The organism is Sphingobacterium psychroaquaticum (assembly GCF_004421025.1).
Classification (GTDB): Bacteria; Bacteroidota; Bacteroidia; order Sphingobacteriales; family Sphingobacteriaceae; genus Sphingobacterium; species Sphingobacterium psychroaquaticum.
In genome coordinates, this window is the sequence record NZ_CP038029.1 from 115,343 (window position 1) to 576,715 (window position 461,373).

At 41.3% G+C, this 461,373-nt stretch carries 376 protein-coding genes, 6 tRNA genes, 3 rRNA genes, 1 pseudogene and 1 riboswitch (2 of these 387 only partly in view); of the genes and pseudogenes, 260 read left to right on the forward strand and 126 right to left on the reverse strand.

The genetic code is table 11. The features are described from left to right. On the forward strand, positions 1-119 hold the end of the coding sequence (locus tag E2P86_RS00520) for a sensor histidine kinase (RefSeq protein WP_085474031.1). Its footprint begins 1,735 nt before the window's first position; only the last 119 of its 1,854 coding nucleotides appear in the window; its start codon lies beyond the left edge, outside the window; its stop codon occupies positions 117-119. Positions 120-138: 19 nt separating this feature from the next. Next, positions 139-825 (forward strand): response regulator transcription factor, encoded by a 687-nt coding sequence (locus E2P86_RS00525; protein ID WP_085474032.1) that lies wholly within the window; start codon positions 139-141, stop codon positions 823-825. 147 nt (positions 826-972) lie between these two features. On the opposite strand, the gene E2P86_RS00530 is transcribed toward E2P86_RS00525, so the two are convergent. Genes E2P86_RS00530 through E2P86_RS00545 form a run of 4 tightly spaced genes read right to left on the reverse strand, consistent with a single transcriptional unit; the run spans position 973 to position 3,323 of the window. After that, a complete protein-coding gene (locus E2P86_RS00530) occupies positions 973-1,737 on the reverse strand; it encodes an exodeoxyribonuclease III (RefSeq protein ID WP_134430031.1) in 765 nt (254 codons plus the stop codon). Positions 1,738-1,740: 3 nt separating this feature from the next. Then, complete coding sequence (locus E2P86_RS00535; RefSeq protein WP_240775547.1) at positions 1,741-2,514, reverse strand: peptidylprolyl isomerase; 774 nt, start codon at positions 2,512-2,514, stop codon at positions 1,741-1,743. Between the two features lie 3 nt (positions 2,515-2,517). Beyond that, positions 2,518-2,868, reverse strand: coding sequence for a hypothetical protein (locus E2P86_RS00540; RefSeq protein WP_085474035.1), 351 nt, complete (start codon positions 2,866-2,868; stop codon positions 2,518-2,520). A gap of 23 nt (positions 2,869-2,891) precedes the next feature. After that, complete coding sequence (locus E2P86_RS00545) at positions 2,892-3,323, reverse strand: low molecular weight protein-tyrosine-phosphatase (protein ID WP_085474202.1); 432 nt, start codon at positions 3,321-3,323, stop codon at positions 2,892-2,894. A 61-nt stretch (positions 3,324-3,384) separates the two neighbouring features. Here E2P86_RS00545 and E2P86_RS00550 point away from each other — a divergent pair, with 61 nt between their 5' ends. The 5 genes from E2P86_RS00550 (at position 3,385) to E2P86_RS00570 (ending at position 8,979) form a co-directional block, all read left to right on the forward strand. Then, positions 3,385-4,170 carry a hypothetical protein gene (locus E2P86_RS00550; protein WP_134430034.1) on the forward strand — a complete coding sequence of 262 codons (786 nt, stop codon included), beginning with the start codon at positions 3,385-3,387 and terminating at the stop codon, positions 4,168-4,170. A 3-nt stretch (positions 4,171-4,173) separates the two neighbouring features. Further along, on the forward strand, positions 4,174-5,277 hold the full coding sequence (locus E2P86_RS00555; RefSeq protein ID WP_134430037.1) for a toxic anion resistance protein: 1,104 nt from the start codon (positions 4,174-4,176) through the stop codon (positions 5,275-5,277). A gap of 12 nt (positions 5,278-5,289) precedes the next feature. Continuing rightward, positions 5,290-6,402, forward strand: coding sequence for an N-acetylglucosamine-6-phosphate deacetylase (gene nagA, locus E2P86_RS00560; RefSeq protein WP_134430041.1), 1,113 nt, complete (start codon positions 5,290-5,292; stop codon positions 6,400-6,402). Positions 6,403-6,623: 221 nt separating this feature from the next. Beyond that, a complete protein-coding gene (locus E2P86_RS00565; RefSeq protein ID WP_134430044.1) occupies positions 6,624-8,258 on the forward strand; it encodes a glycoside hydrolase family 10 protein in 1,635 nt (544 codons plus the stop codon). Between the two features lie 103 nt (positions 8,259-8,361). Further along, the gene (locus tag E2P86_RS00570; RefSeq protein ID WP_206367984.1) at positions 8,362-8,979 is read left to right on the forward strand and encodes an N-acetylmuramoyl-L-alanine amidase; all 618 of its coding nucleotides are present in this window, start codon (positions 8,362-8,364) and stop codon (positions 8,977-8,979) included. 7 nt (positions 8,980-8,986) lie between these two features. Here E2P86_RS00570 and E2P86_RS00575 read toward each other — a convergent pair whose 3' ends face one another. Further along, on the reverse strand, positions 8,987-9,634 hold the full coding sequence (locus tag E2P86_RS00575) for a DUF6266 family protein (RefSeq protein ID WP_134430050.1): 648 nt from the start codon (positions 9,632-9,634) through the stop codon (positions 8,987-8,989). Between the two features lie 481 nt (positions 9,635-10,115). On the opposite strand from E2P86_RS00575, the gene E2P86_RS00580 reads away from it, so the two are divergent. The 20 genes from E2P86_RS00580 (at position 10,116) to E2P86_RS00675 (ending at position 41,956) form a co-directional block, all read left to right on the forward strand. Further along, positions 10,116-13,268, forward strand: a complete 3,153-nt coding sequence (locus E2P86_RS00580) for a SusC/RagA family TonB-linked outer membrane protein (RefSeq protein WP_134430053.1) — start codon at positions 10,116-10,118, stop codon at positions 13,266-13,268. A 6-nt stretch (positions 13,269-13,274) separates the two neighbouring features. After that, positions 13,275-14,837: a SusD/RagB family nutrient-binding outer membrane lipoprotein gene (locus E2P86_RS00585; RefSeq protein WP_085474043.1), complete on the forward strand. Its 1,563-nt coding sequence runs from the start codon at positions 13,275-13,277 to the stop codon at positions 14,835-14,837. A gap of 444 nt (positions 14,838-15,281) precedes the next feature. Continuing rightward, positions 15,282-18,422, forward strand: a complete 3,141-nt coding sequence (locus tag E2P86_RS00590) for a SusC/RagA family TonB-linked outer membrane protein (RefSeq protein ID WP_085474044.1) — start codon at positions 15,282-15,284, stop codon at positions 18,420-18,422. Between the two features lie 11 nt (positions 18,423-18,433). Beyond that, the gene (locus tag E2P86_RS00595; protein ID WP_085474045.1) at positions 18,434-19,996 is read left to right on the forward strand and encodes a SusD/RagB family nutrient-binding outer membrane lipoprotein; all 1,563 of its coding nucleotides are present in this window, start codon (positions 18,434-18,436) and stop codon (positions 19,994-19,996) included. 31 nt (positions 19,997-20,027) lie between these two features. Then, entirely contained in the window at positions 20,028-20,819 is a 792-nt protein-coding gene (locus E2P86_RS00600) for a DUF4397 domain-containing protein (protein WP_234991287.1), read from the forward strand. Between the two features lie 2 nt (positions 20,820-20,821). Next, positions 20,822-21,817, forward strand: a complete 996-nt coding sequence (locus E2P86_RS00605) for a phosphodiester glycosidase family protein (protein ID WP_085474047.1) — start codon at positions 20,822-20,824, stop codon at positions 21,815-21,817. 164 nt (positions 21,818-21,981) lie between these two features. Further along, a complete protein-coding gene (locus E2P86_RS00610; protein WP_134430056.1) occupies positions 21,982-23,208 on the forward strand; it encodes an exo-beta-N-acetylmuramidase NamZ family protein in 1,227 nt (408 codons plus the stop codon). 211 nt (positions 23,209-23,419) lie between these two features. Beyond that, positions 23,420-26,908 carry a SusC/RagA family TonB-linked outer membrane protein gene (locus E2P86_RS00615; RefSeq protein ID WP_134430059.1) on the forward strand — a complete coding sequence of 1,163 codons (3,489 nt, stop codon included), beginning with the start codon at positions 23,420-23,422 and terminating at the stop codon, positions 26,906-26,908. A 14-nt stretch (positions 26,909-26,922) separates the two neighbouring features. Beyond that, on the forward strand, positions 26,923-28,725 hold the full coding sequence (locus tag E2P86_RS00620; protein WP_134430062.1) for a RagB/SusD family nutrient uptake outer membrane protein: 1,803 nt from the start codon (positions 26,923-26,925) through the stop codon (positions 28,723-28,725). Between the two features lie 23 nt (positions 28,726-28,748). After that, on the forward strand, positions 28,749-30,182 hold the full coding sequence (locus E2P86_RS00625) for a DUF4623 domain-containing protein (protein WP_085474051.1): 1,434 nt from the start codon (positions 28,749-28,751) through the stop codon (positions 30,180-30,182). A 72-nt stretch (positions 30,183-30,254) separates the two neighbouring features. Further along, positions 30,255-31,715: a glycoside hydrolase family 10 protein gene (locus tag E2P86_RS00630; protein ID WP_085474052.1), complete on the forward strand. Its 1,461-nt coding sequence runs from the start codon at positions 30,255-30,257 to the stop codon at positions 31,713-31,715. Positions 31,716-31,806: 91 nt separating this feature from the next. Then, positions 31,807-33,678, forward strand: coding sequence for an outer membrane protein assembly factor BamB family protein (locus E2P86_RS00635; protein ID WP_085474053.1), 1,872 nt, complete (start codon positions 31,807-31,809; stop codon positions 33,676-33,678). Then, positions 33,671-36,145, forward strand: coding sequence for a glycoside hydrolase family 9 protein (locus E2P86_RS00640; RefSeq protein ID WP_206367985.1), 2,475 nt, complete (start codon positions 33,671-33,673; stop codon positions 36,143-36,145). The genes E2P86_RS00635 and E2P86_RS00640 overlap by 8 nt, the downstream gene beginning before the upstream one ends. A gap of 71 nt (positions 36,146-36,216) precedes the next feature. Then, positions 36,217-37,029, forward strand: a complete 813-nt coding sequence (gene murQ / locus E2P86_RS00645; RefSeq protein WP_085474054.1) for an N-acetylmuramic acid 6-phosphate etherase — start codon at positions 36,217-36,219, stop codon at positions 37,027-37,029. A gap of 23 nt (positions 37,030-37,052) precedes the next feature. Further along, positions 37,053-38,546, forward strand: coding sequence for a sodium:solute symporter (locus E2P86_RS00650; protein WP_134430065.1), 1,494 nt, complete (start codon positions 37,053-37,055; stop codon positions 38,544-38,546). Between the two features lie 108 nt (positions 38,547-38,654). Further along, the gene (locus tag E2P86_RS00655; RefSeq protein WP_085474056.1) at positions 38,655-39,470 is read left to right on the forward strand and encodes a purine-nucleoside phosphorylase; all 816 of its coding nucleotides are present in this window, start codon (positions 38,655-38,657) and stop codon (positions 39,468-39,470) included. A 53-nt stretch (positions 39,471-39,523) separates the two neighbouring features. Further along, positions 39,524-41,509 (forward strand): putative porin, encoded by a 1,986-nt coding sequence (locus tag E2P86_RS00660; protein ID WP_085474057.1) that lies wholly within the window; start codon positions 39,524-39,526, stop codon positions 41,507-41,509. Positions 41,510-41,632: 123 nt separating this feature from the next. Next, positions 41,633-41,707, forward strand: a tRNA-Val gene (locus E2P86_RS00665). Between the two features lie 10 nt (positions 41,708-41,717). Next, a tRNA-Val gene (locus tag E2P86_RS00670) sits at positions 41,718-41,792 on the forward strand. Between the two features lie 89 nt (positions 41,793-41,881). Beyond that, positions 41,882-41,956: transfer RNA gene (locus E2P86_RS00675), tRNA-Val, on the forward strand. Positions 41,957-42,022: 66 nt separating this feature from the next. On the opposite strand, the gene E2P86_RS00680 is transcribed toward E2P86_RS00675, so the two are convergent. Then, positions 42,023-42,484, reverse strand: a complete 462-nt coding sequence (locus E2P86_RS00680; protein ID WP_134430068.1) for an Lrp/AsnC family transcriptional regulator — start codon at positions 42,482-42,484, stop codon at positions 42,023-42,025. Between the two features lie 150 nt (positions 42,485-42,634). Between E2P86_RS00680 and E2P86_RS00685 the strand changes: the two genes are divergently transcribed. Both E2P86_RS00685 and E2P86_RS00690 read left to right on the forward strand, forming a co-directional pair. After that, on the forward strand, positions 42,635-43,690 hold the full coding sequence (locus E2P86_RS00685) for a PLP-dependent cysteine synthase family protein (protein ID WP_085474059.1): 1,056 nt from the start codon (positions 42,635-42,637) through the stop codon (positions 43,688-43,690). 23 nt (positions 43,691-43,713) lie between these two features. After that, positions 43,714-45,411 (forward strand): protein-disulfide reductase DsbD family protein, encoded by a 1,698-nt coding sequence (locus tag E2P86_RS00690; RefSeq protein WP_134430071.1) that lies wholly within the window; start codon positions 43,714-43,716, stop codon positions 45,409-45,411. A 78-nt stretch (positions 45,412-45,489) separates the two neighbouring features. Here E2P86_RS00690 and E2P86_RS00695 read toward each other — a convergent pair whose 3' ends face one another. Together E2P86_RS00695 and dapF are read right to left on the reverse strand one after the other, a co-directional pair. After that, positions 45,490-48,363, reverse strand: a complete 2,874-nt coding sequence (locus E2P86_RS00695) for a DEAD/DEAH box helicase (protein ID WP_134430074.1) — start codon at positions 48,361-48,363, stop codon at positions 45,490-45,492. A gap of 84 nt (positions 48,364-48,447) precedes the next feature. Continuing rightward, positions 48,448-49,227, reverse strand: a complete 780-nt coding sequence (gene dapF / locus E2P86_RS00700) for a diaminopimelate epimerase (protein ID WP_134430077.1) — start codon at positions 49,225-49,227, stop codon at positions 48,448-48,450. 205 nt (positions 49,228-49,432) lie between these two features. Between dapF and E2P86_RS00705 the strand changes: the two genes are divergently transcribed. After that, entirely contained in the window at positions 49,433-50,980 is a 1,548-nt protein-coding gene (locus tag E2P86_RS00705) for a Do family serine endopeptidase (RefSeq protein ID WP_134430080.1), read from the forward strand. Between the two features lie 650 nt (positions 50,981-51,630). Here E2P86_RS00705 and ctlX read toward each other — a convergent pair. Continuing rightward, positions 51,631-52,545, reverse strand: coding sequence for a citrulline utilization hydrolase CtlX (gene ctlX, locus E2P86_RS00710; RefSeq protein ID WP_134430084.1), 915 nt, complete (start codon positions 52,543-52,545; stop codon positions 51,631-51,633). 5 nt (positions 52,546-52,550) lie between these two features. After that, a complete protein-coding gene (locus E2P86_RS00715) occupies positions 52,551-53,465 on the reverse strand; it encodes a dimethylarginine dimethylaminohydrolase family protein (protein WP_134430087.1) in 915 nt (304 codons plus the stop codon). 241 nt (positions 53,466-53,706) lie between these two features. On the opposite strand from E2P86_RS00715, the gene E2P86_RS00720 reads away from it, so the two are divergent. The 6 genes from E2P86_RS00720 (at position 53,707) to lepB (ending at position 59,539) form a co-directional block, all read left to right on the forward strand. Next, a complete protein-coding gene (locus tag E2P86_RS00720) occupies positions 53,707-54,537 on the forward strand; it encodes a UDP-2,3-diacylglucosamine diphosphatase (RefSeq protein ID WP_134430090.1) in 831 nt (276 codons plus the stop codon). Between the two features lie 231 nt (positions 54,538-54,768). Beyond that, complete coding sequence (locus tag E2P86_RS00725) at positions 54,769-55,566, forward strand: ParA family protein (RefSeq protein WP_085474065.1); 798 nt, start codon at positions 54,769-54,771, stop codon at positions 55,564-55,566. 1 nt (position 55,567) lies between these two features. Continuing rightward, positions 55,568-56,485 carry a ParB/RepB/Spo0J family partition protein gene (locus tag E2P86_RS00730; RefSeq protein WP_085474066.1) on the forward strand — a complete coding sequence of 306 codons (918 nt, stop codon included), beginning with the start codon at positions 55,568-55,570 and terminating at the stop codon, positions 56,483-56,485. Beyond that, positions 56,485-57,231, forward strand: coding sequence for a DUF5683 domain-containing protein (locus E2P86_RS00735; RefSeq protein ID WP_134430093.1), 747 nt, complete (start codon positions 56,485-56,487; stop codon positions 57,229-57,231). The genes E2P86_RS00730 and E2P86_RS00735 overlap by 1 nt, the downstream gene beginning before the upstream one ends. A 19-nt stretch (positions 57,232-57,250) precedes the next feature. Then, positions 57,251-57,997 (forward strand): 4-hydroxy-tetrahydrodipicolinate reductase, encoded by a 747-nt coding sequence (dapB, locus tag E2P86_RS00740; RefSeq protein ID WP_085474068.1) that lies wholly within the window; start codon positions 57,251-57,253, stop codon positions 57,995-57,997. A gap of 36 nt (positions 57,998-58,033) precedes the next feature. Then, on the forward strand, positions 58,034-59,539 hold the full coding sequence (lepB, locus tag E2P86_RS00745; RefSeq protein WP_134430095.1) for a signal peptidase I: 1,506 nt from the start codon (positions 58,034-58,036) through the stop codon (positions 59,537-59,539). Positions 59,540-59,573: 34 nt separating this feature from the next. Here lepB and E2P86_RS00750 read toward each other — a convergent pair whose 3' ends face one another. Beyond that, a complete protein-coding gene (locus E2P86_RS00750) occupies positions 59,574-60,293 on the reverse strand; it encodes a pyridoxine 5'-phosphate synthase (protein ID WP_134430098.1) in 720 nt (239 codons plus the stop codon). A 75-nt stretch (positions 60,294-60,368) separates the two neighbouring features. Between E2P86_RS00750 and cdaA the strand changes: the two genes are divergently transcribed. The 3 genes from cdaA to E2P86_RS00765 all read left to right on the forward strand — a co-directional run bounded on the left by cdaA (position 60,369) and on the right by E2P86_RS00765 (position 65,369). Further along, positions 60,369-61,163 carry a diadenylate cyclase CdaA gene (cdaA, locus tag E2P86_RS00755; protein WP_085474071.1) on the forward strand — a complete coding sequence of 265 codons (795 nt, stop codon included), beginning with the start codon at positions 60,369-60,371 and terminating at the stop codon, positions 61,161-61,163. 115 nt (positions 61,164-61,278) lie between these two features. Continuing rightward, positions 61,279-62,184 carry a DUF1338 domain-containing protein gene (locus E2P86_RS00760; protein ID WP_134430101.1) on the forward strand — a complete coding sequence of 302 codons (906 nt, stop codon included), beginning with the start codon at positions 61,279-61,281 and terminating at the stop codon, positions 62,182-62,184. 260 nt (positions 62,185-62,444) lie between these two features. Continuing rightward, a complete protein-coding gene (locus E2P86_RS00765; RefSeq protein ID WP_134430104.1) occupies positions 62,445-65,369 on the forward strand; it encodes an FAD-binding and (Fe-S)-binding domain-containing protein in 2,925 nt (974 codons plus the stop codon). A gap of 54 nt (positions 65,370-65,423) precedes the next feature. On the opposite strand, the gene E2P86_RS00770 is transcribed toward E2P86_RS00765, so the two are convergent. The 7 genes from E2P86_RS00770 to gltX form a co-directional block, all read right to left on the reverse strand. Next, positions 65,424-66,269 (reverse strand): DUF2911 domain-containing protein, encoded by an 846-nt coding sequence (locus tag E2P86_RS00770; RefSeq protein WP_134430107.1) that lies wholly within the window; start codon positions 66,267-66,269, stop codon positions 65,424-65,426. Between the two features lie 158 nt (positions 66,270-66,427). Beyond that, positions 66,428-67,720: a sugar MFS transporter gene (locus E2P86_RS00775; RefSeq protein ID WP_166785123.1), complete on the reverse strand. Its 1,293-nt coding sequence runs from the start codon at positions 67,718-67,720 to the stop codon at positions 66,428-66,430. Between the two features lie 389 nt (positions 67,721-68,109). After that, the gene (locus E2P86_RS00780) at positions 68,110-68,553 is read right to left on the reverse strand and encodes a hotdog fold thioesterase (protein ID WP_085474076.1); all 444 of its coding nucleotides are present in this window, start codon (positions 68,551-68,553) and stop codon (positions 68,110-68,112) included. Beyond that, positions 68,528-69,061 carry a DinB family protein gene (locus E2P86_RS00785; RefSeq protein WP_085474077.1) on the reverse strand — a complete coding sequence of 178 codons (534 nt, stop codon included), beginning with the start codon at positions 69,059-69,061 and terminating at the stop codon, positions 68,528-68,530. The genes E2P86_RS00780 and E2P86_RS00785 overlap by 26 nt, the downstream gene beginning before the upstream one ends. Then, positions 69,042-70,283 carry a sensor histidine kinase gene (locus tag E2P86_RS00790; RefSeq protein ID WP_085474078.1) on the reverse strand — a complete coding sequence of 414 codons (1,242 nt, stop codon included), beginning with the start codon at positions 70,281-70,283 and terminating at the stop codon, positions 69,042-69,044. Before E2P86_RS00790 ends, E2P86_RS00785 begins: the two co-directional genes overlap by 20 nt. A gap of 86 nt (positions 70,284-70,369) precedes the next feature. Continuing rightward, positions 70,370-71,221 (reverse strand): sugar phosphate isomerase/epimerase family protein, encoded by an 852-nt coding sequence (locus tag E2P86_RS00795; RefSeq protein WP_134430110.1) that lies wholly within the window; start codon positions 71,219-71,221, stop codon positions 70,370-70,372. A 165-nt stretch (positions 71,222-71,386) separates the two neighbouring features. Further along, positions 71,387-72,907: a glutamate--tRNA ligase gene (gene gltX, locus E2P86_RS00800; RefSeq protein WP_134430113.1), complete on the reverse strand. Its 1,521-nt coding sequence runs from the start codon at positions 72,905-72,907 to the stop codon at positions 71,387-71,389. 330 nt (positions 72,908-73,237) lie between these two features. Here gltX and gcvP point away from each other — a divergent pair, with 330 nt between their 5' ends. The 3 genes from gcvP to E2P86_RS00815 all read left to right on the forward strand — a co-directional run bounded on the left by gcvP (position 73,238) and on the right by E2P86_RS00815 (position 77,868). Continuing rightward, on the forward strand, positions 73,238-76,111 hold the full coding sequence (gene gcvP, locus E2P86_RS00805; protein WP_134430116.1) for an aminomethyl-transferring glycine dehydrogenase: 2,874 nt from the start codon (positions 73,238-73,240) through the stop codon (positions 76,109-76,111). Positions 76,112-76,211: 100 nt separating this feature from the next. Next, positions 76,212-76,967 carry a 3-keto-disaccharide hydrolase gene (locus tag E2P86_RS00810; protein WP_085474206.1) on the forward strand — a complete coding sequence of 252 codons (756 nt, stop codon included), beginning with the start codon at positions 76,212-76,214 and terminating at the stop codon, positions 76,965-76,967. Positions 76,968-77,043: 76 nt separating this feature from the next. After that, entirely contained in the window at positions 77,044-77,868 is an 825-nt protein-coding gene (locus E2P86_RS00815; RefSeq protein WP_206368012.1) for an N-acetylmuramoyl-L-alanine amidase, read from the forward strand. 757 nt (positions 77,869-78,625) lie between these two features. Here E2P86_RS00815 and E2P86_RS00820 read toward each other — a convergent pair. The 8 genes from E2P86_RS00820 to nudK form a co-directional block, all read right to left on the reverse strand. Then, positions 78,626-79,939, reverse strand: a complete 1,314-nt coding sequence (locus E2P86_RS00820; RefSeq protein ID WP_085474082.1) for a nicotinamide mononucleotide adenylyltransferase — start codon at positions 79,937-79,939, stop codon at positions 78,626-78,628. A 68-nt stretch (positions 79,940-80,007) separates the two neighbouring features. Then, positions 80,008-80,550 (reverse strand): NUDIX hydrolase, encoded by a 543-nt coding sequence (locus tag E2P86_RS00825; RefSeq protein WP_134430121.1) that lies wholly within the window; start codon positions 80,548-80,550, stop codon positions 80,008-80,010. A gap of 6 nt (positions 80,551-80,556) precedes the next feature. Next, on the reverse strand, positions 80,557-82,293 hold the full coding sequence (locus E2P86_RS00830) for a phospho-sugar mutase (RefSeq protein ID WP_134430124.1): 1,737 nt from the start codon (positions 82,291-82,293) through the stop codon (positions 80,557-80,559). A 78-nt stretch (positions 82,294-82,371) separates the two neighbouring features. Continuing rightward, entirely contained in the window at positions 82,372-83,004 is a 633-nt protein-coding gene (locus E2P86_RS00835) for a hypothetical protein (protein WP_134430127.1), read from the reverse strand. Between the two features lie 24 nt (positions 83,005-83,028). Then, positions 83,029-83,910 (reverse strand): SDR family oxidoreductase, encoded by an 882-nt coding sequence (locus E2P86_RS00840; protein WP_134430130.1) that lies wholly within the window; start codon positions 83,908-83,910, stop codon positions 83,029-83,031. A 2-nt stretch (positions 83,911-83,912) separates the two neighbouring features. Further along, positions 83,913-84,683: an enoyl-CoA hydratase/isomerase family protein gene (locus E2P86_RS00845; RefSeq protein ID WP_085474086.1), complete on the reverse strand. Its 771-nt coding sequence runs from the start codon at positions 84,681-84,683 to the stop codon at positions 83,913-83,915. A 105-nt stretch (positions 84,684-84,788) separates the two neighbouring features. Continuing rightward, positions 84,789-85,349, reverse strand: a complete 561-nt coding sequence (locus tag E2P86_RS00850) for a DUF4256 domain-containing protein (protein WP_085474087.1) — start codon at positions 85,347-85,349, stop codon at positions 84,789-84,791. A 312-nt stretch (positions 85,350-85,661) separates the two neighbouring features. Then, the gene (nudK, locus tag E2P86_RS00855) at positions 85,662-86,240 is read right to left on the reverse strand and encodes a GDP-mannose pyrophosphatase NudK (protein ID WP_134430133.1); all 579 of its coding nucleotides are present in this window, start codon (positions 86,238-86,240) and stop codon (positions 85,662-85,664) included. Positions 86,241-86,580: 340 nt separating this feature from the next. Here nudK and E2P86_RS00860 point away from each other — a divergent pair, with 340 nt between their 5' ends. From E2P86_RS00860 to E2P86_RS00880, 5 genes are all read left to right on the forward strand, one after another. After that, a complete protein-coding gene (locus E2P86_RS00860; RefSeq protein WP_134430136.1) occupies positions 86,581-89,808 on the forward strand; it encodes a SusC/RagA family TonB-linked outer membrane protein in 3,228 nt (1,075 codons plus the stop codon). Between the two features lie 51 nt (positions 89,809-89,859). After that, positions 89,860-91,341 carry a SusD/RagB family nutrient-binding outer membrane lipoprotein gene (locus E2P86_RS00865; RefSeq protein ID WP_134430139.1) on the forward strand — a complete coding sequence of 494 codons (1,482 nt, stop codon included), beginning with the start codon at positions 89,860-89,862 and terminating at the stop codon, positions 91,339-91,341. 246 nt (positions 91,342-91,587) lie between these two features. Further along, on the forward strand, positions 91,588-92,919 hold the full coding sequence (locus E2P86_RS00870) for a metal-dependent hydrolase family protein (protein WP_134430142.1): 1,332 nt from the start codon (positions 91,588-91,590) through the stop codon (positions 92,917-92,919). 925 nt (positions 92,920-93,844) lie between these two features. After that, positions 93,845-94,057 carry a hypothetical protein gene (locus E2P86_RS00875; protein WP_134430145.1) on the forward strand — a complete coding sequence of 71 codons (213 nt, stop codon included), beginning with the start codon at positions 93,845-93,847 and terminating at the stop codon, positions 94,055-94,057. Between the two features lie 11 nt (positions 94,058-94,068). Continuing rightward, positions 94,069-94,272, forward strand: a complete 204-nt coding sequence (locus tag E2P86_RS00880; protein WP_134430148.1) for a hypothetical protein — start codon at positions 94,069-94,071, stop codon at positions 94,270-94,272. Positions 94,273-94,729: 457 nt separating this feature from the next. Here E2P86_RS00880 and E2P86_RS00885 read toward each other — a convergent pair. Both E2P86_RS00885 and purD read right to left on the reverse strand, forming a co-directional pair. Beyond that, positions 94,730-94,801 (reverse strand) — tRNA-Glu (locus tag E2P86_RS00885). A 98-nt stretch (positions 94,802-94,899) separates the two neighbouring features. Further along, entirely contained in the window at positions 94,900-96,174 is a 1,275-nt protein-coding gene (gene purD / locus E2P86_RS00890; protein ID WP_134430151.1) for a phosphoribosylamine--glycine ligase, read from the reverse strand. 193 nt (positions 96,175-96,367) lie between these two features. Here purD and E2P86_RS00895 point away from each other — a divergent pair, with 193 nt between their 5' ends. Beyond that, positions 96,368-99,013, forward strand: coding sequence for a TonB-dependent receptor plug domain-containing protein (locus E2P86_RS00895; protein ID WP_134430154.1), 2,646 nt, complete (start codon positions 96,368-96,370; stop codon positions 99,011-99,013). A gap of 1 nt (position 99,014) precedes the next feature. Here the strand turns inward: E2P86_RS00895 and E2P86_RS00900 are convergent, their stop codons facing one another. After that, the gene (locus E2P86_RS00900) at positions 99,015-100,331 is read right to left on the reverse strand and encodes a M20/M25/M40 family metallo-hydrolase (protein ID WP_134430157.1); all 1,317 of its coding nucleotides are present in this window, start codon (positions 100,329-100,331) and stop codon (positions 99,015-99,017) included. A 179-nt stretch (positions 100,332-100,510) separates the two neighbouring features. On the opposite strand from E2P86_RS00900, the gene E2P86_RS00905 reads away from it, so the two are divergent. The 3 genes from E2P86_RS00905 to E2P86_RS00915 all read left to right on the forward strand — a co-directional run bounded on the left by E2P86_RS00905 (position 100,511) and on the right by E2P86_RS00915 (position 101,414). Continuing rightward, on the forward strand, positions 100,511-100,825 hold the full coding sequence (locus E2P86_RS00905; RefSeq protein ID WP_085474094.1) for a rhodanese-like domain-containing protein: 315 nt from the start codon (positions 100,511-100,513) through the stop codon (positions 100,823-100,825). A 63-nt stretch (positions 100,826-100,888) separates the two neighbouring features. After that, entirely contained in the window at positions 100,889-101,179 is a 291-nt protein-coding gene (locus E2P86_RS00910) for a hypothetical protein (RefSeq protein WP_134430160.1), read from the forward strand. 10 nt (positions 101,180-101,189) lie between these two features. Continuing rightward, positions 101,190-101,414 (forward strand): DUF6358 family protein, encoded by a 225-nt coding sequence (locus E2P86_RS00915; protein WP_085474096.1) that lies wholly within the window; start codon positions 101,190-101,192, stop codon positions 101,412-101,414. A gap of 32 nt (positions 101,415-101,446) precedes the next feature. Here the strand turns inward: E2P86_RS00915 and gcvT are convergent, their stop codons facing one another. From gcvT to E2P86_RS00945, 6 genes are all read right to left on the reverse strand, one after another. Further along, a complete protein-coding gene (gcvT, locus tag E2P86_RS00920; protein ID WP_134430163.1) occupies positions 101,447-102,529 on the reverse strand; it encodes a glycine cleavage system aminomethyltransferase GcvT in 1,083 nt (360 codons plus the stop codon). 93 nt (positions 102,530-102,622) lie between these two features. Next, positions 102,623-103,447, reverse strand: a complete 825-nt coding sequence (locus E2P86_RS00925; RefSeq protein ID WP_134430166.1) for a DUF6929 family protein — start codon at positions 103,445-103,447, stop codon at positions 102,623-102,625. Beyond that, positions 103,444-104,127, reverse strand: coding sequence for a pseudouridine synthase (locus tag E2P86_RS00930; RefSeq protein WP_134430168.1), 684 nt, complete (start codon positions 104,125-104,127; stop codon positions 103,444-103,446). Before E2P86_RS00930 ends, E2P86_RS00925 begins: the two co-directional genes overlap by 4 nt. Beyond that, positions 104,127-104,495 (reverse strand): DUF4359 domain-containing protein, encoded by a 369-nt coding sequence (locus E2P86_RS00935; RefSeq protein WP_134430171.1) that lies wholly within the window; start codon positions 104,493-104,495, stop codon positions 104,127-104,129. Before E2P86_RS00935 ends, E2P86_RS00930 begins: the two co-directional genes overlap by 1 nt. Before the next feature lie 43 nt (positions 104,496-104,538). Further along, positions 104,539-105,015, reverse strand: a complete 477-nt coding sequence (locus tag E2P86_RS00940) for a DUF4112 domain-containing protein (RefSeq protein ID WP_085474101.1) — start codon at positions 105,013-105,015, stop codon at positions 104,539-104,541. Between the two features lie 4 nt (positions 105,016-105,019). After that, entirely contained in the window at positions 105,020-105,742 is a 723-nt protein-coding gene (locus E2P86_RS00945; protein WP_234991290.1) for an SIMPL domain-containing protein, read from the reverse strand. A 268-nt stretch (positions 105,743-106,010) separates the two neighbouring features. Here E2P86_RS00945 and E2P86_RS00950 point away from each other — a divergent pair, with 268 nt between their 5' ends. Next, on the forward strand, positions 106,011-106,202 hold the full coding sequence (locus E2P86_RS00950; protein ID WP_085474210.1) for a cold-shock protein: 192 nt from the start codon (positions 106,011-106,013) through the stop codon (positions 106,200-106,202). 99 nt (positions 106,203-106,301) lie between these two features. On the opposite strand, the gene E2P86_RS00955 is transcribed toward E2P86_RS00950, so the two are convergent. Together E2P86_RS00955 and recO are read right to left on the reverse strand one after the other, a co-directional pair. Beyond that, positions 106,302-106,724 carry a DUF805 domain-containing protein gene (locus tag E2P86_RS00955; RefSeq protein WP_085474103.1) on the reverse strand — a complete coding sequence of 141 codons (423 nt, stop codon included), beginning with the start codon at positions 106,722-106,724 and terminating at the stop codon, positions 106,302-106,304. Between the two features lie 87 nt (positions 106,725-106,811). Further along, on the reverse strand, positions 106,812-107,537 hold the full coding sequence (recO, locus tag E2P86_RS00960) for a DNA repair protein RecO (protein WP_134430174.1): 726 nt from the start codon (positions 107,535-107,537) through the stop codon (positions 106,812-106,814). A gap of 242 nt (positions 107,538-107,779) precedes the next feature. Between recO and rpmB the strand changes: the two genes are divergently transcribed. From rpmB to E2P86_RS01005, 9 genes are all read left to right on the forward strand, one after another. After that, complete coding sequence (gene rpmB / locus E2P86_RS00965; RefSeq protein ID WP_085474105.1) at positions 107,780-108,013, forward strand: 50S ribosomal protein L28; 234 nt, start codon at positions 107,780-107,782, stop codon at positions 108,011-108,013. A 69-nt stretch (positions 108,014-108,082) separates the two neighbouring features. Next, positions 108,083-108,265 (forward strand): 50S ribosomal protein L33, encoded by a 183-nt coding sequence (gene rpmG, locus E2P86_RS00970; RefSeq protein WP_085474106.1) that lies wholly within the window; start codon positions 108,083-108,085, stop codon positions 108,263-108,265. Between the two features lie 40 nt (positions 108,266-108,305). Further along, the gene (locus tag E2P86_RS00975; protein WP_085474107.1) at positions 108,306-108,467 is read left to right on the forward strand and encodes a DUF4295 domain-containing protein; all 162 of its coding nucleotides are present in this window, start codon (positions 108,306-108,308) and stop codon (positions 108,465-108,467) included. Positions 108,468-108,721: 254 nt separating this feature from the next. Beyond that, positions 108,722-109,687 carry a signal recognition particle-docking protein FtsY gene (ftsY, locus tag E2P86_RS00980; protein ID WP_085474108.1) on the forward strand — a complete coding sequence of 322 codons (966 nt, stop codon included), beginning with the start codon at positions 108,722-108,724 and terminating at the stop codon, positions 109,685-109,687. 84 nt (positions 109,688-109,771) lie between these two features. After that, positions 109,772-111,106: a 30S ribosomal protein S12 methylthiotransferase RimO gene (gene rimO, locus E2P86_RS00985; RefSeq protein WP_085474109.1), complete on the forward strand. Its 1,335-nt coding sequence runs from the start codon at positions 109,772-109,774 to the stop codon at positions 111,104-111,106. Positions 111,107-111,245: 139 nt separating this feature from the next. Then, positions 111,246-112,835 (forward strand): bacillithiol biosynthesis cysteine-adding enzyme BshC, encoded by a 1,590-nt coding sequence (gene bshC, locus E2P86_RS00990; RefSeq protein ID WP_134430177.1) that lies wholly within the window; start codon positions 111,246-111,248, stop codon positions 112,833-112,835. Further along, positions 112,835-113,431 carry a Crp/Fnr family transcriptional regulator gene (locus E2P86_RS00995; protein WP_134430180.1) on the forward strand — a complete coding sequence of 199 codons (597 nt, stop codon included), beginning with the start codon at positions 112,835-112,837 and terminating at the stop codon, positions 113,429-113,431. Before bshC ends, E2P86_RS00995 begins: the two co-directional genes overlap by 1 nt. An 87-nt stretch (positions 113,432-113,518) precedes the next feature. After that, positions 113,519-116,053, forward strand: a complete 2,535-nt coding sequence (locus tag E2P86_RS01000; RefSeq protein ID WP_134430183.1) for a DUF5686 family protein — start codon at positions 113,519-113,521, stop codon at positions 116,051-116,053. A gap of 4 nt (positions 116,054-116,057) precedes the next feature. Next, complete coding sequence (locus E2P86_RS01005) at positions 116,058-116,843, forward strand: enoyl-CoA hydratase-related protein (protein WP_134430186.1); 786 nt, start codon at positions 116,058-116,060, stop codon at positions 116,841-116,843. Positions 116,844-116,946: 103 nt separating this feature from the next. On the opposite strand, the gene E2P86_RS01010 is transcribed toward E2P86_RS01005, so the two are convergent. Then, entirely contained in the window at positions 116,947-117,585 is a 639-nt protein-coding gene (locus E2P86_RS01010; RefSeq protein WP_085474114.1) for a 4'-phosphopantetheinyl transferase family protein, read from the reverse strand. Positions 117,586-117,706: 121 nt separating this feature from the next. Here E2P86_RS01010 and dnaG point away from each other — a divergent pair, with 121 nt between their 5' ends. The 3 genes from dnaG to E2P86_RS01025 are packed head-to-tail and all read left to right on the forward strand — an operon-like array spanning position 117,707 to position 121,167. Then, positions 117,707-119,692 carry a DNA primase gene (gene dnaG, locus E2P86_RS01015; protein WP_085474115.1) on the forward strand — a complete coding sequence of 662 codons (1,986 nt, stop codon included), beginning with the start codon at positions 117,707-117,709 and terminating at the stop codon, positions 119,690-119,692. A gap of 9 nt (positions 119,693-119,701) precedes the next feature. Then, the gene (locus E2P86_RS01020; RefSeq protein ID WP_085474116.1) at positions 119,702-120,058 is read left to right on the forward strand and encodes a YraN family protein; all 357 of its coding nucleotides are present in this window, start codon (positions 119,702-119,704) and stop codon (positions 120,056-120,058) included. A gap of 44 nt (positions 120,059-120,102) precedes the next feature. Then, positions 120,103-121,167: a glutaminyl-peptide cyclotransferase gene (locus tag E2P86_RS01025; protein ID WP_234991291.1), complete on the forward strand. Its 1,065-nt coding sequence runs from the start codon at positions 120,103-120,105 to the stop codon at positions 121,165-121,167. Positions 121,168-122,214: 1,047 nt separating this feature from the next. On the opposite strand, the gene def is transcribed toward E2P86_RS01025, so the two are convergent. Both def and mfd read right to left on the reverse strand, forming a co-directional pair. Further along, entirely contained in the window at positions 122,215-123,441 is a 1,227-nt protein-coding gene (gene def / locus E2P86_RS01030) for a peptide deformylase (RefSeq protein ID WP_085474117.1), read from the reverse strand. Between the two features lie 40 nt (positions 123,442-123,481). Continuing rightward, positions 123,482-126,820: a transcription-repair coupling factor gene (gene mfd, locus E2P86_RS01035; protein WP_085474118.1), complete on the reverse strand. Its 3,339-nt coding sequence runs from the start codon at positions 126,818-126,820 to the stop codon at positions 123,482-123,484. A gap of 177 nt (positions 126,821-126,997) precedes the next feature. Between mfd and ruvX the strand changes: the two genes are divergently transcribed. The 19 genes from ruvX to E2P86_RS01130 all read left to right on the forward strand — a co-directional run bounded on the left by ruvX (position 126,998) and on the right by E2P86_RS01130 (position 149,677). Further along, positions 126,998-127,414, forward strand: a complete 417-nt coding sequence (ruvX, locus tag E2P86_RS01040) for a Holliday junction resolvase RuvX (RefSeq protein WP_085474119.1) — start codon at positions 126,998-127,000, stop codon at positions 127,412-127,414. Next, entirely contained in the window at positions 127,414-127,848 is a 435-nt protein-coding gene (gene ybeY, locus E2P86_RS01045) for an rRNA maturation RNase YbeY (RefSeq protein ID WP_085474120.1), read from the forward strand. The genes ruvX and ybeY overlap by 1 nt, the downstream gene beginning before the upstream one ends. A gap of 714 nt (positions 127,849-128,562) precedes the next feature. Next, positions 128,563-129,918 carry an exopolysaccharide biosynthesis polyprenyl glycosylphosphotransferase gene (locus E2P86_RS01050; RefSeq protein ID WP_166785124.1) on the forward strand — a complete coding sequence of 452 codons (1,356 nt, stop codon included), beginning with the start codon at positions 128,563-128,565 and terminating at the stop codon, positions 129,916-129,918. A 26-nt stretch (positions 129,919-129,944) separates the two neighbouring features. Continuing rightward, complete coding sequence (locus E2P86_RS01055; RefSeq protein WP_085474122.1) at positions 129,945-130,661, forward strand: hypothetical protein; 717 nt, start codon at positions 129,945-129,947, stop codon at positions 130,659-130,661. Between the two features lie 20 nt (positions 130,662-130,681). Further along, positions 130,682-132,289, forward strand: coding sequence for a hypothetical protein (locus E2P86_RS01060; RefSeq protein WP_134430192.1), 1,608 nt, complete (start codon positions 130,682-130,684; stop codon positions 132,287-132,289). Positions 132,290-132,483: 194 nt separating this feature from the next. Then, positions 132,484-133,239 carry a tyrosine-protein phosphatase gene (locus tag E2P86_RS01065; protein ID WP_134430195.1) on the forward strand — a complete coding sequence of 252 codons (756 nt, stop codon included), beginning with the start codon at positions 132,484-132,486 and terminating at the stop codon, positions 133,237-133,239. Between the two features lie 71 nt (positions 133,240-133,310). After that, the gene (locus E2P86_RS01070) at positions 133,311-134,111 is read left to right on the forward strand and encodes a polysaccharide biosynthesis/export family protein (RefSeq protein WP_085474125.1); all 801 of its coding nucleotides are present in this window, start codon (positions 133,311-133,313) and stop codon (positions 134,109-134,111) included. Between the two features lie 91 nt (positions 134,112-134,202). After that, on the forward strand, positions 134,203-136,596 hold the full coding sequence (locus tag E2P86_RS01075) for a GumC family protein (RefSeq protein ID WP_134430198.1): 2,394 nt from the start codon (positions 134,203-134,205) through the stop codon (positions 136,594-136,596). A gap of 5 nt (positions 136,597-136,601) precedes the next feature. Continuing rightward, entirely contained in the window at positions 136,602-138,146 is a 1,545-nt protein-coding gene (locus tag E2P86_RS01080; RefSeq protein ID WP_134430201.1) for a lipopolysaccharide biosynthesis protein, read from the forward strand. Further along, a complete protein-coding gene (locus E2P86_RS01085) occupies positions 138,143-139,462 on the forward strand; it encodes a Coenzyme F420 hydrogenase/dehydrogenase, beta subunit C-terminal domain (RefSeq protein WP_134430204.1) in 1,320 nt (439 codons plus the stop codon). The genes E2P86_RS01080 and E2P86_RS01085 overlap by 4 nt, the downstream gene beginning before the upstream one ends. Before the next feature lie 46 nt (positions 139,463-139,508). Further along, complete coding sequence (locus E2P86_RS01090; RefSeq protein ID WP_085474128.1) at positions 139,509-140,576, forward strand: polysaccharide pyruvyl transferase family protein; 1,068 nt, start codon at positions 139,509-139,511, stop codon at positions 140,574-140,576. A gap of 39 nt (positions 140,577-140,615) precedes the next feature. Further along, on the forward strand, positions 140,616-141,998 hold the full coding sequence (locus tag E2P86_RS01095; protein WP_134430207.1) for an O-antigen ligase family protein: 1,383 nt from the start codon (positions 140,616-140,618) through the stop codon (positions 141,996-141,998). 53 nt (positions 141,999-142,051) lie between these two features. Beyond that, on the forward strand, positions 142,052-143,203 hold the full coding sequence (locus tag E2P86_RS01100; protein WP_134430210.1) for a glycosyltransferase family 4 protein: 1,152 nt from the start codon (positions 142,052-142,054) through the stop codon (positions 143,201-143,203). A 9-nt stretch (positions 143,204-143,212) separates the two neighbouring features. After that, the gene (locus E2P86_RS01105) at positions 143,213-144,295 is read left to right on the forward strand and encodes a glycosyltransferase (RefSeq protein ID WP_134430213.1); all 1,083 of its coding nucleotides are present in this window, start codon (positions 143,213-143,215) and stop codon (positions 144,293-144,295) included. A gap of 8 nt (positions 144,296-144,303) precedes the next feature. Continuing rightward, positions 144,304-145,296, forward strand: a complete 993-nt coding sequence (locus E2P86_RS01110) for a glycosyltransferase family 4 protein (protein WP_085474132.1) — start codon at positions 144,304-144,306, stop codon at positions 145,294-145,296. Positions 145,297-145,357: 61 nt separating this feature from the next. Beyond that, a complete protein-coding gene (locus tag E2P86_RS01115; protein WP_085474133.1) occupies positions 145,358-146,122 on the forward strand; it encodes a WecB/TagA/CpsF family glycosyltransferase in 765 nt (254 codons plus the stop codon). 74 nt (positions 146,123-146,196) lie between these two features. Next, entirely contained in the window at positions 146,197-147,222 is a 1,026-nt protein-coding gene (locus tag E2P86_RS01120; protein WP_085474134.1) for a glycosyltransferase family 4 protein, read from the forward strand. A gap of 20 nt (positions 147,223-147,242) precedes the next feature. After that, complete coding sequence (locus E2P86_RS01125; protein WP_134430216.1) at positions 147,243-148,622, forward strand: nucleotide sugar dehydrogenase; 1,380 nt, start codon at positions 147,243-147,245, stop codon at positions 148,620-148,622. Between the two features lie 35 nt (positions 148,623-148,657). Next, positions 148,658-149,677 carry an NAD-dependent epimerase gene (locus tag E2P86_RS01130; protein ID WP_240775548.1) on the forward strand — a complete coding sequence of 340 codons (1,020 nt, stop codon included), beginning with the start codon at positions 148,658-148,660 and terminating at the stop codon, positions 149,675-149,677. Between the two features lie 51 nt (positions 149,678-149,728). Here the strand turns inward: E2P86_RS01130 and E2P86_RS01135 are convergent, their stop codons facing one another. After that, positions 149,729-151,273: a capsule assembly Wzi family protein gene (locus tag E2P86_RS01135; RefSeq protein ID WP_134430219.1), complete on the reverse strand. Its 1,545-nt coding sequence runs from the start codon at positions 151,271-151,273 to the stop codon at positions 149,729-149,731. A gap of 303 nt (positions 151,274-151,576) precedes the next feature. Between E2P86_RS01135 and E2P86_RS01140 the strand changes: the two genes are divergently transcribed. Next, on the forward strand, positions 151,577-153,694 hold the full coding sequence (locus E2P86_RS01140; protein ID WP_234991292.1) for a carboxy terminal-processing peptidase: 2,118 nt from the start codon (positions 151,577-151,579) through the stop codon (positions 153,692-153,694). Positions 153,695-153,776: 82 nt separating this feature from the next. Beyond that, positions 153,777-154,313: a dCTP deaminase gene (gene dcd / locus E2P86_RS01145; protein WP_085474138.1), complete on the forward strand. Its 537-nt coding sequence runs from the start codon at positions 153,777-153,779 to the stop codon at positions 154,311-154,313. A gap of 50 nt (positions 154,314-154,363) precedes the next feature. Here dcd and prfB read toward each other — a convergent pair. Further along, positions 154,364-155,447, reverse strand: a protein-coding gene (gene prfB, locus E2P86_RS01150) for a peptide chain release factor 2 (protein ID WP_134430222.1) whose coding sequence is annotated in 2 segments (ribosomal slippage) — positions 154,364-155,386 and positions 155,388-155,447 — 1,083 coding nt in all. Because the reading frame shifts where the segments join, the coding sequence is not laid out codon by codon here. A 121-nt stretch (positions 155,448-155,568) separates the two neighbouring features. Here prfB and pgi point away from each other — a divergent pair. From pgi to E2P86_RS01170, 4 genes are all read left to right on the forward strand, one after another. Further along, a complete protein-coding gene (gene pgi / locus E2P86_RS01155) occupies positions 155,569-157,215 on the forward strand; it encodes a glucose-6-phosphate isomerase (RefSeq protein ID WP_085474139.1) in 1,647 nt (548 codons plus the stop codon). A gap of 92 nt (positions 157,216-157,307) precedes the next feature. After that, positions 157,308-157,883, forward strand: coding sequence for a 3'-5' exonuclease (locus tag E2P86_RS01160; protein ID WP_240775595.1), 576 nt, complete (start codon positions 157,308-157,310; stop codon positions 157,881-157,883). Beyond that, positions 157,880-158,869 carry a mannose-1-phosphate guanylyltransferase gene (locus E2P86_RS01165; protein WP_085474140.1) on the forward strand — a complete coding sequence of 330 codons (990 nt, stop codon included), beginning with the start codon at positions 157,880-157,882 and terminating at the stop codon, positions 158,867-158,869. The genes E2P86_RS01160 and E2P86_RS01165 overlap by 4 nt, the downstream gene beginning before the upstream one ends. 18 nt (positions 158,870-158,887) lie before the next feature. Next, the gene (locus E2P86_RS01170) at positions 158,888-160,177 is read left to right on the forward strand and encodes a nucleotide sugar dehydrogenase (RefSeq protein ID WP_085474141.1); all 1,290 of its coding nucleotides are present in this window, start codon (positions 158,888-158,890) and stop codon (positions 160,175-160,177) included. 22 nt (positions 160,178-160,199) lie between these two features. On the opposite strand, the gene E2P86_RS01175 is transcribed toward E2P86_RS01170, so the two are convergent. From E2P86_RS01175 to metK, 3 genes are all read right to left on the reverse strand, one after another. Beyond that, positions 160,200-160,619, reverse strand: a complete 420-nt coding sequence (locus E2P86_RS01175) for a 6-pyruvoyl trahydropterin synthase family protein (RefSeq protein WP_085474142.1) — start codon at positions 160,617-160,619, stop codon at positions 160,200-160,202. 27 nt (positions 160,620-160,646) lie between these two features. Continuing rightward, entirely contained in the window at positions 160,647-161,810 is a 1,164-nt protein-coding gene (locus E2P86_RS01180; RefSeq protein WP_085474143.1) for an alpha-hydroxy acid oxidase, read from the reverse strand. A gap of 135 nt (positions 161,811-161,945) precedes the next feature. Beyond that, positions 161,946-163,199, reverse strand: coding sequence for a methionine adenosyltransferase (metK, locus tag E2P86_RS01185; RefSeq protein ID WP_085474144.1), 1,254 nt, complete (start codon positions 163,197-163,199; stop codon positions 161,946-161,948). Positions 163,200-163,460: 261 nt separating this feature from the next. On the opposite strand from metK, the gene E2P86_RS01190 reads away from it, so the two are divergent. The 22 genes from E2P86_RS01190 to E2P86_RS01300 all read left to right on the forward strand — a co-directional run bounded on the left by E2P86_RS01190 (position 163,461) and on the right by E2P86_RS01300 (position 184,595). Beyond that, complete coding sequence (locus tag E2P86_RS01190) at positions 163,461-164,333, forward strand: diacylglycerol/lipid kinase family protein (protein ID WP_085474145.1); 873 nt, start codon at positions 163,461-163,463, stop codon at positions 164,331-164,333. A gap of 6 nt (positions 164,334-164,339) precedes the next feature. Then, positions 164,340-164,690 carry a translation initiation factor gene (locus tag E2P86_RS01195; protein WP_085474146.1) on the forward strand — a complete coding sequence of 117 codons (351 nt, stop codon included), beginning with the start codon at positions 164,340-164,342 and terminating at the stop codon, positions 164,688-164,690. A gap of 431 nt (positions 164,691-165,121) precedes the next feature. Beyond that, entirely contained in the window at positions 165,122-165,952 is an 831-nt protein-coding gene (locus E2P86_RS01200; protein ID WP_085474148.1) for a MotA/TolQ/ExbB proton channel family protein, read from the forward strand. Positions 165,953-166,050: 98 nt separating this feature from the next. After that, a complete protein-coding gene (locus tag E2P86_RS01205; RefSeq protein WP_085474149.1) occupies positions 166,051-166,707 on the forward strand; it encodes an ExbD/TolR family protein in 657 nt (218 codons plus the stop codon). Between the two features lie 16 nt (positions 166,708-166,723). Beyond that, positions 166,724-167,275, forward strand: coding sequence for an ExbD/TolR family protein (locus E2P86_RS01210; RefSeq protein ID WP_085474150.1), 552 nt, complete (start codon positions 166,724-166,726; stop codon positions 167,273-167,275). 20 nt (positions 167,276-167,295) lie between these two features. Continuing rightward, a complete protein-coding gene (locus tag E2P86_RS01215) occupies positions 167,296-168,177 on the forward strand; it encodes an energy transducer TonB (protein WP_085474151.1) in 882 nt (293 codons plus the stop codon). A gap of 271 nt (positions 168,178-168,448) precedes the next feature. Further along, positions 168,449-169,393, forward strand: coding sequence for a PstS family phosphate ABC transporter substrate-binding protein (locus tag E2P86_RS01225; RefSeq protein WP_159451877.1), 945 nt, complete (start codon positions 168,449-168,451; stop codon positions 169,391-169,393). A 103-nt stretch (positions 169,394-169,496) separates the two neighbouring features. Next, complete coding sequence (locus E2P86_RS01230; RefSeq protein WP_085474154.1) at positions 169,497-171,236, forward strand: tetratricopeptide repeat protein; 1,740 nt, start codon at positions 169,497-169,499, stop codon at positions 171,234-171,236. Between the two features lie 253 nt (positions 171,237-171,489). Continuing rightward, positions 171,490-171,870: an NADH-quinone oxidoreductase subunit A gene (locus E2P86_RS01235; RefSeq protein WP_085474155.1), complete on the forward strand. Its 381-nt coding sequence runs from the start codon at positions 171,490-171,492 to the stop codon at positions 171,868-171,870. Positions 171,871-171,945: 75 nt separating this feature from the next. Beyond that, positions 171,946-172,503 (forward strand): NADH-quinone oxidoreductase subunit B, encoded by a 558-nt coding sequence (locus tag E2P86_RS01240; RefSeq protein WP_085474156.1) that lies wholly within the window; start codon positions 171,946-171,948, stop codon positions 172,501-172,503. Next, positions 172,496-172,993, forward strand: a complete 498-nt coding sequence (locus tag E2P86_RS01245; RefSeq protein ID WP_085474157.1) for an NADH-quinone oxidoreductase subunit C — start codon at positions 172,496-172,498, stop codon at positions 172,991-172,993. Before E2P86_RS01240 ends, E2P86_RS01245 begins: the two co-directional genes overlap by 8 nt. 13 nt (positions 172,994-173,006) lie before the next feature. Next, entirely contained in the window at positions 173,007-174,242 is a 1,236-nt protein-coding gene (locus E2P86_RS01250) for an NADH-quinone oxidoreductase subunit D (protein WP_134430227.1), read from the forward strand. Continuing rightward, positions 174,235-174,759 (forward strand): NADH-quinone oxidoreductase subunit NuoE family protein, encoded by a 525-nt coding sequence (locus E2P86_RS01255; protein ID WP_085474159.1) that lies wholly within the window; start codon positions 174,235-174,237, stop codon positions 174,757-174,759. The genes E2P86_RS01250 and E2P86_RS01255 overlap by 8 nt, the downstream gene beginning before the upstream one ends. 1 nt (position 174,760) lies before the next feature. Further along, a complete protein-coding gene (nuoF, locus tag E2P86_RS01260) occupies positions 174,761-176,113 on the forward strand; it encodes an NADH-quinone oxidoreductase subunit NuoF (protein ID WP_085474160.1) in 1,353 nt (450 codons plus the stop codon). 88 nt (positions 176,114-176,201) lie between these two features. Next, positions 176,202-177,212: a 2Fe-2S iron-sulfur cluster-binding protein gene (locus E2P86_RS01265; protein WP_085474161.1), complete on the forward strand. Its 1,011-nt coding sequence runs from the start codon at positions 176,202-176,204 to the stop codon at positions 177,210-177,212. A gap of 15 nt (positions 177,213-177,227) precedes the next feature. Further along, positions 177,228-178,268, forward strand: coding sequence for an NADH-quinone oxidoreductase subunit NuoH (gene nuoH / locus E2P86_RS01270; RefSeq protein ID WP_085474162.1), 1,041 nt, complete (start codon positions 177,228-177,230; stop codon positions 178,266-178,268). Positions 178,269-178,392: 124 nt separating this feature from the next. Then, complete coding sequence (locus E2P86_RS01275; protein WP_134430229.1) at positions 178,393-178,917, forward strand: NuoI/complex I 23 kDa subunit family protein; 525 nt, start codon at positions 178,393-178,395, stop codon at positions 178,915-178,917. Between the two features lies 1 nt (position 178,918). Next, the gene (locus E2P86_RS01280; RefSeq protein WP_085474164.1) at positions 178,919-179,416 is read left to right on the forward strand and encodes an NADH-quinone oxidoreductase subunit J family protein; all 498 of its coding nucleotides are present in this window, start codon (positions 178,919-178,921) and stop codon (positions 179,414-179,416) included. Further along, positions 179,416-179,745, forward strand: coding sequence for an NADH-quinone oxidoreductase subunit NuoK (gene nuoK / locus E2P86_RS01285; RefSeq protein WP_085474165.1), 330 nt, complete (start codon positions 179,416-179,418; stop codon positions 179,743-179,745). The genes E2P86_RS01280 and nuoK overlap by 1 nt, the downstream gene beginning before the upstream one ends. 45 nt (positions 179,746-179,790) lie before the next feature. Beyond that, complete coding sequence (gene nuoL / locus E2P86_RS01290) at positions 179,791-181,707, forward strand: NADH-quinone oxidoreductase subunit L (protein WP_134430232.1); 1,917 nt, start codon at positions 179,791-179,793, stop codon at positions 181,705-181,707. A gap of 41 nt (positions 181,708-181,748) precedes the next feature. After that, complete coding sequence (locus E2P86_RS01295; protein ID WP_085474167.1) at positions 181,749-183,194, forward strand: complex I subunit 4 family protein; 1,446 nt, start codon at positions 181,749-181,751, stop codon at positions 183,192-183,194. Between the two features lie 21 nt (positions 183,195-183,215). Next, positions 183,216-184,595, forward strand: coding sequence for an NADH-quinone oxidoreductase subunit N (locus tag E2P86_RS01300; RefSeq protein WP_085474168.1), 1,380 nt, complete (start codon positions 183,216-183,218; stop codon positions 184,593-184,595). Positions 184,596-184,633: 38 nt separating this feature from the next. Here E2P86_RS01300 and E2P86_RS01305 read toward each other — a convergent pair whose 3' ends face one another. Next, positions 184,634-185,914 (reverse strand): replication-associated recombination protein A, encoded by a 1,281-nt coding sequence (locus E2P86_RS01305; protein ID WP_085474169.1) that lies wholly within the window; start codon positions 185,912-185,914, stop codon positions 184,634-184,636. Between the two features lie 190 nt (positions 185,915-186,104). Between E2P86_RS01305 and E2P86_RS01310 the strand changes: the two genes are divergently transcribed. The 6 genes from E2P86_RS01310 (at position 186,105) to E2P86_RS01335 (ending at position 193,741) form a co-directional block, all read left to right on the forward strand. Then, positions 186,105-187,250, forward strand: coding sequence for a tetratricopeptide repeat protein (locus tag E2P86_RS01310; RefSeq protein WP_085474170.1), 1,146 nt, complete (start codon positions 186,105-186,107; stop codon positions 187,248-187,250). 456 nt (positions 187,251-187,706) lie between these two features. Beyond that, a complete protein-coding gene (locus tag E2P86_RS01315) occupies positions 187,707-188,684 on the forward strand; it encodes a helix-turn-helix domain-containing protein (RefSeq protein ID WP_085474171.1) in 978 nt (325 codons plus the stop codon). 89 nt (positions 188,685-188,773) lie between these two features. Then, positions 188,774-189,760, forward strand: a complete 987-nt coding sequence (locus E2P86_RS01320) for a helix-turn-helix domain-containing protein (RefSeq protein ID WP_159451878.1) — start codon at positions 188,774-188,776, stop codon at positions 189,758-189,760. 2 nt (positions 189,761-189,762) lie between these two features. Continuing rightward, positions 189,763-191,283, forward strand: a complete 1,521-nt coding sequence (locus tag E2P86_RS01325; RefSeq protein WP_085474173.1) for a helix-turn-helix domain-containing protein — start codon at positions 189,763-189,765, stop codon at positions 191,281-191,283. Between the two features lie 273 nt (positions 191,284-191,556). Beyond that, positions 191,557-192,942, forward strand: a complete 1,386-nt coding sequence (locus tag E2P86_RS01330) for a nucleotide sugar dehydrogenase (protein ID WP_085474174.1) — start codon at positions 191,557-191,559, stop codon at positions 192,940-192,942. Between the two features lie 127 nt (positions 192,943-193,069). Then, complete coding sequence (locus E2P86_RS01335) at positions 193,070-193,741, forward strand: DUF2490 domain-containing protein (protein WP_134430235.1); 672 nt, start codon at positions 193,070-193,072, stop codon at positions 193,739-193,741. Between the two features lie 57 nt (positions 193,742-193,798). On the opposite strand, the gene E2P86_RS01340 is transcribed toward E2P86_RS01335, so the two are convergent. From E2P86_RS01340 to E2P86_RS01365, 6 genes are all read right to left on the reverse strand, one after another. Next, positions 193,799-194,218, reverse strand: a complete 420-nt coding sequence (locus tag E2P86_RS01340) for a nucleoside-diphosphate kinase (RefSeq protein ID WP_085474176.1) — start codon at positions 194,216-194,218, stop codon at positions 193,799-193,801. 94 nt (positions 194,219-194,312) lie between these two features. Next, positions 194,313-195,584: a metallophosphoesterase gene (locus E2P86_RS01345; RefSeq protein WP_085474177.1), complete on the reverse strand. Its 1,272-nt coding sequence runs from the start codon at positions 195,582-195,584 to the stop codon at positions 194,313-194,315. 79 nt (positions 195,585-195,663) lie between these two features. Beyond that, complete coding sequence (gene hemH, locus E2P86_RS01350) at positions 195,664-196,695, reverse strand: ferrochelatase (RefSeq protein WP_134430237.1); 1,032 nt, start codon at positions 196,693-196,695, stop codon at positions 195,664-195,666. A gap of 70 nt (positions 196,696-196,765) precedes the next feature. After that, on the reverse strand, positions 196,766-197,614 hold the full coding sequence (locus tag E2P86_RS01355; protein ID WP_085474179.1) for a 4-hydroxy-3-methylbut-2-enyl diphosphate reductase: 849 nt from the start codon (positions 197,612-197,614) through the stop codon (positions 196,766-196,768). Positions 197,615-197,748: 134 nt separating this feature from the next. Beyond that, positions 197,749-199,197, reverse strand: a complete 1,449-nt coding sequence (locus tag E2P86_RS01360; RefSeq protein ID WP_134430239.1) for a glyceraldehyde-3-phosphate dehydrogenase — start codon at positions 199,195-199,197, stop codon at positions 197,749-197,751. 184 nt (positions 199,198-199,381) lie between these two features. Further along, the gene (locus tag E2P86_RS01365) at positions 199,382-199,948 is read right to left on the reverse strand and encodes a DNA-3-methyladenine glycosylase I (protein WP_134430242.1); all 567 of its coding nucleotides are present in this window, start codon (positions 199,946-199,948) and stop codon (positions 199,382-199,384) included. Positions 199,949-200,187: 239 nt separating this feature from the next. Between E2P86_RS01365 and E2P86_RS01370 the strand changes: the two genes are divergently transcribed. The 7 genes from E2P86_RS01370 to E2P86_RS01400 all read left to right on the forward strand — a co-directional run bounded on the left by E2P86_RS01370 (position 200,188) and on the right by E2P86_RS01400 (position 207,755). Beyond that, entirely contained in the window at positions 200,188-201,045 is an 858-nt protein-coding gene (locus E2P86_RS01370; RefSeq protein ID WP_166785125.1) for a DUF4271 domain-containing protein, read from the forward strand. A 10-nt stretch (positions 201,046-201,055) separates the two neighbouring features. Continuing rightward, on the forward strand, positions 201,056-201,823 hold the full coding sequence (locus E2P86_RS01375) for a uroporphyrinogen-III synthase (RefSeq protein ID WP_085474183.1): 768 nt from the start codon (positions 201,056-201,058) through the stop codon (positions 201,821-201,823). A gap of 354 nt (positions 201,824-202,177) precedes the next feature. Next, on the forward strand, positions 202,178-203,467 hold the full coding sequence (gene porK / locus E2P86_RS01380; protein WP_085474184.1) for a T9SS ring complex lipoprotein PorK/GldK: 1,290 nt from the start codon (positions 202,178-202,180) through the stop codon (positions 203,465-203,467). Between the two features lie 30 nt (positions 203,468-203,497). Beyond that, positions 203,498-204,142 (forward strand): type IX secretion system motor protein PorL/GldL, encoded by a 645-nt coding sequence (gene porL / locus E2P86_RS01385; RefSeq protein WP_085474185.1) that lies wholly within the window; start codon positions 203,498-203,500, stop codon positions 204,140-204,142. Between the two features lie 16 nt (positions 204,143-204,158). After that, positions 204,159-205,682, forward strand: coding sequence for a type IX secretion system motor protein PorM/GldM (porM, locus tag E2P86_RS01390; protein ID WP_134430246.1), 1,524 nt, complete (start codon positions 204,159-204,161; stop codon positions 205,680-205,682). A gap of 24 nt (positions 205,683-205,706) precedes the next feature. Beyond that, entirely contained in the window at positions 205,707-206,738 is a 1,032-nt protein-coding gene (gene porN / locus E2P86_RS01395; RefSeq protein WP_134430248.1) for a type IX secretion system ring subunit PorN/GldN, read from the forward strand. 144 nt (positions 206,739-206,882) lie between these two features. Next, positions 206,883-207,755, forward strand: coding sequence for a cupin-like domain-containing protein (locus E2P86_RS01400; RefSeq protein WP_085474188.1), 873 nt, complete (start codon positions 206,883-206,885; stop codon positions 207,753-207,755). A gap of 47 nt (positions 207,756-207,802) precedes the next feature. On the opposite strand, the gene hemW is transcribed toward E2P86_RS01400, so the two are convergent. Next, positions 207,803-208,933: a radical SAM family heme chaperone HemW gene (gene hemW, locus E2P86_RS01405; RefSeq protein WP_134430251.1), complete on the reverse strand. Its 1,131-nt coding sequence runs from the start codon at positions 208,931-208,933 to the stop codon at positions 207,803-207,805. Here hemW and E2P86_RS18360 point away from each other — a divergent pair. From E2P86_RS18360 to E2P86_RS01415, 4 genes are all read left to right on the forward strand, one after another. After that, positions 208,897-209,229 carry a S41 family peptidase gene (locus E2P86_RS18360; protein WP_134430254.1) on the forward strand — a complete coding sequence of 111 codons (333 nt, stop codon included), beginning with the start codon at positions 208,897-208,899 and terminating at the stop codon, positions 209,227-209,229. The genes hemW and E2P86_RS18360 overlap by 37 nt on opposite strands. A 186-nt stretch (positions 209,230-209,415) precedes the next feature. Continuing rightward, positions 209,416-209,589, forward strand: coding sequence for a hypothetical protein (locus E2P86_RS18095; protein WP_166785127.1), 174 nt, complete (start codon positions 209,416-209,418; stop codon positions 209,587-209,589). 23 nt (positions 209,590-209,612) lie between these two features. After that, complete coding sequence (locus tag E2P86_RS18100) at positions 209,613-209,768, forward strand: hypothetical protein (protein ID WP_166785128.1); 156 nt, start codon at positions 209,613-209,615, stop codon at positions 209,766-209,768. A gap of 499 nt (positions 209,769-210,267) precedes the next feature. Continuing rightward, complete coding sequence (locus tag E2P86_RS01415) at positions 210,268-212,442, forward strand: S41 family peptidase (RefSeq protein WP_134430257.1); 2,175 nt, start codon at positions 210,268-210,270, stop codon at positions 212,440-212,442. A gap of 1 nt (position 212,443) precedes the next feature. Here the strand turns inward: E2P86_RS01415 and E2P86_RS01420 are convergent, their stop codons facing one another. Further along, positions 212,444-213,406: an alpha/beta hydrolase gene (locus tag E2P86_RS01420; RefSeq protein ID WP_085474191.1), complete on the reverse strand. Its 963-nt coding sequence runs from the start codon at positions 213,404-213,406 to the stop codon at positions 212,444-212,446. Positions 213,407-213,497: 91 nt separating this feature from the next. Continuing rightward, positions 213,498-213,597, forward strand: a riboswitch (SAM riboswitch). Positions 213,598-213,668: 71 nt separating this feature from the next. On the opposite strand from E2P86_RS01420, the gene metE reads away from it, so the two are divergent. From metE to rrf, 9 genes are all read left to right on the forward strand, one after another. Beyond that, the gene (metE, locus tag E2P86_RS01425; RefSeq protein ID WP_134430260.1) at positions 213,669-215,981 is read left to right on the forward strand and encodes a 5-methyltetrahydropteroyltriglutamate--homocysteine S-methyltransferase; all 2,313 of its coding nucleotides are present in this window, start codon (positions 213,669-213,671) and stop codon (positions 215,979-215,981) included. Between the two features lie 149 nt (positions 215,982-216,130). Continuing rightward, positions 216,131-216,778 (forward strand): FadR/GntR family transcriptional regulator, encoded by a 648-nt coding sequence (locus E2P86_RS01430; RefSeq protein ID WP_134430263.1) that lies wholly within the window; start codon positions 216,131-216,133, stop codon positions 216,776-216,778. A 12-nt stretch (positions 216,779-216,790) separates the two neighbouring features. After that, positions 216,791-218,014 (forward strand): MFS transporter, encoded by a 1,224-nt coding sequence (locus tag E2P86_RS01435; protein WP_134430266.1) that lies wholly within the window; start codon positions 216,791-216,793, stop codon positions 218,012-218,014. Between the two features lie 341 nt (positions 218,015-218,355). Further along, the gene (locus E2P86_RS01440) at positions 218,356-220,128 is read left to right on the forward strand and encodes a polysaccharide biosynthesis protein (protein ID WP_240775549.1); all 1,773 of its coding nucleotides are present in this window, start codon (positions 218,356-218,358) and stop codon (positions 220,126-220,128) included. 1,438 nt (positions 220,129-221,566) lie between these two features. Next, positions 221,567-223,096 (forward strand): 16S ribosomal RNA (locus E2P86_RS01445). Positions 223,097-223,219: 123 nt separating this feature from the next. Further along, positions 223,220-223,296: transfer RNA gene (locus E2P86_RS01450), tRNA-Ile, on the forward strand. A 6-nt stretch (positions 223,297-223,302) separates the two neighbouring features. Further along, positions 223,303-223,376: transfer RNA gene (locus E2P86_RS01455), tRNA-Ala, on the forward strand. 193 nt (positions 223,377-223,569) lie between these two features. Next, positions 223,570-226,454, forward strand: a 23S ribosomal RNA gene (locus E2P86_RS01460). A 100-nt stretch (positions 226,455-226,554) separates the two neighbouring features. Then, positions 226,555-226,666: ribosomal RNA gene (gene rrf, locus E2P86_RS01465) — 5S ribosomal RNA — on the forward strand. Together the 16S, 23S and 5S rRNA genes with 2 tRNA genes alongside form the textbook arrangement of a ribosomal RNA operon. Before the next feature lie 191 nt (positions 226,667-226,857). Here the strand turns inward: rrf and E2P86_RS01470 are convergent. Then, positions 226,858-228,348, reverse strand: a complete 1,491-nt coding sequence (locus E2P86_RS01470) for a catalase (protein WP_085472483.1) — start codon at positions 228,346-228,348, stop codon at positions 226,858-226,860. 166 nt (positions 228,349-228,514) lie between these two features. On the opposite strand from E2P86_RS01470, the gene E2P86_RS01475 reads away from it, so the two are divergent. From E2P86_RS01475 to E2P86_RS01485, 3 genes are all read left to right on the forward strand, one after another. Next, positions 228,515-230,398, forward strand: a complete 1,884-nt coding sequence (locus E2P86_RS01475) for an alpha-L-fucosidase (RefSeq protein ID WP_134430272.1) — start codon at positions 228,515-228,517, stop codon at positions 230,396-230,398. 4 nt (positions 230,399-230,402) lie between these two features. Further along, positions 230,403-232,727: a glycoside hydrolase family 95 protein gene (locus tag E2P86_RS01480; RefSeq protein ID WP_134430275.1), complete on the forward strand. Its 2,325-nt coding sequence runs from the start codon at positions 230,403-230,405 to the stop codon at positions 232,725-232,727. 67 nt (positions 232,728-232,794) lie between these two features. Then, positions 232,795-234,291, forward strand: coding sequence for a hypothetical protein (locus tag E2P86_RS01485; protein ID WP_134430278.1), 1,497 nt, complete (start codon positions 232,795-232,797; stop codon positions 234,289-234,291). A 57-nt stretch (positions 234,292-234,348) separates the two neighbouring features. Here the strand turns inward: E2P86_RS01485 and E2P86_RS01490 are convergent, their stop codons facing one another. From E2P86_RS01490 to E2P86_RS01510, 5 genes are all read right to left on the reverse strand, one after another. Next, positions 234,349-235,818: a glycine--tRNA ligase gene (locus E2P86_RS01490; protein ID WP_085472479.1), complete on the reverse strand. Its 1,470-nt coding sequence runs from the start codon at positions 235,816-235,818 to the stop codon at positions 234,349-234,351. Positions 235,819-235,846: 28 nt separating this feature from the next. Next, complete coding sequence (bcp, locus tag E2P86_RS01495) at positions 235,847-236,311, reverse strand: thioredoxin-dependent thiol peroxidase (protein WP_085472478.1); 465 nt, start codon at positions 236,309-236,311, stop codon at positions 235,847-235,849. 7 nt (positions 236,312-236,318) lie between these two features. After that, on the reverse strand, positions 236,319-238,037 hold the full coding sequence (locus tag E2P86_RS01500) for a M23 family metallopeptidase (protein ID WP_240775550.1): 1,719 nt from the start codon (positions 238,035-238,037) through the stop codon (positions 236,319-236,321). Then, positions 238,037-238,648 carry a fumarylacetoacetate hydrolase family protein gene (locus E2P86_RS01505; RefSeq protein ID WP_085472476.1) on the reverse strand — a complete coding sequence of 204 codons (612 nt, stop codon included), beginning with the start codon at positions 238,646-238,648 and terminating at the stop codon, positions 238,037-238,039. Before E2P86_RS01505 ends, E2P86_RS01500 begins: the two co-directional genes overlap by 1 nt. A gap of 231 nt (positions 238,649-238,879) precedes the next feature. Next, positions 238,880-239,404: an RNA polymerase sigma-70 factor gene (locus E2P86_RS01510; protein ID WP_240775551.1), complete on the reverse strand. Its 525-nt coding sequence runs from the start codon at positions 239,402-239,404 to the stop codon at positions 238,880-238,882. A gap of 686 nt (positions 239,405-240,090) precedes the next feature. On the opposite strand from E2P86_RS01510, the gene E2P86_RS01520 reads away from it, so the two are divergent. The 5 genes from E2P86_RS01520 to E2P86_RS01540 all read left to right on the forward strand — a co-directional run bounded on the left by E2P86_RS01520 (position 240,091) and on the right by E2P86_RS01540 (position 248,002). After that, entirely contained in the window at positions 240,091-240,741 is a 651-nt protein-coding gene (locus tag E2P86_RS01520; RefSeq protein WP_134430283.1) for an HAD family hydrolase, read from the forward strand. A gap of 66 nt (positions 240,742-240,807) precedes the next feature. Then, entirely contained in the window at positions 240,808-241,290 is a 483-nt protein-coding gene (locus E2P86_RS01525) for a gluconate 2-dehydrogenase subunit 3 family protein (protein WP_134430286.1), read from the forward strand. A gap of 5 nt (positions 241,291-241,295) precedes the next feature. Continuing rightward, positions 241,296-243,011, forward strand: coding sequence for a GMC oxidoreductase (locus E2P86_RS01530; protein ID WP_134430290.1), 1,716 nt, complete (start codon positions 241,296-241,298; stop codon positions 243,009-243,011). Between the two features lie 245 nt (positions 243,012-243,256). Further along, positions 243,257-246,388 carry a SusC/RagA family TonB-linked outer membrane protein gene (locus E2P86_RS01535; protein ID WP_240775552.1) on the forward strand — a complete coding sequence of 1,044 codons (3,132 nt, stop codon included), beginning with the start codon at positions 243,257-243,259 and terminating at the stop codon, positions 246,386-246,388. A 33-nt stretch (positions 246,389-246,421) separates the two neighbouring features. After that, a complete protein-coding gene (locus E2P86_RS01540; RefSeq protein WP_134430293.1) occupies positions 246,422-248,002 on the forward strand; it encodes a SusD/RagB family nutrient-binding outer membrane lipoprotein in 1,581 nt (526 codons plus the stop codon). A 271-nt stretch (positions 248,003-248,273) separates the two neighbouring features. Here the strand turns inward: E2P86_RS01540 and nrdF are convergent, their stop codons facing one another. From nrdF to E2P86_RS01560, 4 genes are read right to left on the reverse strand one after another with little or no spacing between them, the layout of a single operon-like run. Beyond that, positions 248,274-249,260, reverse strand: coding sequence for a class 1b ribonucleoside-diphosphate reductase subunit beta (gene nrdF / locus E2P86_RS01545; RefSeq protein WP_085472469.1), 987 nt, complete (start codon positions 249,258-249,260; stop codon positions 248,274-248,276). 50 nt (positions 249,261-249,310) lie between these two features. Beyond that, a complete protein-coding gene (gene nrdE / locus E2P86_RS01550) occupies positions 249,311-251,416 on the reverse strand; it encodes a class 1b ribonucleoside-diphosphate reductase subunit alpha (RefSeq protein WP_085472468.1) in 2,106 nt (701 codons plus the stop codon). Continuing rightward, complete coding sequence (nrdI, locus tag E2P86_RS01555; protein ID WP_134430296.1) at positions 251,376-251,783, reverse strand: class Ib ribonucleoside-diphosphate reductase assembly flavoprotein NrdI; 408 nt, start codon at positions 251,781-251,783, stop codon at positions 251,376-251,378. Before nrdI ends, nrdE begins: the two co-directional genes overlap by 41 nt. A gap of 28 nt (positions 251,784-251,811) precedes the next feature. Then, positions 251,812-252,045, reverse strand: a complete 234-nt coding sequence (locus E2P86_RS01560) for a glutaredoxin family protein (RefSeq protein WP_085472466.1) — start codon at positions 252,043-252,045, stop codon at positions 251,812-251,814. A gap of 436 nt (positions 252,046-252,481) precedes the next feature. Here E2P86_RS01560 and E2P86_RS01565 point away from each other — a divergent pair, with 436 nt between their 5' ends. Continuing rightward, the gene (locus E2P86_RS01565) at positions 252,482-254,884 is read left to right on the forward strand and encodes an alpha/beta hydrolase family protein (RefSeq protein WP_134430298.1); all 2,403 of its coding nucleotides are present in this window, start codon (positions 252,482-252,484) and stop codon (positions 254,882-254,884) included. A 40-nt stretch (positions 254,885-254,924) separates the two neighbouring features. Here the strand turns inward: E2P86_RS01565 and ilvA are convergent, their stop codons facing one another. The 15 genes from ilvA to E2P86_RS01640 form a co-directional block, all read right to left on the reverse strand. After that, positions 254,925-256,172: a threonine ammonia-lyase IlvA gene (gene ilvA / locus E2P86_RS01570; protein WP_134430301.1), complete on the reverse strand. Its 1,248-nt coding sequence runs from the start codon at positions 256,170-256,172 to the stop codon at positions 254,925-254,927. A gap of 18 nt (positions 256,173-256,190) precedes the next feature. Further along, positions 256,191-257,348 carry a 2-isopropylmalate synthase gene (locus E2P86_RS01575; protein ID WP_085472463.1) on the reverse strand — a complete coding sequence of 386 codons (1,158 nt, stop codon included), beginning with the start codon at positions 257,346-257,348 and terminating at the stop codon, positions 256,191-256,193. Between the two features lie 81 nt (positions 257,349-257,429). Then, a complete protein-coding gene (gene leuB, locus E2P86_RS01580) occupies positions 257,430-258,503 on the reverse strand; it encodes a 3-isopropylmalate dehydrogenase (RefSeq protein ID WP_085472462.1) in 1,074 nt (357 codons plus the stop codon). 2 nt (positions 258,504-258,505) lie between these two features. Then, positions 258,506-259,978 (reverse strand): ATP-binding cassette domain-containing protein, encoded by a 1,473-nt coding sequence (locus E2P86_RS01585; RefSeq protein WP_200811763.1) that lies wholly within the window; start codon positions 259,976-259,978, stop codon positions 258,506-258,508. Beyond that, positions 259,978-260,562, reverse strand: a complete 585-nt coding sequence (gene leuD / locus E2P86_RS01590; protein WP_085472460.1) for a 3-isopropylmalate dehydratase small subunit — start codon at positions 260,560-260,562, stop codon at positions 259,978-259,980. The genes E2P86_RS01585 and leuD overlap by 1 nt, the downstream gene beginning before the upstream one ends. A 125-nt stretch (positions 260,563-260,687) precedes the next feature. After that, a complete protein-coding gene (gene leuC, locus E2P86_RS01595) occupies positions 260,688-262,085 on the reverse strand; it encodes a 3-isopropylmalate dehydratase large subunit (protein WP_134430304.1) in 1,398 nt (465 codons plus the stop codon). Between the two features lie 91 nt (positions 262,086-262,176). After that, positions 262,177-263,658 (reverse strand): ketol-acid reductoisomerase, encoded by a 1,482-nt coding sequence (ilvC, locus tag E2P86_RS01600; RefSeq protein WP_085472458.1) that lies wholly within the window; start codon positions 263,656-263,658, stop codon positions 262,177-262,179. A 47-nt stretch (positions 263,659-263,705) separates the two neighbouring features. Next, positions 263,706-264,170 (reverse strand): DinB family protein, encoded by a 465-nt coding sequence (locus E2P86_RS01605; RefSeq protein ID WP_085472457.1) that lies wholly within the window; start codon positions 264,168-264,170, stop codon positions 263,706-263,708. Positions 264,171-264,176: 6 nt separating this feature from the next. Continuing rightward, the gene (gene ilvN / locus E2P86_RS01610; RefSeq protein WP_085472456.1) at positions 264,177-264,767 is read right to left on the reverse strand and encodes an acetolactate synthase small subunit; all 591 of its coding nucleotides are present in this window, start codon (positions 264,765-264,767) and stop codon (positions 264,177-264,179) included. A gap of 27 nt (positions 264,768-264,794) precedes the next feature. Further along, a complete protein-coding gene (gene ilvB, locus E2P86_RS01615) occupies positions 264,795-266,537 on the reverse strand; it encodes a biosynthetic-type acetolactate synthase large subunit (RefSeq protein ID WP_085472455.1) in 1,743 nt (580 codons plus the stop codon). Positions 266,538-266,625: 88 nt separating this feature from the next. After that, the gene (ilvD, locus tag E2P86_RS01620; RefSeq protein ID WP_085472454.1) at positions 266,626-268,326 is read right to left on the reverse strand and encodes a dihydroxy-acid dehydratase; all 1,701 of its coding nucleotides are present in this window, start codon (positions 268,324-268,326) and stop codon (positions 266,626-266,628) included. After that, positions 268,310-269,200, reverse strand: coding sequence for a branched-chain amino acid transaminase (locus E2P86_RS01625; protein WP_085472453.1), 891 nt, complete (start codon positions 269,198-269,200; stop codon positions 268,310-268,312). The genes ilvD and E2P86_RS01625 overlap by 17 nt, the downstream gene beginning before the upstream one ends. Before the next feature lie 367 nt (positions 269,201-269,567). Then, entirely contained in the window at positions 269,568-269,816 is a 249-nt protein-coding gene (gene atpC / locus E2P86_RS01630; protein ID WP_085472452.1) for an ATP synthase F1 subunit epsilon, read from the reverse strand. 9 nt (positions 269,817-269,825) lie between these two features. Further along, a complete protein-coding gene (gene atpD, locus E2P86_RS01635) occupies positions 269,826-271,328 on the reverse strand; it encodes a F0F1 ATP synthase subunit beta (RefSeq protein ID WP_085472451.1) in 1,503 nt (500 codons plus the stop codon). Positions 271,329-271,552: 224 nt separating this feature from the next. Further along, positions 271,553-272,149 (reverse strand): hypothetical protein, encoded by a 597-nt coding sequence (locus tag E2P86_RS01640; RefSeq protein ID WP_085472450.1) that lies wholly within the window; start codon positions 272,147-272,149, stop codon positions 271,553-271,555. Positions 272,150-272,488: 339 nt separating this feature from the next. Between E2P86_RS01640 and E2P86_RS01645 the strand changes: the two genes are divergently transcribed. The 5 genes from E2P86_RS01645 to E2P86_RS01665 all read left to right on the forward strand — a co-directional run bounded on the left by E2P86_RS01645 (position 272,489) and on the right by E2P86_RS01665 (position 281,532). Continuing rightward, the gene (locus tag E2P86_RS01645) at positions 272,489-274,735 is read left to right on the forward strand and encodes an alpha-L-fucosidase (protein ID WP_134430307.1); all 2,247 of its coding nucleotides are present in this window, start codon (positions 272,489-272,491) and stop codon (positions 274,733-274,735) included. A gap of 220 nt (positions 274,736-274,955) precedes the next feature. Next, positions 274,956-277,709, forward strand: coding sequence for a DUF1553 domain-containing protein (locus E2P86_RS01650; protein WP_134430310.1), 2,754 nt, complete (start codon positions 274,956-274,958; stop codon positions 277,707-277,709). A 16-nt stretch (positions 277,710-277,725) separates the two neighbouring features. Continuing rightward, on the forward strand, positions 277,726-279,213 hold the full coding sequence (locus E2P86_RS01655; protein WP_240775553.1) for a DUF1501 domain-containing protein: 1,488 nt from the start codon (positions 277,726-277,728) through the stop codon (positions 279,211-279,213). A gap of 10 nt (positions 279,214-279,223) precedes the next feature. Further along, positions 279,224-280,102: a sugar phosphate isomerase/epimerase family protein gene (locus E2P86_RS01660; RefSeq protein WP_134430316.1), complete on the forward strand. Its 879-nt coding sequence runs from the start codon at positions 279,224-279,226 to the stop codon at positions 280,100-280,102. Further along, on the forward strand, positions 280,102-281,532 hold the full coding sequence (locus E2P86_RS01665; protein WP_134430319.1) for a c-type cytochrome domain-containing protein: 1,431 nt from the start codon (positions 280,102-280,104) through the stop codon (positions 281,530-281,532). Before E2P86_RS01660 ends, E2P86_RS01665 begins: the two co-directional genes overlap by 1 nt. A gap of 186 nt (positions 281,533-281,718) precedes the next feature. Here the strand turns inward: E2P86_RS01665 and E2P86_RS01670 are convergent, their stop codons facing one another. The 3 genes from E2P86_RS01670 to E2P86_RS01680 are packed head-to-tail and all read right to left on the reverse strand — an operon-like array spanning position 281,719 to position 284,788. Then, the gene (locus E2P86_RS01670; protein WP_134430322.1) at positions 281,719-282,453 is read right to left on the reverse strand and encodes an HAD family hydrolase; all 735 of its coding nucleotides are present in this window, start codon (positions 282,451-282,453) and stop codon (positions 281,719-281,721) included. Beyond that, positions 282,446-283,696 (reverse strand): MFS transporter, encoded by a 1,251-nt coding sequence (locus tag E2P86_RS01675; RefSeq protein ID WP_240775554.1) that lies wholly within the window; start codon positions 283,694-283,696, stop codon positions 282,446-282,448. The genes E2P86_RS01670 and E2P86_RS01675 overlap by 8 nt, the downstream gene beginning before the upstream one ends. A 6-nt stretch (positions 283,697-283,702) precedes the next feature. Continuing rightward, positions 283,703-284,788 carry a zinc-binding dehydrogenase gene (locus E2P86_RS01680; RefSeq protein ID WP_134430325.1) on the reverse strand — a complete coding sequence of 362 codons (1,086 nt, stop codon included), beginning with the start codon at positions 284,786-284,788 and terminating at the stop codon, positions 283,703-283,705. A 184-nt stretch (positions 284,789-284,972) separates the two neighbouring features. Between E2P86_RS01680 and E2P86_RS01685 the strand changes: the two genes are divergently transcribed. Further along, positions 284,973-285,554 (forward strand): helix-turn-helix domain-containing protein, encoded by a 582-nt coding sequence (locus E2P86_RS01685; protein ID WP_134430327.1) that lies wholly within the window; start codon positions 284,973-284,975, stop codon positions 285,552-285,554. 157 nt (positions 285,555-285,711) lie between these two features. Next, complete coding sequence (locus E2P86_RS01690; RefSeq protein ID WP_134430330.1) at positions 285,712-286,611, forward strand: alkaline phosphatase family protein; 900 nt, start codon at positions 285,712-285,714, stop codon at positions 286,609-286,611. Between the two features lie 90 nt (positions 286,612-286,701). On the opposite strand, the gene E2P86_RS01695 is transcribed toward E2P86_RS01690, so the two are convergent. The 5 genes from E2P86_RS01695 to E2P86_RS01715 all read right to left on the reverse strand — a co-directional run bounded on the left by E2P86_RS01695 (position 286,702) and on the right by E2P86_RS01715 (position 294,538). Beyond that, positions 286,702-287,202, reverse strand: coding sequence for a hypothetical protein (locus E2P86_RS01695; RefSeq protein WP_134430333.1), 501 nt, complete (start codon positions 287,200-287,202; stop codon positions 286,702-286,704). A gap of 75 nt (positions 287,203-287,277) precedes the next feature. Continuing rightward, a complete protein-coding gene (locus E2P86_RS01700; protein WP_134430335.1) occupies positions 287,278-288,816 on the reverse strand; it encodes a sulfatase family protein in 1,539 nt (512 codons plus the stop codon). A gap of 157 nt (positions 288,817-288,973) precedes the next feature. Further along, the gene (locus E2P86_RS01705) at positions 288,974-291,226 is read right to left on the reverse strand and encodes a glycosyl hydrolase family 95 catalytic domain-containing protein (protein ID WP_134430338.1); all 2,253 of its coding nucleotides are present in this window, start codon (positions 291,224-291,226) and stop codon (positions 288,974-288,976) included. A 307-nt stretch (positions 291,227-291,533) separates the two neighbouring features. Next, on the reverse strand, positions 291,534-292,448 hold the full coding sequence (locus E2P86_RS01710; protein ID WP_085472439.1) for an AraC family transcriptional regulator: 915 nt from the start codon (positions 292,446-292,448) through the stop codon (positions 291,534-291,536). Positions 292,449-292,708: 260 nt separating this feature from the next. Further along, positions 292,709-294,538 carry an alpha-L-fucosidase gene (locus E2P86_RS01715; RefSeq protein ID WP_134430341.1) on the reverse strand — a complete coding sequence of 610 codons (1,830 nt, stop codon included), beginning with the start codon at positions 294,536-294,538 and terminating at the stop codon, positions 292,709-292,711. A gap of 361 nt (positions 294,539-294,899) precedes the next feature. Here E2P86_RS01715 and rhaT point away from each other — a divergent pair, with 361 nt between their 5' ends. The 36 genes from rhaT (at position 294,900) to E2P86_RS01895 (ending at position 357,753) form a co-directional block, all read left to right on the forward strand. Beyond that, on the forward strand, positions 294,900-295,973 hold the full coding sequence (gene rhaT / locus E2P86_RS01720; protein ID WP_085472437.1) for an L-rhamnose/proton symporter RhaT: 1,074 nt from the start codon (positions 294,900-294,902) through the stop codon (positions 295,971-295,973). Positions 295,974-295,987: 14 nt separating this feature from the next. After that, positions 295,988-298,102 (forward strand): bifunctional aldolase/short-chain dehydrogenase, encoded by a 2,115-nt coding sequence (locus tag E2P86_RS01725; RefSeq protein ID WP_085472436.1) that lies wholly within the window; start codon positions 295,988-295,990, stop codon positions 298,100-298,102. Positions 298,103-298,201: 99 nt separating this feature from the next. Further along, positions 298,202-299,476, forward strand: a complete 1,275-nt coding sequence (locus E2P86_RS01730) for a TIM barrel protein (RefSeq protein ID WP_085472435.1) — start codon at positions 298,202-298,204, stop codon at positions 299,474-299,476. 12 nt (positions 299,477-299,488) lie between these two features. Next, the gene (locus E2P86_RS01735; protein ID WP_134430344.1) at positions 299,489-300,844 is read left to right on the forward strand and encodes an FGGY-family carbohydrate kinase; all 1,356 of its coding nucleotides are present in this window, start codon (positions 299,489-299,491) and stop codon (positions 300,842-300,844) included. 29 nt (positions 300,845-300,873) lie between these two features. Continuing rightward, positions 300,874-302,283 carry a sialate O-acetylesterase gene (locus E2P86_RS01740; protein ID WP_240775555.1) on the forward strand — a complete coding sequence of 470 codons (1,410 nt, stop codon included), beginning with the start codon at positions 300,874-300,876 and terminating at the stop codon, positions 302,281-302,283. Between the two features lie 527 nt (positions 302,284-302,810). Further along, a complete protein-coding gene (locus tag E2P86_RS01745; RefSeq protein WP_134430347.1) occupies positions 302,811-305,945 on the forward strand; it encodes a SusC/RagA family TonB-linked outer membrane protein in 3,135 nt (1,044 codons plus the stop codon). Positions 305,946-305,965: 20 nt separating this feature from the next. Continuing rightward, positions 305,966-307,786 carry a RagB/SusD family nutrient uptake outer membrane protein gene (locus E2P86_RS01750; RefSeq protein ID WP_134430350.1) on the forward strand — a complete coding sequence of 607 codons (1,821 nt, stop codon included), beginning with the start codon at positions 305,966-305,968 and terminating at the stop codon, positions 307,784-307,786. 20 nt (positions 307,787-307,806) lie between these two features. Beyond that, the gene (locus tag E2P86_RS01755; protein WP_134430353.1) at positions 307,807-310,878 is read left to right on the forward strand and encodes a SusC/RagA family TonB-linked outer membrane protein; all 3,072 of its coding nucleotides are present in this window, start codon (positions 307,807-307,809) and stop codon (positions 310,876-310,878) included. Between the two features lie 13 nt (positions 310,879-310,891). Then, on the forward strand, positions 310,892-313,168 hold the full coding sequence (locus E2P86_RS01760) for a RagB/SusD family nutrient uptake outer membrane protein (protein WP_206367986.1): 2,277 nt from the start codon (positions 310,892-310,894) through the stop codon (positions 313,166-313,168). 137 nt (positions 313,169-313,305) lie between these two features. Next, the gene (locus E2P86_RS01765) at positions 313,306-314,706 is read left to right on the forward strand and encodes a hypothetical protein (RefSeq protein ID WP_166785129.1); all 1,401 of its coding nucleotides are present in this window, start codon (positions 313,306-313,308) and stop codon (positions 314,704-314,706) included. Between the two features lie 12 nt (positions 314,707-314,718). Then, positions 314,719-316,530, forward strand: a complete 1,812-nt coding sequence (locus tag E2P86_RS01770; RefSeq protein ID WP_206367987.1) for a hypothetical protein — start codon at positions 314,719-314,721, stop codon at positions 316,528-316,530. 6 nt (positions 316,531-316,536) lie between these two features. Then, positions 316,537-318,291 carry a hypothetical protein gene (locus E2P86_RS01775; protein WP_166785130.1) on the forward strand — a complete coding sequence of 585 codons (1,755 nt, stop codon included), beginning with the start codon at positions 316,537-316,539 and terminating at the stop codon, positions 318,289-318,291. An 11-nt stretch (positions 318,292-318,302) separates the two neighbouring features. Continuing rightward, the gene (locus tag E2P86_RS01780) at positions 318,303-321,092 is read left to right on the forward strand and encodes a family 78 glycoside hydrolase catalytic domain (RefSeq protein WP_134430363.1); all 2,790 of its coding nucleotides are present in this window, start codon (positions 318,303-318,305) and stop codon (positions 321,090-321,092) included. Between the two features lie 140 nt (positions 321,093-321,232). Then, positions 321,233-322,972: an alpha-L-rhamnosidase-related protein gene (locus tag E2P86_RS01785; RefSeq protein ID WP_085472425.1), complete on the forward strand. Its 1,740-nt coding sequence runs from the start codon at positions 321,233-321,235 to the stop codon at positions 322,970-322,972. Continuing rightward, the gene (locus tag E2P86_RS01790) at positions 322,973-325,297 is read left to right on the forward strand and encodes an alpha-L-rhamnosidase-related protein (RefSeq protein WP_134430366.1); all 2,325 of its coding nucleotides are present in this window, start codon (positions 322,973-322,975) and stop codon (positions 325,295-325,297) included. It abuts the gene before it with no gap. A gap of 10 nt (positions 325,298-325,307) precedes the next feature. Continuing rightward, positions 325,308-328,169 (forward strand): alpha-L-rhamnosidase, encoded by a 2,862-nt coding sequence (locus tag E2P86_RS01795; RefSeq protein ID WP_134430369.1) that lies wholly within the window; start codon positions 325,308-325,310, stop codon positions 328,167-328,169. A 27-nt stretch (positions 328,170-328,196) separates the two neighbouring features. Beyond that, the gene (locus E2P86_RS01800; protein WP_134430372.1) at positions 328,197-329,237 is read left to right on the forward strand and encodes a GntR family transcriptional regulator; all 1,041 of its coding nucleotides are present in this window, start codon (positions 328,197-328,199) and stop codon (positions 329,235-329,237) included. Positions 329,238-329,421: 184 nt separating this feature from the next. Further along, on the forward strand, positions 329,422-330,012 hold the full coding sequence (locus E2P86_RS01805) for a sigma-70 family RNA polymerase sigma factor (protein WP_134430375.1): 591 nt from the start codon (positions 329,422-329,424) through the stop codon (positions 330,010-330,012). A 127-nt stretch (positions 330,013-330,139) separates the two neighbouring features. Next, complete coding sequence (locus tag E2P86_RS01810) at positions 330,140-331,330, forward strand: FecR family protein (protein WP_134430378.1); 1,191 nt, start codon at positions 330,140-330,142, stop codon at positions 331,328-331,330. A gap of 83 nt (positions 331,331-331,413) precedes the next feature. Next, positions 331,414-334,974 (forward strand): SusC/RagA family TonB-linked outer membrane protein, encoded by a 3,561-nt coding sequence (locus E2P86_RS01815; protein ID WP_134430381.1) that lies wholly within the window; start codon positions 331,414-331,416, stop codon positions 334,972-334,974. A gap of 11 nt (positions 334,975-334,985) precedes the next feature. Further along, complete coding sequence (locus E2P86_RS01820) at positions 334,986-336,440, forward strand: RagB/SusD family nutrient uptake outer membrane protein (RefSeq protein WP_134430384.1); 1,455 nt, start codon at positions 334,986-334,988, stop codon at positions 336,438-336,440. Between the two features lies 1 nt (position 336,441). Beyond that, complete coding sequence (locus tag E2P86_RS01825; protein ID WP_085472417.1) at positions 336,442-337,380, forward strand: hypothetical protein; 939 nt, start codon at positions 336,442-336,444, stop codon at positions 337,378-337,380. A gap of 62 nt (positions 337,381-337,442) precedes the next feature. Next, entirely contained in the window at positions 337,443-338,573 is a 1,131-nt protein-coding gene (locus E2P86_RS01830; RefSeq protein WP_085472416.1) for a TlpA disulfide reductase family protein, read from the forward strand. Positions 338,574-338,595: 22 nt separating this feature from the next. Continuing rightward, on the forward strand, positions 338,596-339,612 hold the full coding sequence (locus E2P86_RS01835) for a TlpA family protein disulfide reductase (RefSeq protein WP_166785131.1): 1,017 nt from the start codon (positions 338,596-338,598) through the stop codon (positions 339,610-339,612). 275 nt (positions 339,613-339,887) lie between these two features. Then, complete coding sequence (locus E2P86_RS01840; protein WP_085472414.1) at positions 339,888-340,430, forward strand: RNA polymerase sigma-70 factor; 543 nt, start codon at positions 339,888-339,890, stop codon at positions 340,428-340,430. Between the two features lie 58 nt (positions 340,431-340,488). Beyond that, entirely contained in the window at positions 340,489-341,640 is a 1,152-nt protein-coding gene (locus E2P86_RS01845; protein ID WP_134430388.1) for a FecR family protein, read from the forward strand. Positions 341,641-341,828: 188 nt separating this feature from the next. Continuing rightward, positions 341,829-345,407, forward strand: coding sequence for a SusC/RagA family TonB-linked outer membrane protein (locus E2P86_RS01850; RefSeq protein ID WP_240775556.1), 3,579 nt, complete (start codon positions 341,829-341,831; stop codon positions 345,405-345,407). 27 nt (positions 345,408-345,434) lie between these two features. Next, positions 345,435-347,021, forward strand: coding sequence for a RagB/SusD family nutrient uptake outer membrane protein (locus tag E2P86_RS01855; RefSeq protein WP_085472411.1), 1,587 nt, complete (start codon positions 345,435-345,437; stop codon positions 347,019-347,021). 1 nt (position 347,022) lies between these two features. Continuing rightward, positions 347,023-347,910, forward strand: coding sequence for a zinc-binding metallopeptidase (locus tag E2P86_RS01860; RefSeq protein WP_134430390.1), 888 nt, complete (start codon positions 347,023-347,025; stop codon positions 347,908-347,910). A gap of 6 nt (positions 347,911-347,916) precedes the next feature. Continuing rightward, on the forward strand, positions 347,917-349,209 hold the full coding sequence (locus tag E2P86_RS01865) for a DUF4302 domain-containing protein (RefSeq protein ID WP_085472409.1): 1,293 nt from the start codon (positions 347,917-347,919) through the stop codon (positions 349,207-349,209). 221 nt (positions 349,210-349,430) lie between these two features. Then, a complete protein-coding gene (locus E2P86_RS01870; RefSeq protein ID WP_085472408.1) occupies positions 349,431-349,964 on the forward strand; it encodes an RNA polymerase sigma factor in 534 nt (177 codons plus the stop codon). Between the two features lie 69 nt (positions 349,965-350,033). After that, positions 350,034-350,348, forward strand: a complete 315-nt coding sequence (locus tag E2P86_RS01875) for a hypothetical protein (RefSeq protein ID WP_085472407.1) — start codon at positions 350,034-350,036, stop codon at positions 350,346-350,348. A 163-nt stretch (positions 350,349-350,511) separates the two neighbouring features. Continuing rightward, positions 350,512-353,955 (forward strand): SusC/RagA family TonB-linked outer membrane protein, encoded by a 3,444-nt coding sequence (locus tag E2P86_RS01880; protein ID WP_134430393.1) that lies wholly within the window; start codon positions 350,512-350,514, stop codon positions 353,953-353,955. Between the two features lie 23 nt (positions 353,956-353,978). Beyond that, positions 353,979-355,565, forward strand: a complete 1,587-nt coding sequence (locus E2P86_RS01885; protein ID WP_085472406.1) for a RagB/SusD family nutrient uptake outer membrane protein — start codon at positions 353,979-353,981, stop codon at positions 355,563-355,565. A 1-nt stretch (position 355,566) separates the two neighbouring features. Continuing rightward, positions 355,567-356,454 (forward strand): zinc-binding metallopeptidase, encoded by an 888-nt coding sequence (locus E2P86_RS01890; protein WP_085472405.1) that lies wholly within the window; start codon positions 355,567-355,569, stop codon positions 356,452-356,454. A 6-nt stretch (positions 356,455-356,460) separates the two neighbouring features. Further along, on the forward strand, positions 356,461-357,753 hold the full coding sequence (locus tag E2P86_RS01895) for a DUF4302 domain-containing protein (protein ID WP_085472404.1): 1,293 nt from the start codon (positions 356,461-356,463) through the stop codon (positions 357,751-357,753). A 73-nt stretch (positions 357,754-357,826) separates the two neighbouring features. Here the strand turns inward: E2P86_RS01895 and E2P86_RS01900 are convergent, their stop codons facing one another. Beyond that, complete coding sequence (locus E2P86_RS01900) at positions 357,827-358,885, reverse strand: Mrp/NBP35 family ATP-binding protein (RefSeq protein ID WP_134430396.1); 1,059 nt, start codon at positions 358,883-358,885, stop codon at positions 357,827-357,829. Positions 358,886-358,969: 84 nt separating this feature from the next. After that, on the reverse strand, positions 358,970-359,263 hold the full coding sequence (locus E2P86_RS01905; protein ID WP_134430399.1) for a hypothetical protein: 294 nt from the start codon (positions 359,261-359,263) through the stop codon (positions 358,970-358,972). Positions 359,264-359,408: 145 nt separating this feature from the next. On the opposite strand from E2P86_RS01905, the gene E2P86_RS01910 reads away from it, so the two are divergent. Genes E2P86_RS01910 through E2P86_RS01920 form a run of 3 tightly spaced genes read left to right on the forward strand, consistent with a single transcriptional unit; the run spans position 359,409 to position 363,352 of the window. Beyond that, on the forward strand, positions 359,409-361,499 hold the full coding sequence (locus tag E2P86_RS01910; RefSeq protein ID WP_134430402.1) for a transglycosylase domain-containing protein: 2,091 nt from the start codon (positions 359,409-359,411) through the stop codon (positions 361,497-361,499). Further along, entirely contained in the window at positions 361,477-362,025 is a 549-nt protein-coding gene (locus E2P86_RS01915; RefSeq protein WP_134430405.1) for a phosphoribosyltransferase, read from the forward strand. The genes E2P86_RS01910 and E2P86_RS01915 overlap by 23 nt, the downstream gene beginning before the upstream one ends. A 52-nt stretch (positions 362,026-362,077) precedes the next feature. Then, positions 362,078-363,352, forward strand: coding sequence for a hypothetical protein (locus tag E2P86_RS01920; protein WP_134430407.1), 1,275 nt, complete (start codon positions 362,078-362,080; stop codon positions 363,350-363,352). A 90-nt stretch (positions 363,353-363,442) separates the two neighbouring features. Here the strand turns inward: E2P86_RS01920 and E2P86_RS01925 are convergent, their stop codons facing one another. From E2P86_RS01925 to E2P86_RS01935, 3 genes are all read right to left on the reverse strand, one after another. Next, on the reverse strand, positions 363,443-364,090 hold the full coding sequence (locus E2P86_RS01925; protein ID WP_134430410.1) for a carbonic anhydrase: 648 nt from the start codon (positions 364,088-364,090) through the stop codon (positions 363,443-363,445). A 152-nt stretch (positions 364,091-364,242) separates the two neighbouring features. Then, a complete protein-coding gene (locus tag E2P86_RS01930) occupies positions 364,243-365,778 on the reverse strand; it encodes a SulP family inorganic anion transporter (RefSeq protein WP_085472397.1) in 1,536 nt (511 codons plus the stop codon). 105 nt (positions 365,779-365,883) lie between these two features. Then, positions 365,884-366,240 carry a hypothetical protein gene (locus tag E2P86_RS01935; protein WP_234991137.1) on the reverse strand — a complete coding sequence of 119 codons (357 nt, stop codon included), beginning with the start codon at positions 366,238-366,240 and terminating at the stop codon, positions 365,884-365,886. A 151-nt stretch (positions 366,241-366,391) separates the two neighbouring features. Here E2P86_RS01935 and E2P86_RS01940 point away from each other — a divergent pair, with 151 nt between their 5' ends. Next, the gene (locus E2P86_RS01940; protein WP_134430413.1) at positions 366,392-367,942 is read left to right on the forward strand and encodes a helicase HerA-like domain-containing protein; all 1,551 of its coding nucleotides are present in this window, start codon (positions 366,392-366,394) and stop codon (positions 367,940-367,942) included. A 59-nt stretch (positions 367,943-368,001) separates the two neighbouring features. Further along, positions 368,002-368,916, forward strand: coding sequence for a sugar phosphate nucleotidyltransferase (locus E2P86_RS01945; RefSeq protein ID WP_085472395.1), 915 nt, complete (start codon positions 368,002-368,004; stop codon positions 368,914-368,916). Between the two features lie 68 nt (positions 368,917-368,984). On the opposite strand, the gene dnaK is transcribed toward E2P86_RS01945, so the two are convergent. Then, positions 368,985-370,895: a molecular chaperone DnaK gene (dnaK, locus tag E2P86_RS01950; protein ID WP_085472394.1), complete on the reverse strand. Its 1,911-nt coding sequence runs from the start codon at positions 370,893-370,895 to the stop codon at positions 368,985-368,987. 384 nt (positions 370,896-371,279) lie between these two features. Here dnaK and E2P86_RS01955 point away from each other — a divergent pair, with 384 nt between their 5' ends. Both E2P86_RS01955 and E2P86_RS01960 read left to right on the forward strand, forming a co-directional pair. Continuing rightward, on the forward strand, positions 371,280-371,831 hold the full coding sequence (locus E2P86_RS01955) for a thioredoxin family protein (protein ID WP_134430416.1): 552 nt from the start codon (positions 371,280-371,282) through the stop codon (positions 371,829-371,831). Between the two features lie 14 nt (positions 371,832-371,845). Beyond that, entirely contained in the window at positions 371,846-372,208 is a 363-nt protein-coding gene (locus E2P86_RS01960) for an MmcQ/YjbR family DNA-binding protein (protein WP_134430419.1), read from the forward strand. A gap of 1 nt (position 372,209) precedes the next feature. Here E2P86_RS01960 and E2P86_RS01965 read toward each other — a convergent pair whose 3' ends face one another. From E2P86_RS01965 to E2P86_RS01995, 7 genes are all read right to left on the reverse strand, one after another. Beyond that, entirely contained in the window at positions 372,210-372,896 is a 687-nt protein-coding gene (locus E2P86_RS01965; RefSeq protein ID WP_240775557.1) for an ankyrin repeat domain-containing protein, read from the reverse strand. Then, positions 372,874-374,187, reverse strand: coding sequence for an amidohydrolase (locus E2P86_RS01970; RefSeq protein ID WP_085472391.1), 1,314 nt, complete (start codon positions 374,185-374,187; stop codon positions 372,874-372,876). Before E2P86_RS01970 ends, E2P86_RS01965 begins: the two co-directional genes overlap by 23 nt. Positions 374,188-374,252: 65 nt before the next feature. Continuing rightward, positions 374,253-375,107 (reverse strand): helix-turn-helix transcriptional regulator, encoded by an 855-nt coding sequence (locus tag E2P86_RS01975; protein ID WP_085472390.1) that lies wholly within the window; start codon positions 375,105-375,107, stop codon positions 374,253-374,255. A 3-nt stretch (positions 375,108-375,110) separates the two neighbouring features. Further along, on the reverse strand, positions 375,111-376,025 hold the full coding sequence (locus E2P86_RS01980) for a GLPGLI family protein (RefSeq protein ID WP_240775558.1): 915 nt from the start codon (positions 376,023-376,025) through the stop codon (positions 375,111-375,113). After that, positions 376,018-378,690: an outer membrane beta-barrel protein gene (locus tag E2P86_RS01985; protein WP_134430425.1), complete on the reverse strand. Its 2,673-nt coding sequence runs from the start codon at positions 378,688-378,690 to the stop codon at positions 376,018-376,020. The genes E2P86_RS01980 and E2P86_RS01985 overlap by 8 nt, the downstream gene beginning before the upstream one ends. Before the next feature lie 141 nt (positions 378,691-378,831). Continuing rightward, entirely contained in the window at positions 378,832-380,262 is a 1,431-nt protein-coding gene (gene pyk, locus E2P86_RS01990; RefSeq protein WP_085472387.1) for a pyruvate kinase, read from the reverse strand. 136 nt (positions 380,263-380,398) lie between these two features. Then, positions 380,399-380,899, reverse strand: a complete 501-nt coding sequence (locus E2P86_RS01995) for an IPExxxVDY family protein (RefSeq protein ID WP_234991134.1) — start codon at positions 380,897-380,899, stop codon at positions 380,399-380,401. 230 nt (positions 380,900-381,129) lie between these two features. On the opposite strand from E2P86_RS01995, the gene E2P86_RS02000 reads away from it, so the two are divergent. The 47 genes from E2P86_RS02000 to E2P86_RS02230 all read left to right on the forward strand — a co-directional run bounded on the left by E2P86_RS02000 (position 381,130) and on the right by E2P86_RS02230 (position 418,078). Continuing rightward, entirely contained in the window at positions 381,130-381,477 is a 348-nt protein-coding gene (locus E2P86_RS02000; RefSeq protein WP_449448549.1) for an acyl carrier protein, read from the forward strand. 25 nt (positions 381,478-381,502) lie between these two features. Beyond that, the gene (gene fabF, locus E2P86_RS02005) at positions 381,503-382,756 is read left to right on the forward strand and encodes a beta-ketoacyl-ACP synthase II (RefSeq protein WP_085472385.1); all 1,254 of its coding nucleotides are present in this window, start codon (positions 381,503-381,505) and stop codon (positions 382,754-382,756) included. A gap of 77 nt (positions 382,757-382,833) precedes the next feature. After that, positions 382,834-383,586 carry a ribonuclease III gene (gene rnc / locus E2P86_RS02010; RefSeq protein WP_085472384.1) on the forward strand — a complete coding sequence of 251 codons (753 nt, stop codon included), beginning with the start codon at positions 382,834-382,836 and terminating at the stop codon, positions 383,584-383,586. Between the two features lie 43 nt (positions 383,587-383,629). Continuing rightward, complete coding sequence (gene hisS, locus E2P86_RS02015; RefSeq protein WP_134430428.1) at positions 383,630-385,009, forward strand: histidine--tRNA ligase; 1,380 nt, start codon at positions 383,630-383,632, stop codon at positions 385,007-385,009. Between the two features lie 143 nt (positions 385,010-385,152). Continuing rightward, complete coding sequence (pdhA, locus tag E2P86_RS02020; protein WP_085472382.1) at positions 385,153-386,148, forward strand: pyruvate dehydrogenase (acetyl-transferring) E1 component subunit alpha; 996 nt, start codon at positions 385,153-385,155, stop codon at positions 386,146-386,148. 45 nt (positions 386,149-386,193) lie between these two features. After that, a complete protein-coding gene (locus E2P86_RS02025) occupies positions 386,194-387,828 on the forward strand; it encodes a dihydrolipoamide acetyltransferase family protein (protein ID WP_134430431.1) in 1,635 nt (544 codons plus the stop codon). 132 nt (positions 387,829-387,960) lie between these two features. After that, on the forward strand, positions 387,961-389,148 hold the full coding sequence (locus E2P86_RS02030; protein WP_394346504.1) for a serine hydrolase domain-containing protein: 1,188 nt from the start codon (positions 387,961-387,963) through the stop codon (positions 389,146-389,148). A 14-nt stretch (positions 389,149-389,162) separates the two neighbouring features. Further along, positions 389,163-389,522: a CoA-binding protein gene (locus E2P86_RS02035; RefSeq protein ID WP_085472380.1), complete on the forward strand. Its 360-nt coding sequence runs from the start codon at positions 389,163-389,165 to the stop codon at positions 389,520-389,522. A gap of 178 nt (positions 389,523-389,700) precedes the next feature. Then, on the forward strand, positions 389,701-390,939 hold the full coding sequence (locus tag E2P86_RS02040; RefSeq protein WP_134430434.1) for a glycoside hydrolase family 88 protein: 1,239 nt from the start codon (positions 389,701-389,703) through the stop codon (positions 390,937-390,939). Between the two features lie 11 nt (positions 390,940-390,950). Next, entirely contained in the window at positions 390,951-393,101 is a 2,151-nt protein-coding gene (locus tag E2P86_RS02045; RefSeq protein WP_134430437.1) for a glycosyl hydrolase family 95 catalytic domain-containing protein, read from the forward strand. 46 nt (positions 393,102-393,147) lie between these two features. Beyond that, on the forward strand, positions 393,148-395,079 hold the full coding sequence (locus tag E2P86_RS02050; RefSeq protein ID WP_085472378.1) for a heparinase II/III domain-containing protein: 1,932 nt from the start codon (positions 393,148-393,150) through the stop codon (positions 395,077-395,079). Between the two features lie 6 nt (positions 395,080-395,085). Then, complete coding sequence (locus E2P86_RS02055) at positions 395,086-396,354, forward strand: DUF2264 domain-containing protein (protein ID WP_134430440.1); 1,269 nt, start codon at positions 395,086-395,088, stop codon at positions 396,352-396,354. 29 nt (positions 396,355-396,383) lie between these two features. Further along, on the forward strand, positions 396,384-397,649 hold the full coding sequence (locus tag E2P86_RS02060) for a glycoside hydrolase family 88 protein (protein WP_134433981.1): 1,266 nt from the start codon (positions 396,384-396,386) through the stop codon (positions 397,647-397,649). A 261-nt stretch (positions 397,650-397,910) separates the two neighbouring features. Then, positions 397,911-398,528: a 50S ribosomal protein L3 gene (gene rplC / locus E2P86_RS02065; protein WP_085472375.1), complete on the forward strand. Its 618-nt coding sequence runs from the start codon at positions 397,911-397,913 to the stop codon at positions 398,526-398,528. A 5-nt stretch (positions 398,529-398,533) separates the two neighbouring features. Then, positions 398,534-399,163, forward strand: coding sequence for a 50S ribosomal protein L4 (gene rplD / locus E2P86_RS02070; protein WP_085472374.1), 630 nt, complete (start codon positions 398,534-398,536; stop codon positions 399,161-399,163). Between the two features lies 1 nt (position 399,164). Then, entirely contained in the window at positions 399,165-399,455 is a 291-nt protein-coding gene (gene rplW, locus E2P86_RS02075) for a 50S ribosomal protein L23 (protein ID WP_085472373.1), read from the forward strand. 6 nt (positions 399,456-399,461) lie between these two features. Beyond that, positions 399,462-400,289 carry a 50S ribosomal protein L2 gene (rplB, locus tag E2P86_RS02080; protein ID WP_085472372.1) on the forward strand — a complete coding sequence of 276 codons (828 nt, stop codon included), beginning with the start codon at positions 399,462-399,464 and terminating at the stop codon, positions 400,287-400,289. Beyond that, on the forward strand, positions 400,289-400,555 hold the full coding sequence (gene rpsS, locus E2P86_RS02085) for a 30S ribosomal protein S19 (protein ID WP_037498931.1): 267 nt from the start codon (positions 400,289-400,291) through the stop codon (positions 400,553-400,555). The genes rplB and rpsS overlap by 1 nt, the downstream gene beginning before the upstream one ends. 7 nt (positions 400,556-400,562) lie before the next feature. Next, the gene (rplV, locus tag E2P86_RS02090; RefSeq protein WP_085472371.1) at positions 400,563-400,994 is read left to right on the forward strand and encodes a 50S ribosomal protein L22; all 432 of its coding nucleotides are present in this window, start codon (positions 400,563-400,565) and stop codon (positions 400,992-400,994) included. An 11-nt stretch (positions 400,995-401,005) separates the two neighbouring features. After that, positions 401,006-401,782, forward strand: a complete 777-nt coding sequence (rpsC, locus tag E2P86_RS02095) for a 30S ribosomal protein S3 (RefSeq protein ID WP_085472370.1) — start codon at positions 401,006-401,008, stop codon at positions 401,780-401,782. A gap of 56 nt (positions 401,783-401,838) precedes the next feature. Next, entirely contained in the window at positions 401,839-402,261 is a 423-nt protein-coding gene (rplP, locus tag E2P86_RS02100) for a 50S ribosomal protein L16 (protein ID WP_085472369.1), read from the forward strand. A 95-nt stretch (positions 402,262-402,356) separates the two neighbouring features. Next, entirely contained in the window at positions 402,357-402,575 is a 219-nt protein-coding gene (gene rpmC, locus E2P86_RS02105; protein WP_085472368.1) for a 50S ribosomal protein L29, read from the forward strand. 14 nt (positions 402,576-402,589) lie between these two features. Next, positions 402,590-402,844, forward strand: a complete 255-nt coding sequence (gene rpsQ / locus E2P86_RS02110; protein ID WP_085472367.1) for a 30S ribosomal protein S17 — start codon at positions 402,590-402,592, stop codon at positions 402,842-402,844. A gap of 1 nt (position 402,845) precedes the next feature. Next, positions 402,846-403,214 carry a 50S ribosomal protein L14 gene (gene rplN / locus E2P86_RS02115; protein ID WP_037498951.1) on the forward strand — a complete coding sequence of 123 codons (369 nt, stop codon included), beginning with the start codon at positions 402,846-402,848 and terminating at the stop codon, positions 403,212-403,214. Between the two features lie 2 nt (positions 403,215-403,216). Next, the gene (rplX, locus tag E2P86_RS02120; protein WP_085472366.1) at positions 403,217-403,558 is read left to right on the forward strand and encodes a 50S ribosomal protein L24; all 342 of its coding nucleotides are present in this window, start codon (positions 403,217-403,219) and stop codon (positions 403,556-403,558) included. Then, positions 403,558-404,127, forward strand: a complete 570-nt coding sequence (gene rplE / locus E2P86_RS02125; RefSeq protein WP_085472365.1) for a 50S ribosomal protein L5 — start codon at positions 403,558-403,560, stop codon at positions 404,125-404,127. The genes rplX and rplE overlap by 1 nt, the downstream gene beginning before the upstream one ends. Continuing rightward, positions 404,120-404,389: a 30S ribosomal protein S14 gene (rpsN, locus tag E2P86_RS02130; RefSeq protein ID WP_085472364.1), complete on the forward strand. Its 270-nt coding sequence runs from the start codon at positions 404,120-404,122 to the stop codon at positions 404,387-404,389. Before rplE ends, rpsN begins: the two co-directional genes overlap by 8 nt. Before the next feature lie 141 nt (positions 404,390-404,530). Further along, positions 404,531-404,929, forward strand: coding sequence for a 30S ribosomal protein S8 (gene rpsH / locus E2P86_RS02135; RefSeq protein WP_085472363.1), 399 nt, complete (start codon positions 404,531-404,533; stop codon positions 404,927-404,929). 23 nt (positions 404,930-404,952) lie between these two features. Beyond that, the gene (gene rplF, locus E2P86_RS02140; protein WP_085472362.1) at positions 404,953-405,507 is read left to right on the forward strand and encodes a 50S ribosomal protein L6; all 555 of its coding nucleotides are present in this window, start codon (positions 404,953-404,955) and stop codon (positions 405,505-405,507) included. A 5-nt stretch (positions 405,508-405,512) separates the two neighbouring features. Then, positions 405,513-405,866: a 50S ribosomal protein L18 gene (rplR, locus tag E2P86_RS02145; protein WP_085472361.1), complete on the forward strand. Its 354-nt coding sequence runs from the start codon at positions 405,513-405,515 to the stop codon at positions 405,864-405,866. Positions 405,867-405,877: 11 nt separating this feature from the next. Beyond that, positions 405,878-406,396: a 30S ribosomal protein S5 gene (gene rpsE / locus E2P86_RS02150; RefSeq protein WP_085472360.1), complete on the forward strand. Its 519-nt coding sequence runs from the start codon at positions 405,878-405,880 to the stop codon at positions 406,394-406,396. A gap of 5 nt (positions 406,397-406,401) precedes the next feature. Further along, positions 406,402-406,581, forward strand: a complete 180-nt coding sequence (rpmD, locus tag E2P86_RS02155; protein ID WP_085472359.1) for a 50S ribosomal protein L30 — start codon at positions 406,402-406,404, stop codon at positions 406,579-406,581. Positions 406,582-406,699: 118 nt separating this feature from the next. Further along, entirely contained in the window at positions 406,700-407,146 is a 447-nt protein-coding gene (gene rplO / locus E2P86_RS02160; RefSeq protein ID WP_085472504.1) for a 50S ribosomal protein L15, read from the forward strand. A 6-nt stretch (positions 407,147-407,152) separates the two neighbouring features. Beyond that, a complete protein-coding gene (gene secY, locus E2P86_RS02165) occupies positions 407,153-408,502 on the forward strand; it encodes a preprotein translocase subunit SecY (protein WP_085472358.1) in 1,350 nt (449 codons plus the stop codon). A gap of 3 nt (positions 408,503-408,505) precedes the next feature. Then, a complete protein-coding gene (map, locus tag E2P86_RS02170) occupies positions 408,506-409,288 on the forward strand; it encodes a type I methionyl aminopeptidase (RefSeq protein WP_134430442.1) in 783 nt (260 codons plus the stop codon). Positions 409,289-409,360: 72 nt separating this feature from the next. Continuing rightward, on the forward strand, positions 409,361-409,579 hold the full coding sequence (infA, locus tag E2P86_RS02175; RefSeq protein ID WP_002997456.1) for a translation initiation factor IF-1: 219 nt from the start codon (positions 409,361-409,363) through the stop codon (positions 409,577-409,579). A gap of 43 nt (positions 409,580-409,622) precedes the next feature. Further along, positions 409,623-409,739 (forward strand): type B 50S ribosomal protein L36, encoded by a 117-nt coding sequence (gene ykgO / locus E2P86_RS02180; protein ID WP_013665024.1) that lies wholly within the window; start codon positions 409,623-409,625, stop codon positions 409,737-409,739. 31 nt (positions 409,740-409,770) lie between these two features. After that, complete coding sequence (gene rpsM / locus E2P86_RS02185; protein ID WP_085472356.1) at positions 409,771-410,148, forward strand: 30S ribosomal protein S13; 378 nt, start codon at positions 409,771-409,773, stop codon at positions 410,146-410,148. A 10-nt stretch (positions 410,149-410,158) separates the two neighbouring features. Further along, positions 410,159-410,548 carry a 30S ribosomal protein S11 gene (gene rpsK, locus E2P86_RS02190; protein ID WP_085472355.1) on the forward strand — a complete coding sequence of 130 codons (390 nt, stop codon included), beginning with the start codon at positions 410,159-410,161 and terminating at the stop codon, positions 410,546-410,548. A 68-nt stretch (positions 410,549-410,616) separates the two neighbouring features. Beyond that, positions 410,617-411,225 (forward strand): 30S ribosomal protein S4, encoded by a 609-nt coding sequence (rpsD, locus tag E2P86_RS02195; protein WP_085472354.1) that lies wholly within the window; start codon positions 410,617-410,619, stop codon positions 411,223-411,225. Between the two features lie 89 nt (positions 411,226-411,314). Then, positions 411,315-412,307 (forward strand): DNA-directed RNA polymerase subunit alpha, encoded by a 993-nt coding sequence (locus E2P86_RS02200; RefSeq protein ID WP_085472353.1) that lies wholly within the window; start codon positions 411,315-411,317, stop codon positions 412,305-412,307. An 85-nt stretch (positions 412,308-412,392) separates the two neighbouring features. Next, a complete protein-coding gene (gene rplQ / locus E2P86_RS02205) occupies positions 412,393-412,914 on the forward strand; it encodes a 50S ribosomal protein L17 (protein WP_085472352.1) in 522 nt (173 codons plus the stop codon). Between the two features lie 118 nt (positions 412,915-413,032). Continuing rightward, complete coding sequence (locus E2P86_RS02210; protein ID WP_134430445.1) at positions 413,033-414,169, forward strand: aspartate aminotransferase family protein; 1,137 nt, start codon at positions 413,033-413,035, stop codon at positions 414,167-414,169. A 225-nt stretch (positions 414,170-414,394) separates the two neighbouring features. Continuing rightward, positions 414,395-415,357: a Rossmann-fold NAD(P)-binding domain-containing protein gene (locus E2P86_RS02215; protein WP_085472350.1), complete on the forward strand. Its 963-nt coding sequence runs from the start codon at positions 414,395-414,397 to the stop codon at positions 415,355-415,357. Between the two features lie 12 nt (positions 415,358-415,369). Beyond that, entirely contained in the window at positions 415,370-416,164 is a 795-nt protein-coding gene (argB, locus tag E2P86_RS02220) for an acetylglutamate kinase (protein ID WP_085472349.1), read from the forward strand. A 53-nt stretch (positions 416,165-416,217) separates the two neighbouring features. Next, a complete protein-coding gene (gene proC, locus E2P86_RS02225) occupies positions 416,218-417,018 on the forward strand; it encodes a pyrroline-5-carboxylate reductase (RefSeq protein ID WP_085472348.1) in 801 nt (266 codons plus the stop codon). Beyond that, positions 417,011-418,078, forward strand: coding sequence for a M20 family metallo-hydrolase (locus E2P86_RS02230; protein ID WP_085472347.1), 1,068 nt, complete (start codon positions 417,011-417,013; stop codon positions 418,076-418,078). Before proC ends, E2P86_RS02230 begins: the two co-directional genes overlap by 8 nt. A gap of 28 nt (positions 418,079-418,106) precedes the next feature. Here E2P86_RS02230 and E2P86_RS02235 read toward each other — a convergent pair whose 3' ends face one another. Continuing rightward, the gene (locus E2P86_RS02235) at positions 418,107-418,577 is read right to left on the reverse strand and encodes an Lrp/AsnC ligand binding domain-containing protein (protein WP_085472346.1); all 471 of its coding nucleotides are present in this window, start codon (positions 418,575-418,577) and stop codon (positions 418,107-418,109) included. Between the two features lie 488 nt (positions 418,578-419,065). Here E2P86_RS02235 and E2P86_RS02240 point away from each other — a divergent pair, with 488 nt between their 5' ends. Further along, positions 419,066-420,109: a hypothetical protein gene (locus tag E2P86_RS02240; protein WP_085472345.1), complete on the forward strand. Its 1,044-nt coding sequence runs from the start codon at positions 419,066-419,068 to the stop codon at positions 420,107-420,109. Here E2P86_RS02240 and ruvC read toward each other — a convergent pair. Then, complete coding sequence (ruvC, locus tag E2P86_RS02245) at positions 420,106-420,669, reverse strand: crossover junction endodeoxyribonuclease RuvC (protein WP_085472344.1); 564 nt, start codon at positions 420,667-420,669, stop codon at positions 420,106-420,108. The genes E2P86_RS02240 and ruvC overlap by 4 nt on opposite strands. 65 nt (positions 420,670-420,734) lie before the next feature. On the opposite strand from ruvC, the gene E2P86_RS02250 reads away from it, so the two are divergent. Together E2P86_RS02250 and E2P86_RS02255 are read left to right on the forward strand one after the other, a co-directional pair. Further along, positions 420,735-421,730 carry a lysylphosphatidylglycerol synthase domain-containing protein gene (locus E2P86_RS02250; protein ID WP_240775559.1) on the forward strand — a complete coding sequence of 332 codons (996 nt, stop codon included), beginning with the start codon at positions 420,735-420,737 and terminating at the stop codon, positions 421,728-421,730. 16 nt (positions 421,731-421,746) lie between these two features. Next, entirely contained in the window at positions 421,747-422,850 is a 1,104-nt protein-coding gene (locus E2P86_RS02255; RefSeq protein ID WP_134430448.1) for a glycosyltransferase family 2 protein, read from the forward strand. A gap of 6 nt (positions 422,851-422,856) precedes the next feature. Here E2P86_RS02255 and E2P86_RS02260 read toward each other — a convergent pair whose 3' ends face one another. Next, entirely contained in the window at positions 422,857-423,591 is a 735-nt protein-coding gene (locus E2P86_RS02260) for a lysophospholipid acyltransferase family protein (protein ID WP_134430451.1), read from the reverse strand. Positions 423,592-423,707: 116 nt separating this feature from the next. On the opposite strand from E2P86_RS02260, the gene E2P86_RS02265 reads away from it, so the two are divergent. Further along, on the forward strand, positions 423,708-424,205 hold the full coding sequence (locus E2P86_RS02265; RefSeq protein ID WP_085472340.1) for a hypothetical protein: 498 nt from the start codon (positions 423,708-423,710) through the stop codon (positions 424,203-424,205). A gap of 258 nt (positions 424,206-424,463) precedes the next feature. On the opposite strand, the gene E2P86_RS02270 is transcribed toward E2P86_RS02265, so the two are convergent. From E2P86_RS02270 to E2P86_RS02280, 3 genes are read right to left on the reverse strand one after another with little or no spacing between them, the layout of a single operon-like run. Continuing rightward, complete coding sequence (locus E2P86_RS02270; RefSeq protein WP_134430454.1) at positions 424,464-425,174, reverse strand: SDR family NAD(P)-dependent oxidoreductase; 711 nt, start codon at positions 425,172-425,174, stop codon at positions 424,464-424,466. A 1-nt stretch (position 425,175) separates the two neighbouring features. After that, positions 425,176-426,090 (reverse strand): lysylphosphatidylglycerol synthase transmembrane domain-containing protein, encoded by a 915-nt coding sequence (locus E2P86_RS02275; protein ID WP_085472338.1) that lies wholly within the window; start codon positions 426,088-426,090, stop codon positions 425,176-425,178. Between the two features lie 34 nt (positions 426,091-426,124). Then, positions 426,125-426,439 (reverse strand): hypothetical protein, encoded by a 315-nt coding sequence (locus tag E2P86_RS02280; protein WP_085472337.1) that lies wholly within the window; start codon positions 426,437-426,439, stop codon positions 426,125-426,127. Positions 426,440-426,498: 59 nt separating this feature from the next. On the opposite strand from E2P86_RS02280, the gene E2P86_RS02285 reads away from it, so the two are divergent. After that, positions 426,499-427,053, forward strand: coding sequence for a hypothetical protein (locus E2P86_RS02285; RefSeq protein ID WP_085472336.1), 555 nt, complete (start codon positions 426,499-426,501; stop codon positions 427,051-427,053). A 57-nt stretch (positions 427,054-427,110) separates the two neighbouring features. On the opposite strand, the gene E2P86_RS02290 is transcribed toward E2P86_RS02285, so the two are convergent. From E2P86_RS02290 to E2P86_RS02375, 18 genes are all read right to left on the reverse strand, one after another. Beyond that, on the reverse strand, positions 427,111-428,049 hold the full coding sequence (locus tag E2P86_RS02290; protein ID WP_240775560.1) for a bifunctional helix-turn-helix transcriptional regulator/GNAT family N-acetyltransferase: 939 nt from the start codon (positions 428,047-428,049) through the stop codon (positions 427,111-427,113). 225 nt (positions 428,050-428,274) lie between these two features. Continuing rightward, on the reverse strand, positions 428,275-429,459 hold the full coding sequence (locus E2P86_RS02295) for a C1 family peptidase (RefSeq protein ID WP_085472330.1): 1,185 nt from the start codon (positions 429,457-429,459) through the stop codon (positions 428,275-428,277). Positions 429,460-429,616: 157 nt separating this feature from the next. Continuing rightward, positions 429,617-430,669, reverse strand: coding sequence for a TerC/Alx family metal homeostasis membrane protein (locus tag E2P86_RS02300; RefSeq protein ID WP_085472329.1), 1,053 nt, complete (start codon positions 430,667-430,669; stop codon positions 429,617-429,619). 9 nt (positions 430,670-430,678) lie between these two features. Then, complete coding sequence (locus E2P86_RS02305) at positions 430,679-431,650, reverse strand: polyprenyl synthetase family protein (protein ID WP_085472328.1); 972 nt, start codon at positions 431,648-431,650, stop codon at positions 430,679-430,681. Between the two features lie 74 nt (positions 431,651-431,724). Next, a complete protein-coding gene (locus tag E2P86_RS02310; RefSeq protein WP_085472327.1) occupies positions 431,725-432,288 on the reverse strand; it encodes a DUF3109 family protein in 564 nt (187 codons plus the stop codon). Between the two features lie 28 nt (positions 432,289-432,316). Further along, entirely contained in the window at positions 432,317-433,108 is a 792-nt protein-coding gene (locus E2P86_RS02315) for a DUF3108 domain-containing protein (protein WP_085472326.1), read from the reverse strand. A gap of 31 nt (positions 433,109-433,139) precedes the next feature. Further along, entirely contained in the window at positions 433,140-433,655 is a 516-nt protein-coding gene (locus tag E2P86_RS02320) for a DUF2480 family protein (RefSeq protein ID WP_134430460.1), read from the reverse strand. Between the two features lie 58 nt (positions 433,656-433,713). Continuing rightward, a complete protein-coding gene (locus E2P86_RS02325; protein WP_085472324.1) occupies positions 433,714-435,822 on the reverse strand; it encodes a peptidylprolyl isomerase in 2,109 nt (702 codons plus the stop codon). 234 nt (positions 435,823-436,056) lie between these two features. Then, positions 436,057-436,662, reverse strand: coding sequence for an LPS export ABC transporter periplasmic protein LptC (gene lptC, locus E2P86_RS02330; protein WP_085472323.1), 606 nt, complete (start codon positions 436,660-436,662; stop codon positions 436,057-436,059). Positions 436,663-436,667: 5 nt separating this feature from the next. Next, the gene (locus tag E2P86_RS02335) at positions 436,668-437,990 is read right to left on the reverse strand and encodes a hypothetical protein (RefSeq protein WP_085472322.1); all 1,323 of its coding nucleotides are present in this window, start codon (positions 437,988-437,990) and stop codon (positions 436,668-436,670) included. A 200-nt stretch (positions 437,991-438,190) separates the two neighbouring features. Continuing rightward, a complete protein-coding gene (locus tag E2P86_RS02340; protein WP_134430463.1) occupies positions 438,191-439,174 on the reverse strand; it encodes a DUF6427 family protein in 984 nt (327 codons plus the stop codon). A gap of 40 nt (positions 439,175-439,214) precedes the next feature. After that, positions 439,215-439,412 carry a CcmD family protein gene (locus E2P86_RS02345; RefSeq protein WP_085472320.1) on the reverse strand — a complete coding sequence of 66 codons (198 nt, stop codon included), beginning with the start codon at positions 439,410-439,412 and terminating at the stop codon, positions 439,215-439,217. Positions 439,413-439,428: 16 nt separating this feature from the next. After that, complete coding sequence (gene ccsA / locus E2P86_RS02350) at positions 439,429-440,094, reverse strand: cytochrome c biogenesis protein (RefSeq protein ID WP_085472319.1); 666 nt, start codon at positions 440,092-440,094, stop codon at positions 439,429-439,431. A 17-nt stretch (positions 440,095-440,111) separates the two neighbouring features. After that, entirely contained in the window at positions 440,112-440,771 is a 660-nt protein-coding gene (locus tag E2P86_RS02355; protein ID WP_085472318.1) for a heme exporter protein CcmB, read from the reverse strand. Between the two features lie 87 nt (positions 440,772-440,858). Next, positions 440,859-441,233, reverse strand: a complete 375-nt coding sequence (locus tag E2P86_RS02360; RefSeq protein ID WP_085472317.1) for a hypothetical protein — start codon at positions 441,231-441,233, stop codon at positions 440,859-440,861. Between the two features lie 152 nt (positions 441,234-441,385). Further along, entirely contained in the window at positions 441,386-443,221 is a 1,836-nt protein-coding gene (locus tag E2P86_RS02365) for an ABC transporter ATP-binding protein (protein WP_134430466.1), read from the reverse strand. 57 nt (positions 443,222-443,278) lie between these two features. Further along, complete coding sequence (locus tag E2P86_RS02370) at positions 443,279-443,866, reverse strand: hypothetical protein (protein ID WP_085472315.1); 588 nt, start codon at positions 443,864-443,866, stop codon at positions 443,279-443,281. Positions 443,867-443,928: 62 nt separating this feature from the next. Then, positions 443,929-444,714, reverse strand: a complete 786-nt coding sequence (locus tag E2P86_RS02375) for an SAM hydrolase/SAM-dependent halogenase family protein (protein ID WP_085472314.1) — start codon at positions 444,712-444,714, stop codon at positions 443,929-443,931. Between the two features lie 326 nt (positions 444,715-445,040). Between E2P86_RS02375 and E2P86_RS02380 the strand changes: the two genes are divergently transcribed. The 12 genes and pseudogenes from E2P86_RS02380 (at position 445,041) to E2P86_RS02435 (ending at position 456,322) form a co-directional block, all read left to right on the forward strand. Beyond that, positions 445,041-446,006: a PhoH family protein gene (locus tag E2P86_RS02380; protein ID WP_085472313.1), complete on the forward strand. Its 966-nt coding sequence runs from the start codon at positions 445,041-445,043 to the stop codon at positions 446,004-446,006. Positions 446,007-446,042: 36 nt separating this feature from the next. Beyond that, the gene (locus E2P86_RS02385; RefSeq protein WP_134430469.1) at positions 446,043-446,990 is read left to right on the forward strand and encodes a phosphoribosylaminoimidazolesuccinocarboxamide synthase; all 948 of its coding nucleotides are present in this window, start codon (positions 446,043-446,045) and stop codon (positions 446,988-446,990) included. Positions 446,991-447,008: 18 nt separating this feature from the next. Beyond that, positions 447,009-447,380: an STAS domain-containing protein gene (locus E2P86_RS02390; RefSeq protein WP_085472311.1), complete on the forward strand. Its 372-nt coding sequence runs from the start codon at positions 447,009-447,011 to the stop codon at positions 447,378-447,380. Positions 447,381-447,382: 2 nt separating this feature from the next. Then, on the forward strand, positions 447,383-448,297 hold the full coding sequence (locus E2P86_RS02395) for a ribonuclease Z (RefSeq protein WP_134430472.1): 915 nt from the start codon (positions 447,383-447,385) through the stop codon (positions 448,295-448,297). A 50-nt stretch (positions 448,298-448,347) separates the two neighbouring features. Beyond that, positions 448,348-449,418 (forward strand): histidinol-phosphate transaminase, encoded by a 1,071-nt coding sequence (gene hisC, locus E2P86_RS02400; protein WP_134430474.1) that lies wholly within the window; start codon positions 448,348-448,350, stop codon positions 449,416-449,418. A 30-nt stretch (positions 449,419-449,448) separates the two neighbouring features. Beyond that, positions 449,449-450,588 carry a bifunctional histidinol-phosphatase/imidazoleglycerol-phosphate dehydratase HisB gene (gene hisB / locus E2P86_RS02405; protein ID WP_134430477.1) on the forward strand — a complete coding sequence of 380 codons (1,140 nt, stop codon included), beginning with the start codon at positions 449,449-449,451 and terminating at the stop codon, positions 450,586-450,588. A gap of 9 nt (positions 450,589-450,597) precedes the next feature. Further along, positions 450,598-451,188 carry an imidazole glycerol phosphate synthase subunit HisH gene (gene hisH, locus E2P86_RS02410; RefSeq protein WP_085472307.1) on the forward strand — a complete coding sequence of 197 codons (591 nt, stop codon included), beginning with the start codon at positions 450,598-450,600 and terminating at the stop codon, positions 451,186-451,188. A 26-nt stretch (positions 451,189-451,214) separates the two neighbouring features. Continuing rightward, a complete protein-coding gene (locus E2P86_RS02415) occupies positions 451,215-451,967 on the forward strand; it encodes a 1-(5-phosphoribosyl)-5-[(5-phosphoribosylamino)methylideneamino]imidazole-4-carboxamide isomerase (protein WP_085472306.1) in 753 nt (250 codons plus the stop codon). Position 451,968: 1 nt separating this feature from the next. Beyond that, the gene (gene hisF, locus E2P86_RS02420; RefSeq protein ID WP_134430479.1) at positions 451,969-452,721 is read left to right on the forward strand and encodes an imidazole glycerol phosphate synthase subunit HisF; all 753 of its coding nucleotides are present in this window, start codon (positions 451,969-451,971) and stop codon (positions 452,719-452,721) included. A 135-nt stretch (positions 452,722-452,856) separates the two neighbouring features. After that, a pseudogene (hisIE, locus tag E2P86_RS02425) lies at positions 452,857-453,450 on the forward strand (bifunctional phosphoribosyl-AMP cyclohydrolase/phosphoribosyl-ATP diphosphatase HisIE); the annotation flags it as partial. Positions 453,451-453,644: 194 nt separating this feature from the next. Further along, positions 453,645-455,300 (forward strand): tetratricopeptide repeat protein, encoded by a 1,656-nt coding sequence (locus E2P86_RS02430; protein ID WP_134430485.1) that lies wholly within the window; start codon positions 453,645-453,647, stop codon positions 455,298-455,300. A gap of 107 nt (positions 455,301-455,407) precedes the next feature. Continuing rightward, positions 455,408-456,322 (forward strand): WD40 repeat domain-containing protein, encoded by a 915-nt coding sequence (locus tag E2P86_RS02435; protein ID WP_134430488.1) that lies wholly within the window; start codon positions 455,408-455,410, stop codon positions 456,320-456,322. Positions 456,323-456,329: 7 nt separating this feature from the next. On the opposite strand, the gene E2P86_RS02440 is transcribed toward E2P86_RS02435, so the two are convergent. Together E2P86_RS02440 and sov are read right to left on the reverse strand one after the other, a co-directional pair. Further along, positions 456,330-456,797, reverse strand: a complete 468-nt coding sequence (locus E2P86_RS02440; RefSeq protein ID WP_134430491.1) for a GAF domain-containing protein — start codon at positions 456,795-456,797, stop codon at positions 456,330-456,332. A gap of 162 nt (positions 456,798-456,959) precedes the next feature. Next, positions 456,960-461,373: the 3' portion of a T9SS outer membrane translocon Sov/SprA gene (gene sov / locus E2P86_RS02445; RefSeq protein WP_134430494.1), read on the reverse strand. It continues 2,609 nt past the right edge of the window; the window shows 4,414 of its 7,023 coding nt (coding positions 2,610-7,023); its start codon lies off the right edge, out of view; it ends in the stop codon at positions 456,960-456,962.

A 461,373-nucleotide genomic window follows, 5' to 3' on the forward strand; every position in this document is an offset into this window, starting at 1 on the left:
GTTATGTCAACGACATCGTAAAACGATTGAACGGTAAAATACAGGTAAAGAGTGAAAAAGAGAAAGGCACGGTGTTTGAACTTTCTTTTCCGTTGAAAAACGAGAAACTTGATTATTAAACTTACATAGCTTCATTATATGCAAAAGATATTATTAGCTGAAGATGACCCGAATTTAGGCGAACTTTTAAAAGACTATTTAGAGTTAAAAGGAAAGTTCGACGTGACATTATGCCAAGATGGGGAAGAAGCATTGAACGCTTTCCGAAAAGATACGTTTGACCTCTGCATTTTGGATGTTATGATGCCTAAAAAAGATGGATTTACCTTAGGCAAGGATATTCGTAAGGTAGACAAAACTGTTCCTATAATCTATGCGACAGCAAAAGGGATGATGGAGGATAAAACACAGGCCTTCGAGCTTGGAGGAGATGATTATATCACCAAACCTTTTCGCGTAGAGGAGTTGTTACTTCGTATTAATGCGTTGTTGAAGCGATCAGCGAAAGATACCGATGAGCAAGTCGTGGATAAGTTTGAAATAGGTAATTATTTCTTCGATTACACCAGTCAGATTATTTCATATAAAGGTCAGCAGCAAAAGTTGTCTACCAAAGAAGCTGAACTGTTACGGCTGTTGTGTTTGAATAAAAATGATGTCTTGACACGAGAAGAAGCACTGGTTAAGATCTGGCATGATGATAATTATTTTACGGGACGGAGTATGGATGTATTTCTAAGTAAGCTCCGTAAATACCTGAAGGAAGATCCTAGTGTAGAGATTGTAAATGTGCACGGGAAAGGGTATAAGCTTTTGGTAAGTTAAAGAATTTATCTCTATAAAGGAGGTGCTGGCGCGAGCTTGTAGCGCGTGTCCGTTACTAAAAAAACACGAGTTGAAAACTGGCCTACCGCAGGCAAGCTAGCAAGGGCGTTAAGGAATTTATTAGGGGGCAATCGCCCCCTAATTTTATTATTTTATTTCGACAATCGTCGGGCAGTGGTCAGAGTGTACAGCGAGCGGACGAATGCTACTCGCGACGATACGATCCTGAAGCGGTTCCGAAACCATGTTGTAGTCAATCCGCCAGCCTAGATTTTTAGCCCTAGCTCCAGCCCTATAACTCCACCAGGTATACTGATGAGGGTCAGGGTTTAAGTGTCGAAAAGAATCTATAAAACCAGAATTGATAAAATTTTCCATCCATTCACGCTCAGCTGGCAAGAAACCAGAACTGTTCGCATTAGATTTGGGGTTATGGATGTCAATCGGTCGATGACAAATATTATAATCTCCCGAGACCACCAAATTTGGTTTTTCTAAACGAAGCTTTTCACTGTAGACCTGGAAATCATCTAAAAACTGATATTTGAAATCTTGACGTACATCACCTGTCGTTCCTGAAGGAAAATAAGCACTGATAACCGAGATATCATCGAAATCAGCCCGTATTATCCGTCCTTCAAAATCATAGTCTTCATGGCCGCAGCCATATTCGATATGCTTTGGGGTGATTTTGGTAAAAATCGCCGTTCCGCTATACCCTTTCTTTTGGGCAGGATACCAGTAATGTTCGTAGCCCATCTCTTCGAGTAGCGTTATTTCAGGAACTTGATCGGGGGTTGCTTTGATCTCTTGGAGGCAAACTACATCTGGGTTTTCTTCTTTTAGCCAACCTAGCCAATCTTTCTTTAGTGCCGCACGTATGCCATTCACGTTGTACGATACAATCTTCATAGATTAATAATACTTAGAGGAAAACATGTCTCCTAACTTGGTGAAAAATCCTGTTTTAGGTTTTAGGCCTGCTGCCTCACGCTCGAGATTTAGTGCTTCACGACGGGTTAAAAGTTTCATCGACATATGTACATCCTCTACAGGACGATCTTTGCTGTCGGTTTTCACCACTGCAATCGCATCAACCGTAGGGATACCACGAAGCAATTCGCCAAAAACGGTGTAATTACCATCTAAATGTGGTGTGCCGCCAATCGTTGTATAGGCAGCTCGTTGCGCGGCAGAGAATTTCTTGCCTTGCATACGAAGTGTCTCGAGTGAATCCAACCCAGCTTCGGTGAACTTCTTGCCCTGAACCAAGTAAAATTGAGATGCAGAAGATTCTTTTGCAGGGTTGTTGTCGCGCGCAGCACCAATTGTTCCTTTCTTATGGAACAGTCCTTCCTGGATTTCTGACATGATTTTATATTCCGGGCCACCATTGCCAAGCTCTTGCTTTGGAGCAGCATTGCGGGAGTCCGGATCCCCACCTTGTACCATGAAGTTATTGATAACACGGTGGAACAACAAATTGTCGTAATACCCTGTTTTTACCAACTTCACGAAGTTGTCTCGGTGTTTTGGTGTCTCATTATACAGTTTTAGTAAACATTCTCCCTTGTCTGTTTTGATCAGTACATAGTGGTTTAGAGGGGGTTTTGCAAAAAGCGCTGTGCATATAAAGAAGCTGCATGCCAATAGCACCAAAGACTTCAGGTTTTTGTTCTTTTTCATCATGAGTTAAGCAAATGTATAGATGCCGTCAAAATAATCAATGATCAATGATTTCATGATCATTTCTTGTTCTAAGAGCGTATAGTTCGGGATTGGTTTTGCGAGCTCCCAGTGTGGCCAACCCTCTTCGTCGAGACCTTTGAGTTCATAAAAACCCATTGCGCTGAAAAGACGACAAGTTGCAATGTGCATAAGTTCCTCTTTTTGACGTTTAGAGAATGTCTGTGGTCCTTTTCCAAGCTCTTGTACGCCAATTAAGAACAACATTACTTTGATGTCGGGCGTTTCTGTATCGAAGTCCTGCGAAACCGCCTTTTGCAGTTCGGACCATTTTTTATTTATTTCTGATGCTTTCATATTTATCTATAAAAGCAAACTTACTAAAATCGAACAACAATTTCTTCGCACCGGTCTGCAATAAGCCGATAAACGGGTTCAAAAAGGTTATCATCGTAGTATGGGTCAGGAACCTCTCCCTCCGTTAAGAATAGTTGCACCTTCGCCTTGTCAGCTACATTTCTCGCTTGAGCTAATACATCGCGAAGATTATTGCGATCCATCACTAAGATTTGATCAAACTGATCAAAAAGATGAGGTTCAAACCATTGGGCACGTTGTGTGGAGATGTCGATGCCATATTTTTGGGCTACCGCTATAGACCGTCGATCCGGAGCTTGGCCGATATGCCAGTCGCCGGTGCCTGCAGAGTCTACTTCCCAAGGAAGACCCTTCTGCGTCGCATAGTGTTGTAATACGCCATGCGCCAAAGGCGAACGGCAAATGTTGCCTAGACAAACCATGAGTATCTTCATGAAGGCGAAGATACTAGGAAAGTGGCGCATTCACATTCAAAAAAAATATTTAAATTGCAACATGGGATTTGCCACAAAAAAAACCAAGCGTTGGGAATTACAGCAGCTCACATGGACTTTTGTCTCTATCGTGATGTTTATTCCATTGCCCGTGCACTTATTTCCGTTTGTGATGTTAGCACAAGCAAAGAAGAGTAAGATTAAGTCTTGGTATGCGACCGCTATCGCTTTTATGTTATTGGAATTCGCATTGTTCGCCTCCTTTATATATTTTGTTGGGGCTATGTCTCAAGGGTTATTGTTGACATTTGGTGGATATGTGTCCGCTTATATTGTTGGAAATGGCTTGCTTCTAAATCGCGCTAAGCCTTATTTGCAGCGGCTGGAGTTGGCCGAAATCCATCCTTTGCGCTGGATCCCTACAGCATCCTCTAGTGGGAAGCTCGAGTTAACAGAAGCTACGCTGGATACGCCGCAGGTTTTTATCGAACGCATGTTGTATTGGCGGCGAGAAATTACAAATGCATCGATGCAGCGGGATATTGATAAGATTATTCACCTCTTTCAGCTCCTGGAGAGTAAAGATAAGATTGAAGCAGATAAGTTTTTGGTGCGACATTCGACCGTTGTCAGTGTATTGATGAAATACGATGAGATTGAAAATTCGAAGTTGAAAAACGCTGTAACGACAGATTCGAAACGAAAATTAGAAGAGGTTCTTGCGCAAGCTGCTGTTGCTATTGAGCAAGAAGTTACCAATCAGTTTAAAGCAGGGATTTTAGATGTCTCGGCAGAAACGGATGTATATATTCAAACATTAAAAAATAGAAACCTTTTAAAAGATTAAACTATGGCCAATTTGGAACTGACGGAGTTTGAAGATAATCAAGATAAAAAGAATAGCCTTGCTGTAAATTTTACGGATGAGGAGAAATCCATTATCCAGCAGCATAAGGATAAAATAGACCTGACTTCAGCCACCAATGTTATTCAGTTTGGTGTAGGGAGTCAATCCAAGGTGAGTAATTTTTCGAATGAGATATTAAAGCAGGTTCGGACGAAAGATATGGGCGGGGCAGAAGATATTCTTTTGGGTCTGCGCTCTGATGTGAAGGCATTTGATGCGAACCTCAATAAGAAACCGCTTATTCCGTTTTTCGACAATATGAAAAAGAAATTGCAGCGTATGCGTACGGAATATCAATCAGTAGAAAAGAATATACATCAGATTGAGCTGAAGCTGGAAGGGCATTACAAAAGTCTCGCAAAAGATGTCAATATCTTTGATAAACTGTTTGTCGAAAATCAAAATTATTTCAAAGAATTGTCGCTCTACATTGCGGCAGGCGAAGAAAAATTAAAAGAGGCACATGAGCAAACATTGCCTCAAATGAAGCGGGAAGCGGAGGAGTCTGGTGATCAGCACAAGATTCAAGCGTACAAAGATATGGAACAACATGTGGTTCGTTTTGAACGGAAAGTGCATGACTTGAAGCTTACGCGTATGGTGGTGTTGCAAACGGCTCCGCAAATTCGATTGGTGCAAAACAATAGTTCGGCATTGATGGAAAAAATACAGTCCTCTTTGGTGAATACCATTCCGCTCTGGAAAAATCAAATGGTGTTGACACTCGGCATTGCACATTCGCAACGTGCGTTAGAAGCACAAAAGGCAGTGACCGATGCAACGAATGAGTTATTGCGTCGGAACTCGGAAATGCTGAAAGAATCCACGATCAACGTGGCGAAGGAAACCGAACGCGGTATTGTGGATATTGAAACCATCAAAAAAGCAAACCAAGATATTGTTTCTACCATTGAGCAAGTGTTACAGATTCAGCGCGACGGTCGGGAGAAGCGGAAAGTCGTAGAGCAAGAGCTGTTGCAGGCGGAAAATGAGCTGAAAGATAATTTATTGAAATCTTCTAGTGAAGGTAATAAGTTGATAAACTAATTGTTCGATCCGATGGGAAATAAGATTGCTTTGGTTAATGGACAGATTTACAATGGAGACGATAGTTTTATCGGACAGGCCTTGTTAATCAATGGGGAAGTGATTCAGGGAATTTTTCCAAAGCATGCTATTCCTGCCGACTATAGACAGATTGATGTCCAACAGGGGGTGATTTGTCCAGGACTCATTGATTTACAGATTTATGGGACGGGTGAAGATCTGTTCTCCGCTGAGTTGACGTCGGAGTCTCTTTTAAGCATCGATCAACAGTTGTTGAAGCAGGGCTGCACTTCCTACCTTCTAACCTTAGCGACCAATACATTAGCGGTCTTTAAAGAAGCTATTGCGGTGTATCGTACGTCAGGTTCTCCGGTGGCATTGGGGTTGCATTTGGAAGGTCCTTTTTTGAATGTGCTTAAACGAGGGGCGCACCCTGCGGAATTAATTGTGGAGGCAAATGTGACAGATATAAATGATCTGTTGGCAGAAGCTGGAGATGCGGTAAAGATGATGACGGTGGCACCGGAGCCTTTATCCGATGCTTGTTTGACATTACTGTTAGAAAAGGGCGTACTGTTGAGTGCAGGACATAGTGCTGCTACATTTGATGAAGCGATACGCGGGTTTGATCAGGGAATAAAAGCGACCACACATTTATGGAATGCAATGTCGGGGCTGCATCACCGAGAAGTGGGGCTTCCCGGTGCAGCTTTTGCGCATATGGATGTGATGGCGTCTGTTATTGTAGATGGTATTCATGTTGATTTTGAAGCCGTGCGCTTAAGTAAGCAGCTGTTGGGACGTCGGTTATTTCTTATTACCGATGCTGTAGGTGCCTGTGAAAAAGGGATCTATCAGCACATAAAACAAAAGGATCATTTCACATTACCGAACGGTACACTAAGTGGAAGCGCGCTGACGATGCTTCAAGCAATTCGTAATTGTGTGGAAAAAGTCCATATTCCTATGGATGAAGCAATCCGGATGGCTACCCAATATCCAGCCGAGTTAATTGGTCGGTCAGATATTGGGAATCTAAATGTGGGGTCGTTGGCTAACATCTTAGTTTTTAATGCCGACTATGAAGTTCAATCTGTTTATTTAGCAGGGGAGTTAGTTGATTAGTTGGTCGCCTGTAGTTCACCGTTGTCGCTGCTAGGTGCTTTATTTATGGTGATGGCCTCTTTATTAGTGCAGATACGCGTGTTTATAACAAGTAGAGGCAGGTTTCCTGATATACGCAGCATCGTTAAATCATGATTCTGTTGTCATTCAATACACAAATCCCCGCTACGTTTTGTACGAGTGGTGCCATCCAACGGGGAAAAAACTTATCTTTGCGTTATATGATATTAAAACCGATAAAAACGGCAGCTTTAGCTGCTTTGATATTTTCGACCGTATTATCTTCATGCGGATCTCGGAATAAAGGAAAGAAGGAAAGAAGCAACGTTTTAACAACAACTGAAGTTGCTGTTGAGCGTCCTGCAAATACTTCTACCGGAGTTCTAGTACAACCAGGGGTTGCTGTCCCAGCAGAAAAACGTCCTGTTGTAGAAGAAAACTATCGTGTTACCTTGCCGACTGTTCAGCGTGAATTTAGAGGTGCTTGGGTCGCTACAGTGGCGAACATAAACTGGCCGACTAAAAATAATTTTAATACAGAATCTCAAAAGCGGGAAGCGATCGCTTTGTTGGATTTTCTGAAGGAGAACAATTTTAATGCAGTTATCTTTCAGGTAAGACCGTCCGGAGATGCTTTATATAAAAGTGAGCATGAACCTTGGTCCTACTTCCTTACGGGAGAGATCGGTAAACAACCTGCTCCCTACTACGATCCATTGGAGTTCTGGGTGGACGAGGCGCATAAAAGAGGGTTAGAGCTGCATGTTTGGTTAAATCCTTACCGTGCTCACCATTCGGCTGGAGGAGCCGTGACCAGCGAATCGATGGTTCGGAAAACCCCAGATATGGTGGTTCGGTTGAAGAACGGAATGTACTGGTTTGATCCAGCAAACCCTAAAACACAAGATCATGCTGCTAAAGTGGTTTTAGATATTGTAAAACGCTATAATATTGACGGTGTACACTTTGATGACTACTTTTATCCGTACGCGAGTTATAATGGTGGTGGCGATTTCCCGGACAATGCTTCATGGTCTGTTTACAAAAGTAATGGCGGTAGCTTGTCGCGCGGAGACTGGAGACGCGATAATGTAAATAAGTTTATTGAACGCGTATATAAAGAGATCAAGGCAGAGAAGAACTATGTTAAATTTGGTTTGAGTCCTTTTGGTATATGGAAACCGGGCTATCCAGCAGGCATAACGGGGTCTTCGCAATACGATGAGTTGTATGCGGATGCTAAGTTATGGCTCAATAAGGGTTGGATTGACTATTTTACGCCACAGTTGTATTGGCCCATTGAGCCACAACGGCAGAGTTTTACTGCGCTGTTAAAGTGGTGGGAGTCGGAGAATACGTATAAGCGTCATCTTTGGCCGGGCTTAAATACCGTGGAAGTTCGTGCATCAAATAAACCGCAAGAGATTGTGAACCAGATTGAGGCGACACGTGAGATTGTTCCGAATAGTGTGGGTGCCGTGCATTGGAGTATTGCTGGCTTGACAAAGAGTTCGGCGATGGTGGAGACATTAAAATCAGGCCCATATCGTGAGAAAGCATTAGTGCCCCGTTCGCCATGGTTAAATGCAAATCCTCTATTGGCTCCGACATTGCTCTTGACTAACGAAACGAGTAGTGTTTTTGCGAAATGGTTACATAAGCAGCCAGAGCAAGTCTTCCAATGGGTTGCTTACGCCCAGTATGGCGGCGAATGGCATTATGAGATTTTAGATAAATTAGAAACTGAAAAGGGATTTCCAAAGGTGAAAGACGGCAAAAAATTACAAGCTATTGCTATTAAGGCGATTGATCGCTTGAGCAATGAGAGTGAATATGTTGCCAAGAAGGTTTTTTAATTTTAGGTTAAAAACAACGAATATATTACAAAGCTACCTAAATTTTTTAGGTAGCTTTGTTTTTATGGGACTTCGGGTTAGTTTGTTTTGTTGCGTTTTATTGATGAATCTTGTGGTACTGGGACAGGATCGTCCAGTTATCGTACAACGCCCCATTACATGGAATGCGGAGAGGGAAACCCTTTCGATAGCTTATCTGAAAAATCGTCATGGCCTTGATAGTAGGCGAGCGGAAATTACACCTAAGATTATTGTCGTGCATTGGACAGATGTCCTTTCTGTTGATAAGACGTTTAAGACCTTTGATCCTGTGCAACTTCCTGCGCGCCCAAACCTTCAGAAAGCGAGTATGCTGAATGTTTCTTCCCAGTTCCTAATTGGACGGGATGGTACAATTTTCCAACTGCTTCCCGAGACTACTTTTGCCCGACATACGATTGGTCTGAACTATTGTGCGATTGGCATTGAGAATGTCGGATCGGCGAGACACCCGCTTACGGAGGAGCAGCTTAGTGCCAACACGGCGCTTATCAAATATCTGATGGCAAAGTACCCGATTAGCTATGTAATCGGTCATCACGAATACCAGTCTTTTAAATCTACTTCCTGGTGGAAAGAAACAGACCCTACTTATATAACCCACAAAGATGACCCTGGAGCATCGTTTATGATGCGGTTGCGCAAAGCATTGGGACTACATGAGCAACTGAGTTCACGTTGATGCTGTTCTACTGTGTGTTAAAAGAACCCCAATACTGTGAATCTGAAAATTCTCCTGTCAAAGAATTCCGAAAACCAAAGTATACATGAATCGGTGTTTTGTCCGGGTGCTGCAAAAACGAATGGTGCCAGGTATAGCTTTGTTCGCTCAGGTTTGGGCCACTGCTTAAGAGGTCGTGTTTTCGTATACCGTCGTATAGGAAAGCCACGAGATGCAGGTGTGTGCCCGTGCTCTTCATGCTGGGCCAGGAGAAGACTAAGCTATGGTCTTGTGCAACTTCAACTGTTGCTTGTACTGGGGTAGGGAGCTTTCCTCTAAAGATTAATACCTTTTCTGGGTTCACGAAAGGTACAGTGTTCTCATCGTAATCTAAGCTGTGTTTAAAGGTGTAAGATTGAGCTTGTTGGAAAGCGCCAATTCGACTGCCTGGCGGAGCTAGGTTTTGATAACCAAATTTGATTGCTCTGCGTATAGGAGATAAGTACTTGGATACGGCCTTCATGCGTGCTCTATTGATGATTTCTAAGGGGGATGCTTTGCGCTTGCTTACGACGGGCATGGCGCGTATAATGTGTTGCCCATTGAGTTCGTAACCAACAATGCCTCCTAGTTTACCTGAGAAACTCCAAATCATACTGTTTTTTAAAATAGCCATAGACGTTTGTTTATAATGAAGTTGGCAATGGGTTGCCTGTAGAGGTACTGGTAAGTTAACAAAAATAGGGGGTAAACAGAAGGGAAAGCTGATCTAATTAATGGGTTTTTATAGATTTACCTCTATGAACCCTCTGTTAAACCTTGGTTTTTCCTTGGGAAACCCTCTAGTTTTATTACTTGACTAGTAGAGGATTTGTGGTGGAAGGAGCATCTTAGGGGCTAGTAGCGGAGAATCGTAGAATTTATTCTCTCTCTATATGTGCCACTGGATTAAGCATGTTTATGCGCGTTTGCACGGGGTGATTTTTTATTTTCAGGATAAATCTTTTATTGTTCGCTTTATTTCTCGTTTTTTAACAAAAAATAACGCAATCTCTTGCATCATACGCTAGAATGTGCTACACTTGTACCGTCGTTTGTTGTCTATGCACGTATAGTAATCAATTGACCATTATGATAATCCATAAAAACTAAACAATATGAATAAAGCTCTACTTTTGACAGTGGCTTTAGGATTTACACTTCATGGAGCCCAGGCAGGCTTCGGGACGAATATCCCAAATTCGAGAAGTGCGAAATTTCCTGAGCCGCGTGTTGTCATTCAAAATCAAATTTCTGGAGTGGTTCGTGATGGAAATGGCCCCGTGTCAGGTATTTCGGTCGCTGTTGTAGGAACCAATTTAGGAACGCAAACTGACCAAAGTGGCCGGTTTTCGATTTCTGCTCCTACAGGAAGTACACTTCGTTTTTCTGCTATTGGGTATCAGTCAAAAGATGTGCTTGCTACATCAAATCAAGTTCAAGTCATATTAGAGCGTAGTGATGCTGCAATTGACGAGGTTGTGGTAACTGCTATGGGGATCAAAAAAGAGAAAAAAGCTCTTGGTTATGCTGTGCAGGATATTAAGGCCGATGAGTTGATGAAGAACAAAAATCCGAATATGATTAATTCGCTCAATGGCAAGATCGCAGGGTTGAATATTACAAATTCTGGAGGTTCTCCAGGCGCATCCGCGTCAATTGTAATTCGAGGAGGCACATCGTTAGAGCGGGATAATCAGCCTCTTTTCGTAATAGACGGTATGCCGATGGATAACTCTACTGGAGTGGGGGATATGTCACAATTTGATGGTAACACAAATATTTCAACAACGAATGGTAACCGCGCAATGGATATCAATCCGGATGATATTGAGTCCATCTCTGTGCTAAAAGGACCAACCGCTGCTGCATTGTATGGAATCCGGGCTGCTGCAGGTGCTATTGTTATTACAACAAAAAAAGGTAAAGATGGTGTGGCCTCAATAGGTGTTTCTTCAAGAGTAGGAACCAATACGGTAAATAAACTTCCTGAACTTCAAAAGCGTTATAAGCAAGGAACCAATCTCGATGGTGCAGGAATAGACCCTGTTACCTATTTATCATGGGGGGATCAATTTGCTCCGGGAGAGGTCATCTATAATAATTTGGAAGACTTTTTCAAAACTGGCGTAACGTATGATAATAGTTTTAACGTTAGTGGGGGAAATGCAAAAGGAAACTTCTATCTCTCAGGAGCTAATGTTAGTCAGTCTGGTATAGTGCCTACAACAGATTACAATAGAACAAACTTCCGTTTTAATGGAGAGCAAAAAGTTGGTATCTTAACTTTTGGGGCTAATGCGGCCTATTCCGAAAGTAAAACAACGAAGACATTAACGGGGACGGGGTTATGGGGTTCTGGCGGTAACGGATATATGGAGTCTATAATTGCTTGGCCTCAGAGTGCCAACATGAAAGACTGGAGAAATCCTGATGGTTCGCAAAAGCTTTTAGTTTCTGTGGGTAATGATCAAGAAGAAATATTATTAGGGGCTATTGATAATCCTTACTGGACTGTAAATATGAATCCTCAAAATGATAAAACAAATCGTTTTTTAGGAACATTTTATACGAATGCAAAATTGACAGACTGGTTGGATTTTACTTATCGATTAGGTGTCGATAATTATACCTCAACGTATACGTCTAAAATATCGGCAGGGTCTGCTGTAATTAGAGATTATCAAAAAGGAATGTTGTCGCAAAATATTAGACAATATAATTTTTTAACAAATAATTTTTTACTGAACTCCCATAAGGTTTTTGCGGATGTTTGGGATGTTAATCTTTTGTTAGGGGCTTCTTCTGAAGATATTAGCTCAAAATCAAGCGCAACGAAGGCTCAGAATTTTGTTGTTCCGGGTTTTTATTCGTTTAACAACGCTAAACAGGAAGATAAATTCTTGTCCGATAATGTGAATAATATCAGACGCTTTGGTGTTTTTGGTGATTTAAAGGTTGGCTATAAGAATATGGCTTTTGTGGGGATGACATTAAGAAATGACTGGTCGTCAACTCTGCCGAAGAAAAATAGATCATTCATGTATCCTTCATACAGTGCGAGCTTTATTTTTACCGAATTGTTTGAAAAGAACAATATACTTACATATGGTAAGCTTCGGGGGTCATGGGCTGAAGTTGGTAAGGATGCTCCTGCGTATCAAACTAATTCTTATTTGGATCCAGTTGAGTTAACCATTGGAGGAGGGTATAAAAACTCTTGGACATTAGGGAATCCCAATCTTGTCCCAGAGAAGACACAGTCTTTTGAGGTTGGGACGGACCTTAAGTTCTTTAAGAATAAGTTAGGCTTAGAGTTTACATACTACAATAATAAATCAGTAGATCAGATTTTATCACCACGCGTAGATAATGCTACAGGAGGTATTTTTCAATATGTAAATGCGGGTGTCCTGCAAAATAAAGGTGTCGAACTTACTTTGACGACTTCTCCGATTAAAAGAGATAATTTTTCTTGGGATGTTATGTTGAATTTATCACATAACAAAGGAAAGGTGAAGGAGCTGCCGGGAGGGATAGCTATTCTATATGTCACAGATGTTCAGGTTGCAGATGGGAAAGCTGCTTCTTATAATGATGGTGACTTCATGGCGATTAGTGGAAAAGACTGGACACGCAATGACGAGGGAAAATACATTCTTAATTGGACGACAGGATTACCGACTACAAATTCTAATTCAACAGTTCATGTCGGGAATAGAGAGCCAAAGTTGATTGGTGGTTTGAACAATAGTTTCACGTATAAGGATTGGAATTTGTCGTTCTTGTTGGACTTTAGAAAAGGCGGGGATGTTTTTAATGGTACTGAAGTTCTATTGACACAATATGGATTAAGTAAACAGACCGAAAATCGGGGAGGAACAATTTCTATGACAGGTGTAGCTCTTAATCCGGCTACCAATCAGTATGAAGATGTAACACGGGAAGTTGTAGCTAACCAAGACTTTTACACGCGTTACTACATTAATCAAACTAGTAACTTTATCGAGAAAGTTAATTGGTTGCGCTTAAGGTCGGTAGATTTGTCCTATAACTTACCAAAAAGTTTTCTAGCCCGTACAAAAGTGATCAAAGGGGCATCTCTAAATGTGAATGCAACGAACCTTTTCTTGATCACAAATTATTCTGGAATGGATCCTGAGACGAGTGCGGCAGGTGCGGGTGTGATTGGTTCTGGTTCTGTCGGTGTTGATTATGCGGGAGTGCCAAATACACGGGGGTTTACTTTTGGTGTTAATTTAAAATTCTAAACAGAGATGAAAAAAATATTATCAATTATAACTATTGCGGGAGCACTTTTAATGTCTTCTTGTGATAAATGGCTTGATATTAACGATAATCCGAACAATCCAAATACAAAGGTTCCTACAGTAGATTTAAGATTGCCGTCAATTATAGCACGCTTTGCTGAAGCTTATGAGAGTGGTGGGACCAGGGCTGCGTTGATAGCGCAACAAGTCTCGGGGACAACAGCTAATAACTGGAACCTATCTAGGTGGAATATTACTGCGGCAGCGGTTAACTGGCCCTACCAACCGTGGTATATTTATACCGCTGTAAACATACCGGATTTGATTGAGAAGGGGCAAGAGTCTGAGGCTTATCATTATATGGGAGCTGGAAAGATTGTGTGGGCTTGGGGGTTCGGCATGTTCTCTGATTTATATGGAATGCTACCTTATGATGAAGCATTTGTTGGGGGGAATATGGTTCCAAAGTATGATCAGGGAGATCTTGTTTATGAAAGGTGTATAAAAGAGTTAGACGAGGCGATAGCCTTTTTGCAAAGAACTCAAGGAACATCTGCTCCGGCGCTATCAAAAGGAGATTATCTTTTTGGCGGTGACACGAGCAAATGGATTAAATTAGCTTACGGATTAAAAGCTCGGATGCTTAACCATCAATCAAAAACGGATAAGTATAATGCGCAAGAGATCTTGAGTTTGTTAGAAAAAGCACCAAAAACAGCAAATGAAAGTGCTTTGTATCAGTACCAGGATAGATCGACTTCGGCAAGTTCTTCAACTGAATCATTACAGTACCAAAATAATGCAAGTAATAGAGTGACAAAATTGTATATTGATTACATTTTGAATAATTATTTGGGCGCTCCTACGGGAGGTAATGATTTAGAGGATCCTCGTGCTAATTATTTAATACCAAGGTTTGTTGCAACGAACATGCGTACGCCGGGTGTTAATATGCAAGAGATTCCAGATGCTGGTTTTGCTTCAAGCATAGCAAATTATGCGGCATTACGACCAACGCCTAATGTCTCGACAGGCTCCGTGTATGCAAAAACAGATGCAAAAGGTCTTTTACTGACCAGCTCCGAGATGCACTTTATTAAAGCTGAAGTTCTTTTGGGGCAAGGGGATAAGAGTGGAGCATTAAAGGCATACAAGGATGGTATTAAGGATCATATGGAAGTTTTAGGCATTCCTATTGCATCAATCAATGCTTTCTTAGCAAGTTCGTCCGTTGTTCAGGATTTTAATTTGCTTACAATTAGTCATATAATGATTCAGAAGTATATTGCACTCTCTTATTCTCCAGAAGTTTTTAACGATGTTAGGAGATTAGAGTATTGTACGGATGCTAGCGGGAAGTATAATGAATCAACAGGTGTTTATAAAGGTTTAAAAAGACCGAAGGCGGTATTTTCTCTTGCCTTTCCTTCTGATGACATGTGGCCAAGAAGGTTTGCTGTTGCTTCTTATGGAATTAGTTATAATTATGCGCAAGTTATTGCTGCGGACCCTGATGCTTCAGAGGCTGTGTATACCGCAAAAAGAATTTGGTGGGATAAGAAAAATTAATTTTTAGTTGATAAAAAAGAGGGCTTTGGCCCTCTTTTTTTGTTTCTACCCCAAATAAGCGACTTGTTGCTCCCGGGGAGTAAAGTTTATGAGCTAATCGGCATATGTTTCCATTAGCGTAGGTTCTTGATTAAAAAACATTGTTTCTATTCTTGTTTTCTTCTTCTTGCTTGTTTATGCCATTTCTGTATGTTTTGTTTTTGTAAAAAACATGTTTTAACGACATTTTAAGCAGTTTATTCTTTTTTCTTTAGTATATTTTGCATTTTATTGCAAGAATCAGAAAAATAACGTAGATTAGTCTCACTAATTAATTAACGTTTTAACAAACTACTAACTTAGATTAACTAAAGAAAAAGAGTGTAGATACTCTCTGGGAGGTGAAAAGACCTTGGAGACTACTAATCAATGACTATTATTTAATCACTTATTAACATCTAAACAATGAGAAAGTCTTTACTGCTTTCTGTTGCTTTAGGAATTAGCTGTCAAATAAACGCACGGGATATTTCGGGCTGTTTGATGTTGGCTGATCCTTGGGTGGCAGTTCCCTATGGGGATTCTGAAGAGCAAAACCTGATTCGAGGACTCGTTCGAGACGCCGATGGCCCCATGGGTGGGGTTACTGTTAGTGTGGTCGGGAAGTCTGTGAGTGTTCAAACTGATCAAAACGGAAATTATTCCATTCGAGCCTCCGTTGGAGACAAGTTACGTTTTACGGCAATTGGTTTTATGCAAAAAGAAGTTGTTATTACAGCCGAGGTTGCAAATGTTGTCCTTGAAAAAGACGATAAGGCTATTGATGAGATTGTGGTAACAGCAATGGGTATTGAGCGTTCAGCAAAATCTCTTGGTTATTCTACACCTAAAGTTGCGGGTGATGAGGTCTCTGATACACAACGAGAAGCTTTTTTTAATGGTCTGCAGGGACGAGTGCCGGGATTGTCCATTAATAGTACGAGTGGGATGCCCGGGGCCTCCGCGCAGATTGTGTTACGGGGGTTTGCTTCTATATCAGGCGATAATAGTGCATTGATTGTGGTGGATGGAGTGCCTATTAATAATTCGACGGTCAACGAAAATGATTTGGCGATGAATGGCCCCAATCGGGATCTAGATTATTCGAATAGGGCAATGGATCTTAACCCAGAAGATATTGAATCATATGTTATTATGAAAGGTCCTGAGGCCACGGCATTATATGGAAGCCAAGGTGCGGGTGGAGCGATTTTGATTACAACGAAGAAAGCTAAAGCAGGTAGTTTTGGCGTAAGTTATAATTACTCGAACCGTATTGAATCAGTCAATAAGTTTCCGGAAAGACAGTATGTGTACATGCAGGGGTTAAACGGAGCATATGACGGCACTTCATCGTACGCCTTAGGTCCCAAGTATAAGGATGATATGGTTCTCCATACAGATAATATTGACAATTTTTTTAGAAAGGGTTATAATCAAAAACATAATATGACCTTTTCGGGAGGGAGTGATAATCTATCCTATCGTTGGTCAAACGAGTACAATGACAATACAGGGATGGTTCCCAACACACGTTACACGCGTGTTTCATCGCGATTAAATGCAACGGCTAAATTCTCTGAGAAGTTTGATCTAAATACCTCGTTTAACTATGTGTATTCAGATAACGATAAAGCACGAAAGGGAGCGACGGGTTATTTAATGACCTTAATGCGCTTTAATCCTTTGTATGATGTTCGTGACTGGATTGATGTTAAGAAAAATCGTGTTCTAAACACCAAGGATATTTATAATGAACTGGATAATCCTTTTTGGGATACATATCGAAACCCATCAAATGATGAGGTGAACAGGACTATGGCTTCTACAAACTTTGCTTATAAACCATTTTCTTGGATAAGGTTTAAAGGAACTTTAGGGTTGGATTATTCGAATACAAGAGGGATCAGTGTATTGCATCCTCAATCCTATTCGGGTTCGGGAACAGCCACTGCTCCTACAGGAGGAAGGTTTAGTTCCTATCAGAATAATACGAGAATACTTTACGGGAATTTCAACGCATCAGCAAATACTCAGATAGGAAAAGACTTCTCCGTGAGTGGAAGTTTAGGGTTTGAGATTCGTGATTTAAGTTCGATTACAGATTCCCAGTATGGGACTAACTTTTTTGATCCGGATTTTTACAATATCAATAATACCTATGCCTCAACGCGTTTGTCAAAAAATGCATATAACGATTATCGATCACTGGGGTATTTCGGACAGGCTGTTTTTGGATATAAAGAGTTGTTGTATCTGACACTGTCAGGACGACTTGATGGAAGCTCTAGATTAATGCCTAACGATCCATTCTTCGCCTACCCATCAGCATCCTTGGCGTTCAATTTTACGGATCTGAATATATTTAAAAATGATGAAACGTGGTTGAAAGATGGAAAACTGCGTCTTTCTGTGGGAAAAACAGGGAAAGGTCCAGGTAGATCGTATTTTACGAGGTCCAATTACGAACCGCAATATTCGACGGGTGGCGGGTATGCCTATGGGTTTAATGGCGGAAACCCGTTATTGCATGCAGAGATGACAAAAGAATTCGAAACGGGGATCGAGTTTTCTCTTTTCAATAAATTCGTAACATTTGATATTGCTTATTTTTCGCGTCTGAGTGATGGTCAGATTATTTTGCCACGCTTGAGTTATGGTTCTGGTTTTGTACTGAAGATGATGAATGGTGGAGAAGTAAAGAACTATGGAACGGAGATTCAAGCTATATTTAATCCGATAAAGAAAAAAGATTTTAATTGGAACATCACGTTCAATTATACCCAGTACAAAGGAAAAGTACTTTCTCTAGCTGATGAACTGCCTGAGCTCTATGATTCTGATACCTGGGTCTTGGGAGGCGTGCGTTCTGCGGTGCTTCCAGGCTATAGTATTGGGGCACTTAGTGGAACACGGTTTTTGAGAAATGACAATGGTGACGTAATTATTAACCCATCTACGGGTTTGCCAGTGGCAGGAACAGATCGGTATTATCCTATTGCGGATCGACTCCCCAAATTTACTTTGGGGACAATAAATAAGTTCAATTATAAGGATCTGTATCTTACTTTTTTATGGGACTGGCGTTACGGAGGAGATGTATTGAACGGTCTTGATTATACGTTGTTCACGTTAGGGATGTCTACCAAAACGTTGAATAGGGAAGAGCCTCGTGTAATTAAAGGGGTTTTACAGGATGGTTTGGAAAATACCGCGAATCCAACCGCGAACCATATCGCAGTTACTCCTTATAGTGCCTCTACGTATTACTATACTAATATTGAACCGGAAATGTTTGTTGAGAGAAATGTGTATACGTTCCGTTTGCGTGATGTCACATTAAGCTATAAGCTACCTAAAACAGCGACTCGATTCTTAGGACAAAAATCCTCTTTGAGTGTGTTTTTCACGGCAACAGACCTGCTTATGTTTACCAACTATACGGGATTAGATCCAGAGTCGAATTTAAATACACCGGGCTTAGGGGGGATTGGTGGATATGGTATCGACTTTGGGAATATGGGTAAGCCGAAGGGGTACAATTTTGGTTTGAGTTTAAAACTGTAATTCGGAAAATTATGAAAAGGAATATATTATTGGCCCTTCTTGCATTATCAACAATGCTAGTAGGATGCCGGAAGTTTTTAGATATCAATGAAAATCCATCGTTGCCGCAAAATGTAAAAGCAGAGCTATTGCTTGCTCCTATTATTTTTCAGATGGGAAATGGTGTTGCGCAAGATTTGCCGATGGTGAATAAGTTTAATCAAACAGTCTTTGGTTCATCTGCCGATGATGCTTCCAGAGTGTGGGAGCGGCACGGGTACAGGTCGCAGTCCGATGTTGGTGGTGTTATGTGGCGAATGGTTTATTTCAATCATGGACGAAACCTTGCGTTGATGGTCAAAGATGCGATCGAAAACGAAAAATATGAATATGCAGCGATTGGGTATGCTGTCAAGGCTTGGGGGTACCAAATGTTGACAGATTACCACGGTCCTGTTATTTTAGACGAAGCCTTACGTGATCAGCTATCCTTCACCTATCAGGATCAAAAAGAGGTGTATGCTAAAGTGCGGTTATGGTGTGATTCTGCTTTGTTTTTTCTAGATCAGAAAAGCCCTTTAGATTATTCAGGTAGTTTGAGTTCAGAAAAGGGAGACAATCTTTTTAGGGGCAATATGGAGCGTTGGCGTAAATTTATTTATGCTATTAAGGCGACGCAGTATATTCATTTGATCAATAAGCCAGATTTTGCTTCAAAGTATGCGGATTCAGTCGTGTATTTTGTGGATAAATCATTCTCATCCAATGCAGATGATGCAAATATTAAGTTTGCTGGAGATAAGAAAGAGACATCTAGTGTTGCGGGTCCTATGCAAGCGAACTTTACGAGTACCTATTACAGTCGTGCAGGTCAACCCATTGTTAATTATTTGGGCGGAGGGCTTCGCGGCACAGCTGCTACCCCGGTGAGGCCGTCTGTCGACCCTCGATTGGTCCTTATGTTAAACCCGACTACTGTCGACAGTACGTATACGGGAGGGGTACCAAATGTTGCGAATGGCACTGTTCCGCATATTATGGGGAAAATTATCGACAACGTGTATGAAGGTCGGTTTATCTTTCGTGATAAAGTGGATTTTCCACTTATGACATATGCCCAATTGCAGCTGATTAAAGCTGAAGCATTGTTTATCAAGGGGGATAAAGATGGTGCCTATGACGCCTATTTAAAAGCTATTCGATCGCATATGACATTTGTGAATAAGTATGCAAGTGCAAATGAAGCGCAAATAAAAGAGGTTGAGATTGTAAATTATTTGAAGAGCTCAGAGATTCCACAAGTGTCAGCCGATTTAACATTAGCGGATATTATGGGACAAAAGTATATTGTCCAATGGGGTTGGGGTGGTATGGAGCAATGGTGTGATCTTCGGAAGTATAAATATGATGTAAATGTGTTTAAACAATTTCAACCATTAAGTGGAGCGTCATTGCAGTATCGTGAATATTGTTACCGGGTAAGACCACGTTACAATTCTGAATATGCTTGGAATGCGACGGAATTGGATAAATGGGGGGCATTGGATCCTACTTATGTCATTAAGCCGACCTGGTCTATGACTGCTGATAACTAATACTAATAAATAGTTCGTTATGAAATTTTTAATGAAATTATGTATAGCAGGTGTAGCGGCTATGGGCTTTTACTCCTGCGATAAACCAATTCAAGATTTTGGAGAAGTGGATTTTATGTCGGCAAACGACGTAATTGTTAAGATTAATATGGCATCCGTTTATCCGGACGATCGATATATGTACGTGAAGTTTAACGATAGCCGAATAACTTCACTAATTCGTGCGCGTGAGCCTTTTCCAGGGGGAGGGTATAATACGCGTGGTGACTCTAGGCCAGATTTTTTGAAGTATACAGCAGGAACTGTAAATGTGAAAGTTGCTTTACCTCATAAGGTCGATCGAGGACTTGACTCCCTGATTCTATACGAATCTAATTTGACCTTTGAGGCGGGAAAGAGATATACTTTGCATATAGCAGATACAGCTGCTTCTACTAAACTGATTTTGAATGAGGAAGATCTGTCGCGTCCGGATTCGACGTTTGCGAGGTACCGCTTTACAAATCTAATGCCGAATGTGCCGGCGATAGATTTGTACTATGGAGCTGTAGCGGGTACGGCGGAACCGACACAAGACTCTTTGGTTGCCAAGAATATTAAATACTTGGAGACAAGTGATTATTTTCAATTGAATCGAATAACAAGTAGAACCTGGAAGATTCGTCCTGCAGGCGCGCCTGTTACGAATGCTTCGGTGCTTGCTTCTTATTCCAATGCCGGAGCGTTACTTGATCGAAGAGCGTATACTATTTATGCTTTAGGTTATCAGGGGTTTACTACGACGATTATGCGTCCTTATGTTTCATTTTTCTTAGTGAGATAGATATGAATATAACAAATATTAAAAAGCACCTGAAGCTCGGAGTTTCTTTATGTGCATGGTTGCTGTTGTTTTCGTGTAAACAACGAGATGATTATCCTGTGTTTGAGGATCCAAAGATCGTTGAGGTAGAGAAGGACACCATTCCTCCAGATAATACGAAGGAGGCTTTAACGCAAAAGATAATCGATGGTACAGATGTGATAAAAACGTTTCAGATGGACTCTATGACTGTTTTAGCGCCTGGTGTAAATCGTATGCATGTACGATTCAAGAATAAACTTGATCAAGCTATGAGTATGCAGGTGTTGGAGCTTGATTTGACACAGCCAAAAATTAGTGTGTTTGCACTAAGTCCTTTTGATGACAACTTGTTTACAACCCAGGTGTTGAGCGATATGGCGAAGTATAATGAGGGACGCACTGGAGGCCGTATCATTGCAGCTATTAATGGAGATGTGGCAACAAGTGGGGCTCCAACAGGATCTTTTATCCGATTAGGGCGACAAATTAAGACTTCTACCACAACAGCTACAGCAAATACTCGCCCTTTCATTGCTGTTAAAAATGATGAAACAGTAGTGATCGGCAACAGACCCAATACCACAGTTACTCTAGATCCGTATAATCTTAATGATTTTAAGCATTTGGTTTCCGGAGGTACTTGGTTGGTGTATAAAGGCGGATTAATTACAAGTACGGTTACAACGGTGCAAGCAAATACGGCTATTGGAATTACAGCGGATAAAAAAATCTATGCGGTACTGGTGGATGGTGTGAACAATGCCTTCTCAGTTGGTATCACCTTCAATGATCTTGGTAAGATTATGAAAACGCTTGGTTGTTCCCACGCTTTTTCTACCAGCGTAGGTACAAGTGCTGTTATGGTACAACGAGATAAGGGTATTGATAATGAAGTGGCATGGAGAGTTGTTAATAAACCAGCCACAGCGGCAGGAGGGGCAAACGTGAATGGTATCGGGTTTGTCGTAAAGGATTAATTGCGATAATAGCAGTCTGCTTTTCTCGATTTAATCGTCTTTTGTAAGGTTTAACGGTAGGTCAAAGTGATTTTGATCTACCGTTTTTCATTTTCTTTTTTTCGATATTCTCCATATGTCATTTTTCTTGTTTATGTTTGTTGTAAATTAAAAACCGCACAAATATGAACAAATGCTTCAGTCTGCTTACGGTGCTTGCTCTTTTGCTCTCATCGTGTACAGCACAGAATAAGAAAGAAAAAAAGACAAATTCCGACAGTATTGCTGCGGTTAGCCAATCTCAAATAACACCTGCCGCAGATCAATTATCTCAATACCTTCCCATATTAAAAGGAAAGAAAGTAGGTCTCATGGGAAACCAAACCTCTGTTGTTGGTAAGAATAATGAACATCTTGTAGACGTCTTATTGCGTGAAAAAGTAAACTTGCAATTTGGATTTGCTCCGGAGCACGGTTTCCGGGGTAATGTAGAACGTGGTGAAAAGGTGAGCAATGATGTCGATACAAAAACAGGTTTGCCTTTATACACCTTGTATGGTGGTAATGAAAAGCAAGACTCTATTGTGAAGTCCATCGATGTCATGATTTTTGACTTGCAGGATGTCGGCGCACGTTTCTATACCTATATTACATCGTTGCATCGTGTCATGGAGCTGTGTGCTAAACACAATAAAGAACTGATTGTATTGGATCGACCAAATCCATGTGGTGATCAGGTGGACGGTCCTGTACGGAAAGACGATAAATTTAAATCAAACGTTTCTTTTCATAAAATCGCGATGATTCATGGTTTAACTGTGGGTGAGCTCGCAAAAATGATCAATGGAGAAAAATGGTTGGAGCAAGGTAAACAATGTAAGCTGACGGTTGTGCCGGTAGCAAATTGGGATCACACGAAAATGTATGATTTACCTGTTATTCCATCCCCAAGCTTACCGAATCATTTATCGGTTCGTTTGTATTCTTCTTTGTGCTTGTTTGAAGGAACGGAAATTTCTGTTGGACGAGGTACGGACTGGCCTTTTCAAGTGGTTGGTTACGACAATCCTATTTATGGCGATTTCAAATATACACCGGGAGAAAAATCAGGTATGGTAAAGCATGTCGAAGGAAAAGGGCAGACGATGTATGGTTACGATTTGAGAGGGATTGATGCAGATAAACAAAAGTTCACGTTGAAGTATGTCTTAGATTTTTACAACAAGATGCCCGATAAAACCAAATTCTTTACACGTGCAGAATTCTTCGATAAACTTGCGGGAACAGACGAATTAAGAAAACAGATTCTGGCGGGTAAATCGGAAAAGGAAATCCGTAAAAGCTGGGAGAAAGATTTAAAAGAGTACAAAGAGATGCGTAAGAAGTATCTCCTTTATGCAGACTTCAACTAGAAGAAATCGAAAATATATTAAAAACACGCCTTTGTGCGTGTTTTTTTTTGTTTCCATAAGAAAACGTTAAAAAACGCATAAATATTTTGATTTTAACAATTCTTAACTATATTAGTGTCGGTTTATGAATGTTTTTGTGTTTTTCGTAACAAAAACGCAGATATAAAAACCAAATTATGGTACAAATCATTTATTATTTAACAAACTAACAATGAGAAAATCTTTACTATTTTCTGTTGCTTTGGGAGTTTTTCTATCCACAGACTATAATGCAGTTACGGCGGCTGGATATTTTAATTCTTCTGCGGCGACATCTTATTCGTCCAGCAGAGCACTGCAAAGTACGGTGCAAGGGACAGTAAATGGGGCGGATGGGCCGTTGGCAGGTATTACAGTGAGTGTCTTAGGAAGTTCAACTTCGACAATGACTGATGCAAACGGAAAATATTCCGTGAACGCGCCGATAGGTGCTGTTCTACGCTTTAGTTCAATTGGTTACAAATCAAAAGATGTTACCGTTTCTTCGAATACTGTTAATGTGAGTCTAGAGGTTGATAATTCTTCTTTAGAATCTGTGGTAGTCGTCGGATACGGTCAGCAAAAGAAAGCACACCTAACAGGAGCGGTGTCTACTGTTGATGTGGAAAAAACATTAGGTAGTCGGCCAATTCCTGACTTTGCGCGAGGTTTACAGGGAACAATTCCTGGATTGACAATTCAAGTTCCCTCAGGTGAGGTTGGCTCTAATCCTGTTATGAAGATTCGTGGTCAAATAGCATCGCAGCAAGGCTCCAGTAATCCTTTGGTTTTGGTTGATAATGTTGAGGTTCCGAATGTTCAGGTTGTTAATCCGGATGATATAGAAAGTGTTACAGTTCTTAAGGATGCTGCTTCAGCTTCTATTTATGGGGCTAAAGCAGCGTTTGGTGTAATCTTGATTACAACAAAAAAAGGCGCAAAGACTGATCGTACGAATGTAACATATTCGGGCAATTATTCTTTGCAAACACCTTTTAAGGATATCGATATTGCTGGTATAGATGGGTTACAGTATACATTGGATGCGCACGACAATATGAAACAAAGTGGACCGGCGGGGGGCTTTTGGCGCTTAAACTGGGATAGCTTTGAGAAGATTAAGGAATGGCAACAAAAATATGGAGGAACGGTTAAGAACAGCGATCCTGTTGTATACGGGCGAGATTGGTTTTTTGATGGTGTAGATAAATATGGTTATCGTATTTATGATGCGGCTGATGCCATGATTAAGAATAATGCCTTCTCACACTTGCACAATCTCGGATTGAGTGGAAAAAGAAATGATACGCATTATAATTTTTCTGTCGGCTATTTAGGTCAAGAGGGGATGATGAAACCTGCTGCTCATGATGATTATAGAAGGTTGACCTCTAATTTGAATGTTTCGACGAAGGCAACTGATTTCTTGACTCTTCGTGGAGGGGCAATGTATTCTGATGGAACGAAGAGGTACCCTAACGCTATAAATACGTCTCCGAATACTATAGCCTCTAACGGATTTGCGTCAGATCCATGGTTGTATTTGTACAGATGGAGTTCTTTGTTTCCGATTGGTGTGCAAGAAAATGGAGTCTATATGCGCGACCCTGCGACCGATGCGACGCTTGCGCATACTGCAACGAAGCGAGATCGTTACATAAATCTTAATCTGGGAACGACAATTGATTTTACTAAGAATTGGGACTTGAAGGCAGACTATGCGTACACTTCGGAATTCAATTCCTTGGATAAATCACAACCAACGATTACAGGAGCAGAGCCATGGTATAGTCCGGTTGTATGGAATGATGAAACAGGACAACGTATTTGGGTTGATGAAAGTGGGAACCGGACAGAGCCTGGTGTAGGGATGGCAGGATATAAGTTTCCTTTGGTGAATTATGCTACTAAAGGAAATTCTTACGTGTATCGATCTGCATTCGAGTCACAGAAACATACTTTCAATGCTTTTACGACTTATCGATATAATGTAAATGATGACCACGAGTTTAAGTTTATGTTAGGTACGAATGTGGTTAGTGACAAATGGATTAGAAACGAATCTTTCAGAAAAGAGTTGCTTAAAAACGATAATCCGCAATTTAATTTTGCCACTGGAGCTCAAGAGTCTGCCGGAGATCAGGACTGGAGTTCTCAGTTTGGTGTATTTGGACGTTTGAACTACGCGTATAAGGGTAAATATTTATTAGAAGGAAACTTACGTTATGATGGAACTTCTTTGTTTCCAGAGCATTTGCGTTGGAAATGGTATCCTTCTGTGTCTGCAGGATGGATTGTGACAAGTGAGTCCTTTATGGAGCCAATTGCCAATACTTTGAGCTTCTTAAAGCTTAGAGGTTCTTATGGTATAATTGGTGATCAGTCGGTATCTAACGGTCTTTATTGGGCAAAAATGGCTATAACACAGAATAACTGGTTGTCGTCGGAGAATGCTAAGTATTTCCAGTTAGGGACGCCTAATGCAATCTCGGCTGGCCTTGGCTGGCAAAATATTGAACACTTAAACTTAGGGGCAGATGTTCGCTTATTTAATAATAAGTTGGGCTTTGTGTTTGAGTGGTATCAGCGTTCTACTAAAGATATGATTATCGGAGGGGATGCACTTCCCGCAACCTTCGGGGCGTCTGCGCCATTGGGTAACTACGGTAACCTTCGTACAAGAGGCTGGGAGATTGCTGCGGATTTTAGTCATAGTTTTGATAATGGACTACGTCTTAACTTTAATGCAAATCTTGCGGATGCGGTCACTATGATCACAAAGGCTGCGGATTGGAGAACTCCTTTTGAAAACAGAAATATTCATAATACATGGGTAACTGGTAAGCGTTATGGTGATGTTTACGGATATGTAACAGATCGTTTGTATCAAAAAGATGATTTCGTTTATGATAGTGATGGAAAGTTTGCTCAAACAACAATTATCTATGACGGAAATGCGAAAAGAACAAATATGCTTTCAGGGGATAACCCTGTTTATCAAACGTTCTTCGAGGACGGAAATCAGATTCTTCTTATGTCCCCAGGGGATGTGAAGTTTGTCGATGTAAATGGAGATGGATTCATTACGCCGGGGAAAAATACTTTTGGCGACATGGGTGACCAGGTTGTTATTGGTAATAGTACACCGAGATACGATTTTGGATTCAGGGTTGGTGCTGAATATAAGAACTTTGATCTATCTGTTTTTGTGCAAGGAATTGGTGAGCGAAAAATTTGGGGAGATGGTCAACTGGCTATTCCAGGATACTATTCAAAAGAAGGAGGAATGCCGCAGGTATTTGCTTCAGATTATTGGCGAGCAGATCGTACCGATGCATTTTATCCTAGAGCTTGGAATTATAACGGTTCTAATAATGGATTTGTAATGCGTCCACAAACCAGATACATGTTGGATATGGCTTATGTGAAGATTAAGAATATCACTTTTGGATATACTGTTCCCGATAATTTGTTGAAAAGGATGCATTTGTCAAAAGCAAGAATATACGTTTCACTCGAAAACATGTTTACGTTTGACAAGCTAAGAGGGTTGCCAATTGATCCGGAAACGATCTCTGGTAATTCTATGCTGTTAACAAACGGGAATTATAATTTGGGACGTACGGGAACAGGGACACCAACGTTCAAGTCCGCTTCCATGGGTATTCAAATCGGTTTATAATAAATAGGATAATTATGAAACTTAATAAACTAACATATATAGTTGCGGGGTTATGTCTTTCTTTGACAAGTTGTGATAAGTTTTTGGATAAACCTCCTTTAACGACAGAGCAAGACGAAACGGCTTGGACAACAGAAGATAACGTGCGCTTATACGCCAATAAGTTTTTGCCTACTTTCTTTGTGGGATATAATGTCGGTACAACGGCTACTGGTGCAGCCTTAACGGGCTTTAGATTTAGTGATGATGTTTTGGCCTTGGGTAATCAAGAGAATTTTACACGTTCGGTACCAAACAGTTCTATTTGGGATTATACGTCTATCCGATCGTTGAACATTATGATTGATCGGATTGAGAGCCGTATGGGAGGTGTTTTGTCGACAGAAGCCAAAGCGCATTGGTTGGGGATTGCTCGTTTTTATAGAGGGTGGCGTTATTCACAAGTCGTAGCCTCTTTTGGAGATATTCCTTACTATAACCAAGTGTTAAGTGATACTGATTTTGATGCTTTATTTAAACCTCGTACACCGAGAAATGAAGTAATGGATGCGGTATATGAGGACTTAAAATTTGCGCTTGAGAATGTTCGATTGGCTGATGGGGAACAAAATGTAAACCGTTATATCGTTGCTGGAATTATTTCGAGAGTAGCTTTGCATGAAGCGACATGGCAAAAGTACTACTATAACAATGGCGATCAAGCGAAGAAGTTTTTGGAATTAGCTGTTACCGCAGGAGATATGGTTATTAATAGCGGTAGGTATGATATTGTAACGGAGTATAGAACATTGTTTAGCTCGGAAGACTTGAAGGGAAATAAGGATTGCTTGCTTTATAGAATATACAATGAAGCTGGTGGTGTACAACATGCTGTTGCCACAAATTCTAACTTGCGTGAATCTACTAACAATGGCCCAACTACAGATCTGATGAAAGCTTTTATCTGTAATGATGGCAAGGTTTGGCAAAACTCTGCAGTAGAAAACTCTACCGCATTTGATTTGGATAATATGATTAAAACCAGAGATCCACGGTTTGAGGCGACATTTCACCGTAAGCCATTGCCAGCTAACCGAGCGTCCCTGGTATATATCGCAAAATTCTTGCCGCGTGATGTTGAGGCTATTCATGAGAATCTGAACAGCGCTCCGGTAACTGCGTTTACAGCTAACCGTAATACAACAGACTATCCTGTGCTTCGTTATGCTGAAGTTTTATTAAACTGGATCGAGGCTAAAGCTGAGCTAGCAACCATGGGGGGGGCAGCTGTTTCTCAGGCTGATCTTGATAAGAGTGTGAATAAAATCCGGTTAAGACCCATCGCGGCTGAGGCTGTGGCAAGAGGAGTGAAGCAGACGGCTGCTTTACAACTAGGTAGTCTTCCATCTGATCCAGAGCGTGATATTACCGTAAGTCCATTGTTGTGGGAAATTAGACGTGAGCGACGTATGGAATTTACATTTGAATTCTCACGAATTGCAGATTTAGAGCGTTGGGGTAAATTAGAATATATGGACACGAAACTAAATCCAGATCTACTTTCGGGTGGTTGGGTGAATTTTCAAGCACAGTTGCCAAATTTAATTAATGCTGATTTGGGTGTGGTTTCAACTACAGGAACTTACGTACAATACAATGGTTCAAATGCTGCGGCTATGAGAGGATTCTTTAGGCATAAGAGTAATAACGATCGTCTGCCATTTGTAGGACAGGTGAATATTAATCCATACCTAACTCCTGTTGGTAGAAATCAAATGGATGAGTATGTTGCGAAAGGATATGTCTTAAAGCAGACTGAAGGGTGGCCACAAAATTAAGTTGGGATATTTAATACAATGTTATGAAGAATTTAATATTTAAAACGGGAAAGCTATTTTTAGCCATGCTTTTGGGTGTTTTCACACTGTTTTTGAATGCATGTAAGGATGACTTTCCTCAGAACGTGCCCTCTGATAAATTTACAGATCTTAAAGAAATAAAAATCGTAAATGCGGGTGCTAATGGCAATACTGTTGTGCAAGGTGTTATCGATGAGGATAAGAAGACAATATCTTTTCCGAGGATTGATCCCGCAACAGATTTCACGAAGGTAAAATTTGAAGCGACTCTTGCTTCAGGTGCAACTTTGGATAAAGAGGTGTATAGCTTTCCTTTTAACGAAGGAGAATCGGAAAAAACGATTGTTTTGAAAGTCGTAAATAATCCTCGATTCAAAGAGTATTTTACAACAATTCGTTTACTAATCCCTGTTTTTGGGGCAGATGTTTCTAAGCGAGTTATATACGACTATACGAATAACGAGTTGGGAAATCCGATCTATGAGAGCTTTGTGTCAGCCTTGACAAGAGGGTCTGGCTTTGATGGTGAGCATGTTTTAGTTGTTACGCGTCACGGTGCTGGATCCCATTTGTTAAAAGTGAGTGATTTAAAAAACAATACGATAAAGAAAATTCCATTGAATTTGACAGGTGTTACGCAAGGAACTTTTATAGTAAACGTGGGTAATATTGTAAATGGACACACGTACATCGCTAATCTTTCAGGAAATACGGCGGCTAGTCCACTAAAGATTTATCACTGGACCGATCCAACACAGGAGCCAGAGATCATTGCGAATATCAATGTGAGTACTATTATTGGAGCAGGTGTACGTCATGGCGATAATTTTTCTATTACCTTGGATGAAGCAGGAAATGGATATATCTTTTTGGGTGATAACGCGGGAACGAAAGTGCTACGTTTAACTGTTACCAACTATAAGACAATTGGTAGCCCATTAGTGATTACATCAGCAGTAAATGTCGGTTCATGGAGCTCATATAATAGGGTAGGAAATACAGATAATTACTTATTCACTGGACATGACGCCCCAATTATGGTGGTTAGTGGTACTGGTTCGGTTGCGCATACCCTTTCTAGAACAGCTATTCCTATTAGAAGTTCTGATGCACGTGTTGTAAACTTTAATGGAGAGCGTTATTTGCTTACAACGACAGCTGCTCGAACAGGGTCGGAAGCGACAGTACTTGCTTTGTATGATATTACTAAAGGGGGGAACATTGTTGACGCACTAACAGCTTTTGAGCAAGGTGAGAGAAAGCCTCTCTTTGAGCACTCTTTCCTAGGTCCGGTAAATACATCTCCATCAACTCAAACGGGATGGCACGTTGTTAAGGATAGTGAAGGGAAAGACCAAACTCTTGTGCTCTATTCGGGAGCCAGTGATGCTGGGTTTGTTATCATTGATCTTCCTAAAAAGACATTAGAAGACTAAAAAAAAGATTAAAATAGCGAGCCTTGTTGTGAAAGGGGCTCGCTATTTTTCTGAACTTATTATTTGAACAAGATGAAGAAAATCGTATCAAAATTAGCACTTTTCGTGGCTGCTTGCTTGGTTTTTAATAGCTGTAGCAAGAGTGGTGGCGGAGGTGGGACTCCTACTCCGGAGCCTGAACCTCCTGTTGGCGATGGATTGATTTTCCCCAAAAAAGAAATGAGAGCAGTGTGGATGACTACTGCTTGGGGGATAGATTGGCCAATGGGCGATTATAGCCAAGCCTCCCAAAAGCAAAAATATATTCAGTATCTGGATAAATTTAAAGCAATGAAAGTAAATACCATTTTCTTTCAGGTGCGTGCGATGGGCGATGCATACTATAGCTCTGCTTATGAGCCCTGGGCAACATCGATTACGAATACGCGAGGAAAGGATCCTGGCTACGATGTGTTGAAGTTTATGATTGATGAGGCACATGCGCGCGGTATCGAGTTTCATGCGTGGATGAATCCTTATCGCATAGCTACACGAGCAAATACTGGATCTACGTATCCGAATTTGCACAGTTCGATTAATGCCAGCTGGGTGGTAAGCCACGAAAAGATACAGATTTATAATCCTGCAAGACCTGAAGTGCGTCAGCGTATTTCGGATATCGTAAAGGAGCTCATCACCAAGTATGATGTGGATGGTGTACATTTGGATGATTATTTCTATCCAGATCCATCCTCTGCGGGAACTATGGTTTCCGATCAGGATGACTATAAAACATATGGAGCTGGGTTTACGAATATTGAAAATTGGAGAAGAGATAACGTTGATAAAGCTATAAAAGGAATCTATGAGACTATTGTAGCAACGAAACCCGCCGTTGTTTTTTCCATTTCACCTGCAGCGAGCAAAGATTACAATTTTAAAACATTATATGCTGATGTCGCCAAATGGTGCCAGCAAGGCTGGGTAGATGTGTTGATCCCGCAACTTTATCAAGAAATTGGGAACAAGTCTAACGATTTTCAAGTAAATCTTGCAAGTTGGTCACAAAGTGCTAATAAAGCCGCTGTGGTTATCGGGCACGGTTTTTATAAGTTTGGGGATGCGACACAACCATCTGCGTTCCAGACCACGCTTGAGTTGGAGAGTCAGCTGAATATGGCGAAGCGAAATGCGAAGGTGGTAGGTAGTGCAATGTACAGTGCTAAGTATATTACCGACAATAAGATTGGTATTACTGATAAGTTGACTTCATTGTATAGTAAACCTGCTGTTATGCCATTCGTAGGTCGAGCAATCGCAGCAGCGCCAATAAAACCGACGAATGTTCGTGTCGAAGGTGGTCAATTAAAATGGGCAACCTCTGGCAACGTGAAGTCGGTGGTGTACTACTTTAGCGATCTTAAGAAAGAAGGCGAAGTGGTTGCTGTGACGAGTGAACAATCTGTCGCGATAGATAAGACAGGACACTATTGTGTGACAACGATTAACGTTGACAACCAAGAAAGTGCTGCGTCAGCAACGGTTCAAAAATAATGACCGACTTGTGGTATTGAACATGGGGAAGATAATCTTTGACAGAGTTTCTTCCCCATGTTGCTTTATATAATAATTAATTCTTTCGACAATGTTTTTGAGATATTCTTTTCTTTTTCTACTTTTTACGGCGTTTTCGCTCTCGCTCTCCGCGCAGCAAACCTTTAAGTTTGCGCAGGTAACCGATACCCACGTTGGCGGAGCAACTGGAGCTGATGACCTGCGGCGAACCGTCAAAGACCTAAACACACAAAAAGATATCGACTTCGTGATCCTCTCAGGCGACGTCACCGAATTCGGTTCCGATCTCGAACTCGCATTGGCCAAGCAGATCTTGGATAGTCTAAAATTACCCTTATACGTAATTCCTGGAAATCACGATAGCAACTGGTCTGAGAGTGGCGCCAATTCTTTCCGCAAAGTATTCGGTAGCGAGATGTTTTTCTTTAAGCATAAAGGCTACCAATTTATGGGAACCACTTCGGGCCCGAATATGCGGATGAGCCCCGGACAGATTCCACGTGAAAACCTCGTTTGGATGGATTCTGTCTTCCAAGCCAACCCCGATAAAGAAACACCCCTTATATATATAAACCACTATCCACAAGATTCCTCACTAAACAATTGGTACGAAGCGATCGATCGTTTAAAAGGACGCAATGTACAACTTGCGCTTTGCGGACATGGGCATGCCAACAAGCTCTACAATTGGGAAGGAATTCCAGGCGTGATGGGGCGCTCCAACCTTCGAGCAAAAGACTCGATCGGCGGATACAACATTATCACGATAGGCAACGGTATGGCACACTATGAGGTACGCAGACCACTCGCTATAACCGAGGCCAGCTGGTTGGAAGTGCCGCTTATCAATCACCGGTTCGACCTACAGAAAGTAAGCTACAAGCGTCCTGATTTCTCCGTAAACCAACGCTACAATAATAAAGTACAGGTTGCCTGGACCTTTCAAGACAATAGTGACCTGGGAGCCGGTTTTGCGAAATACGGAAACCTATTGATTACCGGAAATACCACCGGAGCGGTTTATGCCCTCGATGTACAAACTGGAAAGAAAATATGGACCTATAAAACAGGCGGGAAAGTATATGCCACACCGGCTGTGTGGAAGACCACTGTTGTGGTAGGCTCTTCCGATGGAAACATCTATGGCTTGGACGCAAAAACAGGTAAACTTAATTGGAAATTGCAAACTGCAAAAGCTGTTTTGGGAAGCACAACGATCGACAGCGATGGGATCGCCTTTATTGGCGCTTCAGACGGACAGTTTAGAGCGATCGATGTGAAGACAGGCAAACTGCGCTGGTCTTTCGATAAGCTAAAAGGCTTCGTTTCGACGAAACCAACTTTGTATAAAGAAAAGGTGATTTTTGGTGATTGGGGCAACGGTTTCTATGCGTTGGATCGTAAATCTGGGCAGCTGTTATGGGAGTGGAATAACGGACATGCAAATCGGATGTTTTCGGCGGCGGCCTGCTACCCGGTGGTCAGCAACAACCGCGTGTTTCTTGTCGCACCAGACCGTTTTATGACCTGTCTCGATGTGGAAACAGGAGAGGTGATTTGGCGCGAAAAGAAAGACCCTATCCGTGTTCGTGAGTCAATGGGCTTGTCGAAGGACGGTCAATATGTATACGTTAAAACCATGGACGGAAACCTACTGGGTGTATCCACTAAAGCGGATAGTATGGAGGTCGCTTGGAAATCAGCTTTACAGCTTCCTTATGAGCTTACGCCATCCGCTATTGAAACCAATGGTAAGCAGGTTTTTGTGCCGAGTCACTCGGGATTGGTTTCTGGTATTAATGCTAAAAGTGGAGCGGTCTCCTGGCAATATAAATTATCAAATGCGATGATAAACCCTATATTTGTTTTAGATGCTAACCATGTAGTTGTCTCAACAATGGATGGGGTGATTGCAAAAATTCATCTGTTATCCAATGAATAAGATGAGACTTTGTGCCCTATTTCTTCTCGTGCTGACGAGCTTATCAGGCGTAGCGCAGGATACCTGGATTCGGGTTAATCAATTGGGGTATAAATCTGCGGGGAAAAAGGTTGCCGTGTGGGCAAGTAAGACCGATAAGAAGGTTTCCTCGTTTACGCTGAAAGATAAAAAGACAAACAAAGTTGTCTATAAGGGTAAATCCTCGAAAGCCTTTGGGGCATACGGCCCTTTCGTGCAGTCTTATCGGTTAGACTTCTCTGCTTTCCTGAAACCGGGACGGTATATCGTAGAGGTTGATGGTGTGGCGTCTCCTGAAATACGAATCGGGGAAGATGTCTATAATGGTACGGCTGATTTTACGCTACGCTATATGCGCCAGCAACGTACGCTTTTCAATCCTTTTCTGAAGGATAGTTGCCATACGCACGACGGGTTTACGCTCTACGGTGCATCGGCAGGGCTGAAAGATAGTACGCAGATTGATGTCGGTGGCGGCTGGCATGATGCGTCCGACTACTTGCAATATGCGACAACATCTGCCAATGCGACGTATCACCTTTTGGCGGCGTATCGAGATTTTCCTAATGTGTTTACCGATTATAAACAAGCGAATGGCTTGGATGGATCCAATGGGATTAAGGATGTGTTGGACGAGGCGAAGTGGGGACTGGATTGGTTGGTCAAGATGCACCCGCAGCCGCACATCATGTTCAATCAAATTGCTGACGATAGAGACCATGCGTCCATGCGGATGCCGGGGGAAGATCCTTTCTACGGACGGGGTTACGAAAGACCGGTTTATTTTATTGACGGAAAGCCGCAACAGCGGGGCAAGTTCCTGAACAATACAACGGGTACGAGTTCTACAGCTGCGAAGTTTGTGAGTGCCTTTAATCTAGGGGCTCAACTTTTTGCGTCGAAGAATGTGGATTACAGTCAATTACTTCAGCAAAAGGCGGAAACAGCTTTCTCCTTTGCGCATCAGAAATTAGGGGTTACGCAGACGGTGTCTGTCAAGTCGCCTTATATTTATGCGGAAGATAATTGGGTGGATGATATGGAGCTTGCCTACGCCACGATGTATGGTCGCAATAAGGATCAAAAATATGTGGATGGCGCCTTGAAGTATGCACGAGAAGAATCTATTACGCCCTGGTTAGTGAAAGATACCGCAAATCATTACCAATATTATCCCTTCATTAATCTCGGTCACTACGAGTTGGCGAAGCAGCTTGATGGAGCGAAACGGGAAGAGATTATTGCGTATTATAAAGAAGGGATTGAACAGGTATGGGGACGTGCGCAACAAAATGCATTCTATAGGGGCGTGCCTTTTATTTGGTGCAGTAACAACCTGACGGTTTCTTTTGCAATTCAATGTGTATGGTACGCAGAGCTCACAAAAGATAAACAATATGAAGAGTTGATGCAAGCTAATATCGATTGGTTGTTCGGTGTAAATCCATGGGGAACGAGTATGGTTTATGGTTTGCCAGCTTGGGGCGATACGCCCGTAGATCCACATTCTGCTTTTACACACCTGCATAATTATCCCATCGATGGAGGTTTAGTTGATGGTCCTGTATATACCAGTATTTTCAATAACCTCATCGGCATCCGTCTGAATGAGGAGGATGAGTATAAAGATTTTCAGAGTGACCTCGTGGTGTATCATGATGATTATGGCGATTACAGTAGTAATGAGCCAACGATGGATGGCACGGCATCACTGATTTACTTGTTGGCATCCCAAGAGCAGCAGGAGACACGGAAGAAGGACCGCTATGGCGTATTGGTGCAAGGCGATACCACGGCGAGAAAAGTGAGTCTCGTTTTCACAGGACACGATTTAAATGATGGGAAAGATGTTATTGCTGAGGCATTGCGAAAGAATAAAGTGGAAGCTAGTTTTTTCTTTACAGGCGATTTTCTGCGAAATCCAGAAAACCAGCTTTTCTTGAATGCTATTAAAAGCAAGCATTATATCGGTCCGCATTCCGATAAACACTTGCTGTATGCACCTTGGGAGAAGCGCGATAGTACAATTATCTCACGTGAAAATTTTTTGAAAGATTTAGAAGATAATTATCGAGCTTTGCAAGCTGTAGGGATTAAGAAGGACAATGCGCTCTTCTTTATGCCTGCTTACGAGTGGTATAATGATGATGTTGTCCGCTGGGCTAGCACTTTGGGGCTATATACCGTGAACTATACACCAGGACTGCGCACTGCTGCGGATTATACATTTCCGGGAATGGGAAATAAGTATATGAGTTCGGAAGCAATTTTAGAACAATTATATAACCGAGCCGACCTTAAAAACCTAAATGGTCACATAATTTTGGTTCATCTAGGCGTTGATGAAAGACGTGCAGACAAGCTGTATAATCGCATGCCTGAGCTGATAAATGGCCTTAAAAAACGAGGGTATTCCTTCGTGAAAATAAATGAGTTATTGGCGCAATAAAATGTTGCGTGTTTGTGCATGTTTTTGATTAAAATTTGCATATTTGTATAATAGAAGTTTTTATTTGTGATATGATAAGAGTAACTGAAAAGGAGTCGAATTACCAGGATTTAGATAAAATGTCTGTCAAAGAACTTTTGACAAACATTAATCAAGAGGATAAAACAGTTCCCAATGCTGTAGAGCAAGCTATACCACAGCTGGAGCGTTTGGTTGAGGTGACCGTAGAGAAGATGAAAAAGGGCGGTCGGCTGTTTTACATTGGTGCGGGAACGAGTGGACGTCTTGGAATTCTTGATGCATCAGAATGCCCACCTACTTTTGGTGTTCCTTTTGATTGGGTTATTGGATTAATTGCTGGTGGGGATACGGCGATCCGTAAAGCGGTTGAGTTTGCTGAAGATGATATGGAGCAAGCTTGGAAGGATCTGGAAGAGTTTGGAGTGCATGAAAATGATGTAATCGTTGGTATCGCAGCTTCTGGAACAACACCGTATGTAATTGGTGGGTTAGAACGCGCTAATCAAGAAGGCTTGGCAACGGGGTGTATCGTATGTAATGATGGTTCTCCAATTGCAGCTGTTGCACAATATCCGGTAGAGGTCGTTGTGGGGCCTGAATTTGTGACGGGGTCTACACGGATGAAATCAGGGACTGCACAAAAATTGGTACTGAATATGTTAAGCACGTCTGTAATGATTCAATTAGGGCGCGTGAAAGGTAATAAGATGGTGGATATGCAGCTGTCCAATATTAAATTGGTAGCACGAGGTGTGCGTATGGTGATGGATGAAACGGGGGCAGATGAAGAAACAGCATCAGCATTATTGGAAGAGTTCGGTAACGTACGGAAAGCTATTGAGAACTATCAGCATAATAAATAGTCAATATAAACTAATCTAAATATATGTCTCCATTTATATTATTGACATTTCTAGTGGTCTACTTCGGGGTATTACTAGCGGTGTCTTATTTTACATCTAAAGGTACGTCGGATAACTCGACCTTCTTCGTCGCAAACAGAAACTCAAAGTGGTATATGGTTGCTTTCGGAATGATTGGAACAGCGCTTTCCGGGGTGACATTTATCTCCGTACCGGGTGCGGTTGGTGTTTCCAATTTCAGCTATTTCCAGTTTGTACTGGGTAATGCATTAGGTTTTCTCGTGATTGCTTATGTGTTATTGCCGTTGTATTATCGTATGAATCTAACCTCTATCTATACATATTTAGAGGAACGTCTGGGGCATAAAAGCTATAAAACAGGAGCGATGATTTTTTTGGTATCACGTACCATTGGATCGGCGTTCAGACTTTATTTGGTCACTATTATCCTTCAGAAATTTATTTTTGACGCTTGGAATGTTCCGTTTGGTATAACTGTAGCGGGATGTTTACTATTGATCTGGATGTATACGAATAAGGGCGGGTTGAAAACCATTATTATTACGGATACGTTACAAACGTTCTGTTTGTTGTTCGCCGTGATTCTATCCATTTATTTTATGGCGGATGGCCTTGGTGTTTCGGTTCTCGAGGCTTTTGAAAAGGTGAAAGATAGTACCTATTCACAGATTGTGGTATGGGAAAATTTGCTTGGTGATAAGAACCATTTTTGGAAACATGTCATTGGTGGAGCTTTTGTAACCATAGCGATGACGGGACTTGACCAAGATTTAATGCAGAAGAACTTAAGTATGAAGACGATCGGTGAGGCGCAGAAAAACATGCTGACTTTTACCAGTATCTTCGTCGTGATTAACTTGTTCTTCTTAGCGGTAGGTGCCTTGTTGTATATTTTTGTTGCGGAGAAAGGAATTGATATTTCTGCATTACGCACACCAGATTACCTTTACCCAGAGATTGCATTGAACCATTTATCGGTATCTGCGGGAATTATCTTTATGATGGGATTAACGGCTGCAACTTTTGCAACGACAGACTCGGCATTAACGGCATTGACAACATCGTACTGTGTTGACTTCTTGAATTTTAATAAAAAGGAAAACCCGAATGATCCCGCTTTGGTTAAGCAGCGTAATATCGTGCATTTTGCATTTTCAGTGATCATGTTAGTGGTTATTTTGATATTTCGTTTATTGAATAACGACTCTGTTGTAACAGCTATTTTCACGGCGGCTAGTTATACCTATGGTCCTCTTCTTGGGTTATTTGCTTTTGGTATCTTGACGAAATATAAGGTGAATGATAACTTGGTGCCTTACTTCTGTATCTTGTCACCAATCATCTTGTTCCTTTTAAATACGTATGTCATTGTACCACATACCAGCTATCGTATTGGGTTTGAGTTGATCGTTTATAACGCATTGATCACAATCTTGATGTTGTGGTTTACCTCGCCGGGCAAATTGGAGAAAGACGCGAAAGCAGCGAGTTTGTAGCCTCAGTTCGCTTAATTATACAAAACCTTCATTACGTCAGTGCGGTTAACCGCACTGACGTAATGAAGGTTTTTTTTTGTAAGTTTGAGTAAACAGATTTTTCTACAGATGTATCATTTAATTGAAGAGACCCTAGAATTTATTCGTCGTAAGGTAGGCGATTTTACGCCAGAATTTGGTATCGTCCTCGGGACAGGCTTAGGTAAGTTAGTTGACGAGATTGAGGTGGAGCATCAGCTGATGTACTCCAATATTCCCAATTTCCCAATTTCTACCGTGGAGTTTCATACAGGGAAGTTGATTTTTGGTTTACTTAATGGCCGGCGTGTGGTGGCCATGCAAGGGCGTCTACATTACTATGAGGGCTATAGTATGCAGGAAATCACGTTTCCTATTCGTGTGATGAAAGGTTTAGGAATCCAGAAGCTTTTTGTGTCGAATGCGTCTGGCTCGCTAAACTCCAGTATATTAAAAGGTGATATCGGTATCATTGAGGATCATATCAATCTGCTGCCGGATAATCCGCTGCGGGGTCCAAATGACGATGACTTTGGTCCGCGCTTTCCGGATATGAGCCAACCGTATAATCGGAAAATGATTGAGCAGGCGAGTGATATTGCGATGGAGCTGGATGTACGCGCACACAAAGTGGTATATGTGGCGGCGCCAGGGCCGAATTTGGAAACAAAGGCAGAGTATCGTTATATGCAAATTATTGGAGGTGATATTGTGGGGATGAGTACGGTTCCGGAGGTAATTGTTGCCAATCATATGAGTCTGCCTGTATTTGCGATTTCGGTCATCACAGATGAGGGTTTCCATAACGACTTGCAGCCTGTATCCTTGGCGGAGATTGTTGCTGTTGCAGCTGCTGCGGAACCGAAGATGACAAAGATTCTAAAAGAATTGATAGCCTTGCAATAAATGTGATTTTTAGACGTACTTTTGTTGTTATTTACGTGAATATATAGGCATTGATGAACAGGTATCTTAGACTGCTGTCCCTTTTTTTTGTTTTTAGTATATATAGTCTATCCTATGTTTCGGCGCAGGTAGAAGAAGAGTTTAGCAGCGCGCTGGATTCGGCGCGAGCTAAGGAGGATAATAAGAAGGATTCTGTTGTTTTTACAGCGAAGTATGTGCGTTATGCTACGCTCCCTATGTTAAAACAATTTACGCATACGGTGCAGATTGATACATCGCATATTAATTTTCAGTACTACAACAAGCAGAATTTACCGTGGAATCCGAGTATCAACCTTGGGGCATATGGTCTTGCTACGCGAGACCTTCTTTTTAATCCAAACAAGAGTATTGGTTTCCAGTCGGGCTTTCATGCCTTGGAGCGAAATCTGTTGCTGAGTGATAGCATTCAGTATTTTCGTGCTCGTGCTCGTTATTCGGAGTTGTATGCGGTCGGTTTCTTTTTCGATGATCAGGTGTTTCGTGCGCGATTAGCGCAGAATATTAATCCGCGATGGAATATTGGGGCGGAGTATCATGCAACGAATACGGATGGGTACTATACCAACCAAGATTATAATGAGCGTAAGGCGGCTATTTTTTCTTGGTATGAGTCGGCGAGCCACCGCTATAATATGTTGGTGAATGCAACTTTTAACAACTTAAACAGTCCGGAAAACGGGGCTGTGGTGGAGGAGAATATTTTTAATAATTCGGAAAACAGTTCCAACCTTAGTTATCTAACACGATTACGTGGACGGAATGCAACGAGGCCACATAATAAATGGAGAGATAATGGGGTATTCCTCCGTCAATCTTACTATTTTGGACGCTTGGATACCGTTAATGTGGGTACACCGCTGATGGAGGTGCATCCAACGAATGCGGTGGCGCACAACTCGTCTATTCGGATGCGCAACTATACGTTCTTTAAAAATGAGGAAGATTTGGAGGGGGCTTTCCCTTTTGGAGATGCGGTGCTGGTAAATGATACGACAAAGATTACGACCGTAACGAATGAGTTTACCTATAGTTTTTATTTGCGTCCCAGAGGAGCCATGAAGAATGAAGCGAAGATAAACTTGGGCTTTCAGAATGATTTGATCTGGTATGCGGATAGTTTGACTTCTGATTTTTATCAGAATAGTATGGTCAAGGGGGAGATTGGGTACAAGTTTAGTGATCGCGTAAATGTTTTGGGGACGGTCAATCAGATTGTGGTAGGTCGGAATGCGGGCGACTTTCTCTATGAAGCTACGGCAGATGTCTTGTTGAGTGAGAATGCAGGAAAGATCAGTCTTGGGGCGTATTCGCAGAATAAGTCCCCGGAGATGGCATTTGACCGTATGAATTATACATATCATCAGTGGGCGAATAATTTTGAGAAAACGAAAACGCAGAATCTTTCTTTTGCATATCTCAATAAGAAGCTGGGTTTTTCGGGTAAAGTGGAGTATTTCCTGATTGACAATTATCTTTACTTTAAGGAGGTTGATAACCCGGATAACGATGAGCTATTGGTTCGTCAAGTAGAACCTGCGCAATATGGTAATCTTAATTTGTTGAAGGTGTCGGTGGGACAGAATTTTAAATTCGGTCGTTTTCATTTAGACAATATGGTGGTGTACCAAAAGTCGAATGCGGAAGATGTACTGGCGGTTCCGGAGCTGTATACATGGCACAGCTTTTATTATGCCAATGTATTATATAAGGTGGCTGATTTTCGAATTGGTGTCGATGCGCGCTTTAATACGCCTTTCCGCTCGCCATCCTACGCTATTAATATAGGGCAGTTCTATAATGATAATGCGCGGATTGAATATTCGACGTATCCAATCATGGATGCATGGGTTACAGCAAATATTAGACGTGTTAATTTGTTCCTTGCCTATAATTTTATGAACCAAATGATATATCCGAAGGGATATTACACGGTTCGTAGGTATCCGATGAACGATGCAAACTTCCGGTTTGGGGTTTCCTGGAAATTTTATGACTAAGGTTAGTAAATTTAATTTATTGTCTGTTAGTCGATTGCTGATTTAGGGTAAAAAAAAAGCATAAATATTTTTGAAGATTAGATTTTAGGCTTATATTTGCACACGCAATAAGCAAAAAGGCATGGAGAATTAGCTCAGCTGGTTCAGAGCATCTGCCTTACAAGCAGAGGGTCACTGGTTCGAATCCAGTATTCTCCACAACAAAAAAGGAGGCTTAGCTCAGCTGGTTCAGAGCATCTGCCTTACAAGCAGAGGGTCACTGGTTCGAATCCAGTAGCCTCCACAGAAAGCATCAAGAAATTGGTGCTTTTTTTATGAAAAATGGTTATCTTTAGAAGGCGTATGAAAATGCGACGACAAAGATCAAAATAGGGGAGTTTAGCTCAGCTGGTTTAGAGCACTACCTCGACAAGGTAGGGGTCACTGGTTCGAACCCAGTAATTCCCACATTTTTTTAGCGCGTAAGCTACATGTAGAGACACAAGATATTGTGTCTTTTTTTTTGCCCAACTACTAAATAGGATACGCCGTTTCGTTTTTTGTTTCCGATAAGACAAAGTAGGTTTGTACCGTATTTACATGTGGTAGTACCGCTAGTTTATGGCGTAGGAACATATGGTACCCTTCCATGTCTTTTGTGGCAATACGTAGCATAAAATCGTAGGATCCGGCCATTTGATAGCATTCCATCACTTCAGGGAACTTTGCTACTTCACGTTCAAACTCGTTGAGCACCTCTGCGGTATGTGCTTTTAGGAACACCTGCGAAAAAGAGATTAAGCCAATGCCGACTTTCTTTCGATCTAGAATTGCTACAGTCCGTTGGATGTAGCCGTTCGCTTTTAATTTTTTTACCCTTTCGTGCACAGCTGCAATAGATTTGCTGAGATGGTAAGACAATTCTTTATTGCTTAACGATGCATCCTTCTGTAGAAGGCGGAGAAGTTTGATGTCGGTGTTATCCAGTTCCATAATAAGTTTTCTTGTCGCGAATCAAATTTAGATAATTTTATTGTATGTATTATTGTTTAATATCATTATTTCAATAAAATTTATGGAAATTATATGTTGTTGTTGAATATTATCTTGTAATATTCAATTTTTGTGTGTTAATATAGTATTGTTATGCAAGAGATGATAAGTGAGTGTTTGTCACCTAAATTAGATTCAAAGTTTAAGCATTTATGGTGTTTGGTTGGTAACACGCCAATGTTGGAGTTACAGTATACCTATAAAGGTAAGCCTGGCCAGATTTATGTAAAATGTGAGAATTACAATCTTACCGGAAGTATTAAAGATCGTATGGCCTTGTATATTTTATACAAAGCGTATATGAATTGTGCAATCCGTCCAACAGATGTTATTGTAGAAGCAACAAGTGGTAACACAGGGATTGCATTCTCTGCTATTGGTAAGGCATTGGGGCATGGCGTGAAGATCATTATGCCGAACTGGCTAAGTAAAGAGCGTATCGACATTATTAAAAGTATGGGCGCCGACATTCAATTGGTCTCTAAAGAAGAGGGCGGTTTCTTGGGTAGTATCCGTATGAGTGAAGAGCAAGCGGCTAAAGGTGGCGTCTTCCTTCCTCGTCAGTTCGAGAATCAATACAATGCGGAAGCACATGAGTTGACAACAGGGAAAGAAATTATACAGCAGTTAGATAGTATCGGTAAAGTAGCTGATGCTTTCGTTGCAGGTGTTGGAACAGGTGGTACAGTAATGGGGGTTGGGAACAGCTTGAAAAAAGTAAACCCATTTGTTAAGGTGCACCCATTAGAGCCGGCTGAAAGTCCAACATTGACTACCGGTTATAAAGTAGGATCGCACCGTATTCAAGGTATCTCCGATGAATTTATTCCGGCGATCGTCAAATTGAACGATTTAGACCCTGTTATCCAGGCTTCAGATGGCGATTCCATCATCATGGCGCAGAAATTGGCACAACAACTAGGTTTGGCCGTTGGTATCTCTTCAGGAGCGAATGTTATTGGAGCGATTAAGCTGAAAGAAGAGTTAGGCGATGATGCGACAGTGGTAACACTATTGTGCGATGATAATAAGAAATACTTAAGTACAGATTTAGTAAAAGAAGAGCCTGTTAAAGACGGATTCATCTCTACAGACGTATCTTTTGAAGGATTTCATCCGATTAGCCGTTTAGCTAGTCCGTTAGTTTAATAGACGTATATAACCTAAAGTATATGAAAAGTCTTTTTAAAATTATACTGTTTGTGTGCCTGATGGTTCCGGCAGTTTTGTTTGCGCAAGAGGCAGATAGTTTGGTGTCGTTAGAAGGTGTTGAGTTTACGGAAGAATCAGTGTCTCCAGATACGTTGGCACAAGTTCCTGCGGATCTCGTGTTTAGTGAGAGCGCGCCTGATACAGTATCCAAAGACAGTACAGCTGCCACCAGTGGTGAGATTGCTCCTGCGGGCGGAGGAGAAGAGAAACAGTCCATGTGGGGTATTTTTATTGCGGGCTTATTGGGCGGTTTTGCGGCCTTTATTATGCCGTGTATCTTCCCTATGGTACCATTAACGGTCAGTTTCTTCACCAAAAAGAGTGGTTCACGTGCAAAAGCGATATCGCAAGCGTTACTATATGGCTTGTTTATTATTGTGATTTACGTGGCCTTGGGGATGTTAATCACCATTGTGTTCGGTTCCGATGCGCTTAACGCTTTGTCTACGAACGGTGTCTTTAACTTTATCTTCTTCTTGATATTAGTCATTTTTGCGGCGTCGTTTTTTGGTGCATTTGAAATGACCTTACCAAGTTCTTTCGTCAATAAAATTGATGCGAAATCAGATAAAGGAGGTCTCTTAGGTTTGTTCTTTATGGCCTTCAGTTTGGCGTTGGTTTCATTCTCTTGTACTGGACCAATTATCGGTACACTACTGGTAGAAGCTGCTTCAAAAGGAGAGCGCTTAGGTCCTGCAATCGGCATGTTAGGTTTCTCTATTGCGTTGGCTATTCCGTTTGTAATTTTTGCGGTATTCCCTTCTATGATGAAGGCGATGCCTAAGTCAGGCGGTTGGTTAAACAGCGTGAAAGTTGTCCTCGGTTTCTTGGAGTTAGCATTAGCTTTGAAGTTTCTTTCCAATGTGGATTTGGCTTACCACTGGAACTGGTTGGATAGAGAGGTGTTTTTGGCGTTGTGGATCGTTATCTTTGGTCTGATGGGGCTTTACCTGATTGGAAAGATCAGCTTCTCGCACGATAGTCCTTTGGCTTATATGTCTGTTCCACGCACATTCTTCGCGATTGTAGTTTTTGCTTTTGTAATGTATATGATTCCAGGCATGTGGGGTGCACCATTGAAATCTATTTCTGCATTTCTCCCTCCATCTGCGACGCAGGATTTTGATCTTTCGGTAGCGAATGTGGGGGCAGCACCGGCGGCATCACATGGTACAGGTAAAACGAAGAAATACCATGAGATATTCCACGAGCGTGGCACACCAAAAGGTTTTGATCCTTATTATGATTATGAAGAAGGATTAGCTGCTGCCAAAGAATTGAACAAACCCGTGTTGATCGATTTTACAGGTTGGAATTGTGTGAACTGCCGTAAGATGGAAGCGAACGTATGGACGGATCCAAAGGTTGCGTCGCTTCTACGTGATGAGTTTGTGATGATCGAACTCTTCGTGGATGACAGAACAGAATTGAAACCTGAGGAGCAGTATGTTTCGACTTATTCAGGTAAAAAAATTAATACGATAGGTAAAAAGAATAGTGATTTTCAGGCATCTACATTCAATAGCAATTCACAGCCGTTGTATGCGATTGTAGGTACCGATGGAAAGCTACTTCTTCCGCCTAGTGGCGCAGATTATGATGTAACGAGTTATGCGGCTTACCTGCTGCGAGGGATTGAAGCCTTCAAGAGCAAGTAAACCGTAGTTAAATACGAGTTAATTTTTGTTTAATAGTTTATTGTAAAGTTAAACGGCGACCGCCCTGGTCGCCGTTTCTTATTTAAGAAGTTCTTGAATATCCTCTTTGCTTAGTGACTTGATAAAGCTTTCCTCCGTTGTGATCAGTGCACTTGATAGCGCTTTCTTTCGCCCTTGTAAGGCCAATATTTTCTCTTCTACGGTATCTTTACTGATGAATTTATAGATAAATACGTTTTTCTTTTGTCCGATACGATGGGATCGGTCTATGGCTTGCTGCTCTACGGCGGGGTTCCACCATGGGTCTAAGATGAATACGTAATCTGCCTCTGTGAGGTTCAATCCTACTCCACCGGCTTTGATCGAAATCAAAAAGACTTGTACGGCTTCATTTTCTTTAAACACAGAAACGGCCTCTTGTCGATCTTTTGTGCTGCCGTCCAGATACGCATAAGCAATCTTCTGTTTATCGAAATATTGTTTGAAGAGCTGTAGTTGCTTTACAAATTGTGAGAAGACTAATACCTTATGGCCTTCTGCCATAATGGAAGACAACATTTCTGTCACAGCATCAAACTTGCCCGAAGATATATCGGCGTTCTCGTCCAGCATCCGGGGATGATTGGCTAACTGACGCAGCTTGGTAAGCCCTTGGAGAAGCAGAATCTGGTTGCCTTTTCCATTTTGTTGGAGGGCATTGTCGAGCAAGGCATTGCGGTATTCCGATTTTACACTTTCATACTGTTCCGCTTGCTCTTCGTTCATCTGGCAGTATATCGTCTGTTCCGTTTTTGGTGGAAGCTCCTTGGCGACTTGGTCTTTGGTACGGCGTAAGATAAAAGGCTTTATTATAGCTTGTAGACGCGCTGCCTTTTCTTCGTCTTTCTTCTTCTCGATAGGAAGTACAAATTCTTTTTGAAAGAAGCTGTATGAGCCCAATAATCCCGGGTTTGTGAAGTGCATCTGTGACCAGATGTCTCCAACTGAATTTTCTATAGGCGTTCCACTGAGCGCGAGTTTATGTTTGCTCTTCAGTGTCTTTATGGCTTTAAAGGACTTCGATGTCGGGTTTTTGATATGTTGACTTTCGTCCAGAATGATATAGTTGAAGAAGAATTTGGCGAGTAACTGCTCATCACTGCGTGCGATTCCATAGGTGGTGATGACGAGGTCAAAATGTGAAAATCCAAACGGATCTTTTAATCTGTTGGAGCCGGTATGGAGCAAGACACGTAATGCCGGTGCAAATTTTTCGGCTTCCTTTTGCCAATTATATATTAAGGAAGTGGGTAGAATCAATAAAGATGTTTTCGATTGGTCACTATCCCTGAGTTCTTCGCGTTGTTTCTGTAGCAAGGCTAGAGTTTGTACCGTTTTTCCAAGTCCCATATCATCGGCCAGGCAACCTCCAAATTTGTAACGTTGCAAAAAATGAAACCAGTTGTATCCTGCTTTTTGGTAGGGGCGTAGTTCTCCATTGAAATGTTCAGGAACAGGCTGGTCATCGATTTCATCAAATTCCATGAGTTTCTCCAGTTTTCGATGGAAAGTGACCTGCGTGTGTTCTGAGATTTCGTGGAGTAAGCCGATATGAGTCTTGCTGAAGGTCAGGGAGTCACGCTTTGTTGCAAAATGAAATAGATGTTCATATTGTGCGAACCACTCTTCAGGAATGATAGCGATCTCGCCATTAGGCAGGGTAAACTCTCTTATTCTGTTCAGGATATTGTCGCGAAGCTCAATAAAAGGGATTTCGTATGGTCCAAAATAAGCCATTGCCTTTACATCGAACCAATCGTTTTCTTCTTGAATTTCTATTTCAAGGGATGTTTTCCCAATAAAGATAGTTTTGTCTCCTTTCTCTTGCGTCACGGAAAAGCCTTTTTCCTGGAGCAACTCTTGATATTGATTCAGCCAAGTGATAACCGAACTATCATCAGCGGTGACATAGGAACCAAATAGCGCATCTTTCTTGTGTAAGCCGATGCTTTCTAGAAATGTGGTTTGCTTTTTCTCCCAGGCTAACGACCGCTTAATGCGATGAAATGTATAGGTGTCTGTCTCCTCATGGTACTGTAGTCGTACGGTTGTCGGTTGTTCGCCTCCCGAGGAAAACTCATACGGGCCATAGGCGAAAGATAGTTGTATGAAAGAATCGCCTGAGGTGACATAAAAAAGCTTGATAATGGGGCGTGCGTCTTCCTTGTGGGTTTTGATTTCAAAGCCTTCCGCATAAACATGATACTTCTCGATCAGTCCGACCACGAAGGTTTCGAAGTAACGCTTCTCGGTTGCGCGAGGAACGGCGATATAGCGCTTATTTAAGAAAGGGCTGAGTTTTTTGCCGTCTATATCCTGATCAAAATGAAACAGTGTATTTTCGAGGAGCAGCCATGCCTGTTTGTTGATGATGACCTGGGCTCCTTTATACATGAAATCCAATCGATTTCCTTTGTATTTGAGCGTTGGGAAATATCGGGTTTCGATGTCATCCCGACGGAAATGAAACAAGATGGACATTGGTTCATCTGCAATGTGGAGCTCTTGATCTGCCGGATAACCGTCCTTACTCATTAAGAATAGAGGTTTGTTTCCGATTTTTTCGAGCGCTAGAATCATATTCTGCTCAATTTTTGGGCGGAGGTGTTCTAGGATCTTCTTGTCAAATATTTTTCCAAAGAAATCGACTGGGCGAATAGCTTTTTTATGGTGTCGTTTGATGATGTTCGTCTGTTCGATTTCATCTAATAATTTGATGATTTGATAGTCGGTTTCATCAAGGGCAGACGCGAAGTCACCAATCGTATTCGTGAAGATGCGCTTGTAGCTAAGCGAGTAAGAACCATTCGGATTAAGTTGAACAACATGAGGCTCAATAAGAAACCCGAGATAGGGGTGTTCTCCTAACGAATAGACTAACTTGAATGGCAATTTACTGTCGACTTGTTGCATGGAAATAATAGCTTCCTTCTTTCCTGAAAAAGGTACCAATATACACAATAAATACCTAAAAGGTCTACTTATAAAGGTGAAAAGCTATATTTTGCCGTCGAAAACAAAATTTGCAGGTCCTTTAAGTCGTACGTTCGTGAAGTTGTTGTTATCGCGGTAGAAGGCGATGTAAAGCTGGCCACCCAAAACACGAATAGGAATCTCCTGTTGGCCTGTTTTGTTTTCAGCTATTGCCATTGCCATTGCGGCTGCGGTAGCGCCGGTGCCACATGCCAATGTTTCATCTTCTACGCCTCGTTCGAAAGTTCGTACAAAATAACCATTTGCTTCTTTTTCAATGAAGTTCACATTGATCCCTTCTTGTTTGTATGTGTCGTTGTTGCGGATGCTGTACCCCGCTTCGTAGACATTTAGTCCCTGGAGATTGTCTACTTGCTTTATGAAGTGCGGGGATCCTGTGTTTAGGACGTATGCCTCGCCGTCTCGCGTCACTTCTTGGACATCGATCATCCCTAGATTTACTTGATCTCCTTCAATTGAAGCGTGGTGCGGCCCGTCTACTGCCAAAAAGGCAGTTTCTTTGTCAATAATGCCAAGGTCTCGTGCAAACGCAACAATGCAACGACCTCCATTTCCACACATGGTGCCTTCGTTGCCATCCGCATTGTAGTAAACCATTTCAAAATCAAAATTTTCCGTATATTGTAGGAGCATCAGGCCGTCGGCACCAATGCCAAACCTACGGTCGCACAGTTGATTGACCAAAGTTGTGTTTTCTCGATTAAAAGCGGCATTTCGATTGTCTACTAAAATAAAATCGTTTCCAGCACCTTGGTATTTTGAGAATTTGATTTTTGCATCCATGAACGTGAAAATTTGATGTAAAATTAATATTCTTGTTACAATTGTGAGAATGATTGTTAAAACTTGTTAAAAATAGTCCTAAAGAGCTTGTTGTTAACATTTTTTAACTGACAAATGATGTTATGCCATGCCTAATGGTATTACATTTGAATAGACTCTTCATACAAGAGTAAAACAATTTAAGATAATAATAGCAATTACGAATATGAAAAAAATAGGAATAAGTTTATTGACAGCTTTCGTCGGTGGAGCTGTTGCTATTGGGGGGTATAAGGTCTTCGAAAATAAGCAGATGAATAAAATGTCGTTCGAAGAACAGCAAAAGGTATTTTACGCCAATAATCCAGGTGCGGAAGTTATGGCTTCTACTGGGAATCCGGATTTTACACAAGCTGCAGCAGCGGTATCTCCAGGTGTTGTCCATATTAAAGTGACGATGACCGCGCGTGGTTCCCAGCGTGGCGGGGGAGGCAGTGGGTCACCATTTGATATGTTTGAAGAATTTTTCGGTATGCCACAGCAACGTCGCGCAGAACCTCGGCAAGCACAAGCTTCTGGGTCGGGCGTGTTGATCTCGCAGGATGGATACATTGTAACAAATAATCACGTGGTAGAAGATGCAGACAAGATTGAGGTGCAGCTGACAGATAAGCGGACGTTTGAAGCTAAGGTGATTGGTCGTGATCCTGATTTTGATTTGGCGTTGTTAAAAGTTAGTGGGTCGAACCTTCCGTTTGTGCGTTTTGGTAACTCCGATAATGTACAGATCGGCGAATGGGTGTTAGCGGTTGGTTACCCGTTGAGTCTGCAGTCTACAGTAACAGCCGGAATCGTTAGTGCGAAGGGTAGACAGATTGGTATCCTTGGGGAGCAGAACCAACGTGCCCCATATGGTTATGGTCAGTCGCAAGAGCCGATTGTGAATACCGCGATTGAGTCTTTTATCCAGACGGATGCGGTTATCAATAAAGGAAATAGTGGCGGTGCTTTGGTTAATGCACGTGGTGAGTTGATTGGTATCAATGCGGCGATCGCATCGCCAACTGGAGTTTATGCAGGTTATGGCTTTGCGATTCCAGTGAACTTGGTGAAGAAAATCATGGATGACTTTAAAGAGTTTGGTGCGGTGCAGCGTGGTTATATAGGTGTTACTTTCAATGAGATTAATGAGGCGGTACGTAAAGAGTATAATATTGATGATGTAAATGGCTTATTTGTTCAGGATGTGGTGAAAGATGGTGCTGCAGCAAGTGCAGGCTTGAAGAAAGGTGACGTGATCACGAAGATAGAAGGTAATGTTATTTACTCGTCATCCGATCTACAGGAGCGTGTAGCACGTTTGCGTCCGGGCGATAAGGTTAAGATTGCTTACAAACGAGAAGGTAAGGAGCGTGAAGCGACTATTACGTTGAAAGCACAGGAAGCAAAGAAAACGGCTGCTGAAGAAGCGAATAGTAAGAGTGCAACAGAGATTTTCAATAAGCTAGGTGCGAGCTTTACACCTGCATCAGATGCACAGAAGAAGAAATTCGGGGTGAGTTCGGGTGTTGTGATTACGCAAGTGCACCGTGGCGGGATGTTTGAGTACTTTGGTGTGGAAAAGGGATTAATCGTGACACATGTGAACGGTAAGCCGGTGAACAATGTGGACGAGGTGGAGAGTGCGTTGGGAAGCACTAAACGAAATATTGTACGTATCAAAGGTACGTCAGAAGAAGGAACTGTTGAGTTTAACTTCCCGATAGAATATTAATATTCGTGTTAGCACGAAAGATCTTGATTTAGATATATTGTTGATTTGAAAAGGTGGGCCCACGTTGGTCCACCTTTTTTATGCTATAATATGTTCGCTCTCTCATGTTAACCCTCCGTTACCACAATATTTCGTCATGTCGACTTTGGAGACATCTCAGTCGTATAATGCACCTTATTTCTAAAACGTGCTTGGCCATAGTTTATAGATTCCTCCTCGTCCCTCGTTCGGAATGACGATGTGTAAACGTCTTCATTCTTTAAAGTTTAGAGTTACTAACATCTTCACTACTTCCTACCAACAAACAACTACTATCTACCACCTAATCTATACAGTTGATAGATATCTCCTGTCGTCGATATGACGATTAATTCTTCTCTCTACTTCCTACCAACAAACAACTACTATCTACCATCTAATCTATACTGTTGATAGATATCTTCTGTCGTCGATATGACGATTAATTCTTCTCTCTACTTCCTACCAACAAACAACTGCTATCTACCATCTAATCTATACTGTTGATAGATATCTCCTGTCGTGGATATGACGATTAATTCTTCTCATTACTTCCTGCTCTCTACTTCCTGCTAACGACCATCTACTAACCATTTCCTGTCAACTACTAACAACGAGCTACTCCCTACCAACTAATAAAAAACCTCGGCCAACATGCAGCGGGCACTTCCGCCGCCGCAGGTTTCGATGGTGTCTAGTGGGGCGTGGACAATCTGTCCATAGCGGCTCAGTATGTCAAGCTGTGCCGGTGTGAAGCTGTTGTAAGCCGCACTGCTCATCACAATGCGTGGTTCTCCATCAGTAGATTTTACTTCAAGGATGTTGCCTGCGAAATTATACATTTGTTCTTCGCTGATGTCGATAATCTCTTTGTTGGTACGCTTAAGCTGTGCGATAACCTCTTCTCGTTGCGCGAGATTATCTATGCTACTTAGGCATATTACAGCATAGTGTGTTCCTACCGATAACATCACATTGGTATGGTAGATAGGGAGTCGGGAGCCATTGACGGATTGGTTTGCCTGAAAAATGCAGGGGGTGTAGCTCAAATCGGCGCAGAAGTTGCGGATAGGGAGCTCATCAGCACGATCCGACATCGAGCAATAAGCAATCTGTTGTACGCGATCCAAAATTAGGCAACCCGTGCCCTCCAGAAATATGTTCTCGTTTTCGTAATGGATGTAGTCAATCAGTTGGTTGATCTCGTACCCGTTATTGCGCAAGAAGGAAATGTAATCGAGCTTCCGCTCGAGGCGTCTGTTTTCGGCAAACATGGGATACAATACGGCTGTCCCTTGGTGCAAGGAGATACAATTGTTCGGGAATACGCTATCGGGCGTATCCCAGGTGCCCGTATCTTGTATGACCAAGGTTTTTATTCCGGCAAGATTTAACTGCTCGACAAATGCGTCAAATTCTTTTTGCGCGGAGCTTGTCGGGGCGGCAACAGATATGTCCGTCTGAAAGTAGTTGTTTACGGCTGTTTGTTCATTTTTTCGGAATGCGAAGGGGCGAACCAAGAGTAAGGTGTCAGTTGTTTGTGTCATAAAAATCAATCGCGATAAAGAGGCAATGTAGAACAGCGGAGCAAGCCTTCTTGTTTGCCGATTTCGTGGTATGGGATTTCTTCTACATGGAAGCCGTTTTCGCGCAACCAATGATTCAGGCGGTCAAATCGACGCTCTGTAACCACCAAGTTGTCCGAAATGGAAAAGACATTGCTAAACATGTTGTACATTTCCTCGGCCGTGATGTGGAACAGGTTTTCTAAACCGAAAAGAGTCACCAATTGGTTGTAGTGTTCGGGGTTTCGAAATCCTCCTTTGTAGATAATGGCTTTGTCCTTGCCGACTGGTTGAAAACAGCAATCGAGATGCAGTGCATTTTTTCTGGCGTCGGTCATTGATTTTATGAGGTCAAAGCCTAGAATCTTTTTTGTAGGAAATGTATTCTTAAGGAAGTTAACGCCATCTATATTTGTTCGTGCTGTGTTTATTTCTGTATAATCACTACCGGTGTATGTGCCTACAAAGATATAGTCGTTCCAAAGGATTACATCTCCTCCTTCGATGTGTACGTTGGAAGGTGCTTCTATGATGTCATTCGGATCTATTTTGTCAACAAGAAATTTAATAGCCTGCCATTCGTCCGCGCGCTCAGGAAGAATATTGGCTTTGATAAATTTGTTCTCAATAACGAACCCAATGTCACGCGTAAATATTTGGTTGAGATCGGGGATGACTTTTGGTCGATGTACGGTCACACCGTAACGCTCCAAGACATGTTGGAAGGCTGTCATCTCATAGATCATATCGGATTCGGCCGGATAGGTACCTGCCAGGATGTGCTCCAATGATTTTGGATCATATGCTTCTTCAACGGTCGGAATCGGTCCATTGTCATGCGCTGTACCCAAAATAACAGAACGCAACCGACCGGTCTCATTTTTTACTTGAATTTTTAACATAGCCTGTCTATAATGTGGTTGCTTAAAGATATAGAATATTATTGTTCCTTCGTGTAGAAAGCCCGAATTATGTTGTAAAATATGACGGCGATATTGTATATAAATTTCATAGGGCACCGTCTTTGAGAAACAGCTCAATAAATGATAATTTCTTAATCTTTAAGAAATGTTAGCTTCATCTTTTTTTATTTCTTTTGGTTAAGAGCTTGATATTAGATGCTTACAATTCAAAAAAAGAATTATGAAAAGAAACGTTGAACTTGTTGTTATCTCGGATGTGCATTTAGGAACGTATGGTTGTCGAGCAGAAGAGCTCTTACGGTACTTGGGGTCGATCAACCCGAAAATGCTCGTGCTTAATGGGGATATCATCGATATCTGGCAGTTTCGAAAAAGCTATTTTCCGGAGTCGCACCTACGGGTGTTAAAATATATCCTCGATTTGGCGTATCAAGGCTGTGAGGTGATCTATATTACTGGAAACCACGATGAGATGTTGCGCAAGTTTGGTAAGATGGAGTTTGGACAAATCACGTTGACGAATCGCTTGCTACTGAATCTCAATGGTAAACAAACATGGATTTTTCATGGTGATGTTTTTGATGCTTCTATCCAACATGCCAAGTGGTTAGCCAAGCTTGGTGGTTGGGGTTATGATCGGTTGATCCAGTTGAATAATGTGGTAAACTGGATGCTGCAAAAGGTCGGTCGGGAAAAGTATTCGCTTTCTAAGCGTATTAAAAATTCGGTTAAGAAGGCGGTGAAGTTTGTTGGTGATTTTGAGGAGACGGCATCTCATTTGGCGATTGAAAATGGCTACGATTACGTAATCTGCGGACATATCCATCAGCCACAGATGCGTCGATTCGAAACCAAGAAAGGAAGTTGTATGTATATGAATTCAGGGGATTGGGTCGAAAATTTATCTGCATTGGAATATCACGATCGTGCGTGGACCATGTTTTACTATGAAAAAGAGAAAAGTAAGCTGCAGCATAGCGGTGTCGAAGAGGCTCGTTTTCGAATTAGTTTAGAGGAATTGTTGCGTAGTATTGTGAATGGGACGATTTAATCATTTCGTTCCATATACTTCCAAATTCCTGCCATCAACTGCCTAATCTTTACTTCACAATTTACCTATTTTTTGTATCTTAGCAACCTTAGCTTGTGGCGAGCTATACCCTTTAAAAAGGCGATTTTTAACATGATTTAAGGATTTACGTGCGGTAAGGCATGTTAATTAGTGTTATTTTTGATCGGATTCTAGTCGCAAGTGGTAAGAATTATAAAGGATTTCAATCTCATGGGAAAAATTATAGCAATTGCTAATCAAAAAGGTGGTGTAGGGAAAACGACAACTTCCATCAATCTCGCAGCTAGTTTGGCTGTCTTGGAACACAAGACATTGTTAGTAGATGCAGATCCGCAGGCAAATTCCACGTCGGGTATTGGTTTTGATCCACGAGCAATTAAGGCGAGTGTTTATGAGTGCCTCGTGAATGACTTGGATCCTCGTGATGCTATACAGGCAACAGATACCCCAAACTTAGATTTGCTGCCGGCGCATATTGATTTAGTTGGTGCGGAGATCGAAATGATAAATATGCACGAGCGTGAATACAAGATGATGAAAATGTTGGAGCAGATTAAAGATGATTATGATTTTATCATTATTGACTGTTCTCCTTCATTAGGCTTGATTACTATTAATGCGTTAACAGCATCTGATTCGGTGATCATTCCGGTACAGTGTGAGTATTTTGCACTAGAAGGTTTAGGTAAGCTTTTAAATACAATTAAGATTGTGCAAACACGTCTTAACACAAGTTTAGAGATTGAAGGAATCTTATTGACGATGTATGATGTGCGTTTACGCTTGTCAAATCAAGTGGTCGAAGAGGTTCGTACCCATTTCAGCGAGTTGGTATTCGATACCATCATTCAACGGAATACCCGTTTGAGTGAAGCGCCAAGTTTTGGTATTTCGGTGATTATGCACGATGCCTCTTGTAAGGGGTCTATCAATTACTTAAACTTAGCAAGAGAGATTTTGCAGAAAAATGGTTTAGTTACAGAAGAAACGCAAACAGCAACAGTATAATATGGCACTACAAAGAAAGACAGGATTAGGGAAAGGACTGGGCGCTTTATTGCAGAGTGAGGATATTCAGGTTTCGAGAAGTGGGAGTGATGGTGCTGCAGATATTAAGGAAACAGGAATTAGTGCTGCGGGCAGCATAAATTTTATTCGTGTAGATCAGGTGGCTGTCAATCCTTTTCAGCCGCGTACAGATTTTGATGAGCAGGCATTGCTTGAGCTTGCAGAGTCTATCAAAGTACAAGGATTGATTCAACCGATTACGGTTCGTCAGGTAAATAAAAACGAATATCAGTTAATTAGTGGTGAGCGTCGTTTGCGTGCTTCCAAATTAGCAGGCATTACCGAGATTCCAGCTTATGTTCGTACGGCCAATGACCAGCAGATGCTGGAGATGGCCTTGATCGAAAATATTCAACGGGAGAACTTAAACGCTATTGAGGTGGCTTTGAGTTTTCAACGGATGATCGAGGAATGTAATTTGAAGCAGGAAGAGCTTGGCGAACGTGTGAGTAAAAATCGCTCTACAGTGACCAACTACTTGCGTTTGCTGAAATTGCCGCCTGTTATTCAGGCTGGAATACGGGATGGTGAAGTTTCTATGGGGCATGCTCGTGCATTGATTAATGTGGGTGAGGTGGATAAGCAGTTGTACGTGTATCAAGAGATTATTGATAAAGGATTGTCTGTACGTATGACCGAGATTTTGGTGCGTAACATACAGCAACAATCGAAACCGAAGAAACACGAAGTAGGTAAGCAGCTTGATTTTCAATATCAGAAGATAGAAGATGATTTAGCGTCTCGCTTTTCGACTCGTGTGCGTTTGAATTTAAAGAATGCACGTGGCAAGGGAGCGATAGAAATACCATTTGAGAGTGAGGATGATTTAAGCCGTATTCTGGAATTATTAGATTGGTAATGCGCCATATAATTGCAACTTTTTTAGTGCTGTTCGCTGCGCTTACCGCAGTTGGACAAGAGGTAAGGCCGGTTCGTGTCGATAGTTTGGGTAAGAAAGAAGCGTTGCAGGATTCGACCGCTGGGGTTGGAGCTGCTCAAGATTCGGTGAAGAAGGAGACACGTAAAGAACGGAAAGCGAGGGAGAAGGCTGAAAAAGAGCATGAGAAATACTATTATAACGGTATAAAGAAGGATTCGGCGCGTTTGGAGATCGAACATTTGTCACGTATTGCGTGGCGCCGTTCGTTGATGGTTCCTGGTTGGGGACAGTATACCAACAAGGGGCTATGGTGGGTTAAGGTGCCGGTGATTTATGGTGGTTTTGTTGGCGCCTATTTGGTGTTTGACTATTGGCAATGGTACTATAAGTTGTTTTTAAATGAGCTTGATTATCGTATTGCTAATAATGGGCAACCTGATCCGGATGGTCAATTGCAGAATTGGCGGGATACGAATAGTTTGATTCAACAAAAGGATTATGCACGTCGGAATAGAGATTTAACCATTTTGGTTACCGCTGGATGGTGGGGCCTAAATGTGATTGAGGCTTATGCGGACTCGATGCTTAAAAATAGATGGAATATCGGTCGGGATATGAAAATGAAAGTGACACCTACCGTACTGCCGACAACTGGTGGAAATAACGTAGCACTGAACGGTTTTGGCGTTGTGCCGGGCCTGAAGTTAACAATGACTCTGAATTAAAAAACAACCCAATTATATTATGAAGATTGTACTATTAGGCTATGGAAAAATGGGCCAGCAAATAGAGAAATTTGCGCTGAAACGTGGTCATGAAATTTCGTTGATCGTGGATAAAGACAATCGAGAAAGTTTAACAGCGGCTGATCTGGCGGATGCAGATATCGCTATCGATTTTAGTGAACCGGCCGCAGCCCTTAGTAATATAAGTTTGTGCTTTGAAGCAGACCTCCCTGTTGTGGTGGGCACTACAGGTTGGTACGATCATTTGGAGGAAGTGAAAAGCATCTGCATTGAAGCGGATCAATCTCTTCTTTATGGGTCTAACTTTAGTATTGGCGTGAACATATTTTTTCATGTAAATAAGCTTTTAGCAAAGGCGATTAACCCGTATAAACAGTATGATGTGCAGGTGGAGGAAATTCATCATATCCATAAATTAGATGCCCCAAGCGGGACTGCAATTACGATCGCAGAGGGTATTTTGGGTGAAACGGATCACAAGAATAAGTGGATAAATGATGTGGTAGGCGAAGGAGATGAGTTGATCGCTAAACCGGAGGAACTGTTGATCGAGAGTTTACGTATTGAAGAGGTACCGGGAACGCATACCGTACTTTATAGTTCGGAGGTCGATCAGATAGAATTTAAGCATACGGCGCATAATCGAGCTGGTTTTGCCTTGGGGGCAGTGGTTGCTGCGGAGTGGTTGTTTGGTAAGAAAGGTTTTTATCAAGTGACGGAAATGTTTGATTTTAATCAGGCATAATCCGTACCTTGTTGAGTATAAAAAAGACATTTGTATATGTGGTATATAATTTTTGCGCTATTGATTGCTCTATCCATTTACGGATTGTGGCTGTTATTTAAGAAAGCAGGAAAACAAGGATGGGAGGCCATCGTGCCTTTTTATCGGGAGTATGTAATGGCGCAATTGACTGCGCGTCCGACTTGGTGGGTATTCCTTTTATTGGTACCTATCGTCAATATTTTTATTTTTTATGGGTTGTACCTGGATTTTCTTAAATGTTTTGGTAAGAGAAGATTCTGGGAAACGGCTGTTGCTGTTTTGTTTCCGTTCATCTTTTTACCGCTATGGGGTAGAGATCCACAGGTGAAGTATTTGGGACAGTCGCATACTGAAGAATTTAAAAAGAAATATCCCTATCATAAAAGTGTTGCACGGGAATGGGCCGATGCCATTATTTTCGCAACCGTTGCAGCTTCTTTAATTCGTGGTTTCTTGATTGAAGCCTATATGATTCCGACGGGATCGATGGAGCGTAGCTTATTGATCGGTGATTTTCTTTTTGTGAGTAAATTGAATTATGGACCGCGGGTGCCCATGACGCCGTTGGCGTTTCCTTTTGCGCATCATACGATGCCGCTAACGGGAGGAAAGGCTTATTCTGAGTTAATTAAATTAGATTATAAGCGATTGCCTGGTTTTCAGGAAATAAAACGAAACGACGTTGTGGTCTTTAACTTTCCAGCTGGAGATACCGTAATTTTAGAATACCAAGATCAGACATATGCCGATGTGGTACGCAGTATTGGTAAAGAGGCGGTTGACCGTCAGTTTACAGTAGTTACTCGTCCTATTGATAAGCGTGAGAACTACATTAAGCGTTGCGTAGGCTTACCTGGTGATAAAATTGAAATGGAAGGGGCAAAGTTGATTGTAAATGGCAAGCCAGGCTTTGTGCCACCAGAAATGCAGATGGACTACTTTGTGTATACTGATGAATCAGGCTTAAGCCAGGAAAAGATATTGGAATTACGCTTAGAAACTCGCCCAACGAATCAACCGAACGTTTTTCAGATGTTTATGACAGAAGACGAAGCAGCGATTGTGAAGGGTTGGAGTAATGTCAAAGCGGTTGAGATAGGGATTTTGCCGAAGGGTGAAGCGACGGGAGACACCTATCCACATGATCCACATTACGCGAATTGGAACTTTGATAATTTTGGTCCCATTACCATTCCTGCAAAAGGTTGGACGGTTGCTTTGGACTCGCTGACCGTGCCGATGTATGTGCGTGCAATCCGGGATTATGAAGGAAATAAATTTGAAAAGAGAGCGGACGGTTATTATGTGAATGGGCAGAAGGCAACAAGCTATACCTTTAAACAAAACTATTACTGGATGATGGGAGATAATAGACACAACTCACTAGACTCTCGGGCTTGGGGTTTTGTCCCAGAAGATCATATCGTTGGTAAGGCGTTGTTTACCTGGTTAAGTTATGATGAACAAGGGTCGTTCCTGTCAAAAATACGTTGGAATAGAATCTTTAAAGGGATAAAATAAAAAAAGAGGAGCTTTATAAGAAGCTCCTCTTTTTTTATGCTCTTAGCGCAGCTAAGTAGCGTTTTATAGTTTCTTCTAGGCCTAAGTAGAGCGCGTCCGCGATAAGGGCATGTCCGATGCTGACTTCCAATAATCCGGGGATGTGTTCATTAAAATATTTTAGGTTGTTGAGGTCTAGATCGTGTCCTGCATTTAGACCAAGACCGACCTCTTGCGCTTTCTTGGCGGCTTGAAAGTAAGGGGAAATAGCTTTCTCGCTATCGAACCCAAAGGATGCTGCATAGGCTTCAGTATACAGTTCTATTCGGTCGGTGCCTGTCTCTGCTGCTGCTTCTACCATATCGACATCGGGATCGACAAAAATAGAGACACGAATGCCTTGATCCTTGAAGAGCTTAACCATGTCTTTTAGGTAATCGCGGTGCTGGATGGTGTCCCAACCGTGGTTAGATGTGATCTGTCCTAAGGCATCAGGAACTAAGGTAACCTGTGTTGGTTTGTTCGCTACTACCAGGTCGATAAATTTTTGCTCCTGGCAATTTCCTTCTATATTGAATTCGGTGGCAATCTCTGCTTTTAGATCATACACATCTTGATAACGGATATGGCGTTCGTCAGGACGTGGATGTACCGTAATCCCTTCGGCACCGAAGCGTTCGCACGCGAGCGCAGCAGCGACTACGTTGGGAACATTACCGCCTCTTGAGTTGCGTAGAGTCGCAATCTTGTTAATATTAACGGATAGTTTTGTCATAATGATCTTTCTTGTTCTATGCAAAGGTATTTATTTTTTTGTGTTAATAATTTTCCTAAATTGCATAACATACACATGGGAGGCTTCGATCTAGATATTCTGAGTGGGTTTCGATTGTTAGATATTATCGACATTCTACTGGTTGCCATTATCATCTATTACGTATATAGTTTGATAAAGGGTACTATTGCGGTTAATATTTTGATTGGTGTGATGCTTTTCTACGGTGTTTATCTGGTGGTTAAGCAGATGGAGATGCGGCTGTTAACCGAAATATTTGGCGGCTTTATCTCGGTCGGTTCAATTGCACTTATAGTTGTCTTTCAACAAGAAATACGACGATTCCTTATTCATATCGGAAAAAATATATCCCTTCGGCGAAAGAAGTTTTTTTGGTCGTTCTTGGGCAATAAAAAAACAACACAGGTTGATAACTCAGAACATCTAAAACCTATTGTGGAGGCGTGCCGTAGTATGTCTAAATCGCGGACAGGAGCTTTGTTGGTGTTTTCTCGTTACTTTGATGAAGAATATTATCAGTCCAGTGGAGAGTATATTGATGCGCCTGTTTCTAAACGCTTGTTAGAAACGATTTTCTTTAAAAATAGCCCGTTACACGATGGTGCTGTTGTAATTGTCGATTTTCGTATAATGACGGCAAGCAGTGTGCTTCCGTTATCGGATAGTGAGGATCTGCCACCACAATTTGGACTTCGTCATCGCGCTGCTATTGGAGTGACAGAGGTTTCGGAGGCGATAGCCGTTATTGTTTCGGAAGAAACGGGTGAGATCTCTTTGGCGAAGGATGGAAATGTGAATATGAATCTTTCTCCAGAGGAGTTGGAGAAAATTCTTAGGGAAGAATTGTAGTTTCTTGTATTTAATTCGATATTTTAATCCTTTTATCGAATTTTGTTTACCACTTCTTTTTATTGTTCGAATGTTTACGTAAATTTAATGCAGTATAAACCTTAAATTTTTGGCTATGCATTTCGATGAGCAAAAACCATTAGATATTGTGTTGAACGATTTGTTTGATCATTACCGTGATCATGTCGTTGATGTATCGAAAATTACAAACAGTTTACTGGAGAAGAACGTTATTGCCTCGCAAGCGGATATTGTAAACGATCACATCGCTTTTCGTACGTTAGGTGTTCCGCACTTGGGCATTCAGTCGTTCGAGAAGATATTCCTGGAATATGGCTATACCCGAAAGGATTATTATTATTTTGAAGGGAAGAAGTTGAATGCGTATTGGTATGCTCCACCCTCGACGGATTATCCGCGTATTTTTGTTTCGGAATTGGTTGTTTCTGCGTTGAGTGAAGAGGCTCAAGCTATTGTTCATAGGTATACCGATAAGATAAAGAGTGACCCGGTGGATGCACTAAACCTGAAAGATGGGCAGCAGGCTGCGAATTTCTTGCAGAAGCCGTTATGGGAGTTACCGACTTCGGTCGAGTATCAACGCTTGTTGGAGGAGAGCGAGTATGCGGCGTGGGTTATCTTCAATCGGTATTACTTGAATCATTATACCATCAGTATCCACGAGCTACAGGATGGTTATAACAAGATAGAGGAGTTCAATGCTTTTCTGGAGGGTATTGGGATCACACTAAATACTTCGGGCGGAAAGATCAAGACAAGTGGAGATGGGTTGTTGCGGCAGAGCAGCACGGTGTCCGCTTTATATGACGCAACGTTTTCGGATGGTAAAACATTGAAGATCGCAGGTAGTTATGTGGAGTTTGCTGAACGGGGGGTATTACCTGCTTTTGCTGATGTGCCGCGTGAGGAGCTGCGGGCGAAGCATCGCCGGGATGGCTTTGAAACGGATAATGCGGATAAGATTTTTGAAAGTACATATACGTCGCAGATCGGGAAGTAACCTTTTCGTCATTCCGAATGAGGTTACGAGTAGGAATCTCTAAATAAACAGATATAGTGTTTAGATGCCTCCTGTCGTCGGCATGACGGAGTAAGGGGAAACGGATAACGGTGTAAAGTGAAGTGGATAACGGTGCAGAGAAAAGAGTATCACGGGACAAAGAAAAGAGCATGACGGTGTAACCTTTTTCGTCATTCCGAGCGTGGTTAGGAGGAGGAATCCAAGGAAAACACTTTGGAGTTCAATATTATTAAGATAACATGGATGAATTACTGCTGAAGCAACTGGCAGCGATCTTAGAGGGGGAGTTGTACTGGGATCAGAAGATGCGTATTCTATATGCTACTGATGCTTCGGCTTATCGGGAGTTGCCGCTGGCGGTGGCGATCCCTAGATCGGTTACGGATTTAAGCAATTTAATCGCTTTTGCGGCGGAACATGGCACCTCCTTGATTCCACGTGCTGCTGGAACTTCTTTAGCGGGGCAGGTGGTCGGGCATGGCATTGTCGTGGATATTTCACGCCATTTTACCAATATCTTGGAGCTGAACGTATCCGAAAAATGGGTGCGTGTGCAACCCGGTGTTATTCGTGATGAGCTTAATTCTTTCCTTCATCCACACGGTTTATATTTCGGTCCTGAAACATCAACGGCTAACCGTGCTATGATTGGTGGCATGGTTGGGAATAATTCTTGCGGATCAAATTCATTGATCTATCGAAGCACCCGAGAACATTGTCTGGAGATCGATGCATTGTTAAGCGATGGGTCCGCCGTTACATTTAAAGCATTGTCCTTTGATGCATTTTGTGAGAAATGTGAACAGAAGGATTTAGAAGGAAGGGTTTATCGGGAAATACGTTCGATGCTTGGTGATTACCAGAATCAAGAGCATATACGTCGGGAGTTTCCAAAGCCCACGATTGATCGTAGAAATACGGGATATGCGCTTGATATGCTCCTTGATAGCGATCCATTTACGGCTGGAACGGAGCCGTTTAACTTCTGTAAGTTGCTTTGTGGATCGGAAGGAACGCTGGCTTTTATTACCTCGATTAAATTAAATCTTGTTGATCGGCCTGTCAAGCCTTCTGGTTTGTTGTGTATCCATTTTGCAGATGTTGCCCAAGCGTTAGCCGCCAATCTAATTGCACTTGAGCATAAGCCATTGGTTTCCGAACTGATGGACCATTATATTTTGGAATGCACCAAAAATAATATTCAACAGGCTCAAAATAGCTTTTTTGTGGAAGGTGATCCAGGCGCTATTTTGGTGGTGGAGTATGACGGTGATGATATAGCGGATATCAAGCGTAAGGTTGCACTGGTGGAGGCTGACATGCGTGCACAGGGGCTTGGTTATTCTTTTCCGCTGGTATTGGGATCCGATAAAAAGCGTGTTTGGGATTTACGAAAAGCAGGGCTTGGCTTACTAAGCAATACGCCAGGGGATAATAAACCGGTGGCTGTTATTGAAGATACGGCGGTTGATGTGCGCGATCTACCGGCTTATATTGCCGAGTTTAATAAAATCCTTGCGGAGCAAGGTCTTTACTCGGTACATTATGCCCATGCGGCCACAGGAGAGTTGCATTTAAGACCTATTATCAACCTAAAAACAAAAGAAGGAAATGCACAGTTCCGGCTGATTGCTACACAAATTGCACAGCTCGTGAAGCGGTATGGTGGTTCCTTGAGTGGGGAGCATGGTGACGGACGCTTACGGGGTGAATTTATTGCGCTGATGTTGGGCGAACACAACTATAAGCTATTAAAAGATATTAAGAGAACATGGGATCCAAAGGGAATCTTTAATCCTGGAAAAATTGTCGATACGGCGCCGATGAACAGTTCGCTGCGCTATGATCCAGAGAAACCGGCCAGAGCGATAAAATCCGTTTTTCGGTATAACGGACAAAGTATTTTGCAACACGCAGAGCAATGTAATGGCTCGGGTGACTGTCGGAAAACGGAGCTTTCCGGAGGTACAATGTGTCCGTCGTATATGGCAACGCGGAATGAGCAGGATACGACGCGTGCCCGCGCCAATATGTTACGGGAGATGCTTACTACCTCGACGGAGCGCAACCCGTTTGACCATGAGGAGATCAAAGAGGTGATGGACTTATGCTTGAGCTGTAAGGGATGTAAATCGGAATGCCCGTCCAGCGTCGATATGGCTAAGTTGAAAGCTGATTTTCTACAGGCTTACTACGATAGTAACGGTGTCCCTTTTCGCTCGTGGATAATCGGCCATGTGGATCAGATGACAATGTTAGTGTCCCACTTCCCGAAGCTATATAACTGGGCTGTTGGAAATAGTTGGACAAGTGGGGTTATGAAACGAATACTTGGTTTCGCTTCGGAGCGTTCGATTCCTACTGTTGGAGAAGTGTCATTGCGTAAATGGTTTACCGATCGAGCTCAGTTAAATTCCCGAGATAAACCAAACCGTCAGGTCTACTTTTTTTTCGATGAGTTTACGAATTACAATGATGTAGAGGTTGGAAAAAAGGCTATCCTTTTACTGGAACGCTTGGGGTATCAGGTGTTGAATGTGCCACACGCTTTTAGTGGTAGAGGGTTGCTGTCAAAAGGTTTTTTGCGCGAGGCAAGAAAGTTGGCGAATGCGAATGTTCGTCGGTTTGCGAAATTGCTGAACGAGGAGGTTTGCCTGGTTGCTGTGGAGCCGTCCACGATACTTACCTTTCGGGATGAGTACGTGGATCTGGTGCAGGAGGATTTAATCGAGGAGGCGAAGTATACAGCAAAGTATGCGTTGACGATCGAGGAGTTTCTGGTGCGTGAGAAGCGCGCTGGCCGGATAGGTCCGGAGCAGTTTACAAACCAAGAGAAAGAGGTTCTTTTGCATACGCACTGCCAGCAGAAGGCTTGGGGCTTGCAGCCGGACGTCGCGGAGGTATTAGCAATACCTAGTGGCTATTCTGTTAAAAATATTCCATCTGGCTGTTGTGGTATGGCGGGGTCTTTTGGGTATGAAGAAGAGCACTATAAAATATCTCAGGACATAGGTGAACTGGTATTGTTCCCTGCAATTCGAGCGAAGGCAGAAGGTGTTGTGGTGGCTGCGCCGGGTGCATCGTGTCGCCATCAGATTCAGGATGGCGTACAGGAACGTGCTTATCACCCTGTCGAGATTTTATATGACGCACTGAAGACGTAAAAAAGGAGCTCTACATGATGTAGAGCTCCTTTTTTAGGATTCGTTTATCAACGATTATTTTTTCGCTTCTGCGATCACTTGTCCATTTAGCTTCACGTATTCCTCGTTGTTTCCAGCTTTTGCCATTTCTATACCTTCAGTTGCTGTTTTGATAGCGCCGGCTTTGTCACCAGATTTTAACAAGATGCGTGCTCTCCAATATTTGATGTGTGGCGCCTTTGTGTTGCCTTTATCTGCTTCGTTTGCCCATTCAACGGCTTTCTTGATATCGAGGTCGTTGTTGAAATAGTATTGTGCTGCTTGGAAGTATGGTTTTTTATCTCCTTTCATTGCCTCCTCAATAGAAGCCATAATCTCTTTGGATTGATCAACGGCAATATGGAATGATACTTTTGCATTTTCCCATGCTAAGCTTAGATCTGCCCCCTTAGGCGTAACATTTTCAAAAGCCATGGTAAAGGTTTCTACTTTACCATTTACTTTTTGTGCTTTTGCTGTGAAACGCACAAAGTCCTCCGCTTTGTTGTATTGGTATGCGCCCCATTGTTTTTCGTTCTTTGTTAGGATAATGGTCCAATCTCCTTTGGTCGGGATGGAAAATATTCCGTATGTACCAGCAGGCACTTTATTTCCGGCAATCGTTACCTCTTCTTCAAACGTGATCGATGGAATGTTGTTTGCTCCCGTACGCCATACTTCGTCGTAAGGAACCAATCCGCCAAAGATTACGCGGTTGTTCACATTAGGACGTTGGTAGACTAGCGTTACGTTTTTAATACCTACGCCTTGCTCAATTTTTGTAGTGCTACTTGCTTGTGGAAGTTTTACTTGCGCATCGACGGTTTGTACCGAAACGAACACAGCAGCGGCACTTAGAAGAGATAAGAATGTCTTTTTCATATTCTGTTTAGTGTTTTATGTGTTTAAAAATACCCAAAAAAGGGGAATATACAAGGTTGATAAATACATGTTTATGTAAAAAAGGAGAAACCCAAAAACCATATTAAGCAAGTTTTTAGATTTCTCCTTTTCCTCGATCGAAACTTCGAGATGGATTCTTATCCGTTTTTCTGACTTACTTTGTGACCTGCACTAGCGAAGTATAGGATATATAAGTAAGCTGGAACCATGGCATATAAAAATGCATGTTGGAAATCGATATGTAATGTATCTTTCAGGTAACCATAGATTAACGGCCAGATTGCACCTCCGGCGATACCCATAATCATGATACCAGATCCTACTTTTGTAAAGCGCCCCAATCCTTTAATTCCCAGCGGGAAGATAGCGGGCCACATTAACGCGTTGGCTACCCCCAATAACGCCACGAAGATGTACGATGTCATACCTGTTGTGAAGACAGAAATAACGGTGAATGTAATACCGATAATGGTACATAGGCGAAGTGCTGCCTGTTGTGAGATGTATTTTGGAATCGTAGCAATACCGATGAAATATCCGAGTAACATACAACCTAATGTAAAGGCTGTACCGTATTTAACAAAGAATGGTGGTAAAGACAATAGTTTTCCATAGGTTCCGATAATGTCTCCTGCCATTACTTCTACAGCAACACAAAAGAAGATCGCCAATGTGCCTAAGAATAAGTGAGGGAAATCAAATACGCTGTTTTTCTTTTTCGAACCTGCTGCTGTTTCTAGTGTTTCTTCTTCCTTGTTGACATCCACTTCTGGCATTTTCACTACATATACAATCACGGCTAGAAGAGCAACGCCAATAGCAACACCAATGTATGGACCATGAAGTCGGGCAGCAAGATCTGTTAGGAGTGCATCGTGTTCAGGGCCGCTGTGTAATTCCTGTACTTTGTGCGAGATGGTGTCATAGTCTTTTAGTAAGATACTACCAAGGACGATCGGTACAATAATACCGGCCCCTTTGTTGAAAATTCCTACGATAGAGATCCGTTGTGCAGCACTTTCTATTGGACCGATAATGCTAAGGTACGGGTTGATAGCTGTTTGCAAAAGCGCCATTCCGGAAGCCTGTACAAAGATTGCTAACAAAAATAAACCATAGCTCAACTGTGAGGCAGCCGGTAAAATGATTAAGGCGCCAAGGACAATCAGTAGAAGACTAAGAATAAGTCCGTTTTTAAATCCTACTTTGCCCAAGATCCAGGAACTAGGTAGTGCCAAGAAAAAATAAGCAATATAAGAAGCAAATAAAATAAAGAATGCCTGTAGGTCGGTCTCCAGGTTGAAGGCTAATCTCACAAAGGGTATCAATGCCCCGTTTGCCCAAGTGACATAGCCTAAAATAAAGAATAAAGCACAGCAGATTAACATCGGTACCAATGCTGTCTTTTTTTGCGTATCTATACCATTCATCGATAAAAAAAGTTTACGTTAATGTGGTTGATTTTTTGTGTATGGAACATTCCATATTACAAGACTAATAAAATATATTGAAATACGGAAGCATAATCAAAAAGACAAACGGTTGCGCATGAAAAAAACGCTTTAAAGAGTCTAAATTATTAATCGTTCAATAAACGGAATAAATGACTTTTGTTTTCTTTAGGATTAGGGTGTGAAGTGGGGCTTATATCACTAAAAACATCGAAGAGACTACGTGGGGCATAGTCTCTTCGAAACCTAAACCGTATCATGAAACCAAGCTATAGGGTTTCATATAGTACTACAATTAGGATCACGTATTGTTTTGTTGCTTTTTTGTTAAAAGCTGTTAAAAATAGGATACTTATTTACGCGGTGCATTAAGCGAGGGGCAACTTATCTATTACCGCTATTGTTAAGCGAGATACGCAAATTAAGTCCTCGTTTTCGTTCTTTATTTTGATATCCCAGACATGGCTTTTTTTTCCAATATGTAAGGGCGTGCAGTAGGCATGGATTATACCTTCACGAACAGATTTAAGATGATTGGCATTGATTTCCATACCCACAGCTGCGTATTTGTCTGGGTCTACCACGAGGGCGGAAGCGACACTTCCTACTGATTCGGCAAGAACTACTGATGCGCCACCATGAAGGATGCCATAGGGTTGCCGCACTTTATCGGATATTGGCATACTTACCACCAGGCTATCTTCTGTTATCGTGGTTGCCTTAATTTCAAGATAACCGGTCATAAACTTTGCGAAGATATGATTGATCTCTTCGAGGGTATATGTTCTAAACCAGATGTTCGATGTTTTCATTGTTTAAATACCTTTCTTTAAGGATGATTCTGTGGTGTGTAAGGTGGCCCGCAATCACGTACAGAAAGGCTTTCACGGTAACTAAGCGACCTGATGCCATTCCTTTTCGTTCTAGTTCACTTTCGTTGAGGGTTTCAAAGAAGAGTAGGTTGGCCTTACGGAGGTACATGAACTCTTCGCTGATGCTATCAAAGGAGCGTTCGTTGTGACGGGCATTTTGTACAAACTCATCTTGTTCAAAAGCTTCCAGTTCGGTCATATCGTTCCGCGAAAAGCGCAAAGCGCGATATACCATTACCCGTTCCGTATCCAAGATATGACAGAGCACTTCTTTAATGGTCCATTTATCTTCGGCATATGCATAATCCCCCATGTCTTCAGGTATGCTGCGGATAAACTCGGTAAATGAATCTAGCTGCTCCTGTAGTACAGCAAGGACATCGCCAACCACATGTTCAACATAGTTGTTGTAAATGGCTGGATATTCGTCAGACTTCAGTGGGTTCATATTTTAAATTGCTTTTAAGTATAATTCTAAATGTAGTTCCTTTTCCTATTTCGGATTCTTTTACAAAAATATGTCCTTGGTGGTATTCCACCATTCGTTTGGTTAAACTAAGTCCCAATCCCCATCCGCGCTTTCGTGTGGTGAAGCCGGGTTGGAATATGGTGTCAAAATTTGACTTTGGTATTCCTTTTCCTGTATCACTAATGTCTATAAAAATTTCCTCTTTTGCAATGTTATCAATGATGTTGACGGTTATTTTTCCTTCTGACTCAATCGCATTGACCGCATTTTTAAGAAGGTTTTCAATAATCCAATCGAACAATTGGATGTTGATTTTGGCCTCTAAGCTTTGGTCTCCGGTCAGTTCAAATTGAATTTTCTCGCTTGTCCTGACTTTAAAGTAATTGATGTAGTCTTGAATAACAGGGTATACAACATGGCTAGTTAGCGAAGGGATAGAACCAATTTTTGAGAAGCGATCAGCTACAATTTCGAGACGCTTGACATCACGTTCCATTTCGTTAAGAATGCTGTCGTCTTGTGCTTCATATTTGGTGCGAACCAGCTCAAGCCAGCCCATGAGGGAGGAGATCGGTGTGCCTAACTGATGTGCTGCTTCTTTGGCCATACCTACCCAAACCAAGTTTTGTTCTGATTTTTTGATGGAGTTGAATACAGTATATGCAATAATTAGAAATATAGCAATCAATGATAGCTGTACGTAGGGAAAGATACGGAGCTGGCGAAGGGCGTCTGAATCGCGGTAGTAGACAAGCCACTCTTCACCAGTTTCCAAATGTAGAGAAATCGGGTCATGGTTTTCTTGCATAGCTTCCAGTTGTTTCTGAAAGTAAACTGGATCGTACTGTAACCCTCGATGTGCGCTATCTGTTTGATTTTTTACATTGGTTTTTGTCTCATCCAAATCACGCCAGAAGATGATGTTGTGCGCACTATCTGTGATGATTGCTGGCGTAGAGAGACTGTCGCGCACGGCGTAGACGAAACTAATAAATTCATCGTCTACATCGGGCATGCTGATGATGCTCTTGGTGCTCATTGCCCAAACTTCAGCTTTCGTTCTTTCTGAACGGGATAGGCTTTTTACAAGATGGTTGGTGTAAAATAAAGACGCAGCAGCTATACATGCGGCGAAAAGGAACAAAAGAACCTTCCAGCGTTGTTTATTATTGTATTGATATAGATGTTCCTTGTTTACCATTGCACCTGCAAATTACTTTTTTTTTCTCACATGTGTGCGATTGCTGAAAAGGGACAAAATGAAAAAGGGGCATTCGCCCCTTTTAGCTATTTCAGTAAAGCCCTGAAGTTGGCTGCACTTTGTTTTACATCGGTTACACTGTTTTCCCAATTGTATTCATATTCTGCGGAAAGCATACCTTTGAATTTTTGTCTTTTCAATTCAGCAATTACTTCTTTGATTGGCAGCTTACCTGTTCCCCAATGCACATCGTGGGCTTTTTTATCACCAAACTCATTCAGATCCTTAAAATGAGAGTGGATAACTCTGCCTTCTAGTTGTTTTAAACAAGTGACAGGGTCAAGACCAGAACGCATCCAATGGCCTACATCGGCGGCGGCTCCCATGTTTTTACTTCTGCCTTTTAGGGCGTTTAGTACGACCTCAGGTTTCCAGTAGTGGGAAGGATCAGGGTGGTTATGCAAAGCTGCTTTTACATTGTATTTATCGCATAAAGCGGATACGATATCGAGGTGTGATTCCTGCGGCTCGCAGGTGATTACCTGGATGCCCATTTCTTTGGCAAAGGCGAATATTTTTTCCCATTCTTCAGCATCTTTTCCGCCGACAACGCCGAATGCATGTAGGGTAATTCCATTATCTTTCAATAATTTTTTTACCAATTGACGACCTTCGGCGGATAGGGTGTAGCCAAATTTTTCGGTGCTTCCAGCTCCTATTGTCTGTCCGGGAAAGGCTTCTACAAAGCGCAGGTCGCAGCTTTTTATTTTCTCTAGCGCTTCGGCAAAAGTGAATAAACGGAAGGTGTAGGCTTGTGCGCCGAGTTTCCATCCTAATTTCTCTTCTGGGTGTTTAGCAGAACGTTGAGCGGTTACAGTAAAGGTAAAAAAAAGGCAAAAAGCCCATAGCAGCGTGCTTGCAATAGATTTTAGTTTCATGTGTCTTTAAGGTTTAAGTAAAGGCTAATATAGGAAAAAAAGGTGAGGAGTGAAGGAGGTAGAAAGTTAAGGATGGCTACAAAAAGAGCCACAAAAAAGCTACAAACCCCGAAGGGCTCAGCGTAGCTAAATCTTGTGGCTCTACTATTGTATAATGCGTAATAACTATTCGAAGTGTGGAAGAGCGTTTGCAATACGTGCATTAACCTCTTCTTTGCCGAGTAATTGCGTGATCTGGAATACATCCGGACCAAATTTACCACCGACCAACATGATACGGAATGGCATCATCAATTCGCCGATCTTCATGCCGGAGGTTGCGATTTTTTCTTTGAATAGGGGCTCCAATGTTGCGGCCTCCCACGATTCGACTGTATTAAAATCGGTGATTAAACTTTGGAAAAATGTTGTTTTGTCTGCATTCCATTTTGGTTTAACAGCATCGGCATCAAACTGTGTCGGGCGTTGGAAGAAGAAAGAAGCTTGTTCCCAGAAATCTTCGACAAACGTCATTCGTTCCTTAACCAATGTCAGTACTTGATTTACGTATGTTTCGTCTACTCCTGTTACCTGGTGTACGGCCAGGATAGGCAGCACACGAGCCAAGATAATAGGCTGGTCAATTTTTTTGATCCACTCGTGGTTGAACCATTTTGCTTTTTCGAAATCAAATTTTGCTCCGGCTTTATTGATGCGCTCTACACTGAATTTTTCGATCAATTCATCCATCGTGAAAAGCTCTTGCTCGGTTCCATCGTTCCAACCCAAGACGCCTAACATGTTGACAAATGCTTCCGATAAGAAGCCCATCTCGCGGAATCCTTTGGTCAGGTCGCCTGTTTTAGGGTCGTTCCAATTCATGGCATAAACCGGGAAGCCCAATCTGTCACCATCGCGTTTGCTCAGTTTACCGTTGCCATCTGGTTTAAGGATTAGCGGTAAGTGTGCCCAGTTAGGCATTTCTGTTTTCCAGCCTAGGTATTCCCATAATAAGATATGTACGGGCGCTGATGGAAGCCATTCTTCACCGCGGAAAATATGAGATATTTCCATCGCACGGTCATCTACAACCACCGCGAGGTGATACGTTGGCATGCCATCTGCTTTAAGCAATACTTTGTCGTCGACAAGGTTGGTTTCAAAAGAAACCCAACCTCTAATCATATCTTCAAAGGCAACGGTTTCATCCGTAGGAACTTTGATTCGTATGGTATGTGGATGTCCTTCGGCCAATAATTTTTGCGTTTCTTCTGCCGGAAGGCTTAGGGAATTACGCAATTGCATTCTATTTTCATGCGAATAGCGGAAATTCGGTTGTAGCTGACGCTGTTCGTCGAGCTCTGCGGCCGTGTCGAATGCATAGTAAGCATATCCGCTTTCTATCAGTTGTTCTGCATATTGTCTGTACGAAGGTTTACGCTCACTCTGGCGGTACGGGCCAAAAGCTCCCGGCTTGTTCGGACTTTCGTCTGGCGTGAGGCCACACCAATCTAAACATTCTGTGATATATTCTTCCGCACCAGGAACAAAACGCGTTTGGTCGGTGTCTTCTATTCTGAGGATAAACTCTCCTTTGTGGTGTCGCGCAAAAAGATAATTGAACAATGCTGTGCGTACACCGCCAAGGTGTAAACCGCCTGTAGGACTTGGGGCAAAACGTACCCTAACTTTTCTTTCCGAATTCATAACGACAAAATTACGTATTTTTAAATTATTCTCTTTTCGATATTGGCAGAGGTCTTATTTTTTACGCATGATTTCTGTATTTGTGACGTTGTGCTGGTCTTGAAAACGTTACAGATGTGGTCGTTATAGTCCAGTTTTTATTTTTCTATTGCCTTTCTAAGTGTCTGCAAACGTTTGTTTTGTGTAATGATAAAGAACACAACTTTTGTTGCGTGTTTATTCCCTTATAAAGTCGTATCTTTGTGCTCTCAAAAGAGTATGAGAATTGTGGCTTCTAATGCGTGTGTACTACTTGTTAGAGCTATGTTTGTCAAAAAGTTAAGCGTAAAAATGAGCAACGTATTTTATCAAGAAAAATTTGAAGATCGCCATAATGGACCTCGTTCCACAGAAGCGCAAGAAATGTTATCCTTTTTAGGGGTACAATCATTGGATGAGCTGATCGAGCAGACTGTTCCTAGTCAGATTCGATTAAAAAAATCAATGTCTTTACCTAAGGCATTGAGTGAGAAGGCTTATTTAGCTAAGGTGAAGCAGATTGCAGACAAGAACAAAGTTTTTAAATCGTATATCGGTCAAGGATATTACGACGTTACTGTTCCTGGTGTTATCCAACGTAATGTTTTGGAGAATCCAGGATGGTACACGCAGTACACGCCATACCAAGCGGAAATTGCGCAGGGTCGTTTGCAGGCGTTGTTAAATTTCCAAACGGCTGTTTCTGACTTAACAGGTTTAGAGATTGTTAATGCTTCGTTATTAGATGAGGCAACGGCAGCGGCGGAAGCTATGTTTATGTTGTACAATGCACGTAAAAACAAGGATGCTAATACATTCTTAGTTACCCCAAATATTTTCCCACAGACACTTGATGTGTTGCAAACACGTGCTGTACCTTTCGGGGTTGAAATCCGTGTTGCAGATATTGATGCCGCAAATTTAACGGATGATGTATTTGCCTCCTTTATCCAATATCCGGCAGCGGATGGTACGGTTTCGGACTACAAGGCATTTACTACGGCAGCAGAAGCTAAAGGTATCACAACGTGTGTGGCAGCAGATTTACTTTCACTAGCTTTATTAACGCCTCCGGGAGAATGGGGTGCTGATGTTGTTGTAGGTAGCTCCCAGCGTTTTGGTGTGCCAATGGGATTTGGTGGGCCGCATGCTGCTTTCTTTGCAACGAAAGATGCTTACAAACGTAATATTCCGGGACGTATTATCGGGGTTACTTCGGATGCGAGTGGAAATTATGCCCTGCGTATGGCTTTACAGACGCGCGAGCAGCATATCCGTCGTGATAAAGCTTCGTCTAATATCTGTACTGCGCAAGCATTATTAGCGATTATGGCGTCATTCTACGCGGTGTACCATGGTCCGCAAGGGGTTAAAGATATCGCGATGCGTATCAACGACCTTGCTAAATTATTGGATAAAGCGCTTCAGGCTTTAGGTTACGAACAAACAAATACTTCTTATTTTGATACATTGCGTATTAAAGTAGGCGAATATATCGGTGGTGTTAAAAGCGAGGCATTAAACCACGAATTGAACTTCTTCTACCACGAGGATGTAGTGGGTATCTCTATTGATGAAACGACTTCTTTTGAAGATATCCAAACGATCGTTAAGGTTTTTGCTAAGGTAAAAGGTAAAAATGTAAGCGATGTGGATTTGGAAGGATTGGTCGATTCTTTAGGGGATTCGATCCCTGCGGAATTGGTTCGTCAGTCGTCGTACTTGACACACCCAATCTTTAATAGCTATCATTCTGAAAGTGAAATGTTACGCTATATCAAATCGTTGGAGTCTAAGGATTTGTCTCTTTGTCACTCGATGATTCCATTGGGTTCGTGTACGATGAAGTTGAATGCAACTACAGAGATGGTTCCATTGACTTGGGCGCACTTCGGTGGTTTGCATCCTTTTGCTCCTGTTGATCAGACTTCAGGTTACATGCAGTTAATCAACGAGCTGAATGATTGGTTGTCGGAGATTACTGGATTTGCAAAAATGTCATTCCAGCCAAACTCGGGTGCACAGGGTGAATATGCGGGTCTAATGGTGATTCGTGCATACCACGAAAGCCGTGGTGATAACCACCGTGACATTTGTTTGATTCCTGCTTCGGCACACGGTACAAATCCTGCATCAGCATCGATGGCTGGCTTGAAGGTTGTTGTTGTGAAATGTGATGAGTTTGGAAATATTGATGTAGCGGATCTAAAAGCGAAAGCTGCGGAGCATGCTGCAAACTTGAACTCTTTGATGGTTACTTATCCATCGACACATGGTGTATTTGAGGAGTCTATTATTGAAATATGTGAGGCTATCCATGCAAATGGTGGTCAGGTGTATATGGATGGCGCGAATATGAATGCGCAGGTGGGTCTGACGAGCCCGGGCTTTATTGGTGCTGACGTTTGTCACTTGAACTTGCACAAGACTTTCTGTATTCCACATGGTGGTGGTGGTCCTGGTATGGGTCCAATTGGTGTGGCAGCGCACTTAGTGCCTTTCTTGCCGAACCATGAAGTAGTAAGCGTATCGGGTGATCAGGGTATTTCTGCCGTTTCTGCAGCACCTTTCGGATCGGCTTCTATTTTGACTATCTCTTACGCATATATCGCGATGATGGGGGCAGACGGCTTAACAAATGCAACGAAAACTGCGATCTTAAATGCGAACTATATCAAAGCACGTCTAGAGCATCATTATCCGGTATTGTATGCTGGTGCAAATGGTCGTTGTGCGCATGAGATGATCCTTGATTGTCGCGGCTTTAAGAATGTAGGTATTGAGGTTGCTGATATTGCGAAACGTTTGATGGACTACGGTTTCCATGCGCCAACGGTATCTTTCCCTGTGGCTGGTACGTTGATGGTAGAGCCTACAGAGTCGGAGTCTAAGGCGGAGTTGGATCGTTTCTGCGAAGCGATGATTAGTATCCGTCAGGAAATCGCAGCGGTAGAAGCTGGTGAGGCTGATCAAAAGGAAAATGTGTTGAAGCATGCGCCGCATACGGCGGATGTGGTGACGGCAGATGACTGGAACAGACCTTATGGTCGCCAGACTGCGGCTTATCCGCTTCCTCACTTAAAAGTAAATAAATTCTGGCCTTCGGTGGGTCGTGTGAACGATTCGCAAGGGGATAGAACATTGATTTGTTCTTGTCCGTCGATCGAAGAGTATGCGGAAGCATAAGCTGGCCGATTAGATATTTTAAAACTCCCTGAAGCATTTGTTTCAGGGAGTTTTTTTATTTTAGTGGTTTATGATTGCATACTAAACCTAAATGGATATCATGAATATATCTTTAAAATTATTTTGCGCGATGGTGTTGCTGTGGACTTCTGCAACAAAGGCATTGCAGGCGCAGCCCGCACATAGCTTTACATTTGGCGAGGGATTGTCGTTCGATGATTTATTAGCGGGTAAGCACAAGGGGAGTGCGTTGCGGTGGATTGATGTGAATACATCGGATACGAGTTGGTACAAGGAAAAGGATAAGTTGGTCGGTAAAGGGTGGCCGATTGGTGTGGTACGCTCGGAGAAGATGTATCAGAACTTTATTCTGGAGGTGGAATGGCGTCATATGGAAAAGGGAGGGAATTCGGGTATTTTTGTGTGGTGCGACGCACAGCCGGAAGCGCATAACAGGTTACCTAGCGGGGTAGAGGTGCAGATGTTGGAGCTGGATTGGGTGAATCAACATAAGGTGAATGGGCAGGAACCGCCTATTGCGTATGTGCATGGTGAGCTTTTTGGGGCAGGGAAAACGACGACTACGCCTGATAATCCGCGAGGCGTACGCAGTAAGTCTATTGAGAACCGCTGTTTGGGTGTTGGGGAATGGAATCGGTATCGGGTGGTTTGTGTGGATGGTACGATTAAGTTGTCTGTTAATGGGAAGTTTGTGAATGGTATCCGCGAATCGTCGAAGCGTAAAGGTTACTTATGTTTGGAGTCTGAAGGGGCTAAGATAGAATTTCGTAACTTAAAGGTGATTTCGCTGGGGGAGGGGTATATCCTCCCGGAACAGGTTGTTGATGTTTTGTAACGAGTTTGTTTGCGGTAGTTTTTGTAAACATGCTGAAGTCTGCAATAAAGCTTGTACTTTTGAGAAAACGATTATGATGAAAAGACTATATTATGTATTGCCCGCTGCGGCTATGTTAATCCTTTCTGCTTGTGGTGGTGGAAAATATGCTGCAACGGAAAAGGTGTATAAGAAGAAAGCGAAAGAATTTTCAGGGGTTTATAAGGAGGCACCTGTAACGGGACAATTAGAAAAAATTGCGACTCCGGATAAGGAATGGATCGCATCCATCAATTTCGGTATTCGTAAGCCTAATTATGTGATGATCCATCATACAGCACAGGATTCTCTCGGTCAAACGGTGAAAACTTTTCACAGTGTAAAGGCAGGTGTTAGTTCGCATTATGTGATTGGTAGAAATGGTAAAGTTGTACAGATGGTGAACGATCTGTATCGTGGGCATCATGCAGGGGCTGGCCGTTGGGGTAATGATACGGATTTGAATTCTTCGTCGATTGGTATTGAATTGGATAATAACGGAACTACGGATCCATGGCCGGCGGCGCAGGTGGATGCGTTGGTTGCTCTTCTGCAATATTTAAAGGATACGTATAAAATTCCACAAGCTAATTTTATTGGACATATGGATTATGCGCCGACACGGAAGAATGATCCGTCACGCTTTCCTTGGAAGGTGTTAGCGGATAAAGGGTTTGGGTATTGGTATGATGATTATTTAGAAGCTCCTCCGGTAGGTTTTGATCCGAGGTTGGCGTTGCGCGTTATTGGTTATGATGTGAAGAATCTGGATGCCGCTATTAAGGCGTTTAAGATTCACTACATCCAGAAGAATACGAATACGGCAACGTTGGAGGAGCAAGATCTGAAGATTTTGTATTCGATCTTTAAGAAGTATTTGTAAGATGTGGAGGGGGCTCCTCAAGCCGGAGTGGCTCTTCTTTTTTTCCTTAAAAAAGAAGCAAAAAATTCGTCGCTAGGAATTTTTGCAGGGATGGGCAGTGCATGGGCAAGTTTGTACAGGTTGCAAATATTCCTCAGGCGACATAAGGCGGTTGAGGGGAGTCCGAAGCGATAACAAGCAGAAGCTTTTCAAAACGGCCTAGTGTTCCGACTGCGTCTGTGAATGCCAGACAGAGCGTCAAAAATCATCCTTGTTTGAACGGAGTGAGTTTTGGATGATTTAGCTTTGAATGGCATGAGGTAGCATAAGGAATGCAGCCTTGATTTTTTGATTACTTTTTTATCAAGAAAAAAGTAAAGATCTACATCGGAATGAACTTACTACTCCTCAAGCCGGAGTGGCTCTTCTTTTTTTCCTTAAAAAAGAAGCAAAAAATTCGTCGCTAGGAATTTTTGCAGGTATGGGCTGTGCATGGGCAAGTTTGTACAGATTGCAAATATTCCTCAGGCGACATCAGGCGGTTAAGGGAGGGGGAGAAGCTTACTTTGCATAGGTAGGTATCCTAGGCGTCTACTCTTTTTCACCTCATGCTGGCGCGAGCCTTTGGCTCGTGTCTCCTTAAATAGCAAATACTGATAAGTCCGAGCTTCAAGCTCGAACTAGCACAGGCAGGCTCGAGCTAGCACATTCTTGTGGAGGAGGTGTTTCTCTTGATGATACGGTCAGGCGGGGACAAGCCCAGCTCCTACGTAATAGACTATACCGTTTTTACAAACTTTTCGTCGTAGTTTTCGATATCTACGATGTAGCTGTTCTGAATCAAGAAGTCGAACAAATGTTGTGCTTCATCGGATACAGGCATATTTTTCGTAGTGATAATGGTATTCGTTTTGCGATCTAAATATGGATATGCGTAAAGCTTAACGTCCTTACTGAACATGCCTGAAATATAAGATAACAACTCGTTTGTATATTGCTCTTTATTGTAGTTGTCTGAGTTGAAGATATTCTTCAAGTTGGATACGTTGGTTGCAATACCGATATGTTGCGGTTTAAAACTTTTTATGAATTCGGCCAGGTGGTTGTTTCGGCGAAAGTTGGACACCATGATGTTGTTGCCTGTTGAGCACAGGTATTCTGCTCGTTGCGCAAAATAGTTTAAATCGTCGTCTGTAATAGGTTGCTCTTCGTCTAGGATATTTCCCATTAAAACCTCAATTAGAACAACGGTATTTTCCGGTAACGCACCTGTATTCTTACGAAACTGATCTACCGCTAAGTTAAAGAGGTCGAAGTTAGGGTTCGATTTTTGGCGATACTTGGTTCTAAGAATAATAATGTTCTTTTTGTATAAATAATCCTTAATCTGGGCCGCTTTTCCATCGGGTCTAAATATGGCTGCTTTAGCAAACCCTTTTGCGATCAGGTAAAGATTCAGCAAGCGCTCATTGGCGCTTTCGAAGACAGGCCCTGATACTTTAACAAGGTCAATTTCTACGGAGCCAACAGATAAGTTGTCGACCAGCGATTCGATCATTACTTGTGGATTTTCGGCGTAATAATAAGCCGCGAAAATTAAGTTAACACCTAAGATTCCTAGTACTTTAGATTGTAGTCGAGAGTCGCTGTCAAGAAGTCTGACGTGAATGACAATTTCATTGATCGGTCCGTCTACTTCATGCTGAAAACGTATTCCAATCCAACCATGAGGCTCATTGGTTTTGGTAAAGTTCAGTGTGGTGACGGTGTCGGCGAAGGCAAAGAATTTCTTAGAGTCATATTTTTCGGTGTGCAACCGTTCGGTAAGCAAGTTGAACTCGTGTTCCAGCATCTTGGTTAGTCTGGTACGGCTCACATAGCGGCCGGACTCTTCTTCGCCGTAGATGGCATCGCTGAATGCCATATCGTAGGCAGAGATAGATTTTGCGATTGTTCCAGAGGCAGCTCCAGCTTCAAAAAAGTTGCGTGCAACTTCCTGTCCGGCCCCAATCTCGGCAAAGGTTCCGTAGATATCGGGGTTTAAATTAATCTTAAGTGCTTTTCTCTTTGTTTCAAAAATTTCTCTTGCCATACGGCAAAGGTACAAAAAACAGTAGTAAAATTCGGGTTTGGGTACTTTTTAGGGAATAAAGTTGGGAGCTACAGCGCACCCAACTTTATTAATGTATAAAACAAAGCCGAGGTATGTAAGGCTTGTCCAATTTTATTATCTAGCACAAATTGCTTGGCTTCATTTATTGTCATTTCTAGTACTTCGATATCCTCAGAACTATCCAGCTCTTGTTCCTGAACTTTACGTCCATTTTTGAGTAGGTACGTAGAAGTGATATTTCCACTCGTCGCAGGGTTCGCATAGAGTTCTGCAATCTTTTCGATGGTGTCAAAGGCGTAGCCTGTTTCCTCTAACATCTCACGTCGTGCCGCATCTGCGGGGTCTTCCCCTGCTTCCACCACGCCTGCTGGAAGTTCAATAAGAACCTGTTCGGCTCCATGACGGTATTGCTTTACGAAGAGAATTGTGCCCTTTTCGGTAATCCCTATCATGTTGACCCAGCTCGGGTACTCCATTACGTAATATTCTTCTTTGATATTGCCATTCGGCATACGTAGTTTATCCACACGCAGGGTTGCCCATGGGCGTTGTACGAGGTACTTTGAGTCTAGAACTTGCCACTTCTCCATGGAAAATTATTTTACGATATCAGCCATTATATTTTTCACCTTTTCCTCCAATTTCGCCGAAACAACGTCGTAATCTGCTTTGTCTTTTAGTTGTTCCTTAACCGAACAATAGAATTTTATTTTCGGCTCCGTACCGGAAGGACGGGCAGAGATAACATCGCCGTCAACCGTGATAAACTGCAATACATCCGATTTAGGGAGGTCAATAGGTGTGATAGCACCTGTCGCCAGTATGTGACTTTGTTTTCTTTCGTAATCACGGATTTCTTTGACCGCAATTCCGCCTAACTGCTTTGGTGGGTTTTCGCGTAATGTTTGCATCATCTGTTGAATCTCTTCTGCACCAGCTTTTCCTTTTTTCGTCAACGAGATAAGCTTTTCTTGGTAGAAGCCATGTTCTACATAGATATCTTGCAACACTTCGAACAACGATTTACCTTGTGCACAGTAGAAAGCGGTCATCTCCGCCATAAAAGCACAAGCATTAACGGCATCTTTATCTCGAACGAGGTCGCCCACTAAAAAGCCATAGCTCTCTTCTCCACCTACAAGATAACTTTCGGTGCGTTCACGTGCGGTCATCACTTCTCCGATAAATTTAAATCCCGTTAGCGTTTCATAGCTTTTAACCCCAAAGGCTGCGGAGATATCGGTCATCAGGTTGGACGTTACGATCGTTTTTACGATGTAGTCGTTATCTTTTAGCTCATTCTTTGCTTTTTTAGAAGAGAGTACATAGTGAATCAGGAGGCTTCCGATTTGATTCCCGTTTAGTAGTTGGAAATCGCCATTCGTATTTTTTACAGCGAGGCCAACGCGGTCGGCATCTGGATCTGTTGCCATCACGATATCTGCATCCAAACGTTGCCCTTCTTGCATTGCCATGCTCATAGCATCTTCTTCTTCGGGATTCGGGTAGACTACGGTTGGGAAGTTTCCATTCGGTTCAGCCTGCGCTTCAACAATAGTTATATTTTCGAATCCCCATGCTTGGAGCATTTTCGGGACAATCGTGATCCCTGTGCCGTGAATCGGTGAATATACAATCTTAAGGTCTTTTTGTTGCGCTACTAAAGCAGGATTGATGCTCAATGCTTTATTTGCATTGATGTACAGGTCGTCAAAATCTTCCTTTACAAGCTGTATGTAGTTTTCGTCGCGCGTAAACTTAATCACGCTCACGGATTCAATCGCATTCACTTCTTCGATTACTTGCTTATCATGTGGGGCGACGAGCTGACCGCCGTCATTCCAGTAGGCTTTATAACCGTTGTATTCTTTCGGGTTATGCGATGCCGTAAGCATAACTCCGCCTTGGCAACCGAAATGACGTACCGCATACGATAATAAGGGCGTTGGACGAAGTTCCTCAAAGAGGTACACCAAAATTCCATTGGCAGAGAATACATCTGCTACAAGATGTCCCAGTGTTTGGGAGTTGTTGCGGCTGTCGTAAGATACTGCCACTTTAAGGGCGGTATTTGGAAACTGTTTCTTTAAGTAATTAGCAAGCCCTTGTGTGGCTTTACCAATGGTATATTTATTGATTCTATTGGATCCAACGCCCATAATACCACGAAGACCGCCAGTTCCAAATTCCAATTCTTTATAGAAGGAGTCAATTAGTTCAGTTTCTTCGTTGTTATCGATAAGTTGTTGCACTAGTGCGGTGGTCTTGCTATCATATTCTGGACTCAACCACTGTTGGATACGGGCTTGTGTAGCCTGATCAATATTACTCATAATGTTTAATTTTGCTCGCTTAAACATAGTTAAAAAAGCTTTTACAAACAATAGGAGCACGAAGAAAGCGTGAAAATATTAGGCGTCACACCAGCCATAGGCTCTATCCAAGACTGTTACATACCATGTGCCATTGTATTTTTTTATATGAAAAATGAGATTGTCTCCGCCAGTTAATACTACACGGTAGCTATCTTTTTCTATCGTTTTGATTTGTTGAGTTTCTTGTGCGGTAACCGGTTCAAATTCTTTCTTGAAATCTAAGATTTGAGAGAGCTCGCGGGGTGTGGTGGTGCTATCACAGAAGAAACCTTGTTTGGTCCATTTATCTTTCGAACAGTCGAATTCTGGAAGTTTTTGAAAGGATAATACGTAGTTGTTTTCAAAGGTCCCGTAGAAAAAGTGTTCCGGTACAGGTTTCTTAAAGTCTAAGCTTTTGACATGTTCATAGGTGTCGGCTACACCGGGTCTAAAAATAATATAGAGACCGAGATCCGGATGAATCAGTGCATTTGCTTTTTCATTATCCTGACTGAGATAGGCGCGCGTAAAGCGTGTGATTACTTCTTCAGCAGAGAGACTGTCCTGCGTTGGCGTCACCGCTACTGTTGTTGTGGTATCTTTAGTTTCCTCGGTTTTCTTTTGGGAACGCCCGCAGGAAGCGATAATGAGAAGGAGGATTGTCCCAAGGAATAAGCTGTTTGTTTTCATTTGGTCTATTGTCGTAAGCTCTTGTTATTTTTTGTTAGCCTTATTGCTGGTGCGTATATTTTCTTCGATTGTGTCCCACATAGTCGAAGGGATCGCTTCCAGTCCGCTAAATTCACCTGCACCCTGTAACCATTCCCCGCCGTCGATTGTCACAATTTCACCATTGATGAACTGTGCGTAGTCTGAAATAAGGAATGCCGCTAAGTTAGCAAGTTCTTGGTGATCGCCAACACGCTTTAAAGGAACTCTGTTCTTAAAATCAAATTTTTCCATGAGATCGCCAGGTAGCAGTCTGTCCCATGCCCCTTTTGTTGGGAAAGGGCCAGGAGCAATTGCATTGTGACGGATGCCATATTTTCCCCATTCTACAGCAAGCGATTTGGTGAGGGTGGCGACTCCCGCTTTGGCGACGGCAGATGGAACGACAAAGCCTGAGCCTGTAAAAGCGTAGGTCGTGACGATATTCAAGACCGAAGCCCGTTGTTTTTTGGCGATCCAATTCTTGCCGAAAGCCAGTGTGCAGTTGACGGTGCCCTTGAGGACAATATCAATGATGGTAGAGAAAGCATTGGCAGACAGACGTTCCGTTGGTGAGATAAAATTACCGGCGGCATTGTTTACCAAGATATCTACTTGTCCAAACTTCTCTTCGGCGGCTTGTAACATTTTTTGTATATCGTCTTCATTACGGACGTCACAAGCAACGGGTAATACCGGATTTCCAGTTTGTTTTGATATTTCGGCAGCGGTTCCTGTTAAGACATCGAGTTTCCGGCTGCTGATAACCAGGTTTGCACCCAGTGATGAGAAGTATGTTGACATGGCCTTGCCTAATCCGGTTCCGCCCCCGGTAACGACAATGGTCTTACCCTGTAGGGAATCTGTATGTAATGCTCCTTTTACCATGGTTATGCTTTCTTTTTGGTGAGATTTTCAATGATTGTTTTTAGAATCGCTCTGGTGCTTGGTCGCCACCATTGTTCCAGTACTTGTTGGATGGCGATCTCTTTGTCTTGGAGCATCTTTTCGAGCAGCTCTTTGCGCAGATTAAGCTTGGTTGTTCCCCATGCATTTTTATCGTATTGCATGGCTGCTTTCGCCTTTCTTGTTGCGGCCGTGTTCACCCGATCTGCGGGAACGAGCTCATCAATAAGATGGCTGTCCAGTGCTTCTTTTGGAGTGCGTAATTTTCCCTCTAGGAGGCTACGATATGCAGTTGCTTGCCCAAGCCAGAAACTATATAGCGCGAAAATGCTCGAGGGCACGGTAATACCTACTGGAATTTCATTCAGTCCGATGATATACTCTCCCTCCGCCATGACGCGGTAATCGCAACAGATGGCGAGAACACATCCGCCTGCGGGGCTATGTCCGGTAATAGAAGCTACGGCAGGCTTTGGGAATGATGTAAGACTGTATATCAGATCCATAAAAGCCTCCCAGAACTTTTTCATTGTTGCCTCATCGTAACTGTACAACGTAATGAGATCAAGACCCGAGGAGAAAAAACCTTCTTTTCCGTGGATAATGATCGCTTCTATGGCGGGGTTGTCCTTTGCTCGTTCTATTTCTTGTTGCAACTCTTGTACCATTTCGAGATGTAGCGCATTGGATTTACCTCGATCGAGTGCAATAAAAGCGATGTGTTCATTGTTATTAGTCTTTACAAACTCTCCCATAATTCAATAGCTATATAGTTGTTTAAGGTAATATACGAAAAAAAAGAAGTATTGTGAGGCAATTACTTGTATAAATGGAAATTAGAGTGTGTTCTTCTTTTTTGTTTATAGGATTAAGTATGCGCGGAAACCTCTTGCTGCATAGTAGGAGTCGGCACCGTTGTGGTATGTGAATACATGTTTGTATCGGCGGTCGCAAAATAGCGCACCGCCATGTTTACGGATGGCTTCTGGCGTTTCGATCCAGCTGGATGTTTTCAGGTCGAACTCACCGTGTTCTTGTAGTTTTTTGTATTGTGCTTCATTGAGGATGGTGACACCCATCTGTTGCGCCATGTGGATAGCGGAATCGGCTGGTTTATGGAGCTTACGCGCCTCTAGCGCTTCGTGATCGTAACAAACACTTCGTCGCCCTTTTGGACTTTCTGCGGCGCAGTCGACATACGTGATTTCGTTATTGTTCAAGAGAACCACATCGGGCTCTCCCTGGGTTTCTTCCATTTGCTGTATTGACCATAGTTTGTCTGTTTGTTTATTAAGCTTCTCCAAGACGGTATCCCAGCGCATGTCTGGGTGTCGTTTTGTGTTTTTTTCAAAACGCGTCTTTAATAGGGATAGAAGATCTTCTGTTTGTTGCGCGGTTAATTGTGTTTTTAATGCGGTCATATTGGTGATTCGAGCTATTGTATGTAACTAAATATGCTATATCGTTTTTCAATCGGTTACGTAAAAATAACAAATTTTAGCTTTTGTTTTAAGCTCGATTTTCAAAAGATGAATGGAAGAGGAATAACGATTTTGAATCTTCTTTAGATCACACATGGACCAGTCCTGTTATGTTTGTGGCTTTGATAAGAGATTAGGTAGAGGTCTTGTGCGTGTGAAAATGTAAAATTATCTTGAACATCAATAAAGGATCTCTATAAAGCTTTTTTGAGACTTGCGATTAATAAACGGTTAGCTTCATCCGGAAGCTCTTTACAAGATGTTGTTTAACTTAATGTACTGCAAAAGCATAATGGTTTTGCCATCTTTTATTTCTCCTGTCCCGATCATGGCGATAGCTTCCTCGATCGATAACTCTAGAACTTCAATATTTTCCTCTTCTTGCGCTACGCCTCCGCCGTCGGTTACTTTCATTTCTTTGGCGTATTCCGCAATAAAGAAATGCAGAATCTCGGTTACCGAACCGGGAGACATGTAGGCCTCAAAAACTTTCTCTACCGCTGCAATTTTGTATCCTGTCTCTTCTTCGGTTTCTCGCCTGATGCAGTCTTCGGGATTGTCGTAATCCAAGAGGCCGGCGCAGGTTTCTATTAGCATGCCTGTTTCGTTTCCATTTACATAGGTGGGCAATCTAAATTGCCGGGTAAGGATGACGGTGCGTTGCTCCTTGTTATATAATAAGATTGTGGCACCATTTCCTCTGTCGTAAGCTTCGCGGCTTTGTTGTGCTTTGGTGCCGTCGGATTTGGTGTATTGATAGGTTACTTTTCGTAAGATATACCAGTTGTCTGAAAGGACTTCCGTTTCTAGGATTTTAATGTTTGTTATCATATGTCGTTTATGAGTGGTAAACTTAACAAATTTCATTTAGGAAGGTAGAGTTTGTTTTTATTCAACCTACCTCTGTAGGAGATAATTGATTGAGCTTGTGCAAAAATGTTTGGTATATATGAGCTTATTTGTTGTTTTGACAATATATTACGGAAACGTCTTGTGTGAAAATATAAAATCATCTTGAACATCAATAAATTATCTCTAAAAAGCTTTTTTTTACGATTTGTGGTTAATAAACGGTTGTTATTGGTTAATATATAGTTAGTTTCGGCAGAAGGTGGTTGATAACTTAGTTGTTGTATAAACACTATAAACTAACACTTCTGAAACTAAACTTATGAACAAGAAAAGTATCGCATTACTCGCGATGAGCGTTCTCGTGAGCTCAGCGCTGTATGCACAGACCGTTTTGAAGGGAAAGGTCGTCGACCAGGACGGAAAACCTATTCCCGGAGTTTCAATTTCACTTAAGGATGGCACCGGAACCCAAACTGGGCCTGATGGTGAATTTACGATTAGCTACAAACAAGCTGGCGCTTTAAGTATTTCTGCTATTGGTTACGGAAGAAAAGAGGTTAACCTCTCGAGGCAAACTTCCCTAGAAGTTGTCTTGAGTTCCGATGATCGTATTATGGATGAGGTTATTGTTACGGCGATGGGTATTACGCGGGAGAAAAAATCTTTAGGCTATGCCGTGCAAGAGGTAAAGTCAAAAGAATTGACCGATGCGGGGCAACTTAGTTTGACCGGTGCGCTTTCTGGTAAGGTGGCGGGTGTTCAGGTGAATCAATTTGGCGGCGCGGTGGGGTCATCAGCACGGATTTCCATTCGCGGTAATAGTTCGTTAAACCCTGATCAACAACCGTTAATTGTTGTTGATGGTGTACCAATGAATAATACAGCTCAACGGACAGGAGATAATACGTATAACGGTGTGGATTATGGATCTGGCCTGAACGATATCAACCCGGAGGATATTGAAAGTATTGTGGTGCTTAAGGGGGGATCTGCGGCTTTATATGGGATGCGCGCTGGTAAGGGTGTTATCATGATTACCACGAAGTCTGGAAAGCGTGCAAAAGAAGGTGTTTTATTATCGTATGACGGGAATTTTTCGATCGATCAGGCATCCACTATTCCTAAGTATCAGAATTTATATGGACAAGGAAATCGCGGAGATGAGTATCATTTTGGTGAAAATGGGAGTGGGATGAGCTATCAGGATTATGCCGCAAAAAACTCCTTTAACTACGTGGATGGTGCTGGAGGTGGGGTCAATGACGGTTTTGATGAGTCCTGGGGTCCACGGTTGGATATCGGCCTTACTTTACCTCAATTTAACAGCCCTGTGGTAAATGGTGTACGACAGGCTACGGCCTGGATCTCGCATCCGAATAATGTGAAGGATTTCTTCCAATTGGGATATTCGCAAAATCACAATATTTCTTTAGCAGCCAATTCGGAACGATCCTCTACACGGGCGTCATTATCATTCCGTAATCAGAAAGGTACGGTGCCAAATACCGACCAACGGAAGTACACGGCACAAGTGAATAATATGTATAAGATTAGTGATAAGTGGAGTTACGATATCATGTCTAATTATACACGTACACAAAGTGATAATTTGATATCCCAGGGTTACGATGCTTCTAACCCGATGAATAGCTTTATCTGGTTTGGTCGCCAAGTGGATATGAAAGACCTGAAGAACAATTGGGATCAGCGTGATGAACAAGGTAACTATACATACTACAATTGGAACTCCAGTTATCATATGAACCCTTTTTATACAATGAATAATTCGTTAAACACGTTGAATTCGAATCGTATTTTTGGAAAATCATCGCTTTACTATCAACCGTATGAATTTTTGAAATTTGAAGGACGTGTGGGGATGGATTACTACCATACAGAAATATTTGAGCGTAATTATCATAATTATGATCATCCGGATGGTAGTTTTCGACAAATTAAGCGAAGCAATACAGAGTTTAATGCAGATTTCTTGGCAACTTTTAATAAGCAGTACGGGGACTTTAATGTCTTGACTACTTTGGGCGCAAATTACAATGACAGTAGGTATGAAACAAACACATTAGGTGCAGATGGATTAACTGTTTTGGGCGTATATACCATTACCAATAAAATGGGGGATGCTGTCACACATATGGGACACTCAAATAAGCGCTCCAATTCCGTATTTGGGCAGGCGTCTCTTGGATGGAGAGATCAATTGTATTTGGACTTAACAGGGCGTAATGACTGGTCTTCGACGGTTGATGATCCGTTTTTCTATCCTTCTGCAAGCCTAAGCTGGATTCCAACATCTTCCTTTGCCAACCTGAAAGGTGATGTGCTGTCTTTTTGGAAGCTTCGCCTTAATTTAGCAAAAATTGGTAATGCAACAGACCCATACCGAAATGGGAACTATTACTTTGCACAGACGAATGCTTATTCAGGTTTGGCACAGATGTACAAGAGTATGACGTATGCTATTCCTGGGTTGAAGCCAGAGACCATCAAAACTTGGGAGGTCGGTACCGAACTTGGATTCTTGAATGATCGCATTCATGCTGACTTTACCTACTACTATAAAACGGCATTCAATCAGATTTTACCCGTTGCAACGTCTAATGTTGTTGGTTTTAGCAGTATGGTGTTGAATGCCGGTGAAATTGAAAGTAAAGGAGTTGAATTACAGTTGCGGGGAGATATCCTGAAGCAGGAAAATGGGTTGAACTGGACCACAACGATAAATTTTGCAAAAGATCGGAATAAGATCCTGGAATTGTATCCGGCGTTAGATTTAAAGACGCATCAGTTGGGATGGACTTGGGGGGTAGCTAATACGGCGACAGCAGGTGAAGCTTGGGGTGCCTTGAGGAGTACGGGATATGATCGTGTGGAAGACGGAGAGTTTAAGGGAGCGATTAAGGTAAATGAGAGTGGATTAGTCATGTCCAAGCCAAATCAGATTATTGGAAATACAACACCAAACTACTTGGCTAGTATGCGCAATGATTTTAGAATCAAAGATTTTAGTTTTGGTTTTATGCTTGATTTTAGAAAGGGAGGTGATATTTGGTCACAAACAATGAATCATGGGTATGTAACAGGGGTGGCTGAGATCACTGCAGCAGATGGTATTCGTGAACGCGCTATTGTTGCCGGTAGAGATGTTATGAGCCATGAACGTTTTGTAATGTCGGACGGAAATGGTGGCTGGAAAACCAATACAATAGAAACAAGTGCACAGGATTGGTATGAGTCAGGTGGAATTGCCGAGTCCTATATCTTCGATGGTTCTTTTTTGAAGCTTAGAGAGGCCTATCTAACTTATACTATTCCTGCACACATATATGGCAGACTGAAAGGAATTAAGCGGGCTAATGTGTCATTGATCGGTTCTAATTTAGCATTGTTGTGGGTTGATAAATCTAATACAATGCGTTTAGATCCAGAAACGGGCGGTGTAGGTAGTGATAGTAGGGGTGTTGGTTTTGAGCAAGCAACAGTTCCTACCTCAAGAAGCTTTGGATTTAAATTAGGATTTTCATTTTAATGTAAATAAGGGGCAGCATGAATAGTGTTGTCCTGATCAAGATAAGAAACTATGAAAAGTTTATGGATAAAACTAAGTATACCGGCTTTCGCATCAATGATGTTTATGTCTGGGTGTACGAAAGATTTTGCAGAAATTAATACTAATCCGGATGCATTAGTAAGTGTACCACCGAATAATATGTTAGTTAATATTCTCCGTAATACAGCGGAGTCGTATGGAGGTGATGTGGATGGTTATGGAACCTTTGCCGGATATATTGTAAAAATACAGTATATGGATTTTATGGCTGGGCTTATTCCCACCAATAACACCTATGGTAATAGGTGGTATAATTGTTATTATAACCATACCCAGATTAAAGATCTGCTGGCAAAAACAGAACCGAATGCTGCCGGGTTTAAAAATGTGCGGACAATCAGCCGTGTTTGGCAAAACTATATGTGGTTTTTATTAACGGAGGGCTGGCGGGATGTCCCTTACTCGGAAGCCTTGAAAGGGATGCCGACGGATGGAAGTATTTTTTTAGCGAAGTATGATAAGCAGGAGGATATTTATCCCGCGGTGATGGCGGAATTGAAGGTTATTGCGGATGAGATGGCTGCTGGTTATGGAACGGATGATGTTGGGGATTTCGATATTATCTATAAAGGGGATATGGAGATGTGGCAAAAGTTCTGTAACTCTTTGCGATTGCGTATGGCGATGCGTATATCGGGTGTTTCGGCCAGTCTAGCGAAGACTACAATAGAAGAGATTGCCGGTGATCCTGTAAAGTATCCTTTAATCGAAAGCAATGCGGAGAACTGTTACGTTCATTTCCCTGGAGCTTTGCCTTACCTGGAGCCCTGGTATAACGCCGGTATTCAAGGAAAGCGGATTGACAACTGGGGGTTATCGGATATCTTTATTGATCACATGATGGCGACTAAAGACCCGCGGATTGCGGCTATTGCGCAGAAAACCAATGATAATACCTATCGTGGCTATCCTAATGGTGAAAAATCGGGGCCTTCTTCGTTGCGGTCTATTTCTTGGATCGGCGAGAAGTATATGAGTGACGCTGGCGGTTTTGTGCCTTTCTATAAATCGTGTGAAACGTATTACATACTGGCCGAAGCCGCGCTTTTAGGCTATAACGTAGGTACTACCGCTGCGGACGCCTATAAGAAAGCGGTGACCTTGTCTATGGAGGAGCATGATGTGGCACAAGCAGATATCGATACTTATTTAGCAGGAGCGGGAGCTTGGGATGGTACGAAAGAGCGTATTTGGTGGGATACGTGGGTGGCACTTTTTAAAGAGAATGCTGAAGCTTGGAGTTTATACCGTAGAACAGGTATTCCTTCCACAAACTATCCGTCGCTGAACTCTATTTATGGAACAGCACATAATGACCAACCATGGCGCGCTCCATATCCAAATAGTGAATACCAAAATAATAAAGTAAATGTAGAGGCTGCAGCAAGCAAAGTGAAAGACTTTGTTTGGGGTGAACAGATGTGGTGGGATAAACGTACGGGAAAATACTAACTTCATATGTTTGTTTTAAGCAGCGGGATGACTTCGGTTGTTCCGCTGTCTTTTTTTGCCGTGAATTCTAGTAGATATATTTTACATACAGCATGGGGTCTTCTGTTTCGTATGAAGAAAATGTAAATATTCCCTTTTATCCCTATAAAAACCTATTTTAGGGTTTTTATCCAAAGGGCTTAATAAACCTTTTCGGCAAAAATGTATTTATATCACTATAGTATTTACTTCAGAAACTCTTTGATTATGCTTTTACGACATTTATGTGCGGTCTTTATGAGCGCGGTTGGATTTTTTCCAACCATGGCACAACAGAAGTCTGTTTTATTAGAAAATGTGCGGATTTTAGATCATGCATCGCAGACACTTACTGCACCGCAACATGTTTTGATTGCTAACAATGTGATTCAGACCATCAGTAAGACTCCTATTTCTGTAAATGGGCAGGATGTGGAACGAATTAATGGTGGTGGTAAAACGTTGATGCCGGGGTTGATTGATGTGCATGTGCATATGGTATTTGGCGCATTGACGATGCCACAGATGATGACTAATGATTTGTCGGATGAGTTCTTATTGGATAAAGTAGGAAAATCGGCACAGCAGATGTTGATGCGTGGCTTTACGAGCGTTCGGGATGTTGGAGGACCTATTTTTCCACTAAAGGCGGCAATCGATAAAGGAAAGCTTCCTGGGCCGCGTATATGGCCTTCGGGTGCAACGATTAGTCAGACGGCGGGACATGGTGACTTCCGGACACCAAATGAACGCTCGCGACGGTTTTTTGGAGAAGTTTCACGGGCAGAGCGATATGGCGCAACTTTTATTGCTGATGGACGTGATGAGGTCCTGACCGCTGTTCGTGAAAACCTACGGTTTGGCGCGAGCCAGATCAAGCTGATGGCAGGGGGTGGTACCTCTTCGGCTTATGACCCAGTGGATGTCACGCAGTATACGTTAGACGAAATGAAGGCTGCGGTTGAAGCGGCAGAAGATTGGGGGACATATGTAACAGTACATGCCTATACCCCACGTGCCATTAGACGGGCTATAGAAGCGGGAGTACGGTGTATTGAGCACGGGCAACTTTTGGATGAGGAAACGTTAGCGCTTATTGCGCAGAAAGGTATTTGGCTTAGTTTACAGAATTTGGTGGATGATACGCCTGATATGGATCCCCAACGTCGTTTGAAGCGTAAGCCTGTAATTGAAGGACAGGAGAAGGTATGGCCTTTAGCGAAGAAACATGGGGTGAAATTGGCCTGGGGCACTGATTTCCTTTTCGAGCCTGAATTGAATGAACAACAGAATGCATTTATCTTGCGTATGCAGAAATGGTTTACGAACGCCGAAATATTAAAAATGATTACCCAGGATAATGCTGATGTTTTACAATTAGCGGGGTTACGTAGCCCATATCCTGGTAAACTAGGTGTAATCGAAGAGGGGGCAATGGCAGATTTACTTTTGGTGGACGGGAATCCGTTGCAGGATTTGTCGGTGATTGCTAATCCGGACAAGAATTTCCTTTTAATTATGAAGGATGGGCAGATTTTTAAAAATATCCTCAAGAAATAATAATTCCCTTATCAATTGGGAAGTAGTTAAAATGAACCTTTAGTCCCCTTGGTTGAGAGATTGTTCTCTGTCAACGTACTAAAGCGAGATTAACTATTCCGCAGGAGAAGAATTTGGTCTACCAACGTGTTCGGTTTTAGTGTGGAGTATTAGCAGGAAGAAGATAATTTTGTAATTGCGCTTTTTTTAGTTTAGTAGTTGGTTGAGGTCTTACGAAGGGAAAGCCCACATTTTGAGGAGGGAAGTGTAGCTCAAATGTGCTTTTATACTCATTCATTGTTTGAAAAAGGGCAAGGTTACAAAACAGGTGATTTTCAGCTCTTCATAACATAAAAAAAGCGACTCTTTTGAAGTCGCTTTTTTTGTAGCTCTTAGGGGAGCTGAACGCTACTTATACTAATGTTTGAAACAATTTGTTTTCCTCTTTACTAAGGTGGTGTCTAATGATGTAATGCCTTGTAAAACAGTCCGCCTAAATGGTAGAACAATTTATATATAAAAAACAATGAGACCATTGAAATTATAATGATTTTTCTATTCTTAATATAGAAATCTACTACGAAATTTTCCATTTCTTATCTGTGATGTGTGATGATGTACATTTATTAATATCTATTTTTTAGCTATTAGCTAGACTTGAATTCTCAATATACTCATAATTTTTTGTTTATCCCTGCGCTGTTTTAGTCTTTTTGGAATCCTGCAATACTAGAGTGTGCAACTAAAGTAGGGTTACTCAGTGCTAAAAAAAAGCATCAAAAGAAGGGAGAGCGACTGTATACTGTGTTGATTGAACCATTATTTTTAGATTTTTAGTTCACTGCTTTTTTTGTGTATTGAGTGAAAGTAACTTAGCACTATTGTTCAACATAAGCAGTTTCCGAAAAGGCTTGTTAATAGAGTAGGAGTGATATAAAAGAATGAAATGAACATATTGAAGGTGCATAAAAATATTATTAAAGAGTTGGGTAGCAAGGAGATGAGTGAAGTTGAAGAAGGAGTTTTGTCTCATGTTTTTACAGGGGTTGCTTCCATTCTTGCTGCGGGATTTATTTATGAAACTATAAATAATTACGATAAGATGGTTGAAGCAATAAATGACGGGTATAATGACACACGAAATGCATTAAAAAGATAAAAATGAAGGAAATGAAAAAAATGATATTAATCGATATGGCTGAACAGGAGTTGGTCCATACGAATGGAGGGGGAAGGACGCTTACGGAATGGGTTTATTATGGTATTGGTGCAGCTATTGCGACGGTTGTTCAGGCTTTTGAGGGTGGTGCTGAAATTAGCAGTTCAGCAGATAAGGATACTATGTTTGGACATTATGGTGGCGCTAGGCCCTGACTTGTCGTTACAGGGTTCTAATCTGCTTAAACTATGCGAAAGACATACTTCTTCCTCACTGTGTTTTTTTTATGTCCTGGTTATTTACTAAACTCTGTTTATCGACCTTATGTATATGTAAATAAGTTAAAAGATTTTGGTTTGTCAGATATGGGGAACAATCTAGTATTTGTTCCAGGCATTTATTTTTTGTGTATGCTTGTCCGTAACAAACCATTTAGTACCTATTTCGTGGACGTTCTACTTATCTTGGGTATTTACTTGTGTGTCGAGGTTTTACAATTGTTCGATTTTGTTCCGGGAACATTTGATTTTTTGGATATTGTTGGATTGATAGGAGGAGCAATAGTTACTTTTATTTTGAGCAAGAAAATACATAATTTCTAAAAAATAAAACCCTTCATTTCAGCTCTTCATAACATAAAAAAAAGCGACTCTTTTGAAGTCGCTTTTTTCGTAGCCCGTAGGGGAATCGAACCCCTGTTTCAAGAATGAAAATCTTGCGTCCTAACCCCTAGACGAACGGGCCAATTGCTTTTGGTGATGCAAATATAAGAGCAATATTTGTATCACCAAAATAAATTAAAGCAGTTTTTTGTAATCTATTGACATTGAAAAGATTATTTTTTAAATAAGATCAAAGCCGATATCTCTACGGAAATATTTACGCTCGTAGAAGATTCTTCCTGCATCTGCAGTCGCCTGTTGCAGTGCATCAAGCAAGTTATCTTGCAGCGTTGTTACTGCGATTACTCGACCTCCTGCTGTTACTACTTTTCCGTCCACCAATTTGGTGCCTGCGTGGAACACGATAGAGTCCTCTACATTTTCAATATTCAATATCTCCTTACCCGATTCGTACGCGCCCGGGTATCCGCCAGCAACCAACATTACGGTTACAGCCGTTTTTGTGCTCACAGTGAAAGAACGTGTATGCAAATCTCCTTGCGCGACCCCTTCAAATAGATCCAATAGATCCGATTCGATACGAGGCAATACTGATTCTGTTTCAGGGTCACCCATGCGGACATTATATTCAATGACAAAAGGGTCTCCATCCACATTCATCAAACCGATAAAAATAAAGCCTTTATATGGGATATTATCCTTTTTTAAGCCATCGACAGTCGGTTTAATAACGCGTTCCTCTACTTTGCTTAAAAAGGTTTCATCTGCAAAAGGAACAGGAGAGATAGAACCCATTCCACCCGTATTCAGTCCTGTGTCGCCCTCACCGATGCGTTTATAATCCTTCGCAGAAGGCAATACCTTGTAGGAATTTCCGTCGGTCAATACAAATACTGAAAGTTCAATACCTTTCAAGAACTCTTCGATAACAACGACAGAACTTGCTTCACCAAATTTTGCATCATCAATCATTGCTTTAAGCTCCGCTTTGGCATCTTCCAAGGTTTCACAAATCAAAACACCTTTTCCCGCGGCTAATCCATCTGCTTTAAGGACGATTGGTAGCTTTTGCGTTTCCAAATATGCCAATCCATCTGCGAGGTTTGATTTGTCAAACGACTTATAGGCAGCCGTTGGGATATTATGACGTATCATAAACTCTTTAGAGAAATCCTTTGATCCCTCCAACTGGGCACCTAAGCGCTCTGGTCCAATAACAGGGATATGTTTTAAGTCGTCACGTTCTAGGAAGAAATCATGAATACCTTTTACTAAAGGCTCTTCAGGACCAACGACCACCATATTAATGTTGTTGTCCAATACAAATTGTGCGATGCCTGTAAAGTCTGTTACTTTCAGGTCTACATTCTGTCCGTATTGATGCGTGCCAGCGTTGCCTGGGGCAATAAATAGTTTTGGCGATTTAGGACTTTTCGATAGTTTGTAAGCAAAGGCAGATTCACGTCCGCCCGAACCGATGATTAGGATGTTCATGGTAGCAAAGATACCGATGTAAATTAATAATCTATAGAAATTAAGTTATATGATGTTATTTTCTCTATTTGATTGTTATTAAAGGCTGTATAGCACGCGAGGGGGATCTGAAAAAATAATAATTAGGTAATACTTTAACGATTGTATTTGATAATATTTTTATCTAAGTTTAAATAAAAATTAACCTGCTATAATGAACTTAAAGAAACTACAGCTCCTTTGCTTGCTTTGTTTACCATTTACCATTTTTGCACAGGATGTTCAATCGCTTCTTGCTAAGATTAACAGCTATCATGACCATAGGCCGATAGAGAAGTTGTATGTGCATTTGGATAAGCATACTTACACGGCAGGTGAAACTATTTGGTTTAAACTATATGATGTTGTCGGGGTGGAAAACTTACTTTCTAATCTGAGCAATATAGCCTATGTAGACCTGATTGACCCGAAGGGGGATAAGATACAAAGTGTCAAAATTCCTGTTAGCAGTGGTTTGGGTATAGGTGATATCAGCCTTCGGGACACCCTGATTGAAGGGACGTACCGCGTCCGCGGGTATACCAACTGGATGCGGAATGATAGTAGTATGTATTTTTTTGATCAGCCTGTAAATATTAGTAATGGACGTTCGGATAATGTGATTACAAGTTCTACTGTGGAGGGCAATCAATATATCATTCGGCTGGAAGACTTGAATAAAAAAGCACTAGAGAAAGTTACAGTTCGTTACTCGATGGAGAAGAATGGGAAGGTCGTAAAACGGGGGAAAGTAACTAGTGATGAGAACGGAGAAATTATACTTCCTTTCCAAGAAGAGCAATTTGGAGCACGACTGTCGATTTCCTTTGACAATGCGAACAAGAATAGTGTAGAGAAAATTTTTAAGCTTCCGGCGGGTATTGCACAAAAAAACAGTGTTCAGTTTTTTGCTGAGGGAGGAAATTTCTTGTTGGGTGGGCTGAATAATTTAGCGGTTAAATCGTTGCGACCAGATGGCAAGGGGATAAAATCCAAGACATTGATCTTGACAGAGAAGAGCGATACGGCTGCCATGGTGGAAACGAATGAGCTCGGGATGGGGGCGTCTATGCTATACATCGATCATGAAGGGCCATTGCGGACAAAAACCACTTTTGACGATGGAACCATCGTGGAGAGTGAACTGCCAAAAGTGGTTGCATCTGGATATAATATGGTGGTAAATAATGCTGGTGCAACCAAATTGTTTGCGCAGGTCAACTTAACGGAAGATAAACGGACCAATCAAGATATTTATTTCTTGGTGCAGTATTTAGGGCGTGTCTACTATGTTTCAAAGCAGAAGGCAAGTAAGAGGGAGATAGCGTTTGTCGCACAAAAGGCTGATTTACCTTCAGGCATATTAACGATTACTATTTTAGATCATAATATGGTACCTGTGGTGGAGCGGCCAGTATTTTTATATAAAGAGGAGAGTCGCTTACCTTTATCGGGACAGACAGAGGGTAGTGTATACGGCGCACGTAAAAAAGTAACGGTGCAGCTGGAAACGGGGAAAGCAACGGATACTGTGCGGAATGCTGCGTTATCGGCATCTGTCGTTGATTTAAGTACGGTTGGTGGAATGCCAAATTTGATGGGTAATATATATAGTAGCTTATTTCTACAGGCTGATATTAAGGGGTATATTGAAAAGCCTGGTTTCTATTTCGATGGGGAAGTTAAGGTTAAAGATATAGATTATCTCTTATTGACGCAGGGATGGCGAAAAATCGATGTACAAGGCTCGTTGGATACTGCAGCACCAGCCTTTGCACCTGAGAAGGGAATTACAATTGCGGGACAAACCCGTAAACTAGGACGTAAGGCTCCTTTTCCAAACGCGAAGGTAACGTTGGTGTCGACAAAGAATTTTATGGATTTTATTGATACAACCTCAAACGAGAATGGCGATTTTGTTTTCGATGAACTCTTCTTTCCGGATAGTGTGAAGTTTTTGGTTACAGCTAAAGATACCAAAGGCAAGAATAATATTGATATCGTTGTGCCAGGAGAAACGGCGCCAATCGTGGGAGCTAATCGTAATAGCCCGGATGAATTAAATAATGTTAACCAATTTTTGGCAGCGGACCTTACACGATCCAAGCAATATTTTGCGGGTTTAGAATCACAAGGATTGATGGAGAAAAGCATTGCGATCGAGTCTGTGACGGTGACTGCACGTGCGCCACGAAAAAAAGCTTCTGAAAACTCATCTAATCTGAATGGCCCAGGTAATGCTGATCAGGTGATCACCGCGGAGGAGTTGGAGACTTGCGCAACGCTAGAGATGTGTTTGCAAGGTCGGTTGATGGGCGTGATGTTTCAAAATGGAGTACCACATACCACTCGGGGTGGAGGCGAAATGCAAGTCGTGCTCGATGGAATGTATATTGAGGGGGATCAATTATCGATGATTAACCCCGTGGATGTGCAAAGTGTAGAAGTTCTGCGGAATGCAAGCTATACGGCTATTTACGGAATGCACGGAGGGAACGGTTTGATAATCATCACCTCCAAGACGGGTAAGGATGCGATGCGTAACTATGTGCCTAAGGGTATTTTGACAGTTCAACCTAAAGGTCTTCACTTGAACAAGACATTTTACAAGCCTGTATATGAGGTGGATTCAGATAAAAAGCTAAACCAGGATTTACGTAGTACAATCCATTGGGAGCCAAATATTATTACGGATCAAGCGGGGAACGGGAAGTTTGATTTCTATACCGCCGACCGCCCAGGTAAATACCTGATTACGGTCGAGGGAATAGATTTTATGGGAAGAGTTGGTCGCAAGACGATAGAGATAGAGGTTAAATAAGCTAGTCTCTAAGTTTCTCGACGCGTGACGGCGTTTGCTCTCCCTTGATGATGCCCATTACACCAGTGGCAATAGCTTCAATGGTGGCGTTTATATTGTTCATGTTGAGCGTAGAGACTTCGTCTTTTACGGTATGATAATATTCGTCTTTGTCAATTTGCGACGTGGAAAAGGTATGTGCGGGGACACCCAGAGCCGCTAATACGGCGTTGTCGCTGCGGTAGAATAGATTCTGCTGCGGGTAAGGGTCTGGGTGAAAGGTGAAGGCGGTACCTTTTACTTGCTCTTGCATAAGTTGCGCCAGATTGGAGTTTTTGTATCCTGTAACATAGAGTGAGTTCGGACCAAACTTTGAATCTTTACCGATCATTTCAATGTTTATCATGGCGACAACTTTGTCGGGGTCAATATTGTTGGAGAAGTATTTTGAACCAAACATTCCTATTTCTTCGGCGGTGAACGCAACGAAAATTAAGGTTCGTTCGTTTTGATCTAGCTTCTGGAAATGTTTGGCCAAGCTAATCATAGCTGTCGTACCAGAGGCATCATCATCAGCTCCGTTGGCAATCGAATCTTGACCGACAGGTGTTACGACGCCCAGATGGTCGTAATGTCCGGAGAATACAACAAATTCGTCGGCCTTAGATTTTCCTGGAATTACAGCTGCGACATTAAATAAAGGCAAATCTTGTCTTTTTGTACTAGCTTGAATGTTAAAGGAATTGATGGCCGCTTGTTTTAGGATAAACACTTTGCTTGGACCTGCCGCTATGTCTTGGTCTTGCTTCGTTGTTACATTTTCGCGTGAAAAGATCGTTTTGAATCGTGCCAGCATATCGGCAAAAGAAGGATCTACCCAGACGATGTTATTGTTCGGGTTATTGCGTACGATTTCTCGGAATCGCATAGAAAAATCTTCTCCTTTTTTTATTTCCAGCTGTTCAATATTGTTTTTTTCTGTCCATTGAATTTGGGGTGATGCACTAATGACAACAAATTCTTGTGCTTGGATATTATTATGGTTGACCTGTACGACCTGTTCTCCAGGCGTTATTCGGGTGACGTGAAAAGTTTGACGGTAATTGTCTTCTGCATATGGTTTTAGGCCTGCTTGGCGAAACTCATTGGCAATAAAATCGGCTGCTTTATCAATGTCTTTCGTGAATGATGCGCGCCCGCGCATATCATCAGAAGCAAGTGTTTCAATAATACGTTTTACATCCGTGGGGTCTACACTTTGTGCAACACTTACTTGCGCCATACAGGCATATGCTGTGGCTAAGCAGGAGAGAAATGATAGTACTTGTTTTTTATTCATGATCTATATTGTATTATTTGAGCGGGTTACAATCTTGTTAAATGGTGGGGCAAGTTACAAAAAACATCAATGATATAGCGGAGATGTTCGCGGTGTGGCATTGCATATAAATATAAAAATAGGTAAGTTTGGTAGACTTTATGTGGCGTTTGGTAGCCCTAGAGATAATAAAAACAACTATGAAAGAAGTTACAGTTCAAGAGTTAAAAGGCATGATCGATAGCAACGAAGATTTTCAATTAATCGACGTTCGTGAACCTTTTGAATACGAAGTATCACACATTAACGGATTAAATATCCCATTAGCAGGTATTGTTATTGAGGCGGATAAGATTGCAAAAGATAAACCTGTTATTATTCAGTGTCGTTCTGGGAAAAGAAGTGCGCAGGCGGTGATGTTGTTAGAGCAGCAAGGGTTTGATAACTTAGCGAATCTAAAAGGCGGAATATTGGCGTGGAAAGAAGAGATCGATCCAGAAATGGATGTTTATTAGGATAAATTAGTCACCTAAAAGTGCGTTTCTAATCCCTGAAAAGAAAATGTGTAACTTTACCGAATGAAAGATTTGGTGCATCAAACAAGACAAGCTTTTTATTTTAGTCTTGGTTTTTACATATTGGCTATTGTTCTCAAGGTGCTGTATTTCTCCCTGGCAGATGTGTTGATAAGCATTGCTTTGCTACTATCGTTGTTATGGGTGGTTTTAGTTTTACGAGAGATCATGATGTCAACACAATTATCCACAACCGAGCGCATGCTCTTATGTGTCTTTATCGTGTTTGGTAATGTGTTGGCTGGGGTTGCCTATTTCTTTTTTATCCGAGAACGCGTATTGGGAAAAAAGTAGAACAAGAGAGATGACTAAGTATTTTATTTTAAACGTTGTATTGAACTTTGCTATTGCCTTTTTAGTTTATAGTGCGGTCGTATCTTTTCAATCGGGAAATCAACTCGTATTATTTGCTGCTGTAGCCTTATTGGTTGTGTTAGTTTATTTGAAGGTGGTTTTGCTTAAGATTGTTAAAAAGAATGCAAAAGAAAAAGCAAGTTCCACGGGAAGCAAACCCGTTAAGAAAAAATAAAAAGGGAGCTAAAAGCTCCCTTTTTTAATGTTTTATTTTACGAAAGGTGGTTTTTTAACTACCGCTTTTACCGATTGGTTACGAATAGAAATAAAAATCTCTGTTCCCTCTTTGGTGAAAGCGTTGTCAACATAACCCAAGCCGATAGATTTTTTCAGTGTTGGCGACTGTGTACCTGAAGTAACACGGCCAATTTTATTGCCTTCTGCATCTACAATTTCGTAGTCATGACGTGGTATACCGCGGTCTATCATTTCGAAGCCTACGAGCTTTTGTGATACGCCTTTCTCTTTTTCTGCTTTTAGCGCTTCGCTGTTTACAAAATCTTTTGTGAATTTAGTAACCCAACCTAAGCCCGCTGCTAAAGGAGACGTATTGTCATCAATATCATTACCGTACAAGCAGAAGCCCATTTCTAAACGCAGTGTATCACGTGCCCCTAAACCGATTGGTTTGATGCCATATGGCGCGCCTGCTTCGAAGATAGCGTCCCATACTTTTTGTGCATCTTCGTTCGCTACATAGATTTCGAATCCACCAGCTCCCGTATACCCTGTTGCAGAAATCAATACATTGTCTACACCTGCAAATGTTCCTTTTTGGAAGGTGTAGTATTCCATTGGAGCAAGCTCCAGTTCGGTCAACGACTGTAATGCATCTGCTGCCTTAGGGCCTTGAACAGCAAATAGGGAAGTGTTGTCCGAAATGTTTTTCATATCAACACCAAATGTGTTGAATTTGCTGATCCAGTTCCAGTCTTTTTCAATGTTGGAAGCATTGACCACCAAGAAATATGTTTGTTCGTCGATACGGTAAATTAAAAAATCGTCGATTACACCACCTGTCTCATTTGGGATATAGGCATATTGCACTTTTCCATCGTAGAGCTTAGACGCATCGTTCGAAGAGATTTTTTGGATTAGATCTAATGCTTTCTCTCCTTTAAGGATGAATTCTCCCATGTGGCTCACATCGAAAACGCCAACACCTTGACGGACGGTTTCGTGTTCGTCATTGATTCCAGAATACTGAACAGGCATGTTGAAGCCAGCAAAAGGTACCATTTTCGCACCAAGCTGGATATGGTGCTCGGTTAGTGCAGTGTTTTTACTCATGTCAATTATATAAATCTTATTTTTTCAAAAATAGTCAAAAAAAGACCATTTAAAGCCTCAATTATTATCAAATCTTTAATTCACGCAATCGATTTACCGTTGTATGCTAAGCTTATACACTTTTGTCTCGCCGGTATCGTCATCACTGTCTTCACAGAGCAGGAAACTGATGTGGTTAGGCGTACTTTCGTAATAGGTTAGACCTTCAAACTTATGATGATTACTTATTGTTTTTGTCCATAAGACCGATTTGTCTTGTGGGTCCAGACAGCCTACTAGTGTACCTTTTACTTCGCCGTCCAGGTAATTGGAGGCGACATCTTCTGCCGCGGCCATAAAATAGATAAGCCCTTCGTGTAAAATTGCATCTGTAAACCCTGTTGCCACATTATTGATTTTCGGCAAAGTGATTGGATAGAACGCTGTGCCTTCGGTGAAGTCTGTGTTCACAATAAAGACTCCGTTTTGTTGCTGTGGGCCGTTACCTCGGTTGAAGAGCCACCAAGATCCGGCATAGGGGAGGGCTCCCTCAATATTGAAATCAGCCTGCTCAACCTGGAAATCCTTTTGCAACTGTTGGTATAATGGGGTTACGTTGAGAACAATGGCTTTCTCTGAAGAGAGGTCTGTTGTGGCAAGGGACGTTCGTTTCAGCGTGGATCCGGATCCAAATATATAGAATCGATTCTCTTTCTGGCTAATTGCTTCGAAATCCGCTTTGTCTTTTTTTGCAATATTCTCCATTACAGGAGCCTCTAGAAGCGGCCTCTTCTGTAAAGCATGGTCTGTTAGTGTGTAACTGTACAGGTAGTTGCTGTTGTCGGAGATAATATGGACCGTGTTGTTCGTGTATAGTAAACCCGAGGCCGCACCTATTCCTTTGATGGTGAAGAGTATTTCGAGGATGAGATCTTTCATGGTTCTATATTTAACAATTGAAGGACACGTTCGAATTCGGAATGCAAAGGTGCCTCAATGGTTATCGTCGATTGGTTCGAAGGGTGCACGAAGCTGAGCTCCTTGGCATGTAGCATCATGCTATCCATCTTGAAGGTCTCTTTCCAGAACTTGTTTTGCTTGTTGCAACCGTGTGGACGATCAGCAATGATAGGATGGAAAACATGTGCCAGATGACGACGGATCTGGTGCATGCGGCCCGTTATCGGTAGCGCTTCAACCAACGAATAGCGAGAAGTGGTATGTTTTCCTTGTGGTATCGGCAGCTCGGCGCGATGCAACGTCCGGAAATGTGTGAGTGCATCTTGTAACGTTCCATTTTCTTTTTTTAATGGATAATCGACTGAGAAAGTATCTTCCGTATATCCGCGTACAATAGCCCAATAGGTTTTATTTGTTTGACGTGTTGCAAAGAGGTTTTGGAGTTGTGAATCCATCTCTTTTGTAAGGGAAAAGAGTAACGCACCAGCCGTCTTTCGGTCCAGTCGATGGGCCGGGTAAACGGCTTGTCCAATTTGATCGCGCAGCAACTGTAATGCAAATTCGGAGGTGTCGGCAGCAATTGACGATCGGTGCACCAGTAGCCCATGGGGCTTGTTGATTGCGATAATCTCTAGGTCTTTATATAGAATATCAAGCATTATGATCCTTTAATGGCTGCTACAATCTGCTTTGCTTTTTCATCAATCTTTGGGCTTAACCAAATCTGTTTAAACGCACCTCCGCCAATAACTTGTTCTTGATTGTCCCACTGAATCTTGGTTAGTGAGAAGAGATAGTAGTTTTCTACTTTGATATGGTTTTCTAGAAATTGGTCAATAAGCGTATTGCCAAATAACTTCATGCCGAAATCGATGACTTCGTCGTTCTTTTTTCCGGCTTCTTGCTTTAGTAGCTGCGTTGCTTTGGCCTTAACTTCCGCTTCCATTTGTTCGGTGGTCGGATTGGTGAAAACAGCAACCAACATTAACGCAATGAGTGTTAATGCAAAAATTCTTGTCTTGCTCATACATGCAAAAATAGTAAAGGTTTTTAACGGAATGTGGTTCTGTTTAAAATAATGCGATTAGCCATTTACCTAATGACCAGAGAAGTATTATAATAAGTGTGCAGAGGAGGAGGAGAATAGCGAAAATACTAAAGAGGATGCCTTTCGCGCTCCCTTGGTGTTTGTTTTCATAGTAGTATTCTTCAAGAATACGAATGTTCTTTTGATTGGCTTTACTATAAAAATCGTAAATATTGCCTATAAAGGGGATAGCGCCTACTGTTGCATCGGTCATTGTATTTAACAACATTTTTGTCGCTGCTTTTGAACTGACGCCGTTCCGGAACATGATTAGCACAAGTAGAACGGAGATAGTGAAGGTAATAATTTGTCCTGCAATAGGAATAAAGTTTAGAATTGGGTCAATCCCAAATCTGAATTGACCAATTCTAAACTTACTATCCAAGAGTACGGTTACTTTTCGTACCCAGTAAAAATCTTCAGAGACCTTTGTGGGTGTGCTGGTCCGTTCTCTTCGCATTATGTTATAGAAGTTCGTAAACCCCGTCGATGTTGCATGTGAGCTTGATCGGACGGATGCTGATATCTAAATCTTGTGCATTGCCGCCGTCTGCCGCCATTGCCATTTCTGATTTTGCCATCGCATACATGCGAGGTTGCACATCGTTCCAACCAAAAGAGCTATTGTCGTTGATCATTAAGACTTTGCCGATTTTATCTCCTGTAGCTGAAGCAATAATTTCAGCATTCGCACGTGCGTCTTGCACAGCAGCCACTTTAAGCTCTTTTTCGATTTGACGTTTTTGGCTGTGATCGTACCCGTTGATTGAAGTGCTTTCCAGTCCTTTAGCATCGACTTTGTCTAGCATGCTGTTGATACCATTTAAGTTGCTTATTTTCAAGCGAAATTGTTTCGCTTGTAAAAGCTCCGTGTTTTTCTTCTTGGTATTGTTGTCGTAGTTATAGCTGTAGATGTTCTGGATTGTAAAATCTTCTTTCTTCACTCCAATTGCTAGCGCTGCATCATACAATTGTTTCTCGAGTGTTTCGATCGGCATTTTTTTCTTGGTGTTGCCATCAACGAAATATTCTTTTAAGGAAATAGACAGATAAATGATATCTGGAGTTACTTCACGTTCAGCATAGCCTCTAGTGGAAACTTTACGGCTGAATTCAGGGTTTGCAGTTTGTGCGTTCGCCATTGTCATTGTAAAAATTGCTGCGATTAAAATAAGTACTCTTTTCATGTTTGTTTTTAAATATAAGTGTATACTACAAAAATTCATCCATTTTTTGCTATCAAACGATAAAATGGATAGTCATGTTACAGCTCTTTTTAAAACGGCTGTTATTTTTTTCTGCATTACTATAGCTCATTGTTATAGCTTAATGCAATCGTTTTCAAAGCTAGGACTCGTCTGTATATGGAACGTTTAATTTTTTTTAAAATAAATCTAGTCAATGGGAAAAATAATTTATACCTTTAGAATATTACAAAAAACAATATTATTTAAAATGCAAGAAGGCGTAGTAAAATTCTTTAATGAGACCAAAGGTTTCGGTTTCATCATTCCTAACTCTGGCGAGAGCGAGATTTTTGTTCACGTTTCAGGATTGGTTGACAAAGTTCGTGAGAACGACCAGGTTTCTTACGAAGTAGAACAAGGCCGTAAAGGTCTTAATGCGGTAAATGTAAAACTTATCTAAGAATAGATTTATAATATATTTATTGTGAAAAAGCCAGACATATTAATATGTCTGGCTTTTTTGTTTCCGCATGGAACGAGATTTAATATAATGCTGCCTCTATCGACTTCCTGGGATTGGAGGGAAGTTACCAAAAGGGTTGCTTTCATTGCCTTTTGGGTCTGGACCGTATTGATTTTGTCCTCGATCTCCCTCTTTAATGAAAAGATAAATTAAATATATCCAACCTACAAAAGGGATAAACGCGACTAAAAGGAACCACCCAGATTTGTTGGTGTCGTGTAGCCGACGAACTGCAACAGCAATAGAGGGCAGTAGGACGGCTAGTGCATAAATGGAGGATAGTACACCCGATTGGTAGGGAGATGTGTCTCCATAGGTAAGCCCGAATATGCGATCTACGAGGCTCAGTGCTCCGCTAATAATGATGTTAAATAGTACAAACATCCAATATTCTTTTCGACGTGCGCGCCCATTAAAATTTGTGTAATTGTCTCTTACGACTTTGAGGAACCATTCCATAGTTATTTGGTTTTACGTGGATAATCTGTTGGTGTTCTTAAAAAAGACCAATAGATTAACAATTTTAGAGAGGAAGTGTTTTGTGGCTTACTGAAATATCTCCTCCAGGATATATAATGCATGCACTGTTCCGAAGTTCTCGGTATGTAGCTTGTAAAATTCAAGCAACTTTTCCAGCAGGAACTTACGGTCTTCTTTCTCCATTTTTAAGGAAGAAGATTGTTCGAAAGTCATTTGTAAGAGACGGTATAGGATTTCGGTGTGCGGTGCTTGTAAAACATGCGTATGGGCCGGTAGGTTTGTTGTGAATATGCCGTCCATAAGGTCAAAGTATGGGAGTTGTTTTCCGGAGGTTTGCAGCGGTAGGAAACCCAAGAAACGACTGATCTTGATAAGAAATACGAGGTGGAAGTTTGCGAGGTTGTCTTCCGTTTGATCAAGCCAGTGGATCGATTGTTGTATATAATGAAAAAGAAAAGGGTCAGGAGATTGTGATTTTAAAGCTTTATATAATACTTCATTGAGAAACAAGGCCAGCGAACTTTTTATAATGTCCAATGGTATCTGTTTTAGGATAGGGGCGTGTTGCGCTTCTTTGATATGTTGTAACCCCCCATTATCTTTGTGATAGACCACCATCTCAAGCGGGTGTAAGGGTTGAAACAGGTTTGCATGGATCTTGGCTTTCGGTTTCTTTGCTCCATTAATAATGTATGATTGCATACCGAATTGCTCTGTATATATATGTACTATAATGCTGTTTTCTGAATAGCTTGTCGTCTTTAGGGCAATTCCTTTTGTTTTATGGAGCATTTTATTGATCGTTGTCTTTTTTTTACAAAGGTACTAAAGGAGAAAGGATTTTTTTTAAACCGTCTAATGGATTGCTTAATGCGGTATTAGAAGGGGATTAGTGCTTAAAGTAAGCGTTGTAAAGGACTGTTTTTTTAATTATTCTGTTTTCTCTCTTGTATTTACGGATATAAATATAGATATTTGCAAACTCTTTGTGAAAAGAGCAGAAAGAGAACAGACAACATTAAAAATCAAATATCATGTCAAGAATTTGTGATTTAACAGGCAAGGCGGCATTAAAAGGAAATAACGTTTCGCACTCAAACGTAAAGACTAAACGTAAATTTTATCCAAATTTACAAACTAAGCGTTTCTATATTCCAGAAGAAGATCGTTGGATTACACTAAAAGTATCTACTTCTGCAATTAAGACTATCAATAAAAACGGTATTACAGCAGTAATCAGTAAATTTATCCAAAAAGGATCTATTTAATAATTACCGTCTGTTATCTATAATATTCGCGAAATCTAACCTCCGTTGAGGTTGCAATAAAGTAAAACCATGGCTAAAAAAGGAAATAGAGTACAAGTAATTTTAGAGTGTACTGAGCACAAAGAAAGTGGTCTTCCGGGCATGTCTCGTTATATCACTACAAAGAACAAAAAGAATACAACAGAGCGTTTGGAGATGAAGAAATTCAATCCAGTATTGCGTAAAGTTACTGTTCATAAAGAGATTAAATAATTAACTCCGAGCCTTAAAGCTCAACTAAAAATATAATACAATGGCAAAGAAAGCAGTTGCATCGTTGCAAAAAGGGGGTGGTAAAGAGTTTACAAAAGTTGTTCTTACTACTAAATCTGCGAAAACTGGAGCTTATACTTTCAAAGAGAGTATGGTTCACAATGATAAAGTAAAAGAAGTTGTAGCAGCAGCTTCCAAATAAGCAACGTAGGAAATATTCCTTTTTTCTTAACGAAAGTTTTGGCAGATGGCTCGAAAGGAGCTTTCATAAAGTCATACATAGTTGAGAAGCTTTTAAAGTTTTTCTTTAAAAATAAAGAAGCCGTTTTGGTAACATGCCGAAAGGGCTTTTTTTGTACCGCCTATGCTCTTGTATTGTATATACAGGTAAATTTATCTAAGTTTGAGTAGGTTTTTAAACAGAGTATAACAAATATCCATTTCACACGAAATAGTATGGGATTATTCGATTTTTTCAAAAAGAAGCAAGAAACACCAGAGGCTCAAGAAGCGCTGGATAAAGGTTTGGAGAAAACGAAAGAAGGTTTTTTTTCTAAAATTACAAAAGCTGTCGTCGGCAAATCTACGATCGATGATGAGGTCTTGGATAATTTAGAGGAAGTGCTGGTTATGTCGGATGTAGGCGTTACAACGACGTTGAAGATTGTCGATCGTATACAACAACGTGTAGCACGGGATAAGTATGTCGGTACGGATGATTTAAATCGTTTGCTGAAAGAGGAGATCCAGGATTTATTAGCTGAAAACAATAGCAACGATTTCGAACACTTTGAATACGGTAGCCATAAACCTTATGTGATTATGGTTGTGGGTGTTAATGGTGTTGGTAAGACGACAACAATCGGAAAACTTGCGCACCAGCTTAAGGAGGCTGGAAATAAAGTGGTTTTGGGTGCTGCTGATACATTTCGTGCGGCTGCTGTCGATCAGATTAAGCTGTGGGGCGATCGTGTTGGGGTACGTGTTGTGGCACAACCTATGGGCTCTGACCCAGCATCTGTTGCTTTTGATACGGTCAAGTCAGCTGTCGCTAATGGTGATGATGTTGCTATTATTGATACGGCAGGACGACTTCATAACAAGGTGGGGCTGATGAATGAGCTGACAAAGATTAAGAATGTAATGCAAAAGGTTGTTCCTGGTGCACCACATGAAATTTTACTGGTGCTCGATGCCTCGACAGGTCAAAATGCGATTGAGCAAGCTACACAGTTTACACAGGCTACCGATGTTAATGCTCTTGCTTTAACGAAACTGGATGGTACGGCTAAAGGGGGAGTAGTGATTGGTATTTCGGATCAGTTTAAAATTCCTGTTAAATATATTGGTGTCGGTGAGAAAATTGGCGACTTGCAGTTGTTTAATAAAAAAGATTTTGTGGATAGCTTATTCAAAGGGTAATCTGATTGAGAATTCCCAGAAAAGTTAAAACAGGATGCCTGTCATATTTTTTACTATGAAACTGGTGCGTCCTAAATATATACAATGAGAACAAAAAAGTCAACGGCTGCTCCGGTATTGAGTAAGCCAAGAGTGAATGTCGTAACACTAGGGTGTTCCAAAAACATACATGATAGCGAAGTCCTTATGGGACAGCTTAAAGGCAACCAAATTGAGGTTGTTCATGAGTCAAACAATATTCAATCCAATGATATTGTCGTAATTAATACCTGCGGATTTATTGATAATGCTAAGCAGGAATCTATTGATACCATCCTGCAGTTTTCTGAATTAAAGGACCAAGGGAAAGTTAATAAGGTGATTGTAACGGGCTGTTTATCGGAACGTTATAAGCCGGAGTTGCAAAGTGAGATTCCCAATGTGGATGCTTATTTTGGCACGAACGATTTACCGGATTTATTGTCTACGATAGGGGCTGATTATAGACACGAGTTGTTGGGAGAACGTCTTTTGACAACACCATCACATTTTTCTTATTTTAAAATTGCGGAGGGGTGTAATAGGCCTTGTTCTTTTTGTGCGATTCCTTTGATGCGGGGTACACATGTGTCTAAATCTATAGATGATCTTGTGAAAGAGGCCAAGTTTTTGGCATCTAATGGTACAAAAGAACTGATTCTCATTGCGCAGGATTTGACGTATTACGGTTTAGATATTTATGGGAAACGTAATTTGTCGGACTTGTTGCGTCATTTATCTGATGTGGATGGAGTCGAATGGATTCGTCTACAATATGCCTATCCATCGGGTTTCCCTATGGATATTCTAGATGTGATGAACGAGCGTTCCAATATCTGTAATTACCTGGATATGCCTTTGCAGCATATTAGCGACAATATGTTAAAGTCGATGCGTCGTGGCACAACGAAGCAAAAGCAAGTAGACTTAGTGAATAAAATCAGGGATAAAGTGCCTGATATCGCTTTGCGTACGACGTTGATCTGTGGGTATCCGGGCGAGACGGAGCAAGATTTCCAAGAGATGCTGGACTGGGTGGAAGAGACTCGTTTCGATCGCCTAGGCTGTTTTACTTATTCTCACGAGGAAAAGACACATGCACACAGTTTAGAAGATGATGTTCCGGCGGAAGTAAAAGAAGCGCGTGTGGAAGCGATCATGGAAGTGCAACAAGGTATTTCGTACGAAATCAATCAAACCAAAGTTGGCCAACAGTTTAAAGTATTGGTGGACCGCGTCGATGGTGATTATTTTATCGGACGTACAGAGTATGATTCTCCAGAGGTGGATAACGAGGTCGTGCTTAATGCGAAAACTGACTATGCACGTATCGGAGACTTTGTGGAGGTAAAAGTAGACCGCGCTGAAGATTTTGACCTGTACGGTTCCATTGTAAAGTAGTAGCTTGTCATAGCCACGCTAAATTTTAATCTGTGGCGCTACCTTTTCGTAAAAATATGTAATTTGTAGGCTGAACAAAATGGGAGGGCATTCACACTGCTTTCGTCATGTTGTTCAGCCATTTTTACAGAAGAGGTAGATGAAAGCAACATACATCGATTATAGCGATACCGGTAGTTTCTCCAAAACACTATTGGCCTATCTGGCCAATGAAGAATCATTACAACCATTTTACGGCGAACAACCTAATTTAGCTGGCTTTAAAGCGCAGCTGGATAAGAAGAAGAAATTTCCTCACCGGAAGTTACTGGTCGATCAGCTACAGGGGCAATATGGTGATTTGCTTGCCTCTTCTCCAACGGTAGCGCAGAATATTGTACGCCTTAAGGACGCGAATACCTTTACGGTTACCACGGGTCATCAATTGAATATTTTTACTGGACCTCTCTATTTTATTTTTAAGATTGTGACGGCTATTCGTCTTGCAAAAGACTTGAAAGAGGCATACCCCGATTATGATTTCGTGCCTGTTTATTGGATGGCAACCGAAGATCACGATTTTGAAGAGATTAACCATACGCGGGTTTTTGGTAAGAAAATTATGTGGGATACGCCTAAGATTGCTGCAACCGGACGGATGTCTACCGGCGATATTGCCGGTACGGTGCGGGAATATTGCAATACGTTTGGTCTCTCTGGCAATGCGGATCTTCTAACCGCTATTGTGGAAGAGGCTTACTTATCGCATGATACGCTGGCGGATGCGACGCGCTCTATGGTGCATGCGTTGTTTAAAGAATATGGTTTAGTAATCGTTGATGCAGATAGCCCTGTTTTGAAAGCTGTTTTTGCACCAATCATAGAACAGGATATTATGGCGGAACGTAGCTTTCATGCCATATCGGCTTCTTCGGAAGCGTTAGAAAATTTGGGTTATAAACCACAGGTTCATGGGCGTGAGATCAACTTTTTTTATTTAACAGATGAATTTAGGGAGCGTATTGTAAGGGCTGAAGATGGTCGTTTCGAGGTTCTGCATCAAAATATGTTTTTTACCGAAGAGTCGTTGAAACAAGAAATTGCTGAACATCCGGAGAGATTTAGTCCGAATGTGGTGATGCGACCGATGTATCAGGAAGTTATTTTACCTAATTTGGCCTATATCGGGGGAGGGGCTGAGATTGTGTATTGGTTACAATTAAAGGCTAATTTCGATCAATATAACGTTCCGTTTCCAATCCTAATTCCTCGAAATTCAGCGATGATAACGGACGATACCGGAGCGGGAAAAATATTCCGTTTGGATCTAACTTTTAAGAGTGTGTTCAAGCCGGCTGAAATATTGAAGAACGAATACGTCCGTCGACATACGAAGCATCGATTAAACCTTCGTGATGAGTGGATGGAGCTAAATGCAATTTTCGGAAAAATTAAATTACGCGCACATAAAATTGATCCGAGTCTAGGGCCAAGTACGGAAGCTGTTAAAGCTCGTCTAAAGAAAGCAATCAACAGCTTAGAAAAAAAACTGTTGCGGGCAGATAAGAAAAATCATGAAGAAGCATTGATTCAGATCGATAGGGTAAAGGATATCTTGTTTCCAGGAGGAGGGTTGCAGGAACGTAGTGAAAATTTTGCGCCTTTGTATTTGAAGCATGGCGAAGAGTTGATTAGCGAGTTGGAGAAGCATTTTAGCCCTCTTGATTTTAAATTTACTATATTGTATTAATGAGCGATATCGATATTGATTTAAAGCAAAGTAATTTTTATAAGTATTATACGGAAAAGGGTGGTTTAACCGCAGACGATTTTTTAGCGCTGCAACCCTATTTCTCGTTTAAAACCGTGGCGCATAATATCTACCTTTTACGTGCGGGTGAGTTGAGCAGTTACGCCTTTTTTGTTGAGTCTGGCTTGTTGCAATCATTTTCATTGGACGAAAAGGGTGGGGAGCATATTTTGCAATTTGCGCCCGAAAACTGGATTTTATCGGATCGGGCGAGTCAGTATTTCAACAAGCCATCAGACTATTATATTAAAGCGATAGAGCACTCTGTTGTTGTTTATGTACAAGCTACATTTATGGAAAAGGCAGCTGCATTGAGTACTACTTTTTCGTGTTTTTTAGAAAATTCGTTACAGCGGAATATTTATATTCAGCAGAAGCGAATAAATTCATTATTGGCGATGTCCGCCAAAGAGCGCTATCTTTCCTTTATGGAGATGTACCCAGGCTTGCTAATGCGTGTCCCTCAGTGGATGATTGCCTCTTATCTTGGAATCACTCCAGAAAGCTTAAGCCGAGTGCGAAGAGAACTTTATTAAGGTCCATTAAGCGCTTTCTACTTTTTTCTTCTTTTCATTTTTATCTGTGGGCACAAATTGTATCTTTATAGCGTACCTGCGTTGATTATGAGGAAATTTGGAGCGACGGAGTTAGGCGTCTTGCTATTTATATACTGCTTCTGTGTCAATATGCCGATGGCTATTGGTCAGGGACGTATATTGGGGCGCGTTGTAGATGAGTTGACCGGTAAGGGTATCCCACAAGCCAGTATAAAAGTTGTGGGGACTTCTATAGGGACATCTTGCGACTCGCTCGGAAATTTTGTAGTTGCTGTAAATTCCGATAAAACAAATCATATTGAGGTATCCGCTATGGGTTATCGGACCTATAAAGGAGGTTACGTAGCATCGGAGACTGAGGTGATTATCAAGCTTCATCCGGATGAACGTGTCATTGATGCGATAGAAATATCCAGTAAACGAAAATACAATAATAAGAATCCTGCGGTTGAGTTGATCGAAGAAGTGATCAAGCATAAGCGAATTAATCGAATGGTACGTCAACCAAAGCACCGCTTTGAGCAGTATGACAAAATACGTTTTGGTATGGTTGATCCCTCTTCCAAGTACCTGAAAGGGTTAGGAAGTATGCGATTTTTCTTCGAAAATATAGATACTGTTTCTATCCCTGGAAGTAAGCTTTTGGCCCTTTTTATGAAGGAACAAATCAGTGATGTCTACCAGACCAATGATCCTGTGTCGAGTAAAAAGGTAGTGAAGTCTGTGAAGCAGACAAAGTATGATGAGCGACATATAAATAACCACAATATACAATCGTATCTTACTTACCTTTTTCAAGATGTCGATATTTATGCCGAAAATATATTCTTAATCAACAAGCTTTTCTTAAGTCCAATAGCGAATAATGCGCCAGTTTTCTACAAGTATTATATTGTAGACACCGTAGATGTGAACATGAAGCCATTTGTTGAGCTTCGGTTTGAACCGCGGAATAAAACGGATCTGTTACTTAGTGGTAGGCTTTGGGTGAGCCTAGATGGGCGTTATGCTGTAGGTAAAGCAAGGCTTAATACGAATAAGGAGGCTAACCTAAATTGGGTCAACCGAGTAGATATAGAGCAAGACTTTACGGTCAATGAGGAGCAGCAGATGTTCCTCGAGCGAAGCGATGTCCAGATTTTGTTTGGTACGGAAAAGAAAGAGGCCCTTTTTGGGCAGAAGATCACGATGAATTATGACTTTGATTTCAAGGCGACATTCAGTGATGCTGTTTTTTCGGGTGCGCCAATAGAAATTTTGCCTCAGGCTGATAGCAGTATTGCTATTTTGGAAGAAAGAAGGCCTATCCCGTTGAATAGTAGTGAGAGCCGAGTGTATACCGATGTTGATTCACTCAATGATAATAGGACGTTCAAAACGTTGGTCACTCTGGGCTATTTGGTGGGGCAAGGTTTTTATAATCTTGGACCGTTTGAACTAGGGCCTGTGGAGTATCTATATTCTTCAAATAATATTGAAGGTAACAGGATTCGAATTGGTGGACGGACGACAGGACTGTTTTCTGAGAAGCTTTATATTGAAGGGTACTTAGCATATGGACTGCGTGATCAGTCTTTTAAGTATTTTGTTAAGCCAACAATTGCACTGAATGGAAAGGCTGTTACTACTTTCCCGGCTCATTACCTTCAGTTTGGGGTGCAGCATGATATTTTTGATCCCGGTCGTAATTTAGGTTTTAAGAAAGGGGATAGTTTTTTTCAGTCCATCCGGAGCAATAAACCTACCAAATGGCTAGATACTTATGCATACGAAGCGAAGCATCTCATTGAATTTGGTAACCACCTGAGTATACAGTCTGGTTTTGTACATCATCGCCGTCACGCTATTGGTGATCTTAACTTTATTTCTTCTGGTGATCCTGGCGTAAACATTGAAGATATCAACACCAATGAATTGGAGTTCGTACTGCGTTGGGCCCCTAATGAAAAATTCTATTATAGAAATTTAGTGCGTCGTACAATTATTGAAAAGCATCCTATTTTTAATGTACAATATAACAAAGGTCTACGTGGTTTTTGGGGAGCGGATTATAACTATGATGCATTGCGCGCTGCGGTGACCAAGCGCTTCTTTATGCGTCAGCTAGGATTTGTTGATGTTACATTATCTGGAGGGAAAATTTGGGGTACCCTTCCGTATCCACTTTTGGAGATTCCTGATGTTTTTAAAAATGATGATCGGCATGTGATCGATTATTCGTTAATGCGTAATATGGAGTTTGTTGCGGATGAGTTTGTAAAACTCTCCATTGATCACCAGCTGGAAGGATTTATTTTGAATAAGATCCCTCTGGTGAAGCGATTGAAACTAAGGGAGCTTTGGGGGGTTAAGATGTTCCGCGGGCGATTAACTGATGGTAATAATCCTTATCTTAGTTCAGGCGTGGTGCACTTTGACACGGACAATGAGGGGAATAAGCTCACGCACGTTATGGGTAATCAACCGTATTGGGAAGGAAAAGTAGGAATCGATAATATCCTAAGGGTATTTCGGGTGGAGTATATCAGGCGATTGAATTATCTGGATTTACCAAATGTGAATAAGGATACGTATCGCGTCAGTGTTCATTTAAATTTTTGATGTTATGGGACAGTACGAAAATCTTTTGTTAACATTATCAGGGCAGACTGCCATCATTACAATTAATAGACCAACCAAGTTGAATGCATTGAATCGTGCAACATTGGGAGAATTGGCGGATTTGTTGGGAGCCTTGAAAACGAATCGAGAGGTATCGGGTATTATCTTGACTGGGGCTGGTGAGAAGGCTTTTGTCGCAGGTGCTGATATCGCTGAGTTTGTTGGGCATAGTGAAGAGGAAGGCCGAGCGATGGCTGCTTGGGGACAGGAGCATGTGATGAATGTGATACATAATTTTCCGAAACCGGTTATTGGAGCGATTAATGGTTTTGCGCTAGGCGGTGGTTTGGAAATCGCTTTGTCATGCCATATTCGTGTCGCCGTGGAAACCGCTAAGATGGGATTGCCGGAGGTGTCGCTAGGTGTGATTCCGGGATACGGAGGCACGCAACGGTTGCCGGCATTGGTCGGGCGAGGGAAAGCGATGGAGATGATTTTGACGGGGGATATGATTGGCGCAAAAGAGGCTCTGACATGGGGGTTGGTTAATTATGTTGTGCCAGCTACAGATTTGCTACATACATGCGAGAGTTTACTGAACAAGATTTATACACGTTCAGGAACAGCGGTGGCGGCGGCCATTGAAGCAATTAATGCAAGTCAAACTGGTGTTAAAGGGTTTGATGTAGAAATTGACGCGTTTGGGAAGGCCTTTGGAACAGCAGATTTTAAAGAAGGCGTTTCGGCATTTTTGGATAAAAGAACGCCTAACTTTACCGGAAACTTGTAAGAGATTGCGTAAAAAGGCTCCTTCTAGCTGTCATTCTGCGCCAGTTTAAGGACGCTGGAAGGGTAAAGCGCAATTTTCTTTTTAGTCCCTGTATTGTCTGTTTTTAATCGCTAACCACGTATGCGAGCATATACTCTTGAAACTGTTCGTAATATACCTGAAAAGAATGCGTTTTCTTGTCTTTGCGTAAGAGGAGCGTCATGACTCCTTGTGGTCTATATTGAAAGGGTAGGATCGTCATATCCTCTAGGAAAGAGACTCCTTTGTTACCTTGAAGCTTATACACCGCTTCTTTTGCGCACCAACAGGCATACATTTGGTCGATGTTTTCATTTTGGATGAAAGCCAGTTCGCGAGGTTTCATAAATTTTTCCTTTATCCGAACGATTTTCTCTTTAATAATTTCTAGATCGATCCCGCATGGTCCTTGTGTAGACATCAAGACCCCTGCAAAATCGTAGGAATGGGTGAGGGAAATATTATACGGATAGTCTGGTAAATATGGCTTTCCATGTTCATCGGAGGGACAGTTAATATATTCTTCTGTTTTCAAGAGGAAGCGGAGTAACACACGTGTAGCGAGCCAGTGCAATCTACGTTTGCCTTTGGTTAAGCTTTCCAGTTTTGCTTTTTCACGTTCATCAAGTTGCAGCTTTCCGAGTAACTCTTCTGCCGTTTCCTCGATACGCCATAGCGCAAATTTCGTTTCCGTATTTAATTCCCTTAGATAAACAAGACCCATATCCAAACATAATTATTTTTACTTCTTTTTACAAGGGTTTATTTAGTGCAGATTTCACTTTGCTTTTTTGCCCCATCTATGTAACTTGCAATGAATACACAATAGTTAGACGTTAGTTTTTATGATCACAAAAGAAACGATAGAGAAGGTATTGGATGCGGCTCGGATAGAGGAGGTTGTCGGAGATTTTGTAGATCTAAAAAAAAGAGGAACCTCGCTTATTGGGAATTGTCCGTTTCATAATGAAAAGACACCTTCCTTCCATGTTTCCATGGCAAAAGGAATTTATAAGTGTTTTGGTTGTGGGGTTGGTGGTGATTCGTTGAAATTTGTGATGGAGCTCGAAAAGTATTCTTATCCCGAAGCTATACGCTATCTCGCGGATAAGTATAATATTGCGATTGAAGAAGTCGAGCGTTCTCCAGCGCAACTTGCTGCGCAGGATAAGCGTGAAAGCTTGTATGTGCTTAGCAGCTGGGCTGGGAAATTCTTTAAGGAACAGATGTGGACAACGGAGGTGGGGCAATCCATCGGTTTGTCATACTTTAAGGAGAGGGGATATCGGGAAGATATCGTTAAGAAGTTTGAACTCGGTTACTCGCCCGATCAATGGACAGCCCTTTCGGATGCTGCTGCTGCGGCAGGTTTCCATAAGGATTATTTAAGCCTTATCGGACTGTCTATCGAAAGGGAAGACGGTAGTTTGTACGACCGTTTTCGAGGACGTGTAATCTTTCCTATTCATAACCTCACCGGTCGAGTTATTGGCTTTGGAGGACGAACGCTGAAAACAGAAAAATCTGTTCCGAAGTATGTAAACTCTCCTGAAAGTGATATTTACCATAAATCTGATGTACTTTACGGATTGAATTTCGCGAAGAAGGCCATCATGGATAAGGATAGCTGCTACTTGGTTGAAGGTTATGCTGATGTAATCTCGATGCATCAGGCGGGAGTTGAGAATGTGGTCTCTTCTTCAGGAACCTCTTTAACTACTGGGCAGATCAAGCTGATTGGTCGATTCACGCAGAATGTGGTTATTCTGTATGATGGTGATGCCGCCGGGATCAAGGCTTCTTTGCGGGGGACTGACATGCTATTGGAAGAGGGGTTAAATGTAAAGGTTCTTCTTTTTCCTGATGGAAATGACCCCGACTCTTACGTACAGTCTTTTGGTTCAACTGCTTTTAAGGAGTACATCGATACGAATCAACAGGATTTCATCTTTTATAAGACAAATATCTTATTGAAGGATGCGGGTGCGGATCCAATTAAAAGAGCAGAGGTTATTCGCGAGGTCGTACAGAGTATAGCACTGATTCCTGATGAGATCAAGGTGTCGGTGTTTATTAAGCAATGTTCGGCATTGTTGGATATGGAAGAGCGGGTGTTATTGACAGAGCTCAATAAGATGCGTTTGAATAAAGCGAAGGCCCAGGATAAAAAGGAAGCTGCCGCAAGTAGACCGGCCCCGATGCATCCGGAAATGGATGGGCCGCCTCTAGATTTTTTCTTGACCGATGAAGAGCGAGCACAAATTGGTATTGAACCAGCAACTGGAACGCAAGTTGCCACGTCAGAAATTTTGCAAGAGCGTGAAATCGTACGTATTCTGTTGAACTATGGTGCGGAGCTGGCCGTTTGGGAAGGCGATGGCGATGTGCCTATTGCTCCGTATCTTTTGAATGCGATCGACGATATTACTTTTGAGGATAAAGCCAGTGCGTTTATCGTGGAGGTTTTTCGGAAAAAGGCAGAGGATTTTGAGATCCCAGAAGCGAAATTTTTCTTTTCGCACGAAGATTCAACGGTGCAGGATTTGGCTATATCGTGTGTGTCAAGTCCCTACGAACTGAGCCCGAACTGGAATGACGATAAGCGTAAGATCTATGTGACTCGTGAGCATGAGCATTTAAAGGCTTTAACGACACAAGCTATTTATCGCATAAAAAAACGGAAGGTGGAAAGTGAGATGACCAAAATTCGAGAGGAATTAAAGCTCGATCAATCTGCGGAGGATCTGGAGATTCTATTGTCGAAGTATCAAAAGCTTAAAGAAGCAGAGAAGATGCTGGGGGCATACCTTGGGAATACGGTAGTCAAGTAAAGAAGCCCTATGGCAGAGCACTTGAAACGCGGACGAGAAGGGGAGGAAAAGGCACAGTTGTTTCTGGTGGGTTTGGATTATGAAATTATTGCTGTAAATTGGCGTTTTAAGCATTGGGAGGTTGATGTTATCGCGTGGGATGCTGATACACTGGTGTTTGTCGAAGTAAAAACCCGGAGTAATATGGATTATGGCGAACCGGCCTCTTTTGTGGATCGGAAGAAGCAGAGGAATCTAATTAAATTGGCTAATGCCTATCTGGGAAAAACGAATTATTCGGGTGAAATCCGCTTTGATATCGTTTCTGTTTATATGGATGGTAGTGGAAAGGTCGATTTAATTAAAGATGCTTTTTGGAGCAGCTGAGTTTCAGAGATTGGTAAGGATTGAAAATAATAGATTAGATAATTATGAAAATACGCAATATTGCCGGCTATTTGGCGGTCAGTGCTTTGGTTCTGTTTGGTTGTAAATCACAACAGGGTAAATTTGCCTTTTTAACTCCAGCTGCAGGAGATAATGTGACGCTCGGACAAAAGTTAGCGTTGCGGATGCAGTTTCCTGATACAACGATTGATTCCGTTGTGTATTCGGTTGATGGGCAGGTTATTGGGCGCAAGCAAGATACTTCTTCGATGGTGCTTGATACCGAGCAGATTGGCCTAGGAGCACGTAACTTGGTGGCGAAAGTGTATAAGGCTGGAAAGGAAGAGGTGGCATACAGCAATATTACTATCGTGCCGGAATCGGCCAAACAGTATGCTTTTGAGAAGGTGAAAGAATACCCGCACGACACGAAGGCCTTTACGCAAGGTTTAGAATTTGATGGTGGTTTTCTTTACGAATCTACTGGCGCAGGAGATGGTCTGATTTCTTCGATACGTAAAGTCGAATTGGAAACTGGGAAAGTTATCCAGAAGAAAGAGATAACGGGAGCGGATAGTAAGGGAGAGCCTTATTTTGGAGAAGGGATGACTATTGTGGGGGATCGGATTATCATGTTGACCTGGTTGAACAATATCGGTTATGTTTTTAATAAAAAAACTTTTGATCAGGTATCTACATTTACCTATGAGAATAGTAAGCAGGGATGGGGAATTTGTTATGATGGGGAATTGCTTATTAAATCTGATGGGTCGTCAAAGTTATATTTTTTAGATCCAACGACTTTTAAGGAAGTGAAGACCTTGTCTGTTTATGATAGTGAAGGTGCTGTGGATAGTATTAATGAATTGGAATATATCGACGGTAAGGTCTATGCGAATGTTTATGGTAAGGATGTGGTCATTATTATCGATCCGAAGACTGGTGCCGTGGAAGGGCAGATTAATTTTGTTGGCCTGTATACCAATCCCGCTCGCAAACCTAACGATCAAGAAATGAATGGTATTGCTTACGATCGTGTAGGCAAAAGATTATTCGTGACCGGAAAACAATGGGATAAATTGTTTGAGGTGAAAATTGCTGAACGATAATTTTCTCCTCTCTGCCGGAGAGGCATGTTACTTTTTATCGGAAAAGTAACCAAACCTTGTCGCTATGAATTTTTGCTAGGGATGGTTCGTGCATGGGCAAGTTTCTACCGACCGCAAATATTCCTCAGGCGACATCTGGGGGGTAAGGGGAGCTAGAGCTAGAAGTTTTACCGTAGTGATAAAAGAATGTTGATGTGCCTGCTGGCGTAAGGATCAATTTATTGACTTCTCTCTTACTCCTCTCTGCCGGAGAGGCATGTTACTTTTTATCGGAAAAGTAACCAAACCTTGTCGCTATGAATTTTTGCTAGGGATGGTTCGTGCATGGGCAAGTTTCTACCGACCGCAAATATTGCTCAGGCGACATCTGGGGGTTAAGGGGAGCTAGGGCTAGAAGTTTTACCGTAGTGATAAAAGAATGTTGATGAGCATGCTGGCGTGAGGATCAACTTATTGACTTCTCTCTTACTCCTCTCTGCCGGAGAGGCATGTTACTTTTTATCGGAAAAGTAACCAAACCTTGTCGCTATGAATTTTTGCTAGGGATGGTTCGTGCATGGGCAAGTTCCTACCGACCGCAAATATTCCTCAGGCGACATCTGGGGGTTAAGGGGAGCTAGAGCTAGAAGTTTTACCGTAGTGATAAAAGAATGTTGATGAGCATGCTGGCGTGAGGATCAACTTATTGACTTCTCTCTTACTTCTCTCTCAGCCGGAGAGGCATGTTACTTTTTATCGGAAAAGTAACCAAACCTTGTCGCTATGAATTTTTGCTAAGCATGGCTCGCGCAAGGGCAAGTTTCTACCGACCGCAAATATTCCTTAGGCGACATTTGGGGTTAAGGGGAGCTAGAAGCTATGCCGTAAAGACGACATAATAGCGTCATTTCGAACGAGGTACGAGGAGAAATCTATAAATGCTTCTTTAGAAAACAGTTCGTTGCTGAAGGTTCGTAGATGTTTGCCTTATTGTGGGCGGGGACAAGCCCAGCCCCCTAGGTAGGTGTATTAAAGCACTAAGATGCCTTGATGGTATCTTGATTTCAGCTACGGAACAATCGTTCCCTTCTCTATCGAGAACTCAATCTTGTCTGCTAAAGAAGTTTCCTGTCGTTGTTCTTGTTCGACGATACGATCGGGAAATAGGATCCCATACAGGTGATCCACTTCATGTTGAAAAATAACCGCTGTAAAACCCTCTACGATCTCTTCCACCGATTTTCCTTCTTTGTTGGTGTATTGAATCTTGATGCTATAGCTGCGCACGACATCTTGACGTAGATCCGGTATAGAAAGACATCCTTCCATTCCTTTTCGCAAGAGTTTTGAGCGCCAGATAATTTTTGGGTTTAAATAAACCTCAAAAGGTTGCTCCGCCTTATCGAAGCGCTGTACCCAGATAATATTTTTATTGATGCCAACTTGTGGAGCAGCAATCCCTACGCCAGCATGTTCAGGGTCTTGTACGGTAGCATACATGCGCGCCGTCAATGTTGCTAATAGAGGGTCATCATATTTAACGTCTTCAGATGTTGTACGTAAGATAATGGAGTCAGGCTCCACATTCGTCTGTAGGACATACATCTTATCAGAAGGGGCTGCATTGGAAATGATCTTTTTCTCTCGCTCTGTAAAGTTTTTGGCCATACTGTTATCTTGTTCTTTTTGATTTTTAGGACCTGTATATTTTTTCTCCCCCGCTTCAATATTTACTTGAAGGAAATTCTCCGCTGGTGGTTGTGGACATCGGTATCCACTGCTGTATGCACAATATGGGTTATATGCTTTATTGAAGTCTAGCATAACTTTTTCATGTTGGATATCTTGTTTTTTAAGATCAAGATAACGCCCGCTTTCGTATGTCGTTTCTCCTGTGCTTAAATCTAAGAAAGGAAGAAATAAATAGGTGGCGGCAGATTCACTCGGAAAAGATGTTGCATTTTCATAGGCGGTCAAGGTATGATCCTTTCCATCTATTCGAAAATGTAAATGCGCATACCGTCGAAATTCCTTACTTGTTCCATCAAGTGTAGGCATGCGAAAGGTCGGTTCATGGTCTAGATACTCCACACTGGCCTCTACTCGAAAGAGAGGTGTCGGCTTGAAGTAATGGACATGCGATACGACGTACTCGTCCGCGATGGGACCTTTGGCAGATTTTTTTAAATGCTGCGCCTGTTGTTCTCGGTAGACTTGGATTTCTTGATCGTATCCTTGTGCCTGTATTGCTAAACCAAATAATACAAAGACCAAGAAGAGATAAGTCGTTTTCATATCTTTATTTTAGTCTACCAAACTTACAGATTTTAATCAGTTAATTACTCATCTCCTTGAGTAAATGTAAGGCATACGTAATATTATTTACATTACTTATTGCTAACCGTAATTGTCCCTTCACTTCTTTCATGTTGCTTATCGCAGGATGTGCTTGCACAAAAGCTAGTACTTTTCCAAACTGATCAGATTCATAATAGCTTGATTTTGGATTGCTCACAAAATAGCCTTTAAGTGTATTTTTCTTGAAGGATATTTTTTCAAATCCAATCTCTTTACCATACCATTGCAGGCGGAGGGTATTAAATAACTCAAATACGGGTTGTGGTACGGGACCAAAACGGTCTTCGAGTTCTTTTTGAAAGGCAATTAGTTGCGTTTCGTTTTCTAGTTTTGCAATTTCGTTATACAGATTGTATCGTTCGCCGATATTGGTAACATAGGCGTCTGGAATCATAACCTCGAGGTCTGTGTCTATTTGTGTAAAAGTCACGTACTTTCGGTTTTTGTCCTCGGCGAATAGCTCACTAAATTCGTCATCCTTAAGCTCTTGAACAGCTTCGTCCAATATTTTATTGTACATTTCAAAACCAATCTCAGCAATAAAACCCGACTGTTCGGCACCCAGGAGGTTTCCGGAGCCTCGGATATCTAAGTCTCGCATTGCCACATTGAAACCTGATCCTAGTTCAGAAAACTCCTCCAGTGCGGATAGACGTTTATAGGCTTCGTTTGTCAAAGTCGAAAGTGGTGGACTTAAGAGGTAACAGAAAGCTTTTTTATTGGAACGTCCAACCCGACCACGCATCTGGTGAAGGTCGCTTAATCCAAACATATGTGCATGGTTAATGATAATTGTATTTGCGTTGGGGATATCGAGCCCTGCTTCAATAATGGTAGTGGCTACGAGTACATCAAACTCATGGTTGATAAATTTCAGCATAACATCTTCCAGGGCATCGCCCTCTAGCTGACCGTGTGCAATACCGACACGTGCTCCGGGAACGAGCTTTTGAATCATGCCGCCCAATTGTTTTAGATCGGCTACTCTGTTGTGAATAAAGAACACCTGTCCGTTACGGTCTAACTCAAAAGCGACGGCTTCTTGTATCAACGTCTCATTGAAAACGTGGAGTTCCGTTTGTACCGGCTGTCTATTAGGTGGAGGTGTGGATATGATGCTTAAGTCACGGGCGCCCATTAATGAAAAGTGGAGGGTGCGTGGGATTGGCGTTGCTGTCAAGGTTAGGGAATCGACATTTGCACGCATCACCTTTAGCTTTTCTTTGACGGCAACCCCAAATTTCTGTTCTTCATCGATAATCATTAAGCCCAAATCTTTGAACTTCACATCCTTGCTTACGAGTCGGTGTGTGCCAATGATAATATCGATCTTGCCTTCGGCAAGACGAGCCAAGGTGTCTTTGATCTGTTTGGTAGATTTAAATCGATTTATATAATCTATCGTTACAGGAAATTCCTTCAGCCGCTCACTAAAGGTTCGGAAATGTTGCAAGGCTAGAATGGTCGTAGGGACAAGGACTGCTACTTGTTTGTTGTCTGTTGCGGCTTTAAATGCCGCACGGATAGCAACTTCTGTTTTTCCGAAACCAACATCGCCACATACGAGCCTATCCATTGGATGAGGGGATTCCATATCACGTTTTACATCAGCTGTTGCCTTTTCTTGATCTGGTGTATCCTCATACAAGAAGGATGCCTCAAGCTCATTTTGTAAGTAGGTATCTGGACTAAAGGCGTTACCTGTTTGCGATTTCCGCTTTGCATAGAGCTTAATCAGATCACGTGCAATATCTTTAACTTTCCTTTTGGTCGTTTTCTTTAGTTTTTCCCAGGCGTCGGTTCCAAGCTTGTTCATTTTTGGAACAGTTCCTTCTTTTCCTGAGTATTTTGATATTCTGTTTAGGGAGTTGATATTGACATAAAGCAGGTCATTATCTGCATAGACTAACCGGATCATTTCCTGTGTCTTGCCATTTACTTCAACTTTCTCCAGTCCTGCATACTTACCGACACCATGGTCGATATGCGTGATATAGTCGCCGGGTTTAAGGTCCCGCAGTTCCTTTAGTGTAATAGCCTGAGAGCGCTCATATCCTTTTTTACGCTTGTATTTGTAGTAGCGATCAAAAATTTGGTGGTCTGTATAACAAGCGAGTTTTGTCTCGTCGTCTCTAAACCCTTCCCGTAGTCCTTTATGAATGGGCGTGAAGGTTACAGATTTATCAATATCCTCTAAAATACTATAAATTCGCTCAACCTGTTTGGTCGAGTCGGAAAAGATGAGGTTTTCAATCCCATGCTTTACATTCTCTTTGAAATTGTGGATCAAAAGGGTGAAATCCTTATTGAAAGATGGTTGCGGATGAATATCAAATTTGAGTGTTTCTTCCGCTTTATAGTAGAAGTGTTTTCCAAATTCTACATTTGGAAAATCAAACATGAGCTCGCCAAAACCACGATCTGTGGTGAAAGTGACCCGAGGATCCACCCAGTCTGCATGGACTAGAATATCTTTCTCCGGCAGTGCTTTCCAGAATTCAGATGCTTTTTTGTAACCATCCTTCATGATGTCGAGCGTAAATTGAACATCTTTAATCCATATTACGGCATCCCGATCTACGTATTCTAAGAGCGAGATATGATTATTGCTTAGGAACTTTGCTTGTACATTTGGTACGATGGTTACCGTATGGATTTTATTAACGGAGAGCTGTGTCTCCATGTCAAATGTGCGAATGCTCTCAATCTCGTCACCAAAAAACTCAACGCGGTAGGGTAGATCATTTGAAAAGGAAAAAATATCGACAATACCGCCTCTTATTGCAAATTGCCCCGGTTCATAAACGAAATCTACCCGCTCGAAATCATACTCATATAAAAATTCATTGATGAAATCGATGCTGAGCTTTGTATTTTGAGTAATTGCTAAGGTGTTTTTCTCTAGATCCTCCCGGTTTATTACTTTTTCAGCAATTGCTTCTGGATAAGTAACTACGATTTTAGGTAACTCTGAGATGTGGTTTAATGCGCTTAAGGTTTCCGCACGTTGTAGAACATGAGAGGCATCTGTTTGCGTAAATTCGTAAGCCTTACGAAAAGATGCTGGAAAGAAAAGTATCTGCTTATCGAGGATGCTTTCTAGATCACTCAAAAAATAGGATGCTTCTTCATGTGTAGGTAGAATGAAGATAAAGGGACGTTCCTGGACGGTATATGCGGCTGCGGCAACTATGGCATCCGATGCGCCAATCAGTCCTTTTAGTTGTATTTTAGGATTTTTCCCCTGAATGGCTTTAACCAATAATTTAACCTGCTCGCTTTGAGCATATTTCGTTAAGACGTCTTGAATACCCACGTAAAATGTATTGTTTGTGCAAAAATAAGAAATTAGTCCTAAGTACGAGGTATGAAGTCTGTAGAAGACTGCGTGTTTCATCCAAAGAAGCCACTGTGTATGGCGTTTGATTAAATACAGGGCTCATTGAATGAACGCATATAAATGTGTATTTTTGTAACGTTTTAAAGGAGTACTATGCGTATTATGGCTTTTGATTATGGCGTTAAGCGAATAGGTGTTGCGGTTACAGATCCGCTTCAACTTATTTCTAGTGCGCTCACAACGGTTCACCCGGATGATATCTGGCGTTTTTTAGCTGATTATCTAGAAGTGGAGGCGGTAGAAACCTTCGTGGTGGGGAAGCCCCTACAGATGGATGGCACTGCATCAGAATCGGCGCAACATGTCGTAGGCTTTGTCCGGAAACTGAAAAAAACATACCCAGCAATTCGCGTCGCGGAGGTTGATGAACGTTTTACGTCTAAAATGGCATCTTCTGTTATTGCGCAAAGTGGTAAAACAAAGAAAAAAAGGCAGGAGAAGGGTTTGGTTGATACTATTTCTGCGACCCTGATTTTACAAACGTATATGGAATCTAAATCAATGATGTAATGGCTTTAAGAGATATTTTATTTTTTAGTGAGGATATCACGTATGTGTTGAAAAATAAGCAGAAGGTTCGCGAATGGATTTTTGCGACCATCAAGGCCGAAGGTTTTCAGCGAATCGGCGAATTGAATTTTGTGTTTTGTTCTGATGCTTATTTATTAGAAATTAACAAAGAGTATTTAAATCACGATACCTATACAGATATTGTAACGTTCGATAGTTCCGAGAAAGAGGAAGAAATTAGTGGTGATATTTTTATCTCTGTAGAACGTACCGCAGAGAATGCGGCGAAATTCAATGTTTCCGAGACTGATGAATTGCATCGGGTGATTATTCATGGTGTTCTTCATCTATGTGGTTATCATGATAAGAAGGGAGAGGAGAAGGATTTGATGACGGCCAAAGAAAATGAATATCTTCAAAAACGAGCGTTTTAAGGGAGTTATTTACCCGTTATTTTGAACAAAAGGAAGGGAGGAGATTTTAGGAGGTTTCCTCCCTTCCTTTTTATCGAGTTTTTTGTAAAACATTGATTTAGAATATTGTCCCTTTTTTGTCCCCTTAAATGAGCCTCCTTTGTCCCCTATTTGTACCTCGATGTCCCCTTTGATTTTGTGAAATTTTTCTTCTTTTTGCGTCGTTGATTAATTTTTCATAACCTAAACGTTTTATCGTTGTAATTCTTAAAAAGTTAATTAAAAAATAACATTGCTTTACATTTTAAAAATATTACATTTGGTTAATATTTATTTGTACAGCATAAACGGTGATTAGTTTTTATAATTAGCGTTTACTTATGAAAAGAAAAGTAGCGAATAAGATTTGATACGAAGTGTCGCAATTAAAAAAAGACAGACTTATAAAAACATTATTCGTGATTTATTGTAGTATTAGATGTGCTAAGCCTATTTGCTTACTCTATGTGATAAGTAAAAGAGGTTGCTTTTTAGTGGTACAGAATCGATAGAAGCTTGATCTTTTTGGTATTAAAAATTGAATTTTGAAGGAGGGTAACGCCGAGCTCAATAGATTTTTGATGCAGCTGACATTTCTTTTATCATAAAATATTTGTTTTAAAGTAAAATATATGTGTTATGTATAGGTATGTTCCTAATCGGATTATAGTGTGTTTGGTCATAATACTTTTTAGTATGGATTTGCTCTGCATTAATATTGCCTTGCAGTTTGCGCTTTCCGTTTCCACATATAATGGTTGGATTTCATTGTGGAATGGTGTCCCTATTAGTCTACCGGTGGTGTCCACGCTATTTAGTTTAATTTGGTTTGTTGCAGCACAGTTTTTTCACTTATACCGTGAAGATGTTGTGGGACGTTTAGAGTCGATGTTTCGAGCAACACTACGTACAGCCTTAATTACCTTAGGTGCTGTGCTTATTTTCGCTATTTTCAATGGTCCTCTTTTGGCTTCTGTGAAGGCATTCGGGGTTTTGGTGTTGTTTCTAAGCATCTATCTCCTTGTGTCTCGTATGTTTATGACTTACGTTTATACAACATTGCCTAGACGTTTTAATTGGGTTAAGAAAGTGGCGGTTATTGGTGCGGGCAATCAGATTGCACCTGTTGCTTCGTTCTTTGATCAACAACAGCTTTTTTATCAGGTGGATACTATTCAGTATAAAGACGAAGATGCTGCAATGACCAAGGAAGAGACCTTACGCAAATTCAAGCAATATTTTGAAGCGGTTTCGAAAGATGGAATTCATGATGTTTTCTTGGTTACTTCTCCCGAAATGTATAAGTATAGTGAAGATTTGGTTTCCGCGGCGGATCATCAATGTGTTCATTTGAATTTTGTGCCTTCCATGGTAGCAAACATCACGTACAAAGAAGGTGCTCCGGCTGAAATTAATTTACCTGTGTTAAAGTCTCGAGGAGAGTCTATGTCGAATATAGAAAATAGACTCAAGAAGCGTTTTATGGACACGGTTATTAGTGGTTTTGTGATTGTGTTTGTCCTGAGTTGGTTGATTCCTATTATCGGGTTGATTATAAAAATTCAAAGCCCGGGGCCTATATTTTTTAAGCAGTTGCGTTCTGGACGAAATAATACGCCTTTTTACTGTTATAAGTTTCGCAGTATGGTGGTAAATAAGAGCTCCAATGATAAACAGGCCACTAAGAATGATTCCCGAATCACACCGATTGGTAAGTTTTTGCGTAAGAGTAACCTGGATGAGTTCCCACAATTTATTAATGTGTTCCTAGGGCAGATGTCAATTGTTGGGCCACGTCCTCATATGCTTTCGCATACGGAGCACTATGGTGCATTAATCAATCGGTATATGGTGCGTCATTTCGTTAAACCGGGGATAACAGGATGGGCGCAGGTAAGCGGTTATCGGGGCGAAACAAAAGATCCGATGCTTATGGCAAAAAGAGTAGAACATGATTTAGAATATATGCAAAACTGGTCAGCAATGTTGGACTTTAAGATTATTTGCTTGACAGCAATTAATATGATTCGGGGAGAGAAGAACGCTTATTAATCAGTAGCAAGATAAAACCAAAAACAATGAAAAGAATAAAAAACAACAACATCAGTTACCTTTTGACCTTTGTGTTGACCATCTTTTTTGGCGCACAAGAGGTTCTTGCGCAACAGGATGTTATTCGTACCGGTTACCCGCAAGCGATTGGAATCCATGGTGGGACATCAGGTATTGGAGCGCACTTTTACCAACCATTTAGTGCAAAATTTGGAGCACGTTTGGGCGTTAGTTTTATGCCTTTTAATACAGATATTAAAGGGACATATTCCGGTCGAAAAACGCATAGTGATATAAAGGCACAAGCGCATAATGCATCTCTTATTTTAGGATATACGCCATTTGCAGGCAAAGGCGGTTTCTTTAATTCTTTTGGCTTGCAGCTTGGTGGAGCTTATTTCTTTAAGCTAGATGGTGAATTTGATACACGCCTGAGTGATCCATATAAATATGGTGATATCCTCGTTGATCCTGTGCAGGTTGGTATTATACACACGGATGTAAAATGGAAAAAAACAATAAATCCGTATGCAGGAATTGGTTGGAGTAACATACGTTTGGATGACAGGTTCTCTGCAAGTCTAGACCTAGGCTGCTATTATTTGTCTAAACCAAAGGTTACCATTGAGGCCTCTGGATTGCTAGAAGAGAATGTTATGAATGCGCCACAGGTTGAGCATAACATTCGTAATTACCGCTATTTACCGCGCGTAGAATTTGGTGTTAGTTATAGGTTGAAATAGTTAATATGAATATTATGAAAATGAAGAGAATAGTCCACTATATATTAGCCTTGACGTTGCTAAGCGGTATTGTTTCTTGTGATAACCCGTTAAAAGATTTTAATTTGCTTATCAGCACGGAGGTGATTAAGCATTCCACTACGTTGGAAGTATTAGATACAAACGGACAACCCGTAAATGCAACAATAAAGCTCCTTGGAGGCGATACCCAAGATATATATAATATCAGTGGTTACAAAGATTTTAAATTAGTAAGTAACCTCGTGAATTTTGGTGTTGATCCAAAACGAGAACCTACAGCCGCGGAACCTATCCGCTTTCAAGTGGAAATTGCCGCGACCGGTTATATTACACAGGTTGTGGATGTCACTATTTCGGATGCTAATAATGGAATTATGCACATCCGTTTGGCGAAACCAGTTACTGTACCTGATGGAGCTGTTGTGGTAAACAAAACTTTTGGTATTGATGCTAGCGGAGCCTTGCCTACTGAATCGAAGATTGAAGTTGCTGGTGAAGAAGGGGTGAATATCGATATTACTATTCCTCAGGGAACACAGTTTATTGGCGCGGATGGTAAGGTTATTGTCGGTAAGGCTTTGACCGTAAGTGCGACTGGTTTTGATCCACAAGATCCAGATGCATTGGCACTTTTCCCTGGTGGAAGATACCAAGCGGATGGGGTGACCTTAGCGAACGGTAGTTCGGCTAGTGGAACGTTTAACCCAGCTGCCACGACGACCATAAATATGGTAATCGACGGTGTTCCTGTGCGTCAATTCAGTAAGCCTATAGCTATTGAGATGGAGATCAGTGAAGGTTTTACATTAGGTAATGGCGCTCCATTGACAGCTGGTACAATATTGTCGACTTTTTCAAATAGTGCGTATGATCCTACATGGACGCATGAACAAGATACACCCATAAAAAGTTCAGGAAGCGGTTACTCAGTGGCTTTTCAAGTGAGCCACTTAACCACCTTCCTTGCTGGAGAATTCAGGGAATCATGTGCACCTGTTAGTATAATTAATTTCTCTGCTGATTGGATCGAACAAGGATTCACTTATCCTGTAAATGTGGAGGCTGTTCAGAATGGGTTGGTTATCGCTTCTCGTACGTATTCTATTAGTAGTGATACCAAATCAATTGGAATGGATTATTTACCAGCGTCTGGTGTACAGATCGTGGTCCGTAGCACGGTTAATAATAGTATTATCGCACAGACTGCTTTAGCGGCATGTGGAAGTGCGACGAATATCACGATTCCAAATCCAAATCCAGTCGTGGAGCCGAAAGTTACCTTACAGCTATATGTGCGTTGTCCTGATAAAACGGATCCTATTACGTTACTGCCGACCTTCCAACTTTATTATAGAGTGGCTGGCACCGGTGCATTCCAATATCTTGGTGCGGTACACAATGGTTTCATTAGTACCTCATTATTGAAATCTGATGGTACGAAGTATGACTTTAGAGCTGTTTGGAAGGAACGTACCAAAACGGTGAATGCCAAAAGTGTACAGGCTGATAATAGCGGAACTGTGGGTATTAAACCTGGAGATATCCTGGGAGAAAAGGCGGGAGCTACAAATCTCGGTATCTTGATAGAAGAGTGTAACAAGCTTTAAGTTTAATAAAGAAAATCAAGTTTATACTTGTAATTGTAGGGGATGTGCCGACCGGTGGGTCCGGTCGGTGATCTCTCTACGAAAAGTAACTACACGAACATGTAACCCATTTTAAAAGATCTCTCTATAAAACAAATGCTTAATTACCTTGGGGGAGGACATTTGGTTTAGTTTTAACATAGAATAGAGAACAGATGTTTAGTTTTTTTGCGCGTAAAAAAAAGAGTACAGATTTAGGCTGGTTAAAGGTTGACATGCACTCCCATATTCTGCCAGGTATTGATGATGGATGTGTTTCGATAGATCAGAGTATACAGATCTTAGATCGATTGCAGGAATTGGGGTTATCTTCATTTTATTTTACCCCCCATGTGTTCGCAGAAATGTATCCAAATAACAAAGAGACAGTTTCAAATGCGTATAGAGCACTTTTACAGCATATTCCTTCTGGAATTGATAGCGCTTATGCTGCGGAGTATATGGTAGATTCCGTCTTTGAAAAGGACTTAATTGAGAATGATTCGGAGTTACTGCTGTTGCCCAATGAGCATATATTGATTGAGATGTCATATATGCAGGAAAGCTTATCGATTGAGGATGTTTTATTCAATCTGAAAGTTCAAGGATACAAACCTATTTTGGCACATCCTGAGCGGTATGTTTATTACCATGGCGATAGATCAAGACTCAAACGATTTAAAGAAATTGGTGTACTCTTTCAGGTTAACATCTTATCTCTGATAGGATATTATGGGAAACGAGAAAAGCACGCCGCCAAATGGTTAGCGGATCAAGGGGGGATAGATCTTTTGGGAACGGATGTGCACCATGAACGGCATGTAAATGCTATTGAGGTAGGTCTAGGTCATGAAGATCTTAGGAAAGTACTGGATAAGTGTGATATTAAAAATGAGGTGCTTTTCGCACAGCATAAAGTTTTGAACGTATAAAATTTCAGCAAATGACATAGAACAAACCTACAGCACGGAACACAATTACAATGAACAAGTATAATATTATAATGAAAAAAAAATTAATACAGGTAAGAACACTTGTTGTCTATGTTCTGCCTCTTATTCTTCTATTAGGGAGCTGCTCCGTTAAGAAGATTGTCTATTTCAATGATCTACCGATCGATTCGGCTCGTGTCGTAAAAGAAGCTGCTCGTTTTAATGAACCTATTATTCAGCCGGATGATATCCTGAGTATCATGATCCAAACGATTGATCCTGTAAGCTCAGCCGTGGCTAATCAAGCGATGGCAACACAGGCTGTCGGGGCAAGCTCTGCGACAAATACGGGAACCCAGGTTATTTCTGGTTTTTTGGTTGATAAAGAAGGTTATGTTCAGATGGCCTTGTTAGGAAAGGTCTTAGTGAAAGATCTTACAACTTATCAAGCTCGCGAACGGATTACCCAGATGGCGCAAAAATTTTACAAGGATCCTACGGTGCAAGTTCGTTTTGCAAATTATAAAATTACTGTTCTTGGCGAAGTTGCGCGACCAGCGACATATACGGTGCCCAATGAAAAGGTGACCATTCTCGATGCGTTGGGTTTAGCTGGAGACCTTACAATTTATGGTAAGCGAGAAAATGTACTTTTGGTGAGGGAGCATAATAATCAAAAAGAATTAGTTCGTCTAAACCTAAATTCCAGCGATTTATTCCAATCACCTTACTACTACCTTAAGCAAAATGACGTGGTGTATGTTGAGCCAGGAAAAGCTAAAGCGGCGGCTAATAATTCATCGCGGACGCAAACTTTTGCTCTCATAGGATCTTTAGTTTCCTTGTTGGTTGTAGCCTTTACTAGGCTTTAGAAGATATTTACATGAGATCTTTTCCCTACAATATGTTTGTTTATAGGTTCAATATAAGACAACATAATTGTTGTTTAGTCAATTAATAGTTATGAGTAATAGAAATTCAGATTGGGATGATGACATGGAGTTAACATCAAGAAAAAGCGATAATAAGGATTTAGTTCGTTTTTTCGGAAGGTTAATTAGTAATTGGTATTGGTTTGTCCTTTGCGGATTACTTGGCCTGCTCTGTTCCTTCATCTATTTAAGATACACCATACCCATATATAAAGTAACAGCTAAGATTTTAGTTTCAGATGATAAGAAGGGCGGGGGAATGTTGTCGGCATCAGCTTTAGGAGATTTATCGGGTCTTATGGGAGCAAAAAACTCCGTAGACAACGAGGTAGAAGTGCTAAGAACGGCTGATTTGATGCGAGAGATGGTGATCGCAGAAGAGGAATATGTAGTATATTTTAAATCGGGTACTGTTCATAGTATTCCAACGACGAGTATTCCTTTTAAAGTTAATCTTCTCTCTGACGTAGATAGTATTTCTTTAACTAAATCCTACACCCTAAAAGCAATGCCCAACAGCGTTATGGAGGTGTCAGATCGAGATACTACCTTTCAGGTAAAACTTGGTGCTCCATTTGTTATTGATGGGGTTGGGGTTTTAAAGTTAGAACGATCCGCTCTTGTTTCGAACAATAAATCAGATGAGTACGGCTTTTCGATCATGCCGATTCGTAAAGCAACTGACGGTTTAATTAAAGCTTTGACGGTAGAGGTTACGAATAAACTTGTTTCGACGATTGATCTAACATTAGATCATTCGCTACCCCGGCGAGGAGAGCAACTACTTGCCGTGTTTATTCAGAAATATATGGGGCGTAATTTACATGATAAGAATGTTATTGCAGATTCTACATTAGCCTTTATAAATACGCGACTATCAAAAATAACAGAAGAACTAGCAGGTGTTGAAGATCGAATATCCGGATATAAGCAGTCTACTAAGTTGGCGGATATTACTGAGCAGAGTAAAATATTGTTACAGGAATCTGCGGGTTACAATAAAAGTTTAGCTGAAGTTGAAGCACAACTAGCGATGCTTGATGCCTTATCTTCTTATTTACAAAGTTCTGCAAATCCTCGAGTGGTTCCTTCCTCTGTTCTTCCCCAAGATGTGGCGTTTAATGCGCTAGTCACGAAATATAACGAGTTGGTGTTACATCGCGAGAGACTTTTGCTAGCAAATACTGAAGATAATCCATTGGTGCAAAATGTAACAAGCCAAATTGCGGGTTTACGCCAAGATATGATCAACAATGTTGGTAGCACCCGAAGGAACTTAGATTTAACGAGGCAAAAAAATGTTCAAATGTCAGGAGCATTAACTTCCCAAATTCAACAAGTTCCAACAATTGAACGAGGGTATATTGATCTCGCCCGACTACAGCAAATAAAGCAGGCTCAATATATATTTCTACAGGAAAAGTGGGAAGAGACCGCAATTAGTCGGACGGCTAATGTGTCCAATGCAAAAGTTATAGATTCACCGAAGGCTGGAGATAAACCTGTCTCTCCGAAGAGGAAAGTTGTTTATTTTATTGGTTTGCTGCTAGGACTAATAGTTCCTTTATGCTTTATTTATGTGAGGGATCTTTTCAATCTTCGCGTTAGAGGAAAGGATGATTTGGATCGCTTAAGTCATTTACCAGTTCTCGGTATGGTGGCTCACTCTGACGAAAATAAATATGTTGTAGTAAGTAAAACATCGAGGTCACCCATAGCAGAACAGTTTCGAGCACTGCGAACAAACCTTGAGTTTGTTTTGCATGGAGGTAAAACAATTTTGTTTACTTCATCCATGTCTGGTGAGGGGAAGTCTTATGTAGCCTTGAATCTAGCAGTTTCATTAGCCTTGCTGGACAAGAAGGTTTTACTGATGGAATTAGATTTACGAAAACCTAGTATTACAAGTAAGTTAGGACTTCCTGCTGGTAAGGGCTTTTCGCATTATATCATCCGAGAAGATATGCGCATTGAAGAAATTGTGATGCCTTCCGGTGTTCATGAAAATGTGAGTTTAATTCAAGCGGGTGTAATCCCTCCGAACCCAGCAGAGCTTTTAATTGCTCCGCGTGCTGAACAATTAATGAAGGAGTTAGCGCAGCGATATGATTATATCTTAATGGATGCACCTCCAGTTGGAATGGTTACCGATGCTCAACTTTTGGCACGGTATGCTGATACTTGTTTGTACCTCGTACGTCAGGATTTTACCTATAAAGAACAGTTGCGAATTCCTTCTGATCTACAGATGAAAAATAAGATTTCAAATGTACAGCTTATCATAAACGATGTGAAAGTAAATCGTGGGTATTATGGCGGTTATGGTTATGGCTACGGGTACGGTTATGGCTATGGGGATTATGGACAAGAAAACAATAAAGGGCGTTTTTCCATCTTGACAAAGCTGCGTCGGAAGAAAAGTTGATAGTTATGAGCGAGCAAAGAAATGACGGAAGTGCCAAAATTGTTAAAAACACATTGATTTTGTCCTCTCGTATTTTTGTCACATTGGGAATCTCACTGTATACTTCTCGTATCATGCTAGAGGTTTTAGGTGTAGTCGATTTTGGCATTTTTAATATTGTAGGTGGTATCGTAGTATTGTTTACTTTTCTAAATGCTGCTATGTCTGCAACGACACAGCGATTCTTCTCATTTAACATTGGTCGAAGAGACGAAAATCAGGTAAATCAAGTCTTTTCTTGTTCAATATTGATCCATATTGGAATTGCACTTATTGTATTTCTTTTAGCTGAAACCGTTGGTCTGTGGTTTGTAAACAATAAATTGAATCTACCATCAAATAGGATAGACACAATTAATTGGGTTTATCAGTTTTCTATTATTTCCTGCATGTTGACAGTCTTTCAGGTGCCTTTTACTGCATTAATAATTGCGTATGAGCGAATGAATATTTTTGCAATTTTAAGTGTGTTTGAGGCTCTACTACGACTTCTGTTTATTCTAATTATTAGTAAAGTAGAAGGAGATAAGTTAAAAATGCATGCATTGTCAATCTGTCTAATCACGGTACTAATTACCGCGATTTATTGGGGGTACACGCGACTGAAAATACGAGATGTGAGGTTAAAATTTCCTATCGAAAAACTTCAATTTAGAAAATTGGTGTCATATTCTGGGTGGAGCTTGTTTGGAAACCTAGCTTCAACAGCAAAGGGGCAAGGTATTAACGTTCTTCTCAATCTCGTTTTCGGTGTTACCGTAAATGCGTCTTACGCTATTATGATGCAGGTGCAGAATGCCATAAATTCATTTGTTAATAATTTTCAATTGGCGTTGAACCCGCAGATTGTGAAAAGCTTTGCTGTAAAAGATTTAAGTAGAACCTCTCAGCTCGTGTTTATTGGAATTAAAATTTCATTCTCGGTAATGCTCTGTTTGGTTGCTCCTATTTTACTTTATCTCGACGATATTCTAATTATTTGGTTAAAAACACCGCCTCATTATGCAGCCTTGTTTATTCGACTTTGTTTAATTAATATGCTTCTAGACTCCCTTTCTGGGCCATTAATGATTGGTATCCAGGCTTCTGATAAGATTAAAACTTACCAGATATGTGTGGGGTTGTTGATGCTTTTGAATTTACCTGTTTCGTATATTTTACTCAAACTATTTGAACTCCCTGAGATTACATTTTATGTAAGTATTTGCATTTCTTTTATTGCTCTCTTCTTAAGAGTGTATTTTTTTAAGAGAAATACGGGTATAAAAGTCGAAAGATTCTTTTTTGATATTTTACCACGATTGACCGCTGGCGTACTTGCAACGATTTGTTTTGTTAAAGTTCTGGGGAACTTTCTTCTTTCTTTTGAGAATATTTATATATGGGGGATCAATGTCGTGCTGTTAGATATTGCTATTGTTTTCATAATAATATTGGTTGTTCTAAATCCCTTGGAGCGCAAAACTGTATTTCAGTTTTTTAGATCAAAACTTCAATTTTCTATAAAATGATTCCTTTAAACATTATAGTTGAGAATGAACTTTGTACCGGATGTGGTGTCTGTGTGTCTGAATGTCAAAGTGCTAAGGCGAAGATGTCTTGGAGTAATACGGGTTTTTTAACGCCAAGTTTTGAACAAGAACCTTCCGATAAGGATAAGGCAGCTATGCTACTTGTTTGTCCATTTAACTCTTCTCCTGCTGAAGAAATAGAAGACGAAGAGAGGATTGCAGATATATTTCTTAGCGAAGCCCCAAATTATGACGGTAAAGTTGGACGCTTCTATAGCTCTTTTGTCGGTTACGCCAAAAATTTTAGAAATACTTCCTCTTCTGGTGGACTCGCGACGTTTATATTTCAACAACTATTGGAGCAAAAAATAGTGGATCATCTTTTTGTTGTCCAAGAGGTAGCGGGGACGTATCAGTATCAGCTAATAAGCAATGAAGTTGATGTATCTAATTTTTCTAAAACTAGATACATTCCGGTAACTATGGCGGACTTATTTTTGAAAATAAATGATTTAGATGGCAAGGTAGCCGTGTCTGGTGTCGCTTGTTTTATTAAAGCAATACGATTAAAGCAACATTACAATCCAGATCTCCGAGAAAAAATTCCTTTCCTCGTTGGAATAATTTGTGGAGGATTGAAAAGTCGATTCTTTACTGATTTTCTAGTTCAAAAAGCAGGAATCTATGGAGACTATAGTCGGCAGGATTATCGCATAAAGGATTTATCCAGTACGGCACTTGATTATTCATTTGGAGCCTTTGATCAACAGGGAAAGCACCATACTATAAAAATGAAGACCGTGGGTGATATGTGGGGGACGGGTTTATTTAAATCACATGCTTGTGATCTATGTACAGATGTCTTGACTGAACTTGCAGATATTTCTTTAGGGGACGCATGGTTAGACGGGTACCGTGAGGATGGGGCTGGAAACAGTGTGATTGTAACCCGCTCAGCTGTCGCCGAGGCTTTAATTAGAGAAGGTCTTCAAAAAGAACTCCTACATCTTGACGAGGTTGATCATACCTTAATTGTTAAATCACAACAGGCTAGTTATCGTCACCGACAAGATGGTATTGCTTTTCGAGCTAAGGTATTTAAACGTTTTGGAAAACGGCTGCCTAAGTTGCGATTAATGAAGTCAAAAAAGATTTCCTTGAGTTACGCCATGGTGCAATTGCAGCGACTTGTTGTTCGTAGAAATAGTTTGAAGTTTTGGGAAGATTCTCCAAGCATCATTCGTTTTGATAAGAAAATGAAACCTTCATTGTTTGTCTTAAAGGTATTAACAAAAATTCATCATAAACTAAAGTAGAAACTGTTAGTCAGGATCATTGAAGAAGTAATAGCTGAAAAAAAATATGAAAATAGGTGTTTTAACATTGCCGTTTAATAATAACTACGGAGGAATACTGCAATCTTACGCACTACAAAGTGTGCTAAAAAAACGAGGGCATGACGTAAAGTTTATTAAAAGATTGCCGAATAAATATACCGATTCATTGATAAGCAAATTGAAATGGTTCTTAGGCTATAGCTATTGGAGAGATCTCAAGGATAATAAGCAGGTGAAAGAGTTCAGTATGTTTGAGAAGCAATTTATGTGTGCTACCGATTCCATCCGTATGGATAAAGAATTTAACAAACTGGATAAGGAAAATTTAGAATTGCTTTTAGTTGGGAGCGATCAGGTTTGGAGGGCAAATTATACACGTGATCGATTAACGAATTATTTTTTTGATTTCGCCTTCGATAAAGGAATTAAAAAAGCATCTTATGCAGCTTCTTTTGGAACGGATGTGTGGGAGGCTAATTCTTCTAAAGAGGATGTAAAGAAATTGCTAGATACTTTTTCTGGAATATCTGTTCGTGAAACAAGTGGTGTTGAAATTTGTAAAGAGGTGTTCGACGTGTCTGCTGAACATATATTGGATCCGACCTTTTTAATAGATGTCGAAGAATATCTTAGTTTGCCTTACGAACGACAAGGAGGTAACAATGATGTATTAGTTTACTTGTTAGATCCTACTGCAGAAAAATTTCAGATTACATCCGAAGTCGTGGCGAGTAACCGTGGAAATGCTGTTTACACAGGGTTTGGTCCTGAAGGGAAGAAAAAGTATATAGAAATAGGTGAATGGGTTAGATATTTTTCTACCTGTAAGTATGTAGTGACAGATTCTTTTCACGGGTGTGTGTTTGCTTTGATTTTTAAGAAGCCTTTTGTTGTTATTGGTAATTCAGGCAGAGGTTTAACGAGGTTCGATTCGTTATTGTCTAGTTTTCAATTGAGTGATAGACTTATCAAAGGTCACAACGACCTTCAAAATATCCAAATAGATTATGTTGTAAATGAGGCTTTAATTGATCAAGTTATTGCGGAAAGTCGTATTAATTCTGATTTGTTTTTGAAAAAACTTGGTGTTTAGTCTGAGGTAGATAATTATTCTTGGCTTAATAAATATATTGTGGTTAAAATTCTAATTTTATTTATAATTATTCTCGGTGTCTTGATAAAAAGGACGCAACTGCTGAGCCAAGGCAAGAACTATGACTATATTTTGGTTGCAGGGTATGTACTGACCATTCCTTTTAATATAACCAGTAATCTTTACGATTTTGTGAACTATCAAGATGCAAACTATAGAAAACAGTTTCTCGGTGCATTTGGAAGCGCAATCTCGATCGAGACGGCTATGGTATTTTTCTTTTTGTGTTTTATTTTAGGTTATCGAAGATTTGACAAAAAGATATTTAAAACATCTAATTTCTGGATTGTCGCATTTCTTGTCATTTGTGTGATTTCGATTGTGAATCCCAATAACCCAAACAAATGGGCAATTGTAGTTCCTTTTTCTATTTTTCTACAGTTTTTTCTCCTTCTAAAATTGTTTCTTTCCAATATGTCCAAGACTGATTTTTTCCGCGGACTCTTTTACGGACTTTTATTATCAACGATTGTTCAGTTCGTTTTGGCTATTGGCTATCCACTCCTCGGATTAGAATTTGTAACTACGCTTTTTAAAGGAGAGGAAGTGATTGATTATGCCAATAGAAGAGAGGGCTATGCGTCAGCAATAGGTACCTTTTCACATCCAGGCCATTTAGGTCTTTTCTCCAGTTTGTGTATGATATTCTTTTTTTCATGTTACCTGATGAAGTATCGGAGGAATGAAGCTTTACTTGGCTTGTTATGCGCTTCTTTTGCTTTGTTTTTTACATATTCCCGAACTTCATTTGTCGCGACATTAATTGGACTGAGTTTAATATACAGTATTTTCGTTAGTGGTGGACGTTTACTAACCTTTAAAAATGTACTCCTATTTTCTGTTATTCTCTCTTGTGGTATGATTATTCTCTATTCAACGCCCTTAGGAGATCTCTTTTTCGCAAGTGATACAGATGAACAATTTGATAATCGTTTCAATCATTTTGTTATTGGAACTTTAATTTTTGAAAAGGCTCCCTTAATTGGTGTGGGTATTAATTCGCATATAAACTATATGTCAAATGTGCTCAATGTAAGTTCATTGTCATATATGCCTATTTTGGATTTTTATACAACAAATCCGATTCATAATATCCACGTCATTGTATTAGCCGAGATGGGGATTATTGGCCTTGTTTTATGGCTCATTTTCTTCTTTGGTAACATCTTTGTCCTTTCTCGATTAATGAATATTAAGCATAGAGGTGGACAGCTAGTTCGTTTGATTTTTTCAGGATTTTTATTTGTATTCTTTATTTATGGCTTTTCTGGTTGGGCGCCATTTTCTAAAGAAGTTATGCTCCTGATGTTGTGTGTAGGAAGTTTGGCGTTTATGGAGAGAGTGGATAAGAAAAGAGTTTAAAATGCGGTCAACTTTTGACAGCTAAATTATTGTGAAATGATGCTATATTGATCATGAAGAGAATTGTTTATTACACTCATGTGTATTTTTTAGATTGCGATTTACCTTTAATTAAGTCTTTACAGGATCGTGGGTACGATGTCTATTTATTTCTCGAGATTACAAGTTCTCGACTCAATTCTACCTTGATTAATCTTGATAAGATACATCCTGTAGATGGGATCTTTGATTATACAATTTATCCCCAGCTTGGGCGGTTTAAAGATTTTATTAATCTAGATAAAGTTACCATTTTGAATCGTGTTAGTAAGGTGTATGGATGGAATAGTTTGAAACTGCGATGGAAATTTTTTCAAAAAATTAATAAGATATCACCGGAGGTTATTCATTTAACAGATTTTCTAGATAGTTATGACTGCCTGCTCTATTATTATAGGAATAAGATTGTTCAGGTTGTTCATGATCCATTTCCTCATGTTGGAGAAGCTGATTTTAGAAGGAATATTTTTCGAAATATTGGTATTCGTACACTCAAGAAATTTGTTTTACTAAATGAGAGACAAAGGGATGATTTTCAGGGGAAGTATGGATTGGTTGATCAACAATTATCTACGAATAAACTAGGGGCTTATGATTGTCTATTGTTGTATGAATCGGATATCAAGTTTGACTTCTCCAAAGGGTATGTCCTTTTTTTTGGTAGGATATCAAAATATAAAGGAATTGATAAACTGCTGGAGGCCATGGCCATCGTTCATGAAAGCTTACCACACTTAAGGCTGGTAATTGCTGGAGGCGGAGATTTTCATTTTGATATTGAGGATTATAAAAAGCTAGAATACATTACGTTCCTAAATAGATATGTTACTATGTCTGAGTTGTATAGCCTTTTGAATGGTGCAAAGTTTGTCGTATGTCCTTACATAGAGGCTACCCAAAGTGGCGTGGTAATGACTTCATATACATTAAGAAAACCGGTTATCGTTACGGATGTAGGTGGGTTAGCAGAAATGGTTGAAGATGGTAAGACAGGATTGGTTGTAGAAGCTAATAGTGTTCAAAAATTATCAGAGGCCATATGCCTACTAGGGATAGATTCCAATTTAAATGAACAGATGTCAGCAAATATCACAAACCTTATTTCAGCGGGTGACATGTCGTGGAGTAATATTGCTGCGAAGTATGTAGATTTTTATAATAAGTAAGGACTAAATATGAAAATACTGGAACTAATTGATTCGTTGGCACCTGGAGGAGGGGAAAGATTTGTCGTTGATCTAAGTAATGCACTAAGTTTACAGAATCAGGTTTCTCTGGTAAAATTTAGAGATAAACGGAATGCAGATTTTTATAACAAAGACGTTGAGTCTCGCGTAAAATTAATTTCTTACCCGGGCAAATTCGATCTGTTTTCTAAAGTGAAGCAAATTTTTGAGGTCATAAGAATTATCAAAGAGGAACGACCGGATATTGTGCATGCCCATCTGATTGCATTTAACTATATCATTATCCCCGTGCTCATCTTTAACAATATTAAGTTCTATTATACGGTTCATAACGTAGCTGATCGGGATACTAATTCTTCTATAGACCTGTACCTCAAAAAATGGTTCTTCAAGAGAAAAGTTGGAGCGGTTACGATATCCGAATTATGTGAGAGATCTTTCATTAATCTTTTCGGCTTTAAAAGTAAAGGGGTAATAGAAAATGGGTGTAGAAATGTAACTGCAAGTGATCTGGCTGCTGAAACAGCTAGTGAGATTGCGAGGTATAAAAAAACATCAGCAACAAAAGTTTATGTCAATATTGCTCGCTTAATGGAGCAAAAGAATCATGAGCTTCTAATTCAGTCGTTTAATGAATTTGCTAAAGAAAACGATGCTGTATTACTCATTATTGGCGATTACGAAAATAACATGATTCTGAAAGAAAAGCTGGATCAACTAATTACAACAGATGCAGTATTTTTCTTAGGAACAAAAAATAATGTTGGCGATTACTTATTACTGACTGACTTTTTTTGTCTTTCCTCAAAATGGGAAGGTTTACCGATTAGCTTGCTAGAAGCTGGTATATGTGGCACTTTCCCTATTTGTACACCTGTGGGCGGAATTCCAGATGTTATTATTAATGAAACGTGGGGAATCTTAACAAAAGATTTGACAGTGGCTTCCTATGTTGAAGCATTAGAAAGGAGTTTTAAATTAAACACAAATAGAGAAGAGGTTAGGCGTCGTTACACGGAGAGGTATTTGATGAGTATTTGTGCAGATAAATATGAACAGATATTTAAATAAGAGGCTATATGGAAGTTTTGTCAATAGTTACAAATATTAGTCGCTATGGTGGTGCTCAAAAAGTCATGATGGATATTCACCATGGTCTTAAAGGACAGTTGTCATCAAAAATTTTAAGCCTTCAGGCATTTGATACTGTACATCCTCAATATTTTTTGTCTGAAGCGGACTTTATACGTTTTGGGAATCCTCTGCAACTTAATAATAAAACAGTTTTAGTGCATGCGAGAAACTTGTTGCCTTTCCTTCTAGCAATGAAGAAGCTGTTTTTTTTAAATACTAGAATTATTTACGTTAGTCATAGTGTTTATACGACACATAAGAACCTGACATTTTTCCCTAAAGAAATCGTATCGATCTCGAATAAAGTTACAGAGAATCTTCAAAACTATTTTAAGGTTCCGATTATGGATATAAATCTTATTCATAATGGGATCAAGGATTGTCTCGAGACTAATGAATTTCAAGAACCATATCAAGGAGATAAAATACGTATCCTCTATCCTGGGCGTATAAATAATAGTAAAAGACAAGTTCAAATATTAAATGCACTACGAGGAGCTTTAGATAAACGAATTGAAATTCACTTTGCTGGGGTGGGTGAGGATTTTGAAACATTGCTCTCTAACTGTTGGGACGAGCAATTTCAGTGCTTAGGGTTTATTGAGGATATGGATAGGTTAATCATGTCGTACGACTATGTTATGCTTTATTCCTTACAAGAGGGATTGTCGTTGAGTTTGATTGAGGGTTTAATGCATGGAAAACCACTTCTAATGAATGACGTTGGAGGGAATTTAGAAATCGGTATACCGGGGGTTAATGCCTTCTTGTTAAACGATAGACTTGATTTGTTAGCCTTCACATTGAATGGTTTAGTGCATGTTTCTAAAGATGAATACATGAGGCTATCACATAATAGCAGAAGTCATTATCTAGAAAGGTTTCAGTATAAGGATATGATTTATAATTATTTGCAATTGTTGAATAATAGAGCTTGAGTGTAAGAAATCAGTAAAAGGCCTTTAGAATTATCTAAAAAAATAGAATAAAATAGTTTATATGAAAAGTAATGATATTTCAACGATTGATTTTTGTGACATAAAGTTGGTTTGTGCTACAAGGGACGAGTTTGCGAAATTTGCTATAGAGAAATCGCGCGAATATAAGAGTATAATATCGTACTCGTTGAACGGAGAAAGCTTGGCTAAATATCACAATGATGCAAGTTTTCCTCCCTTGTTTCTCCATGCAGATTATGTCCACGCAGATGGCATGTCTATCGTTAAAGCTTCAAAGCTTTTATGTAAACCGAGCCTTCCGGAGCGAATCGCAACTACGGACTGGTTTCATGATGTAGCGAAGTTGTGTGAAGAAACAGGAGAAACACATTATTTTCTGGGAGGTAGTCAAGAGACGATAGAAAAGACGATTCAGAATGTTCAGCGTGCTTATCCTTTACTGAATATTGTTGGATATAGAAACGGATATTTTGATGAAAATCAGTTGAAGCAGGTTGTTGATGAAATAAACGAGTGTTCTCCTCATTTTGTATGGGTAGGTTTAGGGAGACCTAAACAAGAGAACGTTTCGGCTCTGCTGAAGAGAGATACTAAAGTTGGTGTGATTAAAACTTGTGGTGGTTTATTTGATTTTCTCGCAGGAAGTAATCGACGAGCTCCGATGCTATTGCAAAAAATTGGGATGGAGTGGGCTTTTCGTCTTTCTCTGGAGCCTAGGCGACTCTTTAAAAGATATTTTGTAACGAACTACCAGTCTTTAATCATTTTTATGAAATATTATGTTCAAAATAAACAGACAAAGTGATTGAAAATAATATCTCGTAATTAATTACTTATGAGAGATGGGAAAAAATAAAAAATGCTTGATTTAATTTGTTTATGGAAGATGTGAGAGTTTTTTCTGCTGGGGATAATTTGCAACGATTTGGTGGAGCCCAGAAGGTTATGGTGGACGTGCACAATGGTATAAAGAAACGGTATCAAGCAAAAGTTTTGGGACGGTGCAGTTTTGAAGAGATAGATGAGAATTATGGTATTAAAAGAGGAGAGTATCACAAATTGGTGAATCCGCTTTCCTTGAAGAATGCGGTGGTTTTGATACATGCTCGTAAACTTGCAACCTATTATCATATTTTGAATAAATTATTCTTCTTGAATCTAAGGTTAATCTATGTCTCTCATAACATATATGAGAACTTAAAATGTGTTACCTTTCTTCCTAAGAATATAGTTTCAATTTCTGATAAAGTCACAAAAAACTTAGTAGAGTATTTTAATATCCCAAAGGATAATATAACAAAGATTCACAATGGGATTAGAGATAAAGCAAGTATGCAACGAGCTGTAAAAATAGATAGCTCTTTTATACAGATTCTTTATCCTGCTCGTATTAATGACGTCAAACGCCAAGTAGAGGTTGTTAAGTTTCTAAAAGGTAAATTAAAGAAAAATGTTTGTATCACATTTGCGGGAGCAGGGCCCAAAGAATGCGAATTACGAAGTTTAATAACCGGTGATTCTAACTTTCATTTCTTGGGCTTTGTGAAAAATATGGAACCTGTTATTTCGGACAGCGATTACATCATGCTGTTCTCGAAGAAGGAGGGACTGCCAATTTCTCTTATGGAAGGTGTTCGAGATGGTAAGCCTTTGATTATAAATGATGTTGGGGGTAATTTAGAGATAGGAAAACCCGATGAAAATGCTTTTGTGGCTAATAATTGGGAGGACTTATTATCTGTTGTTAACAACTTGCCTTTTAGGTTCGAACCTGAGTACCTCCGTCGAAGTGAAATGAGTTTAGAACTATTTGAGCGAAATTTTAAATATGAAGATATGATCCACAAGTACTGCACATTAATTAACAATGTTGCATGTGGGGGAAGAAATGTGAAACAGGATTAATACACAAAAAGAAAATTCCAATGGAAGTTAAAAAAATAGCCTGCATAGGAGCGGGTTACGTTGGCGGGCCAACGATGTCAGTTATTGCACAAAAGAATCCCGATTTGCAGGTAACTGTCGTAGATCTCAATGCGGAGCGTATAGCGGCTTGGAATAATCAGGATGTTTCTAAACTTCCTATTTATGAGCCCGGTTTAGGAGCTGTTGTGGAGGAGGCAAGAGGAAGAAACCTTTTCTTTTCTACAGATGTAGAAAGAGCTATTGTGGAAGCTGATATGATTTTTATATCTGTCAATACACCCACGAAAACGTATGGAAAAGGAAAAGGACAGGCCGCTGATTTAAAGTTTATTGAACTTTGTGCAAGGCAGATTGCTGCGATTTCTACGACAGACAAGATTGTTGTAGAGAAGTCTACGCTACCTGTTCGTACTGCAGAGACACTGAAGAGCATTTTGGATAATACGGGTAATGGCGTGAATTTCCATATTCTGTCTAACCCCGAGTTCTTAGCAGAGGGGACCGCTATCGCAGATTTGCACGCCCCAGATCGCGTGTTGATTGGAGGCGAAAATACAGAAGCAATTAATGCCTTAGTTCAAGTATATGCTTCTTGGGTACCAAGAGAGCGGATCTTGACAACAAATCTTTGGTCATCAGAATTGTCTAAGCTTGTAGCTAATGCTTTCTTAGCACAGCGTGTATCTTCGATAAATGCGATTTCTGAATTATGTGAAGTGACGGGGGCGAATGTGGATGAGGTTGCTCATGCCATTGGTCAGGACTCTCGTATTGGGTCTAAATTTTTGAAAGCATCCGTTGGATTCGGTGGTTCTTGTTTTCAAAAAGATATTTTGAATTTAGTATATATAGCGCGTTCTTATCACCTGCATAAAGTGGCTGATTATTGGGAACAAGTGGTACTTTTGAACGACCATCAGAAAACTAGATTTGCGGAGAAAATTATAAATACGATGTATAATACTGTTAATGGCAAGCAGATCGCATTTTTAGGATGGGCATTTAAGAAAGATACAAATGATACACGCGAATCGGCGGCTATTTACGTTGCTGATCATTTGTTAGATGAACAAGCAAATATTATTGTTTACGATCCACAAGTAACCGCTGAACAGATTTATAAAGACCTGGATGGCTTGGGCTCACGACCACCAGCGCAAAATCGAGCATTGTTGACTGTGGTTTCGAACCCTTACCAGGCATTAAGTGGCGTGCATGCAGTGGCGGTTTTGACAGAATGGGATGAGTTCAAGACCTATGACTGGTCCTTAATTAAGCAAAATATGAAAAGACCAGCATTTGTTTTTGATGGTAGAAAACTGTTACATGGTGCTACATTGCAAACATTGGGTTTTACATATTACGCAATTGGTGAATAGATAAAACGAAGGAAGTTAATTATTTCAGAACAAGTATGATGAGTACACGGAAAATTTTGGTTACTGGTGCAGCGGGCTTTATTGGTTTTCACCTTTGTAAACGATTAATTGATCAAGGAATCAATGTCGTAGGTTTGGATAATATCAATGATTACTATGAAGTAGGTTTGAAATATGACCGCTTAGAGGAATTAGGAATTGAAAGAATGAAGAGTGAACAATGGGAACAAACCTCCGTATCGTTGCAATACCCTAATTTTTCATTTATCCGAATGAATCTAGAGGACCGAGAGAACCTACCTTTACTGTTTGAAAAACATCAGTTTGACGCGGTTATTAATTTGGCTGCACAAGCAGGGGTTCGTTATAGCTTGGAAAATCCAATGGCATATATTGACAGTAACATTGTAGGTTTTGTAAATATTCTGGAATGTTGTCGTCATCATAAGGTTGATAATTTAGTATATGCATCGAGTTCTTCCGTCTACGGTGAGAACGAGGTTGTTCCTTTTTCTGAGTCGGATAGAGTAGACAATCCAGTTAGTTTATATGCAGCGACAAAGAAAGCAAATGAATTAATGGCACATACTTACAGCCATTTATATAGGTTTTCTACGACCGGTTTACGTTTTTTTACAGTATACGGGCCTTGGGGAAGACCAGATATGGCGCCTATGCTGTTTAGCCGAGCGATCTTGGAGGGCGATCCTATTAAGGTTTTTAATCAAGGAGACATGAGTCGCGATTTTACCTATATTGACGATATCGTTGCGGGTATCGTGATCGCTTTAGAGAATCCAAAAAAGGAAAATGATTGCTACCAGATTTTAAATATAGGAAATGGCTCGCCTGTAAATCTTTTAGAATTTGTTGAAACCTTAGAAATAGCACTAGAAAAAGAGGCAGAAAAAGTGATGTTGCCGATGCAGCCTGGCGACGTTCCTCGCACATGGGCTAATGTTGATAAATTAAGTGGATTGGGTTACCAATCAACGACAGATATTAGAAAAGGTGTAGGAGAGTTTGTTTCTTGGTATAAGAATTACTACAAATAAAATAGTTGATGCTGAATTGATTATGGGTCAGCATCAACTATTATCCCCTTCTTAAAATTGTCGGCGGATATACACTAAGGCGCCAGCTCCGTTATCAAGAAGTTTACCGTGATCAATAGCTATTTTTGTCCCGACCTTCGTGTTTTTATAGAGAAATTTCTCTCCTTGTAAAAGGAATGACATCTGATTTACGGGTGTAAAAATACCTGAGGTAGGAGGTCGATGAATTTCTCCCAATGATCCTCCCCATTCACTCGTGCTAAAAGTGCCATAATGCTTGGCGTATGTTATCTTACTAATTATGGTCGTATTGTACACTAAAAATGAGACCCCGATATGTCCGGCAACAACCCGGTTACTAATGAAATAATCTCGGGGATAACTAATCTGACCTGCCCGAGCAGCATGTGAGGGAACAATCAGTGGATTACCCAAGCCGACCTGTTTATAGGACCAACCTTCCGTATAGTAGTAATTATTATAATAATCTTCATCGCCAGATTTTGTTGGTTTAGACCATGGATAACCCGCTTGATCTTTCGAGTAGAAGAACTCAACAAGGAACTTGTGCCAGTCTACATTTTTTTGTGTTTTTCGGTAATTATTGTTTGTTAACGTGATGCCGTTTAAGCCGTCTTTGATGTTTGCGAGGTTAGCTAAGGCTCCTACATCGTAAAAATTTTGTCTGTAAGCCATCAAGCTAATGCTACCTAAATTGTATGAAGCCCCAAGGTCAATAGATCCTTGATGATTCCCAATTTTAGAACGAGGAATACCCGAACCTCGCCCACCATAAGCCTTTCCAATAGTGACATACGCTAGCGTTTGTAAGAAATTTAGGTCATACAAACTTCCGTATACTTTTTCTTCGCTTCCCCATTGAGCTTGATGATTGAGCCCTCCATATAGTGCGAGTTTCCAGGTGGACTTGCCTATTCTACCGTATAATGATTTTTGATGTAAAAGGGTGTGTAGTTGATTATCTGTCGGACGTTTCTTGAAAAGAGAAGGGTCAACCGGATGCTTGCCCATATATCCATTTGCGAAATTTCCTTTAATAGAGAAAAGGCCCCCGAACCACGGTATACGGTAATACTCTGGAATGCTAATTTCGAACTTAGGTACCCCAAGTGCATTCCCGGAAACGGCAAAATTTCCGGAGGTCAGCAAGGTGTCACCATTCAATCCCATTACATCCTTGCTACGACCAAGCTTGGCTTCAAACATAGCAAACCGTACCCGTACATGCGCATCAATGACCTGCGCTTGAGTTTCCTTGCCGAGGTTTACGCGTCCCTCTAACCCGTAGCCCCAATCCCAGTTTGAATTTCCATTTGCGCGCCTTCCTTGCCACTCACCAGGATGTTTGTAATTTCTAAAGCCGCGAAGGATCATACTTCCAGACCCACCTTCGACCGGTACAGATCCATATTGATTGGAACGCATCCAAAAGGGAACGGCCTTAGAGCCGGCAAAACCACCTTGAAGCTCAATGGCTAATCCTTTGTGAGAGACGCTGTCTTCTTGCTGTGCAAAAAGTAAGGAGGGAGCTAATAGTAGGTGAAAAACTATTAACCAGGGGTTAAATCTAATCATCGCCTAAAGATAGTGAATTCGCTCAAATAGTTGATGTGCAGATCAATGAAAAATATCTAATTCTTCGAAAGAAAATTCAAAAAGAAGAGTGCGGCGGACGAATTCCTAAAGTTATCTCAACGTAACATTTCAATCGAAAAGCATCTTTTCCTACAAATATTTTTATCAACATAACTTTCATGTTCCATTTTTCAGTATTTTTAACGCCATCAACCACTTGTAGAAAATATTGGGGTCTCCAAAGTGGGAGAAGAACGCGCTTTTAGAAAAGTATAATAAATGCATTTTAATAAATTAACATATATGTTTAAGAATTTTGTCTTTGGCCTTGCTTTGATTTCGATTATTGCGTGTGGGTCAAAACCACGGGTCAGTTTAGATGAGGAGAATTTGGGGCTTAAACCATCGGCGCAACACGAAGTGATTGCGAGTGAAGTTGCCAACCTACTGGAGAATCATAGCTATAAGAAGGTTCCAATGACGGACTCACTTTCGGCTATTGTCTTTGATAATTTGTTGAAATCGATGGATCAGGGGCGCAACTATCTCCTGCAATCAGATGTTGACCAGTTCCAAAAATATAAAAATACCGTGAGCCAAGATTTCCGTAAAGGTGATCTGTCTGCGCCATTCTTTATGTTCAATGTATATTCCGATCGCTATTTGCAGTGTATGGAGTATGCGTTAACACAAGTGGATGTGAAGCATGATTTTACGGTTAATGAGAATTATGTCGCATATCGGGAGAAGCTACCTTATTTTAAAACGGATAAGGAACTGAAAGATCAGTGGCGTAAACGCGTAAAGTATGACCTTTTGAATCTTCGTTTAACAACGACTGATAAAGATTCGGTGGACATGGAGAAGCATAAAGAGACGTTACGTAAGCGATATAAAAACTTGATTTCTCAAGCTAAGAAAACAAATTCTAATGATGCTTTTCAGTTGATTATGACAGCGTTAACGGATGCGGTAGACCCACATACGACATATTATAACCCTTCCTTTGCGCAAGCATTTAATGAGGGAATGTCGAATACATTTGAAGGTATCGGCGCGCGTTTGCAGATGGAGAACGAGATGGTAACGATAAAAGAAGTTATCGCTGGAGGTCCCGCCTTTAAGGACAAGAGCTTAAATGTGGACGACAGAATTATTGCAGTAGCGCAAGGAGATGGCGAGTTTGATGATATCATCGGATGGCGCTTGGATGCTGCTGTGGCAAAAATCAAAGGTCCAAAAGGAACCGTGGTTCGATTAAAGATTATTCCGGCCGGGCAGGAGCTTACTGCGCAACCGAAAATTGTTTCGTTGAACCGCGAAAAGATTGTGGTTGAAGAGGAGTCTGCATTGAAAGAAATTAAAATGATCAAAGGAGAAGACGGGAAAACCTACAAAATTGGTTTAATCAAACTTCCTAAGTTTTATATTGATTTTGCTGCCTTGCGCGCGCGTGATCCTAACTACAAAAGTACGACACGAGATGTGCGTCTGATTTTAGATACGTTGAAGCAAGAGAAAGTGGATGCGGTGGTACTCGACTTACGTCAAAATGGCGGAGGGTCTTTGCAAGAGGCGATCGAGCTTACTGGATTATTTATTGATAAAGGACCTGTTGTGCAGGTACGTGATACGCGTAACCGAGTACAGGTTGATAGCGATGAAGAACCTGGTGTGGCATGGGACGGTCCGTTTGGCGTTATGATAAACAGATTTTCGGCTTCGGCTTCTGAAATCTTCGCGGGCGCGATTCAGGATTATGGTCGAGGTATCGTTTTGGGTTCACAGTCTTACGGTAAGGGTACCGTGCAGTCGGCTATCGAAATGTCGCGCTTTATTAGTGCGACGAATAAACTTTTGTTAAAAGCAAAAGGAGAAGATAAAGATCCAGATACCCCGAACGGTGCTCCGGAATATGGACAAATCAATATCACGATGGGTAAATTCTACCGTGTTACAGGAAGTAGTACACAACATAAGGGGGTATCCCCGGATGTGTCTTTCCCAACGCAATATACGGCGGAGAAATTTGGAGAGAGTTCGGAACCATCTGCTTTACCATGGGATCAAATTAAGCCAACAAATTACAAACGGGTGGCTGATTTGACTGCGGTAACACAAAAGCTTAATGCGGTACACGAAACCCGAATGAAGAAATCCCCAGAGTACAAATACTTGTTAGAAGATATTGAAGAATTCAAGAAACTGGACAATGTGGAGGAGATTAGTCTGAATCAAGTCGAACTACAGAAAGAGAGAGATCGTGTTCGTGCGAAAAATAGAGCACGTATCAACAAAGGGTTGGAGTTGAGAGGATTGCCTTTGTGGAAGGAAGGGCAGCCACAACCAAAAGTAGATTTTGACTTTGTGTTAGATGAAAGCTTAAATGTAATGGCTGATTTTATTCGGTTGGGTAAGTAGAGACACAAGAATTATCTGCGGTAAGCCTTGGGGGCTGTGTCTAAAGATAGCAGTAAAGGACTTTAGGTCTAATAGTAAAAAAATGATATTATCAGATAAGCGAATTTTAGAAGAGATAGACAATGGTTCAATTGTCATTGAACCATTTGATCGGAAGTGTTTGGGTACAAATTCCTATGACGTGCACTTAGGTAAATATTTGGCGACCTATAAAGATGCTGTATTAGATGCCAAAAAGCATAATGAGATTGAGCATTTTGAGATTCCAGCCGATGGTTTTGTGTTGGAGCCTGGAAAATTGTACCTGGGTGTTACGTTAGAGTATACAGAGACACATGGGCATGTTCCTTTCTTAGAGGGGAAGTCGAGTACAGGGCGTTTAGGGATTGATATCCACGCTACAGCAGGAAAAGGAGATGTTGGTTTTTGTAATACATGGACCTTAGAAATTTCTGTGGCGCAGCCTGTACGAGTTTATACCGGTATGCCTATCGGACAGCTAATTTATTTCGTAGTGGAAGGTGAAATTGAAACGCTGTACAATAGTAAAGGAAATGCAAAATATAACAATAAGACCATTAGACCGGTCGAAAGCATGATGTGGAAGAATGCTTTTTAAAACAAAAGGGAGAACAATTGTTCTCCCTTTTGTTTTATAGAGTGCTTTGGTTAGCCTCCAAATTCCATAAGGTAGGCTTTAAGGAAGTCATCTAAATCGCCATCTAAAACCGCTTGCGTATTAGAGGTCTCTACATTGGTACGTAAATCCTTTATTAGTTTGTATGGGTGCAATACATAGTTGCGAATCTGTGAACCCCATTCAATCTTTTTCTTAGACCCTTCAATAGCAGCAGTAGCTTCTTGTCTTTTACGCATCTCTATTTCATAAAGTTGTGACTTCAGTAATCGAAGTGCATTTTCTTTGTTTTGGAGCTGTGATCGTGTTTCCTGGTTTTTAATAATAATACCTGTTGGTTTGTGGTGTAAGCGCACGGCAGTTTCCACCTTATTAACATTTTGTCCACCTGCACCGCCCGAGCGGAAAGTGTCCCACTCTATCTCTGAGTCTTTAACATCAATCTCAATATTATCATCTACTAAAGGGTACACATACACCGAGGCAAAGGAAGTATGTCGCTTGGCATTAGAGTCGAAAGGGGAGATCCGTACTAAACGGTGCACGCCATTTTCTCCTTTTAAATAACCGTAGGCAAAATTTCCTGAAAACTGTAGCGTTACTGTTTTTATTCCAGCAACATCACCCTCTTGGTAATCTTGTTCAGTGACCTTACATCCATGTTTCTCTCCCCACATAATGTACATCCGCATCAACATAGCTGCCCAATCACAGGATTCGGTGCCGCCAGCACCAGCTGTAATCTGCAGGATGGCATCTAATTGATCTTCCTCCGCACTGAGCATATTTTTAAACTCGAGTTCTTCAATCTGACTTAACGCTAAATTGTGTTGCTCTTCGAGTTCTTTTTCTGTCGCATCTCCACTTTGGAAAAACTCGTACAGTACAATGGTGTCTTCAATCGTACTGTTTACCTCATCGAACTGGTCCGTCCATACTTTTTTATTCTTGATCGCATGTAAGACTTTTTCGGCTTCTTTTGGAGCGTCCCAAAAAGTCGGTTCCAGTGTGATGGCTGTTTCTTTGGCTATTTCTTCTTTTTTGGCATCGATGTCAAAGATGCCTCCTCAGGGATGTTACACGATCCCTCAAGTCTTGAATGTGTTCTTTGGTCATGATTCAAAAGTAGCGGTAAATAGGCGAAAAAACAAACCTTTCTCCTGCACCTAAAAACTCGATTTTTACACCGTTTTTCTCGGTAAAATTAATTAAGTTTGGTTTAATAAAAGAAATAGAGATGTTGCCCAGAATAGATTTTACAACGACCCAAGCCTACCGATATTTAACGGACCATTTTATCAACGTTAATGTGTATAGTATCAAGGATTTTTTTGCACAAGATCCAGAACGTTACAATAAGTTTTCCGTCCTTTTTAATGATATTTTATTGGATTATTCAAAGAATAGAATAACCGATGAGACACTCGCACTGTTGATGCAGTTAGCACGGGAGTGCGAATTGGAACAAGCAATTGATGCGATGTTTAAGGGAGAAAAGATTAATGAGACGGAAGGACGTGAGGTGCTACATACCGCATTACGTAATCTTTCGTCTACACCTGTGGAAGTTGATGGGACTGATGTAATGCCGCAAGTACGGGCGGTTTTGGCACGTATGAAAAATTTTAGTGCCCGTGTAATTGGTGGTGACTGGAAAGGCTTTACAGGAAAAGAAATTACCGATGTTGTAAATATTGGCATTGGAGGTTCCGATTTAGGGCCAGTCATGGTGACAGAGGCTTTAAAAGCATACCGCACGCGATTGAATGTCCACTTTGTGTCGAATGTGGATGGCACACATATTGCCGAAACACTTAAGCCTTTAAATCCAGAAACAACACTTTTCTTGGTGGCTTCCAAAACATTCACTACACAGGAGACAATGGCGAACGCAGAGTCGGCAAAGGCCTGGTTTTTGAAAGCAGGAGCTGCGGCGGGGGATGTTGCTAAACACTTTGCGGCTTTAAGCACGAATGAAAAAGGTGTAGCAGCTTTCGGGATCGATACCGCTAATATGTTTGAGTTTTGGGATTGGGTTGGCGGACGTTATTCGTTATGGTCGGCCATCGGTCTTTCTATTGCTTTGGCCATTGGATTTGATAATTTTGAAAAATTATTAGCTGGCGCCCACGCCGCGGATAATCACTTTAAGACGGCGAGCTTTGAAGATAATATCCCTGTGATCTTAGCTATGTTGGGGGTTTGGTATAACAATTTCTTTGATGCGGAAAGTCACGCTATCCTACCATATGACCAGTATTTACATCGTTTTGCGGCGTATTTCCAACAGGGAGATATGGAGAGCAATGGTAAATATGTAGATCGGAATGGTAATCGTGTTGATTATGAAACAGGTCCCATAATTTGGGGTGAACCTGGCACGAATGGTCAACATGCTTTTTATCAATTGATCCATCAAGGGACGAAGCTAATCCCTTGCGATTTTATTGCACCTGCAGTTTCACATAATCCGATTGGAAACCATCATCAACTTTTGCTTTCTAATTTCTTTGCGCAAACGGAAGCCTTAATGAACGGTAAATCCGAAGGTGAAGTGATTGCTGAGCTCACGGAGCAAGGAAAGTCGGAACCTGAAATTGAGCGGTTAAAGAATTTTAAAGTGTTTGAAGGAAATAGACCGACAAATTCTTTTTTGGTGAAAAAGGTGACACCAGAGACATTAGGCACATTGATTGCTTTCTATGAACACAAGATTTTTGTGCAAGGCATTATTTGGAATGTCTTTAGTTTTGATCAATGGGGAGTAGAATTGGGTAAGCAGTTGGCCAATAAGATTCTTCCTGAGCTGAAAGCTGAAGGAGAAGTGGAAAGTCATGATAGTTCGACCAACGGATTGATCAATCAGTACAAGGCCTGGCGTTAAATGAAATAGTTGGATATTTGGCAAGTTTGTTGCCGTAATCTGATATGAGCGCTGAGCGCGATGACGAGAAGTAATTAAAATCGTTACCTTTGATGTTGATGAGTATGACCTTTACAGCGATAGATTTTGAATTGGCAACAGCAGATTATACAAGTGTATGTGCCGTAGGTATAGTGAAGGTAGAGAATAGTCAGATTGTGGATGAATTCTACGGTCTGGTCCAACCTCCTGGGAATAAATATATGTGGCAGACCACACGTGTTCATGGTATAAAATCTAAGGATACGAAGGATGCACCCACTTTTGCGGAAATTTTTCCGAAGATAGAGCCCTATCTAAAACAACAAAAAATGGTGGCGCACAATGAGAAATTTGATCGCGAGGTTTTGATGAAGACAATGACGCGATTTGAGCTGCCTTATAAATCCCTGCAATTGCCTAAAATGTGGGAGTGTACGAGTAAAATTTATAGTGCGAAAGGGTTTAAAAAGACGAAATTAAGTATTTGCTGTGCGATTATGGGGATTGAGTTACATCACCATGATGCGCTATCGGATGCACGAGCGTGTGCACAGTTGTACATCAGGCGTGATCAAGTTACCAGCGAATTGATAATGAAACATTTTCCAAATACGGAAATAGAAATAAAAGAGCATAAAGCAATATGAGTAATGTTATTAATGTGATCCTATCCGGTGGAGTTGGATCTCGATTGTGGCCATTGTCCCGAAAGTCTAAGCCGAAACAATATCTCCCATTTTTTCAAAATAAGTCTTTGTTTGGATTAACGATAGAACGAAACGAGAAGGTATGTAACCATGTATTGCTCGTTGGTTCTGTTCAGAACATAGATTTGGCTAAAGAAGAGCTTAGTAAGGTTTCACATGATATTATTGTAGAGGCGGTGCCACGGAATACAGCCGCGGCTATTGCGTTTGCTGCTTTATCCACGGATCCGGATGATATTCTTGTGGTTACACCTTCAGATCACTTGATTGAGGGAGAGGAACAGTATCTACAAGCACTTAAGCGTGGTATTGAGTTCGCAAAGGAAGGATTCTTAGTGACATTTGGAATAAACCCAACTCGTCCAGAGACAGGTTATGGATATATTGAGGCAGCTGGAACCGATGTATTGTCGTTTCGTGAGAAACCAAACTATGAGACAGCAAAAGACTTTATCAAGCAAGGTAATTTCTTTTGGAACTCGGGTATTTTTTGCTTCAAAGCAAGTACTTACCTGCAAGAACTAGAACGCTTTGATCCAAAGTTGTATACGGCCGCGAAAGCAGCTTTCGACGGGGCTAAGGATGGGGTGTTGGATGAAGAGCTTTCCATGCGTATTCCGTCTAAAAGTGTTGATTATGCTATTATGGAACGGAGTGATAGTATTAAGGTAGTTCCTTCGTTTTTCCAGTGGTCCGACATGGGGTCTTTCGACTCGCTATATGACTACCTAATCACTAAAGGACATCCAAAGGATGAAGCAGGAAATGTGGTGATTGGTGGTTCGAAGCATACCGTTTTCCTTGGTCTTAAAAATTGTATTGTGGTCAATACGGATGATGCTGTCTTAATTATGGATAAAGCGCATGCGCAAGATGTAAAGCATGTGTACGAGACATTAGAGAAAGAAGGATCGACATTAGTTTAGTAAGCAAGGTAGGGAAGCATGGATAAGAAAATTGCCGTAATTGGTCAAGGGTATGTTGGGCTTCCTTTAGCATTGGCTTTTGCTGCTCACCACCCTGTGGTGGGATTTGATATTGATGCCGTGCGCGTCGCGGAGTTGAATCAAGGATATGATCGTACGTTGGAAGCGGAGACGTCTTTGATTCAACAGATGCTTGACAAGAGTGAGCGAGGAGAGGGGGGATACCGTGCGAGCACACTGACCGAAGATATTGAAGATGCTTCGGTGTATATTGTCACAGTTCCTACGCCTATTGATGAGTTTAATGCGCCCGATTTACGGTTCTTATTGACTGCGTCTGAGATTATAGGTCGTGTGTTGAAATCCGGAGATATCGTGATTTATGAATCGACCGTGTATCCTGGATGCACAGAAGAGGATTGTGTGCCGGTGTTGGAGCGTGTGTCGGGATTGGTGTATAATGAAGATTTCTTTGTGGGTTACTCGCCTGAGCGTATTAATCCGGGAGATAAGACGAGGACCTTGCAAAATGTTGTTAAGGTTACTTCTGGAAGTACGTCTGCGGTTGCCGAGGAGATTGATGCATTATATCGCAGAATTATTACGGCAGGTACCTTTAAAGCTTCCTCGATTAAGGTTGCCGAAGCGGCAAAAGCGATTGAAAATGCGCAGCGCGATGTTAACATCTCGTTTGTCAATGAGTTAGCGTTGATTTTTGATCGGGTGGGGATAGATACGCATGAAGTTCTGGAAGCCGCGGGCACAAAATATAATTTCTTAAAGTATAAACCTGGTTTAGTCGGAGGACACTGTATCTCGGTCGATCCGTATTATTTGGCACATAAAGCTTCACAGTTGGGTTATCATCCCGAAGTAATTTTGTCGGGTAGGCGCGTGAACGATCGGATGGCGGAATTTGTAGCTTCCAAGGTGGTTAAATTGATGCTCAATAAGGAAATCGCTGTTAAAGGAGCAGATGTTTTGATACTAGGGATGACCTTTAAAGAGAATTGTCCAGATATCCGAAATACCAAGGTAATGGATATTTACGATGAGTTAAAGCAATATGGTGCGGTCCCACATATATTCGACCCTTGGGTAAATGTAGTGGAAGTACAGCAAGATTTCGGTGTTTCTATTTTAAAGAAACTTGATGACCGAGCTGTTTCCGCTTATGACGCTGTTATCTTAGCTGTGGCACACCAAGATTTTCTGGATATAAACATGAGCGAACTTCGTAAGCCTCAGTCTGTTTTATTTGACTGTAAGGCTGTGCTTGATCGGACGCAAGTAGATGCGAGGCTATAGCGCTTGTTTAAGACAGGTTTTGCTAGCGTGAAAAACTAGCTGAACACTTCGCGGTTTCTTCGACTTTACAAGAAACGAGCTCCACGCCAAGGCCTTCTAATTGTTGTGGTCCTATTTTCTCGACCATATATTGAGCAATGTTTTCTGCTGTAGGGTTGAAAGGAACAATGACAAGACTTTCACTTGCAACCAATTTTAGCTGCTCCAATAGTTCATCCTTCTCCCAAATTAGGAATTTGTGATCAAAATTATCCTCTAACCACATACAAAGTTGAGATTTGATAACAGAGAAGTCTATAACGCGACCTATCTCATCCAATGCCGTTGAGGCTATGGTGAAGTGTATGCGGTAATTATGCCCGTGTAAAAAACGACATTTCCCTTCGTGTCCAACAACACGATGTCCACATGAAATATCGTGGTATCTCTCTGCAATTATCATAGCACAAAGGTAGGAATAGAAAGGCTTTTAGAGAAGCCTTTCCGAAAATCTATCTATTTTATCAATGGATAGCTGCTGCATAATTTGATACAAATGGGTTTTGAACATGTTGATCGTGTGCTCACCTCCATGGTCACCGAGTGCACCCACCCCATACATAAAAGGTCTACCCATAAAGTTAAAGGCCGACCCAACAGCATGCGCACGGGCTAAATCTACCCCCGAACGAATTCCTCCGTCCATCATAATCTTGATCTTATCTTTATATGCTGGATTATTTGCGAGGCGGATCAATGAATTGATCGACGATTCGGCCGCATCGAGTTGCCGGCCACCGTGATTGGAAACAATTACACCATCCGCACCTAATTGTATGGCCTCTTGCATATCTTCATCGGTCGCAATGCCCTTTAATACGAGCGGTCCTTTCCAGCGTTCACGAATGGCTTTAATTTTTTCAAATGTAACTTTACCCGTAAAGGTCTTGTTCATAAATTGGCCCAACTGGCTGAGGTCGAGGCCAGCCTCCATATATGGTTTTAATGTAGCGAAGGAGGGGATACCTTGTTGTAAAGTTTTTATTCCCCATGTCGGGCGGATCATGGCTTGAAAAATGTTAGCGATATTCATTTTTGGAGGCATAGATAATCCACTTTTAATTTCTCTATAACGCAGTCCAAAAGCGGGAACGTCGACCAACACAACTAATACAGGACATTCTACGGCCTGTAGGCGGTTTAAGATATCGTCGCGAAGGTGATCCTCGGTTGGATGATAAAGCTGAAACCAAGCAGATCCTTCGGAGACCTCGGCAATCCGTTCAATACTGGATGTGGATACGGTGCTTAAGATATATGGGATTTTTTCCTTAGCGGCTGCTTTAGCTAAGATTTCCGGCGCATTAGGCCACATTAATCCTTGAAGGCCAATAGGTGATATGCCAAAAGGAGCGCTGTATTTTTTGCCGAACAATTCTGTTGAGAGGTCTATGTTACCATTTTCCGCAAGGTAGCGTGGTTTGAGGTATATATGGTCAAAATCGCTCTCATTGCGTTGTAGATTGAATTCTTCGTTGGCTCCGCCTTCAAGGTAGTCAAAAGCGAATTTTGGAATACGTGTTTTGGCTTTCTTACGTAAATCAGCAACAGATGGGTATGCCGAATTGTACGGAAAGGTAAGTTTGGTACTCATGTGGTTTATGTTAATTATTTAGTGTAGAAAGATACATACTTTTCAGGGAATAGCTGTCCTGCGCTGTACAGTTAAATAAAATAAGGCTGTACCCGATTTGGATACAGCCTTATTTATACGGTTACGTATGCACGACTAAAGGCCGAAAGCTTCTTTAACCTTGTCTACAAAGTCAAGTTTCTCCCAAGTAAATAGGTTTACTTCGACTTCCTTGATTTCGCCTGTTGTACTTTCAAAGGTCTTTGTTACGGTTTTTGGAGTACGTCCCATATGACCATAAGCCGCAGTTTCAGAATAGATTGGGTTACGTAAACCTAAGCGTGTTTCAATCCCGTAAGGCGTCATGTCAAATAGTTCGGTGATCTTGGTTGCAATTTCTCCGTCGTTTAGATTTACTTTGCTCGTGCCGTAGGTATTAACATAGATACCCATTGGATCTTTAACACCTATAGCATAAGATATCTGTACTAAAATTTCATCAGCTACACCGGCCGCCACTAAATTTTTTGCGATATGACGTGTTGCATAAGCCGCTGAACGATCTACTTTCGAAGGATCCTTGCCAGAGAATGCACCACCACCATGTGCTCCTTTTCCACCGTAGGTATCAACGATGATCTTACGTCCCGTTAGGCCTGTGTCGCCATGCGGGCCACCGATAACGAATTTTCCCGTCGGGTTCACGTGAAACGTGATATCATCGTTAAAGAGTGCTTGCAACTCTGGAGACAGTTGTGCTTTTACGCGGGGAATTAGGATATGTTTAATATCGTCTGTAATCTTTGCCAGCATGGTTGCTTCTTCAGCAAAATCATCGTGTTGGGTAGAGATTACAATTGTGTCGATTCGCTGCGGTTTGTGATCGTCACTATATTCCAACGTTACTTGCGATTTCGCATCGGGTCTTAAATAAGGAATTTCCTTGTTTTCACGACGAAGAGCCGCTAGTTCATACAATAAACGGTGAGCAAGATCTAAGGCGAGTGGCATATAGTTCTCCGTTTCATTACTTGCGTAACCAAACATGATTCCTTGGTCGCCGGCACCTTGTTCTTGTTTCGTTTTACGATCTACCCCTTGGTTGATATCCGCAGATTGCTCATGGATAGCCGACAATACGCCACAAGAGTTTGCTTCAAACATATACTCGGATTTGGTATAACCAATTTTTTCGATCACCGAGCGAGCGATTTTTTGAACATCCAGGTAAATCTTAGATTTTACCTCGCCAGCAAGGACCACTTGTCCTGTGGTAACCAAAGTCTCGACAGCAACGCGTGCATCCTCATCCCATGCGAGAAAATTATCAATTAAAGCGTCAGAGATTTGATCTGCAACTTTATCGGGGTGTCCTTCGGACACAGATTCTGAAGTAAATAAATATGCCATTTTGCGTTTTTATTATCGATATTACGCCAGTCGGAGAGGGGCCAAGTAGAAGTGGAAAAACATTTAATTTTCGGTTTTAGCACTTTTTTACCGTGGTTGCAATCTCCTTGAGGCATAGGTAAATATGCCGTGCGCAAATCAGTCCACTTTTTTGTCGAGCAAAAATACTACTCTTTCCTCATTTTTAAAAGTATTTAACGATAAAGTGGAGTAGTAAAAGGATTTGTCTATCTTTATCTCCGTAAGAGCTGATATATATATATGCGTAAGCGAATCCTATTTGTTATTAACCCAATTTCTGGCGGAAAGAAGAAAACAGCATTTAATAAACAGGTGTTGGAGGTGCTCGATTTAAAAAAATTCGACCCTACGTTCAAGATCACGAATCACCCAAATCATGCGTATGAACTGGGTAAACAAGCGATAAAGGAAGGTTATGATGCTGTAGTCGCTGTCGGGGGAGATGGTACGATCAATGAATTGGGTTCTGCTATTCTAGGGACAGATATGCCGCTCGGTATTATCCCTGAAGGATCGGGCAATGGATTGGCCTTATATCTGGGTATTCCGCTGAACGAGTCCGCTGCCTTGCGGCGAATCAATAGATTTGAAACGGTAGAGGTGGACACGGGAGAGATTAACGGGAGAAACTTCTTCAATATAGCCGGTATAGGTTTTGATGCCTTTGTGAGTGATCATTTTGCGACGGAGAATATTCGAGGGCCTATCGGCTACCTTCGTTCTTCCTTAAACGTGTTTAGTAAATTCAAACCCAGCGTGTACCGATTGGAAATCGATGGCAAAGCATATGAACGGGAGGCCTTTATGATCAGTGTTGCAAATTCACCGCAATATGGTAACAATGCATATATCGCACCGCAGGCTTCTATAAATGACGGTATTTTGGATGTTTGTATCGTTCATAAGTTTCCTTTGTATTTATTACCTAAGATGGTCTTTCATTTGTTTACGAAAAGTGCCGATCAATCGGATTATGTGGAAATCATTCCAGGGAAAAATATTCGAATCATCCGTGATGATCGGGGACCTGTGCATGTGGATGGCGAGCCGGTCGACATGGGCGATACGCTCGATATTTCAATTCAGCATAAATCACTAAAAATAATTTGTTAAGTTAAGATGGCAAAGCAGAAAAAACAACGCTTCGAGGGAATTGTCTATTCAACAGCGGATGATTTCTCCTACACAGAGGCCGAAAGCGCCGAGGAATTAGAGACTTTACCGAATGGAAAGCAGAAGCTGAAGGTCTTTTTGGATCGTAAGGCAAGGAAGGGTAAAGTTGTTACAATAGTGGATGGCTTTATTGGCGCCGATGAAGATTTGCAAGCGCTTGCAAAGGTATTAAAACAGCGATGTGGTGTCGGGGGAGCTGCGAAAGATGGTGAAATTTTGATACAGGGAGATTTTAAGCAAAAGGTTTATGATATTCTTATCGCAGAAGGATTTTCAGTAAAAATGGCTGGCGGATAGTTGTTTAAGGAACTTTTTATTTTTTTTGGTTTTATCTTTCACCCTTTTCTACCTCTTAAGCTTGCTGAAGCGAATTTATGTTTAAACAGACTGTTTGCACTTTGTTTTAGTGAGTGAATACTTACTTAATTTTTGCAAGTAACAATTTTTTAATTTGCATAAACCAAAAAAAATAGTTTTCATTGTAAAATATATCGCACTAAACCGCAATATATCGAAAGGTGACAACTACCGGAACGGAACGGAAACCGCTGATGGGTTCGCTGGTATTTGGATGTTTGGGAAAGACATAAATAAATGTAAAGAAAATTTTATTTTTAATACAAAACAGTATATTTGTTTTGCGCGAAAGCAAGGCAAGTGCCTTTAAATTGCATTAATTGAATTAAACATTAATATTAAACAACAGTAAAAATCTAAAAATTAGTAAAATGGCAAACGCACCAAAAACTACTACTCCTGCTAAAAATGAAAGCGGAAATTCAGGTAATTTATTTGCGAGTTTAGCAATTATCATTTGTTTCATCATCGGTTACCTTGTATGGAAATTTGTAATGGGAGCTCCATCTAACTTTATCGATAACAACCCTGTTAACCAACCGCTTCCAGGTAACTACCTAGGTATGGTTTACCACGCTGGTGTAGTTGTACCTATCTTGATCGGTTTATTCCTTATGGTATGGGTATTCGCTATCGAGCGTTTTATCGTTATCAACAGAGCATCAGGAACAGGTAACGTGGGTAACTTCGTAAGAAAAATCCAAACATTAATCAATGGTGGAAACATCGATTCAGCTATCGCTGAGTGTGACAAACAAAAAGGTTCAGTAGCTAACGTAGTTAAAGCTGGTCTTTTAAAATACAAAGACGTTTCTGGTAACACAGGTTTAGATTCAGAAAAATCTGTTTTGGCTATCCAGAAAGAAATTGAAGAAACAACAGCATTAGAAATGCCAATGTTAGAGAAAAACATGAACGTTCTAGCAACATTAGTTTCTATCGGTACATTGACAGGTCTATTAGGTACAGTAACAGGTATGATCAAGGCCTTCTCGGCATTGGCAACTGGTGGTGCGCCGGATTCAGCGAAATTAGCAAACGGTATCTCTGAGGCCTTGATCAACACGGCTACAGGTATCGCGACATCTACATTCGCTATCGTATTGTATAATATCTTGACTGCTAAAATTGACAACTTAACTTATTCTATCGATGAGGCTGGTTTCTCAATCGTACAAACGTACGCTGCAAACCACAAATAAGACGATTTGAAAAAAATCGAATTTCTTTTATGGAATTTGATCTTTTCAATCATCATGTATCAAAGAATAGGAATTGTTAATTAAAAGAAGTAAAGAAAATGGGTAAAGCAAAAGTAAAAAGAGCCAGTACATCCATCGACATGACGGCGATGTGTGACGTATCGTTCTTGCTTCTTACTTTCTTCGTTTTGACCGCTACAGCGCGTCAACCTGAGGTTTTGCCAGTAGACGTTCCAGCATCTTCAACGCCAGATAAACTACCAGACGATAATGTTTCTATTATCTCTGTAGGTAAAGGCGGCAAAGTGTTTTTCAGTATTAAAAATCCTACAGTACGTGAGGAGACTTTGAAAAGCATGTCTGCAAAGTATGATATTGCGTTCTCGGACAAAGACTACGAAGAGTTTAAGAAAATGGACGAATTTGGCGTTCCGTTGAAAAATATGCGCCAGTTGCTTTCTCTTGGTAACGATCAACGTAAAGAAAATATCCAACCTGGAATTCCAGTGGATAGTACGGAGACGAATTCAAATGAGTTGTATCAGTGGGTACAGCAGGCTCGTTTGGCTACGATCAAGTACAACAGAGACCGTGAAGGAGAGAAGGATTTCGTGGATCCAGGACCGATGAAGGTCGCTATTAAAGCGGATGCAAACGAAAAATATCCAACGATTAATTTAATTATCGAAACTCTTCGTAACCAGAAGCAAAACAAGTTTAGTTTTGTAACAGGCTTGAGAAACGAAAGTAAGTAGATTAAAAATTTAAAAAATGGCAGAATTAAATCAAGATAGTGGGAAAGGTGGAAAAGGCGGGAAAGTAAGAGCCAAGAAAAACGGTGGTAAGGTCGATTTGACCGCCATGGTAGACTTAGCATTCTTATTGATTACCTTCTTCATGCTTACTACGTCATTAAATAAGCCTCAAGCGATGGATGTGGCGATGCCTGACAAGAACAAAATTGATGCGAACGACAATTTAGAAATTGCCGATACGCGCTCAATTACGCTTCTATTAGGTTCGGACAATAAAATTTCTTGGTATTACGGACAGTTGGCAAAACCTATTTATCAACCTGCAACGGTAGAATATGGTAAAGATGGTATTCGTCAAGTGCTTCTTAAAATGCAAAAAGAAGTTCCAGCTCGCAGTGGCGGCAAAGATTTGATCGTTGTAATCAGACCAAGCGAAAAATCAGTACAAAGAAATCTTGTTGATATCTTAGACGAGATGAAAATTGTAGATGTAAAACGCTATATGATTTCAAAAATCAATAATGACGAAATTGAAGTGTTAAAACGCGAAGGTCTTTTCAACGACTAATCGCACTATAAAGAAATTATATGTTTGGTTCTAAATTAGATATATTCAAAAAAGAATGGCTTGATGTCGTTTTTGCGAATAGAAACAAAGAATATGGTGCCTACGACCTACGCAAATTTGCGCCGAAGGCTACTAATATCGGTTTGTTCGCTATCACGGCTTCGGTTCTTGTTTTGAGTGCTCCAAAAGTCTTTAATATTAAGATTTTTCCAGACAAGCCTGTTGAAGAAGCTCCTATGATTACGGAAGTTACTTTAGAGGATTTGGAAATTCCGGAGCCTGAAAAAGAAGAAGAAGAGCCTCTTCCACCAGAAGAAGAACAACCACAACGTATTGCTCAGGAGCCACCTGCTGAAGATCTAGTAAGATTCCCAGAACCGAAGGTTGTGCCGCAGCAGCAAGTAAAAGAAGAGGTTGTGACGCAGGAAGAAATCAAAAAGGAAAACAAAACTCCAGCACGTATTACATTAAAAGGTACGAAAGGTGCTTCAGGTGTACCAACTGGGGAGTTTGGTCCTAAAAAAGTAGAAGGTGCAATCACAGGTTCTGCCGAAGGTAAGCCTGATGGTAACCCAGATATTGATAAAGTGTTTACAGCCGTAGAGGTTAACCCAGATCCACAAGGAGGTATTAATGCATTCCGTAAGTGGGTTCAAGAAAGTTATTCGTATCCGCAAGGTGCAATTGATGCTGGGGTGAAAGGTCAAATCGTTGTTTCTTTCGTTGTTGAAAGAGATGGTAGTTTGACTGACATGAAAGTTGTAAAAGACCTTTCTTATGGAACAGGACAAGCATTGATTAACGTGCTGAAAAAAGCGAAGAAATGGAAACCAGGTATTCAAAATGGTCGTCCGGTTCGTGTACAGTATCAGTTACCGATGACCTTAGATCTTCAACAATAAGATGAGTGGTTTTAACAGAAACACAAAAAAATTTAGTCAGAAATCGCCATCACAGCGATTTCTGTCTATTTTAGGCCTAGCGATGTTTGCCTTTTATTTCATCCTAGGTGTACTGGTGATTTTTTGGAATAATTTTCCCATTGCGATTGATCCGGCATACAAGAATATTTTTGGCGTTTTGCTTATCGTTTATTCTTTTATGCGTTTTGCGCGCTTGTGGCAGAATAATTTTTTTCGCTAGTTCAGTATTGAATTTTTAACGATGGTTTATATGAAAAGATATATCTACGGAGGAATGGCTGCTTTGTTGTTAATGACGACAGTGGGATGCTTTAATACAAAAAATGAAGGGCAATCCAATGTCGACAGTACGGCAGCTCCTAAAGGTGGTTCAAAAGAGGATATTTTAGTAGGGACATTAAATGTCGTGGTAGATGCTTCTATATTCCCATTGATGAGAGAGCAAGAGGAGGTTTTTCTTGCAGCTTATCCCAATGCAAAATTGAACATCATAGTTAAACCAGAAGTTCTTGCTGTTAAAGAGTTGTTAGCTGATAAGGCAACGGTCGCTGTATTGGCCCGTGAGTTGAATGAAAAGGAAAATGAGTATTTTGCTAATCGTTCGATTAAACCACGCGTTTTTCCAGTATGGTCTGATGCCGTTGTGTTTGTTGGTAATACTAAATCGGCTGATACAAGCGTTACTATTCCAGTTGTACTCGATATGATGAAGGGACAGAATGCGAACAATAAGAAATTGATCTTTGATAATTTGAATTCCAGTAGTTTTAGGCAATTACAGGAATTAGGGAAGATAGAAAAAGTTGCTTCCAATTTTGTCGAAGGTGTGGGCGATGCGCGCGGGGTGCTTAACACTGTTATGAACAATAGCGATCGTATCGGTGTCATTAGTTATAATGAATATTTAGATTTGGAATCATCGTTTTCAAATAATATTCGTATCTTGAGCGTGAAGAATACGATTGGTGAAAAGGCAGATAATATGTATTATAAGCCTAACCAATCCACTATTGCAGCAGAACAATACCCATTAAGACGTACTTTTTATGTCTTGAACTATCAACCTAACATGGGATTGGGGATTGGATTTTCTGCTTTTTTAACGGGTGATCGTGGACAGCGAATCGTGCTGAAGTCGGGGCTAGTACCTGCATCCATGCCGGGTAGAGAAATCATTATTAGGGACAATATTTAATTAGGATTCTGCCTATATATTGCAGAGTGAGTGATATCGATAATTTTACTTTTTTAAAGTATCTTTATCTAAGTTTGAAAATAAAAAAGAACACAGATAAATTATGACAAACAGCAAATTAGTTTTAAGTTTATTATTAGCTGGAACAGTTGGTTCTGTAAGTGCGCAAAGCTTAAAAGATGCAAAAGCGGCCATGACTGCTGAGCAGTATGATAAGGCAAAAGGTATGTTGCAAAACTTAGTTGAGAAAAAGGCTAAGGATGGAGAGAACTACTTTTATTTAGGGAAGATCCACTTAATCAATGATAAAGTTGATTCTGCTGCAATTGTATTTAATCAAGGTCTTACAAATGCACCTAAGGAGCAATTGAATAATGTTGGTTTAGGTATTGTTGATCTAATGGGGGGCAATCAAAGTGCAGCTGAAAGTAAGTTTGCTTCTGCAGTTTCTGGACTAGGTAAAAAGGATTACCTTCCTTTATTGTATATCGGTGAAGCATATATCGATGCGCCAAAGCCTGATTACACAAAAGCGATTGAATATTTAACACAAGCGAAAAGTAAGAACGAAAAAGATCCACAGGTCTTTATCGCTTTAGGTGACGCTTATGCGGGCTTAGGTGAAAGTAGTCAAGCTTTCGTGAACTACCGCGATGCAGAGTATATGGATCCGAGCTTGCTTACTCCAAAAATTGGACAAGCTATTATTTCGAGAAGAGCGCAGGCTTATGATGTTGTATTGGAGCAATTAACTGCTTTAGCAAGTGAGAATCCAAACTACGCACCGATCTTCCGTGAGTTGGCAGAGACGTACTATCTTTCTTCTTTGAAAGCACCGGAAGAGAAATATCGTGAAATCAACACCCAAGCGGTAGAAAACTACAAAAAATATTTATCGTTAACAGGTGACCAGTCTGTGGAAGCAAAAACACGTTATGCCGATTTCTTGGTATACTCTGGTAACTACGATGAGTTGAAGAAAGTATCCCAAGAGTTAGCTAATGCGCCGGGGGTGGATTCAAAAGTATTCCGTTACCTAGGTTATACTGCATACTTGCAAGATAAGGATTATGCGAAAGCAGCGGAATATATGAATACGTTGTTCTCTCGCGTAAAACCTGAACGTTTGATCCCTCGTGATTACTTGATGGCTGGTTTAGCAAACCTTACAGCAGGAGATGAAGCAAAAGGCTTGTCTTTGTTGAAAGAAGCAATGGCTAAACAGACAGAAGACGATAACTTAGAAGCAGAAATTGCAGAAACAGCATTTGCCAAATACCAAGACGGTGAAGTTGATGCGGCCGTTAAAATCTTCAGAATTCCGGCATCGATGCCAACTTCTGATTACTACTATGATGCGAACTTCTATTTAGGTTCAGCACTTTATGGTAACGGTTCAAAACTTGTTTCTCCAGGCGAAGGTGAAGAGGTTACGCCAGAACTAGGTAAAGAAAAACTAGAGAAAGCTAGACCAATCTTAGAAGAAGCTGTAAAAGCATTAGGTATTGTTGCAGCTGCTAATAAAGAAGATATCGTGAAAAAGTATAGTGTAAATGCATTGTACTATAAAGGATTAGCTGAACTTGCTCTAGATAATGTAATGTATGATCCAGAGAAAGCACAAGGTTTGTTTGTTGATACATTTACAAAACTTTTGGCTGCTGTTAAAGCTTCCACTATCACTGATGCTGAAAAGATCCCTTACTTAGTTGATGCAAACAACTACCTTGGATATTTCAGCTACTTGAAAGGTAATAATGCTAAAGCTAAGACGTACTTCGAAGAGACGTTGAAGGTTAGTCCAGATGATGAGTTCGCAGGACAATTCGCAGGGCAATTATAAGATTTTTCTTATTCTATAAAAAGGGCTGATTTTTCAGCCCTTTTTTTGTTGTTATTTAGACCGTATATAAGTAGTTTTTGGTGGGGTAACCTGGGTAAATCCATCTTGTAGATGATGCGCCACCAGCTGGTGTGTTGACGGTATAAATTCTAACAAAATGCGTTAAATTTCTTTGATTTACAGCCCTTTTGTATTGGTATTGAAAGAAAATTTAATTAAGTTTGTTACTGAGAAAAGATAATAAACTAACATTATGGAAAGTGTAGACCTAACAAGCACACCAGTTGATTATATTCCAATTTTGATACAATTGGGTGTCGCGGTAGCGTTTGGTGTTTTAACAATCATTGGGACGCATATGATCGGCCCTAAAGTTCGAACAGCAAACAAGCTTGGTGCTTTCGAGTCGGGTGTTGAAGTCATTGGTAATGCCAGACAGCCGTTTTCCGTTAAATATTTCTTGGTTGCTATCTTGTTCGTCATTTTTGATGTGGAGGTGATATTCATGTATCCGTGGGCTGTTAATTTCCGCGAGTTTGGTGTAAATGGATTGATAGAGATGTTCGTTTTCATGGGACTGCTTCTATTGGGGTTCATTTATGTGATCAAGAAGAAGGCGTTGGACTGGGATTAGTTCCTGTTTTGCCTGCCTGTTCCTTATAAAGGAAGCATCAATATAAACTTTAAATAATAAACCAAAAAAATAGTCATGAGTAAAGTAGTGACATTAGCAGAAGCACCTCCAGGAGTGGAAGGCGCAGGTTTCTTCGCAACGAGTTTGGATAAAGCCATTGGTTTGGCGCGGGCGAACTCTTTGTGGCCTTTGCCTTTTGCGACTTCGTGTTGTGGGATTGAGTTCATGGCGACCATGGGCTCCACATATGATTTAGCTCGTTTTGGTGCGGAGCGACCAAGTTTTTCCCCTCGACAGGCTGATATGTTGTTGGTGATGGGGACTATTGCGAAAAAGATGGCTCCTGTACTGAAGCAGGTATATATTCAAATGGCTGAGCCTCGATGGGTAATTGCCGTAGGTGCGTGCGCTTCAAGTGGGGGGATTTTCGACACATATTCAGTTTTGCAAGGGATTGATGAAATTATACCGGTGGACGTATACGTTCCCGGCTGTCCGCCTCGACCTGAAGCTATTTTAGATGGCGTCCTGAAATTACAGGAGATTGTTAAGAATGAGTCGTTGAACCGGAGGAATACGCCGGAGTACAAGGCTCTATTGGAAAAGTACGGTATAGCAACAAACAATGGATAATAATAGTGTATTAGACAACTTACGTGTTGCATTTGGTGAGTCCATCTCTTTGATTGGTGAGCCACATGGATTATTGACGGTGGAAACTAGTGCGGCGTCCCTTATTGCTTTGTTGAGTCATTTGAAGGAGGATAGTACGCTAGGTTTTAATTATCTAACCGATATTACTGCTGTACATTATCCATTGCAAATAGGGCGGGAGTACTGTGTGGTTTATCATCTGCACAATATGTATGAGAACCTTCGAATTCGTGTTAAGGTATTTCTAGATAAAGATCATATCCATATTCCGACGGCCACGGTCCTTTGGAACGGAGCCAATTGGATGGAACGCGAGACATACGATTTTTACGGTGTTGTATTCGATGGCCATCCTGACCTTCGTCGTATCTTAAATATGGATGACCTTGATGTTTTTCCAATGCGAAAAGAATATCCTTTAGAAGATCCAAACCGAGTAGATAAAAAGGATTTTTATTTTGGACGCTAAAAACCGAAATGTAATGAGTAAGACTATAACCAAAATAACACCCAATAAACATGTTTTCATAGATAATGATCCGCAAGATGCGCTGGTAACTTTAAATATCGGACCAACTCACCCTGCGACCCATGGTGTATTCCAAAATGTGGTGCAGATTGATGGTGAGCGTATTGTTAGTGGAGTTTCTACTATCGGTTATATTCACAGGGCTTTCGAAAAGATTGCAGAACATCGTCCGTTTTATCAGATTACCCCCTTAACTGACCGCTTAAACTACTGTTCGTCTCCAATTAATAATATGGGGTGGCACATGACCGTCGAGAAGTTATTAGAAATAGAGATTCCAAAGCGTGTTCAGTATATGCGTGTAATCGTCATGGAACTCGCTCGTATAGCAGATCATATTATCTGTAATGGGATCCTGGGCGTCGATACAGGAGCCTTTTCGGGCTTTCTCTATGTGATGCAAGAGCGGGAGTTTATCTATGAAATCTTCGAAGAGATTTGTGGTGCGCGCTTAACGACTAATATTGGTAGGATAGGTGGGTTTGAGCGTGATTTCAACGCGATAGCTTTTCAAAAAATTGAAGCCTTCCTAGAGCGATTCCCTCCAGTATTGAAAGAGTTTGAAGAGCTTTTCGTTCGGAACAGAATTTTCATTGAGCGTACGTCAGGCGTAGCAGCGGTAACACCGGAAGAGGCACTGAGCTATAGTTGGTCTGGACCAATTTTGCGAGCAACAGGAGTTGATTACGATGTTCGCGTGGTTTCACCGTATTGTTCGTACGAAGAATTTGACTTTGATGTTCCTGTTGGCACAACAGGAGATGTGTATGATCGGTTTATGGTACGAAATGCTGAAATGTGGCAATCGTTACGTATTATCGAGCAGGCGCTCCGAAAAATAGAGAAAGAACCAGTCGGTGTATTTCACGCCGATGTTCCTGCTTTTTATCTTCCTCCGAAGGAGCAGGTGTATACGAATATGGAAGCATTGATCTATCACTTTAAGATTGTGATGGGGGAGTGGGAGACTCCACAGTCGGAAGTATACCATTCCGTGGAGGGAGCGAATGGTGAATTAGGTTTTTACCTGATCCACGATGGAGGTCGATCGCCTTACCGCTTACATTTCCGTAGACCATCGTTCGTCAATTATCAGATGTTTGCCCCGATGAGTAGTGGGATGTTGCTTTCTGATGCGATTATCAACATGAGTAGTTTAAACGTTATTGCAGGAGAATTAGATGCTTAGTGTAAAAGAAAATATGATTGTGACATTTTCTGCGGACATGCTGGCGCAGTTTGCTGAAATTGTCGCGCGCTATCCGGAGAAGAGACAGAAATCGGCCTTACTGCCGATTTTACATATTGTACAGGCGGAATACGGTTGGTTAAGTGTCGACGCGATGGATAAAGTTGCGGCATATTTAGCGATACAGCCCATTGAGGTGTATGAGGTTGCAACGTTTTACACGATGTACTTTTTGGAGCCTAAAGGGAAGTATGTACTCGAAATCTGTCGCACAGGGCCTTGTTGCTTGGTGGGTGCAGAACGCATCATCAAGCATGTTGAAAATAGACTTGGTGTTAAAGAAGGGGAGGTTACGGAGGATGGTCTGTTTTCATGGCGCGGGGTTGAGTGCATGGCGGCTTGTGGTTTTGGCCCCGTACTTCAAATTGGCCCAGATTACACATTTTATGAAAATTTAACGGAGGATGGCGTCGACCAGCTTCTTGAGCAATTAAAAGAGAAAGCACAACAGATTTAATATGGCACGTAAACTATTGTTGACACATATTGATGTTCCCGGAATTGAGGGCTTTGAGGTTTATCGCCAGCAGGGGGGATATCGTGCGGTGGAGAAAGCCGTCAAGACTATGACGCCTGATGATGTGGTCGAGGAAGTGAAAAAATCTGGTTTACGTGGACGTGGTGGAGCAGGTTTCCCGACGGGAATGAAATGGAGCTTTTTGGCTAAACCGGAAGGTGTTGCACGTTATTTGGTTTGTAATGCCGATGAGTCTGAACCGGGCACATTTAAAGATAGGTATCTGATGACTAAGATTCCGCATGCGCTCATTGAAGGAATGATTGTGTCGAGTTATGCTTTAGGGGCAAATACATCATATATCTATGTACGTGGAGAGATGATGCCACAGATACGTATTCTCGAAAAGGCTATCGCTGAAGCAAAAGCTGCGGGTTTTTTAGGTAAAAATATTTTAGGTAAAGGCTACGATCTGGAGATTTATGTGCAACCTGGTGGTGGTGCTTATATCTGTGGAGAAGAGACCGCTTTATTGGAATCCTTGGAAGGGAAGCGTGGTAATCCGCGGATTAAACCTCCTTTTCCTGCTGTGGCGGGTTTGTATGGCTGCCCTACGGTTGTAAACAATGTGGAGTCTATTGCTGCTACCGTTCCCATCATTAATGATGGCGGAGAGGAGTATGCTAAGATTGGAATAGAGCGAAGTACAGGAACTAAACTTATTTCGGCTTCGGGCAATTTAGTTAAACCTGGGGTTTATGAAATAGAATTGGGACTTCCCGTCGAAGAGTTTATATACTCCGATGAGTACTGTGGTGGTATAGCCAATGGTAAACGTTTGAAAGCAGTGGTGGCCGGCGGTTCTTCAGTGCCGATTTTACCCGCTAATTTGGTGTTTAAGACAGCGAATGGTGAAAATCGTTTGATGACGTATGAGTCATTGGCGGATGGCGGTTTTCAAACGGGAACCATGATGGGTTCGGGTGGTTTTATTGCCTATGATGAAGATCAATGTATTGTCCGTAATACGTGGAATTTTACGCGTTTTTATCACCATGAGAGCTGTGGACAGTGTTCTCCATGTCGTGAAGGCACGGGATGGATGGAAAAAGTGCTACATAATATAGAGAGTGGAAAAGGATCCATGGAAGAGATTGATTTGTTGTGGGATATTCAGCGTAAGATCGAAGGAAATACAATCTGTCCGCTGGGGGATGCTGCAGCATGGCCTGTGGCTGCTGCAATTCGCCATTTCAGAGATGAATTTGAGTGGCATATCACACATCCTGAGGAGGCACAAAAGCGGAATTTTGGCTTAGCACATTATGCGGAGCCTCGCCAACCTGTGGTATAAGCGGTAACCGTTGAGGGTGTGATGATCATCTTAGAGAAGACAAGAAGGTGACCAGTAAAATGAATGGCTTTTTTTAAAGAAATAGAAAATGGCAGAAGAAAAATTTAGGGTAACGATAGATGGAATTCCGGTGGATGTAACGCCGGGAACAACAATACTTAATGCAGCACGAGAGATTGGAGGAGATATTGTGCCACCAGCTATGTGCTACTATTCCAAATTAGAGGGGAGTGGAGGAAAATGCCGCACCTGCTTGGTAAAAGTATCGAAGGGGTCAGAAAAGGATCCTCGCCCTATGCCTAAGTTGGTTGCTTCTTGTCGTACCACGGTGATGGATGGTATGGAAGTACAAAACATTACGTCCCCCGAAGTTGTCGAAGCGCGCAAGGGTGTTGTTGAGATGTTATTGATAAACCACCCATTGGATTGTCCTATCTGTGATCAGGCTGGAGAGTGTAAGCTACAAGATTTAAGCTATGAGCACGGCGCGGAGCAAACGCGGTATAAGTTTCCGAGGCGGACATTTGAACGGATCGATATCGGGGATAAAATACAACTGCACATGAACCGGTGTATCCTTTGCTACCGCTGTGTGTATGTTGCTAATCAGCTTACAGATCAACGTGAACACGGTATCATCAGCCGGGGCGACCACGCAGAAATATCGACCTTCATTGAAAAGGCTTTGGATAACGATTTTATAGGAAATGTGATTGACGTTTGCCCGGTTGGAGCACTGACTGATAAAACATTCCGGTTTAAGAATCGTGTTTGGTTTACGAAGCCTGTAGATGCACATCGCGACTGTCCGACCTGTTCGGGCAAAGTGACGCTCTGGTACAAAGGAGCAGATGTATTGCGTGTGACCGGCCGTAAGGATGCGTACAACGAGGTCGAAGATTTTATCTGTAATACCTGTCGTTTTGACACGAAGCAAACGCAGGATTGGATTTTGGAAGAACCGACGAAAATTGATAAAGATTCGGTGATTACCGCAAACCATTATAACTCTTTTAATCCTCCTGCAGTTATTGAACAGGATCTTGTGCTGCAAGCAGCAAATGAAGAGCAATTGGAGCGAACAGAACGATTGAAATAAATAAAAGCATAAAGAATGGAAACTGTTGTTATCGTAGAGAAATTAATCCTTGTTGTTGTGGTTTTTACCATATCCCTTGTGATTGCGATGTACTCAACGCTTGCCGAGCGTAAAATTGCCGGCTTTATGCAGGACCGATATGGACCAGATCGTGCAGGGCTATGGGGGATTCTTCAGCCGTTGTGTGATGGAGGGAAATTTTTCTTTAAGGAAGAAATTATTCCTGCGGGAGCCCATAAAACATTGTTTATTCTCGGGCCAACGCTTGCTATTATTACAGCGTGTATCAGCTCTGCTGTCATTCCATGGGGCGGCACTCTTATTATTGGAGGGCGCGAAGTTTCTCTTCAGGTTGCCGATATAAATGTTGGGGTCTTGTATATTTTTGGCGTTGTAGCATTAGGTGTGTATGGTATTATGCTTGGCGGTTGGGCTTCGAATAATAAATTCTCTTTAATGGGGGCTATCCGTGCTGCCTCACAAAGTATCAGTTACGAAATAGGAATGGGGTTATCGATTATTGCTTTATTGATGGTAACCGGAACCCTTTCTATGAGCGAGATTGTGGCGCAACAATCTGGGTTTGTAAACTGGAATATTTGGGTGCAACCACTCGGTTTTTTGATTTTTATGACCTGTGCATTTGCTGAATGTAACCGTGTACCATTTGATTTACCTGAATGTGAAACTGAACTTATTGGTGGATACCATACCGAATATTCATCGATGAAATTGGGACTGTACATGTTTTCGGAATACATTAATATGTTTGTCTCGTCGGCCCTGATGGCAGCATTGTATTTTGGAGGCTACAATTTCCCATTTATGAACGAGTTGGGCTTGTCGCACAATTGGATTACTATTATAGGTGTACTGGTGTTTTTCCTTAAGATATTTGGGTTTATCTTTTTCTTTATGTGGGTGCGGTGGACATTGCCACGCTTCCGCTACGACCAATTGATGAATCTGGGGTGGAAAATGTTGATTCCTTTAGCCATTGCTAATATTGTCCTTACCGGGATTATTACTGTTGTAAAGGATATGTACTTTGCATAAAGGCAGAGATTGTTTCTTCGACAATAGCAGGTAGGTTACAAGGAAGGTAAATATAGGGACACAGGATGTTGTCTTTTAAAAAAATATAGAGATATAATATACTGTATCTCCAAAAGAAACAGATATGCAAGCATTATCGAATAGAAAAAAAGTTATTGAGCAGAAACCGATGAATTTCTGGGAGAGGATCTATCTTCCGGCGATTGCAAAGGGGCTTGGAATTACATTAAAGCACTTCTTTAAAAAGATTCCTACGGTGAGGTATCCGGAGGAGACACGTCCTTATTCGAAGAATTTTAGAGGGCAACATTCTCTAAAACGCGATGAGGAAGGTAGAGAGCGTTGTACAGCATGCGGACTTTGTGCTTTATCTTGCCCCGCTGAAGCGATAACGATGACCTCGGCGGAGCGCAAAAAAGGCGAAGAACACTTATACCGGGAGGAAAAATATGCATCGGTATATGAGATAAACATGTTGCGTTGCATTTTCTGCGGCCTATGCGAGGAGGCATGTCCCAAAGAAGCGATTTATTTGGACGGTCCACACGTTACAGCGGAATATTTGCGCAAAGACTTTATCTACGGAAAAGATAAGTTGGTAGAAGCTACTTTTGATATTAAGAAATTAAACCAAGAAAAATCTGTTTAGCATGACCGTATTTTATTTAGTTGCTTTTCTGGCTATTTTTTTCGCTTTGATGACCATTTTTACCAAGAATCCGGTACATAGTGTACTATACCTGGTAATAACCTTCTTTACCCTTACTATTCATTATATTTTATTAAATGCCCAGTTTTTGGCCGTTGTAAACTTTATTGTATACATGGGGGCCATTATGGTTCTTTTCCTATTTGTGTTAATGTTGTTGAATCTCAACAAGGAAAGCGAGCCAATGAAGTCGAATTTCGTAAAGATTATGGGTGCGATCGCTGGCATGTGTCTTATTGCAACTCTTCTGGGAGCATTTCGTGTAATAGAACCGAATAATCAGATGGTTGTTGGAAATGAAGAAGTTGGTTTAGTGAAGAATTTAGGGAAAGTATTGTTTAAGGAGTTTTTGTTGCCTTTTGAAATTTCATCTATTCTGTTGCTTACAGCGATGGTGGGGGCCGTATTATTAGCTAAAAAAGACGTTAAGAAAGTATAATGGAAAATATCGTTCAAAACATACAGGGCGTTCCACTGAACCACTACATTATCTTTTGTAGTATTATTTTCGCCATTGGCGTTATTGGTGTCCTGATTCGTCGTAATGTTATTATTATTATGATGTCCATTGAGCTTATGCTCAATGCGGTGAATTTACTGCTTGCCGCTTTTTCGGCTTACCGAGGAGATGCCAGTGGGCAAGTTTTTGTGTTTTTTGTCATGGCGTTGGCAGCCGCTGAGGTAGCGGTCGGGTTGGCTATCATTATTATGGTGTATCGAAATACCAAGTCGGTAGATATAGAAACGTTGAGTAAGCTGCGTTGGTAGGGTAGCGATTTTAGTAGGAATTAAAAGATTATTAGTACGATTTTTATGACAGAATTACTTTGGTTGATACCACTAATCCCATTTCTAGGCTTTGTTTTAAACGGCTTGGGAAGGAATCTATTTCCAAAGGCCATATATGGTATTATTGGTACAGGAGCGGTATTCATAGCTTTTATATTAAGTGCATTTTTATTTCAGGAAATATGGAGTCTCCAAAAAGCGGGACAATCTGCGGCGATAACCCAGCATTTATTTGATTGGTTTTCAGTAGGCAACTTTAAGGTTTCTTTGTCCTTTTTGGTTGATCCTTTGAGTGCAGCTATGTTGCTTATCATTACAGGGATTGGTTTCCTGATCCATTTATACTCCTACAGCTATATGCATGAAGACAAAGGGCTGGGTAAGTTTTTTGCTTATTTGAACCTCTTTGTATTTTTCATGCTTTTATTGGTAATGGGATCCAACTACTTGGTCATGTTTATTGGTTGGGAAGGTGTTGGTTTATGTTCCTACTTATTGATTGGTTTTTGGTTTACGAACTCTTCTTATGCTTCAGCAGCGAAAAAGGCTTTCGTCATGAACCGAATTGGAGATTTGGGCTTTTTGATTGCTATGTTTTTTATCCTTGAACATTTCGGGACATTAGAATATAGTGCTGTATTTTCACAAGCGGCAAGTCTTTCTATTGGCGATAGTACCATTGTGATTATTACTTTATTGTTGTTTGTAGCTGCTACGGGTAAATCTGCGCAGATTCCACTTTTTACATGGTTGCCCGACGCTATGGCAGGACCAACGCCTGTTTCGGCATTGATCCATGCGGCAACGATGGTAACGGCAGGTATTTATATGGTGGTGCGTTCGAATGTATTATTTATGTTGTCTCCGTTGACGATGGAGATTATGGCCATCATTGGGCTTGCAACAGCGTTGATTGCAGCCTTTATAGCGCTTACACAAAATGATATTAAAAAGGTATTGGCCTATTCCACAGTATCACAGCTGGGCTATATGTTTTTGGCACTGGGTGTTGGTGCTTTCACGGGGGCATTCTTTCATGTATTGACTCACGCCTTCTTTAAAGCTCTTTTATTCTTAGGCGCTGGGTCAGTTATTCATGCGATGGGTAATGAACAGGACATGCGTAAAATGGGAGGACTGCGAAAAGCCTTACCTATTACCTTTTTTACGATGTGTCTCGGTACAATTGCCATTAGTGGAATTCCGCCCTTCGCAGGTTTTTTCTCTAAAGATGAGATACTAGCGCATGCTTTTCAGCATAATGTGGTGCTTTGGGGAGTTGGACTGTTGACCGCTATTTGTACGGCTTTCTATATGTTTAGGTTGTTATTTATGACATTCTTTGGTTCCTTCCGGGGAACTGCGGATCAAAAAGCACATCTGCATGAATCTCCATGGCAAATGACATTTCCACTCATTATTCTTGCTTTCTTATCGGTTGTAGGTGGCTGGATTAACCTTCCTGAAGCTGTTGGCGGCAGCCATGCCTTAGCCAATTTCTTGGCACCAATATATAAAGGGAGCCGTTTAGCGGATTTCGATTTGGCATTGAGTCATCAAACGGAATATCTCCTGATGGGAGTTTCGGCTATCGTTGCGATTGTTATGGCTATTGTCGCCTATACCATGTACGGCAAGATGGATGGAAAACCAATGACGGAGAAAAATGAAGGTTTCTTGTACAGACTATCATACAATAAACTGTATGTCGACGAACTTTATGATGCTATTATTGTAAGACCATTGCAATGGTTATCTACATTCTTACATACGTATGTGGAGAAATTAGGTATTGATGGTTTCGTCAATGGTATTGCTTCTTTCTTCGTAGGATCAGGCAAAGGAATTAGACAACTGCAGAGTGGCTATGTGGGTTTCTATATTTTGATGATGGTGTTTGGCGTTATTGCCATCCTTATTTACGGTATGGTAAGGATTTAGGGTAATAACTTCCTGTTTTTGACTTTTAATATTGATTTTTAATGGATAACCTTTTTATACTTTTATTCGTACCACTGGTGTCAGCTCTGATCTTGTTTTTTATACAAGATAATAAGACCGCTAAAGGCGCGGCCTTGGTGCTCTCTCTTATTCAGTTAGGTTTGACTATACCGTTCCTTATGAGCTTCAACGCAGCAGGAGGAATGCAGTTTGAACAAAGTTTTAGCTGGATTTCAGCATTAGGCATAAATTTCCATTTGGGTCTAGATGGAATTAGCCTACCTATGGTCATGCTTACTAACGGTCTGATACCGTTAATTATCTTATCCACTTTTGACAAGCAGTTTAGGGGAAACTTTTACGGTTTGGTTTCTTTTATGCAAACTGGTTTATTATTAGTGTTCCTGGCATTAGATGCATTTACGTTTTACGTGGGGTGGGAGGTTGCGTTAATTCCGATTTATTTTATTTGTGCGTTATGGGGTGAGGGAGATCGTATACGGGTCAATCTTAAATTTTTTATTTACACATTCTTTGGTAGTTTGTTGATGTTGGTCGCTATCATCTACCTTTATAATCAGGTACCGACCAAAAATTTTGAATGGGCTTCGTTTGTTGCGCTTGATTTGAGTGAGTCGACACAGCGTTGGATTTTTTGGGCCTTCTTTATTGCCTTTGCGATCAAGATTCCGATTTTCCCATTTCATACATGGCAACCAGATACCTATACGAATGCACCGACAGCAGGTACCATGTTGTTGGCTGGAATTATGTTGAAGATGGGCGTTTATGGTATTATACGTTGGTTGCTGCCCGTTGTTCCATTCGCGGTGCTTAGTTACAGTAATGTAGTAATGATTTTATGCGTGATCGGGGTTGTGTATGCATCAATTATTGCTTTCAAACAAAACGATGCCAAGCGTTTAATCGCATATTCTTCTATTGCACACGTTGGTTTGATTACTGCCGGTGTGATATCGTGGGAGGCCGATGGTCTTCAGGGAGCGATTATACAGATGGTTAATCACGGTTTTAGCGTGGTAGCCTTGTTCTTTATCGTGGATATGATCGAAAAGAGAGCGGGTACTCGTAAGTTAAATGAGTTAGGCGGCTTGGCCTCAGAGATGCCTCAGTTAGCCACATTCTTTCTCATTATTGTTATGGGGGCAATAGGTCTGCCACTAACGAATGGTTTCATCGGTGAATTTTTGCTCTTAAAGGGTGTTTACGGTTTTGGTGTGTGGTACGCGGCAATTGCTGGGCTTACCTTGATTTTTGGTGCTGTTTATATGTTACGCCTTTATCAAAAGACGATGTTAGGTCCATTGTCAGACCGGTTTCAGCAGGTATGGGGATTGGAGAATCACGAGTTGATCGTGTTGGTTGCTGTGGTAACAGTTACCCTCTTTTTAGGTGTTATTCCGAACGCTATTTTGGACCTTTCGGAAGCATCAGTAGTGAGCTTATTGAATCAAATTAAATTTTAAAAGTAGCGATATTAATATATTATGGGAGCGATTATTACATTGAGTGTCTTGGGAATTTTAGTGTTGTATTTGGGGCTCTATAAAGCCAAAAATGCATTGCTTCCGGTAACACTATTGGGGCTACTCGTTGCATTTGGATTTACAGTGGCAGATTGGAATAAAGATGCCACGCCCTTATTTAACGGTATGGTCTATTTCGATAAGTTCGCTTTAGCATTTTCTATGCTTTGTATTTTCATAACAGCGCTTATCTTATTGCTTTCTAAGGAATATTTCCGAAATATCAGTGAACATGTTGCAGAGTATTACTGCTTGTTGGTGTTTTCATTAACAGGAGCTTTAATTGTGACGGCATATCATAATTTTGCAATGTTGTTTATCGGGATCGAGATCATGTCGGTCGCTTTATACATCTTAGTGGGTATTCGGAAGTATGATAAGGCATCGAATGAGGCTGCCCTTAAATATTTTCTAATGGGGGCTTTTTCGACAGGTTTTCTGTTGTTTGGGATTGCATTGTTATACGGTGCCTCCGGAACATTCGATTTGGAAGGTTTACGCAATTATGTGTTAACAGCCGGAGAGATTTCGCCTCTTTTTTATGCTGGTGTATTGTTGATGTTGTGTGGCTTATGTTTTAAAATTGGTGCAGCACCGTTCCACTTTTGGACACCAGATGTTTACGACGGTGCTCCAATACTGATTACTGCCTTTATGAGCACGGTGGTTAAGGTTGCCTCTTTTGTTGGCTTTTTACGTTTGTTCAGTATGGTTTTTGTACCGGTCAGTGATTTATGGACTCCCGTGTTGTTGACCGTGGTTATCATAACTTTGTTTATTGGAAATATTACGGCTCTTATGCAATCTAGCTTCAAGCGTATGATGGCCTATTCTAGTATATCTCATGCAGGTTATATGTTGTTTGCGCTCGTTTCTATTAGTGTGACTTCGGCTGCGAGTATGTTTACATATGCTTTTGCTTATTCACTGGCATCGGTCATTGCTTTTGCTATATTGATCTTAGTGAAAAGAGAAACGGGGTCGGATCAGTTTGAGTCGTTCAATGGTTTGGGTAAGCGCAAGCCGGGATTGGCATTAGCCATGACAGTTGCTATGCTATCCTTGGCGGGGATTCCATTGACTGCCGGATTTATTGGTAAATTTATGATGTTCAACCAAGTGATGGGAGGCTATAATATTGTGCTTCTTTTGCTTGCGGTAGTGAATGCTGCGATAGGTGTTTATTATTACTTACACGTTGTGGTGAATATGTATTTTAAAGATGCAGATGGTGAGATGCAGATACAAATACCAACTAGTTATAAAGTGGTTTTAACCCTTGCGGTTGCTTTGACCATTTTAATTGGTGTTTATCCGGACTGCGTTATCGGGTTGTTATAAGATATGTTTGATACTATTGATTGATAGGTTTTTATCAATCAATAGTTATATTTTTCTTTCCACTTTCCTTTTAAGGATTCACGTAATTTATTTTCGGCACTATTGTTCCCCGGATCATATAAGGTTGTACCACTGAGCTTTTCAGGAAAAAACTCTTGTGTTACAAAATTCCCTGGATAGGCATGTGCATACTTGTATTTGGCCCCGTAGTCTAGGTCTTTCATCAGCTTTGTTGGGGCATTACGCAAATGCAATGGCACTGGTACATTGCCGGTTTGCTTAACGAGTTGTTGCGCCTTATTGATGGCTTCATAGGAGGCATTACTTTTTGCGGAACTGGCTAAGTACGTTACTGTTTGGGATAGGATAATTCGAGACTCTGGCCACCCAATAACATTGACGGCCTGAAAACAATTATTGGCGAGAAGTAAAGCATTTGGATTTGCATTGCCAATATCTTCGGATGCCAGGATCAAAAGTCGACGTGCGATGAAAGAAGGGTCTTCACCGCCTTCAATCATGCGAGCTAACCAATATACAGCTGCGTTAGGGTCGCTTCCTCGAATAGATTTGATAAAAGCAGAGATAATATCGTAGTGCTGCTCTCCAGTTTTATCATATAAAGCCATATTTTGTTGCACTTGCTTCAAAACAAAAGCATTTGTTATTGCTTCTTTCTGCGCATGTGCAGCATGGTGGACTAACTCAAACACGTTGAGTAGTTTCCGGGCATCGCCTCCTGATAAACGAAAGAGGGCCTCGTATTCTTCAATGATGACCGGATGTTCTTGTAAATAAGGATCTTTTGTGATCGCTTGGCTCAAAATTGTCTTGAGCTCGTCTTCTGTTAAGTGTTCTAAGACATAAACCTGACAGCGCGATAAAAGGGCCGATATTACCTCAAAAGAAGGATTTTCTGTTGTTGCCCCGATCAAGGTCACAAGACCACGTTCGACGGCGCCTAACAATGAGTCCTGCTGTGATTTCGAGAAGCGATGGATCTCATCAATAAATAGTATAGGTTGTTCTTGATTGAAGTTACGTAGTTTTTCGGCTTTTTCGATTACTTCACGAATATCTTTAACACCGGACTGTATGGCACTTAATGAAAAGAACGGACGTTTTAGTTCTCCAGCAATTAAAAAGGCAAGGCTAGTTTTACCAACTCCCGGTGGCCCCCAAAAAATCATAGATGGTATATTCTGTTGCTGAAGGGCGTTCCATAGAACAGATCCTTCTCCAATAATATGTTGTTGACCAATGTAGTCCCCGATGTTTTTGGGGCGCATACGTTCTGCTAAAGGGATGGGTGTTGCCATAGTAACACGAAAATACTAAAAAAATTAGATATTTCTTGCATTTAATTGTTAGGGCTGGAAGTTCATTTTTAAACCTTTACGGGGAATGTATGTCCCATAGTATCGATTCTTCTGCAAAGAGCTTTGCGGCGGATTAGTTGTATTTAAAATCAATTTTGGGTAAGTTTGAGAAAATCAGAACATAAAATTTATGCAATTTAAAAATACTGATGTATATAAATATCTTTTTGGGGAGCGCGTTATATTTCTCCAAAAAACGTTTACTATGTTCTTGGTTTGTTTAGTGTTGGCTGGACAAGGCGAGGTGAAGGGACAAGAAGATCCATCGGGAGCGATCAAAAAATATGATAAGAGTTTTGCAGGAATTGGGCCTCAGGTTTATTTTTTGCCTCCTACGCGCTCACCCGAAGAGGATTTAGTGAACTCGTATCGGGAGAAGGTTCCTTTTCAAGATAGTATTGCACGAGCATTGGATTTTCAGCGCTTGGTGGAAGAGTTTAAGCCAACAAGTAATGCAACAAGCATTCAATCGTTGTTCGTGACAATGCCTGTAACAAAGGCTGATTGGTTCCATCTAATCGAAAAGGAGACAGATGAGGGAAATTATGCCGTTGCCTACGGTTTACTTCATGCTTATGCCGATCAGGCACTTCGAGGCAAGGATATTAAAGAAACGCTAGGACTCCTAAATAAAGCATTGGAACAAGCGCAAAAGGGGAATAATGCACTTGATATTTCTACGATACAGTACAATCTATCGAATGTCTATTTTTATAACAAAGACGTTCTTAATGCTGGGCGCTTTCAAGAGGAGCGTTACAAAAATGCTGTGCAACAAAAGAGTGGTATTGAGCAAGCGGCATCCTTAATAAAGATTGCACTTATCCAAGCTTACGATAAAGACTATCGTTCAGCGGAGGACAATATAATCCGGAAGGCAATTCCACTTTTAAATAAAGCTAAGGCTTATGATCAAAAGGTCGGCGCATGGGTGTCTTTGGCGCGGATCTATCAATGGCAGAATAAACATACGGAGGCACAATGGTTTCTCATCCAAGCGCGTGACTTAGCGAAAAGTAAGGATATTTCCGATGATTTAGCCGAGATAGAATATTTGTTAGCTTATTCTAAATTGGCGCAAAAGAATTACGGCGTTGCACAGCAGGAGCTTGTAAATGCGGATAAGCTGGCGAAATTAGAGAAGAATAAGGTGTTACAGCTTGCTATTGTGGATCGATTGGGGCAAGTTTATCTAGATAGTAGAGACTTGAAAAAAGCCGCATCTTTGTTGCAGGATTATCAGACGCTAAAAGCCGAAATATTTAATAATAAATAGATTGAAATATTGATTTATACTATTTAATCGAATTTGTCGTTATTATAGTATAAGAGTAATTTTTCAAAGAGTACGATCAAGTTGATTGAGGAAAAAACCTAAGATTCTCCATCTTAGGTTTTTTTCTGTAGCGATTTGTATAAAGGCCTCGTTCTCTACATCGCACCTTACGTACCTTTGTTTTTCTGTAGCTATAAATCTACAATTAATGTAATGTTTTTGCTAACAGTGCTGAAAATCAATGTAAAGTGTTATTTTTGACTGTCCACTCTTATAGGTACAACGGTGGACACCAATAAGTACTGTTAACTAACTATTTATCTTTCGAAACAGAGCTTCTTCAGGTTGGCCATTTGCTACTTTTGTAGTGTTATGGAGGGTTTGAACTTGTGTTAAGGAAATCAAAATAGGTTTTAAATATTTCGCAGTTAATATTTTGATTGTGGATTAGCAGATATGAAAATCAACTTGAACGGAAAAAAGGCATCATATAGTGAGGAAGTGCTACGCTCTTTTGAGTTTTTTGCATTTTTCTTTGTTGTTATTCAGTTTGTACACTTGGTGTCACTGGTCTTTGGATTTACTTTTCCATTTTCGTTTTTGTATGGCCCGATTTTGTATGCGATGGCCATGACCCTGCAGAAGGGAAAATACTTCTCTATTAAAATATTTGCCCTTCATTTGGTGCCTTTCTTGTTTTTTCAGTCGTGGTACACTTTGTCCTCACTTTTACCCGGACCACTCTTTTATCAATGGTGCTTCCCAGTAGCCTTAATATCTAGCTTTGGGTATTCCATACTGGTATTTGTTAAGATGAAAAACCGTTTTCGAAGGGTTAATGATGACCAGATTTTATTGGTTAAACAATTAGCAGGTTTGGGTATCGGTATTTCGTCTTTTGTTTCCTTTATTTATTGGCAACAATTGGCCAGCATGGAGTTTGATACTAAACCGATGGTTGCTGTTACCTTTGCGATGCTTTTCTGCATATTGCTTTTGGTGCATTTTATTTATCAGCAAAGGAAGATACGAAGGGATATGGGAGCGCAAGAGAATATAAGAGATACTTCTACAGGATTTGCGGCAGAGCAAAAGGCCAGATTTACGACGATCATAGGTCGGGTTATGGACCACGATCAACTATATCTAAATCCCAATCTAACCTTAGGTGAATTGTCCAAAGAGACAACAATTTCAAAGAGTGATTTATCGGAGTTTATAAATATCTGCGAAAATAGTACATATTATGAGTGGTTGGCAAAATACAGGATACAATATGCTTTAAATTTACTGGAGAGTACGGTTGATCAATTGAAGATGGAAGCCGTAGCTACTGAAAGCGGTTTTAATTCTAAAACTGTTTTTTACCGCTATTTCAAGCAGTATGTTGGTGTCTCACCGTCCGAGTATCGGTCTAAGTTAGTGAATGGCTAATGTTGATTTCCTTTTTTCTATATATATCTATTTTCATATTTGCAGCCTTAGGGATTCATTTAATCACTGTACAGCCTAAAAAATCTATAATGGATAGTGTTTTGATGGCTTTTTTGTCGATAGTCTTGGTACAAGTTATTCATGCGGCAATCTTTCGAGATTTACTGGAAGGCTACAAATACGTCGATCGTGGAGCGCCTTTTGGTTTAGTCTACGGTCCTTTATTATTTTTTGGTTATCGCGCTTCTTTTGGTAAAAGCCTGCAACGAAAAGAAATCTTAGTTCATTTATTACCGCTAATTATTGCTACCGGTGTATATGTGTTTTTTTTGATCTCCAGAGCGTTTCGAGAAGAATATGCACACATATATTACATTACCCTGTTTAGTGTTATTGGAATTTCTTGGGTTTTGTATCCTATTTTTCTGGCGTTTAAACGACCTGCTAGTGTTAGTGCTGCGACAGGAATCTATCGATATGCCATGATTATTCTCGTGACTTTAGCTTCTTTCCTCTTGCCTTTGCTTATTGGACGCTTGAATACGAATGCACCGCCAAGTGCACCAATCTCTAATACCGTTGTGTTTATCGGTATGCTGGCAGCGGTGGTAATTGTTTATTTTTACTTGCTAGAACAGATGCGAATCGTTCCCGTAACAAAGGAAATGCCGCAAGTGATAGAAGAGAGACTAGTGGAAGAAAAATTGCAAGCCAGCACCTTACGTGAAATTCCTACACCGTATTTTGAGAAAATAAAAAACTACCTCTCTAAAGAACGATATTTAAATCCTGATTTTAAATTGGATAATATGTCGAAAGATTTGGGAATCCCCAAAAATATTATCTCGCAGTATTTTAATCAAGTATATAAAGATGGTTTTGTTCGTACCGTGAACTCATGGCGTATTGCATATGCTTGTCAGTTGCTTCTAAAAGAAGATGTAGAGTTTAATATTGAGGATTTAGCATTCAAGTGTGGGTTTAGTTCTCGGGCTTCTTTTTATCGAAATTTTAACCAGGAAAAGGCATGTACGCCGCTGGAATATAGGGAACAATATTTATCTGTAAAGGTATAGGGATGGGGCTACGATATTTGTTACTTGTGTTTTTTATATGTACCAAAGTATCGTATGGACAAGAGCGGAATGATTTTGAGCGTCGATATAACGATGTTTATAGTGAGATTATAGCTTCAAATGTTGGAGAGGCTACACGTATTACCGACTCCTTGTTGGCACATGCGCAGAATGATGAACAACGAATAAAAGCATTGATGTTGTTGGCCAACATTAAGCATAGTGTGGGCGATATTAGCGTTGCTTTGAGACATGTTATGAAAGCCCAGGTTATTGCAGAACTGGATGGTTTTATTGAGTGGGAAGCTCGAACAGCAGGTTTTTTAGCGACCACATTTCGTAATGTTGGATTACTCTCGGAGTCCAAAAAAAATCTTTTCAAAGCAGAGGTCGCGAATGAACGTCAGAAAGGAAGTCCGCGGTATGCTTTGACACGAATTAATATTCTTCAGGAACGTGCTTTTCACGAAATGGAAGCCGGTAAATTTCCACGAGCGGTTGCCGTCTTAGAATCGGCAAAAGAGTTTATTGCAACGGATACTACACTATCCTCCAGAGCCATTCTGGTGAAAGCAACGAATGATCAGTTACTTGCTGTTTGTGAGATGGAAATAGGCAACCTTGATGAAGCTGATTCCTTATTGGCTTTGTCATATCAAGCATTACAGGGGCAAGAAAGTAATCTGATACCTTATATTTACAGAGCGCAGGCTGAAATTGCCTTACGGCGCGGTGATCGGATCCATGCGCTGGAATTATTGGATTTAGCTGCTCCTTACATCAAATCTTCTGATCGCGAGGAGCTCAAAGTATTGCTCTATGAGAGTTATGCAAAGGCGTATGCAGGTTCCGACGACACGAAATCTAGCTATTATCGTGATCTTGGGCAGAAAATAACAGCGCAACAAGCTACTTTAACACGTAAGATTGCGAACGAATTATTGGATAATGCACATAATCAAAGGCGTAAAGACCAACAGCGCAATTATGTTCTATGGGGGGCTATCTTTTTTCTTGCTCTTGTTTGTGTTGTGCTTTTTTTGCGGATGTTGATAGGGAGGGCGAACCAGAAAGAGTCTGGTATGAAAGGTATTAAGCCGTTAATGTCGACTATAAATCATTCGTCAGTTTCAATTACTGAAGAGAGTGGGCCACATATTGCTGAAGAAACAGAAAAGAGGCTTTTGGCGGCCTTAGAAGCAGCAGAGGCGGAACGATTCTATTTGGATCCCAATATGTCTCTCTCCAAAGCTGCCATGCGCTTAGAAACCAATCAACGTTATGTCTCCTATATGTTAAAGACATATCGAAAGAAAGACTTTAACGGTTATTTGCAGTCTTCTCGCATTAACTATATCTGTAAACAACTCAAGGAAGATTCGTCTTTACTAGATTGTAAGATTAGTTATGTGGCCAGTTTGTGCGGCTTCGCCTCTCACAGTAAATTTTCTATTGCCTTTAAGGCCGAGACAGGCATACTTCCTTCGACTTATATACAACAACTACGGAAAAAGGATAATTAAGTTTTTATGCAGCTTCGCTGCAGCTCTATTTCTTTTATGCGCATTTTTCAGCGCTTGTTGCTAATTGAGATATATTTATGACAAAAAAAAGGTTTTCAAACGGGGAGAATGAAAACCTTAATAACCAATTATAAACCTAAATTATGATGATACAAATATCGGGATTGTTTTTGTCAATAGCAAAAACGTTTTAGTTTTCTGTAGTGTTTTTACGACACGCTGTAGGTATTTACCATTCTTAAAATTGATTATCTTTGTTGCAACTAAAGTACTATGTCATTCGAAGTAAAAAAAATCTGTTGTATTGGTGCCGGCTATGTCGGAGGTCCAACGATGTCTGTTGTGGCGCATCAATGTCCCGATATTGAGGTTACTATTGTTGATGTGAATTCAGACCGGATCGCAGCGTGGAATAATCCTGATTTAAGCCAGTTGCCGGTTTATGAACCGGGGCTTGACATTATTGTCGAGGAGGCTCGAGGACGTAACCTGTTTTTCTCTACGGATGTTTCCAGAGCAATAGCTGAGGCGGATATGATTTTCATTTCTGTGAATACCCCTACGAAAAACTATGGAAAGGGAAAGGGAATGGCTGCTGATCTTAAGTTTATTGAACTCTGTGCGAGACAGATTGCTGAAGTTGCTACTTCAGATAAAATTGTAGTAGAGAAATCTACATTACCTGTTCGTACAGCTGCAGCATTAAAAAGTATTTTAGACAACACGGGCAATGGGGTTAATTTTCATATTTTATCGAACCCAGAGTTTCTTGCAGAGGGAACAGCAATTACAGATCTATTGTCCCCGGATAGAGTGCTGATTGGGGGCGAAAATGCAGATGCGATAGAAGCGTTAGTAAACATTTATGCACGATGGGTTGATCGCGCGAAAATCTTAACCACCAATTTATGGTCATCAGAGCTTTCTAAGTTGACCGCTAATGCGTTCTTGGCGCAACGTGTTTCCTCGATCAACGCCATTTCGGAACTTTGTGAGAAAACGGGCGCAAATGTGGATGAAGTAGCGAAAGCAATAGGAATGGATTCACGGATAGGCCCTAAATTTCTAAAAGCATCTGTTGGTTTTGGTGGTTCGTGTTTCCAGAAAGATATCTTGAATCTTGTCTATATCGCACGATCCTATAATCTACACGAAGTGGCTGATTATTGGGATCAGGTGATTATCATGAATGAGCACCAAAAGAGGCGTTTTGCGGACAATATTATTCAGACGTTATATAATACCGTTTCAGGTAAGAAAATCGCTGTTCTGGGATGGGCTTTTAAGAAGGATACTAATGATACGCGTGAATCCGCTTCGATTTATGTCTCTGACTATTTAATGAATGAGCAGGCGCAAATTGCGGTTTACGACCCGAAGGTCGTGACAGAGCGTATTTATGCAGATCTCGATTACCTTAATACACGTTCTGTAGATGAAAACCGAGCGCAATTGGAGGTGTGGAAAGATCCATATGAAGCTTGTAAAGATGCACATGCTATAGCCATTTTAACGGAGTGGGATGAATTTAAGGATTATGATTGGGAACGGATCAAAGAAAATATGAAACGTCCATCTTTTGTATTCGACGGTCGGAAATTATTGGATCGCCAAAAGTTGGAGTCACTTGGCTTTACCTATTATGCCATCGGTGAGTAAGGGTAGAAAAATTGTGATGTAAGTATTGTTTTGTAGATGTAATGTCAGATGATTTATAATCAAAGGATTGTTACATACAACATAGAGAAAGGTTAAATATTTTTGAGAAAATACTTAACCTTTTTCTATGTTGATTCGTCAGATACTTTTACTTGTTTTCTTTTTATTGATGTTTAGTGCTCTCTACGGCCAAAGCTTGCAGGGGTGGCTGATTTATTTTGGCAACACACAGTTAGGAAGTAGCCGTTTCAGCATTCATCATGAAGTTCAATTGAGAGATTATGAGGTTATAGGCGATCATCAGCAGTCATTGTTTCGTACGGGACTTCAGTATAAGCTTTCCTCTGCCGCCAATGTAACGATGGGGTATGCCGGTGTATATACAGAATTAGAGGGGGCTCCAAATAAGCCCTATTGGGAAAACCGTATTTATCAAGAAGCCATAATAAGACAGCATATAGCTAATGTTCGATTAAGACATCGATTTCGTTTTGAAGAACGCTTTGTTCAGGGACAAGATTTTCGAACCCGGGCTCGCTACTGTCTGTTTTTAGATATACCCATTCATGATAAAACAATGATGAAGGGGGCTTTTTATGGTGCGTTATACGAAGAGATTTTCATTCAGCCATTTCAGAAAAACCTCTCTACTTTCGATCGTAATAGACTGTATGGTGGTGTCGGGTACAAAGTGAGTGATAATTTGGGCGTACAATTGGGATATATGATGCAGCATGTGGGAAAAAATAAGGGAACGAATCATGTATTATTATCGTTTCATCATCAACTGCGTTATTAAAAGAAAAAGGAGAAATAATTATTTCTCCTTTTATCTTATGTATAGTTTGTTTGTTTCTTAGAATCTTTCGAATTGCGAGAAGAAAAAGTTTCCTTCGATTGCTGCGTTCTCGTCGGAGTCTGAACCATGGATCGCGTTTGCATCGATTGATTTAGCGTATTTATTACGGATAGTACCTTCTGCAGCATCAGCTGGGTTAGTTGCACCGATCAAAGTACGGAAATCTTCTACTGCGTTATCTTTTTCTAAGATAGCAGCTACGATAGGACCAGAAGTCATGAAAGATACCAACTCTCCGTAAAAAGGACGTTCTTTGTGTACCGCGTAAAAGTTTCCTGCTGTTTCGTTGCTTAGTTGGATGTATTTCATCGCTACGATTTTAAATCCACCAGCAATAATGTCATTTAAGATTGCTCCGATATGGCCGTTCGCTACTGCATCAGGCTTAATCATTGTAAAAGTTCTGTTAGTTGCCATTTTAATCAAATTTTTTGCAAAGGTATGAAAACTATATAGTAAAAATGAAACCCTTGATCGTTAATTTACTTTAATACGAGGGGGCACATATCCATTAAACGAGTGGTTTTTCTCCCTTGATCAGTTCGAAAACTGTGATTTCAGGAAGTATACCAACACGGCCTGGATAGCCTAGAAAACCATAGCCTACGTTGACGTATAAACGTTGGTCCTTTTCTTCGTATAGACCGGCCCACTCTTTATATATATATTTAGCCGGGCTCCATTGAAAATGTTCTCCTCGTACACCAAACTGCATGCCGTGTGTATGGCCTGCAAACATCACATCGACATCTGTGTCTAGCACCTGTGCTCGCCAATGTGAGGGATCGTGTGATAACAATAATTTTACGGCTGATTCGTCTGTTCCGTTCAGGGCTTTATTCAAATCTCCTTTTTTAGGGAAGCGCCCTGTTCCCCAGTTTTGCACGCCAACGATAGATATCTCTTCATTGTTAAGCTTCAAAGATCTATTCTCATCCATCAATAAATCCCATCCCATTACTTTGTGGGTTTGGATTACATCTTGTAGGTTCTTGCGTTTCTGTGCTGAATCTTCTTGTCCAAAGTAATAGTCCCCATAATCGTGGTTTCCTAAAACAGAGTAAACTCCTAAATCTGATTTTACTTTAGTAAAGATATCTTGATAGTCACGCATTTCGGAGGCAACATTATTAACAAGGTCTCCTGTAAAGAAGGTGACATCTGGTTTTTCATTCAGAAGCATTTCTACACCACCTAGAACAGCTTTCTTATTGTAGAAAGAACCAGAGTGTACATCCGATATTTGTGCTATGCGCATGCCGTGAAAAGAAGCTGGAAGGTTTGGAAGGTAGAGCTTCTGCCGTCTGATTTGATAATCATAACCACCTGAAATAACACCCCAGGCCAAAGGAAAAACGGGCAGGGAGGCGACCAAGATACCTGATTTGGTTAGGAACTCAGAACGCGTAATACCGTGTGTTGGTTTTTCAGGTAAGGGTTCCGATAGATCCTCAATACGATCCGCTAAATTTTCACTTTTACGTGGTGAAAAAAGACGTGATATCCAGACTCCTCCGCGACGGATATCGTCCGCCAAAAGGATAAGGATAAAAATAAATTTGCTTGTCGCAGTCATAAAAAATGCGACAAGAATCACGGAACGGTACATTAATGGGATATTTAGCTTTGCGGCAATCAGTAATCCAATTAATAAGCCGATAGAATATCCCCACCAAAGTATAGTGAACCACTTTTTCTTGACTACTTTTATTTTCGTTGCACGAAGAGCAAAAAAGATGTAGAAATCAAAAACAAGCAGTAAAAATGCGTTAATTAGTAACATGTCATTTTATTTTTATTGTTGAGAAGTGCTTTCATAGACTTCATCAAAATCAAGTTTTATGTCACAACGGGCTTCCTCATTAGTTTGTTCCTGTTGCGAGTCTTTTTAATACATTTATCCATTGTGGGTCGTCGTTTAAACTTTCCACCATGGCAACCTCTTCTCCTCCTAGCTCTTTGAATTCATTTGCATATTCGACTTGAATTTCATCGATTGTCTCAATACAGTCGGCGACAAAAGCGGGACTGAATACGAGTATTTTCTTTACCCCTTTTTCTGCGAGATGGTGCAATGCATCGGAGGTATAGGGTTGGATCCAAGGGGTTTTCCCAAGGCGTGATTGAAAACAAACACTATATTTTTCGTTGGAGATGTCGAGCTTGCTGACAATAGCGCGCGTTGTTGCATAACATTGTGATAGGTAGCAGTGTGATTTTTTTTCACTCTTGCAGGAATCACATCCCGATTCAGGACAACTTAGCTTTCCCGAGGGGTCAACTTTACCTAGCTGACGTACGGGTAAACCATGATAACTGAATAATACATGATCAAATTGTGCGATGTCATATTTTTGACTATGATTCGCAAATACGGTCGCCATCTCTTCGTCGTCACAGTAGTTGCTAACGAAACTTACGCTTGGAAGATATTGCCATGAACGCATGAGTTCCATAACGCGATCAATAACGGATCCTGTTGTTGCAGAGGCATACTGCGGGAATAGGGGAATCACACGGATAGAATCTAATAACATACCCTCCATTTTTTGGAGAGCTTGTTCCAAGGAGGGGTTTTGATATCGCATTGCCAGTTCGACATGATAATCATCACCAAGCTCTGCTTGCAACAAATCGCGTTGAAGCTGGCTGTAATACATTAACGGTGAACCTGTCTGCGGGTCCCAAATTGTACTGTATGTAGCTGCCGATTGAGCGGCGCGTTTAGGAACTATCGCACCCTTTACCAATAAGGTGCGTCCCAGGTAAGGGATGTCTAGTACACGAGGGTCCATTAAAAATTCTGTTAAATATTTATGGACGTCACTTGTTTTTGGCGAATCAGGTGTACCCAATTGAACCAATAACACTCCCTTGGTTGCTCTATTACTCATTAACGCAAAAATAATTAAAATTTATAGGAAGATCCTTTATGTGATAGAAAATGAAAATAACATGACCGGATTAGAGCTTTTCAAGCGCTTCTTTTACATCTTTCATTAACCACATAGGAGTGGATGTTGCGCCGCATATTCCTACGGTGTTATCTTGTTGAAAGTTTGCTGCTTGGAGCTCTGCTGGATCAGAAACAAAATAACTGTTCGGGTTGGCGTCTTTACATACATCGTATAGGACCTTTCCATTGGATGATTTTTTGCCGGATACGAAGACAATTTTGTCATATTGACGGGCGAATTCACCCAGATCTTCGTAACGGTTGGAAACTTGACGACAGATTGTGTCGTTGGCCTTTACATCGTATCCCCGTTTTAAAAGTTCGGCTTTTATGGCGTAGAATTTATCAACGCTTTTCGTGGTTTGACTGTATAAAGTGAACGATGAAGGCAGCACTACATTGTTTAGCTCGTCAATATCTTGAAAAACAAGCGCCTCATTGTTTGTTTGACCTTGCAAACCAATTACCTCGGCATGTCCGTGTTTACCGAAAATCAAAATTTTCTCCTCATTGTCGTGTGAAGTTTTTATTCGGTTTTGGAGTTTTAACACCACAGGACAAGAGGCATCAATCAACGTGATGTTATTTTCAAGCGCTGTGCGGTACGTCTGTGGCGCTTCTCCATGCGCACGAATCAGTACTTTTTCATTACTTAGGTGTGCTAAATCGTCATGCCCTATTATACGCAAGCCCTTGGCTTTTAGGCGGGCAACTTCTTCGTCATTATGTACAATATCGCCTAAGCAATAGAGATAACCTTCTTCTTCAAGAATCTCTTCTGCCATATCAATAGCATATACAACGCCAAAACAAAAGCCTGAATCTTTGTCGATTGTTACTTGCAGATTTTTACCCATACGACAAAGTTACTAAAATCCATTGGTATACAATCTACCTGTAGGGGATTGAAATATAGGCATAAAAAAGAGCCTTCTAAAAGAAGGCCCTTTTGCCTGTAACAGGCTATTTTATTAATGAAAATTGGACAAGATTAATAGTATGTGTAACGTCTTACACCTGCAATATGACGTGCTAGACGCATAACTTGATGGGTATATCCATATTCGTTATCATACCAGATGTACAAAATAGCATGAGAACCATCCGTTGATACAATTGTTGCCGGAGCGTCCACCACCGAAGCTGCAGTTGTGCCAATGATATCGGAAGATACCAGTTCGCCATTGCTAGAGTAGGCAATCTGTTCAACCAGCTTCCCATGTAGGGCTGCTTCGCGTAACAAACCGTTGATTGCTTCAGTTGTTGTATTCGATTTTAATTCCAGGCTCAGGATTGCCAGTGAACCGTTAGGTACGGGGACACGGATTGCATTCGAGGTGAGTATTCCTGCCAGTGGAGGTAATACTTTCGCTACAGCCGAGCCGGCACCTGTTTCCGTAATGACCATATTTAAAGCCGCTGCACGTCCTCGGCGGGATTTGTTGTGCATGTTATCCACCAAGTTTTGGTCGTTGGTGTAAGAGTGTATCGTCTCAATATGTCCGCGTGTAATACCTATTTTTTCTTCGATAACGGCTAATATCGGGGATATCGCATTTGTCGTACAGGATGCTGCAGAAAAAATGGAGGCTTCTTTGGTGTTGATAACGTGCTCATTGACACCATAAACAATGTTGGGAACACCTTTCCCGGGAGCTGTTAATAAAACTTGAGCGGCTCCTTTAGATTGTAGGTGTCTAGCGAGCTCTTTGTCATCCCGGAACGCCCCTGTGTTGTCAATGACAAGCGCATCTCGGATGCCATATTTTGTATAGTCTATTTCCTCTGGATTCTTAGCCGAAATGATATGCACGGTCGATCCGTTTATAATCAATGCGCCCTGTGTTGTATCGATTTCAATATTAGCTTCAAAATCACCGTGAATAGAGTCGTGTCGAAGTAGATTAGCTCTCTTCTCTAATGTTTTAGCATCGATGCTGTCGCGTGTTACAATGGCGCGCAAACGGAGTTGTTTGCCACCACCTACTTTACTAATTAACTCTCGTGCTAAAAGACGTCCAATACGACCGAATCCGTACAAAACGATATCGCGAGGCTGGAAGGGCACTTGTTCATTGGCTTCCTTCAGCTTTTTGTCGAGAAAAGATAAGATTTCTTCATCTTGTAGCTGTAAATCGCGAACTTCTAAGGCTAGTGTTCCAATATCAATGCGGGACGGTGCGATTTCCAGCTGTTGGATTGCCTGTGCAATTTTGAGGGTTTCCTCAATATGGAGTTCAGGATTTGAAAGATGGCTTGTTTTTTTATGTAAATTCAGAATAAGGCTCACACGACGATCCACCAACTGGTTACGAAATAAAACAAGTTCGATAGAGTCATTAAACCATAGGTTGCTGACAATTTCTATCAGCTTCACACAAGCGTTTTGTTTGTTTTTGTAGCTTTTGATTTCTTCCTCAAAAGAAGACGGCTGTACCATAACGTTATTATAAGAGATTATGGCACAAACTTATAAATTAATACATCGACTTCTCTTAATTTTTGTGAGATTTACAAATATGAGTTGGTAAATCGGTTTGCTATTGATGATATGTTAAAATTGCTAATCTTATTTTGCGTTTTTATTAATACGCTTACTTGTGCGAAACTCCTCCAGACATTTATTATTTGAAAGAGCAGCTATCCAGGTGGTCATTTACCATGCCAACAGCCTGCATATAAGCATAGCAAATAGTCGTTCCGAAAAATTTAACCCCTCTTTTTTTTAGATCTTTGGCAATGGCGTCTGATTCTGGGGTGTGGGTTGGAGCCAATGCTAAATCAACGATACTGTTTACCATCGGTTTTTGATTGGGCATAAAACTATACAGGTAGCTGTAAAAGCTTCCAAATTCAGCTTGGATTTTCATGAATATCTGTGCATTTCCTACGGTAGCTTGGATTTTTCCGCGATGACGAATGATACTTTCGTCCATAACAAGCTTTTCAATAGCTTGAGGGGTGAATTCAGCAACCTTTCGGTAGTCAAAATTTGCGAATGCTTTTCGATATCCTTCGCGTCGTTTGAGGATGGTTATCCAACTTAATCCTGCTTGCGCTGATTCCAGAACCAAGAACTCGAAGAGCGTTTGTTCATCCGTCACGACCTTGCCCCATTCCTCATCGTGATATCGTACATACAACTCGTCGGTTCCGCACCACGAGCATCGGGTTAAATTGGATTCTGCCATGTTTTTATGTGTTAAAACTAGATTTTTTACTTCTTACTATCTTAATTAATAGTAGCCAGCAGTTGGCGATAAATCGCTGTCTTGGACGTCTAAATTTAATATTGCACAAGAGAGCAATTTTATCTAAGTTTACGGCAAAGTAAGGATTTTTTGGCTTAATGTATTGGTTTCGATATTTTCTTTTAACACTTTTTTTTAGTGCATTAGCGCTGTGCTCTATAGCTCAACAGGATACGCTTGTGCGGGATTCTGTTAGCCCTCAAGAGGTACCCATAGATACCGTATCGGTTGCTCAAATAGATAGATTTAATTATGTTTTTCCTCCAAAAGATAGACCTAATCAATTGTTGGAAATGTTTCTTGACGATATTAAAACCAATAGCTTATCGTTGGAAAAGACGCTGACCCGTATGGGAGAGGTAAAACCACGTGAAGTGTTGGCGCAGGGTATTCTAAAGAATTATCGCCCTACTTGGATACTGGTAACGGCATTTTTGCTTTTTTTAGCTATCGGCATTGTGCGATTGGTTTTTACGACCGATTTTATGCTTATTGTGGATGCCTATTACAATGAACGGGTGCTGCAGCAAATGAGTAAAGAAGATAATGTGTTGACATCTTGGCCATACATTTTTTTATATCTCATTTTTAGTTTAGCGCTTGGTTTGTTCATTCTGCTCCTTGAGTCTACTTTTACCAATACGGGGATACTTAATTTTGAAAACTATTTGCGTGTCTCTTTGGTCGTGGGGGTGCTTTTTGTGGTAAAAATCTTGTTGGTAAGATTTGTTTCTCTTGTTTTTGAGGTGGATAAATTGGCCCGTGAATATGTTACAGTTTTATATCTAGTATACTTTAATAGTATGCTTTTTCTGATGCCGTTTTTGTTGGTGCTGGTCTTTGTGCCGGTCGCCTATTTTAAGATTGCGTTAATTTTATTTGCGGTCATAGCTTCTATTCTATTCGTTTATAGGTTTTTAAGGACTTTTTTCAGACTCTTTGGTAATCTTAGGTTTTCAGTTTTTTATTTAATTCTTTATCTTTGTGCACTCGAAGTGGCGCCGATTCTAATATTGGTGAAGTTATTGAGCAGATAAAAAGTTGAATATGCAAGTAGATGTAGCAAGAGCCAATAAGGTAAAAAGTATTTTAGTTACCTTGCCAAAACCTGAAAATGATAAGTCTCCATATTTCGCCTTGGCAGAAAAGTACAACCTCAAGTTAGACTTTAGGGGGTTTATTCATGTTGAAGGTGTATCTGCAAAAGATGTGCGCAAAGAAAAAATTAATTTCGCAGATTATTCGGCAGTAATTTTTACGAGCAAAAATGCAGTAGATCATTTCTTTCGCGTATGCGAAGAGATGCGTTACGAAGTTTCTTCTGAAATGAAGTACTTCTGTATTTCGGAAACTATCGCCCTTTATCTTCAAAAATATATTCAGTACCGTAAACGTAAGATTTTCTTCGGGAAACAAACGGCTAAGGATTTGGAAGAGGTGCTGAAAAAACACAGCAAAGAGAAGTTTCTTTTCCCATGTTCGGATGTTGCAAATGAGGAAACACAAAAGTGGCTGCAAGATAATGGTTATAATTTTACGCCAGCAGTACTGTTCCGTACAGTAATTAGTGATATAAAAGATCTGGAAAAGGTGTTCTATGACGTTATCGTATTCTTTAGTCCGTCTAGTGTACAATCTTTGTATGAAAACTTTCCTGATTTTAAACAAAATAACACACGGGTGGCTGCTTTTGGCGCAAGTACGCAACAAGAGTTGTTAAAGCATGACCTCATTTTAGATATTCCTGCGCCAACGCCGGAGGCCCCAAGTATGACGATGGCTGTTGAACAATACATTAAACAGGTCAATAAATAAAATATAAAGCAGCGTTTCGCTGCTTTTTTTATTTGTTCCATTTTGTGAAGAGGGAATTCGAGTTGTTTTTTTACTAACTAAGAAAATTTTTTGCCAGAATTTTTGCGCCTATAAGCTCTTTTTTTCTTGCATAACAAAAACCTAGTGGCCTTTTTATTGTTTTACGTTTGTTAAAACTTGTTAAAATGTAAATTACAATTTACATTTTCAGAGTTTTTTGCACGGGTATTGCTTGTGAATATGTTAATGCTCTTAAAATTTACTAAGTTTAGGCCGCGAAGAATTATTGCATTCAAGAGTTTCTTTTTATCTTTAGGAGATTTTTGTAACTTATAAAAGACATTACACTTATATATGAAATTTAATCAATACCAGTTTTTTGTTCTATTGTTTTTGTTTTTTGCTGCTTTTACAGGCTGTAAAGGACCAACGAACTCGGGTGAATTGGTTGGGGTTCGCTTGAACAAGCTGAAAGCCAACAAAACACCTTACGGGATGGTATTGATTCCCGGTGGAACGTTCATCATGGGGCAGTCTGATGAGGACATTACTTACGCACAGACGGCGCAGAATCGACAGGTCACTATTGCACCCTTCTATATGGATGATACGGAGATCTCTAATAGCGAGTATCGTCAGTTTGTACATTGGGTACGTGATTCTATCTTAATCTATAATTTCTTGGGTGACGACAGTTATTTTGTCGATATGGGAAATGGGGAGCGTCACATTGATTGGAAGAAAGTGAATAGCAATTCACCATGGAAAGGGAAAGATGAAAATGCACGGGAGCGGTTGAACAGTATGTTCTATCAAGGTGAGGATCGTATTTTTGGAAAAAATGAATTAGATGTTCGTTTGCTGAAGTATCACTACGAATGGTTTGATTTACGCTCTGCTATTGCTGCCAAGAATGATAAATCGAAATCTCGTTCTGACTTTATCATGCGGGATACAATGTTGATTTATCCGGACACGACGGTTTGGTTGAGCGATTTTAGTTATGCGCAAAACGAGCCGATGGTAGAGGGCTATTTCTCGCATCCGTCTTTTGACGATTACCCGGTAGTAGGGGTCACTTGGCGCCAAGCTCAAGCCTTCAATACATGGCGTACACGCTTATTCAATAACGCCGCTGCAGGAAATAAGCAGGTTGATCGGATGCCTTATCAATTACCTTCTGAAGCAGAATGGGAGTATGCTGCACGCGGAGGTAAAGTTGGCATGCAGTTCCCGTGGGGTGGGCCTACGGCTCGTAATGCGAAAGGTTGTTTAATGGCCAACTTTAAACCGGGTCGCGGTAACTATATTGATGATGGTGCCGCTTATACGGCTCCAGTGTACTCGTATTGGCCGAATGATTTTGGTTTATATAATATGGCTGGAAACGTGGCTGAATGGACGCAATCGAGCTTTAATGAGTCGGCAAATACGTTTGTTCACGATATGAATCCTACCTATACGTACCATGCTAAAGCGTCAGATCACGAAACGATGAAGCGTAAAGTAGTACGGGGTGGTTCTTGGAAAGATGTGGGAGCTTTTCTTCAAAATGGCGCACGTCAATATGAATATCAAGATAGTGCTAAATCTTATATTGGGTTTAGATCGGTGACACGTTATACAGGAGTTTCAGTACGATAATCATTCACAGTATTTATTTATAATTTAAAAATGGCTAAGAAAAGAAAATTCAAATTAGGGATTAACACCTTAATCAACTGGGGGGCTTCAGTTGTTATCGTTGGATTGATGTTCAAAATTTTGCATTTCAAAGGTGGTGAGTGGATGATCGGGATTGGTTTAGCAGTAGAGGCGGTGCTGTTCTTCGTGATGGGCTTTTTGCAATCTGAACCAGAACCGGACTGGACGCGTGTTTATCCGGAGTTAGATGAAAATTATAATGGAGAGTTGCCGACCCGTAGCGCACATGTAGCGCAGGTGGCTCAGCCTGTTGCGATAGGCAATACTGCGGCTTTAGATAAGTTATTGCAGGATGCAAAGATTGATGAGAACTTGATTGGTAATCTAGGAGACGGGCTACGTTCTTTTGGTGATAAGGTTGCCTCTATTTCTAAGGTAGCAGATACTGCCGCTGCAACGAATCAATTTGCAGATAAATTGAATGCGGCTTCTTCAGGAGCTTCGCAGTTAAGTAGTGCGTTTGAGCGTGCCGCAGCAGATTTACAAACATTTAATGAATCTTCTGCTGATATGCATCAATTTAAAGAACAGGTAAGTACATTTAATAAGAACTTAACTTCTCTAAATGCGATTTATGGTAATATGTTGTCTGCAATGAGTACCAACCGTTCTTAAATAGAAAAACTACACGATGGCAGGTAAGAGAGAAACCCCTAGGCAGCGGATGATTGGAATCCTTTATTTAGTGCTACTTGGTTTAGTGGCATTGAATGTTAGTGATTCTATTCTCGATGCTTTTAAAAATTTAGGCAATAGTTTAAGTACTTCTACGCAAAATACGCAGGCTGGTATCGACAACATGTTCTTGGCTTTCCGAGAAACCAAGTTGAAAGAGAATCCAGATCGTGCACAGCCGATTTTAAATAAAGCGGAACAAGCGCAAGCTACTGTTTTGAAATTGACAAATAAATTGAAAGAGCTGAATACTTTACTGACCAGTGAAGGAGGTGGCTTAGATGAGGAGACAGGTGATGTGAAATATCGTAGTTCAACGGATATCTCCGCACGACTTATGATTAATGAAAAGCGTGCTAAAGAGCTTCGGGATATGATTGTATCTACGAAAGCGGAGTTGTTGAAGTTAACGAATAATGAAATTAGTATAAGTCTGGATGCCGAAGACCCAGCTCCAAGGGCAGGTATCCGTAAGACATGGGAAGAAGCAAGCTTCGGAGATGGTATTCCATTGACGGCGGCTATTACGGCATTAGAAAAAATAAGTGCCGATGCGAAGAATGCGGAATCAGCTGCTGTTAAGCATATTTTTGGTAAAATGGACCAAGCTGTGGTAAACTTGGATAAGTTTGCGGCTGTTGCTGTTGCTCCTACATCATATCTGATCCAAGGCCAACCCTATACAGCGAAGGTTTTTTTGACGGCTTATGATTCTAAATCGAGCCCGCAGATCTCGGTTGGTGGTAGTAGTTTGCCGGTGACCGAAGGTCAAGGTCTGTATCAGGTAAATACAAGCAGTCCTGGTGTTTTTACATGGCAAGGTACAGTACGTGTGCAACAAACAGATGGTAGTGTAAAAACATACCAAACGGAGCCGATGACCTATCAAGTATCTAAACCTTCGGCCGTGGTATCTCCGGATGCAATGAATGTATTGTATATCGGTGTTGATAATCCGATATCGGTTTCGGCGCCAGGTATCCCCGCAGAAAATTTGGTGGTTACAGGTTCGGGCGTTTCGATCAGTAAATCGGGAAATCGCTATGTGGCACGTGTAAGCAATACAGGCGAAGCAACGGTGAATGTTGCTGCGAAAGTAGATGGCAAGACTCAAAATATTGGCAGTTCGAAGTTTCGTGTGAAACGTATTCCTAAACCGACGGCACGTGTTGCTGGAAAAACAGGTGGACGGATATCGTCAGCGCAGTTACGTGGACAGAATGTGGTGTCTGCATCCCTAGAGAATTTCGAATTTGATGCGCGCTTCAATATCAGTAAGTTCAATATGTACATTGCAAAACCACGTGTTGATCCTATCGGTCCGTACCAAACATCAGGTGCATCTTTTTCGGCACAGATGAAAACAGGGCTGGGTGCAATAACACCAGGTTCGGTGGTTATGATTTACGATATTGTAGGGGTAGGGCCGGATGGAGTGGCACAAAACTTGGATCCAATAACGTTCCAGGTCACGAATTAGTAGAAATTGATAGAATTAGGTGAAATGAAAAAGTATTTATTTTCTGCATTAGCGATAGCATGTTCAGCTGCTGCCTTTGCACAGCAGGAAAACTTGTCTAATAGTACAAAACCTATTCATGCGGAGGAACCGCCTGTCGACGGTTATTTTGTACAATCTGATATCGAAAATCGTAAGGTTATCCCTTATGCGACTATTCGACAAACAGATGTGGCTTACAAAAAAAGAGTGTGGCGGGAGATTGATTTAAGAGAGAAAATGAATAAAGCATTTGCTTCACCTAAATCTCGTTTAATCGATATTATCATTGATGCGGTGATGAAGGGCGAGTTGCGTGCATATGATCCGACACCTACTGAAAATGATCCAAACGGCGATAGTTTTAAAAATGTTCTACCACCTGATCAGGTCATGGCTCGTTTTGGAGGTGATAGTGTTTTGGTGGAAGAATTCAACGAAAATAATGAAGTTATCGCTTCGCACTACGAAGCACGGGCTTTTAGTGGTGAGAATGTGATTAAGTTTCGAATTAAAGAAGATTGGATCTTTGATAAACAGCGATCGGTCTTTGAGCCAAGGATTGTAGGTATTGCGCCATTGATCACACCTCAGATTCCAGGAATGGATAGTAATGTGGGTATGGTGCCGGCTGAAACAGGCGGAGGGGCTGCTAACTTTGATCCTTTTGATCCTTTTGCGGTTCAGCCAGAACAAAATCAGGCGGCTAATGCACCAAGTAATGTTCCGGTTCCTACGGTGAATACAGGGCTGTTTAATCCACAGGTCGATCCGACACCTGCTTTTTGGATTTATTTTCCAGAGGCACGTCATATTCTGGTGAATAAGGAAGTTGTAAATGGTAGTAACGATGCAACAGGCTTAAGCTACGATGATATTTTTGTGAAGCGCATGTTCGCAAGTTATATTGTTAAAGAGTCGAATCCAGAAGATTTACGGATCAAAGATTACATTGCTGACGGTAAAGAGCGTTTATACGAATCTGAACGGATCAAGAAATCATTGATGGATTACGAACAAGATTTGTGGTCTTACTAAGGTAAAAATATGACGTTTGTCATATTGAAATTCGAATATTTCTATTAATTTGTGCTTGTCTTTATTTGCATTTAATAAGACAGAAGTGGGATTAATAGAAATATTTTTTTTTAAGTTTGTACGTAGTTGTAAAGCGAAGAACTTGTGAAATTAAAACCAGTAGATAGTATATCAGGGGTGTCTCCTAAAGACTTTATCAAGCAGTATCTTGATAATGGTCATCCGGTAATAATCAAGGACTTTATCAGCAAAGATAGCCCTTGTTGGAGTAAATGGAGTTATGACTATTTCAAGGAAATAGCCGGCGACGAGAAAGTGGATGTCTATGGACGTGAAGAAGAGTCGCAGAACCACGCGGCAAGCCCGCCTGTAGGGCAGATGACTTTTGGAGAGTATTTGGATAAGATCAGTGCAGAGCCAACTGAACTAAGGTTGTTTTTGTTCAATCTCATGAAGTTGCGTCCAGAGTTAAAGAAAGACGTTATTTTCAATGATGTCACAGGAGGAAAGGTTTTGCAGTGGCTTCCTTATATGTTTTTTGGCGGGGAAGGATCCGCGACCCGAAATCACTTTGATATTGATATGTCTCATGTCTTTATCTCGCAGTTTCAGGGCGCTAAGCGTATCTGGTTGTTTCCGAACAATCAGTCTGATTTAATGTATAAACTACCTTACAATTTTCATAGCATTGCGAATTTGAAGACCAGCGATGTTGGGGATTATCCAGGATTGGAGTTTTTGGATGGTTACGAAGCTGTGATTAATCCGGGAGAGACATTGTATATGCCGGCCGGATGGTGGCATTATATTCAATATGAAACGGAAGGTTACTCTATTTCAGTACGTGCTTTAGCAAATTCGGTAACAGAAAAGCTTAAAGGAGCAAGAAATCTCTTTATCACGCGACATTTTGACGATACCATGCGTAAAATATTTAATGAGAAGTGGTTTAATTATAAGATTGAGACCGCGAAAAAGAGAGCAAATCGTGCGATGAAGCGTAGGGGCGGACGATAACTTGATTTTAATGATAAAAAAGCGTCGGTTTTAAACCGACGCTTTTTTTATTCTTCTACCCAGAAGATATCAGAAGCAATGCGGTCGGCTAATAGTTTGCCTTGTAGAGTTAATCGGAGGAAATTTTCTGGCGTTCTTTCGATAGCACCTTGCTCAAGATAATCTCCGGACTCATGCAATAGGTGTTTTAAAAGATCCGGTCCAAAATCGCTTTCGACTTTCTTTAGATTGATGCCCCACATCGTGCGTAGGGAGGTCATTACATATTCGTTAAAGCGATCGGCAAAAGAGAGGATTTCCGTTTCAAGCGGTAATTCCTTTTTTTGTATGCCCGCCATATAAAGCGCATTATTTGCGATGTTCCAACTTCTAGAGGTGGCATTGAATGAGTGAGCCGATGGGCCTATCCCTAAATAGGGTTGTCCTTTCCAGTAGTTTGTGTTGTGCTTTGCATAATGATTAGACTTCGCGAAATTAGAGATTTCGTAATGCTCGTAACCATGTGCACGTAGTTCCTGCATGAGTATCTCAAACTGTGCTGCACTCTGTTCTTCGTTCATAGCAGATGTCTTCCCTTTGCTGATCATATGGTTCAAGGCAGTTCGCTGTTCCACGGTCATGGCATAGGAAGAGATATGTGGAATCTGATTATCTGTTAGCTGTGCGATATTTGAGGTCCACTTTTCATCGGTAAGAAGTGGATAGCCATAGATTAAATCACAGGTGATGTTTTCAAATCCGGCATCTTGTACGCGCTTAATGGAAGCTTCGGCTTCCGATGCATTATGCGCGCGGTTCATCCAGCGAAGGTCTTCCTCGAAAAATGACTGGATACCTATCGAGAAACGGTTTACAGGAGTTGATCGTAGGTCTCGCACTTTTGTGACGGTAAGGTCGTCGGGGTTCGCCTCCAATGTGATTTCCGCACCTTGTGCGATATCAAAGTGCTTCGCAACCGTTCCAATGAGTTGTTCTATTTCCGACGCCTCTAGGATAGAAGGTGTGCCTCCGCCAAAGTAAATGGAGTGGATTGTTTTCTCTTCTAGGTAGGCGGCTCGAAGCGTGATTTCTTGTTGCAAAGCATCTAGCATCTCCGCTTTGTACTTTAAGGAAGTAGAGAAGTGGAAGTCACAGTAATGACATGCCTGTTTGCAAAAAGGAATGTGGAAATAGATCATGGGTGCCCCGCTCAGTTTTTTATGAAGCAAAGATAGTTAATTGTATAGAGTCACTTTGGAGTTTTTTTCTTTATACTAATGGTTGTTACAGATCACCAAATAAAATCTACCCATTTGGAGAGAGATATAAAGGGAAAGTAATTGTACTTGTAAATGAAAATACACAAAGCTGCCAAGAATATATAACAATGGCACTTAAAGCAGTTCTAAACACTACAATATTGGATAATGCTAGCGCTGGAGCAAATGGAAATATGACTAGTTTCACTTACCAGGAGGAATATCTAGGGGAATAAAAGAAAAGCCATAAACAAGTTGTTTTGATTACATGATTACAGTATTAAACGATTGCTTTTCTAAAGAAAATATTTCCGATGCTTTTTTTGTGCAGTGGTACAGAATAACTTAGTGTCGTTGATCAACGATAGAGGAATCTGAAAATCTTTAATAGAGTAGGAGCTGTTTTTTATTTTTTAACAAAAATGAACAAATTGAATGTAACAAAATTTGGTATCCAGGAGCTGAAGGCTGAAGAAATGGTAGAGGTTGAGGGAGGAGGCAAAGTACACTGGTTCATGTATCTTGTCTCACCTGCATCGGCTTACGTACTTGATCGATTCCTTGAAGGAGTAGAAAATGGTGTTAAAAATAGGTGACAAATTAAATATAAGTTTTTGATATGGAAAATGTAAATTTAAAAGAACTCTCATATGAAGAGCAGATAACTGTCGAGGGCGGTGGAATTGGAATAGCACTCGCAGCAATTGGTGCTGTTTGGGTTTTAGGAGAGATAGCAAATAAAGCTGGCGAAGCTGTTGGCAGAGCGTTAAAATAGCTAATTATAATATCCCTAAATTTTTAGGGATATTATATAAAAAAACAAACGAAAAAAGCTAGCTGTGAGTGGGTTTACAATCAGAATCTAATCAGTTTGATTCGATAATACTACAGGAATATTTAAATGATTTTACTATATAGATATGAAATTTAGTATAAAACAATTTAAACGTAACGAACAACAGCGAAAAAAGATTTGGACTGTTGTTTTTTGGTCGTTGATATCTATCTTCATATTCGGTGAGATAGCAGAAAAGCTTGGACAAGCTTTAGGGGCGGTTTTTCGATAAGTCCCGGTCGAGAGGTGCGCGGATTTCTTTCATCTGTCAATCAAAAAGGATAGGCGTCAGTGAAGCTACTCTCTCTCGCAAGTGTTACATCGTGGTCTTGTGAGCGGGTTATTAAACAATCTATTTGTTAAAAAAACCTAAACTCGTGATCGTCTATTAATTAGATTCATATTATTCGGTATTTTCAACCACAAGAAACAACCGGCGATGAACTTGAGATCCATTCCCCTTTATCTTTTATTATGTTTATTCTTTGCGAGCTCTGTTGCGCAAGCACAGACACGGGAAACACAAATCAATAACCTAGTTGCATTAGCAAAACTAGGAGGAGATATACGATACTTTTCGCCGACAGACGCCGTTCACCAAGCATTATTGCGTGTTGGGTGGGATCAAATTTTTGTTAACGCGACCCGAATCGCTTTACACACAAAGGACGAGCGAGCCTTCGCAGATTCATTAGTCTCCATCTTCAAGCCATTGGAACCCTCATTAATGTTAGCGTATAAACAAGAAATCTTAACGCAGGCGCCAAAAAGTGAGCAGGAAGGTCCTTTGGTTGTTGGGGTGCAGCATAAAGGAATGGAATTCTATAGTGGAAGTGGCTCCGGTTTTAAAAGTATTCGGACAAATAGGCGATCTCTAATGTCAGATGCATTTATGAGCGATTTCGATTTATTGAAGATCAAAATTCCAGAAGCCTACTATGGAAAAGTGTTTGAACTAAAAATCAATTACACAGTAGAAGATCCTGTTGATGTCTCGATAGCAAACCATACGGGAAAACAAATCATGCCGGAAAGGAAACTCTCTGGAAAGAATTTCTTTATTCTAAGAGATACCATAACACCAACGAATGCGGAGATGTATATAAAAGTATCGCTGGATGAGTTCAAAGGAGGGATTGGTTTGGATTCAGTTCTACAAATTGGCAACGAACCCATAGCCATTAAAACCTTTGACATGAATGTAGTGCGCGAGAAGCCAGCCTACAATATCTTTTTTAAAACAATAGATAAAGAGCTCTTCGCCGCTCAAAACAAAATTGGTGATACTTTATACTCTAATCTAACATCGGCTTTATCAGCCTCTTTTCCGCTCGCGGTTTACGGCAATGAAACGGAAACTTTCCCGAAGGCATCGTATGATAAGGCTGCCTATAGGTATAACAAAGGTGGCTTTGAGAAATTTCACAATGTAAGACTGTTAGATAACATGTCTGTGAAAGTATCGAATATCCTTTCCTTATGGAATGCGTTCCGATATGCATTTGTGTACAATCCATTGACGGATGCAGAAGAGGAGCATTTATTGAGGAAGACAATCAACGCCGTACTGGAAACAAAAAACCTTCAGGAATACTATGATGTGGTTTGGGGTATGTTGGCTGTGTATAAAGATGCGCATATCTTTTTCAATATGGAAGAGGTCGATAATCGCAACAATTACTCGATGCCTTTCAGTGTTATTGACCTGAACGATAAATATTATATTCGGAAAATTCATAATCCAGCTTTTGAAAGAAATGTCAATATTGGCGATGAAATCCTTGGTGTTGGTGCGGAAGATATTGAACAGTTAGTGAAGCGAAAGTCGATTGTCGGATCAGGATCGGCCGCAAATAAAAAAACAAGATTAATCTTTAGTATGCTTTATGGTGAAAAGGACTCAGCATCTATTTTACGATTGCGGGACCAGCGTAGCGGCAAAGTGAAGGAGCTTCATGTGAAGCGTGATTTTCAGCACGACGATATATATCTAACGGTATCGACGCTAAAAAACACAGCAAATAGGATGCTGGATGAGAATACGTATTATTTTAACTTGGCTCAATCAAAAGTGACGGATACATTGTTGCGATTTATTGAGGACCCGTCGAAGCATATCATATTTGAGATGAGGGGATACCTTAAGCACGATTTTTATAGTCAAAACATACTTAATAAGTTAATTACGGACACCGTTAAACATCAGATTTTTTATTCCTATGAAATTTTAAGTCCTAAGAATCGAAGCTTTAGACAGTCTACACAAATAGATGCTCCTGAAAACCAGAATAAGAAAGCTAAATTTTACTTTCTAACCGATCGAACAACACAAAGTGCACCGGAAACTTTTCTTGATATTGTTAAATTTTGGAAGATAGGTAAGATTATTGGACAGCCAACAGCTGGTGCAAATGGTAATATTAATTATCTTTATCTGCCTGGAGGCATGATGGTGACCTTTTCAGGGCTAAAAGTAATGAATTCCGACGGAAGTACTCATCATCTGCTAGGTGTGCAGCCGGATTATTTGACAGATTTTACACTCGAAGACATCATGGGCGGGCGTGATCCTTATATAGACACAGCTTTGAAGATTATAGCGGATGAGGGGTAGGTTAAAGCTCTTTCTTTCTCAGCCAAGCAAAAAGTGCTAGGTATACCTGCGTTCTAACTTCTTCTTTGGATAAAACTAAATCATGGATGCCATTTTCAATGGGAAGAATGGTGATATCACCCTTGAGCTTATTTGCATACCGTGCAATATCTCTGACATTAAGGACCAAATCACTACTTTGTGAGTGCTTGTCCCACTTTTTTGAAAAACTACTTTGTGCTCCATGCATAATGAGGGTGGGCACGGTCAAATGAACGCCCTGTTGAATGTATCGTTGTGCCTGATGCACCGCTCGGATGAAACTCGCGTCCGAATAGGTATAATCAAGAGGTTTCCAAGTTAGGTCGAAGTTCCATTCCCCTTTATGCTCTTGATGTAGGCTTTTTGCATACTGAGCGTTCATGCCATTTGGTATGGGTAAATTAGGAAACAGCGTAGCCAATGCACTGACCAGGGGAATACCGATCGTTTTTGTCAAAGACCCCACATTGAAATCATAGAAAGGACTGTTGCACCACAATCCTTTCACCAACGGATGATTGGGATGGCGTGCAGCAAAGTAGGTCAAGACTAGGCCGCCGGTAGAATGCCCACATAATATCACACTGTCATGCCCCTCTTGCTTCATGATAGCTAGAGATCTGTTAATCTCCTCATCGTACTCTTTGAGATTACGTACGCGGTAATATCCCTGATGTGACAGATGTGCACGGCCATATTTGCGGAGATCTAACGCATAGAAATGGTAACCATGCATATTGAATTGATCTGCCATCTCTGTTTGAAAAAAATAATCGATATAGCCATGAACATAAAGTACAGCTTTCTTGCTTTCTAGGGGTGCTTTCTTGCGTACGAGTACGGCATGAACACTTCCTTCGTAATCATCCGGTAAGTCAAGACGGGCTTGCTCATACGGGTATCCTAAGATGTCTTCCTGAAAAGCGTATGTCTCTGTCTCCATATTTTTGTTATTTATGTATTAAATTTACATATGTTTTTTTAAAATCTTTAGGATTTCTTTGCATTCTCAATACTTATTCATACCTTAGCCACGCTTATAGAGAAAGGCAGAGGGACTAGACCCGATGAAGCCTTAGCAACCTGTCGCTGTACAAGGTGCTACATTCTACTCCTTCGGGGGAAAGATAAGCCGAAGTCACCGTTCCTGTGTGGCCTTCTCTCCAAGCAATAGTTTTAGAAAGAAAAATTAACAAACAGAATTTATGTTATTAACAAACAATTTAGGTTACCCACGTGTGGGGGCTTTCCGCGAATTGAAAAAGGCCAATGAAGCTTATTGGGCGAAAAAGATCAGCGCGGAAGAATTATTGCAAGCTGGACTTAAAATCCGTGAAGGCAACTGGAAGACACAAAAGGATGCTGGGATCGACCTAATTCCTTCGAATGACTTCTCGTTTTACGATCAAGTATTAGACTTGTCTCTTACTGTAGGAGCAATTCCTGCTCGTTACAGCTCTTTGTTGAACAAAATTGATCGTCAGTATAATTTAGATTTATACTTTGCGATGGCACGTGGTTTCCAAGAAGGTGGGGTAGATGTGACGGCGATGGAAATGACGAAATGGTTCGATACTAACTACCACTATATCGTTCCTGAGTTTACGAAAAACCAAGAATTTAAACTGACTTCAGAGAAATTCTTAAATGAATATAATGAGGCTAAAGCGGCTGGTATTGAAACGAAACCAGTTATTATTGGCCCAATCACTTACCTTTTGTTAGGTAAAGAAAAAGAAACAGGATTTAACCGTATCGACCTTATCGATGGTTTATTGCCTGTTTATGAAGAAATCTTAACTAAATTGGCGGATGCAGGTGCACAATATGTGCAGATTGATGAGCCTTATTTGGCATTGGATATTGATGCAGATACAAAAGCGCTTTATGCACGTGTTTTCGATAAACTTGCAGCAGCTGCTAAAGGCATCAAATTAATCGTTGCAACTTATTTCGAAGCTCTTCGTGACAACGAGGACGTAGCAGTGAACTTACCGGTTCATGCGTTACACCTTGACTTGGTTCGTGGAGAAAATCAATTAGATACAGTTCTTGCTAAAGTACCTGCTTCTTTGACACTTTCATTGGGTGTAGTAGAAGGTCGTAACATTTGGAAGAACGATTACGAGAAATCGTTAACACAAATCAAAAAAGCAGTTGATGTTTTGGGCGCCGATCGTGTTTGGGTTGCGCCTTCATCTTCTTTATTACATGTTCCTTTTGATTTGGATAATGAAGATAATGAAGAGTCATTGCCTGCTGAAGTTAAGAACTGGTTAGCATTTGCAAAACAGAAATTAGCAGAGGTAAAAGACTTAGCGGTATTGGCTGATGGTGAGGTTGATGCAAAAACAGCAGAACGCTTTGAAGCGAATAAAGCAGCAGCGGAAAGCCGTCGTACTTCTCCTTTAATCCATAAGCCAGCGGTTAAAGAGCGTACAGCAAATATTACAGATGATGATGCAACACGTACTTCTGTGTTTGCAGATCGTAAAGCAGCACAACAAGCTAAATTTAACTTGCCAGCTTTTGCGACAACAACAATCGGTTCTTTCCCACAGACGAAAGATGTTCGTAAATGGAGAGCTGATTTGAAGAAAGGTGCAATTACACAAGCTGAATACGATAAAGAAATTGCAGAGGAAACAGAAAGAACTATCCGTTTACAAGAAGAACTAGATATCGATGTATTGGTACACGGTGAGTTCGAGCGTAACGACATGGTGGAGTACTTCGGTGAGCAACTTGCTGGATATGCGTTCACGAAAAACGGATGGGTGCAATCATATGGTTCACGTTGTGTGAAACCGCCGGTAATTTATGGTGATGTTTATCGTCCAGAAGATATGACTGTTCGTTGGTCTGCTTATGCACAATCATTGACAAACCGTCCAGTGAAAGGAATGTTGACAGGTCCGGTTACGATCTTGCAATGGTCTTTCGTGCGTAATGATCAACCACGTTCAACAACAACATACCAAATTGCACTTGCCATTTTGGATGAAGTACAGGCATTAGAAAAAGCAGGTATTAAAATCATACAAATTGACGAGCCAGCAATTCGTGAAGGACTTCCTTTGCGTAAAGCAGATCAGAAAGATTATTTGAATTGGGCGGTGCGTGCTTTCCGTGTTTCTTCATCAAATGTGGATGATGATACACAGATTCACACCCACATGTGTTACTCCGAGTTCAATGATATTATTGAAGATATTGCGGCAATGGATGCTGATGTAATCACGATCGAAACTTCTCGTTCGCAGATGGAATTATTGGATGCGTTTGCTGCAGACTTTAAATATCCAAATGATATCGGACCTGGTGTTTACGATATTCACTCACCACGTGTACCGAGTACAGAGGAGATGGTGGAATTGTTGCGTAAAGCTAAAGCTGTTGTTCCTGCAGAGCAATTATGGGTAAACCCTGACTGTGGATTGAAAACACGTGCATGGCCAGAAACTAAAGCGGCGTTAGAGTCGATGGTTGAAGCCGCTAAAATTTTACGTGCTGAATAATTAGTAATACTTTAAAATAATAACACGTTATTGTGTTAGAGCTGGCTCCGGTGTAACTGGAGCCAGCTTTTTTTTAAACTTTTTTTTGTGATTTAGATAATAAGTTCTACATTCGTCTGCTCATCCTATCATCTGATGAATTTTAGACTATGATAAAAAAGAAATCGTTGGCGCAAGAAGTAGCCGATATAATGCGGGAAAAGATTAAAGGAGGGGAGTTTCCTTTGGATGCACAATTGCCTACCGAGCCGGCTTTGATGGAGTTGTTTCAAGTGGGACGATCTTCTATCCGGGAAGCAATCAAGATACTTGTGAATTCCGGATTTCTTTTGGTGCACCAAGGGGTAGGGACATTTGTTGTTAATATCCATGGTAATGAACCGTTAGATTCCAAGTTTGAGAAAGCACAATTATCGGAGATTCTTGAAGTACGACAGTTATTGGAGATTCGAATCGTAGAGAAAGCGGCGGAAAACCGAACAGAAAAAGATCTTAAGATTATGCGAAGTAAATTGGCTGAACGTAAGCTTTACGCTGATTTAGGCGATATGGATCGATGTATTCATAAAGATATTGAGTTTCATCAGGCAATTGCTGAAGCTTCAGGTAATAGTATTCTAGCTGAATTGTATCGTGAATCTTCTGCGTATGTGCTGAAATCTTTTCTTAAGCAGTATAAAAACACGAAGCCGTTCGTGGACTCCCAAGATATTCATGCGTTGTTATTGCGGAACATTGAAAAGCAAGATGTGAAAGCGACGCGTAAAACATTGAAGAAAATTATTGGTATTATTTAAGTTATATAGTTTATGAAAATCACGGCACCGTCCTCCGGTCATCCTCTGGCGAGGAACACGGTTTATGGGATTTTGTTTGCGATAAGTATCGGTCACATGTTGAACGACTTGATGCAGTCTGTCATCCCTTCTGTCTATCCCATGCTTAAGGAGAGTTTTAATTTGTCCTTTACGCAAATCGGACTGATTACTTTAACCTTTCAATTGTCAGCCTCGCTATTACAACCGTTCGTAGGTCTTTATACGGATAAGCATCCTACACCAAGGTCATTGGCTGTAGGTATGAGTTTTACACTAATAGGTTTGGTGTTTTTATCGTATGCTAGCAGCTTTTATATGATTTTGGCTGCTGTTGCTCTGGTTGGAACAGGTTCTTCTATTTTTCACCCCGAAGCATCACGTGTAGCGCAGTTGGCCTCTGGAGGAAAGAAAGGACTGGCGCAATCAATTTTTCAAGTCGGTGGAAATGCAGGAAGTGCTATCGGCCCTTTAATGGCTGCTATTATTGTGATTCCAAACGGACAGGCGCATATTCGCTGGTTTGTCGCTTTTGCTATTGCCGGTATTATGTTACTTTCTTTTGTAGGTAGATGGTATAAAGAACAGATCCTATACAAAGTGAAGAATAATGCTGCGGTTTCAGCGGAAGTAGAAAAAAGAAATGGTTTAAGTAGAGGTAAAATTATTTCTTCGATTGTTATCCTGTTGGTGCTTATTTTTTCGAAGTACTTCTATATGGCCTCCATGACGAGTTATTTTACCTTTTATTTGATCGATAAGTTTGGTCTTTCTGTACAGCAATCTCAGGTTTATCTTTTTGCTTTTTTGGCTGCAGTAGCGATAGGTACAATTCTCGGCGGGCCCTTGGGTGATAAATACGGACGAAAAATGATTATATGGGTGTCTATTCTGGGAGCAGCACCGTTTACATTGTTACTTCCACATGTAGGCTTGTTTGCCACGGTGGTGCTTGCGGTGGTTATCGGAGTTATTATTTCGTCTGCTTTTTCTGCAATTCTTGTGTATGCGACAGACCTTGTTCCCGGCAAAGTGGGACTTATTGCAGGCCTGTTTTTTGGTTTTGCCTTTGGTATGGGCGGCGTGGGGTCCGCAGTATTGGGTTGGCTCGCGGATCATACGAGTATCGCGTATGTGTTTAGTGTGTGTGCATATCTACCATTGATTGGGATTGTCACGGGTTTCTTACCTGATGTGAGATCTCGAAAGAAATCTTAGCAATAGCGAATATTAGGTTAACCAGTAGCCGTTTTCTTGTTGTAAATCTTTTTTAGAGGAGATATCATGCAGGAGAACGGCTACATTTTTTAGTTGTTACGGTTTCCCGTAACGGGTCTTCGGGAAAACTTTTGTTATTTTGCAAAAACTGGTCGAGTTTTTGACATACTCTGCTTGTGATCGCATAAGGAACCATGAATTTTTATTTAATTAGAAGACGATTGAGGAGAGACAATCCGAGATGGGTTGTACTATTGATTGATGTTTTTATCGTCTTCAGTTGTTATTTGTTATCTACCTACGTCATCAATAGCTTTCGAGGCCGAGTGGACGATGCTTTAATGATAAAGCAGGCATTCCTCGTGACCGCTATTTATGCCCTCTCTTTTTTTGTTTTTAAGACATATCGTGGAATCATTCGACAAGCAGATATTAAGGATGCGCAAGGTATTATGTCGGCAACGATAGGAGCGGTCGTTGTTTTAATGTTAACTTCTTTTTGTTTACGTCGATCCGACTATCTGCCGTTATATCCTATATTTAATCTGTCTTATTCGGTTGTCTTTATACACGGGGTGATGACCATCGTTTCTATGGTGGCTGCTCGAATGGTGTACCGTTCTATCTATGAACAGTTGTTTCAGCAAGGTAAAAATGTGGCGCCAGTGGTATTGATCGGGGCAGGGAATATGGGGACTATTACGTTGAATTTATTAAAAGCGGATAGTAAAAATAAATATAAAACAGTTTTGCTGGCGGATGATAATCCAAATCGTATCGGGAAGCGGGTAAATGGTTTCAATGTGGTTGATTTTCGGATACTGAACAGTCAGATGATGGAGTCGATGGGAATTGATAGTGTTATTATTGCTTTAGATGACAACAATAAAGAACGACTGAAAGGTATATCTGAACATATTGAGCAGTTGCCGGTAAAGCTTAAAATAATGCCTAATTCGGCGAAGTTGTTAAGTGGAGAGGTGGCGACGCGGCAGTTGCGTACCTTGAACATCGGTGATCTTTTAGGTAGAGAAGCTATCAAGTTAGATAACCCAGCAGTACAGGAGTCCCTAGCTGGTAAGGTGATCTTGATTACGGGAGCAGCGGGGTCGATCGGTTCTGAATTGGCCCGTCAGATTGCCTTCGTGAAGTTCGGTAAGTTAATTCTATTGGATCAGGCAGAGTCGGCGTTGTATGATTTACAGCAGGAGATTCGGCAGGTGGTATCACATAGTGTACGCTATGTTGTGGGCAATGTGCGCGATGTTGGTTTTATGGAAAATATCTTTGCGCACTATCGTCCCCATGTGGTGTTTCACGCTGCGGCCTATAAGCATGTCCCGTTGATGGAGCAAAATCCATATGAATCTATTCACACGAATGTATATGGTTCGAAGGTGGTTGCAGACCTATCCGCAAAATATAGTGCGGAGAAGTTTGTGATGGTTTCAACAGATAAGGCCGTAAATCCAACCAATGTGATGGGGGCAACGAAGCGTATTGCCGAGATCTATGTTTCGGCACTCAATAAACAGGTGAAGACGAACTACATTGTAACGCGATTTGGAAATGTATTAGGGTCAAATGGATCGGTTATACCGCTCTTCGAAAAGCAACTTAAAAAGGGTGGACCATTAACAGTAACCCATCCCGATATTACACGATATTTTATGACGATTCCTGAGGCTTGTCAATTAGTACAGGATGCTGCGGTGATGGGAAGTGGCGGAGAGATCTATGTGTTTGATATGGGCGAACCAGTGAAAATTATGGATCTTGCGAAAAGGATGATTCGTTTAAAAGGATACCGATACCCTGAAGATGTGTCTATTATGATTACCGGATTGCGACCAGGAGAAAAGACATATGAGGAATTGTTAGCAAATGATGAGAACACAGTAAAAACGCATCATGAAAAAATCATGATTGCTAAAGTGAATACTTTTGATGATGATCAACGTAAAGAAAAGATAGAAACGTTGTGTCTTTTAATCAAGGATTGTCAAAAACGTCAAGAGCCGATGACTTTAGTTTCTATGATGAAGGATATTGTACCGGAGTTTGTATCAAAAAATTCTATTTTCGAGGAGCTCGATCCTCAAAAGGCAGTTTAGGTGTTGATAGATTGTAGTTGGTAGTTTGTAGAGGGTAGATTATAGTTGATAGGGATTAGTTTGTGATTGGTAGTTTATAGAAGAGAGATTATAGTTGGTAGTTGATAGGGATTGGTCGTTTTTAGATTGTAGGGTGAGTTTTCGAATTCGCTGGCGCGAGCTTTTAGCTCGTGTCCCAATCAAAAGGCCGAGCTACAAGCGCCTGCGGTAGGCAGGTTCGAACGAGCGAGGTGTGTCATTGCCATGAGGCAGTCTGTGATAAGCAGGTTTGTAACGCGCACATAACAAGTGGTCGTCATCCCTACGCTAAGAGGGATCCACGGACTATATCAATAAGAACTATCTATATCTATTAATCACACATAAAGACTAGACTTGCTACGAATAAGATTGCCAATTCGCTGGCGCGAGCTTTTAGCTCGTGTCCAGATCAAAAAGCCGAGGTTCAAGCCACTGCACTATGTCGGATCGAACGAGCGAGCTGTGTCATTGATATGAGGCAGTCTGCGATAAGCAGGTTTGTAACGCGCGCATAACAAGTGGTCGTCATCCCGACAAAGTAGGGATCCACGAACTATATCAAAAAAGAACCTATCCAGATCTATTAATCATACCTAAAGACTAGACTTGTTACGAATAAGATTGCTACACCTTCGTAATGATGTGGTAAAACTGATCGCCCCTGCACGGAGGCAAGACGCGGCAACCATTATTAGGATCCTCTTAATATTTCTGCAACCTTTTGTCCGTATTCTTTTCTGAATTCTCTCTTCCTTTAAAACTATTATCCATGAACGTCCCTCCATGTCCCCATGCCCCTTTCTACAATCATAAACTACGATCTACGAACCATAATCTACGAACTACTTTCTACAAACTACCAACTACCAAAAAATATCCACCACGTTTACAGCGTATTATGCCGCATCCCAAAAAAAGACCCGACAAAGTCTTGGAAGGAATAGGTAAAGTTTTCTACCTTTGCACCACTCCGCAAGGGAGGAACACTTGAAATAGAGGTCAAAAACGAGGTCGGCATGTGAGTTAAACATGTTTTTGCCGAATTTTTGTAAAGCGGGAAGGTCAAAATAAAAATCATTTTTATTTTGTTAATCCAAAAAGCTTTTCTACCTTTGCAGTCCCAACCGATAGGAAGGGTATCCCAACCGAAACTTACCGACTCCGGTAAGCCGAAAACAAGGAACATAAACAAGATAGGTCAAGCCTGAAAAGGCAAGATATAGAAGCCAAAGCGCGACGCGGCGGCGAGAGCAGTTCTTTAAGAAAATGATATCATGTAGCGTAACGAGTAGTTGAATTTTTGTTCAGCGAAAGTTAACAAAAAACAAAATCAACCTTAGTCAATTCGGATTAGATATTAATACAAGACAATTCTAATTATTTTGATAAATAGTTAGGTGTCGAACAATTCATTTTTACAATGGAGAGTTTGATCCTGGCTCAGGATGAACGCTAGCGGCAGGCCTAATACATGCAAGTCGAACGGGATCCAGGGTGAAGCTTGCTTCATTCTGGTGAGAGTGGCGCACGGGTGCGTAACGCGTGAGCAACCTACCCATATCAGGGGGATAGCCCGGCGAAAGTCGGATTAACACCGCATAACAATACGGGACCGCATGGTTCTGTATTTAAATATTTATAGGATATGGATGGGCTCGCGTGACATTAGCTAGTTGGTAAGGTAACGGCTTACCAAGGCGACGATGTCTAGGGGCTCTGAGAGGAGAATCCCCCACACTGGTACTGAGACACGGACCAGACTCCTACGGGAGGCAGCAGTAAGGAATATTGGTCAATGGAGGGAACTCTGAACCAGCCATGCCGCGTGCAGGATGACTGCCCTATGGGTTGTAAACTGCTTTTGTCGAGGAATAAACCTACTTACGTGTAAGTAGCTGAATGTACTCGAAGAATAAGGATCGGCTAACTCCGTGCCAGCAGCCGCGGTAATACGGAGGATCCGAGCGTTATCCGGATTTATTGGGTTTAAAGGGTGCGTAGGCGGCCCATTAAGTCAGGAGTGAAAGACGGCAGCTCAACTGTCGCAGTGCTCTTGATACTGATGGGCTTGAATGTCGCTGAAGATGGCGGAATGAGACAAGTAGCGGTGAAATGCATAGATATGTCTCAGAACTCCGATTGCGAAGGCAGCTATCTAAACGATAATTGACGCTGATGCACGAAAGCGTGGGGATCAAACAGGATTAGATACCCTGGTAGTCCACGCCCTAAACGATGATAACTCGATGTTTGCGATATACAGTAAGCGTCCCAGCGAAAGCGTTAAGTTATCCACCTGGGGAGTACGCCCGCAAGGGTGAAACTCAAAGGAATTGACGGGGGCCCGCACAAGCGGAGGAGCATGTGGTTTAATTCGATGATACGCGAGGAACCTTACCCGGGCTTGAAAGTTAGTGACGGATGCAGAGACGCATCCTTCCTTCGGGACACGAAACTAGGTGCTGCATGGCTGTCGTCAGCTCGTGCCGTGAGGTGTTGGGTTAAGTCCCGCAACGAGCGCAACCCCTATGTTTAGTTGCCAGCATGTAATGGTGGGGACTCTAAACAGACTGCCTGCGCAAGCAGTGAGGAAGGCGGGGACGACGTCAAGTCATCATGGCCCTTACGTCCGGGGCTACACACGTGCTACAATGGATGGTACAGCGGGCAGCTACACAGCAATGTGATGCTAATCTCTAAAAGCCATTCACAGTTCGGATCGGGGTCTGCAACTCGACCCCGTGAAGTTGGATTCGCTAGTAATCGCGTATCAGCAATGACGCGGTGAATACGTTCCCGGGCCTTGTACACACCGCCCGTCAAGCCATGAAAGTTGGGGGTGCCTAAAGCATGTAACCGCAAGGAGCGTGTTAGGGCAAAACCGATAATTGGGGCTAAGTCGTAACAAGGTAGCCGTACCGGAAGGTGCGGCTGGAATACCTCCTTTCTAGAGTATCCGGAATGATGCTCGTTACGCCACACATGATTCATAGGAAAGAAACACATTAAGAAGAAAGTGCCCATCCCTAAGGGGTTTCGGTCACCGAGAGAAAGATGAGAAGTAATAGCTAGTCCCGTAGCTCAGTTGGTTAGAGCACTACACTGATAATGTAGGGGTCAGCAGTTCAAATCTGCTCGGGACTACCATCACACGGGGAATTAGCTCAGCTGGCTAGAGCACCTGCCTTGCACGCAGGGGGTCAACGGTTCGAATCCGTTATTCTCCACTATCTTTGGACGCTGTTTGTACATATATAGTATATAGGTACAGATGGACTGTTCGAAAAGAAAAGTTCTTTGACATATTGGAAGAAAGAAGACACAAGAGAAAACAACAGTAGTGTCCGTTATTAACTAATCGTAGAGGTTAGCTAGGGCGGCACGAAAAGCAACTCATGCTTAGCAAAAGGAGCATGGGTGAAGAAAGTAAATAAGGGCACACGGGGGATGCCTAGGCTCTCAGAGGCGATGAAGGACGTGATAAGCTGCGATAAGCTTCGGGGATTGGCAAATGCGATTTGATCCGAAGATTTCCGAATGGGGCAACCTAACATACTGAAGGTATGTTGTATAATACGCGAACGCGCCGAACTGAAACATCTAAGTAAGCGTAGGAGAAGAAAATAATAATGATTTCCCAAGTAGTGGCGAGCGAACGGGAAAGAGCCCAAACCGGTATTGTTACGGCAATACCGGGGTTGTAGGACCACGATATTGTATTGTCGCTATGAACTGGAAGCAGGTGGGAAACTGCGCGATATGGGTGACAGCCCCGTACAGGTAAAGAATGACAGCATAGTGGTATCCTGAGTACCGCGGGACCGGAGAAATCCTGTGGGAATCCACCAGCACCATCTGGTAAGGCTAAATACTCCTGAGAGACCGATAGTGAACCAGTACCGTGAGGGAAAGGTGAAAAGAACCTCGAACAGAGGAGTGAAAAGAACCTGAAACCGTGTGCTTACAAGCGGTCGGAGCTGGCAGGTCCAGTGACGGCGTGCCTTTTGCATAATGAGCCTACGAGTTACTCTTTACTGGCAAGGTTAAGTGGTTCAGCCACGCAGCCGAAGCGAAAGCGAGTCTGAATAGGGCGCATAGTCAGTAGAGGTAGACGCGAAACCTTGTGATCTACCCTTGGGCAGGTTGAAGTTGCAGTAACATGTAATGGAGGACCGAACCGATAAACGTTGAAAAGTTTCCGGATGACCTGAGGGTAGGGGTGAAAGGCCAATCAAACTGGGAAATAGCTCGTACTCCCCGAAATGTTTTTAGGAACAGCGTGGATATAAAGTCTAGCAGAGGTAGAGCTACCGATTGGGTGCGGGGGAGTCAAATCCTACCAAATCCAGACGAACTCCGAATGCTGTTAGATATGATCTGCAGTGAGGCTTTGGGTGCTAAGGTCCAAGGCCGAGAGGGAAAGAACCCAGACCATCAGCTAAGGTCCCCAAATGTAGTCTAAGTTGAACTAACGAGGTCCGGTTGCCCAGACAGCTAGGATGTTGGCTTGGAAGCAGCCATTCATTTAAAGAGTGCGTAACAGCTCACTAGTCGAGCGGCCGGGCGTGGATAATAAACGGGCATCAAGATTACTACCGAAGCTATGGATTTGTAACATTGGTTACATCTGGTAGGGGAGCATTCTATGGTGGGTGAAGCAGCATGGTAATGTGCTGTGGACAGCATAGAAAAGCAAATGTAGGCATAAGTAACGATAAGGCGGGTGAGAAACCCGCCCACCGAAAGACTAAGGTTTCCTGATCAACGCTAATCGGATCAGGGTTAGTCGGGGCCTAAGGCGCATCCGAAAGGAGGTAGCCGATGGACAACTGGTTAATATTCCAGTACTTTTTATAACTGCGATGTGGTGACGGAGTAGTGACACTGCCGCGAACTGACGGAATAGTTCGTTGAAAGGCGTAGGTATAGGGACGGTAGGCAAATCCGCCGACCCTGCTGAAACCCAATAGTACAGCAAAGCTTCGGTGGCGCTGATAGAGCAGGTAAACAGACTTCCAAGAAAACCCGCTAAGCTTCAGGTTATAAAAACCCGTACCGTAAACCGACACAGGTAGTCGAGGAGAGAATCCTAAGGTGCTCGAGTGAATCATGGCTAAGGAACTCGGCAAAATGGCCCTGTAACTTCGGGAGAAGGGGCGCTTCCTCTAGAGATAGAGAAGCCGCAGTGAAAAGGCCCAGGCGACTGTTTAGCAAAAACATATGGCTTTGCGAAATCGAAAGATGAAGTATAAGGCCTGACACCTGCCCGGTGCTGGAAGGTTAAGAGGGGATGTCATCGCAAGAGAAGCATTGAATCGAAGCCCCAGTAAACGGCGGCCGTAACTATAACGGTCCTAAGGTAGCGAAATTCCTTGTCGGGTAAGTTCCGACCTGCACGAATGGTGTAACGATCTGGGCGCTGTCTCAGCCATGAGCTCGGTGAAATTGTGGTATCGGTGAAGACGCCGGTTACCCGCAACGGGACGGAAAGACCCCATGCACCTTCACTATAGCTTAACATTGGAATTGGGTACAGGATGTGTAGGATAGGCGGGAGATGTTGAAGCGGCTTCGCTAGGAGTCGTGGAATCAACCTTGAAATACCGCCCTTTCTGTATTCGGTTTCTAACTCGATCTTATCGAGGACATTGTTTGGTGGGTAGTTTGACTGGGGTGGTCGCCTCCAAAAAGGTAACGGAGGCTTTCAAAGGTAAGCTCAGTACGCTTGGTAACCGTACGTGGAGTGCAATGGCATAAGCTTGCTTGACTGTGAGACCAACAAGTCGACCAGGGTCGAAAGACGGACATAGTGATCCGGTGGTTCTGTATGGAAGGGCCATCGCTCAAAGGATAAAAGGTACGCTGGGGATAACAGGCTGATCTCCCCCAAGAGCTCATATCGACGGGGAGGTTTGGCACCTCGATGTCGGCTCGTCACATCCTGGGGCTGGAGAAGGTCCCAAGGGTTGGGCTGTTCGCCCATTAAAGTGGCACGCGAGCTGGGTTCAGAACGTCGCGAGACAGTTCGGTCCCTATCTGTTGTGGGCGTTGGAAGTTTGAGTGGATCTGACCTTAGTACGAGAGGACCGGGTTGGACAGACCGCTGGTGAACCTGTTATGCCGCCAGGTGTACGGCAGGGTAGCTACGTCTGGAATAGATAAGCGCTGAAAGCATCTAAGTGCGAAACTAGCCACGAGATGAGACTTCCTTATAGGGTCGTTGGAGATGACAACGTTGATAGGCTATAGGTGTAAAGGTTGAGAGACCAAAGCCGAGTAGTACTAATAGCCCGAAGCTTTCTACAGCGATAGAAACACTGTTGTTTTCTTACTTGTTTCCCTTCTTTCTTCCTGATATGTTATTTGGTTGTTTGTTTAAATTTTATAGCAAGCACATAAAGATATTCAGGTGCCTATATCGGCGGTGTCTACCTCTTCCCATTCCGAACAGAGAAGTCAAGCCCGCCAGAGCCGATGGTATTGCCGTAACAGGTGGGAGAGTAGGTCGGCGCCTAATTTTATACGAAAGCCCCTTCAGGAAACTGGAGGGGCTTTTTTGGTTGCTAGTGGGTAGATCGTAGATTGTAGAAAGTAGATCATAGAGGGTAGTTCGTAGGCTTTAGTTTATGGAAAGTAGTTCGTAGTTTATAGTGAATTGTCTGTAAACAACCAACCATAAACTACGATCTAACAACTATAAACTCCCAACTACTTAGGCATGTGTTCACTTAGCTTATCCATGGATAAGCCCAAGCCCTTTGCGACACTCATACCTAAATTTGTATCGGCACGGAACCAGTGACATAGCTGACGCATAATGATTTCGTCCTTTTTCGGACCATCGACGCCTGACATATTATCCACAATATTATTTACGAGATGCTCCTTTTCGTTCGCATCCAATAATCGATAGAGATCGCCGGGTTGTGTAAAGTGGTCATCATCGTTATTATTACGATCATAATGATCTGCTACCAGACTATCTAGTTTTAACGGTGGTTCAACATAGCTCTGGTCGGCTACGAAGCCATCGAAACTGTTAGGATGGTAATTCGGCAGGGATCCTCCATTGCCATCAACGCGCATGTATCCGTCGCGGTGATAATTGTTCACCATAAAAGGACAACGGTTTACAGGGATTTGCTCGAAGTTTGTTCCTAAGCGGTAACGGTGTGCGTCAGGGTACGATAATATACGTCCTTGAAGCATTTTATCTGGTGAGAAACTAATTCCGTCTACAACATGGGCAGGTGCGAAGGCCGCTTGTTCGACATCTGCAAAGTAGTTTGCTGGATTTTCATTGAGTTCCAGAATCCCAACTTCGATAAGGGGATATTCTTTTTGTGACCATACTTTCGTTAAATCAAATGGGTTCCATCGAAATGTTTTGGTTTGCTCCTCGGTCATAACCTGAATATGTAGTTTCCATTTTGGGAAATCACCTTTCTCAATAGTTGTATAGAGATCACGTTGTGCGTAATCGGGGTCAATCCCGCGCATCTCCATCGCTTCCTTACCGGTTAAGTTTCGGATTCCTTGTTCCGTGCGAAAATGGAATTTCACATATACACGTTCATTATCCTTGTTAATCATGGAGAAAGTATGGCTACCATAACCATGCATATGTCTGAATCCATATGGTGTTCCTCTATTGGACATGAGTATAGTGACTTGATGTAATGATTCTGGATTTAGCGACCAGAAGTCCCACACCATTGTCGGGAACTTACAGTTTGTATACGGATCCCTTTTTTGGGTATGTATAAAATCTGGAAATTTACGAGGATCTTTAATAAAGAATACCGGTGTGTTGTTACCAACAAGGTCATAATTTCCATCTTCCGTATAAAATTTCATGGCAAAACCTCTTGGATCGCGCTCGGAATCCGCGGAGCCACGCTCGCCACCAACAGTGGAGAATCGCATAAACACTTTGGTTTCTTTTCCTACCTTGTTTAAAAATTTGGCGCGGGTGTACTTACTGATGTCATTAGTGACGGTAAATTTTCCATAAGCGCCTGAACCTTTTGCATGGACAATACGTTCCGGTATGCGCTCCCGATTAAACTGCGCAAGTTTTTCATGCAGAAAGTAGTCTTGTAATAGCAATTGACCACGTGGTCCTGCGGAAAGTGAATCCTCGTAATGCGGCATTGGCGCGCCTGAAGATGTCGTGATTTTTTTATTGTTCTCTCCCATAATGTTTAATTTTCTCAAATCTAACTTTAAAAGATACAGCCTGTATATCATATTGTTCTATAGCGTATAACGCTTTTCGATAATAGCCTTGTATCTTTTCCGATATTTTAATTTTATTCCATCTATTATTGTTATTTTCACCTACCTGAATCTATTATTATTAAGCATGAAAAGAGTCAAATTGTTTTTGATGAGCGGTGTTTTGCCCTTGTTTTTATTCGGACAAAATCCACCGAAGCCTTATGGTGTCTTACCTTCTGAGCGGCAACTTCGTTGGCACGAAATGGAAATGTACTGTTTGATCCATTATACCCCTACCACATTCCAAAATAAGGAATGGGGTTATGGTGATGCCGATCCACATATTTTTAATCCACGAAATTTTAATGCTGATCAAATAGCTAAGGCTGCTGCTTCTGCTGGTTTTAAAGGATTGATCTCTGTTGCAAAACACCACGATGGCTTTTGTTTATGGCCCACGAAAACGACATCTTATAGCGTTGCAAGCTCTTTGTACAAGGAGGGGCGTGGGGATATGGTTCGTGAATTTATGGATGCGACGCATGCACATGGGATGAAATTCGGGGTTTATCTTTCGGCGTGGGATCGGAATGATACGCGATATGGCACACCCGCATATGCTGATGCTTACCGAGAACAGCTTACAGAATTGATGACCCAATATGGGGAGCTTTTTACGTCATGGCATGATGGTGCTAACGGTGGTGATGGTTATTATGGCGGGCGAAATGAAAAGCGTATTATCGACCGAACAACCTATTATGATTGGTTTGGAAAGACTTGGCCTATTGTTCGGAAGCACCAACCTATGGCGATGATTTTTTCTGATGTAGGACCTGATATGCGTTGGGTCGGTAATGAGCATGGTTCGGCTGCTGAGACGAGTTGGGCAACAATAACTCCGAAGAGCAAAGATGGTAAAAAACCTGTACCGGGTGTAGTAGATGAGTCTAATTTACCGACAGGAGATCGTGGAGGAGAGCAATGGATCCCGGCTGAATGTGACGTTCCTCAGCGACCAGGTTGGTTCTATCATCCCGAGCAAGATCAGCAAGTGAAAACGCCAAATCAGTTATTTGATATCTACTTAAAGTCGGTCGGACGAGGTGCTAATATGAACCTAGGTCTTGCACCGATGCCGGATGGTTATCTGCATGAAAATGATGTGAAATCGCTAGCTGCTTTTGGACAAAAAGTGGAACAAACATTTAAGAAAAACTTAGCTGGAGGCGCAAAGATTGTTGCTTCTAATGTAAGAGGGAAAGCCAAAATATTTGCACCATCAAATCTTTTGGATGCCGATCGTTATAGCTATTATGCTTCAGAAGATAATGTACATGATCCCGTCTTGGAAATTCAACTTCAGGGAGAAACCACATTTGACATCATTCGCTTGCGTGAGAATATTAAGTTAGGACAACGGTTGGATAGTGTGGTCGTCGAGGAGCACAAGAACGGCCGCTGGCAGGTATTGGCACGAGCAACGAGTATTGGAGCAAACAGACTTATTAAATTAGATCATCCCGTTACAGCACGTAAATTAAAACTAAAATTATATGCCCCTGTTGCGCCTGCATTAAGCGATTTTGCGCTTTTTAAAGAATATGATGAGCCGTTTAAATTTGAGAGAGAAGCGCAAGCTAAAGTAAAAGTAACTAGAACAGGATTTGATTTGGTGACAGCAGGTGCTGATCAAGCTGTAGATGGAAAATCGGAAACATTTGCTTCTTTACCTAAATCGGAAGATGGCCTTGTCTTTAAATTGAATAAGGCTGTTTCTTCCATTGGTTACTTGCCGCGGCAGGATGGACAAAAAGAGGGGATGGTCACAAAGTTTGTTATTTATGTGAGTTCTGATAATATCCAATGGAGGCCGTTGAGACAAGGAGAGTTGTCCAATATTCAAGCGAACCCAATTGAGCAGTTCGTTTCCTTTGGGACACCAATTCAAGAAGGTTATATTAAGTTTGTCCCGAAAGAAACAATCGGAACAACATTTACGGTTGCGGAGTTTAATCTATATCAATAATCCTATGAGACTTTTTTGTACGTTGGTGCTCGTTGTGATCACCCTACATTTGAATGCGCAAGATTTACTGATGTGGTATAATAAGCCCGCGACCCGTTGGGAAGAAACATTACCTTTAGGTAATGGCCGTGTCGGGATGATGCCTAACGGTGGAGTCCGTGACGAGGCTATTGTATTGAATGAAATTTCCATGTGGTCGGGTAGTCCAGAGGACCCGAATAATTACGATGCTTACAAAAGTGTTCAGCAAATTCAAGAGCTGCTATTTGCGGGAAAGAATGACGAAGCGGAAAGGTTGGTCAACCTTAATTTTGTATGTAGTGGGCAAGGTTCTGGTCATGGAAATGGTGCTAAAGTGCCATACGGTGCATTCCAGAACTTTGGTTTTCTAAATTTTTTACACCAAATTGGTGATGGGGATATTGTCGATTATAAGCGTACTTTGGACCTGGATAAAGCTTTAGCAACGACCTCGTTTGCTGTAAATGGTACAACATATCGACGGGAATATTTTACATCTTTTGACCGGAATGTAGGTGTTATCCGCTTGTCGGCGAGTAAAGCACAATCCATTTCTTTTGCCTTGCATTTTTACCGCGATGAAAATCTTTCTCAGGTTCAAGTGGAGGAGAATGAGATAAAAGTAAGCGGCTATCTTCCTGATGGAAAAGGTGGAAACGGGATTCAGTTTGCGGGACAGGTTAGGATTGTGGCCCAAGGAGGGAAACGTATGGTGCACGATAATGAACTTATCGTAAAGGACGCAGATGAAGTCTTGATCTACGTAGGCGCTTCAACAAGTTATTATGGGCATGACCCCGTTCGCACTGTGTCAGATGAAATAAATAGCACCAATCAACTGAAATACGCAACCGCTTATGAACGACATCTTACAGCTTATTCTCCGATTATGAGCCGGGTATCGTTATCACTAAAAGACGACGTATCTCGACAAGATGTTCCGACCGATATACGCATTCGTGATTTTCACCTTAATCCACAGCATGATAACGGTTTGGCATCCTTGTATTATCAGTTTGGGCGATACTTAAGCATCGCTAGTACCGCACCAAAAGTAGCAAATGCTTTACCACCCAATTTGCAAGGATTATGGGCACATCAGATACAAACACCATGGAATGGGGATTACCACTTGAACATCAATGCACAGATGAATCACTGGGGCGTTGAAGTAAGTAACCTCTCGGAATATCACCTGCCTTTTATCGAGATGATAAAACGTATTGCGAAGACGGGAGAAAAGACAGCCAAAGCGTATTATAATGCACCAGGTTGGGTGGTCTACATGATGACCAATGTTTGGGGATATTCAGCGCCTGGGGAGCAGGCTTCCTGGGGAGCTAGTACGGCATCCGGCTGGTTATGCAATCATTTGTGGGAGCACTATCTGTTTACCGGAGATACGGATTACTTACGCGAGATTTATCCGCTTCTAAAAGGTGCTGCGGAATTTTATAAAGCAACCTTGGTGAAAGATCCTAAGACCGGTTGGCTGGTTACTTCGCCGTCGGTATCCCCGGAAAATGCTTTTCGGATGGATAACGGTAAGACAACAGCCGTTGTGATGGGACCAACGATCGACAATCAGATCGTACGGGAGTTGTATGGTGCCGTTATCGAGGCAGATAAGCTACTTGGACTAAAAGATCCCTTTGCTGCAACACTAAGCACCGACCTAAAAGATGTTCCGCCAGCAGTGGTGATCAGTAAGTCAGGCCGTGTTATGGAGTGGCTCGAAGATTATAAGGAGGTGGAACCAAAACATAGACATGTATCACATTTGTATGGATTGTATCCAGCAAATTTCATTTCGCCTGTTACAACAAAAGAATGGGCTGATGCTGCTCGAAAAACGCTAGAGGTACGTGGTGATGAGGGAACAGGATGGTCACGCGCATGGAAAGTTCTTTTCTGGGCACGGTTGCATGATGGAGATCATGCATTAGAGATTTTACGTCAACTCCTCAAACCAGCCTATGCGGAAGGAACTGATTATAAAGGTGTCGGTGCTGGGACGTATCCAAATTTATTTTGTGCACATCCTCCTTTCCAGATTGACGGTAATTTTGGAGGATCCGCTGGAATTGCTGAAATGTTACTTCAGTCGCATGATGGCTACATTCATCTGTTGCCGGCTCTTCCAGGTTTCTGGAAGGAAGGTCAGGTAAAAGGCTTGAAAGCTCGTGGCAATTATTTGGTAGATATTAGTTGGAAAGACGGAAAAGTAATAGATTATAAGATCAAGGGAAAGAATAAGGGAACGGTGAAGGTACTGGTCAACGGGAAACTGAGTAATATTAAAATTTGAGAAAAACAGGCGGAAACGCCTGTTTTTTTTGTATCTTATAGAAATTCAGATAATTATAAACAATAATATGATGAAAAGACTAACCGCATGGTGTCGGTATAGCCTTTCTCTATTTTTAATCGTTGTTGTAACCATTTCCTGTAAAAATGAAGTAATATCTTTTGACGATCATAATGAAAGCTATACCGTAGCGTTCGAGTTCCAGGAATTCGACGCCTCTGTTTCCCCCTTACAAAATATAGGAAAGTATACGGCCTTGTCTAAACTTTCTAGTATAACGAATGTTCCTCCACAAGTCGTGCAAGATGAATACCTCTACTACTGGTCTTTTAATACGGGATCGTCTATCCCTGATATTTCAATAGATAAAAATGCTAAGTTCTTATATAATGACGGTGAAGTTCCAGATGACTTTAGTGCACAAGGCTGGGCTTCTAATGGTTTTGCAGGTGGGTATGCTATGGTGCTTCGTGGTCTCCAGGATCTGGTTGTTAAAGTGCCCTTGGACCGTGTTCAATCATTGAAATCAATAGGTTTTGATATCAGTTCATCTGCAACAGGGCCAAAAGATTTTGAATTTCTATATACGCAAGATGGCGAAACCTATCACTCCATTTCAGCAGATAATCAATTTGCCAACGTCGGGTCCAGCTCATCGAGTTATCCGAAGAATAGCTTTATTTTTTATGTGGATACTCTAGCTTTGGATTATGATCGACCATTGTATGTTCAATTGCTTATGAAAGCAGGTGATCGCGGTTCTGCCGGTAATTATAATGCATCGATGGGGGTAACGCGTATTGATAATTTTAATCTGACGGGATTAAGTAAAACTATGACCCATTCATCGATCCGTCGTCTTCACTATGCGGTATTCAACCGAGAGACGAATCGCTTGGTAGAGGAAAATAATGTGGATTTTTCAGCAGAAGGGTGGCCCGGTCTTTCTTTACAGTTGCCACCTGGTGAATATGTGAGCATCTTTTTATCTAACGAGTCCGCTGCTGATCTGTACATTTCGGATATAACCGATGCACAAACATATTCCGTGCGGAATTTATTCTCGAACAGTAAGGCCAAAATATTTGGTGTGACACATACTTTTTCCGTCCGACAAGATATCGATGTTCCACTTTTATTGCATCGCTATTATAGTATGGTTAAGTTTGAATTTACAGATAATCGTGATCTTACCAATGTGGGAAGGATTACTATTAAACCGTTACATACACCTTTTGTATATGTACCATTTGGTGATCGTTCTAAAGATATAGGGGGCGATGATGAAATTGTTTCGTTCGCTGTGGATTTTGAGGCGGAGAGTAAAGAGTTTTATTTTCATCAGTTTATGGGAGATCAGGGAGAGCCTCAAGAGGTTGTGTATCTGGTGACAGTGCGGGATAAAGAAGAGCGACAGTTGAGAGAGTTTACGGTCAATAGTCGTATGCGAAATAACATGCAACTTGTTTTTAGAGGAGAACTGTTGAGCGGAATCGATCAAGAAGCGGAATTTAAAGTTCGTTTGAACGAAGACTGGGACGGTGAAATTATAGAACCTTTCTAGCATAAAAAAGGTGGCTATCCTTTAGAAACAGCCACCTTTTTTATATCGTTGAATAGATTAAACTAGTTTTTCCAGTAAGTTATTCCAACCGACTAAATCTCCGATAATTCGGCTTAGGTCGGCAATATTCACACGCTCTTGTTCCATACTGTCACGATGACGAATGGTAACGGTGTTATCCTCTAATGTTTGGTGATCCACTGTAATACAATATGGTGTTCCAATAGCATCTTGACGACGGTAACGCTTTCCAATGGCATCCTTTTCATCATATTGGACATTGAACTCCATTTTAAGCTTCGCCATAATTTCGCGTGCTTTTTCCGGTAACCCATCTTTTTTCGTTAATGGAAGTATAGCTGCTTTTACAGGAGCGATTGCGGGATGAAATTTCAATACCACACGAGAATCTTGTTTTTCTTCTGTTGATAGATCTTCTTGTTCCAATGAATTGGCAAGTACCGTGAGGAATAAACGATCTAATCCAATAGAAGTCTCGATAACATACGGAATGTAGTTTTGGTTTATTTCTGGATCGAAGTATTGCATTTTTTTCTTCGAAAACTCTTGATGCTGTTTCAAGTCAAAATCCGTACGGGAGTGAATACCTTCTACCTCTTTAAATCCAAATGGGAATTCGTATTCGATGTCTACTGCAGCATTAGCGTAGTGTGCTAATTTGGCGTGATCGTGATAACGGTATTTCGCTGGATCTGAACCTAAAGCCAAGTGCCATTTTAAGCGTGTCTCTTTCCATTTTGCATACCACTCTAATTCAGAACCGGGACGTACAAAAAATTGCATTTCCATTTGTTCAAATTCTCGCATACGCATAATGAACTGACGTGCAATAACCTCGTTACGGAAAGCTTTACCGATTTGAGCGATACCAAAAGGGATTTTCATTCGTCCAGTTTTCTGAACATTCAAGAAGTTCACAAAGATACCTTGCGCTGTTTCTGGACGAAGGTACACTTGCTCTGCTCCGTCAGCCATCGCACCCATCTGCGTTGCAAACATCAAGTTAAATTGACGTACATCGGTCCAGTTTTTTGTGCCTGAGATGGGGCATACGATATTATGTTCTTCGATGATGTCTTTCAAACGTACTAAGTCGTCCGCATTTAAGGCGTCATCCAAGTCTTTTTGCAGCTGCGTTGCTTTATCTGTTTTACCGTCTTTCTCGTATCGATCGATTTTATCTTCGATAAGTTGATCGGCGCGATAACGTTTTTTAGAATCTTTGTTGTCTATCATCGGATCGTTAAATCCATCCACATGCCCAGACGCTTTCCAGGTTGTTGGGTGCATGAAAATTGCGGCATCGATACCTACAATGTTTTCATTGAGTTGCACCATGGATTTCCACCAATAGGTCTTCAAATTGTTCTTTAGTTCAGAACCTAACTGACCATAATCATATACGGCACTTAGGCCGTCATAAATTTCACTTGACGGGAATACAAATCCGTATTCCTTGGCATGCGATATAATGCTTTTAAAAAAATCGTCTGTTTGCTTGCTCATAAGGGCAAATATAAAGGATTCGCCCGACTTATTGTGCTAATAAGTCGCGAATTTGTTGCGTTGCGTTTTTGTTATCTACTTTTTTGATTATGTGTTGGATAACGCCCCCCTCATCGATCACAAAAGTGGTCCTTGCTGTCCCCATATACTTTTTGCCGTACATGTTTTTTTCTACCCATACGCCGTAATCATTTACAATTTTTTGGTCTTCATCGGCAAGAAGATTGAACGGGAGTTCATGCTTGCTAATAAATTTCTGATGCGATTGTTCGCTATCAATACTAACACCCAATACCTCGAAACCATCTTTTAATAGTGCCTGATAATTATCACGGAAATTACAAGCCTCTGTTGTACAACCTGGTGTATTATCTTTGGGGTAGAAATATAAAATAACCTTCTTTCCTGTGAAATCAGACAATTGAATTGTTTCTCCTTTTTGATTTTTTGCTGTTATTGCGGGGGCTTTATCGCCAATTTGTAGTTCTGCCATGGTTTAATTATTTACTAAAATTAACTTCATATACTTTCTCGTTGTCTTTCCAATCCTTTACCACCAGTTTAAAGCGATGAGTTCCCTTGGATAAAGTAGGATCAAAGACATGCCACAAGTGTTTGTTTTTAGAATCATACTCCATTAAAACCCATTGATCATCGATGTAACCGTCGAAGGATTGAATTCCGGAGAAGTTATCCGAGATGGTAAAATCTATTTTTCGCTGTGCTGCTATACTTTTACCGGCACTAAAATTTCGTGGAGAGATCGTTGGAGCAATGGTGTCAACGACAACATAAAAGTTGCCAAAATTCCGTGTGTTGACGGTCACCCATCCATTTTCGAACTTTCCTCCTTCAGCACCACCTTCAGCTGAAGCAATCAATGCTTTATCTTGTAGATGCGCGGGCAAGTTTGTCGGTTTAATGCTTAAGTTGTAGGCGGAAAACAAGGGCGTTAAGCTATTATGTACACGATGTGTTATGGAATATGCATTTGTCGGTTGTGGAGCAGTGCTATACAGAAAATCAACATCATCGTATAGCACACCTTGCGGTATATTTATTTTGATTGCTTCTTGTTCAAATGTATTTACTTTGTTGTACGAAAAGAGTTCGCCATATCGCTTTGGTGCAGCAGCGGGAGGAACAGGGTTATTTTGAATTTTAAAATCCAACTCACTGCAATTACCTGCTACATCCTTTACCACATATTTCGCATCATATGTTCGCGGTTCGGTCAGATAGATAACACCTCTATCTTTTAGCGTTTTGAAAATTTCAATAGCATTTCCTGGATCTTTAAAGCTTTTTTGAATTTTCGCTTTTGTTTTTTTCCAATGCGGATAGTCTATGTAAGAATGGATTCCTCGGGAGGTATTAAAGTCCAATTCTTCAAAAACAACGGTAGAAACGGCTTGTCCATCAATAAAAAGCTCGATAGAGTATACGCCGTTTTGAAAACCACCAGCCCGGTGTCTATCAATGGTACTAATGCCCAAGCCAAATTTGGCTTGTACTTGTACCGGAGACTGGAGCGCATATCGACCACTCCCTATACTACGGACAGCAAATGATTTACGTGGGGTATTCTCACTGAACAGCTCATCATTTAAATCATACAGCATAATGCTGTTTATTGTTGGATTAAAGTTATCCGCAAAACGGAGTCCGAAGAGCTGTGGGTTTAACGGGTGTTGTGTCTTTGTATCACGGATTTCAAAATGCAAGTGCGGCCCACCTGATCCCCCTGAATTTCCGGCATCTCCGATGTATTGTCCTTTTGTTAACTGAACTTGCTCGGGCGTTAAGGTTACATCTACATCAAAACGTCGCTGTTTAAACTGCTCGGCGCGAACGATCGCAGTTAGCGCCTCATTGAAGCCATCCATATGTAGGTAGACTGACGAAAAACCATTCGGATGATCAATGTACATTGAATTACCTCCACCTCCAATTTGTACCCGTATACGGGAAACAAAGCCATCGGCGGCAGCATGTAATGGTAAACCGATGCGTTGTTGTGTCCGGTAATCGTCACCAGCGTGGAAATGTGTTGTCCGGAGCTCTCCAAAAGTTCCAGAGGCATCTAGCGCAATATTTAAGGGATTGCGGAAGTAACCCTGTGGATAATCCCGAGAAGTAATCACATCTCTTTTTTGAGCTTGTGCAAAGAAAAGAGACAGCGCACAGCTGGCCAAAATGGCTATACGTTTCTTCATCATTATTTAATTTGGCAGATAAACATAGATTTTTCTGCAATAAATCCTTCTAGTTTGTCCCCAATAGCAACCGGACCAACCCCGGCCGGTGTACCCGTAAAGAGCAAATCACCTTTACGGAGGGTGATATATTGTGAAATAAAAACGATCAAGGATTCGATATCAAAAATCATATCCTCGGTATTCCCGATTTGTACGACTTCTTCATTTTTCTTGAGACTAAAATTAATATTGTTGATCGACTCAAATTCGTCTTTGGGAATTAATGTACCGACTACTGCAGAGTGATCGAAAGCTTTAGCTAATTCCCACGGAAGTCCTTTTTGTTTGAGTGTAGACTGTAAATCACGGGCCGTAAAGTCTATCCCTAAACCGATGGCATCGTAATATTTGTGTGCGAATTTTTTAGTGACGTGCTTGCCTTCATTGCAAATACGGACGACAACTTCTACTTCATAATGTACATCTTTCGAAAAATCTGGATAGTAAAAGTCCTTGTTATCTTTGAGGACAGCGGTGTCCGGTTTTAAAAAGATGACAGGGTTCTCCGGAACCGGATTATTAAGTTCTTTAGCGTGATCGATATAATTTCTACCTACTGCAATAATTTTCATGTGTTGAAATAGACTTTTATGTTGGGTGTTTTAAACAAACTTAATCATTCCTCCTCCTTATTCCAAAGGTAGTCTTCGGATAATAGGGGCTTTAAAAGTGTCGGAGAGGGACTACAGATTCCTTTCCAGGGCCTTCATTCATTACGCTGACGTTGTTTGAGAAGTTCGATGACTATACGGAAACGGGGTGTTATGGGCTTGAAAAGGAAAGTAATCTTTTAATTATTAGCATTATTTCAGGGGTTGAAAATGTGCCCGCAAGATTACGAGAGCTTTGCTTATATGATATTCGACGGCACGCTCTGAAATGAACAATAATTGTGCAATCTCTCTGTTGGTGAGCCCTTGCTCTCGGCTCATTTTAAATACATTTTTACATTGTTTAGGAAGCATATTCACAACATGGTTTATACGATCTTTAAGCTCTTTGAAATGTAGTTGACTATCTTCGTAGATTACATTGCTTTCTGTCAGAATGACTTCGTGATGCCGGTTCCGTGTGGCCTTATTACGGATATATTCCAAGCTCTTTAATTTTACGGAACGGAGTAGGTAGCGCTCCGCATCATGCAGGGATAACTTATCTTTGCGTTCCCACAGTGATTTGAAGATTTCCTGTACAATTTCCTTTGCATCGTCTTCGTTATCCGCAGTTTTTAATGCAAAAGAATACATACGCTTCCAATAGGTTTGGAAGAGCTCTTCGAAAGACTCTCTGGTGATGTGGTGTGTTGTATGGTCTGCGTTGATATCCAAAACGATGGTAAAGATACATTTTATTTAGAATGATTATAAATAAAATACATCTTTATCCATTTATACTTGTTTTCCCGATCCGATACTTCCTTTTATTTTTTCTGTTAGCTTATATCGATTGGGTACTTTTTTTTGTGAAGGACTTTCGCACCTAATGATTTCATTCTCTTTAAGAATCCTTAAGTTATTGAATATACTAGCATAGCAGTATTTTTTTTCTACTTGGTTTAAGAGCAAGAAAATTTGATCTCCTGAAAGACTATCATTTGTCTGTATGATGGTTTGGATAATTGCTTTTTGAATGGGTTTTAGTTGTTCAAAATCAATATACATAATGTTGACCAATTATTTGTTTTTTATGCTTAGCGACCAAGTTGATAAAGAATCTATGACCATTTTTTCGTCGTCAGGCTATTTTTATGCGCTCTAAATGTAGCTTGTAGAGACCTACTATATTGTGAAAATCGGTTCCAAATGGGATCACCTGTGCCGTCAACATGTACCCCACACAATGGACGCCTCTCTTTTCTTAATAATCAAGGTGTCTCATTTGTCAGTTCTTTGGAACCTTTGATTAATCACAAATAAAGAGCAACCTATAGGTTAGTTGCATTGCTGTGGGGTATACCGAATGTGAGACCAAAAGATTATTCGTGGAACCGCTCGATTTTTTTTATGTTTAAGACATGAACAACATAGAAGCAGTGCTTTTTGACCTAGACGGCACGTTGATTGACTCTGAATTTTTTTATTTTTCCAATTGGCAGCCTATCCTGTCTTCGGAATTTGATTTTGAAATCACTTTTACGGATTGGATTCAGTTTTTCGCGGGACATACTTTGGTCGCTAATGTGGATTTATTGAAAAAGAAATGGGGTATCGAAACAACTGTGGAGTTTATGTGGAAGGAAACAAGAGCAAACTATGCGAAGTCTGACATGCGGACAATCCAATTGATGCCACATGCCCGTGAAATTCTCGAGGCTTTACATGAATCGCCTATGCGTATAGGTCTCGTAACATCGAGCTATAGGACAACAGTAGATACTGTATTGGGACATCATAATCTGTTACCTTTTTTTGAGTTTTTTGTGACGCGCGAAAAAGTTACAGAAGCGAAACCTGCGGCAGAACCTTACCTTTTAGCCTGTGATTTGTTAAGTCTTCCGAAAGCGAATATTGTTGCGGTGGAAGATACGATTACTGGGTTTTCCGCCGCAAAAGCGGCCGGAATATCGTGTATTGCTGTTTCGAAACAAGAGAGCGAACGGGCTAAGCTAGTCGACGCAACGCACTTGGTCGAAGACTTAATTGGAGTTCGTAATATATTGCTTTAATGGTTTTAGCTAGTGTTTAATTCAATATTATTTGTATTTTCGACCATCAAAAAATAAACATGAATCATGAATAGAAGAACGGCCATAAAGCAGTTGTTTGTGGTTGCTGGAGGGATAATGATTGCAACGTCATGTGCTGGCGATGGTCAATCTACATCTATCGTCCTGACCAATATCAAGCTTTCTGCAACTGATGAAAAACTTCTTGGAGACTTTGTTGAGGCTATAATTCCTGCCTCGGATTCGCCCGGTGGTAAGGCGCTTAACTTACATCTTTTTGTGATGAAGATGGTCGACGATTGTCAGACCAAAGAAGAACAAAAAGCCTTTATTGAAGGTTTGAAGCAAGCGGCAGATTCGTTAAAGAAGGCTGATCAAAAAGCAATTTTAGATTATTTGAATGGTCTTCCAAAAGAAGATGTATTTTTTAAGATTCTAAAACGTCGTACGGTCCAGGGTTATTTGAATTCTGAATATGTGATGAAGAACAAATTGATTTATGAATTAGTACCGGGCCGCTATGATGGTGCCGTAAAAGTAAATGTATAAGGCACATGGCAAACATAAATATTGATTCAGTAAAAGATAGAACTTATGATGCTATCGTGGTCGGTTCAGGAATTAGCGGCGGCTGGTCGGCGAAGGAACTTTGTGAAAAAGGATTGAAGACCTTGGTGTTGGAACGAGGACGAGATGTTCAGCATGTGAAAGATTACCCTACCACCAATATGAATCCTTGGGAATTCGAACACCGGAATGAGTTACCACTAAAGATTAAGGAAGAAAATCCGATTGTTAGTAAATGCTATGCTTTTCATGAAGATGCAGCCCATTTCTTTGTGAAAGATAAGGAACACCCTTATATACAGGAAAAGCCATTCGATTGGATTCGTGGTTATCAGGTCGGAGGAAAATCACTATTATGGGCACGGCAAACGCAACGGTGGTCCGATTTGGATTTTAAAGGGCCGGAACGGGATGGCTTTGCTGTAGATTGGCCTATTCGCTATGCGGATCTTAAACCGTGGTACGATCATGTGGAACGCTTCGCCGGGATTGCTGGCGATCGGGATGGTCTACCGGAATTACCTGATGGAGAGTTCTTGCCTGGTTATCCACTAAATGTAGTGGAGAAGTATTTTAAGCAACAGGTTGAAGGTAAGTTCTCCGGGAGAAAAGTTATTTCAGCACGATGTGCTCATATTTCAAAACCACAACCTATACATATTCAACAGGGGCGAACGCAATGTCAGAATCGCACGCTCTGCCAACGGGGCTGTCCGTTTGGAGGGTACTTTAGTTCCAATGCATCGACATTACCTTGGGCTGCTAAAACTGGAAATTTAACGATGCGTCCCGATTCAGTGGTGCACTCGATTATATACGATGAAACGAAAGGGAAGGCTGTAGGGGTTAAGGTAATTGATCGCAATACAAAGGAGGAAATTGATTTCTTTGCTAAAATTATTTTTGTCAATGCAGCGGCATTAAATACGAATCTAATTCTTTTAAACTCCATTTCCGGTCGTTTTCCACAAGGATTGGGAAATGATAGTGGAACTTTGGGTAAATACGTGGCTTTTCATAATTATAGTGCGCGTATTTACGGCGAGTATGAGGGGCTACTGGATTATAAGACAGAAGGTCGAAATCCTGCTGGTGGCGGATATATTCCTCGTTTTCGAAATCTATATAAACAAGAAACAGATTATTTACGGGGTTATGCCGCCGGTTTCGGGGCTTGGCGTTCTTCTTCTTCTGATCAATCGGGCCTGGGCATGGATCTGAAGGATTCGTTATTGAACCCGAAGCTTGGAAATTGGGGAGTTGGCTCGCACATGATGGGCGAGACTATTCCTAAGGAAAGTAGTTATGTGGCACTTGATGTGAAACAAAAAGATGATTGGGGAATTCCATTACTTAAAATTGCGATCGACTATGACGATAATGATGTGAAGATGAAGAAGGATTACCTCGATACCATGGAAGAGATGTTTGTTTCGGCTGGTTTTACAAATATCAAACGAGATGAGAATACACAACCTCCTGGTTTAGATATTCATGAAATGGGAGGTGTGCGTATGGGCTTGGATCCAAAAACATCTATGCTTAATAAATGGAACCAATTGCATGCTGTGCCCAATGTTTTTGTCACGGATGGAGCTGCAATGACTTCGACATCTACACAGAATCCCTCCCTTACTTACATGGCTTTTTCTGCACGTTCGGTAGATTATGCGGTTGAGCAGCTGAAAAAGGGCGAATTGTAACTTTTTCGCAACATTAAGAAAAACCTCTCTAAAAAAATAGAGAGGTTTTTTTGTTAAAAAATTTGCTAAAACGATTAAAATGCTTTAATTCGTATAATTATTGTTACTAATTGTAAGCCTATAACCACTATTTTCTAGATATGAATATTATGATAGTTCATGTGTTTCAAATAGGTAAAACGTTTTAGCTATTAAACTAAATATAAATCAAACTATACAGACAAACTATGTTAAACTTTGACAAATTGAAACAGATTCGGGGAGGATTATTGATGCTTCCTTTATCATTTCTTGCAACCGGTTACAACGTTGCGTATGCTCGAGTTGATATCGGGCGATTGGATGCCAGCTACATACAGAGTCAGCAAACAGTGACTGGTACTGTGCGCGACATCAGTACTGGCGCTCCGATAGGAGGTGTTACCATAAAAGTAAAAGGAACGGGCGCCGGGACGCAAACGGACCGTGAAGGGAAGTTCAGTTTAAATGCAGGAGCTAGCGATATTTTAGTTGCTAGTTTTATCGGTTATCAAGAGCAGGAAGTCATGCTCTCGGGAAAATCGTCCATTGTAATCGAGCTTTCATCGGTAGACAAGAATATTGAAGAGGTCGTGGTGACGGCTTTAGGGATTAAACGTGAAAAGAAATCGTTAGGTTACTCCACGACGACGGTAGGAGGTGAGCAATTTACGGAGGCTCGGGATCCCAATCTAGGGAATGCTTTATCGGGAAAGGTCGCAGGGGTAAGTGTTGCTGGCAATGCCACGGGTATGGGCGGGAGTAGCCGCGTTGTGATCCGCGGTAATGCTTCGCTAACCGGTAATAACCAACCTCTCTACATCGTAGATGGTATCCCATTGGACAACCAGTCTTCAGGTTCTGCTGGACAGTGGGGTGGTTTGGATATGGGGGATGGTCTGAATAGTATAAATGCAGATGACATTGCTAGTATCCAAGTGCTGAAAGGTGCGGCTGCATCAGCTTTATATGGATACCGAGGAGGAAATGGTGTTATTATGATTACGACGAAATCAGGTAAAGCACAGCCAGGCTTAGGCATCGATGTCAATAATAACTTTACGGTAAATACTATTTATGACTATCGTGATTTCCAATCGGTTTATGGACAAGGGAATCAAGGTTTGAAACCATCTACACAAAGTTCTGCATTTCAGACATATGACCAAAGTTGGGGGGCACGCTTGGATGGTAGTAATGCCATGAATGCCTTGGGGAATACATATGCTTATTCTGGTGTCGATAACTGGAAGAATTTTTATCGTACAGGGTTAACCAATCAGACCTCTGTGGCTGTTAGTGGTAGCGATGAGAAATCGAGTTTTCGCCTAGGTCTGAATAATATATACGATGGTTCTATCCTTCCTAATGCAAATTCGAACCAACGGGGAATTAATTTGAATACGACGTATAAGATTACACCCCGTGTGCAGTTAGGATTGAATGCCAATTATATGTTTGAATTTGTAAAAAATAGGGCGAATCTATCGGATGGGAATGGTAATACCAATGCGAGTTTGTTGTACCTCGCGAATAGTTACGATGTGCGTTGGTTAGAGGCGGCAGTCGATGGACAAGGCCGAGAATTGCAGCCTGGAAATAATGTATATTTCAACAACCCTTACTTTTTACAGTACAACAAATCCAACAATTCGACACGGAAACGTTTAACAGGAGGATTGAATCTGCGTTACGATATCACCGACTGGTTGTACGCGCAAGGTGCCATAACACGTGATGGTTATACACTAGCGTTTAAACAAATTCAACCAAAGGGTGCCTCAGCGGATCCCAATGGTTATATCAATGAGTATAGCAAGGAGTTTGAAGAAACTAATTTTAACTACCTAATTGGTGCCAAGAAGAAAGTAGGTGATTTTTCTATTGGAGCAACCATTGGTGGAAATAGCCAAACGACTAAATGGGAACAATGGGGAACCGACGGTGGTATTCGACCATTTATTGTCGGAGGTGTGTATAATACCGGTAACGTAACAGCCAGCACACGGACATTCAAAAAACTTTACGAAGAGTATAAAGTTAACTCGGTCTATGGAACAGCAGATTTTGGGTTTCGCGATTATTTATTCTTAAACCTGACCGGGCGGAATGACTGGTTCTCTACGTTGGATCCGAATAATAACAGTTATTTCTATCCTTCAGCAAGCTTAAGCTATGTATTCACCGATCATTTGACTTTGCCTACTTGGATGAATATGGGTAAGCTACGTTTGTCACGCGCTTCCGCATCAAACGGAACTTCACCATATGAAACAGCGTTAATGTATAAGACACAATCTTTCGATTTAAATGGCCAGCCTTTAGGAACGATTGAAAACGAGACGGTTCCTAATCCGAATCTGAAACCAGTTCGTATTGCAGAATGGGAGGCCGGTTTAAATATGGAGTTCTTCAATAACCGGTTGGGTTTTGATGTGGCTTTGTATCAGAAGACCACGACCGACGATATCGCGAAAGTTACGACGAGTACGGGATCTGGATTTTCTGCTGCGATCAAAAACATAGGAAAAATCCGTAACCAAGGCGTGGAAGCTTTGATATATGGTGATATCATTCGGAGTGCGGATTTCAAGTGGAAAGGATCTGTGAATTTCGCATTTAATGATAGTGAAGTACAGTATTTGGGGGAGCAGGATCGTTTGAGTATTGAAGGAGCTGTATCGCGTTCGGGAAATGCTTCCATACAAAACATTGTGGGTATGTCCTATGGGCAAATTGTAGGCTTTAAATATAAAACCGATGCTAATGGGAACCGTATCTTCAATAAAGATGGTTTGCCGGTTCGGTCCTCGGATGTTGCTGTGTTAGGCAATGGTGTTTACCGTTTTACCGGTGGTTTCCGTAATGATTTTAGTTATAAGGGATTTACCTTAGGGATGTTGTTAGATGTGAAGTTAGGTGCTAAAATGTTCTCAGGAACGAACTTGAACCTATATGGCACAGGCTTGCAGAAGGCGACACTTGAAGGACGTGAAGGCGGTATTGTGGGCCAAGGTGTGACAGAAACGGGAGAAGTCAATACAAAGTCGGTAGATGCACAGACTTACTGGAAGCATGTTGTTAATGAGAATTTTACAGAGGAGTTTGTTTACGACGCTGGCTTTGTGAAGTTGCGTGAGGTTTCATTTGGTTATAGTTTACCAAGTTTAATGCTGACAAAAACACCATTCAGAGGTGCCTCTTTCTCATTAGTTGGTCGGAACCTATGGACCATTCATAAAAGCACGCCGAATATTGATCCTGAATCGGCATATAATAACGGAAATGGACAAGGTTTAGAATTGAATGGCTATCCGTTTACTCGTAATGTAGGCTTTAACTTAAATCTGAAATTCTAATACCGAAGATCAAGATTATAATAAAATAGAAAAATGAAAAGGAAACTTTTATATATACTAGCTGCATGTGGATTCGGTCTATCTTCATGTAGTGATTTTGGAGATTTGAATGTAAATCCAGAAACCATTGGTAAAGATGGTATGGATTACAAGTTAGTCTTTACGAATGTACAACAATACGGATATGGTACCGAATATGAAGCCTGGCGAAATGGTTTGATCTACATCAGTACGATGATTCAACACACGGCATCTGTACAGAGTTACTGGAATGGGGATAAATATACCTATAGTGCGGGCTATAATTCTGCTTTTTGGGATCGGATGTATCCGAATGGGATCCGTGACGTAATTGACTTAATGGAAAACTGGAAAGATAACGAAGCGTTCTACGCGGAATATCAGATGGCTCGTATCATGAAAGTGTTATTGTTCCATCGTATGACGGATCTATATGGAGATGTACCCTATTCGCAAGCCGGACAGGGGTATTATCAGTCTAATGGTTACCCGAAATATGATACACAAGAGTCGATTTATTTTGACATGCTCAAAGAATTACAGGAAGCCGCAACTAACTTGCAAGGGAAATCTTCTACTATAGGTCCTGCTGATATTATATATAATGGAGATGTCACCAAATGGCGCAAATTCGCTTACTCTTTGATGCTGCGTTTAGGGATGCGGTTATCCAAGATTGATGCCGAAGCTGCAAAGAGCTGGGTTAATACAGCTGTAGCAGGAGGTCTGTTCTTAAGTAACGACGAGAGTGCTATTGTGAAACATGCCGCTGGTGTGACGGCTAATAATAGTGCGGAACCCTTTGGAAAGGTTTATGTTCATGAAGATCCAAATGCGTACCGTATGAGCGAATCATTTATCAATCTTCTACGGAATTCTAAAGATCCTCGCTTGTCTTTCTTAGCGACGGTGGTTAAAGATCCAACGATTAAGGTTGATGCGGGAAATTGGTCGAGAGGAGATACTACTGCGGCAAAGCAATTGGGAATGCCAAATGGTTATGACTTATTAGGTGGAGCGACAGATATTAAAAAGTATTCGTTGTTTCCTGATAAGCAAGGGTTGACAGGAGATTCCTTAAATATGTATTCTGTTGTAAACCGATATACTTATGGGCGAATCGATGCGCCGACCTTCTTGGTAACACATGCAGAAAACCAATTACTGCTTGCGGAAGCCGCTTACCGTGGTTGGATTTCTGGAACGGCAAAATCTTACTACGATGCCGGTGTGACCGCTGCTATGAAACAGTTTACACAATTCGGTATACAAGGTATTAGTGATGCTGCGATTCAGAATTACTTAACAGCGAATCCTTTTAGTCAATCTACTGCTTTAGAGCAAATCAATACACAGTATTATATTAATACGTTTACTGATGAGTACGAGTCGTTCGCGAATTGGCGTCGTTCCGGTTATCCCGTGTTGAAGACCGTGAACTATATTGGAAATGCAACCAATGGAACTATTCCGAGAAGATTCACATATCCTACGGAAGAGTCTACGGTTAATCAAAAAAATTACCAAGAAGCTGTAGGTCGTTTAACCGATGGCGATCGCATGACTTCTCGTGTGTGGTGGGATAAATTATAATGTATTGACATACAAATAAAAATCAGAACTCCCTGGCTATAAAAAGCTAGGGAGTTTTTTGTGTTTAAGACGTGTTGACGTTGTTCTTATTTGATATCGTTTTCCAAAACGAAGAGGTTAGAAATATAGTGTATCTATGTGGTGTGAGATTCTTTGATCTATATATGTCTGGAGGGGTATCATAGTACTATGTAGCTAAAAGACAAACTAAAACACAAAAGGCTGTTCCTTACGGGACAGCCTTTTTAATCACATTATATTACAACTATAATTAAATCTCTACCAAAGCATCCATTTTAAAGTCGTCATCCATTAGGTGGACAATTTCCATGGATTTTTCATAGTTTGTTGATTTCTTCGAGAAGAAATCATGTTGTGTTGTTTCGGTGTTTAGACCGTTCAATACAATTGGGTTTACTTGCTTTACTTCGAAGATTGGATCAAAGCCTAAATTCATTAAAGCTTTGTTACCGTTGTAGCGTACGTATTCTTTCACTTCAGCTGTTAAGCCTACAACAGTATATAATTCTTCGGTATATTTAATTTCATTTTCGTACAAGTCGTTTAACAAGTTCATGAAACGAGCCTTTACTTCTTCTTTGTTGGATAGGCGGCTATATACCTCTTGTGCGATCAATCCTACGAATACACCATGGATAGACTCATCGGCAATAATCTTCTTGATAATATCCGCAGAGGCTACCATCTGTCCTTGTCCACATAACCATAAAGGCAAGAAAAATCCAGAGTAAAACAAGAAAGACTCTAATAAAACCGATGCTGCAAGTGCCATAAACAATTCCTCATCGTTTACTTGCTCTTTATCAATCGCACGGTAATATTTATCTATCGTAGAAGCTTTGTATTGCAAGAATTTGTTTTCCTTCACCCATCCAAACACATCATTGATCTCATTCGTAGTAGATACCGTCGTAAAGATCGTTGAATATGATTTAGCATGGATAGCCTCCATCATACACATGTACGAAAGAACTGCTTTATTCTGTAAAGAGTCGATATGGTCGATAATTTTCGGCATACCCGTGTGGCTTTGTAGGGTATCCAACAGTGTCAATCCGCCCAAAGCTTTCTTGTAACACTCCTTCATATCCCAGCTCAAGCCTTTCCAGCTATCGATATCCTTAGAAGGAATATATTCTGTGTCAATCCAGAATTGTCTTATATTCTGCTCCCAGAACATCAAGACATAATCGTTGTCCGGGGTGTTCCAGTTTACAGCTTTAAATTGTTTGCTCATTTTCTTTATTAATAATAGTAAAACCAAAAGTTATCGTCCCTGGTTCAGCGTTATGCCGAGCAGGAGATACACTCATCAATGGTCGACTTACGTGTACGTGTATAGTACAACGATTTCAATCCTAGCTTATGCGCGTAGATATAATACTTCGCTAAATCACGTGTTGAATCTTTTGAATTCGTATGCAAAATTGTCGAAACACCTTGATCGATATGACGCTGGATAACCGAAATCAATTTCAATACTTTAAATTGATCCATATCATAAGCGGACTTGAAGTAGAAATAATTATCATTTGTCAGATAAGGCATTGGGTAGTACGTCGTACTATCGCCATATTCTCTTACTTCAATGATATCTACAATTGGCATAACCGATGCCGTTGCATTCATGATATAGGAGGTCGATTGGTTTGGAGCAATTGCCAAGCGGTATGCGTGGTAGATACCATGTTCTGCCACTTGTGCTTTTAGCTGTTCCCAATCCTTACTTGTCGGAATATAAACACCTTCAAATAATTCTTTTACTTTATCTGTTGTTGGCGTGTATTCGCGCGTTGTATACGTGTCAAAGTATGTTCCGTCTGCGTAAGAAGATTTTTCAAAACCCGTGAAGGTACGACCTCTTTCTTTTGCAATCTCCATCGATGCTTCTAACGAGTAGTAGTTCATCATCATGAAGAAGGTATTAGCAAAGTCAAGCGCTTCGGTTGATTCATACATGATAAAGCTCTTAGCCAAGAAACCATGTAAGTTCATTGCACCCAATCCTACGGAATGTAATTCTTTATTTGCTTTAGCAATAGATGGAACCATGTCTATATCGGTTACATCTGTTACTACAGTAAGCGCACGCATAGCTGTTTTTACGGTTTCTTTGACCCGTTTATTGTCCATTACTGTAGCGATGTTCAATGAGCCTAAGTTACAAGAGATACCGTAACGGATGGTGTCTTCTTTACCGTAAGTATTGATATCTGAAACCTGAGATACCTGCATAATTTCAGTACAAAGGTTAGAGAATTTCACTTTTCCGATACCATTTAATGCATGGGCACGGTTGGTGTTTTCTTTAAAGAAGATATATGGGTAGCCAGATTCTTTTTGTGTCTGTGCTATTTTCACCAACATGTGGCGTGCGTTAATTTTTTTCTTTTTAACGTTCGGATTGGTGATCAACTCGTCATACATTTCATCCATATCCATCTCATCCAAAGCAACGCCATACTCTTGCATTACCGTGTGCGGGTAAATTAAGTAGCAAGCTTCATCTTTTTCGGCAAGTTCCATGAATTTATCAGGCACAATGATACCAATGGAAAGCGATTTGATACGTACTTTTTCATCGACGTTGATCTTCTTACAATCCAAGAACTCTTCGATGTCTGAGTGGAATATATTCAAATAAACAGCACCTGCACCAGGACGTTGTCCCAGTTGGTTTGCGTAAGAGAAGGTATCTTCCATGATTTTCATGATGGGAAGAACACCACCAGCACGGCCTTCTACACCTTTGATGGCCTCACCGCGAGCACGAATTTTTGATATATTGAAAGAAACACCACCACCAATGGACGATAATTTCATCGCAGAATCGACAGCATAACCAATACCGTTCAAATTGTCTCCAATTTCATCAAGGAAACAAGAAACCAATTCGCCAGAACGTTTTTTTCCAGCATTCAAGAACGTCGGGGTAGCAGGCTGATATTCTTGATTAATCATGATTTCCGCGTATTCGATAGCTTTTTGTACACCTTCTTCGCGCGCTAGGAAGAGTGCTACAGAAACAACACGGTCTTCGTAACGCTCTAGGAATTTTTCGCCTGAGTCATCACGTAAGGCGTAACTCTGAAAGAATTTAAAGGCAGCCATAAACGATTGAAAACGGAATTTCTTGGCATGAACGAAATCGTACACCTTTTCCATCTCTTCGAATGTAAACCATTCGTAGTAATTGATGTAATAATTGTTCTCGATCAAGTAATCCACTTTCTCTTTTAGGTTATAAAAGAAAACAGTGTTTTTGTTTACGTGTTCCAAGAAATAGGCACGTACAGCTTCCTTGTCTTTCTCCAAGCTGTATTCGTCCTCATGCTTAATCATGATTTCATTATTAAGCAATATCCAGTTTTTTGCTACCTCGTTTGCTATCATTGTATTGGTTTTTTATTATGTCGATAAACTGATTGATGTCTTCCATAGTGCCTGAAAGTTCAAATTTCATGGCTAAAGGGACATCATAATTTTCGGATACTTTATCTGCGGCGAGACCAAAGTTTCGGCCCCAGTTTCTGTTTCCACTTGATGTTACGGAGAAAATTTTCTCAGCGTAAGCATTCATAAATGCTACTGTTTTGTCGGGCATGGAACCTATCTTGGTGGTATAGGTTATCAGGTGGCCTGCCTCTGGCACATCGATATCGTCTGCGATCTGATGTGCCTGCCAACCTGTAATTTGGACAACCTTATTTATAAAGCGTTGAACATTACCTGTTCTGGAGTCATAATATAGATGAACCATGTTGCTTGTATTTTAGGGGTGAACATGATTACAGTGCTATTGTTGCTAACTCTTCTGGTTTAAAACCGATAATGCGCTGTTGTACTTCTTCATTATCTAGGACAAGTACCGTAGGCACCGTTCGTATTTTAAACTTAGCCGCCAGGTCAGGTTGATCAAAAGGATTTATCGTCTCGTAAGAGATGCCCTTGTTATCCAAATAAGCCGATACTTGTGCGCATGGAGCACAGTCGTTTTTTTCAAATTTAATGATTCTTGCCATGTTGTTGTTAAGTTTAATTCTATCTCGAAATAGAAAGATAAAACACGAGTCTTGAGAAGGTCCGAATCTCAAGCAAAACAAATATCCATTATTTTAATCCGGTACTCTAACGATACTTTTCCACACCCGTGTTCACTTTCAGAAATAAATGCCCTTCCTAGGTTGTTTTTTGTTGTAATTAGCTGTTATACAGTGGGCAATATGGGTGTTGAAAACTTTGAAATGGCAACTTTTGCCTAGAATATACACAAAATTTTTAAACTTTTCAAGCGTTGATTTGTTGTTGAAAACTGACCTAATTTTGACTGTTTTTTGCTAGCTTCTGGATGCGAGCATATTGACCGCTTATAACAATTTGGTTATACGTGCAGGGATGTGCTATAGAACCATTAATTTAGCAATAATCTAACATTTATGAAATAACAAAGACATAAACATGAAATTTAAGTTTAGTATTTTATTTTTTGCACTCTTTGGTTTTGCACAGGCGCAAGAGAATGTGACTTTCCAAAAGCCTTCCCAAGAGATTTTACAGTTGGCCGATTTTCAAAGACCGCCTGCGATTATGATGAGCCAGGATAAACAGTGGGTAGTTTCGACCTATAGACCGACGTATAAGAGTTTAGATGAGTTAAATCAATCGGAGGTGAAGTTAGCCGGACTACGTATAAACCCGGTTACTAATATTTCAAGTACAACGGTATACTTGGATAATATAAAAGTAAAGCGGTTTGGAGAAAAAGTGGATCGTCAGATAACAGGATTGCCTATAAATCCTAAGATAGCAAATGTTAGCTTCTCACCGGACGGCAAGAAATTAGCATTCACCAATACGACAACTAACGGAGTAGAGTTGTGGCTCGTGGATTTAGCTGCGGCGGCGGCAACAAAGATTACGAAAGACGACCTCAATGCCAATATGGAGCTTCCTTATACCTGGTTTAAGGATGGACAAAAGTTGCTTTTAAGCAAATTGCCAGCAAATCGCAATAAGTTGATTGATAGTAGTAAGGATTTACCTAAAGGGCCGATTGTATCGACCAGTGATGGTCAAGTATCGCAATTACGGACCTATCAGGATTTGTTGAAAAATCCACAAGATGAGGCTAATTTTGAGACATTGACACAAGCGGAGGTCTTTATAACAGATCTAAACGGCAACCAAAGTAAATTCCTTGGATCCGCTATCTATAGCCAGCTTTCCTTCTCGCCAGATGGCAACTATCTATTAACAAGTATAATCAAACGACCGTTTTCGTATGTCGTTCCATTGAATAGTTTTCCGCAAGAGTCGGTGGTGTATGACCTGAAGGGGAGTCGGATTAAAGTGGTGAATGAAGTGCCATTGATCGAGATCATGCCGAAAGGTTTTTCTTCGGTGCGTAAAGGAAAGAGAAGTTTACATTGGCGTACCGATAAACCCGCTTCTTTAGCCTTTGTGCAGGCGCTCGATGAGGGGGATGCGACAAAAAAAGTGGATCTACGTGATGAACTTTTGTCTTGGGATGCACCTTTTACCGGGGAACCAGAATCGTTGATGAAAATTGCAGATCGTTTTGGTGGTGTGTCTTGGGGGGACCAAAATAATACGTTGGTTTACTCGAATTGGTATGATACGCGAAATGTGAAGACATTTTTATTGAATCCGACGACGAAAGTAAGTAAGTTGATTGCTGATCGTAACTCCCAGGATGTGTATAGTGATCCTGGTAAGGTGTATACGGAACGTAACGCGTTTGGAAGTAACGTGATGTCGGTGCAGAATGGAAAGACGTATTGGATAGGAGAGGGCTTTACAAAAGATGGACAGTTTCCGTTTATCGATGAATTGGATATGAGGACGTTAACTAAAAAACGTGTTTATACAGCGACGGCGAGGGATAAAAAGGAGGTTATCAACTCTATCTTAGATATTAAGAAAGGTGATATCTTGGTCTCTTTGCAGTCGGCAACAGAATACCCGAACTATTTTACGAAGAATATTAAATCGGGTAAACAAACGGCGGTAACAAATGTGGAAAATCCTTTTAAAGGATTGGAAGCTGTTAGTAAGGAGGTGATTCATTATAAACGTAAGGACGGTGTGAGTCTTTCTGGTACGTTATACTTACCGGCGGGTTACGATAAGACAAAGAAAGAGAAGCTTCCGTTGTTGATCTGGGCGTATCCGCGTGAGTTTAAAGATCAGAGCACAGCTGGACAGAGCACCGCAAATCCGAATGAATATACATTTCCATCGTACGGCTCTTTTATCTATTGGGTGATGAAGGGGTATGCAGTATTGGATAATGCTGCTTTCCCGATAATTGGTGCAGGCACGGCAGAGCCGAATGATACCTTTATTGAGCAACTTGTTGCAAATGGGGAAGCGGCAATTGATGCGGTAGATAAGTTGGGGTACATCGATCGCACACGTGTTGGGGTTGGTGGCCACTCGTATGGTGCTTTTATGACGGCAAATTTGTTGACACACTCGAAGTTATTCGCGGTAGGTATTGCGCGATCGGGTGCTTATAACCGGACGCTGACGCCGTTTGGTTTCCAAAGTGAACAGCGTAATTATTGGGATGTACCGGAGGTTTATAACACGATGTCTCCTTTTATGAATGCAGATAAGATGAAGACGCCGATGTTATTGATTCATGGTGCCGCCGATAATAACCCGGGTACTTTTACGCTACAGACGGAGCGTTATTTTCAGGCATTAAAAAATCTCGGGGCGCCAGTGCGAATGGTGTTGTTGCCATTTGAATCGCACGGTTACGCTTCGAAGGAGAATATCCTACATACGTTATGGGAGCAGGATCAGTTCTTAGAAAAATACCTCAAGAAAAAATAAAAAAAAAGCCGGATTCCGCAAGGATCCGGCTTTTTTAAGCTTACACTAAATACTCAAATAGTGTTTGGTCTTTATTGACTTCAATAAAGTCAAACTTATAGGCTTTAAACCGCTCTATAAGCGATGTATAATCTTTTGGATCATTGAGTTCGATACCAATTAAAGCCGGTCCACGTTCACGTTCCGTTTTTTTGATATATTCAAAACGTGTAATATCATCTTTGGCTCCGAGAACTTCCGTTACTAAAAGACGAAGAGCGCCTGGACGTTGTGGGAAACGAACAATAAAGTAATGTTTGAATCCTTCGTAGAGTAAAGACATCTCTTTGATCTCACTCATCCGATCGATATCGTTGTTTCCTCCGGAAACAACACAAACAACTTTCTTCCCTTTGATTTCTTCCTTATGAAACTCCAATGCTGCGATTGAAAGTGCTCCAGCAGGCTCTACGACAATTGCATCCTTGTTGTAAAGTTGTAAGATCGTGGTACATATCTTGCCTTCCGGAATCGGTTTTACGGAGTCCAGTAGCTGACTGCTGATTGTATAATTGAGCGCACCGATTTTTTTAACTGCCGCACCATCTACAAACTTGTTGATATGCTCTAGTTCAATAGGGCCATTATTCTTTAAAGCGGCCAACATGGAAGGAGCTCCCTCGGGTTCAACACCATAAAGCTTGACTTGCGGTGCATGTTTCTTTAAATGGTAGCTTACGCCAGAAGACAAGCCGCCGCCGCCAATAGGAATGAAAATCGCATCCAAATCGGGTAAATCTTCTAAAATTTCTACAGCTACAGTTCCCTGACCTTCGATGATACGTTCATCATCAAAAGGAGGGATAAAGGTCATATTATGTTCTGCAGTATATTCTAATGCTGCTTTTTGACAATCGTCAAACGTATCGCCTGTCAGGACAATCTCAATACAACCATTACCCCACATCTCTGTTTGGGTAATTTTCTGTCTTGGCGTCGGCCCTGGCATAAAAATGACACCTTTAATTCCTAGTTTCTTACAGGATAAAGCAACGCCTTGGGCGTGGTTACCGGCGCTAGCACAGGTTACACCACGACCACGCTCTTCTGCTGTCAGACTAACGATTTTATTATACGCTCCACGCAACTTGTAGGAACGTACAACCTGTAAGTCTTCACGTTTTAGATAGATCTCCGCACCGTAGGTTTCAGATAAGTGTATATTGTATTGTAACGGTGTTCGGTTTACAATATCCTTTATCCGTACCGCAGCTTGGTCGGAGTTTATGTTTAATGTTGATAAATCCATTTAAAAATAAAATTTGTCTTACGACTGCATCAACGCTTTAAGATCCTCATCACAAAGATCCTTTTTCGCGTCTGCGACTACCAAGAAGCGTTCGTATGTTACCGCCAATTGATCTTTATCTAGTTCATATCCCAAACGCTCTAAGTGGTGTTTCAAGGCATGTCTACCTGAGCGCGCCGTTAAGATAATGCCCGCTTCATCTAAACCAACATCTTCCGGACGAATAATTTCATAGTTTTCGCGGTGTTTCAAGAAGCCATCTTGGTGAATTCCTGAGCTGTGCGCAAATGCATTCTTACCAACAATAGCTTTATTGGGCTGCACCGGCATACGCATCATTTCACTTACTTTGCGAGAAATATAAGTGAACATTTTGCTGTCAATATTGGAAGACAAGCCTCCGAAGGCTTGTTTGTGCACTTGCAAGATCATCGCTACTTCTTCTAGGGAAGTATTTCCTGCGCGTTCACCGATACCGTTAATGGTACATTCAACCTGACGCGCCCCATTCTGAACAGCAGCAATGGAATTGGCTGTTGCTAAACCGAGGTCATTGTGACAGTGTGCCGAAATAATTGCCTGATCGATATTTTTTACATGTTCAGTAAGGTACTTAATTTTTGCGCCATATTGATCAGGTAAACAGTATCCATTTGTATCCGGGATGTTCACTACGGTTGCGCCTGCAGCAATAACGCTCTCGACCATTTGGGCTAAGAAAGCTAAGTCTGCGCGACCCGCATCTTCTGCATAGAATTCCACGTCCTCTACATAAGATTTAGCATGTTTGACAGCTTCTACAGCACGGGCTAAAATATCTTCTCGGGTGGAGTTGAATTTATATTTGATGTGCATATCGGAAGCACCAATACCGGTGTGGATACGTGGTCTCTTTGCATATTTCAAAGCTTCAGCAGCGACGTCAATATCGTTTTTGTTGGCGCGAGTTAGGGCACAGATGATGACATCATCTACTGCTTTAGATAATTCGACTACGGATTGAAAATCGCCTGGACTCGATACAGGGAAGCCGGCTTCGATAATGTCGACTCCCAGGCTTTCCAAGTCTTTGGCAATTTCTATTTTTTCTGATGTTGTTAACTGACAACCAGGAACCTGTTCACCATCACGTAGAGTGGTGTCAAAAATGTATAAATGATTTGGATCGTGTAACATAATCTTCAGATTTTAAAGTTTAGAAGAGATAAGATATTATTATCCCTTCTTGACCTATTATATTTTATACTTCGTTAATTACTATCTGATAAATTCTAAAACTTTCTCACCCATTTCTTTGGTGCCTAAGATTTTATCAGCTGGTGTTTCCGCATTGGCGATATCGCCTGTTCTCCATCCTGCTTTCAATGTCTCAGCGACTGCATTTGTTACGGCTTTGGCTTCTTCTTGGAGACCAAAAGAGATATCTAGCATTAATGCTGCGGAAAGGATCGAGGCAAGTGGATTTGCTTTATTTTGTCCAGCAATATCATGTGCGGATCCATGAATTGGCTCGAAAAATCCGGTACCATCACCTACGGAAGCCGAAGCCAACATGCCCATAGATCCTGCAATCTGCGAAGCTTCATCTGTAAGGATATCTCCAAATAGATTAGCCGTTAGGACCACGTCAAATTTTTTCGGGTTTTTCACCAATTGCATTGCTGCATTGTCGATAAACATGTGTTCTGTTTCTACATCTGGGTATTCCGGTGCAATTTCTTGTACCACTTCACGCCATAGACGAGATGTTTCCAATACGTTGGCTTTATCTACGGAACATAGTTTCTTACTTCTTGTTTGTGCAGCTTCAAAAGCTTTACGTGTAATACGCTCTACCTCGTAACGGTGGTAATTCATTAGGTCAGAGGCAAAGGTATTATCTTCGTTGCGGTTCTTTTCGCCAAAGTACACATCGCCTGTTAACTCACGGAAGAAAAGAATGTCCGTTCCACGTAACACTTCTGGTTTTAAGCTCGATGCGTCTAGCAGCTCGTCGAACAATAGAATCGGACGTAGGTTGGCATAAAGACCTAGTTCTTTACGTATTTTTAATAAACCTTGTTCAGGGCGTACCTTCGCGGAAGGGTCATTATCATATTTAGCATGACCGATGGCTCCGAAAAGGATGGCATCAGAATTTCTTGCTTTCTCTAGTGTTTCATCTGGAAGTGGATTGCCGGTTGCTTCGATTGCCGTATGACCCATAATAGCGTCATCAAAAGCAAAGGAGTGTCCATATTTTTGTGCAATGGCTTCTAGAACTTGTTTTCCCCATGTCGTAACCTCTTGTCCAATTCCATCTCCGGGGATTATTAAAATATTTTTTTTCATTGTTAATTATATGCTATACTTTCTAATAATGATTCTGACAATATGACTTCCCCTTTTTCTAATACAAGTCGATGACTTAGGGAGTTAGGCAATTGTGTTTCATAATGACCGACATAAATTAATGTCTTGCCATGTGCGCTTAAATCGTCCACAACGGCATTGAAATGCGCTGTTTGTGCAGCATCTAATCCTTGACAAGGCTCGTCAAGAATCAATAATTGTGGATTCTTGATAATGGTCCGCGCTAATAAAGCTAGACGTTGCTTACCTAGGGGAAGCGTGTGTAAAAGCTTGTTTTTATCGGGTAATAAATCGAAGAAATCTAACAATTGCTCGAGTTGTTTCTTTTCCTCGTATTTAACGTCTAGAAACCAACCGATACTATCATAAAAGCCTGACGCAACGGCGTGCCATACAGTAGCGTTGGTGTCAAAATACCAGTGTAATTCAGGCGAAATAATGCCTATTTTTTCTTTGATTTCCCAAATACTCTCTCCAGATCCTCGTTTATTTCCAAATAGCCAAATATCACTGGCATAGGCTTGTGGGTGATCGCCATTCAACAAACTTAATAAGGTAGACTTCCCAGAGCCGTTGTGTCCTTGAAGTAGCCATTTTTCTCCTTTTTTTACGGTCCAACTTACTTTGTTGAGAACCACTTTTTCGCCATAGCGTACGATGACGTCTTTAAGCTCCAGCATGGTGTCTGCATCAACCGTTGGCGCCTGTTGTAAAAAGTAAGGGAGCGTTTTTTGTACACGTACCTGATCTTTTGTGAAATCTGCCGTACTATCGACCTCCCGAACAGCGCCGTCTATAATTTCCGCAAAGCGGTTCATAATAGATGGAATGTTGTTGTCGTTGGTGATAAGTATTAGGGTCGTTCCTTGGTTGGCAATTTGTGTTAAGATTGCATTTAGTTGTGCCCTCGAATTTTTGTCGAGTCCCGTATAGGGCTCATCGATAATAAGAAGTTGTGGTTTTAGCCATAGGGCCTGTACCAACTGTAGTTTTTTATGCTCACCGCTAGAAAGTTCTATCAGTTGAGTATTGCGGCAGTTCTCGAAACCTAGTGCTTCTAGGATAGGCTCCGCATCTTGCATCTGTAAACCGCGCTTCTGACCAAAATGCATAAGATCAGCGTATACAGTTAGCGTGTCGTTACCTTGATGTTTGTTGTACCGCTGTTGATAGTAAAAATTTCGATCTCCTTCGAGGTTGGTAAAGCGATACCAACTTGATACGTAGTGTGCAAGAGGAGGTAAGGTGCTGTTTGGATCAAAGGAAAGCTGGATATTGCCCGTATATTTCTCTTGGCCAAGAATAGCTTTGGCTAAGGAGGATTTGCCGGAGCCACTTTTTCCTCCAATAACCCAATGTTCACCCCGTTGCACACGCCAATCTAAAGCCGACAGTATGCTTTGACCAGCATATTGTAGCGTTAGATTGGCGATATGGACGACGGGATTTGTCATTATCTATTTTGTTCGAATTCTTCAATTAATGTCTTTTGGCTTAAGATGAAATCGATATCATCGTAACCGTTAATTAGACATGATTTTTTGTAGGGATTGATCTCAAATTCAAAACTGTCACCTGTCGCATCAATGGTTACCGTTTGCGCTTCTAGGTCAACAGAAAGGGTCGTATTTGCATCTGCAAAAACAGCCGCAAAAATTTTCTCCAAAAAGCTTTCTGGTACCTGAATCGGAAGAACGCCATTGTTTAATGCGTTACCTTTGAAGATATCCGCAAAGAAGGAGCTGATTACTACATCAAAGCCATAATCCTGGATGGCCCATGCCGCATGTTCGCGGGATGATCCACAGCCGAAGTTTTTACCCGCAACAAGAATCTTCCCACTGTAGGTATTATCGTTCATCACAAAATCTGCCTTAGGCTGGTTGTCGCTATCGAAGCGCCAGTCACGGAATAGATTGTCGCCAAAGCCGTCGCGGGTTGTAGCCTTAAGGAAGCGCGCAGGAATAATCTGATCGGTATCAATATTTTCAATCGGTAGTGGTACGACCGATGAGCTTAGTTTTTCAAATTTCTTCATGTGTTCAAAATAAAAAGTAAAAATTAAAAAGGGAAAAAACAGCTAGTTTCTAACCATGTGTTCAATTGAAAAAGGAGCACGCTATCGGCTTCTCTTTAATTTTTCCTTCTGCTTTTTTAAATTTTTTATATTAGTTCCCTTACGTCTACAATTTTTCCTGTTACCGCAGCTGCCGCAGCTGTCAATGGACTTGCCAGCATAGTACGCGCATTTGGCCCTTGCCGACCTTCAAAATTTCGGTTTGAGGTAGAAATACAGTATTTTCCTGCGGGGATTTTATCTTCATTCATCCCTAAACAAGCAGAACAACCTGGCTCACGTAAAACAAAACCTGCTTCCTCAAATATTTTATCGATACCCTCTTCTTTGGCTTGTGCTTCTACCTGTTTTGATCCAGGGACAATCCATACTTCGACATTTTCCGCTTTCTTTTTACCTTGCACAAAAGCCGCAACCTCGCGTAAGTCTTCAATTCGAGAGTTGGTACATGAGCCGATAAAAACGTAGTCTACAGGATGCCCTAAAAGAGATTCGTCATCTTGAAGGCCCATGTAGCTTAATGCTTTTTGGTACGATGGTTTCTCGGATTCTGGTTGTGCTTGAGTTGCCGGGATATGTTCTGTGATGCCGATTCCCATTCCTGGATTGGTACCATAGGTAATCATCGGCTGAATATCGGCTGCATCAAATTCTAATACGGCATCAAATGTCGCATCCTCATCGGAGTATAGTGTTTCCCAATAGGCGAGAGCTTTATCCCATTCTTCGCCTTTCGGTGCAAACTCACGACCTTTCACGTAATCAAATGTTGTTTGATCTGGCGCAATCAGTCCTCCGCGAGCACCCATTTCAATACTCATATTACAAACGGTCATTCTGCCTTCCATACTCAAAGAGCGAATAGCGGATCCCGCGTATTCTACGAAATACCCTGTACCACCAGCCGCAGATATTTTAGCGATGATATAGAGAATAATGTCTTTGGCACCGACACCATTGGCAAGCTCTCCGTTGACTTCGATTTTCATGGTTTTCGGTTTTTGCAACAAAAGACATTGTGTTGCAAAAACTTGTTCTACCTGTGAAGTACCGATTCCGAAAGCGATGGCGCCAAAAGCACCGTGTGTAGAGGTATGGCTATCGCCACATACCATAGTCTTCCCGGGTTGAGTAATCCCAAGCTCAGGACCGATAACATGCACAATACCTTGATAAGGGTGACCTAAGCCGTATAATTCTACACCAAATTCTTTACAGTTTTTGGTCAGCATATCAACCTGGTAACGCGACAATTCTTCCTTGATCGGAAGGTGTTGATCCAGCGTTGGAACATTATGGTCAGCCGTCGCTACGGTTTGTTTTGGACGGAAAACCGGTAGTCCTCTTTTCCGTAGACCGTCAAAAGCTTGTGGTGATGTTACCTCATGGATTAAATGTGTGTCGATATACAATACGTCTGGGAAGCCTTCTTGACTCTTAACGACGTGCGCATCCCAGATTTTCTCTACTAATGTTTTTCCCATTTTTCTCTTTCTCTTAATTTCATTTTAATAGCGGGTAAAATTTTGATATTCATAATTTTACCCGCTACTTTACTGCCTAATTTACGAAAATTTAAACAGTTTTTATAGTTTTCATTGCAGTCATTGCTTTACGCAATGTTCTACCCACAACTTCAACTTGGTGGTTACGTAAGATTTCGTTTACCTGTACAAGTTGTGTATTGTCTACTGAGCCGTCTTTACCTTCGTTGAAGTTTTTACCCACAAGATCGGTATCTACTTTCTTCATAAAGTCAGTTAATAGTGGTTTACAAGCTTGATCGAAAAGGTAACAACCGTATTCTGCAGTATCCGAAATTACACGGTTCATTTCGAATAATTTTTTACGTGCAATCGTGTTTGCGATAAGAGGTGTTTCGTGTAATGATTCGTAGTAAGCGGATTCAGGTTTGATACCGGCTTCAACCATAGTCTCGAATGCTAATTCCACACCAGCACGTACAAAGGCAACCATCAATAAGTAGTTGTCAAAGTATTCTTGCTCGGCAATTTTAACATCCCCAGCGGGTGTTTTTTCGAAAGCTGTTTCACCTGTTTCGGCACGCCATTTCAATAAATTTGCATCACCATTTGCCCAGTCTTCCATCATTGTTTTAGAGAACTCACCTGACATGATATCGTCTTGGTGTTTTTGGAACAATGGACGCATAATATCTTTCAATTCTTCAGATACTTGGTAGGCTTTGATCTTTGCCGGGTTAGATAAACGATCCAACATACCGCTTACACCACCATGTTTCAACGCTTCGGTGATTACTTCAACACCATATTGAACAAGCTTAGAAGCATAGCCTGCATCGATACCTTTTTCTACCATTTTGTCAAACGATAGGATCGATCCTGTTTGCAATAAACCACAAAGGATTGTTTGCTCACCCATTAAGTCAGATTTTACTTCTGCTACGAAAGATGATTTCAATACCCCAGCACGATGACCACCTGTACCAACACAGTAAGCTTTAGCATATGGCCAGCCTTTACCTTCTGGGTCGTTCTCCGGGTGTACAGCGATCAATGTAGGTACACCGAAACCTCTTAAGTATTCGGCACGAACTTCCGATCCTGGACATTTTGGCGCTACCATGATTACGGTTATATCTTTACGGATCTGCATCCCTTCTTCCACGATATTAAAACCATGTGAATAGGAAAGGGTAGCACCTTGTTTCATCAAAGGCATTACCGCATTGACAACGGATGTGTGTTGTTTATCTGGTGTCAAGTTGATGACAACATCAGCTTGAGGAATTAACTCCTCGTATGAACCAACAGTAAAGTTGTTATCTGTTGCATTTTTCCAAGAGTCTCTTTTTTGTTCAATAGCTTCTTTACGTAATGTATAGGATACATCCAAGCCACTGTCACGTAAGTTTAATCCTTGGTTTAAACCCTGTGCACCACAGCCTACGATTACGATTTTTTTACCTTTTAAAGCGTTTACACCGTCTGCGAATTGGGATGAATCCATGAATTCAGCATGACTTAGTTGGTTTAATTGTTCTCTAAGTGGTAATGTGTTGAAATAATTTGCCATTGTTTTATTATTAAATTCTATTCTTGTTTTGGTTGATTACTTGTTAATTATTTAAGTGCTTTTCGTTGTGCTAAAGCATAGCCAAAGTGTACATTATCGTGACCTGCTGTCGTGATAAAGACATCTTCGATGGTTTCTAGCGTAGCGCCGTATGTAGCCGTGCCGTACGGTGTAATTACTGCAAATGTTCCCGCTTTATAGTCTGCATCGATTTGATCAATGGTAGACAGCGCTAGTGTTTTTAATGCAGCAACTTCTGTAGCGGTTACTTCATAAGTTGGCTTGGAGCCTTTTTTGTAAGCGTCCAGGTATTCCACAAAACTATCGTCCTGACGAATGCCGGTGCGTACATAGACCAAGGTCTGTGTGCTGACTACAATGTGTCCAAAGTTCCATATGATATTGTTATTGAATCCTTCGGGAACTGTATTTAGTTGCTCCAGTGTTAAGCCATCGAGAAGCTCGATGAAGGCTGTCCGCGCTTGCTTTATGAATTTTAGTGTGCTATCCATTCTTGATTACATCGTGAAGACGTTGCCGCCTTGATCCAAAAATTCATTTTCAACAATCTCAGGAGCTGGTTCTTCGCGTTCAAACTGTTTTAGCTTGGAGTGGAAGCCTGCACTATCTTTGATGATGGCGATGCGTGCACCACGTACAAACTCGATCAGCCCATATTTTGTTAACTCGGCAGTCAGTTTATCGATCTCTTCGCGATGTCCCGCTGTTTCGAAAACAGTATAATCATTCCGTATTACAACCGCGGAAGCACCATACTCGCGAAGTAAACGCTCCACAGGTGCTTTCTCTGCGATAACGTCCGTCGGTACTTTATATAACGCTTGTTCTTGCCAAATCAGTTCTTGATCGGTATTGTAGTAGGCTTTCAAGACTTCGACTTGTTTCTCGATCTGACGACATAACTTGCGCACTACTTCCTCTGATTCTGTAATGAGGATGGTAAAGCGGTGTATTCCTTCCACTTCGGAAGGGGAAGTATTTAAACTTTCTATATTGATTTTACGACGTGAGAATATCCCTGAAATACGGCCAATCATACCGATGGAGTTTTCTGTATATAGGGTAATCGTATATTCTTGTTTTTCCATTTTAATTTTAACCTTTTAATTTGAAACCTATTTCAAACGTATTTCAGATACTGATGTGCCTTGTGCTACCATCGGGAAGACATTATTTTCCTTTCCGACCATCACCTCTAATAAGTAAGCTCCATCGTGATCCAACATCGTTTTAAGTGCTGTTTTCAACTCTTCGCGTTTCGAAATCTTGTTTCCATCGATGTAGTATCCTTTGGCTACTGCAACAAAATCCGGACTTGTGATATTCACAAAAGAATAGCGTTTGTCGTGGAACAACTGTTGCCATTGACGTACCATGCCTAGGAACTCATTGTTCAGAATAAGGATTTTTACTTTCGCACCAAACTGCATGATGGTTCCTAGTTCTTGGATGGTCATCTGTATCCCACCGTCACCGATAATGGCTACTACATCTCTATGAGGTGCGCCATACCAAGCACCGATGGCTGCTGGTAAACCAAAGCCCATCGTTCCTAAACCGCCCGATGTAACGTTGGATTTAGATGTGTTGAATTTAGCATAGCGACAGGTTACCATTTGGTGCTGACCTACGTCGGTTACAATGACTGCATCACCACCCGATAACTCGTTTAAGGTTTTGATCACTTCGCCCATTGTCATCATATCTGATGTAGGATTCAGCTCGTCATGGATAACTTCCTTGATTTCTTCTTTTTCAAGATCTCTAAATGCTTGTAACCAAGCGCTATGATCTGCTTTGTTTATTAAAGAGGTCAGCAACGGAAGCGTTTCTTTACAATCGCCCCATACGGGAACCGCTGTCTTCACATTTTTATCAATCTCTGCGGGATCAATATCTAAGTGTATTACTTTAGCCTGTTTCGCATACTTGTCAAGACGTCCCGTTACACGGTCATCAAAACGCATACCTACAGCTATCAGTACATCACATTCATTCGTCATGACATTGGGAGCATAATTACCATGCATACCAAGCATCCCCACATGTTGCGGGTGGTCGGTTTCCAATGCGCTTAATCCCATCACAGTAGTAGCGGCAGGGAAGCCTCCTTTTTCGATAAATGCTTTAAACGCTTCTTCAGCTTTTCCAAGAATGATACCTTGACCGAAAAGGACGAATGGCTTTTTCGCGCTATTAATCAGTTCTGCTGCTTGTTCAATATATTCTTTGCGGACAATTGGAGCTGGTCGATAGCTACGTACGTGGTCACATTTTTTGTAACCTTCGTAGTCGAACAACTGCATTTGTGCATTTTTAGTAATGTCAATAAGTACTGGTCCTGGACGTCCCGTTTGTGCGATGTAGAAAGCTTTCGCTAAAACGCTAGGAATTTCTGTCGCATCAGTCACCTGATAGTTCCACTTGGTTACCGGTGTCGTAATATTGATGACATCCGTCTCTTGGAAAGCATCCGTTCCGAGTAGGGAAGCAAAGACTTGCCCGGTAATACACACGATCGGGTTGCTATCAATCATCGCATCTGCCAGCCCGGTGACCAGGTTCGTGGCGCCAGGCCCGCTCGTTGCAAAGGCAACACCGACATTGCCGGAAGTGCGCGCATAACCTTGTGCCGCGTGGATACCACCTTGTTCATGTCTGACGAGGATGTGGGTTAGCTTTTCGTTGTAATCATACAACGCATCATAAATGGGCATTATGGCACCACCAGGGTAACCAAAAATGGTGTTTACGCCTTCGTGGATCAAAGCCTCCAAGACAGCTTGTGAACCCGTTAGTTGGGTTGTCGTCTGTGTTGTTGTTTCGGCCTTTGTCTCCGTTTTTTCCAGTGTATTCATTGTTTTAAGTAAAAAGTCAAAAGTAAAAAGTCAATAAGCCTATTGAAGTCCCACCATTTTAATTTTTAATTTTTCTCTTTTTAATTTTTTATAGATCCGTTACGCAGCCTTCTGAAGCGTCAGCAACCGTTTTGGCATATTTATATAAAACACCCTTGGTTACTTTTAACGCTGGTTGTACATAGTTCGCGCGACGTTTAGCGATGGTTTCTTCATCCACCTGCAAGTTGAGTTTGTTGTTGACTGCATCGATTTCAATGACGTCATCGTCTTCAACCAAGCCGATTAGACCACCGGCATATGCCTCTGGTGTGATGTGTCCAACCACAAAGCCATGTGTACCACCAGAGAACCTTCCATCGGTGATTAGTGCGACAGAATTGCCTAAGCCTGCACCGATGATTAGGGATGTCGGTTTTAACATTTCCGGCATACCTGGGGCACCGATAGGTCCGGCATTTTTAATCACGATTACATCGCCCGGTTTGATACGTCCTGACGATACGCCAGCTACAAGTTCATGCTCGCCATCAAATACGCGTGCTGGTCCGGTGAATTTCTCTCCTTCTTTACCCGAGATTTTCGCCACAGACCCCTTTTCGGCTAAATTGCCGTAAAGGATCTGCAGATGCCCTGTTGCTTTGATAGGATTCTCAAGGGGCTTTATGATAGGTTGGTTGTAGTCCATGATCGATTTAACATCCGCCAGGTTTTCTGCCATTGTCTTTCCTGTTACCGTTAGACAATCGCCATGTAATAAGCCTTGATCAAGCAAGTAACGTAAAACTGCAGGTGTCCCGCCGTATTGTTGTAAGTCTTGCATCAAGTATTTACCGGATGGTTTGAAGTCGGCTAGCACTGGTGTTTCGTCCGACATTTTTTGGAAATCATCCTGTGTGATGTCTACGCCTACAGATTTACCGATGGCAATAAAGTGAAGAACCGCATTGGTACTTCCTCCTAGTATGATAATAGCACGAATAGCATTTTCAAAAGCTTTGCGTGTCATGATATCTGAAGGTTTGATATCGCGCTCCAATAGAACGCGGATATATTTTCCAGCATCTAAACACTCTGCTTTTTTCTCTGCTGAGATAGCCGGGTTGGACGACGAGTAGGGAAGGCTCATGCCCAGTGCTTCAATAGCAGAAGCCATAGTATTAGCAGTGTACATACCTCCACAAGCGCCAGCGCCAGGGCAGGTGTGCTTAATGATCCCTTCGTAGTCTTCATCCGAAAGGTTTCCGCATACGCGTTGACCTAATGCTTCAAAAGCAGATACTATATTAAGTTCTTGCCCTTTATAGTGTCCTGGTGCAATTGTGCCGCCGTATACCATAATAGCTGGACGATCTAAACGTCCCATCGCCATAATAGCGCCCGGCATATTCTTGTCACAACCAGGGATCGCAATTAAACCGTCGTAGTATTGTCCGCCGCAAATGGTCTCGATACTGTCTGCGATAACATCGCGGGACACTAAAGAGTAGCGCATGCCGTCTGTTCCGTTGCTCATACCATCGCTGACACCGATCGTACCGAAAGTCAAGCCGACCAGATCATGCTCCCAGACGCCTTTTTTGACGACTTGCGCCAAATCATTCAGGTGCATGTTGCAGGTATTCCCATCATAACCCATGCTGGCAATACCGACCTGCCCTTTATCCATGTCGGCGTCGGTAAGGCCGATGCCGTAAAGCATGGCTTTGGCAGCGGGTTGGGTTTCATCTTGCGTAAAGATTCTACTGTACTTGTTTAAGGCGTTTCCTTGGTCAGATGATGACTTCATAATTCTCTTCTTCTAATACGAGTTGTTTATATTTCCGTTGAATGGTCGCTCCGATTGTGTGCTCCCAATCTTCTTTGTATGTAATATGATCTACTTCTTTTATACCTATTATTTCGGCCGCTGTTCCACAGAGGAAAGCACTATCGGCCTCATGTACATCTTGTAAGGTTAGCTTTTTTTCAATAACCTCGATATGTAGCGCTTTACAGATATCGATAACTGTTTCTCGGGTTATCCCAGGGAATACATGATCCAGTGGCGCCGTATATAATTTGAAATCTTTTTCAATGAATAGGTTCTCGCTGGATGCTTGTGCAATATGTCCTTCTTGATCTAACAACAATGCTTCATCATATCCATTCTTTAAGGCATCGCTCGCTGCTAAGATAGCATTGATATATTGCCCCGATACTTTTGCATCGATACGGAATGATTTAGGGTTTGGGCGTTGAATTTTGGACGTGCATACGCGCAAAAGATTCTGACCTAAGTATGGCCCCCATTCCCAAGCGGCGATCATAATCTTGGATGTCGTTGCGGAAGTAAGATGCATATTGGATCCAGAGAATACCAACGGTCGGATATAAGCCGCCCGTAAATTATTCATCTCTAGTAGCTGATAGGTCTCCGCAACTAATTGCCGAGCATTCCATTGGTAAGGAAGATTGATGGCGTTACACGAATAGGCCAGTCGTTCGAAATGTTCTTCTGCCTTAAATATACGGGTGCCATGGTGTGTGCTATATGCGCGTAGTCCTTCAAAAGCACCATACCCATAATGTAGCGATTGCCCAAATAAGTCTGTCCCGGCTTGATCTGCTTTCACAAACTCGCCATCCAGATAGATGAAAGTGTCTTGATTGTAATATTGCATATAAAATTGATTTTCTTCCTTACGAAAAAGTTTTCCTTACATAGATTTAAATCACTTTTGTTAAGTTAGGTCTATTAAAAATTCTTTACAATAGCAAAAGAAAGTATTTTGAAAAAGTTTAATATTTTGAGTAATCATAATTTGAAGTATTTTATTTTGTTAATATGTTTTGTTTTGGTTTTTAATTTTTATCAAGATAGACTAAAATTAAAATTGGTATATTTTTTGAAAAATTGATTTTCTAGGTTTTATCTCAAAATTCTTCCTGAAAAGTGCTTTTGGTCACAAAAAGTTGAAAAATAACCTACAAAAAAAAGCCCTTAAAACTTGAAGTCTTAAGGGCTTTTGCTTTTCGTATTATGATTCGTTATTCTTCCACGATTCCTTCTGCTAATACGGTAATAACATTGTCCTTAGCTTCCACGACACCGCCTCTAATGACCAGAACGATTTCGTCTTTGCCATTTTGAATAATAATCTTTCCGTCCTCTAAAGTAGATACAATAGCGGCGTGGTCTTTCAAAATTTGGAAAGAGCCAGTACTGCCTGGTACAGTGACCGCAGTTGCTACGCCATCGTAAGCTAATTTATCGGGTGTAATGATCGTTAATTTCATGTGTATTTTTTAAACAGCCTCAGCTAATAGTTTTTTACCTTTTTCAATAGCTTCGTCGATGTTACCAACCAGGTTGAATGCAGCCTCTGGGTATTCATCAACTTCACCATCAATAATCATGTTGAAACCTTTGATTGTATCTTTAATATCAACAAGTACACCTTTCAAACCTGTGAACTGCTCCGCTACGTGGAAAGGTTGAGATAAGAAACGCTGTACGCGACGTGCACGGTGTACCGTTAATTTATCTTCTTCAGAAAGCTCATCCATACCTAAGATAGCAATGATATCTTGAAGTTCTTTATAGCGTTGTAAGATTTCTTTCACACGTTGTGCTGTGTTGTAGTGCTCGTCACCTAAAACTGCTGGTGATAAGATACGTGAAGTTGAATCTAATGGATCCACCGCAGGGTAGATACCAAGCTCTGCAATTTTACGAGACAATACTGTTGTTGCATCTAAGTGGGCAAATGTTGTTGCCGGTGCAGGGTCAGTTAAGTCATCGGCAGGTACGTATACCGCTTGTACAGAAGTAATAGATCCGTTTTTCGTTGATGTAATACGCTCTTGCATTAGACCCATCTCTGTTGCTAATGTTGGTTGGTAACCTACTGCTGAAGGCATACGACCTAGAAGAGCTGATACTTCAGAACCCGCTTGTGTAAAACGGAAGATGTTATCGATAAAGAAAAGTACGTCACGACCTTGGCCATCACCTTCACCATCACGGAAGTATTCCGCTACAGTAAGACCCGATAAAGCTACACGAGCACGTGCCCCAGGAGGCTCGTTCATCTGACCGAATACGAACGTACATTTCGATTCTTTCATCAATTCGTTGTCTACTTTATCTAAAGGCCATTCGCCTTTTTCCATGCCTTCCATGAAGTGCTCGCCGTATTTGATAATGCCGGATTCCAACATCTCACGAAGAAGGTCATTTCCTTCACGTGTACGCTCACCTACACCTGCAAATACAGATAGACCACCGTGTCCTTTAGCGATATTGTTGATTAACTCTTGGATTAATACTGTTTTACCTACACCAGCACCACCAAACAAACCGATTTTACCACCTTTAGCGTAAGGCTCTAGCAAGTCGATAACTTTGATACCTGTGAACAATACCTCAGATTCTGTTGAAAGCTCATCAAATCTTGGTGGAACGTTGTGGATAGGACGTCCATTAGTTTTGTCCAAATTGTGGATACCATCGATAGCGTCACCAACAACGTTGAATACACGACCTTTGATTTCTTCACCGATAGGCATTTTAATAGGAGCACCAGTGTCAACAACTTTCATTCCACGAACTAAACCTTCGGTTGCATCCATGGCGATTGTACGTACACGGTCCTCGCCTAAGTGTTGTTGAACTTCTAAAACGATACGCTGACCATTGTCTTTTTCAATGTACAATGCATCGTAAATCTTAGGAAGATTTTCATTGTCGGCGAAGTTGACGTCAACTACTGGGCCGATAATCTGCGCTATTTTACCAATATTGGGCATATTATAGGGACTAAATATTTATTAATCAATTTAAAACAGATGCTTATTAGCACCTGGATTTTGGAATGCAAAAATAAGTTATATCTATTTAAAAGCAAAACGGTTATTGATAATTATTTCATTTTTTACACGAAAGAGCAGGTCTGCCAAATTTTATGTCTATTTAGAATAAGTATATAAGGTAAAAAAGCCTCTGTACAGAGGCTTTTAGATATGTTTTAAAATTAGGAACTGCCTTTCATTTGTTCGTCCAGCAATTGTCTTTTTAAAAGTTGCTCACGCTCCATAGATTTTTTTCGTAACGTTTGTAACTCTTCTTGCAGCTCATCTACACTTTTTCGGTGTTCATTAGTGTCTACTTTTGCTTTACGGAAGGAGGCAAGCGTTGCTAGGAAGGCCAATGCGAATACAATTATTAAGGCCCATACCACCATATGGTAGGTGGTTTTAGCAAAGTCAATGCCCAACAGGCTTATACTATCTGTTCTTTTCTGTTCCGTTTCCAACTGTGTGCTTAAGCTGCTTACTGAGTCTTTCAAATTTTTAACTGTACTTACCGAAGAAGAGGAGTTTTGCTTCAAGTCGGAAATCTCCTTCTGATATTTAGAAATAGAATCTAATACATTTTTACGTATAATCTCGATGTTGGCTTTCCGCACGAGTTTAAAATCTACATCCTGCGATCGGGATAAATTAGTGAGGTTGGTGAACTGATCATTCAGGGTGCCTTGTTGTATGGCATAAGGGAGCATCATTCTGTTCTGCGCAAACGATGTCAAGGATAAAAAAGTGAAAGCAAGTAGGAAAAAACGTTGTAACATAAAAAATTTTTGTCTCTAAAGGGTTGTTATCTCTATCTATAAAAACTCGAATATGGTAAAGTTATTGTTTTTTACGGACATATTTGCCGTTAATCATTAATTAAATTTACTCTTATTAAGTAAACCAATTTTTGTATCAATTAGTTTTTGCCGTTGGCCTTTTTTATCTACTTTAATTTACAGGCGTATCTGGTATCGGGATGTATTTCACGAATTTAGGAAGTATAGCAAGGTTAATTGCTGTTAGATAATATAGTCTTAATATGCGCTAATATAGTTTAGGTCTTGTTATCCATTATCTTCTATCTTTCCGAATTTAAACCATAGCCCGTATTTAAAATGACACGTTGTAATCGATTATTGCTGGCCGCTTTTAGTGGATTGATAGCAAGCCCACTTTTTGCACAACAGTCCGGCTCACAGACTGTTCTTCCTGTAAAAAACACCTATGCTATTTCTAAGGGAGATACCGAACAAGATATTTTGGCAAAGGCCATTCGTGTAGTGCCTACGAGTAAGCAGTATGCCGCATTACAAGATGAATTTATCGCCTTTATTCATTTTGGACCGAATACATTTACCAAAATGGAGTGGGGAAATGGAAAAGAAGACCCTCGTATTTTTGATTTAAAAAATCTGGACACCGATCAATGGTGCGCTACCATGAGGGATGCGGGAATGAAAAAAGTGATTCTAACAGTAAAACATCACGATGGTTTTGTGCTGTGGCAGAGCCGGTATACAGATCATGGTATTATGTCAACAGGTTTTCGGCAAGGAAAGGGAGATATTTTAAAGGATCTTTCACAGTCTTGTCAAAAGTATGGGTTGAAACTTGGGATTTATTTATCCCCAGCAGATTTGTTCCAAATTGAAAACGAGAAGGGATTGTATGGAAATTTGAGTACGTATAGTAAACGAACTATTCCCCGACGTGTTGAAGGGCGCCCTTTTCAAAATAAAAAGACTTTTGAATTCGATGTCGATGACTACAATGAATACTTCTTAAATCAATTGTTTGAATTACTTACGGAGTATGGTCCTGTACATGAGGTTTGGTTTGATGGTGCACATCCAAAAACAAAAGGTGGGCAAAAGTACAATTATGCGGCCTGGCGCACATTAATTCATACCCTAGCGCCCGAGGCGGTTATTTTTGGTAAAGAAGACATTCGTTGGTGCGGTAATGAGGCTGGCGGAACCCGTAAGACGGAATGGAATGTTATACCTTATGATGCCGATCCTCATAATTTAGAAGGTTTCCGGGACTTAACGGAGGATGATCTAGGTAGTCGAGCACAATTATATACGGCAAAATATCTACATTATCAACAAGCAGAAACCAATACTTCAATTCGAGAGGGCTGGTTTTACCGAGATGATGTATATCAAAAGGTGCGTAGTGCTGATGATGTGTTTGATATCTATGAGCGTTCGGTGGGTGGAAATTCAACGTTTCTCTTAAATATTCCGCCAAATCGGGATGGACTTTTTTCCGCAGAAGATGTAGAAGTGCTGACCGAAGTTGGACAGCGGATTAAGGAAGGTTATTCGACTAATTTGCTTGAGGAAGCGATACAGTTACAACTGAAACTTAGAAGTAATCTATCGACCACTTTTGTGTTGGATCGAGGTCATATCGAGTTCGTGACGAAGAAGCCGATTCGGATTAATCGTTTTGTGCTTCAAGAGGCAATCCAGACACATGGGGAGCGTATTGAAAAACATGCTCTCGATGTTTGGAGAGATGGGAAATGGGAACAAGTTGCGGAAGGAACCAATGTCGGGTATAAAAGGATCTTACGTTTTCCGGTAATTGAGGGAAGTAAGTTTAGGGTGCGGGTTTCTGAGAGCAGGGCTATTCCTGTTTTGTCAAATATAGGAGCTTTTTATGTGCCAGTAAGACCTCCTCAGTTGGCGATCCGAAAAGATGTTAATGGGCAGGTAACGATCGCTCCACAGCGACATGAATTCGGATGGAAGCCACACGGTGAGGATGCGGTTGCCAACCAACAATCTAGCTTTACTATTTATTATACCGAGGATGGAACAAACCCTACATCGAAGTCGCAACAATATACAGGCGCATTTGTACCGCAAGCATCGCGTATTAAAGCGGTTGCTGTGGATGGAGCAGGTATGTTAGGTCCGATGGTCGATGAGACAATCGGTTTTGCCAAAAAACAATGGAAGGTGATTTCCAACAGTAGCGAACGTGCAAAGGCAACAGCCGCAATGGCTATTGATGAGGATCCTGACACATATTGGCATTCTTCCGCGACTGGAGCAACGCAATCAATTGAAATAGATTTAGGTGCTATGTGCGATTTTTCGGCTTTTAGCTATACGCCACAACGAAAACACCCCGAAGGTATGATGGCTAAAGGAAAGTTGTTTACCAGTGTTGATGGTAAGGTGTGGAGTGAGACGGGGAGTTTCGAGTTCGGAAATCTGATTAATGACCCTTCGAAACGAAAACATGTGTTTTCAGGTAAAGTAAGAGCTCGTTATGTTCGTTTAGTGTCGACAGAAATTACGGGGAACGGAAATTCATTGAGTATGTCAGAGCTGGACTTTTATCCATAGTGATATTATGACCTTTTTAGCGCTGTTTAGGTAAAATAGTTTAGGAATCTTGTTAATCCAGTGTTAGTTTATAAAGAAATTATAAACTATTTTTAGCATTACTAAACATCGTGAATTAAACCTTATCTATTTATGATAATGTGTTGGTTTTTTGAAATTGACACGGCAGTGGTGTTTAGGGAAAAATGGATAGGTAAGCCTTTGACCAATTATAAAAAGAATGAAAAAACGAGTTTTAGTTATTGTTATAATTTCAATTCTGGTTGTTTTTGCTGGATTTTTTTTCGTGCAAAGTGAGACGCCAGTTGATTTTAGCGCTGATGTAAAACCTATCTTGAATAAGCATTGTATTTCTTGTCATGGCGGGGTGAAGAAAAGCGGTGGTTTTAGTTTGCTTTTTGAAAATGAAGCTTTTGCAAAAGCGGAATCTGGAAAACCGGCGATTATTAAAGGGGATGCTGAACACAGTGAGTTTTACAAGCGCTTGTTGAGTGATGATCCAGAGTTGAGGATGCCTTACAATGCACCTGCACTAGCTCCTGAGGAAATTGATATTCTGAAACGATGGATTGATGAAGGGGCCAAGTGGGGCGAGCATTGGGCTTATACCTTGCCGGAAGAAGTGACGGTACCCAAGCCTTTTTCTTTTGCCCGATTGTTGGGGATGAATCCCACTGGAATCAGCAATAACATAGACTATTTTGTTCAAGATAAATTCGATGAAAAAAAAGTTTCCTTTGCCGAAGAAGCGGACAAGCCAACGCTTTTGCGCAGGGTGTATTTAGATTTAATTGGTGTACCGCCTACGCTCGCTGAAGTCGACGCTTTCGTGAACGACGATCGGGATGATGCTTATGAGCGTCGCGTTGATAGCTTGTTGACACGTAGTCAATATGGCGAAAAATGGGCTGCCTGGTGGTTGGATATGGCACGGTATGCGGACACGAAGGGATATGAAAAAGATGGATCAAGACAGATTTGGGCTTACCGGGATTGGGTGATCAAAGCTTTTAATAAAGACATGCCTTTTGACCAATTTACCATTGAGCAGTTGGCCGGCGATTTGCTTCCGGATCCTTCTAAGGATCAGTTAATTGCTACAGCTTTTCATCGTAATACCATGAACAATGATGAAGGAGGAACAGATAGTGAAGAATTTCGTGTGGCATCTGTACTGGATCGGGTTAATACCACATATCAGGTATGGCTCAGTACAACATTTGAATGTGTACAATGTCACAGTCATACGTATGATCCGTTTAAATTTGAAGAGTATTATAAATCAGTTGCTTATTTCAATAATACCCGTGACGAAGATACACAAGGCGATCATCCGAAGTTGCGGTTCTATAAAGCCGAGGATGAAAAGCGAGTGGATAGTATTAAAAATTGGTTAGGGCACAGTGGGGCTAAGGATCTACGGCATTCTGCCGACTTGTTTCTGCATACCTTGGAGCCAAAGATTCATGCACATTATAGCGATAAACTAGTTAATGCGGCGCTCTATGATACCAAATGGCTGGGGGTGCGGCATGGAGGCAGTGCTAGACTGCGTGATGTGACACTGACCGGAAAAAAACAATTGTACTTAAACTACTGGACTTCTCTGTCGGGAGGCTTTATGGAAATACGTAAAGGCGACCTCCATGGACCTGTGGTACTACACACGGAGTTAGCGCCTACGAATGGTCGACAAGCGGTGGTGTTTGATTTGACCGACGTTGCGCAAGGTAGAGGTGATCTTTATTTGGTTTTTAAAAATGCAACAGCTGGAAAAGATCAACCTGTCTGTATGATCGAGTGGTTTGCTTTTCGGGAGGCATTGCCACCGGGACAAGAGCAATTAAAGATGCAACAGACTTTTTTGAGCTTAATCAATACCCACCCAGAGTCCGTACCCGTTATGATTGAGAATCCCGAAGAGATGAAACGGAAGACCCATATTTTTGAACGCGGGAATAGATTGACGCCAGGCAAAGAAGTCACTCCGGCCGTGCCTGCTATATTGAATGACTTTCCGAAAGGCGAGCCTAATAACAGACTGGGCTTTGCGAAGTGGATTGCGAGCGAAGAGAACCCGTTAACGGCGCGTACCTTGGTTAATCGGGTCTGGGCACAATTATTTGGGCGAGGTTTGGTGGAGCCGCTAGGGGATATGGGAACGCAAAGTAATCCGCCGATTCATCGGGCGCTTTTGGATTATCTCGCTCTTGATTTTATGCAGGCCAAGAAGTGGCAAGTAAAAGGTCTGATAAGAGAAATAGTCCTTTCTTCAACATACAAACAATCTTCGAATATGCAGACGAAGGATGCGCAAAAGGATCCAGAAAATATGTATTTCGCCCGTGGTCCTCGGTTTCGGTTATCAGCGGAACAGATTCGTGATCAAACATTGGCAGTAAGCGGTTTGCTGAGCCAGAAAATGTATGGTCCTTCGGTTATGCCTTTTCAACCAGATGGGGTTTGGATGACAGTATATAGTGGAGAATCCTGGACGAAAAGCGAAGGGGAGGATCAATACCGGCGTGGAATTTATACCTTCTTGAAGCGAACCAGTCCGTATCCTTCTTTTATTTCCTTTGATGCATCCAGCAGAGAGGTTTGTTTGGTGGATCGTATCCGTACAAATACGCCATTGCAGGCGCTCACAACACTGAATGATCCGGTATATCTGGAGGCGGCCAAACATCTGTCGCAATTGATGGAACAAGATGGAAATGGAGATACCAAACGTGCTGTCGAGGCAGGGTATAAACGTATCATGCTGAAGACGCCCACTACGGAAAAAGTCCAAGCGTTGGAAAAGCTGTACGCAAATGCGGTAAAAGATTTTGGGAAAAGACCCGAAGCAGCGGCCTTGTTCTTTGGAGATGATTCTCGTGGCCTGTCTAAGGAGAAGTTAATTCCAAAGGCGGCATTTATGGTGGTGGCGAATGCCCTGTTGAACTTAGATGAATTTTTAACCAAATCATAAGCGAGCGATGAAAAACATGGATAAGTTGTTTAAGGAGCTTGAGCAGCAGCAGTTACAAGCGGTTACGCGCCGCCATTTCCTAAAAGATTGTGTAGCGGGTATCGGGAGTATCGCCTTAGGAAGCTTTTTGGCCAGTTGCGGTGGAAATACTATGGGAGGTGGAGATGCTTTTGATCTGAATGCACTCAATCCGTTGATCCCACGGGCACCCCACTTCCCCGGAAAAGCGAAGAGCGTGATTTATCTGCATATGGCAGGAGCACCTTCACAACTGGAGCTGTTTGATTATAAACCGACGCTGCATAAATTACATAATCAGCCCTGTCCGGAATCCTTGCTTGCGGGAAAGACATTTGCATTTATTCGGGGTGTACCTAAGATGTTAGGTCCGCAAGCAACTTTTAAGCAATATGGGCAAAGTGGGGCTTGGATTTCGGATCACTTGCCACATTTCAGTCAGGTTGCCGATGATGTAAGCTTTTTAAAAGCAATCCATACGGACCAGTTTAATCACGGGCCAGCGCAACTTTTTATGCATACGGGGAGCGCACGTTTAGGTCGGCCAAGCATTGGTTCGTGGGTTACTTATGGTCTTGGATCAGAGAATAGCAATTTGCCCGGTTTTGTCGTCCTCACTTCGGGCGGAAAAACACCTGATGCGGGAAAAAGTGTTTGGGGATCCGGCTTTTTACCATCCGTTTATCAAGGTGTGCAATGTCGATCTAAAGGCGATCCTGTATTATATATTGCCGATCCGGAGGGTATGGGAAGAGATTTAAAGAAGCAGGCAATCGATGCGATCAATGAAGTTAATAAAGAGGAGTATAATACCTATAAAGATCCGGAAACCTTATCGCGTATCGCGCAGTATGAAATGGCATATAAGATGCAGGTTGCAGTACCGGAAGTGATGGATATAAGCAGTGAACCCGAATATATCCATGAGCTGTATGGTACACAACCAGGACAAGAATCTTTTGCAAATAACTGTTTGTTGGCACGTAAACTTGTTGAGCAAGGTGTTCGTTTCGTTCAACTTTTTGATTGGGGGTGGGATAGTCATGGTACCGATTCTTCCACATCGATTGATCTGGGTTTTCGGAATAAGTGTCGTGAAATCGATCGTCCCATGACGGCGTTACTTATGGATCTCAAACAGCGGGGCCTTTTGGAGGAAACACTTGTGGTCTGGGGCGGTGAGTTTGGACGTACACCGATGCAAGAGAATCGCGATAATAGTGATATGCCGTTTCTAGGTCGCGATCACCATACCGATGCGTACACCATTTGGATGGCAGGAGGAGGGGTAAAGCCCGGGATTACGTATGGTGAAACGGATGAGATTGGTTTTACTGGCGTGTCAGGAAGAGCCTCGGTGCATGATGTACATGCTACCATGCTTCATTTGCTTGGTTTTGATCATGAGAAGTTTACCTATGATTTTCAAGGGCGTCCGTTCCGTTTAACCGACGTGGAAGGAAATTTAATTAGTGCTGTTGTTTAAAAAATAATCAATGAAATATTCCTTTATTATACTCTTGATGTTGTTCTTGTGCATGACAAGTAGTGCGCAGAATCAAGACCGATTGAAAGTCAAAATCTATTGCACCAACTGGGGAATGGCAGAGCCGTGGGATAGCTTTTGTGCGAAGGTAAAAGATGCCGGATTTGATGGCATTGAAACCTGGTTGCCCGGTTCGGAGTCTGAACTCCGTGACATGAAAGCGGCACTAAAAAAACATGACTTATCCTTAGGTTTGTTGAGTGGGGGTGGAGGTCGAACCTACAGTGAATATCTCGTTAGTTTTTCCAAAAACTTAGAGACGGCGTTAGCTATGAAGCCCGATTATGTTAACTGTCATACAGGGAAAGACTATTACACCTTTGAAGAGAACAAAAAGCTAATTGATGAAGCAACAAAACTGAGTGAAAAATATGATTTGCCTGTTTACCACGAGACGCATCGTGGGCGGTTTAGCTTTGCCGCACATGTTACAAAAACATTCTTAGATCAACTTCCGAAGCTGCGTCTTGCATTGGATATTTCGCATTGGTGTAATGTTCATGAGTCCTTACTTTCGGATCAGAAAGAGACGGTGGAGCAGGCACTACAGCGAACAGGGCATATTCATGCCCGTGTTGGTCATCCGCAGGGACCGCAGGTTAACGATCCTATGGCACCAGAATGGAAGAGTACGCTGGAGCAGCACCTTGCATGGTGGGATGAAGTGGTCCGCATTCATAGAGAAAAGGGACAAAAGGTGTTGACGATAACTACGGAGTTCGGGCCAGCGGGTTATCTGCCTACTTTACCCTATACCCAGCAACCTGTCGCCAGTCAGTGGAATATTAATGTAGCGATGTTAAAAATTTTGAGAGCACGATATAACTAATGGAGCTGTTTTTGGAGGAACTAAGGGAGTTTATCGGGCGATCCCATCCGATATTTGTGCATTTGCCGATAGGTATGTTAGTGGTTGCTTTTTGTATGGCTCTTTTTGGCCGACAGGAAAAGTATCAATCTATACAACCGGCCATTCCGTTTGTTTTACTCTTAGGGAGTATCGCCGCGTTCGTAGCCGCGATCACGGGATATTTACTATCGTTACGTGGTGGTTATGATGTGAAGATATTGGGCTTTCATCAATGGCTTGGAATAGCCGTTGCGGTGATTTCCATATTCTTATATAGGCTTTATCGTGTCGCTGCAACCGAAGGTCGGGTTAAGCGATATCGATTTGCCGTGTTTAGCGTGTTGATGCTGCTCGTAGGAGTGACAGGACATTTTGGAGGGACGTTAACACATGGAGCTGGTTATTTTACGGATGCTTTGCCTACGGCGGTAAAGGATTTTTTAGGGTATAAAGTTGCAGACGTGGAACTGGCACCCATTGAAAACGTTCAAGAAGCTTTGGTGTATGAAGCTATCGTTGCCCCGATCTTGAAGCAACGGTGTCAAAGCTGTCATGGGGAACGTAAGAAAGAAGGAGGTTTGGCACTGCATTCGAAGGGGGCTATTCTTACGGGGGGCGATGGAGGCAAGGTGCTGCTGGCGGGTAAGATGACGGAGAGCGAACTGTATGCGCGATTAGTGCTGCCAGAGGGGCATGAAGGACGGATGCCCCCCAAAGGGAGAACGCCAATATCGGGTGATCAGATTAAACTCATTGGCTGGTGGATAGCGCAAGGAGCAAGTTTCTCTGGAAAGGTAAGTACCATGCAACAGCCAGCGGAAATGAAACAAGTCTTGGCTAACCTGGAAAAAGGTAAAGCAGCTGAACTTACGATGGAGTATGCCGAGCTACCCGAAGCTCCGACGTTACCTGAAGATCTAGTGAAAAGTCTTCAAGCAAGAGGCATAAAGGTGTTGCCTGTAGCTGCAAATAGCAATTATGTGGTAATTAATGCTATAAATTATCCCGAGTTTTCTGCGAAAGATATGACTGATTTGTTGCATATAAAAGAACATATCGTACAGTTGAAGTTGGGTAAAACGGCAATTAAAGATCAAGATTTAGCGAGTATGACAAAAATGCCGTATCTCCGAAAATTACACTTGGAACATACCAAGATATCGGATGAAGGCCTAAAACAACTGAAAAGTAGTCCTTCACTCGCGTATATAAATCTATTCGCGACAAATATTAGTGACGCCGGGTTAGATTATTTGGCGGAGATTAAAAGTCTTAAAAAAGTATATGCATACCAAACAAAGATAACACCTGTGGGAATTGAAGGGTTGCGAAAGAGTCATGTGGAAGCTTATGTCGATTCCGGGAAATATCAACTCCCTTTTCTAGTTTCAGATACAATTCAATACTAAACGTTAGGAAGGTATCCAAAAAGGCAATAAATTGTTATGTTGAGCATGCCTGCGGTAGGCAGGCTCGTCGAAACACACAATTTATTGCCAAAAGTGTTACTTATCCTTCGACCGCCGACCTTATCTGGAGCGGTTCCGGAGGATCGCAAAAAGAAGCGTTTTTAGATACCTTCTTATACGTTTTAATTAGTCGTTTAAACGACGAATTATTTCGATCATTTCTTTAGGTTGATTGATTAGCTGATCGAATTTGTATGACGCCAGTTCGGCTTCGGTATGTGTACCATATAAAGAACCTACGGAGTACAATACGCCTGCACTTGCTGCAGATTGTAGGTCTGATGGTGTATCTCCTAAGTTAATGACGCTTTTAGGGTCGTCAATCAGACATTTTGCCATGGCTAATTGAATCATTTCTGGAGCAGGTCGTCCATTTTTAACGTCTGAACTAGCGATGGAACAGTTGATGATATTTTCCGGTGTATTGATAAGGCTCATATACGTTCCATCCAAACCTTTATCCCATCCGAGTTTTGCTAGGATAATGTCGGTTACCTTACGGTAGAATCCAGTGGTTAGCGCGATTTTAATGCCTTGGCTACGGCAAAATTCGAAAACGTCCAGAACACCGTCATACGGTTGTGCGCCATGGGTATTGTAGTGTGCTTCTAACGTGTTACAAAAAAAATCGTAAGAGGCTTTCACCTTAGCGGAATATTCGGGGTGATCTTCACCTAATTCTTCTCTCCAAATGGTCTCAAAAACGAGTATTTTAGACCACCCCATCATACTGTTTATCTTTTCTGTTGAGATGGATAGGTTTGTCGCTTGAATAGCTTCAAAGAAACACTTTTCAACTTCACGTTCATCACGTACGGTGGTTCCGGCCATATCAAAGACGGCTAATTTAATTTTACTCATGATGTATAGATTCTTTATGTTTTACAAATGAAATGATAATAGCACAGGTCAAACAGATGACCGCAACCAGCAGAAAAATGTTGTTGGTGTTCCCGGTGTGGTCAATAAGTTTTCCAAAAAGTGGCTCTCCTATTGCCGCGAAGACATAGGCAAACATGTTCATAACGCCAGTTCCGGTCCCTACGAGTTGAGTGCCTAATAGATCGGGGCTAAAGGTCCAGAAGTTAGCTTGGGGCCCATAGACAAAGAAACCTGAGGCAAACATGAGGGTTCCGATAAGCACATGGTTGTGGATCGGGGTGAGATAGATGAGGAACGCTAAACCGCAACTGATTAGCATCCCCGCACGAATCGATTTACTTCTATTTTTACGAAATAGAATATCCGAAATGTAACCGAATGAAACAGCTCCGAATGCCATGCCAATGGGAATCAATAAAGTAAGCCACAGATTTCCATTAGACTCTTTGTAGTTGCTGCCAAGAAAATGGATTGGGACCCAGAAAATGAGCCCATATCGAGCCATACTTTGGAAGCCGATCGCGAGTGAGGCGATCATAAAACTTTTTGTTTGAAAGACTCTTTTGTATGCATCTTTCCATCCAATTTTCTCTTCTTGATCTTTTGCGCTTCTATGTGTTTTTAGGTCGTAACCTTTTAGACGTGGGTGACTGTATGCAATAAGGAGAAAGACAACCAAGGCCGCAAGTAAAAAAAGTATAGGATATCTAAATAGGGTGCGCCAGCTTTGATCTTGCTGTACAAGGAGCAAAGCCATTAAGAACGTTAATACCGAGGAGCTTCCTGCGGCCATGGTGTAAAAACCAAACGCTCGCCCCCGCTCAGCGGGCCCCCACCAGTTTGCAATCAATTTACTGCCTGCTCCCCAGGCCATTGACTGGAAATAGCCATTTAAAGTCCAAAGAACAAGAATAGACTCGTATGATGATGAAAAACTTATCGCTAGATTGCAGCAAATCGATAGAGTGCCACCCGTTAATATCATCATTTTAGGCTGTAGTCGGTCTGCCAGGTTTCCATTGATAAGCTGTCCTAATGCATAACCAAGTAACATGGAGAAGCTAATCCAACCGATTTGTTCAAAGTTTATGCCCAGTTCAGCCGACATTCCCTTTGCCGCCCATCCGAAATTGTGACGGCCTGTATAAAAGAATAAATAACAAAACATGGTGGCGAAAAGCATCGTCCATTGATCTTTTCGAAATAATTTATTGGTTTCCATGTTTGTTTACTGTGCTTTTGGGATGTATATGCCCGTGCGAATAGGTTTCTTCTGCAACGCAAAGTGAAAGGCTTCATTTGCTTCATCGAGTGGAAAATCCTGCTCAATAAGGGAGGCAAAAGGATACTTTTTTACATGTGCTAAAATAAAGTCTACAGCGAAATCAAAGTCTGCATAGTTATAGTTATGAAGTCCTTGGATGGTCAACATCTTTCGAATCACCTGCTCTGCGCTAATGCCGATTTTTGGCTGTTTGAAAACAGCGCCGACAAATACTGCTCGGCCGTATAAGGTCAAGCTATCCACACCATTTTCCATAGCCTGCGGCGAACCGCTCATATCAATGAATCGATCTACGGGATGCTCGCTGAATAAGGGGGATGGATCGGATAGTTTATTGTTGACGGTATGTGTAGCACCAAATTCTTTGGCCAGCGTAAGACGATTCTCGTCAATATCAGAGGCGATAATAACATCAGCTCCGAGCTCCTTGCACATGGCTATCGTCGTTAAGCCTAACAATCCTATACCTGCCACATGGACTGTTTTTCCGGAGAGCGATCCCGCTAGTCGAATGGCTCCTGCGGAAGTGGCTATGGCACAGTTTATTGTCGCTGCAATAGCTTGTGGGAAATCTGATGGAAGGATCCGGATATAGGTATACTTCCGAAGTATAATATGAGTCGCCAAACCTCCGTGGAAATTATCAGTCTCTGTAATTTGCCGATGCCCATATTTATAGATGTTACTGTTTTTTTGTGGTGTTTCGGTCTGGTATTCTTTACTGTTTGGGTCGCTAGAAAATACGGTCCAGGTAATTAAGTCGCCAACCTTAAGCGGAACACCACGTGCATCTTTACCGGGATGTGTTGGTGATATAGTCGCAATTGTACCAACGATTTCGTGTCCAAGAATGGTAGGACAGGGCTCTTGACGCAAACCACAGTACGTGTGGAGATCACTACCACATAAAGCAGCATATGAGATACGCACCAAAATTTCACTATCTGCTAGCGAAGGTAAAGTCGTTATTTGTTTTCTAAGCGGGGTATTTGCCCGGTCGAATACGTAATATGTTCCTGTTGTTTCCATTCTGTCTAGTAAAGATATAAAAGTTATGCAATACTAAACAATGTTTATTTATGCTATATTTTATTGAGATTAAGTTTTTGTTAAATTTTAAACCTGATGTTATCGTAAAGTTAATATAAGGAGACTTAATAATTTGGTTATCTTTCGGACATTTAAAAGAAATTTATCTAAGTTTGAAATAGGTATGGAAGATAATACAATATTTAAGATCAGTTCAAAAATTAAGGAGATCCGTAAGGAAAAGGGTATTACTATTCAGGAATTGGCTGATAGGGCTGGTGTTAGTAAAGGATTGATTTCCCAAATTGAAAACAATCGAACTGTTCCCTCACTACTGGTTTTGGTAAATATTATTAGCTCGTTGCATGTAGATTTAAATGATTTTTTCAAAGATTTTAAATCGGGAGAGGAGGCAGGTCCTATTGTCGTACGGAAGAAGACAGATTATGAACCTTTTGAAAAGGAGCAAGCGGTAGGCTTTCACTACAATCGTATTCTAACGACATCGATGGACAGCTCCATGTTGGATATTGTTTTATTAGAACTAGTTCCTGATGCGGTTCGACCTATGGTAGAAACGGAGGCATTTGAATATAAATATATTGTTAAAGGCACTGTCGAATATATCTTCCATGGTAAGACGGTGACTTTGGAAGAAGGAGACTCTATTTTCTTTGATGGCCGTCTCTCGCACACCCCCCGAAATATCGGCCGCACGAATGCATTAATGCTGATCGTGTATTTCTTCGAGCAAAACCGTAAATAAGTCGTTGTTTAAAATTTGTAAACAAAAATTAACGAATCATAAGATTTAGCTCTATAGTTAATGCAAAATTAACACTTAAGTTTACTTATATTAAAAATATGTTTATACTTTTGGTACTGCGCACGGTAATGTGCGTAACCTAATTGTAAAAGCATTAATGAAAAAACTAATTACATCTATCACCTTTTTATGCGCTGCATTTTTTGTTTTTGGTGCGCCACCTAAAGGTAAACGAATCGTTATGATTTCGCTGGACGGTATTTCTGTCGCAGGTTTTGAAAAGGCACATACCCCTAACTTGGATCGGTTAATGGCTGAAGGGTCGCTTTCCATGAGCACTAGAGTTGTGATGCCGTCCGTGACGCTTCCCAATTGGACGAGTCATCTTACAGGTAGTGGACCAGAGCAACATGGCATTGTTGATAATGGATGGCAGATCGACAAGATTAAGCTTCCATCTGTTGTTAAAGATGAGCAAGGGTATTATCCATCGGTGTTTACTGTTGTTAAAAAAGAGGTGCCTCGGATTAAAACGGCTTTTTATTATAACTGGATAAACCTATTCTATCCCCATAATAAGAAAAATTTTGATGAGGTAAGCTATTTAGACGACGACGCCTATATTCAAAATTATACGAAAGCATTTGACTTTATTGTAAAGAACAAAAAAGACCCAACATTGGTATTTCTTTATTCTGTGCATACCGATCATGCGGGGCATAAACATAAATGGATGTCCCCAGAATATATTAAATCTATTGAAGAAGCTGACATACAAATCGGTCTGTTTTTAGATAAATTAAAAAAAGAAAACCTATATGAAGATACGCATTTTATGTTCTTGTCAGACCATGGAGGAATTGAGTTTGGTCACGGTGGGGTTACGGTGGATGAAATGATCGTTCCCTGGGGTATTACCGGACCAGGAATCAAAAAAGGTTTTAAAATCGAGCAACCCAATAATACGGTCAACACGGCATCGACAATTTTATACCTGCTAGGCGTAAAACAACCCTTAGCATGGACCGGTCAGGTACCATTATCTGTCTTTAAATAGAAAAGCGACAAGATCTGTAGACCATTGTTACCGTAAAAAAAGCGACCGCCCTTGTTTGTGTAGGTGGTCGCTTCTTTTTTTATGGTACGCTTACTTTATTTGATCTGAGGTTTTATGGTATGAGCCCGCTAACGTTGCTCCTCCGGAACAATAATAATGTAATATTCCCTCATCTTGCTGGTTCAAAGGGGATATCGTAACGGATGTATCACTGAAAGTGAATAGTACCGGTTTTTCCTGTAGTAATGCTTGATAAACATTTGCTTTTACACGTTTAGCCGGTGTGGGATCCAGTGTACATGTCGGTTTTTTTACATCGGTTCTTGAGTGAACATAAACGGAAATCGTACTATCTGTTGTCGTCTCCACAGAAATCCCTACCCAATCATATCCTTTGCTTCTGTTCTGGTAGCCTTCGCTTACATAATTTCCATTAACAGCTTGTGTAGGTTCGACAGATTGTGACATACTACTGTCTGCCAGGTCGGAGGTACTTGTTGTGGAAGTCGTTTCTTTCCCAGATTGTTGGTTGCAGCTGATCAACCCCGCCAACAAAAGGCCCATTGAGGCTAGTGTTTTTAATCTGTTCATTTTACTGTATTTAAAGTATTTTAATCAGTTCAGCAAAATTTCGTCCAATTTTAAATCATATTTTAAAATCTAGGCTTAAGGTGTCACTTTGCTTTTCTCCTGTTCTAATAGATCCTGTAATTCCTTTACTATTTTAGGATGTTTATCCGCTAGATTTACCTTTTCTCCGATATCTTCTTTGAGATTGTAAAGCTGTGGTTGTTGGTTGTTGCCCAACTCCGTGTCTGTAGATGCATCGTAAGCGCGACCATTGCTGGGGGCAATATACTTCCAGTGGTCTTTAACAACGGCTAATGTGCCCGCATGTTCTATTAAATAATCACGACCTTTTTCATGCTTCCCTAGAAGTGCTGGAACGATTGGTTTACTATCGATCGCTTCTTTCGGTACAGATTGTCCAAGTAATTGAGACATAGATGCTAATAAGTCTATCTGACAAACTAAGGCGTCCGATACATGATTCCTGTTAACACCAGGTCCGCTGACAATAAAAGGGACGCGTGTGCCGCCTTCGAATATACTATATTTCCCACCTCGAAGGGGGCCTGCTGCACGATGTCCTTCGCCGCGGGCGACGGCCTCATCTTGGTAACCGTCATCAATAACCGGCCCATTATCACTAGAAAAAATGATTATGCTTTTGTCTGCAATACCTAATAACTCCAATTGATCCATGATTTTTCCGACCGTCCAATCTAATTGAAGAATGGCATCACCGCGATAACCTAAGTCGCTCTTCCCTTTAAAGAATGTTGCTGGCATACGCGGTACATGTGGTTCTGTTAAGGCAAAAAACAAGAAAAATGGTTGTGTTTTATTATCCTCAATAAACTGTTGTGCTACGGACAAGAATGTGGTGGATACTTCTTCGTCAACCCATCGCGCTTTAGTTCCTCCCGTCATATAACCGATGCGTCCGATACCGTTTACAATGGTATTGTTATGCCCTTGACCGGGGGAAGACTGCATTTTAAGGAGCTCCGGATGTTCTTTGCCCGTAGGGTCGTTGCCCACTTGTTTCTGGTAGTTAACCTGTATCGGGTCATTAGGATCTAGCCCTACTACACGGTGGTTTTCCATAAATACGGTTGGTACGCGATCGGCCGTCGCAGGAAAGATAAAAGAGTAATCAAAACCGACATCATTAGGCCCAGGTTTGATGGGTTCGTTCCAGTTTTTTTCTACTTGTGTTCCCAGACCTAGGTGCCACTTGCCAACAACTGCTGTTCGATAACCGGCTTGTTTAAAGATTTTTGGTAATGTTGGTTTGTCTGTTGGAACAATCAGTTTAGCATCGCCCGGGAGTACACCGGTGCCTTGCTGCCGCCATGGGTAGCGCCCCGTCATGAGTGCAAACCGAGATGGGGTACAAGTGGCAGAGGTGCTATGGGCATTTGTAAAGCGCGTACCGGATTTAGCTAGCCGATCTAGGTTTGGAGTTTGTATTTTCTTTGCACCATAACTGCTTACATCACCGTAACCAAGGTCATCTGCGTAGATAATTATAACATTTGGGGTATTCGTTTTCTGCTGTGCAGAGCCGATCGATATATTGAAAAATACAAGTATCCAGATAGGGAAAAGTCGACGTTGAAATATGCTGTTCTGGGTCATAATATTAGATGTATTAGGGTGTTCTAAGTTACGTATTTAGATGTGTCTCTTTGGATTATCTTTCCATCTTAGCTATTTTTAGCCAAACGATTGCACCGGTTTAAAGTCAATCTTTACGTGTCTGTTTATATCAATGTGTAGCGATACGCATTTAGAATTAAACCTTGAGCTCCTCCTCTAAGACTATTTTTTCCCCCTTTTTAAGTTGGATATATAATAGCCCATTTTTGTGGAGACTTATTTTCTTTCCTTGTTTAGCTTGAAGTTTTCCGGGATACATCAGGGTGAAGGTTCCTGGCGCTGTGGCAAGCACTTCAATGTGGGTTCGTTGACCTTTTATGCGAGCAGCGCTTACCAGAAAGCCGCCCTCTGTCCGTAGGTTTTCAAACGCAACATTTTCCCATTGTGACGGGATTGCGGGAAAGATTTCTACGTATCCTGGTTTACTCTGGATCAGTAATTCGTGTACACCTTGTGCAAAGGCGAAATTTCCTTCTAAGGTAAATGGACGGTAGGTAAAACCAGAATATTCTCCACCTTTTTGATCCCCATTTAGGTGAAAGGAGTTAACCGAACAAAAGTTGCTAGCAAATTTCTGTAAGTTGGCGACAGCCTGTTGGCTCTGTTTAGCACGAGCATGTAGGCAGGCAATCCACGAAAAAGAGTAGCCAACCCAAGCGCGTGTTCCGAGCTTTTCGAGGTGAGTAAGTGACTGTTCTATTATCGTTTTGTCTTCTATTTTGTTTATATCCAGTTGAGCAAGTGGATATATAGCCATATAGGGAGACATATGGCGGTGCGAGTGTTCCATTGGTTTATCAACGGCCACGAGCATACCTGTCTGGTTAAGTGCATATGGCGGTAACTCGGCTTTTGTAATTAACCACTTTTTTGCTTCTTCCTGTTGGCCAACTGCTTCATTGATTTCGGCTGCTGCAGAAAAAAGAAAATGTGCTAAACCTAAATCAAAATTAGTCCAGTCCGGAAACCAGGCGTTGATACTGTTATCATTGTATTCAGGACTGCTGCTCAACGGGAGATAGCGTTTCCCATTTTTAAGGAATGTAATATTCTTCAGGAAGGTGGCAGATTCGATGATATAGGGATAAGCTTGTTTTTTTAAGAATTCGGAATCCATGCTGTATTTCCACTGCCAGTAGAAGTGCTGTGCCGTCCATGCACTTACCGTAGGGGAAAGCGAATATTGTATCCAGCCGCCCATTGGGTAGCCATTGAGCGTTAATACGCCGGGAATATTTAGGCCGCTTACACCAAAATACTGTTGGGTGTATTCCAAGTTCGCTGGGCGTACTTTCCAAAGCCAGTCCGTATAGGTTTTGGCTTCTTCAAGTCTATTGGCAGTGTACGCTGGCCAGTAGCTCAGTTGTGTATTCAAGTCGTTATGGAAATCTCCTTTCCAAGGAGGGAGTCCGCCATTATCAGCTGTCCAAACGGCTTGTAGTGTAATAGCGGGAGCACCGTTTCGTGCGGAAGAGCCCAACTTGTAAAGTTCGAGATAATATTGACGTTCCAAGAGCTCATCTGGAATTTGGATGCCGGATTTTGACCAATAGTTTGCCCACCAGTTCTCATGCGTGCGGCGCAACGTAGGGGCACTGATCTGTTTTATTTCTTGGGAGAGGTCTGCCTTATTGTTGTTAGCGATGGTCCATAGTCCAATTATTTTAGTCGGTGATATCATGCGCCATTCCAGGAGCACTTCAAAGTATCGACCATCATAGGTTGTTTGGTGAATGCGTTGCTGATTGGCGGAACGTTCTATTTGTCCCCCTTTATAACCTAGGCGTGTAAGGCTCTGTCCACTTACCACGCTTACCGCTTTACCATCATCGTTTGCAGCTTGATACGTATGGGGTACCAAAGTTGGAGTGGCTAAGGTGGCTGTGGGGCCTTCGATCTCAAAGTAACCAATGGGCTGTGTTGCATGCACAAAGTTGGTGAAGATGGTGCCGTTATCAAAGGTTAAAGTATGTGTTGCGGTGTGTATATCTAGGGTATTAGAAATAACTTTGCCTAGGGAAGGTAAGTTGAATGTCAATGCTGCGGCCGGAAGCTTAGTTGGGTAAGGGTAGGTGTCATATGGACTGTCTCCCCATTTTTGAGCTGCAGCATAGGTTTTGTTTTTTACTTGTTCGGTCACCCATTCAAAAGTATGCTCCTCTATAGGAAAAGCTTTCCGTTCGTCCCATAAGTCGGCTCTATCCAATGATAAACGAATGGTGTTTTCTTTATCCCAGATAAGGGCGCCTATCATGCCGTTGCCTAGTGGGATTGCTTCGTCCCATTGCTTAGCAAGATCCTTAAAGGAAAGGTTATAGGTTTTTGATTTCTGTGCGAAAAGAGAAAGACCTATTATAGACAATACGAAAGACAGAAAGATAGATTTCATGATTAGATTTTGTAAAAGTGAGACAATATACCTTATATAGAATCTGTTGACTACAACAATTTTTCCAATTTCTGCTACTAAATTATCAAGGTTTTGGTTTCGTTTGTTTATTGATTGCGTTGCGGGTGCGAATGAAACCCCATGGTAACGAGACTGATGCCCGTCTATGTCAGCTTCCGTTTTCGGATACAGGAATGGAACGATAGGGGGCGTATCGAACGCTTTTTTAGATGGAGTACCTGTAATCGGCGATACTTGCGTATTCCTATTGTCCGATAAAGCATGATTTCTAACGGTCGTGAACCTATTAGTAAGCAATAGAGTTGAACTGGGATATCGAAGGAATGTTTAAATTGATGCCGGTGTATAGTTTGTTTTTATATTCCGAGGGTGTTTCCCCTTTGATGGATTTAAATATTTTATTGAAGTTCGATATGGAATTAAAACCGCATGCATAAGCGATATTGGTTATTTGCTCTTGGTTGCTTGCAATCAACTTGCACGCTTGACTCACCCGAACCTCGTTGACGAACTGTATAAATGTTTTTTGCGTGCGAGAGCGAAAGTAACGACAGAAAGCAGTTTTTGTAAGGTTGGCAATTTGTGCTACCTCATCTAGGGTGATTTCATTTTGATAGTTATTGAACACATGTCTGAAGATTCGATCAATCACATCGTTGTCTTTGCTGACATACGTATTCACATAGCTCGAACTGGACAGTAATTTGTACTCTTTGGTATTGATCAGTATTTCAATTAGACGGAACAAGTAAATTGTCTTCTGAAAATCATTCGCATCGACCATTTCCTGTAACAGCGTTTTTAGCTGCTGTTTTGTTTGTCCATAAAACAGTAACCCTTGTTTTGATAAGGCAATGAATTCTTCCATACTTTTGGTATTGAATAATGATTGACAGATGTGAAGAAGCCTTTCCGGGTCAAAAAATAAGGATAATGATGAAGCGTTATGCAAGGGGGAGGCGTCACGACGATCGTTATGCCATACGTGAGGTAAATTGGAGCCTATAAAGGTTAATTCATCGCTTTCAAAAGTGTCTAGATTATCACCAATGATGCGACGCCCCTCGCTTTCTACAATATATGTGATTTGACATTCCTTGTGGAAATGAAACTCTGTAGAGAAATAGGGACGATTTATTTTTCGTGTCTCAAATACATTGTTCTCCAATCCTTCGAGAACTTTCGCAAATATCGGTTTCATCAAAATTGGTTTATTTTTTTATATTTTGGTTATAATGAAGCTAATATAGCGCAAGTCTTTGTATGTACAAAGGGGTGGCGTGTTTTTGGTCAATCGATTGCGTGCTGTTAAATTTCGTTGGGCTGAAAAAAAACGTTATTAGGAATTTTGTGCTGGAGAAAGTGCGGGTTTTGGAGATGTCGCTGTTACCCGTATATTTTGATCCGTTGAAATAGAGAGACCTGCCTTGATGATGGACACAGTAAGGCAGGTCTCTCTATTTATTTTTGTATTGGAACAAGACTGATAGAGCTTATTTCAGGCAGAGCTCCCCCTTCGATAGTCTGAGCGTTTAATGTGAGGCGTACAGCTGTTTCTCCTATCGCTTGCTGCGAAATTTCTACTTGACCGATTTCAAGATCTATGAATTTTCCATTTTTATCTTTTTCCAATTTGTAAGGGACCGTATTATTGCCGAATTGGATGGTGATAGTCCCGGATTTCTCCTGATGGGGAAGATAATTCACAACAACCTTATATTGGCCTGGACGTTGTACCTTAATATCCCAATATACATGATCCGAAGTTTGTGACCAAGCGCCAATTGCATTTGGACGATTTGGATCGTGTGTATGTGCGCCGATCAACTTGATCCCGTTTGTGCCGACTAATTTGGCATTGTTGGCGGTTAGAATAATACGTCCATCTTTTTGTGTTTGTACTTGGCTTTCGAGTATTATAGGCGTTCCTTCTATTTCGGCCACAATGACCATAGGCATCTTGATATTATGCAGATCCTTTGGCAATTGTATTGTTTTCCCCGCTTTACCGTTTGTTACTTGGAGTATTTTCTTGCTCGCGAGGGGGTGAGCCTTCATGATCGGACTTTTTAGCGGTATTTCAATCTTTCCATTCGCTGGGATATCAAACACATGGAAGTATAGTTTACCCGCTTTTTGGGTGCAATATCCCCAGTCTAAAGCTGGAAATGGACTTGCTTCGCTGCCATATATGGCATCATGGTTAACATCCATCCAATGTCCAATCTCAGTTAGTAATTTAGTCGCCTGTGGCGGAATTGCTCCTTCTGCATCTGGACCAACATTGAGCAAGAAATTACCACCTTTGCTAACTGTTTCAATAAATAGACGCATCATTTTGTCAAACGATTTCCAGTTTTGATCATGCGCGCTATAGCCATAACTTTCGTTCATGGTATGGCTAACCTCCCAATCCATACCGGGTAGACCCGTTGGTGGAATATATTTTTCGGGTGTACCAATATCACCATTTTTATTCTCCAGGCCATCCCAAAATCTATTGTTTACGATGATTTGGGGCTGCCATGTTATAAGATCGGTAAGAATCTGTTTAGTACCCCAGCTCTCACCCTGATGTTTTTTACTACTGAAATCCAACCATAGGACATCTAATCCACCATAGTTGTTTGCTAATTCCTTGATTTGTCCATAAAGGTATTTTTTGTATGCTTCGTGGTCCGGTTTGTATCCGGTAGGGTTTGGGTTTAGGTACGAGAGACCTTCATACGAGTCAGGGTGCTGCCAATCCAATAAGGAATAATATGCGCCCGCTTTCAGTCCCTTTGTTCTAAAGGCGTTGACGACCTCTCCATACAGATCACTTCCTGCTGGTGATATATTTGTTCCGCCCGTTACATCATTGTGCACGGAATAGGGCTGCTGACTATTGAAAATTGAAAAACCCTCATGATGTCTCGAGGTAATAATTACATATTTCATTCCCGCTCTTTCAGCAAGTGATGCCCAAGCGTTGGCATCAAATTTTGAAGCTGTAAACTTAGGCTTTAATACCTGTGCATATGGTTTGCTCTCTACTTTCGCCCAGGCTTGTATCCACTCTGCATAGTGTTGTGGATATTGTTTGCCATCCCAGCTTCCTCCCGCCGCACTGTATAGCCCCCAGTGAATGAACATCCCGAAACGAGCTTCGCGAAACCATTCCAACCGTTCTTTCTTGGTCGATTCCCACCCTGGGACACCTTCGTATGGTACCGAAGTCTCTTGGCTATTGGCACAAAAGGAGAGTCCTGTAAAGATGGTGGCTAGCGTAATTTTTTTTAATAGGTTCATGTTTTAAGATCTCGGTTTTAATAGTGAAGCAAGTAGCCATGATTAATTAGGTTTAGACAACGGTCTGCCTTTCGATTAAATAGTGTTTCTATTTGAAAACGAGGATGGAGACTGTTCTAAATATTTACAAGATAGGAGATTATATTTATTGACAAAAGATAAGCCTAAAAGCAATCGATTGTTTAAGTTTTAAATAGATATAGAGCTGTTCGGTATAAGGCCTTCCATATTTTATGAAAAATAAGTAGTTTTTTTATGTATTTCGTGACGATATCTACATGACAGTACATAACAGTTATTTGGCTTATAAATTCTAATTTTCATTTCGATTTCACATCGTATTAAACCTAGTTTATTTTTTATGAATGCATTAGCGGGCGTTTTGTTTCATTTCATTGGAGGGTTTGCCTCTGGAAGTTTTTATGTTCCTTATAAAAAAGTTAAAGGATGGTCCTGGGAGTCCATGTGGATTCTGGGCGGATTATTTTCTTGGATCCTTGTTCCTCCCTTAGCCGCTTATATTACCATTCCTAACTTCATGGACATCATTCGGGATACGGATGTGTCCGTTGTCGGGTATACCTTCCTGTTTGGTCTGCTATGGGGGATTGGCGGATTGACCTACGGCTTGGGTGTCCGTTACCTTGGTGTTTCTTTGGGTAGCAGCATTATGTTGGGTTTGAGTATGGTATTGGGTGCGCTCATGCCGGCTTTCTATTACTTTGTGAACCCATCCCCCGGAAAGCATGGTATCGATTATTTTTTCTCCACGACATCAGGCCTTTGTGTGATGGTTGGTCTCTTGGTCTGTCTCTTGGGGGTGTATCTCTGTGGTAAAGCCGGGATGCTCAAAGAAAAAGGTTTGAGTAAGCTGTCTGGAAAAGCGGAAACAGAGTACAATTTTGGCGTAGGTATCGTTGTAGCGATTGTGTCAGGGATGTTGAGTGCTTGTTTCAATTTTGGTATTGAATCCGGAAAACCGATGGCCGATGTTGCGAACCAATTATGGAAGAGTCTGAATCCGGGACAGGGAGAGTTTCTTTACCAAAACAACGTCACCTACGTGGTTATACTATGGGGTGGTTTTACGACCAATTTTATATGGTGTACCTATCTTCTTATTAAGAACAAAACATACGCTGACTATGGCAAACCGTCGGCGCCAAACGGTAAGAATTTACTCTTTAGTGCGCTGGCAGGAACAACGTGGTATCTCCAATTTTTCTTCTACGGCATGGGTGAAAGTCGACTAGGCAATGGTGCCAGTTCATGGATTCTACACATGGCGTTCATTATTTTGATATCCAACGCTTGGGGGATTATCCTGAAGGAATGGAAAGGAGTTAGTAGGCCCACTTCTCGTGCTATTGTATGGGGTATTGTAACGATTATCCTGTCGATTTGTATCGTAGGATTAGCAAAAACATTAGAGTAATAACACATAGATATATGCAATTAGATACATTTAAACATGTTGAATACCTCTGGGATGAGGACAAGGCAAAGTCGCTCGAAGGTGATGAGGTAGCTTTACTTTTATATAGATCCAATTTATTGGGGTCCGATTTACGCATTACCAATTATGGTGGAGGAAATACATCCTGCAAGACGAATGATAAAGACCCTTTGACAGGCGAGTCTGTAGAGGTGATGTGGATTAAAGGGTCAGGTGGTGATATTGGCACACTAAAGAAGTCGGGCTTAGCGGCATTGTATGTCGAGCGGTTACGTAGCTTGGAGAAAGTGTACCGCGGCATGGACCATGAAGATGAAATGGTAGAACTTTTTAACCATTGTATCTTTGACTTGAGTTCTAAGGCTCCATCGATAGACACGCCATTGCATGGCTTTTTACCCTTTAAACATATCGATCATTTACATCCGGACGCAGCTATCGCTATTGCGGCCGCTAAAGATGGGAAGAAGATAACCCAGGAATTATTTCATGGTACAATAGGATGGGTAGATTGGCAGAAACCAGGTTTTGATCTTGGGCTACAACTTCGGTCCTGTTTGGAAGAGAACCCCGGGATACGAGGTATTATGCTGGGCTCTCATGGTTTATTCACTTGGGGAGATACGGCATATGAATGCTATGTTAATTCCCTAGAAGTGATTGAAGCGTGCGCTTCCTACCTAGAGAAAAATTATGGAAAGACACGTCCAGTTTTCGGTGGTCCGAAAGAAACGAGCTTATCCGCTGAGGAGCGGTTGAGCCAAGCGGCTAAATTAGCGCCAATCTTGCGTGGGTTCTGTTCCAGTGAGCGACATATGATAGGTCATTTTACCGATGATGAACGCGTATTGGAGTTTATTAATTCCAATGATTTAGAACGTTTAGCACCGCTTGGAACAAGTTGTCCGGATCATTTTTTACGGACTAAAATCCAACCCTTAGTACTAACGCTGGAAAAAGGTGAGGATCTTTCCGATGTGGAAGCGATAAAAGAACGGTTGAACCCATTGTTTGAAGACTATCGAGCGATGTATACCGCGTATTATGAAAGCTGTAAACACCCGAATAGTCCCGCTATCCGAGATCGGAATCCAGTTATTATTTTGTTCCCTGGCGTAGGGATGTTTGCTTTCGCGAAAGACAAACAAACGGCTCGTGTGGCGGCAGAATTCTACATCAATGCTATTAATGTGATGAAAGGAGCCGAGGCTGTTAGTACATATACAGCATTGCCACGTCAGGAAGCGTTCAATATTGAATATTGGTTGCTAGAAGAGGCAAAACTACAGCGAATGCCTAAACCGAAAGCGCTATCGGGTAAGGTCGCATTGGTAACCGGGAGTGCTGGAGGTATTGGCAAGGCGATTGCGAAACGTTTTGCTAGTGAGGGGGCTGTGGTGGTACTCAATGATCTTAACGAAGATCGATTAGCGGATGCTAAAGCAGAATTTGTTAGCCTATTTGGACAGGATGCAGTTACAACTGCAACATTGGATGTAACGAATCAGGAGCAGATCGAAGGAGCGTTTACGGCGGCGGCTTTGGCATTTGGAGGCGTAGATATTGTGGTTAATAATGCTGGGCTTTCAATCTCTAAAACCATTGAAGATCATACCCAGAAAGATTGGGATTTGTTGTACGATGTTTTGGCCAAAGGTCAGTTTTTGGTGACGCAAGCTTCGACAAAAGTTTTAAAAGCTCAAGCAATCGGTGGTGATATTGTTAACATTGTGAGCAAGAATGCGTTGGTGAGTGGACCAAATAATGCAGGATACGGCAGTGCTAAGGCCGCGCAGCTGCACCTAAGTCGTCTAAATGCTGCGGAGCTCGGTGCGGCCAAAATCCGTGTAAATGTGGTGAATCCGGATGCGGTAATTTCAGATAGTAATATTTGGGCCGGCGGTTGGGCGGAAGGTCGCGCCAAAGCATATGGTATCACAGTAGAGGAGCTACCTGCCTATTATGCGAAACGCACATTGCTTAATGAAATAATACTACCGGAGGACATCGCAAATGCTTGTTTTGCCTTTGTTGGTGGGGATTTGCACAAATCAACAGGTAATGTGCTTAATGTTGATGGTGGTGTCGCCATGGCATTTGTACGTTAATATTTTACATGGCGTTTTATCGAATATCATAAAGTATAGTTTTTATATTTACGGGTGTCTGATAAAACGCTATCTACCTAACCTTATTTATGTGAAAAGATGAAAATAGAAAAATCAATTATAGATCAACATAATCAGGGACTACAAGAACGTCATCAACGCGCTTTTGATTTTGTTTCTTCCGATGTGGATAATATCGACGATATCCTGGAAAAGTTACAACGTTTTCAGATTGCTATTCCTAGCTGGGCACTTGGTACAGGAGGAACGCGATTTGGTCGCTTTTCCGGTCAGGGTGAGCCCGGAAGCTTGGAGCAAAAAATCGAAGATGTGGGGTTATTGCATGCATTGAATCAGTCCAGCGGTGCCATCTCCTTACATATCCCCTGGGATATTCCTCAAAATGCAGAAGAAATAAAAGCGTTGGCTACTTCTTATGGATTGAAGTTTGATGCCATGAATTCCAATACGTTTCAAGATCAAGCGGGGCAAGCTTATAGCTATAAATTTGGCTCCTTACAGCACGTAGATCCCAATGTGCGGAAACAGGCTGTTGCGCATAACATCGAAGTCATAAAACATGGGATCGCGCTTGGCTCAAAGGCATTAACGGTATGGCTTGCTGATGGTTCTTCTTTTCCGGGACAATTGAATTTTAGAGAAGCTTTTCAGAACACATTAGAGAGCTTAAAAGAGATATACGCGCACTTGCCAGCGGATTGGAAATTATTTGTAGAGTATAAAGCATTTGAACCAAACTTTTATTCAACAACTATCGCTGATTGGGGGCAATCCTTGCTTTTAGCCAACAAATTAGGTGATAAAGCATATACCTTAGTCGATTTAGGCCATCATTTACCCAATGCAAATATCGAACAGATTGTATCGCTCTTGCTGATGGAGGGTAAATTGGCGGGCTTCCATTTTAATGACAGCAAGTATGCGGATGATGATCTTACAGCAGGGGCTATTCGTCCGTATCAGTTGTTCCTTATTTTTAATGAGTTAGTTGATGGGATGGATGTTCGAGGGATTGATCATGCAACTGGATTAGGCTGGATGATTGATGCGTCGCATAATCTTAAAGATCCTTTGGCCGATTTGTTACAGTCTGTTGAAGCCATAAAAATTGCCTATGCACAAGCCTTATTGGTGGATCGGACAGCACTAAAAGAGGCACAACAGCAGAATGATGTTGTGCGTGCGCAAGAGATTCTTCAGCAAGCGTACCGAACTGATGTGCGTGCTATCGTGGCGGAATCACGTTTGCGAAGTGGCGCTGCATTGGATCCCATTGGCTTGTTCCGCGCACTGGATGTTAGAAAGAAATTGATTGCGGAACGTGGTATGAATTCCGTTGCAACGGGATTATAGGGATTGTTATATATGAGTAAAGTTCGTATACCGGTCATTGCAATTTTTGATGTGGGGAAGACAAACAAGAAATTGTTCTTGTTTGATGAGCACTATCAGATTGTATTTGAACGATCGGCTAGGTTTTTAGAAACAACAGATGAGGACGGCTTTCCTTGTGAAAATTTGGAAAGCCTTCGGTTATCTGTTTTTGATTCTCTCCATGAAGTTTTTCGTCGGGATGAATTTGATATTAAGGCGATAAACTTTACCTCCTATGGTGCCAGTTTCGTGTACCTTGATGAGAATGGAAGACCATTAACTCCTTTGTATAATTATCTTAAAGAATATCCGGAAGAAATTCAGAATCAATTGTATGAAAACCAAGGTGGAGAGGATACTTTTTCATTAGCGACAGCTTCTCCGGCGTTGGGAAGCTTGAATTCGGGGCTACAGTTATTACGTCTAAAAGTAGAGCAACCCGTTGTTTTTCGTCAAGTGAAGTACGCGGTACATCTTCCACAATATTTGAGCTTCTTGGTTTCTGGAAAGATTTTTTCGGATATGACAAGTATTGGTTGCCATACCGCGTTGTGGGATTTTACCAAAAAAGGATATCATCAGTGGGTTACACAAGAGGGGCTGAATCATGTACTGGCTCCTATTGTTCAAGGGAATGAGGTGTTTGATGCAGCCTTCCCCGGAAGCCCATACCGTGTTGGAGCGGGGCTACATGATAGCTCATCGGCCCTTATTCCATATCTGTTGAATTTTCATGAACCTTTTATCTTGATCTCTACGGGTACTTGGTGTATCTCGATGAATCCTTTTAATGCCGAAGAACTAACGAAAGAAGAGCTTGATAAGGACACGTTGTTTTATATGACCTATTCGGGTACTCCAGTAAAGGCTTCCCGTTTGTTTGCGGGCTATGAACATGAGCAGCAAACCAAACGTATCGCGGATCATTTTGGTACGACCTCGGCACGTTTTCGGAATATGGAAATTAATTGGGACATCGTAAATGAACTCAAAAGAGAGCCTATTTCCGCAGATTTATCGGGATTCTCAACAATTGATCTGGAGCGGTATCAAGATGTGGAAGAAGCTTACCATGCTTTGGTGATGCATTTGGTGGAGGCACAGGTTGCATCTACTGCTTTAGTACGTTCCTTACATACGAAAGTGACCCGCATTTTTGTAGATGGAGGTTTTAGCAAAAACAATATTTATATGAATCTATTGGCCGCTGCATTTAGCGATGTTGAAGTCTATGCTGCGTCTATGGCACAAGCTACTGCGATCGGTGCTGCGTTGGTTATCCATGAACATTGGAATAGTCTGTCAATACCAAATAATATTATTGAGTTACGCTTTTTTCGACACTGATGCATACATACAACCATTAAACTTACCTTATGAAAAATCTAAAACTCCTTTTTGTTACGCTTGTTTTTTTGCTTTACGGAAATTTAATATACGCCCAGTTACGGTTGCCTAATTTTTTCTCGGACCACATGGTCTTACAGCGTGAATCCGCTGTGAATCTATGGGGATGGGGCTACGCCGGAAGCACCGTTAAAGTGCATGGTTCGTGGAATAAAGATACCGTCACGGTGAAAACAGATGCGAATGGTAAATGGAAGCTTAAGATAAATACAGTGCAAGCTGGTGGGCCATATAAATTAAGCGTAGTATCGGGCGGAGAGCTTATACAATTCACCGATGTTTTGTTGGGTGATGTATTCCTTTGTTCAGGTCAGTCCAATATGGAATGGGGCGGAAATCAAAACCTTAAAGAAATCCTAGACGAACTGCCGCATGCAAACAACCCGAATATACGCCTGCTGCAGGTCAATAGAAATGGGGCGTTAGCGCCACAGGAGAATATATCTAATGGGTGGTCGTCCCTCAACGAAAAAGCGTTGAAGCCTTTTTCAGCGATCGGCTACTTTTTGGCAAAAGAGCTGAATAAAAAGCAAGGCGTACCGATTGGTATTGTTAATTCTTCTTGGGGAGGTACTGCTGCGGAAGTGTGGACGCCAAAAGATCAGGTGGAGGCGGATCAGGCATTACTCGCTTTTTCGAAAATGCAAAAGGCTAATGATTACAGACCACATGAGAATGGTGTTCTATGGAATGGCATGATTGCTCCATTGGTAGGTTTTAATTTAAAAGGTTTTTTTTGGTACCAAGGGGAGAGTAATGTGGGAAGCTCTGCCGGGTATGACAAATTGATGAAGACTATGGTAAATAGTTGGCGATCGGCTTGGGAGGAGGAGTTACCGTTCTATTTTGTGCAAATAGCTCCTTATGCTTATAATAGTAAGGGGGGCGTACAATCTGCCTTACTACGGGAGCAACAGGCGAAAACGGCTGTGGAATTGCCTCGGTCAGGCATGGTCGTGGTGACCGATTTAGTGGATAACGTACATGATATTCACCCTATTCAAAAACAGGGAGTAGCCAGCCGGTTAGCAAAAATCACGCTTGCTGAGATTTATCAGATACCAACTCCTGATTATAAGTCTCCGATTTATAGTGCCCACGTAGTTAAGGGTGATAAAGTAGAAGTAACGTTCCACTACCTAACGGGGAATCTCGTAACTAGGGGGAAGGAAATAACAGACTTGTACATCGCTGGAGAAGACAAGGTATTTCATAAAGCATCTGGAAAGATACAGAAAGATAAGCTACTTGTTTTTAGTAGTAAAGTAGCGCGCCCAGTTGCTGTGCGGTTTGGGTTTACGGATACCGCTATGCCTAATTTGTTTAATGAAAAAGGACTTCCTGTTTCACCATTTCGTACAGATTCGTGGGTTGATTAAATAGTGCATTTACGTTGCTTAAAATTTGAAGGGTATACTTTTATTTTTTTTGAACCGGTATGATGTAAAAATCTTACCGGTTTTTTTGCCATGTATATGTATCGAAAAAATGGGCTAGCTAATCCTTTCGTCCGATTAGAGCGCCGAGAGCCATCTTTTTAGCATTTTAAAAAAGTATTTTAGCAACACGTAATCCTGACAGGATAGTGCAGGATGCTGTTTTTTAGCGCTTTTTATATATTTGAGTATAGACTTATAAACCATTGTATTTGATAAGCATTAACCAATTATGGTAAGAATTTTTACACATACTATTTTAGCTTAGGCCATCTCATTTTTATATAAAATGTAATTTAAATTTTCTATTAAAAAACAGAAAAAGGATAACCTATTTGCCAATTTGAACCAAAATATTGATCCTATGGTAAGCAACTAAAGTCAATTTAAACTATGTAATCTAACCGCTTGTGAAGCCTTTTAGATTGTTGTAAATCTTTTATTGTAAAAAATACTAACCAAGAAATAAAATGAAAGGAAACATTTACCGAAAGAATATAACGGTAAAGACATTTTGTCTTTTCCTGCTCCTATTATTTAGGAGTTTACCAACGCATGCACAAAGCGGACTCACGATTCAGGGGACGGTGGTTGATGCAGAAACAAAAGAACCAATTGAGGGGGTGACGGTACGATATGGCAATAGTTCAATTGCTACGGCTACGAATGAAGCGGGCTTTTATAAGTTCGAGATTCCTCAAAGAGGGAGTATAACATTCACCCTTATAGGTTACAAACCTCAGGAGGTTTCAGTCAAGAGTAAAGGTGCTGTTAACATACAACTTGTAAAACAGGGAGAAGATATAGATGAAGTTGTTGTTGTGGGGTATGGGAAGCAAAAGAAAGTTTCTGTCACTGCTGCAATTTCAACTATTGATACGAAAGACTTAAAGCAAAGCTCTGCAGCAAATCTTTCTGCGGCTCTTGCTGGGCGACTTCCAGGTTTAACGGCTATGCAGACTTCGGGGCAACCCGGGAATGATGTTGTAAACCTGTACTTACGTGGTCTAGGGACAGTGAATGATGCTTCTCCGTTGATTCTTATCGATGGGGTGCCACGCTCAAATATCAGTAAATTGGATCCGAATGAAGTGGAATCTGTAAGTATCCTAAAAGATGCCTCTGCGACAGCGGTATTTGGTGTGCGAGGTGCTAATGGCGTTATTCTGATTACGACCAAACGTGGTCAACCCGGTAAATCGGAATTAAATATTTCCGTAGATCAGAGCTACCAGAAGTTCATGGCTCAGGCGGATAGAATTCATTCGTGGGAGTTTGCAGAACTACGTAATCAGGCGTATCTAAATGATAATCCGGGAGCGAAAGAAGATCAGATGCCTTTTACACAATTTATGATTAATAAGTATAAGAGCGGTGAGGATCCCGTGTTTTATCCGGATCGGGATGTTTTTCATGATTATTTTAGAGATTGGGCCCCCCAAACGCGTGTAAACGCCAATTTTAATGGGGGTGGTGACCGTTTTACATACTTTTTAAATGCGGGATATATTGGGCAAGGTGGTAATTTTAAGACGGAACCAGAAAGCTTTCTTGGCTATGATCCTAGCTATAAAATGGATCGCTATAATTTTCGTGGAAACATTGATTATGGTATTGCAAAAAATTTAAAAGCTTCCCTAAATATAGCCACTTATTTAGAGAAGATGAATACCCCACAGACAGTAGATCTTTTTTCCGGTAGTGTAGCCGGAATGGTGCAGAATATGATTGCTTATACATGGGCGACACCTCCTACTGATCCGGGGCCGGTAACGATGCCTGGATATGGTGTGCCTTTAAATGAGGTAGTTGCACAATCTGGTCAGGATAGAAATACCTTTGGTGAGATTAATAGAAGGGGATATAGACAGGAGATGACGAATAATTTGAACTCCTCGCTAGTATTGGATTGGGGGTTAGATTTTATCACAAAGGGCTTGTCGGCAAAAGGAATGATTGCTTTTGATAGTCATGCAAGCACTGTTTTACAAGGTGTTCGTTCCTTGGATACTTATGCTTTTCGGGTAGCTCGAGATGAAGATGATACCAATGGATATTCTCCTATTAGAACAAATCAAGATGCGGCGATAAGGCTTTCCAAGGGTATGAACACCCGATATTACACCAATTTTCAAGCCTCTTTAAATTATGCCCGATCATTTAGCAAACATAACGTAACGGGGATGTTTTTATTCCAACGCGATAACTGGGATCAATATGGAGCAGATTTGCCTTACAATATTGTTGGTCTGGTCGGACGTGCTACCTACAATTACGACAACCGTTATTTAGCTGAATTTAATTATGGCTATAATGGGTCAGAGCAATTTGCGCCAGCGAATCGTTTTGGATCTTTTCCTGCTTTTTCTGCCGGTTGGGTAATTAGCAATGAAAGTTTCTTAAAGAATAACAATGTGATTACAAATCTTAAGCTTCGTGGTTCATACGGTTTGGCTGGAAACGATAAGCTCGGGGGAGAGCGCTTTTTGTACCAGAGCTTTATAAATATGGCTGGAGGAGCCATTCCAACATTGGGAAGAGGACAGAGTATTGTGCAGGGAAGAATGGGAAATGAAGCGATCCAATGGGAGATTGCACGAAAGATGAATATCGGGCTTGATGTGGAGCTCATGAAAAGCCTTTCTTTGACGGTAGATGTTTTCAAGGAGAATAGAGATAAGATTCTCATCAGTAGAAAAACGGTTCCCGAGTTGCAAGGTGTTTCCTTGTCTAATATTCCTCGTGTGAATATTGGAGAGGTGGATAATAAGGGGTTTGAAGCAGAGCTTATTTACAGAAAAGCGGTAAACGGAGATTTTTCTTTCTTGGCCAAAGGTAATTTCGCGTACAATAAAAACGTCGTTAAGTTCCTTGATGAGGTACAATATGGAGAAGACTATGCGTACCGTAATCGATCAACAGGTTATAGTATAGGGCAGCAGTTTGGTTATAAGGTCGACTACAGTAACGGGAACGGATACATCAATACGGCGGAAGAATTAGCCAATTTACCCGCTTACCAGATGGGAGGGAACCCGCGGCTGGGCGATTTGAAGTATATCGATATTACTGGTGATGGTATCATTAACGATCGGGATATGGAGCCAATTGGTAACCCGTCTGTTCCTCGTATTTCCTACGGTTTGTCAGGATCGGTTACCTATAAAAATGCAGATCTAGCTTTTCTTTTTGCCGGAGTCGCTCAAACGAGTCGATACACCACGGGTTGGGGAGCCACAGAGTTTGCGCTGGTTGGTTTTTACAGCGACTGGCACCACCAAGCGTGGACAGCCGATCGTTATGCCAATGGAGAGGAGATCCGCTATCCTGCACTAGGGATGGCTAGTGGTGTAAGTCAAGTGCGAAACGACTTCTTTATTATGGATCGTTCCTTTTTACGCTTAAAATCATTGGAGCTAGGATATAGTCTACCAGCGGGTTTGCTGAAACCTCTTGGCGTTCAAAGAATACGTATGTATGTTAATGGTAATAACCTATTTACTTTTAAGAAGTTGCCGATTGACACAATCGATCCTGAACAAAATGATGCCTTGGTGTATCCGTTGACTAGGATGTATAATTTCGGACTGAACGTAACCTTTTAACCAATTAACAAAACTTTGACATGAAAATACAATATTTAAGTTTGATCATGCTTTCCTTGTCCCTTTGGTTTACATCCTGTTCTGATGTATTGGATATGGCACCGGATGGGAATATGCAAATGGATGAGGTATTGGCTGACCCCGACAAAGTAGAGGCATTATTAAATAGATGCTACAATAATATTCCGCAGAAAGGATATAGCTATTGGTTCTTTGATAATATTGTCGTTGCATCGAGCGACGATGGTTATACCTCAGATGAAGGACAAGGGGTTCCGACCACCGCAATCTATCAAGATAATAACAATGCAAGCTCCCATAATATAAGGGATGCACATGATGGGCATGGAGGCAATAATACCGGTTACTGGACTCGGGCCTGGCAGCAGATACGATTGTGTTCGCAGTTTATTGAGGTCATTGATAAGGCTGCAGTCAATAGAGATACGGATCGAGGACGGTTTAAGGCTGAAGCGAGAGTGTTGCGTGCCTTCTTTTATATGGAGTTAGTTAAATGGTTTGGAAAAGTCCCTGTTTTAAATGAAACCGTACCTTTTGATGCAAACTTCTCCACGTTAACCCGTTCGTCGGTTTATGACGTCGCAAAGTTTATTATTGCTGATTGTGATGCTGCTTTGGCCGAACCGAATCTCCCTTGGCGTTTAGATAATGGGAATGATGCGATGCGTGTGACTAAAGCATTAGCACATGCACTACGTGCGAAAGCTATGCTCTTTGCTGCGAGCCCATTGCATAATCAAGGACAAAACTATTGGGAGGAAGCTTACACAATAGCCAAGGATGCAGTAACAAATCTCAAATCAAACGGGTTTGAGCTGTTTACCAAAACAACACAGCCCAATCTTTATGGTACAGGACCTGCTGCGGCGTTACGTCAGTTGGTTACACAGAGTGCTGATTATTCCGCTACCCCGCGAGACAAAGAAACACTTTATCAGGTGCGCTCCGGCGGCGTGTTTGTGTGGCACATTGGATACATCGGTAGCAACATGGCCAATACGTATAAGTGTGGAACTACCCCCACACAAGAACTTGTAGATGCCTTCGAAACTATTAATGGACTACCAGTGCTGGATCTCAAAAAACCATACTTAGATGAAAAGCACTTACAACCGAACTACAATACGGAGAATACACAGTACGATAAAAACAATCCCTATGCGAATAGAGATCCACGTTTTTATCAAACGGTGCTACATAATGGTAGTAAGATTCTTTTCGATAATAAAACGGTCGAAGTACAAACTTTTACCGGGGGACCACATGCCCCAAGTTTTGATATTACTAACCGTGTTTCTTCACGGACGGGATACTATCATACGAAAATGGTAACACCGGGCGCAAGTGGAAACAATGGTATTAATAACGCAAACTGGAAGTATTACCGCTTAGGGGAAACGTTACTTGATCTTGCTGAGGCTGCTGCTGAGGCGGGTCACCTTGATGAGGCACGAACCGCTGCCAATGAGGTGAGGGCTCGATCGGGGATGCCGCCCTTATCGGCGAGCTTATCACAAGCGGATCTTATTCTTCGTATCCGAAATGAGAGAAGGGTTGAACTTGCTTGGGAAGAGCAGCGTTATTTCGATCTACGGAGATGGCAGACTCCAACAGGCGATCTGAGTGAAACGAGTAAGTGGTTTACCGCAATGGTTATTACGAAAAATAACAACGGTACATTCAGCTACGCCCGCCGAAATATCTCGAACAATGCTCGAGGAGGCTGGCAAAATAGAGATCTACTACTGCCTCTTCCGTTGAACGAGGCCGCCACGTTAGAATCTGTAACGGGACAAAAATGGCAGAACCCAGGTTGGTAATTTAAGCAAGGATTAAGACAATGAAAAAAATAGCAACACATATCGTGTTATGTATTATTTGCTTGATGATATATAACCCTCTTTCCGCCCAACAGGCAGATAAACTGGTGTACAGGATTGTGAACATATATAACCAACCCGTGGAGCATGCTAAGGTTCGCTCTCAGGATGGTACGTACGAAACGGTAACCACCCGGGAAGGTACATTTGAGTTTCCAACCGAATATTTGAAGGGACATGTGCTCCTGACTGCGGATGGTTACCTGAATGCACGTATTGCTCCGGAACAGTTTATAAATCAGAAAGATTTTACTCTTCAGTTTGATGCGCATAACATGGGGGGAGAGGTTGATTTCGGCTATCTGTCGTATAGCAAGGAATCTATAACAGGAGCTGTCTCTTCTGTTACGGGGAAAGTTTTGGATAAGACACCTTCCAATGTACTTTCAGATACTTATGAGGGAAGGCTACCTGGACTTACTGTGATAAATAACATTGCTGAATTGACCTTTTTTGGATATGGAAACTATTCCAAAACTATACGAGGAAACTCATCGGTTAACGGTAGTAGCCCATTGGTTATTATTGACGGTGTTGTTGCGCCGACCCAGTATATTGAATTTATCTCTCCGAAAGAGATAGAAACTATTTCAGTACTCAAGGACGCAGCTAGTACCTCCGCATATGGTATTCAAGGTTCTTCGGGCGTCATCGTGATCACCACCAAGCGAGGGCATAATGGGAAAATAGATGTGGAAGGTTATCTCGACTACTCTTTGCAACAACTTACACGTAAACCTTTGTTTGTAAATTCCGGTCAATACGCAGAATTGCGGAATGAGGCTGGCGAACGTGGCGGATTAGGTAAGTTTTCACAGTTTACGCAATCGGATATCGACTTGTTTAAATCAGGGGAGAACGCGGGCTACCCGAATAACAATTGGTACAGTCAGTTTATGAAAGATTATGCGAACAGACAACGCGCAGGGGTGAATGTTTCTGGTGGTACAGATAAGTTTCGATATTATTCGAACCTAAGCTTTGTTAACCAGACGCAACCTTTTAAGATTGCTGATGAGCCTGATCGCAAGTATGATCCTACACCTAAAGTGAATATTGGAAATTTCCGTACAAATATGGATGTGAAGTTCAACAAATACTTATCGGGCTATATGCGGTTGGCGGGTAATGTCAAACGTGAAGTGCTGGCTGGCGGAAATATGGGCTGGACGATCTATAGCCAGATCCTTAACCAACCACCGACAATGTATGGTCCGTTATCTCCAATTAATGAGGAGGATCCGGAGTTAAGCAATCAGGTCGTAACGGTAGATGGAATGGATAATACGGCATATGGTATGCTTAACCGGTCTGGATATCGAAATGTTATTGAAACGAATATCCTGGCTCAAGCGGGTTTGAAAATGGATATGGGCTTTCTTCTCGATGGTCTTTCCGCTAGCGGTGGAATGGCTTACCAAACCTATGTTCGTAATGAGACAGGTACGAATCAATCCTATAAACGTCTGATTCGAGGGGACGATTTTTCAAGTCTTACTAATTTTACGCAGTATAAAACATTTGAAAATACCCCACTAAGTTACAATAAGGGATCCCTCTTTTTCTATTATTTGAACCTGTTGGCTCGTTTGGATTACAATAAACGTTTTGGCGATCATAGCATTGATGCGAGTGCACATACTTATTATCTGAAACAAGAAACAGAGGCGTCAGGCTCCTCCAATAGCGTCTTACCTTACAAGCGTCAGAACTTTGGTTTTTCAGCATTGTATGGCTATAAGGATCGTTATTTCTTAAAGGCAGATATGGCATACTCTGGTTCAGAGCAATTCCATAAGGATCATCGATACACGTTTACTCCGGCGGTATCTGCCGCGTGGATCGCCTCTAAAGAGGAATTTCTTCAGTCCGAGGTTCTCACGCTATTAAAACTGCGCGCTTCGTATGGTATCAATGGGAGTGATCAGTTAGGTGGAGCACGATTTTTATTCCTCGATAATATTCGTTCAGATGGTTCGGAGTTAGCGCGCGGGAATCCGCTTTTGGAAGCCGAGAAAATCAAAAAGCTTAACCTAGGTCTAAACTTGGGATTCTTGAATATGTTTACTGTGGACTTCGATTATTTCACGAACAAAGTGAACAATATGTTGATCAACACAAGTGCTACGATTCCCGAATATCAAGGGATTCCTTTGAACTACTATCCGAAACTCAATGGCGGTGAAATGGAAAATAAGGGCTTTGAGATTGGACTAGGGTTCAATAAACACATCAATCAAAACCTTTTTGTTTTTCTGCAAGGAAACTTTATGCAGGTGAAGAATAAAGTCATCAATATAAACGAAGCCATGTTGGGAGAAGACTATGCCTACCCATACCGTTCGCAAGGTTTTGCGCTAGGGCAGCAGTGGGGATATTTGGTTGATTATTCCAACGGCAACGGCATGTTTAACTCGAAAGAGGAGTTGACTAATTCCGGTCTTTCTTATTCATTTGGAACTCCTCGTGTAGGAGATTTAAAATATCAAGATCTAAATGGGGATAAGATTATTAATGAGAAAGATGTAGCGCCAATTGGATATACAAGAGCACCACAGCAAGAGTATAGTATTGCCGGTGGCACGACATGGAAGAGTTGGGAGTTTTCTTTCTTGTTGCATGGGGTTGCTCGCAGCACACAGATTTTAAGTGGTATTGGTGCCTTTGAGAATCAAGGTAAAGGAATTTTTACCGATTTACATATGGCGTCCTGGACTCCTGAACGCTATGCTGCCGGAGAAGAAATTAATTATCCTGCTTTGTCTTTATTACCGTCAACCAATCACGTCTCCAATGACTTCTTCGTGAGCAACAGATCCTATCTCCGTTTAAGAAATGTGGAGTTGGCCTATTGTCTTCCTACTGCTGTCGCACAAAAAATTAAAGCGGAAAGAATTCGCGTCGCTTTGGGTGTACAAAATCTGTTTACCGTTAGTCATATGAAGTCAAAATATATAGATCCTGAAATCGGAAGTATGAACACGTTTCAACCCTATCGAATTTTTAACATTGGATTAAGCGCTAACTTCTAATAAAATATAGATCATGAAAAAGAATGTTTTTCGAGTTTTAATAATGGCCGCATGTTTCTTAAGCATGGAGTCGTGCGCCGATCTTGACTTACCATCAGATGGTCGGTTAACGTTAGAAGATATGTTCAGTAGTTATCAAAGAACAAGAAATTACTATCACTCCTGTCGTTCCTTTTTTCCCGAAAAGGGATTTACCTACCAAGGAAGTAGGGCGCCGTTGGCTTCCTTTACGGATGAAGGTCACGATGCTAGTGATGGGGTGAATGGGGCGGTGAACGACTGGTATAATAACCGTACTTCGGCAACAAATAATCCAATAGAAGGTAGTTACAGCTGGACGCATTATTTTCAGGGCATACGGAAGTGTAATACTTTTTTAACGAGTATCAAAGATCCAAATATCGCTACCGCATACATTGATGAGGATGAAAAAAATGGATGGATTGGTGAAGTCCTTGTGTTGCGTGCATATTACTACTTACAGCTGATTAAAAAGTACGGAGGTGTTCCGATCATAAATACACCGTATGAGGTGAATCACGACTTTTCTAAAGATCGTCGCGCGACCTTCGAGGAGTGCGCGGACTTTATTATTGCAGACTGTGATGCTGCCTTAGCTTTGCCAGAGGGAGGATCGGCCAACACTGGTTTTCGGTGGAACATCAATGATAACGAACGAGGGGTGATTACACGTGCATTTGCGTATGCGGTAAAGTCTCAAACAGCTTTGTATGCAGCGAGCCCTTTATGGAGCACAGGAGGCACAAAATATACATGGGAGCGCGCAACGGAGATAACCAAAGAAGCATTAGACCAGTGTTTGACGCACGGTTTTCAATTGTTTACGACCAAACCACCAGAAGATGTTGCACAAAATGCCTATGCGTATTATTTTATTTTACGCTCAGATCCAAGTCGTTCTGTGGATAAAGAAACGATTTTTGAATCCCTCAGTGCACGAACAAATGTTTGGAAATTTGCGGGGACGCCTATTACAGAAGGAGCAGAAAAGGCTGGTTTTGGACCATCGCAGGAACTAGTAGATGCGTATGGTATGCTGGCGACGGGTGAGATGCCGGTACTCGGTTATACGGATGGAGATCACGTACAACCGATTATCAATACCGCTGCCGGATATGATCCGATGAATCCTTATGTTGGTCGCGATCCGCGCTTTTACGCTAGTGTTTATTACAATAATTCGCCACGTTCATTGACTTCTGGAGTTATTGAGAAGACTCTTTATCCCTTAAATTTTGCGGCGACAAAGAATAATGTAACAGTTAGCGGTACGAACGAGGTAAAGCTTGTTACGACAAGTAGTGATCCTTGGGTCCACACAACAACTTTGGGAAAGGCAATTGCGGCCGGCCAGAAACGGGTAATAAGTTTTGAGTATAAGAGTAATAAAACGGTGAACAACGCGGAGTTTTTCTTTTGTGTAGCTGGGGGGCCTCAGGGTGGCGTATCTACCGGAGAAAATATTACCATCCAACAAGCTGGTGAATGGACGAGGTTTGAGTACGACTTGTCGTCGGCAATTACGAAGTGGGGGTTCGGAGTAAACTCCAACGGTGGTCAAGCGCCCCAGAATCATTTCCTACGTTTTGATTTAACAAGTGGAGCAGGATATGAAATTACGATCCGGAATTTCCAAATCGAATCTTTTACTCCTCCTCCGGCGCCTGTCGCGGTGGAGACCTTTGTCGGTGGGAATTGTGGTATTTCGTCTAATATTACACAAACTAGATTTACACGTACAGGATATTACCTGCGGAAGTTTAATAACTATAAATCGGGCGTCAACGTAGACGGCGACGGATTAATGAAGATTTTTCGCTTAGCGGAGCTCTATCTAAACTTTGCCGAAGCAGCCTCTAATTCTGTTGGGGCAGATGCGGCTGTTGCGAGTAAAGCAAACGGAGCGGCTGCGCTTTCAGCGCGGGAAGCGGTGAATATTATCCGTGCAAGAGCGGGTATGCCAGCCCTTCCGACAGGGCTTTCTAAGGAGGTTTTTCAAATCCGATATCGTAATGAAAGACAGGTGGAACTAGCTTTCGAAGAGCATCGTTTCTTTGATGTTAGGCGCTGGAAGATACTTGGCGAAACGGATAAGTTTGTAAGCGGAATGCGGATTACAAAAAATGGGAATAGTTACATCTATAACCGCTTTAAACTCCAAGATAGAGGAACGAATGTCGATAAGTACCTATTGTCGCCGATAAAATTATCAGAGGTTTCTAAGATGTTATCCTTTACGGGAGTGAACTGGCAGAACCCAGGATGGTAAAATGCTGCGGTCCGCTTGATACTTGTTTAACAATTTATGCTATGAAAATGAATGCCACTAAATCTTTATCTCTCTATATGCTGTTGTTTCTATGTCTAATCGTTTGCTGCTCCAATACTGTAAGCAGTAAGGAGAAGATGAATACAGGCAGAAAACAGCAGTACAGTTCCGATACTTCGATGCGTTACATTTCTAACGGACGATTAAAGTTAGGGATAGACCTCGCTTTGGGCGGAGCTGTTACGTATCTCAGCGATAAAGCCAATGGTGGTGAGAATATGATAAATAGTTATGACTGGGGGCGCCAGATTCAGATGTCTTATTACAGTGGTCCTTGGCCATACATTGGCCCCAATGGCGAGAGACCAACTCCGGAGTGGGAAGGGTTGGGATGGAATCCAATTCAATCGGGCGATGCAGGTGGGCACAGATCTCGAATTATTTCTTTCGAATACAAGGGGAAAAATGCGATGCTCGTGCGAAGTATTCCTATGCAATGGCCGCATAAAACGGGTGTCCCAGGCGAGTGTGTCTTTGAATGTCTCTATACATTAAGGGATAATGTAATCGATATGAAAGCAACGATTCATAACAATAGATCAGATAAGACACAATATACGGCAGGATCTCAGGAAATGCCTGCCGTATATACGAATGGGAAATGGTACAAGTTGGTCTCGTACCTTGGAGATAAGCCCTTTGAAGATAAACCAGTAACGACTATTGTGGATAAAAATGATAAAAAGGGATGGCCGTGGGTACACTTTTATACACCAGAAAAGTGGGTTGCGCTATTAGACGAAAAGGGATACGGCATAGGTGTGTTTCAACCGGAAGTATTGACGTTTAATGGCGGTTTTCATCCCAATGATGCACACAAGGGATTCGGTGGAGAGAAGGGCGTACAAACAGGACACGTAGCTCCCATAGGAAGACAAATTCTAGACTATAATATTACATGGACCTATGAAACGGCTCTTATCCTTGGAACGCTTAATGATATTCGAGGGTACGCCAAAAAACATGGACAGCAATCTGGTGCTATGGAGTGGTCTTTTCTACAAAATCGAAACAACTGGTATTATCACGGAGAGATTAAAGACAGTGGTTTTCCGCTGCAAGGTGGCTTAGATATTTCATTTAAGAAAAATGCAGCCTTAGTTGGCCCTGTCACTTTTTGGAATGCTACGGCACATTCGCATTTAGAAATTGATGGAACTTTTAAGAGTACAGATGGTCAGGTGCTTGTTGAGGTGGAGATTCAACCGGTCAGTAGTTCGGATTTTACGGATTGGTTAAATTGGTCTGAAGGGGCATCTAGTGTGGAAGCGGAAAATAAGGCCAAAGCAACCTCTTTCTCGAAAAAAGCTGCTCTTTCCCTCCAGCAAACGCTTCCTGCAGATGGTGAACGTAAAAAATACCGGATCGATCTATCAACCCTTACAGGGTATACCGGGGCGATGAAGAGTTTACGAATAAAGTTTTTAAATGACGGACATGCAAAAGTGAGTAACATAAAACTCACCAACGGTAAATAAGAATTTATAGTGATGATAAAAAAGAAGTTAATATCCTTAATCGCAGGCGGATTGTTGTGTCAATTAGGATCTGCGCAACAGGTGTCTAAGGTTAATAGTGATCAATGGTCAATGACCGACGCATTGGGCCGAAAAGCGGTTGAACAAGAGGAGATTGCAGGAAAGAAGGGGGATAAGGTGGTGGCTATGTTTTACTGGACTTGGCATCAGGGTAACGATGATACGACTTATCAGGTGAAAAATATAACCGAAATAGTCCGCAAAAATCCGGAAGCCATGAAGGATTATAACCACCCTGGTTGGGGTACAAAAAAGCCTGGTTTCTTTTTCTGGGAGGAGCCCTTGTTTGGATATTATAAAACGACCGATACCTGGGTGCTACGACGACACGCTGAAATGCTTGCCGATGCAGGGGTAGATGTTGTGTTTTTTGACTGTACCAATGGAAGCTTAACATGGCAAGAATCTTATGAAGCATTGTTAAAAACGTGGGATCAGGCTCAAAAAGATGGCGTAAAAGTACCTAAGATCGCGTTCATGCTCCCTTTTGGTCCAGTGCCACATTCTGCGGTATCGCTTCGGCAATTATATCAGGATTTATATAAGCCCGGACGCTATCAGAATCTATGGTTTAACTGGAAAGGAAAGCCCTGTATTATGGCTTATCCCGATAATTTGGAAAAAACCGGAGTAGACAAGGAGATTGCAGAATTTTTCACTTTTCGACCTGGACAGCCAGACTATGTCGACGGGCCTTCTCGTAAGGACCATTGGGGATGGTTAGAAAATTATCCGCAAAAAGGATATGTTCGGAATAACGAAGGTAAGTTTGAACAGGTTACCGTAGGTGTTGCCCAAAATGCTGGACCTTCGACCAATGGCCATTGTAGCGCCTTTAACCTACCGGGAACATATGGGCGAAGCTATAGTCAACAACATGGTTTTGACCCGCGCGTCGATGGCTACCTCTATGGATGGAATTTTCAAGAACAGTGGAACCGAGCTTTTGAGTTGGATCCAGAACTGGTGTTTATCACGGGGTGGAATGAATACACTGCTGGACAATGGCTTCCCGTGCATAGCTGGACGGGAGATCCTTTTTCTTTTGTGGACCAATACGATTGGGAACATAGTCGAGATATTGAACCCAATAAAGGATGGGGAGATAAGGGGGATGTATATTATTTACAGCTAATTGATAATGTGCGCAAGTTTAAGGGGATGGAGCCTCGCGATCAGGTTTCCGCAGTTAAAACGATAAAGTTGGGTAAAGTCGGTGAATGGGATAATGTGCTTCCTTACTATACTCATTACAAAGGTAACACGATGCATCGTGATCATCGCGGACGCTATAGCTCTTACTATAAGAATACAACAGGAAGAAATGATATCGTGGGTGCAAAAGTAGCTCGTGATGCCAACACTTTATTTTTTTATGTGGAAACGGCTGAAAAGTTATCTTCTCCGGGGGATAGAAACTGGATGATGTTATTTATCGATATTGATCGAAATAAAGAGACCGGTTGGAATGGTTATGACTATATAATTAATCGTCAGAATCCCCGAGGAAACAAGGCTGTTGTAGAGAAAAATGTCGGTGGACGTTGGGAATGGGCTGAAGTTGGGGTGGCTCCGATGCAGGTTCGTCACGATAAATTAGAAATTGCGCTGCCAAAGCAGTGGCTTGGCGTAAAGGGGGAGGCATTAGACTTTGAGTTTAAGTGGAATGATAATATGCAAGAAAATGGCAATATCATGGATTTTTATGTGAATGGGGATACCGCGCCAGGTGGGCGTTTTAATTTTGTATACAAAGTCAATTAATTAAACGTGATGATACTAAAATATTGTAAATCATTTCTTGTTGTTGGTTCCGTTTTGTTTATTCAGGGTGTTGCTGCACAGAGTTTTAGTGGTGTTGATGACTTAGGCCGAGTTATAACACAGCAGGCTGAAGTTGGGAGTAAGAAAGCAAATAAGCAGGTCGGTATTTTCTATTTTTTGTGGCAAGGAGATGCTGGGTCTCCAACATCTGAAAAAAATTGGGACCTCACCAAGATATACCAAGATTATCCAGAAGTATTTCACGATTTCCATCATCCTAATTGGGGTGGAGGGGCTGCTGGGCCGGGGAAATATTACTTTTGGGGCGAACCGATCTATGGCTATTATCGAGGAGATGATTATTGGGTACATCTCAAAAATATCCAGCTACTAGCAGATGCTCAGGTAGATTTTTTGGTCTTGGACGCAACCAATCGGTTAACTTATCCGAAGCAAGTTAAAGAACTTATGCGGGCAATGATGACCGTCCGGAAGCAGGGTAAACCAGCGCCAAAAATTGTTTTCTATACCAATACCGCATCAGGGGATGCAATGCAGGAAATCTATGATACTTTTTATAGCCCGAATGCGGCAGAAAGAGTGGCAGACAATTGGTATTATCTCGATGGGAAGCCTTTAATCATTGGTCTCTCTAAAGAGGCAAAAGGCCGTACTTACGAGAAATTTTTCACGATCCGTGAATCGCAATGGCCTAATGAGCCAGAGAAAGTAGATGGCTGGCCTTGGATCGAGTTCCAAAGGCCTCAAAAGGTATACACCAACAACAAAGGAAAGCGTGAGATTGTCAATGTTTCTGCTTCACAACACCCTAATTTAGATGCCTCTATGGGAGGCTCGGCATTTTATGGTAAAGCTGGAAATTGGGGACGTAGTTTCCGAAATAATAACCCAGGGAATCCCGATAAGGAGGTCGCCTATGGTTACAATATTCAGGAGCAATGGGATTTCGCAATCAGCCAAGATGTACCCTTTGTTTTTATTACCGGCTGGAATGAATGGATTGCTGGCAAATGGAGCCGTGGAGATCAATATAAAGATCAGGCTCATTTTGTAGATCAGGCGAATGCCGAATATAGTAGAGATATTGAACCCTCTTGGACAGCCGGATTAAAAGATAACTACTACCTTCAGATGATTTCTAATATCCGTCGATACAAAGGGACTGATGGCGTCATTACGATTGATAGATCGACCGTGATGCCAGCAATAACCGCTTGGAATACCGTGAAATCTGTTTACGTTGATTATGTAGGCGATGTTATCGATCGAAATCACCCAGGAGCACAGAGCGAGCCTAAAGTGATGTATACCAATCGTTCGGGCAGAAATGATTTAGAAAATGTAAAGTTGTTAGCGACGGATAGTGAATTAGGCTTTTATGTACAAACAGCTAATAGGTTAACAGAACGGACGAAAGAAAATTGGATGACACTTTGGCTTAATACAGATGAAAACTATCGTTCTGGCTGGTACGGCTATGACCTTCGCGTGATTCAAGGCGAACGTATACAACGGTTTAATCAAGGAGCATGGCAAGATATTGGTAAGGTATCTTTCGAAATATCCGATAATGCTGTGCTTATAAAAATACCTAATAGCATTTTGGGGCTGCCGAAAAAGAATTATAACATTGAATTTAAGTGGTCTGATAATATGCAAAAAGACGATCCCCTAGATTGGTATGTTAACGGCGATACCGCACCGGGCGGGCGGCTGAATCTCACGGTGTGGATTAAGTAAAATTTCATAGTATGAAACGATTTATATCTTCAACTCTTTTCATGTTTGTTTGTCTCCTCGCGAGCTATCCCATGCTTGCTACGGCTAACAGTCCGTTAAAGGTAATTAACATGCAGGTGGAATATGTAACTGAACCGAAAGGGCTCGATATCGAACGTCCTCGATTTAGTTGGGTATACGCGTTGCCCAATGAAGATATACGTGGGCTTTCGCAAGGTGCTTATCGTATTCTGGTGGCTGATTCTCCAGAGAAACTCCAGGCAGGAGTTGGTAATATGTGGGATACAAAATGGGTAGAAAGTTCCGCAATGAATCAAATCTTTTATCAGGGAAGGACACTCATAGCCGATCGTACTTACTACTGGAAAGTGATGGTACGCGATAATAACGGAAAAGAAAGTCTGTGGAGCCCGGTTAAGGAATGGTCAACTGGTTTCTTTTCAGATCAACAATGGAAAGGCCAGTGGATAGGCACGCCTCATTTTTTTGATAAGAGATCTGCAGATTGTAATGTTTTTGACCCTTGGTTTCGAAAGACTATTGTGTTGAATAAGAAAGTGGGACGAGCGGTTTTTTTTCTAGCATCCATCGGTTATCATGAATTGTATGTAAATGGACAACGAGTTGGCGAGGAGGTATTAGCACCGGCAGTAACCGACCACACGAAGCGCGCACGGTATGTCGCTTATGATATTGCTCCTTTGCTACGAAAAGGGGAGAATGTTATTGCGGTGTGGTTAGGTACCTCTTGGTCAATTTTTCCGGGATACGATCTTCCTAACGGAAGACCATCTACGCCCTTATTTAGTGGTCAGGTTGATTTTTTTGAACAGGAAAATCCAACAGATCAAGAAAAGCCCATGTTCTCCCTGCGATCTGATAAATCTTGGCGGTGGAAAAACTCGCCGAATCGGTTGTTGGGTAATTGGAATTTTGGACATATGGGTGGGGAGATTTGGGACGACAGTAAGGCCGAAGAAAATTGGAACAAAATTTCTTATGATGATAGTCAATGGAGTAATGCCATAGTATATCCATTGAAGTTAAAAATTTCTGCGCAGAATATAGACGGCAATATATTGGTCGATGAAATTAAACCAGTCTCTATTACCGAATACGGACAGGGTGATTATCGCGTGGATATGGGGGTTAATTTTGCCGGTTGGACCGCCATCAATGTATTTGGTAATCCGGGTGATACCGTTCGTTTCTTTTTTTCCGAGCGAGAACAGGATCGGATGACCTTCAATCTGCACAGTGCTCTTGTAATAGGTCGTAGCGGTATGTCCACGTTTAAAAATAGATTTAATTATAGCTCAGGTCGTTGGATTACGATCCAAGGTGCCAAGCGAAAACCGGTACAGGAGGATATAACGGGATGGTTGGTGCGTACAGGTTATCATACTGCTGCTACATTTGAGTCCTCGGACAGTTTACAGAATTGGATATTTAATACCACAAGATGGAATTTTGAGAATCTATCCCTAGGAGGTTTTGTTGTCGATTGTCCACAACGCGAGCGCATGGGGTATGGGGGCGATGCGCATGCCACCACAGAAATGGGTATGTTGAACTACGATTTAGCGGCCTTCTATAGCAAATGGATGGGAGATTGGCGTGACGTGCAAGGTACAGAAGCTATGGTCGGAAATATGCGCGATACGAGTTATGCACGTAAAGCGGTGACTAGTGGACGGTTTTTGCATCCGGGAATACTCCCACATACCGCGCCTACTTACTGGGGTGGTGGAGGGCCCTCCTGGGGCGGGATTGTGGTGTCACTACCTTGGTTTATGTATCAGCAGTATGGTGATGTAAAGGTGCTACAAGAAAACTTTACTTTGATAAAAAATTGGTTAAATTTTCTGGATACACATGTTCAGGATGGCTTGTTGCAACGGTTCGGTGGGCAATGGGATTTTCTTGGCGATTGGCTGTGGCCCAACGCTACGGCCGAAGGCATGAATAATGATAAAGAGGAGACACTATCTTTGAATAATTCGTATCGTGTATTCAATTTGAGAACAGCGGTAAAGATTGCTCGTGTTCTTGGTGAATCTGCGCTTGCTGATGCTTGGGAGCACCAGGCTCAAGTGGCCTCCAAAGCTATTCATACGCGTTTTTTTAAACAGGAAGGCCACGTATATGCGGACGGTTCCATGGCCAATATGGCTACGGCATTGTTGGCCGATATAGTTCCTTCGGAAGAAAAAGCAAATGTAGAGGCGGCCTTGGAAAAGGAAATTTTAACCCATCGGCAAGGACATATACATGCAGGAATCACGGGGGGAGCACTTCTCTTTAAATGGCTACGCGAGAGTGGACGAAATGACCTTATCTATACGATGACATCCAAGGTTACTTATCCAAGTTGGGGGTACATGAAAGCCAATCAGGCGACTTCTCTTTGGGAGATGTGGGAGAAAGATCTACCAGGACATTCTTTACTGCATAGTTCTTACTTGTATCCGGGCGCCTGGATGATTGATGGATTGGCAGGGATTAAAAAATCGAAACCCGGCTATGCAACGTTTATCATTCAGCCGCCAAAGGCACAGGAAACAAATCTCTCTTGGGTGAAGGCCTCGTACGATTCGCCTAGCGGTACTATCTATAGTGCATGGAATCGTGAAGAAGATCAGCTTCGTATGCAAGTGACCGTACCACCGAATACGACATGTTTACTAAAGATAGCGAAGGGTGAAAGTGCGCTGCTTGAACACGTGCTGGCAACATATAGAATTCATAGTGATGACATAAACGACACCTATCGCCTGCCTTCGGGCACATATATATTCTAAGATAATAAATCAACCCAAATAACCGAATGGACCATCCGTTTACGCCCATATTTCATGTAAGGGCAGGATGGTCTTTTTTATTTTCTTTTCTATATTTAAAAAGCGATTGACGCTTACTTATAAACCTATATTACTTGTACATGAAACGCATCTTGATTTCTCCATGCCTTATGTTATTTTTTTGTCTTGGGTTATCTGCCCTCTATGGGCAAACCAAGTTGAGCGATGGTAGTCAGCAAATTAGTCCGCTTACCCGTGAATATGTTTATCCGACACGAATTGTATGGACCAATGGTCATATCGTTCGCGGGGAGAACCTCCTTGTACCCGGAAATGGACAAGCTAATTTGACCAATGATAATATCGTTATTCTTAAGAATAACGATACAGAGCAGAGCGGTATATTACTGGATTTTGGTAAAGAACGAAATGGCGCTTTAGAGCTGGTGACCGGGATGTGGGGTGGTGGAAATGGCGCAAAAAATGTACGTATCCGCTTTGGTGAATCTGTTAGTGAGGCCATGTCCGATATTGGAGAGAAAGGCGCTACAAATGATCATGCCTTGAGAGATTTCAATATGCAGCTGCCCTGGCTAGGGAAAAATCAGACTGGAGAATCCGGTTTTCGTTTCGTACGCATAGACTTTCTAGATAAAAATGCGGAATTACATTTGCGCGAAGTACGTATGATATCAACGTATCGCGATATTCCATATTTAGGCTCATTTAAGTCGAGCGACGAACGACTGAATAACATCTGGGAGGTCGGTGCTTATACGGTTCATTTGAATATGCAAGATTATTTGTGGGATGCTATTAAACGAGACCGCTTGGTATGGGTGGGAGATCTTCACCCTGAAGTCGCGACGATTAATACAGTTTTTGGTTTTAATGATGTTGTGCCGAAGAGTTTAGATTTAGCTAAGATATCCACGCCATTACCAGGTTGGATGTGTGGTATTAGTACCTATTCCATGTGGTGGGTTGTCCTGCACCATGATTGGTATATGGCACATGGTGATAAAAAATACCTCACCGAGCAGAAGCCTTACTTACAAGGATTGGTTCGGCAAATTGTGGGAAAAGTTAAGAATGGAAAAGAGCAAATGGATGGGACGAGGTTCTTGGATTGGCCTTCTAGTGAGGATAGTTTGGCCGTGCATGCTGGTATTCAGGCGATGACGATCATGGCGCTAGAGCGGGCAGCATCATTGGCACAAATTTTAGAGGATTCTGAAACAATGGATCTTTGTACAAGTACTGTGGCAGCTATGCGGAAGTATAAACCCCGACACAATAATTCGAAACAGGCAGCAGCACTTTTGGCGATAAGTGGTTTGATGGATGAAAAGAAAGCATACGATGATGTGCTAAAGGTGGGCGGTGCAAAGAATTTCTCCACTTTCTATGGTTATTACATGCTGGAAGCCATGGCTAAGGCTGGAAAATATAAGGAAGCGATGGATATTATCTCACAGTATTGGGGTGCTATGCTAGATTTGGGGGCAACAAGCTTCTGGGAAGATTTTAATATAGAATGGATTAATAATGCTTCTCCGATTGATCAATTGGTACCTCCGGGTAAGGTGGATATCCATGGCGATTTTGGGGCATATTGCTATAAAGGTTTTCGACACAGCTTTGCGCATGGATGGGCTTCTGGGCCGACGAGCTGGCTGTCGGAGCATGTGCTCGGTATTAAGGTTGCCGAACCCGGAGGGAAGGCTTATTATGTCAGACCACATTTGGGCAATCTGACCTTTGCCGAGGGAACATTTCCTACAAAATATGGTGTTATCCGTGTGAAGCATACAAAGGATAAGAATGGGAAAGTTAAGAGTGAAATATATGCGCCAAGTGAAGTAACTATTCTGCGGTAGATGGGAAGATATAAGAGCGTCTCGACATTACTCATTGTTTTCGTATTACTTGTTCTGCAGTCTATTAACCAGCGTGCCTCCGCGCAGGAGTCTGGTGCGAGCTGGATTGGTGTGCCATTAGGTCCAAGTGATACGGTTAATATCTGGTCTGGGTATCGTAAAAACTTTATGTTGGATGAGGTTCCGGCTACCGCCGTCGCCAAAATTGCTGTAGATAGTAAATATTGGCTTTATGTGAATGGGCAGATGGTGGTATTTGAGGGCGGTCTTAAGCGCGGCCCCAATCCCAAAGATACGTACTATGATGAAGTAGACTTGAAACCTTATCTGAAAAAGGGAAATAACCAATTGGCCATCCTCGTATGGTATTTTGGGAAGAACGGTTTTTCACACAACAGTAGTGGCAAGGCAGCTCTTTTTTTTGAATTGAAAGCAGGTTCAGTAATGGTTTTGACGGATGCTTCATGGAGAGGAAAACGTCTTGTGGAATATAAAACGGCACCAGCACCGATACCTAATTTCAGGTTGCCAGAATCTAATATTTATTATGATGCACAAATAGCAGATTCTACGTGGATGAAGGATGTAGAGGTTTCACCCTCCTTTGCGGAAGTTCTTACCCTTGGGAAAGAAGGTGATTTACCTTGGAATAAATTGGTAAAGCGACCGATTCCATTGTTTAAGGACTTTGGTATACGCAAGTTTGAGACCAAGGATATTATCACGAAAGGGGATACTTTAGTTTGTAAGTTGCCTTACAATATGCAGTTCACACCGTACGTCAGGCTAGCAGGAAAGGCGGGACAAACGGTAAAGTTCTTGACCGATAATTATGTCCATTACCATGGTTCTGCTGAAAATATTAGGGGCGAATATATCACGAAGGAAGGCCAACAGCAGTATGAAAGCCTTGGATGGATCAACGGTCATTATCTATATGTAGTTGCCCCCAATGATGTACAGATACAAGAGGTAGGCTATAGAGAGACAGGATACAACAGTGATTTTGTCGGTGCTTTCCATTCAGATGATGTCTTTTTTAATACGTTGTGGGAAAAGGCTCGGCGCACATTGTATATCACCATGCGCGACACATACATGGATTGTCCTGATCGAGAAAGGGCACAGTGGACGGGGGATGCGGTATTGGAAGCCGAAGAAGCATTTTACGCCTTGGATACTCAGGCACATGCCCTGGCTAGAAAATGGTTGTATGAGGTCTTGTATTGGCAAAGAGAGGACGGTTCTCTTTTTGCACCTGTGCCAGCCGGCAACTGGGATAAAGAATTGCCGGATCAGATTCTAGCCACGGTCGGTTATTACGGTATATGGACCTATTACCTACATACGGGTGATAAGAAGATTCTACAAGACCTATATCCGCGAATTCAGCGCTATCTAAACCTATGGGATAAATATCCTGATGGACTGGTTAAGCTCCGTGCAGGAGGGTGGCAATGGGGTGATTGGGGCGAGAATAAAGACATGTTACTCTTGTATAACCTTTGGTATTATTTAGCGCTAAAAGGAAGTTCTTTAATGGCTGATGAGCTAGGGAAGAATGACGATGCGCAACGCTTAAAGTTAGAAATGGCACATTTCGCGACAAAGTTTAATGAACGTTTTTGGAGGAATGGAGCCTATCGGGATCCTGCTTATACAGGTAAAACCGATGATCGGGTACACGCTTTAGCGGTGTTAGCAGGTATTGCATCACCAGCGCAATACAAGGCGATTCAACATGTTTTTTTACAAGAGGAACATGCTAGTCCCTATATGGAGAAATATGTATTTGAAGCTATGTTTACCATGGGCATACCGACAGAGGCTTTAGCGCGACATAAGAAGCGCTTTGCTTCCATGGTGAATAACACTTACTTTACCACCTTGTTTGAAGGCTGGGGGATTGGTAGTGCCGGGTATGGCGGGGGAACTGTAAACCATGCTTGGAGTGGAGGAGGTTTAACCATCTTGTCGGCATATCTCTGTGGAATCAGACCCTTATCACCAGGCTATGAGGAGATCTTAATCGCACCGCAATTAGGAAATATCAGACAGGCAGCAGCCTCTGTAACATCGGTAAAGGGTGAAGTGACAGTGGATATAAAAGAACATGATAAGGAGTTGTGGCTGACGATAAATATTCCGGAAGGTACTTCTGGGAAAGTGGTGCTACCTGTTGGTCAGTACCAAAATGTTTGGCTCAATAATAAACGCACGAAACAGGTTTCTACAAAACCTAACAAAAATAAAAATATATACCATCGAGAGGATCGTAGTCTTTGGATCGCTCCTGGAAAATGGGTCATTAAAGCACAAAAATAAAAGTAACGTAATGAAGAAAGACTTGTTATATATAGCGACTCTGCTTTGCCTTTTGTCGATTTCCTTTATCGCGAAAGCGACAATCCGTCCCACGTACCTTCGCGTGGAATACAAGATAAATCCCTTTCTTGATGATCGTAAACCGCGATTGAGCTGGGAACTTGTGGCGGAAGGATTTGACAATAAACAAACAGCTTACCAGATAATTGTGGCTTCTTCATCTGAAAAGCTGAATAAAGGAGTAGGAGATCTATGGGATAGTAAAAAGGTGGCTAGTAATCAGACCAATCAAGTGTATTATAAGGGAGCTGCGCTAAAGTCGGGGCAGCAAGTGTGGTGGAAAGTAAGGGTATGGAATCAAGATGGGGTGGCTGGTCGCTGGAGCGATAACGCACGCTGGGAAATGGGGAAGCTGGACGAATCGGCTTGGAGAGCAAAGTGGGTGGGTAAGGATTTAAATCATTTGGCTAAAGGAGGTGCGTATGAGTTACCTCCGTCTCCCTATTTACGTAAGGAAGCTGTATTGACCAAACCTGTTAAAGAGGCTCGTTTATATATTAGTTCGTTAGGGATACATAACTTTTATATTAATGGTGAAAAAGTGGGAGATGACTTCTTTAGTTCGGGGTGGACCGATTACAATAAGCGGGTCTACTATCAGGTTTATGACGTGACAACGAAGGTGAAGAAAGGCAACAACGCTTTTGGTGCTATTTTAGGTACAGGTTGGTATGCTGGTTATTTAGGATATGCATTGCTGGTCGGTACACCGCAGGTGAATCAGTTTTATGGAAAATTTCCGATGCTAAAAGCGCAGATTGAAATCGTGTATCAAGATGGTTCCCGTGAAACGGTTTCAACGGATAAATCATGGAAATGGGGCCTTGGAAATGTGCAGGAGGCAGACATGTTGCAGGGAGAGAGGTACGATGCACGTCAGCTATCAACAAAGTGGAGTATGGTTGGTTTTAATGACTCGAAGTGGGAGCCGATTGGGGAGTTTGAAAATAAACCAGGTCAACTGCTGCAACTCTATCCAGGAGAACCCGTACGTGTTGTTAAAGAGCTTTCTGCAAAAACTATAAAAAAGGTCGGACAAAACAAATACATAGTTGATTTTGGACAAAACTTTGCCGGTATAATCCGTTTAAAGCAACGTGGCATCGCGGGAGACTCTTTGGTTTTTCGATATGGAGAGATGCTTCATCCGGATGGAAGCTTGGTAACAGAGAATCTACGCAAAGCTCGTGCGACCGATACCTATATTTTTAGAGGTGATAGTAACGCAGAGCAGTGGGAACCAAGTTTCACCTACCATGGTTTTCAATTTGTGGAAATCTCCGGACTCAAGGAGGAACCGAAGCCCGATTTTCTGACGGGTTTAGCAATGAGCTCGGACTTACACGAGGCGGGTCAGTTTCAAACGGATAACAGTCTCTTGAATCAATTGTACCAAAATATTGTGTGGACACAGCGTGCCAATTATCTGGATATTCCTACGGATTGTCCACAACGTGATGAACGACTAGGTTGGACGGGCGATGCACAAGTATACATGCGGTCCGCGATTTTTAACAATGATATTGCTGCATTTCACAAAAAATGGATTCAGGACCTTAGTGATGCGCAATGGGAAAATGGAGCATATCCTATATATGCTCCTATTCCAAAAAACAAAGCTGGATTTGCAGCGATCCGCCCGTCGGATTCATTCTCTCCGGGCTGGTCTGAGGCGGGTATCATTTGTGCTTACGAAGTTTTTAAAGCGTATGGTGATCACGAAGTGGTGAAGCAGTCGTACCCGAATATGCTCCGCTTTATGGAGTTCCTTAAAGGTCGTACGACGAATCATATTTTCCCTGAAGGAGCTTTTGCTGATATTGAACCGAAAGGTGGATTCGGAGATTGGCTGTCGGTAGGGAAGAAGACGAGCCCCGATTTGATTGCATCGATCTATTATTTCTACTGTAATAAGTTAATGAGAGAGATGAGTGCGGCTATCGGACGAAAGGAGGAGGCCGATTATTTCGATACAGAAATGAAGGCTTCTCAAGCGAGGTTTAAGGCGCGTTATATTGCTGCTGACGGAAAGTTGAAGACACAGGATAGCTTGTATGGTGATGGAAGTGGCTATGTAGAGGGCCAAGGAGGATTCTCTGGTCACACACAAACGGCCTATGCTAACGCCATCTATGCAGGTATCCTTTCTCCTGAAGGTGAAAAGCAAGCTGGAGCCTATCTGCAAGAGCTGATTACCGCTAACGGTGGCCGATTGGCGACAGGTTTTTTAGGTTTTAAACCACTCTTACCGGCCCTTAGTAAAGTTGGCGCATCGGATCAGGCCTATAAGCTGATCTTGAGTACAGAATACCCTTCTCTAGGTTACGAAATTGTAAATGGAGCAACGTCTATCTGGGAACGGTGGGACAGCTACATTAAAGGTAAAGGTTTTGTACACAATGCCGCTATGAATTCTTTTAGTCATTACGCTTTTGGATCTGTCAATGAATGGATGTTTGAAAATATTTTGGGTATTAAGTCCCTGGAAAATGGGTATCGGAAGATTGTGGTGCGACCGGAGATTGGACAGAATGGAATCAAAAAAGCGAGTGGGAGCTACCGTTCTATAAATGGACTTATACAATCTGCTTGGGAAATCCAAGGCGCGCATGTTGTACAAGAGGTAGATATCCCTGTGAACACGAGTGCCCTGTGTTACGTGAGGGCGGCCTCACCGAAAGATATTCTTCTTAATGGGAAGCCTTTAGATCGTACCTTTCTAAGAGATCGCGTTACTCAGGAGGGAGAGGAGATCATCCTGAAACTTGGGTCCGGCAAGTATATTATAAAGTCAATTTTTTCATTACCTTAGATCTATTCAAACCATATAGATCTATAAATGCCTAATTTAGTGAGCGAGTTTTTAAAGACGTTACAGATAAATGATTTTTCGGCCACACCTAAATATCAGCAGCTTGGATCTGCTATTATAGATGCGGTGAAGCAAGGAACGCTTAAAAAGGACGACATGCTTCCTTCGATTAATGAGTTGAGTGTATATGTTGATATTTCACGGGACACGGTGGAAAAGGCCTATAAGTTTTTGAAAACGCAAGGCGTCATCGCATCTATTCCAGGGAAAGGATATTATGTTGCTACTGCTGATGTGCAGAATCGCGTTAAAATTGCATTTTTTCTAAATAAACTAAGTACGCATAAAAAGCTGGTGTATGACTCTTTTGCAGCAGAGATGAGCGATGCGGCAGCCATAGATTTGTTTGTATACAACAGTGACATATCCTTTCTTAGAAATCTACTCGGTAATATGAGTAATAACTATGACCATTATGTACTTTTTCCCCACTTTAAGGAAGGGAGGGATCAGGCTGCAGATGTCATAAATAAGTTAATCCCGACAGGTAAACTGGTGTTGTTGGGCAAATATATTGAAGATATCAATGATCGTTTTCCGGCTGTGTTTGAAAATTATGAAAAGGACATATACGGTGCTTTAGAAGAGTCTCTTTCCGCTTTAAGTAAATATACGACGTTGAAGCTTATTTTTCCGGATAATAGCGATTACCCCAAAGCTATTATTAAGGGTTTTTATAAGTTTTGCCAACAGTATGCTTTTAATCACCTGTTGGTTAGTGACCTCAGTAAAGAGAAGGTGGAGAAAAGTGCTTGTTACATTAATCTTGCTGAGGATGATCTCGTACAACTTTTGGATAAGATTATCCGAAAAAAACTGCAGGTCGGACAGGATGTTGGTGTGATCTCTTACAATGAAACACCGCTAAAGAAATTTATCCTCAATGGGATTACTACGATTTCGACCGATTTTGAGTATATGGGTAGACTTGCTGCGAATCTTATTAAAAACAAGTCTGTAGAACACCTAGAGGCGCCTTTTTATTTAACAATGCGGGCTTCCATTTAGACGTTAAAAAATCTCCTTTGTATAAAAGGAGGATGGGATTCATACATAGACAGTGACGATTGATTTTTCTTCGAAGATATTGTCGTTTCGATTTCAAACTTTATTTCTAAATTAGCCCTCCATAAATTGGAAGGATTTGCAGTATGGGGAAGACATAATGTCCCCAATATTGTGAGGTAAGGTTATGTTTGAGAAAGACAGATTAGATGAAGATTTGCTGGTTGCTCTTCTCGTAAAGGGAGATAGAGACGCTTTTTCTCAGCTTTATGCGCGATACTCCTCGGACTTGCTGCACCGACTCAACAAACTTCTACCCGACGAAGAAGCAGTTCTTGAAATACACCAAATCGCATTTGTCCGCCTATGGGAAATTCGGGAACGCGTCCGTATTGAGCAAGGCATATGGTCTCTATTACATACCATAGCGCGAAATCTCGTAGTCGACTATTTTCGAAAGTCGGCCACAAATGAAGCCGTCAGAAATGCGTTACTTACACAAGCAACACTGTATTATGAATTAGACGAACCGACGAATCAGGTCGAAGAAATGTCTACGCTATTGTCAGCGACGATCGACCGACTACCGGCTAAGCGAAAAGAAATTTTTCTATTGTGTAAGTTTCAAGGAAAGAGCTACGAAGAAGTGGCACAGCTGCAAGGCGTTTCCATCGGAACGGTAAAAGACCATATGGCAAAAGCAATGCGCTTTTTAAAGACAGAGCTAGGCGGAGCATTGTTCTCCCTGTTCTTGGCACTAGTCCACGCTTGGAGATAATTTTCGTATTCGAAAAGTCTCTCGCGAAAAAAAATCAAAAAAACTTTTTTTATGAACATAGATTTTATCTGTGCCCTACGTATTATACGTAAAGGCGGCACGGAAGAGGTCTGCTATTGGAGAAAAAATGAAGAACAGGAACGATCTTTTTGACTTGTATTTAGCGGGGAAATGTACACCTGAAGAGGCTGAGCAATTTGTGTCAGGCTTGTCGGATGATCAATTCTGTGCGGAATTAGAGGTACGAGTGGATGAAGTGTTCCGACAGGAACTTAGAGAAAATGAGGTGCTGCCCGATATGGTTCGACTTTCGAAAGAACAATATGTAAGCATTGAAGCTTTGATCTTCACCACCGTAGCCGAAAATGAAGAAGAGCGCGTAAGGTCTATTTCATCTACAATCTGGCGATGGGCTGCCGCCGCTGCTGCAATCATTATTTTTTATGTGGGATTTGACCAATGGAATAAGGACCACAGCATGATAACAGGGGGAGGTCCTATAGCAGCCGTACAGGATACTACAGAAACACCGACAGGCGTAACATTAACATTGCCGAACGGTCAAGTGGTAGCGTTGGCAGATCATGAAGCCGCACAATACGCTTCTCGGGAAAAGCAAGATGGCGTTTCCTTTTATGAGCTAAAGGCATCCGATGTTGTACAGGAACCAATGGTACAACAAATCAATGTGCCCCAAGGTCAGACGGGCGCTGTTGTGTTAACCGATGGAACCAAAGTGTGGCTCAACGCAAACTCCAGCTTAACCTATGATGTGAACTTCGTAGGGAATGAACGTTTGGTAAAACTCCAAGGCGAGGCTTATTTCGAGGTAACGCCTAATAAAGAGAAACCGTTTATTGTCGAGTCTAAAAATCAACAAGTGAAAGTCTTAGGGACGCACTTCAATGTGAAGGCCTATACGGTGAGTCATGTTATAACGACGCTATTAGAAGGGAAGGTACAAGTTTCAACGGGTGCGAAGGAACGTATTCTGAAACCCGGACAAAGTAGTGTTGTAGGTTTTAATGATAGTGATATTAAAGTTGTGCCTGCTATATGCTATGAGGTTAATGCCTGGCGAAATAATGAGTTTGCTTTCTACGACGCAACATTAAATGACATATCCGATGAATTGTCGCGCTGGTATGGCGTGGAAGTGCAGGTGGTTGGACGCTCGGATTCCTTTGGTTTTACCGGGGTGATTTCGCGTGAAAAAAGTCTGCCAGAAGTATTAGAAATATTGCGCCGCACAGGGCAAATAAGATATCACATAGTGCCAACCGGGCTAAAAGAAAGGAGGATTATTTTGATGCTATAGTTTTACACAACAACAAACCAACTAAGTGCTACGCTTCTAGAAGCATAGCTGACCGTAAATGATGAACAAATAAATTACTACCAATGAAATTAATGAATGCCACGGCAATCTTGAAAAGAGTTGCCCTGGGTAAGCGTATCGTAATGATATTGTTAGCACTGGTGTGCGGACAATTGACGATGGCGGCGTTTGCGCAGAAAGTGACCATAAACCGAAAAGGAATAACACTAGCTGAAGTGTTTAATGAAATAAAAAGACAATGTAATTGTGATTTCTTTTACAATGAATCGCTTGTAAAATCTAATTCTGCTGTGGATCTAAACATGCAGAATGCCACCGTACATGAGGTGCTTGACTACTGCTTTAAAAATCAGCCACTCAAATACACAATTGATAATAAAACAATTGTTATTACAGCAAAACCTTCATCTGTAAAACAACAAAAAGTACAGGTTCGTGGCCGTGTGATGGATTATCAAGGTAAGCCCTTGCCGGGGATCACGGTTGGTGAAAAAGATAACGCCAAGAATCTGGTAGGGACAGATGTGGATGGAACATTCCAAATCTCGGTAACGAGTGGCAATGCTACTTTGGTATTCAAGAGTTTGGGTTATGAAACATTAAGTGTGCCGTTACAGCAAAAAACTTGGCTAGAGGTTCGTCTTACGCCGGTAGAAAACCAACTGGATGATGTGGTTGTAACGGGCTACCAAAAATTAGAGAAAAAATCGTTGACAGGATCTATCGCTACGGTAAATATGGCACAACTGGAGAAGATTTTCCAACCTAATATTGACAAGTTATTGCAAGGACAGGTACCGGGACTTACGGTGATGAGTACGTCAGGTGCTCCGGGTGCAATGCCGCAGATCCGTATCCGAGGAACGGCCACTTTGAGTGGTAATGTGCAACCGCTATGGGTGGTAGATGGTATTATCTTAGACGATGCGGTGAATGTGTCAGTCGATGATATTATGACAAACCGGAACCTTATTGCGTCTGGAATTGGCGGGGTGAACGTCGAAGATATTGAAAGCATCAACGTATTGAAAGATGCTGCAGCGACTGCAATTTATGGTACGCGGGCAGCAAATGGCGTTATTGTGATCACGTCCAAGAAAGGTCGTGCCGGGAAGACCAGAATTGGTTTTACAAGCAATGCTTCTTTTGGAGAGCGACCACGCATTGAAGATGCTTATATGATGAATTCTAAGGAACGCATTGATGTGAACTTGGAGATGATAAAACGAGGGGCTTTCAATGCAGTAACAGCAGCCGTTGGTCAATACAATACGGTATCAGATTTTGAACGCTACTTTATTGACCTGACAGATAAAAAGATTACATGGGAAGAGTTTAACCAACGTGTCAATTATCTTGAAACAGTCAATACCGACTGGTTCAAGCACTTATTCAGAACTTCCTTTTCAAACAGACAGAACCTCAGTGTATCTGGCGGTGATGAAAAAACAACATTCTATGCTTCTGGAAGTTACCTGAATGATCAGGCGACAGCGAAAGGGGTTGGACAAAAGACATATACAGGATCTCTTAAAGTATACACTAAAATCTATAATAAGATTCGCCTGGGCGTGATGATGGATATTAATGCGCGCGAGAACAATAGTTTCTTTGCCGTAGATTCTAAAGAAAATCCATTTGAGTACGCGATCTACACCACGCGTGCGCAACCGGCACTCAATCCTGATGGTACGTACAGCCACTTTTACCTGAACGAACAGAAATACAATTTCTTGGAAAACAGAGATAAGGGATGGCGGGATTCTAGAAACTTCGGTCTTCGAGGCTCTGTGGATCTTGAATACAAGGTGCTGAAGGACGTAACATTTAATAGTTTGTTCTCCTATGCAAAACAAAATACAACCGATGAAGATATCGCTGTTGATGACAGTTACTTTGTACGCATCCGTAAAAGAAACGATCGTGAGATCGTGAACGGACAATATAAATATACATGGACTGAAGGCGGTTATCGTAAAGATCGGAGTTCATACAATGGGTCTATTACTTTCCGAAATCAGTTGACTTACAACCCGATGTTCAAGGAAGTGCATTACCTTAATGTAATGGTCGGTCAGGAAGTCCGCAAGTCTAAAACAACAGACGTCTCAACAGAAATTTATGGTTATTCCCATGATCGAGGACATCAACAAGTCCCACAGTATGATTATATGAAGAAAATTGGTGTTCCCTACTGGAAAGAGAATCTAAGCGATGGTGCTAATGTTTCTTATTTCGGGGCGGTAAACTATACTTACGATAATCGATACACTTTGAGTTTCAATGTGCGGACAGATGGTTCCAATCGTTTTGGTTTAAAAACCAATCAATTGTTTCAACCGTTGTGGGCAATTGGTGCCAATTATCAAATGAAAGAAGAACGCTTCTTGCGTGATGTAGATTGGTTATCATACCTTACTTTGAAAGGCTCTTATGGTAGTCAAGGGAATGTTGCGGCACAGGCCTATTCAGACCTTGTGGCGAATATTGGTGCCGTAGTGCCAGAGAATCCAAGCAATTACTTAACTATTATCGCGCCTAAGAATCCGAACCTTAAGTGGGAGCAGACTTATACAGGAAATGTAGCCTTAGAAGCAGGTTTCTTTAAGAGACGCTTGATGTTCAATGTTGAATGGTACAATAAGAAAGCGATGGATCTGTTGGGAAATCGTCAGGTTTCACAAGTGACTGGCTTTGAGAGTGTGCAGGTAAACTGGGCTTCGATGCTGAACCGCGGTTGGGAGTTCTCGCTAAACACCATCAATATCGATAATGAGAAATTTAGATGGTCTTCTAATATCAACTATGGATTTAACAAAAACAAGGTGTTGGATGTATACACCAAGCCAACGGTACAGAATCTAACGAATCCGAGACGAAGCAATTATGCGGCGACAGCTATTGTTGGGGAGCCGATTGATGGATTGTGGTCTTATCGCTATGCAGGACTAAATGAGGCTGGAAGAGCTACATTTTATACGGCTAAAGAAGGCGAGAAGGTATTGTATGGGATGACGAATACCAATGGACTGGCATATTCTGGGGTCATGAATCCTACTTCGCAGGTCGGATTTACTAATACATTTACCTATAAACGAGTGACATTATCGGCTCTTTTCATTGGTAGTTTTGGCAACGTGATGCGTTTACGTAATATGTCTAATGGTAGTTACTTAGGCTTCCCGGATCCAACTCAAAATATGTCTAAAGAATGGGTGAACCGTTGGAAGAACCCAGGCGATGAGGCGCATACGAATATCCCTGTTCTAGAGGTCGGTACCGATACACAATTGACCGCGCTTGCACCAACAAATGGAACTATGTTTGATAATTCGGATTTACGCACCGTAAAAGGTGATTTTATCCGTCTCCAGAATGTTTCTATTAGCTACGATTATTTTACACCTAGGCTGCGTGCTTTAGGCGTACAAAATATACGTTTGGCATTACAGGGAAATAACCTTCATGTGTGGAAAGATAAAGCATTGAAAGGTCAAGATCCGGAAGCACAAGGATCGAGTGTTGTTGCATATTCAGATACTAGAAATAGAAATATAAATTTCGGCAATACCTTCCTTCCGGTACCTCGTTCATATTCTTTATCTCTATCGGTTCAATTTTAATATTTAAGCAAATGAAAACTATTTTAAGATATAGCCTGTTACTGGTGGTTTTACTGGCATTCGGTTCTTGCAAAGATATGTTGGATATCAAGCCGGTGCATAGCATGATGCCGAAATCGCTGGAAGACTATGAGGCTGTTCTATTGGGCGGATACCCAAGGACAGATTTCTTTATCAAGACAGAGATGTTGACGGATAATATATATGCGAATCTAAATGCAGAGGTTCAACCTACGCAGGAGAACGAGCGTTGGTTTACTTTCGCACCCTCACTTTTACCACCGGAATCACTTGTGGATCCGTACTGGGGGCAGCTTTACAAGAGTATCTATTACGCAAATACGGTCTTAGATAACCTAAAGAAACTGGAGGTTACGCCACTTCAGCAGCAACTTTTTGAACAGGTTCAAGGGGAAGCTTATGCATTGCGTGCATTTAGTTATTTCTACCTGATTAATTTTTATGCGGATGTGTACGATGTAAAAAACTTGAATGCGCCAGGCGTCCCGATGCCCTTGACGGCCGACGATGTAAATGCGAATGCTGGAAATAATGTGCGAACACCTATAGGAGATGTCTGGAACCAGATTGTAGCCGATATCGATAAGGCGAGCCAGCTATTGTCTGGAAAGAAGATCACAGATCGCTACCGTTTTTCATCCAATACATTGGAACTCTTCAGGGCGCGTGTAGACCTTATGATGGGTAATTATGAATCGGCTATAGCACATGCTAAAACTGTTATTGATTTCTATCCTTTGGCCGATCTTTCGGGATTAGAGAAACGCTTGGCGGAAAGTGGCGCCAAAAACGTGTTGACTTATATATATGGCTTTGTGGATACCCAAGCAAATAAAGAGCTATTGTTTTTTACTGGCGGTAGAGCTGGAACCAACCCTTATTATTATGCAACGGGTTCGATGAAACCTTCTTTAGATTTGTTGACGTTAACAAAGCGTTACGGGGAATTAACAGATTATAGACAGTTTATTTTTGATCCATTTGAAGAGAATGCTGTTCAAGCAATAAAAACGGGGAAGACTGTTTACAAGATGTACGCGAGTCAGGATTTGATTTGGTACTATGTCGGGTTTAAGGCAAGTGAGGCTTACCTTATTCGGGCAGAGGCACAGGCTAGATTGGGTAAAGATGAGCTCGCCTTGAAAGATATAAACCAAATTTTAGCGAGCCGTATGCGTAAGGATTTTGTCGTAACGTTGAAAGCAACTGACTTTGCAAATAATGCGGCTGTGTTGGATCGGATCTTAGCAGAGCGCCGGTTGGAGTTGGGGCTTGATGCAGGTTTACGATTTATGGATTTACGCCGGTTAGGAAAGCCTGAGATCCAACATGTGTTTAAGGATGCCCGGGTGTATACCTTGGCGAAAGATGATTCACGCTATTTGATGCAGATTCCACCTTCTGAGTCTGAGAATAGCCCTAATATGCCTTTAAATCCAAGATAAAATGAAACAAAACAAAATACTTTTTTATGCTTTTATGGGGGTTCTGTTGTTGAACTTTACATGGACTAGTTGTACTAAAGAAGCCAGTATAGTGCCTTCTGAAAGCTTAGGTTTTGAACAGCAGTTCAAACCAAAGGAGGATGCGAACCCGATTGAGAAATCTTTATTTAACGACTACAATGTTTGGGTACGGATGGATTTTAACGAGTCGCGAGAGGTATATAACGCTTATCTGGGACAGGATGTAAATAACGCTCGTTTTCCAGCACAAAAAGTCGATCAGAATATGCGGCAGAGTGCTTATGTATATATGCAAACGCTACTGTCTAATGTTTCTAAGGTTTATGCGCAACAGGTTATGCCTAACGAGGTTTTCTTTGTGAAAACGTATGGACATCCTGCTTATGGCTATCAGTTTAATGTTATTGCTCGGAATAGACTGGCTTTTGTTTGGCCTAATGCCACTTATGGTGCACAGCCTGTAGTGGATCCCGACACACACTATTACAGAGATTCGGTATTGACGAAAGCGGTGTGGGATAATCTGAGTAGAATGATAAGCGATCGTATTACGGAAGAGATACCAGGGTTTGAAAAAATTGGTAAACCGTATGATGGTGGAGCTGCATTTACAAAGATTCGTGATCAGTATTTTATTGATTATGACTTGGCCAAAAGAAATAGAGATTGGCAGACATTGGCTGACCAAGGGGGGTATCTAGACGCATATTCTTCTGCATCCTTTAAGGATGAATATGCGGCTTTCTTCAAACTTATTTTATTAGAGTCTTATGCAAATATCAATAAAAATTATTTAGAAGGAAATGCAATGCGCAGACAGAAGTATGATTTGTTTGTGAAATATTTTCGAGACACCTACAACTGGGATATCCAGGCAGCGGGAAACAAATACCGTGAAATGCTAAGTAGCTTTCAGTAAGAGGATAGCGGGTATAAAAATAGGCCATCAAGTATAAATAAAGGATTAAGTAAATAGATAGTATGAAAATTTTAAAAATGATGCTGTTGTTAGCCCTTCCGGGTGCAGCAGTTGCGCAGAAATCAAATTTTGCAATTGACGGTAAGATCCAACAACCGCAAAAAAATGGACAGATATTCCTGTCTATCCGTACGCCAAACAGTCAGCTATTGGACTCGGTAAAGGTAACTAATGGAAGTTTTGCTTTCAAAGGAGAGGCAAATGGTCCTACGATGGTTTATATTGTTTACGATCAGGAGAATAAAGGTTGGGACAATATTGGCAGAAATGGTGACATGATTGGTTTCTATGTCGATAAGGGCAAGACAACGATTCTGGCTAAAGATTCGGTGAAGACGGCCGCGATCAAAGGGAGTGCATTGCAAGATGCGCATGTTGCGTATAAAAACCTGTTGAAGGAGTCTGAGGATGGTATCAATGCTATTAATTTAAAATATAGCAGTGCCACTCCTGAACAACGTAAAGACGAATCGTTTGCAACACCATTGCGGGAGCAGTACATGAAATTTGCAGATAAGAAGAAACAACTGCAACAAGATTATATTGCGAAAAATCCATCTTCTTATTTCAGTTTGTTAGCGATTCAAGATCAGTTGTATTCGGGGTCCGAAATCCTCGCTTTAGAACCTGACTTTAACCGTTTATCCACCGCTGTCCGTGATTCCGAAGCGGGACAGGCTTTTGCCAAACAAATTGCGGCTGCAAAAGCGACTGAGGTGGGAGTGTTAGCGCCTGATTTTACGCAGAACGATGTGAACGACAATCCCGTCAAGTTATCTGACTTTAGAGGGAAGTATGTGCTATTGGATTTTTGGGCGTCATGGTGCGGTCCTTGTCGTGCAGAGAATCCTAATGTCGTAGCAGCGTATGCGAAATTTAAGGATAAGAATTTCACTGTTTTAGGTGTTTCTTTAGATCAACCGGGTAAGAAAGATTTATGGTTGAAAGCAATCGAGGCTGATAAATTGACTTGGACGAATGTGAGCGATTTAAAGTTCTGGAATAATGAAGCGGCGAAGTTGTATGGTGTCCGTGGTGTGCCTCAAAACTTTTTGATCGGTCCGGATGGAAAGATTGTAGCGAAGGATTTGCGTGGTGAAGCGTTGCATGAGAAATTGGCAGAATTATTATAGTAGACGAATGAATAGACAAATTATGAGAAAGATAAAGGCAGCAGCAGTGCTGTCTTTTTTTTCCGTTCTTGGCGTGCAGGCGCAAGACGGAGGTAAAGTTGTGCTGGAAGGAAGGGTAGATCGGAAGTTTGATAATACGAAGGTGTTCCTATATAATAACATTACAGGAGAAAATGATACAGCTGTTGTGCGTGATGGTGCGTGGCGGATGGAAAGACCTTTTTCTGGTCCTACGCGACACATGCTGGCCGCGGAAGCGGAGTCAAAAAAACATGGTGGTTATGCTCCTTTCGGAATTTTGATCGGTGAGCCTTCCAAGATTATTATTGAAGGTGATCTGGAGTCTTTTTATACGGCTCAGGTTTCAGGATCCAAAGCACATGATGTGCTCAATGCGTACAACCGATTGGTAGGCGAAACAAATGAAGCGGAAGCGTTAATGACGGTGGTACGTAACCATCCTAATTCTTTTGCGTCGGCTTTTATTCTGGAGCGTTATGGGAAGGTATTGACGCCCGAGCAAGCTTTAGCTTGTTACGAAGGCTTGTCGGATGCGGTGAAAAAAACGGATTATGGAAAGTCTGCCGGAAATCAGATTCAGGGGGCTTTACTTTCTAAGGAAGGTGCGCTGGTAAAGAATTTTAGTTTACCGAATGAAAAAGGAGAGAACATTGATTTTGCAGTGTTTAAAGGGAAATATATTCTGTTGGATTTTTGGGCATCCTGGTGTGGCCCTTGTATAGAGGAGTTCAAAACGTTACGTGAGGTCTATGCACAATACAAAAAATCAGCGCCTTTTGAAATTGTTAGTATCTCTACCGATAAAAGTGAGGGTGCATGGAAAAAAGCGTTACAAAATCAGCAGCTTCCTTGGGTGCAGCTGCATGACCTGCCCGAGGATCAAGCGGTCGCCTCAAAGCGGTTTGCTGTAACAACATTACCGACTACTTTTTTGATCGACCCGGAAGGTAAGATCATAAAGAAGAATATCCGTGGAAATGATCTTAAGGTTTATTTGCAGGAGTTGTTCTCTAAGTAGGAGTAACTTTTAGGCTTTTTGTCTCCCTATTGTTGTGTAAGCAAGTGATGGGTGGAGTGAAAGTCGTTATACTTGAAATTTATTTAATGATAAATTGAAAACGTAGGAGTCTAAACCCTACGTTTTTTTTGTTTCGTGCTATGATATTTTACTTTCTTGTTAATTGTGCTGTTGAAACTATACTTTTTTTACTTACCTTAGATTTTATAATATCAAGGGGTCTGCCATGATTTTTTGATACGAACTAACCTTTTTCATTGCTAACAGTTGGAAAGATGACGTCGCTTAATTCCGATAAAATCCTTTTTGATAAGTACTATAAACAACTATGCTATTTTGCATGGCAGATGGTACGTGATCAAAATTTGGCGGAAGATTTGGCACAAGATGCATTTGTAGCTTATTTCCAGCGAAAGAATACCGTATCGATTGATGAAACGGCAATTAAATCCTTTCTTTATTCCTCTGTGAAATTTTCGGTCTACAATCGACATCGTAAAAGTTTAACGGAACGAAAATTTTGGCAACGTATTGGTTTTAAAGAAACTGATGATGTTGATTATGAACATCAAATTATAAGAGCTGAATTTATGGCTGCGTTGGCAGAAAGTATGGCAAAGTTACCAGAAGGTTGTCGAATGGTAATGACCATGAGCTTTGTGGATGGCTTGTCAAACGATGAGATTGCATCACAATTGGCATTAAGTGTAAATACAATTAAGACGCAAAAACAACGAGGACTGAATTTTTTACGTAAAAACTTACGTGCTGACTATTTCTCAATTTTATTCGCATTTTTTCTCACGACAGTCAGGTAAATTTTTTTTATTTTTTTTGTCACCCCAATTCATGATTTAGGTTTCTTACATCCAGATTATGAATAAAACCTCATTTGCCATATCGTCCATTCTGATTAAATGCTATCAACGCGAACAGCTTTCTAGTTCGGAGAATAACATATTGCAGGCTTGGCTATTAGAGAAAAATGGCCAAAATAAGCAACTTTTTGATGAACTTATGGCTAAAGAAGGAGATAGAGAGACGAATTGGTTGGCTTCTATGGATCAGGAAAAGGCGTGGGAACGTATACAACATAAAAGAAAACCCCAAAAGCGAAAAACTATCATTTGGTCTGCCGCCGCCATGTTGGCTGTTGTGTTTGCTTCTGCAGTTTATTGGTATATAGGGGGAACATCAAAACCTGTCGACAACCCACGTTATGTAGAAAGTACAAATACAAAATATAAAAATGACGTCCTGCCGGCTAATCTTGGCGCACATATCATCTTAGCTAATGGAGAGGAGATCGCGGTGTCGGATACTTTGAGAGTTGCTGTCAACGGAAACATGATGAGCCATGGAGAGACAGAGGTTATCCCTTCTGTTCATGCTCCCACTGCGTTGAATACCTTGGTTGTACCTGCGGCTAATTTCTTTAAAATATCGCTTGCAGATGGAACCAATGTATGGGTTAATTCCAGTAGTGAACTTCGTTTTCCAGCACAATTTGCGAAGAATGAGCGACGTGTTTTCTTAAAAGGAGAAGCGTATTTTGAGGTTGCAAAAGATGCTTCAAAACCCTTTTATGTGGAAACAGGAGACATGAAGGTGCGAGTATTAGGTACGCATTTTAATGTTTCAGCGTATGAACAAAGAAATAAAACAACCCTTCTAGAAGGCAGTGTCGAAGTGACTAGCGCAACAAAATCGGTGGTTATTGCTCCTGGGCAAAGCGCAGAATGGACGGAGGGGAGCCTTCGCGTACGAAAGGCAAACCTTCAAAAAGTTATGGCTTGGAAAAATAATGAGTTTTTCTTCCAAGAGGATAATATCGTCAGTATTGCCAATCAGTTAAAGCAATGGTACGACCTGGATATTTCCTTGACTAAAGAAGTGTCATTAACCGAAACTTATTCCGGTGAAATACGTCGTGATGTACGGTTGTCGGAGGTCTTAAAGATGCTTGAATTCGTTAGTAAATTAGATTTTACACTAGACAAGAATAAACTATTAATCACTAAAAAATAAACGATATGGAAAAACGATACATCTAGAAATAAAAAACAGGAGTGTTCCAGCACCCCTGTTAAACATTAAGTTAAATAGAATACTAATCTTACACATTAACCCAATTACTCAAATGTATGAATAACTTCTCATTTGGCAAAGTCCTTAGTGGCTGTAAAGCAGTGCCTTTGCCAATAATTCTCCGAATTATGAAATTAACAACCGCTCTATTGTTGGTTTTTATGACTTCGGTTTATGCCGAAGGGAACGCCCAAAAGGTTACCCTATCCCTTCGTAATGCTAAACTGGAAGATGCTTTTAAACAAATTAGCAAACAGACAGATTACAAATTTCTGTACAGTGATGAGGTTCTAAAACGATCTTCACGTGTGACGATGGATGTACGGAATTCAAGTCTTTTGGAGGCACTCAATATGTTGCTGCCCGGCAGTAAGTACTCGTATAAGATTATTGCTGAAACCATATCAATAACATATAAAGAAGCGTCTCCTACGGTAGATCCTGTTACTGCTGAAGAACAAAACCGTATTACCGGTAAGATCACAGGGGAAGAAGGAAAACCATTGGCAGGAGTGACCATCACAATAAAAGGGAGTGCTATTTCTGTGATGTCCGATCAAAATGGTGATTTTTCTATCGCAGCACCAAATGGTGCCACGTTAGTCTTTCGATATGTTGGATATTCAGATCGGGAAGTTGCTATTGGAAACCGGTCAGCTATTAACGTACAAATGAAACTAGAGCAAAGCGAAATTGAAGAGGTGGTTGTTACTGGTATGGGAATGCGTGTCGACAAGCGTTTGTTTACAGGGGCAACTTCCAAGGTGTCGGGTGCAGATGCACAGATTGGAGGTTTGCCTGATCCTAGCCGTGGCCTTGAGGGAAGGGTTGCGGGTGTTTCTGTACAAAATGTTAGCGGTACATTTGGTACAGCGCCTCGTATCCGTGTGCGTGGAGCAACTTCTATTTATGGTAGTTCTAAGCCGTTGTGGGTTGTCGATGGTATGATTGTCGAAGATGTTGCCGACGTAAATGCGGATCAGCTATCCTCGGGAGATGCCTTAACATTGATTAGTTCTGCTGTAGCGGGGTTAAACGCCAATGACATTGAATCTTTTCAGATTTTGAAAGATGGTTCGGCAACTTCCATTTATGGTGCCCGTGCTATGGCAGGGGTTATCGTAATAACAACAAAGCGAGGGTCCTCAGGAAGAAGCTCTGTGAACTATTCAGGAGAATATACTTCTCGCGCTATTCCACGTTATTCGGAGTTCAATATCATGAACTCGCAGGAACAAATGTCGGTGTATCAAGATATGTACAATAAAGGATATTTGCGCTTGGCAGAAACATCAAATGCTTCATCAAGTGGGGTCTACGGTAAGATGTACGATTTGATAAATAAAGGACAACTATACAATGATCTTTTTGGAGATCAAAAAAACGTTAACGCTTATTTGAGAGAAGCGGAGTACCGCAACACGGATTGGTTCAAAGAGTTGTTCAGTACGGGCTTGCAACATAATCACTCCGTTAGTATGGCTTCAGGTAATGAGAAATCTCAATACTATAGCTCTGTAAGTGCTTTGGTAGATCCAGGCTGGACGAAACGCAGTGGTGTAAATCGGTATACGGCAAATTTGAATGCCAACTATAATATCCTACCTACGCTGAAGTTAAATTTGATTACTAATGGCTCATACCGGGATCAGCAAGCTCCTGGGACACTAGGACAGGCTACTGATGTCGTGTTTGGTGAAGTGAAACGAGATTTTGACATTAACCCGTATTCTTATGCAATGAATACATCTAGAACTTTAGACCCAAACACCTACTATGTCAGAAATTATGCCCCATTTAATATTTTGAATGAGTTGACTAACAATTATATGGATATTGACGTAGCCGAATTGAAGTTTATGGGTGATTTAAAGTGGAAGGTGATCCCTGGATTGGAACTTGGAGCTTTCGGAGGTATCCGTTATCAGTCCTCAGCGCAGCATCACCATGTAAAAGATCAATCTAATCAAGCAACGGCATATCGTTGGATGCCTACCACGGCAATAAGAGACGCCAATCCGTACTTGTATAAAGACCCTTCAGATCCATATGCCATCCCGGTAACGGTTCTTCCTGAAGGCGGGATTTACAACCGTACCGACCATAAAATGATGGATAAACTTCTTCGTTTTACAGCACAGTTTGACAAGACTTTTAATAAACACGCGCTAGCTATTTTTGGTGGTTCTGAAATTAGCGATATCGCTCGTAATAATTCATGGTTTCGTGCGTGGGGAATGCAGTATGACTTAGGAGAAAGTCCATTCGCCAATTACCTTGCTTTCAAGAGAGGACAAGAAGAGAACTCGCATTACTATTCAATGGGTAATACAGCTTTTAGGCAGGTTGCTTTCTTTTCTACGGCGACCTATTCTTTTGACGGAAAGTATGTCTTGAATGGTACGGTACGTTATGAAGGAGCCAATAAGTTAGGGAAATCTCGTTCCGCTAGATGGATGCCTACTTGGAATATTGGCGGTTCCTGGAATGTTCATGAAGAAGACTTTTTTCAGGCATGGAGGCCAACCTTGTCTCACTTTACACTGAAAGGGTCGTATAGTTTAACCGGTGATAGAGGACCAACCAATGTGACGAATTCAAATATTGTTATTGAATCCTATACTCCTTGGAGACCTGGTACGCTTGATAGTGAGTCGGGCCTACAAGTCAAAGATCCGAAAAATGGTGAATTAACGTACGAAAAGAAGCATGAGTTGAATGTAGGAACATCAATGGGCTTTTTTGATAATCGATTAAATGTTGAGTTCGATTGGTTTACGCGAAACAACTTTGACTTGATTGGTATTGTGAATACCCAGGGACTCGGTGGATTTATTTCGAAATTTGGAAATGTTGCAGAAATGAAATCAAAAGGTCTGGAACTTGGTCTTACAGGATCTATTGTGAAAAAGGATAATTTTCAATGGACGTCCAGCTTTTTCTATACACATGTAACAACTAATGTAACCAAATTGGACACGCGGAGTCGTGTTATAGATCTAATTACAGGTACTGGTTTTGCTACCGTAAATCGTCCTGTTCGTGGTTTGTATTCTATTCCTTTTGTAAATATTAATAATGAAGGATTACCTGTTTTCATTGGACAGGAAGGTAAGGAAACAACTACTGATATTTATTTCCAGGAACGGGAAAAGATGGGATTCTTAATGTACGAAGGAGCAATAGACCCTACTGCCTATGGTAGTTTCCGTAACGTTTTTCGTTATAAAAACTTTGCGTTAGATGCATTTATCACCTATTCATATGGAAACGTTGTACGTTTAGACCCTGTGTTCAAAAACAGTTATTCTGACTTAACATCTTCTACGCGTGAGTTTGCTAATCGTTGGATGGTTGCCGGAGATGAAGAGAAAACAAATGTGCCAGCTATTGCCTCACTACGTCAGAATAATGTCTATGGCGGAAACTTAAAACATGCGTACAACGCTTATAATTACTCATCGGTTCGAACGGCTAAAGGCGATTTTATTCGTGTGAAAGACGTGTCTTTATCCTATGATTTTCCTAAACATTTCATTGAACCTTGGAAGTTAAACTCCTTGGGATTACGTTTCAATGCGACCAATCTGTTTTTGATTTATGCGGATAAGAAGCTGAACGGACACGATCCGGAGTTTATGAATGCTGGTGGGGTGGCTGCGCCAATTCCAAGACAGTATACCTTGACTTTACGTGTCGGTTTGTAATGGTTGTTGATATTAAGTTATGTAATTATGAAAGTAAGAAAAAATAGATATATTATCGCTTTCCTAACTTTAAGCTTAGGGTTTAGCGCATGTAATAAGTATCTCGATGTGATGCCCGATAATAGAGCGGAGCTTAACACCGAAACGAAAATTGATAAACTTCTAGTTTCTGCATATGCAGAGTCTTCCAATCTAAGTCTTACCGAGTTTTCGTCCGACAATGTGGATGACTATGGTAGTAGTAATCCGAATAGTGAACGTTTGTTAGAGGAAATCTTTCGATGGAAAGATGTTAGCGAGACAGGACTCGATAGTCCCAAAGAGTTGTGGGAGTCTAGTTACAAAGCGATTGGAAGTGCAAATCTAGCGCTTGAAGCAATTGCTGAGCTCGGAAACCCTTCCTCTCTTGACGCTCAGCGAGGAGAAGCGCTGGCCGCTCGAGCTTTTAATCATTTTGTATTGGTTAATACTTTTGCTCAACATTATACCAAAGGAAATGCAGCGACTGATTTAGGGATTCCGTATATGTTTAAATCAGAAACTACTCTGAACCCGCAATATACGCGGAACACCGTGAAGGAAGTGTATGATTTTATTGTGAAAGATCTGGAAGAAGCGCTTCCTTTAATTGACGATGCTTCTTATGGTTCCACGCCAAAATTCCATATGAATTTAGCTGCAACAAATGCACTAGCTGCGCGTGTCGCGCTTTACATGCAGAATTGGGAAAAAGCGCTACAGTACGCCGATGCTGCGATAGGAACAAACCCAGCTCCGATATTGCGTAACAATAGAGGGATTGCAGCAAATGCGGTAAGTAGCGTGACAGGATTAGCTGTATTTTATAACGCCAGCTCTGAGAAAGCTAATCTAATGCTACAAACATCATTCTCTAATCAGGGCTTGTATTTTGGTGCGTATTATGTTGGCTCTAGATATAGCCATGGAGCTCTTATTTCTAATACGGAGACTTTCCTTTCCGATGCGCCTTTCGGTGTCAGGAGCTCAACAGGATATATACCACGTGTTTATGTGTATGGAGGAACTAATTTGGATAAAAATTTAGTAGCTCGGGTTTCCTATATGTTTGAATTTACCGATCCTGTGGCGCAAATTGGTTTCCGGCATGCGGTACATGCTCCTTTTACGACGGAAGAAACGATGTTGGTACGTGCAGAAGCGTTAATCCATCTAAAACGCTTTGATCAAGCTGTCACGGACATGAAAAGATGGGTCGATAATACCTTAGCTGCTCCGCCAGCTACTTTTTCTGTGGCTAGTATCAATACTTGGGGAAACCGACTGGCTTATCATACGCCAAAGATGCCAACGCCAAAGAAGAAATTTAATACTGAATTTACTGTAGAAGCAGGAACTCAAGAGAACATGCTGCACGCGTTACTTTTTATTCGTCGTTTGGAAACCATGCATTTGGGACTTCGTTGGTTTGATGTAAAACGTTACGGAATCGAAATTGAAAGACGTGTCCTCACCTCGGGTGGAGAGGTTGGTTCGGTGGAAACGGCAACTAAATTGGTTGCACGGGATAACCGCCAGGCCATTCAGCTTCCGCAGGAAATTATAAGTGCAGGTTTAACTCCTAATCCAAGATAAGATGAAAAGATATCCTTTTAAATATGCAATTGCTCTCTTGGCTCTCCTACATTTTTCATGCTCCAAGGAGAAACTTTCCTCGGATAGTATCTTTGTAGACTCTAAGATTGATAAGAACGAATTGGATCTTTATATAGAGAATAAATATGTAAAGCCCTATAATGTATCTATTGTTTATAAATATGTCGACGGTGAGTCTGACATGAATTATAATTTAAGCCCGGCGAACTATCAAAGTGCGGTCAGAATGACCAAATTGTTTACCTATTTGGGGATAGAGCCATACGATAAGATCACAGGTAGTACCGGCTTTATTCGGTCCTATTTTCCTAAGCTGTTGACTTATATTGGTTCTCCAGCTTACCGGAACAACGGAACAATGGTATTGGGAACGGCGGAAGGAGGTCGAAAGATTACCATGTATAATCTAAATGCCTTAAACGATCAAACAGCTTCAGATATTGAGTTTTTGAATTTCTATTATTTTCACACGATTCACCACGAGTTTGCGCATATATTGAATCAGACAAAGGATTTCCCTCGGACATTCAATGCTATTAGTGGGGCTACTTATGTCGCCGATGCTTGGAATACAGAGTTTAATGACAATACGGCCCCAGCTGCAGGCTTTATATCGGCTTACGCAGCTAAAGAAGCTTCCGAAGATTTTGTTGAAGTCTATTCGTACTACATTACATTGACGCCAGCACAGTGGCAGGCACGGTTGAATCGAGGTGGAGCCGCTGGTCGAGCTATTCTTGAAGCGAAACTGAACATCGTGAAAACCTACTTTATGAGTGTGTGGAAAATTGATATGGATGTTCTACGGGATGATATTCTCGAGCGCCAAGCTAAATTACCGACTCTAGATCAAACATCTTTAAACTAGAAAGCCATGAAATTAAGACATCTATTTATTATATGTTTACTTCCGCTTGCGCTGATTATGTCATGTAAGCGTACGGAAGACCCGATATTTGATAAGAATGCTTCGGCTCGTATGACAGAAGCTGTAGCGCATGCCCATAGTATCTTGCAGGCCAATAAGGCGGGGTGGCTTATGAAATATTTTCCAAGTGGTAACCGTGAATTCGGTGGGTACACATTGTTCGCTAAATTCATTTCAAATGCACAAGTGACACTGACCTCAGATGTAGATGAAGATATACTGACAAGCACATATTCAGTGCTGCCAGAATCTGGGGTTGTTCTGTCGCTGAATGGTTTCAATAAAATTGTACACATCTTTACGGAACCAGGTATGGATAATGGTGGTATTGGTGCTGATGATACAGGAATGAAGGGAGACTTTGAATTTATAGTATTAGAGGCAACCCCAGAAAAAGTCTTGCTAAAAGGGAAGAAAAGTGGAAATGAAATCGTTTTGCTACCATTGAATGGTAATGAATTTGACACCATGCCCTCCCAGTATCAAGATGCGAACGAAGAGTTTTTAGATTTTGGTGTTTTCAACCTAAAGAATAAAGCTGGAGAGCTCGTGCCGTTGACGTATAACATGCGGACCTTTCAAGATGCTTCGGATGCAAACAGTAAGCTTTTAACTTTTCGCGTAATTCCAGGTGGACTGGAGTTTTATGGAGAAGCAGAATTGGATGGTGTTAAATTTAGCTCCATGAAGTATGTAAAGCCTAATGCGGAGTATCGTTATGGATATTATACTGATGAGAGTGGAGCTATAAAAATTGTACCGAATGCAGCACCGCTGAATGTATGGTTTAGAGAAAACCTATGGTCTACCTCGATAAGCAATGTCGGAGCTACAGGTAAACCATACTGGAATACAGCAAAAACGAATTTGACCAACAATAAACTTACGCTAAACAATTATTATATTGGTACCTATAGTGGTATTCGTGGAATGGTTTATGTGATGCAGGGTGGAGCTCTTGCGGGCTTGATTACACATAATCTTGTTGTTATCCCAGATACTGAAGACCAGGTACGTATTTCTTTAGAGGGACAAATTTATAACCTTGGAGGAGGCTTTAGTGTAGCACAGTGGACAGCTGGATTGAATCAGTTAACAACGCCTTTTAACAATAGAACCTTTAGAATAACAGGCGATGGGTCAAATAAACCTAGAAGTATTTTGCTTACTGATACTGGTATACCGACAAATACGTTTCGACTTTATTTGGATGATATTGATGATCCGTTAAATAAATAATAGGTTTTATCTAAATTCTTATTGTTACTAATTAATTTGAAATGCGACACCTAATATTAGGTGTCGCATTTTCTTTTAAAGCCTCTCTTTATGATGTATTTTTTTGTTTATTAAAATAAAATTTTGATTTTTTTCATATATTACGAATAATTGACTTTTTGGCGGTAAAATTTCGATACAAATCACAATTATTTTGATTGTGATCCTTACAAGAGAAAAGAATGGGATTAAACCGGTCAGATCATGTTTTATATGAAAAATACTACAAGTCATTATGCTATTTTGCGTGGCAGATGGTGCATAATGAAATCTTAGCGGAAGACCTTGCGCATGATGCATTCCTGTCGTACTTCCAACATAAAAAGAAAATTTCCCAACATGAACTTGCCATTCGCTCCTTTCTCTACTCATCGGTCAAATTTGCCGTATTCAATCTGAATCGGAAAAGTAAGACAGTAGCTCGATTTTGGGACCGAACAGGTTTTCAAGAGCTTGATGATATCGACTACGAACATCAGGTTATTCGAGCAGAATTTATGCTTGCTGTTCAAGATCGTCTGGAGAAGCTCCCTGAAGGATGCCGGAGGGTCATGATTTTAAGCTATATCGAAGGGCTCTCCAACGATGAAATCGCACAAGAGCTCAAGGTAACTATTAATACCATCAAGACGCATAAAAAGCGTGGTCTGCGTGTATTACGGAAGACTTTAAGCCCCGAAGATTTTGCGAGTATACTCGTGGTGCTATTAGTCTAGTAATCGTTCCTTCAAAAAAAGTAAACTTCTTGTCACCCCACTTCAATGGCCTTGGTTTCATACTTATAGATGATGAAGACTGAGGCATTGCTAATATCGACTATTTTAATCAAGTGCTATGAGCGCAAACCATTGTTACGCTCAGAAAGTCGGCTCTTACATGCTTGGTTTTTTGAAAGTGAAAGAAATATAAATCTGTTTGAGGAATTGATGGAGAAAAAAGGAGAGGAAGAAGTTTATTGGCTTGAGCAGATTGATCTGGAGGTAACGTGGAGGCGGCTATGCACACGTCATGAATCACAGAAAACCCGATGGTTTCCGTGGCGGACAGTCGCCTCCATTACCCTAGTGCTTTCGACCGGAGGATGCTGGTATTTATTTTAACAAAGGGGATGAATAAAGAGGATTAACAGAGGGAAATTCAAGAATAACAAAACGCAATGGCTATGAAACAATTTTACGATAGACCCCAGTGAGAAAAGGAGGAAATATATCTTCTTTAGCAACTAAACAATTAAAAAATTAACCTTCATATAAAAATCAATGTATGACGAACTTCTTACTTGATAAGATGTGTAAGTACTGTATTATAGTGTTCTTACCATTATATAACCGAATTATAAGAGCAACAGGAGTACTCCTGTTGCTAACAGTGTCGACGACATTTGCAAAGGAAGATGCGAAAAAACACACTTCAGTAAAGGGAAAGAGCTCCCTGGCGGTAATAAGCACTGTGCTGCAACAACGAACGATTACCGGAAAAGTAACAGCCGATGAAGGGAGGCCGCTTGTAGGCGTCACCATTACCATTAAAGGACGATCTGCAACAACTATGACCGATCTCAATGGTAATTATACCATGCAGGTTGTCCCAGAAGATGTGCTTCTATTTCGATTTGTAGGATACCAACAACAAGAAGAGACAGTCGGAAATAGAACCACGATTAATATACAAATGCGATTTTTACAGAGTGAAATTGAAGAAGTTGTGGTAACGGGAATGGGGCAACGGGTGGATCGTCGGGTGTTTACGGGAGCTACTTCCAGGATATCCGGGGAAGATGCGCAGATTGGTGGATTGGCCGACCCCAGCCGAGGCCTTGAAGGGCGCGTATCGGGGGTGTCGGTACAGAATGTCAGTGGTACCTTCGGTACGGCTCCACGGATACGTGTTCGGGGAGCGACCTCGATCTACGGAAGCTCAAAGCCACTGTGGGTCGTGGATGGTATGATTATCGAAGACGTGGCGGATGTCAATGCCGATGAACTATCTTCGGGAGATGCATTGACGCTGATCAGTTCTGCCGTTGCTGGTTTGAATGCCAATGATATCGAATCGTTCCAGATCCTAAAAGATGGTTCCGCAACCTCGATTTACGGTGCACGCGCAATGTCTGGGGTCATCGTCATCACAACGAAACGTGGTACCGCCGGCAGAAGCTCCATTAACTATGCGGGAGAGTATACTTCGCGTGCCGTTCCAAGATATGGTGAGTTTAATATCATGAACTCCCAACAGCAGATGTCCGTGTATCAAGACATGTACAACAAAGGCTACCTTAGGCACGCCGCTACTTCCAATGCCTCATCAAGCGGGGTATACGGTAAAATGTATGAACTGATCAATACAAGTCAACTTTTCAATGACTTATATACCGACCAAGTCCATGTCAACGCCTTCCTTCGCGAAGCCGAATACCGGAACACAAATTGGTTTAAGGAACTGTTTAGTGCTAATCTACAGCATAATCACTCCGTGAGTATGTCCTCGGGGAACGAGAAATCACAGTACTATAATTCTATTAGTGCACTGGTCGATCCAGGCTGGACCAAGCGGAGCGGGGTCAACCGTTACACGGCAAACTTTAATGCCAATTATAACATCACAGACAAGATAAAGCTAAACATCCTTTCGAACGGATCGTACCGGGATCAACAAGCTCCAGGTACCTTGGGACAGTCAACGGACGTGGTGTGGGGAACTGTTCGGCGCGATTTTGATATTAATCCGTATGCATACGCGATGAATACCGCGCGGACCTTAGATCCCAATACGTTTTACACCCGTAATTATACACCGTTCAATATCCTGCACGAGCTGGAAAACAATTATATGGATATTGATCTCACCGAAGTGAAGTTCCAGGGGGATCTAAAGTGGAAGGTATTACCGGAGCTCGAGCTGGGTGCATTGGCCGCGATCCGTTACCAAACATCTACGCAACATCACCACGTTAAAGATCAATCCAATCAGGCGACAGCCTACCGTTGGATGCCTACCACAGCAATTAGGGATGCAAATACCTATCTCTATAAAGATCTTGACGACCCATATGCAATACCCATATCGGTGTTACCAGAGGGCGGGATCTATAATCGAACGGATCATAAGATGACAGACAAGCTTCTCCGTTTTACAGGGCAGTACAATAAGACGTTTGACAGAAACTCGATAAGTATCTTTGCTGGGGCTGAAATCAGTGATATACAGCGGTATAACTCTTGGTTCCGTGCGTGGGGCTTGCAGTATGACCTGGGCGAAAGTCCGTTTCCAAGCTACCTCGCGTTTAAGCAAGGTCAAGAGCGTAATTCACCGTATTATACGGTAGCAAACTCAACCTTGCGTCAGGTTGCTTTTTTTGCAAATGCAACCTATTCGTATGACGGTCGGTATGTCGTCAATGGAACGTTTCGGTATGAGGGAGCAAATAAACTGGGTAAAGCGCGTTCAGCGCGTTGGATGCCGACATGGAATATTTCCGGCGCCTGGAATGCGCATCAGGAGGAGTTTTTCGATAACTTCAGACCGGTACTGTCCCACTTGATGCTGAAAGCATCCTACAGTTTAACCGGCGATCGTGGCCCTACGTATGTAACCAACTCAAGTGCCGTAATCGGGCCTTATGTGCCTTGGCGGCCATCAACAAGAGATTACGAATCGGCCTTGCGGATCAGGGATCCCCAAAATAGCGAACTTACCTATGAGAAAAAGCATGAACTCAACCTTGGAGCCTCGATCGGTGTACTGTCGAATCGCTTAAATGTAGAATTCGATTGGTTTCAACGGAATAATTTTGACCTGATAGGTATCGTGAATACACAGGGGGGGAGTGGTTTTATTTCCAGATTCGGAAACATGGCCGAGATGAAGTCTCAAGGTTTAGAGTTGGGGTTGACCGGACATATTATTAAAAAAGAAGATTTTCAGTGGACATCGAACTTTTTTTATACCCATGTCACAACAAAAGTAACCAAATTGGATAATAGGGCGCGTGTGATAGATCTCATTACCGGTACGGGTTTTGCTGAAGTGGGCCGACCGGCCCGCGGGCTCTACTCTATACCTTTTGAGCGCCTTAATGATCAGGGGCTGCCCGTGTTTACGGGAGTCGGAGGGGAAGAGACCATTACAGGAATCTATTTCCAGGAGCGGGATAATAGGGGGTATTTGAAATATGAAGGTCCCGTTGACCCCAAGGGCTTTGGTAGTTTTGGAAATACCTTTAAGTACAAAGACCTGGCTTTAAATATTTTCGTGACCTATTCGCTGGGTAACGTGGCACGCCTGGATCCTGTCTTTAGCAATGAATACAGTGATCTGGTGGCTTCCCGACGCGAGATGGCTGATCGCTGGATGGTGGTCGGCGATGAGGCCTATACCAATATTCCAGCAATCGCTTCCCAACGATTGAATAATGTATATGGTGGCAACTTGAGGTATGCGTATAGCTCGTACAACTATTCGACAGCGCGGATGGCGAGTGGGAACTTTATACGGATGAAGGATGTATCGTTGACGTACGATCTGCCCAAACGTTTGATTGCCCCTTGGAAGATAAACTCTTTCGCGGTACGGTTCAATGCCACGAATCTCTTTTTAATATATGCGGATAAAAAACTGAACGGTCAGGACCCCGAATTTATGAACGTGGGTGGTGTTGCGGCGCCTATTCCAAGACAATATACTTTAACATTACGTGTAGGACTATAGGAATCAGATAGAACAAAGAAAACATGAAAGCATTAATATACAAATACTTGCTGCTCGTAATCATAGGGGGAGCGATAGGATTATCTGGCTGTAATAAATTTTTAGATGAACTACCGGATAATAGAACAGAGGTGGATTCGGAATTGAAGATAAAGAAATTACTCGTTTCGGCGTATCCCACTTCTTCCTACTTGGTGCCTTTTGAATTATCGTCCGACAATGTGGATGACTATGGTCCGTTAAACCCTTATGGCGGACGATTCTTGGAACAGATATTTCGATGGGAACGTATAACAGAAACAGGTACAGATAGTCCCACCATATTTTGGCAGGCTTGTTATAGCGCTATTGCCAATGCCAACGAGGCATTGGAAGCCATTGAGGCAATGGGCAATCCTGCATCCTTGAACCCACAGCGTGGAGAAGCACTGGCAGCGAGAGCCTACGCACATTTTCTATTGGTCAATATGTTCTGCCAACACTATGCGAAGCAGTATGCCGCGACGGATCTGGGGATACCTTACATCACGAAACCAGAAACAGAGTTGGTTGTAACGTATGAGCGAAAAAGTGTAAAAGATGTGTATGAAGCCATCCGTCGCGATCTTGAAGAGGCATTGCCCTTGATTGATGATACGAGTTATGGAACCACAACGAGCTTTCACATGAATGTTGCGACGGCCAATGCTTTTGCAGCGCGTGTGGCGTTGTATATGGAGGAATGGGAAGATGCGGTACGTTATGCCAACAAGGCCATCGGCGTAAATCCGAGAGCATTAATGCGGGATAATATTGGGATTGCGGCAAATGCTGTTAGTAGTGTCAGTGCTTTGGCGGTGTTTTATAACTCAAGTAACGAAAAGTCGAACCTGCTATTACAAACAGCCTACTCCAATCAAGGGTTGTATTTTGGCGCCTCTTATACGGGATCCCGATTCAGCCATGGCAACTTGATTGCAAGGGAGCAAACGTTCTTTGCGAATGGTCCTTTCGGCAGCTATTCTAATACAGGTTATCGGCCTCGGGTCTTTGTATATACCGGAACAAATCTGGATAAAACTTTGGTCCCCCGAGTATCCTACATGTTTGAATATACGGATCCCGTAGCAGGAATAGGCTACAGATGGGCGGTGTATGCCCCTTTTACCACCGAGGAGACCATGTTGGTCCGTGCTGAAGCATTGATCCATTTGAAACGATATGAAGAAGCGATCGTGGATATGAAGAGGTGGGTAGACAACAGTGTGGTCGACCCACCAGCTACCTTTAACATGGATAGTGTAAATGCATGGGCTGGGCGGACGAAATATTACACAGCGTTGAAGTCAACGCCAAAAAAGAAACTCAATCCGGAGTTCTTGATTGAGGAAGGTGTGCAGGAAAACATGCTACATGCATTACTGCATATTCGACGCTTGGAAACCATGCACTTGGGGCTGCGCTGGATAGATGTGAAGCGATATGGGATCGAGGTAGAACGTCGGGTAATAGCTTCTGGCGAGGTAGATGTGGTAGAAACGGCAACAAAACTAGAAAAACGAGATAAGCGCATGGCCTTGCAACTTCCCATAGAAGTGATTACGGCCGGTTTAACTCCAAATCCGAGATAAGATGAAAAAGAATATACATAAATTTACCATAGCCATTATACTGCTCTTTACATGGGCGTGTTCAGCGGATAAAATATCGCCCGATAGCGTATTTACCGACCTAAAAATCGACAAGAATGAACTGGACCTCTTTATTGAAGAACATTTTATAAAACCGTACAATGTCGGTGTAATCTATAAGTATGTCGATGGTGAGTCGGATATGAATTACAACCTCAGTCCCGCTACCTATGAAAGTGCCGTACGTATGACTGTATTATTTAAATACTTGGGTATTGAACCTTACGACGAGGTGACCGGGAGCACGGATTTTATTCGATCTTATTTCCCCAAATCCTTGAGCTATATCGGTTCGCCTGCCTATCGTAACAACGGAACGATGGTGCTGGGAACTGCAGAGGGTGGACGAAAGATAACCATGTACAATCTCAATGCATTGACCGCAGGTGCAAGTACGAATATTAACTATCTGAACAGAATGTATTTCAGGACCATACACCATGAGTTTGCCCACATTCTTAATCAGACGAAAGATTTTTCCAGATCATTCGATGAAATCAGTGCCGCAGGCTATGTCTCTGATGCCTGGAATACCGAATATGGAGAAAGCACTGGATTAATAGCCGGCTTTATATCGCCCTATGCATCCAAGGAAGCAAAAGAAGATTTTGTGGAGGTTTACTCTTTTTACATTTTGTTATCTCCCGAACAGTGGGAAGAGCGGGTAGCTAGAGGGGGAGAGGTAGGTCGTCCGATCTTGGAGCGGAAGTTAGAGATTGTACGGGCATACTTTCACAGCGTATGGAACATAGATCTCGATGAGCTGCGTGATGAGATACTGAAGAGACAGGCTAATCTACCCAACATAGATCAGTTGTCATTAAACTAAAAGTGTATGAAAAAGAGATATTTGCTTATATTATTTATTATTCCTTTTCTCTTGGTTTCATCCTGTAAGAGATTAGAAGACCCTATTTTTGATGAGAATGCCTCTGTTCGTATGACCGCTGCCGTTCAGGAAGCATATGCCGTGCTTCAAGGAAATAAAGCCGGCTGGATGATGAAGTATTACCCTAGTTCAGGACGAGAGTTTGGGGGATACACCATCTTTGCCAAGTTTATATCCAATGCGCAGGTTACTTTAACGTCGGATGTCAATACCGATGTCCTAACCAGCACGTATGCGGTGGTCCCTGAACTTTCTGCAACGCTCACGTTTAATGGGTACAACAAAGTGATCCATCTGTTTTCAGAGCCTGGCGTGGATAATGGTGGAATTGGAAATTCCGATACGGGAATGAAGGGGGATTTTGAATTTGTGATCCAAGAGGCGACACCGGAGCGTGTGGTGCTAAAAGGAAAGAAAAGTGGAAATGAGATCGTAATGCTGCCCTTGCAAGGTGATGAGTTCGAAACAAAGTCCGCAGACTTTTATAGAAATAGTGTGATGTTTTCGAGTTTGGAGAACTTTACCCTAGAGAGCGCCAGTGGTGAGATTAAACCATTGACATACAGCAGAAGGGTACTACGCGGACTGGCAGATGATAACAGTAGTGTTTCTTTTCGGGTTATACCAAACGGACTGGAGTTCTACGAGGAGGTGAAGATCGGGGGGGTAGCGGTCAAGACCTTAGACTTTGAGGGAGTACCGGGAGAACGTAGGGGTTTTTACACGGATAAAGATCGGACATTCAAAATCTATACATCCTATCAAGCCTTAAACACGTGGTTTGTAAACAATCGCTGGTCACTGTCCTATAACAATTTGGGAGCGTATGGAAAAGAATTATGGGATGTTACAAAGGTCAATTTTAAAAATAGAAATGTGGAGTTAAACAATGTTTATTTTGGGCCATACAATATGGTCTATGGTTTGATAGGCGTTTTTGACAATTCAGTTATAGCACTTTTTGTCTTCGATACTACTCTTTCCACTACGGATGGTGATATCTTAAGGACTGACTTCGGTGGTCGGTACTATTATTGGCAAGTAGAAGTATTTGACGTTAATAAGTATTGGTTTGGAGGACTGAACCAGATTGCTGCGCCATTTTTTACTACGGTTTTCCGGATAACCACAACAGATACTTCGAGTGCGCCGATCGAGCTACTGTTAACGGATGTCAATAATGCACAAAACACCATGCGTGTGACGCTGGCTCCGATCAACGACCCATTAAATAATTAAATCATAAAAAAGGAAAAGGGAGATCAATGTTTTTGACCTCCCTTTTCTATTTTATGTGTCTTGTAGACTTTTTCTATTTATTTGCTAAAATGCTGAGCTCTTGTGCTACACGACCTGCGATCTCATGGAAGGAAGCAACAACTTTATCATCGGCATCCAATAAAATTGGAAAACCATTATCACCCGCATCGGCAATAGATTTCACCAATGGGATTTCACCTAAGAAAGTGGTGTTATTATCTTCTGCTAACTTTTTACCACCATCTTTACCAAAAATGTGGTATTTGTTTTCTGGAAGTTCAGCCGGCGTAAAGTAGGCCATATTTTCAACGACACCTAGGATAGGCACATTAATACCTTCCATTTGGTACATCGCCATGCCTTTAATTGCATCTGCTAGCGCAACCTGCTGCGGTGTCGTAACGATAACAGCGCCCGAAATAGGGTAGGTCTGCGAAACCGTGATATGGATATCACCCGTGCCTGGAGGCATATCTACAACCAGATAATCCAGTTCACCCCAGTGGCTATCACCAAAAAGCTGCTTAATTGCCGATGTTGCCATCGGTCCACGCCAAGGAATAGGCTGGTTTGGATCCGTAAAAAAACCAATCGATAAGAGTTTTAGCCCAAATTTCTCGATTGGTAAAATTTTCGTTTTGCCATCTGGTGTATGCATAGACTCCGGACGTGCACCCTCTAGACCAAACATGATAGGTAACGATGGTCCATAGATATCAGCATCTAAAAGACCTGTTTTGGCGCCAGTCTCCGCTAGCGCTAACGCTAGGTTGCTCGCAACTGTCGATTTACCAACACCACCTTTTCCAGAAGAGACCAAGATAATATTCTTGATACCATCCAACTGATTGGTTTCGGTGCTGACAACACGCGCAGTCATATTGATCTCTGTCTCAACTTCCTTACCGATAAATAAGGCAATAGCATTGCGACAAGCATGTTCAATATGGCCTTTGAGTGGGCAGGCCGGTGTTGTAAGGACAACATCAAACTTTACTTTATTGGGTAATATTTCAATGTTCTGAATCATGTTCAAGGTTACCAAATCCTTCTTGAGATCCGGTTCCTCGACATGACCCAAGGCATGTAATACTTGTTCTTTCGTAATCATAATACTGTTGTATCCCGCAAATTTACGTAATTGCTTGGGATAATCATGTCATGCCTGTGTTGTTAAAGAAAATTAGCGAAAAACCTAGTTTATAGGTTGGTTTCTAGCTTCCATAATACGTTCAAACACCTGATCAATAAACAATACTGTGTCTAGGTTTTTGTCAAACTTCTTTTCATGGAAGAGCAAACTGTAGCCGTCCTCTTCTTTTAGGGCTACCAATTCAAACTTTTGCATTTCTAACCAGCTTGGTAGGATTTGTGCGTTTGATACTGCACAAGAAATTGTTTTTAATTTTCCCTCGTTCGATACACGGTAGTCTACCATTACAGGGCTAGAATTTGCTTTGGGGTAATTTATTAAGATATTATTTTTCATACGCATTTGAGATAATCGTAATATAGTGAAAATAAGTTAAATAAGCAAATTTATGACGGAGTGAAGGCTCATTTTATTGGTAATAATGGCAAATTTATCTAAGTTTAACCTGTGAAAAACATACACGAATAGAAAAGCAAGCGGAATGAAGTTGTTGAATGCCTTATCCCAGATTACACCTAAACAGAAGAAAGCAATTTATATTGCTTTGGCGGTATTGCTCGGGCTTATCCTAACCGCGTTGGCTGTGGGGTTAAGTGTGCGTGGGGCTATGCTAAAAAAGGCGATGACAAAGGCTGAGGGTGTTCTCTTACGTGATTATAATATTGATTTCAAAGTACGCGATTATCGCTTTACAGGCTTAGCGACGGTTACCTTCGATCATATCGAAGTTCTCCCTCGAGAGCGTGAACAACTGGCTGATATCAAGCAGATGGCCGTTACTGTTCGCTTATGGCCTCTTTTATTCGGTGATGTCAAAATTGGAAATCTGGTATTGAATAATGCCAAGGTGACGCTCGTTAAGAAGGATAGCGTAAGCAATTATGATTTTCTTTTTAAGAAGAAAGAAAAAGCAAAAGAGAAGGGAGACGATGAACGGAATTATGCGGCACTGATCGATGGGTTGATGAAAAAGGTCTTTTTCAAGATACCAAGCAATATGGAGCTCGATAATTTTGAGCTTTCCTATCAGGATGACAGCTTACAACAGCGTATACGGGTGCCGCGAGCAGAGATTGATGGAGGCGATTTTGAGACTAGTCTTTTTTTAAATGAACACGATGCACAATGGAACTTTTCGGGGCATGTAAACCCGGATAAGCAGCAATTGCTCGTGAAAGTCTCATCGGAACAGAAGCAGGTTGAACTTCCTTTGTTACGTCGAAAATTGGGATTAGGCGTTAGCTTTGATGAAGTGATGTTTGACCTACGTAAGGTAAAGCGTGAGGGAAGGGATTCACTTACCGTGGCAGGGAAATGGTCGTTCACCAACTTAAAAGTAAATCATCGAAGGTTATCCGAAAGGGATATTCTCTTGCCGGAGGGGCTGGGTGAAGGGCAGATAAATATCAGCCGGAATGCTTTAGAAGTGAATCCTGGAAGTACGATACAGGTGAAAGAGTTTGTGTTTCAGCCGTATCTAAAGTTTGTTCCAAAACCACATAAAACATTAGCTCTTTCAGTTCATACGGGGAAATTCGAGGCGGAGAAGCTATTTGATGCTATTCCAGAGGGACTCTTCCCTGCACTTGAAGGGATAAAGGTTTCAGGCCGAATAGCCTATGATTTAGATTTTTCGGTTAATTTCGATCAGCCAGATAAACTCGTGTTTTCGTCTAAGATGGACGATGCTGAGTTGAAAGTAATACAATGGGGGAAGGCCGATATAAAAACCATGAATACTGCTTTTACCTATGACGCTTACGAAGATAGTGTTTTGATGCGGCAAATTGTATTAGGACCACAAAACCCGAAGTTTACACCGTTGAACCAAATTGCTCCCATACTTAAAAAAACAGTTTTAAATACCGAGGATCCATATTTCTATCAACATAAAGGGTTTGAAGAGGAAGCTTTTAAACTATCGATAGTTACCAATATTAAGGAGCGTAAGTTCAAGCGTGGTGCAAGCACTATCTCGATGCAGCTAGTCAAAAATGTGTTCTTGAATAGGAATAAAACCATGATGCGTAAGTTCGAGGAGATTTTGCTGGTCTGGTTGATGGAAAGTTCTAGACAAGTTAGCAAGGACCGGATGTTAGAGGTGTATTTGAATGTGATTGAATGGGGAAAAAATGTATATGGCATTCAAGAGGCCGCGCACTATTATTTTGGCAAGAAACCGAGTGAACTTAATATTGGGGAAAGTCTCTTCTTATCGAGTATAGTTCCGCGTCCCAAAACGGGATTATCCTCTTTCGATTACACAGGACACCTCCTTCCGTGGGTACAACGGCATTTTAATACGTATGGGTATATTATGAATAAACGCGGACAACTTACTGACGAGGAAGTGCCAGAGTCTTATGGCTTCTATGGAGTGGTTCTGCAACCGGGCTTACGTCCTGCGCGCCCTATTGGCGTGGTCGATTCAGCTTATACCGATATGGATGAACAGCAGAACACAATCATTCGTGAGTTGGAACAGGAAGAGGCGATGCGTGCAAAATTGATGGATAAATTATTTGGCAAGGATTCAAACAATAAAAATAATGAAGAAAATTCAAATCGATAATTTATACTTTGAGGAGTTCATCGGGTACGAACAAATCCAAAAAGCGGTACGTCTTATGGGACTTGACATTAGCGTACAATATGCCGGTAAGAACCCTGTTTTTATTGGGGTATTGAATGGATGTTTTATGTTTATGGCCGATTTGATGAAATGTATTGAAATCCCTTGCGAGTTATCCTTTGTGAAGTTAACATCCTATGATGGAACAGCTCAGGGGGATATGATTCATGAGTTGCTAGGAGTTGGCATTGATTTAGCGAACCGTCACGTGATCATTATAGAAGACGTGATCGACTCAGGGAACTCTCTAAAACACACCTTGGAAGCATTAGAAAAACATAACGTAGCAAGTGTTGGTGTATGTGCTCTTTTGATGAAACCAGATTGTTTACAGTACGAGTTCGATAATATTATTCAAGTGGGTTTCGAAATAGAGAAGGAGTTTGTGGTGGGGTACGGTCTGGATTACAATAGACAGTATCGAAACCTTCCTGATATTTATAAAAATGTACCGATCTCCCGCTAAGTGGAGATTGGAGGAAATTCAAGTCTTAGGTCTCCTTTAAAGCAACGTCACTATGCGCCCAATTATATTTGTCTTTTTATATCTCTGTTATAGCGCAGTAGCCTTTGGGCAAAAGAAATTAAAACCACAGGTGTTGGTGTATGGCGATGATATAACGGCCTATGCAGCTGCATTACAAAGTTCGCTTTCCAATGTGCCGACGCTGTGGATTTTGCCGGGTTCGAAGATGGTTCCCGAGCTGACAACGAAGCCATTGTCTTTTGATAATCTGGCAAACCTGGACGGCGGAATTTGGATGAGCCTATTGATGGAGATGGCCATTTCACAAACAAAAAGTGATTCCATTGCAGCCTTGGTGAAGAAGGATATAAATCCGCAACTAGCAGCGAACGCGTTAGAGAAACTTCTTCTTAAGCAGACAAATTTATTGGTCGTGAAAGAACAAAAGATTGAGTCCATGAAGCGCAATAAGAATACATGGACCATCACATGCTCTAATAAGCAAAAATATGATGTACGTGGCGTAGTGGACGCCACTTCTGACCAGCTGTTACACTCGTTTACAGGAAGCGCCATTATGCATGCAAAACCAGGACGTTTGCTTCCTGTCGAGCGTTTAAATGCCGAACAGGTACGGACGTTAATCGCTAGTGGGCAATCGGGGGATCAGGTCTATGGTTTAACTTTTTCCAATATGATATTTTTAGAAAAGGATAATGTATTAAACTTGTTTGCGGTTCAGCAGTTGCTTGATCAAGAACAAGCCACTATTCCTCTAAAAGCGAATATTGGGCAAGCATTGGGAGCTATTGTGGCGTATACGGCTTTCTTTAAAACAGCGGTAAGCAAAGTGGATGTCCGCAAATTACAAACAGAGTTGCTAACATACGGTGCACGTATTGTGCCTTTTCAGGATATAGCAACAGATGATCCCAATTTTATGTCGATTCAGAAAATAGGACTAAGTAACTTGTTTAAAGGAATGAAGGTCGATCCGGGTTACTATTTTGTGAAAGAAGCACCTGTTCGGTACGAAGAAGTAGAGCCGGTATTTAATAAATTATTTACACGAAGCCAACTTTGGTTTTTAGATAATAAAGGAAGTGAGTTCTATTGGAAGGACTACCTGAGCTTACTTAAGTTTGTGGGGTTACGAGGTGATGAGATAGAGAAACAGATTGCTAAAGATTGGAATAGTAAACTAAAGTTTGAAGGCAATTTTGATGTAGACAAGTTGGTGACAAGGTATCAATTTGCAACCCTATTGGACCGATATGCAAGTCCGTATGTACAGCGTGTTACGCAAGAGGGGCAACCCATACACTAACCCTGGATCTTTTTATTGTGGACCTTAAAAAAGTAGAGGCTGTATCAAAATAAGATACAGCCTCTTAATATTTAATCCGTATTGTTAATTCTATTGATATTGGAAAACCTTATCTAGATTTTCATTATTCGCCTGGGTAAGGTTTAGATCAATAAGCTCTCCTGTGCCGATGTTAATCACCATACCATGAATAGCAAGGTCCTGTCCATTTTTCCATGCAGATTGTACGATCGATGTTGTACATAGGTTGAAAACCTGTTCCTTAACGTTTAGCTCTACTAATCTATCCGTTTTGCTTTCTTGATCTTGGATGGCATCAAGTTCTTTTTGGTGTAAACGGTATACGTCTTTGATATGGCATAACCAGTTGTCAATAATGCCATGTTGTTTACTGGAGATAGCTGCTGCTACACCACCACAAGCATAGTGACCTGCTAAAATAATATGCTTAACTTTTAGAACATTTACGGCGTAATCGAGTACCGATAGCATACTCATATCCGAGTGTACACATAGGTTGGCGATGTTACGGTGAACAAATACTTGTCCAGGTTTTTTTCCAGTTAATTCATTGGCAGGAACACGGCTATCGGCACAGCCGATCCATAATACTTCTGGATTTTGACCTTTTGCTAGTTGTTCGAAACGTCCTGTAGTATCATTGGCGACAAACTCCATCCAGTTCTTGTTACCGTCTAAAATTTCTTGAAAGCCTTTTTCTAAATCTTGATTTCCCATGTTATTTATATTTTAAATAGTGGTCGAATAAAAATTCAACCAAGTTACTGCATTAAATTGTTTTCTTAAAGTATTTGTTTGATAAAGCTGTGAAAGAGCCGCATATCATTGATTTACGCACCATAGTAGATACACGGCTCTTGAAGCATTTATTATTTTTTGTACGTGATCGATTCGAGTTCGATATCAATCCCCTTGCTGACGGCGTTCATCTCAAAGTCCTTGAGTACTTCGATAACATCCTTGTCGATAAATTTACTACTCTTTCCATCGATTCGAATAGCTGCAATCGTTTTAGGTAAACTGTAAAGCTTCTGTTGGATAGGCACTTTATTTAAGAAAGAGACCTCCTCCGCCAATGTCATCACAACGGTTTGATTGCCATCTTGCTCCTTAACCTCCATTTTGAATGCATTCTGCATATTTGCGCGGATGATATAAAATACAGCAACCAAAATACCGATACCAACACCCATCAATAGATCTGTAAATACAATGGCTAGAACCGTGATAAAGAAGGGAATAAATTGATCTAACCCTTTACGCATCATATCCTTGAACAGAGCTGGTTTCGCTAATTTAAAACCGGTGTGTAAAAGTATAGCGGCTAAACACGATAATGGGATAAGGTTAATCACCATAGGGATCGCTAAAAGAGCCACCAATAACCACATACCATGAAGCATTGCGGATTGTCGGGTACGACCACCTGCTTGCACATTTGCAGAAGAGCGAACGATAACAGAGGTCATCGGTAAACCACCTAGAAAGCCACTCGTCATGTTTCCAATACCCTGTGCAATCAGCTCTCTATTGGTTGGCGTTACTCTTTTGAAAGGGTCAAGTTTATCAACTGCCTCTATACTTAGTAATGTTTCCAGACTGGCGATAATAGCGATGGTAAAGGCTACAATCCAAACGTCTTTGTTTATGATCTGTGTGAAGTCAGGAAAAACAAAAAGTCCTGTAAATTCCTGAAAAGAGCTCACAATTGGGATCATTACAAAGTGTTCCGGCGTTAGTCCATAAGAAGAACCCTGAAAAGCTAAGGCTAATCCAATTCCGATCAAAACGACCACCAAAGGTGCCGGTATTTTGTTCAATCCTTTTATTTTGGGCCAGTAAATTAATACCGCTAACGACAACAGACAAATAATGGTTGCTCCCCAATTTATGGTGGAGACAATGGTGTTACCAAAAGCAGCGATACCGCCTCCATCTTCCACCTCAAATGCATGGGTTTCAATCATACCGAAGGCAAGTGGAATTTGTTTCAAGATTATGGTAATCCCGATAGCGGCCAACATGCCTAAGATAACAGATGAAGGAAAATAGTTGCCAATCATTCCCGCTTTTATGATACCTAGAATAAGTTGAACGATACCAGCAATAACGACCGCTAATAAGAACGTTTCGTAAGCGCCTAGTTTTTCAATTGCTCCGAGTACAATCACCGTCAGACCGGCCGCTGGACCGCTAACGCTTAATGGAGATTTACTGATGGAGGCAACTACGATACCACCAATAATTCCGGTAATAATTCCTGCAAATAATGGCGCACCAGAGGCCATTGCAATTCCCAAACATAATGGTAGTGCTACTAGAAACACCACAACACTAGCTGGAAAGTCATATTTTAAGTCTCTTTTCGATAATTTTAGAAAAGCAGACATACGAGTTCCTAACATAAAATTTTTCTAACTATTTTAATTCATTTCATTTGATTGAATCCATCAGGATCCCTATCAAAGCATTTTTAATGCTTCAACAGTTGTTCTAAGGTGAAAAATGAATTAACAGTTAGGAGGCGGGGTGGGAACCGACGGATGAAATACCTCAAAGAGTTTCTCATTACGCAGGTAGTGCCTTTCTTGTGCCTTATTTTCAATTGTAGGGTTGAAGGCCAGAAAGTCGGATGATGATGTACTAAAGAATTTCGAACCTGCTTCATGGAGATCTTCGGATGGGTTGTTTCCTTTAGCGGTATTCTCTATTTCTAGTTGCAGAACCACCTGTAGAATTGTGCCTTTATCCAATACATCCACGAACATAGGTGTAGCCGAAATTAACATCTTCACGAAGAAGACGGCAAAGCAGATCTTTGCAGCTATTACCTTTTTGGTCGATATGAATATTCTCTTGTTGTACATAAATTACGATACAAAAATACGAAAAATTGAAAAAAATATATCATGGTTTTGTATTATAATTGTTATTTTTTCGTAAATGATTCTATCTTTAACCAAGGATTTTGATAGGAAAAGTCTTTTATTTTGTAAAGTTCATAATTAAAAATTTAACATGGAAACTAACGAATCGGCTTTTATTGAGCGGGTTAAGTCATCATATAGCCCCAAAGGTGCATCGATCCAATTAGGTGCCGGTATTCTCAATGGACATATTGTTACGGATGCGCGCGTAAACCTTGCACTAAAGATGATGAATAGGCATGGACTAATTGCCGGGGCGACCGGAACGGGGAAGACCCGGACCTTACAGCTTATTGCAGAGCAGTTATCTGACGCGGGTGTTCCTGTTTTTATGTTGGATGTCAAAGGAGATCTTTCCGGATTGGCAGAACCTGGAGTAACCAATCCAGCACTGTTGGAGCGCGGAGAGGCGGTTGGTGTACCCTTTGTGCCGGCTAGTTTTCCGATAGAATTGTTTTCTTTAACGGGTAAACTGGGGACATCCATGCGTATTAAAGTGAGTGACTTTGGGCCTGTGTTGTTATCCCGCATTTTGGATCTGAATGATACACAAACGGGCGTTTTGGCTGCCATTTTTAAATATGCCGATGATACAAAACTGCCTCTGGTGGATTTAAATGATTTAAAGAAGTTACTTTCTTATTTATCAGAAGGGCCCGGAGCAGATGAAATTAAGGATGATTATGGGAAGATAAGTACGTCTACTGCCGGAACTATTCTTCGTAAGATTGTTGCCGTTGAACAACAAGGACTGGCGCATATCTTTGGAGAAACGGCTTTTGATGTTAAGGATTTAATAAATAAGGTAGATGGTAAAGGCGTTATTTCTTTATTGAATATCTCCGATGTACAGGATCAGCCTTTATTGTTCTCTACATTTTTATTGAGCTTGCTTGCTCAGTTGTTCAAAACATTGCCGGAAGTGGGGGATTTAGATCAGCCTAAGCTTGTCTTTTTCTTCGATGAAGCGCATCTTTTGTTTAATGGTGCTTCAAAAGCTTTTATGAGCCAGATTGAGCAGATTGTGCGTTTGATTCGCTCGAAAGGTGTTGGTGTTTTCTTTTGTACACAAGCTTCTACCGATATTCCGGAGTCTGTTTTAGGTCAATTAGGAAATAGAGTACAACATGCGTTACGTGCTTTTACTCCGAATGATGCTGAAAATTTGCGTAAAACAGTAAAAACATATCCCCATTCAGATTTTTACGCTATCGATAGCGTGCTCACATCATTAGGTATCGGACAAGCATTGATAACCGTGTTGAATGATAAAGGTATTCCGACCGAGGTTGTCGCCACGCATCTAGTGCCTGCCCGTGCGGTTATGGGGCCGATTCCAAGTGCTGAATATCAACAGCTGGTACAGCAGTCTTCCTTTGTGGAAAAGTACCAGGAACGTCAGGAAAACCGGTCGGCAGCTGAGATTATTGAGGAGAAGATGATGACGTTTCAGACTAAAAAAGCACAAGAAGAAGCACAGAAGGAAGCCGCAAAAGTCAATCGATCAAGCGGAGGGCGGGCGCGACAAACGCCGCTTGAGGCAGCAACAAATCAAGCCTCTCGAACGCTGGCACGAGAGGGCGCAAAGTTTCTCGGTAAGCTTGCTACGGGAATCTTGAATAGCTTCTTTAAAAAGAAATAGAATAATATTTTTATCTTTGCAGACCTTAAAAAAATTATTGTTACTAACAGAAGTAAATAATGAGTAAACCAACACTGTTAATTCTTGCCGCGGGAATGGCGAGCCGATATGGGTCTTTGAAACAGATTGATGCGTTCGGACCACATGGCGAGACGATTATTGATTATTCTATATATGACGCTATCCAAGCTGGTTTTGGGAAAGTCGTGTTTATTATTCGAGAAGAATTTGTAGACAAGATGCGTGAGGTTTTTGATGAAAAACTGGCCGGTAAGATCGAGGTTGATTATGCGTTTCAGAGTTTTGATTTAACAAAATTTGGTATCGATCGTGTGATCGAACGTTCTAAACCATGGGGTACGGCACATGCTGTAATGAGTGCTAAAGATAAGATCAATGAACCTTTCTGCGTAATTAATGCCGATGATTTTTACGGATCTGATTCTTTCCAGAAAATGGCTAAATTCTTAACGACTGAGGTGTCAGATGAGAAAATGTCATTAATGGGCTTCCAGGTTGGAAATACGATGTCAGACTACGGTTATGTATCCAGAGGAGTATGTGAGGTAGACGAAGAAGGACACATGTTGTCTGTTACGGAACGTACGAATATTTACTATACGGATGCTGCTGATGGCGGTCGTAAGATTGTGTATGAGGAGAATGAGCAACAATTTGATCTAGATCCAAAGACACGAGTATCCATGAATTTCTGGGGCTTTACACCGAGAGTATTTGAGGTGGCAGAGAAAATGTTCCACGGTTTTGTGGAAGAGAATGCAGATAATCCGAAGTCGGAGTTCTTTATCCCTTCTGTACCGGATTATATGGTAAAACATGGCATGGCTGATTTCCGTGTTATCCCAACTTCATCGAAATGGTTTGGTGTAACGTACAAGGAAGATAAACCAATCGTTCAGGAGTCTATTTCTAAATTGATCGCTGAGGGGGCATATCCAGAGAGATTGTTCTAAAAAAATAAGGATATAATAAAAAAGCTCGAAACATTGTTTCGAGCTTTTTTATTGCTTTGTTCTGAAGCTTATTTAACCTCTTCGAATTCTACATCTTGTACATCATCGCCACCTTGTTTAGGCTGACCCTGACCTGTTGGGTCGCCACCTTGGTCTGGCTGTGCACCACCTTGTTGCGAAGCTGCATACATTTCTTCTGAAGCTGCGTTCCAAGCGTTTTGTAATTCTGCCGATGCAGCATCGATTTCATCAAAGTTTTTAGCTGCATATGCAGTTTTCAACTTCTCTAAACCTGCTTCGATAGGTGCTTTTTTATCTGCGGAAATTTTCTCGCCATACTCTTTAAGTTGTTTCTCTGTCGAGAAGATTAAAGCATCTGCTGCGTTGATTTTATCCGCTTCTTCTTTTACTTTTTTATCGGCTTCAGCATTTGCTTCCGCTTCTTGTTTCATTTTTTGGATTTCCTCATCCGATAAACCTGAAGATGCTTCGATACGGATATTTTGTTCCTTACCTGTTGCTTTATCTTTAGCGGATACCTTGATGATACCATTGGCATCGATATCGAATGTTACTTCAATTTGAGGCACACCACGCGGAGCAGTAGGAATTCCATCCAAGTGGAAACGACCAATCGTGCGGTTTTGCGCTGCCATCGGACGCTCTCCTTGTAAGATGTGAATCTCTACAGAAGGCTGGTTATCTGATGCTGTTGAGAAAGTTTCCGATTTTTTCGTCGGGATCGTCGTGTTTGCTTCGATCAATTTTGTCATCACACCACCCATTGTTTCGATACCCAGAGACAATGGTGTAACGTCTAACAACAATACATCTTTTACCTCTCCAGTCAATACACCACCTTGGATCGCAGCACCTAACGCTACAACCTCATCTGGGTTAACCCCTTTTGAAGGCTCTTTACCGAAGAAACTTTTAACCGCTTCTACGATTGCTGGAATACGTGTTGAACCACCTACCAAGATAATTTCGTCGATATCTGATGTCGAGTAACCTGCATTTTTCAATGCTGATCTACACGGATCAATCGTACGTTTGATAAGATCAGCCGCTAAGTCTTCAAATTTCGCACGTGTTAATGTACGTACCAAGTGTTTCGGACCTGTTGCATCTGCTGTAATATATGGCAAATTGATTTCTGTAGATGTTGTACTAGACAATTCTACTTTTGCTTTCTCTGCCGCTTCTTTCAAACGTTGCAAAGCCATGGCATCTTTCTTCAAATCGAAGCCACCGTTTTCATTTGCAAATTCAGTAGCCAACCAGTTGATAATCACGTTATCAAAGTCGTCACCACCTAGGTGCGTATCACCGTCGGTAGATTTTACTTCGAAAACACCATCACCTAATTCCAACACAGAAACGTCATGCGTACCACCACCACAGTCAAAAACAACGATCTTCATGTCTTTGTGCGCTTTATCAAGACCGTAAGCTAATGCTGCAGCTGTAGGCTCGTTGATAATACGTTTAACCGTTAATCCAGCGATTTCACCCGCTTCTTTAGTTGCTTGACGTTGTGCGTCATTAAAGTAAGCAGGAACAGTAATTACAGCCTCTGTTACTTCTTGTCCCAAGAAATCTTCTGCTGTTTTCTTCATTTTCTGAAGAATCATAGCTGAAATTTCTTGTGGTGTATATTTACGGTCGTCGATTTCAACACGTGGAGTGTTGTTGTCTCCTTTTACCACATTATATGGTACTTGACCAATTTCTTTCGCAGATTCATCGTACGACAATCCCATAAAACGTTTAATTGAATAAACAGTTTTGTGTGGGTTTGTGATCGCTTGACGTTTTGCAGGATCACCTACTTTACGCTCTCCTCCTTCAACAAATGCAACGATAGAAGGTGTCGTACGCTTACCTTCGTTGTTAGCGATTACTACTGGCTCATTACCCTCCATTACGGCGACACATGAGTTCGTAGTACCTAAGTCGATTCCTATAATTTTTGACATATCTTGTATTTTATTATTTACGAATATTGTTCTTTCCTTCTACTTATCAAGGGGTGTGCCAACCCTGTTTTGCTTTTAAAAAATAACATGCTTGACGTGTTTTATATGTTTTCCGCTGACAAACTGTCATTTTGTATATGCTGTACACCCTGAGATAGGCTGACAGAAGGTAGGCTTCACGTCTTGCTTTACATAGTAATACTATATAACGCTGTCAATGGCAGTTTGGTTTTTCTTCTCAAAGAGAAAATAGAGGTGAACGTCAGAATTGCGCCATAATTATGATGGAGGAGCGAGCGGTACTCCAATAAGAAGATGTTTCGTTTTTTGGAAACATACAATTCAGAAAAAATTATTAAATTCGTGTTGCAAACTTCATATAATATGACCTTTCAGGAATATTTGGATTATTTTGAGCAAATTTTAGCCGCTCCACAAGATGTAGACCCCTACGGGGATGAGGAGTATTTTAATTACACAAAGTTAAACTGGTCACGGATGAACCGCTGGCTGAAACGTTTTGAACCAAACAACGATATCAAGAATCTTATTGGCTCGATTACCGAACCGCAACACTGGATCGTAATTACAGAACCTTGGTGTGGAGATGCCGCGCATTCTGTGCCACAGCTATATCAAATGGTTAAGAACAACCCAAATATTGACTTTGAAATCCAATTGCGAGATACTGAGCCCTTTTTAATAGAGGACTACCTGACCAACGGAGGGAAATCAATTCCGAAGCTTGTTATACGCAATGATGTAGGGCATGATAAAGTGATTTGGGGACCGCGTCCTGAAAAGTTACAGGATATGTTTTTGGAATCAAAAGAGAAAGGCCTCTCATTTGAGGAAACCAAAGAGCTTATGCAAAAATGGTATAATGAAGATAAGGGAGAGGAAATCCAACGAGAGCTTTTGCTTGCCTTATCTTAATTCAAATATTATTCATGCATATTGAAGATTTAAGAGACTACTGCTTATCTAAGCCATATGTTAACGAAGAGCTTCCCTTCGGACCTGACACGCTCGTGTTTAAGGTCGGAGGGAAGGTTTTTGCACTGCTCGGGATTGATCAATTGGGAGATGATCTACGTATCAATGTGAAATGCGATCCCGAACGTGCTATTGCATTGCGATCTGAATTTGCTGACACGGTCTTTCCAGGGTACCATATGAATAAAAAGCACTGGAATACCATGCACTGTAATCGACAACTCTCAGACAGCGAGATACAAAAACTAATCGATCATAGTTATGATTTAATTTTTGAGGCTTTACCCAAAGCTGTAAAAGCAACGTTACTTGGCTAAACTATTTTCCTTCTAATAACGTAACAATATTTGTAAATCCCTTTTTTCTGGCGTGCTGTAATGGGGTAACCCCTTGGTTATCTGCGATGGACGGATTGACGCCGGCTTGTAGTAACACATTGACAATCTGTACGTATTTAGCCGATCCGTCGCCTAAAATAACAGCTTCGATAAGTGCAGTCCATCCCAAACGGTTTACATGATCTATCGGAAAGTTGGGGGTATTGGCTAATAGGCGGACGGTTTCAACATGTCCACGCTCACAAGCAGGAATAAGTGCTGTACCATTGTATCGATTAAATATATCGAAGCGTGCACCGTTTTTCAAGTATAAGGATACCAGTTTTGTAAAGCCTGAGGCTCCCGCAAAGAGGAAGGGGCTGTCGAGATTGCTGGCTTGCTGGTTAACGTCCGCTCCACGGGAAACCAAAAGCTCGGCCATCGCTACATTGTTGCGCTGAGTCGCCAATAGAAGTAGACTTTCACCTTGTTGGTTTGCAGTATTAATAGCAACATGTTGATCGAGTAATTGTGTCACACTCGTTAAGTTTCCCGCTTTTACGGCACTGATAATATCTACATTCATCATACTATTTTTTTGTTTTTCTTGACAGGATGAGAAAGTTGCACCGCCAACAAGAAGCAGTGCAACAATCATACTAACCTTAATAAAGAATCTTTCCATCATAGATTAAGTTTTTAATAGGAGATACCCGTGCTACTGCTTCAGCGGAGCAGGAGGCATCTACCAAAACAAAAGTCGCTTTGTCACCAATCTTTGGCCATACCTGCTTTCCTTGATCGTCTAAAGGAAGTACATTGTGTGTTGCGAGTTTTAGACAGCGAGAAAGATCATATTCAGTGCTCCAGCCGTAGAGCTGCGCCATAATATTTGATTTTTGTAAGACACTACCAGAACCAAATGTATTCCAATGGTCAATAATACTATCATTACCCGTCCGTACATCCACGCCCTTTTTGTACAACAATGGAATTGGCATAATAAGGCGCCCAAAAGGAACCGTTGACACCACGCCAATTTGTTGCGCTGCCAGCCCTTCGGCAACACCTTCTAAGGTATTCGTTGGCATACTACCTAAGGCAAAGCAGTGGCTTAAGAATGTTTTGCCACGAAGCGCTGGATTTTCGGCAACCTTTTGGGTGAGGTATTGAATAGATTTTAATCCTGCATCACCCTGCTCGTGAAGGTGGATATCGATCCCCTTCTTGTTGTCTAATGCCAGCTGGACAATAAAATCTATGGTCTTTTCTACATTTCCCTCAATAGAAGAAGGGTCTAGGCCTCCGATAAAATCGATATCTAACTTTGCGACATCCTGCATGAGTTGTTCTGATTTCGAAAAGAAGATCCCGTGCTGTGGAAAAGCAACGAGTTCGGTGCCAAAACTATCTTTTTTGTTTTCGATGGCAACCTCTAGGTTTTTTAGCGACTGCAATTTGGATGCAGGTTCAATATTGACATGACTACGTGCAAAGGATACCCCGTTTTGCTGTAACAGTTCAATAAGCTTTTCCGCTCTGTAAGTGGAGGTTTTTAACAATTCGGGCATCGTCTGCTCTTCAAATGTTATCATATCCCGCACACTACGGTTCTTTTTTAAACGCGCTTGCCATGGCCCTCCATAAAATGTTTTGTCCAGATGGATATGGTAATCTTTGAAGGAAGGGAGCATAAGAAAACCTTTGGCATCAAAAGCATCCGCTTGCGGGTTGTTCGCTTTTATTTCTTTGATGTTTCCACCAGAAAGTGTAATGCAAAAGAGCGCGGTGTTCGTGGCAATTACTTCATCCCCGTCATACTTAAATCCCGTCTCGAGACGTACGTTTTTTAACTTAATCTCCTGCTGTTCCATCATCTTTTTATTTATTCTTATTGTTTCATTTGCTGATAAACGACTGCCTATCAGACTGCCGCCGGCCAGCAAAGTAGCCTGTTGTATAAAATCTTTCCTTTTCATCTTCTTCAAAATTAAGGAAGAAAGTAATAGAAAAAGTTAGAAAAACCTTACAACAATAGTGAATATTATAACTGAATCTGGTATTGGCGGGGTGTAGTGCCGACTTGGTTTTTAAAATAATTAGAAAAATAAGAACTATCCAAGAAGCCCAGGCTGTAAGCGATTTCTTTAATACTGCTGTTGGTATTCTTTAGTAGTCCCTTAGCTTCTTGAACTACGCGTTGCTGTATGATATGAAGGGCGGATACCTGTAAATCTCGTTTGCAAAGGATATTGAGGTAATTCGCGGTAATATGTAGTTTGTCAGCATAGAAGGCGACAGTCTTTTGGGCAATAAAATGCCGATCTACCAGATTTATAAAATGTAACACTGTCGGGTGCAATTTGTTTTCTACTAACCCGTCGAGATGCGTTTCAATTTCTTTACTGATCAGGAGGGATAGGAGTTGGCTACGTGTATAAACAATCTGCCAGGGAATCTGCTGGGATATTTGTAAATCTTTGTTGAGTTGCTGAAACTCATGCAATAAGGTGTTGAAGGCCTCTTCTTTGAGGTCGAAAACTTGACTGTCAAAACGACGCAGGTAGTGTATATGTATAGCTGATTGAAAGGACTCAAAAACTTGCTGATTGATCATAAACTGGTAACCGTCGGTCTGTTCACCGAGGTCCCAGGTATGCGTTTGATTAGGCAGCAAAATATGAAGTTGTCGATCCTGTACCTTATGTGTGTGAAAATCGATGGTATGTGTCCCACTTCCCTGTTCAATAAGAAACAGCAGATAGAAGTCATGCTTATGTGGCTTAGAAATTTTGTTTCTGCCATCAACGACATGATGAAGTAATCGATAATCGTTTTGATATTCGTGTTTGAAGTGTGTTAGATTAAATGTTTCTACCGCGCGAATATCCAGATTCATATTTTAATAGATCAGGTTTTCCAATAAATTACGTTTCAGTTGTTTGCCTCCCGATGCACCCCCGCCAAACATCCGATTACCACTGAGCGATTTGAAGAACTCTTCCATACTCATGGCTTTACTTTTCTTATCTCGCCACTGTTTAGGGACGTTTTCAGTGGTAAACTCTATATTTCTGGCCCAGTAATTAATGTGCATCTCAGGAATAACCAATCCCAAGATCATGCCAGGTAAACCATTGACCAAGGCGGGGCCTCCAGACACGGGGATTTGATCGGTGTAAAACGCAATAATATAGAGCGAGTCCGCTGTAGCGCCGTTCACACGACGACATTCATACCCTGCGATATTGCGATATTCATCCGTGAAACGCCAAGTGACCTGCTGTAAAGAATCTTTTAGGTTATATTTTTCATCAAGCTCCATTTCCACTTCTGAGGTCTGGTTTTGAAGATCTTGAAAAAATATCTTATTGAACTGTGGCCTTCTTCCCCCAAAACCACCACCACGAACCTGAACAGATCCTCCGCCCATACTTACTGCACCCATTGGCTGTCCACCACGACCGCCGCCACCACCACGGTTTCCACCACCACCAGGGCGATTGCCGTTGGGGCGTGTAGACGTATTTTCGGGATCGTTGAACTGCATCAAAGTTTCTTTTTCATCAAAATGAAGCGTAAGCATATCAGAGCTCTTTTCCGGGATATCCTCGATGTTACCGCCGAAGCGCATCATCATACCGGCATTTTGACCTTGGCTGGCCATTTTATTGTTCATCTCCCGCATGCGTGCACGTTGGTATACCTCGCGCTCAAAGGTGATTTTTCCTTTGGTAGGGAAATAAGCGTGTTGTGCACTTGTATGTAACCATGTACACAGCACTACGATACTAGATATTAGAAGCTGTTTAATCATTTTTCTTACCAAGGTTTTTATTGAAATCCCATTTTAAACCCACCATGAAATACTGGGTTAACATTTGTTGTCTTGTTTCGGAGAAATTACTCTCACTAAACGATCGTTGTGTATTGTTAAAGCTGTTGAATACATCGAATGCTTTCACACTAAGAAGTAATGATTCACTCGATAAAAGTTTTCTGGTCAGTTCTAAGTTCATGTAAAACTGATGGATAGGTTCTGGAAAAATCTTGTTCTTCCCGGTGAAGCTATACGATAAAACTTGTGTTAAGCTAAACTTAAACGGTAAATAATATTTAAGGTCTGCATTTGCTGAGGAGCGTAAACTTGTATTGTTGAGACGACTCTGTACGGAGTTTTGTTCATTAGCTAAGCCAATCCCCAGATTAAAGTTGAAGTCTACACCTTTTGAACTCTGTTTATTTCCGTTAATACCAATATTGGCATTTGTGGTGATGTTTTGGTTTAAATCCCCGTTGATATAAAGGTAGTTGCTGCTGTAGCTGATCATAGAGTAAGGGCCAAATTGCATAACACCATTAAAGATAGGTTTGCCGTAGTTCGCGTTGAGTCGGGCATTCCAATTCAATTTATCGTTGATATTGACAAAAGTGGCTGTGGTCTTACCTTTATCATCAACGACAGATTTGTTGACGATTGCATTGTCCATAAGGGAAATACTTCCATTGACATTAAAAGATGAACCCTTTAATAAGCTAAACCTGTTATAAGATAGGTTGAAATTATTATTTATTTCACGCTTTAGGTCTGGATTTCCTATTTGCTCGTACAACTCATTCGTTGGTGGTTGTAAGGGTTGCAACTGTTGGAAGCTCGGGACATTCGTATTGTTTTGGAAACCAAAAGTTAAATTCTTACTGTTGCTGATTTTGTAAGAGATATTTGTGTTGAAGTTGTTTTGCCAAAATGATCTTTCTAGATCGATATCACGGTAGCTATCCGAGAGTTGCTGTTGACGATAGGTCGTTCGGTTAGAAAGATTAATGTTGAATTTGTCAGCCCTATAGCTCAGGTTAACATCAGCACTGTTATTATTGTTTTTATCTTCTTCATTTTTGGAGTAACGCATATCTAATCCTTGCGTGTTGTCTGTATTGTTGTGCGCATCGACTAGGCCTGTTCTCTTGGAGGTGTTAAAGCTATAGCCCAAGGTTAGGAATATTCTCTCCGAAATAGGTTCGCTAAAATTTAATGCGGCCCCAAAGCCATTGCTCTTTGTTTCATTCAAACGCGTTTGGTTAACATGGATGGTCGTGCTGTCATTACCTAGTCTATCGTATAATTTTGTTGTTTCATCAACCTGGTTGGTGGACTCGCTATTGTTGTAGTCATTGCTAAGGTGTAGGTTCATACTACGCCCTTTTTGGTTTAAACGACGGCGATAGTCCATCCGTACATTTAGGCTTCCGTTATCGGTCTCGGTGCTATTATTGCCATTGAATTCATTCGCCCGAAGACCTTCGTTACGGAAGGTTTCACTGCTCGATAGGGAACTAGATTCTGAACGGCCTTTACTTCCACCCAGCTGCACATTCATATTGCTTACGGAATCGATCTTCATCCGGAACTGCGCACGTAAATTATTGTTGAGATTATTATTCTCCGACTGTGATTTGCGCGATGTTTCCTGTGTTTTATTTTCGCCCAGGACCTGCTTATTGTATGACTCCGACTCGTTGGCATTACCGTTGTTGCTAATGCCGTAGCTGGAGGTCATATGCAACTTCTTTTTCAAGAAATTATTCTCGTAGTTGATTCCGGCACTTTGGTGCTCCGGTTTACCAATAATTTGGTTATTCATCCGAATCATCGAAGCATCCCCTTGATTCCCCATATTGTTCCAGCTTCCTGTCAAGCCGATACGTTCCGATTGATTGAACTTTGCCGCAAATAGATTGGCATCAAATAATTCCTTGGTACCAACGCTTGCATTGGCATTTCCAAAAATACCTTTTCGAGCTTCTTCCTTGAGGACCACATTGACAGTTTGCAAGCGAACTCCATCATCAATACCTGTTAATTCCGCCTGTTCAGATTTACGTTCGTAAACTTGTACTTTATCTACGGCATCGGCTCGTACATTCCGGATCGCAATTTTTGGGTCATAGCCAAAAAATTCTTCTCCATCGATCAAGACCTTAGATACTGTTTTCCCGTGCGCAGTTACTTCACCGCTGTTGGATACAGTTAGTCCCGGAAGACGACGTAACAGGTCTTCCAGTTTGGCGTTTTTCTCGGTTGCAAAACTGGATGCGTCATACTCGATGGTGTCACCCTTCATCTTAATCGGAATCTTTTGCGTAACAATAATTTCTTCCAAGAGATTCGATTGGGAATTTATCTTAATGCTATCGAGCTTGATGTCGCTGCTGACCACTACAAACTCTTTGCTAAAGATTTCAAATTTTGGGTAGGTTACCAATAGGAGGTGCTTTCCGCGGGCTACTTTTTTGATCTGAAATTTGCCATCTTCACCTGCGCGAGCGAATTGCTGCATGATAGAGTCCGTGTTAAGCACGACAACCGATGCGTTGACCAATGGTTTATTATCGGATGCATCAACCACAATTCCGGTGATTACCTGTTGTGCGTGTACATATTGACTCGCAATAAATAGAAGAAGGATTAGTATTCGTCTCATAACCTTAGTTAGCTGGACAAAGTAAGCTAGAAAAAGAGTAAATTAATGTTAAAATAAGCGATGTAATAGCTTTGATACAAAATAATAAAGCACGCTCGTTGGCGTGCTTTATTATTTTGTATCGGAAGATAAAGTCCCGTATTATTTTACTTCAGAAACACGGATTGTGTTTGTTCTTCCTTTCTCATGTAAAGGTGTAGATGAAGTGTTGATTACAATTTCGCCAGGTGCCACCAAATTTTTCTCTTTTAGGAGCTTGTTTACATCTTGGATTGTGCCATCTGTACTCTCAAATTTATCGTAGATAAATGCGCGTACACCCCAAACCAAAGTTAATTGGTTTAATAAGTTCGCATTACCTGTAAAGACGTAAATATCTGCATTCGGACGGTAGCTTGAAATTTCGAAAGCTGTGTAACCTGATGATGTCATAACAGCGATTGCCGAAGCCTCTGTGTTTTGTGCTAAGAAGATGGAAGAACCACAGATTGCATCTGGAATCTTTGTTTTAGCAGGTTGAAGGCTTGCCTTATTGCTGTAGTAAGGATAGGAAGTATGCTCTACATGTGTAATGATTTTCGCCATTGTTTCAATTACGATCTCCGGGAACTCTCCAACTGAAGTTTCACCACTTAACATTACAGCATCTGCACCATCCAGTACTGAGTTCGCAACATCATTCACCTCCGCACGTGTCGGACGTGGCGTTGTAATCATACTCTCCAACATTTGTGTCGCAATGATAACAGGTTTAGATAAGTCACGACATTTCTGTACGATCATTTTCTGTAAACCCGGAACCTCTTCCATTGGCATTTCCACACCCAAGTCGCCACGAGCAACCATCACTGCATCTGTCGCCTCAATAATGGAATCAATATTTTCAATCGCCTCTGGTTTCTCTACTTTAGCAATAACAAGTGCATGACTTCCTTTTGCTTTGATGATTTCTTTACATTGAACGATGTCTTCTGCTGAACGTACGAATGACATGGCAATCCAGTCTGCACCATTATCCAACGCAAAATTAAGATTGTCTAAATCTTCTTCCGTCAGGGAAGGGATAGACACTTTTGTATTTGGAAGGTTAACACCTTTGCGGGATGTTAATACGCCGCCATGTACAACCTCACAGATAACACTATCTTTGTGATTTGTTGAAAGCACACGTAGCTGAAGCTTTCCGTCATCCAATAAGATGATTTCGTTTTCCTTTACATCGTTCGGGAAGTTTTCGTACGTAATGTAGATACGTTTTTCATCACCGATAAGCTCTTGCGTAGTCATTTCTACCTGTGAGCCATTGATCAATATCGCACCACCTTCTTTCATTTTTCCAATGCGGATTTTTGGACCTTGTAAATCGGCAAGGATACCTACATTGAATGGGTTTTCGTTATTGATTTCTTGAATGGTCTTGATTACTTTTAGGTGGTCATCTTGGCTTCCGTGTGAGAAATTCAGACGACATACATCCACACCTTTGGCAATCATGCTAGTCAATATAGTCTTGTCCGCTGATGCTGGACCGAGTGTGGCTACAATTTTTGTCCTCTTTTGAATCTTGTTCATTTATAATATTTTAATTTAATGAATTTTTCAGTGTAATAGTCGCTTGTATTATACAATAATTATTGCAAAAATAACAATCTGTTTTTAAGTTAGGTTTATTATAGTGTAAATTTTACACTCAGAGCCCCTGATGCCCCTAAAAAATCAGATTTTCGTTGGATTTTAAAGCCGTAGGGTCTAACTCTTTAACGAGTAAAACCTCCTGTATAGTCTTAATATCCTCTAATAAATTTCGGAGATCCTCTGGATCAATAAAATGTTTGGCCATAAAGAAGTAGTCAAAGTTGGGTAGTTCAGGGATTAAAATGCCCCCTTCAATGCTTCTGTTATTGATCAAATAATACTCAAATTCAAAATTTTCATCACAGCACCGGTAAATGGTGTAGTGATACTTTGATGTTTTTTTCTGTTTGGTGCGCTCAAAGACAATATGGTAATCCATTTCGTCCTTGTCTTTGTCTTTCAGATATCCCTTATGATCGATATAATTCTCTTTGCCACGTACCAATTCCAATCCCGTATGCTTAAAGATAAAATGAGAGAGTCGATAATCGCGCAGCGGGGAGCTAATCCCAATTAGCGAGAAGTCGAGCTCAAGCTCAAAGTCTAGAAGTAAATGTTTCTTTGTAATGCTCACGTCGTTCAGGGATTGAGGTTCGAAGTTACAAAGTTTTTCTGGAATTTGTTATGCTGAGCGAGGAGAAAGGGGAGATGCGGATATGTTGAGATTATAGAATTTTATTGTTCTGTGAGGCCACTTTTGTGCAAGAGGATGTACAAAAGCTAGAAAGGTTTAAGTTTCTTGTTTTATATATTTTTTTTTGTTAATATTGGATATATGCAAGTTATGGCGGTTTTTGCTCGTAAATGAGAGGACGGCAAGGTGCTTATTTTGCATCTAAAAATCAAAAAGGTTTGATTTATGGGGAAATTTATTTTTCTTTGCACAGATTTATTAAACAATTAAACTATAAAATCATGTCAGATATCGCATCAAGAGTAAAAGCAATTATCGTTGAAAAGTTAGGTGTAGATGAAAATGAAGTAACACCAGAAGCTTCTTTCACGAATGATTTAGGTGCAGACTCACTTGATACAGTTGAGTTGATCATGGAGTTCGAAAAAGAATTCAACGTAGCTATTCCTGATGACCAAGCTGAAAACATCAGCACTGTAGGTCAGGCTATTTCTTACTTAGAAAAAAACGTTAACTAACTAATTTATTAGGCCAAACATATTAATGGAGCTTAAAAGAGTAGTTGTAACAGGGTTAGGCGCTCTTACACCTTTAGGAAATACCGTCTCAGCTTATTGGGAAGGTTTGATTAATGGTGTAAGCGGTGCTGCTCCTATTACGCATTTTGATGCATCAAAGTTCAAAACCCAATTTGCTTGTGAAGTAAAGGGATTTGATCCGCATAATTTTATGGATCGCAAAGAGGCACGTAAAGTCGACCCCTTTGTACAGTATGCCATAGCTTCCACAGATGAAGCAATCAAGGATGCTGGTTTAGAATTTGATAAACTAGATACCAACCGTATCGGTGTTATTTGGGGATCGGGAATTGGAGGATTAACTACATTCACAGAAGAGGTAGTAAATTACTCCAAAGGAGATGGAACACCTCGTTTCAATCCGTTCTTTATTCCTAAAATGCTTGTCGATATCGCACCGGGCCATATTTCTATGCGTCACGGTTTGCGTGGTCCTAATTTCTCAGCAGTATCTGCGTGCGCTTCTGCCACGAATGCAATGATTGATGCTTTTACCTATATCCGTATGGGTAGAGCAGATGTAATTGTTACGGGCGGTTCGGAAGCAACAATCAATGAGGCTGGTATTGGTGGATTTAACGCTATGCACGCCCTTTCAACCCGGAATGATGACCCTAAAACAGCATCCCGTCCTTTCGATAAAGATCGTGATGGTTTTGTTTCTGGAGAAGGTTCAGGAGCGATTATTTTGGAAAGCCTTGATCACGCACTTGCGCGAGGAGCCAAGATTTACGCTGAAATCGTTGGGGGTGGAATGAGTGCAGATGCGTATCACATTACAGCATCTCATCCAGAAGGACTCGGTGCAAAACTTGCCATGACAATGGCAGTAAAAGATGCCGGTATGAATTTTAGTGATATTGATTATATCAATGTGCACGGTACTTCTACCCCTGTTGGTGATGTGAGTGAGACCAAAGCAATTATCGATCTTTTCGGTGATCATGCTTATAAGCTGAACATCAGCTCCACGAAGTCAATGACAGGTCACTTGTTAGGTGCTGCTGGTGCTATTGAATCGATCGCTTCGATACTATCGGTGAAAAACGATATCGTTCCACCAACGATCAACCACTTTACGGATGATCCGGAGATCGATAATAACTTGAACTTCACGTTCAATACAGCACAAAAACGTGTTGTGAACGCAGCGTTGAGTAATACGTTCGGTTTTGGTGGCCACAACGCAACGATTATTGTGAAGAAATATCACTCTTAATGTTTAAGAGTAAGATAAACGATAAAAATAATAGGTAGTTTCTAATCGAAACTACCTATTCCTTATTTTAGTAGAGAATGTCTTTCTCCGGAATATATCATCTATATTTTTCACGTCATAAAGCTTACGTCCGTAAACTACGGAATATTCTTGGCTTTGTTCCCGGTAATATAAAACTGTACCAGATGGCCTTCAGACACAAGTCTGTAGCCACCCCCATAAAGCATGGCGTAAAAAATAGTAATGAGCGTTTAGAGTTTTTGGGTGATGCAGTTTTAGGTTCTGTGATTGCTGAATTGTTGTTCAAGATGTATCCCTATAAAGATGAAGGCTTCTTGACCGAATTGCGCTCTAAGATCGTGAGTCGTGTCAATCTAAATCAATTGTCCCGAAAATTAGGGTTGAACGAGTTTATCGAGTATGATGCTCGTATGATCAGTTATCCCAATAAGCAAAGCTCCCTATTAGGAGATGCCTTTGAAGCGCTTATCGGTGCCGTCTATATCGATAGAGGCTATCAGTTTACACGCGAATTTTTACTGACCCGGATAATTAAACCACATGTGGATATTCATATGTTGGAAATCACGGAGACAAATTTCAAAAGTAGACTTATCGAATGGTGTCAACAATTAAGTAAAGATATTCAGTTTGTGCAAGTTGATAATCCTCCTGGAGAATCAGCTAAAATGTTTACGGTCGAAGCCGTGGTGGATGGCGAAGTGTGCGGTGTTGGGCGTGACTTTAATAAAAAAAGCGCTGAAAAACTGGCGGCAGAGAAAGCGTGTGAACATCTCAAGATCTTCGATGTCGAAGAATATTCTCGTTAATTATAAGCTTTCGCATTTCGCTTGTATATCTTAACTTTGCCGCATGGCAAATATTAAACCCTCTTTGGCAAAAGGTACGCGTGATTTCTCTCCCAAAGAGATGGAAAAGCGTAACCACATATTCAATACCTTAAAGACCGTTTTCAAAAAGTACGGCTATAACGAAATTCAAACCCCTACATTCGAAAATCTACAGACCCTAACAGGGAAGTATGGCGAAGAAGGAGATCGGTTGATTTTCAAGATATTGAATTCTGGAGACTACCTGAGTAAGGCTCCTGAAGCGTTGCTGACAGAGAAAGCATCCAATAAACTTATTTCGCATATTTCAGAAAAGGCGTTGCGCTATGACCTAACTGTTCCTTTTGCGCGATTTGTAGTTATGCATCAGCATGAACTTACGATGCCTTTTAAACGTTTTCAGATTCAGCCTGTATGGCGGGCAGATAGGCCGCAAAGAGGGCGCTATAGAGAGTTCTATCAGTGTGACGTTGATGTCGTTGGGTCAGATTCGTTGTTGAATGAGGCGGAGTTTGTTCTGATTTATAACGAGGCACTAGCTGCATTGGGACTAAAGGATTTCACGATCAAGATTAATAACCGAAAAATATTGACTGGTATCGCCGAGGTAATTGGTAAGCCAGAGCTTATTGTAGATATGACGGTTGCCATCGACAAGCTGGATAAAATTGGGCTTGAGGGAGTCAATAAAGAGTTGCTTGAACGTGGGTTCACGGAAGAGGATGTAGAGGTGTTACGCCCGATTATTCTTTTAGAAGGAACAAATCAGGATAAGCTCGCTAGCTTAAAATCTGTTTTGGCCAAGTCGGAAGCCGGTTTGAAGGGTATTGCTGAGATTGAGGAGGTTTTTGCGTATTTGACATCGTTTGGTATGTCGGCACTATTGAATAAGGTCGTGGAGTTGGATATTACGCTAGCGCGTGGTTTGAATTACTATACGGGATGTATCTTTGAAGTGAAGACGAATGAAGTTGCGATGGGAAGTATTGGTGGCGGAGGACGTTACGATGATTTGACTGGGATGTTTGGTCTAAAAGATTTAACTGGAGTTGGGGTTTCATTTGGTGCCGACCGCATCTACGATGTGCTTGAAGAGCTTAATCTCTACCCAGAGTCTTCTGCCGCAACGACACAGCTGTTATTGGTGAACTTTGATCCTGCTTGCGAAGCATTCCTATTGCCCGTGCTGATGCAATTACGAAATGAAGGGGTTGCGGTGGAGTTATACCCCGCTGCTGTTAAATTGAAAAAGCAGATGAGCTACGCAGATAGTAAAGGGATTCCTTATGTACTATTGGCCGGAGAAGAAGAAATTAAAAGTGGAGAGCTCTCGTTGAAAGATATGCGAAGTGGGGAACAGCAGAAATTGAATGTGGAAGCCTTGATTAAATATTTCAAATAGGCGACCATTTTGATATTCAAAAAAGAAGAAATTAGATAATTTTGTGACAATAAACGACTAATTCCTGCCTATTTTTTATTCAAAATCTCGTTAAAAATAACTAGATTTGTGGTCGGTTTAGTAAAGAAATTCAATACGTTAAAATGAGTTCAACACCTATAACAAAAGAAACATATTTAGAGTGGTATAAATCTATGCTACTTATGCGTAAATTCGAGGAGAAGACTGGTCAGTTATATGGGCAGCAAAAGATCCGTGGATTTTGTCACTTATACATTGGTCAAGAGGCTGTTATGGCTGGTACGATTTCGGCAACTAGACCCGATGACTCTGTTATCACTTCGTATAGAGATCACGCACATGCTTTAGCAAAAGGTATGTCTGCCAACGAATGTATGGCGGAGATGTTTGGTAAGGTTACAGGATGTTCTAAAGGTAAAGGTGGTTCTATGCACTTTTTCTCGAAAGAACACAAGATGATGGGTGGCCATGGTATCGTAGGTGGTCAGATTCCTTTGGGTGCAGGTATCGCTTTTGCGGAACAGTACTTAGGTAAGGATAGCGTAAATGTTTGTTTTATGGGAGACGGCGCTGTTCGTCAAGGTGCATTTAACGAATCATTGAACATGGCGATGTTGTGGAAATTACCTGTAATTTTTGTTTGTGAAAACAATGGTTACGCGATGGGTACTTCCGTACAGCGTACAACGAACATGATCGATATCTACAAAATGGGATTTGGTTTTGATATGCCAAGTGCTGCTGTTGATGGTATGGATGTTGTTGCGGTACACAACGCGATGGATGAAGCTGTGCAACGTGCGCGTGCTGGTGAAGGACCGACATTCTTGGAAATTCGTACATACCGTTACAAAGGACACTCGATGTCTGACCCAGCTAAATACCGTACAAAAGAAGAATTAGAAGAATACAAAGGTCGTGATCCATTGGTGTCTACGAAACTTGCGATTCTAGAAAATAATTATGCTGATGAGGCATGGTTTGCTGAAGTAGAGGCGGATGTGAAAAAAGTAGTGGATGAGTCTGTTAAATTCGCAGAAGAATCGCCATATCCAGATGCTTCAGAAATCTATGACGACGTTTATGTACAGAAGGACTATCCTTTTGTAATGGACTAATAATTAAGAATTACTTTAACTTAAAGATATAATCTACTATAACAAATGGCTGAAGTAGTAAGAATGCCGAAAATGAGCGACACCATGACCGAAGGTGTAATTGCTAAATGGCACAAAAAAGTCGGTGATAAAGTAAACTCCGGTGATTTAATTGCTGAAGTTGAAACAGATAAAGCAACGATGGACTTCGAGTCTTATCAAGAAGGAACATTGTTGTACATTGGCCCGAAGGAAGGTGAAGCTGTAGCAATTGATGCGGTAATCGCTGTTTTGGGTGAAGAAGGGGAGGATTACAAAGCTTTGCTAGAAGGTGATGCTGCTCCAGCTAAGGCGGAAGAGAAATCTGAAGCAGCAGCTGAGCCTGCTGATGCTCCTGCGGCAAGTACATCTACCGTTACGCCTGAGGATTTAGGTTGTACCGTAATTACGATGCCATTGTTGAGTGATACCATGACTGAAGGGGTTATTGCACAATGGAACTTTAAAGTGGGTGATACCATAAAATCAGATGATGCTATCGCTGATGTTGAGACGGACAAAGCAACAATGGAGGTTACTGCTTATGCAGAAGGAACATTGTTATATGTTGGTTTGGAAGCAGGTGAAGCAGCAAAAGTAAATGATATTATTGCTATTGTAGGTCCTGCGGGAACAGATATTACGCCATTGTTGAATCAAAAGCCTAGTGCACCAGCAGCAGCGAAAGCTGAAACGGCAGCGCCTGCGGTCGCAGAAACAACTAGCGCAGCAGCGCCAGTAGCAGCAGCGACGAGCACAGCGGATGATTCACGTGTGAAAGCTTCTCCTTTAGCAAGAAAAATTGCGAAAGAACGTGGCATTAATCTGAACGATGTGAAAGGGTCTGCGGATGGCGGTCGTATTGTGAAGAAAGATGTAGAAACATTTGTTCCGACAGCGGCGGCGGCAAAAGCAGATGCTCCAGCGGCAGCAGCGAGCGAAGGAAAAGCAACGATTTCTTTACCACAAGTTATTGGAGAAGAGAAATATACAGAAGTAGCGGTTTCGCAAATGCGTAAAACTATTGCACGTCGCTTAGGTGAATCTTTATTTACTGCACCACATTTCTATTTGACCATCTCTGTTGATATGGACAATGCGATTGCTGCGCGTGCACAGATTAATGAGGTAGCGCCTGTTAAGGTTTCTTTCAATGATATCTTAATTAAAGCAGTTGCTTCTGCATTAAAACAACATCCTGCGGTGAACTCTTCATGGAGAGGGGATAAGATTCGTTTCAACCAACACGTAAATATTGGAGTGGCGATGGCTGTGGAAGATGGTCTATTGGTTCCGGTAGTACGTTTTGCAGATGGTAAATCCTTATCGCACATCTCTGCAGAAGTTAAAGAATACGGACAAAAAGCAAAAGCTAAGAAATTAACACCAGCAGATTGGGAAGGTTCAACATTTACAATCTCTAACTTAGGTATGTTTGGTATTGATGAGTTTACATCAATCATCAACTCACCGGATGGTGCAATCATTTCTGTCGGCGCGATCCAGCAGATTCCAGTTGTTAAAAATGGAGCTGTAGTACCAGGTAATGTTATGAAATTAACTATGGGATGTGACCACCGTGTGGTGGATGGTGCAACTGGTGCTGCTTTCTTGCAAACCGTAAAATCATTACTAGAAGCGCCAATTCGTTTATTAGCGTAATCAGTAAAAATATAGTTATAAAAGCACTTTGGTATTAGCCAAAGTGCTTTTTTTATTGTTAATACAGTCAAGAAATCCTATTTTGTAGGAATTGATTTCAAGTGTTTAACTCTAATATTCGAGGAGTATCCTGTGCGTATAAAATATATAAATACCCTATTTGTTGCCTTGCTTTTTAATGTCGTTGCGTGTTCATCACCCGAAGCAAAGCAAAAAGAAATTGTTAAAAAACAAATTGAGAAAGATAGTATCTCCCTTGTCTACAATCCAGATTCTGCGGACAGAGAGATTGAAGCCTTTATGCAGCACCTGCATCAGAAGGCAGCCTTCAATGGTAATGTTTTGATTGCGAAAAAAGGTAAAATTATCTATCAGGGATCTTTTGGCTGGGCGAACTACCTAAAGAAAGATAGTCTGAAAATTGATTCTAAGTTTGAACTCGCGTCGGTCTCTAAACCGCTTACTTCATTGGGGATCCTTAAGCTCGTCGAAACTGAAAAACTGAAACTGGATCAGACTGTTAATGACTTTTTTCCTGCTTTTCCCTATCCTGGTATTACGATACAAATGTTGTTGACACATCGGAGTGGCTTGCCTAATTACGTGTATTTTGCAGAAGGCGTATGGAAGGATAAGAAAAAAGGAATGACCAATATGGATGCTGTAAATTTGTTGATCGAGCATAAGCCAAATCGTTATGGAGCGCCTAACGGACGTTTCCACTATAATAATTCCAATTATATGGTCCTCGGTGCTATTATAGAGAAAGTCAGCGGAAAGGATTTTGGAGCGTATATGAAGGAGGTGGTATTTGATCCGGCAGGAATGAAGAATACAGCCGCCTTATCGAAGGCGCGTTATGAAACTATTCCAACCAATGTGATGGGTCACGATAAGGTATGGCGTCGTTCGGTCGTGCAAAACTACTTGGATGGGCCTGTAGGAGATAAAGGTATATATAGCACAGTTCAAGATCTTTTTTTACTGGATATTGCACTGAAGGAAGGTCGCATCGTGAATAAAGCATTACTGGACTCAGCATATGTTCCTCGTAATGATGCAAAGCGAAATCTATTCAGTTACGGTTATGGATGGCGTACTTTTTCGCCACATAACACACAAGTGGTCTATCACACCGGATGGTGGCACGGTTTTCGCAATTTATATGTTAGAGATCTAACCGATGATGTTACTATTGTGTTGTTATCCAATATGGCAAATGGAAGCCTCGTGAATTTAGATAGCTTGTACAAAATATTAAAGATGCCTGTTTTACGGCAAAACGCATATAATGCAAATGGTGACTTTGTTGTTAACTAACTTATAGATTTATTATGAAAAAAACACTGATTCTTGGTGCCAGTACAAATCCTGCGCGTTATTCTTACCTGGTCGCTAATAAGTTGGTTCGGAAAGGGCATGAGATCGTGAATGTAGGCCGTAAAGTTGGAAAAGTAGCGGGCGTTGATATTGAGACTGCCAGTGATATCCATACGGATATTGATACCATCACGCTTTATGTGGGACCTAAAAATCAGCAACCTTACTACGATTATATCCTTCAAACAAAACCGAAGCGTGTAATCTTTAATCCTGGTGCTGAAAATGAAGAGCTCAAAGTCTTGTTGGAAAAAGATGGAATAGAGCCCATCGAGGCGTGTACGCTCGTGATGCTCAATACAGGACAATATTAAAAATAAAGGCAGAGCTAGTCTCTGCTTTTATTTTGACACCTTTCTTTACCAACCGGACAGGTTGATAGGAATGAACAATCGTTTGTGTCGCCGGATGAAAACGTTATCGTGAATTAATCCAATACCTTCCACCTCAATTTTCTTCTTAATATCATATATTCGACACTTAAACCTATATATGATGAAACTATCGAATCTAGCATTAGCCATTTGCTTAGTACTCACAACAACGGCGCAAGCACAAACAAAGCGTACCGATCTATCCTTATCTGATTCTTTTATACAGGAAAAATTAAAGGATGCGGCACAACAAATATCGACCTTAACTGCAGCAACTCCACCCGATAAATTTCCTAAGACATTCGAAAACGGACAGCAAAAGTTCTCCAATTCTTCGTGGTGGTGTTCTGGTTTTTATCCCGGCACATTGCTATATCTGTATGAAGGAACAAAGAATGATACACTATTAACCCTCGCGACAGACAAGTTGAAACCTTTGGCCAAAGAACAGTTTAATAAAGGAACGCATGACCTGGGATTTATGCTATTCTGTAGTTTTGGAAATGCTCTTCGACTTACTGGAGATTCGGCGAGTTATAAGGATATTCTTTTGACGGGCGCCGAGTCATTAGCCTCTCGATACCATGATAGGCAAAAGGCAATCAAATCTTGGGATTGGGGAAGCTGGGAGTATGCGGTTATCATCGATAATATGATGAACTTAGAATTCTTAACGCAGGCAACAAAAATTTCAAAAGATAAGAAATACAAAGATATTGCGGTGCAACATGCGAATACCACTATTAAGAACCATTTTCGGAAAGATTACAGTGCCTATCATGTGATTGACTACAATAAGGAGACGGGGGCTGTAAGTAGAAAGAAAAATCATCAAGGTGCTTTTGATGAGTCTGCTTGGTCCAGAGGACAAGGCTGGGCTTTGTACGGTTATACGATGATGTATCGGGAAACTGGAGAAAAACAATTCCTGAAGCAGGCGCAACATATTGCCTCTTATATTTTGAAACATCCACAGTTGCCGGCAGATCTAGTGCCATATTGGGACTTTGATAAAGAAAAAGTACCTGCAACGAGTAAGATGTACAAAAATAAGGACCTGCGGGATGTTTCGGCAGCAGCATTATATGCTAGTGCGCTTCTGGAATTGTCACAATATACAACGGGGAAAGAGGCCAAAGGATACTTAGGCGCTGCAGAAACGTTGATTAAGAATCTTTCGGGAGACCCTTATTTGGCGAAGGATGGTGAAAATGGAGGATATATCTTGAAGCATTCTGTTGGTGCGCTGCCTTTAGATTCCGAAATTGATGTGCCACTAACCTATGCGGATTATTATTATGTTGAAGCTTTAATACGTTACCAACGCTTGTTGGCAGGGAAAAGCATTATAGATTAACCCCTTACAGTATGAAGCGATTTATTCTTTTTTTGTCTCTTAGTTGGGGTGTATTATTATCTTTTGGACAAGGCAATAGTTCGATGTTTCCAATGGAGAAACTCGGGACTACTATCTATAGTGGCGTTTTTACCGGTAACGGCCTGCTGGGGACGATGAGCTATATGAAATCAAACAATACATTGCGGATCGATGTTGGTCGGACCGATGTATATGATCACCGTGAAAACCCTGAATCTGCATTATTTGATAAGGCGCGATTACCCATTGGACATTTCGTACTTCGTTTGCAAGACACTGTGCTTCGTACAAACGGTTTGATCGATTATGGCGGCGGTGAAGCGATAGCTACTGTGGTGACAGCACGAGAGCACTATTCGGTACGCACGCTAACCTTTGCAAATCGAGATGTAATCTATGTAGAGATTGATACGAAGCTCGGTGCCAATACTGTACCTTTATTGGAATGGATTCCTGAGGTGCCGCGAAGTCCGCGGATGAATTTTGGACACGCTAAGAAACCGGACAATTACCCTGAAAACCCTATAGGCGAACATGTGAAGCGTAATAACTATTCTGTTTATAAACAGCCACTCTTGGCGGGTGGTGGATACGCCACGGTTTGGCAGTCCTATGTTAAAGAAAATAAGACTGTTTACCTCATTAGCATAGGTTACGATACCGGAAATAGAGATTATGTGGCACAGGCCATCGACAACATAGAAGCGCTTAAGGAAATGGCGCTTGATAAGGAAATTCTGGAGCATAAAGCGATCTGGAAATCTTACTATTCCAGGTCGAATCTGACACTTCCGGACACACGCCTGCAACAATTTTATAATATGCAACTCTATAAGCTGGCTTCAGCCACGGGGCAAGATAAGCCAGCTATGGATCTTCAAGGGCCATGGACATCCAACACGCCGTGGCCAGCGTATTGGCATAACCTGAATATAGAGCTCGCTTATTCGCCAGTCTTTGCTAGTAATCACCTTGAGATTGCAGAATCATTGATTAAAATGATCAACCGCAATGTTGATAACTTGATTCAAAATTCTCCTAAACCGTATCGGCATAATAGTGCGGCTATTGGTCGCAGCTCAGCTCCAGATATGATTAGCCCGGTATGGGTGGAGCGAGGGCGTGATGGAACAGCTTGGGAAGATGGACAAAAAGAGCTGGGCAACCTTACGTGGATGCTACACAGTTATTATCAATACTATAGGTTTAGTATGAATGAAAAAGCATATGAACCGTTGTTTGCTTTGCTGAAAAGGTCGGTGAACTATTATTTGCACCTCCTGGATCAAGATGCCGATGGCCGATATCATATTGTTGAAAAAACCTATTCACCAGAGTATTCTGGTGGATATGCCTATGATACGAACTATGATCTCTCGATTTTACGTTGGGGATTAAAGACGTTGATTGCGATGGATGATGAGCGTAACCTAAAAGACCCGCTCTATACAAGATGGAAGACGGTTTTGACACACCTTCGAGCGTACCCGACGAATAAGGATGGTTTTATGATTGCGAAGGACGTTCCATATGCGGAGTCACATCGACATTATTCGCATCTGATGATGGTATATCCTTTTTACGACATCAATTGGGATCAACCAGAGAACCATGACTTAATAAAGCGCTCTATCAGCCATTGGCAAAGTAAACCTGCAGCGTTACAGGGGTACTCCTTTTCGGGGAGCGCTTCTATGTATGCGATGATGGGTGAAGGAGACAAAGCCTTAGTTGCCTTGGAAACATTGTTGCGAAAATATGTGAAACCTAATACGCTATATGCGGAGACAGGGCCTGTTATCGAAACACCACTCGCAGCAATGAGTAGTATTCAGGAACTGGTGCTTCAACATTGGAATGGTGTTACGCGTGTGTTTCCAGCTGTACCAACGGTATGGGCTGACGTTACCTTTCGGGACATGCTGACGGATGGTGCATTTTTGATCTCGGCTGAAAGAAAAAGTGGTAAAACACGTGAGGTACGTGTGATGAGTCAGCATACAGGGACTATTCGTCTCAAAAGTGGAATAGTGAACCCTCGTATCACGCTTTCGGGACATTCAGCGATTCGCGATCAGCATGATGATTATGTTGAGCTTTATTTACCTAAGGGAGAGCAGGCTGTCTTACATCTTCGTTAATGTTGAATTTCTATTTGTTCTTTATGTGTTCTGAAACATCATACGTATGAAACATCTTGCCTTAGTAATCTTGCTCTTTCTTCCATCTTTCGGAATCGGTCAGCAACAGATATTACAGCGTAAAATAACGGACGCGTCATATACGGATCTTTTTTCCAAATTAAAGACCTGGCAAAATACACGCGCTTCGTTGTGGCGACAGCAGCTACGCGATTTACCCGTGGAGGTAAAAGATAAAATTATTCGTGATGCGGACACGGCGAATGTATTTACTTGGCCTTCTTTGTTGGCGTCTAAATATTTGGAGTATAAAAGGAATGGTAATCGCACCAACTATGAATCCGACATCAACCTACGTCGTGCCAAATTAAGTCAGCTGGTTGCAGGCGAGATGTTGCGCCAGGATGGTACCTATATTCCACAGATCGCCAATGGTTTGTGGTTAATTTTGGAAGAAAGTACCTGGGTCAGTCCAGCACATATTGTTGTTCAGCAGGCCGGAGCGGGATTAGTCGATCCTTATGATAGTTACATAGACCTGGGAGCAGGCAGAGTCGCAGCAGATTTGGCTGCTATTTATCGGGCCTTGGCCACAGAATTGGACGCTTACTCGCCACAATTACGGCGAAAGCTGAAGTACGAGCTGGATAAACGAATCTTAGAACCCTATCTCTTGCGAAAAGATTTCTGGTGGATGGGTTATGGAAAAGGATTCGTCAACAACTGGAATATCTGGATAAATAATAATGTACTGCGTACAGCTCTCCTTGTGATGGATGATCCCGAGAAGCAAAAGCAAATTGTTCTCAAGGTGATGGAAAGTTCCGATAAGTTTATCGATTACTACCCCGAAGATGGCGCTTGCGAGGAAGGACCTTCCTACTGGATACATGCAGGAGGCGAATTAGGAACGATGTTGCAACTTTTAAAGGAGGCGTCGGCTGATAAGTTTGATGTATCACAAGAAACGAAGATACATCGTATGGGGCAGTATATCCTTCGTATGCATATTGATGGAAATCGTTTTGTGAATTTCGCCGATGCCTTAGCGATCGAATATCCAACGCCGTCGAAAGTAGCCATCTATGGTGATATCTTTAAAGATCAAGATCTACGTAATTTTGCAGCGTATCTATGGAACCGGCACAAAAGTACGAATAGCAGTAATGTGCAAGATCTTTTGTTGCTTGCAGCGTCCTATAAGGATATTACGAAAGCTGCACCTGTGGTTAACCATGCGCTCGAGGTCGTATACCCCAGTCTGCAGCTTGTAAAATGGCAGAGCGAGTCCATGGGTAAAGGATTAACCTTTGTTGGTATCGGGGGGCATAATGGTGTTAGTCATAATCACAACGACGTCGGTAGTTTTATGTTGTTTGCTGATAATATTCCGGTATTGATTGATATTGGTGTTGGCACCTATAACAGCAAAACCTTTTCCAGTAAACGCTATGAAATATGGAATATGCAGTCCCAATGGCATAGCTTACCGACGATCAACGGTGTTATGCAACAGGATGGTGCCAAATTTAGGGCGACTGCGGTGAAATTGCCATCAAGGGATTTTAACCATTCTTTTTCATTGGATATTGGTACCGCTTATCCGGCCGAAGCTGCGGTATCCTCGTGGACACGTAGCTTTCAGTTTGCGCCCGCTAAACAGGAGCTAGAGATGCAGGAAAAATATAGCTTAACCAAAACGATCTCTCCCCAACAGATACATTACATAACGTCGATTAGGCCTGTGCTGGATGGAAGTGATGTTTACATCGAGTACGATACAGGTAAGTGCGTATTAATACAGAGTAATTCCAAAAACCTTGTACCAACCATTGAAGAGCAAATGTTGACCGATGCGCGCCATCAAAAGGTGTGGGGAGAAAAGATTTATAGAATCCATTTTACAGAGAAAAAAATGAACCGAGAGGCGACCTACAATTTTAAGATCAAGCGGGTCGAACGAAGTGCGGGCAAATAAAATAATATGAACAGAAGATTATTGATCAAGAACGCAGTGCTAACCGGAATCCTTTCTCTAGCTGGAGGGAGGGTGAAAGGGAAGGCCATAAAAGAAAAGTACGAAGCACGTGCGATAGAGGGAGGTGACGATCGTGCGTATTGGGTCGCTATACTAACCCAAATGGCGCAGCCCATTCTTGAAAATATCAGCAAAGAAACATTCCGTAAAAATATGCCTATGTCGGTGAGTCCTACTTTTGATTCACGCGACAGCGGAGTGGGGTACTTAGAGGCATTTGGACGCCTTGTGGCGGGAATGGCTCCTTGGCTAGCGCTGCCGGATGATGGTTCAGAAGAAGGTGCATGGAGAAAGAGATTTCGAGAGCAAGTGCTTCTGGGTATTCAACATGGTACAGACCCTGCATCAGCCGACTATTTCACTTGGAGAGGCTCGTCTTCGCAAACTTTGGTCGATGCTGCACATCTGGCGCAAGCTTTCCTTCGCGCTCCGCATGCGTTATGGGAACCGCTGCCTGAAATAACGAAAAAACGCGTGGTCGAGGAGTTCAAGTTGCTTCGGCGGATTAAGCCAAATGAAAGCAACTGGCTCCTTTTTGCAGCGATGACCGAAACATTCCTATACTTTATTGGGGAGGATTGTGTACGGGAACGAATCGATTATGCCGTTAATAAGTTTGATAAAGAATGGTATATCGGAGATGGCTGGTATAGCGATGGAGCACGGTTTAGTTTTGACCATTATAATGGATATGTTATCCACTGCATGCAGGTTGAAGCACTTCGGTATAATATACCATTTGGTGGTGCATATAAAGAAATGTACGATCGTGCGTACAAGCGAATGCGGCGGTATGCTCATCATTTGGAACGCTTGATAACGCCTGAAGGATATTACCCTGTGGTGGGGCGCTCTTCGACCTATAGAAATGCCGCCTTTCAGCCGCTCGCTGCAGTAGTATTAGATAATCAGTTGCCTGAAGACCTCACAAAAGGACAGGTACGCGCTGGGATGACAGCAGTGCTTAAACATATATATACGAAATCTAATTTTGATCAGTTGGGTTGGCTCACTATGGGAGTGGTGGGGGATGGGCAGGATAATCTGGCAGACTATTATACCAATGCCGGATCCATGTATGTAGCATCACTCTCCTTTCTGCCTCTTGGGCTTCCGGCGACGGATGAGTTCTGGACGACCGAGCCTGCACCCTGGACCGCACAGAAAGTCTTTACTGGAGCGCAATTTCCAAAGGATTATTATGTCACCTATTAATTAAATGTACTAAGCTAATTACTTTAATGATGAATATAAAAAAGACCTTAACCGTTTTTGTTCTTTTAGCCTGTGGAACTTATTCCCCGGTAGGAGCACAATCAAAGAATCAACATTTGAGCTTGTCTGAGCAGTTTGTTACCGATAACTTAAAGGATGCTGCGAGACAGATCAAATACTTAGAATCACAGATTAAAGAGTCCGATATTCCAACCTCTTTTAGTCAAGGTAAACATGTGAATTGGGGAACATCTTGGTGGTGCTCCGGATTTTATCCAGGGACCGCACTTTACTTATATGAAGCAACAGGGGATGCCGATCTACTAACGATTGCGAAGAGTAAACTAAAGTATTTGGAGAAAGAGAAGAATAATAAAGGTACGCATGACCTTGGCTTTATGCTGTTCTGTAGTTTTGGGAATGCGTTGCGGTTAACGGGAGATTCGGCAACGTATAAACCGATCCTTGCCACGGGAGCAGCTTCCTTGTCGACCCGTTTTAAAGAATCTACACAAACGATCCGTTCTTGGGATGGGGGAAAGAATTGGGATGGACAGCCGTGGACTTATCCGGTAATTATTGATAATATGATGAACTTGGAGTTCTTAACACAGGCTACAAAAATAACGAGAGATCCCTCTTTTACACGCATTGCAAAGATCCATGCTAACACAACGATCAAACAACATTTCCGTAAAGATTACAGTTCATACCATGTGGTCGATTACGATCCAAAGGATGGGCATGTAATCAGCAAGAAAACTGCCCAAGGAGCATTTGATGAATCGGCTTGGGCGAGGGGACAGGCTTGGGCGCTGTATGGTTATACGATGATGTACCGGGAGACGAAAGATAAAAGTTATCTGAAGCAAGCACGTAGAATTGCTACGTTTTATTTAAATCATCCGAATATGCCGAGTGATATGGTGCCGTATTGGGATTTTGATCAGAATAAATTAAAGGCAGATAGTAAATACTATGCGCAAAAGGATCTACGCGACGCTTCGACGGCTGCGGTGGTATCGTCTGCATTGTTGGAACTTAGCTTATATACTAAAGGAAAGGAAAGGCAGTTGTATGTGCAAAAGGCGGAGCAGATGCTAAGATCTCTTTCTGGGGCACCATATAAAGCAGCATACCAAGATAATGGCGGATATATCTTAAAGCATAGCGTAGGTTCAATTCCCCATAAGACAGAAATAGATGTGCCATTAACGTATGCAGATTATTATTATGTAGAGGCATTGCTACGGTATAAGCGGATGCTTGCCGGTGATACGGTTATTAAACAGTAAAAGCGGATCGCCCGTATAAAGTTTACGATATGCTGTATAGATGTTGTTCGCATAAACTTTCTGTTTTGGAGAAGGGATAGATTATTGTTTTTCAATTACGCGAGATATAAGTGTACAAACGTAAAAGTTTTTTAAAAAATAATCGACTAACTGTTTGATAGTTATAAAAATGTTTGTACTTTTGCAGTCCCTTATTGGGAAAAGTGTGTCTTGAGCGAAGCCCTACTGCTTCGAAGGACGTTTAATTAATTTATTTATAACATGTCAGGAATTATTGGTAAAAAAGTAGGAATGACCAGCCTGTTCGATGCAGAAGGGAAGAATATCCCTTGCACAGTAATTGAGGCTGGACCGTGCGTGGTTACGCATATACGTACGGAAGAGAAGGATGGCTACGTGGCTATTCAACTTGGCTATGATGATGCTAAGGAGAAAAACACGACAGCGCCTTTAAAAGGACATTTCGCTAAAGCAGGAGTGACTCCTAAGCGTAAGCTAGTTGAATTCAAAACTTTCGAGGATGAGAAACAACTAGGTGACATCGTGGATGTAACTATCTTCGAAGAAGGCGAGTACGTTGATGTAGTCGGTACTTCGAAAGGTAAAGGTTTCCAAGGTGTAATGAAGCGTCACGGATTTGGTGGTGTAGGTGGTGCGACTCACGGTCAGCACAACAGACTACGTGCTCCAGGTTCATTAGGTGCTTCTTCTTGGCCTTCACGTGTATTCAAAGGAATGCGCATGGCAGGTCGTACAGGTGGTGAGCGTGTAAAAGTTCAAAACTTACAAGTATTGAAAGTTTACGCAGATCAAAACCTAATTGTTGTTAGTGGTTCCATTCCAGGAGCTAAAGGTTCATACGTAATCGTAGACAAATAGTAGAGATGGAAGTTAAAGTATTAAATTTATCAGGTAAAGAAACAGGTGCCAAGGTGCAACTGCCTGAGTCAGTATTCGGCGTAACGCCTAACGACCACGCGATCTATTTGGATGTGAAACAATACTTAGCGAACCAACGCCAAGGAACTCACAAATCTAAACAACGTAATGAGATCGCTGGATCTACACGTAAATTACACAAACAAAAAGGTACTGGTGGTGCTCGTGCGGGTTCTATCAAGTCTCCATTGTTTAATGGTGGTGGTCGTGTATTCGGTCCTCAACCACGTGACTACTCGTTCAAATTGAACAAAAAATTGAAACAAGTAGCGCGTAAATCAGCATTGAGCTACAAAGCGCAAGAAAACAGTATTTTAGTATTGGACGAAGTAAAATTCGATACCGTTAAAACTAAAAACTATGTGGCTTTGATCAACGCGTTGAACCTAGCTGATGAGAAAACTTTATTGGTTTTATCAGCACAAGATAACAATGTTTATTTATCAAGCAGAAACTTGAAAAAAGCAAAAGTAATTGCAGCTTCTGAGTTGAACACATACGATGTGTTGAACGCTACAAAACTTTTGTTGACAGCAGATTCTGTTAAAACTTTGGAGGAAGCATTCGCTAAGTAATATGGAAATTATTAAAAAACCTATTTTGACTGAGAAAGCTTCGTTGTTAACGGAGAAATTAAACCGTTACGCTTTCAAAGTAGATCACAGAGCTAATAAAATCCAGATCAAACTAGCTATCGAAGAGATGTTCGGTATCACGGTTGTTGCTGTAAACACTGCTGTTGTAGCAGGTAAAGCAAAAAGCCGTCATACAAAAGCTGGCTTTGTATCAGGAAGAGCTCCTAAGTATAAAAAAGCCATCATCACGGTGAAGGATGGTGAAACAATTGACTTTTACACTACACTATAATAAGAAATGGCAGTTAAAAGATTCAAACCGGTAACCCCTGGTACGCGTTTCAGAGTAGGCGCAGACTATTCTGACGTTACTACAAACGTTCCTGAAAAATCGTTAGTAGTAGGCAGCAATAAGAGATCAGGTGGTCGTAACAAGTCCGGTAAAATGACTATGCGTTATATCGGTGGGGGACACAAGAAAGTATACCGATTAATAGATTTCAAACGCGATAAAAAAGATATCCCTGCAAAAGTAGCTACGATCGAATACGATCCAAACCGTACAGCACGTATTGCTTTGTTGCACTACGCTGATGGTGAGAAACGCTACATCATTGCTCCAGCTGGATTAACAGTTGGTCAAACAGTGATCGCAGGTGAGCAAGTTGCCCCAGAAATTGGTAACACGTTACCGTTAGCTAACATTCCTCTAGGTTCTATCATTCACAACATTGAATTGAACCCAGGTCAAGGAGGTTCAATTGCACGTTCGGCTGGTACGTATGCGCAATTGTCAGCACGTGACGGTAAGTATGCCATCATCAAATTGCCTTCAAGTGAAACACGTATGATCTTGTTGACATGTGTTGCGACTATTGGATCTGTATCCAATGCTGAAAAAGCTAACGAAGTGTTAGGTAAAGCAGGTCGTAAACGTTGGTTAGGTCGTCGTCCTCGCGTTCGTGGTGTGGCTATGAACCCGGTAGATCACCCTATGGGTGGTGGTGAAGGTCGTACTTCAGGAGGTCACCCTCGTTCACGCACAGGTGTGTTAGCTAAAGGCTTCAAAACACGCTACAAGAAGAAAACATCGAATCGTTACATCATTGAGAGAAGGAAAAAATAATGGCTCGTTCAATTAAAAAAGGTCCTTATATCGATCACAACTTAGAAAGAAAAGTTCTTTCTATGAATGAAACAAACAAAAAATCAGTTATCAAAACATGGTCTCGTAGATCAATGATTTCACCTGATTTTGTTGGCCATACCTTCGCAGTGCACAACGGGAATAAATTTATCCCTGTTTATGTAACGGAGAATATGGTTGGTCACAAGCTTGGTGAATTTGCGCCTACGCGTACATTCAAAGGCCACGCAGAAAAGAAAAAATAATTAGGTAATGGAAGCAACAAAAAAACTTAAGAAGTCTGTCCTTATCAGACAACGCAAAGAGCAGGAAAAAGCTCAAGTAGGAGGAGCCTCTACCGCCAAGTTATTGAACTGCCCTACTTCGCCTCGTAAGATGCGTCTAGTGGTGGATCTTATCCGTGGCGAGAAAGTAGAGACTGCACTTTATATCTTGAAACATACAGGTAAAGAAGCGGCTATCCGTGTGGAGAAATTGTTATTATCAGCAATTAAAAACTGGGAAGCTAAAAACGAAGGTGCTTCGTTAGAAGACAGCGCACTTTTCGTGAAAGAAGTATCTGTAGGCGGTGGTCGTCAATTGAAAAGATTACGTCCGGCTCCTCAAGGTCGCGGTTACAGAATTCGCAAGCGTTCAAACCACGTGACTTTGATCGTAGATAGTTTAAAAAACGTTAACAACTAATATTAATAAGAATGGGACAAAAAGCAAATCCAATAGGTAGCAGATTAGGTATCATCAAAGGATGGGACTCTAATTGGTTCGGAGGCAACAACTATTCTGACAAGTTGGTTGAGGACGAAAAAATCAGAAAATATCTTTCTGTACGTATCGCTAAAGGTGGCGTAGCAAAAGTTGTTATTGAAAGAACTTTGAAACGTATCACTGTTACTATCCACACTGCACGTCCAGGAATCGTTATCGGTAAAGGTGGTCAAGAAGTTGACAAGATCAAAGAAGAGTTGAAAAAACTGACTAAAAAGGATGTTCAAATCAACATTTTCGAGATCAAACGCCCTGAGCTAGATGCGAAATTGGTAGCAGAAGGTATTGCTAAGCAATTAGAAGCGCGTATTTCATTCCGTCGTGCAATGAAAACGACTATTGCTTCAACAATGCGTATGGGTGCTGAAGGTATCAAAGTAATGTGTTCTGGTCGTTTAGGTGGTGCTGAAATGGCACGTACTGAGCAGTACAAAGAAGGAAGAACTCCACTTCACACATTGCGTGCAGATATCGATTATGCATTAGCAGAAGCATTGACTACTTACGGTAAAATCGGTGTTAAAGTATGGATCTGTAAAGGTGAAGTTTACGGTAAACGTGACTTATCTCCTAACATCGGTCAAACTTCAGGCGTAAAATCACGTGGCGGAAACGAAGGTGGTGATCAACGTCGTGACAACCGTAACAAAGGTGGTCGTGGTGGTAACAACCGTGGTGGAAACCGCGGAGGTGCTAAAAGAGATTAATTAATAACAAGATTTAAAAGTGTCCGCCTGCGGGCGGATTAAAATAAAATACGAACATGTTACAGCCAAAAAGAACGAAGTTCAGAAAGATGCAGAAAGGCCGTATGAAAGGTAACGCTTCTCGTGGAGCGGAATTAGCTTTCGGTTCTTTCGGTATCAAATCACTGGAGCCAGCATGGATCACTAGCCGTCAGATTGAGGCTGCACGTATTGCCGTTACACGTTACATGAAACGTGAAGGGCAAGTATGGATCCGTATCTTCCCTGATAAACCTGTTACGAAAAAACCTGCAGAGGTACGTATGGGTAAAGGTAAGGGTGCTCCTGAATACTGGGTAGCAGTAGTACGCCCAGGCCGTATGTTATTCGAAGCAGAAGGTGTGCCTTTAGAAATTGCTAAAGAAGCACTTCGCCTTGCTGCACAGAAACTTCCGGTTCAAACTAAGTTTGTTATACGTAGAGACTACGTAGAAGCATAAAATCGTTGGTAATGTCAATTAGTTTAGCCTTGTGGCCGTTACCCACAAGGCAACTCATAACTTGAATTGATAACCCAGCATAACAATTGATAAAAATGAAAAATTCAGAAATTATCGAATTATCACAAGAGGATTTAACAGCTCGTCTTAAAGAAGAGAAAGCTGCTCTTAACAAGTTGAAATTTGCACATGCTGTTTCTGCAATTGAAAATCCAAATGCAATCAAAGCTGCACGTAGAAACATCGCTCGCATCGCGACTGAAGTATCTAAACGTAAAAACGTAGCTAAATCTGAAACAGCCTCTGAGGCGTAAAAAGTAAAGTCGAAATGGAAAGACAATTAAGAAAAACAAGAATCGGCTTAGTAGTTAGCAACAAGATGGACAAATCTATCGTAGTAGCTGTTGAACGTAAAGTAAAACACCCTATCTATGGTAAATTCGTTAAGAAAACTACTAAATTCAAAGCTCATGACGAAACAAATACCTGCGGTATCGGCGACACGGTATTGATTATGGAAACTCGTCCGCTGAGTAAAACGAAGAACTGGAGATTAGTAGAAATTTTAGAAAGAGCTAAATAAGATGGTACAACAGGAATCAAGACTAAATGTAGCTGACAATAGCGGTGCTAAAGAAGTTTTAGTAATCCGTGTGTTGGGCGGTACGCGTAAGCGTTATGCATCTATCGGTGATAAAATCGTTGTTACCGTTAAGAGCGCTATTCCTTCAGGGAACGTAAAAAAAGGATCAGTTTCAAAAGCTGTTGTCGTACGTACGAAAAAAGAAATCCGTCGTAAAGATGGTTCTTACATTCGTTTCGATGACAATGCAGCAGTATTGTTAAACAACAACGATGAACCACGTGGAACACGTATTTTCGGCCCTGTGGCACGTGAATTACGTGAGAAACAATTCATGAAGATTGTATCACTAGCACCGGAGGTTTTATAATTATGGCACAAAAATCAAATACAACTCACAAAATCAAGATTAAAAAAGGTGATTTAGTGAAAGTTATCGCTGGTAACTCTAAAGGTGTTCAAGGAAAAGTTAAAGAAGTTTTAATCGATGCGAACAGAGCGGTTGTTGAAGGCGCTAACATCGTGAAAAAACACACAAAACCTAGTGCGGCTAATCCTAATGGTGGTATCATTGAGAAAGAAGCTGCTATCAACATCTCTAACATCGCTTTAATCGATCCTAAAACAGGTGCTACAACACGTGTTGGTCGTAAAGTGAATGCAGATGGCAAAATTGTTCGTTACGCTAAAAAATCAGGGGAGGAAATTAAATAATGACTTACGTACCAAGATTAAAAGCGAAATATGCGGAAGAAATCCGTACAGCGCTTAAAGAAAAATTCCAGTATAAGAGCGTTATGCAAGTTCCTAAACTGGAGAAAATAGTTGTTTCTCAAGGTATCGGTGCGGCTACTGCTGACAAGAAATTGATCGACAGTGCTATTACAGAATTAACGACTATCACTGGTCAACAAGCTGTAGCAACGAAATCTAAGAAAGATATCTCTAACTTTAAATTACGTAAAGGTATGCCAGTTGGTGCACGTGTTACACTTCGTGATAACATGATGTACGAATTCCTTGACCGTTTGGTGGCTGTATCTTTGCCTCGTATCCGCGACTTCCGTGGTATCAACGATAAAGGCTTTGATGGTAGAGGTAACTATAACTTAGGTATTACTGAGCAGATTATCTTCCCAGAGATCAACATTGACAAAATCAATAAGATCCAAGGTATGGATATCACGTTTGTAACTTCTGCTGGAACTGATGTTGAAGCATTAGAGTTACTAAAACAATTCGGTTTACCATTCAAAAATCAAAATCCAACTAACAATGGCTAGAGAAGGTGTAAAAGCACGCGAAGTAAAGCGTCAAAAATTGGTGGCTAAGTTTGCAGAGAAACGTGCAGCGCTTAAAGCAGCAGGTGACTACGCAGCATTAGACAAATTACCAAAAAATGCTTCCCCAGTACGTTTGCACAACCGTTGTAAATTAACTGGCCGTCCTAAAGGATATATGCGTCAATTCGGTATCTCTCGTGTAACATTCCGTGAGATGGCTCTTGATGGTAAAATCCCGGGAGTGACAAAAGCTTCTTGGTAATAAGAGAAAAAAAAATTACTTTTGCCCGGATAAACCCCACAAGGGTTTATCGGGTTTTTTTCGTATTGCAAAAATTTTTAACAGATAATAGGTCTTTCCCTAGGGTAGGGAGGGAAACCGTTGTCACAAATTAGTTCTATAATGAATACAGATCCAATAGCGGATTACCTTACACGAGTAAGGAATGCCATTAAGGCCAACCACCGGGTTGTTGAAATTCCTGCATCGAACCTTAAAAAAGAGATCACTAAAGTTCTTTTTGACAAAGGTTACATTGCTAATTACAAATTCGAAGAAGAAGGACCTCAAGGTTCTATCAAAGTTGCTTTGAAGTACCACCCAATTAGCAAAATTCCGGCTATTCGCACTTTGACACGTGTGAGTAAACCTGGTTTAAGAAAGTATGCAAGTGTGGAAGACATGCCACGTGTTTTGAATGGTTTGGGTATCGCAATCTTGTCAACTTCTAAAGGAGTGATGACAGATAAAGAAGCCCGCTTACAAAATGTAGGTGGTGAGGTTTTATGTTACGTTTATTAATCTAGGTAAAAAACACAAAAGAAATGTCAAGAATTGGAAAAGCGCCTATTGCTATTCCTTCGGGAGTATCGATCTCGGTATCAGATAAAAATCTGGTAACGGTTAAAGGACCGAAAGGCGAACTAACACAACAAGTAGATAGCGACATTACAGTTAAAGAAGAAGATGGAAACATCCTTGTAACTCGTCCTACTGAACAAAAGAAACACAAAGCATTACATGGATTGTACCGCGCCTTAATCAATAACATGGTTGTAGGTGTTACAGAAGGTTACAAAACTACACAAGAACTTGTCGGTGTAGGTTACCGTGCTTCAAACACTGGTAATACACTAGAGTTAACCCTAGGTTTCTCTCACCAGATCGTTTTCGTATTGCCAAAGGAAATTACTGTTACAACAACTGCTGAAAAAGGTAAGAACCCAACGATTACGTTGGAGTCTATCGACAAACAATTAGTAGGTCAAGTTGCGGCGAAAATCCGTAGCTTCCGTAAGCCAGAGCCTTACAAAGGTAAAGGTGTTAAGTTTGTTGGTGAAGTATTAAGAAGAAAAGCAGGTAAATCAGCTAAAAAATAATAACGATGGCAGCAAATAAAACATCTCGCAGAGAGCGAATCAAAAAAGGAATTAGAAAAAACCTGACTGGATCGACTGAGCGTCCACGTTTATCCGTTTTTAGAAGCAACAAAGGTATCTACGCGCAACTTATTGATGACACAACTGGTAAAACTATCGTTTCTGCCTCTTCAGTGTCTAAAGACTTTGCCGCAGCAGGTACTAAAGTAGAGCAATCGAAAGCAGTTGGTAAATTAGTTGCAGAGAAAGCTGTAGCAGCAGGTATTAGCAAAGTAGTTTTTGACCGTAACGGGTATTTATACCATGGCCGTGTGAAATCATTGGCTGAAGGTGCACGCGAAGGCGGTTTAGACTTTTAATCGATAAGAACATGGCATTAAGCAATATAAAAAGAGTAAAATCAAGCGAGATTGAATTAAAAGATCGCTTAGTAAGCATCCAACGTGTAGCGAAAGTTACTAAAGGTGGTCGTACCTTCAGTTTCTCGGCTATTGTCGTTGTTGGTGACGAAAACGGAATCGTTGGTTACGGTTTAGGAAAAGCTAAAGAGGTTACTGAAGCGATTACTAAAGGTATCGACGATGCAAAAAAGAACTTGATCAAAGTTCCTATTATCAATGGTACTGTTCCACATCAGCAATATGGTAAATATTCTGGTGGTCGCGTTTTAGTAAAACCGGCTGTTGGTGGTACAGGAGTACTTGCAGGTGGCGCGATGCGTGCTGTCCTTGAGAGTGCTGGTATCAAAGACGTATTAGCGAAATCATTAGGTTCTTCTAACCCACACAACGTTGTGAAAGCGACAATCGATGCATTAGCTAGCTTACGCGACGCTTACACGGTAGCGCAAAATCGCGGCGTCGATTTGAATAAAGTATTTAACGGTTAATTATCATGGCAAAAATCAAAATCACCCAGATAAAGAGCGTTATCGACAGAAGCGAGCGCCAAAAGAGAACTATTGAGGCTTTAGGTCTGAGAAAGATCAATCACTCAGTAGAAGTAGAAGCTACGCCTGCCATCATCGGTATGGTGAGAAAAGTGAACCACTTAGTAGCTATCGAAACTATCTAATAGTATTTAATGTTAATGGAAAGGTCCTTTCGGATTCTTTCCATTACGTTTGTTAATAGAATTATTAATTGTTGTGACCTGTTTAGTGAGAGCGAAGGCGCAACACAATCTTAAAAAAATGAATTTAAGTAATTTAAAACCAGCAAAAGGTTCTGTAAAAAGTAGCAAACGTATTGGTAGAGGTCAAGGTTCTGGCCGTGGTGGTACTTCCACTCGTGGTCACAAAGGTGCTGGATCACGTTCCGGACACTCTACAAAAATCGGTTTCGAAGGTGGTCAAATGCCTTTGCAACGCCGTGTGCCTAAATTTGGTTTCAAAAACATCAACCGCGTTGAATATGTAAGTGTAAACTTAGACGTTCTTCAAGGTCTTGTAGAGAAACACAATTTGACTGCGGTTGATTTCGATACGTTCAGAACTTATGGTTTAGCTTCTAAAAACGATGTAGTAAAAGTACTAGGTCGTGGCGAGTTAACAGCCAAAGTAGAAGTTAAAGCACATGCTTTTTCAGCTTCAGCACAAAAAGCTATTGAAGCTGCTGGTGGTTCTATCGTAAAACTATAACATTACATGAAGAAACTAATCACAACCTTAACCAATATATGGAAAATAGAAGAGCTGCGTAATCGTATTATTACGACGCTGTTGCTTCTTCTTATCTACCGTATCGGATGTCACGTGGTTCTACCAGGTGTCAACCCTGATGCATTAGCAGCGAAAAGCGGTAACAATGGCAACAACATTTTAGATCTGATCAATATGTTTGCCGGAGGATCTTTCTCCCGTTCTGCAATTTTTGCTTTAGGTGTAATGCCTTACATTTCTGCATCGATCGTCGTTCAATTATTGGGGATAGCGGTTCCAGCGTTTCAAAAAATGCAAAAAGAAGGTGAATCTGGTCGTAAAAAAATGAGCCAGATTACACGTTACCTAACATTGGCCATCACGTTGGTACAAGCTGTTGCTTATGTGAAAACACAAGTTCCGGCAGAAGCAAAAACGATTGCTGAGCCTTTGTTCTCTATTCTTTCTGCTATTGTATTGACTGCAGGTACCATGTTTGTGATGTGGCTTGGTGAAAAAATTACAGATAAAGGTATCGGTAACGGTATTTCTCTTATCATTATGGCCGGTATTATTGCGCAATTACCAGGAGGCATCGTTGCCGAATGGGGATCACGTATGAGCCCAAGTGGTGGTGGACCAATTCCGTTGTTGATTGAATTTGTCGCGCTTTTCTTTGTCGTTATTTTTGCGATTCTTGTTGTGCAAGGTATCCGTAAGGTTCCTGTACAATATGCAAAGAAAATTGTGGGCAATAAGCAAGTCGGTGGTGTACGTCAGTATATTCCTTTAAAAGTGAATGCTGCCGGTGTTATGCCGATCATTTTCGCACAAGCGATTATGTTCCTACCGATGGCCTTATCTCAATTTTTTCCGAATTTACAATCTGAGTTTCTTGCCTCTTTGAGCAACTATACTTCGGTGGCGTATAATGTAACTTTCGCCGTATTGATTATTGCGTTTACATTTTTCTATACGGCTATCATGGTTAATCCACAGCAAATGTCGGAGGACATGAAGAAGAATGGTGGTTTCATTCCAGGTATTAAACCAGGGCACGACACCAATGTATTTATTGATAATGTAATCTCACGTATCACTTTCCCAGGTGCATTGTTTATTGCAATTATTGCAATTATGCCTGCACTTGCTGGTAAGATGGGTGTTAACAACCAGTTTGCACACTTCTACGGAGGTACATCACTATTGATTTTGGTTGGTGTAGTTTTAGATACACTTCAGCAGATTGAAAGTCATTTATTAATGCGTCATTATGATGGATTGATGAAGACAGGTAGGGTAAAAGGCCGCTCTTCAGCAGCCCCAGTGGAAGGTATTGATCAATCAGCAATTTAATAAATGTCTAAAGTTTATTATAAAACAGAAGAACAAATCGAGCAAATACGAGAGTCGGCTAACGTACTCTCGTCCTTGCTTGCTGAAATTGCAAAGGTTATCAAGCCGGGCATTACCACGCTATCTCTTGATAAGTTAGCTTTTGACTATATTCAGGACCATGGTGGCACACCAGCCTTTTTAAATTATCATGGTTTTCCATTCTCTTTATGTATATCAGTGAATGATCAAATTGTTCACGGCTTTCCAAGTGATTATATAATTCAGGACGGTGATTTAGTCTCTGTTGACGGTGGTGTGAATCTTCGTGGTTTTATTAGTGATTCAGCATATACTTTTGGTGTAGGTGAAATTTCTGCCGAAGCGCAGCAGTTACTTGATGTAACAAAAGGTTCTTTGCTGAAAGGTGTGGAGCAAGCTGTAGCAGGTAAACGTGTGGGTGATATTTCCTCCGCCGTGCAGGAGCATGTTGCGCCGTACAACTATGGTATCGTGCGAGAACTTGTAGGACATGGTGTAGGTTTACATCTTCACGAGAAGCCAGAGGTGCCGAACTACGGTAAACGAGGTTCGGGACCGAAATTGGAAGAAGGTTTAGTGATTTGTATCGAGCCGATGATCAACGCAGGAAAGGCAGGTGTAAAATTTTGGGATGATGGATGGACAGTAAGTACCATCGATGGTAAACTTTCGGCGCACTTCGAACAGATGGTTGCCATCCGAAAGGGAACGCCCGATGTGTTACTGACCTTTGATGAGGTTGAGAAAGTTTTGAGTAAAAAGTAATTGGGTTTCAATATTTTTTATTTATCTTTGCACTCCTGTTTGTGCAGGCTAAAATGTAAATTAAGTTAAAATATGGCTAAACAAGCCTCAATAGAACAAGACGGTATAATTAGAGAAGCACTTTCTAATGCTATGTTCCGGGTAGAGTTAGAAAATGGGCATGAAATTATTGCTCATATTTCAGGTAAGATGCGTATGCACTATATCAAGATTTTGCCAGGAGATAAAGTAAAATTGGAAATGTCTCCTTATGATTTAACGAAAGGACGGATCACGTATCGTTACAAATAACGGTTCGTTGTCGGTCTGTATTAGCTTTTAAAATATTATTACAATGAAAGTAAGAGCATCTATAAAAAAACGTAGCGCGGACTGCAAAATCATCCGTCGCAAAGGAAAAGTTTTTGTAATTAACAAAAAGAACCCTAAGTTCAAGCAACGTCAAGGGTAAGTTTATTTAACATAATCGCTTAAAATATTATATGGCAAGGATAGCAGGTATAGATTTACCTAAAAACAAAAGAGGCGTTATTGGCCTTACCTATATATTCGGTATCGGTCGTAACACGGCTGCTTACATCTTGAATAAAGCAGGTATCAGCGAAGACGTTAAAGTATCGGAGTGGAATGATGATCAATTGGCGGCTATTCGTACAATCATCAACGAAGAGGTTAAAGTTGAAGGCGCATTGCGTTCTGAAGTTCAATTGAACATCAAGCGTTTAATGGATATTGGTTGTTACCGTGGTCTTCGTCACCGTAAACACTTACCAGTTCGTGGTCAACGTACTAAAAACAACTCTCGTACACGTAAAGGTAAACGTAAGACAGTTGCAAACAAGAAAAAAGCTACTAAATAATAAATAAGAAATGGCTAAAAGTAAAAAGGTTACTAAAAAGCGTATCGTCGTTATCGAGCCTGTTGGTCAAGCTCATATCAACGCTACCTTTAACAACATCATCGTTACTTTAACGAATAATCAAGGACAGACAATTTCATGGTCTTCTGCAGGTAAGATGGGCTTTAGAGGTTCTAAAAAGAACACACCTTATGCAGCATCTCAAGCAGCGCAAGACTGTGGTAAAGTAGCACATGATTTAGGCTTACGTAAAGTAGAAGTTTTCGTAAAAGGCCCAGGTGCTGGACGTGAGTCTGCAATTCGTACACTACAAACTGTAGGTATCGATGTTACTACGATCAAGGATATTACACCACTTCCGCACAACGGTTGTCGTCCTCCAAAACGTAGAAGAGTTTAATAATTTTTATTGTTTAAGATAAGATTCTTCGGCTAAAGGCTGATAGATACTTCAAACAGAGAGAAAAAATGGCAAGATATACAGGACCTAAGTCCAAAATAGCTCGTAAATTCCGGGAACCAATTTTTGGCCCAGATAAGGCATTAGAGAAAAAAAATTACCCTCCTGGACAACACGGTCCTTCAAAAAGAAGAGGTAAACAATCTGAATACGCTATTCAGTTGTTAGAAAAACAAAAAACAAAATACACTTACGGTGTGTTGGAGCGTCAATTCCGTACTTTGTTCGGTAAGGCTTCTGCAAAACAAGGTATCACTGGTGAGAACTTCTTGAAATTATTAGAAGCTCGTTTAGATAACGTTGTTTACCGTTTAGGTATCGCTACTTCACGTGCAGCTGCGCGTCAATTAGTGTCACACAAGCACATTACAGTTAACGGCGGTGTCGTTAATATTCCATCATATAGCTTACGTCCAGGTGATGTAATCGCAGTTCGCGAGCGTTCTAAAACTCTAGAAGCTATCTCTGCATCTGTAGAAGGTAGAAAAATCAACAAATTTGGTTGGTTAGAGTGGAATGCGAATGAGTTGCAAGGAACATTTGTTACTTTCCCAGAAAGAGCAGATATCCCTGAAAACATTAAAGAGAACTTAATCGTAGAGTTATACTCTAAATAATAAAATAGCAGAAGCAAGCGTGATTCTTGGAATCATGCTTCTTTTGTTGTATTTTACGTTTATTATTAAAAACTTTTAAAAAGAAATAAATGGCAATTTTAGCATTTCAAAGACCGGATAAGGTTATCATGCAAAAATCAACTGATTTTGATGGTACTTTCGAATTTCGTCCATTAGAGCCAGGTTTTGGTGTAACTATTGGTAATGCTTTGCGCCGTATTTTATTGTCCTCATTAGAAGGATATGCAATTACGTCGGTAAGGTTTTCAGGCGTTTCGCACGAATTCTCTACGATCAAAGGTGTTGTTGAAGATGTAACAGAAATCATCCTTAATTTAAAGCAAGTGCGCTTTAAAAAGACAGGTGAGCAAGGTGATAACGAAAAAATCTTTGTTGTAATCAACGGTCAAGAACAGTTCAAAGCTGGCGATATTACTAAATTCTCCAATAATTTCGAGGTATTAAACCCTGAAATGGTGATTTGTAATATGGACAACGCTGTTACTATTGAAGTTGAATTATCAGTAGCTAAAGGACGTGGTTATGTAAATGCTGAAGAAAATAAAGTTACTGATGGTCCTGTAGGTTTTATCGCTGTAGATTCAATCTATACACCTATCAAAAATGTAAAATATACAATTGAGAACTACCGTGTAGAACAAAAGACTGACTACGAGAAATTGTTGTTAGACATTTCTACTGATGGTTCTATTCACCCGGAAGAAGCACTTAAAGAAGCGGCTAAGATCCTTATCCAACACTTTATGTTGTTCTCTGACGAGAATATGTTGTTAGAATCTCAAACGAAAGAAGAAACTAAGGTTGTTGACGAGGAAATCTTACACATGCGTAAGATCTTGAAAACTGAATTAGTTGATCTAGACCTTTCTGTTAGAGCATTAAACTGTTTAAAAGCAGCTGATATCAGAACTTTATCTGAATTAGTTACTTATGACGTAGCTGATATGCTTAAATTCAGAAACTTCGGTAAAAAATCTTTAAGCGAGATCCAAGAACTAGTGAAATCTAAAGGCTTATCTTTTGGTATGAATTTATCAAAGTATAAACTGGACGAAGAATAATATTTAATATAATACAAGCGACCTGTTGCGTAATTCCCTTTAAAATTAAGTTTAAGAAAGACGGTACGCACAAAAACAAAACAAAATGAGACACGGAAAAAAAGTAAACCACTTAGGCCGCACTGACAGTCACCGTAAGGCGATGTTAGCTAACATGGCGACTTCATTGATTAAGCACAAACGTATTACTACAACTTTGGCTAAAGCTAAAGCTTTACGTACGTATGTTGAACCTTTAATCACTAAATCTAAAAACGACACAACTCACTCTCGTCGTACGGTATTCGCGTACCTTAAAGACAAGGATGCAGTGACTATTCTTTTCCGTGAAATTTCGGAAAAAGTAGCTACACGTCCAGGTGGTTACACACGTATTATCAAAATGGAAAACCGTTTAGGTGATAACGCAGAAATGGCGTTCATCGAATTGGTAGATTACAATGAGGTATACGGTACTGTTGTTAAAGAAGAGAAAAAAGCTACACGACGTCGTGGTGGTGCTAAGAAAAAAGCCGCTGCTGAGACTGCTGAAGCTGTAGAGGTTGTTGAAGAAGTTAAAGCTGAAGAAGCTGCAACTGAAGAAGCTCCTAAAACAGAAGAGAAATAAGACAAATCGTCTTTTTCAATAAAAAGAAAGCCTATCTGCAACAGCATGATAGGCTTTTTTTATGCACTTAATACTATATTTGTAACTTGGGTTTTGTACCTCTTATTTAATAAAGATAATGGACTTATTTAATGTTTATCCGATCAATCCTATAAATATTGTTAAAGCGAAAGGCTCAGCAGTATGGGATGAGGCAGGTGTAGAATACTTAGACTTGTATGGCGGCCATGCCGTAATCTCTATTGGACATACGCACCCGCATTATGTTGAATCATTAACCTCCCAATTGAGTAAAATTGGTTTCTATTCCAATTCAGTTGAGATCCCGATTCAGAAGCGATTAGCATCGCTACTTGGCGAGGTATCTAAGAAGGACGATTATGCACTTTTCTTGTGTAATTCCGGTGCGGAAGCAAATGAAAATGCGCTTAAGCTCGCTTCTTTTTATAATAAACGAAAGAAAGTAATTGCTTTTGATAAAGCTTTTCATGGTCGTACGTCGTTAGCAGTAGCTGCCACGGATAATCCCTCCATTGTGGCGCCAGTAAACGAAACCGATAATGTTGTCTTCCTACCTTTTAATGATGAGGAGGCGTTGTCTGCTTATTTTGCAGCACATGGGGATGCAGTTTCCTCTGTAATTATCGAAGGTATTCAAGGTGTTGGGGGCATTCGTGAAGCCTCTATTCCATTTTTGAAATTAATCCGTACGTTATGTGATCAGTATAATGCTGTTTTTATTGCAGATTCAGTACAGTGTGGTTATGGTCGTACAGGTGATTTCTATTCGCATGATTATGCTGGTGTCTCTGCTGATATTTATACCATGGCTAAAGGAATGGGTAATGGTTTCCCGATCGGAGGGATAGCAATTGCTCCTAAATTCGTTGCAACTTATGGTATGTTAGGCACTACATTCGGTGGTAATCATTTAGCATGCGCTGCTGCATTATCCGTTTTGGAAGTTATAAAGTCTGAAAATCTGCTTGTTAATGCACGTGCCGTAGGTGATTACCTATTGGAAGAATTACGTGGTTTCGATAAAGTAACGGAAGTGCGGGGTAGAGGTTTAATGATCGGTGTAGAGTTACCGGTGGAGCTGGCTTCGGTCAAGAAGGATCTATTAATTAAGAATCGAATTTTTACAGGAGAAGCAAAACCGAATGTTATTCGTATTTTGCCAGCTCTGAATATCAATAAGGATATTGCTGACCGCTTTTTGGAAGCATTGGATGAGCGCTTGAAGAACGCTTAAAGGGTAGCTCGTGCTTTTCAGACGTTGAGGGGCACGAGCTAAAAGCCTGCCAGCGTTGGAAAGGTTCACGCCAGCATGTAGCAGCGATGTAAACAGCAAAGAACGTCATTGCGAACCTGAGGAGCAAAGATGTGGCATTCTTCTAGAGGATAATTGACGAAGAACTCAATACGGTAGCTTTTTGTCGCGATAAGGGATAGATTTAGTATATATATTATAAATAATATGGAAAAATTTTTTTCAGTCGAAGATGTCGACGAATTAGATAAAGTTGTTCAAGAGGCTTTGTCTCTTAAAGCTAACCCACACGAACATAGTGAGCTGGGTAAACATAAGATGTTAGGTTTAGTGTTTTTGAATCCTAGTCTTCGGACACGTTTGAGCACGCAAAAAGCTGCCATCAATCTTGGTATGGATGTTATGGTGATGAACATGGACAAAGACGGGTGGGCGCTGGAGACGCAAGATGGTGTTGTGATGAACGGGACAACGGTAGAACATATTCGGGAAGCTGCCGCTGTAATGGGGGAGTACTGTGATATTCTAGGCCTTCGTTCTTTTCCGGGACTAAAGGATCGTGAATTGGACTACAGTGAGGATCTATTTAATAAATTTGTTAAATTCTGTGGGGTTCCTGTAGTCTCTTTGGAAAGTGCAACACGTCACCCACTACAAAGCTTAACGGATCTTATCACCATTACTGAACACAAGAAGGTTCAAAAACCAAAGGTCGTATTGGCATGGGCTCCACATATCAAAGCGTTGCCGCAAGCTGTTCCTAATTCTTTTTCGGAATGGATGTGCAAAGCACAGGAACAGGGGCTGGTGGAGTTTACGGTAGCTCATCCTGTAGGATATGAGTTGCATGAGGACTTTACCAAAGGGGCTACGATTGTCAATGATCTGGATGCAGCGTTGGATGGTGCTGATTTTGTATATGTAAAGAACTGGTCTTCCTACCGTGATTATGGGAAAGTATTTCCTGTTCTTCAAAATTGGATGCTCGACAATCAGAAGCTTAAATTAACGAATGATGCAAAAGTTATGCACTGTTTACCTGTGCGTAGAGATCTGGAACTAGCATCGGAAATCCTTGATGGGCCAAATTCTTTGGTAATTAAGGAAGCAAGCAACCGTGTTTGGGCTGCGCAGGTAGTGTTGAAAAGAATGTTAGCGAAATTAAAATAATAAAAATTACGAATGGGTAGTGTGCTGAATGTTATAAAGATCGGTGGAAATGTTATCGATGACGAGGATCAATTGCAAGTTTTCTTAGAGAAGTTTGCAGCGCTGCAAGGCAAAAAGATCTTAGTGCATGGAGGAGGAAAAATAGCTACGCGTCTAGCTGCAGATATGGGGATTGAGGCCAAAATGATTGATGGTCGTCGCGTGACCGATCAGCAGATGTTAGATGTGGTGACGATGGTCTACGCCGGACTTACAAACAAGAATATTGTCGCGAACCTGCAAAAATTTGGTAGTGATGCCTTGGGCTTATGTGGTGCCGATGGAAACGTTATAAAGGCAATTAAACGTCCTGTTAAAGATATTGATTACGGCTTTGTGGGCGATATATTGGTGGATTCGGTGAATACCTTGAGTATCAAAAAGTTTTTAGAAGCGGGTTTCGTACCTGTTTTTTCTGCTATTACGCACAATGGACTAGGGCAATTGCTCAATACGAACGCCGATACTATTGCCTCAGCCTTAGCTGTGGCATTATCTAAAGTGTACGAAACTAGACTGATCTATTGTTTCGAAAAAAATGGTGTATTGCGTGATGTAACTGACGATAGTTCAGTCATAAAAACGATTAAAAGTGATGATTTTGAGCGATTGAAATCAGCAGGTATTATTTATGAAGGGATGATCCCGAAATTGGAAAATGCTTTTCTAGCTATTGCCAGAGGGGTGAAAAATGTTTACATTGGTAACGCCCTAAACCTTCATCTCTATCAGCAAGGTGAATTTGGTACCTGTTTGGTGTCAAAATAGATTCACTATACCACTTTTGTAAGAGGCGCTGAGGGATGATTTATTTATATCCTATGAGCAAAATTACAATTATAGGTAGCGGAAATATTGGTCTTTCGCTAGCCAAAGGACTTGTGAAGTCAGCCTTATTTACGGCAGACAAGATCACATTGACAAGACGCAACATACAGGCTTTACAAGAGGAGGCTGAAGCTGGCTTTAATGTCAGTGATAATAATCCACTTGCTGTACGGACGGCTGATATTATTGTTTTGGCTATTTTGCCACAGCAACTCCGTAAAATAATGGAGGAAATAAAAGAGGACGTGCGACCCGATCAGGTTATTGTGTCTGTTGTGTCCGGTGTTTCGTGTGCCGATGTTAAAGCTGTTTTAGGCGATCACTTACAAGTTGTTCGTGCGATGCCTAATACCGCGATTGCGATTGGACAGTCCATGACTTGTATTGCTACAGATGATGCGCAAGTGGAAGCCGTAGCCCAGGTTGAACGCCTTTTCGAGGCGGTAGGAGCTGTCGTTGTTATTCAAGAAGACTTAATGACTTCAGCAACGGCGCTATGTGCTTGTGGGATTGCTTTCTTTTTACGAGCGATTCGAGCGGCATCGCAAGGCGGAGTGGAAATTGGTTTTCATGCGCACGATGCTTTAAAGATGGCGGTGCAAACCGCGAAAGGGGCGGCTGACTTACTCTTACAGACACAAAATCACCCTGAAGGAGAAATAGATAAGGTTACTTCGCCGAAAGGGTGCACTATTGCAGGACTTAACGAGATGGAACACAATGGTTTTAGTTCTGCTTTTATAAAAGGTATTAAGCTTTCTGCTAAGAAAGCAGGAGGACTATATAATGACTAAATCTGTTGAGGTTTTAATTGCTGATAGTATCACCTTACTAAAGCAGTTGATCTCCACGCCTTCTTTTAGTCGAGAAGAGGAGAAAACAGCGGTGTTAATCGAGATGTTTTTGCAGGAACGAATGGTCTCTTTTGAACGGTCTGGAAATAACATCTGGGCATTTAATAAACATGTTGATGCGAATAAGCCAACGATACTTCTTAATTCTCATCACGATACCGTAAAACCTAATCCCGGCTATACCAAGGACCCTTTCGCTCCGATCGTGGAGGATGGTAAATTGTATGGATTAGGAAGTAATGACGCCGGAGGATGCCTAGTCGGTCTCCTTGCTGCTTTTCTATTTTACTACGACCGTGAAGATTTACCTTATAATCTTTGTTTTCTTGCGTCAGCTGAAGAAGAGATATCTGGTAAGAATGGTGTGGAGGAAGCGCTAAATCATATCGAGGGTATCGACTTTGCGATTGTAGGCGAACCCACATTGTTGGATTTGGCTGTCGCGGAAAAGGGATTAATGGTGCTTGACTGTGAAGCTACTGGTGTTTCCGGTCATGCGGCAAGAGAAGAAGGAGAAAACGCAATCTATAAAGCAATGGCTGATATCGATTGGTTTCGCCGCTATACCTTCGAAAAAGAGTCTGATTTTTTAGGCCCCGTAAAGATGTCCGTAACGTTAATCAATGCAGGATCTCAGCATAATGTAGTGCCAGCCTCGTGTACCTTTGTCGTGGATGTACGTACGACAGATGTGTATAGTAACACCGAAGTGTTGGAGGTTATTAAAGAGCATGTGCAATCCAAAGTAACGGCAAGATCTGTACGTCTTAACTCTTCTCGGATTGGCTTAGATCATCCCATCGTACAATCGGGACTAAGCCTGGGAAAAAAAACATATGGAAGCCCCACGATGAGCGATCAAGCATTAATTCCGTTTCCTTCTCTAAAAGTTGGGCCTGGAGACTCGGCACGCTCACATACCGCTGATGAATTTATTTATCTTAAAGAAATTGAGGATGGAGTTCGGTTCTATATAGCCCTACTTCGTAATGTAATATAAAAAAAGGCTGGTCATGACCAGCCTTTTTTTATAACGTTATTTGTCGTTTAATGCTTTCTTCCAAGGATATGATCGTCTCGGTGCGTTGTATCCCAGTCAGCGCTTGGATGTCCTCGTTTAGGACTTTTCGTAGATGTGCCGTATCGCGGCATACAATTTTTGCAAAAGCACTGTATTGTCCCGTACAATAATGAAGTTCTACAACCTCTTTTATGTTCTGTAATTGTTTTACGGCATCTGCATATTGAGATCCTTTCTCTAAATAGATCCCTAAGAAGGCTGTGATGTCAAAACCAACCTTTTGAGGGTTGATAATTAGCTCGGATCCCTTAATAATTCCCAGTTCTTCCATCTTTTTCATGCGTACATGGATGGTTCCTCCTGAAACTATAAGCTTTTTGGCTATTTCTGTGTAAGGAATTGATGCGTTTTCCATTAAAATAGACAAAATTTGGATGTCTAGATTGTCTAAATCGTAATTTGAATACTTTTTATCCATAAAAATGGTATTAATTGCTTTTTAAAATGTCTATTTTTTATAAATCAAGTAAAAATAAAATAATATTTGCAGCAAATGCTAATATATTTTACATTTGTATTAACAAAACGAAATAAAAAACGTTTTGTTTTTAAAAATAGCATGTTACTTCCCTCAAAATAACATAGGTTTATAATTGGTTAGCGTTGAACCTTCTCGCCCGAGAAGGTTCTTCCATTTTTATCCAGTTATAAACGATATCTGCTCTTTTATTATTTTTTCAAAAATAACAAGATTTTTTTTAATTTGATTTTATATTTTGTAAAAATATCCTCATTATTTGTGAAAATTCAAATATTGTGCCAATCTATTATGTGCTTTACGCAAAAGCTATGTGTTTGATTTTTCGTATATTTAAATGATAAGTGGCTATTTGCATCCTAGATTGAAAGTAAATTGGAAGTGTTGTAAAGGAGGATGTTTCATATAGCCTAAAAAAGAAAAGTGTTATGGAGATAGATGATGTAAGAATCTCACGTAAGAAACCAATTTATCCGGTAGGAAATGGTTTAGCCAAGTACTTAAAGATTTACCAACGTGATGGTCGCTTTCCGGTGGGCTATAAGGACTTGTTGAATTTTACGGAAACAGTCCCTGTCATGGATAAATATGGTAATGATACCTTTTGGGAAACACCGCTATATCCGCCTTATCTACAGGATCAATTATATAACGGTCTAAAGGTGATATATGCCATTCTTAAGGCTTCGGGAAATACACGGATTGTACAGCATAAAATTATCGACCGGATCGAGTACTGTGCCTTTGGTAATACCAAACCTTTCCGTATTCGTATTATCAATACATTAAATGATGTATATGATTACTTCTACGTAAAGCAAGCAGATGCTTCGCGGATTTATGGATTGGAACTTGAAGAGATTCTTTCGCCCAATCAAGTGAATTACCTGGTGGATCGAGATACGCTGGTGGAAGAGCATATCGTGGGTATTCCGGGAGATGTATTCAGTAAAGGGCAAATTTACACGCCCGATTATAATCAAACCCGTATTGCAAAAGAATTTGTGAAATTCAATGAACGTTGTATTATCTCCTTGTTGGGAGACATGCGGGCGTATAATTTTGTGGTCCAGATTACGCCGGATTTTGATGATTTCCAATTCCGTATCCGTGCTATAGATTTTGATCAACAATTCTATGAGGGTAACCCGAAGGTTTATATGCCGCAGTATTTTAAGGAAAACTTACCATATGTAAAGCTTGCAATGGATCATCTGAACGAAAAGACAGTTCTGCAATACCAACAGGAGGAACGCTCTTCTATTGTTCATCGTGTACGAAGTGAGCGACATCGCATTAAGGATCTGCGTGACGCCTCCAGTCAGCAAGTATTGTCTACATCTGAAAACATAGATAGGCTGCGTCGAGGTTATGCTGCTTTTTACGGCAATGACGCCTATGCTAAATGTCGGACGATGACCGATATTGTAGAGTTAAATGTTAAAAATGTTATCCGGCAGGTGACGCTCTAGCGGATTCTTTTTTGATTGTCTTTGGCAAAAGCTTCCCAACCAGAATAGCTTTTGCTATCTGTTAGAGTGTTTTGCTGAAAGGCATGACATACTGCAACAGCTAGACCATCTGTCGCATCTAGAAACTCTGGAGATTCATTGAATTTTAGTAAGTTTTTGAGCATAGCCGCCACTTGTTCTTTACTGGAGCTACCATTTCCTGTAACAGATTGTTTGATTTTACGTGGAGCGTATTCGAAAATAGGTATATCCACGTTTAATGCCGCAGCCATTGCAACGCCTTGTGCCCGACCTAGTTTAAGCATGACCTGAATGTTTTTTCCATAAAATGGCGCTTCTAGGGCCATGCAGTCTGGTTTGTATTCATCAATCAATGCAGAAACTTTCTTGAAGATACGTTGAAGCTTTAGGCCTTGGTCTTCTAAGTGTCCCATTTTAACGACACCGAGACTGATTAAGGTTAACTTGCTACCTTTTTGATGTATCAGTCCATATCCCAAAACTATGGTTCCGGGGTCTATTCCTAGGATTATTCGTTCTTTAGCCTTCTCACGTTGCATGATGCAATAATACAATTTTAACTTGGTATGTAAGGCGTCAGAAGTGCGCAAAAATTAGTAACATTGTGCTCTTATTTAGCGTACAAGTGACGAAAGAACAAAAGAAATACGTAAATCTTATTATTAAGCTCGTTATCGTTGGTATGGCGATGTGGTTTATTATTTCTAAGATTAATAATCAAGAAAACCTGCGTTCTTTTCAGAATTTAATGGCGCGTATCGACCCTTGGGTTGTTCGTGCGACGTTGACTTTAGTTGTCGTGATGATGTTCGCAAATTGGGCATTGGAGATTGTGAAATGGAAATACCTGAGTCGACGAATTGAGCCGATCAGTTGGTGGACGGCAGTGAAATCCGTGTTTTGTGGCTTGACTTGGGCGATCTTTACGCCTAATCGGATTGGGGAATATGGTGGGCGTGTCATGTTGCTGAAGCCTGAGAATAGGGCTTCGGGTGCCGTCGCGATGGGGGTCGGTTTGTTTGCCCAATTGGTTCTTACCAGTGTTTTTGGAGCTTTAGCCATCGCCTGGTTTATCTGTACCTATTTGCCAACGCCAGGAGCCGTAGAGTTTGCTGTTTGGCTTTTAGCTATTATCTATGCCGTAGCTTTTGTTGTCTTGTATTTTAATGTCGCCTGGGTTGATTACATTGTTGGGCGTATAGGTTTCCTGAAAAAGATCAAGCCTTTCTTTAAGGTGCTAGAAGATTTCTCTGTTCGCGAATTGTTACATGTGCTATTATTGTCTCTGGCTCGTTTTGTTATTTTCACCTCGCAGTATATTGTACTTATGATGGTGATTTTACCCGAATTACCGTCCATTCCGATGGTACTTCTTATTTTTATTTTGTTCTTCGTTCAATCTGCGGTTCCCTCGCTGGATATTTTTGACTTTAGCGTACGTAGTTTTGTTGCAAGCAACTTGTATCGCTATATTACGGATCAGGAGCTGGCTGTTATGGCAATTGTTTCTTGTATTTGGTTCGTAAACCTTATTGTGCCCGCTATTATCGGGTCTTTTTTTGTTTTTAACGTAAATTACGTCGGTGGTAGTAAGTCTTAGTTTCTTTTTGTTCTTTATGACCGTTATATATGTTCTGTTGGTCATGTATATGCGGTATGGTTGGTTTCGGATTCCTTTGTGGCGAGCAGGCGTAGCGAGTGTGCCGCAGCGGACGGTGTCCGTCCTCATTGCAGCACGAAATGAAGAAGACAATATAGGACGGACCTTGGATTGTATCGTGAATCAAGACTTTCCGAAGGAACATCTGGAAATTATTGTGGTGGATGATCATTCTACCGATAGTACGGCAGCCATTGTAGAAAGCTATGCGAGCAAGGGCGTTACTTTAATCCGCTTGAATGAAGGCGATCGCTTAAACTCCTATAAAAAGCTCGCTATCTCACGTGCGATTCAGCATGCACAAGGTGAAATTATTGTTACGACAGATGCCGATTGTAGAATGGGGCCTTTGTGGTTGAAAACTGTGGTACGATTCTTTGAAGAAGAAGATGCTTACTTGGTATCCTCGCCAGTAGTATACTCGGAGGAAAAGGATTATTTTGAACGTTTACAAACCTTGGAATTTCTTTATCTTATTGGCTTGGGGGCTGCGGGGATTGGGAATGGCAAGCCGACAACCTGTAATGGCGCTAATCTCGCTTATCGCAAAGATATTTTCTGGGAGATGGGTGGTTTCAATGGAATCGATAATCTAGCCTCTGGAGATGATGAACTTTTCTTGCATAAGGTAGCTGAACGGCATGCTTCACGCATTGGTTTTTGTAAAAGTCAAGATGCTATTGTATACACCGATGCGAAGCCTAATCTTCGCGCATTTTTGAGTCAGCGAAAGCGGTGGGCATCCAAGAGTACGAAGTACAAAGATAAAAAAGTGGTCTTCTTGGGTTTTAGTATTTGGCTGTTTAATTTAGCGCTACTGTTAGGGATTGCTCAGTTCTTTATCGCGTTACCAGAGGTCCATTGGTTATTGGTGGTGTCTCTGGCGTTAAAGATGCTCGTTGAATACCTGTTTATTGCTCCATTATGTCGCTTTGCAAATCGGTCAGAATTGCTATGGCAACTACCTTTATTATCTATTGTGCACGCCCTATATTTGGTGTACATAGGTCTTGCAGGTAATATTGGGAAGTATGATTGGAAAGGGCGGACAGTAAAGTAATCCTTGTTACTCTACCTTCGCCTTAATTATTGTTTCTGCTTTTTTTACAATTTCTTCGGCGTTTAGTCCTGTCGTATCAATAGGATCTAATACTTCCCAACGCATAGAGGTAAACGGGCGAAGAGGGAAGGCTCCGTAAGCCACCATTTTGTAGGAACCTTGAATGGCAATAGGCACGACGAGAGCGTCTGGATTTTTCTTTAATAATGTTGCGATTCCACCTACCGAAAATGGTTTCATTTTCCCGGTTTTTGTACGTGTTCCTTCGGGGAAGATAAAGGCAGACCAGTTCTTGGTCTTCATATTATTGGCCAGCTTCAATATTTCTGCGATAGATTGTTTGGGGTCTTTTCTGTCAATATTAGCCGCTCCACCATGTATTAGGTTAAAAGAGATGCTCGGTATTCCTGCTGTTGCTAACTCAATTTTGGAGATGAATTTACCATGAAATCTGCGCAAGAAATAGATTAAAGGTGGTATGTCAAATGATCCTTGGTGGTTGGCCACAAAAATAACAGGACGTCCAGTGGGGATACTTTTATTGTCAATAAATTGCGTTCTGTTGAATAAAGTGTAGTTACAGGCAACAAGAAATCCGTTTAAAATATCTACACTTTTTTTATGCGCACTGTAACCACCTAATTTTAAACATACCCATTGAATGGGATGAAAAATCAGCAATGATAGACCAAAGCATAAGTAAAATACAGGTGTTAAAATAAATCCAATCAGCTTTCTCATACAATTTAAATTTCGCAAAGATACTATTTATCGGATTAATTGTTGTTTTTTGAAATTGGATATGTGGCTGCTTTTTATTATATTCAGCGTACTAAACCGTTTATATCAATTCCTATATGCCTGCAGAGAAAGTAAAATTTTTAGAAGAAAATCAGTCCTTTTTGAATTGGTGGCTGGTCTTAATTTTAGTTGCCATCATTGGAACAAGTTTGTATATGTATTTCTCTCGGCCAGCAAGTGGAACCTTGCTCGTTAATATCGGTACGGGTATTGCCTGTTTAGTTGTTTTCTTTCTTGCTTCGGCAAAACTGAAGTTGCATATTGATTCTGAGAAAGTCGCGCTTAACTATTTTCCCTTGGTGTGGCAAGAAAAACAATGGAAATGGGAGGAAATCGAGGCTGCTCGGGTGCGTAAGTATGCGCCGTTAGCAGATTTTGGTGGCTGGGGCGTGCGTCGTCGAGGCGATACGGTGGCGTACACTGTAAGTGGTTCAGAAGCTTTAGAGCTTACATTTAAAGATGGTAGAACGACGGTGCTGATTGGAACAAATCGTGCAAAAGAAATACAAGAAATATTGAAAAAGTTAGAGGTCCGAGCTACAAGCTCGAATTAGCATGTAGGATAGATTAGGCTAGTTACCTTTATGGTAATCTTGCTTCAAAGATATTTTGCTTGTTATCTTATTGAGAATCTTCTTTTGGTAATCTCGCTGACACCTTGCTGGCGCGAACCTTCGGCTCGTGTCCTAATTTGTAGGAGGCATCAACTTTCAACTCAGCTCCTAAAAGGTCTGTTTAGAAAGAAGAGGTCTATTAAATACAGCGGGAGTCCGAGCCGAAGGCTCGAACTAGCATGTGAATCTTTATTAATATTACGGCGTTGTGTTTGCTACGGGGAGGACCTTACCATTATAGTACTTATGTCCATTTTGTGCGAACTCCGCTAGGTAGCGACCCATTTCGAAAGCCAATGTCCCCGCTTGAACATCTGGGAAAGCAGTTTCAAACATCTCTGTCTGTGATGACCCCAATGCGAGACAATTCACTTTTATCTCTTGTCCTTTAAATTCTTCTGCCAGACACTCGGTAAGTGTCGCGAGGGCACCTTTACTCGCCGAATAAGCAGCTAGTCCCGGGAATTTAGAAGAACCCTGAAAACCACCCATACTACCGACATTTACGATATGACTTCCTTTCGACATAAGTGGAGCAATATGTTGAATCATATTGACATGTCCCAATAGATTCGTTTGAAAAACTTTAGCGAAATCTTCCATACTCGTTTCTAAGAAAGGTTTGTTAATAAGTACTCCCGCGTTGTTGATCAGGATATCCACTTGATCAAATTTTGAACGAACAAAAGGAAGTAGGGCGTTTTCATAATCATCAAAGACGATATCAAACTGAGCAGGGTATAGCTTTCCTCCATCGGGATTCAGCGAGCTTGCTATTTCATGAAGCTTCCGAAGCTTATCAGCCGAACGGGCTAATGCAATGACGTTATGCTCCTTATTTGCTGTTAAATCTAAAACTGCTTCGAAACCAATACCACTGCTGGCACCGGTAATAATAATATTTGCCATGTTATTTGCTATTTTCTAGTTCTTGTTCTACTTCGTTCGGTGAAGGTATTTTATCAATACCTAACCGCTGTGGTCGAAATATATAGTATATTCCGGAAGAGGCTACAACTAGCGAGATCATATAAAAAACTAAACTGATTAGAACCGCTAAATGTGGATCTAAGCCCAGATATTTTGCTCCGAAGGACATGATGGTCTCTCGTAATCCTATTCCACCTAAAATAGAGGGTACAATAGCAACGAGTGAGGATAAGAGGAAAATCAAGAGGTACGGGGAGAACTTACCGTCGAAGTGCATCGCGTATAAAATTGAAATTGCGCTTAATGTTTGAAAGCCTTGAACCGCAAGTGCTTTGAGATGCGTAATGATAAACTTAGATAAGAATTCCCTGAAAAAAAGGTATAGAAAATAGAGATATGTAGCGGTTCCGACAATAAGGACTGCTATGGTAACGACATTAGGGATTGCGAGTCGTGGCATGAACATGATGAGACACCCCGTAATAATAGCTAAGGCCCACAAGCCACTTAAACGATCAAAGAATACCGCACTTAAAATACGTCTTCCTTTAACCGGATGGTTTTTACGGAGGAAGTAGATTTTGTATCCGTCGCCGCCAATTCCCCCGGGGAGGAAAAAATTATATAGTAATCCCAATTGATAGAGTCTGAAATTATAACGTTCGCTTACATGAAGCCCGACTACTTTTAGAAAACTATTAAGGCGTGAGGAGGCGATTATTTGTGATATGATATAACAAAGCAGTGCCAGTGCCAAATACCAAGGGTTGCAATTGTGTAGTGCTTCGCGGAGATCACTCAGAGAAACACGCGTGGACACCCAATAGATGGCTGCAAGGGTCACTGCAACCTTAAAGAAATTTTTAAGAAAGGGCCAATATTTTGTTTTTGTCATCTTTTATTTGTTGGCTTTCAGTAAATCCCTACGATTAGACCACGGGAAAAATCCGGATGTAAAAGAGAATCAAGTATAATATAAGAAAGATACTGCTTAAGCTAAACAACCAATTTAAGTCAATTTTTTCATATTTGTTCCGAAGCATTAGAATCAACAGACCGGTAAATAGGACGAGGAGAAGCAGTGGTGCTAGGAGTGCTATTTTGTTCGGAAAGACGATATGCTGGAGCATACTTTCTTTTTTTGTGAAGTACATAAACACAGGGAGAGCCATCAAGACGATAACCACCCGCAAGGCCGCTTTCGCTACAAATTTGCTTATGGTATGATTTTTGGAGGCGTTCATGCAGTCAAAGTTCTTATATTTGCGAATATAGTCAAAATAAAAAAACTAAATTTTATATTATGCGTAAACATATCTTATCCGTGGTAGCAATGATTGCAGCGGTATTCGTAGTGGCTTCGTGCGGCGCCCAAAAAAGACCTACTAATGGTGGTTCTGCATCTGGAGGTAGTAATGGTCCAAGCGCCTCCGAATGGAGAAATGGTTTGAAAGGGAAATGGGTCCTAAACTCCGTAGATAGAGAAGATATCCCAGCAGCGTATACGATTAAAAATATCCTTGATGAAGCTCCAGTGGATTGCTTTATTGGTAGTGTTTGGAACCTACCTGGCGGTAATTACAAAGGAAGTATAACATTCAATGCGTCAGGAACACTATGTGCTGATGGGGCGGTACGCACCATTGTATGGTCAGTTTATGATGCGAATACCGCTGGAGTACATCCGCAGTTTCAGCTTAAGAAAGTATATTCGGGAGAGAAAGCTCAGAATGTTACAAGTGGTTACCGTTTAGATCTTTCGTACTCTGATGGTCAGTCCTTAGTAATGCGTATGCCAATCCCATTGGATAATGGAACAGGAAACTTGGTGTTTAACTTCACACGTGTACAAGACTAAGCATCACTTTTAACGAAATGTATGAAAAGCGCTTTGCAATATTGCAAAGCGCTTTTTTTATCTCTTCTTAGTAAGATCCAATTCCATTTGAATGTTACACCGCTTGTACGGGGTGGGGTGTCCCGCTACTTTTTCAAAACCTAGTTTGTAATATAGGCTGATAGCAGGCTTTAATATCGTGTTGCTTTCTAAAAAAATCTTCTTAGCGCCAAGTTCATCGGCGGTTTTCACGATTTCTTGTCCTAATAGCCACCCGATGCTTTTGCCTTGTGCTGTTGGTGATACCGCCATTTTTGCCATTTCATAATCATAATCTGGATCCGTCATCTTAATCAATGCACAAACGCCAACAGGCTGATCCTTGTATAGCGCAACGAGAATCTTGCCCCCTTGATCCAAGATGTACGCCTGGGGATGATCTAAGGCTTTGTAGTCGGCCGCCTCCATTTCAAAGTAAGTGGATATCCATTCCTCATTTAAACGCTTAAATGCAGACTGGTAAGCAGGTGTATACGGAACAATCCTTACTTCCTTGCTCTCTCGTAACTTTTTGTGTTCCTGCACGCGTTTGAGGAGACTCTTTTTTTCTAATAAAAACTCCCATTCTGCAACAGCCTCCCATAGGTTATATGTCGCTTCTTGAATCAAGCCATCAACTGCTGCTTCCACATCGAGAGATTGTTCCTGCATCACATGCTGTGCTAACGCATGACCTTGGTCGCTGAGACCGACAATATTCTGTCGCTTATCTGCTGACTCGAGATTATCTAAAACCAGTCCTGCGGCAATCATTTCTTTGATTATTTTAGTAACCGAGGGTTGGGAATGCCCAATAGACTCGGCAATCTCTGTTATTGTTTTAGGTCCTTCATCTGCAAGGATAAATAGGGCAGGGAACCACTTTGGGGCAAACTCGACGTTGTATAGCGCGTAAATTTTTGCAGCATCATCCGTCATTTTGCTCGTTAATAAACGCAAACGGCTACCTAGGGCCATTTTGCCGGTTTTATTGAAATAATCCATGGCGTTAATCTTGTTGGTCGCTACTGCGATCTCTCTGGGTTTTAGTGTAGGTTGATTTTAAATTTTAATTACATAACTGATTATGTAATCAGCTATACAAACGTATAAAAAAATATTTTTTATGTCAATACCAATTTGAAAAATGTAGCTGCGACGTTATGTATAATAAAAAGAGGGGCTTATAAGCCCCTCTTTTTATTATACACCTAGTTTGGTTTGTAAGTTTTTCGTTAATGCTTTCTTGTGTAAAAGAATAGAAATCGTTTTGTAACGTACATATTCCTTCGTTGCGTACATATATCCTTTGTAATCATTGGATACACCCCAAGAGTTTTTCACGATATAGTATTCTTTACCATTTTGATCTTTCACTAATCCTACGATATGCATACCGTGATCGTCCGTTGTCGTGTAGTTGTCAAAAGCTTCCTGACGCTGAGCAGGTGTGATTTTCGGTTCAGCCTTAGGACCATTGAACATATTATCTTGTTCCTCTTTGGTCATTTGCTCAAATGGTTTTTCCGGAACGAAAGCCACACCATTTTTCCAACTGAAGCTTTTTTCTGATACGTCGGTAGCCCATGCTACGGTATAGCCATTTTGCAACGCATTGTCGATGATATCTGTCAAGTCATTGATCTGTACATTGTAAAAGCTTTCGAATGACCAGTTGTCTTGAATTAACAATACAAACGGTTTGTAGTACGCATGTTCTTCGAAAGAGGTGATACCTACATAATCGTCAGGATTGATACCTACTACTTGATCCGCAAATGTGCGTGGGGTATATGTTTTACCTTGGTATTGGAACGATGTTGGTGCTTCACCTAAGTATGCATCCATCGCCGCTGTAAATGCTTTTAACCAAGTATTACTTGGTTTTTTGCTTTTGGCAATTGTTTCTGTCATCCCTTGTAAGAGAGGTCCCATTTCACCGAAGTTGTTTCTGGTTTGGCCTGCTTGTAAACCGGTGTATGCTTCTTGAGGCACTGCACCATATTTACGGAAGATGGTCAACACATCGTGTAACTGTCCACCATCACCTTGTGCTTGGTCTCCGTGTAGACGCACGAAGTTTTTTGCTTTTTCAATATACGTATTACGTGCGGTGAAGATTTGTGATATTTCAACAGGTTGTTTCCCCATTCTAATCATCTCGGATTCCAAAAATGAGTTTCCGGAATATGACCAACAGGTACCGGATGATCCTTGATCTTTGATCGAGGTATTCCCTAGATTGATTACCTCTGTAAATTTGAAACCTTCTTTACTGTTGTCACTAACATTCCCTTTTAAGGCATTGATTAGATTGTCTTGCGCCTGCACTTGTGCTACACCAGTCAATAAGGCTGCTGCAAGAAATATTGATTTATTCCACTTCATCTGATAAATTTTTTACGAATTTAAACTTTTAAAATAGGCTTAGCTATTTTTAAATGTAAAAATGCTATCACAGAAAAGGCCCGATTTTTCGGGCCTTTTCTAGATATTTTATTAATGGTCATTATATAGGTTGCAATGACTTGTGTCGGATTGATCTCTACTGCGTAAGGTCTTCTTTTTTTGGAAACATAAGCGAAGCGATTACACTGATTACTAAGATCGATATAATAATAATCAATGAGTGTATAGTCTTAAACCCAATTGCTTCGAGTTGTCCGTGTAAGAGCATTTTCGCACCAATAAAGATTAATAGAAATGCTAAACCAACCTTTAAGTAATGGAACTTGTGAATGATGTTCACTAACAAGAAGAACATCGAACGTAAACCCAGTACCGCAAAGATATTCGAGAAGAATACGATATATGGATCTTTTGTTACGGAGAAGATTGCAGGAATAGAGTCGACTGCGAAAATCAAGTCAGTAAATTCGATTACCAAAAGAACCAAGAATAGCGGCGTCATATATTTAACACCATTTTCTACGTGGAAAAATTTCCCTTGATCTAGTCGAGGTGTTACCTTAAAATACTTGGAAGCGAACTTCACCACCGGGTGATTTTGTGGATCTACTTCTTCTTCTTTGTTTCTGGTGATATACATATTGATACCGGTGTATACTAAGAAGGCACCAAAAACATAAAGGATCCAACCAAATTTGGCAATTAAGGCGGCACCGACGAAAATGAAGATACAGCGTAAAAGAATTGCCCCAATAATACCCCAAACTAAAACTTTGTGGTAGTATTTTTCTGGAATACCAAAAGAGGAGAATAGCAAAACCATAACGAAGATATTATCGACAGATAGGGCATACTCTACCACATAACCGGTAAGGTATTCAATGGTAAGGTTTGCGTTGTACGTTTGAATACTCGCCGCTAGGTCATTCTCGTTGATCTTGATGTTGTGTAAGTGTTTGGCTACGACCTGTTTTAAGGTTTCGAAATCATGCACATTATGCAACTCATTTCCCCAGAAATACAATACCAATCCAAAAGCCAATGCAAAAAGCACCCAGATGGCACTCATAATGGCCGCTGCTTTTAATGATACAGGCTTATCGCTCTTGGAGAACAAACCTAGATCAATGGCTAACATGAGGACTATAAAAATGATAAATCCTCCAAAAAATAATAACTCGTGGCTCATGTGGGTATTTTATTTATTTCTTTCTGTAGTAAATCTGACTAGTTGTTGTAATCCTGTGCGGTATTCATTATCAGGAAACGTCGCCAGGATATCAAAAGCTTCCTGTTGATAGGCGAACATTTTCTTTTCCGCATAGTCTAGGCCTCCACTATTGCGTACAAATGAAATGACCTCAGCCACTTTTTCTTTGTTTTCGCTGTGGTTTCTTACCAGATTAATAATGCGTCTCTTTTCGCTGGTTGAGGTATGTTTTAACGCATATATTAAGGGGAGTGTCATCTTCTTTTCCTTGATATCGTTACCTACAGGTTTTCCGATATCGTCTGTGCCAAAATCAAATAGATCATCTTTGATTTGGAAAGCAATCCCTACTTTTTCGCCAAAGGTGCGCAACAGGTTTACCTGTTCGGGTGATGAACCCGCGGAGGAAGCTCCACATGCACAGCAAGAAGCAATCAATGATGCTGTTTTTTTCTTAATAATTTCGAAGTATACGCTCTCTTCAATATCAAGACGACGTGCCTTTTCAATCTGGAGCAGTTCTCCTTCGCTCATTTCTTCAACGGCCTCCGAAACAATGCGTAATAAATCATGTTCGTTGCTCGCAACCGAAAGTAGTAGCCCTTTAGAAAGCAGAAAATCTCCTACGAGAACCGCTACTTTATTCTTCCATAATGCATTGATAGAGAAAAAACCACGACGCTCATTTGCATTGTCTACCACGTCATCATGCACGAGTGAAGCGGTATGTAGAAGTTCTACTAAGGAAGCCCCACGGTAGGTAGAGTCGTTGATATTGCCGCAAAGACCTGCCGATAAGAAAACAAACATAGGTCGCATCTGCTTTCCTTTTTGCTTGATCAGATATTGCGTGATACGATTTAATAAGGGTACAGAACTACGCATAGACTCTTTAAATCGAGTCTCAAACAGATCCAGTTCTTTTGCTATAGGGGTTTGTATTTCTTTTAATTTCAGCATGTAAAATGGCTAATTAACCATACTCTCCGGCAGTATAAAAATTCGTATAAATATACGCAATAGATTACGAAAGATTATAATGCTTCGATTGCTAATTCCAATTCTTTATACCATTCTTCGCCATACTCGCGAATTAGTGGATCTTTTAGAAACTTATATACCGGTACCGAGAGCTCTTTTCCAAAGGTACATGCATCGTGACAGATGTGCCAACGATCATAATGTAATACATCAAAAGAAGGATAATGTGTAGTACGGATAGGGTAGAGGTGGCAGGAGATGGGTTTCTTCCAATCAACTTCTCCTAATTCATAAGCCTTTTCGATCGCACATTTTGTAATTCCATTCTCCCATGTAACGTAAGCACACTCTTTATTTCCATCTACGCAGGTGGTCGTTAGATCGCCATCCGCATCGATTACATGTGTTCCTTGTTGCTCGATTGCTTCAATCCCTTTGGCAGTCATGTAAGGTTTCACCTTGGGGTATATTTCGCGTAAAATTTCAGTCTCTTTTTCGTTTAACGGTGCTCCGGCATCACCTTCGATACAGCAAATACCTTTGCATTTCTGTAGGTTACAGACAAAATCATTGTTTACAATGTCCTCATGCACCAAAACTTGTCCTACTTCTATCATCTGTTCTATTGAATGTGTTTGAATAATTTTATTTTGAATAGCTTACACGCTCGCCTAGTTTATACTTTAAACCGCTTGCTTGTACAAGTTCCATGGTAATAGAACCTATTAATATTTCCACTTGTGCTTTAACCGGAATACGGTTGCCATCGTTGGTGACCCAAAGGAAGAGCTGGCTGTTTTTCTTGAATATTCGACCTGGAGTTATCTCGGGACTTAATTTGATACATTCAATTGTACCTAATGTTGTTTTTATTTTTTCAACTCCTATATATTTTACCCCCAGTTGTGCTACCTCGTCGTTTAGAAAATAAGAGATCTTGAAGGTGTCGTTTTTTTTCAAAGAAGAAAGATCTAAATTCCTTGAAAAGTAGTATGCCGATAGTAAATCAAAAAACTGGGAAGTAGGACTTTTAAAAGTTCCTTTTCTACCCGATACACTTTTATTCTTATGATCAAATGTAGCATACTCCTTACGCGTATAACGGCCTTCATGTATATCTTCCGTATACAGATAGGGCAGGTAATTGTCGGCATCAATGTAAGAGTCGTATTGGTTTTTTACGGTATAAAAAACAGAAAACGCACCTGAAGTTTGTCCGAAAGCAGATAAGTGAAATGCATTTGGGTTACTAAAACGAAGTTTAGATTTCTGTACTTGTAGTGTCCCTGTAGCTGCTGAGATAATGCCGTAACGTAACTTATACGTAAGCTTTTCTCCTTCCTTATATGTAGGGTCAGGAAGGTAAGGCAGGGTTTGCGCTTGCGCCCAAGATAGGGAACTAAAGACTAGGAAAATAAGTAGGTAGAGTTTTCTCATAATTTATTCGACCAATAAAGATGCCAATAGTTTAGGCTTTACGTTTAAATACCGGTACCGTAGAGCAGGGTTCACCATACATAATGCTCTTGGCCACCTTTGTCAATTCGACTGTAAATTGGACAAATGTTGATTCAGGCACATAGATATCGCCACACCCTTTAACGACAACACGTTGATCGGTGTACTGGGCATAGTCGATCCCACGCAGTGCGTCGTGGAATAATGTGCTTCGTACTTCTGTCTCGGATCCAAAGTGTACGGTCTTCGCAAAGGGAGATAGCTTATTTGCCAATAACATATAAGCCCATGTTGGAACGATAGCATCCGTGGAACAAATGATAGCGATATGTTTTCCGGCGTATTGCTCCCAATCATGGTTTTTGATAAATTCGCGAAAATCTTTCTCTTTTAGGATCAGTTCGTGGAATAGGTTGTCCTTGATATCATAGATAACAATATCTTCCTTTGGTGCGTAATCCGCCAGATCAATCGTCATTAACCCACTCTGTGCAACCTTATTTACAATATTTTCTTGGATATCCATGTGCTGTCAAAAAAAAAGCCGGACAATATTGTCCGGCTATAAAGTTAACGAATATATCTTAATAGAATTTAATGCGATTGTCATCAATATCCGCTTTACTTTGTAAGGCTTGATAGATGGCACTCCATGAACGCTGTGCTCTTGAAGTTTGCATTTGTTTCTTTTGATTGTTCATATCACTTGCTACAAGTTCAGCTGGGTTCGTAAAGCCAACTACTTGTACTGCATAAACTCCTTGTGCTCCTTTTACAGATTTAGATACTTTATTTGGTTGTAAACCGAATGCTGTTCCTACTACTGCAGGCTCTAGAGCTACACCTGGTAAAACTGGATTTGCTAATACAATGTTTTCAACATTGATTGCTGCTTTTCCGATTTTTTGTGCCGCTTGATCGATGGTAGAAGCACCAGCTAAGGCATTGTTAAGTTTCTCCGTAAGCATTTTAGCTTTCACTTCATTTCTTACTTGAACTTCAATATGTGGTTTTACAGCTTCTAAAGATAATAGTCCTTTAGGTTGAATATCTGAAACACGTGCTACGATAAAGTTGTGATCTGTTTCAAAAACTTTTTCAGAGATATCACCTTTCTTCGCCTCAAATGCCCAACGAACTAAGTCACGTGGCACTTCCGTTCCATTGAAGTTATTGTCCATTGCAATAGCGCGGTCCACTTTCTGTAAACTTACACCTTGTTTGCTTGCCACTTCAGTGAAATTTTTGCTATTAGCATCAGCAAAGAAATTGTTTGCTTTTGTATAAGCCGCATCTGTTGTTGCTTTTCCACTCGTAATCGCTTTGTCAACAATTGCCGCTTTAACGATCTTAGAATTACCAATTTGTTTTTCGATTTTGATAATGTGCGTACCAAAACGGCTGTTTACTACAACAACATCTCCTGCTTTACCCGAGAATACGGCTTCATCAAATTCAGGAACCATTTGTCCACGAGCGAAAGTACCTAGGTCACCACCATTTACTTTACTACCTTGATCCGTACTAAACTGAACGGCAAGAGCAGCAAAACTTTCTCCTTTTTGGATTAAACCTTTAATTGAATCTGCTTTTACCTTAGCTTTATCAACACCACCTTCAGCTGTTGCATTCAAAAGAATGTGTGCCGCTTTCACTGAATCTGGGCTGAATTTAGCATCTGCAATTTTAGCGATTTCGTAGGCTCCGTTTGAAAGGAATGGACCTACAGTGGTACCTACGGCAGCATTGAAAATAACAGAATCTAGTGCCGGACTAACTTGTCCTTTGCGGATATACGTGAAAGGATGTTTCGTGTCCGAATTAGAAACAACAAAAAGAGAGTCATTTGTTGAAGCAATTAACTGCGCTTTTAACTGATCGATTGTTGATTTCGTTGCAGCGCTATCATTAGCCGTTGGTTTTGCATCAAACAATACGTACTCAATTGTTCTACTTTCTTCTGGGTTTTTGAAACCATTTTTATGTTGATCGTAGTATGCTTTGTAATCTGCATCTGTCAATTTGATCTCAGAATCTTTCACTGTAGAGTAGTCTAACATCAAGTATTTGAAGTTAGCCAGTTTGTTACGTTGGTTATATTCTTCTTGAGCCTCAAGCGCTGTTACATAAACACTGCTGCTAAGCAAGTTGGAGTATTTTTGGTTTAAACGCTCATTTTTGATGTTTTCCAAAAGTGTTTCCCATTGCTGACGCATTTCCGGCGTACCTTGAGTAGAGATTTGAGAAAGGAAAGTTGTTAACTGGTTTCTGTCAAACATACCCGTTTCTGGGTTTGTAAAAGCTTGGATAATTTGCGGAGATGGGTTTTTCCCACTCACTAGCGCATTTAACTCGTCTTTACTAACAGAAAGTCCAATTTTACCAATCTCTTGCTTTAAGAGCTCTTGTGATACAAATTGATTCCATACCTGTTGTACGGCATAGCTTCTGATTTGTGGCGAAGCAGCGCCCCCCATTTGTTGTTGGTACATGGCCGTTGTTTGGTCGACCTGTGCATTGAAGGCTTGATAGTCGATAGACTCGCCATTTACATTACCAACTTGATTTTGACTTTTCATCCAAAAAGGAGTTCCCATATTGATGATGTCTCCCAACAAAAACGCAACAATTGCTAAACCAATGATGGTTACTACTAACCCAGCTCGGTTTCGCAAATAGCTCATTAATCCCATAGTCTGTATACTGTGTTTATTTTTAAATGCTTAATATTTTTGTTCTTTTTCAAGGTTAATTGGAGCGATTCAATACCTCCGTTTGATTTGTTGGCGACCAGCTAATCATAAGGTTTTTAGTGCGTTAATAGACCTCTATTAAAAACAAGGCGCAAGATACAACTTTTATGAAAAAAAAGTGTAAAAAATGTGCCGTGATAAAAACTTAATTTATGAATAATGGTTTTGCATTGTTTAATTGCCAAACATTGGAAATTGATTTTGGGAAGATGGGATATAATAACCACTCATATTCTGTCCGTCAATTTTCTTAAAGTCTGTATCGGAGATAAAGGAAGTCGCCTGTAAACTACCACGTTCGTCTTTGAAGTCAAAGGTGATAGGCACGGTGTTGTAATATATTTTTTTCTTTTCGTCAAAGAAAAGCTCCTCGGTTTTGATAATAGAACCATCCGCCATATTAACGACGACATTTTTTCGAAATTCGGTGATGCCTTCATTATTACGTTGCACGGCATAATCTGATTTTATGCGCTGCGCTTCCTTTCCGTTGACATCAAAAAAGCGTACCAGAACTCCCTTTCTAAATTCAAATTTACCCGTGCTGTCAGGATACTCCCGCAGCTCGGGGCCCGTAAGCTCTGCCTTAACAACAGCAGAGTCGCTGTATATTACGTTGACGTGCTTGGAGATGTTTACGTTCTCCTCTGCTTTAATGTTTGCAATACGGTCTACCTCTTTGAGGTCATTCTCACAGGAAAAAAATAAGAGTGCCCCTACCGCATAAAAGACGGAGAGGGGCATACTTGTTTTTATTTTGGAGCACAAACGATGCTTCATACGTTTTAATCTAAGCTACGACGGATAAACCACGAATCGTTAATCGTAAATCCAAGGTTTATATTAATATACCGCTCCCGTACTAAATTGTTTTTCAAGGTTCCCTGCTGGCCAAATTCTGCGGATATGTTAACCTGCGAGAATGTACGGCCAAAGTTTGATTCAGGTAACGGTAAGCCTAAACCGATCGTTACGGCCATATCGTTAATCTGTTGATTGCGGAAAACGACAGGTGTCTGATTATATCGGAAGCCAAGTCTGTAGTCTACTTGATTCAAGTACCTAACAGATGTAGGATCCGGTTTGATCTGTCCACCGACAGCGAAACCATAACTTTTTCCAAGCTTATTTTCGCCATCACGAACTTGATATTTACTCCAATCGGCATACTTGAAGTCCGCACCAACCATCCAGTTGTATCCTTTAGAAAGGGTTACACCAAAATTGTGTTTTAGTGGTAGATTAAGCTTTCTGTTACCAACCTGATAAATACTGGTTGTATCTAATGGTGGAGCTTCATAATCTTCTTCAAAGCTTGGTTCCGATATGGTTACCATGCGGTTTGTTTTCGCTGTTATTTGGTTGTCTAAAGATCCAGAGTAACCTACGGTTAGGTTGTATTTGCGACCGAGAGACTTACTATATTGCACACCGTAATCGAAGGACGCTCCTCGGATGTTACGTGTTGTTTTTTGTTGGGTTTGGTAGGCGCCTAATGCATTAGGGAATTCTACTTTTGTAATATCATACAGGTTACCAAATAAGAAACCTACGTTTGCACCAATGCTCAATCCTTTGATTGGAGAAACACCGTACCCTAAGAACGCTTTATTAACACCACCTTGGCCTTCGATTAAGGTTCTGTAGTTTAAGGTATCAATAGATTGCGTTGATGTTGCTGAATATCCGACATCAGAGAATGGAAGTAAGCCAAAAGCAAGACCACCAAATTTGTTTAACGGAATTCCTATTGCAATATGACTGAACGCGAAATCGGCTGTGTTGTCGCTGCTTTCGTTTTTGGATAACTGGGTTAAGTTCCCATAAAGACCAGCTTCCATGATTGTTCTATTCATTGCCGAATAGGATGCAGGATTAGATAGATTCAATGTGGGCAATCCGTTCAGGTATCTTACACCGGTTGAAACACCTCCCATTGCTCGCGTTTGTGGCAAAAGATCCTCCCGCATTTGCCCTAATCCAAATTGGGAGTAAGGGGAATGAGAAGTGGACTTTTGAGCGTATGCTTGTTGTACACTCAACAAACTCAAGCCTAGCAATAACTGACTCGCTATTTTGGAAAACGTTCCTTTAAACAGTATGTGCATATATATATTGGTGTTACATTTTGCTACTTGCCACCGTGTCCCGCTGTTTACCTTTAGGTATTTTTTAAGAGGTCAGGTATAATAATGAGACTTTTGCTAAAATGATTGCTTTTTCAAAATTTGATACAAAACTATCTAATTTTTAATTATTCCTTTAGTTCAAATTGTTAAAAAAGGTTAATCATCTATTGTTCAAGCGGTTAAATAAATTGGAAGTAAATGATTGTTAATATGATAATTAGATATAAGACTTCGTAGACCCATTTCGATTTTGAATTGGTAAAATAGAATGCTAAATAGATAGCGATAGGCGGGGCACACAACAGAAAGTGGTTAATGGTAATATGACTGTTCAAGTAAAAGGATCCTATGGTAAGGAGGATCATAAAGAACAGTAATTGGAAAGATTTACGGAGATGAACCACACTTTTGAAAAAATGATCCTTCAGTACATAGAGGAAAAATAGGAGTGCGACAAATATTGGAGCGGTTACCAGGTAGTCGTACAAATTAAGTCCTAGTTCGGTGGGGAAGAAGTACCCTAAAGGCTTAAAAATAAGATAAAACTCGGCTATTCTATCGATCCAAAGGTAGATAACGCCGAGAAGAAAATAAATGGTGATAAAGCCCAATAAGGGAGTAATCCATTCGCGCCAATTAAAAGGGCGAAAAATAACCAAGCTAATCCATAGAAGGAGCATCATCACGATAAATGGAAAGTAAATGAGACTACCTATAGCCACAATAAGACCCAAGTCAAACATTAAGCCTTTCACATCAGAAAGTTTGTAGATGTTAAACAGCTTTCCAAGCATCCAGATAGTAATGAAATTACAGATTAACGGAGGCGATAAAACTAAAAAGGGAGGGAATAGGCTCACCAATGTCATGTACAATAGAGCTACCGTAAAATTTGGTTTGCCCAGAAAGTTGAAATGATTGATGATACTGTTCAGGAAGAATGCCTGCAATAATGTGAGCGCTAGTGTTGTAAATACGTTCTGCGCCGGTGTGAGATTATCGCCAATTTTTAACCCGATCAGGTTGTTGACCGCCGGTTCTAAAAATACAGGGACAATCTTCGGGGGTAAATGAAGAAAAATACCTAAGCACAGAATAAGCCCCATGATGGAAACAAACAGGATGTTGAACGGTGTAAATTTCCGATGTTGGGCTATAATCATGGTGTACTCTTTTAAGGTGTTAATATCAGCATAGCAGATATTATTTTTCTAATTTTTTAATACGTCTATCTAATGTGAAAAGGTAAATCCCAAGAACGGCAAAGATTGTCAGTAGTACCAAAACTACAACGTAAATTTTTCCTGAGCTACGTAATCCCGTTGCCATATCAATTTCGCCTTGTGCATACGTGCTTGCACTGATAAGCAACATTAGAAATAAAGCGAGTTTATTTTTCATCTTTAACTATTTTAAACTAATCAATTTGATTTCTTTTGTTTTCGATCAATCGAACTCGGTACCGTAAAGTACAAATCCAAGTGCCTACTAATATCCAACCGATCACAGCGGTATAAAAGACAGGGCGCATATTGTTGTTCATGTCGAGGTCACCAAAGGTGCCATTACCTCCGCTACCTGGATGCAAAGAGTCTGTCAGCTTCGGTAGAATGTACAATAAAACAACCATGACTGGAAAGGCAAAAATATTGTATATAGCAGATATTTTCGCTCTTTTTTGTTCTTCTTCTAGAGCATTGCGTAGTACGAGATAGGCCAAATACATCAATGTGGCGATGGCTGAACCATTTAATTTTGGATCGTTAGGCCACGGTTCACCCCATGTAATATTTGCCCATAACATACCGGTCAGTAAACCCATTGCACAGAATACAATCCCTGTGTTTACGGCCTCTACAGCCATAAGATCATGTTCTACTTTACCTGAATTTAGGTATTTAATGCTATAGATAACAGATATTAGATACAATGTTAACATCGTAAACCACATCGGCACGTGAAAGTACACATTCCGGATGGTTTCATGCAAGATAGGTAGGACGGGAACAGGGCCTAATAAACCGCCTATAATAGCTGTCGCTATCATCAGTAGCCCTAATATTTTCCACCAAGATTTTCTCATCGTTGAAAATTATAGAATTAATCACGCCAAAGGTAAGGAAATAACAACAAAGAAATTGTAATCGTAATTACATTAATTGCCAAAAGAACCAATATTTCGTTGGTCGAAATAGCGCGATCCAACCCCTGCATGGCATTGTTGGAAAGTTTAATTAGCACGATCAACAAAGGGATGATTACCGGGAAGCTCAGAATGGCCATCATGGTGCTATTGTTTCCTGTTTTGGCACTAATACCTGATACCATGGTAAAGACTGTGGCGAAACTGAAACTGCCGATTAGTACCGCGAGAAGATATAACAACGGGTCGCCAATCGGGTTTTTAAATACGACAGCATAAAAGGTGAAAGCAATCAGTGAGAGAAAAACCATCAAGATGCTATTGTAGACGATCTTTCCGAGAATGACGGCTTTCGGGCTTACAATGGTATAATAGTAGAGCTGCCTGTAGGTGCTTTCTTGCACGAAAGAACGACTGATTGCATTTATGCTGGCAAAGAGAAGGATAATCCAGAACAAAGCATTCCAAATAGGAGCGTCCACAGACTTGAAAGCTTGATAGCAAACAAAGACTGTGGACACCACATATAGTAAAATACCGTTGATAGCGTACTTAGCACGCCATTCGAGGATTAAATCCTTGTATACTAAAACTTTTACTTGTTGGAGTAAGTTCATGCACCGCAAAGATAGTAATACTTCAGTTTGGATGTCTGGAAAACTCCCGAAAATAAGTAGAATAATATACGCGTCGTTTTTCTACGGTTATGCTTTTTTGATTTCAGATTTGGCGTCATCAATCGCATCATGTGCTTTTGAAGCAGCATCTTTGGCTGCATCGGATGCTTTATTTACCCATTGACTGGCTTTTTCCGACGCTACCTCGAAAGCGTGCTTACCCGCTTCTTTGGCTTTTTCTGTTAATTCATGCAAATCTCTCTTGGCTTCACGTGCAAGTTTAGCTGCTTTTTTACTTTCTTTCTCCGAAAGCTCTTTAAGCGACTTCGATAACCCTTTTACACTTTTATTCGCTTTGTCCATTTGTCGTTTGCCATCCTCTGTTGCTAGCAAATAATAAGCCGCAGCACCCGCGGCTAGCCCGAGTAGCGCAAATGCTAGTAATCCATTTTTCTTTTCCATGATATGTATACTTTTTTATGTTTAATAAACATTATTCTGAAACTGTAGTAGGAAGTAAGTGGCTTTGAGAAAAGCCTCTTCTGCTAACAGCCCATAATACACGAACAAAAATGGTGCACAAAAGTTTTGAACAGCAATGGATTTAACAGAAATTAACGAACAAGCTCTTCGGCAGACTGTATGGCGTAGAGGTGATGGTACAGGCCGCTTCGTTTGGCCATTAGTTCAGCATGGGTTCCTATCTCCGAAACGGTTCCATTTTCAACAACGACGATGTAGTCGGCATCTTTTATTGTACTGAGTCTATGGGCGATGATGATGGAGGTTCGGTCTTTCATTAACTCTTCGAGTGCCAGTTGTACCAAGCGTTCGGATTCTGAATCCAGTGCCGAGGTAGCTTCGTCTAGAATCAATATAGCCGGGTCTTTCAATAAGGCGCGGGCGATAGCTACACGTTGACGCTGTCCGCCTGAAAGCTTAACCCCACGTTCGCCAACCATCGTGTCATAGCCTTCCGGAAATCCCATAATAAAATCATGCGCATTAGCGCGTTTTGCGGCGTTAATAATATCTTCCGCATCCGCCCCTAAGTGACCGTAGCCAATATTTTCACGAATGGTTCCGCCAAAGAGCAGAACATCCTGTGGAACAATAGCTACTTGATTTCGAATGTCGGTGAGGCTGTATGATTCACTCGGTTTACCATCGTAAAGGATTGCACCTCTGGTCGGTTTGTAAAACTGAAGAATAAGCGAAGCAATCGTTGATTTCCCCGTCCCACTGGGACCAACAAGAGCAAGTTTCTTGCCTGATTCGACATGAAAGGATATTTCTTTGAGAATGAGCGAATCTGGGCGAGAAGGGTATGCGAAGGCAACCTCCTGAAAGGTGAGCGAACCATTGATATGCTGTTGAATCTCTTTATTGTCAGGGGCGATTTCAATGGCCTCTTTTTCTTCGTCCAATATTTCAAGAACGCGCTCACTGGCGCCTAGGGAACGTTGAATATTCGCATAAAGCTCAGGGAGACTTCCCATGGAGCCCGCAACAAACATGGAGTACAGAATATATGTTGTTAGGTTTCCGACAGAGATTTCATGGGCAGCAACGAGGGAAGCACCATACCAAATTACAACGATGACAGCCCCAAAAATACAGAAGATAATAAAGGAAGCAAAGATACCCCGGTAGGTTGCGCCTTTAACCGCAAGGGCTACTACACTGTCCAGTTTGCGGGAGTACCTGTTCGTTTCATAATATTCATTCACGAAGGCTTTCACATTGCTTATACCAAGCAATGTTTCTTGGACGATGCTATTTGATTCGGCTAGCTGATCTTGCGCTTGGCGCGAAAGGTTCCGAATAAAGCGACCGAAGATAATAGCTGTGACGATAATGATGGGTAATATCGAAAGATTCATTAACGCGAGTTTTGGCGAAACGAATACGAGCAGACACACGCCGAGGCCCAGGCTGATCATTTGACGAAGTACTTCGGCTAATGTTGTCGTTAGGGTGTCTTGGATCTGTGTCAAATCGGCCGATAAGCGACTGTTGAGCTCACCTACTCTGCGGTTCGCGAAGAACTCTATGGGAAGAGTAATTAGTTTATGGTACGTGTCTTTGCGGATATTGGCTAGTGCTTTTTCAGCAATCTCTACAAACAAACGAATTCGACCAAAGGAAACGATGGATTGAAAAAGCAGAATAATCATGGAGATAGCACCTATGTACCACACGTTGGCGGGTAACCAGGTGTATGTTTGTCTGCCCTGTGCTGCATCGATCATTGCGCCCAAGAGCGCCGGAAAGGTTAGCATCGTTAAACTCGAAAGGGTTAAAAAAATCATCCCTACCACGAACTTCGTACGGAACGGTCGTAGGTAAGAAAAAATCTTTAAAGCCTTCTTAATGAGTTCTTTGTTTAACTTTGGTTTGGGTAAATCGTCCGATTGTGTATTCCCACTATTCAATCTCGCTCTCGCCATTAATTACTTTCTTATAAATAGCAAAAGTACAGTATTATTTATGTGTGCTTATCACTGTTAAGTCACTTTTTTTAGTCGTTTTTTGCTAAAACGTTGATAAATAACAAATAATAGCGATAAAATAATGCCTACCGCGAGATATAAAGCCATATTGCTTTGCTGTTCGCTGGTATCTAACGATTCAATTTCTGTCCGCAACTTATCATTTTCCTGCTGGAGCTTAGAGACCGTTTTCATGTAGGCGGTTACTTGATCATCATATTCTTTAGCGAGTGCTGCATTGCGTTCACTTTGATAATCCTTGATGTCGATTAGTTTCTTCGTTTCAATAAAGATATTATTGTCGGTGATAACAATCTCTTTCAGAATATCAATCGATCGTTGCATATCGGCCGTTGTCTTAAAGATTCCAAATATACCGGTCTTTTTGAGTAGGCTCTCATCGAAATCCCCAAATCGTTTGCTCCGCGCGTCCAATAATTCATTGATGCGGGCTCTTTGGTCCTCAAAAGAGATGGAATCTGCTGTTATATTAGCATGTGCATGGCCTGTGCCGGCTAAGTAAAGACAACACGAGGTGACAAATAGGATAAGAAGTTTGTACATTTTTGTTTTTCTAGTCCAATGTAATTCAAGTGGATTCATATCCAGTTTGACTAAGCCAAACGGATAAGGATTAATTGCGCGAAAAAGGAAGGGGAGAATACCTATGAATCGAGGAATTCGACCATGATAATTTCATCTTGTTGTAACCCCAGCAAGCGGCTGGCGTGACCTTTGTTAATGGCAATCTCTAGGAAATTACTAATGCCGAAAAGACATAACTTTTCTCCTTCAGGAACTTCGTTGTAATGCCAACTCAAGGTATTGATGGTTTCATTACGTTTAAAGTGTAAACGGAAACTGCGACCCTTTTGAACCTCATTGAACAACTCTTTACTGATGTTACTGATAACATTTCCAAAAGAATCAATATAAGATACATGACCTTTTATTGTATTGCTGTCTATTAGAGGTTGTACCATAACCTTCTTCAGCGGCTTTTCTATCGGTTGCCCAATTTCCTTGAGTTTTCCGCCGTTGGCAATATGGCAAGCAGCTTTGCTCAGGATGTCTGCCAACGGGAAGTGGAGGTAGCGGAGATCCTGCATAATGTCAATTTCAAATAGTTCCTGCGCTTTCTTCTCGCCCAAGATAATGCTGAATATGCCGTTGTCCGCGCCTACAAAGAAATGATTGTCAAACTTCATCATGGCATAACGTGAGCCTTCTTGAAAGACGGTGTCAATTCCGATCAGATGTACGGTTCCCTTTGGAAAGTAGTGGTATACATTACGAAGAACGACAGCAGCACGCTGAATATCAAATGAAGGAATCTCATGGGTAATATCAATCAAACGGACATCCGGGAGCTGCGAAATGATGCTGCCCTTCAGTGCTGCTTGATAAAAGTCACGATGTCCTAAATCTGTTGTTAGCGTAATTACTCCCATAGTGTGTACCCTCTAAAGATACTAAAAGTTAAAATATTTAAGAGCCGAACTGTCCAAAAAAAAGCTGGAATTGTGCAAAAAACGAATGCATATACAGTGGCCATCAAAAGAGTGGACAAAAGTAACAAAAGAATACACAAAGTCTATTTAATACTGTCAATTTATGTGTTTTTGTAGGTGATAGTTACATCCCATTTGTGGAAAGCTCTGTTTTATAGCTTCTAAGGTGTTGCAAAACAAAAAGTTAATAAAAGGTTGAGAAATATTATGCTGTAGTTCCTGTAAAAAACCATTATATTTATTTCAGAAATTAAATAGACAGCAATTTGAACGAAGTATTAATAAATCTGGATGCCACCAATTTGGTGACATTATGGGGAGCGCAGAATGAGAATTTTGAGCTTATAAAAAAAGGGTTTCCGAAACTTCGTTTGGTGGCACGTGGCAATGAGCTTAAGGTGTTGGGTGAGCAATCTGAACAAGGTCGGTTCCAGTCGGTTTTTCAAGGGGTTTTAAATCATGTTGAGCAATTTCAGTCCTTGAGCTCCATCGAATTGGAGGAGCTGATAGGGCTTCCTATACGAGCAGATCGCCCAGAGGAACGTAAAGAGGGAGGAGAGGCGCAAGTCTTCAAGGGAGAGCCGATTGTGTATGGTCCGAATGGTTTGATTGTTCGTGCAAGAACGCCAAATCAACGCAAGATGGTGGATAGTATCGCAAAAAACGATATCCTTTTTGCCATCGGTCCAGCGGGAACAGGTAAGACCTACACTGCAGTTGCCCTAGCTGTTCGTGCGCTCCGTAATAAAGAAATAAAGCGGATCATATTGACCCGTCCTGCGGTGGAAGCTGGAGAGAATCTGGGGTTCCTGCCAGGCGATCTAAAGGAGAAGGTTGATCCGTATCTACGTCCTTTGTATGATGCGTTGGACGATATGATTCCAGCAGATAAGCTGAAAGATTATATTGAGCGTCGCGTGATTGAGATTGCGCCGCTGGCTTTTATGCGTGGACGTACGTTGGATAATTGTTTCGTGATATTGGATGAGGCACAAAATGCGACGGACATGCAGCTGAAGATGTTCTTGACGCGTATGGGACCTTCTGCGAAGTTTATTGTAACGGGAGATTTAACACAGATTGACTTACCGAAGAAAAGCCAATCAGGATTGGCCACATCGGTCAAGCTATTGGATAATATTGAAGGGATCGAGATCGTGCACTTAAGTGGGGCTGATGTCGTTCGTCATAAGTTGGTGAAACGTATACTGGAAGCATACGGCGATATTTAGAATTTTAATAATTTGGTGCACTTGCACCGCGAGAATATGAATGCAATAAAAGAAACAAATTTTAATTTTGATAAACAGACCGCTTTTTACAAAGGTAAAGTACGTGATGTTTATACAATTGCTGATGACTATTTGGTCATGGTAGCTTCGGATCGAATTTCCGCTTTTGATGTGGTCTTGCCACGTGCAATCCCATATAAGGGGCAGGTATTGAATCAGATTGCTGCTAAATTTTTGGAAGCAACGAAAGACATATTACCAAACTGGGTGATTGCAGTGCCGGATCCAAGTGCTACGATTGGGGTCAAGTGTGAACCTTTCAAGGTGGAGATGGTTATTCGCGGTTACCTGGCAGGACATGCCGCACGGACCTACAAGGAGGGCGGACGTGTGTTGTGTGGTGTAACCTTGCCAGAAGGGTTGAAAGAGAATGATAAGTTGCCACAACCTATTATTACGCCAACAACAAAGGCTGCGGTTGGTCACGATGAAGATATCTCACGTGAAGAAATCATTGCACAGGGTATTGTCAGTGAAGCGGATTACGCCGAACTGGAAAAATATGCACACCAGCTTTTTCAGCGGGGTACCGAAATTGCAAAGGAACGTGGATTGATTTTGGTGGATACCAAGTATGAGTTCGGAAAACGTAATGGAGAAATTTATCTGATGGATGAAATCCATACACCGGATTCCTCCCGTTATTTTTATGCTGAAGGGTATGCGGAAAGACAAGCAAACGGTGAGCCGCAACGTCAGCTATCAAAGGAGTTTGTTCGTCAATGGTTAATTGAGAACGGCTTCCAAGGAAAGGATGGACAACAAGTACCTGAGATGACTGATGCAATTGTAGAATCAATTTCTGCACGCTATATCGAGCTCTATGAGCACATCACAGGTGAAAAATTTCAATATGCTGCCGAAGGGGAGATTGTAGCGCGCGTAGAGCAGAACGTTGCGGCAGCTTTGAAAGAGATCGTATAAAAACTAACAGCTATTGATATGAGGTTTATTGTTGACAAGCATGACCGCTATGTGGTGATAGAGCCCTTAGTGGACTTTTTGGATCGAGAGTCGGCAGCGAAACTGAAAGCCGAGTTTATGTTACGTAGCACAAGTGGTCAACGGAACATTATTCTGGATTTGCATGTCGTGGAAACGGCCGACGAGGATGTTTTGAGGCTTGGACTTTTGGCTCGTCGTCTATGTAAGGAATCCGGTGGGTTGTTTATCTTGACCGGTTTGAATCCGAATGTGGTAGACCTGCTTAAGATGTCTAAACTGGAAAACTATTTTAAGATCGCAGAATCCGTCTCTACGGCAGAGGATATGATCTTTGGCAATGAGATCCGTCTAGATTTAAGAGGGGTGTAAGCATGCTACGATTCGAAGTCATGATTTTGGGAAATAGTTCGGCTACGCCTATGTATGGGCGGCACCCTACTTCTCAAGTGTTGAACTTCAATGAACAGCTTTATATGATTGACTGTGGCGAAGGGACGCAAATGCAACTGGCGCGCTATGGTATCAAAAGCAATCGTATAAATCATATCTTTATCAGCCATTTACATGGAGATCATTATTTAGGACTTGTAGGGTTGCTTTCCTCGCAACATTTGATGGGAAGGAAGTCAACCCTACATGTTTATGGTCCGGCGGCATTAGAAGAAATTCTTGCTATTCAGTTCAAGCACTCCGCAACAGTACTACAATACCCGCTCGTTTTCCACCCGACAAATCCGGCTGAAGTGGAGGTTATCCTAGATACGCCCGCGCTGAAAGTTACCTCTTTCCCTTTACAACATCGCATTGATTGTACGGGATTTCGTTTTGATGAGGGGCGTCGCAGTGCGACCTTAAATGCAACGTTGGTGGACCAGCTCGACATACCAACCCCATACCTCAAGTTACTTAAGAGAGGGATTGATTATGTGGATCCTGATGGAACTGTTTATTTAGCCAGTGAGCTGACCTATCCTGCGCCGCCGTCACGCAGTTATGCCTTTTGTTCGGACACCTTGATGAACGAAAGTTATTTTGAGACGATTCAGGGAGTAGACCTCTTGTATCATGAATCGACATTTTTACATGATATGGCGGATCGTGCAAAAGAAACATTACATAGTACAGGTCAGGAGGCTGCACAGGTCGCTCGCACCGTGGGAGCAAAAAAACTTCTTTTGGGACATTTCTCTGCCCGATATCGAGATCTGCAACCCTTTCTGGATGAATCACAACCGTTTTTTGCCAATACTTTGCTCTCGGAGGAAGGCAAATGGTTTTTAGTATAGGGATTTTCTAGATTTTTCCTCATATTTACACGCTCAACATAAAAGTAAATATGAAAGGCTCTTTCAACCTAAATGCTCTTCTTAGAGATAACATCAAAAAACTCGTTCCCTACTCGTCTGCAAGAGATGAGTTTAAAGGCGAAGCGTCGGTCCTTTTGGATGCGAATGAAAACGCTTTTGGCTCTCCATATCGGGAAGATTTCCATCGTTATCCGGATCCTTTGCAGCATCGTGTTAAAGAGAAGCTTTCAAAGATAAAAGGTGTTCCTACCGAGAATATTTTTTTGGGTAATGGTAGTGATGAAGCTATTGATTTACTGTACCGTGCCTTCTGTACGCCCGGAAAGGATAATGTTATTCTGGTGCCTCCTACATATGGTATGTATGAAGTGTCGGCGAACATCAACGATGTGGCTTACCGAAAGGTGAACTTGACTCCTGATTATCAACTAGACCTGGATGGTATCGCTGAAGCGATAGATAGCCAAACCAAACTGATTTTTATTTGTTCGCCGAATAATCCAACTGGGAATAGTCTAAATAGAACGGATATTGAAACTATATTGGTTAACTTTGATGGACTGGTTGTCGTTGATGAAGCCTACATAAATTTCTCAAAACAACCATCTTTTACGAAGGATCTTAGTGAGTTTCCAAACTTAGTTATTTTGCAAACCCTATCTAAGGCTTGGGGATTGGCTGCGTTACGTTTGGGGATGGCTTTTGCCAGCGAAGAAATAATCACAGTTTTTAATAAGATTAAACCACCTTACAATATTAACCAAGCCACGCAGAATATTGTGTTAGAAGCATTGGACAATGTGGATCAGGTGAATAGTTGGATCCAAGAGATTGTCGCGGAGCGCGAGAAATTGAGTGCTACACTGGCGGACATTCCGCAGGTCGCACATATAACACCTTCTGATGCGAATTTTATCTTGGTCAAATTGGAGGAACCACGCGCACTATACAATTTCTTGGTTAGCAAAGGGATTATTGTTAGAGATCGTTCTAAAGTAGAGCTTTGCGAAGGCTGTTTACGTTTGACGGTCGGAACACCGGCAGAAAATGAAGAACTTGTATCCGCTGTTTATACGTTTTACGGCGCAACAAACAATTAAAAAGACTACAAAATATTTACCACGGAAATTATGCCTGATTTAGTGAAAAGAGTATTGTTTATAGATCGTGATGGCACCTTGATTTTAGAACCGGCAGATGAGCAGATTGATTCTTTTGCCAAGCTGAAGTTCTATCCCGGTGCATTACAATATTTACCTAAGATTGCAAAGGAACTTGATTTTGAATTGATTCTTGTTTCCAATCAAGATGGATTAGGGACATCCTCCCACCCAGAGGAGAATTTTTGGCCCGTTCACCATTTCGTTATTGACACCTTCAAAGGGGAAGGTGTTGTCTTTGCGGAGGAACATATAGACCGTACTTTTCCGCATGAAAATGCCGACACCCGAAAACCTGGTATTGGTATGCTGAAAGGATATTTTGATACCGATACTTATAATTTGAGTGAATCTTTCGTGATCGGTGACCGGATCAATGATGTGAAACTTGCCCATAATTTGGGGGCTAAGGCTATTTGGTTACGTAGTGACGATGGTCTTGGTCAGGCGGAAAACTTATCCATTGATCCTGCCGATGTGGCTTTGGAAACAACAGATTGGAAAGCCGTTTATGAGTTTTTGAAATTAGGAACTCGAAGCGGAGAGCATCACCGTAAAACCAATGAGACGGATATTTTTGTCGCTGTTAATTTGGATGGCTCAGGAAAATCGTCGATCGATACAGGGCTTCCTTTCTTTGACCATATGTTGGATCAAATAGCGCGACATGGGGCATTGGATCTCACTGTTAAAGCTAAGGGAGATTTACATATTGATGAGCATCATACGATTGAAGATACAGGTATTGCTTTAGGCGAGTTATTTCTTCAGGTGTTAGGCAATAAACGTGGTATCGAGCGATACGCATACACATTACCCATGGATGACTGTTTGGCGCAGGTGGCCATTGACTTTGGGGGGCGGAATTGGATTGTTTGGGATGCAGCGTTCAAACGTGAAAAGATAGGTGATATGCCGACCGAGATGTTCTTTCACTTTTTTAAGTCATTTTCGGATGCAGCGAAAGCTAATCTGAATATTAAGGCAGAAGGCGAAAATGAGCATCATAAAATTGAAGCAATCTTTAAAGCTTTTGCCAAATCTATAAAAAAAGCAGTGCGACGTGATGCGGATAATATGCAACTGCCAAGTACAAAAGGAGTATTGTAGGAGGTACGTATGATAGGGATTGTAAATTATGGAGCTGGTAATATCTTCTCTTTAACGGCAGCGTTAGATCGAGTTGGTATTGGCTACGGTATGGTTAATGAGGCGTCAGATTTGGATCTGTACGATCGCATTATTATTCCGGGTGTCGGGCATGCTGGTGCTGCAATGGAAAAGTTAGTTCAGTCTGGACTTTCATCTTATATTGCATCATTAGAGAAACCTGTTCTAGGAATTTGTGTGGGCATGCAGCTTTTAACATCGTTTTCGGAGGAAGGAAATGCAGATTTGTTGAAAATTGTGCCTTTAAAAACGTTACACTTCGGTGGCCGCGTTACGGAGAAAGTGCCACACATGGGCTGGAACAGCATACAAATACAAAATGGCTCGACTCTTTTTCAAGGTATTGAGGATAATGCCTATTTTTACTTTGTGCACTCTTATTTTATTGAATATGAGGCTGATTTTACTAGTGCTGTATGTCGTTATGGCGTAGATTTTTCTGCTGCCATACAAAAGAATAATTTTTATGGGGTGCAGTTTCACCCTGAAAAATCGGGTAAGGACGGAGAGCAGTTATTGCTTAACTTTTCCCGGATTTAATGTTTAACTGATTTTAATTTTACTATATGTATATAATTCCCGCTATTGATGTATTAGATAAGAAGGTTGTTCGCCTGCGCGAAGGTAACTATGATGATGTAACAACCTATGATATTTCATTGGAAGAGCAAATTGCTAAGTATCATGCGAATGGTACGGAGATCGTTCATATTATTGATTTGAACGGTGCTAAAGGAGATTTCTCGAATCAAAAGTACTTGTTTGATATCATCCATAAAACGGATATGAAAGTACAATATGGAGGAGGTGTGCGTAGTATTGAGAAGGTTAAAGAGCTGGTTGATGCGGGTGTTTATCGTGTAATTGTGGGAACCCAAGCGATCACAAATCCATCTTTTCTGGAGGAACTAAGCTCGCTCAACGAAGGACGTGTAAAGTACGCTGATCATATTGTTATTGCTATTGATGTCTTGGATGAAGTGATTAAGTATTCAGGTTGGCAAGAAAGTTCACCTATTAAATTGGTTTCCTATATCGATAAATGTTTAGAATTAGGTTTCTTCCGTTTCTTATGCACTGATATTAGTAAGGACGGTAAACTGGCTGGTGCTGGCGTGGATCTATATAAGAAATTGTTAGCGCATTCGCCAATTATTAAGTTGATTGGCTCGGGTGGCATCAGTTCAATGAAAGATATTGAGGCTTTACAGGAGCTCGGCAATATGGAGTCTTGTGTGGTTGGAAAAGCAATTTACGAGAACAAGATTTCTATTGATGAGATTAAAGATTGGAATTTAAAGTCTTTAATTAGGTTCTAAGATGTTAGCAAAGCGTATTATCCCTTGTCTGGATGTCAAAGATGGCAGGACAGTAAAGGGAGTTAATTTTGTGAACTTGCGTGATGCTGGTGACCCCGTTGAATTAGCTTGGCAGTATTCACAGCAAGGGGCCGATGAGTTGGTTTTCTTGGATATTACGGCTACACACGAGAACCGTAAGACGACGATAGATCTTGTCAAGGCTGTTGCGCGTCAAGTAAACATTCCGTTTACGATTGGTGGCGGTATAAATGAAGTTAAAGATGCCGACATCCTGTTGAATGCAGGAGCAGATAAAATTTCGATTAATTCCGCTGCAGTTCGAAATCCGAAGCTGATTGATGATTTTGCACGTGCTTTTGGGCGTCAATTTGTGGTAATTGCGGCCGATACTAGATTAGTGGATGGCAAGCAGTTGATTCACCTACGTGGTGGGCGTGAACGAACGGAAATAGAAACATTAAATTGGTTGCAGGAAGCAGAGGAGCGTGGAGCTGGAGAGATTCTATTAACGTCCATGGACCACGACGGTACAAAAGATGGGTTTGATACGACTTTTTTAGCTAAGGTCAATGCAATGGTACATATACCACTCATTGCATCAGGCGGCGCAGGAAGTCAGCAACATTTTGTAGATGTGTTTGAAAAGGCTGGCGTAGACGCGGCTTTAGCCGCTTCGGTGTTTCATTATGGAGAAATATTGATTCCAGATTTGAAACAAACACTGCGCACGGCAGGGGTTGTGGTGAGATAGAAAGTAGATCGTACTGAGTGCAAAGTGGAGAGTATGGAGTGCTTATTGAAATTAGTACAAAGTATTTATTATTTTTGCTTAGTGTTTTGCACAAAAAAGATATTCCGTACTTAGTACTCCGTACTCCGTACTAAATTAACAACTATGTTAGATTTTAAAAAAGGGGATGGTTTAATCCCTGTTGTTATACAAGATAATCAAACGCTGGAAGTATTGATGCTTGGCTATATGAATGAAGAAGCTTGGGAAAAAACTCAGGCAGATGGTAAGGTTACCTTTTTTTCCAGAAGCAAAAACAGACTGTGGACAAAGGGGGAGGAGAGTGGGAATTTTTTGACGATGGTATCCTCGGCTGTTGATTGTGACAATGACACGCTGCTGATCAAAGTTATACCGGCAGGCCCTACGTGCCATACAGGAAGTCGCAGTTGCTTCAATACGGCATATAATCAAAATTTTCTGCTTCAATTAGAGCGAATTGTTCAACAACGATACGTGGAGTCCTCTGAGGAGTCTTATGTGCACCGATTACGAGAGCGTGGTATAAATAAAATTGCACAGAAAGTTGGTGAAGAGGCTGTTGAGACTGTTATTGCTGCTTTGGCTGAGACCGAACATGATTTTATTAATGAAACCTCCGATTTATTGTTTCACTTAATCGTATTGCTCCGAGAAAAAGGACTTAATCTGGAAGTGATAGCTAAAAACCTTGAAGGAAGACACCAATAAATTTGGATTGTTACAAAAATTAAGGAGCCCAATTTTTTATATTGGGCTTTTTTATTGTCTTGTCCCCTGTTTTTTTGCATTGTCCCGTCTTTGTCCATCGATTTTTTTTTATAAAGCAAAAAATTTCGTGATATTTACAGCTGCATGAGTGACCTTAATTTTTTTGTTGGTTGAAGCTTGTGATTTACCCTTTTATGAATACGCTTAGATTTGTTTTGTTATTCCTATTTGCGGCTTGGAGTGGTTTCCTTTCTGCGAATCACACTTTAGAAAATCCATATGATTCTTTGGCCTTTGTTCCTTCGAATCAAAGTGGAGCTAAAGCATACGGAATCTTACGCGGAGATTTAGAAAAAAGCTCTCCGAAACAAGCGCTTGAGCATATTCAATTTATTCGTGATCTTTCTAAAAAGAAGAGTGATAAAGTGCTTGTGTGTACCTATTACGAGACACTGGCGCATTATTATTCCATAGTCAACGATAGCCTGAATGCTTTATCTACAAATTACCACGAAACGGCGGTTCAGTTTGCACGAGATAATGCTTTGAATGACCAACATGTAAGACAACTTTATGCCTTGGCAAATTATTACTTTACCTATGCAAGGAAGTCTGTTTCATATGGTTATTTTCGGGAAGTACTATTGCTTATCGACAAGTATGGCGAGAAGTCTATTTCCGGGGTATGGCAATACTATATTACGATGGGGCGGTATTTTTATGACATCAAGGAGTATGAGCTTTCACGAGATGCGTTGCAGCAGGTTCTTAAATATGAAACACGTCTAAACGATCGCGAGTATTTTAACACGATGAATACCCTAGGCTTGATTGCGACGATTGAGGGGGATTATGAGCAAGCGAATTCATATTTTAAAATAGTTTACGAGAAGTCTAAAGTAGCAGTAGACTCCGCTTGGATGGGAATATCCTACGGTAATATGGGCAACGTATTTGCTCGACAGAATAACCACGGTGAAGCACTGAAACATTTCTTTGTTGATTATAATTACAATTCTAAATCCTGGGGCGATGTCCAGTCGGCTTTGGGTTCGTTAAAGAAAATAGCTGAGACATACTATATCATGGGAGACTATGATAAGGCGCTCCTACGGACGAATGAGTATTTGGATAAGATGGAACGTAAACCAGCACGCTATATGGCGCTATCCGAAATGTTTAATCTCAAAGTGAAATTACTCAATAAGCTCGGTTTGGAAAGTGAATTGCTGGAAACGTTAAAACAGTATAACCACTACAATAGTTTAGCGATATCTTTCGAAAATGAAGCGGCTATTGATGCGATGAAGCTAGCGGAAGAGAAACAGAAATTTCAGGCTTTATATTCGGAAAGCCGACGTAATAAAATTATTCTTTTATGTCTCTTGGTGTTGGTTGCTGGTGGAGCAGTCGTTGGCTTACTCTATTTTCTACGTAATAGAAAGAATACACTGATTAAAGAGGAACCTGTTTTAGAGCCAGAAAATACGGAACGATATGATGTGTCTACCATAATCCACAGTAAGAAACCTTACGCTGTACAAAATAGCCCACCTGTCTTAGTGAGTAAAGAGCTCCGTGATCATTTAGATTTAAATTTAATGAACGATCGGAACTGGGGCGATTTTAAAGATTTGTTCGATGCTGATTTTCCGGACTTTTTTGTGGAGATAGGAGATAAGTATGATGGACTGTCGGAATCGGATCTACGCTTGTTAGCATTGCTTTATTTGAATTTATCAAATAAAGAATTGGCCGATAAACTTTCTATTTCTCCGGAAGGGGTTAAGAAGGCCAAACAACGGTTGAAAAAGAAACTCTCTTTGCGACTCGTGCAAACGGCAGATTAGGTAAAAGTTGTTTCCTTGCTATAATTTTCCTTATTTTGAGAAAATTACAACCTTGCATATCCCCTTGTATTTGGGTAAATTTGTATATCACTTACCTATATTCAACTATGCATAATTTAAATGTTTCTCTAGTCATGACATTGACGGGGCACCAAAACCCAATTTTTGCCCTTGAAAATTCTTTAGATCAGACTATGCTATATTCTGGTGGAAATGATCGAGGCGTCGTGGAGTGGGATTTAGCGACAGGAAAGTTTAACCGTATACTTTGTGCGGTGCCAGCTTCGGTCTATGCGTTATGTTTGTTGAAAGATAGTGGTCTCCTCGCTATCGGAATGCGGAACAGTGAAATATGGTTGGTCGATGTGGATAAGCAACAGTTAGTGAAAAAGCTGTATGTGGAAAAGGGGGCTGTCTTTGCTCTACGTCATTTAGAAGATAAGAAGGAACTCCTTGCCATAGGAGAGGCCGGAGTAGCCTATGTCTGGAATTTAGATACCTACGAATTAGTATATAATTTCCGTGTTTCAAATACAACTGTCCGTACTATTGAACCTTCAGTCGATGGAAAATATTTGAATTTTGGAGATAAGGATGGGCATGTGTACCAATTGGAGAGTGCGAGTTTTCGCGAAGTAAATAGACGTAAAATACATAGTATGTCTATTACGGCATTGCTGGCAACGGCAGAAAATATATTCTCAGGAGGTCGCGATGCGGTATTATACAAATTAGTGCCATCTGGTTTGTCTCCTGTACAACAGGTGACACCACACTTGTTCACTGTTTATGGCATCTTGAAGCACCCGACTTCCGATATAATTATTACGGTAAGTAGAGATAAATCGATAAAATTTTGGGATATGAACACGCTGTCACTACTGCGAAACATCAGTATGGAGCGTGGCTACGACAGCCATCGTCTTTCTATCAATACGGCAATCTATAATGCGGCCAGCAATCAACTTATCACGGCTGGTGATGACAAGTTGATCAAATTATGGCGCGTTGAGATTGCCTAACTGCGGTTTAAATAAGGCCGCAAATCTTCTCTAAGTATTTTTGATCCGTCGTGTCAAAAAAATCAAGGTGTTCACTGTCGACATCGAGCACTGCAATACAGGTGCCTTCTTTGATGACGGGAACTACAATTTCCGATCGCGATAAAGAGCTACAGGCAATATGCCCAGGGAATTGTTCTACATCGGGAACAATAAGGGTCGATTGATCTTTCCATGCGGAGCCACATACGCCCTTTCCGTAACCAATCCGTGTACAAGCTACTGGTCCTTGGAAGGGACCGAGAACCAATTCTTCTTGGCGAACGATATAGAAACCTACCCACCAATAATTGAATTGTTCTTTTAAAGCGGCTGCGATATTAGCCATGTTAGCAATACGATCTGTTTCACCCGAAAGGAGGGCTTCAATCTGTCTGAAAAGCAATTGATATTGTTCTTCTTTACTGCCGGTTGCGATGATTAAATCTTCTGCCATAGTGTTGTTGCTTGATTTTTATTTGAAACAAAGTTAATTGATATTTTGTTAGGAAACACCATGGAGTGGTTTCTTTGTAGGGCGCTCTTTATATAGAAAAGGTTGCCTATTTTTAACAGACAACCTTTTCTATGTGATGTTTTTCTAGTTCAAGTCCGTTTACTACTGGAAGAATATCCGGATGTTCACTCCAAAGTTTGTATACGAAGTCGCATAATTTTGCGAGGTGTATGGTTTCACAATGTTGGAATTATAGAATAATTGAATATTATATTGCTGGTTGATCACATAGTCCAGCGTTGGGTTAAAGCTAATACTTTTATTACCTGCCGAGATCTCTGCAGAGTTCAAATCTGAACGGTACACAATTGTTTTACGATCGTTGATTGCAACATCTAATTTGAAGTTTACATCATTGCTCCATTTCTTATCGCTGAACCAACCAAATGGCATACCGACATTACTCTTACGGTAGCCCATACCCAGCACAAATGAGTTTTCCGTCAACATTGACATTTGGCTATTTGCTAAGGTGAAGTTCATATTACGCATTCTCCGGAGCTCCGAGGTCGCTGATATGCTATTCGCGAAACGAATGTCCAATCCGATAAGGGGTACGAACTGATCGATAATAGATACTTGGTCGTACTGGAATTTTGGAAGGAAGTTGGCGTTTACATCGCGTTCCGAAGGCATACCATCATTTTCTTTGTATCGCAGAACTGAATTATAGCCTGTCACCGAGTACAAGGAGTTATATGCATGCGTAATGGCAAGGGACGTGATAAAATCTGTTAAGCCCAAAACATTCGCTAACCTGTTATAAGAAATACGCCAGTTTGGAAGCGGGAACTTAGGCATTTTATTTAATGAACTGCTGTTTACGTCTTTTCCTAAATATGTAGTAAGGAAAGAGTTGATAACCACATCTTGTTGTGCTTTACCATATCCATCCGCAAACATTTCATTATCAAAACCAACCGAGTTTAGATTACGTTCCGCTAAACGAGCCGAAATGGTTACTCTATTCTCTTCAAAAATGCGGAACAACTCGTTATGGTCTTTAAAAGCAGACTTAATAGCAATTTGCGTAATGCTATAGTTTCCGGTAGTATACGGCGTTACACTTTCGATGTTTCCGGTCACGGCATTATATTCTGTCGCGGCGGAGTAGTTGTAGTTATCGATACGCGAAGAGCTGAGGTCTATACGTAGTCCTTTAAACGGTTCTAGATTCGCAACAACGGAAATATTTTCCGCATATGTTTTAGTATACCGTTGATTTTGTAGGGTATCCATGGATATCCAACTGTTTTGTAAGGCTTTGTTTAAAATATTCGATTGGCTACCGAATATAAATCCAAATCCTGGTGCATTGTGATCAAAGTCTAGCCCCAATAAATTGGTCTTTGGTAAATACCCCGGCAAGAATTGTCCTTCGTTTTTCGTGTAAGCTCCGTTGATGGTGCGTACAGCAGATAACAATTGTGCAAGAATAGCTTTTGGTCCAGTCGAATTACTCCGTGTATTATCGCGGAAGAATTTGAACCTATTATACAAATTACTGAAGTTTAAGGTTGGATTAATCTGTATAGTTCGGTTGTTTTGAATGCTGTTACCGATGTTCATATCCTGGTTTTGAATCGCTAATAACGGTTCACTTTGCCAGTTGAATTGTGTTCCATAACGCGTCACGACATTCACCCACTCCAAATATGGAATCTTGTTTATAGGTAGCGTATAGGTTATGTTCATCATGTGATTATAATCCGTCGTTCTACCCATCTTCCAGAAGTTCGTCCACATGGTATCCTGCTTCAAGCCATCAATGCGTCCAACCGGTTCATCTATAATAGAGTAATTGGTCGCATTAAAATCTAGGCGTAGTGATTTTGTTAAGTCCCAACTGATACCATAAATACGACTCATATTGAAGTTTTTATTATAATATGTTGGTAATACGTTATCACTGCTATTGTCGCGCATGGTATTCTCATTGTAGACACGATTTACATCGATGCGGAAGTTAATGAGCGATGGCATCAAATTGAAACTGAAATCGCGGATGATGGCGAGGTTTCGATTTTTGATATTCTTGAATGGCTCAATAAACTTCACATTTGGATTACTGAAGTTGTAGTCTAACGCGGCACGGTATGTTTTTTGGATCGAGTTTGCCACGTTGTAATCGTAATGTCTATACGAACTGAAAGCATACGAAGCGCTAAAGTTTTCGATGTGCCAAGGACGTAAAGGACTGTCATTATCTGTTTTCAACTTACGGACGTTCATAAAGCTAAATGCTTTTCTGGTGGTCAGATCTTGAACTAAGCGCAGTAAACTATCTTTTCTATTGTTCGATAATGTTGCCAGCGCAGAATTAAGTTCAATATCGGGATTATAAGGGTCATACTCTGGTGTGCCCACTTGTCTCGAATAATTGAAGTAGAATGGGATACTGATACCATGACGTGGATGGAAGAATTTTCCAAACTCCGCATTTGTAGAGATGTCAAAGAACAGATCGTCCGAACGTTTACGTTGGTTCAGCGGTTGTGAAATGGCACCGAAACCGATAGTACTTTTTGTTCCTGTGAAAGAGATGTTTGCGAAATCAGCAAGTTTGACATCCATACGTGCTGTCGCTGCCCACCCTCCACGATCATCGAAATCTGTTAAGCGAAGCTCATTGAACCAAAACTCCCCAGACAGGTCGCGTCCGTCATCAAGTGGTGTACTGGTACTACTGCCTTTCAATGGGTTTTTTACCCCCAACATGTAGTAACGCACCTTACTGATATCCGGCGTACCGACGATCGTAATTTTATTATTGCCGTCAAAGTATTCAAAAGGAATATCGATTGGCCAAGGCGAACCGTTTAAGACTGCCGCATCACGTGCTATTTTAGCATCTTGTAGTTTCTTGATCTTAATCAACATCCGGTTCTCTTCTGGCCATATAATATCTGCTGAAGTTGTTCCAAATGGTGTAATCCGTAGCGGAAGATCGTACTCATAGTAGTTGTACTTGTCGTCTGTACCGACACGTATAAAAGCACGGAAATCACCATCGCGCAGGTTTTCTCCCTCCGCATGGATAAACATTTCTAAGTTACCGTATGGGCGGAAGTCATGACTCGTAGTGCGGTAAGCTCCACGACCATAGCCATCACGTAGATTTTTGACATCAATACTTAATGCTTGTTCGTTCAATTGAACATTGTAGTTGTTATTTCCCCAATCCACTTGTCTATTGATGCCTGGCGGAACGACATAAGGAATTGGACTTCTTGTTCCGTTTTCCTCGATATTTATGTTCGCAACATTGAACTCCGAATTATCGGAAGGAACTACGCCAAGCGTTGGATCGCTAATAACTTTATTCGCTACATTTTCGCCGTTGTACTTACGCCATTCACCACGGATAAATTGTAGTTTTCCTAAACGGACAACTGCCGTATCAGCGAAATTGGTCATAAACATACGTACGTAACGAATCGTCTTAAAGTCAGTTACATTACCAAATTTGCTGTCGTAGTCAGCAAGTGGAATACGGATTTTGTACCATTTAACTTGTTCTTTGTTACCATTTGCCAGCGTAACCTCCGAAATGACCTCATCTACAATATGATTGGTGCCCACGATCATATCCTGCGGACGGGTAGAGAACCGATACTGATAATACTCATCAATTTCGTTCATCGTGTTATCCCGATTTAAGTCTTCACCATCAGGGAGCAATGTGTTGGCTGATGTTTCAACACCAAAGTCAATGAGCGATTGTTCATTCGTACGGGAGTTCCCTTCTAATCCATTATAGTACTGGTAACGTTCCAAGATACCTGCCGCTTGTGTGTCGAAGATACTGGCTCTAAAATATTGGTAGTCATCAGATGAAGGATCGCTTTGCACTTTATTCATAGCAGCTGGCGACAGAATACCCTGTAATTGGGATAAGAAATTACCAAAGAAACTGGCTTCCTCTCGGTTGCTCAATCCATCCAGACCTACATCCTGTTTTAAGCGGTTGGCATTGTTGTTATCAAAGGCTTGTACGACCGGTTGATTTTTTACAACATATCCCCAGTTGGTTTGATCTATCTGTGAAAGGTCTGCCGTTAACGGAACGGCATTTTCAAGCGATTTACGACCGTCCTTTAAGATGTCCTCAGAGATGTTACCTAGGTTGAAGAAAATGTCACCACCCGCTTTATTTGTGTTGGTAAGCGTTGGGTCCATCATCCACATTTCTAAAAATTCTATATTTTCTGCTTCGAAGTCTGTTTGATCAAGTTTTCGGAAAATACCACCCCATTTTGTTTTCGGGCTGGTGAAGTGACCATCACTATTAATGCCCGTTGTACTATAGTTATACGGCCCCCGTAAGGTTGGGTAGAAAGCGAGGTTTAGCGTGTTGATAAAGATTGCTCCTCCGGTACGACTTTCTTTATACGGGAAGATCTCTTTTTCCAAAACTTCACGGACACGGTGATTCGAGAGTTCTTGGTTGTTGATCGTAGATGGTGTTAGCGAACTTCTGTTGTAAAAAATAGGGTCGATATTGTAATAAGCAAGA

What these genes read in the sequence shown, in the direction of transcription:
- E2P86_RS00525 (WP_085474032.1), top strand. Translation starts at nt 139, where the DNA reads ATGCAAAAGATATTATTAGCTGAAGATGACCCGAATTTAGGCGAACTT.
- E2P86_RS00530 (WP_134430031.1), bottom strand. Translation starts at nt 1,737, where the DNA reads ATGAAGATTGTATCGTACAACGTGAATGGCATACGTGCGGCACTAAAG.
- E2P86_RS00535 (WP_240775547.1), bottom strand. Translation starts at nt 2,514, where the DNA reads ATGATGAAAAAGAACAAAAACCTGAAGTCTTTGGTGCTATTGGCATGC.
- E2P86_RS00540 (WP_085474035.1), bottom strand. Translation starts at nt 2,868, where the DNA reads ATGAAAGCATCAGAAATAAATAAAAAATGGTCCGAACTGCAAAAGGCG.
- E2P86_RS00545 (WP_085474202.1), bottom strand. Translation starts at nt 3,323, where the DNA reads ATGAAGATACTCATGGTTTGTCTAGGCAACATTTGCCGTTCGCCTTTG.
- E2P86_RS00550 (WP_134430034.1), top strand. Translation starts at nt 3,385, where the DNA reads ATGGGATTTGCCACAAAAAAAACCAAGCGTTGGGAATTACAGCAGCTC.
- E2P86_RS00555 (WP_134430037.1), top strand. Translation starts at nt 4,174, where the DNA reads ATGGCCAATTTGGAACTGACGGAGTTTGAAGATAATCAAGATAAAAAG.
- nagA (WP_134430041.1), top strand. Translation starts at nt 5,290, where the DNA reads ATGGGAAATAAGATTGCTTTGGTTAATGGACAGATTTACAATGGAGAC.
- E2P86_RS00565 (WP_134430044.1), top strand. Translation starts at nt 6,624, where the DNA reads ATGATATTAAAACCGATAAAAACGGCAGCTTTAGCTGCTTTGATATTT.
- E2P86_RS00570 (WP_206367984.1), top strand. Translation starts at nt 8,362, where the DNA reads ATGAATCTTGTGGTACTGGGACAGGATCGTCCAGTTATCGTACAACGC.
- E2P86_RS00575 (WP_134430050.1), bottom strand. Translation starts at nt 9,634, where the DNA reads ATGGCTATTTTAAAAAACAGTATGATTTGGAGTTTCTCAGGTAAACTA.
- E2P86_RS00580 (WP_134430053.1), top strand. Translation starts at nt 10,116, where the DNA reads ATGAATAAAGCTCTACTTTTGACAGTGGCTTTAGGATTTACACTTCAT.
- E2P86_RS00585 (WP_085474043.1), top strand. Translation starts at nt 13,275, where the DNA reads ATGAAAAAAATATTATCAATTATAACTATTGCGGGAGCACTTTTAATG.
- E2P86_RS00590 (WP_085474044.1), top strand. Translation starts at nt 15,282, where the DNA reads ATGAGAAAGTCTTTACTGCTTTCTGTTGCTTTAGGAATTAGCTGTCAA.
- E2P86_RS00595 (WP_085474045.1), top strand. Translation starts at nt 18,434, where the DNA reads ATGAAAAGGAATATATTATTGGCCCTTCTTGCATTATCAACAATGCTA.
- E2P86_RS00600 (WP_234991287.1), top strand. Translation starts at nt 20,028, where the DNA reads ATGAAATTATGTATAGCAGGTGTAGCGGCTATGGGCTTTTACTCCTGC.
- E2P86_RS00605 (WP_085474047.1), top strand. Translation starts at nt 20,822, where the DNA reads ATGAATATAACAAATATTAAAAAGCACCTGAAGCTCGGAGTTTCTTTA.
- E2P86_RS00610 (WP_134430056.1), top strand. Translation starts at nt 21,982, where the DNA reads ATGAACAAATGCTTCAGTCTGCTTACGGTGCTTGCTCTTTTGCTCTCA.
- E2P86_RS00615 (WP_134430059.1), top strand. Translation starts at nt 23,420, where the DNA reads ATGAGAAAATCTTTACTATTTTCTGTTGCTTTGGGAGTTTTTCTATCC.
- E2P86_RS00620 (WP_134430062.1), top strand. Translation starts at nt 26,923, where the DNA reads ATGAAACTTAATAAACTAACATATATAGTTGCGGGGTTATGTCTTTCT.
- E2P86_RS00625 (WP_085474051.1), top strand. Translation starts at nt 28,749, where the DNA reads ATGAAGAATTTAATATTTAAAACGGGAAAGCTATTTTTAGCCATGCTT.
- E2P86_RS00630 (WP_085474052.1), top strand. Translation starts at nt 30,255, where the DNA reads ATGAAGAAAATCGTATCAAAATTAGCACTTTTCGTGGCTGCTTGCTTG.
- E2P86_RS00635 (WP_085474053.1), top strand. Translation starts at nt 31,807, where the DNA reads ATGTTTTTGAGATATTCTTTTCTTTTTCTACTTTTTACGGCGTTTTCG.
- E2P86_RS00640 (WP_206367985.1), top strand. Translation starts at nt 33,671, where the DNA reads ATGAATAAGATGAGACTTTGTGCCCTATTTCTTCTCGTGCTGACGAGC.
- murQ (WP_085474054.1), top strand. Translation starts at nt 36,217, where the DNA reads ATGATAAGAGTAACTGAAAAGGAGTCGAATTACCAGGATTTAGATAAA.
- E2P86_RS00650 (WP_134430065.1), top strand. Translation starts at nt 37,053, where the DNA reads ATGTCTCCATTTATATTATTGACATTTCTAGTGGTCTACTTCGGGGTA.
- E2P86_RS00655 (WP_085474056.1), top strand. Translation starts at nt 38,655, where the DNA reads ATGTATCATTTAATTGAAGAGACCCTAGAATTTATTCGTCGTAAGGTA.
- E2P86_RS00660 (WP_085474057.1), top strand. Translation starts at nt 39,524, where the DNA reads ATGAACAGGTATCTTAGACTGCTGTCCCTTTTTTTTGTTTTTAGTATA.
- E2P86_RS00685 (WP_085474059.1), top strand. Translation starts at nt 42,635, where the DNA reads ATGCAAGAGATGATAAGTGAGTGTTTGTCACCTAAATTAGATTCAAAG.
- E2P86_RS00690 (WP_134430071.1), top strand. Translation starts at nt 43,714, where the DNA reads ATGAAAAGTCTTTTTAAAATTATACTGTTTGTGTGCCTGATGGTTCCG.
- E2P86_RS00695 (WP_134430074.1), bottom strand. Translation starts at nt 48,363, where the DNA reads ATGCAACAAGTCGACAGTAAATTGCCATTCAAGTTAGTCTATTCGTTA.
- dapF (WP_134430077.1), bottom strand. Translation starts at nt 49,227, where the DNA reads ATGGATGCAAAAATCAAATTCTCAAAATACCAAGGTGCTGGAAACGAT.
- E2P86_RS00705 (WP_134430080.1), top strand. Translation starts at nt 49,433, where the DNA reads ATGAAAAAAATAGGAATAAGTTTATTGACAGCTTTCGTCGGTGGAGCT.
- ctlX (WP_134430084.1), bottom strand. Translation starts at nt 52,545, where the DNA reads ATGACACAAACAACTGACACCTTACTCTTGGTTCGCCCCTTCGCATTC.
- E2P86_RS00715 (WP_134430087.1), bottom strand. Translation starts at nt 53,465, where the DNA reads ATGTTAAAAATTCAAGTAAAAAATGAGACCGGTCGGTTGCGTTCTGTT.
- E2P86_RS00720 (WP_134430090.1), top strand. Translation starts at nt 53,707, where the DNA reads ATGAAAAGAAACGTTGAACTTGTTGTTATCTCGGATGTGCATTTAGGA.
- E2P86_RS00725 (WP_085474065.1), top strand. Translation starts at nt 54,769, where the DNA reads ATGGGAAAAATTATAGCAATTGCTAATCAAAAAGGTGGTGTAGGGAAA.
- E2P86_RS00730 (WP_085474066.1), top strand. Translation starts at nt 55,568, where the DNA reads ATGGCACTACAAAGAAAGACAGGATTAGGGAAAGGACTGGGCGCTTTA.
- E2P86_RS00735 (WP_134430093.1), top strand. Translation starts at nt 56,485, where the DNA reads ATGCGCCATATAATTGCAACTTTTTTAGTGCTGTTCGCTGCGCTTACC.
- dapB (WP_085474068.1), top strand. Translation starts at nt 57,251, where the DNA reads ATGAAGATTGTACTATTAGGCTATGGAAAAATGGGCCAGCAAATAGAG.
- lepB (WP_134430095.1), top strand. Translation starts at nt 58,034, where the DNA reads ATGTGGTATATAATTTTTGCGCTATTGATTGCTCTATCCATTTACGGA.
- E2P86_RS00750 (WP_134430098.1), bottom strand. Translation starts at nt 60,293, where the DNA reads ATGACAAAACTATCCGTTAATATTAACAAGATTGCGACTCTACGCAAC.
- cdaA (WP_085474071.1), top strand. Translation starts at nt 60,369, where the DNA reads ATGGGAGGCTTCGATCTAGATATTCTGAGTGGGTTTCGATTGTTAGAT.
- E2P86_RS00760 (WP_134430101.1), top strand. Translation starts at nt 61,279, where the DNA reads ATGCATTTCGATGAGCAAAAACCATTAGATATTGTGTTGAACGATTTG.
- E2P86_RS00765 (WP_134430104.1), top strand. Translation starts at nt 62,445, where the DNA reads ATGGATGAATTACTGCTGAAGCAACTGGCAGCGATCTTAGAGGGGGAG.
- E2P86_RS00770 (WP_134430107.1), bottom strand. Translation starts at nt 66,269, where the DNA reads ATGAAAAAGACATTCTTATCTCTTCTAAGTGCCGCTGCTGTGTTCGTT.
- E2P86_RS00775 (WP_166785123.1), bottom strand. Translation starts at nt 67,720, where the DNA reads ATGAATGGTATAGATACGCAAAAAAAGACAGCATTGGTACCGATGTTA.
- E2P86_RS00780 (WP_085474076.1), bottom strand. Translation starts at nt 68,553, where the DNA reads ATGAAAACATCGAACATCTGGTTTAGAACATATACCCTCGAAGAGATC.
- E2P86_RS00785 (WP_085474077.1), bottom strand. Translation starts at nt 69,061, where the DNA reads ATGAACCCACTGAAGTCTGACGAATATCCAGCCATTTACAACAACTAT.
- E2P86_RS00790 (WP_085474078.1), bottom strand. Translation starts at nt 70,283, where the DNA reads ATGGTAAACAAGGAACATCTATATCAATACAATAATAAACAACGCTGG.
- E2P86_RS00795 (WP_134430110.1), bottom strand. Translation starts at nt 71,221, where the DNA reads ATGAAACTAAAATCTATTGCAAGCACGCTGCTATGGGCTTTTTGCCTT.
- gltX (WP_134430113.1), bottom strand. Translation starts at nt 72,907, where the DNA reads ATGAATTCGGAAAGAAAAGTTAGGGTACGTTTTGCCCCAAGTCCTACA.
- gcvP (WP_134430116.1), top strand. Translation starts at nt 73,238, where the DNA reads ATGAGCAACGTATTTTATCAAGAAAAATTTGAAGATCGCCATAATGGA.
- E2P86_RS00810 (WP_085474206.1), top strand. Translation starts at nt 76,212, where the DNA reads ATGAATATATCTTTAAAATTATTTTGCGCGATGGTGTTGCTGTGGACT.
- E2P86_RS00815 (WP_206368012.1), top strand. Translation starts at nt 77,044, where the DNA reads ATGAAAAGACTATATTATGTATTGCCCGCTGCGGCTATGTTAATCCTT.
- E2P86_RS00820 (WP_085474082.1), bottom strand. Translation starts at nt 79,939, where the DNA reads ATGGCAAGAGAAATTTTTGAAACAAAGAGAAAAGCACTTAAGATTAAT.
- E2P86_RS00825 (WP_134430121.1), bottom strand. Translation starts at nt 80,550, where the DNA reads ATGGAGAAGTGGCAAGTTCTAGACTCAAAGTACCTCGTACAACGCCCA.
- E2P86_RS00830 (WP_134430124.1), bottom strand. Translation starts at nt 82,293, where the DNA reads ATGAGTAATATTGATCAGGCTACACAAGCCCGTATCCAACAGTGGTTG.
- E2P86_RS00835 (WP_134430127.1), bottom strand. Translation starts at nt 83,004, where the DNA reads ATGAAAACAAACAGCTTATTCCTTGGGACAATCCTCCTTCTCATTATC.
- E2P86_RS00840 (WP_134430130.1), bottom strand. Translation starts at nt 83,910, where the DNA reads ATGGTAAAAGGAGCATTACATACAGATTCCCTACAGGGTAAGACCATT.
- E2P86_RS00845 (WP_085474086.1), bottom strand. Translation starts at nt 84,683, where the DNA reads ATGGGAGAGTTTGTAAAGACTAATAACAATGAACACATCGCTTTTATT.
- E2P86_RS00850 (WP_085474087.1), bottom strand. Translation starts at nt 85,349, where the DNA reads ATGACCGCATTAAAAACACAATTAACCGCGCAACAAACAGAAGATCTT.
- nudK (WP_134430133.1), bottom strand. Translation starts at nt 86,240, where the DNA reads ATGATAACAAACATTAAAATCCTAGAAACGGAAGTCCTTTCAGACAAC.
- E2P86_RS00860 (WP_134430136.1), top strand. Translation starts at nt 86,581, where the DNA reads ATGAACAAGAAAAGTATCGCATTACTCGCGATGAGCGTTCTCGTGAGC.
- E2P86_RS00865 (WP_134430139.1), top strand. Translation starts at nt 89,860, where the DNA reads ATGAAAAGTTTATGGATAAAACTAAGTATACCGGCTTTCGCATCAATG.
- E2P86_RS00870 (WP_134430142.1), top strand. Translation starts at nt 91,588, where the DNA reads ATGCTTTTACGACATTTATGTGCGGTCTTTATGAGCGCGGTTGGATTT.
- E2P86_RS00875 (WP_134430145.1), top strand. Translation starts at nt 93,845, where the DNA reads ATGAACATATTGAAGGTGCATAAAAATATTATTAAAGAGTTGGGTAGC.
- E2P86_RS00880 (WP_134430148.1), top strand. Translation starts at nt 94,069, where the DNA reads ATGAAAAAAATGATATTAATCGATATGGCTGAACAGGAGTTGGTCCAT.
- purD (WP_134430151.1), bottom strand. Translation starts at nt 96,174, where the DNA reads ATGAACATCCTAATCATCGGTTCGGGCGGACGTGAATCTGCCTTTGCT.
- E2P86_RS00895 (WP_134430154.1), top strand. Translation starts at nt 96,368, where the DNA reads ATGAACTTAAAGAAACTACAGCTCCTTTGCTTGCTTTGTTTACCATTT.
- E2P86_RS00900 (WP_134430157.1), bottom strand. Translation starts at nt 100,331, where the DNA reads ATGAATAAAAAACAAGTACTATCATTTCTCTCCTGCTTAGCCACAGCA.
- E2P86_RS00905 (WP_085474094.1), top strand. Translation starts at nt 100,511, where the DNA reads ATGAAAGAAGTTACAGTTCAAGAGTTAAAAGGCATGATCGATAGCAAC.
- E2P86_RS00910 (WP_134430160.1), top strand. Translation starts at nt 100,889, where the DNA reads ATGAAAGATTTGGTGCATCAAACAAGACAAGCTTTTTATTTTAGTCTT.
- E2P86_RS00915 (WP_085474096.1), top strand. Translation starts at nt 101,190, where the DNA reads ATGACTAAGTATTTTATTTTAAACGTTGTATTGAACTTTGCTATTGCC.
- gcvT (WP_134430163.1), bottom strand. Translation starts at nt 102,529, where the DNA reads ATGAGTAAAAACACTGCACTAACCGAGCACCATATCCAGCTTGGTGCG.
- E2P86_RS00925 (WP_134430166.1), bottom strand. Translation starts at nt 103,447, where the DNA reads ATGAAAGATCTCATCCTCGAAATACTCTTCACCATCAAAGGAATAGGT.
- E2P86_RS00930 (WP_134430168.1), bottom strand. Translation starts at nt 104,127, where the DNA reads ATGCTTGATATTCTATATAAAGACCTAGAGATTATCGCAATCAACAAG.
- E2P86_RS00935 (WP_134430171.1), bottom strand. Translation starts at nt 104,495, where the DNA reads ATGAGCAAGACAAGAATTTTTGCATTAACACTCATTGCGTTAATGTTG.
- E2P86_RS00940 (WP_085474101.1), bottom strand. Translation starts at nt 105,015, where the DNA reads ATGCGAAGAGAACGGACCAGCACACCCACAAAGGTCTCTGAAGATTTT.
- E2P86_RS00945 (WP_234991290.1), bottom strand. Translation starts at nt 105,742, where the DNA reads ATGAAAAGAGTACTTATTTTAATCGCAGCAATTTTTACAATGACAATG.
- E2P86_RS00950 (WP_085474210.1), top strand. Translation starts at nt 106,011, where the DNA reads ATGCAAGAAGGCGTAGTAAAATTCTTTAATGAGACCAAAGGTTTCGGT.
- E2P86_RS00955 (WP_085474103.1), bottom strand. Translation starts at nt 106,724, where the DNA reads ATGGAATGGTTCCTCAAAGTCGTAAGAGACAATTACACAAATTTTAAT.
- recO (WP_134430174.1), bottom strand. Translation starts at nt 107,537, where the DNA reads ATGCTCCATAAAACAAAAGGAATTGCCCTAAAGACGACAAGCTATTCA.
- rpmB (WP_085474105.1), top strand. Translation starts at nt 107,780, where the DNA reads ATGTCAAGAATTTGTGATTTAACAGGCAAGGCGGCATTAAAAGGAAAT.
- rpmG (WP_085474106.1), top strand. Translation starts at nt 108,083, where the DNA reads ATGGCTAAAAAAGGAAATAGAGTACAAGTAATTTTAGAGTGTACTGAG.
- E2P86_RS00975 (WP_085474107.1), top strand. Translation starts at nt 108,306, where the DNA reads ATGGCAAAGAAAGCAGTTGCATCGTTGCAAAAAGGGGGTGGTAAAGAG.
- ftsY (WP_085474108.1), top strand. Translation starts at nt 108,722, where the DNA reads ATGGGATTATTCGATTTTTTCAAAAAGAAGCAAGAAACACCAGAGGCT.
- rimO (WP_085474109.1), top strand. Translation starts at nt 109,772, where the DNA reads ATGAGAACAAAAAAGTCAACGGCTGCTCCGGTATTGAGTAAGCCAAGA.
- bshC (WP_134430177.1), top strand. Translation starts at nt 111,246, where the DNA reads ATGAAAGCAACATACATCGATTATAGCGATACCGGTAGTTTCTCCAAA.
- E2P86_RS00995 (WP_134430180.1), top strand. Translation starts at nt 112,835, where the DNA reads ATGAGCGATATCGATATTGATTTAAAGCAAAGTAATTTTTATAAGTAT.
- E2P86_RS01000 (WP_134430183.1), top strand. Translation starts at nt 113,519, where the DNA reads ATGAGGAAATTTGGAGCGACGGAGTTAGGCGTCTTGCTATTTATATAC.
- E2P86_RS01005 (WP_134430186.1), top strand. Translation starts at nt 116,058, where the DNA reads ATGGGACAGTACGAAAATCTTTTGTTAACATTATCAGGGCAGACTGCC.
- E2P86_RS01010 (WP_085474114.1), bottom strand. Translation starts at nt 117,585, where the DNA reads ATGGGTCTTGTTTATCTAAGGGAATTAAATACGGAAACGAAATTTGCG.
- dnaG (WP_085474115.1), top strand. Translation starts at nt 117,707, where the DNA reads ATGATCACAAAAGAAACGATAGAGAAGGTATTGGATGCGGCTCGGATA.
- E2P86_RS01020 (WP_085474116.1), top strand. Translation starts at nt 119,702, where the DNA reads ATGGCAGAGCACTTGAAACGCGGACGAGAAGGGGAGGAAAAGGCACAG.
- E2P86_RS01025 (WP_234991291.1), top strand. Translation starts at nt 120,103, where the DNA reads ATGAAAATACGCAATATTGCCGGCTATTTGGCGGTCAGTGCTTTGGTT.
- def (WP_085474117.1), bottom strand. Translation starts at nt 123,441, where the DNA reads ATGAAAACGACTTATCTCTTCTTGGTCTTTGTATTATTTGGTTTAGCA.
- ruvX (WP_085474119.1), top strand. Translation starts at nt 126,998, where the DNA reads ATGCGTATTATGGCTTTTGATTATGGCGTTAAGCGAATAGGTGTTGCG.
- ybeY (WP_085474120.1), top strand. Translation starts at nt 127,414, where the DNA reads ATGGCTTTAAGAGATATTTTATTTTTTAGTGAGGATATCACGTATGTG.
- E2P86_RS01050 (WP_166785124.1), top strand. Translation starts at nt 128,563, where the DNA reads ATGGATTTGCTCTGCATTAATATTGCCTTGCAGTTTGCGCTTTCCGTT.
- E2P86_RS01055 (WP_085474122.1), top strand. Translation starts at nt 129,945, where the DNA reads ATGAAAAGAATAAAAAACAACAACATCAGTTACCTTTTGACCTTTGTG.
- E2P86_RS01060 (WP_134430192.1), top strand. Translation starts at nt 130,682, where the DNA reads ATGAAGAGAATAGTCCACTATATATTAGCCTTGACGTTGCTAAGCGGT.
- E2P86_RS01065 (WP_134430195.1), top strand. Translation starts at nt 132,484, where the DNA reads ATGTTTAGTTTTTTTGCGCGTAAAAAAAAGAGTACAGATTTAGGCTGG.
- E2P86_RS01070 (WP_085474125.1), top strand. Translation starts at nt 133,311, where the DNA reads ATGAAAAAAAAATTAATACAGGTAAGAACACTTGTTGTCTATGTTCTG.
- E2P86_RS01075 (WP_134430198.1), top strand. Translation starts at nt 134,203, where the DNA reads ATGAGTAATAGAAATTCAGATTGGGATGATGACATGGAGTTAACATCA.
- E2P86_RS01080 (WP_134430201.1), top strand. Translation starts at nt 136,602, where the DNA reads ATGAGCGAGCAAAGAAATGACGGAAGTGCCAAAATTGTTAAAAACACA.
- E2P86_RS01085 (WP_134430204.1), top strand. Translation starts at nt 138,143, where the DNA reads ATGATTCCTTTAAACATTATAGTTGAGAATGAACTTTGTACCGGATGT.
- E2P86_RS01090 (WP_085474128.1), top strand. Translation starts at nt 139,509, where the DNA reads ATGAAAATAGGTGTTTTAACATTGCCGTTTAATAATAACTACGGAGGA.
- E2P86_RS01100 (WP_134430210.1), top strand. Translation starts at nt 142,052, where the DNA reads ATGAAGAGAATTGTTTATTACACTCATGTGTATTTTTTAGATTGCGAT.
- E2P86_RS01105 (WP_134430213.1), top strand. Translation starts at nt 143,213, where the DNA reads ATGAAAATACTGGAACTAATTGATTCGTTGGCACCTGGAGGAGGGGAA.
- E2P86_RS01110 (WP_085474132.1), top strand. Translation starts at nt 144,304, where the DNA reads ATGGAAGTTTTGTCAATAGTTACAAATATTAGTCGCTATGGTGGTGCT.
- E2P86_RS01115 (WP_085474133.1), top strand. Translation starts at nt 145,358, where the DNA reads ATGAAAAGTAATGATATTTCAACGATTGATTTTTGTGACATAAAGTTG.
- E2P86_RS01120 (WP_085474134.1), top strand. Translation starts at nt 146,197, where the DNA reads ATGGAAGATGTGAGAGTTTTTTCTGCTGGGGATAATTTGCAACGATTT.
- E2P86_RS01125 (WP_134430216.1), top strand. Translation starts at nt 147,243, where the DNA reads ATGGAAGTTAAAAAAATAGCCTGCATAGGAGCGGGTTACGTTGGCGGG.
- E2P86_RS01130 (WP_240775548.1), top strand. Translation starts at nt 148,658, where the DNA reads ATGATGAGTACACGGAAAATTTTGGTTACTGGTGCAGCGGGCTTTATT.
- E2P86_RS01135 (WP_134430219.1), bottom strand. Translation starts at nt 151,273, where the DNA reads ATGATTAGATTTAACCCCTGGTTAATAGTTTTTCACCTACTATTAGCT.
- E2P86_RS01140 (WP_234991292.1), top strand. Translation starts at nt 151,577, where the DNA reads ATGTTTAAGAATTTTGTCTTTGGCCTTGCTTTGATTTCGATTATTGCG.
- dcd (WP_085474138.1), top strand. Translation starts at nt 153,777, where the DNA reads ATGATATTATCAGATAAGCGAATTTTAGAAGAGATAGACAATGGTTCA.
- pgi (WP_085474139.1), top strand. Translation starts at nt 155,569, where the DNA reads ATGTTGCCCAGAATAGATTTTACAACGACCCAAGCCTACCGATATTTA.
- E2P86_RS01160 (WP_240775595.1), top strand. Translation starts at nt 157,308, where the DNA reads ATGTTGATGAGTATGACCTTTACAGCGATAGATTTTGAATTGGCAACA.
- E2P86_RS01165 (WP_085474140.1), top strand. Translation starts at nt 157,880, where the DNA reads ATGAGTAATGTTATTAATGTGATCCTATCCGGTGGAGTTGGATCTCGA.
- E2P86_RS01170 (WP_085474141.1), top strand. Translation starts at nt 158,888, where the DNA reads ATGGATAAGAAAATTGCCGTAATTGGTCAAGGGTATGTTGGGCTTCCT.
- E2P86_RS01175 (WP_085474142.1), bottom strand. Translation starts at nt 160,619, where the DNA reads ATGATAATTGCAGAGAGATACCACGATATTTCATGTGGACATCGTGTT.
- E2P86_RS01180 (WP_085474143.1), bottom strand. Translation starts at nt 161,810, where the DNA reads ATGAGTACCAAACTTACCTTTCCGTACAATTCGGCATACCCATCTGTT.
- metK (WP_085474144.1), bottom strand. Translation starts at nt 163,199, where the DNA reads ATGGCATATTTATTTACTTCAGAATCTGTGTCCGAAGGACACCCCGAT.
- E2P86_RS01190 (WP_085474145.1), top strand. Translation starts at nt 163,461, where the DNA reads ATGCGTAAGCGAATCCTATTTGTTATTAACCCAATTTCTGGCGGAAAG.
- E2P86_RS01195 (WP_085474146.1), top strand. Translation starts at nt 164,340, where the DNA reads ATGGCAAAGCAGAAAAAACAACGCTTCGAGGGAATTGTCTATTCAACA.
- E2P86_RS01200 (WP_085474148.1), top strand. Translation starts at nt 165,122, where the DNA reads ATGGCAAACGCACCAAAAACTACTACTCCTGCTAAAAATGAAAGCGGA.
- E2P86_RS01205 (WP_085474149.1), top strand. Translation starts at nt 166,051, where the DNA reads ATGGGTAAAGCAAAAGTAAAAAGAGCCAGTACATCCATCGACATGACG.
- E2P86_RS01210 (WP_085474150.1), top strand. Translation starts at nt 166,724, where the DNA reads ATGGCAGAATTAAATCAAGATAGTGGGAAAGGTGGAAAAGGCGGGAAA.
- E2P86_RS01215 (WP_085474151.1), top strand. Translation starts at nt 167,296, where the DNA reads ATGTTTGGTTCTAAATTAGATATATTCAAAAAAGAATGGCTTGATGTC.
- E2P86_RS01225 (WP_159451877.1), top strand. Translation starts at nt 168,449, where the DNA reads ATGAAAAGATATATCTACGGAGGAATGGCTGCTTTGTTGTTAATGACG.
- E2P86_RS01230 (WP_085474154.1), top strand. Translation starts at nt 169,497, where the DNA reads ATGACAAACAGCAAATTAGTTTTAAGTTTATTATTAGCTGGAACAGTT.
- E2P86_RS01235 (WP_085474155.1), top strand. Translation starts at nt 171,490, where the DNA reads ATGGAAAGTGTAGACCTAACAAGCACACCAGTTGATTATATTCCAATT.
- E2P86_RS01240 (WP_085474156.1), top strand. Translation starts at nt 171,946, where the DNA reads ATGAGTAAAGTAGTGACATTAGCAGAAGCACCTCCAGGAGTGGAAGGC.
- E2P86_RS01245 (WP_085474157.1), top strand. Translation starts at nt 172,496, where the DNA reads ATGGATAATAATAGTGTATTAGACAACTTACGTGTTGCATTTGGTGAG.
- E2P86_RS01250 (WP_134430227.1), top strand. Translation starts at nt 173,007, where the DNA reads ATGAGTAAGACTATAACCAAAATAACACCCAATAAACATGTTTTCATA.
- E2P86_RS01255 (WP_085474159.1), top strand. Translation starts at nt 174,235, where the DNA reads ATGCTTAGTGTAAAAGAAAATATGATTGTGACATTTTCTGCGGACATG.
- nuoF (WP_085474160.1), top strand. Translation starts at nt 174,761, where the DNA reads ATGGCACGTAAACTATTGTTGACACATATTGATGTTCCCGGAATTGAG.
- E2P86_RS01265 (WP_085474161.1), top strand. Translation starts at nt 176,202, where the DNA reads ATGGCAGAAGAAAAATTTAGGGTAACGATAGATGGAATTCCGGTGGAT.
- nuoH (WP_085474162.1), top strand. Translation starts at nt 177,228, where the DNA reads ATGGAAACTGTTGTTATCGTAGAGAAATTAATCCTTGTTGTTGTGGTT.
- E2P86_RS01275 (WP_134430229.1), top strand. Translation starts at nt 178,393, where the DNA reads ATGCAAGCATTATCGAATAGAAAAAAAGTTATTGAGCAGAAACCGATG.
- E2P86_RS01280 (WP_085474164.1), top strand. Translation starts at nt 178,919, where the DNA reads ATGACCGTATTTTATTTAGTTGCTTTTCTGGCTATTTTTTTCGCTTTG.
- nuoK (WP_085474165.1), top strand. Translation starts at nt 179,416, where the DNA reads ATGGAAAATATCGTTCAAAACATACAGGGCGTTCCACTGAACCACTAC.
- nuoL (WP_134430232.1), top strand. Translation starts at nt 179,791, where the DNA reads ATGACAGAATTACTTTGGTTGATACCACTAATCCCATTTCTAGGCTTT.
- E2P86_RS01295 (WP_085474167.1), top strand. Translation starts at nt 181,749, where the DNA reads ATGGATAACCTTTTTATACTTTTATTCGTACCACTGGTGTCAGCTCTG.
- E2P86_RS01300 (WP_085474168.1), top strand. Translation starts at nt 183,216, where the DNA reads ATGGGAGCGATTATTACATTGAGTGTCTTGGGAATTTTAGTGTTGTAT.
- E2P86_RS01305 (WP_085474169.1), bottom strand. Translation starts at nt 185,914, where the DNA reads ATGGCAACACCCATCCCTTTAGCAGAACGTATGCGCCCCAAAAACATC.
- E2P86_RS01310 (WP_085474170.1), top strand. Translation starts at nt 186,105, where the DNA reads ATGCAATTTAAAAATACTGATGTATATAAATATCTTTTTGGGGAGCGC.
- E2P86_RS01315 (WP_085474171.1), top strand. Translation starts at nt 187,707, where the DNA reads ATGAAAATCAACTTGAACGGAAAAAAGGCATCATATAGTGAGGAAGTG.
- E2P86_RS01320 (WP_159451878.1), top strand. Translation starts at nt 188,774, where the DNA reads ATGGATAGTGTTTTGATGGCTTTTTTGTCGATAGTCTTGGTACAAGTT.
- E2P86_RS01325 (WP_085474173.1), top strand. Translation starts at nt 189,763, where the DNA reads ATGGGGCTACGATATTTGTTACTTGTGTTTTTTATATGTACCAAAGTA.
- E2P86_RS01330 (WP_085474174.1), top strand. Translation starts at nt 191,557, where the DNA reads ATGTCATTCGAAGTAAAAAAAATCTGTTGTATTGGTGCCGGCTATGTC.
- E2P86_RS01335 (WP_134430235.1), top strand. Translation starts at nt 193,070, where the DNA reads ATGTTGATTCGTCAGATACTTTTACTTGTTTTCTTTTTATTGATGTTT.
- E2P86_RS01340 (WP_085474176.1), bottom strand. Translation starts at nt 194,218, where the DNA reads ATGGCAACTAACAGAACTTTTACAATGATTAAGCCTGATGCAGTAGCG.
- E2P86_RS01345 (WP_085474177.1), bottom strand. Translation starts at nt 195,584, where the DNA reads ATGTTACTAATTAACGCATTTTTACTGCTTGTTTTTGATTTCTACATC.
- hemH (WP_134430237.1), bottom strand. Translation starts at nt 196,695, where the DNA reads ATGAGTAATAGAGCAACCAAGGGAGTGTTATTGGTTCAATTGGGTACA.
- E2P86_RS01355 (WP_085474179.1), bottom strand. Translation starts at nt 197,614, where the DNA reads ATGGGTAAAAATCTGCAAGTAACAATCGACAAAGATTCAGGCTTTTGT.
- E2P86_RS01360 (WP_134430239.1), bottom strand. Translation starts at nt 199,197, where the DNA reads ATGGTACAGCCGTCTTCTTTTGAGGAAGAAATCAAAAGCTACAAAAAC.
- E2P86_RS01365 (WP_134430242.1), bottom strand. Translation starts at nt 199,948, where the DNA reads ATGGCAGAATCCAATTTAACCCGATGCTCGTGGTGCGGAACCGACGAG.
- E2P86_RS01375 (WP_085474183.1), top strand. Translation starts at nt 201,056, where the DNA reads ATGCAAGTAGATGTAGCAAGAGCCAATAAGGTAAAAAGTATTTTAGTT.
- porK (WP_085474184.1), top strand. Translation starts at nt 202,178, where the DNA reads ATGAAATTTAATCAATACCAGTTTTTTGTTCTATTGTTTTTGTTTTTT.
- porL (WP_085474185.1), top strand. Translation starts at nt 203,498, where the DNA reads ATGGCTAAGAAAAGAAAATTCAAATTAGGGATTAACACCTTAATCAAC.
- porM (WP_134430246.1), top strand. Translation starts at nt 204,159, where the DNA reads ATGGCAGGTAAGAGAGAAACCCCTAGGCAGCGGATGATTGGAATCCTT.
- porN (WP_134430248.1), top strand. Translation starts at nt 205,707, where the DNA reads ATGAAAAAGTATTTATTTTCTGCATTAGCGATAGCATGTTCAGCTGCT.
- E2P86_RS18360 (WP_134430254.1), top strand. Translation starts at nt 208,897, where the DNA reads ATGCCTGTTTGCAAAAAGGAATGTGGAAATAGATCATGGGTGCCCCGC.
- hemW (WP_134430251.1), bottom strand. Translation starts at nt 208,933, where the DNA reads ATGATCTATTTCCACATTCCTTTTTGCAAACAGGCATGTCATTACTGT.
- E2P86_RS18095 (WP_166785127.1), top strand. Translation starts at nt 209,416, where the DNA reads ATGAACAAATTGAATGTAACAAAATTTGGTATCCAGGAGCTGAAGGCT.
- E2P86_RS18100 (WP_166785128.1), top strand. Translation starts at nt 209,613, where the DNA reads ATGGAAAATGTAAATTTAAAAGAACTCTCATATGAAGAGCAGATAACT.
- E2P86_RS01415 (WP_134430257.1), top strand. Translation starts at nt 210,268, where the DNA reads ATGAACTTGAGATCCATTCCCCTTTATCTTTTATTATGTTTATTCTTT.
- E2P86_RS01420 (WP_085474191.1), bottom strand. Translation starts at nt 213,406, where the DNA reads ATGGAGACAGAGACATACGCTTTTCAGGAAGACATCTTAGGATACCCG.
- metE (WP_134430260.1), top strand. Translation starts at nt 213,669, where the DNA reads ATGTTATTAACAAACAATTTAGGTTACCCACGTGTGGGGGCTTTCCGC.
- E2P86_RS01430 (WP_134430263.1), top strand. Translation starts at nt 216,131, where the DNA reads ATGATAAAAAAGAAATCGTTGGCGCAAGAAGTAGCCGATATAATGCGG.
- E2P86_RS01435 (WP_134430266.1), top strand. Translation starts at nt 216,791, where the DNA reads ATGAAAATCACGGCACCGTCCTCCGGTCATCCTCTGGCGAGGAACACG.
- E2P86_RS01440 (WP_240775549.1), top strand. Translation starts at nt 218,356, where the DNA reads ATGATAAAGCAGGCATTCCTCGTGACCGCTATTTATGCCCTCTCTTTT.
- E2P86_RS01470 (WP_085472483.1), bottom strand. Translation starts at nt 228,348, where the DNA reads ATGGGAGAGAACAATAAAAAAATCACGACATCTTCAGGCGCGCCAATG.
- E2P86_RS01475 (WP_134430272.1), top strand. Translation starts at nt 228,515, where the DNA reads ATGAAAAGAGTCAAATTGTTTTTGATGAGCGGTGTTTTGCCCTTGTTT.
- E2P86_RS01480 (WP_134430275.1), top strand. Translation starts at nt 230,403, where the DNA reads ATGAGACTTTTTTGTACGTTGGTGCTCGTTGTGATCACCCTACATTTG.
- E2P86_RS01485 (WP_134430278.1), top strand. Translation starts at nt 232,795, where the DNA reads ATGATGAAAAGACTAACCGCATGGTGTCGGTATAGCCTTTCTCTATTT.
- E2P86_RS01490 (WP_085472479.1), bottom strand. Translation starts at nt 235,818, where the DNA reads ATGAGCAAGCAAACAGACGATTTTTTTAAAAGCATTATATCGCATGCC.
- bcp (WP_085472478.1), bottom strand. Translation starts at nt 236,311, where the DNA reads ATGGCAGAACTACAAATTGGCGATAAAGCCCCCGCAATAACAGCAAAA.
- E2P86_RS01500 (WP_240775550.1), bottom strand. Translation starts at nt 238,037, where the DNA reads ATGATGAAGAAACGTATAGCCATTTTGGCCAGCTGTGCGCTGTCTCTT.
- E2P86_RS01505 (WP_085472476.1), bottom strand. Translation starts at nt 238,648, where the DNA reads ATGAAAATTATTGCAGTAGGTAGAAATTATATCGATCACGCTAAAGAA.
- E2P86_RS01520 (WP_134430283.1), top strand. Translation starts at nt 240,091, where the DNA reads ATGAACAACATAGAAGCAGTGCTTTTTGACCTAGACGGCACGTTGATT.
- E2P86_RS01525 (WP_134430286.1), top strand. Translation starts at nt 240,808, where the DNA reads ATGAATAGAAGAACGGCCATAAAGCAGTTGTTTGTGGTTGCTGGAGGG.
- E2P86_RS01530 (WP_134430290.1), top strand. Translation starts at nt 241,296, where the DNA reads ATGGCAAACATAAATATTGATTCAGTAAAAGATAGAACTTATGATGCT.
- E2P86_RS01540 (WP_134430293.1), top strand. Translation starts at nt 246,422, where the DNA reads ATGAAAAGGAAACTTTTATATATACTAGCTGCATGTGGATTCGGTCTA.
- nrdF (WP_085472469.1), bottom strand. Translation starts at nt 249,260, where the DNA reads ATGAGCAAACAATTTAAAGCTGTAAACTGGAACACCCCGGACAACGAT.
- nrdE (WP_085472468.1), bottom strand. Translation starts at nt 251,416, where the DNA reads ATGATAGCAAACGAGGTAGCAAAAAACTGGATATTGCTTAATAATGAA.
- nrdI (WP_134430296.1), bottom strand. Translation starts at nt 251,783, where the DNA reads ATGGTTCATCTATATTATGACTCCAGAACAGGTAATGTTCAACGCTTT.
- E2P86_RS01560 (WP_085472466.1), bottom strand. Translation starts at nt 252,045, where the DNA reads ATGGCAAGAATCATTAAATTTGAAAAAAACGACTGTGCTCCATGCGCA.
- E2P86_RS01565 (WP_134430298.1), top strand. Translation starts at nt 252,482, where the DNA reads ATGAAATTTAAGTTTAGTATTTTATTTTTTGCACTCTTTGGTTTTGCA.
- ilvA (WP_134430301.1), bottom strand. Translation starts at nt 256,172, where the DNA reads ATGGATTTATCAACATTAAACATAAACTCCGACCAAGCTGCGGTACGG.
- E2P86_RS01575 (WP_085472463.1), bottom strand. Translation starts at nt 257,348, where the DNA reads ATGTTACACGATCCAAATCATTTATACATTTTTGACACCACTCTACGT.
- leuB (WP_085472462.1), bottom strand. Translation starts at nt 258,503, where the DNA reads ATGAAAAAAAATATTTTAATAATCCCCGGAGATGGAATTGGACAAGAG.
- E2P86_RS01585 (WP_200811763.1), bottom strand. Translation starts at nt 259,978, where the DNA reads ATGACAAATCCCGTCGTCCATATCGCCAATCTAACGCTACAATATGCT.
- leuD (WP_085472460.1), bottom strand. Translation starts at nt 260,562, where the DNA reads ATGAAGAAATTTGAAAAACTAAGCTCATCGGTCGTACCACTACCGATT.
- leuC (WP_134430304.1), bottom strand. Translation starts at nt 262,085, where the DNA reads ATGGGAAAAACATTAGTAGAGAAAATCTGGGATGCGCACGTCGTTAAG.
- ilvC (WP_085472458.1), bottom strand. Translation starts at nt 263,658, where the DNA reads ATGGCAAATTATTTCAACACATTACCACTTAGAGAACAATTAAACCAA.
- E2P86_RS01605 (WP_085472457.1), bottom strand. Translation starts at nt 264,170, where the DNA reads ATGGATAGCACACTAAAATTCATAAAGCAAGCGCGGACAGCCTTCATC.
- ilvN (WP_085472456.1), bottom strand. Translation starts at nt 264,767, where the DNA reads ATGGAAAAACAAGAATATACGATTACCCTATATACAGAAAACTCCATC.
- ilvB (WP_085472455.1), bottom strand. Translation starts at nt 266,537, where the DNA reads ATGAATACACTGGAAAAAACGGAGACAAAGGCCGAAACAACAACACAG.
- ilvD (WP_085472454.1), bottom strand. Translation starts at nt 268,326, where the DNA reads ATGAAGTCATCATCTGACCAAGGAAACGCCTTAAACAAGTACAGTAGA.
- E2P86_RS01625 (WP_085472453.1), bottom strand. Translation starts at nt 269,200, where the DNA reads ATGCAATATTACAATCAAGACACTTTCATCTATCTGGATGGCGAGTTT.
- atpC (WP_085472452.1), bottom strand. Translation starts at nt 269,816, where the DNA reads ATGAAATTAACGATCATTACACCCGATAAATTAGCTTACGATGGCGTA.
- atpD (WP_085472451.1), bottom strand. Translation starts at nt 271,328, where the DNA reads ATGCCCAATATTGGTAAAATAGCGCAGATTATCGGCCCAGTAGTTGAC.
- E2P86_RS01640 (WP_085472450.1), bottom strand. Translation starts at nt 272,149, where the DNA reads ATGTTACAACGTTTTTTCCTACTTGCTTTCACTTTTTTATCCTTGACA.
- E2P86_RS01645 (WP_134430307.1), top strand. Translation starts at nt 272,489, where the DNA reads ATGACACGTTGTAATCGATTATTGCTGGCCGCTTTTAGTGGATTGATA.
- E2P86_RS01650 (WP_134430310.1), top strand. Translation starts at nt 274,956, where the DNA reads ATGAAAAAACGAGTTTTAGTTATTGTTATAATTTCAATTCTGGTTGTT.
- E2P86_RS01655 (WP_240775553.1), top strand. Translation starts at nt 277,726, where the DNA reads ATGGATAAGTTGTTTAAGGAGCTTGAGCAGCAGCAGTTACAAGCGGTT.
- E2P86_RS01660 (WP_134430316.1), top strand. Translation starts at nt 279,224, where the DNA reads ATGAAATATTCCTTTATTATACTCTTGATGTTGTTCTTGTGCATGACA.
- E2P86_RS01665 (WP_134430319.1), top strand. Translation starts at nt 280,102, where the DNA reads ATGGAGCTGTTTTTGGAGGAACTAAGGGAGTTTATCGGGCGATCCCAT.
- E2P86_RS01670 (WP_134430322.1), bottom strand. Translation starts at nt 282,453, where the DNA reads ATGAGTAAAATTAAATTAGCCGTCTTTGATATGGCCGGAACCACCGTA.
- E2P86_RS01675 (WP_240775554.1), bottom strand. Translation starts at nt 283,696, where the DNA reads ATGGAAACCAATAAATTATTTCGAAAAGATCAATGGACGATGCTTTTC.
- E2P86_RS01680 (WP_134430325.1), bottom strand. Translation starts at nt 284,788, where the DNA reads ATGGAAACAACAGGAACATATTACGTATTCGACCGGGCAAATACCCCG.
- E2P86_RS01685 (WP_134430327.1), top strand. Translation starts at nt 284,973, where the DNA reads ATGGAAGATAATACAATATTTAAGATCAGTTCAAAAATTAAGGAGATC.
- E2P86_RS01690 (WP_134430330.1), top strand. Translation starts at nt 285,712, where the DNA reads ATGAAAAAACTAATTACATCTATCACCTTTTTATGCGCTGCATTTTTT.
- E2P86_RS01695 (WP_134430333.1), bottom strand. Translation starts at nt 287,202, where the DNA reads ATGAACAGATTAAAAACACTAGCCTCAATGGGCCTTTTGTTGGCGGGG.
- E2P86_RS01700 (WP_134430335.1), bottom strand. Translation starts at nt 288,816, where the DNA reads ATGACCCAGAACAGCATATTTCAACGTCGACTTTTCCCTATCTGGATA.
- E2P86_RS01705 (WP_134430338.1), bottom strand. Translation starts at nt 291,226, where the DNA reads ATGAAATCTATCTTTCTGTCTTTCGTATTGTCTATAATAGGTCTTTCT.
- E2P86_RS01710 (WP_085472439.1), bottom strand. Translation starts at nt 292,448, where the DNA reads ATGAAACCGATATTTGCGAAAGTTCTCGAAGGATTGGAGAACAATGTA.
- E2P86_RS01715 (WP_134430341.1), bottom strand. Translation starts at nt 294,538, where the DNA reads ATGAACCTATTAAAAAAAATTACGCTAGCCACCATCTTTACAGGACTC.
- rhaT (WP_085472437.1), top strand. Translation starts at nt 294,900, where the DNA reads ATGAATGCATTAGCGGGCGTTTTGTTTCATTTCATTGGAGGGTTTGCC.
- E2P86_RS01725 (WP_085472436.1), top strand. Translation starts at nt 295,988, where the DNA reads ATGCAATTAGATACATTTAAACATGTTGAATACCTCTGGGATGAGGAC.
- E2P86_RS01730 (WP_085472435.1), top strand. Translation starts at nt 298,202, where the DNA reads ATGAAAATAGAAAAATCAATTATAGATCAACATAATCAGGGACTACAA.
- E2P86_RS01735 (WP_134430344.1), top strand. Translation starts at nt 299,489, where the DNA reads ATGAGTAAAGTTCGTATACCGGTCATTGCAATTTTTGATGTGGGGAAG.
- E2P86_RS01740 (WP_240775555.1), top strand. Translation starts at nt 300,874, where the DNA reads ATGAAAAATCTAAAACTCCTTTTTGTTACGCTTGTTTTTTTGCTTTAC.
- E2P86_RS01745 (WP_134430347.1), top strand. Translation starts at nt 302,811, where the DNA reads ATGAAAGGAAACATTTACCGAAAGAATATAACGGTAAAGACATTTTGT.
- E2P86_RS01750 (WP_134430350.1), top strand. Translation starts at nt 305,966, where the DNA reads ATGAAAATACAATATTTAAGTTTGATCATGCTTTCCTTGTCCCTTTGG.
- E2P86_RS01755 (WP_134430353.1), top strand. Translation starts at nt 307,807, where the DNA reads ATGAAAAAAATAGCAACACATATCGTGTTATGTATTATTTGCTTGATG.
- E2P86_RS01760 (WP_206367986.1), top strand. Translation starts at nt 310,892, where the DNA reads ATGAAAAAGAATGTTTTTCGAGTTTTAATAATGGCCGCATGTTTCTTA.
- E2P86_RS01765 (WP_166785129.1), top strand. Translation starts at nt 313,306, where the DNA reads ATGAATACAGGCAGAAAACAGCAGTACAGTTCCGATACTTCGATGCGT.
- E2P86_RS01770 (WP_206367987.1), top strand. Translation starts at nt 314,719, where the DNA reads ATGATAAAAAAGAAGTTAATATCCTTAATCGCAGGCGGATTGTTGTGT.
- E2P86_RS01780 (WP_134430363.1), top strand. Translation starts at nt 318,303, where the DNA reads ATGAAACGATTTATATCTTCAACTCTTTTCATGTTTGTTTGTCTCCTC.
- E2P86_RS01785 (WP_085472425.1), top strand. Translation starts at nt 321,233, where the DNA reads ATGAAACGCATCTTGATTTCTCCATGCCTTATGTTATTTTTTTGTCTT.
- E2P86_RS01790 (WP_134430366.1), top strand. Translation starts at nt 322,973, where the DNA reads ATGGGAAGATATAAGAGCGTCTCGACATTACTCATTGTTTTCGTATTA.
- E2P86_RS01795 (WP_134430369.1), top strand. Translation starts at nt 325,308, where the DNA reads ATGAAGAAAGACTTGTTATATATAGCGACTCTGCTTTGCCTTTTGTCG.
- E2P86_RS01800 (WP_134430372.1), top strand. Translation starts at nt 328,197, where the DNA reads ATGCCTAATTTAGTGAGCGAGTTTTTAAAGACGTTACAGATAAATGAT.
- E2P86_RS01805 (WP_134430375.1), top strand. Translation starts at nt 329,422, where the DNA reads ATGTTTGAGAAAGACAGATTAGATGAAGATTTGCTGGTTGCTCTTCTC.
- E2P86_RS01810 (WP_134430378.1), top strand. Translation starts at nt 330,140, where the DNA reads ATGAAGAACAGGAACGATCTTTTTGACTTGTATTTAGCGGGGAAATGT.
- E2P86_RS01815 (WP_134430381.1), top strand. Translation starts at nt 331,414, where the DNA reads ATGAAATTAATGAATGCCACGGCAATCTTGAAAAGAGTTGCCCTGGGT.
- E2P86_RS01820 (WP_134430384.1), top strand. Translation starts at nt 334,986, where the DNA reads ATGAAAACTATTTTAAGATATAGCCTGTTACTGGTGGTTTTACTGGCA.
- E2P86_RS01825 (WP_085472417.1), top strand. Translation starts at nt 336,442, where the DNA reads ATGAAACAAAACAAAATACTTTTTTATGCTTTTATGGGGGTTCTGTTG.
- E2P86_RS01830 (WP_085472416.1), top strand. Translation starts at nt 337,443, where the DNA reads ATGAAAATTTTAAAAATGATGCTGTTGTTAGCCCTTCCGGGTGCAGCA.
- E2P86_RS01835 (WP_166785131.1), top strand. Translation starts at nt 338,596, where the DNA reads ATGAGAAAGATAAAGGCAGCAGCAGTGCTGTCTTTTTTTTCCGTTCTT.
- E2P86_RS01840 (WP_085472414.1), top strand. Translation starts at nt 339,888, where the DNA reads ATGACGTCGCTTAATTCCGATAAAATCCTTTTTGATAAGTACTATAAA.
- E2P86_RS01845 (WP_134430388.1), top strand. Translation starts at nt 340,489, where the DNA reads ATGAATAAAACCTCATTTGCCATATCGTCCATTCTGATTAAATGCTAT.
- E2P86_RS01850 (WP_240775556.1), top strand. Translation starts at nt 341,829, where the DNA reads ATGAAATTAACAACCGCTCTATTGTTGGTTTTTATGACTTCGGTTTAT.
- E2P86_RS01855 (WP_085472411.1), top strand. Translation starts at nt 345,435, where the DNA reads ATGAAAGTAAGAAAAAATAGATATATTATCGCTTTCCTAACTTTAAGC.
- E2P86_RS01860 (WP_134430390.1), top strand. Translation starts at nt 347,023, where the DNA reads ATGAAAAGATATCCTTTTAAATATGCAATTGCTCTCTTGGCTCTCCTA.
- E2P86_RS01865 (WP_085472409.1), top strand. Translation starts at nt 347,917, where the DNA reads ATGAAATTAAGACATCTATTTATTATATGTTTACTTCCGCTTGCGCTG.
- E2P86_RS01870 (WP_085472408.1), top strand. Translation starts at nt 349,431, where the DNA reads ATGGGATTAAACCGGTCAGATCATGTTTTATATGAAAAATACTACAAG.
- E2P86_RS01875 (WP_085472407.1), top strand. Translation starts at nt 350,034, where the DNA reads ATGATGAAGACTGAGGCATTGCTAATATCGACTATTTTAATCAAGTGC.
- E2P86_RS01880 (WP_134430393.1), top strand. Translation starts at nt 350,512, where the DNA reads ATGACGAACTTCTTACTTGATAAGATGTGTAAGTACTGTATTATAGTG.
- E2P86_RS01885 (WP_085472406.1), top strand. Translation starts at nt 353,979, where the DNA reads ATGAAAGCATTAATATACAAATACTTGCTGCTCGTAATCATAGGGGGA.
- E2P86_RS01890 (WP_085472405.1), top strand. Translation starts at nt 355,567, where the DNA reads ATGAAAAAGAATATACATAAATTTACCATAGCCATTATACTGCTCTTT.
- E2P86_RS01895 (WP_085472404.1), top strand. Translation starts at nt 356,461, where the DNA reads ATGAAAAAGAGATATTTGCTTATATTATTTATTATTCCTTTTCTCTTG.
- E2P86_RS01900 (WP_134430396.1), bottom strand. Translation starts at nt 358,885, where the DNA reads ATGATTACGAAAGAACAAGTATTACATGCCTTGGGTCATGTCGAGGAA.
- E2P86_RS01905 (WP_134430399.1), bottom strand. Translation starts at nt 359,263, where the DNA reads ATGAAAAATAATATCTTAATAAATTACCCCAAAGCAAATTCTAGCCCT.
- E2P86_RS01910 (WP_134430402.1), top strand. Translation starts at nt 359,409, where the DNA reads ATGAAGTTGTTGAATGCCTTATCCCAGATTACACCTAAACAGAAGAAA.
- E2P86_RS01915 (WP_134430405.1), top strand. Translation starts at nt 361,477, where the DNA reads ATGAAGAAAATTCAAATCGATAATTTATACTTTGAGGAGTTCATCGGG.
- E2P86_RS01920 (WP_134430407.1), top strand. Translation starts at nt 362,078, where the DNA reads ATGCGCCCAATTATATTTGTCTTTTTATATCTCTGTTATAGCGCAGTA.
- E2P86_RS01925 (WP_134430410.1), bottom strand. Translation starts at nt 364,090, where the DNA reads ATGGGAAATCAAGATTTAGAAAAAGGCTTTCAAGAAATTTTAGACGGT.
- E2P86_RS01930 (WP_085472397.1), bottom strand. Translation starts at nt 365,778, where the DNA reads ATGTTAGGAACTCGTATGTCTGCTTTTCTAAAATTATCGAAAAGAGAC.
- E2P86_RS01935 (WP_234991137.1), bottom strand. Translation starts at nt 366,240, where the DNA reads ATGTACAACAAGAGAATATTCATATCGACCAAAAAGGTAATAGCTGCA.
- E2P86_RS01940 (WP_134430413.1), top strand. Translation starts at nt 366,392, where the DNA reads ATGGAAACTAACGAATCGGCTTTTATTGAGCGGGTTAAGTCATCATAT.
- E2P86_RS01945 (WP_085472395.1), top strand. Translation starts at nt 368,002, where the DNA reads ATGAGTAAACCAACACTGTTAATTCTTGCCGCGGGAATGGCGAGCCGA.
- dnaK (WP_085472394.1), bottom strand. Translation starts at nt 370,895, where the DNA reads ATGTCAAAAATTATAGGAATCGACTTAGGTACTACGAACTCATGTGTC.
- E2P86_RS01955 (WP_134430416.1), top strand. Translation starts at nt 371,280, where the DNA reads ATGACCTTTCAGGAATATTTGGATTATTTTGAGCAAATTTTAGCCGCT.
- E2P86_RS01960 (WP_134430419.1), top strand. Translation starts at nt 371,846, where the DNA reads ATGCATATTGAAGATTTAAGAGACTACTGCTTATCTAAGCCATATGTT.
- E2P86_RS01965 (WP_240775557.1), bottom strand. Translation starts at nt 372,896, where the DNA reads ATGATGGAAAGATTCTTTATTAAGGTTAGTATGATTGTTGCACTGCTT.
- E2P86_RS01970 (WP_085472391.1), bottom strand. Translation starts at nt 374,187, where the DNA reads ATGAAAAGGAAAGATTTTATACAACAGGCTACTTTGCTGGCCGGCGGC.
- E2P86_RS01975 (WP_085472390.1), bottom strand. Translation starts at nt 375,107, where the DNA reads ATGAATCTGGATATTCGCGCGGTAGAAACATTTAATCTAACACACTTC.
- E2P86_RS01980 (WP_240775558.1), bottom strand. Translation starts at nt 376,025, where the DNA reads ATGATTAAACAGCTTCTAATATCTAGTATCGTAGTGCTGTGTACATGG.
- E2P86_RS01985 (WP_134430425.1), bottom strand. Translation starts at nt 378,690, where the DNA reads ATGAGACGAATACTAATCCTTCTTCTATTTATTGCGAGTCAATATGTA.
- pyk (WP_085472387.1), bottom strand. Translation starts at nt 380,262, where the DNA reads ATGAACAAGATTCAAAAGAGGACAAAAATTGTAGCCACACTCGGTCCA.
- E2P86_RS02000 (WP_449448549.1), top strand. Translation starts at nt 381,130, where the DNA reads ATGAGAGGACGGCAAGGTGCTTATTTTGCATCTAAAAATCAAAAAGGT.
- fabF (WP_085472385.1), top strand. Translation starts at nt 381,503, where the DNA reads ATGGAGCTTAAAAGAGTAGTTGTAACAGGGTTAGGCGCTCTTACACCT.
- rnc (WP_085472384.1), top strand. Translation starts at nt 382,834, where the DNA reads ATGTCTTTCTCCGGAATATATCATCTATATTTTTCACGTCATAAAGCT.
- hisS (WP_134430428.1), top strand. Translation starts at nt 383,630, where the DNA reads ATGGCAAATATTAAACCCTCTTTGGCAAAAGGTACGCGTGATTTCTCT.
- pdhA (WP_085472382.1), top strand. Translation starts at nt 385,153, where the DNA reads ATGAGTTCAACACCTATAACAAAAGAAACATATTTAGAGTGGTATAAA.
- E2P86_RS02025 (WP_134430431.1), top strand. Translation starts at nt 386,194, where the DNA reads ATGGCTGAAGTAGTAAGAATGCCGAAAATGAGCGACACCATGACCGAA.
- E2P86_RS02035 (WP_085472380.1), top strand. Translation starts at nt 389,163, where the DNA reads ATGAAAAAAACACTGATTCTTGGTGCCAGTACAAATCCTGCGCGTTAT.
- E2P86_RS02040 (WP_134430434.1), top strand. Translation starts at nt 389,701, where the DNA reads ATGATGAAACTATCGAATCTAGCATTAGCCATTTGCTTAGTACTCACA.
- E2P86_RS02045 (WP_134430437.1), top strand. Translation starts at nt 390,951, where the DNA reads ATGAAGCGATTTATTCTTTTTTTGTCTCTTAGTTGGGGTGTATTATTA.
- E2P86_RS02050 (WP_085472378.1), top strand. Translation starts at nt 393,148, where the DNA reads ATGAAACATCTTGCCTTAGTAATCTTGCTCTTTCTTCCATCTTTCGGA.
- E2P86_RS02055 (WP_134430440.1), top strand. Translation starts at nt 395,086, where the DNA reads ATGAACAGAAGATTATTGATCAAGAACGCAGTGCTAACCGGAATCCTT.
- E2P86_RS02060 (WP_134433981.1), top strand. Translation starts at nt 396,384, where the DNA reads ATGAATATAAAAAAGACCTTAACCGTTTTTGTTCTTTTAGCCTGTGGA.
- rplC (WP_085472375.1), top strand. Translation starts at nt 397,911, where the DNA reads ATGTCAGGAATTATTGGTAAAAAAGTAGGAATGACCAGCCTGTTCGAT.
- rplD (WP_085472374.1), top strand. Translation starts at nt 398,534, where the DNA reads ATGGAAGTTAAAGTATTAAATTTATCAGGTAAAGAAACAGGTGCCAAG.
- rplW (WP_085472373.1), top strand. Translation starts at nt 399,165, where the DNA reads ATGGAAATTATTAAAAAACCTATTTTGACTGAGAAAGCTTCGTTGTTA.
- rplB (WP_085472372.1), top strand. Translation starts at nt 399,462, where the DNA reads ATGGCAGTTAAAAGATTCAAACCGGTAACCCCTGGTACGCGTTTCAGA.
- rpsS (WP_037498931.1), top strand. Translation starts at nt 400,289, where the DNA reads ATGGCTCGTTCAATTAAAAAAGGTCCTTATATCGATCACAACTTAGAA.
- rplV (WP_085472371.1), top strand. Translation starts at nt 400,563, where the DNA reads ATGGAAGCAACAAAAAAACTTAAGAAGTCTGTCCTTATCAGACAACGC.
- rpsC (WP_085472370.1), top strand. Translation starts at nt 401,006, where the DNA reads ATGGGACAAAAAGCAAATCCAATAGGTAGCAGATTAGGTATCATCAAA.
- rplP (WP_085472369.1), top strand. Translation starts at nt 401,839, where the DNA reads ATGTTACAGCCAAAAAGAACGAAGTTCAGAAAGATGCAGAAAGGCCGT.
- rpmC (WP_085472368.1), top strand. Translation starts at nt 402,357, where the DNA reads ATGAAAAATTCAGAAATTATCGAATTATCACAAGAGGATTTAACAGCT.
- rpsQ (WP_085472367.1), top strand. Translation starts at nt 402,590, where the DNA reads ATGGAAAGACAATTAAGAAAAACAAGAATCGGCTTAGTAGTTAGCAAC.
- rplN (WP_037498951.1), top strand. Translation starts at nt 402,846, where the DNA reads ATGGTACAACAGGAATCAAGACTAAATGTAGCTGACAATAGCGGTGCT.
- rplX (WP_085472366.1), top strand. Translation starts at nt 403,217, where the DNA reads ATGGCACAAAAATCAAATACAACTCACAAAATCAAGATTAAAAAAGGT.
- rplE (WP_085472365.1), top strand. Translation starts at nt 403,558, where the DNA reads ATGACTTACGTACCAAGATTAAAAGCGAAATATGCGGAAGAAATCCGT.
- rpsN (WP_085472364.1), top strand. Translation starts at nt 404,120, where the DNA reads ATGGCTAGAGAAGGTGTAAAAGCACGCGAAGTAAAGCGTCAAAAATTG.
- rpsH (WP_085472363.1), top strand. Translation starts at nt 404,531, where the DNA reads ATGAATACAGATCCAATAGCGGATTACCTTACACGAGTAAGGAATGCC.
- rplF (WP_085472362.1), top strand. Translation starts at nt 404,953, where the DNA reads ATGTCAAGAATTGGAAAAGCGCCTATTGCTATTCCTTCGGGAGTATCG.
- rplR (WP_085472361.1), top strand. Translation starts at nt 405,513, where the DNA reads ATGGCAGCAAATAAAACATCTCGCAGAGAGCGAATCAAAAAAGGAATT.
- rpsE (WP_085472360.1), top strand. Translation starts at nt 405,878, where the DNA reads ATGGCATTAAGCAATATAAAAAGAGTAAAATCAAGCGAGATTGAATTA.
- rpmD (WP_085472359.1), top strand. Translation starts at nt 406,402, where the DNA reads ATGGCAAAAATCAAAATCACCCAGATAAAGAGCGTTATCGACAGAAGC.
- rplO (WP_085472504.1), top strand. Translation starts at nt 406,700, where the DNA reads ATGAATTTAAGTAATTTAAAACCAGCAAAAGGTTCTGTAAAAAGTAGC.
- secY (WP_085472358.1), top strand. Translation starts at nt 407,153, where the DNA reads ATGAAGAAACTAATCACAACCTTAACCAATATATGGAAAATAGAAGAG.
- map (WP_134430442.1), top strand. Translation starts at nt 408,506, where the DNA reads ATGTCTAAAGTTTATTATAAAACAGAAGAACAAATCGAGCAAATACGA.
- infA (WP_002997456.1), top strand. Translation starts at nt 409,361, where the DNA reads ATGGCTAAACAAGCCTCAATAGAACAAGACGGTATAATTAGAGAAGCA.
- ykgO (WP_013665024.1), top strand. Translation starts at nt 409,623, where the DNA reads ATGAAAGTAAGAGCATCTATAAAAAAACGTAGCGCGGACTGCAAAATC.
- rpsM (WP_085472356.1), top strand. Translation starts at nt 409,771, where the DNA reads ATGGCAAGGATAGCAGGTATAGATTTACCTAAAAACAAAAGAGGCGTT.
- rpsK (WP_085472355.1), top strand. Translation starts at nt 410,159, where the DNA reads ATGGCTAAAAGTAAAAAGGTTACTAAAAAGCGTATCGTCGTTATCGAG.
- rpsD (WP_085472354.1), top strand. Translation starts at nt 410,617, where the DNA reads ATGGCAAGATATACAGGACCTAAGTCCAAAATAGCTCGTAAATTCCGG.
- E2P86_RS02200 (WP_085472353.1), top strand. Translation starts at nt 411,315, where the DNA reads ATGGCAATTTTAGCATTTCAAAGACCGGATAAGGTTATCATGCAAAAA.
- rplQ (WP_085472352.1), top strand. Translation starts at nt 412,393, where the DNA reads ATGAGACACGGAAAAAAAGTAAACCACTTAGGCCGCACTGACAGTCAC.
- E2P86_RS02210 (WP_134430445.1), top strand. Translation starts at nt 413,033, where the DNA reads ATGGACTTATTTAATGTTTATCCGATCAATCCTATAAATATTGTTAAA.
- E2P86_RS02215 (WP_085472350.1), top strand. Translation starts at nt 414,395, where the DNA reads ATGGAAAAATTTTTTTCAGTCGAAGATGTCGACGAATTAGATAAAGTT.
- argB (WP_085472349.1), top strand. Translation starts at nt 415,370, where the DNA reads ATGGGTAGTGTGCTGAATGTTATAAAGATCGGTGGAAATGTTATCGAT.
- proC (WP_085472348.1), top strand. Translation starts at nt 416,218, where the DNA reads ATGAGCAAAATTACAATTATAGGTAGCGGAAATATTGGTCTTTCGCTA.
- E2P86_RS02230 (WP_085472347.1), top strand. Translation starts at nt 417,011, where the DNA reads ATGACTAAATCTGTTGAGGTTTTAATTGCTGATAGTATCACCTTACTA.
- E2P86_RS02235 (WP_085472346.1), bottom strand. Translation starts at nt 418,577, where the DNA reads ATGGATAAAAAGTATTCAAATTACGATTTAGACAATCTAGACATCCAA.
- E2P86_RS02240 (WP_085472345.1), top strand. Translation starts at nt 419,066, where the DNA reads ATGGAGATAGATGATGTAAGAATCTCACGTAAGAAACCAATTTATCCG.
- ruvC (WP_085472344.1), bottom strand. Translation starts at nt 420,669, where the DNA reads ATGCAACGTGAGAAGGCTAAAGAACGAATAATCCTAGGAATAGACCCC.
- E2P86_RS02255 (WP_134430448.1), top strand. Translation starts at nt 421,747, where the DNA reads ATGACCGTTATATATGTTCTGTTGGTCATGTATATGCGGTATGGTTGG.
- E2P86_RS02260 (WP_134430451.1), bottom strand. Translation starts at nt 423,591, where the DNA reads ATGAGAAAGCTGATTGGATTTATTTTAACACCTGTATTTTACTTATGC.
- E2P86_RS02265 (WP_085472340.1), top strand. Translation starts at nt 423,708, where the DNA reads ATGCCTGCAGAGAAAGTAAAATTTTTAGAAGAAAATCAGTCCTTTTTG.
- E2P86_RS02270 (WP_134430454.1), bottom strand. Translation starts at nt 425,174, where the DNA reads ATGGCAAATATTATTATTACCGGTGCCAGCAGTGGTATTGGTTTCGAA.
- E2P86_RS02275 (WP_085472338.1), bottom strand. Translation starts at nt 426,090, where the DNA reads ATGACAAAAACAAAATATTGGCCCTTTCTTAAAAATTTCTTTAAGGTT.
- E2P86_RS02280 (WP_085472337.1), bottom strand. Translation starts at nt 426,439, where the DNA reads ATGAACGCCTCCAAAAATCATACCATAAGCAAATTTGTAGCGAAAGCG.
- E2P86_RS02285 (WP_085472336.1), top strand. Translation starts at nt 426,499, where the DNA reads ATGCGTAAACATATCTTATCCGTGGTAGCAATGATTGCAGCGGTATTC.
- E2P86_RS02290 (WP_240775560.1), bottom strand. Translation starts at nt 428,049, where the DNA reads ATGGCCCTAGGTAGCCGTTTGCGTTTATTAACGAGCAAAATGACGGAT.
- E2P86_RS02295 (WP_085472330.1), bottom strand. Translation starts at nt 429,459, where the DNA reads ATGAAGTGGAATAAATCAATATTTCTTGCAGCAGCCTTATTGACTGGT.
- E2P86_RS02300 (WP_085472329.1), bottom strand. Translation starts at nt 430,669, where the DNA reads ATGAGCCACGAGTTATTATTTTTTGGAGGATTTATCATTTTTATAGTC.
- E2P86_RS02305 (WP_085472328.1), bottom strand. Translation starts at nt 431,650, where the DNA reads ATGCTGAAATTAAAAGAAATACAAACCCCTATAGCAAAAGAACTGGAT.
- E2P86_RS02310 (WP_085472327.1), bottom strand. Translation starts at nt 432,288, where the DNA reads ATGATAGAAGTAGGACAAGTTTTGGTGCATGAGGACATTGTAAACAAT.
- E2P86_RS02315 (WP_085472326.1), bottom strand. Translation starts at nt 433,108, where the DNA reads ATGAGAAAACTCTACCTACTTATTTTCCTAGTCTTTAGTTCCCTATCT.
- E2P86_RS02320 (WP_134430460.1), bottom strand. Translation starts at nt 433,655, where the DNA reads ATGGATATCCAAGAAAATATTGTAAATAAGGTTGCACAGAGTGGGTTA.
- E2P86_RS02325 (WP_085472324.1), bottom strand. Translation starts at nt 435,822, where the DNA reads ATGGGATTAATGAGCTATTTGCGAAACCGAGCTGGGTTAGTAGTAACC.
- lptC (WP_085472323.1), bottom strand. Translation starts at nt 436,662, where the DNA reads ATGAAGCATCGTTTGTGCTCCAAAATAAAAACAAGTATGCCCCTCTCC.
- E2P86_RS02335 (WP_085472322.1), bottom strand. Translation starts at nt 437,990, where the DNA reads ATGCACATACTGTTTAAAGGAACGTTTTCCAAAATAGCGAGTCAGTTA.
- E2P86_RS02340 (WP_134430463.1), bottom strand. Translation starts at nt 439,174, where the DNA reads ATGATTATAGCCCAACATCGGAAATTTACACCGTTCAACATCCTGTTT.
- E2P86_RS02345 (WP_085472320.1), bottom strand. Translation starts at nt 439,412, where the DNA reads ATGAAAAATAAACTCGCTTTATTTCTAATGTTGCTTATCAGTGCAAGC.
- ccsA (WP_085472319.1), bottom strand. Translation starts at nt 440,094, where the DNA reads ATGAGAAAATCTTGGTGGAAAATATTAGGGCTACTGATGATAGCGACA.
- E2P86_RS02355 (WP_085472318.1), bottom strand. Translation starts at nt 440,771, where the DNA reads ATGAACTTACTCCAACAAGTAAAAGTTTTAGTATACAAGGATTTAATC.
- E2P86_RS02360 (WP_085472317.1), bottom strand. Translation starts at nt 441,233, where the DNA reads ATGGAAAAGAAAAATGGATTACTAGCATTTGCGCTACTCGGGCTAGCC.
- E2P86_RS02365 (WP_134430466.1), bottom strand. Translation starts at nt 443,221, where the DNA reads ATGGCGAGAGCGAGATTGAATAGTGGGAATACACAATCGGACGATTTA.
- E2P86_RS02370 (WP_085472315.1), bottom strand. Translation starts at nt 443,866, where the DNA reads ATGAATCCACTTGAATTACATTGGACTAGAAAAACAAAAATGTACAAA.
- E2P86_RS02375 (WP_085472314.1), bottom strand. Translation starts at nt 444,714, where the DNA reads ATGGGAGTAATTACGCTAACAACAGATTTAGGACATCGTGACTTTTAT.
- E2P86_RS02385 (WP_134430469.1), top strand. Translation starts at nt 446,043, where the DNA reads ATGAATGCAATAAAAGAAACAAATTTTAATTTTGATAAACAGACCGCT.
- E2P86_RS02390 (WP_085472311.1), top strand. Translation starts at nt 447,009, where the DNA reads ATGAGGTTTATTGTTGACAAGCATGACCGCTATGTGGTGATAGAGCCC.
- E2P86_RS02395 (WP_134430472.1), top strand. Translation starts at nt 447,383, where the DNA reads ATGCTACGATTCGAAGTCATGATTTTGGGAAATAGTTCGGCTACGCCT.
- hisC (WP_134430474.1), top strand. Translation starts at nt 448,348, where the DNA reads ATGAAAGGCTCTTTCAACCTAAATGCTCTTCTTAGAGATAACATCAAA.
- hisB (WP_134430477.1), top strand. Translation starts at nt 449,449, where the DNA reads ATGCCTGATTTAGTGAAAAGAGTATTGTTTATAGATCGTGATGGCACC.
- hisH (WP_085472307.1), top strand. Translation starts at nt 450,598, where the DNA reads ATGATAGGGATTGTAAATTATGGAGCTGGTAATATCTTCTCTTTAACG.
- E2P86_RS02415 (WP_085472306.1), top strand. Translation starts at nt 451,215, where the DNA reads ATGTATATAATTCCCGCTATTGATGTATTAGATAAGAAGGTTGTTCGC.
- hisF (WP_134430479.1), top strand. Translation starts at nt 451,969, where the DNA reads ATGTTAGCAAAGCGTATTATCCCTTGTCTGGATGTCAAAGATGGCAGG.
- E2P86_RS02430 (WP_134430485.1), top strand. Translation starts at nt 453,645, where the DNA reads ATGAATACGCTTAGATTTGTTTTGTTATTCCTATTTGCGGCTTGGAGT.
- E2P86_RS02435 (WP_134430488.1), top strand. Translation starts at nt 455,408, where the DNA reads ATGCATAATTTAAATGTTTCTCTAGTCATGACATTGACGGGGCACCAA.
- E2P86_RS02440 (WP_134430491.1), bottom strand. Translation starts at nt 456,797, where the DNA reads ATGGCAGAAGATTTAATCATCGCAACCGGCAGTAAAGAAGAACAATAT.